This is a genomic window from Comamonas sp. Y33R10-2 (assembly GCF_019355935.1).
In the GTDB taxonomy this organism is placed as follows: Bacteria; Pseudomonadota; Gammaproteobacteria; order Burkholderiales; family Burkholderiaceae_C; genus Comamonas.
This window is the reverse complement of the sequence record NZ_CP079925.1, coordinates 3,157,391-3,616,567: the sequence shown is the minus strand read 5'-3', so window position 1 is coordinate 3,616,567 and position 459,177 is coordinate 3,157,391. Positions and strand designations below refer to the sequence as shown.

Genomic DNA, 459,177 nt, shown 5'->3' with positions numbered 1-459,177 from the left:
AATCCAGATAGAGCGCATCAAAGTCTTCGTCTTCCATGGTTCGGGCTCCTCCAGGGTTGCAGATGCACCCACGATAACAAACACAGGCTATGCAATCAAACGGGCATCCAGCCAGCCACGCAGGCTATTAACAAAAGCCCAGCCAGTGATGCGGCGCAGGTCGTCGATGAGCACCACCTTCTCAACCAAGCGTCCCTCAGACAATGCCAGTGCACGGCCCACACCCGGCAGCAGCCCGCACAGCAAAGGCGGCGTAACCCAATGTCCATCGATTTGCATTGCAATATTGCCGCGCGTGCCCTCGGTGATCTGGCCGCTTTCATTGAACAAAATGGTGTCAAACACCTCTGCACTTTTGGGCTCAAAAAACGCGTAATGCTGACGCACCGTGGTTTTGAAGCGCACCACATCGCTGTGCGCAATCTCGTTAAGTATGGGCTGGCGCGCCAGTTGCAGTTTTACCGGCTCGGCGCTGGGCAACAGTTGCGCCACCGTGAACTGCACAGCGCCGCTGGCAGCCAGCGCCAGCCGCACGCGCCATTCGCCCTCGGCGTACTTTTGCGCCAGATGAGCCATATCGCTTTCTAGCTGCATTTGCATTAACGGATAGCGAAAATGCTGGGCCGTAATTTGCAGCCGCGCCCAGTGCAACGGCCAGTTTTGCCAGCGGCCATCTTTCAGGGCCAATGTTTCGAGAATTTCAAACTGTGTCTTCATTTTCGCCCTTTAGCTTGAACGTGAACCTTCCAACACCTTCAAAAACACTTGCTTGTGCTGCCACTCCATCCATTCATCAGCCGCATTGGCGCTGGCCGTAATACCGCTGCCAATGCCGCAAGTCAGTTGCGAGCCTTGCATCACCACCGTGCGAATAGGCACGTTGAACGTCGCATGAATGCGCCCCGGCGCAGTGCCCGGTCGCACCACGCCTAGCGCGCCGCAGTACACGCCGCGCGGCTGGGGTTCCAGCTCGCGAATTAGCCGCATGGCTTGGCGCTTGGGCGCGCCGGTAATCGAGCCACAGGGAAACAGCGCGCCAAACACATCGACCAGCCGCACACCGGCGCGGGTGCGGGCCACCACATCGGATGTCATTTGCCACACCGCTGGCAGCGCCTGCACCTGAAACAGCTGCGGCACCTTCACGCTATGCGGCTGGGCGATGCGCGAGAGGTCGTTGCGCAGCAAATCCACAATCATCACGTTCTCGGCCCGCTCTTTGACGGACTCGCGCATGGTCTGCGCTGCCAGCGCATCGGCCTCGGGCGTTTGGCCACGGGCGGCTGTGCCCTTCATGGGGCGGGTCAGAATCTGCTCGCCATCCCAGTCAAAAAACAACTCCGGCGATACCGACAGCACCTGCATATCGCCGCTATCGACCAGCGCGGCATAGCCGCCGGGCTGGGCCTGCTGCAAGCGCGCAAACAGGGCCTGCGCCAGCTCTGACGAATCAAGCGATTCAGTCCCGGGAAGCTCTGCAGATACGGGAGCTGTGTAATTAATTTGATAGCACTCACCGGCCGCGATAGCAGCATGAATGCGCGCAATATGCGCATCAAACTTATCGCGACTCAGGGCGGTTTGCCACTGCACAGGCCGGGTCGTCAGGTGAGTTGGTGCGGCTTGCGCCGCCTGCGGCGCGGCATGTACGCCAAACCAAGCCAGTGGCTGGCCGGGCGTTGCACTGTGTACTGCCTTGGCATAGGCGCTATCAAAGGCGCTAGCTGCCTCATACGCCAGCCAGCCTATGCACCACTTTCCTTGCTCGGCGGCTTGCTGCACAGCCTCCAAAACGGCGGGTATGTCCTCAGGACTGTGCGCCTGCAAAACTTTTTCAGGCACGCCAAAGCCATGCTGCAAGCGGGCTGCATCGGCCTGCCAAGGATTGGTGAAGTCTAAAACGGTTTTCACGAGTCAAATCGCCTGCAAGTGCAGTATCAATAAGGACTGAATGCTATCAAAATTAGCAACTCACACACGGTTTTGCGGTTACCCATATCTTATGCAGCACAACCTCGGTAACGAGAATGTAGCTTTGGCAGTTGTTGTGCAGGTGCAGCATGACATAGACTCGCGAACAATTCATACCTGCTCACCAAGACGGCAGGGAAAGCCTCAAAGCATTTCAGGAGACAACACCATGACCGCCACCGGCACGCCTTACGGCACCATTCCCCCCTCTTCGCCCCAGCCCCAGCGCCGCCCCATCAGCTTGCCGCGCCTGGCGCAGATGCGCGCTGCGGGCGAGAAGATCACCATGCTCACCGCCTACGACGCCACCTTTGCCGCCGTGGCCGATGCTGCGGGCGTGGAATGCATTTTGGTGGGCGACTCGCTGGGCATGGTCTGCCAAGGTTTGCATAGCACCGTGGGCGTGACTGTGGCCGATATGGCCTATCACACCGCCAGCGTAACCCGTGGCCTGCACCGTGCGCAGGCCACCGCATGGGTGATTGCCGACATGCCCTTTGGCAGCTACTCCGAAAGCCCCGAGCAAGCCATGCGCAACGCCTGCGAGCTAATGCAGGCCGGCGCCCATATGGTCAAGCTCGAAGGCGGCGGCTGGACGGCACCCACTGTGCGCTTTCTGGTCGATCGCGGCGTGCCCGTCTGCGCCCATCTGGGGCTGACGCCGCAAACCGTACACGCACTGGGCGGCTACCGCGTTCAGGGCAAGGATGAGCAAGCCGCTGCCACTCTGCGCCAGCACGCATTGGAGTTGCAAGACGCCGGTGCCGCCATGCTGGTTCTGGAGATGGTGCCCGCCGCTTTGTCTACCAAGCTCACCGAAGAACTCAAAGACTGCCACACCATCGGCATTGGCGCAGGCAACGGCACGGCCGGCCAAGTGCTGGTGCTGCACGACATGCTAGGCGTGAACTTGGGCAAGATGGCCAAGTTCGTTCACAACTTCATGGCCGACGCTGGTAGTGTCAAAGGCGCTATGGAAGCCTATGTGCAGGCTGTGAAAAACGGCAGCTTCCCCGACAACGCCAAGCACGCTTGGTAAGAGCCTCCGCCTTCCTGTTTTCTTTTCTCCGCTTCCCCGTTTCAGCCATGCAAATCGTTCACACCATCGCCGACCTGCGCGCAGCCCTTGCAGGTCGCGGCCGCCCTGCTTTTGTGCCCACCATGGGCAATCTGCATGAAGGCCATCTGTCTTTAGTTCAGCAAGCCTGCCTGCATGGCGATGTGGTCGTGGCCAGCATCTTTGTGAACCGCCTGCAGTTTCTGCCGCACGAAGATTTTGATAGCTACCCACGCACGTTTGATGCGGACTGCGCCAAGCTGCAGGCCGAAGGTTGTGACATCGTCTTCGCCCCCAAGGAAAAAGACCTCTACCCCGAGCCCCAGACCTTCAAGGTGCAGCCCGACCCCGCACTGGCCGACATTCTGGAAGGCCACTTTCGCCCCGGCTTCTTCACCGGCGTGTGTACCGTGGTCATGAAGCTGTTTCAGGTCGTGTTTGCCACCACCGGCGGCGGCGTGGCCGTATTCGGGCAAAAGGACTATCAGCAGCTCATGGTCATTCGCCGCATGGTGCAGCAGTTCGCGCTGCCGGTTGAAATCATTGGCTGCCCCACCACCCGCGCTGGCAGCGGCTTGGCGCTTAGCTCACGCAACGGCTACTTAAACGACGAGCAGCGCGTGCAAGCCATGGCACTGTCGCAAGCGCTCAAGGCGCTGGCCGATGCAGCACGCCAAGGCGGAGATCTGGCCAAGCTAGAAACCCAAGCCATGGCCGAGCTGCGCGCCAAGGGCTGGGAGCCGGACTACCTCACGGTGCGCCAACGCAGCGATCTGCTTGCACCAGCGGACGCCACCAGCGGCGACTTGGTCGCGCTGGGAGCTGCGCGACTGGGCAGCACGCGGTTGATTGACAATCTGGAGTTTTAGATAGTGCGGCCCTGAGTTATAAGAACGACGATCATTTTTAGGTGTCGCCTAAATCTAGTTATGCCTCAAATTTCTGCTTGGTAAGACGAGCCAAATATGCCCAATAGCAATCCTCGAAACAGTATCAAGAAGAAGACTACACAGCAGAAGCCCCGGCAAGGAGTTGAGACTTCTAAAGTGGCGAAGGTCAGCGAGAAGAAGGTCGTCGTCACGGCCGGTGACAAGAATGCGCAGGTATTGGCTGCAACTGTGGGCGGGGCTGTCATCGGCAATCTGATTGCCCCCGGGATTGGCGGCGCGCTATTCGGTGGCGTCATTGGCGCTTTCCTTGGCAACGGTTCTCGCGACAAGGGCGCCAAGTGAATCCAAATCTCATTGGCCTTTACGTTGGCGCCACTGCTAGCCTGCTGTTTCTGGCGGTGAGCTTTTTTTACTATAAAAAAGTGCCGTCGCTGAACCAAGTCGCCGTTGTCCTGCTCGCGTGGGCAGGCGCGGTTGTTGGTATCCATTTAGGGTATTTCTCATTAACAGCCGAGGATGCTGCATTGGGGAAGCTGGCGGATCAACGGATCTCGATTTTTTTGGGCGCCCTCGCTGTGGTATGGACTGCAGCCGAGTCTTTCTTTGCTTCTTTCAAGGCCATAAAGGCATAACAATTCGTTCCAGCGAATCGCCTGCGGCGCACACTGAACTCAGTCGTTAAGGCACGGATTCAAAACCAAAATGCCTCAATGCCGTAGCTCGCCCTTATCCAGCCTCACTCAACACTGATAAGAGCCCACGGCGCACTGACTAGGCAGTTCTCGCAACTCCAGCCCCTGCCCTTTTAGCTGGCAGAAAAGGCCGCCGGCAAACTCCAACTCAAGCGCAAACACAGCATCGCTTTCAAACGGCATGGGCAGGCTGCGCAGGCGCTGGCCGTCCAGCAGCAATTGCGCTCGTTGCACACAGCCTACGGAGCTCAAAACTTCAGTCAAATCAGGCTCAAGTCCTTTATTTATATCGACTACCTGCTTGCAAATCAATAGCAAAGGCTGCCACTGGCCTTCGCCTGCACCGGTGCGGCCTGCGTCATATAAACGGGCGGCAGAAAAGCGAATATGCAGCGCATCGCCTTGCTGAGTAACCTCAGCGACCTCGGAATCTTCAAACTCAAAAATCATGGGGCCAAGCATAGCTGGAGCGCGAACGCGCTGGCACCTGCGCAACACCTGCTTGGCCAAAGCCCGCGCATACTGACATGTCACTAATGCCAAGACCAAAGGGGAAGCGAGCATGAGCGAAAAGCTGTATCTGGACGATTTGTACGTCGGTCAAAAGTTTGTGAGCCAAGGTTACCCGCTGGATGAGGCGCAGATCATTGCCTATGCCCAGCAGTTCGACCCGCAGGTTTTTCACCTTGACCCTGAAGCGGCCAAGAACACCTTTTTTCAGGGGCTGGCCGCCAGCGGCTGGCATACGGCATCGATCAGCATGCTGCTGGTGACGCAAAGCATTCCGCTGGCCGACGGAATCATTGGCGGCGGCATGGAGGAGCTGGCTTGGCCCCTGCCCACGCGCCCCGGCGATGTGCTGCAGGTGGAGTCTGAGATTGTGGAGATCATCCCCTCCCAATCCAAACCGAACCGCGCCAAGGTGCGGGTGTTGGCCCACACCAGGAACCAGCGCGGTGAGGTGGTGCAGCGGTTTAGGCCCAAGATGGTTTGTTTTAAGCGCCCGACCTGACAAGCGACTTCATAGGCAACCTCTCAAGCGCGCTGACCCTCGCGCAGCAAAAATCATCGGCAATGCTTAACATCGCCCACCGGCGCTGCCTGCTTTGCCAATGCAGCGCATCACTTGCTGCTGCGATATGAACTCCACTTTTTCTTTGAACCGATGGCGCGCCGAATGGGCGCCTAGCGTGCCGCGTGAGCTGCTGGCTGGCGCTGTGGCCACGTTTGCGCTGATCCCTGAAGTCATTGCTTTTTCCTTTGTGGCGGGCGTGGATCCGGCTGTGGGGCTGTACGCGTCTTTCATCATCAGCATCGTGATTGCGGTGTTTGGTGCGCGCCCGGCTATGGTGTCTGCGGCTGCGGGATCGGTGGCTTTGGTGGCTGCGCCGCTGGTGGCATCGCACGGGCTGCAGTACCTGCTGGCGGCGGGTTTGCTAGCCGGGGCCATGCAAATCGCCTTTGGCCTGTGCAAGATGGGTTCCCTGGTGCGCTTTGTCTCCAGCTCCGTGCGCACCGGTTTTGTCAATGCTCTGGCGATTTTGATTTTCTCGGCCCAACTGCCGCATTTGCAAGGCGCCAATATGGCGACTTGGGTCATGCTGGCGCTGGGGCTGGTGTTGATTTACGGCCTGCCTTTGGTGGGGCAGCGGCTAGGCATAAAGGCGCTAAGCGCCATCCCATCGCCCTTAATTTGCGTGCTGGTGCTGACGCTGATGAGCGTCTTCATGGGCCTGCCGCTCAAAACGGTGGCCGATTTGGGCCACCTGCCAGACAGCTTGCCGCTGTTTGGCCTGCCGGAGATTCCCGCCAGCATCGAGACCCTGCGCATCATCGCCCTGCCAGCGCTGGCGATCGCCATGGTGGGCCTGCTGGAATCCGTGCTCACCGCCGCCGTGGTGGATGATTTAACGGACACGCCCAGCAACAAAAGCCGTGAGTGCACTGGTCTTGGTATGGCTAATGTGGCCTCCGGCATGTTTGGCGGCATTGCGGGCTGCGGAATGATTGGTCAGGCCGTGGGTAATGTGAAATACGGCGGCAGGGGCCGCCTGTCCACCTTGTTTGCCGGGGTGTTTTTGCTGATTTTGATGGTGGCGCTCAAGCCTTGGGTCTCGCAAGTGCCGGTGATTGCTCTGGTGGCCATTATGGTGATGGTGTCGGTCTCGACCTTTGACTGGAAGTCGCTGGGCAATTTGGTGCGCCACCCGCATCTGTCTAGCTCGGCCATGCTGGTGACCGTGGTCATCACCATCGCCACCCACAACCTGGCAACGGGCGTGATTGCCGGTGTGCTGCTGTCTGGCGTGTTTTTCACCTTCAAGGTGGCCAATATGCTGAAGGTGCAAGCCAGCACTGATGAAGCTGGCGAGATTTATACATGGATGGTGAGCGGCCAAGTGTTCTTTGCCTCTGCCGACGCGCTGATCGAGGCTTTTGATGTGCGCGCCGCAGCTGGCAAGCAGGTGCGTATTGATGTGAGCGGCGCCCACTTTTGGGACATTACCGCCGTGGGTGCGCTAGAAAAAGTGATAGCGCGCCTGCGCCAGCATGGCTGCAGCGTAGAGCTGACAGGGCTTGATGACAGCAGCCAGCGCTTGATTGAGCGGCTGAAGGTGTAAAAGTCTACGGTCTAAAGCCGATTGGGGACTAGCCAGCCTAGTTAAACGCTCGTTTTTGACAAGCGCTTGGCATTGGCCTGCGCTTTGCGGCGAATGGGGGCCAGGCTTTTGGCTGCAGCCTTATCCATGGCTGCGGGCAGATTACGACCTGCTGCCCAAGGGTTTTGCAGCCACGCTTGGCACATCTGCTGCTGCACTGTGAACATCTCTGCCCCCATAGTCCACCAGGCTTGGCTAAAGGCCGCCTGCTTTTCCTGCACCATGCGGGTGAACTCTTGCTGATCTCGCGCCGATAGCACTGGCCCGCTGAGCGCCATGCGCGTGAGCCGGTGCTGAATGACTTGCGGAGCAGCCATGCTGATACCCAGCAACTCGCTGGCAGTGCGGTAAAGAATGGGGGATTGGGCCATGCAGGACTCCTTGCTTACAAGCATCTGATTGTGCACTGCAACATAAGAAATCCAATCGAAGTGAGTGACAGCAAACCAATCCAATCTCTATCGGCTCATTCAGCCTCCTCTGTAAGCCAAGGTCTGCGCCTCTTGCTCCAGCGCCTGCACCAGCGCCGATGTACCAACATTGCCGGGTCGGTGCAGCGGCAGCAGCATATGCACCTGAAAAGGAATGGAGAACGTCAACGCCCGCACCACCAGTTGCGGGCCCGCACAGGCCCGCGCCGTGAGCGGGTTGACGATGGCCAGCCCCAGCCCATGCTGGACCATGGCGCACACCGCGACCGCGCTGGCGGTCTCTAAACTCAGCTGACGGCGCACGTTAGCCGCTGCAAATACCGCATCAATTTGCGAGCGGTATGGGTCATCTCGCGCCAAGCTGATGAAGGGCTGGTCTTCAAAATCCTGCTCGGTCAAGACGGCCTTGCTCGCCAGCGGGTGGTTCACCGGCAGCACCGCCACCTCATCCATAGCCGGCAAGGGCTGGCTGCGCGTGCCCGGTGGCGCATCTGCCAACTCAGACAGCCCCAAGTCAAAACGCTGGGCGGCCATCCACTCTTGCAACAGTGGCGCTTCTTGCGTAGTCACACTGACAGCCACCTCGCCCTGACTGGCTTGCAGCCGCGCCAATGCGCCCGGTAGCAAGGCGTGGCTGAGCGCAGGCAGGCACAGCACGCTGATGTGGGCGGCATGGGGGCGGCCTAGCTCTACCGCCCGGTCAACCACCCGCTCCAAGCCCTGCCAGCTGCGCTGCACTTCATCCCACAGCAGCAAGGCCCGCGCATTGGCCCGCAGCCTGCCCTGCACCCGCTCAAAAAGGGCGTAGCCCAATAATTGCTCCATGCGCGCCAACTCGCGGCTGACGGTGGGCTGCGAGGTGTAGAGAAGCTGAGCCGCTCCGGTCACACTGCCAGCGGTCATCACGGCGCGAAAGATTTCGATGTGGCGATGGGTGATACGCAGCGCTGCGTCTTGTTCATTCATCTCTAAAGCATATCGAATATGAATGAACCTCATAAAACAAGCTATTCGACTGAATAGATAAAACCACGCATCATGCGTCCAGTTTTTCTATTTTCACAAAGCACGCCATGGCCAACCCCTTCACTCCCGCTCAACTCTGGAACTTGGCTGACGAATTCGGCACGCCGCTGTGGGTGTACGACGCCGCCACCATCCGCGAGCGCATTGCCCAGTTGCAAGCCTTTGACACGGTGCGCTTTGCGCAAAAGGCCTGCTCCAACATCCACATCCTCAAGCTGATGCGCGCGCAAGGCGTGAAGGTCGATTCCGTCTCGCGCGGCGAAATTTTGCGCGCCATTGCAGCGGGCTACCAAGGCGGCTTTGGCGAGCCCAGCGACATCGTTTACACCGCCGATGTGATGGACGAAGCGACTCTGGCCACCGTGTTGGAGCACCAAGTGCCCGTGAACGCAGGCTCCATCGACATGCTGAACCAGCTGGCGGCTGTCTCCAAGGGCCACCATGTGTGGCTGCGCATCAACCCCGGCTTTGGCCACGGCCACAGCAACAAGACCAATACCGGTGGCGAGCACAGCAAGCACGGCATTTGGCATACCGAGCTGGAACTGGCGCTTGAGGCCATCAAGGCAGGCGGCTTGGTGCTGGCAGGCCTGCATATGCACATTGGCTCTGGCGTGGACTACGCCCACCTGCAAGAAGTGTGCGGCGCCATGGTCAAGCTGGTGGAGCGAACCAAGGCGGCAGGCGTGGACCTGCACGCCATCAGTGCCGGTGGCGGCCTGTCCATCCCTTACAAGCAAGGCGATGCCACTATCGACACCGCCCACTACCACGGCCTGTGGGACGCGGCGCGCCAGCAAGCCGAGGTCGTGGTCGGCCACAAGCTGGGGCTCGAACTCGAACCCGGTCGCTTCCTGGTCGCCGAGTCTGGCGTGCTGCTAGGCACCGTGCGCGCCACCAAGAATGCGGGCAGCAACCACTTTGTGCTGGTCGATACCGGCTTTAACGAGCTGATGCGCCCCAGCATGTACGGCAGCTACCACGGCATGGAAGTGCTGCGCCGCGACGGCCAAAGCCTGCCCGCGCAAGACAGCGTGGTGGCAGGCCCGCTGTGCGAATCCGGCGACGTGTTCACCCAAGGCGACGGCGGCGTGGTGCTGCCGCGCTTGCTGGCCGGTGCATCGGTGGGCGATCTACTGGTGATTCACGACACGGGCGCTTATGGCTCGTCCATGTCTAGCAACTACAACACCCGCCCGCTGGCTGCTGAAGTGCTGGTCGATGGCGGCAAAGCCCAACTGATTCGCCGCCGCCAGACGGTGGACGAGCTGCTGGCGCTGGAGTTGGGCTTGTAATAGCTAACACCCCCTGAAGCGCTGCGCGCCTTCCCCCTCTCTCTACGCGCTTCGCGCTATGGGAGGGGGACGACAGCATCGCTGCGAGGCGGCTCTTGCTTGCTGTCTCTGGCTTTGGCCTTGCGTCCAGCTTTCAGACTGTTTGCTGATTTCAATAGCAGCTTGTCCTTGATTTGTATGGACTTCAGGGCAAAAACGCCTAAAGCTGCCTCCTTGTCTCCCTAGCCAGGACTTGTTCATGTCACAGCACTCAGCCCCTGCCGCCCATCGCCACACGCTGACGGGCATTGGCTATACGGTGCTGGCTTGCGCCTTCTTTTCGATTTTGGATACCGGTGCGAAATACGCAGGCGCATGGCTGCCGCTGTTGATGGCGCTGTGGCTGCGCTACGTGCTGCAGTCCGCCCTGACGGTGGGCTTTGGCCTGACCCGGCATGGGCTGGCCGTTTTTCGCACCCAGCGCCCCGGCTTTCAGTTGCTGCGCGCTATGTTGTTTTGCATGAGCAATGTGCTGGCCATGCTCAGCCTGCGTTATCTGCCGCTGGCGGAGTTCACCGCCATCGTGGCGCTAGCGCCCTTGGCTCTGACCCTCGTTGCCGCCATCTGGCTGGGCCAGAAAGTCAGCCCGCTGCGCTGGGTGTTGGTAGCGCTGGGCTTTGCCGGCACCTTGATTATTCTGCGCCCCGGTGGCGATCAGTTCAGCGGCTGGGCCTTGGTGTGGCCGGCGCTGCAACTCGTGGCCAATACGGCCTATCAAATTTTAAGCAGCAAAATGGCGGGCAAAGAAAGCCCGGTCACCACACAGATCTACACCAGCTTGCTGGCGCTGAGCGTGTCATGCATGGCCCTGCCTTGGGTGTGGCAGTTGCCTGATACCACAGCGCTGTGGCTGGCTGCCATTGCCATGGGAGTGGGCAGCACCATTGGGCATTTGATGCTGCTCAAAGCCTATGAAAAAGCTGAGCCCGCGACCATCACGCCTTTTTTGTACAGCCAAATTCCCTGCGCTTTGCTCGCTGGCTGGCTGGTTTATGGCCATGTCCCTGATCAATGGGCGGTGATGGGCATGGCGGTCATTGCACTGTGCGGAGCAGCAAGTGCCTGGCTAAGTATCAGAGAACGGCGCTAAAACGTACCTCAAAAAAATAGCTGCCTGTGCCTTCAATGATTGAGCTTCAGCGATAAAAGTGTCTGAAATCAACGAATCACGCCAAGTAGCAGCTATCTTTTTTATACTTCACTCACCGCGGGCATCACGTGCCATCAAGTGCTTGACGGCCTCCGTCACCGGCAATGTGCCATCGAGCAAGGCGACCACCGTCTCCGTAATCGGCATCTCCACCCCCACTTGGCGCGCTCGCGCAAGCACGGTGCGGGCGCTGTAAACGCCTTCTGCCACATGGCCTAGTGATGCCACGGCCTGCTCCAGCGTCTTGCCCTGCGCCAGCAGCAAACCCACTTTGCGGTTGCGGGACAAATCGCCCGTTGCAGTCAGCACCAAATCACCCAGACCGGACAAGCCCATAAAGGTCTCAGCCTGCGCACCCAGCGCCACGCCCAAGCGCGTCATCTCCGCCAAGCCACGTGTTACCAGCGCTGCGCGGGCGTTCAGGCCCAGCTCCAGCCCGTCGCACAAGCCGGTGGCAATAGCCAGCACATTCTTGACCGCGCCGCCCACTTCCACGCCCACGATGTCGCTATTGGCATAAACGCGCATGGCGTCACCGTGAAAGGCTGCGACCAGCAACTCGCTCACACCCTCGTGCGCACTGGCCGCAACCAATGCTGTGGGCTGCTGGCGCGCCACCTCGGCAGCAAAGCTGGGGCCGCTCAATGCGCCGCTTTTGAGCTGCGGCGCGACCTGCTGGCAAACCTCGTGCGCCATCAAGCCATAGCCTGCGCCAGAGCCAGAGCCATCAGCCGCCACGGCCTCAAAGCCTTTGCACAACCAGACCACCGGTGCGCTGCAGTCTTTGAGCAAACCCAGCCACTGGCGCAGTGCGGCCATGGGTGTGCCCAAAACGATCAAGTCAGCTGCCGCGGCATGCGCCATCACATCACCGCTGACCACCGCCAGAGGCTCCGGAAAGCGGATACCGGGCAAATAGCGGCTGTTTGCCCGCTCGGCCTGCATCAGCTGGGCCTGCGCCGCATCACGCGCCCAGAGGCTGACTGAGCGCTGGTCTGAATGGGTTGCCGCGCTGACGGCCATGGCCGTACCCCAAGCGCCAGCTCCGATGACAAGAATATTCATAGCTTTGGAATTCATAGCAAATAACGCAGGCCAGATATGCGAAAAAGGCCGCAAGGGCCTCTTTTTGGGTGCCTTGATCTGATTGTCCCACAGGGCCCTTCAGATCAAAAAAGCGCTGCTTACTGGGGCAGTTGGCCTTCAGTTTGAGCGGCTGCAGCGGCTTGTTGCTGCTCGTACATGGCTTGAAAGTTGATTTCAGCCAGGTGCACGGGAGGAAAGCCTGCACGAGTCACGATGTCAGCCACGTTACCGCGCAGGTAGGGGTAAATGATCTGCGGGCAAGCAATACCGATGACGCCACCCATTTGGTCTTCGGGCACGTTGCGAATTTCGAAGATACCGGCTTGCTTGGCTTCGACCAAGAACACAGTCTTATCCTGAATCTTGGTTTGCACAGTCGCGGTCACAGCCACTTCGTACACGCCTTCAGCCACGGGAGTGGCTTCCACGCCCAGTTGAATGTCAACGCTAGGCTGCTCTTGCTCCAACAAGATGGCGGGAGAGTTAGGCTGCTCCAAGGACAGATCCTTCAGGTAGACGCGCTGGATCTGGAACACGGGGCTGTTGTCTTGTTCGGCCATGATGAACTTGGTCTTTCAGAAAAATTCTTGCGAGAAAAATGCAAATGCCTGCAGTGAGTGTTAGCACCGGGCTAGTCTCATAGCAGGCATTTCCATGAAATAGCGATTTGCATTATGCAGCGACTGCTCGCAAGCCTATGGTCAGCACAGGCCCAAAGCGAAAAATCATGCCACTTGCTCGCATTTTTACAGGGTAAGTGATTAGCTTTGCAGCAGGGGCAGCAACTCGCCCTTGGCATCCAAAGCCATCAAATCGTCGCAGCCACCCACATGGGTTTCGCCAATAAAGATCTGGGGCACGGAGCGGCGGCCCGTGATTTCCATCATGTGCTTGCGCGCTTCGTTGTCGAAATCAATGCGAATTTCTTCAATGTTCTCAACACCCTTGGCGTGCAGAACTTGCTTGGCACGTACGCAATAAGGGCAGACGGCGGTGGTGTACATCTTCACGGCTTGCATGGGGCAACTTCCTTATATGACTGGCGGCACGCTTTTGCTGCGCCGCATTGAAGAACTCTTAGCTAGGGCTGAATCAGGCTTTTTCAACAGGCAAGCCTGCATCGCGCCAGGCTTTCATGCCGCCGGCCAGGGCTTGAGCCTTTTCATAGCCCAGCTTCTTGGCAATGCCTTCAGCGCGCACTGCGCGAGCGCCCGAAGCACAAACCAGCACCAAGGGCAATTGCTTGTTCTTGACGGTCGCAGCCAGCTTTTCTTCCAACTGGTTCAAAGGCAGATTTTTGGCAGCATTGATTCGGCCAGCCGCAAACTCTTCGGCCTCGCGCACATCAATCACCACGGCTTTTTCACGGTTGATCAGATGCACGGCAGCAGCAGCCGACAAAGAACCGCCAGCAGCACCGCGCAGAGCGGGCAAGAGCAGCATCACACCCGAAGCCACAGCAATCAGGATCAAATACCAGTTATCGATGATGAATTTCACGTCATTCCTTGGGATGGCAAACCCGCTGATTTTAGAGGCAGGCCCGCCGCTTAGCCCGCGCAGTCCTGCACAGACCCGCGCCTGACAAGTCCATACCCCCTATTGACAAGGCCATCCTTGAAAGTGCGCACCCTCATCAATTCCTGAAAAGTCTCACTGGAATAGGCTTTAGCCCTGCTATTGGCCTGAAGTGACTGTCCTTCTATCGCGCTTGGACAAAGTCCTAGCCTCTAGAATGTTGGGTTTTGACTTTGTGTCATTACTGCTTTGCTACCTTGAGAGAATCCATGTACAAGCTCGTTCTGATCCGCCACGGTGAATCCACCTGGAACCTTGAAAACCGCTTCACCGGCTGGACCGATGTGGATCTGACTGCCACCGGCGTCGAACAGGCCAAACAGGCCGGCCAACTGCTCAAGGCAGAAGGCTTTGACTTCGATGTGGCCTACACCAGCATGCTCAAGCGTGCCATTCGCACCCTCTGGCATGTGCAAGATGAAATGGACCGCACTTGGCTGCCCGTGGTGCACGACTGGCGCCTGAACGAACGCCATTACGGCGGTCTGCAAGGCCTGAACAAGGCGGACACGGCCAAGAAGTACGGTGAGGACCAAGTACTGGTCTGGCGCCGCAGCTACGATGTGCCGCCTCCTGCACTGGAAGCTACTGATGAGCGTAGCGAGCGCGGCGACTTGCGCTACGCCAAGCTGCAGCCCGAGCAAATTCCGCTGACAGAGTGCCTGCAAGACACTGTTGCCCGCGTCGTACCTTTCTGGAACGACTCTATTGCCCCCGCCATTTTGGCCGGCAAGCGCATCGTTATCACCGCACATGGCAACTCCATCCGCGCGCTGATTAAGTATCTGGACAATATCGCTGACGACAAAATTGTCGGTGTCAACGTCCCCAACGGCATCCCGTTGGTTTATGAACTGGATGCCGATCTCAAGCCAATCCGCCACTACTACCTGGGCGATGCCGAAGCGGCAGCCAAGGCAGCCGCTGCGGTCGCCTCTCAGGGCAAGGCCTGAGACTACTTGCACCGCTCATGATTCAAGCTGCTGTGGCTGCATGAACATGGACTGACACAGCACAAGGCCTATGGAACTACATAGGCCTTGTGTCGTCCAAGGTGTATATTGCGAACGGATAAAGGGGTGCTATGGGTCAAAAAATCAAAATTGCAGGCTGGATCTCTGTAGGCGTTCTCGCAGGTGCGTTGACGACCGTATCCCTGCAGACGCTAGCTCGCGGCGGTGTAACACCTCTGCCACTTGAAGAAATCCAGCAGCTGTCAGCCGTTTTTGGTCTGATCAAAACCGATTATGTAGAGCCGGTCAGCGACAAAAAGCTGATTACCGATGCCATCTCTGGCATGGTCTCCAGCTTGGACCCCCACTCTCAGTACTTCGACAAGAAGACGTACAAAGAATTCAAGGAAGGCACTTCCGGCAAGTTCGTTGGCGTAGGCATTGAGATCACCATGGAAGATGGCCTGATCAAGATCGTCTCCCCCATCGAAGGCTCGCCGGCCTTCCGCGCTGGTCTCAAAACTGGCGACCTCATCACCAAGATCGATGACACTGCCGTCAAGGGCCTGACGCTCAATGACGCCGTCAAACGCATGCGCGGCGAGCCCAATACCAAGGTGCGTCTGAACATCATGCGCAAGGACGAAAGCCGCAGCTTCCCCGTCACGATCACGCGTGAAGAAATCAAAACTCAGTCCGTAAAGGGCAAGGTTGTCGAGCCCGGCTACGCATGGATTCGCTTGAGCCAGTTCCAAGAACGCACGGTCGATGACTTTGTCCGCAAGGTCGAAGAAGTCTACAAACAAGAGCCCAACCTCAAGGGTCTGGTGCTTGACCTACGCAACGACCCAGGTGGCCTGCTCGATGCAGCGGTGGCTATCTCTGCCGCCTTCTTGCCACCCGATGTGCCTGTGGTCTCAACCAACGGTCAATTGGCTGAAAGCAAAGCTGTCTATAAGGCATCGCCAGAGTTCTACGCTCAACGTGGCTTTGGCGACCCACTGCAGCGATTGCCTGCAGCTCTGAAGAAGCTGCCACTAGTTGTGTTGGTGAATGAAGGTTCTGCCTCCGCCAGCGAAATCGTTGCAGGTGCTTTGCAAGATCACAAGCGCGCTACCGTGATGGGTAGCCAGTCTTTCGGCAAGGGCTCCGTCCAGACGGTTCGCCCCCTGGGCCCAGAAACTGCACTCAAACTGACCACGGCGCGTTACTACACACCTAGCGGCAAGTCTATTCAGGCCAAGGGCATCGTCCCCGACCTGATGGTGGACGAAACCGCCGAGGGCAATCTCTTTGCCGCTCTGGGCATGCGTGAAGCCGATCTGGAAAAGCACCTCTCCAGCGGTCAAGGCGCTGAAGTCAAAAACGACGCACTGGAAAAAGCGCGTGAAGAAGCCCGCAAGCGTTTGGAAGAAGAAGCTAAAAAGCCTGTGTCTGAACGCCGCTTGCCAGAGTTTGGCTCTGACAAAGACTTCCAGCTGCAGCAAGCGCTGAACAAGCTCAAAGGCCAGACCGTTCAAGTCAGCAAAACACTGACAGAGCGCAAAGTGGAAGACAAGTCTGACGATGCAGCCGATGCGGATAAAAAGCCTGCAGTCAAGAAGTCGCCTGAAAAGAGCGAATCTGACAAGAGCAAAAAATAAGCTCGGGTTACCAACCCTACTCACAATCAGCCGGGCTTGCCCGGTTTTTTCTTTGGATCATGGAAACAAGCCGATGAACGACGATCAATTGCTGCGCTACTCCCGCCACATCATGCTCGACGAAATCGGTATTGAAGGCCAAGAGCGCATTTTGGCTGCGCATGTGGTGATCATTGGTGCCGGTGGCCTCGGCTCCCCTGCTGCGCTGTACCTCGGCTCTGCCGGGGTAGGCCGCATGACTATCGTTGACAACGACACCGTAGACGTGACAAATTTACAGCGCCAGATTGCCCACACAACTGATCGCGTTGGTATGCCTAAAGTCGAATCCATTCGCACGGCAATCCACGCCATCAATCCCGAAGTCGACATTCGCTGCATTCAGGAGCGAGCAACTGACGCCTTGCTCAATGAATTGCTGCCTACAGCAACTGTCGTTCTGGACTGCACGGATAACTACAAAACACGTCAAACCATCAATGCAGCCTGCGTGCGCCACCGTATTCCCTTGATTGAAGGCGCAGCCATTCGGGTGGACGGGCAACTCATGGTCATTGACCCACGCAATCCTGACAGCCCTTGTTACGCCTGCGTCTTTCCACCAGAGGCTGAATTTGAAGAAATCCAGTGCTCGACCATGGGGGTTTTTGCCCCCCTTGTTGGCCTAATAGGTACCCAACAAGCAGCAGAAGCTTTAAAACTGATTGTCGGTTTTGGCCAATCTTCTGTCGGACGACTTCAGATGCTTGACGCTCGCACTTTGGAGTGGAGTACGATGAAAATCACAAGGGTTAAAACCTGTGACGTGTGCAGACACTGACACTGTTTTTACTTAAATTAACATTACAATGAAATTGCTTAAATCGTAATTTATTTCACCATACAAGACCTGAGCAGCAGTGATGTGACCTCGGGTTTAGCCCAAAAAAAATCCACCACTGTGAAACTGCGCACCTTTTTCGTTGAGGACAACCCTACGATTCGCGAGAACCTGATTGCGACGTTGGCGGAGCTTGCAGATGTCGAAGCTGTTGGTATCGCCGAGACTGAATCGGACGCATCGCAATGGCTTAACAGCAACCCAGATGCATGGGATCTCGTCATCGTGGATTTGTTCTTGCGCGAAGGCAGTGGTCTTGGCATCGTCAGCGACTTCAAACATCGCACGGCATCACAAAAAATGCTGGTGCTTAGCAACTATGCAACTATGCAACTGCAGATGTCCGAGAGCGATGCCTTGCTCTAAACGCTGATGCAGTGTTTGATAAATCGAATGAAATCGATGCTCTCATCGATTTCTGTATTGATCTCAACACAGCTAAAGCTTAAGCAAACCGAATTCTTAATTCTAAAAAAGAGGCTTGGAAAATCCAAGCCTCTTTTTCATTAATCGATCAAACGATTTTTTAATGCGTAATACGTCAAATCGCTATTAGAAGAGAGACCCATTTTCTCCATTAATCTTGTTCTATAGGTACTTACCGTCTTGACACTCAATGAAAGTGACTTGGCAATATCGCCTGCAGTCTCTCCGCGGGCTAGTTTCAAAAACACCTGAAACTCTCGTTCAGACAGCTGTTCATGCGCAGGAACATCATCCTTGCGGTTGAGTTGCTGCGCCAAAAGGTCTGCCACTGCAGGCGTCAAATAACGTCGACCCAAAGCAACCGTACGAATCGCTTCAGCAATATCTTGAGGGTCACACTCTTTGTTCAGGTATCCACTAGCGCCTTGACGAATCAAGTTGATCGCATAGTGCTCCTCAGGGTAGCCACTGAGGATCAAGATCCCCATATCAGGAGCTTTCGCCCGAAGCATTGCTAATGCATCAATGCCACTTTGCCCTGGCATGGACAAGTCCATCAAAAGCACATCAATTTCTTGCTCTCGCACCAAATCAATGGCCTCTCGTCCATTGCCGGCCTCTCCAACGACCCTCAGGTCTACATGCTCAGACAGAAATTGGCGCAATCCAGAGCGAACAATCGCATGATCATCAACTATGCCTACTTTTATCATGAAAGCCTCTTTTTTATGAAGTTGCGCCTAGCCTCAAGCGCATGAAACATTCAAGACCGCACTATGATGTCAGTCATTGACGATAGGATTATGCAGAATATCAGGTAATTGCCTTGTAGGTGAGAGGATGTAGATGCGCAGGACCCATATCCGCAAAATTGCAGTCAGCCTGACGATAGCGATCATTGCGGCCGTCTTAATGGTCAGTATTAATGAAGCTGGCTATAAAAAGTCTTTGCAAGCCCTAGATACGCTGACTAAAACACAAAGCACGAGATCCAAGCTTAATTTGTTAATGCAACAAATACTGGATGCAGAAACCGGCTTACGTGGCTACCTTCTTACAGGGGAAGAACGCTATCTGCAGCCATACAACTCAGCCAACGTAGGTATTGGTGCCAGCATGGATGAGCTGCGACGCACTTTCCTCATGGACCCCAAGGAGCTGGCGACCTTCACGCCACTGGCTAGGCAAGTGGAGCGTAAAACCAGCGAGATGGAGTTGAGCTTGCGCCTATATCGCCAAGGCAACCATGAGGCTTGGCGTTTTGTGATGTTTACCGATGTTGGTATAGAAAACATGGAGGCGATCCGCACTCACGTCACAACTTTGCGCAGCAACATTGACCAGAACGCCAAAGCCAACCTCGCTGATATCGAAGAAACACTCAGCCTATCGCGTATCGGAATTGCTACGGTCACAGCACTAGGCATTCTTGGCTTCTTCATGTATTTGCGCCAAGCCAATGCCCTGCAGCACTCTCATCAGCGCGAGCAAGAAATTCAACTTGAAGAACGCAATCGACTTGAAGAAGTGGTCAACGAACGTACAGCAACGCTCGCCGAACTTGCCACCCACTTGCAGCAAGTACGCGAAGATGAACGGGCTCACTTAGCGCGAGAGCTGCATGATGAACTGGGCTCTCTTCTAACCGCAGCTAAGCTGGATGTGGCAAGGCTGAAGTCCAAGATTGACCTGTCAGCGCCTGAAGTTTCGGAGCGCGTTGTTCATCTTGTCGAAACACTCAACAGCGGAATTGCACTCAAACGCCGAATTATTGAGGATCTGCGCCCCTCCTCTCTGTCCAATCTAGGCCTAACCACCTCGTTGGAAATCTTGACCCGTGAGTTCGGTGAGCGCAGCAACATTGATGTGGAATGCAGCTTAGAGTCAGTTGATTTGTCAGAGTCCACCCAATTGACGGTTTACCGTATCGTTCAAGAATCACTGACCAATATTGGCAAATATGCAAAAGCCAGCCATGTCATGGTCAGCGTTCACAACTACCCCACCTATGTAGCTGTGCAGATTCAGGATGATGGTCAAGGGTTTGAGCTAGCCAGCATGCGCCCTAACTCTCACGGGCTAACAGGCATGAAACACAGAGTAGAAGCCGTAGGCGGGCGCCTCACTGTGGCTTCACAACCCACTAAGGGAACGACTATTTCTGCGGTCATTCCACTTGCAGCGTCCAATGCATAAAACGAAGCGCACTGCAGAAGCTTGTCCTACGCTCCTCTAAGGCAGCCATACGCTCGTTAAAGGCTCTTGCCTGTCAGAACCCTTTGCACAGCGCCTCTACAGTAAGTACATGGCTTTGGGCAACTGCCTCTAAGCCTGCACTTGCTAGGAGAAAACCATGCTGCACTACGCTATTGTCTTCATCGTTATTGCCTTAATTGCCGCTGTCTTCGGCTTTGGAGGCATCGCAGCCAGCGCTGTGGGTATCGCCAAAATACTGTTCTTCGTTTTCCTCGCGATGGCCGTCATAACCTTCTTGGTTGGACTCATGAAAAAATAAGCTGCGCTGGTCCAATGTGTAGAACTTTGTTTTTATGCATTGCGCAATCCATGACTATTGGCCATCATCTCTCTAAGCTTCACGCTTCAGAAGTAGCAATGTTCATAAGTCATATGAGCGCACGCCTTCGTAATAATGCTTAAATTTTTGGGAGTTTAAAACTATGAACCAAGCTGCAAAAGACGTTAAAGACACGGTGGAAGACCTGAAAAATACGGCCAAAGATATGGCAGGCGATGCAAAAACTGTCGTGAATGATGCAGTGAGCTCCGCAAAGAGCACCGCGCACAAGGTTGCCGATGCGACCGAGGAGATGGCTGATGACATTGCTGATAAAGCCAAAGACACAATGCGCAGCGCTAGGCGCACGGCTTCTGAAGCCATCGATTCCACAGGCCGCCACCTTCGCACTGCGGATGATGAAGTTAACCCGCTGATCGACAAGCTGGCCGACCGTGCGCAGGACTTGGCTGAGCGCAGCATCAACTTCTGGGCTGATAACTCTCACCGCGCCCGACGCCAAATTCATACGGCAACAGACGCAACGACCAAGTATGTGAGCGAGCAGCCCGGCAAGTCTGTGTTGATTGCTGCAGCCACTGGTGCAGCGCTGGCTGCAGCCTTCTTTTTAGGCCGCTCGCGCAAGTAATAAGTTTTCTACGCGTCTTCAGCAACTGCCGTTAGCCAATTTTCTGGCGGCATTTTTAACATCTAAGGAGAAACCTATGAAAAACATGACTCGTGCTTTGGCTTTCAGCCTCGTTGCCGTGACTGCCGTTCTGGGCACTACTGCTTGCTCGGTTGCTCGCGACCAGCAATCTGTTGGATCTTATGTTGATGATGCTGGTATCACGACAGCTGTGAAGGCAAAGATGGCTGAAGATAAGAGCGTGTCAGCAACGTCTATCAGCGTGGAGACACTGAAAGGTGTTGTGCAACTGTCTGGTTTTGCCAAGTCTGATGCTGAAAAAGCACGTGCTGCTGAAATTGCACGCTCGACCAAGAATGTGCGTGAAGTGCGTAACAGCATTGTCGTTAAGCCTTAAGCTCATAAGCTCCTGCAGAAAGTGCGGCCTACGCGTCGGCTTTCTCTCAAACAAAAGCCAGCTTGAAGCTGGCTTTTGTTTTTTTCCCCACATCACGATGTGACACATCGCAGTTAAAGTGAGTTCATGCAAGTTTTTAACTGCGAGGTCTGCGGCCACCTCATCTACTTTGACAGTCTGCAATGTGTTTATTGCGGCGCAAATCAGGCGTTTTTGCCCGATCAGCAAAGGGTAGGTGTTCTCCCGCCCGCTAATGAAAAAGCCCCCCGTTACCGCCCTTGTGCGCACCGGTACAACATCAGTTTGTGCAATTTTGCGATTGAGGTTTCTGATCCGAACACGCTGTGCGTCTCCTGCCGTCAAACGGCATGGCTGCCCGACTCCAGCAATCCGGACAATGAGTTGCGCTGGGCCAAGATTGAAGTCGCCAAACGCCGCCTGTTCTACACCTTAGCCAAGCTAGGCTTGATTGACACGCATGAGCACCGCTTGCCAGAGCCTCGTTTTGCATTACTGGCTGATATTCCAGGCTCAGACCTCATCATGACAGGTCACGCCAACGGCATGATTACCCTGAATGTTGTCGAAGCCGATGATGACGAACGCGCCAGAAGGCGCTTGGCCCTGCGCGAGCCCTTGCGCACCCTCATCGGCCATTTACGCCATGAATCTGGACATTTTTATTGGGATCAATTGATAGCAAACAGCGCTTGGCTGGAGCGTTTCAGAGCGCTATTTGGTGATGAAAGGCAGGACTATGCGCAGGCACTGCAGTACCACTACAACAAAGACCCGCTGGACACCAGCTGGGGCTTCAGCAGTATTAGTGCCTATGCCACGGCTCACCCGTGGGAGGATTGGGCCGAAACTTGGGCACATTACCTGCACATGGTGGACTTGATGGAGACGGCGGCCAGCTACAACACTTGTATTACCGTGCCCGCCATTCCTAGCCCTGGCCAACAAATGATAGGCAACCCGCTAGGCCCTATGCCAGTGAAATTTTCCGTAATGCAGGCGCAGTGGGTGCCGCTTACGTTGCTGCATAACAGCCTCAACCGCAGTTTGGGGCTTGAAGATGCCTACCCATTTTCAATTTCAGCCATGGCGTGGAGCAAGCTACGCTTTGTGCATGACTTGATCACTGACTACAGCCAGAAGTCAGGCGTGCTTGTACCTTAATTTTTGAGCCCTAGACGCTACGGCCAACCTTGGCCATCAGCTTGTCATGCACGCCCTTGGAGACAAACTTGTCCACTTGACCGTCCAAAGTGGCAATTTCGCGCACAAAGGTGGAGCTGATGAACTGGTAGCGGTCGCTGGGGGTGAGGAACACGGTTTCCACCTCAGGCATCAGTGTGCGGTTCATGCCGGCGAGCTGAAATTCATAGTCAAAGTCCGTCACAGCACGCAGGCCACGTACCATGGCTTTGGCACCGCGCGCCAACACAAAGTGCGCCAGCAGGCCGTCAAAGCTTTCTACCTCAACTTGCGGATACTTTGAGCAAGCCTCGCGCACCATGGCAATGCGCTCATCCAGCGTAAATAGCGTCTTTTTGTGATGACCGGCAGCCACTGCCACGATGACCTTGCCGAACAGCTGCGTGGCCCGGCGCACCACATCTTCATGGCCCAGCGTAATCGGGTCGAAGGTGCCGGGGTAAACGGCAATCACGTTCTGGCTCATGGTTTATCTCTCTTTTGCGGCTTTTGGTGGAATTCGAAGCTGCTGCAATGCAGCACAAAAGCATTATGCATCCAGCCTCAAAGCAAGCTGTTTTTTCATAAAAAAGAGCTGCTAGCGCTTTATTAATCAGCGCTAGCAGCTCTTATATCAATAGCAAATTAATGTTTGAATGCTTATTGCTTTTTCAACAAATGGGCGTGCACCGCGCCAGCCTTCAGATATCGGTAACGCTCAAGCCCCATCTCCAGCAAACGCTCTTCAGACCAAGCCTCTGGCGCTTCGAGGTAGATGAAGCCGCCATCATTGAGCGCAGCAGCGGCAGCCGCCACCGAAGGCTCAAACAGATCAGGGCTCTCAAATGGCGGGTCCAACAAGATCAGATCTTGCCCGGCAGCCGTCTTCAGGCAGCTAAGGCCATCGCCACGCTGCACGCGTACCATCTTGGCATCGAGCTTTTGCTGCAGGCGCTGCAACTGTTGCACCAGCGCCGGGTCTTGCTCATTCATGATGACGCTGGTGGCGCCGCGCGATGCGGCTTCAAAGCCCAAAGCGCCGGTGCCGGCAAAGGCATCCAGACATTTCCAGTTTGTCAGGTCTTGGCCCAGCCAATTGAACAAGGTCTCGCGCACGCGATCAGGCGTGGGGCGCAGACCGGGCTTTTGCGCCACAGCCAGGCGCGTGCGGCGCCACTGGCCGCCAACGATGCGAATTTCGCCCGCGCCCGTGCTTTTGCCCGTCGCTGAAGCGCCTTTGGCTGCACCGGGACGACCGGGTTTGGTCGCGGCCAGTTCTTGGGCCTTGCGTTCGGCCTCGGTAATCATCTTGTCTAGTGCCTTGCGGCCTGCGGGGGTGTGTAGTTTGATGGCGCTGCGGCTCATGGCTTAGCTCCGAGGGTAATAGTCACCATGCGATCAGGTTGCACCATGCGCTGCATGGCTTCCTTCACGTCTTTGGTGGTGAGCGCCTGAACGCGATCCGTCCAGTGCTCAAGGTAATCAAGTGGCAAGCCGTTCCAGGCAATGTTGGAGACATTGCCCAACAGCTTGCGGTTGCTGTCTATGCGCAGCGCGAAGCCGCCGACCAGATTATCCTTGGCTGCCTTCAACTCTTTGTCTGTCGGGCCTTCTGTGATGAACTTGCGCAGCACATCTTGCGAGACTTTCAGCGCCTCAGCGGCTTGATCAGGACGCGTTTTCAGGCTGATCGTGAACGCGCCGCGATCGAGACCGGGAGAGTAATCGCTGCTAACGCCATAGGTCAGGCCGCGCTTTTCACGCACTTCTTCCATCAAGCGTGAGGTAAAACCACCGCCACCCAAGATATGGTTACCCACCATCACGGCCAAAAAGTCTGGGCTGCTGCGGGCAATGCCGGGCTGGCCGATGAGCACCTGGGCCTGAGCCGACTCAAACGCAATGTTCTCCACCTTGGCCTCGGTCAAATCCGGCACCTTGGCGACTTCTGGCAAGGGCGCGCAGTCATTGCCGTTTGTGGCCTGCAACGGGCCTAGCAACTGCTTGACCATTGCATCGGCTTGCTCGCGGCTGACTGCCCCCACCACGCTCACTTTGGCGCGGCATGCCTTAATCAGCGTCGAGTGAAAGGCTTGCATGGCCGAGATATCAATCTTGGCCAAACTATCCACCGTGGTTTGATAACCATAGGGAGAGTTGCCAAACACGCCTTTGCGCAAGGCCTTGGAGGCCTGCGTGCCGGGGCGGGTATCAGATTCTTTGATGGATGCGCTCCAGCGCTCGCGGTCACGCTGCCACACGGCATCGGGCCAGCCAGGGGCAGCTATTTGGCGCGCAGCCAAAGATACCGCTTTTTGCTGCAAATCAGGCACCGTCAAGGTACGCAGTCCAAAGGTAAAGCTGTCGCGACCTGCATTCGCGCCAAAGCTCGCCCCCAGATCGGCCCAAGCCTGACCCAGTGCATTCTCATCCAGCGCAGGCGCATCGCCCGCGGCCTTGATGCCCTTGGAGGTCATCATGGCCACGGCGGCAGCAAGTCCGGCTTGACCTTCAGGATTGCGGCGGCTGCCGGCGTCAAAGTCCATTTGCACATCCACCATAGGGATGCCGGGGCTTTGCACCAGCCACACCTGCGCGCCGCTGGGCTGTGTCCAGTGTTCAATAGGCAGCAGCGCCCAAGCCGATTGGGTTAAAAAACCCATTCCAGCGCTTACAACAAAAGCACTAGCAGCTATCTTTTTCATAGTTTTCATGTGTTTCTCCGCTGTGCTTAGTGCAATGAAGTGCCTGCATCAGCCTTGCCCGACATAGGGCGCTGGGGCTTACCGCCAGCCGGTAGAGGCTGGGGATTCAAGGTACCGATGGTGAGCTGATCGTCGCCAAAGTATTTGGCTGCTACGGCTTTGACCTCATCCGAAGTCACATTTTGCAACTGCGCCAGCAGCTTGTCCTCAGCATCCAGAGGCATGCCCTGAATCCAATAGCTGCCCAAGCTTTGCGCCTGACCCATGACGGAGTCACGCCCATACACGTTAGAGGCCATCCACTGAATCTTGACGCGCTTGAGCTCGTCTTCTTGAATGCCTTCGTCAGCCACTTTCTTGATCTGGGCGCGCAAGGCGGCTTCCACATCGGCCACGGTCTTGCCCTTGGCGGGCACGCCAGTCAGCATGAACAGGCTGGGGCCGCGGCCCATGATGCTGGCCGAGCTACCAGCGCTATCAGCCACACGGCCATTGGCCTGACCTTCGCCCTGCACCAAGGCCCGCTCTAAACGGGCACCGTCATAACCATCGAGCACGGCAGACAACACCAGCAGCGCCAGCGCTTCTTTATCCTCGGCCTGCATTTTTTCCACATTCTTCAAGCTGGGAGCGCGGTAAGCCATGGCGATATAGGCTTGCTCTGCGGGCTGCTTGACCTCAATGCGGCGCACGCCGATCTGTGCGGGCTCGGTTTGCGGCTTGCGCTCGGGCACGGCGCGGGTCGGGGTGCTGCCGTAATATTTCTCAGCCCAAGCGCGCACCTGATTGACATTCACATCGCCCACGATGACTACGGCGGCATTGGCCGGCACATACCAGCGCTTGTAAAACGCTCGCGCATCATCAGCCGTCATGGAGTGCAGATCGCTCATCCAGCCCACCACAGGGCGGCGGTTAGGAGACGCCATAAAAGTCGCCGCCATCAACTGCTCCATCAGCATGGCACGGGGCTGGTCATCAGTGCGCATGCGGCGCTCTTCCTTGATGACCTCAATTTCTTTCTTAAACTCTGAATCTGCCCACTGGTTGTTGGCAAAGCGGTCGGACTCCAGCTTCATCACATCTTCAAGGCGGTTTGCAGGGATTTGCTGGTAGTAGCCCGTGTAATCACGCGAAGTAAAAGCGTTTTCCTGACCGCCCAGAGCCGCCACGCGGCGGGAAAAGTCACCCGGCTTGACGGTTTTGGAGCCCTTGAACATCATGTGCTCCAGCGCATGGGCCACACCAGTGGTGCCATCGACCTCATCGACAGAACCCACGCGCACCCAAACCATATGCACCGCAGTGGGGGCGCGTCGGTCTGGCTGCACAATCAGCTGCATGCCATTTTTCAACGTAAATTGCTGCACCAGCGGCGCAGCTTCTGCCGCCGCCGCAGGCACGGGTTTTAACGAAGCGCCCGGTGCAGCCAAGACTGCCCCAGCGCTTAAACAGGCCATTAAGCCCAATGCAGGGAGTGCGAGTACATGTTTCATAGAATGATGTGATTCTAAAAACCAGCCAATGTTCAGTTTTTTCAAGAAAAAGCCCAGCCCGCCCAATGCGGTGGAGCCCACGCCAGCTGCCTCGGCAGCTGCTGCGCCCGCTCCTGTTATCGAGTCCAAGCCCATCCCACAGGATACGCCTGCGGCACCCACCGAGAGCCCAAGCAGCTCATGGTGGCGCAAGCCCTTTGGCGGCGGAGCCGACAAACAATCCGAAGCAGCGCCAGCCACTGCAGATTTTGTAGCAGCCCCCGAGCCTACAGCAAAGCCGCAGGCGGAAAATTCTCGCCAAAGCTGGACTGAGCGCTTAAAGGCCGGCCTGCGCAAGACCGGCTCTAGCATCGCCACCGTCTTTACCGGCACGCAAATCAACGATGCTCTTTATGAAGAGCTTGAAGACGCGCTGCTGATGGCGGATACCGGCGTCAAAGCCACCCAGCACCTGCTGGATGACTTAAAGCGCCGCGTTAAAGAGACTAAGACCACCGAGCCTGCCGCCGTCAAAGCGCTGCTGGCCGATGCCCTGACCGATTTGCTCAAGCCGCTGGAAAAGCAATTGAGTATTGGCGAGCACCAGCCCACCGTGGTGATGGTCGCTGGCGTTAACGGCGCAGGCAAGACCACGTCGATTGGCAAGCTGACCAAGCACTTGGCAGACAGCGACCAGACCGTGCTGCTGGCCGCCGCCGACACCTTCCGCGCAGCAGCGCGTGAGCAGTTAGGCGTTTGGGCCAACCGCAACACCGTAGAAATCATCAGCCAAGAAGGCGGCGACCCCGCTGCTGTGAGCTTTGATGCAGTTTCTGCCGGCAAGGCACGCAAAAAAGATGTGGTGCTGGTTGATACCGCCGGTCGCCTGCCGACCCAGCTGCACTTGATGGAAGAGCTGAAAAAAATCAAGCGCGTCGTCAACAAGGCCGACGGCACGGCCCCGCATGAGGTGCTGCTGGTCATTGACGGCAACACGGGCCAGAACGCTTTGGCCCAAGTGCGCGCCTTTGATGATGCGCTGCAGCTGACCGGCTTGATCGTGACCAAGCTAGACGGCACCGCCAAGGGCGGCGTACTGGCCGCGATTGCGCAGGAGCGCCCTATTCCCGTCTACTTCATCGGTGTGGGTGAGAAGATTGAAGACTTGGAGACATTCAGCGCCCGCGAGTTCTCGCAGGCTCTGCTGTCCTGAAGTATTCATCCTAGGCCACATCAAATTTGATAGCTACTAGTCCATACTGGATATGGACTTAAAGCCAATTTATCTATTAACCCATCAAAAAAGGAGCGCACAAGGCGCTCCTTTTTCATTCAGCCGGCATTCAGTCAATGCATTCAGCCCTTTACCTGCAGCTTGAGCCATTGGCCGTAATCGCTTAAACAAAGCTCGGTACGCATGGTGATTTGCGGCACCTTGTAGCTGTGTTTGTCCCGCATCAGCTGCGTCAGGCGAGGCAAGACCTCGGGCAGGGTCTTGCAGAGCAAGCGCCACTCTGGTGATGACTGCAGAACGCCGTCCCATTCGTAATACGAGGTAATGCGCTCTGTCTGCACACAAGCTGCCGCCTTCGCTGCGACCAATGCACGCGCCATGTCTTCGGCCTCTGCTGCATCACCCATCGTGGTGGAGACCACGCAGAGCGTGACCCATTGGCTAGAGGTGTGGCTGTCGGAGTGACTGCCTAGTAAAGATGCCGTCGGGCTAGTTAAGGTGCTCATTCATTCAGTCTAGTCCGCAACCCAATCCATTTTTTTACCCATGAAAAAAGCCGGCAGCACTCAAGGCCACCGGCTTTCATAGTCCGCAGGCTTTTAGCTGACTTGACGAATCGGCAGCGCCCTCAAGCGCTTGCCCGTGGCCGCAAAAATAGCGTTGGCCAATGCAGGGGCCACAGCCGGCAGCGGCGGCTCACCCACACCGCCAATCGGCACATCAATGCCGCCACCCACCAAATGCGTGCGAATGGTCTGCGGCTGATCGGCATAGCGCAGCACTTCAAAGTCGTGGAAGTTGCTTTGCTGCACGCGCCCCTTGGCAAAGGTAATTTCGCTGCTCATGGCCAGACTCATCCCCATGATGACGCCGCCTTCGAGCTGTGAGCGAATACGCTCGGGGTTGATCTGCGGGCCGCAGTCCAGCGCCGTATCCACAGCAATGACTTTCACATGGCCTTTGTCATCCACCGCTGCTTCAACCACCACGGCCGAGTAGCTCATAAAGCTATAGCAAAAAGCCAGCCCCAGTCCATGACCTTTGGGCAATTTTCTGCCCCAGCGCGCGCCGCGTGTCGCGGCTTCAATCACGTCACGCAAACGCCCAGTGTCATAGGGGTACAGCGTGGGCGATTCGGTGTAGTTCCAGCCATCGCCCAAATCCTTTTCGGGGTTGAGCTTGCGCGGCGGGCCAATCAGCTCCAGCGCATATTGCTTGTGGTCTTTGCCTGCGCGGTGGGCTAGCTCGGCAATAAAGCTTTGCGCCGCAAACGCATGGGGAATGTTGTAGACCGCGCGGAACCAGCCGATACGGGTATGGGCCTGCACCTCGCCAGTCTCAATGCGCACATTCGGAATGTCATAGGGCATATTGATCGCCCCCATCCCCATCTCCATGCTGCTTTGTCCCTTGGCACCTTCTTGAAACAGCGAGGCAATCGTGGGCGCTGCCGATCGATGCAGCCAAGTCTGGGGCAAACCATTCGTGCCCAACGTAGCCTCCAAATGGTCTGCAGCTACAGCGTGATAGAAGTCGTGCTGAATGTCATCATCACGCGTCCAAACCACTTTGACGGGGGTGCCCGGCATGGTTTGGGCAATCAGCGCAGCCTCCACCGCAAAATCTGGTTTGGACTTGCGGCCAAAAGCGCCGCCCAGCAGCAGCACATTGATGGTGACTTGCTCAGCTTTCAAACCCAGCGCGGCGGCAACCAGCCCCCGCGCCGCTTCTGGCGCTTGCACCGAAGTCCAAACTTCGCAACGGCTTTTGTCGGCCGCCAGCAGCACCGTCGCCGTAGGCGGCTCCATAGATGCGTGAGCCAAGTGCGGTACGTAGTAATCAGCCTTCACCAGCGCTTTATCGCCCGCCTTTTTTACCGCTGAGTCCAAATCGCCGTTGCTGCGCAACACCTTGCCCGGGCTGTTGGCCGCTTTCTCCAACTCTTTGCGGTATTCAACCGAGTCATAGCTGGCGTGAGCGCCCTCATCCCACTCGATCGCCAGCGCCTCGCGCCCCTTCATGGCGGCCCAGGTATTGCGCGCCACCACGGCCACACCACCTAAAGGCTGGAATGCAGGAGCACCCTTGTAGGCCGGAATTTCCACCAGCGACTTCACGCCGGGCACGGCCAGTGCCTTGTCTTTTTGATAGCTGCGCAGCTTGGCGCCCAGCACCGCAGGGCGGGCCACCACGGCAAACACCATGCCCGGCAGATGCTTGTCTTGCCCATAGACGGCCTTGCCCTGACCTATGTTGGCCAAATCCACCACCCCCAGCTTGCCCTTGCCGATGTAGCGAAACTGCGCAGGCGTTTTGAGTCGCAGCGCATCGCCCTTGGGCACAGGCTGCTTGGCAGCATCCGCCGCCAGCTCGCCATAGCCAAGGCGCTTGCCTGTGGCGGTGTGAATTACCTCATGCTGTACCGCCTTGACTTGATCCACCGGCACGCCCCAGCGCGCAGCCGCAGCAGCTTCTAGCATTTGGCGCGCAGCCGCACCTACGCGGCGCATGGGCGCAAAGAAGTGGCGCACGCTGCGCGAGCCATCTACGTTTTGGTTGCCGTATTTGGCTTCATTGCCCGGCGCTTGAATCACGCTGACCTTGTCCCAGCGCGCTTCTAGCTCATCGGCCACCACCATGGGCAAGCTGGTGCGCACGCCAGTGCCCATCTCAGCGCGGTGCGCAACAATGGTCACCGTGCCATCAGCCGCAATGCTGACAAAGACCAGCGGGTCATCCACCGTGCCGCCGGGCATGGAGTCTGCGCCGTATTTTTTAGCCTCAGCCTTGGCCTCTTGCGCAAGCACCACGCCCTGTGCAGTTACCGCCAAACTAAAAACTAAACCGGCGCTGCCTTGCAACAAGGCGCGGCGTGAAACTTCAGGCAATGTTGAGATTTCTTGCATTACTTGGCTCCCTGCAGGCGCTGCGCTGCCAGCTTGATCGCTGCACGAATGCGCGGGTACGTGCCGCAGCGGCAAATGTTGCCGCTCATCGCTTCATCAATCTGTTTATCCGTGGGCTTGCCATTGGTCTTGAGCAAGCCTACCGCCGTCATGATCTGGCCGCCTTGGCAGTAGCCGCACTGCGCCACGCCCAGCTCCACCCAAGCCGCCTGCACCACCTTGCCCACGCGGTCAGACTCCATACTTTCGATGGTAGAAATCTTCTTGCCCTCAAGCGCCGAGATGGGGGTGATGCAGGAGCGAATGGGCTGCCCATCCATGTGGACTGTGCAGGCCCCGCACAAAGCCATGCCGCAACCAAACTTGGTGCCGCACATGCCCAGCTCGTCGCGCAAGACCCAGAGCAGTGGCGTCTCCTGCACCGTGTCCACCGACTTGCGCTGTCCGTTGATATCAAGAGTTGTCATCGTGGTCTCCTTGTTAGAGGCAAGCCTGACCGGTATCAAGCCCAAAAACAAGCATACAAACCGCAACTTGCCTTGGCCCCACCATGAGTTGCAGGTGCATCCGCTTGCAGGTAGCGGCAGCTCACCTCAAAAATTGAAAAATCATGCCAAAGCCTATGATAGTCATAGACATATAGCTATATTTAAAATAGCAAACACACCGCTGACGTAACCCTGCACCGCAGCCTTTTAGGCCCACATATTAGGCCCACATACCGGGCTGCTACTCAGCAGCGTAGACCCTGCTCATGGATTGCGGTCGCGGCCACGTTTGCGCGCTACCTTAATCATGTAGAAGCGCCAAAGATGGACGGAATTGGCCTCCAACCGAAGCACTCCAACCAAGCCTTGCTCGCGGGCAGCGCAATGGCCAGCGAACCACGCGCTTTCAGAGCGGATTTGTTACGTTTTGCGTAGATCACAGGCTCAAAGTGCGGCTTGTATAGCGGGTGCGGGCATCACCCCTTTTGCTTTCGGTACAGCGTTTCAAGCTCGCATTGCGCGCAGGAGCGAGCACTCACAAAGGTGATAAGGGCGCAAGGTTTTACAAGATTTATGAGTATTTCAGTAATTACTGAAAACAAATAAATCGTTATCCAACAACAACTTACAAATGATTTAAATGTAACCATTACATATCAGGATGATGATCACCCCAAGTCGGGCTGGCTAGTTCAACTCTTATAAAAGACTGGTCTGCAGGATCTGGGGTTAACACCTAGAATTCGGCCCACTTCAAACCGAATGTGACTGATATGTCTAATACGAACGTTTCCGTGTCCACAGCAATGTGGCCACGAATTTACGGCGTGATCCTGGCCTTGGTTGGCCTGGCTCTGCTGGTAGGTGGTGTTCGCCTGGCTTCGCTAGGTGGCTCCTGGTATTACTTGCTGGCAGGTGCCGCAACGCTGGTAGCCGGCGCTTTGCTGGTGCGCGCCAAAGCACAAGGTGCCTTGCTGTACTTTGTGGTGGTCATTGCCACCGTGCTGTGGTCGCTGGCTGAATCGGGCACCAATTTCTGGGCTCTGGTTCCACGTCTGGCCCCTGTGCTTGTCTTGGGCTTCGTGGCGGCTCTGGCGCTGCGTTCGCTGTGCCCCTCTGCCAAAAAACTGGCGATTCCCGCTGCTGCCGTGCAAGCTGTAGTGCTGGCTGCGGGTGCTGCGTCGATCTTCACGCCTCAGAACACCGTGGAAAACACAGCCAAGCTGGGTACGGAGTCGGTTAACCAAGTGCCTGTGGTGACCGATGCCAACAGCGTGGAAAACCGCTGGACCCAATTTGGTCGCAACGACGGTGGTGACCGCTTTGGTCCTTTCGACCAGATCAAGCCTGACAACGTCAACAAGCTGGAAGTGGCATGGACTTACCGTACGGGTGCCGATATCGGCGGCCCGAACGAAGACCAGAACACGCCTATCCAGATTGGCGACTCCCTGTATCTGTGCACTCCACAGAACAAGGTGATTGCACTGGACGCTGAAACCGGCAAGGAAAAGTGGACGTTTGATTCCAAGGGCAAGCTGAGCCCCCATTGGAACCGCTGCCGCGGCGTGGGCTACTACGAAGTGCCTGCTGAGCAAAAGTCTGCCGATGGCAAGTGCGATGCCCGCATCATCACTACCGACAAGGTCTCGCGCCTGTGGGCACTGGATGCCAAGACGGGTGAAGTCTGCCAAAACTTTGGCAACACCGGCAAGGGCTACACCGACCTGAGCGCTGGCTTGGGCGAGAACCTGCCTGACTTCTGGTACATGAACAACTCGCAGCCTATGGTGGCGGGCGACTTCATCGTGCTGGGCGGCTGGGTGTTTGACGGCATTCAGACGGACGAGCCTTCGGGCGTGATCCGCGGCTACCACGCCAAGACTGGCGAGCTGGCCTGGGCCTGGGATCTGGGTAACCCCGATATCAGCATGATGCCTCCCAAGGGCGAAACCTACTCCAAGGGCACGCCTAACTTCTGGTCGCATGCAGCCTATGACGCCAAGCTGGGTCTGGTCTACATCCCTCTGGGCAACGCCACACCTGACTTCTGGGGTGCACACCGCACGCCTGAAATGAACAAGTACGCCACATCGGTGGTGGCTCTGAACGTGAAGACCGGCAAGGAAGCCTGGCACTTCCAAGCCGTGCACATGGACACATGGGACTACGACAATGGTTCGCCCCCCATGTTTGTGGACATGCCTGACGGCAAGGGTGGCAAGACTCCTTCCGTGATCTTGGCCACTAAGACCCACCAGCTGTTTGTGCTGGACCGTGCCACCGGCAAGCCCGTGGTGCCAGTGGAAGAACGCGCCGTGCCTAACCTGCACGTGCAAGAAGGTGATGCGCCTGCTGCACCGACACAGCCTTGGTCCACCATGCCCCAGCTGGGCCAGATGGACATGAAGGAATCGGACATGTGGGGTGCCACCATGTTCGACCAGATGCTGTGCCGCATCAAGTTCAAGCAATTGAACTACGCAGGTCCTTACACCAAGCTGGAATCGCAAAAGCTGACTCTGGTCTATCCCGGCTACTACGGTGGTTTCAACTGGGGTGGCATGACGTATGACCCACGCACCAACATGCTGGTGACCAACGACATCCACATGCCTCAACTGGTGTGGCTGGAGCCTGGCGAAACTGCCAAGGCCAAGCTGGAAGAGTTCAAGAAGCAAGACGGTCCTAAGGCCGGCTGGAAGAACGCACAGCAAAACGGCGTGCCTTACGCTGCACTGCGTGCATCGTTCATGTCTGTGCTGGGCCTGCCTTGCCAGCAACCTTCGTGGGGCAATATGGTCGGTATCGACCTGAACACCCAGAAGGTGGCATGGCGCACTCCCACCGCTACGGTGGAAGACAGCGAAATGTTTGGTGTCCGCACCGGCCTGCCAGTGCCTCTGGGTCTGCCAGCACTGGGCGCACCAATCTCCACCGCTGGTGGTCTGGTGTTCCACGCTGGTACGCAGGATTACTACATCCGTGCTTACGAAAGCGCTACCGGTAAGGAAGTGTGGAAGCAGCGCATGCCTGTGGGCGCGCAAGCTGCACCTATCACCTACCTGTCGCCTGAATCAGGTCGCCAGTTTGTGGTGATCTCTGCTGGCGGTGCCCGTCAGACCAAGCACAAGGGCGATTACGTGATCGCCTATGCGTTGCCCAAGAAATAAGGCCAACACATTCCAATAAAAGGGTGGCCATTACGCCACCCTTTTTCTTGGTTACTGATGCAGGCCTTCAGCAGATCACAGAAATGAAAAGTGAATGCGGCTGCACTTCACTTCCCATCTGTAGCGCCAATAAATCGCCATATATAAGAAAAATTTCTTATATCAACACCCAATTTTTTGAATGTTCAAACGCATTCAAAACCCAGTCTCCACACATCTCTAAATCATTCACATGAAGAAAATCATTTTTCCATTGGCTATGGCCAGTGCGCTGTCATTCGCTCAAACCGCATATTCACAATCGAATGTGACGGCTTATGGCATGGTCGACTTGGGCGTGGGCCGCGCAGTGAACTCTGACAACTACGGCGTTCTGCAAGGTCTTGCCAGCCGAGTCGGCTTCAAAGGTCAAGAAGACCTGGGTGGCGGCTGGAAAGCCTCTTTTCACCTGCAACACCGCTTCAATGCAGACACAGGCGCATCCTCAAACCCTGCGAAGTACTGGCATGCTGACTCTTGGGTGGGATTAGAAAGCCGTTACGGACAAATTCGCCTGGGCCGCATGTTCACGCCTTCGTACGAGTACGCCATGCTCCCAGCAGACCCATTCATGCATTCATGGGCTAGCAGCAGCATTACAACAATGACGGGTAAGGCCACCAGCCCCTACCGCTTTGATAACGGCATTAACTACAACGTGAAAAGCGGTGGTTTCCGTTTTGGCGTGACCTTCGCACCCAGTGAAGGTGTGACAGGCACTCAAAACGCATACAGCACTGCAGCGAGCTATACCACCGGCAAACTTTACATGGCTGCCGGCCATGAAAATCAAGGCACTCAGCATGATGTATGGAACAGTCTGACTGCACGCTGGGGTGATGATTCACTGAAAGTGTTTAGCTTCTACGGATTTGGCCGCAACAAAGACAATCAAAGCATTCGCTCCTATTCCGTCGGCGCTTCAGGCAAGGTGGCCCATGGCATGCTGATGGCATCCTATTCGCGAATGAATAATCAGGATTTGGACACCACAGTTCAAGACAAATTTTCTGTGGGCTATCACTACATGCTGTCCAAGCGCACGAGAATTTATACCAACCTCGCCCATGACCGTGCTTTCAAAACCAACAAAACTGGATTTGATGTAGGTATTGCGCATTCGTTTTAATTATTAAATGAATACCCTCAAATCCGTTTATAGCCAAGCTAAAAATGGGTTTGAGGGATTAACTTTCATCGGGCGCTCTTACACAAATCCATTTTGAGGTGAGCTACCCAAAACCCGAGCAGCCCGAATACGTCCAGTTCTGCAAATAGATTCAAGATAAAAACCCGGATGTGCAGCATATTGAGTTAACGCTCAAACGCTCAAAACTCTTGCGCTATTCAACGAATCTGGCAAACCAGATCATCTTCAGGTGCAAATACCCAGATTTTTTTGCAACCTGCAGACGCTTGTATCCCCGCAGTAAATTCTGAAAACGCCGGCATGCTTAGATGGGGAGGCGAATACGCCAAAGCAGGTAACTTCTTGCTACTGCCGTCCACACGCGCCGCGCAATGGATATGACCATGAATGTTAAGGCTGTTGTGCGTAGATAGCTCTGGCGTTGTCAATGGCTCGTGACTTAGGTAAACGCCATCAATTTGCAGATTCTTATGCACATACTGAAGTGTCAGATCTACAGGTTGAAGGTTTCGGTCATGGTTGCCCAAAATCAACTCAAAGACAGTGCCGGGGTGGCTCTGAACTAAGTCATTCCAAGTCTGTACCGTGCCTGGCCCCAATATCCGGCCATGCACCAGATCGCCGAGGACCACACAGCGTTGAGGTTGAAAGTATTGCAGCAGGTGTTCTAGCCTTACCAAGTCGCTTTCCTGCACGCGCTGGGGTACGCCAATGCCAAATTGGCGAAATGTATCGGCTTTGCCCAAATGCACGTCGGCGATCAACAGCATTGACTGTGCCGGCCAGTACAGCGCCCGCTGCGAATGGGCAATAAAACGGTGGCCGCAAAGGGAAATGTCCAGCACTAGGTTTCGCCCAATTTCTGGGCGGCTCGACGTATTCGCTCTGCCCAACTTTCATTGCTCAATTGGCCGCGCATTGACTCTGCCCAAAGAGAAAAAGAAAACGGTGTGTGCTTGGGTGGATGGGTGATAACGATGTTCTGGCGCCTCAAGTTTTGCAAACACTGCTGCAATTCGCCAAGGTGAAGATCGCGCTCTATCGCTTCTGATTGGGCCGCTACAAGTAGCAGGTGCTTGGGGTCATATTTGCTAAGCACATCAAACAGCAAACCTGCGGAGACCTGCAACTGCCTTGTATTGAAGCTCATGCCGGGAATACGTGCGTTAAGCAGCCCCGCAATCTGCGCAATTTCGCGAAATCGCCTTCTGGAGATCTCACTAAAATTCACCGCCAAAGCCAAGTCTTCCTCTAGTTTGTCCGTGCTCAATATTGCACTCCAGTCCAGTGTCTGCACATCGATTTTGACGCTTGGCACCAGCATTAACCCCATGTGATTGCATGCCCACGCAAAGGTGTTTTTTTGTTGCACTGAAAGCCGCTGAGCCAGTAACAGCGCTAACCCTTCATGCAGCACACGGCCAGCGAATGGGTAGATAAACCAAGCCTGACCTAAAGATGCAGTGCCAGCCTGGCGTCTACGCGCAGGGCCTGTGGCGATGACTTCAATCAGAAGTTCATGCTCAGAGGGGACATGGCTGCGACCAGCTTGTAATTGCAGCAAGGGCTGCAAATACAGCATCTCCGGCGAGCTTTGCTTAGACACGCTGCTGGTCGATTGGGCCAGTAACGCTTTCATACGCTGCCCCACTTGGGTGGAAAACGGTAAAAAGCCTCCCGTCCAAGACGGTGTCACCGTGCCCGCTTTGGACGATTTGCGAACCCAAGCGGTGAGGTTTTCTACCCGGAATAGCTCTAAGCTGCGTCCCGCAAAGTTAAAGACATCTCCGGGTGACAGTTTGCTGATAAATCCTTCTTCTACGCTGCCCAGCCGAGCACCGCGCAAAAACTGCACTTTGACCATGCTTTGCTCGGCAATCGTACCAATGGCCATGCGCTGCCGGCGCGCGACTTTTTCGTCAGCGGGGTAGTAACGCTTGTCTTCGCCACGCACCAAGCGACGATACTGCGGATAGGCATCTAGGGCTTGGCCGCCATAGACCAAAAAATCCAGCACCTGTTGCCACTGGGAGTCGCTCAGTTGCGCATAAGACGCGGTGGTGCGCACTTCGCCCAGCAATTCGTCACGATCAAAGCCACCCACCAATGCCATGGACATGGTGTGCTGACTCAAGACATCCATGCACAACTGCAAAGGCGTACTTCGTTCAAATTTCTGGGCTTGGGCTAAATCACGCGTGGCGGCAAATTCACACATATCCATCGCCTGAGTGGCCACGGTGGTGATTTGCACCGGTAGGCCGGGGCGGTGTTTGGCGCGTCCTGCCCGTTGCACAGTGCGAGAAACGGAATGCGCGCCGCCAATTTGTATGACCAAGTCGACGGCGGGAAAATCTACACCTAAATCCAAACTACTGGTGGCGATCACGCAACGTAGGCTTTGCTGACGCAGAGCATTTTCCACTTCAAGGCGCATGGATTGATCGAGTGAGCCATGGTGAATCGCAAGCATTTTTTCTTCCAACGGCCACACGGATGATAGTGCTGTGAACCACAGCTCAGCCTGAGCGCGAGTGTTGGTAAAAATGATGCTGCTTGTCTTGGCAAGTACCAGCTTGAGCACTTCGCCGATATTCGATAACCCCAGGTGACCGGCCCACGGTATGCGCACGGATTGCGGCGGGATAAGCGTTCGAAAATCAAACTTTTTGACGCGAGAGTCTTGGACGATGTGCAGGTCCTCGGCGCGACGCTCTCGCACCAGCACATCCATGGCTTGCTCCAGATTGCCAATGGTCGCTGACAGCCCCCATACCTGCATCTGAGGAGCCAAACGCCGCAGACGCGCTAAGTTCAGTTGCAGCAAGACGCCACGTTTACTGGGCAGCAACTCGTGCCATTCATCTACCACCACGCACTGCAGCGTGCGAAAGCTGTCACTGCCCGCTTCGCTAGTGAGCAAAATGGCCAGCGACTCTGGCGTCGTCACCAGCAATTGCACTTGCCCTTTTTTTGCAGCATTACGGTCTTTGGCGCTCGCATCGCCCGTGCGCATTGCGGTGCGCCATTGAGGTAGTAGGGCTTCTAAAGGGTGAAGCAAATTTTTTGTGGTGTCGCTAGCAAGCGCCCTCAGCGGGGTGATCCACAAAATGCGCACGCCCCGTTGCGGACCTGAATCGTTTGATGAATGAAGCGCTAACGCTTCAATGAGGGGGCCGCCGATGGCCGCCAACGTTTTGCCGCTTCCGGTGGGAGCGCTGATCAAACCGCTTTGACCATCCGCATAGGCTTGCCACGCTTGCTGCTGAAATCGCGCAGGAGCAATGCCTTGGGCTTTAAGCCATTCCAGCCAGCGAGACCGAGCTTGTGCCCAAGCTTTTTTCGCGATGGAAGTTTTTGGGTTGGGCTGCTGCATCGAAGGTGCTTAGTCTTTGCACAGTGCCAGCAACGCGCTCAAGTGATCGGCCTGGGCAGCAGTTTTGTCATCACGCATACGCACAATGCGCGGAAAACGCACCGCAACACCGGACTTGTGGCGGCTAGATCGGTTCACAGCTTCAAAGGCGATTTCAAACACTTTCTCGGGCTGTACCGAGCGCACAGGTCCAAAACGCTCTATGGTGTGGCTGCGAATCCATTTGTCCATGGATTTGAGCTCTGCATCGGTCAATCCCGAATATGCTTTGGCGATGGGGACCAAAGCACCTGTGTCGTTCCATACCGCGAAGGTGTAGTCAGAGTGCAAGGTGCTTCTTCGGCCACTTCCGCTTTGCGCATAGATAAGCACAGCGTCTATGGAGTACGGGTCGACCTTCCATTTCCACCATGCTCCACGCCTACGCCCTTCTAAGTAGGGAGCGCAGCGCTGCTTAAGCATCAAGCCTTCAGCATTACGTGAGCCCGATAGTTCTCGCAGTCCATGCAACTCCTCCCATCTTTCAAACTCCACCTCTGGAGAGATTTTTAGCTGCGGAGTGGACATGCTTGAAAGCAGATCTACCAATGCTTGCCTGCGCATTTGCAAGGGTCGATTTCGCCAGTCAATGCCATCTAACTCCAAGAGGTCATAAAACAAGATGTGTACTGGAACTTGTTTTTGCAGCTTAGGGCTGGGGCTTCGTTTTTGAATGCGCTTTTGCAATGCCACAAAAGGTCGTGGTGTGGCGTTTTCTGCATCCCATGCCAGCAACTCACCATCAAGCACCACCCCGACAGGCAGATGAAGCGCTTGCATTTCCAGCTCAGGAAAGCGCCCATCCAAACGTTCTTCCCCACGTGACCATAAATACGCAGGCACTCCTTCACGGCGCACGAGCTGAACTCGGATGCCGTCCCATTTCCACTCAGCTTGCCATTCGGACTCAAGGCCCAAGCTGCTTAAGTCATCTTGAAGGGGCGAAGCCAAATAAAACGGATAGGGTTTGTTCAGCACCAAGGCACTAGTGTCAGGATGCATCAATGCGTCATAAGCGGCAGGTGTAGGCATCCACTCGCCAATCAGGCGATGCGCCATATCTGCAGAACTTATGCCTGCCAAGGGCGCCAAGCTGGTTTGCAACATGCGTTTAGACACCCCCACGCGCAGGGAGCCGGTGAGCAACTTGTTGAGCACAAACCGTGGCCAAGCATCCAGTTGCAGCCATGCCGACTGAATAGCTTGCTTACGAACGGTTTCGGGCTCGTGCACCAAAGGCAGCAAGAAGCCTTCAATCCATTGCAACAAAGTGCTGTCATTGTGCGGAACCTGCCAATTTGCCTGTCCCTGAAATTGCACGCACTCCATCTGCACTTGCTCTCTTTGAGCTTCAACCAGCAGCGCCAAGGTCTCGCCCAAATCACCGACTTGCCGGTAGCAATCATCCACCATCCAATGCGGCAGTTTCACCAGCTCACCAAGCCAAGCGCGCAACTGCGTGGTGTTCGCAATGCGATTGCGGCCAGTATTGGTTTTGCCGCCCGAAATCACAAAAATAGCCCAGCTCGCTTCGGCGCTACTTACCTCAGAAAAATAGCGCTGGAGCGCATGTTCGCGCGCTTTGGTGCCAATGGCTTGATCAAGCGATTGGTATAGCAACGCGAACTGATTCATGGGGCAGGCGCCTCAACGACTACATTTGACTCAGCCAGCTCTTGCCCTTCTTCATCACCATAAACGGTGAGCAGGCGCTCGGCATGGAGCCCCAAGTTGTCCCGCAAATAAGGGATCAATAAATCAGTATTTCCGTGTGTGGCCAGCACACGCCGTGCACCGGTGGCTTGGATGGTGGAAATCAAGGTGCGCCAATCCACATGGTCAGAAATCACAAAGCCTCGGTGGACATTGCGCCGACGTCGATTGCCACGTACCTGCATCCAGCCTGATGCCATAGCATGCTCATAGGCTTTGAGGCGTTTGACCCATGCGGAATTCTGCGCAGATGGCGGCGCTATTACCAAGCGACCTGCCAAGTTGGTGTCCTCTGGCAACTCCAGCAGCGGCTGGCTGGACGCCATGGAAACACCTGCATCACGGTATACCTGCACACCGCGCACCATACTGCCGTGAAGCAGCACGGGTTGAGCTAGCCTGCCTGTGAGATGGGCCAACACGCGCTGGGCTTTACCTAAGCTGTAGGCATACAGCAGTGCTACTTTCCCATCTTGCGCGCACATATCGACCCATTGCACCAAACGATCTATTTCTAGGTATATGTTGGGCCAAGCGTAAATAGGGAAGGCAAAGGTTGCCTCGCAAATAAACACATCACAAGGCACGACCTCGTAAGGCGCACAAGTAGGGTCGGGGTCGCGTTTGAAGTCGCCTGTAAATACCCATACTTCGCCCTGATGCTCCACCCTCACCTGGGCCGATCCCAGAATGTGCCCAGCTGGGTGCAGCGACACTGTCACATCGCCGAACTTCCTTTGCTCACCATATTGCAGGAAATGATAATTTTGGGCGCCCAGTCGCCATTGCAAGATGGGGGCGCATTCTTGTACGCACCAATACTCATCCATGCCGGTATGCGCATGGTCTGCGTGACCATGGGTGACAAAGGTTCTGTGTACAGGCTTCCAAGCGTCAATATAGAAGTTTCCAGCTTGGCAAAACAGGCCACGATCCGTCAGCGTTATGAGATCTGGCATGAATAAATGCGAGAGCATCCATGATGATTGGTCGTGCAATTGTCCAAGCAAGTGAATACGCAGGCGTCAGGCATTACCGCGTTTAGACGTCAAGCCGAGTGGCCTTTCTAGTTAGCGTGGCTCTGCAGCACAGATCTCATTTGAGACGAACTCCTTTTTTGCAACAACGCCTAGCTAGATCCACATTGAGAGATGTATCAAGTGTTCAGAACTAAGTGCCATTAGTTCGAAACTGAGTGCCGATCAACGAAAAACGCAGTCAAAACCAACAAAAGTACAAAACTCAAGAAGAATCGACAACTGCGGTCAATTCTCTGAACCTACAAAAGGCCGGGAACTTTCTCCTTAGCACTCCCTCAAACAGAGTGCTAACATGAGATTCTTGGAAGAAAGGAAACCCGCAATGACAATCGCCTCCGGCTCCATTGCTACAGCCTTGGCACCCTCTAACCCTTGGGCGATGGTACCTCCGCTGGGCAACCTGGATGCCTATATCTCGGCCGCCAACCGTCTGCCCATGCTCACCCTTGAGGAAGAGCAGGCATATGCGCGTAAGCTTAAAGATAACAACGATCTAGATGCCGCTGGGCGTCTGGTGATGTCTCACCTGCGTTTGGTTGTGTCCATTTCACGCCAATACTTGGGCTACGGCCTGCCCCACGGCGACCTGATTCAAGAGGGCAACGTGGGCCTAATGAAGGCTGTCAAACGTTTCGACCCCGATCAGGGTGTGCGTCTGGTCAGCTACGCCATGCACTGGATCAAGGCTGAGATCCACGAATACATCCTAAAAAACTGGCGCATGGTCAAGGTCGCGACGACCAAGGCCCAGCGCAAGCTGTTCTTCAACCTGCGCTCGATGAAAAACGAGCTCAAGTCAGATGCTGCGATGGCTGACGGCGAACCCGTTATGCGGGAGACCCTCACTCCAAAAGAAATTGACGCTGTGGCTGCCAAGCTCAACGTCAAGCGCGAAGAAGTCATGGAGATGGAAACCCGCCTGTCGGGTGGCGACGTTCTTTTAGACCCTTCGCCCAGCGATGATGGAGAGCAGGCTTACGGCCCTATCGCCTACTTGGCTGATGCCAACCATGAGCCTACCGCCATGATCGAGTCACGCCAGCGTGACCATCTGGCAACGGATGGCTTGGCACTGGCGCTTGAAGGTCTGGATGACCGCAGCCGCCGCATCGTGGAGCAGCGCTGGTTGCAAGTCAACGATGACGGCTCTGGCGGCATGACGCTCCACGATCTTGCTGCCGAGTATGGCGTTAGCGCCGAGCGCATTCGCCAGATTGAAGTGGCTGCTATGAAAAAGATGAAAAAAGCGTTGGCTGAGTTTGCGTAATCACCAACTTGCGCCAACGGCTTTGAAAAGGCTGAAATGCTGAAGACAAAACCCGGATAATTTCCGGGTTTTTTCATTTTTGGCGTTGTCCTCACAATCATCAACGCGGACTGTCACTCCAACAAAACAAAAGAGACCTGCCATGCACAAACGCACTTTGAAACATCTGTCTCGCCACAGCTTGATTGCCGCAGGCACTGCTTTGATGACTAGTGCATTCACGCCAGCCGCGATGGCCGCAGACAACTGGCCCGACAAGCCCTTACGCCTGATTGTTGGCTTCCCGGCAGGCTCTTCACCCGACTTAACAGCTCGCGCACTAGCCGAGCCGCTTGAGAAGAAACTGGGGCAAACCATCGTCGTGGAAAACCGCGTGGGCGCTGGCGGCAACATTGCCGGTGAGTATGTGGCCAAGGCCGACGGCTACACCTTCAGCGTAATGATCAACGGCAACATGACCATTGCCAAAATGCTCAACCCCAGTGTGCGCTATGACCCCATCAAAGACTTGCAACCCGTCAGCCTGATTGGCGTAGCTCCGCTAGTGCTGGTAGCTCCTACATCTGCCCCTCAAGGCAAGGCTTTCTTTGAAGCAGCCGCTAAAGCTGGCGACCAATGGAGCTATGGCTCGCCGGGCGTTGGAACCGTGGGCCATTTGGGTATGGAGTTGCTTAAGAGCCGCTCAGCTATTAAAGCCGTGCATGTTCCCTACACCGGCTACCCGCAAGTTTTCAACGCCATTCAGGGCGGCGACTTGAAGCTGTCCATGCTGCCCCCCGCATTGGCCATGGCACAGATTCAAGCGGGCAAACTGCGCGGCATTGGCGTGACTTCTGAGGCACGCAGCCCACTGGCGCCCGGCCTGCCAAGCATGAAAGAGCTGGGCGTAGGCAACTTTGATCTGGAAATCTGGAATGCCGTAGCCGCACCCAAATCCATGGCTAAGGCTCATGTCGAAAAGCTTGCTGCTGCAGTTAGCGACATTGTGCGCACGCCTGAAATGCGCCAAAAACTCTCCATGCAAGGCTGGCAAGCCGTGGGCAGCTCGCCCGAAGGTTTGAAAAACCGCATTCAGCAGGATGTGAAGGCGCTGGGCACCATCATTCGCGATCAAAGCATATCCGCCCAATAATCGACCCCACTGAGGCAAATCGCGCCTCCTCTTCTGTCTTCTGAAGGGGGCCGATAGCCTCGCTGTGGGAGTGCTCTTGCTTGCTGCCTCTTTGTGAATTCATGCCAGCATTAATGGTATTGGCTTACATAGACCGCACATAGATTACGCTCTGAGCCATACCAGCTGTTCTATATCATGCGTTCGACAGGCATGCATTTACACTATCCCATCGGGCACATTTTTTAATAAGCGGCCCCGCAGTTTACGGAGCCCTCATGGACGCTGGTACCTGGTTCACGCAACTCAACGCTTGGCAAGTCATGGTGTTGGGGCTGGTTTTTTTCGGCGGCATTTATCTACTGGGCGGCCTGATCATGGGCACGCTCACTTCCACGCTTGCTCGACTTGGGATTGGCCAAGTGCTGGACACACGCCCTCTCAAGCCCGATCAGTTGCGCCGCGAATGGCGTCAGTCTTTTCATTCAATTTTGGTATTTGGCATAGGCATGATCGTGCCCTGGGGCTTTTTGCAACTAGACTGGGCACACTTGGATCCCAGCTCCAGCGCAGGCCGTATAGCGCTAGAAATCATCATTTTGCTGATCTGGAATGATGTGCACTTCTGGATCAACCACCGCCTGCTCCACACCCGCAGCCTCGTGCGCTTTCACGGTGACCACCATCGCTCTGTGGTGACAACACCCTGGTCCACCTACAGCTTTCACCCCATTGAGGCAATGATGCTGGGCAACATCATTTTGCTGCCCATGCTGGTGCATGACTTCTATTTCTGGTCTCTGGCCTCTGTGCCAGTCTTGAGCCTCATCCTCAACCTGATCGGCCACGCCAACTACGACTTTTTCCCCAAGGTGTCTGACACGCACCCGCTTGCCGCAAGCCGCCGCCATCATCTTCACCACGCACGCCCTGCGGGCAACTATGGATTTGCGCTGCCCTTCATGGATCAGATCATGGGCACCAAGGTCAAGACCGCCTACACCCGCGCACCTGCCGCTGAATGAGCCAACACCCCAGCCAGCGCATGCTGCCCACTTTGCGCCACTGGCGCGACTGGCAGTCCGTGTTCTATATGTTGATACTGCCGCTGATTGTCTGGTGGCAATGGGTGCATGGCTTCAACTTCATCCTCTACGGCATTGAGCTTTTTTTGACGCTAGGCATCGGCGTCATTCACCACAACCACACCCATGTGCGCATGTGGTGGGGCCGGTGGACGAACCGCGCTACTGACTACTGGCTCACCATGCTGCAAGGCCACCCCACTTTTGTGTTCTGGCCAGCCCATGTCGCCAACCATCACCGCTTTCGCCATGGCCCGCCTGATATGGCCCGCACCTACCGGCCCGAATGGGGCGGTGACACCAACCACCTCTGGGGCTACCTCATCCACCCTATTCAAGCCGGGCTGGTGCTGTACCCGCTGTTTATTCGCTGGGTGAACAATCTGCGCCTTCGCTGGCCCGGCGCATTCCGCTACTGCATGGGGCAGTACGCACTGTGGCTGGGTAGCTGGGGATTCTTTCTGTGGCTTGACTGGCAAAAAGCGCTGATCTTCATCATCGTCCCCCAACTGCACGGCCTGCACTGGCTGCTGGCCACCAACTATCTGCAGCACGCCCATGCCGATGGCAGGCCACTTTCCAGAGCGCAGCGCGCTACTCCCGGTATCGAGTTGAACTACGCGCGCAACTTTGAGGGGCTGGTCAACCCCCTGCTTTTTAATATTGGCCTGCACACCGCGCACCATGAATGCCCGCATGCCCACTGGTCTGACCTGACCACGCTGCATGAGCGCATTTACCGCCAGCGAGTTACACCCGCATTGAACGAGGGTGGCCTGCTGCCCTATATGGGTCGCGTGTTTGTATTGGGTCTAGTCTGGCCCGCGGCAAGAACCCAGCCGCAAATGCCAGCAGACGCTGTGGAATAAAACCATGACTTACGCAAATCAGGTTCAGACAAGCGCTTCGCCCCAAAGGCAGCAGTCCTTGGTGCATCCTTGTTTGCGTAAGCCGTAAAAACCTGTCGAGGATTTATGCCTGTTGCCTATTCAAACGTCTATCTTCAATCTGCCGGCATGTTCCTGCCCGGCTCTCCGGTGGATAACGCAGGCATGGATGCCTATGTGGCACCGCTGAACCGCATCTCCGGGCGCATCAAGCAACGCATCCTGGCGGAAAACGGCATCCAGCAGCGCTACTACGCCATTGATGGCGCTGGCCAGACAGTCTTCAGTAACACGCAAATGGCGGCAGGTGCCATTACAGAAACACTGGCGCTGGCTGGCAAAACGCTCGCTGATGTGGGCTATCTCTCCAGCGGCTCGTCGGGCGGCGATGCGCTGATGCCCGGCTTTGCCAGCATGATTCAAGGCGAGATGGCTGCGCCACCCATGGAAACCTTGTCTGTACACGGCGTGTGCGCAGCCAGCGTAGGCGCCATGCAGGCCGCCGCCATGGCGGTGGAAAGCGGCGCGCATTCACTGGCACTGTCTGTGGCCAGCGAGATGCCGTCGCGCCTGTTCAAACGCTCGCGTTTTGCCGCGCAGGATTACAACACCGACTTTGACGCCCACTTTCTGCGCTGGATGCTGTCCGATGGCGCAGGCGCCGTGCTGCTAGGCGGCCCCAAGGCCTTGCCGCAAGCCAACGGCCTGCGCCTCAAACTCAAATGGACTCATCAACGCAGTTTTGCAGGTGACTACCCAGTCTGCATGCAACTGGGCCTGACTCCAGACCGCAGCAAAAGCCACCTGGACTTCCCCGCATGGGGCGATGCAGAAGCCGCTGGCGCGCTGTCTTTGCGCCAAGACATCCGCTTGCTACCCCACCTGTTTGATGTCTGCATTCACGAGTATGCCGACCTTGCCCACAAGGGCTGGGTGCCCGAGCGCGGCATTGACCACTTTTTGTGCCACTACTCGTCAGAGCGCTTCATCCCCGTGGTCGATGACTTGCTGGGAAAAGCCCAGTTGAGCATCCCGCGAGACCGCTGGTGGAGCAATCTGGCATGGCGCGGCAACACCGGCGCAGCGTCGATCTTCATCATGATGTCGGAGTTTTTGCAAAAAGAAGGCAAGCGCCTGAAAGCGGGCGACACCGTGCTTTGCTTCATCCCAGAATCTGGCCGCTTCACTGCAGGCTACATGCTATGGGAAGTAGAGCTGGATACGCCCGTCCAACAAGCACTGCAGGCCAATTTCCCTCACAAAACGGCAAGCACTGAAATCATCGCTAACGATGCTCTGCCCGATGTCTCCACCATCGCGGCTCCTCACGACCCAGCTGCCGCACCGCAGCAACTGGCCCCGCTACTTACCGAGCTGGCCAGCATCTGGCAGGACTACCGCAGCAATGTCTGGCGCACACCGCTGCTGCGCCGCATTCGCACCCGCGAGCTGCAAAGCGCCGACTATGTGCGCTGGATGAGCCACTGGATTCCGCAAGTGCGCGAGGGTAGTTTGTGGATGCGCGAAGGCGCTGCATCGCTGACAGGCGACTATGCAGCGCTGGCCGGCTTGATCGATCTGCACGCCGATGATGAGCAGCATGACTTCAAGATTCTGCACAAGGATTATTTGACTGCTGGCGGCACTGAAACTGACATCACCCGCCTGCGCCGCAACCCCGGCGGTGAAGCGCTCAACGCCTATCTGCACGGCTTGGCCGCAACGCCTAACCCCATCGGCCTGCTGGGTGCCATCTACATCATTGAAGGCACGGGTCAGCGCATTGTGCCCAGCTTGCTGCCGCTGCTGCGCGCCGCCCTGCCCTTGCCGCCCGAGGCATTTCGATTCTTGGAATACCACGGCGCCAATGATGAGCACCACCTGGAGCGCTGGTTGATGGCCGTGCAATTGGCGCTGGACTTGGACACAGAAGGCACAGCCCAGCAAGCCATACTGCAAACGGCGCGCCACACTGCGGCCATGTATTTGATGCAGTTTCAGCATGTGCTGCCTGAATAAAAAATCTAGGGAGAAGACGGCCTGATGAAGAACGAATTCAACGACCATGTCTGGGACGAGCGCGACCCCAGCCCTTGGCTGGCGCTTTATCTAGACCAAAGCACACCGCTGCCAGATGATGTAAAAGCCGCTTGGCTGCGCGACTGCAGCAGCAGCTCGCGCCAGTTCTTTTTGCCTGCGATGCGGCCCATGGCGCGTCTGTCGATGATCCTCATTCAGGCGCTGAAAATCTTTCTGCCCAAGCGCTGGTCGCACTCGATTTTGCTGCACCGCATGCTGGCGTTTGGCATGAAGAAGTTTCTCTCACCAGAAGCCAACTGGCTCATCATGCGGCACTTTCATCTGGGCTCTCAGGTGCTGCAATTTGTGGCGGCTAACTCGCCCACCAAGGTAAGCACCTCGCCCTTAATGCCCATGGAGATTGATGATGTGAAGGAAGAACTCTTCCTCAAACACGACCTAAACCTTTTCAACTTTGTGATCCGCCTCAACAAGGCCCTGCGCGAAAACGGGCAAGAGCTGGTGCCCGTGGCCGAGCCTGATTTTTCGATGATTCACGAGCCCGCCCTCAAGCTCGAAGACATGCCGCGCGGGCGCTTCAACGTCATTGATCTGCAAAGCGCGATTGAGCTGTACACGCCCATCTACCAGCTGCTACTGACCGATAACGACTTTTGGCGTGCCAGCAACTCGCTGCAGCTCGATGAAACCCTCGGCATTTACTGCGCCAAAATTTTGGCCTCGCCTGAGCACCTCGTCTTGCTCAACAACAAGCACCCGATGGTGCCGGAATCCACGCTGTATGCAGCTTACAGACTGGTATTGCATGGTCTGTCCACAGAGATGCTGCATTCGCTGCTAGCGCGCATGGCCAACGGCGAGTTGCCCATTCCTGCACGTGAGCTGGCCAAAATGCACAAAGCCGCCGACACCGTGATGGAGCACAACGAAGCGCAAAGCTGATCCATGGACCCGCAAAGCAAGCGCATCACCCATGTTCGTATTGACGAGCACACCATCTGGCTTACTCTGAGCGATGGGCGTGAGCTGGCCGAACCTATCCAGCGCCATATTCGCGTAGAAAAAGCCACGCCCGCGCAGCGCCTGCAATGGGTACTGACCGACGATGACCACGGACTGAACTGGCCCGCACTGTGGCCACCCGCGCCAGAGGGCATGGTCAGCGTCTGGGCTATGGAGCAAGACCAGCTCTACCGCCAGGCGATGGACGCGCTGCAATCTGTGGGCTGGGACATCCGGCAGATTTCAACCACGCAATATGAGCTGGTCGCGCTGTGGCGCATGGAAGCCGATGTGAACAACGGCGGCTTTGTGCAGTTTCTCGGCAACTGGGGGTTTGAGAACTATCAAATGGCCTTGCAAGCGCTGCAAGCCATAGGGTCGACCGCGACCCGCGCTGGCTTGCAGAACATGTATGCCAGCGTGCAACGCTTGGAAGAAGCGCCCGGGGATATTGCCCTGTCAGACTTGCCGATGTTGCTGACAGAGGACGAACACGAGCGGCTTCAGAAGCTGGAAGAAGCCTTCTGGGACTACCCGGAACGGCTGGACAAACTGGTTGTCCAGCACTATGGACTGCGCGATGAAGTCTGACCCCAAAACAGCCCAAACTTATTCGCTGGCCTTTCGCAAGGCGCTAGTCGATGAGGCTTTGAACCGCACGCCCACCGGCGGCTTTCCTGAACTGGAAAAGCGACACCAGCTCAAGCCCGGCACTTTGTTTGGCTGGGTGGATGAATTAGGACCCACTCCACCGCCAGCGCCTTTCTCCGCCCTGCACTTCTGGATCGGCAACACCACGCTCAATGAAGAAGCGTTTGGCCAGTACTTTGCATACTCAGACGATTACTGGGCGCTGGAAGTCGAAGACATTGAAAGCGCTAGCCACGATGTCACCGGCTGCGGCTTTTGCCAGGACATATGCAGCCCCTACCTGTATGACGAAGACTTGCTGCTGGTCATCTGGCTGCCGCAAGCTGTCTCCATTGCAGAGATCGTGGGCCACAGCACCCTGGCCAGTGAAGAGTCCCTCGCGCAGATCATCCAGGCCTGCGCATCACAGGGCCTGCATCAGGCCAATGCCATGTTCGTCTATGCCGACCCCACCCAGCTCATCACCGCGCCAGACAAGCGCTACAACGGTCTTTCCTATCTCGGTCTTTTTGACGACTGAAGCCCGCCGCGCGGGACTTGCTTGACCCGTTCGCGCAGCAATGGCGGCAACTGCCGGGTTGCCTGATTGAGCCCCAGGATGCAGCTACCACACGCATCACCCACAGTGCAGTGGACGGTGACATCGAAATCGTGATGTTCACCCATCACGGAGCGTTCTCGGCAACGCGCTATGAAGAAGGCATGCTGCTGGATACGAATCAGCGCCTGCATGCTTGGATCAACGTGCGCAATGCGGCAAGCGAGCTGGTTCACCACGAGATCACTTGCAGCCCCGAACGCTTGGCAGCATTTCTGGACGAATGGCACATGCCCCCTGAACCTGCGCCAGCGACTACAACTCTCAAAACCATAGCAGACAATCCAGACAAACTGCTGACAGAAGGCATTTTTGATGCGATTGAGTATCGTGTAGAACTCAATCTGCTGGAAAAGCTGCCCGATGCACCGCAGGTACTGGAACAACTCAAACAGGATCTTGCACGGCTGGATGGCACACGCCTTGCCTCCTTCTGGCCACGCGATGCACGCGGACGGCTGGCACCGCGCACTACGATCATTCTGGCAGCCTATGGCCCTGCTACGCGCAAGCGCCCGGCATTGACGCACAGCAAGCTAAAGCCCGCCGTTTGATGCAGCAGGGCCAAATCAGTTCAGCCTGTAAACTTTATGGGGTTCAACTCAGTGAACACGTGCGCAAACTGGCCGCCGGCCAGTCTTTTATGCGCTTTTTTCCTGTCAACCTTGTATGGACGCAAGAGCTTCACCATGTGCTGCGGCAGCTCGCCCCTTGGCACTTGGCACCAGGCTTGGTCCGCATTCAGCAACACTTGGAAGAAAGCACACGCAAACCACCCCACCGGGTAGTTGGGAGCGCAAGCTATTCTGGTTTTCAGGCCAGCGCCAGCAAATGCGCTGGGGGCTTGGCGTGCACTTCGGTGCATCGGGTGCGCCAGAGCTCGATTTGATTGCTACGGCCTCCAATGAGCACTTTCCTAAACCCGACTGGAAGCAGCATCCCTAGCGCCTTGCGTGCTACACATCTTGCGGATCCCGTCCTGCCTCACGCCGCTTTCAAGCAGTCCTGCATCTGATCCGCCGGCATGGCGCGGGAATGCAACCATCCTTGAAAGAAATTGCACTCCAGCGACTGCAGCAACTCCAGCTGATCTTGGGTCTCCACCCCTTCTGCCACCACTTCCAATTCCAGGCTATGGACCATGCGCAAAATCCCCCCCACCAAGTGCGTGCGATGGCGAGATGGAAAGAGGAACTCACGCCCCAGTTTGACTCTTTGCACGGGCAGGTATTGCAGATAGGCCAACGAAGAATGGCCGGTGCCGAAGTCATCCAGTGCAATCGTCACCCCAAGGCGCGATAGCTGGCCCAGCACCTCCTTGGCGTGTTCACAATCCTGCATGGCCTGGGATTCAGTGACCTCCAGCTCCAGCCAGTGGGCGGGCACAGCATGGCGCAGCAGGCAGGAATGCACCAGCTCCACCAGATTGGACTGGCGCAGCTGATAGGCCGAAAGACTCACCGCCACGCGCAAAGGCGTCCCCTCCGCCAGCCACAGAGCAATCTGCTGGCATGCGGCATCCAGCACATAGTTGCCCAACGCCACAATCTGGCCCGATGCCTCGGCCACCGGAATAAAACGCGCCGGACTGATGTTGCCAAGCATCGGGTCATTCCAGCGCAGCAAGGCCTCGGCCCCCACAATGCCACCGCTTCGCACATCAACCTGGGGCTGATAGTGCAATTGCAGCCCGCCATAGCTCAGGGCAATTCGCAGACGATCGGCCAGCAGCACGCGCTCGGCCATTTCCTTGCCCATGCTTGGCTCATAGAACAAGGCATGACCACGGCCCTGCGCCTTGGCGCAGTACATGGCAATGTCGGCAAAGCGCAGCAGATCATCGCCCGTCTGCGCGTTCTCCGGGTACAGGGCAATGCCGATGCTGGCACCAAAATCCAGGGCCAGGCCTTCCAACTCAAAAGGTGTCGCCAGTGCGGCCAATATTTGCGTGCTCCAAAAGCGGGCACGCTGCGCGCATTCACCCACCAGCAGCACGATGAACTCATCGCCTCCCTGGCGGGCCAGCAGTCCATCGTTGCGCAACTGTTCCTTGAGGCGGTTGGCTACTTCCTTGAGCAACTGGTCTCCAGCATCGTGTCCATAGCCGTCATTGATGGCCTTGAAGTTATCCAGATCCAGTTGCAGCAAAGCCAGACTCTCGCCACTGCTTTGTGCCAGCCGGATTTGCTCGGCCAGTTCCTGCCCAAACTGCCAGCGATTGTTCAGCCCGGTCAGGGTGTCGCGGGTAGCCTGAAACTTCAGGCGCTGCTGCATCTGATTGATCTCGGTCACATCGCGTACAAAGGCCACGGCAATGCCCGCTTGCGCATCCCCAAAATAGCCCAAAGCGATATCCACCGGCACCGAACCACCCTGTTTGCGGGGCATCCACAGCACACCGCCCAAGCCCATGGCCCTGCGCGATGGCCGCGCGAAATAGCTTTGCATATAGCTGCGGTGCTTGACGTGCATATCGGCGGGCAGCAATCTGTCTATCAGATGCCCCTCCAACTCTTGACGCTCAAAGCCGGAAATCGCCTCCATCGCCGCATTGGCCACCACGATGCGCCCCTCGCGGTCCACCAGCAACAACCCATCCGGGGCCGCATCCAGCGCATCGCGCTCACGCCGAGTCAGCAAGGTGTCCATCCTCATCAACGCAGGCGGTTGAGCAGGGCCGGCGGGCATGCCCCTCTCCGTGATGGCCTCGGCCATAGGGTTCTTGCAAGAAGCAGACTGGGATTGCGCCATATGCAGACTCCTACATCCCACTCGCCAGCCCAAGCCTGGTGCCGGAGCTGCGCAAAGGGCGTATTAACTAACTGCAGTTCTACCAGTCAAATTTACAAAATGCAACAAAACCTACTCTATGAATCGTTGATGCTGAAGCGGATTTAAAAGACCCGCAGTTGCGCAAAATGCGCGATGCCCGCCTCAGCAGCAAGCAACGCAGTTCAGCGCAGATTCAATGTCAGAGGAGTAGGGACTTCACATCCTGGGTCAGCACCTGCGGGCCCGCCCCATAGCGCTCATAGACACGCAAACGGCCCTGAGTGTCATAAAGATAGGTACCTGCTGAATGGTCCAGCGTGTACGTGCCTGCGGCCTTGCCGGGTACCTTCTTGAAGTAAATCTTGAAGTCCTTGGCCACGGCAGCGATTTCGTCAGGCGTGCCGGTCAAGCCCACAAAGCTTTCGTCAAAGTTCGCCATATAGGCCTTGAGCACTTCGGGCGTGTCACGCTCAGGGTCGAGCGAGATAAAGATGGCTTGCAGCTTGGCGCCGACAGATCCCAAAGCTTCTTTGACTTCTTTCAGCTCCTGCATCGTGGTCGGGCAAACATCAGGGCATTGGGTGTAGCCAAAGAAGACGGCAACGACCTTGCCAGAGAAGTCTTTAAGACTGCGCTTTTGACCGTTCACATCGGTCAGCGGAATGTCTTTGGCGTATTCAGCACCGGTCACATCCACGCCTTGAAACGCAGGCTTTTTTTCGCCCTTGCAGGCGCTCAAAGTGAATGCAGCCATACCGGCTAATGTGGCAGCGCCCAAAGTGCGCAGTACAGCTCGTTTATCCATTATGGGGCAGTCAAGTCAGGTAGTGATCCACCAGCAAGGCGGCGAACAACATGCTCAGGTGAATCAGGGAAAAACGGAAGGTTTTACGTGCCAGCGCATCAGAGTAGTTGCGCAGCAATGCCCAACCATAACCGCAAAAGCCCAACCCCAAAATCACTGCGGCAAAGAGGTAAAGATAGCCACTCATGCCCACCACAAACGGCAGCAAGCAGCCCGCAAACAACACCACCGTGTAGAGAAACACTTGCAGCCGCGTAAAGGCATTGCCATGCGTGACTGGCAGCATGGGCAGGCCTGCACGGCGATAGTCTTCAACGCGGTACAGCGCCAGTGCCCAAAAGTGCGGGGGGGTCCACAAAAAGATGATGAGAAACAGAAGCCATGCCTCATGCCCGACCTGCCCCGTCATGGCCGCCCAGCCCAGCACAGGGGGCATGGCACCCGATGCGCCGCCAATGACGATATTCTGCGGCGTCAGTGGCTTCAAAATCAAGGTGTAAATGACGGCATAGCCCACAAAGGTTGCAAGCGTCAGCCACAGCGTCAGGGCATTCACCGCTACCAACAAGACGGCAGCGCCTGCTGCGCACAGCAGGGCCGAAAACACCAAGGCCTGAGAGTGCGATAACTCACCACGCGCAGTAGGCCGCCAAGCAGTACGCTTCATGCGCGCATCAATCGCGTGCTCTACCAAACAGTTAAAAGCCGCTGCCGCTGCCGCGACGAGCCAAATGCCTGCGCTAGCTATCAGCATGCGAGTCCAGTCTGCCCAAGTCGGCACGCCGGGGACCGCCAACACCATGCCAATAAAGGCGCAAAAAACAATGAGCTGCACCACCCGCGGCTTGGTCAGCGCGTAGTACTGCGCCCAACGCGATGAGGGCTGCGCAGTCTCTGCTGCGGGTTGAGCAGTGTCCTGCGCATTCATGACTTCAGCCTGCATACCAGCCACCTCAACAACTATGATTTATATAGCTAGCAGTCATTTATCTATATAGACCACAAGCGTATTTAATGCTTATTTATCGGCTATTTCTGCTGCACCACGCCCTGCCCCACGCCCGGCCTCATCCCATGAGGAAGAAGCGCGCAGCAGCCGCTCTAAATCACGCTTGGCCTTGCCAGCCGAGGCTTTGTCTAGATTCGCAGGAAAGCGCATCATCCAGTGTCCTTGTGGGTCCACAACATACAGGTGCTCGTCCAGCGTGTGGCCGGCCTCAGGCTGCAACCAAGCTTGAATAGCGGCAGTCGGCATGCGCAGCGCAGTCGCTTGCTCTGCCGCAGAAAGAATTTTTTCGCTCACAGGCTGCTGATCGTTGATGAGCCAAACCCAATCCAGCCGATCCTTCTCTCGCCCCAGCGTTTCACGCAGTTGGCGCTGCAAATACAGATGATCCTGGCAGCGTTCTTCGCAAGCTCCGCTACTGGTGCTGAGCAGCAACCATTGCCCTTGCAAGCTGCGCAAATTCACGCTGGAGCCATCGAGCTTTTGCACCTGCACATCAGGCAGGCTGGGCTGGCTGGCAATCAGCTCGCCATAGCTGCGCTGCTGCGTGGGCCGCAGCACGTAATAGGTGAAGTAAGAGGCAACGACGGGAGCTGCACACATGAGCAGCACCGCCAGCATTTTCCATCGACCGCTGCGCGCCTGCCCAGCCGGGGCTACCTGATGGAGCTGGCTTTGCGCGGGGTCGGGCAAGCTGTGAACGGCAAAGCTCAGTGGCTCATCACCATCATGGCTGAGGTGCTTCGAACTGCTCCTTGCGCAGGGGGGAGTAAAAGCGTCGGACGAGTTGAAACCAGACATAAAGCAGCACCACCAAAACACTGAGTCCGAACCACTGAAAAGCATAGCCGTAGTGCTTTTGCACACCGGCATTGATTTGCGGCCAGTCGCGCAGCAAGCCTTGACTAGCTGCGTTATCGCTGGTCTCTACCAAGCTCAGCGCCAGCAGCGGCAAGCGGCTTTGCTGCGCCCACTGGGCAATGTCTACATTTTGTCGGATGAGCGACTTTTGCCCATCAGGGTCTGCCCCGGAGTCGGCCACCCCACTGCCGCTTTTCAGGCCCTCAAGCTCCATCAGTTTTGAGGGCGGAGCTTGCAGCCTTCCTTCAATCGTAACGGTGCCAGCAGGCGTCTTCACATCCGGTAAAACCGTTCGATCCATGAAGTTACGCAGCGCCCAGCCGCGCTGCACGATGATGATCGCGCCCTCATGTGGCGCAGCAAGGCGAAACGGCGTGAGCACGTAAAAACCGACTTTGCCCTGCATTTGCCGGTTTTCCAAAAACACCGTTTGCTCAGCAAGCCACTGACCTTGCAGTTGCGCGGGCCTGTGCAACAGCTCTTTGCGCTTTGAATCAGTCAGGATTTGAGTGACTGCCGGAACCTGCAACGCAAGCTCTGCATTGCCCCAAGGTGCTAGTGCCTGCTGGCGCTCCATGGCATCAAAAATCTCTTGCTTTTGCGCTGCACGGCCCAATTGCCAAAAACCCAGTGACGCTGTGATGCCTGTGCAGATCAAGGCAGCAAAAGAGATCAGTAAAAACCGCCAGAGGTCTGGAGTTCGAAAGCTAGACACCAGATAATCCATTCATGAAATTCGTCATCATTCTCGCTTTTCTCGCCATTTTGGCGAGCTTGGGCAGCGCCCTGTTCTTCATGATGCGCAAAGGCGATGGCAGCGCCAATACGGCCGCGGATGATGCCGAACGCAGCCGAAAGATGTTTCGCGCTCTGGCTATTCGCGTGGCGATTTCTATTGTGCTTTTTGTCTGCATTTTGCTCAGCGCCAAGATGGGTTGGATTCAACCTACAGGCTGGCAACCAGGGCAATAATCACCATCAAAAATTAAAGCGCCTTGCGTTTGATTGGCATGGACTTCAGCCAGTTTTTGGCTGAAACTTCCATGAATCAAACGCAATGCGCTTTGCCGCGCTGCGGCTTACATCCAGTACACAAGGATGTAGAGGAAGACCCAAACCACATCCACAAAGTGCCAGTACCAAGCCGCGCCTTCAAAGCCGAAGTGGTGCTTGTCGGTGAAGTCACCCTTCATCAAGCGAATGGTGATGAAGAACAGCATCAACATACCCACCAGCACGTGAAAGCCGTGAAAGCCGGTAAGCATGTAGAAGGTGGAGCCAAACACGCCCGAGTTGAGCTTGAGGTTGTACGCGGTATACAGGTGGTAGTACTCGTAAGCCTGAACGCCCAAGAAGATGCAACCCAAAATCACCGTCATCCACATAAAGCGAATGCAGCGGGCACGGTTGTTGGCTTGTAGCGCGTGGTGAGCAATGGTCAGCGTCACGCCCGATGTCAGCAGCAGCGCAGTGTTGATGGTGGGCAGCCAAAACGGGCCCACCGTCTTGAAGGGCTCAACAATATTGCCAGGCGATGCCGTGGCACCGGCTGCCACGCTAGGCCACACGGCCTGAAAGTTAGGCCACAACAGCTCATGGGATAAGCTGCCCAGCGTAGGCACCGAGTGCGAGCGTGCCCACCACAGGGCGGTAAAGAAGGCGCCGAAGAACATTACCTCAGAGAAGATGAACCAGCTCATACTCCAGCGGTAAGACAGATCAATCTTGCGGCTATAGAGCCCGGCTTCGCTTTCGCGCGCGGCATCGCGGAACCAGAAAAACAGTATCGACAGCCACCAGATCAGCCCAAAGTACAGGGAATACATTCCCCATTCGTGGCCATTGATCCAGGTGCCTGCACCCAAAATCATGAAAAACAGACCGATGGCCGCCATCACCGGATGACTGGATTCGGCTGGCACATAGTAGTAAGGGGTCGCGCCCTTATGGGTTGCACTCATCACTCGGCTCCTGACGCTGTTGATCGTTGTTTTTACCGACGCTCTACTATCACTTGCTCTTTATGACGTGGATCTCACTCATCTCAACCGTCCTCAGCCTAAGCTAAACGACCAAGTTAACGATCCATATCAACGCTAATACCAAAACAAAAATGGCCACCAGCCCCACTGCAATCACGTGCAGCGGGGTGATGCTGGCAAAATCTTTTTCATACTCCTTGCCCTTGCGCACACCCAGCATGGCCCAAGCCACGGCAACGATGCTGCGCCAAAAGCCAGACTTTTTGCCCTCATCCGTCAAAGGTGGCTCCCCGAGGCAGCCACACCCAGATCGGTGGCTGCCGTGCTATCCACTGGCGAAGCAGGTGAAACAGGTGCGGCAGGCACCTTGCCACCCACCTCAAAAAACGTGTACGACAAGGTGATGGTCTTCACATCTTTGGAGATGCGCGGATCAATCACAAAGGCCACCGGCCACTCGCGCTTTTCACCCGGCTCCAGCGTGTATTGCGAAAAGCAAAAACACTCCATCTTGTTAAAGAAAGCGGTGGCCTGACGCGGTGCATAACTGGGAATGGCTTGCGCGGCCATGCGGCGGTTTTGCACGTTCTGAAACTCATACATCACAGTCGCCAACTCACCGGGGTGAACTTGTACCGTGCGCTTGGCGGGCTTGAAGTCCCAAGGGCCACGCGCGTTGGCATCAAACTCTACGGTGATCGTGCGGGTGGTGTCGATTTGGCTATTGCTGGGCAGCTTCACATCGCGCCCGGCCACTCCCGCACCGGGCACCTGCTTTTCAGACAGCGACAAAATATTGATGCCCGTCATCTCGCAGATGTGTTTGTAGATGGGGATGAGCAGGTAGCCAAACGCGAACATGCCCAGCGCGACAATCGCCAGTTTGCCCACCATTTTTGCGTTTTCCTTGGCTACGCTCACTTCACGCTCCTTGCATCCGCTGCACAGGCCTGCCGCATCAGTGCAGCAAGGCCATCTTCACGATAAAACCGATAAAGAACACGGCAGCGGTGGAGGCCAGAATCAGCCCCAGCCTGCGGTTTGCCTTGCGCTGCTCTTGCAGTCTAGTTTGCGTTGTCATATGCGTCTTTTTAGCCAATCACCTTGGTGGCGGTTTCATCGAGCTTAGGCGGTGTCTCAAAGGTGTGGAATGGTGCGGGTGAAGGCACTTCCCACTCCAAACCCTCTGCGGCTTCCCAAGGCTTTTGCGGCGCTTTTTCGCCACGACCGCGCATGGCAGGCCACACCACGAAGACAAAGAAGTACACCTGCATCAATCCAAAGCCCAAACCGCCAATCGACGCGACCATATTGAAGTCGGCAAACTGCATGGGGTAGTCGGCATAGCGACGCGGCATGCCAGCCAGGCCCAGGAAGTGCATGGGGAAGAACGTGATGTTGAAGAAAATCAGTGAGCCCCAAAAGTGAATTTGGCCGCGTCTTTCGGAGTACATCACGCCCGTCCATTTCGGCGACCAGTAGTAGTAGCCGGCGAACATCGAGAAGAGCGATCCGGCCACCAGCACATAGTGGAAATGCGCCACCACGTAGTAGGTGTCTTGCAGCTGAATGTCGATAGGCGCCATGGACAGAATCAGCCCTGTAAAACCGCCCATGGTGAATACGAAGATAAAGCCCACGGCAAACAGCATGGGGGTCTCAAACGTCATGGAGCCGCGCCACATCGTGGCCGTCCAGTTGAACACTTTGACCGCTGTGGGCACGGAGATCAGCATGGTCGCGTACATAAAGAACAGCTGACCTGTGACCGGCATGCCTGTGGTGAACATGTGGTGCGCCCACACGATAAAAGACAAGATGGCAATGGCCGCCACGGCATAGACCATGGAAGTGTAGCCAAAGAGCTTTTTGCGGCTGAAGGCGGGCACGATCTGGCTGACGATACCGAAGGCCGGCAAGATCATGATGTAGACCTCGGGGTGGCCGAAGAACCAGAAGATGTGCTGGTACATCACCGGGTCGCCCCCGCCTGCGGGGTTAAAGAAGCTGGTGCCAAAGTGGCGATCTGTCAGCGTCATGGTGATGGCACCTGCCAGCACGGGCATGACGGCAATCAGCAGATATGCGGTGATCAGCCAAGTCCAGGAGAACAAGGGCATCTTCATCAGCGTCATGCCGGGTGCGCGCATGTTCAAAATGGTCACGATGATGTTGATCGCACCCATGATGGAGCTGGCACCCATGACGTGCATCGCAAAGATGCTGGTGTCCATGGAGGGGCCCATTTGCAGCGTCAGTGGCGCGTACAGCGTCCAGCCTGCCGCGGGTGCGCCGCCGGGCATGAAGAACGAGCCCACCAGCATCAAACCCGCAGGAATCAACAGCCAGAAGCTGAAGTTATTCATACGCGCAAAAGCCATGTCGGATGCGCCAATTTGCAGCGGCAGCATCCAGTTAGCAAAGCCCACAAAGGCCGGCATGATGGCGCCAAACACCATGATCAGGCCATGCATGGTGGTGAGCTGATTGAACAGCTCAGGGTTGACGATCTGTAAGCCCGGCTGGAACAACTCAGCACGAATCAGCATAGCCAGAGCGCCCCCCACCATCAGCATGGTGAAGGAGAACAACAGATACATCGTGCCGATGTCTTTGTGATTGGTCGCAAACAGCCAGCGGCGCCAGCCCGTGGGCATGGCGTGATGATGGTCGTCATGCCCATGGTCATCGTGACCATGGCTCTCATGACTGTGGTCATGGGTGTGGACGGGAGGAACTACGGCACTCATATTCTTTTCTCCAATCTGTCTCTATACCCGGCTCTTACGGGGCGACCGTAATGTCAACACGGCGTGCCTGCTGGTCTGCACCTGCGGCGGCGGTAATGGTCTCGGGCTTGCGCATCTCGATACGGTCAGCGGCAATACCGCTCTCGCTCAATAATTTGGCAACAGCCTTGGCGCGATCCTTAGCCAGCTCCGCATTCTTGTCGGCGTTGCCGGTTGCATCCACAAAACCAGACAGCGCAATCTTGCTGTCCTTGTGCGCAGCACCGTATTCAGCAGCCTTTTTCACAGCAACTACAGCCGCGTCATCCAGCGTGCTCTTGCCGGTTTCGAAAAAGACTTGATAGGGGGTTGCAGCGCTAGCTGCTGCGGGCGCGTTTTCGGCTGGAGCGATTGCAGGCGCCTGGGGAGAAACTGCTGCAGGTGCTGCACCACCACCTTCAGGGAACTTGCCGCCGCGCGCTGCCAAAAACTGTGCAGGCTGCACTAACTGGCCGGTTTGGTTGCTCCAGTGGTTCTTGGTAAAGGTAGCGACTGCAGCCAAATCAGTGTCGCTCAACTGTTTCCAAGCGGGCATAGCGCCGTTAGCTCGTCCCTCCAGCACGGCATGCATCATGTCAGCCATGGGGCCCAGAACGACCGCACTGCCGTCTAGTGGTTTGATCGCACCAGCGCCCTTGCCGCTGGCTTGGTGACAGGCTGCGCAGTTAGCAGCGTAAACCTTTTCGCCACGGGCAATTAAATCCGCCAGCACCCAAACCTTATTCGGATCATCGGCCTTGGCTGCCAGTTTTTTCTGCTCAGCCGCCACCCAAGCGCTGTAGTTTTCGGCAGACAGCACCTTCACATGGATGGGCATGTAGGCATGCTCTTTGCCGCACAGCTCAACACACTGGCCATAGTAGTCACCGACCTTCTCAGCCTTAAACCATGTGTCCCGCACAAAGCCGGGAATCGCATCTTGCTTGATACCGAAGGCAGGCACCATGAAGGAGTGAATCACGTCGTTGGCCGTGGTGATGATGCGCACTTTTTTGTTGACAGGCACCACCAGCGGATTGTCTACCTTGAGCAGATAGTCGCTAGGCGCATTGCTCACATCGCCGCTGTTGGACATTTGGCGGTGCGCCGTATCCAGCGTGGAGATAAAAGCCAGCCCTTCGCCTTCACCGTTGAGGTAGTCATAGCCCCATTTCCACTGATAACCCGTGGCCTTGATGGTGAGGTCTGCATTGGTCGTATCTTTTTGCGCGACCAACACCTTGGTGGCAGGCAGCGCAATTGCTATGACGATGAGAAATGGAGCCACCGTCCACGCAATTTCTACATTGACGGATTCATGAAAGTTCGCAGCCTTGGCACCCTTTGATTTGCGATGCTTCCAGATGGAATAGAACATCACACCAAACACGCCCAAGAAGATCACCGTGCAGATGATGAGCATCATCCAGTGCAACCAGTGCTGCTCTACGGCAATACGCGTAACAGGCGGGTGCAGGTTGAGCTGATTGACGGCAGGGCCTCCCGGCAAATCCTGCGCGGCGTAAGCCATGGAACTACCCCACGCTGCCAAGGCCAAACTCCGGGCAACCAGCTTGGTGGAAATGTTTTTCATCGTTTTCACTTACCTCTAAGCCTTAGTTTGTCCACTTGCTCAGACTGCTTGCACAACGCATTCGCTGCATGCGTCGCAAGGCTGTGCACTCACACAATTCTTACGAACTACACCTCAGCATGCCCCAAAATTTGATAGCACCGTCTGCGCGCATTCACTAATGCATGTGCCGCAAAGCCGTGCCAACCCACCCTCACTTCGCAGCGCTTATCCAGCTCAAAACCACAACGAACAAGGCATGCCGCGGCATATACCGGGCATGGCAAAAACTGGCATGGCAGCCACCACAAAACAAAGCAAAGAAGTGCGCGCATACGCTGCAGCAAAAGCAGAGCACATGAATGCGCAAGCGCAGCGAAATACTGGCTTTTGGTGACGATGAACTACGAGATCTGGCCGCTCAAAAAACCGCTGGCCATTCCCCTTGGCAAAGCGAAACACCCGACACTCCCCCGGCGACTCAAGCCGCACTGTTTTGTTTCTTTCAGGCTGGAGAGGCGCCCGAAAGATGACTGCTATTTAGTAAATAACTTGGGGAAATTGTAGGCAGCATTGAGGCAAAAACACTGACCAGAAAACGACACTTGAACTATCGCAAACCCGTGTTGCGCGGCTGCTTGAGCATAGCTTTCATGTCTTCCAGCGAGACGGCGCTATTGGCCTCCAAGCGCAGCTTGGGCTGAGGTTTATAGGCATGGCCATAGACGATTTCAAAGGTCAGCGACAACTGGCCATCAGCCTGCTTTTCGGGCCAGTGCTCGGCCATTTTTTGCAGCAAGTCCGCCTTCCAGCGCTTGCCGCGCAGACCGGCAAAACGAGCTGGGTGCAGATTGCGCCCCAACTCGCGCAACTCTTGCAGCAAACGCTCTGGCGTAGCAAAGGTCAACGTGATGCGTTCCATATCCATCACCGGCTCGGCAAAACCGGAATGCACCAGCATGTCGCCCCAGTCATGCATATCGGTAAAGGCGTGACCTGCTGGACCCAAGCCCAGTTGGGCATACAGGCGGTGCAATTGCTGCACCGTATCTGGCCCCAGACCCGAGAACATCACATAGCCATCGACTTTGAGCGCTTTGTGCCAGCGCTCAATCAAGGTCTGCGGGTCTGCTGCGGTGTGCAGCACCATATTGGCCCACAGCATGTCTAAGCTCGCTTGCGCAGGCTCAGCCACCTGCGCAGCAGCCCCCTTCCAGCGCGAGAGTTGCCACCAGCGGCTGGTGAGTTTTTCTTGCGCAATGGCCTGACGCTGGGCCACAGGCTCATAAATCGTGCATTCGGCCTGTGGATAGCGCTCGCGCAGCAAGTGGTGCGATGCCATGCCGCCGCGCACCGGCTCCCAGTGGCACCACTGCTCGGGTGGCTTCACAATCCAGTCCAACCGCTGCTGCATGCGGCTAGCCACCTCCTCATGCAACCAAGGCGACTCGGCTGGAGCGGCCGAATGCCAATGGTTTGCAGCTACAAAATCAATAGTGGGAGGCAGAGCGTGGGACATGAGCAGTCAAAGCTGGCAGAAGTAGAGCGAAATGGAGTCTCAACTTCAGCCTGAAAGGGAATCATTGCGGCGCGAGTATATTGATTCCATGCCCGGCCTTCATGCGTCATGGCTTTCACGCCTTCGCCTTCACCTACGTCTTCATCCACAAAATTGGCTGGACGCTTTGCCCAGCCAATGCGCCGTCTGTGGGCGCTGGCCGGGGCCACGCATCTGCAGTGACTGCCGCTTGCGTTGGGCCACACCCATGCACCGCTGCCAGACCTGCGCCATACCACTGCCGGCTTTGATCTGCACCTGTGGAGCTTGTCTTAAGCAGCCGCCCAAGCTCCAGCGCTGCACTTCTGTGCTAAGCTATGCCTACCCTTGGCAAGACCTCATCACCCACTACAAGTTTCAGGCCGATTTAGGACTGGCGCGCAGTTTGGGGCGCTTGCTGGCCAGCCACCCTGAGGTCACAGAGCAGTTGCTGGCCTGCGATGCGCTGCTGCCAGTACCCACCAGCAGCCAGCGCATACAGGAGCGCGGCTTTGACCATAGCTTGCTGCTGGCGCGCGCGCTGGCCAAGCAAACGAGCATCAAACGCCCCGTGCTAACCAACGTAGTGCAGCGCAAACATCTGGAGTTAGCACAGCATGCATCCAAGCGAGAGCAGCGCCTGCGCCAACTGCGCGGCGTATTCAGCATAGAGCCAGCGCAGGTAAAGCAAGTTGCAAACCGCCATATCTTGCTGATTGACGATGTGATGACCACAGGCGCTACGCTGGATGCGCTGGCCAGTTGCCTGCTGGCGGCAGGAGCGGCATCTGTCTGCGCCGCCGTGCTGGCCCGCACGCCGTAATGCACGCTAAAAGCCGCTTTACGAGATATTTCAAAAACTACCGGGGCAGGCAGCACGGGTAAAGCCTCCCCTGCACAATAGCGCCCCATGTTTCATATCGTTCTTGTGGCGCCCGAGATTCCCCCCAATACGGGCAACATCATCCGCTTGGCTGCCAATACGGGCTGCAGCCTGCATTTGATTGAGCCGCTGGGCTTTACCATGGAAGACCGCCACATGCGCCGTGCCGGTCTGGACTATCACGAGTACGCCAATCTGGCCCGCCATGCCAACTGGGAGGCGTTCATCGCGACCTGCCAGCCCCAGCGCGAGCGCATGTTTGCCATGACTACTCATAGCAGCAGCCCCGCTCACGCTATGAATTTCAAAGCTAGCGACTGGTTTGTCTTTGGCTCTGAAAGCAAGGGCTTGCCTGCCGATGTGCGCGCCCAGTTCCCTAACGAGCAGCGCCTGCGCCTGCCCATGCTGGCATCGCAGCGCAGCCTGAACTTGTCTAACGCCGTGGCGGTGACGGTGTTTGAAGCTTGGCGCCAACAAGGCTTTGGCGGCGCAGCACTGGCCGAGCCTATCCCTGCGCCCTGATTAAAGACTGCATCGAAACAAAAGCCCCAAGGCAACTTCCTAGGGGCTTTTTTGTTGATGAGACGGTCTTGATAAAAGCGGTCACGCCGCTGCACCAAAGCTGCGTGCCAGCGACTCGGCGACGCATACTGGCTTGTCGCCACCCTCGCGCTCGACGGTAACCAGCCAAGTCATTTGAATGCCACCGGGCTCAATTCGCTCAGCGGCTTGCAGCGTCATGCGTGCACGCAAGCGACTGTTGACGGGTACAGGAGCCATAAAGCGCACCCGGTTCAAGCCGTAGTTCACCCCCATTTTTGAGCCTTCAATCTCGAACGTTCCCTCAAAAAACTGCGGCAGCAGCGACAGGGTGAGAAAACCATGCGCTATAGGCCCACCAAATGGGCCTTGGACTGCACGCTCTGGGTCGGTGTGAATCCATTGCTGATCGCCCGTAGCATCGGCAAACATTTGAATCTGCGCTTGGCTGATGGTGATCCAGTCGCTAACAGCGACTTCTTGCCCAATACAGGCCAGCACTTCGGAGTAGGAGCGAAAGGTTTTCATACCCTCAATGTAGAAGCCCCCTGCCCTGTGCCATGTCTGGCGCGGGACAAGGGGCTTACCCTGAAGTTAAAGCAAAAACCGCCTCAAGTCCAATTTTCACAATGACTTTCAGCTATTGTTTTAGAAGCAATCGAGCTTCGATCACCCCGCTTCGTTAGAGCGCTGCACAAAAAACAAGCCTGCGCCCACGGCCATCAACAAGCCGCCAAAAATGCGATTTTGGTTACGCATAGCTCGCGCGCTGCGCATCAAGCCGCGCAAGGTACTGGCACCCAATGCGTAGCTATGCATGACGATGCTATCGACGGCCAGCATGGTGACGGCCAAAATAGCTAGTTGCGGCGCCAAGGGGCGGCTGGTGGTCATGAACTGGGGCAGCACCGCCACCATAAAGATGATGCCCTTGGGGTTGGTGGCATTGGTAAAAAAGCCCGTCAGCACGCGCTTTTTGAAGCTGACCTCAGGCATGGCGTCTTGCGCTGCCAATGGCGATCCGCTCGATCGCCACTGGCTGATACCCAGATAAATCAGGTAGCAAGCGCCCACAACCTTGACGGCATTGAATGCCCATTCAGACGCCATCAGCAGCGAGCCCACGCCCGCCCCTGCTATCAACATGATGAGCAGCAAGCCCAGTTGCAGCCCCATGATGGTGGCGCTGGTCTTGCGCACACCGTAAGACAGGCCATGACTCATGGACAGCACCGCCCCCGAACCCGGCGACACGGCAATGATCCAAGCCGCCACAAAAAACGCGAACCACGTGTGCAAATCCATACCCGTCCCAAATACCAAGCTGCAAAGGCGCTATCTTAAAAGCTGCGCTGTGCATTTTCAGACTCACCCTTCATTGATCGAAATAAGCAAAACCACAGCCCTGCCAGCTCGAAGCAGCCGTGATACGCTGCGCGCCATCATGTTCAACCCCAGTCAAGCCGACGTACGGCGATTTTTTTGCGGTGTCCGCGCCAAGATGATCAACGGTGGCCCTATGGAGGCCATAGAGACGCTGGCCAGCCTGTGGATTGCCGAGCATCCTGAATACTTCGACGAACTCTCCGACGTAGATGCAGCCCTTGCGCGCAACTACGACGCCGAGCCCGAGCGCACCAACCCGTTTTTGCACCTGTCCATGCACCTATCCATCAGCGAGCAGTGCAGCGTGGATTCACCGCGTGGAATTCGACAGGCTGTAGAGCTGCTAACGCGCAAGCGTGATTTGCATGACGCCCACCATGCGACCATGGAATGCCTAGGCCAAATGCTTTGGGAAAGCCAGCGCTCAGGCCGCCAGCCCGACGGCGAAGCCTATGTGGCTGGCGTGCAGCGCCTAGCCACTACTGACGGCAGTTTCAAGAGCGCCAACTAAGCCGTCGCTTTCACCAAAAACAAAAGCCCGTTTTCACGGGCTTTTTCTATGCAGAAGAAAAATTTACTTCTGCCCAAAACGGAAGTGCGGCTGCGTCACCACCTGCAGCTCACTATCTAAGCTGCCAATGTATTTGGCCAGCTGCTGCAACTCATCGTTTTTGAATTGCTTGGTAATACCTGCCATCACCCCATTGCTGCGGCCTATATGTGGGTTGTTTTCAACTTTGTACGACTGCAGGGCGCGAAAGACATAGTCCGCATACTGACCCGCCACTTTGGGGTAGCTGGGGTCAATGGGCTTAGCAAAGCCATCACCGTGACAAGAAAAGCATGCGCCTTTTTGCAGCAACGCAGTCACTGCGGCATTGGCTTCTTTAGGTTTGCCTTCTTTGGCTTTACCGTGTCCCGCATAGAAAGCCGCCACATCAGCAATATCTTGATCAGTTAACGGGTCTGCAATGCCGCGCATGCTCGGATGCTTGCGCTCGCCTTTTTTATAAGCGTTCAGGGCCGAGACGATGTATGCCTCGTTTTGCCCACCAATCATGGGAACTTTGTACACCTCAGGAAAGCTCGCCTGATAGCCGGAAATACCGTGGCAGCCGATGCACATGGCGATCTTGCCTTCGCCGGCCTTGGCGTCACCTTTAACAGCCTCTGCATTTGCCATGCCGGTCACTGAGGCGACAACGACGGCCATTACCGTGGTCCAATTTTTTATCATTTTTCGCGCACAATCCTTCAAGAGTTCAGACGGGTGCTCAAAAGCCTTGCTGCAGTGCAAACGATTATGGCAGTGAGAATTTGCCACGCTTATCAATACTTACGCTGATACCGCCCATGAAGTTTCAAGGTTCCGACAAATACGTTGCCACACAAGATCTGATGCTGGCCGTCAACGCCGCTGCAACTTTGCAGCGCCCGCTGCTCATCAAGGGGGAGCCAGGCACTGGCAAGACCATGCTGGCTGAAGAAGTGGCCGAGGCGCTAAAAATGCCGCTGCTGCAGTGGCACATCAAGTCCACTACCAAGGCCCAGCAAGGACTGTATGAATACGATGCCGTCAGCCGCCTGCGCGATAGTCAGCTGGCCGATATCGAAGGCGGCGAGCGCGTCAAAAACATTCACAACTACATCGTCAAAGGCGTGCTGTGGCAAGCCTTCACCGCCGATGAACCTGTGGTGCTGCTGATTGATGAAATCGACAAAGCCGATATCGAGTTCCCCAACGACTTGCTGCGTGAAATCGACCGCATGGAGTTTTATTGCTACGAAACGCGCGAGATGATTCGTGCCAAGCACAGGCCTTTGGTGTTCATCACCTCGAACAACGAAAAAGAGCTGCCAGATGCCTTCTTGCGCCGCTGCTTCTTTCACTACATCAAGTTCCCAGATGCGGACACCATGCGCCAGATCGTGGACGTTCACTTCCCCAAGTTGCAAGGCGAGTTGCTGGCAGCTGCGATGAAGGTTTTCTACGACGTGCGCAATCTGCCCGGACTGAAGAAGAAGCCCTCTACCTCTGAGTTGATCGACTGGCTCAAGCTGTTGGTGGCTGAGGAGATTCCCGCTTCCGCTTTGCAGACCGCAGACGGTAAGGTGAGCGTTCCGCCCATGGTGGGGGCGCTGCTGAAAAATGAACAAGACATGAGCTTGTTCGAGAAGCTGGTCTTTATGAATCAGCGCAATCGCTAAACAGACTGAACCTACAAAAAATCAAGGAGACAGATCATGAGCACACCCCAAAAACTCTTAATAGAAGGCAGCTCTGACGCCATCGGTTTTGTCGGCGGCGCTTTGCTGGGCTGGGGCGTTGGGCATGTGCTCGGCCTTGATTTGTTTGCCACTGGCTACGGGGCGGGCAGCATTGTGGCAATTGTCCTCGTTGGTCTGGGCGGCGGGCTGGGCCTGAAACTGGCCCGACTATGGCGCAACAAACGCGAACCCAAAAGCAAAACTGTTTGAGCGAGCCAATCATGAGCTTTGTTGAACCCGTCACCCTACGCGACCGTGGCGTTCGGCTAGAGCCACTGGCTTTGAGCCATGAGGCAGGCCTGATCGCCGCAGCCACAGACGGCGAGTTGTGGAAGATTCGAGTGACCTCCGTACCCGAGCCGCAAGAGGTGCGCAGCTACATTGAAGCTGCGCTGCAGGGCCGCGAGCAAGGTCACCGTTTTGCTTTTGCTGTGCTTGATGATGCCACCGGCAAAGTACTAGGCACCACCAGTTACCACGACATCGTTCCCGCCATTGGCCGCGTAGAAATTGGCTATACCTGGTACGCCAAAAGCGTGCAGCGAACCCACGTCAACACCTCGGCCAAGCTATTGCTGCTGGCCCATGCCTTTGGCACGCTAGCCTGCCATGTCGTGGGCTGGCGCACGGACAATTTCAACTTCGCCAGCCAGCGCGCTATTGAGCGCCTAGGCGCTAAAAAAGATGGCGTGATTCGCGGCCACGCGCTGCGCCGCGATGGCACGATTCGCGACACCGTGATGTACAGCTTGCGCAGCGGCGAATGGCCAGAAGTGCGCACACAGTTGCTCTATCTTTTAGAGCAACATGTCAAGACAGAATAAGGACTTGAGGCATATTTCATGCTGATCGATTTTTTTTACACCCTGCGCACCGCCAAGCTGCCAGTCTCAGTCAAAGAATTTCTGGCGCTGCTCGAAGCACTGGATGCCGGCATCATCGGACCCAAGAGCGAAGACCGCTGGAGTCTGGATGATTTCTATCACCTTGGCCGCACCATTTTGGTCAAGGACGAAAAGCATTTCGACAAGTACGACCGTGCATTTTCCGCCTATTTCAAGGGCGTGGAAATGCTGGCCGATTTGACTAAAGAAATCCCGCAGGACTGGCTGCAAAAACTGCTGGAGCGTGAACTCAGCCCCGAGGACAAAGCCAAGATTGAGGCAATGGGCTGGGACGAGCTGATGGAGACGCTGAAAAAGCGCCTTGAAGAACAAAAAGAGCGCCACGAAGGCGGCAACAAATGGATTGGCACGGGCGGCACCAGCCCCTTTGGCCATGGCGGCTACAACCCCGCAGGCATACGCATTGGTGGGCCGGGTCGCAACAAGAGCGCCGTCAAAGTATGGGAGCAGCGCGCTTACCGCGACTATGACGATACGCAGGAACTGGGCACACGCAACATCAAAGTAGCGCTGCGCCGCCTGCGCAAATTCGCGCGTCAAGGCAGTGAGTTGGAGCTGGACTTGCCAGACACCATTCGTGCCACTGCGGCCAATGCGGGGTATCTGGATATCAAGATGATTCCCGAGCGGCATAACAATGTGAAAGTGCTGCTGCTCATGGATGTGGGCGGCACCATGGATGAGCATGTACAAAAGGTTGAAGAGCTGTTCTCTGCCGTCAAAGGCGAACTCAAGCACCTTGAGTTTTATTACTTCCACAACTGCGTCTATGACTACATGTGGAAAAACAACCATCGCCGTTTTGCCGAGAAGTTTGCAACGTGGGACATCATCCGCAAATACAACAAGGACTACAAACTCATCTTTGTAGGCGATGCGACCATGAGCCCGTACGAAATCCTGCAACCGGGCGGATCCGTTGAGTACATGAATGAGGAAGCCGGTGCCGAATGGCTGCAGCGCCTGACCAATGCCTTCCCGCACTTTGCATGGATCAACCCCGAGCCACAAGGCGTTTGGCAATACCGCCAAAGCATCAGCATCATTCAGCAACTCATGGGTGACCGTATGTACCCTTTGTCACTCAAGGGCCTCGAAGATGCCATGCGTATGCTGTCAAAATAAGTAATGCTCCAGACATTGCTTAACAAAAAGCCGGCCCTGAAGCCGGCTTTGCTTTTGGGAGCCGCCTTAATACTCAGCGGCTGCAGCCTACTGCCCTCCAAAGACTCAGAAATAGAAGCCATGGGCATAGACACCAGTGGCCCGCCTGCGTTCTCCTTAGAAGTCGATGCCCCTAAAGAAGTTCGCGCCCTGTTAGAGCAGCACCTCGAACTTAAGCGCTTTCGCCATCAGCCCGATCTGCAGCGCCGCGAGCTGACGCGCTTGCTCGGTTCAACCGATGCCAATGTGCGCGAGCTCATTGGTACGCTGGGCTATTTCAGCCCCACCGTCACCGTGGAGCTCAGCGACACCCCAGATGAAGAAACACCGCGCAAAGTACTGGTCAAGGTAGAGCCCGGTCCGCCCACCGTGATTGAAAAGTCTGAAGTGCGCTTTACTGGCATGAACGCCAGTGACGATATGGGCCGCTCACAGCGCCTGCAAATTGAAGAAACTTGGCCGCTGCAAGCAGGCGAGCAGTTCTCGCAATCCGCCTGGAGTAGCGCTAAGAGTGGCGGCCTTAAAGAGCTGCAAAAACGCCGCTACCCGCTGGCGCGCATAGACAGCAGCTTGGCCGACGTGGATGCCGACACCAGCAAGGCGCAAGTCAACGTCACCTACGACCCCGGCCCTGCTTATACTTTTGGGCCGCTGCAAATTGAAGGCTCCCAGCGCTACGACCCTGTGCGCACCGCCCGCATTGCGCGCCTGCCTGAGGGCGAGGAATACAACCAACAAAGCATGATTGATGCGCAGCAGCGACTAGTGAGCAGCGGCTACTACGACTCTGTCTTTCTCAGCCTTGCGGACTCTCCAAAGCCAAGCGCCACACCAGCGCAGAGCGACGAGCAGCGCAAGCAGCAAAGTGCAGATATCACCTCACCCGTGATTGCCAAAGTGCGCGAGGCCAAGCTACAAAAATGGGTGTTTGGTGTGGGCGTCAGCACTGACACCGGGCCGCGCCTGTCTATCGATCACATTTACAACAAGGTGCCCTATCTGGACTGGCGTGCCGTGAGCAAGCTGCAGATCGACAAAAAAAATCCTCTAATCTCAACCCAGCTGATGGGTTTGCCAGGTGAAGACCTGTGGCGCTGGTTTGCCAGCGGCAAGCTCGAGCGCGCACCTGCGGGTGACTTCAACACCAACAGCGCGCAACTGCGCTTTGGCCGCAACAAGGCAGAAGACCGCATTGAACGCAATCTTTACCTGCAGTACGACTACGCCAAAACAATGGGCGATGGCGCACCGCCGGGCGCTTCATCTTTGCTGGCCAACTTTGGCTGGACGGCGCGCTACTTTGACAACAACTTGCTGCCCACATCGGGCTTTGGGCTGGCCACAGAGCTAGGAGCCGGCACTACGCTGACCCCGCAACGCTCGCCTTTTGGCCGCATCACTGGGCGCTGGCTCAGCCTGATACCGATGGGCGAGCGCGATGAGGAAACGCGTCGCCGCAGCCGCCTGCAACTCAAGGCGGGCGTGGGCGCCGTGCTGGCCAAGAGCGACGTGGACTTGCCCACCACCATCATGTTTTTGACCGGCGGCGACAACACGGTGCGCGGCTACGGCTATCAATCCATTGGCGCGCGCACCGATAACAGCCGCGTCATTGCAGGGCGCTATATGGCCATGGGCAGTGTGGAGTGGCAGCGCCCCATCACCATCAAAGGCAACACGCAAGATTTTGAACACACGGTCTTCATTGATGCAGGTACTGTGGGCGATGAAATTAACCGCCTCTACACACGCGTAGGCGTGGGCACCGGCATGCGCTGGAAAAGTCCAGTCGGCCCTATTCAAGCAGATATCGCTTGGGGCGCCCAGACACAACAATTGCGCCTACACCTGCGCCTTGGCTTCACGTTTTAAGCATGGCAGAACAAGACAACTCCCCTCCTACCCAAGCCCCCGCCACGCCGGCTCCTGCCAAGCGACGCCGCTGGCTACGCGCCTTAGGCTGGACATTTGCAGCAGCACTGCTCACCGTGATTTTGGCGATAGGCAGCCTGCTGTGGTGGATTGGCAAAGACGACTCCCTTCACCACACTTTGCAGCGCGTGGCAGGTTGGTTGCCGGCCAACCAGACACTGGTCGCCAAAGAGGTCACGGGTAGCGTCAAAAATGGTGGGCATATCGGCTGGCTGCAATGGCAAAGCCCAACCATGAAGGTCGAAGTGAATGACGCCAAAATCGGCTGGCAGTTCAGGCCACTGATTTTTTCGCGCTCACTGAAGTTGGGCGAAGTGCATATCGCCCAGCTGCGCATTGCCAGCACGCCTGATCCCGAGAAAAAGCCCAGCGAGCCCCTGCAATCGCTGACGCTGCCAGTCAAGATTGAGCTGCCGTTCAAGGTCGACAACATCATCTGGCAAGGACCGCCAGAGACCATCGTTCAGAACCTGAGCGGCAACTATCAATACACCGGCAGCCACCACGAGCTGAAAATTGACACGCTGCAAGTGGCTGATGGCCACTACCAAATGCTGGCGCGCATTCAAGGTGCGGCGCCCATGCAAACCAAAATTGAGTTGCAAGGAAAACTTCAAACGCCTAACCCGCTTGAAGCCAAGCAAGGCAGCGCTGCCCCATCGCTGATCGATGTGCTGGCCAATGCACAGATTGATGGCACGCTGGCGACTGAAGCCGCAAAGCTCAAAATCACCGCTCACGCTGAGGCAGAGGTTAAAAAACAGGAGCAGCCAGCGCTTGAGGCGCAAGCCATGCTGGCCGATATTGAAGCCAGTATTGCGCCGTGGAAGACACAGCCTATTATGTCTGCCAAGGCATTTCTCAAGAATCTAGACATTGCCGCCTTCTTGCCTCAAGGCCCGCGCACTTCGCTATCAGGCGAGCTGACGGCAGGCCCCGGCCCGGTACTGACGGCAGACTCTGCCAGTGCGGCAAATCAGCTGCCACAGCGCAGCGATCACACCCAGCAGACCTGGGTTCTGAGCACTGCAATTACCAACGCCCTGCCCGGCCCTTGGGACAAACAGCGCCTGCCACTTCAGCAATTGCAGGCCAAGCTGAACTTTGACGGTGGTCAGTGGCTCGTTGATGAAGGTCAGATCGGCATTGGCAAAGGTCAAGTCAACCTGACAGGTCGCTACATACCTGTGGGCCAAATGTTCGACGGCAAGCTGCAAGTCACCCAGCTCAACCCCGCAGACATCCTCAGCAACCTAGAAGCCGCACCGCTCAACGGCTCGCTGCAAGCCGAGACATTGACGCTGCCAGTCCCCCTCAACCCCGCTGATCAAGAGGCAACGCAAGCCGCACCAGCCGTTGCTTTCTCCATGGACCTGCATGCCGCAGGCAAGCCGACAGGCAAAGCACTTCGCATTCAGACTCTGGCCGCCAACGGCCAGTGGCAAGCCCCCCTGCTGCAGTTGAAAACACTAGAACTAGATGCGCTACAGGCCAAGGTGAATGCTCAGAGCATTGAGTTCAACACCGAATCTCAGCAAGCAAAAGCGCAGCTCAAAGCATCTATCCCCGGTGCACAACTGAGTTTGGATGGGCAGATGGCGCCCACCAGCGGCAAGGTGCAAAGCCAGCTGCAGCTGTCATCTTTGTCCAGCGTATCGCAGTGGCTGCGCAAACTGCCGGGTATCAAAGACCCGCTGGCGGGTGCAAAACTCGACGGTTCTGCCCAGCTGCAATTGGCGCTGCAAGGCGGCTGGCAAAACCTGCTCAATCGCCTCAATGCCGCCCATGGCAGTCCAATCGTAGCCAGCGGCTTGCAAGTGCAGGCAAAGCTGCAAGGCGACAAAATTCGCTACCAAGCAGCCGGCACTGCCGCCGATCAGGCCCTTGTTATTCCTGCCCTTCAACTGGCTCTTAACGGTAGCCCTGAGAACGCAAAAATTGACCTCATTGCGCAAGCGCAACAAGCAGGCAAAAGCGTGCAGATCAACACCGCTGTGCAAGCCGGCCTAGCAACGGGCAAAGATATGGCCCCGCTGGACTGGCAAGCCAGCCTTCAAACGCTGCAAGCACAGCTCAAACCCGGCAGCGCCAAGCCCGGCCCGTGGGCCGTGCAACTGCAACCCGGCGCGCCAGTGCAAATCACGCAGCGCACCAGTGGCAACACCGTACTCAATACCGTCTACCAGTTCAGCGCTGGCAAGCTGCAAATTACACCGCCCAAGCTGGAGATGCGCCGCACCAGCACCGAAGCATTAAGCCCTGCGCAACTGGCATGGGACGAAAGCTCCATCACTCGCACCGCAAGCGGCGCATGGGGTGTGCGCAGTGCAGGTCGAGCGCTTGGCATTCCCTTAGCCTGGGTAGACGCGTTCAGCATGGGTGACGATGATCCGCCACTTGAAGCCGCTGGCTTGTCTGGCGACCTGAGTTTTAACGGACGCTGGAATCTGGACACATTAGGTAAAAACCTCAAAGCCGACATCACGGTAGAGCGCGCCGCAGGCGATCTGAGGCTGGCAGTGGACGATGGATCTGGCACCACTGTCGTTCAGACCACCGGCCCCACCGCTACTCGTGCGGGCAGCACACGCACCCGCAAGATCAGCGGCGCGGGCATGCGCGCGCGCATCAAAGACGTGAGCCTCAATGTGCAGGCGCAAGGCAGTCAAGTCACTGCCAAGCTACTGTGGGACAGCGAACGCGCAGGCACCATCAATGCCGATTTACGCACCCAACTCAGCTACCAGCAAGGCGGCTGGGCGTTGCCCGGCACGTCAGCTCTTACCGGTCAGTTGCGCGCCAACATGCCGGACATTGGCATCTTGGCCTTGTTTGCACCGCCAGGCTGGCGCATTCAGGGCACGCTGGCGGCGGATGCCACTATCAGCGGCACTGTGCAAGATCCGCAGTGGCAAGGCAATATCAAAGCCGATACCTTGAGCATTCAGTCATTGCTCGATGGGATCGATCTGCGCGACGGCCTGATGCATGCCAAGCTGCAAGGCACGCGCTTTGACATTAGCGATCTGCGCTTCAAAGGCGGCAAGGGCAGCCAATCTCGCATTTTGGGCTACAGCGGCAATCTGACCAGCGCCCCTGAAGATGGCGGCACGTTAGTGGGTACAGGCTACGCCGAGTTCACGCCGGCCGGGAAAAACAGCGAATCGGGTTTGAGCATGAACTTGCAGGCCAAGGCCAGCAAGCTGCAAGTGCTGGTGCGCGCAGACCGACAAGTAAGTGTCTCTGGAGATTTACTAGCCAAGTTGGAGCAAGGCCAGTTCACGCTGCGCGGCGATCTCACGGTTGATCGCGCCTCCATCATCTTGCCCGAGGAGTCTGCGCCCTCGCTCGATAAAGACGTAGTCGTGCGCTCCGCCGCATCGCGCAAAGCCGAAGAGGAAGAACGTTTGCGCAGCGAGCGCGAAGCCCGCAAAGAACAGGCCCGTGCCACACCGCGCAAAGTGCCGGACATACTCGTCAAGCTCAACATGGGGCGCGACTTTGCGCTGCAGGGCTTTGGCATCAGCACCCGTCTGCGCGGTGAGTTGGAGGTTAAAGGCGCTAGCTATGTGGGTGGCCCGCCAAGCGTGACCGGAGAAATTCGCACTGAACAAGGCCGCTACCGTGCATGGGGCCAGTCCCTGAATGTAGAAAATGGACTGATCCGCTTCAACGGCCCCTACAACAACCCATCGCTGGACATTCTGGCCCTGCGCCCCAACATCGCCGTCAAGGCCGGTGTACAGGTGCTGGGCACCGCCAGCGCGCCCCGCGTGCTGCTGTACTCAGACCCTGATTTGCCCGATGCAGAAAAACTCTCTTGGGTCGTCATGGGCCGCGATCCTGCCACTGGTGGTGCCAGCAGCGCCCTGCTGCAACAAGCCGCTATGGCTTTGCTGGCCGGTGGCAATAGTTCCAGCAGCAAGATTGCTGGCAATCTAGGACTTGATGAAGTCGGCTTCAAAGGCGGCGGCGATGGCAGCAATGCATCAGGCGCTGCGCTGACCATGGGCAAGCGCCTGTCAGACAAGCTGTACCTGACCTATGAGCAGAGCCTGTCAGGGGCCATGGGCATCATCTATATCTTCTACGACCTGTCGCGCAGCGTCACCCTGCGAGCCCAGACGGGCATGACCAGCGCGATGGATATCGTCTACACCCTACGCAAAGATTAAGCCAAATTAGCCTATAGCCATTGATCTATAAAGACTTAAAGCTATCATTTTTAATACATCTATCGCCACACATTACGGGCTAGTACCGCTGGAGTGGTGACCTGATCGAGCTGTGCTTTGCCAAGCATCCAGAAGCACTGCAACGCAGGGTAGAATTCAGGCTAGATTGCACTCTGTTTGCAGCCCTAACGGTGCTTACAGGTACTAATAGATGTCCCGGTAGTTCAATGGATAGAACAATTTCCTCCTAAGAAATAAATAGTGGTTCGATTCCACTTCGGGATACCAATAAAAAAGCACCTTTTAAGGTGCTTTTTTATTGCCTGGATTAGAGGTTATTGAGATTTTCTTGAAGGCAATGGGTTGTCACAACGTGATGTTCGATCCATTCTCACCCCCCCCCCCCCCCCCCCCCCCCCCCCCCCCCCCAGAAGGAGAACTTCATGTCTAGGCCACTTCCTGCGGTTTGCGTGAAGCCTTGACCTTGTACATAGCCGCATCAGCTTTTTGCAAAGCGTCGCCCACGTCCGTTTCGTCCGGCATCAGGCAGACCATGCCGACACTCGCGCCGGCGTAGTCAATCTTGCGACCGTCAGCCAACACGACGCTCGCAACCGAGGCGAGCGAGAGACGGTTTTGCAAATCTGTAAGCACGGGGTCGCCATCTTCTTGCAAAAGGGGACCCGCGCCAACCATGACGAACTCATCTCCGCCAAAGCGCGCCAGCATGTCACGGCCGCGCAAGGTTTTGCTCAGTTGCTCCGCCAAAATACGCATCAGCGCATCACCGGCTTCATGGCCAAACTGGTCATTGATCTGCTTAAAGTCATCAAGATCGATAAAACCCACCAGCACCCACTCACGCGTGCGCCGGCAGTGAGAGATGACCCGGTTAAGTTCTTCAGTCACGCAACGTCGATTGGGCAGGCCCGTCAAAGCATCCAGCATGGCCAGCGATGCCAACTCCTCATTGGCACGCTGCAGCGATTTGACCAACTGCTCACGCTCGACAAAGCCAGCAATGATTTTTGAAAATAGCTGCAACACATCTGCAGCCTCGTCACTTATCGACTGAGATTTGCTACTCGTAGCGCACAACGTGCCATAGAGTTTGCCATTGGCAAAGCGCACTGGCGTGCTCGCATAGGTCTTTATGTTCAACGCTCGCGCAGCCTCAGAATCATTCCAGCACTCGGGCACATTCTCGGTAAAGATGCGCCCCTCTTCCAAAGCGCGCTTGCACAAGGTGTCTGACCAAGGAACGTCCAGCCCTTCTGGGATGTTCATTGCTGCGCTGTTGAGGGAGTACAGAACACTTTGCACTCCTCGTGCCTCATCCACGGTGGTGAGGTAAGCCGACTCTAGATCCGTGACGTCGATAATGATCTCAAGCAGCGGCCGCGTGAATTCAGAAAGAGTCTGCGCAACTGTCACGGTTTGGGAAAGACGCTGAACAATCGATGTCATCGTACGACCTCTAATACAGTCAGAATCAAAATAGGTGATGTAGAAATGGATGAACTTGCTTGAGCGGACCCACCACGAGGCATTTCATCTCAAGATGTAATATCTTTCAATTTCATACATTCGCTTGTCGGACTAGGCCGTAGTCCAACAAATTTTGACGCGCAACCCTCCCAATACAGGGGATTCATCCAGCAAAATTTGCGCTCCGCAGCCCTGCGCAATACTTTGAGCAATAGCTAGGCCCAGCCCGCTGCCACCCGCCATACCGCCTGCATCCACTCCCCGCACAAAACGCTGCAACACACGCTGACGCTCGGCAACAGGTATACCAGGCCCCGAGTCTTCAACCACCAGTGCGCGGCCACTGCTATCCTGCAACCAGCCCACATCGACCCTACCGCCTTTAGGTACGTATTTAATGGCGTTATCTAGCAGATTGCGCAGCAGCACAGCCAATGCCTGTGAATCCGCAGATACGCTAAATGCGGCTTGCAGCAACGGGTCTTCGCTCAAGCCCATATCTAAACCTTTGGCTTGCGCTGCGGGCGCGGCATCGGCTAACGCCTGCGCAACCAGCGCTTGCAAATTAGCCAACTCAGCGCCATCTGCAGAAGATGACTGAGCTGCCTCTTGCCTGGCCAGCGCCAGTAATTGCTCCACCAATCGCTTGGCACGCTCAATACCTGCTGCCAGCTGCGCTTGAGCACTCTCTCGCCCAGCTTCATCAGGCGCTTTTTGCAGTGCTTGAAGTTGCAACTGCAAAGCCGCCAAAGGCGAGCGCAACTCATGAGCGGCATCCGCCACAAAGTTCTGCTGCGCCTCAAGCGCCTGCTGCGCACGTTGCAGCAAGTTATTGAATTCTTGCACCAACGGCTGCATTTCATCGGGCAAGCCGTGCATGGCAACAGGGGCCAAATCATGAGGCTTGCGTCCAGCCAGTTCATGGCGCACACGCTGCACGGGTGCTAGCGACTGGCGAATAACCCACCACACAGCCAGCGCCAGCAGGGGCAAAAGCAACACCACCGGCAACAAGCTACGCCAAGCAGCATCACGCGCTAACAGCTGGCGCACACGCATATCCTGCGCAATCTGAATCACTTGTGAGCGCGTTTGCAGTGAAAACACTCTATAAGTCGTATCCCGAGCCGGTACGTCGGCAAAGCCCAGCACCGCCATCTGCGGCAGCGCATCACCCAGCGCGGATTCAAAAATTCTCAAACCCTCATTGGTCCAGACCTGCACAATGAATTCGTTGTTTTCATCTTCAGGCGGCGTGCCTTGCGCACGCCCCTTCGCATCGACCGGCAAGCCAGCGCGCAGGGCAAAAGCGGTTTGCTGCATCTGATAGTCGAACAGCGTATCGGTCTGCTCCAGCGCATTGCGATAGGCCAGCGTGCCCTGCAGCACCGCCACGAGTGCAATGGCAATGCCAATGAAAAGCAACAGCCTGGCGCCCAAAGAGCTGGGCAAGCTCCATTGAGATTTTGAGATGCTTTTACTCATAATTTTTCATGGCTTTGGCACCATATAGCCAAGGCCGCGCACATTCAACACGGCGGCTGCCCCCAGTTTTTTTCGCAGGCCGTGGATGTAAACCTCGACCGCATTGCTGCTGACTTCATCGCCCCAGCCGTAGAGTTTGTCCTCCAGCTGTTGACGCGACAAGGTGCTGCCCGGCCTTGCCAGCAAAGCCTGCAACACCGCCCATTCCCGCCCCGAAAGCGTGACAGCCTGAGCACTCACACTGGACTCGCGGGTATTGGGATTGAGCATGACACCTGCGTGCTCATAGACAGCATCTAAGTAACCCGCAGCGCGGCGCGTCAGCGCTCGAATGCGGGCCAACAGCTCGTCCATGTCATAAGGTTTGATGACGTAATCATCGGCTCCTGCATCTAGGCCGGCAATCCGATCGCGCACAGCATCACGAGCCGTCGCCACCAGTACCGGCGTTGCATCTTTGCGAGCACGCAGTTGACGCAGAACCTGCAAGCCATCCATCTTGGGCAAACCAAGATCGAGCAGCACCAAATCGTATTGGTGATCACGCAAGGCGGTATCCGCCTGAGCGCCATCTTGCACCCAGTCCACCACATAGCCATCACCGCGCAGCAAGCTAAACACGGCTTGACCAATCATGGAGTCATCTTCAACAAGCAGTAAACGCATGGTGCAAGGATAGCGTCGCGACAGAGCCAAATGCAATCAAGCAAAAACAAAGGGCACGCAGTAAAAACTGACGTGCCCTCAAGCCAAGAGACAGCAAGCAAGACAGCAAGTGCCTCAGGGGGAGACTGCAGTTATACAGCAGCCTCAATCGCAGGCATGGCCATGCGCGCCTTGGTCAGCGCCATACCCAGATTAGCCGTGCGACGGCAAACAAACACTGCCACATAGTCGCTCACATTCTTGCTGCGCAAAAAGACGTGAATCAGGTTGTCACTGTTGATGATGATTTCTTGAAAGTAGTGGTGGCCATCATCACTAATGCCGCGCGAGCGCTTGAACATGGATTCGATCAGGGACACGTTGGGACCATTGAACAAATCACCTGTGGCAGCCGCCACCAGATCAATCACTTCACGTGGGTGGGAATCCACGGTACGAATCGACAGCAGCATGCCCGAGGCAGCATCCACATAGCCCGCAGCCAAACATTCAGGAACAGAGGCCACGGCCTGCGCCAAAACAGCATCCAAACTCATTTTTCTCACTTCTTTCATTTCAATTTAACAACGCCAAAGTAAGCTACGCCAAAGCGCTTAGAGCCGCTAACACCGCCCAGCCAACCAAAGGTTTGCGTTTGAGACGAGGCGTTAAGTCGCAGGCAGTACATGCATACGACAAGGCGTAGCAACGACATCTCAAGGGGGTTGTTCGCGGCACTTAGAGCATCAGCCCATCTTCAGCAGCAATGCATTTTCGTATTCATAAAGCAGCGCTTCCTGCGCCTGTGACTGAACGTATTTCCCGTCAATCAAGCGCACTCGGCGCAGCGCCTCTTCGCCGGTTAAGCCTTCGCGCACCAGCCATGCTGCCAGCACGGTTCCGGTACGTCCAAGGCCTGCCAGGCAGTGCACGGCCAACACTTCACCGCGGCGCATAGCCGCTGACATTCGTGCCAGCAGCATCTGTATCTGAGCGACAGTTGGCGGCTCATGGTCATAGACCGGTAAGTGAAAATTCTTAAGCCCATGACGCACCAAAGGCTCTTGCGGAAAGTCTTTTTCCGTCAACGTGATGAGCATGGTGACCCCGCAGCGGCTTAGCGCTTTAAGGTCGGCGTCCATGTCATGCACCACGCCCGGCCATGGCGTGCCAGCCAAGCGACCCGGTACTAGCCAAGCAAAACCATTGGGCCCACGACTGGCTGCAACCGCATTTTGAGCAGCGACCAGCGGCTGCATCTCCATTAGCACGGCGGAGTTGATCGGGCGCGGCTGATAGGCGGCAGCTGATGCTGCAACTGCAACTTTTGCAACAGGTAATTCAGGCTGCGCCGGCTTCGTGAGCACAGGCTCAGCTTCGCGCTCGGACTCTGATTCGAGCACGGCATCAGCCAACGCAACAAGCTCAGTCACTGCGGCAACCGGCTGCTGCGCAAACTCAGCAATGGCAGCCAACGCCGCCGCAGGCAAAGGAGGTGGCGGAAAAACATCGTCAGCCAGTTCTTGCAAAGGCGTTCCCGGCATGGGTACGGCGCAACTGCCGCTGCGCAAAAATTGCAGGCCCGCTGCGCTGCTGGGGCGATGCATAAAGTCGGCCATGCTGCCTGCCTCTTGAATGCAGCCACCAGCGAGCAGCAGCATGTGCTGCGCTGCCGCTTGAGCATGCTGCTGCTGGTGCGTGACAAGCAGCACGCTGCTGTGCAGACCAATCTGTTTGAGCACATCCAGCAGCAAAAAAGCCTCGTAGCCATCCAAGTCCGCCGTGGGCTCATCCACCATCAGTAGCGCAGGCTTGGCCCATGCTTCACGCAAAATGGTCACAGCGCGTTGTTGCACGCGGCTGAGCTGGATGGTTGGCTTATCCAGAACCTGCGCCAGCTCGGCAAACCCATAGCTTTGCAGTTGCTCAGTTACCCAGTTGCGCCACTGCAGCGGGGATCGGTGCTCAGTCCGCCTTGCCATCTCAATCAGCGCATCTAGTGTGTTGGCGCGCATCAGGCGGGCATGCTGCTGCACCAGTCGCGGCAAAACCTGCGCGCCACCCGCAACTGGCGGGATATTCAGTGCTTGCTGGGCATAAGACAGTTGCCCCCAGCAGCGAAATCGGGGGTTGGCCGCATTCAGCCCAGCCAAAGTACGCAGCAACGTGGACTTACCCGTGCCAGCCGGTCCAAGCAATGCGGTCACGCCATGCTTTGGCAGCACAAAGTCCACCTCGGCCAAGATAACGCGCGGGCCATAAGAAGCCCCCAAGCCTTGAGCCTGCAGGCTATGTTGCTGATCCAAAGAAGTCTCCCTCGCAGCACCTTCACCGAGGGCCGTCTTCAAAGGCCTTGCATCAGACGAATGGATGCGAAAGGCCGAAGCCCCGAACGTTACATGCTGGGTGATTCGTTTTTTTCTTAATCGCTGCAATCGGATAGAAGAAGCCTTCAATTCGGCGGCGTTTCAACCAGGTCTTGTCTTAAGTCAAGAAAAGCCATCTGCAAAAGCAGCAGCTCAGGGCTGCTGCTTTCACGCCAAGCCATTCACTTAAGTGACTTAACCCAGTCGCACAGGCACAAAAATCTTGTTGCCGTCTCGCCAGATCAGCACCGCCACAGTCTTGTCGGCTTTGGCTACCGCCGCACGTACTGCATCCACATCGCCAGCAGTCACACCGTTGATGGACAGCAGCACATCACCTTCGGTAATGCCAGCCGCAGCAGCCGGACCACTGGCTTGAGCCACCAGCAAACCGGCATCGACACCGATCTGCTTTTTCTCCTCAGGCTGCAAGGGGCGCAAAGCCAGACCCAGCTTGCCTTGGCCTTCATCAGCAGAAGCTTTGGCCGTCTTAGCGAGCTTCTCACCTGCATCACCCAAGGTGGCGCTCAGTGTCTTGGACTCACCTTTGCGCCAGACCTCCAGCATCACCTTCTGGCCGGGCAACGCCTGCCCAATCAGGGCCGGCAAGTCGCCCGATGCAACGATGGGCTTGTCATCCACCTTGCGCACCACATCGCCGGGCTCCAGCCCTGCCTTGGCAGCTGGGCCATTTTTTTCAACACTGGCAACCAAGGCGCCTTCGGGCTTATCGAGTTTGAAAGAGTCGGCAAAGGCCTGATTGACCTCTTGCACGCTCACACCCAGCTTGGCGTGCTGTGCCTTGCCTGTGGTTTGAATTTGCTGCTGCACGCGGGTTGCCAGCTCAATCGGAATGGCAAACGCCACCCCTTGATAGCCGCCAGAGCGTGTGTAAATTTGGCTATTGATGCCCACCACCTCACCTTGTGCATTGAACAGCGGGCCACCCGAGTTACCGGGATTAATGGCCACATCTGTCTGCAGGAAAGGCACAAAAGAATCATCAGGCAGCGAGCGGCCCTTGGCGCTGACTACACCGGCCGTCACGCTGTTTTCAAAGCCGAAGGGCGAGCCAATGGCCAGCACCCAATCCCCAACGCGCAGCTGGCTGGTTTGGCCCAGTTTGACTACAGGCAGGCCCGAGGCCTCAATCTTGAGCACTGCCACATCCGTCTTCGTATCAGCGCCCAGCACCTTGGCGCTGTATTCGCGCCTGTCGTTGAGTTTGACCGTGACCTCTTTGGCGCCATGCACCACGTGGGCATTGGTCAAAATCACGCCATCGCTAGAGACGATAAAACCTGAGCCTTCGCCGCGCATGGGGGTATCCGGCTGTTGGGCGCGCGGACCCATACCGCGAGAGCCAGGGATGCCGGGCATGCCAAACTGACGGAAGAATTCAAAGAAGGGGTCATCGGGGCTGATGCCCTGGCCCTGATCTTGACCGTGTTGCTGACGCTCACTGGTCTGATCGCCCTCATCTGCACCCATAGAACGAGAGGAACCCACCACGCTGATATTGACCACTGCTGCGCCATTGCGTGCGGTGATATCTGCAAAATTAGGAGCACCAACTGCAGGTAGATTCTGGACTATCGCCTGATTAGACGGTGAAACTTGCGCTTGTACGGGGCTGCGCGTGCCCACCAGACCTGCACCGGTCGCGCCCAGTGCTCCAATGGCACCCGCTGCAACCAAAGCCATGACCAAACGACGAGGAGTGGAGAGAATCTTGTTCATAACAATCCTTTCAAAAAACACCGTATCGGTGCTTGTTGAAGAGAAGTTTGAACGTGCAGACTTAGGCCAAACTTAGGGCGTTGAAATAACGCCCTGCACAAAGCGAAAAATTCAGATCAGCTCAAGCACCAATTCAGGCGGACGGCAGAGTTTGGCGCCTTTAGGCGTCACCACAATCGGGCGATTGAGCAGCGCCGGGTGCGCGGCCACTGCTTGAATGAGCTGCACATCGCTAACAGCTGGGTTATCCAAGCCCAGCTCTTTGAACTGCGCTTCTTTGCTGCGCAGCAAATCACGTACAGGCACGGATAAATGCGCCACCAGTTCAGACAACTCAGGGGCTGTAAGCGGCGTGGCAATGTAGTCCACGATATTGGGCTCAATGCCATGCTCGCGCAGTAGCGCCAGCGCGCCACGTGAATTGCTGCAGCGGTTGTTGTGAAAGATGGTGATGTCAGGGCGATTCACAGGGGCGTCAATGTGTGTAGTCATGGCTGAAGTTTAGGCCAGCCTTAGCAAAGGCATAAGCTGCGTGAGCAGGACTGCATAGCTGCTATACCAATCAGGTCTGAGCCATGATTACAGCGATTGTCATAGACTGAAAAAAATGCCTAAAAACACAATAAGGAGACAACATGACAACTTTCAACGAGCTTGATCAAATGACTCTGAGCCGTCGCCAAATGGGCCAATGGGCTGCAGCCCTTGGTTTGAGCGGACTGTCTGGCGCAGCGCTGGCACAAAATTCGAAATACCCTAGCAAGTCCATACGCATGGTCATTCCGTTCACGCCCGGAGGCTCGGCAGACATTTTGGGCCGTGCCATCGGCCATGAACTGACCACGGCCTGGGGCCAAAGCGTGGTGCCAGAAAATGTGGCCGGTGCAGGCGGCAGCATTGGAGCCGATCGCGTAGCCAAGGCCACTGCAGATGGCTATACCCTGCTGATGGGGCATGTCGGCACACTTGCAATCACCCCCACGCTTTACCCTAAGCTGCCCTACGATCCCATCAAAAGCTTCACCCCGCTGGCTTGGGTAGCGCGTGTGCCCAATGTGCTGGTGGTTCACCCCTCGCTGCTGGTTACGGATCTGGCATCGTTCATCGGCTACGTCAAAGCCAACCCCGGCGCGGTGAATTTCAGCTCGGGCGGTAACGGCAGTGCCGCGCATATGACCATGGCCTACCTGAGCCTGCAAGCTGACCTAAAAATGCAGCATGTACCCTATAAAGGCACAGCCCCTGCCGTCAATGATCTGGTTGCAGGCCAAGTACAGGCTTTGTTTACGGGGATTCCTGCCGTGCTGGCGCAAATTCGTGCCGGGCAGATCAAAGCCATTGCCGTGTCATCTCCTCAGCGTGTTGCTGCGCTGCCCAATGTGCCCACGGTGGCTGAAGCCGGCCTGCCCGGATTTGAAGCGGACCAATGGTATGGCGTTGTTGGCCCAGCCAATATGCCTGCCGATGTGGTGGCTAAGATCAACAGCCAGATCAATGCATCACTAAAAAGCCCAGCCATTCTGGAACGCCTGCAAAGTGAAGGCGCTCAACCCATGCCCAGCACGCCCAAGGTGTTTGCCGATCTGATCAGCAAAGATTTGGCACGCTGGCGCAAGGTGATTATCGACAGCAAGATGACTCTCTAAGGTTGCACATCAGCCAAGTAAAACGCAGCTCTCGGGCTGCGTTTTACTTGGCACAACACTCTTAGTTTTTACGCAGCTGATCAACCTCAGCATGCAAATCCTTGGCCCAGTTGCGGCGGTCACGGCCTTGGGCTTTTTGCAGCTCGCCATAGTGCACCACGGCTTGCAGTTGATCGGCGCTGAGCACCCGCCAGATGGAGCCCAGCAGGCTTTCATCACCCACATAAGTGGCAGCGTAGCTGGTGTTGCCTGTCTTGCCATCGACAAAGCGCAGGCCCACGGGCTGGACTGGTGCATCGCATTGCACCGCCGCTTCAAGCAAGTTGGAGTGAAACGAGAGCAGGCTGCGACCATCGCCTGTGGTGCCCTCGGGAAATACCGCCAAAATCTCACCGCGCTGAAAAGCCTCTTGCATGGCAGAAACCATGCGCAGGGCATCGCGGCGCGAGCTGCGCTGGATGTAGAGCGTGCCCGCTGCCGTGGCCAGCGTGCCAATGATGGGCCAGCCTTTGACATCAGACTTGGAAATAAAACGGCAATGGCGCGCTGCGTGCAGCAGCGGAATATCGAGCCAGGAAATATGGTTGCTGACCATGAGCACCGGCCCCTTGGCAGGCGGCTGGCCTTTGATCTCAAGCTGCACGCCTGCGCGTACCAGCATGGTCGCAGCCCAAGCCTGCACCAGCGCGTGCTGCTGTAAGTGGTGCAGCTGCGGAAAGCGAAAAGCCACAATCCACACGCCCTTGCCCATATGGGCCAGCAGGCGCATGCCGCGCCACACTGCACGCAAGCTGGTTTTGATTTTTTGCAAGCCGTTTGCCATGATTCTCAAAGAGTTTAGCGACTCGCCCCGCACAAGTTGCACCAACTTGAAACCGGCAAGCGCCTAAGACTGGCGCAATGCAAAGTCAGAGACACCAAGGAAGCGCCGACGCGCACCGAAGGTGTCGTCCCCCTCCCGATGCAACGCATCGAGAGAGGGGGAAACGGCAAAGCCGCTCAGGGGGAGCCTATCGTTGATATGCAACAGCGCCGTCAACAATCGTCGTTACCACGCGTGCAGGCAGCTCGTAGCCGGTAAACGGCGTGCTCTTACCTTGGCTGACCAACGCCTTGGACTCGACTGTCCATTCGGCATCAGGGTTCACGATGCACAGGTCAGCAATGCCGCCCTCGACCAACTTGCCCAGCTGCGATTGCTGTTCGCCCAAAGCGCTGCCCAGCACTGCGACAGGAGACGAGGTGATGGCCTGCAGCGCGCGGCCCAAAGGCACGTTGTGATCGCGGCTCCACTTCACGGCGATCGACAGCAGCAACTCCACGCCGGTGGCGCCGGGTTCGGCTTCCGCAAATGGCAGCACCTTGGCGTCTTCATCCACAGGAGTGTGGTCAGACACCAATGCATCAATCGTGCCGTCCGCCAGCGCGGCGCTCAGCGCGTCGCGGTCGCGCTGCTGGCGCAGCGGTGGGGTCAGGCGGGCATTGCTGTCGAAGTAACCAATGTCGTTTTCGGTCAGCAGTAGCGAGTTGATGGACACATCAGCCGTCACGTTCAAGCCTTCAGACTTGGCACGGCGTACCAATTCAACGCCAGCAGCGCTAGCGATGCGGCACAGGTGAATACGGGTTTGCGATCCGCGAATCAACTCAAAGATGGTGTGCAGCGCAATCGTCTCAGCCGCCACAGGCACGCCGGATAAACCCATGCGGGTGGCCAATGCGCCGCTAGCTGCCACGCCCTTGCCCAAGTCTTTGTCTTGCGGGCGCAGCCACACGGAATAGCCAAACGTGTTGGCATAGTTCAGCGCGCGGCTCATGGTGGTGATGCTGGACAGCGGTACATCGGCCTGACCAAAAGCCACGCAACCGGACTCGGTCAGCTCGGCCATTTCGGTCAGCGTCTCGCCCTTGAGACCCACCGTCAGCGCGCCCATGGGGAACAGGCGGGACTTGTGCTGCTTCTCGGCGCGGAACTTGAGCATTTCCACCAGACCTTGCTCGTCGAGCACGGGGTCGGTATCAGGCAGGCAGACCAGGCTGGTCACGCCGCCGGCCACGGCTGCAGCCATTTCGGACTGCAGCATGCCTTCATGCTCATGACCGGGCTCACGCAGGCGCACCGCCAGATCGACCAGACCGGGCAGCACCCACTGGCCAGCAGCGTCGATTTCACGATCGGCCACAAAACTGTCGGGCACGGAGCCGATGGCTGCAATCACGCTGCCGTCGATGGCGATATCGGCCTGCTGGTCGAAACCGCTTGCCGGATCCATCACCCGGCCATTGCGAATCAAAATCTTCATGGTTTGGCACCAAATGGGCTGCTAACGCTTATCTATCAAGCGCTAGCAGCTATAAAAACAGGATCAGGCCTCATTCCCAGCAACGATGGACATCACGGCCATGCGCACGGCGATACCAAAGGTGACTTGCGACAGGATCACGGCCTGCGGGCCGTCCACCACCGCGGAGTCAATCTCCACGCCGCGGTTGATGGGGCCGGGGTGCATGACGATGGCGTCGGGCTTGGCCAGCTCCAGGCGCTTTTCGGTCAGGCCAAAGCTCTTGAAGTATTCCTGGCTTGAAGGCAGCAGCGCGCCGCTCATGCGTTCGTTCTGCAGGCGCAGCATGATGATGACGTCGCAGTCCTTGATGCCTTCTTCCAGGTTATGGAAGACGCGTACGCCCATGCTGGCCATGTCGGATGGCACGAGGGTACGAGGGCCCACCACGCGCACTTCGGCAGCGCCGAGAGTGGTCAGGGCATGAATGTCAGAACGCGCCACACGCGAATGCAGCACGTCGCCCACAATGGCCACGCGAAGGTTGGAGAAATCCTTCTTGTAGTGGCGGATGGTGTACATGTCCAGCAGCCCCTGTGTGGGGTGTGCGTGGCGGCCGTCACCGGCGTTGACCACGTGGACATGGGGTGCCACATGCTTGGCGATGAGATAGGGCGCACCCGATTCACTGTGGCGCACGACAAAGATGTCGGCCGCCATGGCGCTCAGATTGTCGATGGTGTCCAGCAGGGTCTCGCCCTTGCTGGCCGAGCTGCGGGCAATGTCCAGATTGAACACGTCTGCGCTCAAGCGCTTGGCCGCAATTTCAAACGTGGTGCGCGTGCGGGTGCTGTTCTCAAAGAACAGGTTGAACACGCTCTTGCCGCGCAGCAAAGGCACTTTCTTGACTTCACGGTCATTGACGCTGACGAAGTTGCCGGCGGTGTCGAGAATCTGGGTCAGGATGTCCTTGGACAGGCCTTCGGTGGAGAGCAGGTGAATCAGCTCGCCATTTTTGTTGAGTTGGGGGTTGCGCTTGTACAGCACGATCAGGCCTCTTGAATGCGGAAGTGGAAAACACCGGCCTCGTCGCGCGCCAGCGCCAGAGAGCGGTCCGCCGGCAGCGCCACGCGGGCTGCGGCAAAGTCGGCCTGGAAGGGCAATTCGCGCCCGCCACGGTCCACCAGAACGGCCAGACGCACGCAAGCGGGGCGGCCGTAGTCATAGAGTTCGTTGATGACGGCGCGCACCGTGCGGCCGGTGTAGAGCACGTCATCCAGAATCAGCACATCAGCGCCGTTGACGTCAAAATCAATCTGTGTCTGCGCGCTGGAAGCCATGCCGCGCTGAGCAAAGTCATCGCGGTGCAGCGAAGACGACAGCACGCTGGGCTTGCCAGCAAGGTTCAGGTCCTTGTGCAGACGCTCGACCAGCCATGCACCGCCCGAGGTGATGCCCGCCAGACGGGTGTTGGGCCCCATGATGCGCTGCACGCCGCGCAGCAGCTCGCTATACAGGGCTTCGGCATCCAGAATCAGGCTGCCTTGTCCTGGCTGGTTTCCTGCAATGGTTTCACTCATGGGAGACTCCTCAAAAACTGTTCAAGAATGATGCAGGCCGAAGCCGCGTCGGCGTCGCGTGCGGCGCCCGCTAGGGCTTCGGTCGTGCTGTAGCGTTCGTCCACCTCATACACCGGCAGTTTGAAGCGGCTTCTGAGCTGGCGTCCAAATTTCAGGGCACGCGCCGTGTTCTCGTGCGCCGCACCATCGGGGTGATAGGGCACACCAATCACCAGCGCATGGGGCTGCCACTCGCGGACAAGCTTGTCCACGGCAAGCAATCGAGCCTCGGCACCTTCAGCCTTGATGGTGGGCAGCGGGTTGGCTCCGCCCAGCACGCGGTTGCCCGATGCACAGCCCGTGCGCTTGATACCGAAGTCAAAGCCCATAAACTGCTGGAAATGCCCAGGAACCTCGGGCTTTTGCGGCAGCGGCGCTGAGGCAGGCTGATCGCTGGCCGAGGAAAAGGCCGCATCGGCGGCCTTGTTGGAAGAGGAAATATCGTTCATGCGCGGCCCGATTCGGGAGACAACATCCAGCGCTGCAGGCCCAGCAAGCCCAGAGCGCGGTCATAGCGTTCATCAACAGGGGTGCTGAAGATTACGTCGGGGTCGGCTTCCACGGTCAACCAGGCGTTTTCGCCAATTTCAGATTCGAGCTGGCCTTCATCCCAAGACGAATAGCCCAGCGTGACCAGCACACGTGTTGGGCCGGCGCCATCGGACAGGGCTTCGAGCACATCCTTAGAGGTGGTCATCTCCAGACCGCCGGGGATGGTCATGGTCGAGGCATAGGCCGATTCATTCTCGGGTGCGCCTTCAATGATCATGGGCTCGTGCAATACAAAACCGCGATCGGTCTGTACCGGGCCGCCGGTAAAGACCTGCGCCTCTCGCAAGTCCTCGCGCTTGAGTCCCAATTCCACTTTTTGTAGCAGGCTTTGCAGGCTCAGCTTGGAGGGCTTGTTGATAATGAGACCGAGCGCGCCACGCTCGCTATGTTCGCACAGGTAAACCACGCTGCGCGAAAACGACTCATCTTCCAGACCGGGCATGGCGATCAAGAAATGGTGCGTCAAATTGATAGGCGCAGATTCTGCAGACATTCGGCGATTTTAAAGCTATCCATGACTCCTTTTTACCCAGTGGGCTTGATCTGGTTCCGGCGCGACCTGCGCCTGGCCGATAACGCCGCCATTTACCAAGCAGCAAAGCACTGTGAAAAGCTGTACTGTGTCTTTGTTTTTGATGACAGCATCCTCTGCACCCTGCCCCATGCTGACCGCCGCATTGAGTTCATTTGCCAGAGCGTGACCGAGCTAGATGTGGCCATTCGCCAAGCCGCAGGCCGCCCGCAAGCTGGCCTCATCACCCGGCGCGGTTTGCCTCAGGACATCATTCCTGCTCTGGCAAGCCAGCTAGGTGCGGGCGCCGTCTTCTGCAATGACGATGAGGAGCCTGCCGCTATGGCGCGTGATGCCCAGGTGGCTCGCAGTCTCAAGGCCGATGGTCGCCTGCTGCTTCGCAGCAAAGATCACCGCATTTTTGCGCGTGACGAGGTACTGACACAAAGCCTGTCGCCCTACTCCGTCTTCACGCCCTATAAAAATGCGTGGCTTAAAAAGGTTACGCCGTTTTACCTCTCCAGCTACCCCAGTGAGCGCGACCTACCCACCAAGCTGGCTGACCGCCCCGAAGCAGACCGCCAAAGCATGCCCACCGCAGCTGATCTGGGCTTTGCCGCCGATACCCTGCAAGACTTACGCTTGCCCACAGGGGCGAGTGGTGCGCGCCAGTTGCTCGCAGACTTTTTGCCGCGCCTGCCGCAGTACAAGGCCGCGCGAGACTTCCCGGCTCTCAAAGGCCCAAGTTACCTGAGTGTGCATCTGCGCTTTGGCACCGTATCGATTCGCGAACTAGCCCGGCTTGCCCATGAAGCTGCGCATAACGAAGACTGGTCTGGCGCCGCACGCGAAGGCGCAGCCACTTGGCTCAGCGAGCTGATCTGGCGCGACTTTTACTTTCAAATTTTGGCTCACCACCCGCATGTGGTGGAGCGCAGCTTTAAGCCGGCCTATGACGCAATCGAATGGGACACCGGTGCAGAGGCCGACGCTCTGTTTGCCGCTTGGTGCGAGGGCCGCACCGGCTACCCGCTGCTTGATGCAGCCATGCGCCAGCTCAACACCAGTGGCTATATGCACAACCGGCTGCGCATGGTGGTAGCGAGCTTTTTGGTCAAAGACTTGGGCATTGACTGGCGCAAGGGCGAGGCCTATTTCGCTGAAAAGCTCAACGACTTTGATCTGGCCGCCAACAACGGTGGTTGGCAATGGGCGGCGTCCACAGGGTGCGACGCCCAGCCGTGGTTTCGCATCTTCAACCCCATTACCCAAAGCGAAAAGTTTGACGCCGACGGCAAATTCATCGCCCGCTATGTGCCCGAGTTGGCGCAACTGCCCGCCAAACTGCGCCACGCGCCGTGGCTGGCCAAGCCGCTAGACCGGCTTGAAGCAGGCCTCACTTTAGGCAGCCACTACCCTTACCCCATCGTTGACCATGCACAGGCGCGCGAGAAGACGCTGGCGCGCTACGGCATTTTGAAAAGCAACAGCTAAAAAAGAAGCGGCCTGTCACGGCCTTTCAATGATCTGAGGTCGTTTTGAACCGCAGATCAATGAAAGACGCAGACAAGCCGCTTTTATTTTTGTAGCAGCGCTTATTCGGCAGCCGCTCCCAAATCACTCGCAGCAGGGCCGCTTAGCGGATTACGCTCAGGTGCCGGGCCACTGCGCTGCAGGGCGTAATGCTGAATCAAGCCCAGCAGCTCTTCATCCGAGTAAGGCTTGCCCAGATAGTGATCGGCGCCCAAGTCACGGGCCATTTCACGGTGCTTTTGGGCAATGCGCGAAGTGATCATGACCACGGGCAGGCCTTCTAACTTCTGGTCTGCGCGAATATTGCGCAGCAAGTCAAAGCCATCCATGCGCGGCATTTCGATGTCCGACAGCACCAAGGTTGGGCGCTCGTCTTGCAAGCGCTCAATGGCTTGCAGGCCGTCGGCCGCCAAAGTAACGCGGTAACCTTCTCGCTGCAGCAGACGCTGAGTGACACGGCGAACGGTAATAGAGTCATCCACCACCAGCACCAGCGGCACGGTGATCTGAACCGCTTCTGCACCCAGCAAACCAGAGCCTTGGCTCAGCAGCCCACCTTCGGCGGCATCCAGCTCAGCCTTGGCCAGCATGGCGCGCACGTTTTCACCGTACACGTTAGCCAGAGCCACCGGGTTATAGATTTGCACGACCGCACCTGAAGGCAGCACGGACATGCCGGTCAAGCCGGGCAGACGCGAGAGCTGTGGGCCTAAGTTCTTGATCACCACTTCTTGGTTGCCCAGCACTTCATCCACGTGCAAAGCAATGCGCTGCGAAGCGCTTCGCACAATGACCACGGGGCGTGTGCGGCCCACGTGTTCGTCGCTGTGCAGCGAGGTTTGCCACAGCGCCCCCGCCCAGAAGAAAGGCATCACTTCAATGCCATCGTGGAACTCGTGCTTGCGGTAGCTCTCTTCCAAAGCATCCACTGGCACGCGGCGCACGATTTCAATCAGGTTGGCAGGCACGCCCATGAAAGCAGAACCAATGCGCAGCATGACGACCTGCGTCACCGCTGTCGTCAGCGGCAGCACCAGACGGAAGGCGCTACCGCGGTTAGGCTCCGTATGGGTTTCGATACGGCCGCCCAGCGCGTTCACTTCAGAGCGCACCACGTCCATACCAATGCCGCGACCGGAAACGCCTGTCACTTCAGTGGCCGTGCTAAAGCCCGGCTCAAAGATCAGACGACCCGCGTCCTCAAGCGTCATATGCCGCTCATCCGTCCACAGCTTAAGGCTGATGGCCTTATCGCGAATGCGCTCCAAATTCAAGCCTGCGCCATCGTCCTCAACCGACAGCACCACGTCATTGCGCTCATGGCTCAGTACGATTTCAATGGTGCCAACGGCAGGTTTGCCCAGCTCCAAGCGCTTTTCTGGCAGCTCAACACCGTGGGCCACGCAGTTACGCAGCATGTGCTCGAAAGCCGGCATCATGCGTTCGAGCATGCCGCGGTCCATTTCGATAGTGCCGCCCAAAATATTCAGGCGAACTTGCTTGCCCAACTCTTTGGAGGTCTGGCGCACCACGGCGTACAGGCGTTCGGCAAACGAGTCGAACTCCACCATGCGCGTGCGCAGCAAATCACGTTGCAAATCACGCGCTTGACGGCCTTGAGCCACCAAATCATCTTCAGCCGCGGTCAAATCACGCTGCAAATTGCGCTGCACCGTCGCCACGTCATTGACCGACTCGGCCATCATCCGCGTGAGTTCTTGCACGCGGGTAAAGCGGTCAAACTCCAGCGGATCAAAGCCAGCAGCCGTGTCTTTAGACAAAGCCAGGCGAGACTGCATCTGGCTTTCGGCCTGCACTTCAATGTCTCGCAATTGAGAGCGCAAACGCTCCAAATTACCGTTCAAGTCACCGAGTGCCGTGCGCGCCTGCATCAGGCGTGCATCTACACGCGAGCGGGCAATCAGCACTTCGCCGGTCTGAGAAATCAGGCGGTCCAGCAACTGAGCGCGCACACGAACGGTCTGCTGCGACGAAGCACGAGCCACTACTGGAGCGGGCATCTGAATCGCAGCGCGTGGCTCGGCGGCCTCAGCCTCCAAAGCCTCAGCTCTCACGCTTTCAGTTGCGGCAACGCTCAGGTGCAAAGGCGCTTGCGCCAAGCCGCCTTCGATCTGATCCAGAGGCGGCTCAGGCTCTTGCTCGCCAGCCATGCGCAACACGTCAAAGCTGGTTTGAATCGCGTCAAAGCTGGCCAACAATGGCTCAATGGATTCGGCTAAAGGGCGCTCTTGGTCAATGCGCTCAACGGCAGATTCCAGGCGGTGGGCCATCTCACCCATGCGCATGGCGCCTGCCAAACGAGCGCTACCCTTGATAGTGTGCAGAGCGCGCAAAACTTCGTTGCGAGCTTGATCCTGCGTGGGACGGCTATGCCAGCTACGCAGCGCAGCACCCAACTTGGGCAACAGCTCGATGGCTTCTTCTTCAAAAATGGGGAACAGGTCGAGGTCCACCTGATCAAGCACATCGATGTCGTCTTCATCAGCACCCGCATGCACGGCCAGTGCAATCGCTTCATCGATGCGGCGCTGCAAGTCGGCTTCATGCTCCACACTACCGCCCACAGGCATCATGGAATAAGGTGCCTGAACAGTGCCTGGCGCCACATCTAGCAATTGATCTGGAGAAAATTGATCAGCGGAGAATTGATCAGCTAATACCGCCTCAGCAGCAAAGTCATCAGCTGCGGATTCTTCAATCAATGCAGGCGTCAAATCGTCGGGCTGAGGCTGTGCAGCCCGCTCTTGCTCGGCAGCGAAGTCCAGTGGCAAGTCCTTGGGATCAGCAGGCAGCTCGACTACATTAGCCGATGGCCAATCGATATCGGCCAAGTCCACCAACTCATCATCTACCACCGCAGTGGCTGCAGAGACGCTTGCATCAATGGAGGTGCTCAGAATTTCGCGCAAGCCATCTTCAACGGCGGGCACAGTATCCTTGATGAAGCCAGCCGCAAACTGATGCAGCAGGCGGCGTATTTCATCAGAAGCCGTCACACATTGCAGAATCTGCAACTCGCTAGCAAAGCCCTGAGCTTGCAGGTGCATCAGCGTATGCTCAAGCAGGCGTGCCAACTCTGACAAAGCCTTAAAGCCCACTGTGCCTGAGCTTCCAGCCAGTGAATGGGCCAAAGCGATCGCGTCATCTGGAATCGCGCCAGCAGGCTCTTGCGACCAGTTCTGAAGCACTGTCCCCAGACGTTCAGACCATTCATCGGCCTCATTGAGATACACGCTATAAAGCGGCGCGCTAATGCGCAAGCCATCAATATTGCGGTAACCATCTTCATCACCTGAAGTCTCTTGGGCCATCGCCTCGACTGCAGCGATTTCTGGCTCAGGCACTACTGAAGCCTCAGAGGCTACAGTCTCCACGGACGCCACAGATGCAACAGGAGCGCCGTCCAGCAAGGCTTGCAAAGCCTCTATCTCTTGAGGCGTCACTTCAGGCTGAGCCACCTCAGGCAATGCAGCCTGCGGCGCCTCGGCCAACAATTTTTCAAACTCAGCGTCTAAGTCAAGCACTGGCTCTAATGCAGCATCCAATGCAGGATCTAAGGCCGGCTCTGTCGCGGCCTGCGTCACAACCTCTGGTGCTGGGTCTGTCGCTGTTTGTGCCTCAATCGCAGCCTGCTCGCTTTCGTGCATGGCAGCTTCAAAAGCAGAAAAGTCCAAATCGCTCAACTGCTCAGCAGGAGCCCCGTACAACTTCTCAGCCGCCGCTGCATCCATGGCCTCCATCTGCTCGAGCAGATCATCCGGGATGTCAATCACCGTCATGGCAAAGTCTGGCGCTTCCTCTTCAGGATCTTCCAATAGGTCCGCGTTATAAGCCAGATATGACTCGTCCTCTGGGAAGTCGAGTTCAGGCATGACCGGCTCTGGCTCGATCCGTTCGGGAATGTCCTGAACGGTATCCAAAAGATCTGCAGCACGCTGACCGCGACGTGGAACCAAAGCAATTTCGGCACGCTCGCCTGTCAAGCGCATGGCATCTGCCGCGGCTCTGAAAGGTGTGGCGGTCCAGTTGTCTGCCTGACGGTTTTCAATATCCTGCGCCCAAGCCGCAAAGGCCTTGAGCGAATCCTGCGCCAAAAGCTGCATGGGCGCGGGCATAGGCTGCTGCTCTGCCAACCATGCATTGAGCATTTGCTCCATGGACCAGCCAGCTTCACCAAACTCATCCAAGCCCACCATACGGGAGCTACCCTTGAGCGTATGGAAAGCACGTCGCAGCGTGGTTTGCTCGCTCAGGTTTCCTGACTCATAAGCCAGAACCTTCAAGGCATTCAGGCCGTTATCGACAACTTCACGAGCTTCTTCCAAGAAGATAGACAGCAACTCTTCATCGCCATCGAGATCCTCGGCGCTCAGCTCTATGGCCTGAGCAACATTAGCAGGAACGGGAGCCTGCAAGGAAGGAGCATGGGCAGGGACAGGATCGGGTACAGAAGCGGGGCTTGGTGCTGGGCCTGCTGCGGGCTCAGCCACCAACTCCAGATCACCTGAAAAATTCAAACCGGCAGCCAACTCTGCATCTGCAGCCTCTGAAGGCTTCACCACATGCATGTCCTTGAACACCTGGGCCATGGCATCAGCCAATGTATCAGAGCCAACAGAGGTCGCATCCTGCTGCGCAGGTACGGTCTCCATGGAGAACTCAGGCAAGGCACCCGGCTGCGTTACAGACCAAGGCGAGGATTCTTCTTCAAAGTCCGATGCACGCTTAATTACAGCGTCATGCGCTGAGGCCGGCGCAACCTCGGGCAAGCTCAAGAGCGCATCAAAAGCAGCATTTTCAACCGCAGGGGACACTGCACCCGCAAGCGTGGGCGCAGCCATCAATGGCTGATCAGCATGCTCCCAGCTGACAGAAGTAGTAGGCGCAGCATTGGCTGCAACGGTCGCAGCAAAGGCTGTGACTGCTGCAGCGACAACTGGAGGAGCTGCCTTGAACTCAGGCGCCTGAACAATATCCGTAGGAATGTCCACGGTGGGACGGAAGGCCTCAGGTCCACGGCTGCGACTATGGCCCATGGCGATGCGCAGTTCCTGCTTTTCTTCGTCATAAACAAACAGCTTGCGTGCCATATGGCGCTGATAGCTGAGCATGTCGATGAGGAAGCCCATGGCACCCAGAGTGCTACCCAGTTTTTCAAAAACTTGGGGGTAGCTTTCAAAACTCAACTCACCGAGCATCAAGTGCTCAACGGTCTCGCGCATGCGCTGCATGGCCATCGCCGCTTGGTCAAAGCCCAGCACCAGCAACACACCGCGCATTTGCGACATCTGGCCGGGCACAGAGTTCAGCACAGTGGTGTCCGTAGGATTGCGGAAAAACAAGTCAAGCTGTTTTTCAGACTCGCCCAAAGTCACCCGCAACTCGCCCACCACAGACCCCATAGTCTGCTGGTCGCTGGCTTGGCGATAAAGCTCCTCCATCCACACTTCGAGCGGCTCAGGTGCAGCACCATTCAACGCTGCATCAAGGCGGTGCACCAGCACGCTGGACTGAGCAGAATGCACTTCATCATTCTGGCTCGCCGTCATGAAGCTCGCTTGCAGATACAGCACAGCGGTTGCTACTTCCATAGCCAACTCAGCAGGTGGCGGCTCTCCAATGCTTTCCACGGTTTCAGCCACACGAATCAGTGCGCGAGCAAGGCCATGGCTGGCTGGCTGCAATTTGACCAGCGACTCCGAGACATGAGCGAACTGCTCAGTCATCGATTTAATCTTGCTGCGATCACCGCCAGCCAAAGCTGACCAGGTTTCTGCAGCCGCAGCAATGCGCTTGCGGGCCATAACCAGCACCGATGGATCAAAGCGGCCAAAACGGGCCACGTTGTAATCCACCAAGGGCATCAATTCCATGGAATAGGCTTCATGCACAGCCTGCAAGGACTCGCCCGCCTGCTCACGCGGCTTGGCCTGCGCGCAAAAGAACATCAAGTCTTGCAGCAAACGTGCTGGCGGCAGGCTCTCGCCCTTGGCCATGGATGCATATTGCATAAGCACACGCGAAGCCATGCGCTTGACGTAAATGTCCGCCGTAACGAGTCCACGAGCCAATCCTTCAAAAAAGGCGGCTGCAATTTTCCAGAAACTACGTGAAGCGACGTCTTCAGGCAGACCTGCCGCAAAGCTCAGACATATCTCACGCATCTGGGCAGCGGCTTCGCGGTCATCACTTTTGACCATGCGCAGCACCACGCTATCGAGCATGGCGCGGGCCTGTGGCCCATAGGCCAATGGCTCGGGCATAGGCCCTGTCCAGCGCGGCTCACGGGCTCTGCGCTCGGCAGGCCATAAATCGGCAGGGTGAGACTTATCGTTGCCCGCCAGTATCTGAGTCTGACGATACTGAGGAAACAATGCGACGGCAGAGACTTGCTGACCGGCCAACACCGCCTCTAAAAACTCCATCAACGCAAAGTGCGTGCGCTCCAGCGTACTGGCTGCTTCTTGCGTGCAAGTCTCAGGCTGCTGAAGGAAACGGTTAACCGCCGCTTCCATGCTCCGCATGACCTGCGCGGGGGCGGTGACCCCCACCATCTCTAGTGCACCACAAGCCTGATGCAGTTGTTGGCGCGCAATGCGCAGCGCCGATGTATCCAGCTCTTCCAGATCCGACAAACGGGCAGCATCGGCATCGCGCATGAAGCGGCTTACTGCCTTAGTCGCGGATTCCAGCGACTTTCGCACTTCATCAAGCACCCAAGCCAATGGGCCCAGGTCCTGCTCCGCAGGTGCAGACATAGCTGCACGTGTTGGCGAGTCGTCAACCACTGACATGCTCTAGTTCCTTAACCACTGAGGGTCGTGCATTTTTATGAGAGGGGAAGCGAGTCAAATCAGACAATCTTGAATCGAGAAACGGACTGACGTAATTCTTCAGCCATGTGTGAGAGCTCGCGCACCTGCTGGGCAGTTGTACGAGTACCTTCACCGGTCTGCTCGGTCACCGCAAAAATGTGCTGAATGTTTTCCGCCACGCCGTTGGCCATATTGGCTTCACGCGATGTAGCGTTAGAAATTTGCTCAATCAGCTCAGCCAGTCGGCGAGACACGCTATCAATTTCAGTCAGTGCGGTACCTGCAGAGTCAGACAGTCGCGCACCCTCCACCACACCCTGGGTAGAGCGCTCCATAGCGGCCACCGCATCTTGGGTATCGGTCTGAATCGCCTTCACGAGCGCCGCAATCTGACGCGTCGCATCGGCAGAGCGTTCCGCCAAGCGCTGCACTTCTTCCGCAACCACCGAGAAGCCTCGACCGGCTTCACCCGCGGACGCAGCCTGAATAGCAGCATTTAGCGCCAGCACGTTGGTCTGTTCGGTAATGTCAGAAATCAGTTCGGTAATTTCGCCAATCTCTTGCGACGATTCACCCAGACGTTTGATTCGCTTAGACGTATCCTGAATCTGGTCACGAATCGAGTTCATACCGCCGATGGCGTTTTGCACAGCCTTCAGGCCCGAGTCAGCAGCTTGCAGCGATTGACGCGCCACCAAAGCCGATTCCTGCGCCTGTGTAGAGACGTTGTTAATACGGCCAGCCATATCCAAAATGGACTTACCGGTTTCACGAATCTCGTGCAGCTGCTCGTTCGATGCAGCCAGCAGCTCGGTCGATGTCATATCCACTTGTTCAGTGGTTTGCGCCACACGGGTCACCGTGTTCTGCACCGAACCTACCAGCACGCGCAACTCTTCAACGGTGTAGTTCACCGAGTCAGCAATCGCGCCGGTGATGTCTTCAGTCACCGTGGCTTCTTGAGTCAAATCGCCCTCAGCGACAGACTGCAACTCGTTCATCAAACGCAAAATAGCGGCCTGATTGGCGTCGTTGATGCGCTTGGCCTCCTGCTCCTGCGAGCGGGCATCAGCCTGGTGAACTTCCGCGTCTTTCTGGCGTGCTCGGCTGTCCAGCAGCTGAACGCGAGAAATACCGATACCGCTTAACACCGCGGTCAAAATGGCCAGAGCCAGCACGACCAAATGCAGCATGTTAGAGCCGCCAACACCTTGCAAATCAGCCTGCAGTTTCTCCAGCTGCTGGCGCAGTGGCTCGCTATCATTGTTAATGCCGGTCTGTGCTTCACGCGCCGACACCAAGCCTTGCAAGTTACCCAAAATCGCGCTGGCCTGAGTACGTGTTTCGTCGTACTGCTTAATCAGTGTCTCGAGTTGCTCACGCACTTGCGGGTCACGCGAAGCGGCCAAGCGCATCTCGCTGCTACCGTTGAGCAGACCTTCCGAGATTTCCTTGAAGGAATTCAAATCCTTACCCAGCAAAAACACGGCTTCAGGGCTCACACCCTCGAGAGTCTGGAATTCGTTGGCCGATTTACCAATACGCTGGGTCAACATCACCAGCTGACCAGCAGCGGCAATTTCTGCCGGGCCAGAGCCTTGCTGCAGTTTCAGCGAAGAAATCGTTTCTGCAGTTTCCAGCAAGTCAGCAGACTGGCGGTTAATGGCGCGCAGCGCTTCACCCACCTGTGTCAGTGTCTTTTGCTGTCCCAAAATCAAACTAGCGCTTTTTTCTGCACGCTCCATCAACGTGCTGACGTTGCTGACATCGCCTTGCAAGCTGGCGCTAAGCGCATTCACGCCCAATGCAGAGTCACCCGTCGCCAAAGCGCGCACGCTACGAGCCAGCACATCCGAGCTGTTCTTCACGTCATCAAAAGCGGGCGCTGCACCCGTCATTGCCAGAGAAACCGACTTCGCCAGACGCTGCGACTGCATCAGTGCTTGGCCTGTAGCTGCAAGCTGTTGATTGGAGTTGCTGGCATCGCGCAGCATCCAAGCCGCAGTCACCACCAGTACCAGTACCGAGCCACCGAGCAGAGCAAACAAAGTCCGCTGATGCTTGGTCACCGTTGCGGTGCCAAGAATCGGCAAATTAACCAGCTCGTACTCCCGATCTATGTCTTCTACGCCTGTAATGGAAGGCGCACCTTGCACACTGTTGAGCGCACCGTCATACATATCTTGTACAACGGTATCGGCATGGACAGCATCTGCAACGGGGTTGCGTCGGAACAATTGATTTAGTTTTTGTGCAAAAGACATAGTGCTGAATCCAGAAACCTTAAGCACGAATGCTCAAAAATTTAGCGGTTTGAGACAGGTGCTGCAACTTCAACTCCTGCCAACGGCGGCCACTCGCATCAATATGCACTGCACCGAAGAAGCTCGGGGAGTGCTCTGGCGCGGCCTCAGTTTTAGAAAACGCATCTGCGGCGCGCAGGCCCAGCAAATGATCCACCAGCAAGGCGGCATTAACTTCCAGCGCAGGATTGAAGGCTAGCAAGCTGCAATCCATGAGCTCTTGCTCATTTCGCGAACTGCCATGACCCAGTAACTGAGCCAGGTCCACAACTCCCATCAAGGCGCCGCGCAAATTTGCGATGCCCAGAAACCAAGTCTGTGTGTAAGGAACGGGCTGAACGCCGCTCCAAGGGAAAATTTCACCCGCTTGATTGAGCGGCAGCAAATAGTCCCGGCCGCCGGCTTGAACAGCCAGCCAAGCGGCGACACTAATGCCTTCAGTGCGCGCTGCTTGCAGGCGCCCGGCCAGTCGGGATTGGAGGTCTCTAAGGGCTTCGCGGTTGGCCATAAGCAGCGCGACCTTTACAGAGCTGCGATCTTGGCTTGCAGCTCAGCTGCATCCACCGGCTTGGTGATGTAGCCGCGTGCGCCTTGTCGCATACCCCAAACTCGATCTGTTTCTTGATTTTTGCTGGTGCACATGATGATGGGCACATCGGCATACAAAGGATCACGCGAGATAGCGCGAGTCAGCTGAAAGCCATTTTGGCCAGGCATCACCACATCCATGAGGATCAGGTCTGGCTTTTCTTCGGCCAAGCGCTTCATCGCGTCTTCGCCATTCTCAGCAGTACGCACCAGCAGACCCTGCTTTTGCAAAATATCCGTCAAAGCCATCAGCTCTGTCTTTGAGTCGTCAACGATCAGTACTTTTTGAATTGTCATTCCTCAACCCCCACATCTGCCGCCTGTAAGCCGAACTGTTGAACGGTTTGCAGCAATTGATCTTTAGTAAACGGTTTGGTCAGATAGTCTTGACAACCCACCATGCGGCCTCGAGCCTTATCGAAGACACCGTCTTTGGACGAAAGCATCACCACCGGCGTATTGGTAAAGCGCGCATTGCGCTTGATGATGGCGCAGGTCTGATAGCCATCGAGCTTGGGCATCAGAATGTCGCAAAAAATAATTTGGGGCTGATAGTCGTTGACCTTCGACAAGGCATCAAAGCCATCGTCAGCCAATAAAACTTCATAGCCACCTTGCTTGAGGAAAATTTCAGCGCTGCGGCGGATGGTGTTGCTGTCATCCACCACCAAGACGCGCAAGGGCGCGCTAGATGCTGTCATCTGTGAAATTCCTCTTAAATCGGTCGTTGATGGATCGAGTTCGTTACTCACTCAGATTTCCACCATTTCAAAATCTTCTTTTCTTGCCCCGCATTCTGGACAGGTCCAGTTCATGGGTACATCTTCCCAGCGGGTCTCTGGCGCAATACCATGCTCTGGGCTGCCAAGAGACTCCTCATAGAGCCAGCCACAAGTCAAACACATCCAAGTTTTAGGGTCAGTCACAGCTTATAGGGGGTTCACATAGAATGCAACGATTGTATCTAGTCATAACCTCCGCTCCCGCCCTTGTCGTACTGGGTGCAAACTGAGGTTCGCCATGGCATTCAACCCCATCTCCCCCCCAGCCCCCCGCCGCACCAGCCAGGAAGAAGCGACTGAGTCCGCTCCCGTCTGCGTGCTGTCTTTCAACAGCAGCGATCCCAGTGGAGCCAGCGGCCTGTCTGCAGACATCTCCACGATCTCCTCGGTCGGTGGCCACGCCCTCCCCATCACTTGCGGTACCTACGTCAGAGACACAGCCCGCATTCACGAGCACTTCTCGCTCGACGATGAGGCCGTCACCGAGCAGGCCCGAATCGTGTTGGAAGACATCACTGTCACTGCCATCAAAGTCGGTTTTGCAGGCTCCCCCGCCAACTTGGCAGCGATTGCCGCAATATCCTCTGACTATCCGCACATTCCGATCATTAGCTACATGCCGGACCTGTCTTGGTGGGAGGATGACAAGCAAGATCAGTACCTGGACGCCTTCAAAGAGCTTGTTCTACCCCAAACTTCTGTGTTGGTTGGAAACCACAACACCCTGTGGCGCTGGCTGCTACCAGACTGGGAGCAAAGCCGCTCCCCTACGGCTCGCGACATTGCAATGGCCGCTGAAGTGCTCGAAGTACCCTATGTTTTGGTTACGGGTATACCCTTACCAGACCAATTTGTTGACAACGTTCTGACCACCGCACAGACCGTTTTGGGCAATAGCAAATATGAGTTGTTTGACACCACGTTCACCGGTGCTGGCGATACGCTTTCAGCCGCTATTACAGCCCTGCTGGCAACCGGCAACGACTTAGGCGTTGCAACGCTAGAAGCGCTGGAGTATCTGGATCACAGCCTAGACGCTGGCTTTAGACCCGGCATGGGCCACTACCTGCCCGACCGTCTTTTCTGGGCCCAGCCCACTGAGGACGAAGAGTCAGAGGCTGAGCCTGAAGAAGGCGAAGAAGACGACGAAATCGATGACGAACCAGAGATGAAGCCTATCGAAGGCTTTGTCATCCCCTCTCATGACACAAAACACTGACTTGAATCTCGCCTTGTTTGAACGCGCCAAGGGAGTCATCCCCGGCGGCGTCAACTCGCCCGTGCGCGCCTTCGCGGCCGTAGGCGGCACGCCCCGCTTCGTTAAACGCGCTCAAGGTGCTTACTTTTGGGACCAAAACGATCAGCAGTTCACCGACTATATCGGCAGCTGGGGCCCCATGATTTTGGGCCACGGCCACCCCGAAGTGGTCGAGACCGTGCAGTCTGCCGTGCTCGAAGGCTTTAGCTTTGGCGCCCCTACCGAACGTGAAGTGGTACTGGCTGAAAAAATCCGCGCCCTCATGCCCAGCATGGATATGGTTCGCATGGTCAGCTCCGGCACCGAAGCCGGCATGAGCGCCCTGCGCTTGGCCCGTGGCTACACCGGCCGCAACAAGATCATCAAATTCAACGGCTGCTACCACGGCCATGCAGATTCGCTGCTGGTCAAGGCTGGCTCTGGTTTGGCCACCTTTGGCGCCTCGTCTTCGGCTGGCGTTCCTGCCGATGTGGCCAAAGACACCATCGTGCTGGAGTACAACGATGTGGCCCAACTCGAAGAAGCATTCGCCAAAATCGGCCATGAAGTCGCTTGCGTCATCATGGAGCCCATCGCCGGCAATATGAACTTTGTGCGCGCCAGCGTGGAATTCACCCGCCGCATCAGCGAGCTGACCAAAGAGCATGGCGCACTGCTGATTTATGACGAAGTCATGACCGGCTTTCGCGTCGCTTTAGGCAGCGCTCAGAGCCTGTACGCCAAAGATATTCCTGGTTTTGCCCCTGACATTACCGTGATGGGCAAGGTTATTGGTGGCGGCATGCCCATGGCGGCCTTCGGTGCGCGCCGCGAGATCATGGAAAAGCTCTCGCCGCTAGGCCCTGTCTATCAGGCCGGCACGCTGTCGGGAAATCCTATTGCCACGGCTTGCGGCTTGAAGACGCTGGAGCTGATCAGTCGCCCCGGCTTCCACGCCGATCTGCACCTGAAGACCGGCCACCTGATGCAAGGTCTCAAGTCCGAAGCGAATGCTGCGGGCATCCCCTTTAGCATTGACTGGCAAGGCGGGCTGTTTGGCTTTTATTTCCTGCCTGAGCTGCCTACAGACTATGCACAAGTCATGAAGACGGACGGCAAGGTCTTCAATAAGTTCTTCCACGGCATGCTGGAGCGCGGCCATTACTTTGCACCAGCGCTGTATGAAGCCGGCTTTGTCAGCGCGGCGCACACAGACGACGATATTGACTGCACAATTGAAGCTGCGCGCGAAGTGTTCAAGACGCTGTAAACCTGCAAGCGCCATCGTCCAAGGCCTTGAGTGCGAATGCCTCAAGGCCTTTGGTTTTGACTATGCGGCGTTCAAGTGCGCAAAAGTCTGCCCTTCAGCGCCTGTACATCGGCCGGTGACAACGCCAGCCCTTGCGTCACATAGCCGTTTACATCGCCATACTTCGCCTTCATGGCCTGAAGGCCTGCCTCCATGAAAACAGGGCTCACGCCCAGTGTGGGTACCAATGCATCTGCCAGCTTCTGGCCGTACAGCTTGACCAACGCGGCGTGTTGTTTTTCCATGCTGGCCTGTAGATAGGTATTGGACAGTGCGTAATCCTGAATCACTACCGACTCTGGAACCCCAAGCACCAGCAGCAGTACCGCCGCCGCCCAGCCTGTCCGGTCCTTGCCGGCAGAGCAATGAAAGACCTGCGCACCAGCATTGCTGGCCAAGCTCTGCAGCAGCAGACTGAACTGTTTTCGGATGGGTTCGGAGTTCACGTTGTCCTAAATCCCCCGGATCATCAGCGACTCCGCTTCTTGCGACGAGGCCACCCTGAAGTCCTCGATATCGATATTTTTCAGGCCCAGAATATTGTTTTGCACATATTGAGCGCCATGCGGCAACAGGTCAGGCTTGCGCGCAATTTCACCCGGCGTGCGCAAGTCATGGACCCAGGAAACTCCCAGCGCCGCCAAGGCCGCCTGATCTTGCGGCAAGGGCCGCATTTCATTGGATCGATAAATCACGCCCCGCTGCAGCCATAGGCCCTCAACGGTCTGGTACGCCTTGGCATCGCTGGCTCCTGCCAGATCCCGAAAATTGCTGACCGAGGCGAGTTGCGGTGTATCGCTGACCGCCATGCGCTGGGGGTAGGCTTTATCCGCAGCTTCGGCGCCCCATGCCGCCAGCACAGAAGACGACAACAGCCCCAGCACGCTGGCAGGTATGCATTGCAGCAATGTGCGCCGCCCTGAAGACACCTGCGACGTTCTCGTGAATTTCTGCATGCGCTACTCCCTGTGATGCCGGTGGATGGAGCCCGCCCAAAGGCGAGCATCAATCTTGAAATGTGGAGAAATTATTCAGCATCAACAACAGGTGAGCTACGTAGACTACATGGACTAGCCATGCGCTCAGCCGTTCAGTGCAGCAGATATAAAACCGAATGAAAGGCGCAGCGCGAAAGGTAGAGCCTAACGAGGAAGGCGGAATTTTTCCCGAGCCTGCTCCACCGTCACGCGGGTCACGCAATCTGGAGCATGGTCATTGACCATACCCATGGCCTGCATCAGCGCATACATGGTGGTGGGGCCGACAAACTTCCAGCCACGCTTTTTGAGTTCTTTCGACATGGCTTGTGACTCAGCGGTCTGGGCCTGAATATCCGTGCCCGCAGAAGGCTTGGCCGGTGCAAAGCGCCAGAAGAAGGCAGCCAGAGAGCCTTCTTGCTCAACCATCTCAATTGCGCGCTGAGCGTTGTTGATCGCTGCTTCGATCTTGCCCCGGTGGCGCACGATGCCGGCGTCCTGCAGCAAGCGCTGCACATCGGCCTCGCCAAACTGGGCGACTTGGTGAAAGTCAAAACCCGCAAATGCAGCGCGAAAATTCTCGCGCTTTTTCAGTATCGTGTACCAGCTCAGGCCGGACTGAAAGCCTTCCAGACAAAGCTTTTCAAATAGGCGTTGATCGCTATCGACCGGGAAGCCCCACTCATGGTCGTGATAGTGCACATAGTCCGGCGTGGCTAGGCACCAAGTACAGCGGTGCTGGCCATCTTCGGCTGGCACAGGGGGTAATCGGGGGGCGACTTTGTCTTCGATTTTTGTGCTCATGCATAGCACTCTAACCAATGAAAAAGCCCTGCGGCAGATGCACTGCAGGGCTTTTAATTTGATAGCGGCTAGTCCTTGATTTCAATCATTTTCAAGGATAAAACTGATTGAACTCCATCCAAGTCAAAGACTCATAGCTCACTTTTTATTCGCTTGTGCCAAGCGTGAATGGCGCATTCCATAAGCCATATAGACCGCTACGCCCAGTGCCATCCAAGCGATAAAGCGCACCCAAGTCAGCGTTGTGAGGTTCAGCATTAAGTACAGACACAGCAGCGCCGAGAGCACAGGCAGCACAGGAACCCATGGCACGCGGTAGCCGCCTGCTGATTGGGGGCGCTTTTTGCGCAGCACCAACACTCCAATGCTGACCAGCACAAAGGCCGACAAAGTGCCGATGTTGATCATCTCTTCGAGCAACTCCACCTTGGTAAAGCCCGCCAGCAAAGCCACGACCACACCCACCGCCAGTTGCAAGCGCACAGGTGTCTTGCGCGTGGCCGAAGTCACGCCCCAGCTGCGCGGCAGCAGACCGTCGCGGCACAGAGCCAACAGCACGCGAGAGCTACCCATGAGCAGCACCATGACCACCGTCGTCATCCCAATGAGCACGCCTACCGATATAACTTGCGCAGCCCAGCCCGCACCGACAGCGACGAAGGCCGTGGCCAGCGATGGGTTCTCGGCCTTCGCCAACTCGGTGTACGGAACCATGCCTGTCAGCGCTAGCGTGACCAAGATGTAAAGCACCGTCACCAGCGCCAGCCCACCCAAAATGCCGCGTGGCAGTGTGCGCTGCGGGTCTTTCACTTCTTCTGCCGATGTGGCCACCACATCAAAGCCCAAGAACGCAAAGAACACCAGCGATGCGCCGCTGACCACGCCCAGCCAGCCGTACTGGCTAGGCGCTGCGCCAAACATCCAAGCCAGCATGGGCTGGCCCCACATATCAGCCGTCACGCCATGCGCCACCACAGGCGGCTGCGCGGCGGGGATGAAAGGCGTGAAGTTGTCGGTGTTCATATAAGTGAAGCCGACCACAATTACAAACACGGTGATCGCCAGTTTGATGATCGTGAACACATTGTTCACCTTGGCCGACACCTGCGTGCCCGCAATCAACAAGGCGGTAAACGCCGTCACCACAAAGAACGGTCCCCAGTTCAGAGAAATGCTGCCCAGCTCAATGGTTTGCGAAATATCCAACCCTGCCGTGGAAAACACAGCCGACAGATAAATGCCCCAGTACTTGGCCAGCACCGCTGCGGCCGAGATCATCTCTAGCAGCAAGTTCCAGCCAATGATCCATGCCAGCCCCTCGCCTAGCGTGAGATAGGTATAGGTGTAGGCGCTGCCGGTTACGGGCACGGCAGAGGCGAATTCGGCATAGCACATGATGGCCAGTGCGCAAGTCGCGGCTGCCAGCAAAAAGGAAAAGATCACCGCCGGTCCCGCGAAGCTGCCCGCTGCGCGCGCCCCTACCGAGAAGATGCCTGCGCCCACGGCCACGGCCAGACCCAGAATCATCAGATCAAAAACACCCAGCGTGCGCTGGAGCTGGCGGCCCGGCTCGTCCGAATCGGCCAGCGCCTGTTCAATGGTTTTGGTTTTTAGCCACTGCATGCATATCCCTTGGGCTCTGTACTGCGCTTATGGCGCGGCACTTGTGGCCCAGTTTGTTTGGTCAAAAACGCATACTAGGGATTTCACCAATTACCTGCAGATTCCCTGCAGCATCTCCGCCAGTCTTGCATGTTTTATGCGCAATCGTCTGCAGATCAATCTCAAAAAGGATTAGCTAGCCTCTTGCCTCACGAAGACTGCAAGACATTAATAAATGGCGCTTATCTAATGCAAGTAAGCAAGCACTTAAGCAGGATGATTCAGCGGCTGTGGTGATGGTCGAATCACGCCATAAAGCACGGCCACCAACAGCAGCGCCGTAACCACATCCAGAATATGATGCTGATGCACCAGCATGGTGGATGCGCAAATCGCCACGCTCCACAGCGCAATCACCGCACACAGCCCAATGCGACCTTTATGCCATTGCGTCTGGCAGATCGCCAATCCAGTCAGCGCGCTATAGACGATGTGTAGCGAGGGAAGCAAATTGTGCGGTTTGTCCACCAGAAACATCAGCGAGAAAATGCGGCGATATGGCTCTTCCTCGGGGATCACGCGTTCAAACGCCAGATTGGCCGGAAACAGCACAAAAACCACGCCGCAAATCAGCGTGCCTAGGATTTGGCGTTTACCCAATGCGGACAACTCGGGCTGATCTACCAGCCAGTACGGCAGTGTCAAAAACAGGAAGAAAGAGAAATAGACAAAAATGAATTCCGGCACCAGCGGAATCATTGCGTCCCACGGGGTAATGAAGTCAAAGCGACTGGCTCGCAAACTGGCCAGCCAATTGGCGGTGGGATACACCGCATACGATGCAATCAGCACCCAGATGGCCCAGAACACAAAACCTCGCTGTTTGCTGGCGGGGTGGGAGTGGACAGGGAATGGTGGTTTGCGGGGTGCGTTCACGGGCTCGGTCATGCCAGCAATTATCAAACGCAAGCCCCAAACTGGCCGTAGGCCTGAATGCAAAAAAGGCTGGGCGCGCAGTGCTACCAGCCTTTTTCTTGGAATTCTTTGAGCCAAGGACCTGAAATCGGGCCCTTATTTGCTGGCAGGCTCTGCCGCCATGACCCAGCGGGCCATCTGCTGTGCATCCGCCTCGCTGATCTGAGGGTGGCGCGGCATGATCACATTGCCCCATACACCCACGCTACCGCTGCGAATCTTGCCCGCCAGATATTGAAAAGCATCCGTATCGCGCCGCAGATTGTACTTCAGCGAAATATCCACAAACGAAGGACCCACATAGGTGCGATCCCAGCCATGGCAACGCATGCAATCCGAGCCTTCCACCAGCTTACGCGCAGCAGCCAACTCGGGTTTGATGGAGACGATATGGTCCGCAGCCTGCTCCGCCGAGCTGACCCGCATGATGCGCCAGCCAATATTGGCCACGCCCAAAGCACTAGCCAGCATCACCAGTCCAATCAGCCAAGCAATCCAGCGCGGTTTGGGCGGGTAGTTTTCTTCGTCGTCGATGGGATTAGTCATTGCATCACTCTTCAATGTAAATCGGCCCGCAAAGGCGGGCCGATACAACTCAGCCTTTAGCGGTGAAGACAGGTCAGCGAATCAACAGATTCGCGGTTCAGACGAGGCGTCACAGTCGAAGGCAGTAGCAGCGCTACGACGAGACTGTGCAACGAAGTATGAAGAACTGTATTCGCCGCAGCCAAGATTAATGGCGGAAGTGGCGCACGCCGGTGAATACCATGGCCACACCACGCTCGTTCGCCGCATCAATCACTTCCTGATCGCGCATGGAGCCGCCGGGTTGGGCCACGCAAGTTGCGCCTGCATCAACCACCACATCCAGACCATCGCGGAAGGGGAAGAACGCATCCGACGCGACAACAGTGTTCTGCAGCGACAGCTTGGCCGCTTCTGCCTTGATGGAGGCAATGCGTGCCGAGTCCAGACGCGACATTTGGCCAGCACCCACGCCCATTGTCATGCCGTTTTTGCAGAAAACGATAGCGTTGGACTTGACGAACTTGGCCACGTTCCAGGCAAACAGCAGGTCGTTCAACTCTTCAGGCGTAGGCTGCTTGACGGTCACGACCTTCAAATCAGCCAGTGTCAGCTCGTGGTTGTCCGAGGTTTGCAGCAGCAGGCCAGAACCAATGCGCTTGGATTCGACCGCGTTGCGGCCGTTGTCCCAGTCGGTTGCGCCGCCAGCGGGCAGAGCAATCGTCATCAGGCGCACGTTGACCTTGGACTTGAAGATTTCCAGCGCTTCGGCGCTGAACGCAGGAGCCATCAGCACTTCAACGAACTGCTTGGACACCGCTTCAGCAGCGGCCTTATCCACAGGGCGGTTGAAGGCAATGATGCCGCCGAACGCGCTGGTGGGGTCGGTCTGGAAGGCCTTGGCATACGACTCGTGCGCATCTTTGCCAATCGCCACGCCGCAAGGGTTGGCGTGCTTGACGATCACGCAAGCGGGCACGTCAAAGCTCTTGACGCATTCCCAAGCAGCATCAGCGTCAGCGATGTTGTTGTAGCTCAGTTCCTTGCCTTGCAGCTGCACGCCCGTGGCCAGCGAGCCGGGTGCGGGGTACAGGTCGCGGTACCAAGCGGCTTGCTGGTGGCTGTTTTCACCGTAGCGCAGGTCTTGAATCTTAACGAACTGGCTGTTGCTCTGACCGGGGAACAGGTCACGCGTTGGCACGTATTCTTCGCTCAGCTTTTCGTCTTCAAACTTCACCGAAGACAGGTAGTCGCTGATGGCGCCGTCGTACTGGCTGATGCGGTTGAACGCAGCCACAGACATTTCAAAGCGCAGCTTGTTGCTCAGCTTGCCGGCGGTCTTGAGCTCGGCCAGAACGGCGTCGTACTGGTCAGCGGCGGTAATCACGCCCACGTCGGCCCAGTTCTTGGCAGCAGAGCGCACCATGGCCGGGCCACCGATGTCGATGTTCTCGATAGCGTCAGCCAGCGTGCAACCAGCCTTGGCCACGGTAGCTTCAAAGGGGTAGAGGTTGACGACCAGCAGGTCGATAGTCTCGATGCCATGTTCCTTGAGCGCTGCCATGTGGGCAGGTGTGTCGCGGCGCGCCAGCAGGCCACCGTGCACCATGGGATGCAGGGTCTTGACGCGGCCATCGAGCATCTCGGGGAACTGGGTGACTTCAGCGACTTCGGTCACGGGCAGACCCTTGTCGGCCAGCAGCTTGGCAGTGCCACCGGTAGACAGCAGTTGCACACCGAGGGCGTGCAGGGCCTGCGCAAATTCGACGATACCGGTCTTGTCAGAGACGGAGATCAGAGCTTTCATGGGCGTCATTCAAAGTTTGGATAAAAACAAGCTGCAAGCCACCATCTATCAATGACTTGCAGCTATGGATTTGGTAGCTTTATCGATTCAGAGCAGCTGGTGATCAACCAGCTTTTTGCGCAGGGTGTTGCGGTTCAAGCCCAACCATTCAGCAGCACGTGATTGGTTGCTATCGGCTTGAGCCATCACCACTTCGAGCAGTGGCTTTTCCACAAGGCGAATCACCATGTCATAAACATTGGCCGGTGTTTCGCCTTCGAGATCACGAAAGTAGCCCTCAAGGCTAGCGCGCACGACTTGTTCTAAATTCTGATTGCTCATGCAGTCATTTCTGTCGGTTCTTCCAGCTCGCTGCTGTCCTCAGCAGCGGCGGTGGCAGCCGGTATCCGATCCATCTGCTGGCCCAAGGCCTCCAGATAATCGGCAACGGCCTGCCATTGCACCGCACAGTCCTCAATAGTGTTGATATGTTTTCTGAACGCTTCCCCACCCGGCAGAGCACGCAGATACCACGCAATATGCTTGCGGGCGCTGCGCACGCCGGTCCCCTCGCCATACAGGCTGTAGTGATCTTGCAGATGCTCAAGCAGCAGGCTGCGCAACTCACTGACCAAAGGCGGCGCTAGATGCTCGCCTGTGGCCAAAAAATGACCTATCTCGCGAAAAATCCATGGCCGCCCCTGCGCTGCGCGGCCAACCATAATGGCGTCCGCACCGGTATAGGCCAGCACATCGCGGGCTTTTTCGGGGCTGGTGATATCGCCATTGGCCACCACGAGCACATTCACTGCCTGCTTGACGGCAGCAATCGTGTCGTACTCGGCAAAGCCTTTGTAGCCTTGCTCGCGCGTGCGGCCATGAACGGTGAGCATTTGAATGCCCACATCTTCAAACTGACGCGCCAGGGCGATGGCATTTTTGTGCTCATCACACCAGCCGGTGCGCATCTTCAGCGTGACAGGCACGTTAAAGGGGCGAGCCGCTTCGACCACCGCTTGGGCAATTTCCACAGCCAAGGGCTCGTTTTGCATCAAGGCGGAACCAGCCCATTTGTTGCAGACCTTCTTGGCCGGGCAACCCATGTTGATATCAATGATCTGCGCGCCGCGTTCGATGTTGTAGATGGCGGCTTCGGCCATCATTTGCGCCTCAGTACCAGCGATCTGAACCGAAATCGGCCCGGGCTCGCCTTCGTGATTGGCGCGGCGGCTGGTTTTCAGGCTGTTCCAAAGATCTTTGCGGCTAGTCACCATCTCGCTGACGGCATAACCTGCGCCCAAGGCCTTGCACAATTGACGAAACGGTCTGTCCGTCACTCCCGCCATGGGAGCAACAAACAGACGATTTGCCAATGGAATATGACCAATGTGCAGGGCGGGCATGGAAAGGGGGGCGTTGCTTTGCGGCGGATTGCCAAACTCTGGCAGCCACGGCGCAAACTAGGTGCAGGAAAAGAGGGGTGAATTATACCTGCCCAAAATTTCAGCAAAACCAAGCTCTGTGCATCACCCTCTAGAGGGGTGAGCTATCAAAATTTAGTTCACAGCCCTCAGTTTTTGCGCACCGGCACCTCAAAGTACTGATCGGGATAAGGCTCACTGACCAAGGTGTAGTGCCACCATTCCTCGGGCAGATTCTTCCAGCCATGGCGCTGCATCAAGCTGCGCAGCCAGCGGCGGTTGTGCTGCACATCTGGGGATTGCTGGGCATTATCGGTATGCGACTGCTCGTCAAACATATCGAAGGGCGTGCCCATATCCACCTCAATACCATCAGCCAGTGGGCCATGCGCCAGCTTGCTAGCGCGCTGAGAGTTCACCACCACCAGCGTCAAATCCACCGTACTAGCGCGACTGTGACCCGATTTTTCGGCAATATAGCCGCGTTTGAACAACTCGCTCTTGGCCACGCGCGGGTAGTACATGTCTTTGTTGACCTGATCGCCCATATCGCGGCCCCAGCGCACAAAGTCATCTACAGCGGCCTGCGGACGGTAGCAATCGAAGACCTTGAGAGCGAGCCCCTGACTCGCCAACTCTTTTTGCACTGCCGCCAAAGACTCGGCTGCGGGGCGGCTCAACCAGCACACTCCCGCCTCATAACCTGCAATGGGGCGACCCATGAAGTTGTGCTTGGTGACATAGCGCATGTCTTGTTTGATCCCCGGCGCCAGCGTTGCCAACGGCACCAGATCTGCAGCTACTTTGCTGGCTATCGGTTTTGAATTCAATAATGCTCCAGCGCCCATGTTCTGCGCACAACCAGCTATCAAAATCAAAGCAACTGTCAGGCCTGCTGACTTGCTCAGCAATGCCATTTTTCTCGTGATTAACTGGGAACTAGAAGCCATTTTTACTCCCGTTTACTTGACTTTATGGGGTAGCAGCAGTGACGTGCCTGAATATGTATCTGGACCAGAAACCATACCTCAGCTAAGTACGCCTCTGCTCATCGTTCAGAAAAACTCAGGGAATTGAGCAGCCCGCCTAAACTAGCAGCCCTATGCAAGCGTGGATTCATCAATTACTACAGTGGCTCGCCCTGCCTGAGCTAGGCCTGAGCACGGTTTTTATCGTCGCCCTGATTTCAGCTACTTTGCTGCCGCTGGGGTCCGAGCCCGTGGTTGCCGCGCTTGTCTCAGCCAACCCTTCGCTTTTTTGGCCTGCCATTTTGGTGGCCACCGCAGGCAACACCATTGGCGGCGCAATTAGCTGGTGGATGGGGCTTGCAGCCCACCAAGCCTGGAACAAGGCCCGCAAGCTACGCCACAACAGCGACTCGGCTGCGCCCCCCAAAAACACCACATTCAACCAATCACGCTGGCACCGCGTAGCCCGCTATTGGCTGCGCAAATACGGCGCCAAAGCCTGCTTGCTCAGTTGGCTACCCATTGTGGGCGACCCGCTGTGCGCCGTCGCTGGCTGGTTGCGCCTGCCGTTTTGGCCCTGCGTGTTCTATATGGCGATTGGCAAATTCATGCGCTATTTGCTGATGACTGCCGGACTGCATCAACTGTTTTTGCGCTTCTTTTAGAGCGGCTTACACAACCGAGGTTTATGGCAAAAAAGCCGGCGTCAGCAAACGCAGACCCAGTGAGAACCAACTCTGGCTTGCCTGCGCGCTGCCGCCCGCCCCACCAATACGGTTGCCATAAGTAGCATCAATTTGCACGCGATCAGGCACCAGCCAGTAACGCAGGCCAACTTGCACCAGTGGCTTGCCTGAGCCCTGACTGTAGGTTTCCGCAATCAACCAAGTGCGCTCATGCAACTGGGTTTCGCTGCCCAGCCCCCAAGTCAGGCGATTGTTACGCGAGCCTTGCTCTCGCAGCCAGCCCACGTTGCTGTGCAGCACCACTTTGTTGCTGGCCAATGACAGGCTGACCGGCACATAGGCATACATATCGTGACCGCCGCCCGCATCGCGGCGTGGGTCGCGGGCCATGCCCATGGCCAGCCCCCAGCCCCAGCCATTGCTTTCAAGCGGCTTGAACAGTGTTTTGCCCTGCAGCATCTGGGCGCTGCCGCGGGTGCTGCCATCTTCACGTGTCAAAGACCCACCCGTCGTCAACTCCAAATTCCCCGTGAAGTTGCAAGCCGGTTGCGCCCAGAACTCGGTATGACCCTTGGGGTGTTTCACCCAGCTTTCCAGCTGGCAAGACTTGGCGTCAACAATGCGCGCGTCGTCCGTATTCATAGGACGCGCAGCATAGACAGTGGTGGCAAAAAGCGCGATGCAAAGCGTCGAGACGGCAAGCAGCGGTTTCTTGAATGGCATGGACACGCCCCCTGTTATATGTTTTTTGGAACGGATTGTGAGAGCCACGCCTTAGCACTGATCGACAAAGCTTGTGCAATGCAGCCAAGGCGAAGCTCGCAACTCTTGGCCGCAATTTAGCGCATCCATGTGACAGGGCATCCTGAATTTGAATGTTTTGGCTGCCTAGCCATGTAACAACAAGCACAGCGCGCTATGGTTTCAATAGCGAAATCTACCAAGTTCCACCGCAAAACAAGAAAGCAACCTAAGAGCAAGCCCGCTTTATGCGTCCAAACCGATATCCAGAACCTTGGCGCTGTGTGTCAGCCAGCCCACTGCGATCTGATCAACGCCAGTGGCGGCCACCGCAGGCGCAGTCTCTGGCGTGATGCGGCCCGAGGCTTCCGTCACCGCCCTGCCCTTGCACATGGCCACGGCGGTGCGCAGGTCATCCAGACTCATATTGTCCAGCAGCACCACATCCACGCCCAGTTGCAGCGCCACATCCAGCTGCGCCAGCGTATCCACTTCGAGCTCAATCTTGACCATATGCCCCACACCAGCTCGCGCGCGGCCCACAGCGGTGGCTACGTCGCCGGCTAGCGCAATGTGGTTGTCCTTGATGAGCACAGCATCATCCAGCCCAAAACGATGGTTGTTGCCGCCGCCCACGCGCACCGCGTACTTTTGCAAGGAGCGAAGGCCGGGCATGGTCTTGCGGGTGCAAGTCACACGCGTGCCAAAGGGCTTGATGGCTTGCGCAATCGAGTGCGTGGCGCTGGCCACACCACTGAGGTGGCACAGGTAGTTCAGTGCCGTGCGCTCAGCCGAAAGAATGGCGCGGCTTTTGCCGCGAATGCGGGCAATCTCCATGCCCGGCACCAGCACGGTGCCATCGGCGCAGCTGACATCAAACTCCATGCGTGCATCCATCAGCGTAAAAGCCAAACGCGCTAAATCCAGCCCAGCCAGTACGCCATCTTGGCGGGCCATCAGGCGCAGCTCATCTGTGGCATCTGCAGGGACGATGGTGTCTGTCGTCAAATCTCCGGCACGGCCCAAGTCTTCCAGCAAGGCCATGCGCACCAGCGGCTCGAGCATCACATCTGGCAAGGGCGAAACAGGGAGTGCGGCAATTTTCTTAATGCTCATTTTGAGTATTTTTAGTCAAAAGAAAAGTGCGAATGTCTCCAGAGACTCGCACCCGGGGCACTTATGCTAATCCTGAGCATTATTAGAGTCAAGCCAAACTCAGGCAGCTGATCAGCGCATGAATAATGAGTGGATTAACGGCTGCGAGCTAGGTGCAGTCTCTCGTTGCAACGTATCAGCTGCGCGCCAGCGGCAGCTTGTTGGCGGTAATCGCGCGCTCCAGAATCACATTGCGTCTAAAGCGAAAGAGCTTGGCGGGTCGGCCCGCCCCCGCAGCGCTCATCTGACCTGTTTCTTCGACCAGTGACTGCTGCTCAACCAAGCGGCGAAAATTTTGCTTATGCAGGCTACGCCCGGCCAAAGCCTCAACCGTCTGCTGCAACTGCAGCAGTGAGAACTCCTCAGGCATTAGCTCAAACACCACCGGGCGATATTTGATTTTGGAGCGCAAGCGTGCCATGCCTGTGGCCAGAATGCGCCGGTGGTCATTGCTCATAGCCTCGCCCGGCAACACCTTGGCTGCGGCGGCACTAGCTTCTTCACCTATAGCTTCAGGCACCAAACTCGCTTCAAACAGCAGCTCATAGCGCTGCAGCACCAGCTCTTCATTCCACTCATTTTCATACAAGCCAAAAAGCACGCAAGCCCTTTGCCAACGTGCACTTCTAGCTACGCTATCTGCAGCACTCTCACTCCATTCATTCAAGGCAGGAACGATCTGATCGGCAATCAAAGCAGGCATGCCATCGCGCCAGTCTTCCCACGGAAAGTAGCGGTACCAATCCTGCCAGCCGGGCTGGGTAGCCCCTGTCTCGTCCTGCTCCTGTGTCAGCGCTAAATAACTGATGGAGATGACATGCACACCCAGTTGCTGCGCACGCTCGCGGTCGGCAAAAGTGTAGAGCTGCTCCACAAAGCCTAGGCGAGTTTGCTTTTCTACCCATGCCCGCAGGCTCGCTTGAAGGGAGCGGTGATTGCTGGTAAACGGCCCAGCGGGCAGCATCCGCCCCAGCTCTGTGGTCAGGATGCGGGGCTGTCCATCCGTGACAGCAACCAGCACTGCCACGAGGTCGGCCTGCACGGAATGCAGTTCGGAATTGTTCAAACCACTCAAAGCATTGAAGGGCAAGGCCCCATCTGAGTAAAAGCAAATTCTACGGTGCGCAGACACCGAGTCGGCGCCTCAAACCATCAGAGCCAGCAAATCAAGCCCGCAATCATGTCGCGGCAAGCCGCTGTCCTGCCTGTCTTGACGATGCAGCACCTCGTGGCAAGGACACTATGAGATGCTAAAAAGACGTGGGCAAGCTAGTTCTCTCAGTTATCAACGCTTTACAGGATCGCTCTATGGCCTCAGATACCTCTCACACCCTCAATCTCGCTTTGCAAGGGGGAGGCTCGCACGGCGCATTGACGTGGGGGGTGCTAGATGCATTGCTGGAAGACGACAACCTGATCTTTGAAGGCATTAGCGGCACCAGCGCTGGGGCAATGAACGCCGTGGTGTTAGCCCACGGCTTCGCGCAAGCAGCTGCTCAAGAAAAAAAGGTGGACGATGCCCGCAACTTGGGCCGGCAACTGGCCCGTGAGGCCTTGAAGCAGCTGTGGGAAGGCGTGGGCTCCATGGGTAGCGTGGGCAAGATGTTCTGGGCTGCACCGCTGCCCGGTAGCAAGCAGTTCATGGGGGTGCTCAACCAATTTTTGTCGCCCTATCAGACCAACCCGCTCAATATCAACCCCCTGCGCCAACTGCTCACAGGAGTAGTGGATTTTGAAACGCTTGCTAACCCCGAGCACCCCACGGCCGTGCCCAAGCTTTTTATCTGTGCGACGAATGTACGCACCGGTAAGGGAAAGATTTTTACGGACAAAGAAGTGACTGCAGATGCCGTCATGGCATCAGCCTGCTTGCCGCAGATGTTTAAAGCCGTGGAAATTGATGACGAAAGCTATTGGGATGGTGGCTTTTCAGGCAATCCTGCCTTGTACCCACTGCTCTACCAAACGAAAAGCCGCGACATTTTGCTGGTGCAGATCAACCCCAAAGAGTCTGATGTCTCACCAGATACAGCCTCGGAGATCATGGATCGCATGAACGAGATTACTTTCAACGCCTGCTTGCTGGCGGAGCTGCGAGCGATTGAGTTTGTGGTGCGCCTGCTGGAGCAAAAGCGCTTGGACCCTGAGCGCTACAAACATGTGCTCATGCACCGCATTGATGGCGGTGCGGTGCTCAAACCCTTTGGGGCATCGAGCAAGTCGCGTGCTGATACAGCGATGCTGCGCCAGTTGTTTGATTTGGGCCGCGAGCGCGGTCAGCAGTGGCTGCATGACAACCGCGAGCATTTAGGCGTGAAGCAGACGCTGCGATTCAACGAGAATATGTAGCTCCTTTGCTGCCCCCTTGTAGTCCCATTAAGGCGCTGCGCGCCTTACCTTGGGTAAGACTGGCAAGGAGACGACACCTCGCCGCAAGGCGGCTCATGCTCGGCGCCCCTTATTTCAGGGCAGGACTGTGCACAAGCCGCTTACGGTGCGGGTGTTCTATTTATCGAACTCGATCAGATTGACCATGCACGACCACGCTTCTCATTACGACTCCAACTGCATTTTTTGCCGTATTGCCAAGGGCGAGATTCCTTCGCGCAAGGTGTATGAGGACGATGAAGTCTTCGCTTTCCACGATATCAACCCAGCCGCCCCTGTGCATTTCTTGATGATTCCCAAGAAACACATTGCCTCTATGGCGCACCTGAGTGAGGCAGATGCTCCTTTGCTGGGCCGCATGATGGCCTTGGCACCCAAGCTGGCGCTAGAGCAAGGCTGCAACCCTTATCCGGCGGGTGGCTATCGCGTTGTGGTGAATACCGGCGTGGAAGGCGGCCAGGAAGTCCATCACCTGCATTTGCACGTGATGGGCGGTGCGCGCCCCTGGCTCAAAGGCTAAGAAACCAGCCCTGCGGGTAATCCCTTCTGAGTGGGCGATAGATGCACCAGCCTCAGGCTTTTTGGGGCATTGAGGTCAATCTGTCAAAAGCCCCGTCTAAAATGGTTTGCAATTCTTAGGAGATTCTCATGGGCTCTTTTTCTATCTGGCACTGGGCTATCGTGCTGCTCATCGTAGTTTTGGTGTTTGGCACCAAGAAACTCAAGAACATCGGCACCGATCTGGGTGGCGCCGTTAAGGGCTTTAAGGACGGCATCAAGGACGGCGGCACCGCTGCTGACGCCAACACTGCCGCAGGCCAAGTCGCTAATCAGCAAGCCGCTGAAAAAACCACTATTGACGTGGAAGCCAAGCAAAAAAGCTAAGCGCTGCAGGACTGACATTGAATGTTTGATATTGGCCTGTCCAAAATGGCGCTGATCGGTGCCGTGGCTCTCGTAGTCATCGGCCCCGAGAAGCTACCCCGCGTGGCTCGCATGGTAGGAACCATGTTGGGACGGGCGCAGCGTTATGTGACTGACGTGAAGGCCGAAGTCAACCGCTCCATGGAGCTCGATGAACTTCGCAAGATGAAGGAGTCCGTCGAGACTGCGGCGCGCGATGTGGAGTCCGGCGTTCGCAACCAAACCTCAGACTTTGAAAAAGACTGGGGCGATGCGACCAAGGACTTGCATGACGGCTCGAACATGACCTCGGCATCATCGTTTGACTCTTACGATTCAAACGGCAGCTATGGCAGTCATAGCTCTGTGGTGCCAAGCTATAGCCACCCGCGCAAGAACTGGCGTGTGAAGCGCGGTGCAGTGCCCCAGTGGTACAAGTCACGCGCAGGCGTGCGCAGCAAAGTTCAGTCGGGTGCAGCGCGTGTGGCCCGTTTTCGGCCCAAGAAGTTCCATTGAGCATGCCTAGTTGCAGCTTGCTGGCCGCAAGGCCGTTGCCCATTACGGCAGCAAGCTTGCATTGGGTATGTAGCCCCTTGCCCGTGTTTACGGGCGTTGTTGTTTCAAGCGTGCAGAGCTGCTTAGGCTCTGGCGCGGTTGTTTTGCACCATGTCCGAACCCTCTAAAGAAGACGAACTCGCCGGCACGGAGCAGCCCTTTGTGCAGCACTTGATGGAGCTGCGCGATCGCCTGCTCTACAGCCTTTATGGCGTTCTGATTTGTGTTGGCTTGCTGATGTTCTGGCCCGGCCCTGATGGTCTGATTGACTTCATCGCCGTACCAATCAAAGAACACATGCCCCCCGGCGCAAAGCTGATTGCGGTGGGCGTTTTCTCGCCATTCTTTGTGCCGCTTAAGGTGCTGATGATGGTGGCGGTGCTGATGGCGCTGCCTTGGCTGATGTACCAGGTCTGGGCGTTTATCGCCCCGGGTTTGTATAGCCACGAGAAGAAGTTTGCCCTGCCGCTGATTTTGTTTGGCAGCTTGCTCGCTTATGTAGGCATTGGCTTTGTGCAGTTCTTTGTGCTTGGCAATATGTTCAAGTTCATTCAGCACTTCACACCGGCCAGCGTGGCGGCAACGCCTGATATTGCCTCGTATGTCGAAGCGATCTTGTCGCTGTACATCGCTTTTGCTGCGGCTTTTCAGGTACCGATTGTGGTGATGCTGCTGGTGCGTTTGGGCCTGGTCGAGATTGACAAGCTCAAGGCCTTCCGTGGTTACTTTATCGTGCTGTCTTTTGTGATTGCCGCCGTGATTACGCCGCCTGACGTGATCTCTCAGCTGGCACTGGCTATCCCCATGTGCTTGCTTTACGAGGTGGGCATTTTGGGCGCGGGATGGTTTAGCAAGTCATCGCGAGCTCCCACAGATGAGAGCGAAGAAAGCTCCGCTGTCGATAAGCCCGCAAACAGTAAATAACAGTTCTAGTCGCCTTCAAATCGACTGACTCAACAAGCCCTTGAAGCAATTCAAGGGCTTTTGTTTTGATAGCTACCTGTCCTTTACTGATAATGACTTGAAGCATTTTTAGGCAGAACTCGGGCACAAAAAAGCCAGCAAAACATGCTGGCTTTTTATGAAGGCAGCGCCATGCTTAGCGGCGGCGGCCTTGCTGCTGTGTATTCGCTGCAGGGCGTGTGCCGGGGGTGATGCTCAGCATGACTTCACTATCTGCACGGCGCACATCGAATTGGGCGGCTTCGCCGGGCTTTAGAGATGCGACTGCTGTCAGCAATTCAGAGACATTGCGGGTAGCTGTCTCGCCCACTTTCACAATCACGTCACCGGGGCGCATGCCAGCCTGAGCAGCGGGCCCCGCTTGCAGCACGCCGGTGATGATGACGCCAGCATCGGCCTTGACACCAAAGGTCTCCGCCAGCTCGGGCGAGAGTTCATTGGGCTCCACACCAATCCAGCCGCGGGTGACCTTACCGTCTTTGACGATGCCGTCCAGCACCATCTTGGCGGTGGAAACTGGAATGGCAAAGCCAATGCCCATGCTGCCGCCCGAGCGTGAATAGATCGCAGTGTTGATACCCAGCAAGTTGCCATTGGCATCCACCAAAGCGCCGCCGGAGTTGCCGGGATTGATAGCGGCATCGGTTTGAATAAAGTTTTCAAACGTGTTGATGCCCAGTTGGCTGCGGCCCAGTGCGCTGACGATGCCGCTGGTCACCGTCTGGCCCACGCCAAAGGGGTTGCCAATGGCCAGAACGCGGTCGCCCACGGCGACTTGGTCAGAGTTGCCCAGCACGATGACGGGCAGCTTGTCCAATTCAATCTTCAAAATGGCCAAATCGGTTTCAGGATCGGTACCAATCACCTTGGCCTTGGTCTGGCGGCTGTCAGTCAAAGTGACCTCGATATCGTCTGCACCCTCCACCACATGGTTGTTGGTGAGTATGTAGCCATCTTGACTAATGATGACGCCACTACCTAAACCAGATTGCTCCTGCGTGCCTTGCTCGCCAAAGAAGAACTGGAACCACGGATCGTTGGCGCGCGGGTGCCTCACTGCTTTGCTGGTGTTGATGCTGACAACAGCGGGCGATGCCTTACGCGCAGCCGGAGCGAAACTGCCGGGCGCATCTTCTCCAGCTGCAAGCGATGGAGCTTGCAGCAGCGCAACGCCAGCATTGCTGCGAATATTTCCACGCTGAAGCCACGTAGGCTGTAGAGTAGCTACTACAAAATAGATAGCAAACAGTGCGGTGACTACCTGCGAAAACAGCAACCAAGTGCGTTTCATGTAATGGGTCTAAAGAGTGAGGGGAACAAGGCCATATTGTGCGACATGGTCACTCTCCACAGTACAGCGAGGCTGTTCAATCTTGTTAATTTGCTTACCCCAAAGCGCTGCAGCCTGCACAAGATGAGTGCATAGGGTTACTTTTGGATAAAGTTTTATGTCAGCGGTCACGCTACAGGTAAACCCTAGAATGAATCTCGACTGCTCTAACGTCGCCGTTTTCTGAAGTGATTGCGCACAACGCTCTCATGCCAGATGGGTGTGGCTCTGTATTAGGAATCCACCTCAATCGGTTGCTCTCTACACGTTGACCCGTGGATAGAGACTTTATTTATGCAGTCTTGTTGTTCGATCTAGGAAACACCATGACTACGCCTAACCAAGCAAAGCCAGCTACCGCTGCGGCTGTTGCAACGAATCGCCCGTTAACCCGGGAAGACTACAAAACCTTGGGCTTATCCGCTCTGGGTGGAACGCTGGAGTTTTATGACTTCGTCGTATTCGTATTTTTTGCCAACGTCATTGGCGTACTATTTTTCCCATCTGACCTGCCAGAGTGGATGCGTCAGCTGCAAACGCTAGGCATTTTTGCGGCCGGCTATCTGGCGCGTCCTCTGGGCGGCATCATCATCGCCCACTACGGCGACAAGATTGGTCGCAAGAAGATGTTCTCGCTGTCCATCTTCTTGATGGCAGTGCCCACACTGGTCATCGGCCTGCTGCCCACTTATGAAACCATTGGCATCGCCGCGCCGCTGCTGCTGCTGTTGATGCGCGTGCTGCAAGGCGCAGCCATTGGCGGCGAAATGCCCGGCGCTTGGGTTTTTGTGGCCGAGCACTCGCCCGCCAAAAACTACGGCTTGGCCATTGGCACGCTGACTTCCGGCATCACCGGCGGTATTTTCCTAGGCTCCATCTTCGGCGTGTGGCTCAACAGCACATACAGCCAAGCGGAGATCCACGACTGGGCTTGGCGCATGCCGTTCATTCTGGGCGGCGTGTTTGGCCTGCTGTCCGTTTATCTGCGCAAGTTCTTGCACGAAACGCCCATCTTCCAAGAGATGCAAGCGCGCAAGGCTGTTGACCGCGAGATGCCTATCAAAACCATCTTGCGCGATCACCGCGAAGCCTGCGTTGTCGTGGCGCTGATGACTTGGGTGCTGTCCACCGCCATTGTGGTGGTGGTTCTGATGGCCCCCGCTTATCTGCAAAAAGTGTTCCAGATTGCCCCCGCCATGGCGCTCAAAGCCAATGCCGTGGCGACAGTGACGCTGACCCTTGGCTGCGTGTTCTGGGGTTGGTTGTCTGACAAGATCGGCACCAAGCTGACCATGATCTTCGGCTGGGGCGGTATGACGGCATCGGCCTACCTGTTCTACCTGAGCCTGCCCGGCACCGAGGCATCGTTGGTCTATACCTATGCGCTGGTTGGATTCTTTGTGGGCTCCATCTCGCTGCTGCCTGTAGTGGGTGTACGTGCCTTCCCTGCAGAAGTGCGATTTACCGGCCTGTCCTTCTCTTACAACATGGCCTACGCCGTGTTTGGCGGCATGACTCCGATGCTGGTGTCCGTGTGGCAACAGGCGGACATCATGGCCCCAGCCCATTACGTGGCCGCCATGGGCGTGCTGGGTGCTGCCATGGCCTTCTGGCCACTGGCCAGCAAGGGTTGGCAAGCCAAGAAGGCTTAACGCAGCGCGTGAAAACTCGCTAAATTCAAAATCAATTCAAAAGGCAGCTACGGCTGCCTTTTTTGCGTCTTTGGCGTCTTTGGCGTCTTTGACATCTGACAGGGCTATATGCCGTCAGTCACAATTGACGCATGAGCATCGAGCGAAACCAACTGCTATCCGTTTTCAATGGGCTGCTGCAGCCTGAACGCTTTAAAGACTACGGGCCCAATGGCCTGCAGGTTGAAGGCAAGAACGAAATCCGCCGCATCGTCAGCGGCGTGACGGCCAGTCGCGCTTTGATTGAAGCGGCTATTGACGCCAAGGCGGACGCCATCTTTGTACACCACGGCCTGTTCTGGAAGGGCATGGACGGCCGTATCACCGGCTGGCTCAAAGAACGCATCCGTTTGCTAATGGCGCATGACATCAACCTATTGGCCTATCACCTGCCGCTAGACGCCCACCCTGAGTTGGGCAATAACGCTCAATTGGGTCTAAAGCTGGGCCTGAAGCTGGGAGTAAAGGCCGGCGTCCAAGGCCAAGCCACATTTGGCGATCAAAATCTCGGCTGGCTGGCGAATGTGGAGTTTGCCAATGCAGCCGTGCTTGCTGAGCATGTGCAGACGGTGCTGGGCCGTCAAGCCACGCTGGTCAGCGGCGATCTGCAAAAGCCCATTCGCAAACTGGCTTGGTGCACAGGTGGCGCGCAGGGCTTTTTTGAATCCGCCATCGCCGCAGGTGCTGATGCCTACATTACCGGCGAGATTTCAGAGCCACAGATGCATTTGGCTAGAGAAATGGGGGTGAGCTTCATCGCCGCAGGCCACCACGCTACCGAGCGTTATGGTGCCCCGGCTGTGACTGCTCATGTGGCCAATGAGTGTGGGCTAGAGCATCAATTCATCGAAATTGACAACCCGGCCTAAGCGCACAAGTTCGTGGTTGATTGATCATTTTTGATAGCTTCATGTCTATATACCTATTGGACTACAGGCACTTTTTATAGATATGTCTTCTATTACACCCAGCACCGGCAAACCCATTGCCATCACCCAAGGCGACTGCGCTGGCATTGGCCCGGAAATCATTGCCAAAGCCTTCAAGTCAGCTGCGCAAGCCATGCGCGGCTGCTTTGTGGTGGGCGAGCTGCAGACAATGCGCCGGGCGAGCGCACTGGCGGCCAGAGCAGCCAATGGAGAGCCGGGCATGGCCCAGCCGATTGCGGTGATTAATACGCCAGCGGATGCCTGGTCTGTGCCAGAAGGTGCTATTCCTTTGCTGAACCTGCCGGGGCTTGCCGGGCCGCAGCCTTATGGCCAAATTTCAGCCGAAGCAGGCAAAGCTGCCGCGCAGTGTGTGGTCTGGGCAGCGCAAGCGGCGTTGCGGGGTGACATTGCAGCGCTGGTCACGGCGCCTTTACACAAAGAGGCGCTGCATCTGGCAGGCGTGACTTTCCCCGGCCATACCGAGCTTCTACAGGCCGAAGCTGCAGCCCATGCGGGTGTGGCCCTGAAGCAAATGCCTGTTCGCATGATGCTTGCCAATGACGAGCTGCGCACCGTGCTGGTCAGCATCCACATGTCTCTGCGCGATGCCATCAATGCAGTCACCGAGGCGCAGGTTTTGCAAACCCTGCGCATCACGCATCAAGCACTCAGCAAAAGCTTGGGCCGCACGCCACGTATTGCGGTGGCGGGGCTCAACCCTCATGCGGGTGAAGGCGGCGTTTTTGGCCGTGAAGAAATCGAAATCATCGCCCCCGCCATCGCACAGGCCAAAGCCGAAGGCATCGACACCCACGGCCCCTTTGCCCCGGATACCGTCTTCATGCGCGCCCGCAGCACGGCCGCCAAGCCCGGCGAATTCGATGTTGTGTTGGCGATGTACCACGACCAAGGGTTGATCCCAGTCAAATATCTCGGCGTGGAAAAAGGCGTCAACGTCACCCTTGGTTTGCCACTAATTCGCACCAGTCCAGACCACGGCACAGCCTTTGATATTGCCGGGCAAGGACTGGCCGATGCAGCCAGCTTGCTAGAGGCCGTGCACATGGCGCGCAGCCTTTGCCGCACATAGCCCAGATAGAGCACTTAGGCCCAGCAGTTTTCGACTGCTTTCACCTCAAAAAAGCCTGCCGAGGCAACTCAGGCAGGCTTTTTTCATAAGAGCGTGCACTTACTGCTTGCGATTCAAGCTGTCGCGAATTTCGCGCAGCAGTTGAATGTCTTCAGGCGTGGCTGCCGCTTCTTCTGGCGCTGCAGGTTTTTCGCGCTTGAGGCGATTGACCTGCTTGATCATTATGAAAATGATGAAGGCCAAAATAAGGAAGTTAACGGCCACGGTGATGAAGTTGCCATAGGCAAAAACAGGAACTCCAGCTTTCTTGAGCGCATCCAAGGTGCGCGGAATTCCTTCTGGAATATTGCCCAAAACAACGAACAGGTTGGAAAAATCTAGCTTGCCAAAGATCAACCCCACCAGCGGCATGATGAGGTCGGCGACTATGGAATCCACGATCTTTCCGAATGCAGCGCCGATGATTACACCGACGGCCAAATCCATCACGTTTCCCTTGATTGCGAATTCGCGGAATTCTTGCATCATGCCCATAAGCAGGTCCAGTCACTAAGAGTTTGAGATAGCGCAGTATTGCGTGACTTTGGTACTTGTCAACGTCGGACTGGGGCTGGAATAACCATGACCCCGCCGCTAGAATTCCCGGTAGACCCCAAATCAAGCGATGTACTTCGAGGAAATCCATGAGTGACTCTCCAGTCGACTCCAGCAAGCGCACGTGGATCATCACGTCAGCATGTGCTGGTGCCGTGGGCGGTGCAGTAACGGCCGTCCCTTTTGTGAGCTCCTTTCAGCCTTCTGAAAAAGCCAAAGCGGCAGGCGCCGCTGTCGAGGTTGATATATCAAGCCTAAAGGAGGGTGAGAAACTCACCGTTGAGTGGCGTGGCAAGCCGGTTTGGATCATCAAGCGCACACCCGAGCAGCTCAAAGAGTTGCCGGCGCTGAATGCCGAGCTGGCCGACCCCGCCTCAGCTCGCCACCCAGAGGAGTTCACACCGCCTTATGCGATGAACGAAGTGCGCTCCATCAAGCCAGAAATTCTGGTGGTGGTGGGTATTTGCACCCATCTCGGCTGCTCTCCGGTTGATAAGTTTGTGAGCGGCCCACAGCCATCACTGCCTGCGGACTGGAAGGGCGGATTCTTATGCCCCTGCCATGGATCGACTTTCGACATGGCTGGCCGCGTATTCAAGAACAAGCCAGCACCAGACAACCTGCAAGTGCCGCCACATATGTACCTGTCAGACACCAAGCTGCTGATTGGTGAAGACACCAAGGCAGCCTGAGGGAGACAAGAACAATGGCCCACGAATTCAAGCAAATTGACCCGAACTCCACCACCGGAGCGAAGGCTGTGAACTGGATGGAGAATCGTTTTCCGACAGCGTTTGACGCCTACCGCGTCCACATGTCGGAGTACTACGCTCCTAAAAACTTCAACTTTTGGTACATCTTCGGCTCACTGGCTCTGCTAGTGCTGGTGATCCAAATCGTCACCGGTATTTTTCTGGTGATGCACTACAAGCCAGATGCAGACAAGGCATTCGCCTCAGTCGAGTACATCATGCGTGATGTGCCTTGGGGCTGGCTGATTCGCTACATGCACTCCACAGGCGCCTCGGCATTCTTTGTTGTGGTCTACCTGCACATGTTCCGCGGCCTGCTATACGGCTCTTACCGCAAGCCGCGAGAGCTGGTCTGGATCTTTGGCTGCGCCATCTTCTTGGTGCTGATGGCTGAAGCCTTCATGGGCTATCTGCTGCCATGGGGCCAGATGTCGTACTGGGGCGCGCAGGTCATCGTGAACTTGTTTGCCGCCATTCCCTTCGTCGGCCCTGATCTGGCTTTGCTGATTCGCGGCGACTATGTGGTGGGCGATGCCACGCTGAACCGCTTCTTCAGCTTTCACGTGATTGCCGTGCCTTTGGTGCTGCTGGGCTTGGTAGTTGCGCATTTGCTTGCCCTGCACGATGTGGGCTCGAACAACCCCGATGGCATTGAAATCAAGGGCCCCAACGCACCCAAGGATGCCAAGGGCAACCCATTGGATGGCATTCCCTTCCACCCCTACTACACCGTACACGACATCTTTGGCGTGACGATCTTCCTGTTCTTGTTCTCGGCGGTAGTGTTCTTTGCGCCTGAGATGGGTGGCTACTTCTTGGAGTACAACAACTTCATCCCGGCCGATCCGCTCAAGACACCTAACCACATTGCACCCGTGTGGTACTTCACGCCCTTCTATTCGATGTTGCGTGCCATTACCGGCGAGATGATGTACGTTCTGATTGCTTGCGTGGTGTTGGGTGCAGGCTTCGGTATCTTGAAGTCGCGTCTGCCCGGCATTGCCAAGGGCGCTGTTGCGATCGTCGCTCTCGGCGCGATTGCCATGATGCTGTCCATCGACGCCAAGTTCTGGGGCGTGGTCGTCATGGGCGGCGCTGTCATCATCTTGTTTGCTCTGCCTTGGCTCGATTGCAGCCCGGTCAAGTCCATTCGCTACCGCCCAAGCTGGCACAAGCATGTGTACGCGTTATTCGTGTTCATGTTCTTTATCTTGGGCTACCTCGGCATCCAGGCTCCCGGCGTATGGGGTGAGGTTGCAGGTCAAGACATTGCCCAACGCGTCTCACAAATCGGAACACTGTTCTACTTTGGCTTCTTCCTGCTCATGCCTTGGTGGAGCCGCTTGGGTACACCCAAGCCTGTGCCTGATCGCGTGACCTTCACGCCTCACTAAAGCAGGAGAAAACAATAATGAAAAAACTGATTCTGACCTTGGTTACGGCCTTGGGCATCATGGGCGGCGCTCAAGCCTCTGAGGGCGGCATTCACTGGGATAAAGCTCCAGTCAATACCAGCGACATGGCATCCCTGCAAAACGGCGCCAAAATCTTTGTGAACTACTGCCTGAGCTGTCACTCTGCCGCTTTCATGCGCTTTAACCGCCTGAAAGACATCGGCCTGACGGATCAGGAAATCAAAGACAACCTGTTGTTTACAACCACCAAGGTGGGCGAAACGATGAAGGCGGCCATTGACCCGAAGGAAGCCAAGGAGTGGTTTGGTGCCAACCCACCGGACCTGACCGTGATTGCACGCTCGCGTGCAGGCTCGGGCGGCTCAGGTGCGGATTACCTCTATACCTTCTTGCGCACTTTCTATAAAGATGACACCAAGGCCACGGGCTGGAATAATCTTGCTTTTCCAAGCGTAGGCATGCCGCATGCCCTGTGGGAGCTGCAAGGCGAGCGCCGAGCCATCTTTGAAGAGCATGACGACCACGGCACTAAAACCCAAGTCTTTAAGGGTTGGGAGCAGGTGTCTGCGGGCAAGATGAGCGCAGTGCAGTACGATCAGGCCGTTGGCGATCTGGTCAATTACCTGCAATGGATGGGAGAACCAGCCCAGAACACACGTACCCGTATCGGCGTGGGTGTTCTGATTTTCCTGGGTCTTTTCATCTTTGTGGCTTGGCGCCTGAATGCCGCGTTCTGGAAAGACGTGAAGTAAGTTTTGCTGTCGTGCAGATATCATCTGCACCAAACCTGTTAGTGCAGAGTGGGATGCCGTGGGCAACCCACTCTTTTTGATTTTTAGGAGTCTCCACCATGATGGTGCTTTATTCGGGAACGACCTGCCCCTTCTCACACCGCTGCCGCTTTGTGCTGTTTGAAAAGGGCATGGATTTCGAAATCCGCGATGTGGACTTGTTCAGCAAGCCCGAAGAAATCGCCGTGATGAACCCCTACGGTCAAGTACCAATTCTGGTCGAACGCGACCTGATTTTGTACGAGTCGAACATCATCAATGAGTACATTGACGAGCGCTTCCCTCACCCCCAGCTGATGCCCGGCGACCCCGTGGATCGCGCCCGCGTGCGTTTGTTCCTGCTGAACTTTGAAAAAGAGCTGTTCATTCACGTGAACACGCTGGAAGAGCGTCACGTCAAGGGCAATGAAAAGGCAATCGAAAAGGCTCGCGCCCACATTCGTGACCGCTTGACCCAGATGGCCCCTATCTTCTTGAAGAACAAGTTCATCATGGGCGAGAATTTCTCCATGCTGGACGTCGCCATTGCTCCCCTGCTGTGGCGCCTGGACTACTACGGTATCGAGCTGTCCAAGAACGCTGCTCCTTTGCTCAAGTACGCAGAGCGCATTTTCTCGCGCCCCGCCTACATTGAAGCGCTGACTCCTTCTGAGAAGGTCATGCGCAAGTAATTGCACATGAGCGCCAAGCGGGCATGCTGAAGGAAACTCCTTCATCTGCCCGCTTTTTTGTCTTCGCAATCTTTTGGAATTGATTCGTCAGGAAACGATATGACAGCCCCTGAAACGACTTCAACCCGTCCGTATTTGCTGCGGGCCCTGTTTGAGTGGTGTAACGACAATGGACTCACGCCGCACATTGCCGTGCGCGTAGATCGCAGCACCCAAGTGCCGATGGAGTTTGTGCGCGATGGGCAAATCGTGCTCAACATCAGCTATGACGCTACCAGCGGCCTGCTGATTGGCAATGAGTATGTGGAATTCACCGCCCGCTTTGGCGGCAAGCCCAGACAAATCATGGTGCCTATCACTCACGTGATGGCCATCTATGCACGCGAGACGGGTCAAGGCATGGCGTTCCAGCCAGAAGGCGACGAGCTCGATGAAGATGCTGATGCGCAAGACTCCGACGCTTTAGAGCTGGCTGCAGAGCAGATCGATGAGTCTGCTGAGCCGGCAACGGATGATCGTGTGGTGCAACTGGTGCCCGTCAAGGCAGATGCCAATGGATCAGATGGAGACGACACACCCCGCACCCCACCGCCTGCTGGCGGACGCCCCACACTGACACGCGTGAAGTAAAGGTGGAAGACCCCTAGAAATTTCTGAAAAGTGCTCCTGAATTGAAGATTTTTCGGGTTTCTTCTTTTCGGCCTAAATTTCTACGTTAGAATTCATGCATTCGCCGGTTTAGCTCAGTTGGTAGAGCACCCGCCTTGTAAGCGGTAGGTCGTCAGTTCGAATCCGACAATCGGCACCAAATAGATAGCCCCACATGTGAAAGCAGGTGGGGCTTTTCTTTTTCTTACGCCACTTAGTCTTTGAAGGCATGGCCACGCAATGCGAAAGCAAGCGTGGGCAAGACAACGCGAAGCTTGAAAACAAAAAAGCCTGCAAATCCAAGACTTGCAGGCTTAAGCCAAAACCTCACGACGTCGCGTGAGGTGAGCATTCGAACTTTTAGACGTTGAACAAGAAGTTCAGGACGTCGCCGTCTTTAACGATGTATTCCTTGCCTTCGGCGCGCATCTTGCCCGCATCCTTGGCACCTTGCTCGCCCTTGAACTGGATGAAGTCGTCAAACGCGATGGTCTGGGCACGGATGAAGCCGCGCTCGAAGTCGCCATGAATCACGCCAGCGGCTTGAGGGCCCGTAGCACCGATTGGCACAGTCCATGCACGCACTTCCTTCACACCGGCGGTGAAGTAGGTTTGCAGACCCAGCAGCTTAAAGCCAGCGCGAATCACGCGGTTCAGGCCCGGCTCTTCCAAACCCAGCTCTTCCAAGAACATATCGCGATCAGCGTCCTCCATCTCGGACATTTCTGCCTCGATCTTGGCGCAGACGGCGACCACAGGCGCGCCTTGAGCTTCGGCATAGGCCTTGAGCTGGTCCAGCAGAGGATTGTTCTCAAAACCGTCTTCCGACACGTTGCCCACAAACATGGCGGGCTTGGCTGTGATCAGGCAGAACTGCTTGATCAGGGGAGCGTCTTCCTTGGAAACGGGCACGGTACGTGCTGGCTTGCCTTCGTTGAGGGCATCTTGAATCTGAGTGAGGATGGCAACCACCTTGGCGGCATCCTTGTCAGTGCCAGAGCGAGCGGCCTTGTTATAGCGATGAATCGCCTTTTCCACCGTGGCCATATCAGCCAAGCACAGCTCGGTCTGGATGACTTCGATGTCGGCAATGGGGTCTACCTTGTTGGCCACGTGAATCACGTTGGGGTCTTCAAAGCAGCGCACCACGTTGACGATAGCGTCGGTCTCACGGATGTGGGCCAAGAACTGGTTGCCCAAGCCTTCACCCTTGGAGGCGCCTGCCACCAGACCGGCAATGTCTACAAACTCAACGATGGCGGGAACCACACGTTCGGGCTTGACGATTTCGGAGAGCTGATCCAATCGTGGATCGGGTACTTCCACCACGCCGGTGTTGGGCTCAATCGTGCAGAAGGGGTAATTTTCAGCAGCGATGCCAGCCTTGGTCAGCGCGTTGAAAAGGGTGGACTTGCCGACGTTGGGCAGGCCAACGATGCCGCATTTGAGGCTCATGGAATTTCCTTATGTATCAATGCACTAGCTGGCACCACAGCAATGTGGCCGAAGTGCCCGATCCGCATTGAGGCGAATCTGGTTATCTTGGGAGCGTGACGACCAAGCGCTCTGCTCTTACAGAGTTTGGTGCCGGTTTCGTCACGGAAAGCCCTAGATTGTAATGACCCGGCAATCTCTGCTCCTTCGCCGTAGATTGCGCGCGCCTTTAATCAAAGCGCAGATTACCTGCCAGTGATTGACCCAGCTCTATCTGCACGCTGGCACCCTCAACATCCGGCAGGCCCAGCACGATGGTGTTCATGCCAAAAGTGATAGCACCATCCATACGAGAGTCTTGACGATAGCGGCGTATTGATTGACCCACCGCCACCCCCTGCACTGCTGTGTCCGGGTCAATATCCGGAATGGGGCAGCGCGTGCAAGGCTTGCAGGGCTGCAAACTCAGACCCGATAACTTGTGTAGATCGTCCAGCAAATCAAACTGCTCCACCCGGTCTTCATCGTGGGCCTCAATACCTGCAATGACGATATTGGGTCTAAAGCGGCGGGCGTCGATTGGCGTTTCACCAGCCTGTTCCAGCTTGTGGTTGAGTTCATCGACGGCCGACTGACTCAGTACCAGCAGCGGATAACCATCCGCAAAATGCACAGGAGCCTGGCCTTGACTCACCCAGCGCTCGCTGGCTTGGCGCGGTTGGGCCGGGTCAAAGCGCACTAATCGGCAATCCGCCCCCAGCACTTGAGTGAGCCATGCACGAGCCGGTTCAGCCCACTCGCCCAAATCCCAAGCATGCACGGTGTCGCTCCAGACACTGGCCTTGCATTTGCCGCCCTGCGCCAGCAGCGAAATCTGCAGGCTTGACTGGCCTGCAAAGTGCAGCAGCAAAGAATCCGCCGTGATTTCAGGGCGAATCAGCGCCATGCGCGGGAGGCTGCGCTGGGTCAAAAACTCGCCATTTGCGTCCACCACCATCCAGTGCCGATCCCACTGCAGCCCATGGCGCGACAGGCGAGCCTGCTGCACAGCAATGCCGGCGCAGGACTTCACAGGGTAAATCCAGAGCCCGGCAATTTGGCCCTGCACGTCATAGGCGGTATCGGTCATCGCATATCCTTTGCTAAATTTAGAGTCATTTTGACCTCAAGTCCTTTCAATACATAGACATGGCGCTATCAAGAAGATAGTTTCTCGCCGGATACGCCTGTGGGGGCTGGGGTTCCCTCTATGCACGCAGGTCCGCCCCGCGCCTCCTACAATGACAGGCATGGCGCAAACCTTTGATGTATGTATTCGTGGAGCCGGCATTGTGGGCCGGACTTTGGCTCTTTTGCTGGCGCGTGAGCGTCTGCGTGTCGCCCTCGTGGCGCCGCCGCAGCCCAGATCACCACAGCAAGATGTGCGGGCCTATGCGCTCAACGCCAGCTCTAAAGCGGTGCTGCAGTCTTTGCGCTGCTGGCCCGACGATGCAGATGCCACGCCCGTGACCGGCATGCAGGTATTTGGCGATCTGGACGGTCAGGTTCAGTTTGATGCCGCCTCGCAAGAGGTGCAGGCGCTGGCCTGGATTGTCGATGTGCCCGCCTTGGAGCAGCGCTTGGCCGAAGCCGTGCGCTACCAGCCGCAGGTCGAAATCGTCAAAGAACCGGTAGAAGCCGCCCTAACCGCCGTGTGCGAAGGGCGAGCCAGCAGTACACGCGCTGAGTTTGGCGTGGACTTCTCCATCACACCCTACGCCCAGCACGCGATTGCCACGCGCCTGAGCTGCGAGATGCCCCACGGCGGTATCGCACGCCAGTGGTTTACACCCGAAGGCATTCTGGCCCTGCTGCCCATGGGCGGCCCCGAAGGTCATGAGGTCGCCGTGGTCTGGTCGCTTGAGCAAGCACTGGTGCCCGAATGGCTGGACAGCGATGAAGAAAGCTTCACCGCCCGCCTGCAAATCATCAGCCAAAACGCGCTGGGCGAGCTAGATCTGATTTCTGAGCGCGCCACTTGGCCGCTGCAGCAAGCCGTGGCTAACCGCTGGTGCGGCCCATTTGCGCAAAATTTGACGCCAAAGAGCAACCAAAGCTGGGTGCTAGCTGGGGACGCCGCCCACAATGTGCACCCGCTAGCAGGCCAAGGCTTGAACCTAGGCTTGGCCGATGCTCAGACGCTGGCCCGCGTGCTGCAAGAGCGTGACTACTGGCGCAGCCCCGCTGACTTGAAGCTGCTGCGCCAATACGAGCGCGAGCGCAAAGCATCTCTAGCTCCCATGGGGTTGGCGATGGATGGCTTGCAGCAGCTGTTTTCTCGCCCCGAAGTGCCTATGCAAATGCTGCGCAACCTCGGCATGAAAGGCTTTGAGCGCAGCGGCCCCCTCAAGTCCTGGATGGCCAAGCAAGCCATGGGTTTGCTCTGACAAGGTTTGCGCTAAAACAGCCTTAGGGAACCCCTGAGAAGCATCAGACTCCAACCCCACAGCCCTGCCACCCGGCTTTCCCGGGTGCCGCAGAAACCACTTCCCCCAGCCGCCCAGCGGCCAGACAGATCACCCCATGAAACTTGTTGCTAGCCTGCTGACTGCTGCCAGCCTGACCTTTGGCCTGAATGTTCACGCCCAAGATGCCAACCTCAAAAAGACCTTGACTGAGCGCATTCCTCAGCTCGAAAAAATCGACGAGGTGCGCTCCACACCCATGTCCGGGCTGTACGAAGTGCGTGCTGGAACCGATATTTTTTACACCGACGCCAAGGGCAACTACCTCATTCAGGGCGAGTTGATCGACACCAAGGCCCGCCGCAATCTGACTGAAGACCGCATGAACCAGCTCACGGCGGTGGACTTCAAGCAGTTGCCGCTCAAAGACGCCATCACCATCGTGCACGGCAAGGGCGAGCGCAAACTGGCCGTGTTTGAAGACCCCAACTGCGGTTACTGCAAGCGCTTTGAAAAAGACCTGCAAAACGTAGACAACGTCACCATCTACCTCTTTCTCTACCCCATCCTCAGCCCCGACTCGGCAGAGAAGTCGCGCAACATCTGGTGCGCCAAAGATCAAACCAAGGCTTGGCATGATCTGATGCTGAGCAACAAAGCAGCCCCTGCCGTGCAGTGCGACACCGCAGCCATTCAGCGTAACTTGGCCTTTGGCCGCAAGTACAAGATCACCGGCACCCCCACCGTGATTTTCGCCAACAATGTTCGCGTGCCCGGCGCAATTTCTGCCGCCGAGATCGAAAAGCATCTGGCCGCTGCCAAGTAATCCCCTTCATCGCCGGAGCAGCGCGCCTGACCTTGACGGCTCTTGCGCGCTGCGACAGGTTCGTATGCTCCGGCCTGCATCTTTGGAGCTGATATGACGACTGTTTCCCATGCCACCGGCAACCAACCCGGCATTCGCTACACCGTGCAGGCCAACGCGGTCGATGCGCATCTTTTTGATGTTCAGCTTCACATCGCTCAGCCAGCAGTCGAGCAAATCTTGTCGCTGCCGGTGTGGATTCCCGGCAGCTATCTGGTGCGTGAGTTTGCCAAGAACCTGCAAGGGCTGAGCGCCACACAAAACGGCCAAGTCACTGCCGCCAAGCAACTCACAAAAAATCAATGGAAAATCGGCTGCAGTCCAGATACTGCCTGCACGATTAGCTATCAAGTTTGCGCCTATGACACTTCGGTGCGCACCGCTTGGCTAGACCGCCGCCGCGGCTTTTTCAACGGCACCAGCCTGTGCCTGCGCGTGCACGGCCAAGAAGATACGCCCCACGCACTCGAAGTCTTGAGCAGCCCCGCCACACAGAATTGGCAAATCGCCACCGGCTTGACTGCCACCCAAGTCGATGCCAACGGCTTTGGCCTCTACACCGCCGCCCATTACGACGAACTGGTCGACTGCCCCGTAGAAATGGGCCAATTCTGGCGCGGCAGCTTTACCGCTGGCGGCGTGCCGCACGAGTTTGTGGTGGCAGGTGCCGCGCCCAGCTTTGATGGCGAGCGCCTGCTGGCCGACACCCAAAAAATCTGCGAAGCCGAAATCGCCTTCTGGCACGCCGACGGCAGCCAGCCGCCTATGGATCGCTATGTCTTCATGCTCAATGTGGTGGACGACAACTACGGCGGGCTGGAGCACCGCAACAGCACAGCCCTGATCTGCGGCCGGCGCGACCTGCCGCGCAAAGGCGAAGCCAAGGCAGCCGAGGGCTACAACACTCTGCTAGGCCTGATTAGCCACGAATACTTTCACACCTGGAACGTCAAGCGCCTGCGCCCTGCCGAGTTTGCGCGCTACGACTATGAGCAAGAGAACTACACCGAGCTGCTGTGGTTCTTTGAAGGCTTTACCAGCTACTACGACGACCTGTTCCTGCGCCGCGCCGGGCTGATCGACAGCGCCCAGTATCTCAAGCTCATTACCCGCACCATCAACCAAGTTCTGCAGACGCCGGGCCGCCATGTGCAGTCCGTGGCTGAATCCAGCTATGACGCCTGGGTCAAGTACTACCGCCAAGACGAGAACACGGCCAATCACACTGTCAGCTACTACACCAAAGGGTCGCTGGTGGCGCTGTGCCTTGATCTGGCCCTGCGCTCCAATGCCAGTAGCCTAGACGACGTCATGCGCGGCCTGTGGCGCAAGAGCGATGGCGGCCCCATCAGCGAAGCCGATGTACTGGCCGTGGTAACCGACCTGGGCAATGCCGACATCGCCCAGCAGCTACAAAGCTGGGTGCATAGCCGCACTGACTTGCCCCTGCGCGAATTGCTGAGCCAACACGGTATCAACACCAAGGCCGAGCCCGCCCAACTGGCGCAAAAGCTGGGCCTGCGCGTTCAAGAAAACCACAGCGTTCAAATCAAAACCGTGCTGCGCGGCGGCCCTGCTGAGCAGGCGGGCATGATGGCGGGCGACGAATGGCTGGCCATCAAAGCAGACCAGCAGTACTGGCGCATTAACAAGCTCGACGATGTACCCTTGTATGCCGGTGCCGCCAATCAAGTGACGGCTTGGGTCGCTCGCGACAGGATGATTCTTGAGTTGCCACTAGACTTAAGCGGCGCAGCCACTCAAGCCATCAGCAATCTGGGCTTAGAGGTCAGCGATAAAACGGCTGTACAGCGCTGGCTCACTGGCGTGGGCAATGAAGAAGGCGAAAGCAAAGGCGCAGCTGAATAAAAATGCCGCTTAAAGCGCTCAGCTTCGCGCCAGCAAAGTGCAGCTGAGCCCTTATTGTTGGCATAAGAATTCATTTTTAGCAGGAGACAAACTTGGCTTACGAAACTATTGAAGTCCGCGTAGAAGCGGAAAAAGTCGGCATCATCACCCTGAACCGCCCCAAGCAACTCAACGCGCTGAACGATCAGCTCATGCAAGAGCTGGGCGATGCGCTTAAGACTTTCGATGCGGACAAAAGCATTGGCTGCATGATCATCACCGGCAGCGAGCGCGCCTTTGCCGCCGGTGCCGACATTGGTGCCATGGCTAAGTACAGCTTTGCCGATGCCTACGGCGGCGACTACATCACCCGCAACTGGGAAACCATTCGCAGCATCCGCAAGCCCGTGATTGCCGCCGTCAGCGGTTTTGCACTGGGCGGCGGCTGTGAGCTGGCGATGATGTGCGACTTCATCATCGCCGCTGACAACGCCAAGTTCGGCCAGCCTGAAATCAAGCTGGGCGTTATCCCCGGCGCCGGCGGCACGCAGCGCCTGCCCCGCGCTGTGGGAAAGAGCAAAGCCATGGACATGGCGCTCACGGCCCGCATGATGGACGCCACCGAAGCCGAGCGCGCAGGCCTTGTCAGCCGCGTCGTTGCATCTGACAAACTGATGGAAGAAGCGCTGGGCGCGGCCATCATCATCAGCGGCTTCTCGCAGCTGGCCGTGATGGCCGCCAAGGAATCGGTGAACCGCGCCTTTGAAAGCAGCCTGAGCGATGGCGTGATGTTTGAGCGCCGCCTTTTCCACGCACTGTTTGCCACGCAAGACCAGAAGGAAGGCATGGACGCTTTCGTCAACAAGCGTCCGGCTCAATTTACCCACCAATAAATCGCTTGTCGCACACAAAAGTTTCGACTTTGGTTTGGGGTCGATTTTTCTGTATATAATTGCGGTCTTCGGTCGTGTAGCTCAGTTGGTTAGAGCGCAGCATTCATAATGCTGATGTCGCAGGTTCAAGTCCCGCCCCGACCACCAAACAAGAAACCGCAGTGTTTGCAAAAGCACTGCGGTTTTTTCTTTTTCAGATGCGTACCTGCAAAAAAAATCCCAAGTTCGCCGCCGGGCCACTTTTTTGCCTCTAAAATTCGCACTGTCGGTCGTATAGCTCAGTTGGTTAGAGCGCAGCATTCATAATGCTGATGTCGCAGGTTCGAGTCCCGCTACGACCACCAAATTGAAGCCCCAAGCGCGCAAGCTCTTGGGGCTTTTCGCATTTATTGGTGCGGCTGAAAGACCTCGCTCACCAGCGCACGCAGCCACTGATTGGCGGGTTCACGCTCAAAACGCCAGCTCCAGTGCAGGGAAACATCAAACGCGCTTTCGGGTAGATCGGCCTGCAGCACCGCATAGCCGCCCATTTGCTCAAACGTGTCCGCAATCTCGGCCGGCATGATGACGGCCAGATCGCTCTGGCGCACGATTGAGGGCACGGCCATGAAGTGCGCCGCCGAGAGGCGAATCTGGCTCTGCAGCTCCAGCGTGCGCAAAATACGCAAAGTCTCTGAGTGCGAACGCACCGCCACATAGTCCAGCCGCTGCAAATGCTCAGGGCCAAGCCGCTTGTTTTTCAAGCCCTTGAGCAGCGGGTGCGCCTGCCTTAGCAGCACGGCATAGTGATCCGAAAGCAAGACCTGCTGCTTAGTCCCCGTTACACCGGGCAAGAAGCCGATGGCGATGTCCAGTGAGCCACGGTCCAGCGCATCCGCAATCTCTCCCATGGGCATGGGGAGCGTCTCCAGCTTTACGTTCGGCGCTTGCTCTCGCAAGGCTTGCATCAGCGGCGGCAAAAAGCGGGCCTCACCAATATCGCTGAGATGGATGCGAAAGCACTGGCTCGCCTGCAAGGGATCAAAGGTATGCGCTTCGGCCAGCGCCACTTCCAGCGTGGCCAAGGCCGTACGCACTGCCCGTGCCAGCCTCTCGGCACGCGGCGTGGGCCGCACGCCGCCGTGCATGCGCTCAAACAGAGGGTCGCCCAGCAACTGGCGCAGCCGCGTCACCGCCTGACTGGCAGCAGGCTGAGACAGCCCCACCTCCTGGGCCGCACGGCTGACACTGCCATGCCTGAACACCGCATCAAAGACGCGTAGCAAGTTGAGATCTAGACCAGATATATCCATGAAACGAATATTGCTTAGATGATTTATTCAATTGCTGGAAATTATGAGGCCATGCAAGATTCCTTCAGAAGCGCTCCACCCCATGAAGAGCGGCCAGATCAAGGAAACACACTTTGCAAACCACACTCCCGCAAGACACCCACACCGTCCGCCATGCCGTAATCGCCATGCTGCGCGAGCTGGGCATGACGCGCATCTTCGGCAACCCCGGCTCCACAGAGCTGCCGCTGTTTAGGGACTACCCCGAGGATTTTTCCTACGAGCTGGGCCTGCAGGAGGCCGTGGTTGTCGGCATGGCCGATGGTTATGCGCAGGCTACGCGCAACGCCAGCTTTGTGAATTTGCACTCAGCCGCAGGCGTGGGCCATGCCATGGCCAATATCTTCACCGCCTTCAAGAATCGCACGCCCATGGTCATCACGGCCGGCCAGCAAGCGCGCTCCTTGCTGCAGTTCGACCCGTTTTTGCATTCCCGTGATGCCGCAGAGTTGCCCAAGCCCTATGTGAAGTGGAGCTGCGAGCCAGCCCGCGCCGAAGACGTGCCTCAGGCACTGGCCCGCGCCTACTACATCGCCATGCAAGAACCTCGCGGCCCTGTATTTGTCTCCATTCCTGCCGATGACTGGGACAAACCTTGCGAGCCCATCACACTGCGCAGCATTGGCTTTGAAACCCGCCCCAACCCGCAAACGCTGACGGCGGCTGGCAAGGCGCTTGATGCATCGGTGTCGCCAGCCTTTGTGGTGGGCGCTGCCGTAGACCGCGCTGGCGCGTGGGATGCCGTTGTGGCTCTGGCCGAGCGCCACCAAGCCCGCGTGTTTGTAGCGCCCATGAGCGGGCGCTGCAGCTTCCCCGAAGATCACCCCCTGTTTGCCGGTTTTCTGCCTGCCATGCGCGAGCGCATCGTGGACCTGCTGGCCCCACATGACACTATTTTTGCCATTGGCGCTGCCGCTTTCACCTATCACGTGGAAGGCGCTGGCCCGTTCATCCCCGTTGATTCCGAGCTGTTCCAGCTGATTGAAGACCCGGCCATTGCAGCATGGGCACCCGTGGGCACGGCTGCCGTGGGCAATATCAAGCTGGGTGTCGAAGAGTTGCTGAGCCGCCCGCAACTGGCGCAGCGCCCAACACCAGCGCGCAAGCCCACACAACCCGTTCCAGCCGCACCTGCAGCAGGTGAGCGCATGTCGGTCGCTTTTGCCATGCACACGCTGGCCAGCGTGCGTGACCCGCACAGCATCATCGTGGAAGAGGCTCCCAGCTCACGCTCAACGATTCAGACCTATCTGCCCATCTTTCACAGCGAGACCTTTTTCACCATGTGCAGCGGTGGGCTGGGCCACAGCATGCCTGCGGCTGTCGGCATTGCTCTGGCCAAACCCGAAAAAAAAGTGATTGCCGTGATTGGCGACGGCTCGGCCATGTATGCCATTCAGGCCCTGTGGACTGCGGCCCATCTACGCCTGCCCATCACCTTTGTGATTCTCAAAAACCGCCGCTACGCCGCGCTGCAAGACTTCTCCAAAGTCTTTGGCTACCGCGAAGGTGAAAAGGTAGAAGGCACAGAACTACCCGATCTCGACTTTGTGGCTCTGGCCAAAGGCCACGGCTGCGATGGCATTCATGTGGAAGACGCTAGTCAGCTAAGCCGGATCCTCAAGGAAACTATTGCCCACCCTCGACCCATCGTGGTTGAGGTGGAAGTGGCCTGAAGAAGCTCAAAAATTACCGCCCGTTCGAGGCGGATTGATAAAAACCCATCCAAGGAGACAAGACATGCCTTCAAAACACGTCATCAACAGCCTGCGCCGCTTGAGTCTGGCCGCTATTCCAGCTCTGCTTTGCAGTGTATTTGCGGCCACTGCTGTGGCTTCTGAAAAGTGGCCAGACCGCCCTATCCGCCTGATCGTCAACTTCGCCCCCGGTGGCGCGGCCGACGTAATGGGGCGGGCCATCTCCCCCACCATGAGCCAGGTGCTGGGGCAGTCCGTGGTGGTGGACAACAAGCCCGGCGCCAACGGCAATATCGGCATTGGTGAAACCGTGCGTGCAGCCAAAGATGGCTATACGCTGCTGCTGAGCTCAGGCGGCGGCATCAGCATCAATCCGTTGATTTACAGCAAGCTGTCCTTCAACCCCGAGAAGGATTTGATCCCCGTCGCCGCCGTGGCGCGCGTGCATGTCTTTCTGGAAACCAACCCCAGCTTGCCGGTGAGCAATGTGCAGGACTTCATCAAGCATCTGCAGGCCAACCCCGGCAAATTGTCATACGGCTCGCCCGGCCCCGGCAGCTCGCCGCATCTGGCTGGTGAAATGTTCAAACGCGCCGCCAAGGTCGATGCCAGTCACATTCCCTACAAAGGCGCTGGCCCGGCTTTGACTGATGTGCTCAGCGGCCAGCTCCAGTACTGGTTTGATCCGGGCCCCGGCCTCAAGCAAGTCGAGGCCGGCAAGCTCAAGCTGCTGGCCATTGGCAGCCCGCAGCGCTCCCCTCTCTACCCCAAAGTCCCAACGCTGGCCGAAAGTGGCTTGCCGGGCTTTGATGCCGACACTTTATTCGGCATCTACGCTCCCGCAGGCACGCCTGCGCCCGTGGTGGAGGCCGTGCGCGCCAGCGTGCTCAAGGCGCTGGAGCAAAAAAATGTGATCGATGTGCTGCAAGGACTTGGCTCCACGCCTGAACCCAATATGAGCCGCCAGGAGTTTGTCGATCACCACGCCAAGGAGCGCGTCCGCTTCGCACCACTGATCAAGGAAATTGGCCTGAAGGTGGACTGACAGGCCCGCTTTTCCAAAGCTAGCAGCAACTTCAATAAAGATAGCTGCTAGTGCATATAAATAAAGCGCTGGAGTGCCAAAGCACTGCAGCGCTTTTTTATTAAGAGTAGTTACTTAGCTGGCCGTAACCGCCACAACCACTGCAGATTCAGGCACTTCCAGCCACACGTTGTCGTTGGCCACTAGTCCGCTCATGGCGGCTGCAAAGCCTACAATCTGCGCGCCCCAGCTCAGGCGGCAAATGGCTTCATCAGAGGCAATCACTTCTTCAGACACAGTTTGCGCACCGTAGGTTGCGCGCTGCACCACGGCGGGCCAGAGGTTGATACTCTGCGTAGATGCAACTGGGCGCTCGGCGCCCACCCACACCTTAACGGCCGTGGCCTTGCACAACGCAAGCACCTGCACACCGGGAGCCAAACCCAGCAGCTCATAGCTTTCGGGGGTGATGCGGGCAGCAATCGTCCAGTCTGAGCCCGCATCCATTGCCGCGCGCAGCCAGACGCGAATCTGACCGCCCATCGATTCCACCTTGAGCACCGTGCAAGGCCACTGATTGCGCATGCTGGTCATCAAACCCAAGTTCGGCTGCGTGCCGCCGGGCGTGCCCAACTTCATGCGCTGCATCAGCTCGGTGCGCAGTCGCATCATGGCTTCGGCCGCATGCAGCAATTCTTCACCTGCGGGGGTAATTTGTGCTCCACCGCCACCGGCACCGCCCACGCTACGCTCCACCAGCGATACGCCAGCGAGATTGGTCAACGTATCAATGGCCTGCCATGCGGCCTTGTAGCTCACGCCCACATCGCGGGCCGCCTGAGAGATAGAGCCGCTTTGCGCAATGCCGCGCAAGATGGCGATGCGCCGGTCTGCCATGTCGTAGCCCAGCGCTTGCGATACGGAGTCTGAGGACAGAGAGCGGCTTTGCACTCCCTCGTCGTCAAAAGCATCAAATTGTTCTTCTTTAGGATGATCGATTTCTGACATAAGCCGCCATCATGCCCACCTTGCCTTTTCCTAGCTGCTGCGCGTCTTTTCAAAAGGGCTACACTTCGCTATTCCTTAAATGAATAGCGATAACCCCATGACTTCGATCACAGCCCGCTGCCGCAGTTTGCCCTTTCAACTGATTCGCACTGCCGCAGTGATTGGCGCCACTTTGTTCAGCCTGTGGTCTGCGCAAGCTCAAGCCGCTGAAGTCTCAGTGGCCGTCGCCGCGAACTTCACCGCCCCCATGAAAAAAATTGCGCTGGAGTTTGAAAAGGACACAGGCCACAAAGCCGCGTTGTCATTTGGAGCCACCGGCAAGTTCTACGCCCAAATCAACAATGGCGCGCCCTTTGGCGTATTACTGTCTGCCGATGACACAACGCCCGAAAAACTGGCTAAAGAAGGCAAGGCCGTGGCCGACTCGCGCTTTACCTACGCCATTGGTGCACTGGTGCTGTGGAGCGCCAAGGCCGGTTATGTGGATGACAAGGGCCAGGTACTCAAGACTGGCGACTACCAACACATCGCCATGGCCAACCCCAAACTGGCGCCCTACGGCGCAGCTGCTATGGAAGTGTTGAATAAATTGGGCTTGACCGCGCAAGTACAACCTAAAGTGGTCATGGGCGAGAACATTGCCCAAACCTACCAGTTCGCCGCCACCGGCAATGCGCAACTGGGCTTTGTGGCGTTGTCTCAAGTCATGGAAAACGGCAAGATCCGCGAAGGATCGGCTTGGCAGGTGCCCGGCAACATGCATGAACCCATTCGCCAAGATGCCATCGTGCTGAACAGCGCTAAAGACAGTGAAGCGGCAGCCGCTCTGATGAAATATCTGAGCAGCCCCAAGGCGCGTGACATCATTCACTCCTACGGCTATAGCAACTAATCCTTGATCAATAAGGACTGGCGGTCGATTTAATCAGTAATACACCTCTGCCCCTGAAAAGGGGCCGTAAGGGATTTTTTTGATTCCATGCAACTGAATGCCGAAGACTACGCAGCCATCTGGCTCACGCTCAAGCTCGCCAGTGTGACCACGGTGCTGCTCATGCTCATGTGTACACCGCTGGCATGGTGGCTAGCCCACACCCGCTCACGCTGGCGCGGGCCGATTGGGGCGGTTGTGGCGCTACCGCTGGTGCTACCGCCCACCGTCATCGGCTTTTATTTGCTCATCACCATGGGCCCCAACGGCCCCATCGGCAAATTCACGCAGGCCCTTGGCTTGGGCAACCTGCCCTTTACCTTTGCAGGCTTGGTGGTGGGCTCACTGATCTACTCCTTACCGTTTACCGTGCAGCCGCTACAACGCGCTTTTGAGACGCTGGGCACACGCCCCATGGAAGCCGCCGCCAGCTTGGGGGCCAGCCCGATAGATCGCTTTCTAACCGTGGCCGTTCCGCTGGCACGCCCCGGCTTTATTACCGCTGCCGTGCTGACCTTTGCTCACACCGTGGGCGAGTTTGGCGTGGTGCTCATGCTGGGCGGCAACATCCCCGGCGTGACGCGCGTGGTCTCGGTACAGATTTACGACCATGTGGAAGCCATGGAATACGGCCACGCCCACCTGCTGGCTGCGGGCATGGTGGTGTTCTCCTTCATGGTGCTGCTGGCGCTGAACTGGCTGCAACCCAAGGCAGAGCAACGCGCATGAGCACCTACCACTTCATCTCCGCGCAGCTCAAGCTGATACGTTCAGACTTTGCACTCGATGTCGATCTGCAACTGCCCGGCCACGGCGTCACCGCCTTATTTGGCCCATCGGGCTGTGGCAAGACCAGCTGCTTACGCAGTCTGGCGGGACTGGAGCGCGCACAGGGCCGGGTCTCTGTCAACGGCAATATTTGGCAGGACGATGCACGCAAACAATGGCTCCCCACCCATCAACGCGCACTGGGCTATGTGTTTCAGGAAGCGAGCTTGTTTGCGCATCTGTCCGTACAAAAGAACATTGACTACGGCCTCAAGCGCACGCCAGTCGAACGGCGCAAAGTCTCCCGCGATAGAGCGGTTGAACTGCTCGGCATTGCGCATTTGATGGACCGCATGCCATCCACGCTCTCAGGCGGCGAGCGCCAGCGTGTCGCCATTGCCCGCGCACTGGGCACCAGCCCTGAAGTGCTGCTGATGGACGAGCCCCTCGCCGCCCTTGATGCGCAGCGCAAGGCCGAGGTGCTGCCTTATCTGGAGCAGTTGCAGCGCCATTTGCAGATACCCGTGATCTACGTCAGTCACTCGCTCGATGAAGTAGCGCGCCTCGCTCAGCACATGGTGCTGCTGGATGCAGGCCGGGTGGTGGCGCAAGGTGCTGTGACCGATCTCCTGTCCCGCCTTGATTTGCCGCTGGCCCATGGCGATATTGCATCCAGCGTAGTCCACGCCACCGTGCAAAGCCACGATGCAGCCAACCACCTGAGCACGCTGACCTTTGATGGCGGGCTATTACAACTCGTTATGGCTCACCCCAAACCGGCGGGCAGCCAAGTGCAGCTGCGCGTGCAGGCCCGCGATGTGAGCCTGAGTCTTAGCAAGCCTTTAGGCAGCAGCATCCTCAACATCCTTGCCGCGCAGGTGCTGGGCCTGCGGCAAGACGGGCCGGGCCAAGTCATGGTGTCGCTGCAAGCGGGCAATACCCGGCTGCTGGCGCGCATCACCCAATATTCGGCTCATGCCTTGCAGCTGCAACCGGGCATGCCACTGTTTGCGCAAATCAAGGGCATGGCACTTTTAGATTGACCGCCCTGAGCGGCTGCGCACCTCGTTGGGCCCAGGGCCGTTTTGACCGTTCTTGCTCTTTGAAAACGACAGATCACTATCATCAGGCTATGACCGAATCCGCCTGCCCCCTGCCCGCCACCAAGCCTCTAGCAGCTCTGCAAAGCCATGCCGTGACGTTCTTCAACGCGCAGCAAGTAGAGCCGCAAGAACGCGTATTGGCGGCCGAGGTACCAATTGCGCTGGTGTTCAACGGCATATCGCATGCGGTGATGATGGGCTCGCCCGGCGATGTGCAAGACTTTGCGCTGGGCTTTGCACTGACCGAAGGCATCATCGAAAGCGCAGCCGACTGCTACAGCATTGAAGTCAGTCCAGTCAGCGCAGCGGCGGCCGGTCTGCCCGAAGGTATGGACGGCATTGAGGTGCAACTCGACATTGCATCGCGCTGCTTTGCGCGCTTGAAAGACAAGCGCCGCAGCATGACGGGGCGCACGGGTTGCGGCGTTTGCGGGGTGGAGAGTTTTGCCGCGCTTGATCTGTCATTTGACGCCCTGCCCGCGCATGACTGGCTAGAGAACGTCGATGCCGCCACCGTACTCAAAGCCATTGACGCTCTGCCCCCGCACCAAATTTTGAACGCCAAAGCCGGCGCCATTCACGCCGCTGGCTGGGCTACGCTCAGTGGCGAAATCACCGATGTGTTGGAAGACGTGGGCCGCCATAACGCGCTGGACAAGTTGATTGGCCGCCTCGCCCGCACCGGCAGACTTGGGGAGCCCGGTTTTGTGGTGCTATCAAGCCGCGGCAGCCATGAACTGGTGCGCAAATGCGCCAAGGTCGGCATTGCGGCGCTGGCCACTATTTCAGCACCTACCGTCATGGGCGTGCGCATGGCCGATCTAACAGGTTTGCGCTTTTGGGGGCTGTGCCGCCCGCCCAAGGCGGTGTTGTATGCCAACGGCGGCAAAGCTTGAGCAAGCGCGCAACTGCCCGCTAGCCTCTAGAATCACCGCATTGCGCTGCAAAACTTTGTAGCGCCCCTAGATCAGCCCCTGGATATACACCATGAACCGCTGCAAGACTGTCTCCCCCACTCGCCTCGCCTTGCTCAATCGCCGTCTGTTTGCCTCCATCGCTGTGGCTTGCATAGGCAGCGCCAGCTTGCTGGCTCAGGCCCAAGGCCTGCCATCGAATGATGCGCGCAACTTTCCGCCCACCGCGCAGTTTGGCGAGCTGACGATTACCAACTTCCCTGAAGTTGCGATCAACGGCGGCGCCATTCGCACCACGCCGGGCTTTCGCCTTTTCAGCCAAGAGCGCAGCGTCGTCTTTGCCCACAATTACGCGGGCCAAAAGATGCTGGTGGGCTATGTGATTGAGCCTCAGACCCAAGGCCTGCACACAGCGTGGATTTTGACGCCCGCCGAGATCGAAAAATACAAGCCCATTCAGCCACGCACCTTGCTGCAGCGCGTGTTTGGTAGCTGATTCGACGCCCTCTTCGCTATTGAGTTAGCCGCTATTAATTTTGAAGCTGCATGTCCTAGAAGTACATGCAGTTCAGGCCATTTAACTATTCAAACCTAGTAATAGCAGGCACTAGCCGCTATGACTTTGCGCTTGCAGCGAATACAGCTTTTGCAAGCCTTTTCCCTATAAGAGCGCCCCATGAGCAAAAAAGTCTTTATCAAAACCTTCGGCTGCCAGATGAACGAGTACGACTCGGACAAGATGGCCGACGTGCTTGGCGCTGCCCAAGGCTATGAATCCACCAACGACCCCGAGCAGGCCGACCTGATTTTGTTCAACACCTGCTCGGTGCGCGAAAAGGCGCAAGAGAAGGTGTTTAGCGATCTGGGTCGCTACAAGCACCTGAAAGAAAAAGGCGTGCTCATTGGCGTGGGCGGCTGTGTGGCTAGCCAAGAAGGCGAAGAAATCATCAAGCGCGCGCCTTATGTGGACGTGGTTTTTGGCCCCCAGACCCTGCACCGCCTGCCCGAGTTACTTAACGCCCGCGCAGCCAAGGCAAAGCCGCAAGTCGACATTTCTTTCCCCGAGATCGAGAAGTTTGACCACCTGCCGCCCGCCCGCGTAGATGGCGCGTCAGCCTTTGTCTCCATCATGGAAGGCTGCTCCAAGTACTGCAGCTACTGCGTGGTGCCTTACACCCGCGGTGAAGAAGTCAGTCGCCCGTTTGAAGACGTGTTGGTAGAAGTAGCCGGTCTGGCCGAGCAAGGCGTCAAAGAAATCACGCTGCTGGGCCAGAACGTCAACGCCTATCTGGGCAAGATGGGTGACACCAGCGAGATGTGCGACTTTGCGCTGCTACTGGAATATGTCTCTGAAATCCCTGGCATTGAGCGCATTCGCTACACCACCAGCCACCCTAACGAGTTCACACCTCGTCTGATCGAGGCCTATGCCAAGCTGCCAAAGCTGGTCAGCCACCTGCACCTGCCCGTGCAACATGGCTCGGACAAAATCTTGATGGCCATGAAGCGCGGCTACACCGCTATGGAATACAAGAGCACTGTGCGCAAACTGCGTGCCATTCGCCCGGATATGGCCATGAGCAGCGACTTCATCGTCGGCTTCCCCGGCGAGACGGAAGAAGACTTCCAAAAGATGATGAAGCTCATCCACGATGTGCGCTTTGATAACTCGTTCAGCTTCATCTTCAGCCCCCGCCCCGGCACGCCCGCCGCCAATCTGCATGACGACACCCCGCATGAAGTGAAGCTGCGCCGCCTGCAAGAGTTGCAAGCCGTCATTAACAACAACATCAAAGACATCAGCAACGAGCGCGTGGGCACCGTGCAACGCTTGCTGGTGGAAGGCGTGAGCAAGCGCGACGGCAGCGAGCTGATGGGCCGCACCGAGTGCAATCGCGTGGTCAACTTCCCCGGTAATGAACGCCTGATTGGCCAGATGGTGGATGTGAAGATCACCGAAGCCAAGGTTTACACCTTGCGCGCTGAAGTGCTGGTCAAGGACTGAGTGCCTTCCTAGCGCTCTGAGCGCTAACACCCTGCCTGCCCTGCCCTGCTCTGCAGAGGCAGGCTTTTTTCATGGTTTGCCATTCTGGTAACAAGAGGTGAAAGCCCCCAAAGATGAACGCCTGCGCTCTATCAGTCGTTAGGATGGAGAGCTGTTGAGGCGCGCTCAGCCTCGGATTGACATCTGGACACCATGAACCAAACTGCTGCACTGCAAGGCGACGCGCTCTACATTTTTCTGGATCAGGCACACGAGCTGCTCAACGATTACCACGATGAACAGCCCAGCCACATCACCCGCGAAGACCGCATTGCGGCGGCTGTGGAGCTGATGGAGCAGCAGACTTTTGCTCCGACCTCCGCACTGGAGCTGGAGCGGCTGCACGATTTCTGGCTTGCTCTGGGCAAACCTGAAAGCGCCAACCATCTGCTGCAGACCCATCGCCACCAGGTGCAGTTTGCCGAAGACAGCGCCGTAAGACTGGCGCTGAGCGATATCCAAAGTCGCATGGGTTTTGACAAGGCTTCTGCCATTGCCTTGCTGCTGCCTACGGCCCAAGCCATTTCCCAGCTCACAGATCATGAGGATGCCGACAGTTTCTGGTCTATCTGGCGCGACATGGTCCATGAGCTAAAGGCATGGGAAGTGGCCGCCATTGGCGTGGACATGCTGCGCGCACAGCAGCGTCAGAACTCGGACATGGCCGATGACAATGCCTATCTGGATGCCATGGCCTTCGTGCAAAAAGCCGAGCTGGCCCAGAAAAGCGGCAACGCATCGCAGACGACGCAACTGGTGCAAAGTGCTATCAGCACATTGCGGTACGCTCCAGCCGATCAGGAGGTCGATTTCGACCGCTGGATGACGCTGGCCGACGAAGTCCTGAGCGCGGCACCACAAAGTCTGCCATCGTTGCTGATGGCCTGTGAGCAGAGACTGGCCAGCACAGAGGTGAGCCCACCCTCTCAGGCCATCAAGACCCACCGCAAAGTACGCATCGTGCGCCTGCAGGCACAGGCCTGCGCACAAGCAGGGCAGCTCGAAGCGGCGCTGCAACTGGCACCGCAAGGCCACTTCGGGCTGACGGATGACCATGGTGACCCGTTCACCAGTCAGCAGCTGCAATGGCTGGTACAGGCAGGACGTCTGGACGACGCTGCCGACCTGGCCCTGGAAAGCGTGCTGCATGCCCGCCCCGTCTCGGCCGTCACCGCCTACCACCTCGCACGCGAGCGAATTGACACCGATCCTCAGCGCTCCATTACCTGGGCTCTGATTCTGGCCATGGGTGGCATCGACGAGGACATGCGCCAGTTGCTGGCGCAAGAGGATATGGCAGTCCACCCACCAGAGTTCTATATGAACATGGTGCGCGCAGCCCAGCCACAGCACCCGGTTCTGGCCGTCATCGAAGGCATGAAATGGGCTGAGAAGCGCAAGATGGAGCTGGCTTTGCCCTTGCTGGAGCAGTCCGTGGGCCAACACCCGGAGTTTGCCGACTCCGACAAGCTGCCCGCGCTGTGGGCGGCTCGTTTTGCCGCTCTGCCACTGGAAGAGGCACTTGCGCGCCCCTTCCCCGAGTCCCATGGCGGCCACTGGTGCTATGCCGCCGGCGTGGTTCTGGACGATGAAGACGACCTGGCCCCGCTGATGGGTGGCAAGAAAAAAGTTCCCTCCGACGAAGTACGCCTGCCACTGGTAGTGCGCTATTACGAGATGGGCTTGGCCCGCTTCGAGCAATTCTGGGCCACGGGCCAGGGTGCATACAAGGATGCGGACCTGCATGTGTACTCCATGCTGTGCAACAACCTGGCCATCAAATACCGCTTCGCCGAGCGCTATGACGATGCCGCAGTCCTGCACCGCAAAGGACTGGAAAGCAGCCCCTTTGCCGAGCACCAGGATGGACTGATGTGGTGTGCCATCCTCAAGGACGATGACAGCGAGATCGTGGCCGAGGCCGAGCGCCTGTGGCATTTTGTGCAGGACCACGGCTATGGTCGCCATGACCCGACTAGCTATTTCTCTACCGTCTCCATGTCGCTGTACAAACTGGATCGCGACGATGAAATCAGCATCTGGCTGGAGCGTTTGGACCAGTGGTTTGAAGAGCTGGATGAGGAAGATCAGGCCAGCGAGCGCCGCGACTACCTGGCGACGCTGATGTCCATGCTGGACTTCCAGTCCAGCACCCAGCCCGAGTTGGTGCTGCCGCGTTTGCGGGCCCATCAGGCTGAAGTCACCTCCTTGCGTGATTGCTATCCGCTGCGCCGCCTGGCTTGTGCTCTGGAGGCCTATCCGGAACTCCTCGAAGAATCGCTGGAGCTACACAAAAAAGCCCACAGCTTCCTCGACAAGGACGACGACGAAGACGAGCGCCGCATGTCCCGCGAAGGCATTGCCCGTGCGGAACGCAAGATTGGCGAGCGTGATGCTGAAGCCGGCAGCGCGTCCTCCGGTCGCAAAGCCTGGTGGAAATTCTGGTGAACCAGGCAAGCACTCCCACCGCCGCAGCCAGTGCCTACAAGGCACGTGACGTGGTCAACGCTCCAGCCATCAAGGAGCGCATCCAAACCCGCAGCGCCGCGCGTGGTGATGCTTCCGATGTAGCCGCCTGGATGGGCAATCACTTCTACCGCTATGTCATAGGCAATGTGCAGGCCGATGCGCCGGCCGTGTTGCGCATTACCGACGCCAAAGAATTGCAAGACTTGATGGGACGCAAAGAGCCACCCGCCTGGGCTCTGGAGCGGCTTGCCAAAAAAGGGGCGGGTATCAATCTGCCTGACCTTTGGTGGGTGGACCCAGACAGCTCGGCGGTTGCGACCCTGGAGAGTCGGTTGGTCGAATTCCTCTCTACCCGCAAAGGCACTTCACTGGAAGGTAAGTTGCAGCGCATCAACGCCCCCCAGGCGCTTGCACGCTGGACGCTGGAGCACCTTGCGTTTGAGAAAAAGCAAAGCAGCGGTCGCGTGGAGCACCATAAGGACGCCGTGCGTGGTCTGTTGCCCGGGCAGCACGGCATATTTTTCGAATTTGATAGCAAGAACCCCAATATGCGTCAGGAGATGGCTTATGAAAGCCAGATGATGGGGCATTGCGTGGGCCAGTTCGCTGACCGTAAAAATTTTCAAGGCGGCTACGGGGAGCACTACGCAGAAGGGCTGGAATCCGGACGGATGCGGCTGTTCAGTTATCGCACCGGCTCTGCCCAGCCCCGAATTACCGTCAACGCCTATGTGCAAAAAGATGGCAGCCTGAAAATCGAGCAGATCAAGGGCAAACAAAACCGCCCACCAATTGCCCGTTATGCCCCCGATGTGGTGGCACTGCTCAATCACCTGCCACTGAACGACACGGTTTCCGACGATGCCATTGCCATGGGCATTGTGCGCAGACCACCCCATGTTCTGGAGGCCCAACCCCATCTAGCAGCTTGGTGTGCCGTACAAGAGTTGCAGTCGGATTCGGAACAGCTGTGGCTGATGCAACAACACCCCGAGTTGCTGCCTCAACTGAACCTGCGCACCCCTTTGATGCAATGGATGGTGGCTGCACGCAAGGACTCCATCCCCCATGAAATCCTGGAGCGCATGCCCCAATCTGCCGCATTGAAAGAGACTCTGCGACTGGCTAAAATGCGTCCCGCCCGCAGCGGAGGCCGGGCATGAACGGCTGGACCTATGCCCTGATCACCTTCGCCGTGGTGTATTGGGTGTTTCGCGGCGGTTTCAAGCGTTTGAGTGCCGCCAAAGCCAGGGGCGACATGGTCAGCTACCAAGCGGGTAGCCCTGAGCGCAATTGGGCCTTGGCCCTCGCCCACCCTATGGCCTACCACGCCATGCAGGGCGGCTTTGCCTGCGATTTGAATGGTGCCGATGAGACCCTGGCCAAGCAATTGCGTCCCATGGTGTTGCACCACCTGGGACTGCGAACCGATCTGAATGACGATCAAATACGCCAGCAACTGCCGGACGCCATGCGCCAGCGCTGGTTCATGCTGGATTTACAGCGGCTTCAGCGCAGCGACGATCCGCAGGCGGCCATGGCTTTTGCCTGCGCCCGGGTGACGTTCTTTGTGCGCTGCGCAAGACTATTGAACTGGATCGAGGAGGAGCCTCATTGGCAGCTCCTCATGCTCAACGCACAACGCGCCCAGCAATGCTTTGGCAGCTGGCTGGATTTTGGGCAGGCTTATTCCAAGGGCCGTGCGCAGTGGGTGGCGCAAGGGCGCAGCGATCTGCGGGGCATCGCCTTCACCAGCGAAGAAGTCGCCCAATGGGTCACTGAAGACAAACACCCCTGGCATTGCATGAACTGGAATCTGCCGCTGGCAGCAGAGGCCGCTGACAGTGCGCCCCACGCAGTCAGCGCCGCCTGATCCATAAGCGTTCCGCCAGAGAGTCGCCTCCGAGAGCAGACAAGTCAGGCAAAAATACTGCGGGCTTCTGTGAAACGTTTGGAGAAATAGACGTTGTCCATGCGCACTCGCTGCACCGTCCCTCCACTGGAGGGCGCATGCACAAACTGGCCGTTGCCCACAAAGATCCCCATGTGGGAATAGCGCCCGCCCAGCGTGTTGAAGAACACAAAATCTCCCCGCGCCAGCTCGCGCCCATTCACCGGGTTGCTGGCCTGCGCCCATTGCGCCGTGGTGCGGGGCAAGCGGATTTCCGTAATTCCTTTAACGGCCCACTGAATGAGGCCACTGCAGTCAAAGCCGCCCTCTGGGGAGTTGCCCCCATAGGTGTAGCGCGTGTTGACTACCAGCATGGCGCGGGCCAGCAAAGACTCGCGCAAATCGCCATCCAGACTCAATGCCCCGGCCAAACGGGCGGGTGAGCTGCTTTGCGCTGCGGCTTTTGGCTTGTCTTTGGTGGTGGAGCAACCGGCTAGCAGCGCCAGCGCAGAGCCTGCGAGCAGGAATGCTTTACGGCGCTCGAGTAATTGAGGTGACGCGGCCTGCACGAAAGTCGAGTCTTTTAACTTCATAGGAAGGCATGTTCTCAGAAAGCAATCTTTGCATCCACCTTTGCTGAGTGTTTTTACAAAAAAATGAGCTGCCAGTCTTTGCAAATGAATGGTTTCAAGCAGTTTTACCGCTTAAACCAAGATTTGACTAAGACTAACAGCTCACTTTTTAAACTGGCGAAATCGGGAATCCCCGAAGCAAAGAGAGGGAGGGCGCAAAGCGCCTCAGGCGGTGATCCGCATCAGAAGGGCAGCTTTGGCATACCGCCACCGCCCATCATTCCCTTCATGGCTTTCATGCCGCCCATCTTCTTCATCATCTTCATCAGGCCGCCGCCCTTGAACTTTTTCATCATGGTTTGCATCTGCTCAAACTCTTTGAGCAGGCGGTTCACTTCTTGAACCTGCACACCAGCGCCATCAGCAATGCGCTTCTTGCGGGTGGCTTTGATGAGAGCGGGATGCTTGCGCTCTTTAAGCGTCATTGAGCAGATGATGCCTTCCTTGCGCTTGATTTCACGCTCGGCCTTGTCCATATCAACAGAGCCCGCCTTGCCCGCCAATTCGGCTGGCAATTTGTCCATCAGTTGGGACAGGCCGCCCATGGACTTCATCTGCTGCAGCTGCGCCAAGAAGTCGTTCAGATCAAAGCCGTCGCCGCTTTTGAGCTTCTCGGCCATCTTCTGCGCGGCTTCCATGTCCACGCCCTTGGTGACTTGCTCCACCAAGGCTACGATGTCACCCATGCCCAGCACGCGCTGTGCGTGGCGGTCGGCGTCAAAGACTTCCAGACCGTCGAGCTTTTCTGAGACACCGGCAAACTTGATGGGCGCACCCGTAATCTGGCGCACAGACAGCGCCGCACCGCCGCGCGAGTCACCGTCGAGCTTGGTCAGGACGATACCTGTGAGCGGCAGCGCTTCCTTAAAAGCCTTGGCGGTGTTGATCGCATCCTGACCCTGCATGGCATCGACCACGAACAGGGTTTCGACAGGCTTCAAGATGGCGTGCAAATCCTTGATTTCGGCCATCAGCAATTCGTCGATGGCCAAGCGGCCAGCCGTGTCCACCAGCAGCACATCGAAGTAATGCTTTTTGGCGTAGTCCAGCGCAGCAATGGCAATGTCGCGGGGCTTTTGATCGGGCGTGGACGGGAACCATTCGGCTCCGGCCTGTGCAGTCACGGTCTTGAGCTGCTCAATCGCCGCTGGGCGATACACGTCACCCGAGACAGTCAGCACTTTTTTCTTGCGCTTTTCAATCAAGTGCTTAGCCAGCTTGCCCGTGGTGGTGGTCTTACCCGCACCTTGCAGACCGGCCATCAAAATAATGGCGGGTGGCTGGGCGTTGAGGTTGATGTCCGCAACACCCTCACCCATCGTGGCCGACAGTTCTTTATTGACGATAGAGACCAGCACTTGACCGGGCTGCAACGAGCTGATGACTTCTTGCCCCAGCGCTTTTTCTTTGACGCGGGCAATGAAGTCTCGCACCACGGGCAGGGCCACGTCAGCCTCAAGCAAAGCCATGCGCACTTCGCGCAGCATGTCCTGTACGTTGGACTCGGTAATGCGGGCCTGGCCACGCATCTCCTTGACGAGGCGCGAGAGTTTATCGGTCAGTGCGGAGGCCATAGACAAAAAGCATTCGAAAGTTGTGGACAGACAAGAAACAGAGCGCAAGCCAGCGTATGCCAGCCGCCACACCGCTTGCAAACATTGCCGGGCCGTCCATCACCGAGACAAGGCAAAGCTGTGTGAATAGTGCATTTTACCTGCACCCCTTCTATAGAGGAGCTTGGTGCCTGTTTAAGCTGGCGGGAAAGAGGCTCTGACACCTGCACATTCATCAATTCGCAAGGCTCGCAGGGTTCAGGCCTGCTTGTTATTAAGTGCTACAGAGGTAACATCAACCCAATCACTTTGCTTCAGGAGTTGCCGCTTGACCACTGGCACCTTCTATTCCCAAGGCGCGTCATGTCTGATCAGTTGCTGTACCGTCAATTCCTCGATCACTTCGCCGATGCATTCTTTTTGCACGACGACTGCGGCCAGTTGCTCGATGTCAACATGCAAGCCTGCGAAAACCTAGGCTACAGCCGTGATGAGCTACTAGCGCTGAAGGTACGTCACTTCTCAGAAGGTCATAACGACGCCGCACTGCTCGCACTCTGGAAATCCGTAGAGCCTGGCTTCAACACCGTCGTAGAAGACCGCCACGTTCGCAAGAACGGAACGCTTTACCCCGTTGAGGTCAAAATTTCCTGCCAATTAGTGGAAGGGCGAAAACTCTTTTACGCCATGGCCCGAGATATCTCTGAGCGTGTGCAGCGAGAAGCTGAAATCCGCAAGCTCAACACCGAGCTGGAGCAGCGCTGGAAAGACTCTAGCCGGCTGCTGAACTCTGTCATGCGCGGCACCTCAGACATTGTTTTTGTCAAAGACCTCAATGGTCGCTACCTTTTCTCCAACCCGGCGTCCGACAAGATGGCGGGAGTGCCGGAAGGAGCCATGATCGGCAAAACGGACCAAGACATTTGGGGTGGCAACAATAACTTTGCCAGCGATGACGCTCAAGCAATCCAGAGTGATCAGCCCATCATTTCCGAGTCCTACTTGCAAAAAGATGGTCTGAGATGTCTGTTTCAATCCATCAAAAGCCCCTACCGAAACGAAAACGGCGACGTCATTGGCCTGCTGGGAATTGCACGAGACATAACGTCCTTGCGCGCGACTGAAAAAGACATGCGCACCAGCAACCATTTTTTACGCCGGGCCGAGCGGCTGTCGCGCATTGGTAGCTGGAGACTGGATCTGAAAACCGGCGAGTTTTGGGCATCAGAGATGATGTATGAGATGAATGGTGCGGATCCTCGCGGCGCTCAGTTGACCCCTGATGATCTGCGCCGCCTGATGCCCCCCGAAGATCACGCCCGCGTAACGGCTGCCATCAACCTCTGCGCCCAGACGGGACAAGGCTATGCGCTGGACGTGACTCACACCAACCCTGTACGCGGCAGCTTTCCCGCCTCTATTCTTGGGCAAGCTGATCGTGATGATGAAGGCAACATCATCGGCATCAGCGGTGTGGTGCAAGACCTCACTGAGCGCGAAGCGGCCAAACAGCGGCTTGAAGCCGTGGCAGACAACCTGCCCAACGGTGCCATCTTTCGCCTTCAAAGTGACGATGCATCGCCGCGTATGACATACATCAGCGCAGGCATAGAAAAGCTCATCGGCATTAAGGCATCTGTTCTGACTGCCAGCCAGCAGCTGTATCTGGATCGCATTCACCCCAGTGATGTCACGCAATACAAGCTCTTGATGGAAGATGCACAGCAGCAGAAAAAGGTGTTTGACCACAGCTTTCGCATCATCCGCCCCAATGGCGTAATGCGCTGGTTGCGCTGCCGCTGTGCCCCCCAGCAGACGGAAACAGGCATCGTCTGGGACGGTATTTTGTTAGACATCTCGCGCGAGCGCGAAGCCGAGATCGCTTTGCAACAAGCCAAAGAAGCTGCCGAGACGGCAGAGCGCACCAAGTCCGAGTTTCTGGCCACCATGAGCCATGAAATCCGCACCCCGATGAATACGGTCATTGGCATGACGCGTCTGGTGCAGCAAACCCCGCTATCGCCCAAGCAACGTAACTATTTAGATAAGGTAGAGCTGTCTGCCAACGCGCTGCTGTCCATCATCAATGACATCTTGGACTATTCCAAAATCGAAGCGGGCATGCTGGAGCTTGAGAGTGTGGAGTTTGCGCTGGACGATATTTTGGAAACCGTCTCCGCCGTCACCATGCTGCAAGCCGAGGAAAAAGGGCTGGAGGTGGCGTATTCCGTATCACCAGAAGTGCCGCGGCATTTGCGCGGCGACCCTTTGCGCCTGAGCCAGGTTCTCAACAATCTGGTGAGCAATGCCATCAAATTCACCCATCAGGGCGAAGTGGTCGTATCGATTGAAAAAGAGCGCCCCGCTATTGCACGCGCCAGCACGGATGTGGACGAGGTACAAACCCTTTTAATCACGGTGCGCGATACCGGAATTGGCATGAATCAGGCGCAAATTCAGCAGCTGTTTCGCCCTTTCTCACAGGCTGACAGCCAAACCACACGCCGCTACGGTGGCACCGGACTGGGCTTGGCCATTTGCAACCGTTTAGTGCAGTTAATGGGTGGCCGTTTTGATGTTTTCAGCGCTCCGGGGCGCGGCAGCACCTTTCGCTTTGCGGTGCAGATGCTGGCCACCAGCCATCCCACCAAGCGCCCACAAATCTACCCTGTGGGTCAAGCAAATAGAGTGCTGATCGTGGATGACAACGCCAGCGCACGCGACATTCTCGCCAGCATGGTGCGCGGCTTTGGCATGCGCACCGATGCTGTCGACAGCGGCGACAAAGCACTGGCCGCGCTGCACCATGCGGTGGGCAGCGGCTCGCCCTATGACTTGGTGCTGATGGATTGGCGCATGCCCGGCATGGATGGCCTTGAGGTCGCACGGCGCATTCGCGAGGTAGAGCATTTGGCGACCATTCCAGCCGTGCTGATGGTCACCGCCTACGGCCGCGATGAGGTGCAAAGACAGGCCGAGCAACTAGGACTGCAAGGCCTGCTAACCAAGCCCGTCACAGAGTCTGTGCTGTTCAACTCCATTTTGGAAATTTTGCAAGTACACAGCCCAAGCCATCAAGCCGCTGCAGTGCCGAGCACTGCAGACATCTCCCTCAGCAGGCGCTACCCAGAACTCAAAGGCAAGCGCGTACTCGTCGTCGATGACAATGCTTTAAACCGCGAGGTAGCCGCAGATTTTCTGGAGCTAATGGGCATTCAAGTAGAGATGGCTACGGACGGCGTGCAGGCACTGAAAGTGTTAGAAAAGCAATCATTTGATCTGGTTTTGATGGACGTGCACATGCCCAATATGGATGGCATGCAAGCGACACAGGCCATTCGCCAACAGCCTGCTCTGAGAGGCCTGCCAGTGATTGCGCTGACAGCACAGGCCCGCACGGAAGACCGTGATGCGATTGAAAAATCCGGCATGAATGCACATCTGAGCAAACCCATTGACGACAAGCTGCTCTACGAAACGCTGTGTCAATGGATGGCGCCTCATGCATCTGCTACTCATCACGCTGCATCTCCACTACCTGCCTCACAAGCCCAATCACCGCAAACCAGCCCAGCGTTCGATCTCTCGCAAATGCAGCAGCGCTTTCGCGGCAATAGCAATCTGATCAGCCGCGTGCTCAATGGCTTTGTGCGGGACTTTGCCGCAGCCCCAGCCAAGCTACAGGAGTACCTGTCACAAAGTCGCTGGCAAGATTTGGGAATGTTGGCTCACACCCTCAAAGGCTCTCTCGGTTATCTAGGCACTCCCGCCTTGACAGAGCAAGCCACCCTGATTGAGTTTGCCTGCCGCACACCGCAACACATGGTGAACCTGACACCTGAGTCACACCAGCATCTGCAGCAGCACGTGCCTATCTTTGCTGAACAGCTGGCTCAGTTACTCAAGCAGTTGCAGCAAGCCGCTGCAGATCCAAGCGCCTCAGCGACGCAAACGCCTGCGGCCTCTAACAGCGGCCTTGCCGCAGCCAAAGTCATCATTGAAGAGTTGCGTCAACTAATTACTGATGGCAACTACGCCGCCATGGATGGCTTTGAGCGCCTGCAGCGCCAGCTCGATCAACGCAAGCATGGCGTACAGCTGCAGCGCATTCGCAGAAACATCGAAGACCTTGAGGCGGATGCCGCTTTGCAAGACCTTGACCTGCTCAAGCAACAATTACATCAAACTACTGCGTGACTCTGCGCACTTGTCCCTTTATCAGTAAAGCACCGCCTATGTTGGAAGAACAGGAACAAGAACTGCCCACGCTGCTCATCGTGGATGATGAGCGCGTCAACCGCACCATGCTAGCGGAGCTTTTGGGACTGCAATACCGGGTGCTTTTAGCCAAGGATGGCCACAGCGCTCTGACCATTGCCAGCCGTGAGGCCCACCGGCTCATGCTTATTTTGCTCGACGTCAGCATGCCGGGCATGGATGGCTACGAGGTTCTAGCCCAGCTGCGCAGCAATGAGGCCACGGCCGGGATTGCCATTATTTTCATCACCGGGCAAAGCGATGCCGCCGCCGAGGAATACGGCCTGCGCCTTGGTGCGGCCGACTATGTCTCAAAGCCTATCCGCCCAGCCGTGGTGAGTGTGCGCGTACGCAACCAGATACAGATGGCCCAGCAACGACGCGCGCTTGAGCGCCTAGCCCATGTTGATGGACTGACCAGCCTCTCCAATCGCCGCCACTTTGATGACATGCTGCAACGTACCAGCCGCCGCTGTATGCGGACTGGGGAGATGCTGGGGCTGGCGCTGATCGACATTGACCATTTCAAGCAGTACAACGACCACTACGGCCATTTACAAGGAGATGAAGCTCTCAAATCTGTAGCATCAACGCTGGCGCGCCATGCCAGGCGCTCCTTCGATATTGCAGCGCGCTTTGGCGGCGAAGAGTTTGCGCTCATCCTCCCCGGCAATACAGAGCCACAGTCACTGGTAGAGCAGTTTCGCGCAAGTGTGGCCGAGCTGGGTATCGCACATAGCGCATCTGGCACGGCAAAGCATCTGACGGTGAGCTGCGGGGTGCTGACCATTGCACAACCAAGCCCTGAGAGCTTTGAGCAATGGCTGCAAAAAGTCGACGAACTGCTTTATAAGGCAAAGTCTGAAGGTCGCAATCAAGTTCAGTCGGCGCTTTATACGCACAATTGACTCTTTCGCACTCATCCATCAAAAGATGAGTGCCGGCCAGCCGCACTATCATTGAAAGCATGCTCTCCCAAATGCTCACCGTAGCCAGCCCCATGGCTTGGATTTTGGCCATTGCGGCAGCCTTGGCCTACGCCATTCCCGCTCTTGCCACCAAAAGCCTGCAAGAAAAAGGCGCACGTCACAGCCTGCTTCTGGCCTGGGGCTTGCACGCCCTATTTTTAGGCTGGGGCCTTCTAGGCGGTTTTCCGCGCTTCGGGTTCGCGCCTGCACTCTCCATCACCGCATGGCTGGTGCTGACTGTTTATGTGGTCGAGCAGCAGTTGTATCCTCAACTCAGCTCGCGCTGGCCGCTGTCCATCATGGGCAGCATGGCTGTTTTGCTAGCCGCCGTCTTTCCTGGCTCACCTTTGCATGTCGATGCCTCGCCTTGGCTGCCTTTGCACCTGGCTCTTGGTATTGCTTCTTACGGGCTTTTTGCTGCAGCCGTTGTGCACGGTGCACTCATGAGTCATGCCGAAAGGCAAATGCGCCAAGGTGCAGACCATGACGGTGGTCTGCCCCTGCTCACTTTAGAGCGCCTGACCTTTCGCTTTGTAGCCGCAGGCTTTATTTTGTTGACGGCTACTTTGGCAGCCGGCTGGTTTTTTGGTGAGCAGCTTTACGGCAAAAGCTGGGTGTGGAATCACAAAGCAGTTTTCTCACTACTGTCTTGGGTAACTTTTGCAGTCTTGCTATTTGGCCGCAACCGCTTTGGCTGGCGCGGGCACAGCGCAGTGCGCGTTCTCTATATTGGCGCCATCTTTTTATTATTAGCCTATGCAGGTTCGCGCTTTGTCGCAGAAGTTCTGCTGGAGCGCGCTGCATGAAGTACCTACTCGTCTTGCTGGTCATCGTGGTGGCCTTCGGCATTTGGCGCAACAAACGACGCGCCGAAGTGGCTGAGCGCAAAGCGGCAACCCCCACGCCAACCCCAACCCTTCAGCAGCCCCAAAACATGGTGGAGTGCGCCCATTGCGGCCTGCACCTGCCTCAGGCTGACGCCGTGACCAAGACCACCTCTGGTCACGATAGCCTGCACTACTGCAGCGCAGAGCACCGCCGTTTAGGGCCGCAAAACACAGGCGATCACTAAGCGATGGTGAATTCCGCCTCTCCTTGGCTACACACCGCTATTCCGCTGGACACAGCCATCAGCCGCCGCGCCGATGCCAGCCTCAACGCCCCGTTTGTGCGCCTGTGGCAAGCATTTTTAAGCGGCCGCATTTTTCTGGCGCTAGTGCTGATCTTGCTGCAGGCACTCAACCAGCAGCTGCAAAATATTAGCTCTCCACTGGTCTGGATAGTTTGCTTTGCCTATCTGATCTTGACCACCGCGCTGCGCCTGCTCGCGGGCAAGCAACTGCCCGCACCGCGAGCAGCAATGCAATGGCTACCCGTCATTGGTGTCGACATTGCAGTCATTTTTTTGCTGCAAGTATTTCAGGTTGGCTCGCTCAATTACACCGCTTTGCTGGCCATTCCTATCTTGATTTCATCAGCGCTTGGCGGCCTGATGCTAGCGCTTGGCACCACAGCCTGCATTACGCTGCTGACACTGACCCATACCTTCTGGCTCTACCACAGCGGCCTGAGTGACTCCGCCCAAGCCTACTATCAGGCCGCATTTTCCTCCGCCGCTTATTTCTGCGTGGCCTATCTCACACATGAGCTGGCCAAGCGCGTGCGGCGTGAGCGCTCTCAGTCGCTGTTTAATCGCCTGCGCACCCAAACTCAGGAGCAAGTCAACAGCTTGGTGATCAACCATTTCTCAGATGGTGTTCTGGTGGTTGACTCCAGCTTGCAAGTGCTGCAAGCCAACCCAGCCGCCCTGCAATTGCTCAACCTTCCGCCTGAGCACACTCAGCCTTTTTCTTTGCAAGCCTATCGCTGGTGGGAACCCTTGGCCGACTCTGCACAGGCCAGCTTTGCCCACGCCCGCCCTTTGTCAGCCACGATTCATCTGCAAGCCACTGAGCATAGCGGCCCCACGGGTATCAATGTGCGCACGCGCATCACCGAAGTTTCTGCGCCATTTTTGGATGAAAAGCCTCAAACCGAGCCCAGCCATTCGCTGTGCGTCATGTTTTTGCATGACCTGCGCGAGATGGAAGCACAACTGCGCACCGAAAAATTGGCCTCTATGGGCCGTATGTCCGCAGCCGTAGCGCACGAGATCCGCAACCCTCTAGCCGCTATTACACAAGCCAATGCGCTGCTGGCCGAAGATCTGGTGAGCCAGCCCGGGCCCCAGCAGCTTTGCCGTATCGTGGGGCAAAACGCCGACCGACTGGCCCGCATTGCAGAAGAGATTCTCAATTTGGCACGCGTGCAGCAAGGTGCTGATACTTATCACGGCCAATCGCTGCCCTTAGACCTCCTGCTCGCCCAAATCAGCCACGAGTGGCGCGGACAATCCACTCCCCCTCGCCAAATTTTGCTTCAGCTCAACGCAACAGCACGCCATATCGTGTTTGATGAAGAGCATCTGCGCCGCGTGCTGATTAACCTGTTGGACAATGCTCAGCGCCACCGCAGCAATGCTGGCAATGAAGCAGGCCTACAACTGGTCAGCGGCTGTGGCCCGCTCAATACCCAGATGCACGGCCTGCCCGAAGACGATATTTGTTGGTTTATGGTCTGGAGCAATGGCGCACCGCTGGAAGCCAGCGTCGAGCGCCATTTGTTCGAGCCATTTTTCTCCTCGCAAAGCCGCTCTAGCGGACTCGGCCTGTATATCTGCCGAGAGCTATGCCAGCGCTACGATGCAAGCATTAGCTACCTACGCTTCAGCCGCAACACGCCTGAGGGGGATGTGGATGGCAATGCATTTGTCGTAACCCTGCGCAGCGGCCGCTTGAGCCTCGAAAGCCCCTCTCTTTTTGACCCCATCATGGTGTAAGCCTAGTGAACTTTTTGCCTACTGCATCCACCAATGCCACCATTTTGGTGGTCGACGACGAGCCTGACCTGCGCACACTCTATGAGCTGACCCTGCTCAGGGAAGGCTATCGCGTGGAAACGGCCGGATCAGTGCAAGAAGGCTCAGCCCAGCTGCAAAATCAGCACTTTGATGTTGTCATCACCGACATGCGCCTGCCCGACGGCATAGGCATGGAGTTGCTGCAGCAACTGCGCGATCAGTCGCGCACTGAGCGCTGCATCGTCATGACCGCCTACGGCTCGGCAGAAAACGCTGTTGAGGCTTTGCGCGCAGGCGCATTTGACTATCTGACCAAGCCCGTGGATCTGCGTCAGTTTCGCCAAGTCGTTGCCTCTGCCATTCAAGGCATTGGCGCCGTACCTCAGCCCGGCACCGCACACACGACGCCAGCAGCTGTCAACAGCGGCCAAGACACCAACTACAGCGCCCTGCAAGCACTGGTTGGTAACTCTGTTGCCATGCAACAGGTCAAGCAGCGCATCGCCAAAGTGGCCAAAGGCATGGCACCGGTGCTCATTCATGGCGAATCCGGCACCGGCAAAGAGCTGGTCGCCCGGGCCCTGCACGCCTGCAGCCAGCGCGCCAATGGCCCCATGGTGGCCGTGAACTGCGGCGCCATTCCTGAGAACTTATTAGAAGCCGAATTCTTCGGCGCCCGCAAAGGCTCATATACCGGCGCCACGCAAGACAGGGTCGGCTACTTTCAGGCCGCTCAGGGCGGCACCTTGTTTCTTGACGAAATTGGTGACCTGCCTTTGGCCATGCAGGCCAAGCTGCTGCGCGCCATTCAAGAGCGCAAGATTCGCCCACTGGGCAGCACGCAAGAAGAGACCGTCGATGTACGCATCGTCAGCGCCACTCACCGCCACCTAGGCACAGAAGTGCAATCTGGCAACTTTCGCCAAGACTTGTACTACCGCCTCAACGTCATTGAGATTGAGCTACCTGCCCTGCGTGAGCGCCGCGAAGACCTCGGCTTACTGTGCCAAGCTCTGCTGAAAAAGCTGGCCAAAGAGTCTGGGCTTGCCACGCCAGCGCTGGATGAAACCAGCCTCGCCCAAATTGCCCAGCTGTCCCTGCCCGGTAATGTGCGCGAGCTGGAAAACGTGCTGCACCGCGCCATTGCACTAGGCGACGAAGGCCCGCTGCGCATTCCGCCCAGCAGTCTTGCGCCAAATCTCGAAAGCCCCGCCAGCGTGACCGGCATCACCAGCGCTGCCAAGCTGTCAGTGAATGTCGATCAGGCAGACCAGCAAAATATCCCCGCTGACAGCCCCGCCAACATTCCCGAAAACCTGCAAGGCTGGCTGGATGAGCAAGAGCGCAGCATTCTGATTAGGGCGCTGCAAGACAACGGATTCAACCGCACCGCCGCTGCGGCCAAATTGGGGATTAGCCTGCGCCAGATTCGCTATCGCATTGAGCGCCTCAACATTGATCTGCCAGCCGAAGGCGCAAAGTGACAATTCCTGACCCTGCAAAGCACGACACACAGCAGCCATCAAACTGGACATGCGGCTGGTATCAGCGAGCACGCCCGCTTGCATCCCCCAACTTTGGCCCGCGCCCTGATGGAGCGCTAATCGATCTCGTCGTTCTGCACTCCATCAGCCTACCGCCAGGCCAGTACGGCACGGGTGCAGTGCAGCAGCTGTTCAGCAATCAGTTGGACTGGGACGCACATCCTTACTACCAAGGCATTCGCGGGCTGGAAGTGTCATCGCACTTCTTTATTACCCGCGAGGGCGAAATCTGGCAATTCGTCAGTTGCGATGACCGCGCATGGCACGCCGGCGTCAGCCAATGGCGCGGGCGTGATCGCTGCAACGATGACTCTATTGGCATAGAACTCGAAGGCCTTGAAGGCCTGAGCTTTGAAGCCCCGCAGTACCAAGCCTTGCAGCAACTTTGCCAAGGCATTGCGGCGCAATACGCAGTTCGCTACATCGCGGGCCACGAGCATATTGCACCGGGGCGCAAGCAAGACCCCGGCCCCGGTTTTGACTGGGCGCAACTTCAGCAGAAATTGAGCGCAGACAGCCGCACGCTTGCATGGCAGCTGCCCCGCAGCGTCTAAAGCTATCCCGCCCTTACCTTCTCTAAGAGCCGCTAACGCAACGCTTGATACGTCGTTGCTTCGCCTTGTCGTACGCATGTACTGTCTGCGGCTTCGCGCCTCGTCTCAAACGCAAACCTTCGGTTTGCTGAGTTGTGTTAGCCGCTCTAAGGTGCGCATCTTTATCAGGAGCATGCCGTCCCTGCCTGTAGCGTCTTGCAGCCATATATGCACCTGAAACGCATCAATGAATTGGACAAGGCGCTCCTGTTTTTATAGCCAAGACCGTGCCTTTTGAAATCACATGCAAGTTATCGCTGTCAATGGCACATTGACTACATCTGTCGCTTCCATCAAACACGTAAATTTTTTACACATTAACGACACGAAAGCTTCAGCACTGCAACCACGCTACAGCCCTTGTTTCATGCGGTATGAAGGCTTTTTTCAAGCTGTCAAGCGACTGCAAAAATGCCCGCTTCAGTACTTTCATCAAGTCAGCAAGATTGAACAGCGATACACTACCGGTAGTGTCTGAGAGCGCCTTAGACCCCACATCTAGTGTTTACAAGTTGTGTACACCCTGTGCAAACCATGTGTAAACCTTGGCGCCAATTCTTGTTTTTGAGGGCCTGCCCAGACGGCAGACCTTTGCCAGCTATCCACAAATTAATTCCGAGGAACTTATGCAAGAAGCGTTGAACTCACTGCCTTCTGCCGCGCCTGTCAGCGCAGCTGATTCTTCCTCCCCCAATGACAACTACCAGATCATCCGCCGCAGCGGTGATGTGGTGGCGTTCACTCCCCAGAAGATTGCCGTGGCACTGACCAAGGCGTTTCTGGCCGTGCGTGGCGCACAAGGCGCTGCGTCTGCCAGCGTTCGCGATACCGTCAACGAATTGACCGAAGGCGTTGTTCGCGCCCTGCTGCGCTCGCGCCCTAATGGCGGCACCTTCCATATTGAAGACGTGCAAGACCAAGTCGAGCTGGGCCTGATGCGCGCCGGTCACCAAGATGTGGCCCGCGCCTATGTGCTGTACCGCGAGCGCCGCAATCAAGAGCGTGCCGAGCAAAAGAAGGCCGCCGCCATTACTGCAGCGGCCGCTTCCGCCAAGCCCGTGCTACATGTGACCGAAAACGGCCAGCGCATCCCTCTGAATATGGAACGCCTCGAAACCCTGATCCAGGCGTCCTGCCGCAACCTCAATGCCGACATTCAGGCAGCCCCTGTCTTGGCAGAGACGCTACGCAACCTGTACGACGGCGTGCCTCTGGCTGAAGTCCACAAAGCGTCCATCTTGGCCGCCCGTACGCTGATCGAAAAAGACCCCGATTACACCTACGTCACCGCCCGCCTGCTGCTGCACACCATCGTGCGCGAAGTCATGCTGCGTGATGTACAGCCCTCGGACATGCAAGCGGCCTACGCTGAATATTTCCCCGGCTTCATCCAAAAGGGTGTCGATAACGAACTGCTCAACCCTGAGTTGCTGAACTACGACCTACCCCGTCTGGCCAAGGCCCTGAAGGCCGAGCGCGACGAACAGTTCGACTACCTGGGTCTACAAACTCTGTATGACCGCTATTTCTTGCACGTCAAGAAGACCCGCATCGAGCTGCCCCAATCCTTCTTCATGCGCGTAGCCATGGGCTTGGCGCTGCAAGAAGATGACCGCAATGCCCGCGCCATCGAGTTCTACGAGCTGCTGTCTTCGTTCGACTTCATGTCGTCCACCCCCACGTTGTTCAACAGCGGCACATTGCGCTCGCAACTGTCGTCGTGCTACCTGACCACCGTACCGGATGATCTGGACGGCATCTACGAGTCCATCAAAGAAAACGCTCTGCTGTCCAAATTTGCGGGCGGTCTGGGCAATGACTGGACACGTGTGCGTGCTCTGGGTTCGCGCATCAAGGGCACGAACGGCGAGTCGCAAGGCGTTGTGCCTTTCCTCAAGGTCGTCAACGACACCGCTGTGGCCGTGAACCAAGGTGGCAAGCGTAAGGGCGCTGTCTGTACCTATCTGGAAACATGGCACCTGGACATTGAAGAATTCCTGGAGCTGCGCAAGAACACCGGCGATGACCGTCGCCGCACTCATGACATGAACACGGCCAACTGGATTCCAGACCTGTTCATGAAGCGCGTGATTGAAAAGGGCAACTGGACTTTGTTCTCGCCCTGCGACGTGCCAGATCTGCACGACCTGTTTGGTACCGAATTCGAAAAGGCCTATCTGGCCTACGAAGCCAAGGCTGCCGCTGGCGAGCTCAAGCTGCACAAGACACTGGCGGCCAACGACCTGTGGCGCAAGATGCTCTCGATGCTGTTCGAGACTGGCCACCCTTGGATCACCTTCAAGGATCCTTGCAACATCCGCTCGCCCCAGCAACACGTGGGCGTGGTGCACTCGTCCAACCTGTGCACCGAGATCACGCTTAACACTAGCGACACCGAAACCGCGGTCTGTAACCTCGGCTCCGTGAATCTGGTTCAGCACATCAAGGACGGCAAGATCGACCACGAAAAGCTGCGCAAGACGGTCACCACCGCCATGCGCATGCTGGACAACGTGATCGACATCAACTACTACGCCGTGCCCAAGGCCAAGGAATCCAATCTGCGCCACCGCCCTGTGGGCATGGGCCTGATGGGCTTCCAAGATTCGCTGTATGAAATGCGTACGTCCTACGCCAGCGAAGGTGCGGTTGAGTTTGCCGACCAAGCCATGGAAGCGATCTGCTACTACGCCTACTGGGCCTCGACCGAGTTGTCCAAAGAGCGCGGCACTTACTCCACCTTCAAGGGCTCGCTGTGGGATCAGGGCATCCTGCCCCACGACACTCTGAAGCTGCTGGAAAAAGCCCGTGGCGGCTATGTGGAAGTGGACCGCTCTGCCACCATGGATTGGGACGCTCTGCGCGCAAAAATCGCCAAGGATGGCATGCGCAACAGCAATTGCGTGGCCATTGCACCGACAGCCACCATCTCCAACATCGTGGGCGTGGATGCATCGATTGAGCCATCGTTTGGCAACCTATCCGTGAAGTCCAACCTGTCTGGCGAATTCACCGTCATCAACCAGTACTTGGTTCGTGACCTGAAGCGCCTGGGCCTGTGGGACGATGTGATGGTCATGGACTTGAAGCACTTCGACGGCTCGCTGCGCGCCATTGACCGTGTGCCAGAAGAGGTCAAAGACCTCTACGCCACCGCGTTTGAAGTTGCGCCAGAATGGTTGGTGGAAGCTGCCTCGCGTCGCCAAAAGTGGATCGATCAGGCCCAAAGCCTGAACATCTACATGGCTGGCGCATCGGGCAAGAAGCTGCATGACACCTACATGCTCGCTTGGATTCGTGGCCTCAAGACTACGTACTACCTGCGCACCACCAGCGCGACTCAGATTGAAAAATCTACCGTGCAAAGCCGCACGCTGAATGCCGTGTCTTCCGCAGCTCCGGCTGCTGCTGCACCCGCTGCAAAGCCTGCAGTCAGCGCACTGGACGCAGCAGTTGCTGCAGCACGTGCTCAGGCACCTGCTACAGACATCAAGTTCTGCGCGATTGACGATCCGGGCTGCGAAGCCTGTCAGTAATTAACTGGCACCCCCTGAGGCGCTATGCGCCTTCCCCCTCTCTCTTCGGGAGGGGGACGACATCCTCGCTGCGGGGCGGCCCTTGCTTGATGTCTCTCGCTTGGGCCGAGCCAGTTTTCACTGGCATTGAGTAAATAGATAAATCAGAAGGCTGGATGTTGATTGCACTGCACCCAGCTTTTTCCAATAAGGAATTCGAGAATGCTGAGCTTTGACGACGACACCTTCACCCCTTCCGCCACCAGTGCAGAAGCCGGCGCATCCCCCAGCACCCACAAGCGCGTGAATGCTGCTGACAAGCGCATCATCAACGCCAAGACTGACGTGAACCAGCTGGTTCCCTTCAAGTACAAGTGGGCCTGGGAAAAGTATCTGGCTACCTGCGCTAATCACTGGATGCCGCAGGAAGTGAACATGACGCGCGACATCGCTTTGTGGAAGGACCCTAATGGTCTGACCGAAGACGAGCGCCGCATCATCAAGCGCAATCTCGGCTTCTTCGTGACAGCCGACTCGCTGGCCGCCAACAACATTGTGCTGGGCACCTACCGCCACATCACTGCGCCTGAGTGCCGCCAGTTCTTGCTGCGCCAAGCGTTTGAAGAAGCGATTCACACCCACGCCTACCAATACATCGTGGAATCGTTGGGTCTGGATGAAGGCGAAATTTTCAACGCCTATAACGAGGTCAAGTCCATCCGCGATAAGGACGAGTTCCTGATCCCGTTCATCGACGCTATCAGTGACCCCAACTTCCACACCGGCACGTTCGAAACCGACCAGACTTTGCTCAAGTCGCTGATCGTTTTTGCTTGCTTGATGGAAGGCCTGTTCTTCTACGTGGGCTTCACGCAAATTTTGGCGCTGGGTCGTCAAAACAAGATGACCGGCGCTGCCGAGCAGTACCAATACATCCTGCGTGACGAGTCCATGCACTGCAACTTCGGCATCGATTTGATTAACCAACTCAAGCTCGAAAATCCGCAGCTGTGGACCGCCGAGTTCAAGCAAGAAATCAATGAGCTATTCATCAAGGCTGTAGAGCTTGAATATCAGTACGCTGAAGACACCATGCCACGTGGCGTGCTGGGCATGAATGCGTCTATGTTCAAGGGCTATCTGCGCTACATCGCCAACCGCCGCGCCACGCAAATTGGTCTGGAAGAGTTGTTCCCGGGTGAGGAGAATCCCTTCCCTTGGATGAGCGAAATGATCGATTTGAAGAAAGAACGTAACTTCTTTGAGACACGAGTGATCGAGTATCAAACCGGTGGTGCACTTTCTTGGGATTAATTGCTTCTAAGCAGGCACAATGCGAGTCATGACTTGCTTCACTTCATTGCTATAAAAATAGAAGTTTTGACGTGAAGCAAATTTGTGTTCCTAGCGATACGTAACTCCACATCGCTTTGAATCGTCCAGCCACAAAAAAGCTGGACGTCTTATGCAAATCAACGAAGGAGAAAATGATGGCAACTGCGAAGAAGACGGCCGCCAAGGCCACACCCGAGAAAAAAGTAACTGCCAAGAAGGCGGCCGCGCCCAAGGCTGAAGTTGTGAAGAAAGCTGCTGCTTCTAAGAAGGCTGCAACAACTGCCAAGGCTGCTGCTCCTAAGAAGGCTGCAACTACTGCCAAGGCTGCTGCTCCTAAGAAGGCTGCAACTACTGCCAAGGCTGCTGCGCCTAAGAAGGCTGCAACTACTGCCAAGGCTGCTGCGCCTAAGAAGGCTGCAACTACTGCCAAGGCTGCTGCGCCTAAGAAGGCTGCAACTACTGCCAAGGCTGCTGCGCCTAAGAAGGCTGCAACTACTGCCAAGGCTGCTGCGCCTAAGAAGGCTGCAACTACTGCCAAGGCTGCTGCACCTAAGAAGGCTGCAACTACTGCCAAGGCTGCTGCGCCTAAGAAGGCTGCAACTACTGCCAAGGCTGCTGCTCCTAAGAAGGCTGCAACTACTGCCAAGGCTGCTGCGCCTAAGAAGGCCGCAACTACTGCCAAGGCTGCTGCTCCTAAGAAGGCTGCAACTACTGCCAAGGCCGCTGCTCCTGCCAAGAAGGCTGCTGCTCCTGCCAAGAAGGCCGCTGCTCCTGCCAAGAAGGCTGCTGCTCCTGCCAAGAAGGCTGCTGCTCCTGCCAAGAAGGCTGCTGCTCCTGCCAAGAAGGCTGCTGCTCCTGCCAAGAAGGCTGCTGCTCCTGCCAAGAAGGCTGCTCCTGCCAAGACTGCCAAGAAGGCTGCTGCTCCTGCTAAGAAGGCTGCCCCTGCACCCGTGGCAGAAACTGCTGCACCTGTGGCTCAAACTCGCCTTGCACCTCAAGCTGCATGGCCATTCCCCACAGGCAACAAGCCTTAATCAGCTTACTGACCGGCGCGCAATAAAAAAGCCCGATCTCGCTTGCGAGAGTCGGGCTTTTTTACATGCATCAGATCAGCGCACCAAGTACGCTAATCAAGGTATCAAGGCTGAAAGTCCAGCTGATAATTTTGCGGGCCGCGGCTCGCAATTTTCAGCGCACCCATGCGGTTGCCCAGCTCGGCACAGCGCACTAGGTCCCAGCCACGCTCCAAGCCAAACAGGAAGGCACCACGCCATGCATCGCCGCAGCCGGTAGGGTCAACCACAGCCGCTGGTTTCACAGCAGCCACCAGTGTCTTCTCGCCGTTTTGCCAAACTTCGCAGCCTTCAGCGCCCAGCGTCACAATCAGGCCACGCACCTGCTGCGAGATTTGCGCAAAGCTCAGGCCGGTACGCTCGCTGAGCATCTTGCCTTCATAGTCATTCACTGCAACCCAGTCAGCCTGCTCGATGAAAGCCTTGAGCTCATCACCATTGAACATGGGCAAACCTTGGCCCGGATCGAACACAAACGCAATGCCTGCGGCCTTAAACTGCGCAGCGTGATCAATCATGGCTTGGCGGCCATCGGGGGCCACGATGCCGACCTTGATTTCGGCAGCCATATCCGCCGTGATTTGGTTCTCGTGCGCCTGCATCATGGCGCCGGGGTGGAAGGCCGTGATCTGGTTGTTGTCATGGTCCGTCATGATCATGCACTGAGCCGTGTGCGTAGCTTGCAGCTGACCCACGTGGCGAGTTTCAATGCCCAAATCTTTAAAGCGCTGAACATAGTCAGCACCGTCGCTGCCGACCATCGCCATCGGGCGCGCATCGCCACCCAGCAGCTTCAGGCTGTATGCGATATTGCCAGCGCAACCACCAAAGTCGCGACGCAGCGTGGGCACTAGAAACGACACATTCAGAATATGCAGTTGGTCGGGAAGAATCTGGTCCGCAAAACGACCGTCAAAGGTCATGATGTTGTCGAACGCCAGCGATCCACAGATCAAAGCAGCCATGGTGCTTTTTCTTTCAGAAATTGATTAAGGGTAAAAAACCAGTGCACGGTAGCCGGCCACGGGGGCATCAAGCTCCTGCACTTGAACAGGCACGCTAACGCTCCACTCTTCGCGGGCCTGCAACTGCGCTGGCGCACCCAGAGATTGAAGATCTATCACGCGCCTGAGCAGCGGTTTGTCCTGCGAATCCGTCAGTGTCAACTCAGCCATCGGCATGGCTACGGCGACATCAGAACGGTTTTCAAGCGTCAGGCTCCACTGATACTTATGCGCATCGGCCAGTTGCTTAAAGCCAGAGCCATTGATCACCACGTCAGCAATTTGACGCCGCGCCTGCAACTCGCAACCAGCCAAGTTGCATGCGCTGGTAAGAGTCGGCGTTAACGCTGGATATTGCGCCGCCAGCGCATCGCGTTGCTGCCATGCATGCTGACTCACAACACCTGCTGCGGCAGCCAAAGAGCCCACGACCAACGCAATGCGCATGCCAGTGGATTGCCAAAAAGCTTTACGCCGTGCCTCGCGTATAAAGCCAAGCTCATCACTTTCAGGTGCGGCTTTTTCGAGTTCGTCTTGGACCTCGTCACCCTTGTTGTCATCTGCATCGCGATCCGCATCCGCAGCAAGCTGCAATGCAAGTGCAGCGGGTTTGGACTCATCCGCAGGAATGGGCAAAGGAGCATCCGCAGATTGGACTTCTACAGTGGTCTCTGTCTGAGCCTCACGTTCTGCAGCCAAAGGCTCATCCTTATCGAGCAAAGGGCGGGCCTGATCGACAAACGAAGGCTCTGTGACTTGCGGCGCTGCGACAGAGGCAAGTGAAGAGCCGGGCTGAATTTGATCGCTCAAATCAGCCGCATCAGCGGCGCGCGCCGCCTCATCTTCAGCCGCCTCAAGCACTTCATCCAGAGATTTCTCGCCGGGCAAGTTTGAACCAGATTGGGCTAAAGCCTTTTCTTCATCAGCACTTACCGCTTCCAAAACAGGAGCATGCGTTGATTCAAGCTCATCTGAATGCGCAATAGATTCTTGTCGCTCTACAGGGGTCTGCCCCATAGGTTGCAAGGCTCTAGGCACCAGCAATTCATCGGGCACGGACTGCAAATCCTGCGATGCATCAAATACGCCTTGACACCTGCCGCAGCGCACCCAGCCTTGCGAGATGCGCAACTGGTCTGCAACCACTTTGAAGCGGGTTCCACAGGAGGGGCAACGGGTAACTTGGCTCATCGGATGGCAAATGTAGGCAGCAACAACCCGCACCCGTTAAGGTGCGGACCTGTATCAAGCGGCGCGTTGGGCGGTCATCAAGATCCAGCCATCTTGGCTGTCAGCTACTTCAAGCTTAAGGTAAGGCGCGTAGGCTTCTTTAAGCTCATCGGCTTGGCGCTCCAAAATACCGGCCAGCACCAAATTACCTCCGGCCTGAACACGTCCGCACAGCAGCGGAGCCAGTACCTTGAGCGGGGTGGCCAAAATATTGGCCAACACGGTGTTGTACTCGCCGCCCGCAGCTTCAGGCAGACCTGCCTTCACTTCAACGTGGTTGGCGCTGCTGTTGTAGTTGGTGGACTCCACCGCTGCGGGATCAATATCCACTGCATCGATTTGCGTCGCGCCAAACTTGGCAGCACCAATGGCCAAAATGCCGGAGCCACAGCCGTAGTCCAGCGTGCGGCCTAGCGTGTCCTTAGGCTGGCGTGAAATCCAGCGCAGGCACATACGGGTCGTGGGGTGTGTACCCGTACCAAACGCCAGACCAGGGTCCAAACGAATGCTGATCTTGGCTTGCTCTGGCAACTCGTGCCAAGTGGGAACAATCCAGAACTCAGGGGTAATGTCCACAGGCTCAAACTGAGATTGCGTCAGGCGCACCCAGTCTTGATCAGGCACTGGCTTGAGGGCCAAAATTTTGCAGCCCTCAAAAAACTCTTGGGGCACCAGCAAGTCACGTGCTTCTGCAGCAGCTGCTTGGGTGGGGAACAGCGCAATCACGCGGCTACGGTTCCAGCCCTCCTTGGGCGCAGGCATACCGGGCTCGCCAAACAGGGCCTGCTCGGCATCCGTCTGTGCATCGGCATCTTCAACAGACACGCTCAATGCATCCAATGCATCAAGCGCGTCGCTCATGGTCTCGACCCGGTCTTCCGGGCACATTAGGCTCAGCTCGTACATGGCCAATCCTTTCATGGGGGCTATGCAGGGCATAGATACAAGGCGCTGCCTCTATCTAGCTGCATAAACCATATATTCCTGAAAAACGAAAATGCTGGTCTCCGTTGCCAGAGGCCAGCATCAGAAATCAAAGCGGCAATGGCCAGCTCATCGTTTGGTCGGGTTACGACGTGTCAGCCACTCTTCCAAATAGTGGATATTGGTACCACCCTCTAGGAACTTCGCGTCCACCATCAAATCCTGGTGCAGCGCAATGTTCGTGCTGATGCCTTCAACCACGGTCTCTAGCAGAGCAGTGCGCATACGCGCAATGGCCTGGTCGCGGGTGTCGCCGTACGTGATGATTTTGCCAATCATCGAGTCGTAGTGAGGCGGCACAAAGTAGTTGTTGTACACATGCGAGTCCACGCGCACACCCGGGCCGCCAGGTGCATGCCATGTGGTGATGCGTCCAGGCGAAGGTGTGAACTTGTAGGCATCTTCAGCGTTGATGCGGCATTCAATGGCATGGCCCTTGAACTCAACCTGACGCTGGGTGAAGGGCAGCTTTTCGCCGGCCGCCACCATGATTTGGGTGCGAACAATATCCACGCCGGTAATCAGCTCAGAGACAGGGTGCTCAACCTGCACGCGGGTGTTCATTTCAATGAAGTAGAACTCGCCGTTTTCGTACAAGAACTCGAACGTGCCCGCACCGCGGTAACCAATCTTCTTGCAAGCAGTCACGCAGCGCTCACCGATGCGCTCGATCAGCTTGCGAGGAATACCTGGAGCCGGAGCTTCTTCAATCACCTTTTGGTGACGACGCTGCATGGAGCAGTCGCGCTCGCCCAGATAAACGGCGTTCTTGAAGGTGTCGGCAATGACCTGAATTTCCACGTGACGCGGATTTTGCAGGTACTTTTCCATGTAGACCGCAGGATTGCCGAAAGCTGCAGCAGCTTCCGCCTTGGTCATTTGCACGGCGTTCACCAAAGCAGCTTCGGTGTGTACCACGCGCATGCCGCGACCACCACCGCCACCGGAGGCTTTGATGATCACAGGGTATCCCACGGCCTTGGCAATGCGCTTGATCAGTGCAGGATCGTCAGGCAACTCACCGTCCGAGCCGGGCACGCAAGGCACGCCTGCCTTGATCATGGCTTGCTTGGCCGAAACCTTGTCACCCATGATGCGGATGTTCTCGGGTGTCGGGCCAATAAAGGTGAAACCGCTTTTTTCAACGCGCTCGGCGAAGTCAGCGTTCTCAGCCAAGAAGCCGTAGCCGGGGTGAATCGCCTCAGCATCCGTCACTTCGGCAGCCGAAATGAGTGCAGGCATATTCAAATAGCTCAGTCCCGAGGGCGCTGGGCCAATACACACGGCTTCGTCGGCGAGCTTGACGTACTTGGCATCTCGGTCGGCTTCGGAATAAACCATCACCGCTTTGATACCCAGCTCACGGCAAGCGCGCTGGATGCGCAGGGCAATTTCGCCCCGATTGGCAACCAAAATTTTCTTAAACATGAAGTTCCTCGCAGCTTGTTGCCTGCGCCTCAGCACAGACCACTGCCAATGACCCAGTCGCGCAGCCAACGGCTAGCGCACCTTGGCGCTGCAATGCAATCAGCATGCAACGCCTCATGACCTATTACTCGATCACGAACAGGGGTTGACCGTATTCCACAGCCTGGCCGTTTTCACCCAGCACGCGAACAATGGTGCCGCTCTTGTCAGCTTCGATCTCGTTGAGAATTTTCATGGCTTCAACGATGCAGATCGTGTCGCCTTCTTTGACTTGGCTTCCCACATCCACAAAAGCCTTAGCACCTGGGCTGGAGGCACGGTAGAAAGTGCCAACCATGGGCGACTTGACGACGTGACCTTCAGCAGCGGCAGGGGCTGCGGCGACTGGCGCGGCAGCAGCTGCAACTGGGGCTGCCATTACGGGTGCAGCTTGCATAGGAGCGGCAACATACTGCTGCACGATACCTTCGCTCTTAACAATACGGACCTTGCCCTCTGCTTCGGTGATCTCTAGTTCCGACACATTCGATTCGGACACCAGATCAATAAGGGTCTTGAGTTTTCGCAAATCCATGGGAGCTCCAGCGACTTAATTCTAAACAGGGCGCGAATTTACCTCAAATTCGGCCTTCTGCGCGCATTAGCGCATAATTTTCAACAACACCACCGGGGAATTGGAGTCGCCTACACTTTTCTGACGGCAAGAGCAATGTTCATTCGCTCTATTGACTCCAACTTACCAGATCTTCGCTGGAAAGCTCCCCTATTTTACGCTGCTTGACTTGGCCTTGGGCATCGAACAGAACTGTGAACGGCAGGCCTCCCTGTAAATTCCCCAAGCTTCGAGTCAGGCCCAAACCTCCTTGAATCGCAATTCCTACAGGGAATTTCACCGGTTGTCGCTGCAAAAAACGCAGCACCGATTCTGGCTTATCCACCGCCAGACCAACGACTTGAATACCCTGCGCGCCTTGTTTTTGCGCGAATTCACTGAGCATGGGCAGCTCTTTGATGCAAGGCGGGCACCATGTCGCCCAAAAATTAAGCAGCACAGGGCGGCCTTTGAAATCTGCCATGGCAAATGGTTTGCCATCCGGGGTTTCAAAAACCTGACTCCACAACTGTTCTTGAGCGCCTGATTCCACGGGCTGCGGTTGGCTGCGCTTCCATGCAAAGCCAGCGCCCGCAGCAGCGGCCACGCCAGCCACAGCCCCGATCAGCGAAAGGCGGCGGCGCGAGCCCGTTTGGTGTTGTGGTTTGGGGTTAGGTAATTCACTCATCACGACTCTCTTCAAGCAACTTACGCAAAGCCTTGGCATCACCACGCGGGCTGCGCCCACGGCTATCGGGCTTCATGGCACCGCGCATATCGTCATGGTCATACACCATCAGATGCACGCCAACAGTTTCATTAAGCGGTTTGCACAGAGAGTGGATTGATAGCGCTTCCACCGGTTTGCCTTGAAATCCCTTCACCGTACTCGCTTCGTAGGAAACCTGCTTATTGATCAAGGCAATTTCAGCGGACTTGGAGTCGTCGCAAAACAATTGCAGATAAATATCAGATAACCGGGTCGCAGTACCGCGCCAAACCGCCCCGGCCAAGTGCGGGCGAAATTCCTGCAGCCGATCCATCCAAACCAGCGCCAGCTCACGCAGCGCCTGCAGCTCTTGCGGCTGGGTGTCGCCGCAGAACAGCTCTATATATTCACGCACGGCTTCTTCAAGCTGCTCGTTATCAGGCAGTGCCGTACGACTGGGCAAGGCCAACTGGCGCACGGCCCGCTGCTTAGCAGGCCCCCAATCCAGCCCTTCTTCAACCACGATGCGGGCCGCTGTTTGAGCGATTTCAGTCGTCACGTTATCCAAACTCATAGCAAGCTTCCTTTGAGTCCACAGCGATGTGCTACATCGGGGCATTAAAAAGCATTGTGACCCATGAAAGAGAAGCTACTTCGCCCTATTTCGCACATGAAATATTTTTGATAGCAACTAGTCACAGGTAGACCTCAAGATCAAGGCAAAAATACGATTAACTCAATGTAAATAAAGGACTGCCAGCTATTACTTTAGTAAGAAAGATGGCTACAAGCGCCTACCGGGCTCACCGCTTGCGCCCAGACCTGACACGTAAACGTAGAATCCCCCGCCATGCACATTCATATTCTGGGTATTTGCGGCACCTTCATGGGAGGTCTGGCCGCCTTGGCGCGTGAAGCGGGTCACAAAGTGACGGGCTGTGATGCGGGCGTTTACCCGCCCATGAGCGATCAGCTGCGCCAGTTGGGTATTGAGCTGATTGAGGGCTATGGCGCCGATCAAATAGCGCTCCAACCCGATATGTATGTGATCGGCAACGTAGTCAGCCGCAAACACCTGCCCGATGGCTCGCCAAAATTTCCGCTGATGGAAGCGATTTTGGACACCGGCGCGGCCTACACCAGTGGCCCACAGTGGTTGGCTGAACATGTTTTACGCGGACGCCATGTATTAGCGATTGCGGGCACACACGGCAAAACCACCACAACATCCATGCTGACATGGGTGCTGGAATGCGCAGGCCTGCAACCGGGCTTTTTAGTGGGCGGCGTACCGCTGGACTTTGGTATTTCAGCCCGTTTAGGTGCCCCAGAGCGCCCCGCAACCGGTCCCGGCCCTGCGGGGGACGAGCCCGTGTTTGTGATTGAGGCCGATGAATACGACACGGCCTTCTTCGACAAGCGCAGCAAGTTTGTGCACTACCGCCCACGCACTGCTGTGCTGAACAACCTTGAATTCGATCACGCCGATATATTTGATGATCTCGCAGCCATTGAGCGCCAATTTCATCATTTAGTGCGCACCGTGCCAGCAAGCGGACGCGTGGTGACCAATGGCCTTGAAGAAAGCCTGACCCGAGTATTGGGTCAGGGCTGCTGGAGCGAAGTGCGCTCTTTCGGCTCTGCTGTCAGCGACTTCAGCGCAGAAGGCGACGCCAGCGACTTTGCCGTGCTGCGCCATGGCAAAAAGGTGGGCCAATTAACATGGTCCTTGACCGGCGTGCACAACCAGCTCAATGCTCTGGCTGCCATTGCCGCGGCGGACCATTTAGGCGTTAGCGCTGAAGTAGCTTGCGAAGCCCTTTCGCGCTTTCAAAACGTCAAGCGCCGCATGGAGTTGCGCGGCTCCGTGAACGGCATCGAGGTTTATGACGACTTTGCCCACCACCCCACCGCCATTCGCACCACGCTAGACGGCCTGCGCCGCAAGATCGGCCCAAAAGCCCGCATCCTTGCTGCATTCGAGCCACGCAGCAACACCATGAAGCTGGGCACGATGAAGAGCCAGCTGCCTTGGTCGCTGGAAAGTGCCGACTTGGCCTTCTGCCATACCGCCGGCCTAGACTGGGATGCCGCTGAAGCTCTGCAGCCCATGGGCGAACGTGCTCAAGCGACAGACAACATCGACACATTAATTGCCCAAATCACTGCGGCAGCCCTACCCGGCGACACCATTGTCTGCATGAGCAATGGCGGCTTTGGCGGAATACACGCCAAACTGCTTGAAGCGCTGAAGTAAGCCAGAAGCAAAAATGCCCGCTGAGAAATCAACGGGCATTTTTTAAAACTGGAACAACTCCAAGCCAGTGACAGCAAGCAAGGGCCGCCCCGCAGCGTGGCTGTCGTCCCCCTTGGGGGAAGCCGCGCAGCGGCTCAGGCAGTGTTCAATAACTTATCGACATTGCAGGCACATCCACCCGAATCAGGGGCTTGGACAACACGGCCTGCGCGGCCACAGCATAAGTGTTGCGCCAGTCTGTGCTCTCAAACAATTCAGGGCGATTTTGCGCTTCACGCGCAACGACCACCAATTTATCGGCGAGCAAAACCTTGCCTGTAGCGCGCAAAGGCTCGCATTCGAGCGAGGTGAATTGCTGATCCAGCCAACGACGACCTTCGTCCGAACTGACTGTAGGCAAAGACTGAGTATCCACGCGGTATTCAAGATCACCATCTAAGACCACGATTACTTCACTACGCATAAATCGCCTTTCACTTCTGGTGACTGTCGCACCATTCATTGTCATGACCACAGCTTAATAGTGGCCTCTTGGCTGAAAACGCTACAAGCTGACAGCTTGCAAACAGCAGCGATAACCTATGCAGGGCTGAAAATTCGATTCAAGCATCACCGCGGTTACCGAAACATACCGTGAACAGCGCTAAAAAATCAATTAATTTGATAGCAGCACATTCACATTTGATATGAATATAGGGGTGAAAGTGCTTTTTTCAACCCCCATTAAGAAACCGTAACCTCGTTGTTATTAAGAGCCGCTAACGAAACCCTTGATAGGTTGTTGCTTCGCGCCTAGTCTCAAACACAAACCATAGCTTTGCTCGGTGGTGTGAGTCGCTCTAAGTCAGAGTTCTCTAGGCTTGAAATTTCAACGAGAGCACTTACATACTTAAAAATTACTTGCCAGCAGCACAACGCATTCAGGACCACATCATCATGACCGCTGAAAACATCTATCAAGAATTACGCGAGCGCCTGCAGCAACTGGAGTTAGAGCTGCAAACCCAGAAGCTTTGGTCTGCGGTCGCGCCTGACCCCAAGGCGCTGGAGTCCACCACACCTTTCATGTATGACACCCTCAAACTGCATCAATGGCTGCAGTGGGTCTACATTCCGCGTCTGCGCGCCGTGATTGATGCCAAGGGGGCTCTCCCCCATCAAAGCCATGTTTACCCCTTGGCTAGCCACGAGTGGGAACAAAGCACAGACTTCGATAAAAGCAATCTGCTGCGTCTAATCAACCGCATCGATGCCTGCCTTAACGGATCCGATATAACGCCTGACTCAGCACCGGACTCCACACACTAATCCAAAGCGCTAGTCGATCTATGTCAATTAGCAAACAGGCCACAGGGCAATCGCCTTGTGGCCTGTTTTTTTAGGTCTTCAGCTTCAATCAGGCAGCAACTGCCGCTTCTTTATTACCAACAGCAGCAGCTTGGCGGCGCTTGAGCACCGCTTGTGACAGCTCTTGCATGGTGGCGACGGAGTCATCCCAGTTCAAGCAAGCATCGGTAATGCTCTGGCCATAAGTCAGCTTGCTGACTTCATCTTTGCCGGGTGTGAACTTCTGGGCACCGCCGACCAGGTGGCCTTCAATCATTACGCCAAACACGCTGTTGGAACCGCCAGCGATTTGAGCGCCGATGTCACGGGCAACGTCAATTTGACGCTCATGCTGCTTGCTGCTGTTGGCATGGCTGCAATCCACCATCAAAGTAGGCGTCAGGCCAGCAGCTTCCAAATCCCTACAGGCGGCAGCGACATGCTCTGCCTCGTAGTTAGGCGTCTTACCGCCGCGCAAAATCACATGGCAGTCTTGGTTGCCGCCGGTGTGCACGATAGCGACTTGGCCATTCTTGTGTACCGACAAAAAGTGGTGACCGCGGCTGGCGGACTGAATCGCATCCGTTGCAATACGAATATTGCCGTCGGTGCCATTCTTGAAGCCGATAGGCGCCGAGATACCCGAAGCCAACTCGCGGTGTACTTGGCTTTCCGTGGTACGAGCACCAATGGCTCCCCAGCTGATCAAGTCGCCAATGTACTGGGGAGAGATCACATCCAAGAATTCGCTGGCCGCTGGCACGCCCAAACGGTTAATGTCGATCAGCAACTGGCGTGCAATGCGCAGGCCTTCGTCGATGCGGTAGCTTTGATCCAAGTAGGGGTCGTTGATCAGCCCCTTCCAGCCCACTGTGGTGCGAGGCTTCTCAAAGTACACGCGCATCACCACTTCTAGTGTGTCTTTGTACTGCTCACGCACTACGGCCAGACGGCGGGCATATTCCAAAGCGGCGGCAGGGTCGTGAATGGAGCAAGGGCCGACGATCACCAGCAAGCGGTCATCCTGCGCACGCATGATGTTGTGAATGCTGCGGCGGGTGTCGCTGATCAGTGTCTCCACGGGCGTGCCGCAGATTGGGAAGAAGCGAATGAGGTGCTCTGGAGGTGGTAACACTGTGATGTCCTTGATACGTGCGTCGTCTGTCTGTCCTGTCTTGGGGGAGGCAGAGCGATACCAGGAATCAGTGGTTGAAGTGTTCAGAGCAGTCATGGCGATCTTTCGTGAAGTCTTTGATTTTGGAAAACCGGGGGAGCTGGAACGTGGGCATAAAAAAACCGCCGGGCTTGTCAGCTTCGGCGGTTCTTAGGGAGGTGTGTGCAGGGTGCGCTCAATTACCTCTCAGCCGCCGGGGGTGAGAACCAAAAGTAAAAGAAATAAGCGCGTTGCGTTTGCATGTCTTTCAATGTAGCACAGCTCTTTTGCAATGCAGCATCAGGCATCAATGCAAAAGTGCTGTCAGAAAAGCTCTTCTCCTCTGAACAGGGGAATTTTTTAATGCATTTGATATGCAATTTTTTTGCGTTTTTAATATTTTTTTAGAATTTTATTGACTAAAAAATGATCTGAAAAACAATCAATGCAATTTTTCAGCGCATCCGCAATTTTTATCTATTCGCCAATGAATGCGTTAAAAATTCGTCTCAGCCACAACTTCTAACCCTTTTAAAGGGCTAAAAATAACAAAACCCCGGGCTGCTATGCAGCGCGGGGTTTGTGCTTAAGCAGGAAAGCCTGCCGAAAATACAGCGTTAAGCCGTACCGCCGACCGTCAGGCCATCAATACGCAGCGTTGGCTGGCCCACGCCCACAGGCACGCTCTGGCCTTCTTTGCCGCAGGTTCCCACGCCAGAGTCCAGACGCATATCGTTGCCGATCATGCTGATGTGCTTGAGCGATTCAGGGCCGCTGCCGATGATGGTGGCGCCCTTGACGGGATACTGAATCTTGCCGTTTTCCACCCAGTAGGCTTCACTTGCAGAGAACACAAACTTGCCGCTGGTGATGTCCACTTGACCGCCCGCAAAATTGCTGGCGTACAAGCCCTTTTTGATGGAGCCGATGATTTCCTGCGGGTCCTTATCGCCACCCAACATATAAGTGTTGGTCATGCGCGGCATGGGAATGTGGGCGTAGCTTTCGCGACGGCCATTACCGGTGGGCTTGACCCCCATGAGGCGGGCATTCATCGAATCCTGGATGTAGCCCTTCAAGATGCCGTCTTCAATCAGCACATTGCGCTGGCTTACGTGGCCTTCGTCGTCCACATTCAGCGAGCCACGGCGATCAGGGATGGTGCCGTCGTCCAGCACAGTGACGCCCTTGGCTGCCACGCGCTGACCAATGCGGCCACTGAAGGCGCTAGAGCCCTTACGGTTGAAGTCGCCTTCCAAGCCGTGACCCACTGCTTCGTGGAACAGCACGCCGGGCCAGCCCGAGCCCAGCACCACGGTCATCACGCCTGCGGGTGCGGGGCGTGCTTCCAAGTTGACCAGTGCGGAGTGCACTGCTTCATCAACATATTGGGTGATTTGCTCGTCACTGAAATAAGCCAGACCGAAACGTCCGCCACCGCCGGAAGAGCCCACCTCGCGACGACCCTTTTGCTCGGCAATAACGGTGACCGACAAGCGCACCAGCGGGCGCACATCGGCAGCGAGCGTGCCGTCAGCACGAGCGACCATCACCACGTCATATTCACTGGCCAAACCGGCCATCACCTGTACCACACGCGGATCTTTGGCGCGGGCCAGCTTTTCCACCTTGCCCAGCAGCTCAATCTTGGCAGTACTGTCTAGCGTGCTGATAGGGTCCAGCTCGGGGTAAAGAGAGCGGCTTTGCGTAATTTTCTGCTTAGCAGCCTTGACTCGACGCGTCTGGCTTGCGCTAGAGATAGAGCGCACGGTGCGCGCAGCGTCTAGCAAAGAGGCTTCAGAAATATCGTCGGAATAGGCAAACGCCGTCTTCTCGCCGCTGACCGCGCGAACGCCCACGCCCTGGTCGATGGAAAAGGAGCCTGTCTTGACGATGCCTTCTTCCAAACTCCAGCCTTCGGCTCGGGTGTACTGGAAGTAGAGGTCGGCGTCATCCACCTGGTGCGAGCGAATTTCGGCAAGCGCGCGCGCAAGATGGGTTTCGTCTAGGCCGAAAGGCTCAAGCAGCAACTGACGGGCCGTGGCCAAGCGTTCGATGGTGGGTTCGCGGGAAATCATGTAGACATTGTAGAGATAGCTACAAATCCTGACTCGCTGGTGGATGCAGCATAAAAAAGAGCGGAATGTCACCCCACCAGGATGATCAACATTCCGCTCTATTCACTCGCCAGATTTTTGCGCTGCCCGCAATGCATCACAAAAACCTCTTAGGCCTTTGCCGCTCCCGCATGATCGGTCTTCTGACCCCTCCAGATTCATTTGTAAACGCTGTTTACACACTAAGCAAGAGATCAGAGGGAACTACTGACAATTTTCCACGCTCTAAGTGCGCCGCAGCTTCATTGAATTTGAGTCAAATCAGGCTTTGATCATTTATCAATAAAGACTTATAGCTATATTTTTAATAGCAATTTATTTTTAGATTGTTAACCATGAGGAATATGCCCATCGCCACCCGGCAACTGGCGCTGCGCCCGTGAGACTGACATCAACACCCCCAGCGCCAGCCCCAGCGTGACCATGGCTGTACCGCCATAGCTAATAAAAGGCAAAGGCACGCCCACTACTGGAAGAATGCCGCTGACCATACCCATGTTCACAAAAGCATAGGTGAAGAAAATCATGGCCACGGCCCCTGCCATCAAACGGCCAAATAATGAATTGGCGTACATGGCAATCGCCAGACCGCGCCAGACCAGCAGCAAAAAGCCGGCGAGGATGAATAAATTGCCGACCAGCCCAAACTCCTCGGAGTAAGCGGCAAAGATGAAATCGGTGGTGCGCTCGGGGATGAACTCCAAGTGGGTCTGTGTGCCAGCCATAAAGCCCTTGCCCCAAACCCCGCCCGAGCCAATCGCAATCATTCCCTGAATGATGTGAAAACCCTTACCCAGCGGGTCACGCGTGGGGTCCAGCAATGTGCAGACTCGGGTGCGCTGGTAGTCGTGCAGAAAATACCAGCTTCCACCATCAAGGCACAGTTGAGGCTCGAACCACACGATCAGCAAGATACCCACCACAGCCAAGATCACCGGCGGCACGATCAGCTTCCAAGGCAAACCCGCAAAAAAGATGACGGACAGGCCTGCAGCCATGACCAGCAGCGATGTGCCCAAATCCGGCTGCTTCATGATCAGGCCCACAGGCAGCATCAGCAGCACAAAGGCGACGGCAAAGTCTGAGGCGCGCAAATTGCCTTCTCGGCGCTGAAACCACCAAGCTAGCATCAGCGGCGTCGCAATCTTTAATAGCTCTGAAGGCTGAATCACCACCCCCACATTCACCCAGCGCGTTGCGCCTTTCTTGGTGATACCGAAGAGGAGCACGGCCACCAGCAGCGTCACGCCCAGAACATAAAGCGGTACCGCCACCTTCATCAATTGCTGCGGCGGCACCTGCGCCAGCAGGAACAAAAGGCTGGCAGCAATCAACATATTGCGCCCGTGGTCTCTAAAGCGCGTGCCGTGATCGAAGCCCGCTGAGTACATCGCCAGCAGCCCCGCCCCGGCCAGCATGGCTATAAACAGAAGCAGCAAAAAGTCAAAGCCGCGAAACAGCGGAACAATGCGTTGCAGCAAAGAGGGCTTATCAAATTCGGTGGCGGACATGGGCGGCAATTATCGGGGGAGAGGGCCTCCGCGCTCATTACAAGGTTGAGCTTTTCTGACGACTTGAAATAGATCCCCCCTCTTGAGCCCCTCGCAGGCCTTTCCCGCTGATAGGCTTGGCTGCAAACAGTCCACAATCATCAGAACTGAAAAGCCGCTTTATTTAAGAGAGGAGATTGCCGCCATGACAACCACCCACCTGCTGTATCTGCACGGTTTTCGCTCCTCCCCCCAATCCAATAAGGCCCGCATCATGGCGGACTATGTCGGCGCCCAGCACTCCAAGGTGCGCTGGTGGTGCCCACAGTTGCCGCCCTCTCCGCGCGATGCGGCGGCTTTAATTGCGGAAGGCATTGCCAGCTGGCCGCGCCAGAGCATGGCCGTCATGGGCTCATCACTGGGCGGTTATTACGCCAGTTGGGTGGCGCAGTTGGCGCGCTGCAAGAGCGTGCTGATCAACCCGGCCGTCAACCCGGCCCGGGACCTCGAGAAATACATTGGCGAGCAAGCCAGCTGGCATGACCCAGAGGACACGTTCTTCTTTCGCCCTGAATACATCGATGAATTGCGACAGCTTGATACACGAAGCATGACGCCAGCCGCACCAGAGATGGCACTCATCGCACAAGGTGATGAAGTACTGAGCTGGACGGAGATGAGTGAGCGTTACCCCCATGCGCTGCAACTGGTGCAAGAAGGCGGCGACCACGCACTGACGGATTTCCCTGAGTATCTGGGCCGGATTGACGAGTTTTTAATGCTGGCGTGAGCTGCTGCATAAACTCTAGCGCCTACAAGTTCCCCGCTCGTGGGAAAATGCGCGCCTATGCACGCACTGTTTGAAGAAGCCGGTAAATTTTTGGCCGGACGCATCCTCTCTGAAGCCGAATCCTCTGCCCAAGTCGAACTGGACTCGGGTAAGCGGGTTAAGGTCAAGTCCGCCAACATTCTTCTCAAGTTTGAGAAGCCAGCGCCTGCCGAGCTCATCGCTCAAGGCCAAGCGCAGGCAAGCGAGATCGATCTAGATCTGGCTTGGGAGTTTGCGTCGGATGAAGAATTCGGCTTTGCCGACCTAGCGCGCGACTATTTCTCGGAATCAGCCACGCTGGCCCAGCAGGTCGGCGCGCTGTTTTGCCTGTTTGAGGCACCGCACTACTTCCGCCGCGCAGGCAAGGGCCGCTTCAAGAAGGCGCCCGCTGAAATTTTGCAGCAAGCGCTGGCCGCCATTGAAAAAAAGAAACTGATTCAGGCCCAGATTGACGGCTGGGCCGAAGAGTTGGGCCGCGGCGAATGCCCGCAAGCCGTTCGCGATCAGCTCTACAAAATTCTGTTCAGACCCGACAAGAATGCGGCTGAATACAAGGCCGTCGTCGAAGCCACCCGCGCCACCAAGATGGCGCCGCTGGACTTGCTGCACCGCGCAGGCGCCATTGACTCGTCCTACCAGTTCCACTGGAAGCGCTTCCTGTTCGACAACTTCCCCAAGGGCACGGGCTTCCCGGCTCTGGAAGCGCCCCAGCCACCGGCAGACCTGCCTCTGGCCGAGGTCAATGCTTTCTCTATCGACGATTCGGCCACCACCGAAATCGACGATGCCCTGTCCGTCACCGGCTTGGGGACGGGCACGGTCACCGTGGGTATTCACATTGCAGCCCCCGGTCTGGCCATCACGCCCGGCAGCGATCTGGACAAACTGGGCCGCAATCGCCTGTCCACCGTGTACATGCCCGGCTACAAGATCACCATGCTCCCCGATGAGGTGGTGCAGATCTACACGCTGGATGAAGGCCGCGCCAACCCCGCCGTGTCGCTGTACGTGACCATCAACGAGGAAACGCTGGAGACCGTCTCCAGCGAAACCCGCCTTGAGCGCGTGCCCGTGGATGTCAACTTCCGCTACGACAAGCTCGACCACATCGTCACCGAAGAATGGCTGACCGACACCTCGATTGAGGTCGAAAACACGCCTGAGTCCTTGCTGGGTAAGCGCGAAGAGCTCACCTTTTTACAGCGCTGGTCCAAGTTCCTCAAGGCCAACCGCGAAGTGGTTCGCGGCAAGCCTGAGAACTTCAACCGCCCGGACTACAACTTCCGCCTCGTCGGCAACGACGGTGCCGAGCCCAATGGCAGCGAGCAAGTACAAATCACCGTGCGCAAGCGCGGCGCGCCGCTGGACTTGATCGTGGCCGAGGCCGCAATTGTGGCCAACAGCACTTGGGGTTTGATGCTGGCCGAGCACGGCGTGCCCGGCATTTACCGCAGCCAGGCCAGCTTGGCCCCGGGAGTCAAGGTGCGCATGAGCACCAAGGCACTGCCCCACGCCGGTATTGGCGTAAAGGCCTACTCTTGGGCCACCTCGCCCCTGCGCCGCTATACCGACTTGGTCAACCAGTGGCAAATCATTGCCTGCACCCGCCACGGAAAAACTGCCGCGCTGGCTGCTCCTTTCAAGCCCAAGGATGCAGAGCTGTTCGGCATCATCAGCAGCTTTGACGGTGCTTATAGCGCCTACAACGGCTATCAAGGCGGCATGGAGCGCTTCTGGACACTCAAGTATCTGGAGCAAAACGGTATTACCGAGCTGACAGCCAGCGTCTTCAAGGAAGGGCCCAATGGTTCTTTCTTGGTGCGCGCCGACAATCTGCCGCTGGTGCTACCGGTGCTGGGTGCGCAAAACCTGCCGCGTGGTGCGCATATCCGCATCAAGCTCGGCGAGATTGACGAGATCTCGCTGGACATCACGGGCACGCTCATCGAGCGTCTGGATGCCGAAGCCCAGGCTCAGCCCGAAGGCGACGACAGCGGCGAAGATGATGAAGATGATGCCGTAGCCGGTCCCATTGCCATTGCAGTGGATATGAACGACGCAGAAGCCCCGGCTGCTGACAAGCCGCAGCCCTGAGTTCTGCTCAACATCGCACAAACACACCACCGCATTGAAGCAATAACGCACTAACGCCGCCGTGAAACTGCCCCCCTCTTTTAAACGACTGAGTACGCTGCAGCTAACGCTGGGCGTGTCGATTGCGGTGCATGCCGTGTTACTGACCATTCGGTTTGTCGATCCTGAAAGCTTTGAGCGCGTGTTTCAAGACACGCCGCTGGAAGTGATTTTGGTCAACGCCCGCGCCAACGAGACACCGGACAAGGCTGCGGCCATTGCCCAGACCTCGTTGGCAGGTGGCGGCGATGCTGAAAAAGGCCGGGCGACCAGCCCTCTGCCCTACTCAGCCCTGACCGCTGTGGGCGATGATTTTGAGACCAAGCAGCACCAGCTCGACGCCATGCAGGAGCAGCAGCACCAATTGCTGACCCAGCTGCGTCAGCAGGTCGCTGCACTGCCGCCCATTGACCCGCGCCTGAGCACCGAAAACCCGGACAAAGAATCGCAAGAAGAGAAGCAACTGCAACTCATCAAGATGCTCGCCGAGATTGAAAAGCGCATCAACGAAGAGAACGCACGCCCCAAAAAGCGCTACATCAGCCCCTCGACAAAGGAAGCCGTGTACGCCGTCTATTACGACGCGCTACGCCGCAAGGTAGAAGACAAGGGCACAGAGAACTTCCCAGAAAACAAGGGCAAGAAACTGTACGGCGAGCTAGTCATCGTGCTGACCGTGAACCACGATGGCCGCGTACTCTCGACCGAGGTGGTACAAGGCTCAGGCAACCGGATGCTGGATACGCGTGCCGAAGCCATTGCCCGCGCTGCCGGCCCCTATGGCCACTTTGGCCCGGCCATGCGCGCCAAGGCCGATCAAATTGCCGTGGTCTCACGCTTTCGCTTCAATCGCGACTTAACGCTGAAAACCAACGTGAACTGATTCCTAGCAACAGCTCTTGCTGCATCATCTGCGGGCTATCAGCGGTCTGCTAAATAACCCCGACTTTCATGACTGCCATCACAGACTCGTACTGCGTTGCCGGCAACCCTGTTGCCCACAGCCGATCTCCTTGGATTCACGCCCGCTTTGCGCAGTTAACGGGGCAAGCACTCAGCTATGAGCGCACGCTGGTCGCGCTCGACGGCTTTACGGCCTTTGTGCAAAACTTTGCCGCAGCCGGCGGCAAGGGCTGTAACGTCACCGTGCCCTTCAAGCTGCAAGCAGCCGAGCTGGCCATCAGCGCCAGCGAACGCGTACGCCTGGCCGGCGCCGCCAATACGCTGATCTTTAGCGGCAGCGGCATTCATGCAGAAAATACGGATGGCCTAGGCCTTGTGGCTGACATCACCCGCAATGCAGGCGTCACGATCAACGGGCGCGATGTTCTTTTGCTGGGCGCTGGTGGCGCAGCAGCTGGCGCTTTGGGCTCGCTACTAGAGGAAAAGCCACGCCGCATCGTGGTGGTAAACCGCACCTATGCCAAGGCACAGGCACTAGTCGAGCAACACGCAAACATTGCTTTGCTACATAAAGTAGAGCTACAAGTCATTGATAAACAAGCACTAGAAGCCGATTTAACTCAAAATTTCGACATCATCATCAACGCTACCGCCAGCAGCCTCGGCGGTGCCGAAGTACCGGCTCCCGCATCTGTGCTGCGCGCAGGCAGTCTGGCTTACGACATGATGTACGGCCCTGCAGCCAAGCCATTTTTGGACTGGGCCAGCGCACATGGCGCAGTCGCTAGAGATGGCTTGGGTATGTTGGTCGAGCAAGCCGCAGAGTCCTTTGCCTTGTGGCGCGGCGTGCGCCCGCCGTCGGCCCAAGTACTGGCTGAATTGCGCGAGCTGCTGCAAGCCACAACAGCTCATTAATACAGCTCATTCATTCAGCCCGTTCATTGCACCTATTCGCCATGAAAGCCTTTGCTCGCCTGCTCTTGCTGGTACTCTGCGCCAGCGTGCTGCTACAGCTATTTTTTGTAGCGCGCATCGCAGCAATGGCTTGGCTTGACTCAGAATCTACCACCTATCAGCGCTCTGAAGCATGGCAGTTGGCGAACAGCCAAGACGGCCTGCGCTGGCGTCAACAGTGGGTGGATTACGCTCAAATTTCCAGCAACCTCACCCGTGCGGTGATTGCTTCAGAAGACGCCGGCTTTCTAGATCACCACGGCGTTCAGTGGGAGGCCATTCAAAAAGCCTACCAACGTAATGCAAAGGCAGAGGCTAAAGCCGAGTTAGCTGACAACGGCAAGCCTGCCAAGGTCTATGGCGGCTCCACCATCACCCAGCAACTGGCCAAGAACTTGCTGCTATCGGGTGAGCGTAATTTCTTGCGCAAAGCGCAAGAGCTGCTGCTGGCCCAATTGCTAGAACTGATGCTGAGCAAACAACGTATTTTGGAGATTTACCTCAACAACGTGGAATGGGGCCAAGGCGTGTTTGGTGCCGAGGCTGCAGCCCAACACTACTTTCGCAAAAGTGCAGCCCAGTTGAGCGCCAGCGACGCAGCCCGCCTTGCCGCCATGCTGCCTGCACCAAAACGCTTTGAAAAAACGCCACAATCGCGCTACCTGGCGCAACGCGCACGCACTATTGCGCGATATATCCCGATGGTGACCGCACCTTGAGAAGCGCTACATTCAAACCATGCGAATTTTAGGAATCGACCCCGGCCTGCAGACCACGGGCTTTGGCGTCATCGACATGGATGGGCAGCGCCTGTCCTATGTGGCCAGCGGCACTATCCGCACCAACAAAATGGAACTAGGCGACCTGCCGGGCCGTCTCAAAGTGCTATTTGACGGCATCTCTGAAGTTGCTTCGCGCTACAGCCCAGACTGCTCGGCGGTGGAGATCGTCTTCGTCAACGTCAACCCCCAATCCACCTTGCTGCTGGGCCAGGCACGCGGCGCGGCGCTGACGGCACTGGTCAATGCCAACTTGCCGGTGTCTGAATACACTGCCCTGCAAATGAAAAAAGCCGTGACCGGCCATGGCCGCGCCGCCAAAAATCAAATTCAGGAAATGGTCAAACGCCTGCTGCAACTACCCGGCCTGCCCGGCCCCGACGCGGCCGATGCACTGGGGCTGGCTATTACTCATGCACATGCCTATGCAGCCATGAGCTTGATGGCCAAATCCACCGATCTGCAACGCAAGCAGCACGCCATGTTTAAGGGTGGAAGAGTCTATTAACCCACTGTGTTGCTTTGCGGCGTCCTCCACGCGGGACGGCAACCCCGCCGCAGGGCGGCCTTGCTTGCTGCCTCTGAGTGAGGCTCTGCGATTTGGATACCCATACCAAGACGCAAAAAAGCCGTGGCTCACCACGGCTTTTCTTTTGCTCGTGCAGGCTATTAATAGCCGCCCAGCACCATGGTGGCGATCACACCCGTGGCAATGCCGATCAGCAAATAATCACTGCCGTTCTGTACCCATTGATAGCCACGCGGAGGCGCCGAGAGACGGTGGCCGCGCCAGTCGTTAACGACATAGTGGTGCGAGCGATACTGAGGCGGTACGCGATAACCCCGCTGCCAGTTGTGATCTGGGCCTGCACCACGCATACGGCGATCATCGCGGCGGTCAAAACGGTTATCAGCCCCGCGGTTATCACCCCGGCGGTCGTCAAAGCGGCGATCGTCATGGCGATGATTGTCGTGATGGCGGCCACGATCATCGTGACGGCCACCATGACGCATATCACCCGGACCATGACCGGGAGGTGGGCCTGGCTGAGCTTGAACAGCCAGACTACCGAAACCCAGGCAGGCAGCAACGCAAGCAGAAAGAATGCGAGAGGTCAGGCGAAACATAGGTTTCCTTTCTGAAGCAAGGCACTCATCCAATTACGAGGCCATGTGCGCATCTTCACCCAATCGCACTCCATTGCAAGTACGGCAATAAGTTATTTACCGTTTTTTGCCTATGCTTTACAACGCCAATACGGCTGCAACTGCAATTATCACAAGCACTTTTAGCTATGTTTTAAAGAGCGTCGCAATATGACTTTTCAACGCACTAAACGATACGTCCCACAAACATCACGGCAAAAAATGCAAGGCCTGCAATGACCGTCCACTTGAACAGCAAAAAGCTCATGCGCTTGTACCACTGCTTACCGGTGCCAAGGTAAAACGCAAAGCTCACGGCGCTGGCCAAGATCAGCAGTGTGGCCAGCCAGCGAAAAATCAGCATGGGCGCTTTCTTACCAAGCTTGGGTCGGCATGCCAAAGCCCTGAGGGGCCTGACGCTCGCTATCAAAGGTCACGATTTCCCAAGCATCCGGCTGCTCCAAAATGGCCCGCAGCAGCTTGTTATTGAGCCCGTGGCCCGAGCGAAAAGCGCTGTACGCGCCCAAAATCGGCTTGCCAATCAGATACAGGTCGCCAATAGCATCCAAAATTTTATGCTTGGCAAACTCATCGTCATAACGCAGGCCACCACTGTTGAGGACCTTGTAGTCGTCCATGACGATGGCGTTATCCAAGCCACCACCTAACGCTAAGCCGTTGTTGCGCAGCATCTCCACATCTTTGGTAAAGCCAAAGGTACGGGCACGAGCGATATCGCGGGTGTAGTTATCCAGCCCCATATCGAACTCAACGCACTGCCCGGTGGAGTCCACCGCAGGGTGAGAGAAATCGATCTCAAAGCGCAGCTTAAAGCCGTGGTAGGGATCAAAGCGCGCCCACTTCAGGTTGGGGCCTTCACCTTCACGCACCTCAACGGGGGTCTTGATGCGGATAAAACGCTTAGGCGCTTTTTGCAACTCCACCCCAGCGCTTTGCAGCAAGAAGACGAAGGACGAAGACGAGCCATCCAGAATGGGCACTTCTTCAGCCGTGATATCCACATAGATATTGTCGATACCCAGGCCAGCAATCGCCGACATCAGATGCTCAACGGTGTGCACCTTGGCGCCGCCTGTTCCAATGGTGGAAGCCATGCGTGTATCGGTAACAGACTCTGCTGAAATCGGAATTTCCACAGGCTCAGGCAAATCCACCCGACGAAACACGATGCCGGTATCAGGCTGCGCTGGGCGCAGTGTCAACTCGACACGTTGGCCGCTGTGCATGCCCACGCCTACGGCCCGGGAGATAGTCTTGATGGTGCGTTGCTGAAGCATCTGTCTATTTTAAATGCGACAAACCCTAAGATGGTGCATACCAGCTTAGGGTTGTCTTAATCGCTGCGATACAGCGAATTGATGAGCCTTGAGCCCTTAACGAAGCAAAGGCCTTTGCTACTAACCGCTGCCTGCTTTGAACAAGCAGGCGCCAAGTCAGGGAAGCCGAGCAAGGGCCGCCCCGCAGCGATGGCTTCGTCCCCCTCCCGCAAAGCGAGAGAGGAGGAAGGCGCAAAGCGCCTCAGGGGGTGCTAGCCTTAGTCAGCTTGCTTGCGCAGGAACGCAGGGATTTCCACATCATCCATACCGCCAGACGCCAGTGCGCTCACGCGCTCCGAAGCTTGGGTACGGTTGGTGCGCCAGACGCTAGGCACATTGGTGTTGGCCGTGCCGTAGTCCAGACCACCGATAGGAGGCAGACCCACTGCGACGTTGTCCGTACCAGTGCGCAGACCGCCCTGCACCACCTGAATGTTCTGGCGACGCACGTTAGGGCGCGACAGGCCGGTAGCTACCACAGTCACGCGGATTTCGTCACCCAGTGAGTCGTCGTAGGCAGCACCGTAAATCACATGTGCATCAGGCGAAGCGTAGGCATTGATGGTGGACATGGCCAGACGCGACTCGGACAGCTTCAAGCTACCCTTGGCCGCAGTCACCAGCACCAGCACACCCTTGGCGCCAGACAGATCGATACCTTCGAGCAGTGGGCAAGCCACGGCTTGTTCAGCAGCGATACGGGCTCGGTCAGGGCCTGCGGCCTTGGCCGTACCCATCATGGCCTTGCCTGGCTCGCCCATCACGGTGCGCACGTCTTCAAAGTCGACGTTCACATGGCCGTACTCGTTGATGATTTCGGCAATACCGCCCACGGCGTTCTTCAGAACATCGTTGGCATGGGCAAAAGCCTCATCTTGGGAGATATCGTCACCCAGCACGTCGAGCAGCTTTTCGTTGAGCACGACGATCAACGAGTCCACATTCGCTTCCAACTCGGCCAGGCCGGAGTCAGCGTTTTGCATGCGGCGCCCGCCTTCCCAATCGAAAGGCTTGGTCACCACGCCCACCGTCAGAATGCCCATTTCCTTGGCCACTCGTGCGATCACAGGCGATGCACCGGTACCCGTACCACCGCCCATACCGGCTGTAATGAAGAGCATGTGTGCACCTTCAATTGCAGCGCGGATGTCTTCCACAGCCAGCTCCGCAGCCTCGCGACCCTTGTCTGGCTTACTGCCAGCGCCCAAGCCGCTACCACCCAAATGAATCGTGCGATGTGCGCGGCTGCGCAGCAGGGCTTGAGCATCCGTATTGGCCGTGATGAATTGAACGCCTTGCACGTTACGTTCAATCATGTGGTCAACGGCGTTGCCGCCGCCGCCACCGACGCCGATCACTTTGATCTGCGTACCTTGGTTGAATTCTTCTGTTTCAATCATGTCAATCGGCATAGTGGTGCTCCTGTTCTTGAGTGGTGGTCTGTCGCTGCTGTGGAAAAGAAATCATCGAAATCAGAGGTCGTCGAGGCCTTCGCCTTCGCAACCCTAAAAAATCCATTAACGGGGGGCCTGTGATGAACATGCGATAGGTGCTCATATCAGAAGTTCCCCACAATAAAGTCCTTGAACCGGCCAAAAGCAGTCTTCATCGATCCGCTTTGCTGAGCCACTTTGTAGCCACGTATACGTGCCAGGCGCGCTTCATCAAGCAGGCCCATCACGGTGGCGGCGCGGGGCTGGGCGACCATGTCGGCCAGCGCACCCGAATACTTGGGAAGACCGCGGCGTACGGGCTTGAGGAAGATGTCCTCGCCCAGCTCAATCATTCCGGGCATGACGGAGCTGCCGCCCGTGAGCACGATGCCCGAGGACAGCACTTCTTCGTAGCCCGACTCGCGGATGACTTGCTGCACCAGCGAGAAAATTTCTTCAACGCGCGGCTCGATCACGCCGGCCAGCGCCTGCTTGCTAATCATGCGGGGGCTGCGATCACCCAAGCCCGGCACTTCAACCTGCGCATCAGGATCCGCCAGAAGTTGCTTGGCGTAGCCGCTCTCAACCTTAATGTCTTCAGCATCCTTGGTTGGCGTGCGCAGCGCCATGGCGATGTCGCTGGTAATCAAATCACCCGCAATCGGAATCACCGCCGTGTGGCGAATCGCGCCACCAGTGAAAATAGCGACATCCGTCGCGCCTGCGCCGATATCGACCACCGCCACGCCCAGCTCACGCTCGTCATCGGTCAGCACGGCGTGTGCGGATGCCAGTGGGTTAAGCAGCAACTGCTCGACTTCCAGGCCGCAGCGGCGCACGCACTTGATGATGTTCTCAGCCGCGCTTTGCGCGCCCGTGACGATATGAATCTTGGCTTCAAGGCGAATGCCGCTCATGCCGATGGGCTCGCGCACCTCATGGCCGTCAATGACAAACTCTTGCGCCTCCACCAGCAAAAGGCGCTGGTCGGACGAAATATTGATGGCCTTGGCGGTTTCCATCACACGGGCCATGTCGGTCGAGGTGACTTCCTTGTCCTTGATTGCCACCATGCCGCTGGAGTTAAGGCCCCGGATGTGGCTGCCCGTGATGCCTGTGCACACGCGCTGAATCTTGCAATCAGCCATCAACTCAGCCTCTTTCAAAGCCTGCTGAATACTCTGCACCGTGGCATCAATATTGACCACCACGCCGCGCTTTAAGCCATTGCTGGGGGCCACACCAAGGCCTGCCAGTTTCAGCTCGCCATTAGGCAAGACCTCGGCCACCACCGCCATGACTTTGGCGGTGCCGATGTCCAGACCAACGATTACATCCTTGTATTCTCTTGCCATATCAGCGTCCGCCCTCGGTAAGTTCCGTCTTATCTTTATGTGCGCCTTGCATATTTGCTTTCCTGCTGCGGTTCATCGTCTGGGGCTGGCGAGTGCCGGCGCGGAGGATCCAGTAGTTACGCCTTTGAGTCGCAAGGCATATCCGTCTTCGTAGCGCAAATCAGCGGATGCAAGATCCGCAACCGAGCGCTGGTATTGAGAGCTAATTTTGGGCAACGTGCGCACCAAGCGCTGCACGCGTAGCAGTACGTCTTCTGTCGTGCCGCCGCCTAGTTCAAGCTGGGCATCGTTATCTAGCACCGCATCCCAGCTGCCGCGGGCATTGAGCGTCAAACTATCTAGCTCAACATTGAGTGGTTTCAGAGCCGGCGCGAGCGCGTGGTACATCTGCAGAACTCGTGGTGCAGATCCATCAGGCCCCTGCAGGCGAGGCAGACCTTCGCGATCCAACTCGCCCAAGTTGGCTTCAAACACTTCACCCGATTTATTGAGCAGACCGCTGCCGGTCTCAGGGCCCCAGAAGGCCTCTGCCACATGCTCCTTGAGAGAGACGCGCAAGCCGTTGGGGTATTCGCGGCGCACACGCGCCTCCTGAATCCAGGGCGCTTGCTCGAAAGCATGTTGAGCGGCTTTCAAATCCACGGTGAAGAAATTGCCTTTGAGCACGGGCGCCACATTAGCCCGCAGCGTCAGCGCCGTGTTGTGCACCAACTCGCCATCCACCACGATGCGGCCAATATTGAAGGCCGGAGTTCGCATCAGCCACCACCCCACGGTCATCACGAGCGCCGCCAAGCACCCCATGAACATAACCGTAGCGGTGATGTTCATCAGCTTGACGTCGAACGGAACGACAGATGTGGGATGGTTGCGACTCATGCTTGCTCCGCATCTCCATCCAGTGCGCTCATGGCCAAAATGCCAAGGCACAGGTTTTCATAGCTCACACCAGAAGCACGCGCAGCCATGGGGACCAGAGAATGCCCGGTCATGCCCGGCGAGGTATTGATCTCCAGCAAGAAAGGCTTGCGATCACTGCCGCGAATCATGATGTCGGCACGCGCCCAGCCACGGCAGCCCAGCGTGCGGAAGGCTTTTTCCACAATGCGCTGAATCGCGGCTTCTTCATCGGCAGGCAGACCGCTTGGGCAGTGATATTGCGTGGTATCGGTGAAGTACTTGTTCTGGTAGTCGTAGTTGCCCTCGGGCGCCACGATGCGAATCACGGGTAGCGCGCCCGCCTTGGCACCGGTACCCAGCACGGGGCAAGTGGTTTCATCACCGGTGATGAACTCCTCGCACAGCACTTCTGCGTCGTACTGCGCTGCCAGCGCATAGGCCTTAGCGCATTCGTCGGCATTCATCACCTTGGTCAGGCCGATGCTGGAGCCGTCACGTGCAGGCTTGACGATCATGGGTGCGCCCAGCGCTTCAAACGCAGCGCGGGTTTCATCGGCCGAAGCCACCATGCGCCAGTCAGGTGTGGGCAGACCTTCAAAGCGCCAGATGCGCTTGGTCATGACCTTGTCCATAGCGATGCTAGAAGCCATCACACCCGAGCCGGTGTAAGGAATGCCCAGCAGCTCCAGCGCACCCTGCACCGTGCCATCTTCACCAAAACGGCCATGCAGCGCGATAAAGCAGCGGTCAAAGCCTTGCACTTTGAGCTGATCCAAAGCCTGCTCGGCATGATCAAACGAATGGGCATCCACGCCATGCGACTGCAAAGCAGCCAGCACGCCAGCGCCAGACATCAGCGAGACTTCGCGTTCGGACGAGCGCCCACCCATCAGCACGGCGACTTTGCCCAATGCCTTCACATCAATATTTGTGCCAAATGTGCTCATACCGCACTCCCTGCAATGACATTTAGCTCTTGTTTTTGTAGCATCTCAACCAGCTTTGCTGGCACAGCTCCGATAGAGCCGGCGCCCATGCACAGCAATACATCACCGCCTTGCGCGTTGGCCGAAATGGCCGCCGGCATATCGGCGATGTCTTCCACAAACACAGGATCAATCTTGCCCGCCACGCGCAAAGCACGGGCCAAAGAACGGCCATCAGCCGCCACAATCGGCGACTCGCCAGCGGCATATACCTCAGCCAGCAGCACGGAGTCTGCGCTGCCGATGACCTTCACAAAGTCTTCAAAGCAGTCGCGTGTGCGGCTATAGCGGTGGGGCTGAAAGGACAGCACCAAGCGCTGGCCGGGGAAGGCTCCGCGCGCAGCAGCCAGCGTGGCCGCCATCTCAACCGGGTGATGACCGTAGTCATCAATCACGGTGAACACGCCGCCATTGCTGGCTGGCAGATCGCCATAGCGCTGAAAGCGGCGGCCCACTCCCTTGAAGTTCTCCAATGCGCGCTGCAGCGCTTCATCCGATATTTCAAGCTCCATGGCGACCACCACGGCAGACAGGGCGTTGAGCACGTTGTGCTCTCCGGGCAGGCTCAACACCAAATCCAGATCGGGATAGGTTTGATCGCCCAAGCTGCGCTTGACCGTAAAGCACATGCGGCCAGACTCAGCGCGCACGTTGACTGCACGCACCTGCGCGTCTTCGGCAAAGCCGTAAGTCGTCACCGGGCGGGCCAGCTTGGGCAAAATTTCGCGCACCGCGGGGCTATCCAAGCAAAGGATGGCGCGACCGTAGAACGGCATGCGGTGCAGAAAATCGACAAACGCCTGCTTCAGACGGCCAAAGTCGTGGCCGTAGGTTTCCATGTGGTCGGCATCAATATTGGTGACGACGGCCATCACAGGCAGCAGGTTCAGAAAGGAGGCATCGGACTCATCAGCCTCGACCACGATGTAGTCGCCCTGTCCCAGCTTGGCATTGGCACCCGCGCTATTGAGCTTGCCACCGATGACAAACGTGGGATCCAGACCGGCTTCGGCCAGCACGCTGGTCACCAAGCTGGTGGTCGTGGTCTTGCCGTGCGCGCCCGCAATGGCGATGCCTTGCTTAAAGCGCATCAGCTCCGCCAGCATCAGTGCGCGAGGCACGACAGGAATTTTTTTCTCGCGGGCGGTCACGACTTCGGGGTTGTCGCTTTGCACCGCAGTCGAGGTGACCACGGCATCAGCGCCCGAAACATTCTCGGCGGCATGACCCACATAGGTCTTAATGCCGAGGTCCGACAGTCGGCGCAGCGTGGCGCTATCCGACAGGTCGGAGCCCGAAATAACGTAACCCAGGTTATGCAGAACCTCTGCAATACCGCTCATGCCGGATCCGCCAATACCGACAAAGTGAATGTGATGAATGGCGTGTTTCATACGGCCAGTTCCTCACAAGCGGCAACCACCTTTTCGGTGGCATCAATCTTTTGCATTTTCTTCGCGAGTTCAGCGCGCTCCAACAGCGTAGCGCGCTGCATATTTTGTAGCATTTCAGCCAACCCGTGGGCGCTTAAAGTACTTTGTGGCATCAACCAACCAGCTCCGGCATCCACCAAAAAGCGGGCGTTGCTGGTCTGGTGGTCGTCCACCGCTGCCGGGAAGGGCACATAGACCGCTGCGGCGCCCACGGCAGCGATCTCGGTCACGGTGCTAGCACCGGCACGGCAGACGATGACATCGGCTTCAGCAAAGGCTTTCGCCGTGTCATCAATAAAAGGGGTCAGCTCGGCCTGTACACCAGCAGCCTGATAGTTGGCACGCAGTGCATCGATCTGCGCCGCACCGCTTTGGTGTGTGACTTGAGGGCGTTGATCCTCAGCAATTAAGGCTAGCGCTTGAGGAACAATTTCGTTGAGCGCCTTCGCACCCAAGCTACCGCCTACGACCAAAAGCTTAAGCGTGCCAGTGCGGCCCGCAAAGCGCTGGGCCGGTGCAGCTTGTTCCAAAAACGGCTGACGCAGTGGGTTGCCCACCCATTCACCCTTGGCAAACACCCGAGGGAAAGCGGTGAACACGCGCTTAGCGACCTTGGCCACCACCTTGTTGGCCATGCCGGCCACAGAGTTTTGCTCATGCAGCACCACGGGCACACCAGACATGGCGGCCATCAAACCACCGGGCACGGTGAGGTAGCCGCCCAAACCAATGACGACATCGGGCTGCACGCGCTTGATCACAGCACGTGCCTGAGAGAAAGCCTTGAGTAACTTGAGCGGCAGTTGCAGCAGGGTCTTGATGCCCTTGCCACGCACACCACCGAACTCAATGAGCTCCAGCGCAAAGCCTTGCGGCGGCACGATGCGTGACTCCATCGAGCCGGGGGCGCCCAGCCAATGCACCACCCAGCCGCGCGCGCGCAACTCTTGCGCCACAGCCAGACCGGGGAAGATATGACCACCCGTGCCACCCGCCATGACGAGCGCAACACGTTGTTTGTTTTTAGAGGTCGTTTTTGAGACGGGGAGACTCATGCGTGACCTCCCTTCATCAGCAACTTGTTTTCGTAATCGACTCTGAGCACCACAGCTATCGCAATCAAATTCATCAAAATGGCCGAACCACCAAAGCTCATTAACGGAAGAGTCAGACCTTTGGTTGGCAGAGCACCCAAATTCACACCCATGTTGATAAAGGCCTGAAAGCCCATCCAGATCGCCACGCCTTCAGCCACCAGCCCGGAAAACACTCGGTCTAGCGCAATGGCCTGACGACCAATCAACATGATTCGGCGAGTCAGCCAAAAGAAGACGGCCGCAATCACCAGCAAACCAATCAGGCCCAACTCTTCACCAATCACGGCCAACAAAAAGTCGGTATGCGCCTCGGGTAGCCAGTGCAGCTTTTCTACACTGCGGCCTAACCCCACGCCAAAGATCTCGCCCCGGCCAATAGCAATCAACGCGTGAGAGAGCTGGTAGCCCTTGCCCAGCGCGTGCTTTTCATCCCATGGATCCAGATACGCAAAGATGCGTTCGCGGCGCCATTCTGAGGTGGCAATGATCAGCGCAAAGGCCCCCACCACCAGCAGCGCGATGATGAAGAACATGCGCGCATTCACACCGCCCAAGAACAAAATGCCCATGGAGATCACCACGATTACCATGAAAGCGCCCATATCCGGCTCGGCCAGCAGCAGCACGCCCACCACGACCACAGCTAATCCCATGGGCAGCACGGCGCGGAAGAACCGCTCTTTGACTTCCATCTTGCGCACCATGTAGTCGGCGGCATAGATCAGGATGGCGAACTTGGCCAGCTCTGAAGGCTGAAAGTTCATGATGCCCAGCGACAACCAGCGCCGCGCCCCATTGACCACCACGCCCACATGCGGAATCAACACCGCCACGAGCAAGATGATGGAGACGACAAACAGCTTGCGCGCTACCTTCTCCCACACCTTCATGGGAACCTGAAAGGCCAGCAGTGCCCCCACAAACGCCATGCCGATCGACATGGTGTGGCGCACCAAGAAGTGATAGGGCTGAATCTTGCCAAAACGCGGGTTATCCGGCATCGCAATGGATGCCGAATAAACCATGACCAAACTCCAGGACAACAAGGCGATGACAACCCAGATCAATGCCAGATCAAGCCCCAGCACGCTAGCCGGCGTGCGGGTGGGGCGGTCGTACAGCGGCCCACCCACGCGCACAGGCAGTACGTCGATGGGCTTGTCCTCAGCGCTGCGAAACCACGAGCGCATGCGGCCTGAGAGGCTGGTCAGGAAGGTGGCAGTCATGCACCTTCCTCCAGTTGCTGGCCTGTTTCCAAGGCCAGCTCACGCACGGCTTCCACAAACTGGTGGGCTCGGTCCGCGTAGTCTTTGAACATGTCCATGCTTGCACAGGCAGGCGAGAGCAGCACCGCATCGTTGGCGTGGGCCAGACGGGCTGCATGCTCCACAGCGTCCTGCATGGTGCTTGCATCCACTAACGTCACACCGCAGTCGGTAAGTGCTTCACGGATGAGAGGCGCATCTTGGCCGATCAGCACGGCAGCGCGCACATAGCGCGAGACGGGAGCTGCCAGCGGTGCAAAATCCTGCCCCTTACCCAGACCGCCCAGAATCACCACGATGCGGTGATCGGGGCCAAGACCCATGAGAGCGGCCACGGTGGCGCCCACATTCGTGCCCTTGCTGTCGTCAAAGTATTCAACATCGCTCACGCGGCCGATGGGCTGCACGCGGTGCGGTTCGCCGCGATATTCGCGCAGACCAAAGAGCAGCGGAGCCAGATTGCAGCCCGCGCCCGTTGCCAGCGCCAGTGCTGACAAGGCATTGATAGCGTTGTGACGACCGCGAATACGCAGGGCATCCGCAGGCATCAGACGGGCAATATGCAGGTCATCGGCGTGCTTGCCCTTGCTGGTTTCGTCAGCCTCATGGGCGCGCACCAGCCACGTCATACCGTTAACGGTTTCCAGACCAAAGTCGCCGGGGCGGCGTGGCATGTCGCCACCAAAGGTGACATAGGCGCGCTGAAAAGTCTTGCCGCGCTTACCGGGCACAGGCACGGCTGCGGGCAGCATGGCCATGACCACAGGGTCTTCGCGGTTCAGCACCATCAGGCCCTGCTCGCCAAAGACATGAGCCTTGGCATCTGCATAGGCCTGCATGCCGCCATGCCAGTCCAGATGGTCTTGCGTGATGTTGAGTACCGTTGCGGCCGTGGGCGCAAAGCCATTGCCACCCACGTTCAAATCGTCGAGCTGGAAGCTGGACAGCTCCAGCACCCAAGCATCAGGCAGCTCATTCGCATCAATGCGCTGCGACAGCGTATCCATCAATGTCGGACCAATATTGCCAGCGACACCGACTTTAAGACCGGCATGTTCGAGCAACTGGCCCGTCAAAGAGGTGACTGTCGTCTTGCCATTGGTACCTGTAATGCCCAGCACTTTGGGGGCATAGCCGTGAGAGTCACGCAGCCCTCTGAGGGCGAAGGCGAACAAGTCCAGCTCACCGCCCGTGGGCAGGCCAATGCTGCGTGAGGCATTAAAAACCGCAGCAACGTCTGCAGGGCTCAGGCCGGGTGAGCGGTACACAGAACTCAGACTTTGACCATCGACCAGCGCCGCAGAAAATTCGCCTGCGACAAAGCGCACACTGGGCAATTCGGACTGCAAAGCCGGTAAGAAGGGAGGCGCCTCACGTGTATCGGCCACCGTGACATCGGCACCGGCGCGCACGCACCAGCGTGCCATGGCGATGCCCGAGATGCCCAGACCCAGAATCAGCACGCGCTGGCCCTGCAGATGCTGGGCTGCGCCTTGCGGCCACAGTGCAGGCACGGGCGGCAGCTCCACCACTTCAACTTCAGCCACTTCAAGCTGCTCTTGAGCTTGCGTGACTTCACCATCTGCCGCATCGGAGATGCTAGGGTCGGCAAAGATTTGCGCCACAAAAGCGGCTGCATCTTTAGCGGCTGTCAGCGTTGAGATATCAGGGATTGGCTCAGCTTCCAGAGCCGCCACAGGAGCCTCAGAAATAGGAGAGGCCACTAGGCCTGCTTCAATTTCAGTAGCAACTACTGCCTGAACTTCATTACTTTCAACAGCAATGAACTCTGAAGACGTCTGCGCATCAGCACAAGACGCTTGCATTTGCATAGCATCTTCGGCCTGCTGCTGCGGCGACTGAGGGTTGAGCTTGAGGTCTTCGTCTTGCATGGCGACTACCTCAGCTTCAGGGTAGACAGCCCCAGCAGGCACAGCAGCATGGTGATGATCCAAAAGCGGGTCACAACCTGCGTTTCCTTCCAGCCGCTCTTTTCAAAGTGGTGGTGCAGCGGGGCCATCTTCAAGAGGCGTCGGCCTTCGCCATAGCGCTTCTTGGTGTATTTGAAGTAAGTCACCTGCAGCATCACCGAGACGGCTTCAGCCACAAAGATGCCGCCCATGATGGCCAGCACAATTTCCTGGCGCACGATCACGGCGATGGTGCCCAATGCCGCACCCAGCGCCAGTGCACCCACGTCGCCCATGAACACCTGCGCGGGGTGGGCGTTAAACCAGAGAAAGGCCAGACCCGCACCGGCCATGGCACCGCAAAACACCATCAGCTCACCGGTGCCGGGAATGCTGGGGAACAGCAGGTACTTGGCGTAAGTGGCATTCCCTGTCACATAGGCAAAAATCCCCAGCGCCGTGCCGACCATGATGACCGGCATGATGGCCAGACCATCCAAACCGTCAGTCAGATTGACCGCATTGCTGGCGCCCACGATGACCAGATAGGTCATGACGATAAAGCCCAGCACGCCCAGCGGATAGCTGACTTCCTTGAAGAACGGCACCATCAGGCCCGCCTTGGGCGGCAAATCCATGGAGAAGCCGGACTGCACCCAAGAGACAAACAAGCCGAAAACTTCAGCGTTGTTGTTCTCTGAAATGCAGAACACCAAATACAGCGCAGCCAGCAGGCCGATGACGGACTGCCAGAAATACTTCTCGCCCGAGCGCATGCCCTCGGGGTCTTTGTTGACGACCTTGCGCCAGTCGTCGACCCAGCCAATCGCACCAAAGCCTAGCGTGACCAGCAGCACGATCCAGACAAAGCGATTCGACAGGTCAAACCACAGCAAGGTGGAAACAGCGATAGAGAACAAAATCAGCACACCACCCATAGTGGGGGTGCCACTTTTGACCAAGTGGGTCTCCATGCCGTAACCGCGCACGGGCTGACCGATCTTGAGCGAGGTCAACATGCGAATGGCCTTGGGGCCGACGATCAGACCAATCAACAAAGCCGTGACAGCGGCCAACACGGCGCGCAGCGTCAGGTACTGGAAGACACGCAGAAAACCGAAATCGGGCGAAAGGCCTTGTAGCCATTGAGCGAGCATTAGCAGCATGGAGTGTTCTCCTTGCAGGCGCCCTGCTCTTTATCTGCAAAGGCTTGCACAGCCTGCACCACTTGCTCCATCTTCATGAACCGCGAACCTTTAACCAACACCGAGCCCACTTGGGGCAAAACCTCGCACGCGGCCTTTTGCAAGGCCGTCATGCTCTCAAAATGCTGAGCGCCACTGCCAAAAGCAGTAGCAGCAAATGCGCTTTTTGCGCCCAGCGTGTACATATATTTAATACCGGCCTGCTTGGCTAAAGCACCGGCTTCAGAGTGAAACTGCGGGCCGTTATCACCCACCTCACCCATATCACCCAACGCCAGCAGGCGCGGTGCGGGCAGCTCGGCCAGCACGGCAATGGCTGCCGCCACGGAATCAGGATTGGCGTTATAGGTGTCGTCCACCACAGTCACGCTTTGGCCGTTGATCTGTACGGCCAGCGCACGCGAGCGGCCGGTGACCGGCTCAAAACCAGACAGGCCCTGCGCAATCGCCAGCAGCGACACGCCTGCGGCATGGGCGCAAGCGGCCGAGGCCAGTGCATTGAGCACGTTGTGGCGACCGGCAATATGCAGCTGCACGCCAGCACTGCCTTGCGGCGTGTGCAGCACAAAGCTCCATGCACCGTTTTGCCATGTCACATCCGTGGCAAAAACCTGCGCGCCATCGGCGGCTTCACCAAACATCAGGCAAGGGCGCCCAGCAGCCAGTTCCGTCCACAGCGGCGTGTATTCATCACCTGCAGGGAAGATGGCAACGCCGTCCTTGGGCAGAAAACTCAGAACCGAGCCGTTTTCACGCGCCACGGCTTCCACCGTGTGCATGAACTCTTGGTGCTCACGCTGGGCGTTGTTGACCAAGGCCGCCGTGGGCTGGCCAATAGCCGCCAGCTCGGCGATTTCGCCGGGGTGGTTCATGCCCATTTCCAGCACGGCAATGCGGTGCTCGCCCGACATGCGCAGCAAGTTCAGCGGCATGCCAATGGAGTTGTTGAAATTGCCACGCGTGGCCAGCGCCGCATCACCCGCGCCGCCCACATGCGTGCGAAAAATGGAGGCAATCATTTGCGTCACGGTGGTCTTGCCATTGCTGCCCGTCACGGCAATCAGCGGCAACTCAAACTGGGCGCGCCATGCGCGGGCCAATGCGCCCAGCGCCAGCAAGGTATCTGGCACTTCGATGCCGGACAAGCCTGCTTGCGCCAGACCATGACTGGCCAGAGCTGCCACTGCGCCCGAGGCTTGCGCCTGCGGCAAAAAGTCATGCGCATCAAAGCGCTCACCCTTCAGGGCCACGAATAAATCCCCGATTTGCAGCGTGCGCGTATCGGTATGCACGCGTGCCAGCGCAATCTTGCCGTCGCCAATCAGGCGGGCTTGGGGGATATGCGTCTGGATCAGCTCCAGCGCTTTTTGCAAGGTCATCATGACCGTATCTTTCCTTCACGGGCTTCTAACGCTTTTTGCGCTTCAGCCATATCAGAGAACGGCTGGCGAGCGCCATTCGTCTCTTGGTAATCCTCATGGCCCTTGCCTGCAATCAGCACCACGTCTTGCGCATCAGCATGAGCAATAGCGTGGGCAATGGCCGCCCCGCGGTCGGCCTTAACATGCAATGCAGCGCCTGGCTGCATACCGCTCAAAATCTGCTCGATGATGGTTTCGGGGTGCTCGCTGCGCGGGTTATCGCTGGTCACCAGCACGCTGTCGGCATTCGCCTGCGCGGCTTGTCCCATCAAGGGACGCTTGCTGTTGTCACGGTCACCGCCGCAGCCAAACACGCACCACAGCTTGCCTTGGCGCTGCTGCGCCGCTGGCTGCAGTGCCCGCAGAGCTTTTTCAAGCGCGTCTGGCGTGTGTGCGTAATCTACGGCAACCAACGGCTGACCGGGCTTGGCAATTTGCTGCATGCGCCCGGGCACGGGCTCTAGATCCGCGCAGGCGGCCACAGCGTCTTCCAGCGACAGACCTAGGCTGCGCAAGGTAGCCAGCACGCCCAGCAAATTAGAGACGTTGTATTGCCCCACCAAGCGCGTATTCATGCGCAAGCTGTGACCCGCCTCCAGCACCGTGAAGTTCAAGCCTTGAGAGCCCAGACCAATATCCTTGGCCTGCAGGCGCGCCGGACCTTGAATGGAAACACTCCACACATCGAGCGGCTTGGCCTGCAACTTAGCCCACAGCTTGGCGCCATAGGCATCATCAATATTCACAACCGCAGCCTGCAGACCTGGCCATTCAAACAACTGGGCCTTAGCCTGCCAATAAGCATCCATGCTGCCGTGGTAGTCCAGATGGTCTTGCGTGAAGTTGGTAAACAGCGCCACACGGATCTTGCTGCCATCCATGCGGTGCTCTGCAATGCCAATAGACGATGCCTCAATCGCGCAAGCAGCCAAACCTTGATCGGCATAGCTGCGAAAGACGCGCTGCAACAGCACCGGGTCAGGCGTGGTCATACCCGTCGATTCGAGTGCTGGCGGCACGCCCACGCCCAAAGTACCCACTAGCGCACAACCTGCGCGGGCATTCAGCTTCACTTTTGATAGTGCGTGAGCCAGCCACCAAGCCGTGGTAGTTTTGCCATTGGTACCCGTCACGGCCAACACATCCAGCTCGCGGCTGGGGTGGGCAAACCATTCGTCAGCAATCAGGCCAGTTGCGGCTTTTAATCCCTTGAGACCCGCAACCTTGTCGCTACTCAAATCAAAGGCTTCAAGACCCTCAGCTTCTACCAAAACAGCGGCAGCGCCCAGCTCCAGCGCTTTGGCGACATAGGCACGACCATCAGTGGCAGCGCCGGGCCAAGCGATAAAGGCATCGCCCGCTTTGACTTTACGGCTATCCGTTTGCAGATCGCCCTGCACACGGGCGCGCAGCCAGGCCACGGCCTCGGCTGCATTGTTCAATGTTTGAATCAAAGTGCTCATAGCACAGGCTCCTCAGGTGGCGCAGCCACAATCAGAGGTTTCACTTCCTTGTCAGGCTGAACGCCCATAAAACGCAGGGTTTGCTGAACCACATCGGCAAACACGGGACCGGCCACAGTGCCGCCGTAGTAAGAGCCTGCACTGGGCTCATCGACCATCACGGCCACGATGATGCGAGGCTTGTCGATGGGGGCGATGCCAGTAAACCAAGCACGGTACTTGCCTGCGGCATAGCTTTTACCCACTTGCTTACGGGCCGTACCTGACTTGCCGCCAATGGTGTAGCCCTCTGGCTGAGCCTTTTGTCCCGTACCGCCGGGACCAGCCGCCAAACGCAACATATGCAGCACAGCGGCTGCATTTTCTTTGGAGATCACGCGCACGCCCACAGGCAAATCAGCCGTTTTCAAAATTGTGGATGGAATGACGTTGCCATTATTGGAGAACACTGTGTACGAACGCGCCATCTGAAACAGCGAAGCCGACAGGCCATAGCCATAAGACATGGTGGCGTGCTCGATAGGTTTCCAAGTCTTCCAAGCTCGCAGGCGACCGGATACAGCGCCGGGGAACTGAATTTGCGGCTTTTGACCAAATCCCAGTGCGCTGAAGTACTCCCACATTTCCTGCGATGAGAGCTTTTGCGCCACCTTAGTCGCGCCCACGTTACTGGACTTCTGGATCACACCTTCCACCGACAACGCGCCATAGTTATGCGTGTCGGTAATGGTGGAGCCCGTCACCGTATAGCGGCCGGGTGCGGTATCAATAATGGTGGAGGGCTTGACTCGCTTGAGCTCCAGCGCCGCAGCAACGGTAATCGGCTTCATCGTCGAGCCGGGCTCAAACGTGTCGGTAAGCGCGCGATTGCGCAGCTGTTCACCCGTTAAATTCTTGCGGTGGCCTGGGTCGTAGCTGGGGTAGTTGGCCAACGCCAGCAGCTCGCCGGTATGGGCATCCATGACCACCACACTGCCTGCCTTGGCCTTTTGCTCATGCACTTGCTGTTTGAGTTTTTGGTAGGCGTAGTACTGAACCTTGCTGTCGATGGACAGCTGAATGTCCTGACCATCCTGCGGCGGCACTTCCTCGCCCACGCCTTCAACCACGCGCCCCATGCGGTCCTTGATAACGCGACGTGACCCAGCCTTGCCTGCCAGCTCCTTATCAAAAGCCAGCTCCATGCCTTCTTGACCATGGTCTTCCACATTGGTAAAGCCCACGATGTGCGCAGCGGACTCACCTTCTGGATACTGGCGCTTGTATTCTTTGCGGTTGTAGATGCCCTTGATGTTGAGCGCCACAATCTTCTGACCTACATCCCAGTCCAGCTGACGCTTGACCCAGACAAAGCTCTTGTCTTCAACGTCGAGCTTCTCCATCAAAGCGCGCATGGGCATGTCCATGAGCTTGGCCACATCCTTGAGCTTGGCCTGAATCTCGGGATCCTTCAGATCCAGATCTTCAGGAATAGCCCAGATACTGGCAGCTGGCACGCTAGAGGCCAAAATCAAGCCATTGCGATCCAGCAAACGGCCACGGTTAGCGGGTAATTCAAGCGTACGCGCAAAGCGTACCAAGCCTTGACGCTTGAAGAAATCATTCGCAAACACCTGCACATAGGCCGCGCGCGCGCCCAGCCCCACAAAACCCACAGCCAAAGCCGCAACAATAAATTTGCTGCGCCACATAGGGGTTTTGGATGCCAGCAAAGGGCTGGTGGTGTAGAGAACACTGCGCGTCATTGCACTACAGCTCCTTGAGCGGAGCTTTCCTGCACATATTGAGTAATCGCAGGCGACGCCTGCTTCATCTGCAGCTTGTCACGCGCCAGCGTCTCGATGCGCTGGGGCGTGGCCTGCGCACGTTTTTCTACTTGCAGCCGCAACTGGTCCGTCGCTAAACGACGCGACTCAGTCTCGGCACGATCAAGCTCCGTAAAAAGCCGACGCGACTCATACTGGGTGTGCACCAGAAAAATGGCACTCACCATCACCGCCAGCAGCAGCAGCAGGTTTACGCGCAGCAAGGCAGCCCTCCCGCAGCCATGCACATAGCGGCATGGCGATGCATCATGCAGGCACCTCGGTGCGCTCGGCCACACGCATCACCGCAGAGCGTGAACGCGGGTTGCCTGTCACTTCCGTAGCGCTGGGCTTGATGCGATCGAGCGCTTTCAAGCGCATGGGCGTGGGCAGGGCAAACGGAGCACGGCGGTCATAGACCTCTTTGGAGTGCTTGGCGATGAACTGCTTGACGATACGGTCTTCCAACGAGTGAAAGCTAATCACCGCTAAACGCCCACCGGGAGCCAGCACGCGCAGGCTTGCTTCTAGCGCTTGTTCAAGCTCCTGGAGTTCAGCGTTGATGAAAATCCGAAGAGCCTGGAAGGTCCGTGTCGCCGGGTTCTGCCCGGCTTCACGCGTGCGGACCTGACCAGCCACGAGTTGGGAAAGCTCGCCGGTGGTGCGCAATGGGCCCTGGCTTTCGCGCCTAGCAACAATCGCCTTTGCAATAGGGCCAGCAAACCGTTCTTCGCCGTAGTCACGTATCACCTCCGCAATTTGCTGCACTTCAGCTTCTTCCAGCCACTCGGCAACGCTTTGGCCACGGGTAGTGTCCATGCGCATATCGAGAGGGCCATCAAAGCGAAAGCTAAAGCCCCGGTCTGGGTTGTCAATCTGGGGTGAACTGATCCCCAGATCCATCAAAATTCCTTGCACGCTGCCCTCGGGCAGTTCATTGAGGTGACTAAACCCTTGATGCCGAATCGAAAAACGCGCATCGGTGATGCGCGCCGCTTCAGCGATTGCGTCCAGATCTTTATCGAACGCAATCAACTGGCCATCCGGCCCTAATTTTTGCAATATGAGCCGGGAATGACCTCCCCGACCGAACGTTGCATCCACCCATTGGCCCGCAGGCGGCTGGGCAGCGCCCCCCAACAAGGCATCTACGGCCTCGTCAAGCAAGACGGTGATATGTTGCAACGGCTGATTCACAAGCTCTTCCTACAAAACAAAATCTTGGAAAGCCGCCGGCATCGGTTGCTGGCGTGCTTCCGCTTCGCGCATCTCATAGGTGGTCTTATCCCAAACCTCGAAATGCGCCCCCATGCCCAGCATCAAGACCTCCTTGGTCAGACCTGTAGCCTCACGTAACTCGGGCGAGATCAGCAGTCGGCCGGTCGCGTCCATGTCTACATCCATCGCGTTACCCAAAAAAATGCGCTTCCACCACTGAGCAGTAATCGGCAGCTTGGAGACACGCTCGCGAAACTGCAGCCACTCAGGACGAGGAAACAGCAACAGGCAACCATCGGGATGCTTGGTGAAAGTGACTTGGCCTTCAGCCATGGATAAAAGCGCGTCACGATGCCGGGTCGGCACAGACAGCCGCCCCTTTCCATCGATATTTAACGAAGACGCCCCTTGAAACACGGCTAATTACTCCGGTCATTTGGAGCCACTCATTCCTAAAAAATAGGCATGAGGGCAACTTTCACCACTTAATTGCACTTTTTTGCACTGTATCAGCAATTTCAGGGGGCTTCAAACGTGACCGAACAATTATTTGCAATGAAATCAAGCACTTAGAATCAGAAATGAAGGAGATATTAAAAAAATATCCTTCCTTTACAAGCACTTAGCAAAGCCTATGCATGTGGACTCTCATTAGCTGCGGTCAATTGAAACCAAGCAATTCAATGGAAAGAACTGATTTAAGTCAGCGCCCTCTCCTACAAATGCAAACTGCCCGCACAAGCGGGCAGCCAGTATCAAACGCTAAAAATCTTAAAGAATAAAGCGCGAGAGATCTTCGTCTTGACTCAACATCTGTAGACGTTGATCTACATAAGCAGCATCAATAGTCACGGTCTGCCCAGCAAGCTTGACGGCATCAAAGCTGACCTCATCCAGCAAACGCTCCATGACAGTGGACAAGCGGCGCGCACCAATGTTCTCAGTACGTTCGTTTACATCAAACGCAATGGAGGCCAGACGGGTGATGCCATCTGGTTTGAACTCCAGCGTCACGCCCTCGGTTGCCAACAGCGCCTGATACTGCTTGACCAGCGAGGCGTGAGTCTGCATAAGAATTGCTTCGAAGTCCTGAACCGACAGCGATTCCAATTCCACGCGAATGGGGAAGCGCCCCTGCAGCTCGGGAATCAGATCGCTGGGCTTGGACAGATGAAAAGCACCCGAGGCAATGAACAAGATGTGATCGGTCTTGACCACGCCGTATTTGGTGGACACAGCAGTGCCCTCCACCAAGGGCAGCAAGTCACGCTGCACGCCTTGACGCGAGACGTCCGAGCCGCTGCTTTCTTGGCGGGTGGCCACTTTGTCAATTTCGTCGATGAAGACAATGCCGTTTTGCTCCATATTGGCTATGGCGCGGGTCTTGGCATCTTCCTCGTTGACCATCTTGGCAGCTTCTTCGTCGGTCAGCAGCTTTAGCGCCTCTTTAATAGGCAGCTTGCGGGTCTTGCGCTTTTCCTGACCCATATGGCTGAACATGCCGCGCAGTTGCTCAGCCATCTCTTCCATGCCCGGCTGCTGACCCATGATTTGCACTTGGGGCAGTTGCTCGGCAAGGTCGATCTCGATTTCCTTGTCATCGAGCTGGCCTTCGCGCAGCTTTTTGCGGAAAACCTGACGAGCCGTGTTATCGGGAGCCGCCTCAGCCGTGCGCGCTTGGGGAACCAGTACATCGAGAATGCGATCTTCGGCCGCATCTTCGGCGCGGGCGCGCATCTTCTTCATGTCCGACTCGCGGGTCTGCTTGACAGCTACCTCGGCCAGATCACGAATGATGGCATCCACATCCTTGCCCACATAACCCACTTCAGTGAACTTGGTGGCTTCGACCTTGATGAAGGGCGCATCAGCCAACTTAGCTAGGCGGCGCGCAATCTCGGTCTTGCCCACGCCAGTGGGGCCAATCATCAGAATGTTCTTAGGCGTGATTTCTTGACGCAGGCCATCAGGCACCTGCTGACGGCGCCAGCGATTACGCAATGCAATCGACACCGCGCGCTTGGCACCGTTTTGGCCAACGATGTGCTTGTCCAGCTCGGAGACGATCTCCTGGGGAGTCATGGCAGAGGACATTGAATTTTCTCAGTCAAATAGGCCAATAGTGCTTATGAATAAAGGACTAACAGCTATTAAATTAGATGAATAAAAGTTTCAAATACAACGTTTTAGAGACAGCGCTTTTGATCCAACGCTTACAGGGTCTCAATCGTGTGATTCATATTGGTGTAAATGCATAGCTCGCCCGCAATCTCCAGCGACTTGCGCACAATGTCTTCAGCGGACAACTCGGTATTGTTGAGCAGGGCCTTGGCCGCAGAGTGCGCATAAGCACCGCCGGAGCCAATCGACACAATGCCTTGTTCGGGCTCCAGAACATCGCCATTACCGGTAATGATGAGAGAGGTGGTGGCATCCGCCACAGCCAGCATGGCTTCGAGCTTGCGCAGCACGCGGTCGGTGCGCCACTCCTTGGTCAGCTCAATGGCCGCGCGGGTCAGGTTGCCCTGATGCTTTTCTAGCTTAGCCTCAAAGCGCTCAAACAGCGTGAAAGCGTCTGCAGTTGCGCCTGCAAAACCCGCCAGCACCTTGCCGTGGTAGAGCTTGCGCACCTTGCGCGCCGTACCCTTGATGACGATGTGACCCAATGTGACCTGACCATCCCCACCGATAGCGACTTGCACGCCTTCAGGGGTTTGGCGGCGCACGCTAATGATGGTGGTACCGTGAAACTGTTCCATCTTTTACAGATGGGGCAAGCTAGGGCGACCTCAAGAGCTAAAGCAAATTAAATTTGAAGAAAGCGCCGGCTCGCGGCGATGACGTCGCCCCCTGCGCGAAGCACAGAAGGGTAAGGCGCAAAGCGCCTCTGGGGCATCAGTCTTTTCTTGGGATCACCTGTGCATGCTCTTGAATGCCGACGACATTAAAGAACACCGCCAGCAGCTGGTGCAACTGGTTGAACTGCAGCACATGGCCTAACTCCTGCATCTGCGCCGCCCAGTTCAGGACCGAGCCAGCGGCTGCAAAATCCATACGAACCAACAATGCGCAGTCAATGATCAGGGTTTCGCCAAGTTTGGCTTTATCTTGCACTTCATTGAGCCAAGGCAGCGCATCACCATCGATCACACCTTGCAGAGCAAAGCGTGGCTTGCGCTCCTTCCACAGTGCATTCGTCTGAACCGTCTCCGGTCCCCGAAGCAGACTGTCTTTGAAGGCATTTGTCTGGTCTTGACCTTCATTCGCAAAGCCGCAAACGGGGTCAGCCCAAGACGGCGGCGACAGCTCATAGGTCACGCAATAATCTAGCGCTGTGAGCTCAAAGTCATCTTGCAGATGCATCAAACGCTGCATTGCCAAACGCAAATGCCACCAGTCCTGATCAACCGAACGATCACCAGAGGGTGCATGTTTGCTCAGCACCGAAAGCAGTCGCTCATGACCGACAAAAATCAACTGACCCTTTTGAGCCGCCCATTGCTCAGCGGCTTCCAAAAGCGAGTCTTTCACTGCAGGATCAAGCACCTCTAGGGCGCTCCAGTCCATGACCCACGGGCCGGCGCTGCGGCTCTTACTCAGCAGCAACGCTCTGAGACTCGAGTCATTGAGCTGCACTGGAGCAGACCAGCGAAAACCGGCTAAGGGCGCATCTGCCCCAGCTACGCTGAGCTTACCGGCCTGCTGCGGCATGGAGAACCATTGCGGGGCAGAGCGACCAAAACGCGCCACGAAGTCCATGGCGGCATCTTCAAACTGATCCTGCATGCCCGCTGCACGGTACATATCCAGCAAAGCTAGCCAAACCGGCAACTGGGCCGAAGTCGACTGAGCACGCTTGGCAATCAGCGCCTTAAGGCTGGCCTCAGCCCCATCGTTATCGCCGCTGGTAAAAATAATGGCCGCGTCTTCCAGCTCCGCATCATGCTCAAAACGCACAAAGGAAGGCGGAATCATCCCGGCGTCTAGCGGGGATGAGGTCTCCGTGGAGGCAAAGCCTGGGGTGAAATCTGTGTCACCGCGCAAAGGCTTGACAGCTGCTCTTGTAGCGGGCTGTGGCTGCTCACTTGGCAGCGCATCACTGAGCATGGGCAGCGTGTTTTGCACCAAGGGCGGCGTCGCCTTGAAAGTCGAAGGCATGGCGTTGCCGCCTTCTGGCAACTGCAGCGGCATGGTGGCCGCGTCTGCGACCTGTTTGCCCCGCCACCATTGCTGCGCCATCTGCGCTTCGATTTCATCAATTTTTTTGATGGTGTCTGCACGTTCCCCAAGAATCGTGCTGTGTGCAGTCTGCAAAAACGACGATGAGGCTACGGGCATGGGCGTATCAAGCGGCGCTCTGACGGTCGTCAAGCTTTTAGACAGCTGCCCCTGCCGTATCTTGCGCAGCTGATCAAATTCGCGCTTGCGCACAAAGTCATTCTGGCGCTTACGCTCCAGCATCTCTTTGAGCGCTTGCTTGCTGTACTGGCTCTCTTCGCTATCTTGGTTCAGATTCTCCAATTCGGACCAATTGACGGTCGGGTGACGCACAAAACGCGCCACCTTGGACAGTAATCCTCCCGATTTGTTTTCTTCTTTAACCATGATTCTCCACTTTGATGCCTACAGCCCAATTAACACTTGATGTAGATCAGTCACCGTACATTTTTTGCTTAAGTTCACGGCGCTGCTGAGCTTCCAGCGACAGCGTAGCCGTGGGACGTGCAAGCAGTCGTCCTACACCAATAGGCTCGCCCGTTTCGTCACAGTATCCGTAATCGCCTGCATCAATGCGAGTAATCGACTGATCGATTTTCTTAAGCAGCTTACGCTCGCGGTCACGAGTGCGCAACTCCAGAGCATGCTCTTCTTCGATAGTGGCACGGTCAGCAGGGTCAGGCACGACAACGGTGTCTTCACGCAGGTTCTCTGCGGTTTCACCGGCATTTGCATGCATGTCGTTCTTGAGCGTGACCAGCTTGCGACGGAAGTACGCCATCTGGGCATCGTTCATGTAATCGTCATCAGACATGGCCAGCACCTCAGCATCGGTCAATTCCTCCACCGACTTGGTCTTCCAGGCATTGGCCAGCTTTGGATCCTTCTTGATCCCGGCTTGCTTTGTGTTGGTCATAGCTTTCTTATCACTTTGGTTTATCGCTTCCTTGACGCTGCTAGGCGCCAGGGGCGGAACATCTGTTTTAGGCTGCCGCGCAATAGGCGTTGCAGATCGTTTAGGTTTGGGCGAGGCGGAGGTATTTTCCTGCACCCCAGGTTTGAGCAGCGCTTTTTTAACAGCCTTACCCGCCAAAGAGGACCCGGCACTATCCGCGCTCAAAGCAGTAGCTACGGCTTTGGCCGAGGCCTTGGGTTGCTTACCTTTTACAGTATTCACGTCCTGTCTCCTCACAGTACTGTGTCCTTGCTCAGCAAGATCGCACTAACACCCTCTTTAGGGGCGGCATTGTAGCGATGACCGCTGGCTTGCCCCTTTAATCGTTGTACATATCCCACAACTTGAAAAATGACGTCAGTCATAGCCAGCGCAGTTTGCGAGGAATTTCCAATAAAAAACGGCCTGTTACACAGGCCGTCAGTCATTGTCAGCAATGCGAGACCTCAGGATCAGCCTCGCGCTCAAGCAATCACACCAAGCACTGATCCAGCCCTTGACGCAGGATATCTTGAGGCAGGTCGATGCCGATGAACACCATCTTGCTCATGTGCTTTTCGCCCTCTTCCCATTCAGGACCCAAGTCGCTGCCCATTAATTGGTGCACGCCTTGGAAGATAACCTTGCGGCTGGTGCCCTTCATGTCAAGAACACCCTTATAGCGCAGCATTTTCGGGCCGTAGATGTTGACGATGGCGCCCAAGAAATCTTCCAGCTTGGCGGGGTCAAACGGGCGGTCCGCACGATAAACAAAGCTCTTCACATCATCGTCATAGTGATGGTGGTGTGGGTGGTTGCAGTGCTCGCCATGCTCATGGTCATGCGCTTCGTGGCCGCAATGCTCATCGTGCACATGCTTGTGCTCATGGTCGTGACCTTCGTGCTCACACTTGCCATGATCGTGATCACAGGCGCTGTGATCACCATGGTCATGTGCGTGATCGTGCGCGTGCTCATCTTCCTTGAGGAAGTCGGGGTCAATGTCCAACTTGGCATTCAGGTTGAAGCCGCGCAGATCAAACACTTCGCTCAGAGGCACATCGCCAAAATGCACGGCGCGAATGGGCGCGCGCGGGTTCATGTGCTTGAGGCGGTGGGTCAACGCATCTGTCTCGGCAGCGGTTACCAAGTCGGTCTTGGACAGGAACATCTGGTCCGCAAAGCCCACTTGGCGGCGTGCTTCTTGGCGCGTGTCCAGTTGCTGGTTGGCGTGCTTGGCATCAACCAGCGTGATGATGGAGTCAATGAGATAGCTCTCGGCAATTTCATCGTCCATAAAGAAGGTTTGAGCCACGGGGCCGGGGTCGGCCAAACCGGTGGTTTCAATCACGATGCGATCAAACTCCACCAAGCCCTTGCGGCGCTTGGCGGCCAGCAGTTGCAGGGCTTCACGCAGGTCTTCGCGGATGGTGCAGCAGATGCAGCCATTGCTCATTTGCAAAATCTGCTCTTTGGATTCGGTCTTGAGAATGTCGGTGTCGATGTTTTCTTCACCAAACTCGTTCTCGATCACGGCAATCTTCATGCCGTGCGACTCGTGCAGCACGCGCTTGAGCAGCGTGGTTTTGCCAGAGCCCAAAAAGCCCGTGAGGATGGTGACTGGAATGAGAGCCATGCTTTAAAACCTCTTGCTGGGGCAGCCGCTACATGCCGCTGCCCAAAAAACACGCCGGCGCAGTCCAAACGACTCGCCTTGGTGATAACAGCTGGGGAGTTTAGCTGCGCTTTCAAGCGCTCACGGACTGCAAGGGTTGCAAAAAAAACAAATGAAATACGTCTTTAGCCTTTATTGCAATTGCACTAGCAGCTATCAAATTAGGACTCATTAATCCTCAGCCTCATCTCCACTGGAGTTTGGCAGCTTGCGCCGAGGCTTGGGCTTTTCATCCCCGCGATGGCGCTGCGCACGCGGGTGGGCATTTTCGTAAGCCTGAGCCAGATGCTGAAAATCCAGCCGCGTATAGATTTGCGTAGTGGCAATGCTCGAATGCCCGAGCAGCTCCTGCACCGCCCTTAAATCACCACTTGACTGCAGCATATGGCTGGCAAAAGAGTGGCGCAGCACATGCGGGTGTACGCCCGATGCCAAGCCCGCCTGCTGCCCGCGCTGCTTAAGCCTGAGCCAGACTGACTGGGCTGACAGTCGCTCACCGCGGCGGCCAATGAACAACGCCGCTTCACTTTGCGCCTTCATCTGCGCAGCCCCGGCCAAAGCGCTGCTGCGCAACGCCAGCCACTTATGCAGCGCCAGCAGCGCCATGCGGCCCACAGGCACGATACGGCGCTTGCTGCCCTTGCCCTGCACATGGGCGTCGCCCGCGTCCAGATCTATCCAGCCCCGGCCTTGGCTTTGCGTATGCTGATCCGCTCGCGCATCCAGCCCGACCAGCTCGCCCACGCGCAGGCCGCAGCTGTAGAGCAACTCAGTCATGGCGGCATCACGCGCCTCAATCCAAGGGTCGGCTTCGGGATTTTGAAAGCTCGCCAGTTGCACAGCGTCATCTACCGGCAGTGCCTTGGGCAAAGGCTTGGCAGCCTTGGGGCCGCGCACGCCTTCTACCGGGTTGAAGGGCACCAGAGACTGCTGGGCTGCCCAGCGATAAAAGCTGCGCCAGCCCGAAAGAATCAGCGCAATGCCGCGTGCGCTGCGGCCTGCGCTATGCATTTGCGCAGCAAAACGGCGGATATGCATGGGCTGCAAGGCTAAAAGCTCTTGATTAATCAGCAGTGCAAAGTTTTGCAGCTTGATCAAATCCAGCGCGTAAAGCGTATGCATGCGGTCTGCCAAGCGCTTTTGCACGCGCACATGCTCTAAATAGCTGTGGACAACGGCGGGCAGTTGCGCGCACTGCTCCTCAAAAGAGCGCTGTCCATCTTCACGTTCTTGCTCGTGCATCAATGAAGGCAGCGCTATTTGGCGCAGGTTCAGCCGTGCGCCAGTGTCAGCGCAGGCAGGCGCATGCGTGACAAAGAGGCGCTAGCCAGCTCAGAGATGCGCGAAAGGAACTCCAGCCCCATGGTCGCGTCAAAACGCGTGGGGTCGGGCGAACCCAGCACCAACATGCCAAAAACGTTGGAGGTGCTGTCCATCGCACCGTCGTGCAGCGTCAGCATCGCCATAGACTGCACGGTATGGGGTTGATGAAGCCAGTTGGCCGCCTCAAAACCCATATTCGGGCCGCAAAACGGCATGGTCAGCGATGAAGCGAAGGTCTTGGCATCCTCGCTCACACCCATGGTGTAGACCGTGCCGCTGTGCGCTCCCGCCACATTCCACAGGCGCAGCGCCACTTGGGGCACATCAAAAATATGCTGCAAGCTCGCAGTCAATGCATGAGGCAGCTCGCGCAGGTCTTGCACTTTGACGAGAGCATGCGTCCACTGATGAATTTTGTTGGCGATGCTGGCGTTCTCGCTGCCGTGGCGCACCATGTCCATGATGCGGTGCTCCAGCCCCTTGAGCTTTTCACGCAGCATCTCGGCTTGGCGCTCTTGCAGGCTCACAGCACGCGGGCCGTGGCCACTGACCAAGCGTACGTTGGCCAGCATCTGTGCATTGCGCTCAAAAAATTCGGGGTTGTGCTGAAGGTAGTCGGCAATCGACTCTTCGGTAATGGCGATGTCGGTCAAGCTGTTCATAACGTATCGGGTATGTCGATTTGGCCTTCAAAAACAAACTCGGCAGGGCCGGTCATGCGCACGCAGTCTTGCGCGCCACCCGCCCACTCAATGGTCAACAAACCTCCGCGGGTTTGCACATCCACTCGGCTGTCCAGCAGCCCCCAACCAATGCCGGCCACCACCGCTGCGCAGGCGCCGGTGCCGCAAGCCAGTGTCTCGCCTGAGCCTCGCTCATAGACGCGCAGATTCACGGCACTGCGGTTGATGATTTGCATAAAGCCTGCATTCACGCGCTGCGGAAAACGCGCATGGTGCTCAATCAACGGTCCATGCAACTCAACCAGCGCAGTGTTCACATCGTCCACCAGTTGCACGGCGTGGGGGTTGCCCATGGAGACAGGCGCTATCCAATCCGTAGCAGATTGTCCAGACGCATCAAGCACTAGAGGCCATTTTTGTGCAAAACCCAGCATCTCAGGCTGCAAACCCTCGGTGGTGAAGGGGACCTTGGCGGGCTCAAGCTGCGGCGCGCCCATGTCTACGGTTACGCGGCCGTTGCTGTGAATTTCGGGGGCGATGATGCCCGAGAGCGTCTGCACGCGGATCACGCTTTTATCGGTCAAGCCCTTGTCATGCACATAACGGGCAAAGCAGCGCGCGCCATTGCCGCACTGCTCCACCTCACCACCATCGGCATTGTGAATAACGTATTCAAAATCCACGCCCTGCGCCGGGGCGGGGCGCACGGTCAAAATCTGATCGGCACCCACGCCAAACTGGCGATTGGCCAAATAACGGTATTGGGCGGCGTTCAAGCCTAGGCGTTGCTGGGTTTCGTCGAGCACGACAAAGTCGTTGCCCGCACCTTGCATCTTGGTAAAGCGAATCTGCATGATGCTGACCATTATCGCGCCCAGCACGCGGCATGCGCCATAGACAAGGCATAGACAAGCGTCAGCGATACAGCTTTTGCAGCAACTCCATCAGTTGCGCCTGCTCCGTCCCGCTCAAATGAGCAACGGCTTGCGCCTCTTGGCTTTTAAGTTCTGACTGAGCCATATCGACCAATTCGCGCCCTGCAGCGCTTAAATACAGGCCCGTCGCCCGCCCGTCACGCGGGTGCGGACGGCGCTCAAGCAAGCCGCGTTTGCCCAGTGCATCAATCATTCCAACCATATTGGGCGGCAGCACCGCCAGTTGCTGACAAAGCTGGCGCGAAGTGATACCGGCATTGCTAGCGACCAGCGACAGCACGGAAAACTCCACAATTTTCAGATCAAAGCGTTCCATGCTTTGCACAAAAACGCCCACCAGCAACAGCGACGCACGCCGCGCGTTGTAGCCCAGCAGTGATTCGAGAAAGCTGGCGTCTACAGATTCAACGACTAAACGCTGAGTTGCTTCAGGCTCTGTCGTTTCACGCTCATGCACTTCACGACTCTGAGCTTCAAGGCTCGCAGCATCCGCGCTTGCAGGCGATGTCTTTGTTTCTTTAGCCGCAGCTTGGGCAGTCTTGTTGGAGAGCATGGGAGATGGCAAAAGAGTAGGTAAAAAACAAACAGCGTGCGCCGTAAAAAAGCGAGCCTTCAGGGCGGGGGATCCCACAAAAGCTCGTGATTTTGCGGGTTTTTCCTGCACCCTTCAGACTTATTGAATCAATTCATCGACACATACTGTTGGTTGCCATGCACCACAGAAGCCTGCGCCCACTGCGATTTCATCAGGCTTATGCGCCAGTCCATTTCGGGCAAGATGCGCTGCTGCACCTGTTTGAGCGGGCCTTTCCAGCGCGCACTGTCTGTACCCGGCGTGTTTGCAATTCGCGCCCAGGCCCAGCCCAGCAGCAGCACGGCCACGCAGCGCAGGTAGTCATCGGCCACCCGCCATGCCAATGTGTCGTCTTCCTTGCAGGCCTGCGCCAGCGCGGTGGTGAAGTAGCGCAGTTGCGCCAGGCCGCGCAAAACCTCGGCATCCAGCGGGCGGCCAGCATCTAGCGACTTGCGCAGCGACAGCAGCCACTGGCCCATGGCCTGCCCGCCATCGGGCAGCACTTTGCGCACCAGCAGATCAATGGCCTGAATCTCGTTTGTGCCCTCATAAATCATGGCCACGCGAGAATCGCGCACGATTTGTTCAATGCCCCACTCACGGATATAGCCGTGGCCGCCAAAGACCTGCAGGCAGGCGCTGGCGCCTTCAAAGGCCTGCTGCGTCCACGCAGCTTTAAGCACGGGCGTAATCAAGCTGCACCACTGCTGCGCCTGCTCGCGTTCCTTCGCACTTTCAGAATGGCGCGCCACATCGAGGTACACGCCGGTCTGGTAGGCCAGCACACGCCCACCATCCACCCATGCGCGCTGCACATCCAGCGTGCGGGCAATGATCGGGTGCTCAATAATCAAATCCGCTGCGTCGCCCAAACCGCGCGATGCAGGCACCGCACCCGGCGCTCGCATCTGGCGTCGCTCCAGCGCATAGGCGTGGGCTTTTTGCCATGCCGCATCCAGCAGGCCAATGCCTTGCAGCGCCACATGCAGGCGTGCGGCATTCATCATCACAAACATGGCGTTCAGGCCTGCGTCGCTCTGGCCGATCAACCAACCGGTGGCAGCATCAAAACGCATCACGCAGGTAGGGCTGCCGTGCAGGCCCATCTTCTCTTCAATACGCTCGCAAACCACGGCGTTGCGCTCGCCATCTGGCAACACCTTGGGCACCAGAAACAGCGACAAGCCCTTAGGTCCAGACGCTGCACCGGGCAGGCGTGCCAACACCAGATGCACAATGTTTTCGGTCAAATCATGCTCACCGCCCGAGATAAAAATCTTGCCGCCGCTGATGGCGTAACTCTCACCCAGCGCAGTCACCCCTGCTGGCACGGCCTGCGTGCGCACTTGGCCCAGATCGCTACCCGCATGCGCTTCCGTCAAGCACATGGTGGCCAGCCATTCGCCGCTGGCGATTTTTGACAGGTAAGCCGTCTTCAGCGCATCGCTACCGTGATGCTTGAGACATTCATATGCGCCGTGCAGCAGGCCCGGTGCCATGGTCCAGCCATGATTGGCAGCACTCAGCCATTCATACAGAACCCCCTCCAACACCCAAGGCAAGCCCTGCCCTCCATCTTCCTCAGCACAGGCCAGCGCAGGCCAACCGGCCTGCCAGAAGTCCTGATATGCACTGGCAAAACCCGGCGGCGTAGTCACACGGCCCGCGTCAAACTGCACCCCTATTTCATCGCCGCTGCGCGACAGCGGTGCCACCACATCGCCCACCCACTTGCCAGCCTCATCCAGCACCTGCTGCATCAAAGCCTGATCTGTGTCCGCATGGGCAGGCAGGCGCTGCAACTGCTCATCAGCCTTGAGCACATCAAACAAAAGAAACGCGTTATCAGCGCAGCTGGGCAAATAGGACATACAAGGCAAGCTGCCAACGCAGCGAAAAACTGAAGCGAAAACAGACTGTGCAAGAAGCACAGTCCCAAAAACCAGAGGCGCCCAGCAAGAGCCGCCTCGCGGCGAGGGCGCCGTCTCCCTCCGGGGGAAGCGGCGCAGCCGCTCAGGGGGAGGTTAGGAGTCTGCTGTAAAGCCAATCTGCTTGACCAGCGGCCCCCAGCGCTCAAACTCAGCCTGCTGCGAGCGAGCCATTTCCTCAGGCGTAGAGCTGGTCGCAATCAGGCCCACCACGCCCACACTCTCCTTGACCGCATCGCTCTTGAGTGCCGCGGTGATGGCGGCATGGGCACGCTGGCGCACATCGGCAGGCGTTTTGGCGTTCGCATAGAAGCCGAACCACTCTTCAGCAATCAGGTCGTTATAGCCCTGCTCTGCAAACGTGGGCACATTGGGCAGGTAGGGGTTGCGCTGCTGACCACTGGTGGCCAGCACGCGCAACTTGCCTGCCTTGTAATAGCTCAAGAAATCTCCACTGGGGCCCATGACCGCCGCAATCTGGCCGCCCGCCAAATCAGCAACCGCAGGGGCCGTTCCGCGATAAGGCACATGGCTGAGCTTGACACCGGAGCGCAGGCTGAGCAGTGCGCCAATCAGGTGCGGCTGGGTGCCAGCGCCGGGGCTGCCAAAGCTGGCCTTATCGGGGTTGTTTTTGCACCATGCCAAAAAGTCTTTGAGCGTCTTGACCTCAGCAGGCACGGCCGGGCCAACTGCCAGACCGTGGTGCATGATGGCACCAATCGAAATCGGCTCGAAGTCCTTTGCCTGATAGGGCAGCTTGCTATAAATATGGGGGTAGATGGAGAAGGCGGAGACCTGCGAGAGCACGATCACCGAACCATCACCCACAGAGCCGCGCAGGCTTTCCAGCGCAATGCGGCCACCAGCGCCAGGCTTGTTTTCCACCACGCCCATATTCTTGGTGTAACTGGTGCCACCAATCTTCTCCGCCACGCGGCGGGCCACCGAGTCACCGGCGCTGCCCGCCGGGAAGCCGTAAAGAATGCGAACTTGCTCCAACGGGGCACTGCCCTGTGCATAAGCACTGCGGCTGGCGATAGAGCTGAACGCAGCCAGCGCAGCGCCTGCGCTCAGACTTTTGACGAAATTGCGACGATCTTGCATGGTTTGTCTCCTATTTAAGAAATGACGGACTCTCCGGTCCTGTGAAATCAATACCTGTCTCAATCTTTAGCACTGTGCTGGCTCAAGCCAGAGACACCCAGCAAGGGCCGACCCGCAGCAATGGTGTCGTCCCCTTGGGGAAGGCGCAAAGCGCCACAGGGGGTGCCTTTTCTAACGCGGCGCCATGCGCAGCGCACCATCAAGGCGAATCACTTCGCCATTCAGGTGATCGTTGCGCACGATATGCAAAGCCAGCTCAGCAAACTCCGAAGGCTTGCCCAGCCGCGATGGGAATGGGATGGATGCCGCCAGCGACTGCTGCACTGCCTCAGGTAACTCCTGCATCAACGGCGTTGCAAACAAACCGGGGGCCACGGTGCAAACGCGAATGCCGTGCTGGGCCAAGTCACGCGCCATTGGAAGCGTCATGCCGACCAGCCCGCCCTTGGATGCGCTGTATGCCTGCTGGCCTACTTGCCCATCAAAAGCCGCAACCGATGCGGTGTAGACAATCACGCCCCGCGCGCCATCCTCCAGCGCAGCCAGCTTGGCGCAGCGCGCCGCAAACAGGCGCGTCATGTTGTAGCTGCCAATGAGGTTGACGCGAATCACGCGCTCAAAATCATCCAGCGACGCAGGCTCTCCGTCACGACTGATCACACGCTTGGCCGTGCCAATGCCCGCTACGTTCATCAAAATTCGTACATCTGCCCCCCAGTGCGCTTTGATCTGATCGAGCGCCGCCGTCACGCTGGCCGTATCGCAGATATCGCACTCCAGGGCCATGCCACCAATCTCAGCCGCCACAACCTTGGCTTTGTCCAGCTGGCGGTCCAGCACTGCCACTTTGGCCCCGGCCGCCGCCAGAGCGCGGGCCGTGGCTTCACCCAACCCCGAGGCTGCGCCAGTGACGATGGCTATCTGATCTTGAACTTGCATTTCACTATCCTTTTTAAAGCTGCTTTTGCCTGCTGCTATTAGGTTTAAGCCTGATTTGGCTTAAAAATTCAGCTTAAACATTCGGCTTCAAGATCAAGGCCAGCGTCTCGTCATACAAACCCGCCACCACATCGGCGCGATGCTGCAGCACGGCGCGCTGGTTGATGGAGCCTTTGTCTGTCACTTCACCCAAGTCCAGCGATGGCGCACGCGTAGCAGCCACGGCACGCGCAATGCGGCTAGCACTGCCGGTGGCGGTTTGCGCCAGCTGGTTGAGCACGTTCTGCAAATGCTGCTGAACGGGCGCGCTGTGCATGATTTGCTCTTGCGTGGTACCAGCGCCCAAGCCGCTGAGCGCTGCGCAGGCCGGTGTGCCAAAGATGATGACACCCACCTCTTTGCGGTCTAGCCCGGTCACCACAACATCCTGAATGTAGGGCGCCCCCGCATGAATGACCTTGGCGCGCAGCGGGCCGACGTTCACAAAGGTACCGGTCGCCAGCTTGAAGTCTTCGGCAATGCGGCCATCAAAACGCAGGCCTTGGTTGTGGTCCTGCGCATCGCGCCACTGCACGGCGTCGCCAGTGCTAAAGAACCCTTCTTCATCAAACGCTTCGGCCGTTGCCTCTGGCGCACGCCAGTAGCCGGGCGTGATGTTGGGGCCGCGGTAGCGCACTTCCAGCTTGCCATCGACTGGCACGAGCTTTAACTCCAAGCCCGGCACAGGCACGCCCAGATCGCCGGATCGCACATCGGCACGGTTCACAAACAGTGCCGACGGCGATGACTCCGTCATGCCCAGCCCCGTGCCCATCACCACGCGGTGACCCAGCTCTTTTTCTTGCGTGCGGTACAGGCTGTCCCACACCGACTGCGCCAGCGATGCGCCGGCGTAATAAAACATGCTCAGGCGCTTGAGTAGGCTGCGGCGCAGCACGGCGTCATCCTCCATCGCAGCGGCAATATATTCAAAACCGGTGGGCACATTGAAGTAGGCCGTGGGCGATATTTCGCGCAGATTGCGCAGCGTCTCGCCAATGCCAGCCGCTGTGGGCTTGCCTTCGTCGATATAAAGCGTGCCGCCGTGGTAGAGCGTCAGCCCAATGTTCTTGTTGCCGCCAAAGGTGTGGTTCCACGGCAGCCAATCGACCAGCACGGGCGGGCCTTTGACCATATCGGGCATGGTCTGCGCAATTTGCTGCTGGTTGGCGCACCACATACCGTGGGTGTTGATGACCGCCTTGGGCAGTTTGGTCGACCCCGATGTGAACAAAAATTTGGTGATTGTTTCTGGCCCTGTGGCCTGCATGGCGGCGTCGGCTGCGGGTGTGGGCTGTGTCGCCAGTAAGTCGGCAAACAAGGTGTGCTGTGCGGCACCCACAGCAGGCTTGCCATAGACCACTTCGCAGCCCTGCGGCAGCACGGCCCGCACAGCCTTTTCATAGCGCGCGGCATCGCTGGCAAAGATCAGACCGGGGGTGAGCGTATCGACCACATGGCGCAGCTTGGCGTAATCAGTGCTGATCAGCGAGTACGCGGTGGAAGCCGAGCAATACGGCACACCCGCATACAGGCAGCCCATGGCCAGCATGGCGTGATCGAGATCGTTTTCGCTGAGGATGATGACAGGGCGCTCTGCCGACAGCTTGCGATCAATCAACGCCTGCGCAATACTGCGCGCAGCGGCCAGAGTCTGTGCGTAGCTGACGTGTTTCCAGTCGCCTGTGCTGCCATCGGCCAGCCGCTCACGCTGGGCGATAAAGGTGTGATCGGGCGTGGTTTTCGCCCAATGCACCAGCCGATCCGTCATGCGTGCTGCATAAGGGGCGAGTTCCTGATCGGCCCGGACATAACTCGTACCGTCACTCCTCTCATCGACTTGGAGGCTGCACACGCCAAACTCCAGCGCGCGGTACTTGGGGTTTTGGTCTTGTTCTTTGCCTTGTTCTGCCTGGCTGATGACGTGCATGGCTGTATTGGTCTCTTGCATGGTCTTTGTCTCCACCTCTTATTTTGATGCGCTAGGTTTTCTAGTCTTTGCTGACCTTGGCGGCTCGTCCAGCCAGAAACTCCTGCAAGCGAAATTTCGCTTCGGGTGCGCTTTGCGCCACGGCGGCCATCAGTGCTTCAGTCATCAGGCCTTGGTCTGACGGCTGCTCGGCAATGCGGGGCAGCGCATGCACCAGCGCGTAATTGGTCATGGGGGCGTTTTCGGCAATTCGCAACGCCAGCTCTACCGCCTTATCAAGAGCCTGACCTTCTGGCACTAAATATTGCGACAGGCCAATGCGCTCGCCCTCTTCAGCCTTGTAGACGCGGCCGGTGAACATCATGTCGGCCATGCGCGCCGCGCCAATCAGGCGTGGAATGCGCACCGAGCCGCCACCGCCCACAAAAATGCCACGCGAGCCTTCGGGCAGTGCATAAAACGTGCTGCTGTCTGCTACACGGATATGGCAGGCACTGGCCAGTTCCAGCCCACCTCCCACCACCGCGCCATGCAAAGCCGCGACCACAGGCACAGCGCCAAACTGCACCTGACGCAAGGCTTCATGCCACATGCGTGAATGCAACACGCCTTGCGAGGCATCGCGCTCGCCCAGCTCGCTCAGGTCCAGCCCCGCGCAAAAGTGCGGGCCATCACCATCCACCACCGCTGCGCGCACGCTGGCGGGCAGGTTCATAAAAATATCGCGCAGCCCCAGCACCAACCCATCCGACAAGGCATTGCGCTTGACAGAACGCATCAGGCGAATGACCGCCACCTGCTGGGCATCACCACGAAATTCAACTGCAATTTCTTTATGATTCATAACCATTCCTTTGCTTCATTATTGTTATTTTGAATAATCAAATGCAAGCAACTGAACGCGGTTTACTCTCAGTGATTTCCCCGATTTGACGCGCGGCAACGACGCTAATAGTCCAGAGATGACATCCAATGGCACTACGTATTTCGCATAATTCGATTCCATGACCCCACCCAGCCAGCCCCGCCCCAACCAGCTTCTGTACCCCCAGCTCGATCCAGCTCCTGCCCGTGAAGCCGCCACCGTCCTGCTGCTGCGCGATAGCAATGATGGAGCCGATGGCTTTGAAGTACTGATGACAAGGCGCGCCGACCAAGGTATTTTTGCCAACGCCTATGTGTTCCCCGGCGGCGGACTGGAAGCTCAGGATGCCGACCCCAGCAACCACGCGCTGGCCCGCGTGCGCTCCAGCATGGTTGAGGTGGGCGGCGATAAGCGCATCACACAGGCGCTAGCCGGCATTCGCGAAACATTCGAAGAGCTGGGCATTTTGCTGGCTTATGACGAAACGGGTCAGCCCGTCGCACCTGCGCAGGTGCAGCAACTCGACCGCCATACATCGCTGTATGAGCAATGCCGCGAACGTGGGTGGACGCTGGCAGTCGATCAGCTTTGGTACCTAGCAAACTGGACAGCTCCTTTTGACCTACCTAAGCGCTTTAACGTACCGTTTTTTGTAGCCCGTACGCCTGATGGGCAAACTCCGGTGGCCGATGAAACCGAGCAGTTCGAGCCCACCTGGATTCGCCCACAAGATGCAGTGCAGCGCTTTGAAGAAAAAAATCTGTTCATCCTCTTCCCCACCCTGAGCACGTTGAAGCGAATCTCTGCACTGCCTGATACGCATGCGCTCATCAACACGCTGCAAAGCGAAAAACCGCTGTGGCAAGCCAGCCCGCGTGGGGGGCATCTACAGGGTAAGGACACTCGTCACACCGAAACCGACATGGCCTATGGCGAGCTGGAAATGGTGCTGCCCGACGGCCACGGTATTCATCACCTGGACTGGCAAAACGAAAAGGCTGTGCCGCTGCGCAAAAACCTAATGCGCCTGACGGCCCCCAACCCCGGCATGATGAGCGGCCCCGGAACCAACACCTATCTGGTGGGGGATGCCAGCAGCGGCTACATCGTCATCGACCCAGGTCCCAACGAGTCGGTGCACCTACAGCGCATTCATGAGGCCACCGGGGGCGATATTCGCTTTATCGTCTGCACCCACTCCCACCCCGACCACTCGCCGGGCGCCGCGCCGCTGCAGGCGCTGGTGGAGCAATCAAGCCAAGGCAAGCCACCCATAATGGGCATGGCTTCAGCCCCCACGGCGCGGGCCCACAGCCGCTTCAAGCCTGATGTTTCGCTACGTGATGGAGAGCACATTACGCTGACTGGGCAAGGGCCAGACGGTGACATTACGCATACGCTGCAAGCCATCTTCACGCCCGGCCATGCGGCCAATCACCTGTGTTTTTTACTGCAAGAAGATGCCCTGCTGTTCAGCGGCGACCACATCCTCAACGGCAGCACCACCGTTATCAGCCCGCCAGACGGCAACATGATCGATTACCTGGCTTCGCTGGATAAGCTTCATGCGCTGTGCCTTGAACGAGACATTCGCTACATCCTGCCCGCCCACGGTTATGTGCTGGGCTTTGCGCGCCATCAGATCACCAAACTCAAAGCGCATCGACTGGCGCGCGAGGCCAAGGTACACGACGCCATGCGCAGCAAGCCCGACGGCAGCATTCAGGACTGGGTGGCCATTGTCTACGCCGACACGCCGCCCGCGCTGTGGCCCGTAGCCCAGCAGTCGCTGCTGGCCCATGTGGAGCGAATTCAGAAGCTCTGCTTGGGCAGGTAAGCCCGCCGCTGCCCTGCTAGACCTGTGGACAACTAGGACATGGCCGTAGCATTAAGCTATCGCCATGTCTGAATCCCTGCCTGAACAACAAAGCATCCGCCTCGCAAAACGCGTGGCAGAGCAAGAAAAATGCTCGCGTCGCGAGGCCGAACTGCATATCGAAGCGGGCAATGTCCAGGTCGATGGCAAAGTCGTGCAAGTGCCCGAGACACGCGTTAGCCCCGAGCAGGTCGTGACCGTGCGCGCCGGCGCCAAGCCTGAAGCGCTGCCGCCCGTGACCATCTTGATGAACAAGCCTTCGGGCATGACACAAGGCAAGGCCTATGGCCGCGTGCGCAGCGCGCATTCGCTCCTGGGCGAAGCTACCAAGGCCCAGCTGGATACGCCCATGCCCCAGCTGGTGCTGGACCATCACTTCAAAAATCTGGAGTCGTTTCTGACGATTCCCCTGCCTGCCAGCGGCCTGATCATCTACACGCAAGACAAGCGCATCATCCGCAAACTGGCCGAAGAAGGTAAATGGCTGGAGCAGGAAATCATCGTCGGCGTAGAAGGCCAGATCATTGAAGATGGCCTCGAGATCCTCTGCGAAGGCCTGCCCATTCCCGGCGGCAACGGCCACCGCCGCATGCCACCTTGCCATGTCAGCTGGCAAAACGAAGGCCATTTGCGCTTTGCGCTCAAAGGCATTGCGCCCGAAGAGATTGAAAAGATGTGCGAAGCCATTGGCCTGACTCTGACCAGCATGCGCCGCCTGCGCGTGGGCCGCGTGTCTCTGGCTAAGGTGCCAGAAGGACAGTGGCGTTATCTGATGCCTTGGGAACGCTTCTAAGACCCGCCAGCGCAAGCATTGATACGTCGTTGCTTCGCCTTGTCGTACTCATGTACTGCCTGCGGCTTCGCGCCTCGTCTCAACCGTAAACCTTTGGTTTACTGGCTCGCGCTAGCGGCTTTGCAAGTCAGATTACTATCAAAAAAAGAGCTGCCAGTGCTTTAAACATAAGCACTGGCAGCTCTTTTTATTTGGAATAAGTGTGAAGTGCGCCGATAAGCCGGATTCTGTGCACAACGGTTTCCCGCCATGTGACCGCCATTAATCTTGGCTGCCAGTCGCCTGACAGCTCGGTGCTACCTACCCGCACACTCCGGGGGCCCCGTCAACGTGTGCCTACTTGGTATTGCTGCGCGTAGAGATTGCCCGTTTCACCCCAGCCGGTATACCTTGCGGCACTCCTGCCAGACTCGTCTCTGTTGCTCTAATCCTCACCTCACGGTGGACAGCCGTTAGCTGCTACGCCGCCCTATGCAGTCCGGACGTTCCTCCAGTACGATCTTTCGACCCAACGACAAGCGTTGGCCTTTCGGCTAGTACCAGCGGCGGTCTGGCGCACTTCACGATCCGTATTATCTCCCGTTCGCAAAGAGCTTGTACTGAACTGACATCAAAACTCTCTGGTCGCTGCGCAATAAAACGCTCAAGCCTGCTTCTAGCTCAGCAAGTTAACGATGCTGTAACTCATCAAAGACAGCAAACTGACCACGGCCGCCAGCATCAACCAAGGTGCCCAGCGCTGCTCGCGATAAGAAAAACCAACCATTAGCAGCACGCAACAAGCTGCCAGCAGCATCAACGTTGCATTGAAAGACATCGTGTTTTTCCTCTATCAAAAAATGCCCCAATAACCATTGAATTCATTCTTACCCAACACCGTCTGCGGCGTGCAGGCAAGCGGCTCGGCCTTGATCTGCAACAAGCATATTCATATACCTATGCGTTAGAACAACTACGCCACAATGCATGAGTCGGGCACAGCTGTGCCCTCCTCAGAGCACTTTTCCACACCGGAGGCTTCATGAAGTTCGACAACGTCCTGCAAACCATTGGCAACACGCCCGTCATTCACATCAACCGCCTGTTTGGCGCCAACGCCAACGTGTGGATCAAGTCCGAGCGCAGCAACCCCGGCGGCTCCATCAAAGACCGCATTGCACTGGCCATGGTGGAAGACGCGGAAAAATCCGGCGCCTTAAAGCGCGGCGGAACCATCATCGAGCCCACCAGCGGCAACACAGGCGTGGGCTTGGCGCTGGTCGCAGCCGTCAAAGGCTACAAGCTGATTTTGGTCATGCCCGAGAGCATGAGCATCGAGCGCCGCCGCCTGATGCTGGCCTATGGCGCATCGTTTGACCTGACGCCCAAGGAAAAAGGCATGAAGGGCGCCATTGCCCGCGCCCAAGAACTGGCCGCGCAAACGCCTGACTCGTGGATTCCCCAGCAATTCGAGAACCCCGCCAACGTGGCTATCCATGAAACCACCACGGCGCAAGAAATTCTGCGCGACTTCCCCGATGGTCTGGATGCATTTATTACCGGCGTGGGCACGGGTGGTCACCTGACCGGCGTGGCGCGCGTGCTCAAAGCCAAGTGGCCCAACCTCAAGGTCTATGCGGTGGAGCCATCTGCATCACCGGTGATCTCTGGCGGCCAGCCTGCACCCCACCCCATTCAGGGCATTGGCGCAGGCTTCATCCCCAAAAATCTGGACACCAGCTTGCTGGACGGCGTGATTCAGGTCGAGGCCGAGCCCGCCCGCGAATACGCCCGCCGCATGGCTGCTGAAGAAGGCCTGCTGGTCGGCATCTCCTCCGGTGCTACGCTGGCGGCCATTGCACAAAAGCTGCCTGAGCTGCCCGCTGGCGCCAAGGTATTGGGCTTTGCCTATGACACGGGCGAGCGTTATCTGTCGGTTGAAGGCTTCCTGCCCCAGTCCTGATTGCCACATCCCCCATCAAAAACGCCGCAAACTCAGCGGCGTTTTTTTGATTGGAAAATGCTTATAGCGCAATCAATAAAAGCGCCTGCAGCTATCAATCAAGGAGTAGCCAACGCCACCGCAGCCAGCATGCGCACCACCTGCGCCATGCGCGTGTAATCCAGCCGCTCCCAGGTGTCTGTGCGCTGGTGGTAGTGCGGGTTACGCATGAACGAGGTGTCCGTCACCATGATGGCCGGATAGCCCAGCCGCCAGTAGTTCAGGTGATCCGAGAAATCCACCCCATGCACAAAGCGCGGGGAATTGAGTGAATGCACTTCTAGTGGATTCTGCCCACCGCCTGCAGCGCGCATGACAGCCTTAGTGCGACGCATCTCACCAAAATTCTTCAGCTCCCCAATCAGACCGATGAAGTTGCCCTTGTCCGGGTAAATCCAGCCCAGCGGAGCCAGTGGATAAGTCTGGCTTCCCGGCTCATCGCTGTAGTAGCCAATCATCTCGATGGACAGCATCAGCCGCACGGGCTGGTTACGCTGCTGCAGAGAAAGCGCATGGCGGTAGCTGCCCATATCGTCGGTACGAAAGTTGGGTGGCTCCTCCAGGGTATAGAACACCAGCTCTACCGGCTGGCTAGGAGCCTTGTTTACCAGCAGGCGCGCCAACTCCAGCAAACCTGCCACGCCGCTGGCGTTATCGTCCGCACCGGGCGTAGGTACGCCCTCATGCGTGAGCGCACTGTCGTAGTGCGCACCCATTACCAGCAGCGGCTTAGCGCCCTCTACTGGGCCAAAGCGCGCTATTAAGTTTTCATAGCTCTGACCACCAACTTCAAAACGCTGGCGCTCTGCCGTCACTCCTGATTGAGCCAGTTCCGCCACGATGTAATCAGCAGCGCGTTGCAGCGTCTGCGGCTGATCAAACCCTCGCCCTAGAAAATCCTCGCTCAGCACGCGCACATGTTTACGTAGCCGGTCTGGTGATGCTTGAAAATCAGGAATGGCTGTGTGCGCAAAACCCGTCACCGGCTGAGAAATCACGCAGCCGCTGATGCCAAGCGTCAGCGCCAACACAATCACAGCTATAGATGCTGTCCAGCGCCATCTGCGGGATGTAAAACCGTGATGAAGCGAAGAGCGTACAGCAGAAATTTTCATGGCTTTGAGAACGACAGAGTTATGAGCCCATGGTCTGGGCGGGCTTGCCAGCATCATCACACCTGTGCCGCCCACTCCCCTACCATGACGAACAAAAGTGCCATTAGCTGGTACCGGGAGTATTGCCATCGTGTTCCGATTTTTTGAAAAACAAGTCCCCCCTTATCCCGCACAAGAGCCCAAGGTTCCGCCCGTGGGCTTCTTCGCCTTTGTCTGGGCCTGTACACAGGGCATGCGCGGCTGGATTGGGCTGCTGACCCTCACATCCGCCCTGCTGGCCGCGTATGAGGCTGTGCTTTTCGCCATCATGAGCCACGTAGTTGACTGGCTCAGCGCTGCTGCACCCGCCGATTTTTTGGAAGCGCAACGCGGCACTCTCATCGGTATTGCCGCCATCTTGATGGGCAGCGTGGCCCTGCTGGCCCTGCACACCACTGTCATGCATCAGGTGCTGGCCATCAACTTCCCCATGCGGCTGCGCTGGGTGTTTCATAAGCTGATGCTAGGCCAGAGCATGTCGTTCTACGCGGACGAATTTGCGGGCCGCATCACCACCAAGATCATGCAGACCGCACTTTCCGTGCGTGAAGTGCTGTTTATGGTGGTCGATGTGTTTGTGGGCGTGGGCGTCTACATGATCGGCATTTTGATTTTGGCCGCCAGCTTTGAGTGGCGGCTAATGGTGCCCTTTGCACTGTGGTTCGTTGCCTATACCAGCGCCTGCTTTTACTTTGTGCCACGTCTGGGCAAGATCGGTAAAAGCCAGGCCGATGCCCGCTCGATGATGACCGGCCGCGTGACCGATGCCTACACCAATATCGCCACCGTCAAGCTGTTTGCTCACACGCGCCGCGAAGCAGAATACGCCCGCAATGCCATGGACGCCTTCAAGGTTACCGGCTATGCGCAGATGCGCCTGGTCAGCCTGTTCGAGATCACTAACCACCTGATGATTGCCCTGCTGCTGCTGGGCAGCGGCGGCACCGCCCTGTATTTGTGGACGCAAGGCCAAGCCAGCGCCGGTGTGGTGGCTGCCGTCATTGCCATGGCGCTGCGCCTGATGGGATATTCGCACTGGGTGATGTGGCAGATGACGGGCTTGTTTGAGAATGTGGGCACGATTCAAGACGGCATCACCACGCTAACCAAACCGCGCACGATTGTGGATGACGCCAACGCCAAGCCACTGCAAGTCGCCCAAGGCGGCATTGCTTTTGAAAACGTGAGCTTTGGCTACAAGGCCGATGGCAAAAAGGTGATGGACCAGCTCAACCTGAACATTCGCCCCGGCGAGCGCATTGGCCTGATTGGCCGCTCGGGCGCCGGTAAATCCACGCTGGTCAATCTGCTGCTGCGCTTTCATGAAGTGCAAGACGGGCGCATCACCATCGACGGCCAAGACATTCGCCACGTTACGCAAGACAGCCTGCGCAGCGCCATCGGCATGGTCACTCAAGACACCTCGCTCTTGCACCGCTCCATGCGCGACAACATTCTCTACGGCCGCCCCGATGCCACCGAAGCGCAGATGCTGGCCGCCGCCGACAAAGCCGAAGCCTCCGACTTCATCGCTACGCTGACCGATCTGAAAGGCCGCAGCGGCTACGACGCGCAAGTGGGGGAGCGCGGCGTCAAGCTCTCTGGCGGCCAGCGCCAGCGCGTGGCCATTGCCCGCGTGATGCTCAAAGACGCACCGATTTTGCTGCTGGACGAAGCCACCAGTGCGCTGGACAGCGAGGTCGAAGCCGCCATTCAGCAAAGCTTAGATGGCTTGATGCAAGGAAAAACTGTCATTGCCATTGCCCACCGTCTGTCCACCATCGCGGCTATGGATCGTCTCATCGTGATGAATGAAGGCCAGATCGCAGAAGAAGGCACGCACCAGCAGCTGCTGGCCAAGGGCGGTATCTACGCCAAGCTGTGGGCGCACCAAAGCGGCGGTTTTCTGGCTGAAGCTGACAACTCGATTCTTTGATCTCAATCAGCAAAAAATTCAAGAAAAACAGACTGCAGTCCTTTATATATAAGCACTATCAGCTTTCTTTTTGATAGCAAAAAAATAGCTTGATGCAAGTGGATGAGAAAGCCCTAGTCCACTCGCACCAAGCGGCTGCAACTCCGGTTTGCAAAAATGCAGACAACCCAGCAACACAGATCACCATGAGCATCGAACTCCCCAAGCACGCACAGCAGCAGGCCATCACATCCATCGAACGCTATTTCCGCGAGAACATGGACGAGCCCATCGGCAATATGCAGTCCGGCGCGCTGCTCAATTTCTTTCTCGCAGAGATTGGCCCAACCATCTACAACAAGGCCATCGCCGATGTTCAGGAGAACATGCAGGCCCGCCTGCAAGAGCTGGACTATGAAGTGGGCAAGGAAGAGTTTGGCTACTGGACTGCCAAACGCCCAGCGCGCCGATAAACCCCTGCTCGCCGTCTCTCCCCTCCCCGCCCGCGCAGCCTGACATCCCCTGTCAGGCTGTTTTTGTTTGGATGAACGCCGATGAGCGCTTCTTGCCCTAGTCAGGCCTCGTAACATCAGCACATGCGCATCCTCCACACCTCCGACTGGCATCTGGGCCAGCATTTCATGGGCTACAGCCGCCAGGCCGAGCATCAGGCCTTGATCGACTGGCTGCTCACCCAAGTCCAGAGCCAAGCGGTGGATGCAGTGCTCATCGCTGGCGATATTTTCGACACCGGCGCGCCGCCCAGCTATGCACGCGAGCTTTACAACCAGTTGATTGTTCGCCTGCACGAGGCGGGCGTGGCCCTACTGCTGCTGGCTGGCAACCACGACTCGGTCAGCGTGCTCGATGAAAGCCGCGATCTGCTCTCGCACCTAGGCACCCAAGTCATCAGCTCCACCGGAGACGATGACCAGCATGTCGTCACGCTGGCACTGCGCGGTGGACAAAAAACACCTGGCTGTATCGTCTGCGCCCTGCCCTTTATTCGCCCGCGCGATGTGCAGCAAAGCCAAGCCGGGCAAAGCGCGCAAGAAAAACAGCAGGCGCTGCAAACCGCCATTGCTGCCACCTACCAGCGCGTGTATGCGGCGGCATTGCAAAAGCAGGCCGATTGGCTGACCAACACGGGCCAGCATCTGCCCATCATCGCCACTGGCCACCTGACCACCGTGGGCGCCAGCAGCAATGAATCGGTGCGCGAAATTTATGTGGGCGCGCTCGAAGCCTTTCCCACCAACGCTTTCCCGCCCGCCAGCTACATCGCGCTGGGCCATATCCACAAGCCACAGGCTGTGGGCGGGCTGGAGCACATCCGCTACAGCGGCTCGCCCATTGCGCTGGGTTTTGATGAAGCCAAACAAACCAAGCAAGTGCTGCTGGTCGACTTGGATGCCAGTGGCCTGCAGTCCGTCACCGCCTTGCCTGTGCCGGTGTTCCAGCCCATGGCCGCACTCAGAGCCAGCTTGAAGCACTTGTCCGCCTTGCTCCAAGAAGCTGCAGCCAAAGCCATTGGCGATGCGCCTGTCTGGGTGGAAGTGACCGTGCAAGAAGACGACTACCTGGCCGACATTGCCAGCCGGGTGCAAGCCATGGCTGAAGGCATGCCACTGAACATTCTGCGCATCAAACGCCAGCGCGGACTGGCTGCTGCGCAACTGGTGAGTGATGCACATGAATCACTGGATGAACTCAGCCCGCTTGAGGTATTTGAGCGCCGCTTAGCGCAAGAAAGTTTGGAGCCGCCCCTGCAATTAGCCTTGACCGAGCGCTACCAGCAAGTGCTGCAAAGCTTGAACTCAAGCACAGGAGACGCAGCATGAAAATTCTGAAACTGCGCCTTAAAAATCTGAACTCACTCAAAGGCGAGTGGAGTATTGACTTCACCGCTGCTCCGTTTGCCGACAACGGCTTGTTCGCCATCACCGGGCCCACGGGTGCGGGTAAATCTACGCTGCTCGATGCGATTTGTCTGGCGCTATACCACCAGACGCCACGGCTGGAGAGCATTAGCGGGCAAAACGACATCATGACCCGCCACACCGGCGAGTGCGAAGCCGAGGTGGAGTTTGAGGTCAAAGGCGTGGCCTACCGCGCCTTCTGGAGCCAGCGCCGCGCCCGCAACAAGTCCGATGCCGCGCTGCAAGCGCCCAAGGTGGAACTCGCTTTGGTTGCCGATGGCAGCATCCTCACCACCCACGTCAAAGACAAAACCAAGCGCATCGCTGACATCACCGGGCTGGACTTTGCCCGCTTTACCAAATCCATGCTGCTGGCCCAAGGCGGCTTTGCGGCCTTTCTGCAAGCCACCGCCAACGAACGCGCCGAGCTGCTGGAAGAACTGACCGGCACCGACATCTACAGCCAAATCTCACAAGCCGTGTTTGAGCGCGCCCGCGACGCTAGGCAAGCACTAGAAAAGCAGCAAGCCCAAGCCCAAGGCATGCAACTGCTCGATGCTGCCACGCGCAGCGATTTGCAAGCGGAGATGGCGCAACTTCATAGCGCGCAGGCTGAACTGCAAACGCAGCACGCCAAGCTGCACACCGTGCAGCAGTGGCAAACGCAAACCACCCGCACCAGCGCAGAGCTAGATCAAGCACGAAGCGCACAATCCGCGGCGCAGCAGGCAGCTATCAACGCAGCACCTGACTTGCAACGCCTGCAAGCCCATGCGCCCGCCTTGGCAATTCGCCCCTTGCACACCCAGTGGCAGCAAGCGCAGCAGCAGTGGGCGGCAGAAGATCAGCAGCTCCAAAGCCTGCAAGCGCGCCTGCTACAAGCGCAGGTAGCGCAGTGGCACGAGCACCAAAAAGCCCAGCAACTAAGCTGCCAAGCGCTACAACAATCAAAGCAGCAACTGCAAGCCACAAGCGCACGGCAGGCTGATTTGACGACATGGAGCCAGACCCACGCCAGCCATGCCCAACTGGGCGAGAACCTGAGTGGCTGGCACGCGCAACTGCAGCAGCGCCAGCAACTGCAGCAGCAAACCACGCACACAGAAAAGCAACTGATCCAGCTGCAACACGCCGCCGAGCAATTGCAGCAGCAAGCACTGGCGCAAGCCCAGCAAAGCGCACAAGCGGCAAAGCAAGTAGCCCAAACGCTGCAGCAGCAACAAGCGGCAGAGCAGTTTCAGCAGCAACTGCTGGCCGGTGCCAGCTTGCCCCAGTTACGCAGCCGCTGGCAAACCGCGCAGCTGCAGTTGCAGCACCAACAACTGCTGCAAACCCATGCCGCGCTGCGCCAGCCACTCGAGCAAAAACAGCAAGCCAATGCGCAAGCATTCATCGCAAGCGTTGCGAGCATTCAAGAGCACACAAACCAACGCCAAGTCTTGCGCGAGCAGTACAAAGCGCTGGCAGAAACAGTCGCTGACAAGCAAACCATGCTGGCGCAAGAGCAGCGCATTCAAAGCCTGCAAGCCCACCGCGCCGCCCTTCAAGCGGACGAGGCTTGTCCGCTTTGTGGCTCGCTCGATCACCCTGCTATCACCGCCTACGCCGCACTCAATGTCTCAGCCACCGAAGCCGCTTTGCTGCAAGCCCAGCAAGCGCGTGATGCCCTGCAGCAGCAAGGCGAGCAACTCAATACCAAGATAGCCACAGCCCAAGGCCAACAACAACACCTGCAAGAGCAACGCGAGGCCATTGCCGCACAGATCGAACAATGGCAAGCACGCTGGAATGACTTGCGCCAAGCCAGCCCTGAGGTGATGGATAAAGCGGCATGGCTGCAGCCCGAATTACTGAAGACTGCCTGCGACCAAGCCCAGCAAAAGCTCAGCGACTTGGAGCAACTGCAAGCCGCCACTGATGCTGGCGAGCAGGCTGTGCAAACCTCCAAGAACGCTTCCCAAAGCGCCCTGCAAAATCAACAGCAAGCAGACCATGCACAGGCCAGCACTCAGCAAGCGCTGCACAGCAATGCCGATCAGCAGCAGCAAACCCAGCACGCGCGGCAGGCCTTGCAGCAACAAGCCGCAGCACTGCAAACCCACTTGCAAGCAGCTATTGAGTCTGCAGGCTATGACTTGCCTGCAACGCCGGACACGGCGAACTGGCTCACCGCTCGCCAGCACGAGGCGCAGCAATGGCGCAGCCAGCAAGCCCTGCTGCAAGAGCTAACGCACCAGATCGAAGTACAACAGCGCGAATGCGAGCAAGCAGCTCAAGTTGCAGAGCACTGGCTGCAGCGCAATAACGCTTTATCTGCTTTGCCTGTCGATGCTCCCACTTATTTGGCAACTCCAGCTGCGACACTGGCCGACTGCATTGCGCAATTGCACAGCAGCGCGCAAACGCTGGCATCGCTGCAAGGGCAAATAACCCACGCCAAAGCCACGCTGGAGCAGCTGCAGCAATTGGAAAAGATTGCCCACACCACATGGATTCAAGCACTAGAAAGCAGCCCGTTTGCCGATGCAGCGCAGTACGCCGCCGCCCTGCTGCCAGACGCCGAACACATTCGCCTTCAAGCCCTCAGCGAACAATTACAAGTTGCCGCGCAGCGCGCCAGTGCTTTACTGGCCGATGCATCTGAGCGCCTCGCGGCTCTACAGGCGCAAGCCCTGAGCGATGAGCCACCCGAAGCCATTACCGAGCAAATCTCCCAGCTAGAAGCCCAACGCGCCCAACAAGCCGAGCAACTGGGCGCTCACCGTGCCCGGCTGGCCGACGACGACCAGCGCCGCGCCGGCCAGCAAGCGCTGCTGGAGCAGATTGCAGAACAAGAAAAAGACAGCGACCTGTGGCAACGGCTGGATGGTCTGATTGGCTCCGCCAAGGGCGACAAGTTCCGCAAATTTGCGCAAGGGCTGACGCTCGATCATCTGCTGCATCTGGCCAACCAGCATCTGCTGCGACTGCATGGCCGTTACCTGCTGCGCCGCAAAACCACGGGCGAGTTGGAGCTGGACATTGTGGACAGCTGGCAAGGCGATGTGGCGCGAGACACGCGCACGCTGTCGGGCGGCGAGGCGTTTCTTGTTAGTCTGGCTCTGGCGCTGGCGCTGTCAGATCTGGTCAGCAGCAAGACCTCGATCGACTCGCTGTTCCTCGACGAAGGCTTTGGCACGCTCGATGGCGACACGCTAGAGGTGGCGCTTTCTGCGCTGGATGCCCTGAACGCCAGCGGCAAGATGATTGGCGTGATCAGCCATGTGGAAGCGCTCAAAGAGCGCATTCCGGCGCAGATCAGGGTGGAGAAAAGCGCCGGAGTTGGGTATTCTCAGCTCTTTCTTCTTCAATGAATCGTCTTTTTATTTTAAAACAATTCTTTCTTTTCCATTACCTCGAAAAAATTCTTCATTTGCGTTTCTAAATCTTCCAAAGGCTGGTTCCCTAAACGCCAAATCTTTTAACTGGAAAGGGAGTCTACTGGCATATTCATCAAATTTTATTTGATCACAAAATGCTGAATCATCCACAAAATAAAATAGATTTCCTGAGAAAAAACCTTCATCATTTAATATTTTATTTAATTCAACGCCAACTTCAGAACTCTCATTTTCACTGCAAAAATCCTTATGTTCAATTTTTTTTATTTGACCAAAAAAATTAGCGTAATAAAATGTCAACCCTCTTGATAAATTATATTTTTCACCATCATAAAAAAAATAACTTGGAGACAAAAATCCAGCACTAACATCAACTTCTATTTTCTTATCAAAAAAATGATTAGATTTGATAGTCTCAACTACAGCTTCCCCATATTTAATTGAATCAATACTTTCCAACAGAGAAAAATAAAATTTATTATCAGAGCTCACCTTAAAATTCAAATCAACCTCAACACCATTATCTGCATAACCAAAAATACCCCCAGCTTCCTTCGTACTCACAATATAACAAAATCCATTTTTGTAATTTCTTCTTTCACTCAATTTACCAAAAAATTTACACTCATCTATTAAAATTACATTCTCATCGAGAGATTCATAATTTTCCAGAACCTCATTTATAACAAGCCCTCTTTCATTAATAAATAAATTATTTATTTCTCCAGTTTTACCAACACCGACTGAAATCGGAGGAGTCAACTCCCTGCCTGAAAATCTTGCGACCCCCCCAGCATATAAGAACCCATTAAAAGCATTATCACCCTGAAAAGAAAAATGAAAATCCTTCATATTAGAGACTGCAGAATTAAAATAATTAATGTTTTTATATTCAGAAAGCAAGCTACTCGAATTATTTACATTTCTGCCCCACCCCAAACCTGGAACATCAAAACCTAAAAAACCCAAAACAGTAGCCCCTGCGTCGAAGGTGGTCATTTTTTCGGAAAACACTTCTGGATTAATACCAGTTCCCAACACCATGAACGTATTCCTTCTATCATCACCCTCGAGAAGTTTTTTAGCATCATTTGGCATGGCAAGGTGATCAGATGCAACAACAATGATTGCATCTGGATCTTTTGCTCTAAAAAATTCTATTAATTCAGAAACCATGGCATCTGTGCAATGCACAGCATTCAAAACTTTAATACCGCCATCTTTATAAAATTTATCTTTGCATGAAGGAGAAACGATCCCTTCAGGATGATGGGTATCTACATTAAGCATAAAAAGTGAATAAGGTGATTTACTCTTGATCAAATGAAAGTCTTCTTTAATGATTTTAAATAAATCATCATCATAAATACCCCATGAGCTTTTTTCTTTTGACCGATCTGTCAACTCCGCCAATCCATAAACATCATCAAACCCATGATTTTTATAGAAATCACCTTTTCCTGCAAAATCCAGATCTGCCCCCCCAAAAAAATGATTCTGGAATCCGCTACGTTTTAAAACATCACCCATACATTCTGCATTAGGTAGAAATTCATTCAATTTACCCAAACTATTACCAGATCGTCCACTAACTTGCAATGGGATTCCGCATTGAGAAGCGACCATTCCTGCAATAGTCCACCCAGTTCCCCAAGGCATGTAAACATCTTCCGCAGAAAATGCATTTTTCTTTAAATTTTTTAGCTTAGGTAGAAGATCTGGAAAAACATCCTCATTAAAATATTTATTATCAAAACTTTCCAAATATATATAAATCAAATTTTTGTAATTTTCGTTTTTCGAAAATTTATCATCTTTCAAATCATAGAACTCATCTACATTTAATTGAATTTTCTTCATATCAAATGAATAAAAATGATTAACTGTTTTCAATAGTCCTGCATTTAACGGCAAAAAAAACAAAGAACAAAATAAAAAAATTAACTGATTGCGAAATTTTGATAGGTTTTTGTACGCAACAATAAAAATACCCCCTACAGCAACAATAAAAATAATAGAAATTATTATTTCTTTATAAAATCCCGTTACATCAGCGCCTTTAGCTTGAGAAAATAAAAAATAAAAAAAGACTCATCTACTCCTGCTCCGTTAATTCTTTTTACTATATATTCTAAAAATATAAAGAATAAATTCACCAATGCAAAAAACAATCCAGTTAACCTCATCACACCCTCTCTTATAATTATTTGATTATAATCTGTGTTTGCTTGATAGGTACAAGCCATGATCCGCATCGCAGAACTCAAACTCCCTTTGTCGGCGGTGGAATATCACCCCGATAACCACACCGAATTTCAACCCATTGAAAAGCTCACGGCCTTAGCTGCTGAGCGCTTGGGTTTGCCCGCCAAGGCCATTGCCGCATTGCAAGTGCATAAGCGCAGCTTTGATGCACGCAAGACTGAGCTTCTGGCCGTCTACATCGTCGACATCACGCTGGCCGATGAAAGCCAGGAAGCCGCGCTGCTGGCGCGCTTTGCGGACCACTCCCACGTCAACCCCACGCCAGACATGCGGTGGACGCCCATTGGTCAAGCGCCTGCTGATATGGCAGATCGCCCCGTGGTCGTGGGCTTTGGCCCCTGCGGCATGTTTGCAGCGCTGGTGCTGGCTCAGATGGGTTTCAAGCCCATCGTGCTCGAGCGCGGAAAGACGGTGCGCCAGCGCACCAAGGACACATGGCGTCTGTGGCGCAAGCGCGAGCTGACGCCCGAATCCAATGTGCAGTACGGCGAAGGCGGTGCCGGTACGTTCTCTGACGGCAAGCTCTACAGCCAGATCAAGGATCCGCGCCATCTGGGTCGCAAGGTACTGACCGAGTTTGTGACCTATGGTGCGCCGCCCGAGATTCTCTACGCCGCCCACCCCCACATCGGCACCTTCAAGCTGGTCAAGCTGGTGGAAGGTATTCGCCATGAAATCGTGCGACTGGGCGGTGAAATCCGCTTTGAGCAGCGCGTGACCGATGTGCAGATTGAGGAAGTCGATGGCCAGCGTCAGTTAACCGGCCTGCAAGTACTCAATCAAGTCACCGGGGAAAGCTACTACCTGCCCACGCACCACGCGGTGATGGCGCTAGGCCATAGCGCACGCGACACCTTCACAAACTTCTTCGAGCGCGGCGTGGCCATGGAGGCCAAGCCGTTTTCTATCGGCTTCCGTATCGAGCACCCACAAAGCGTGATTGACCGCGCACGCTGGGGCAAAGATGCAGGTCACCCGCTGCTGGGCGCTGCAGATTACAAGCTGGTGCACCACGCCAAGAACGGTCGTGCGGTCTATAGCTTTTGCATGTGCCCCGGCGGCACCGTGGTGGCGGCGACCAGCGAGCCCGGACGCGTGGTCACCAACGGCATGAGCCAGTACTCGCGTGCCGAACGCAATGCCAATGCAGGTATGGTCTGCGCCATCAGCCCCGAAGACTACCCGCAAGACGCAGCAAGCTTTGCTTGGGCGTTTGACGGCAAAACCTTGGGCGCAGAAAAGCTGAAAAAAGGTGAGTTCCACCCTCTTTCTGGCGTGGTGCTGCAGCGCCAATTAGAGTCCAAAGCCTATGAGCTGGGCGGCCAAGACTACAGCGCCCCCGGCCAGTTGGTGGGCGACTTTGTGGCGGGCACGCCATCGTCAGAGTTGGGCGCAGTGGAGCCCTCGTACAAGCCCGGCATTTATCTGGGCGACCTACACCAAGCCCTACCCGCCTACGCGATTGAAGCCATGCGCGAAGCCCTTCCCGCCTTTGGCAAGAAGATTCACGGCTACGACATGAATGACGCCGTGCTGACCGGTGTGGAAACCCGCACCTCATCGCCCGTCAAAATTGGCCGTGGCGCGGATTTTCAAAGCGACAACACACGCGGTCTGTACCCTGCCGGTGAAGGCGCCAGCTACGCGGGCGGCATTTTGTCGGCGGGTGTGGATGGCATCAAGGTGGGTGAGGCCGTGGCCTGCGCCATTTTGGGTCTACCGGTGCCATCTTCTGGCTCGCGTGGCTCCGGTGGGGCCTTGTAAAACTCCACGCCAATGAGTTTGCACACAGCCTACCCGCGCCCCGATAAGTCAGCCCTGCTGCTGGCGGTATCGGCCATGGGCGTTGTGGTGCTGGCCTCTAACATCCTCGTTCAGTTCGCCATCAATGACTGGCTGACTTGGGGGGCCATCACCTACCCGTTTGCCTTTCTGGTCAGCGAGCTGGTGAACCGGCGTTTTGGCCCGGCGCAAGCCAAGCGCGTGGCATGGGTAGGTTTTGCGGTCGCAGTGCTCGCCTCGGCCCTGCTGGCTCCGCCGCGCATTGCGGCGGCCTCAGGGCTGGCGTTTGCCTGCTCGCAGATGCTGGATATTTCAGTGTTCGACAAGCTGCGCCACAGCCACTGGTGGCGCGCGCCGCTGATTGCCACGGTGCTTGCCGCCTGTCTGGATACCGCAGTCTTTTGGAGCATTGGCTTTGCTGGCGAAGACCTGCCGTGGGTGACTTGGGCACTGGGTGATCTAGGTGTCAAGCTGGCTTTGGGCGTGTGCCTGCTGCTGCCATTTCGCCTACTGATGGGGCGCGCAAACGCTGCGCCCCAATCTTGACTTAGCGACGCGGGCCCCAACGACCGCCGCCGCCATGCCAACCACGCGGGCCATGATTCCAGCCACCGGCATTCCAGCCGTAACCGGGGCGAGGCGGCATAGACCAGCGACCGGGGTTCCAGTTGTAGCGGCCACCGCCCCAGCCCCATGAGCCGCCAATCCATACATAGGCAGGCGACGGTGCAATCGGTATCACTTCAGTGCGCAGAGGCGGCGGTGCCATTGGCGCATAGACATCGCCGACCATGACCTCGTTGCCATAGCTCGAATAGCCAGGGTAAGCCGGAGCTACCACACAGCCGCCAAGCAAGGCCGCAGCCCCACCCAGCAACAAGGCGGGCAACAGGCGGCGGGTTGAATTTTGAGACAGAAGAGGCATAAGCACTCCTAAAGATACAAGCCTACATCTACAACGCAAAAGCCCCTGCCATTTGTTGACAGGGGCTTGTGAAGGCTGCGTAAAGAGCTGCTAGGGCCGTTTACATATCAGCTTGCAATTCACCTGCGGTTAGCGCGCATTTTGCAGCGCAGCAATACGCTCTTCAAGTGGGGGGTGGGTCGAGAACAGTTGACCAATACCACCGGCAATGCCCATGGCAGCCACACTCTTGGGCAGCTCGCCGGGGTGCATGCCACCCAGACGGGCCAGCGCATTCATCATGGGCTGGCGGTTACCCATCAGCTGTGCAGCGCCCGAATCGGCACGGAATTCACGCTGACGCGAGAACCAGGCCACGATGATGGCGGCGACAAAGCCAAACAAAATGTCCAGCACCACGGTAGTGATCATGTAGCCAATGCCGGGGCCAGAGCTGTTTTCATCGTTCTTGCGCAAAAAGCTATCCACTGCGTAGCCAATCAGGCGCGACAAGAAGACCACGAAGGTGTTCATCACCCCTTGAATCAGCGTCATGGTGACCATGTCGCCGTTGGCGATGTGGGCCACTTCGTGAGCAATCACGGCTTCGACTTCTTCACGAGTCATGCCTTCGAGCAGACCGGTAGAGACAGCGACCAGCGCCGAGTTCTTGAAAGCACCCGTGGCAAAGGCATTGGGCTCACCTTCATAGATACCCACCTCAGGCATGCCAATACCGGCCTTGTCCGCAAAGCCGCGCACGGTGTTGACGATCCAAGCCTCATCCGCATTGCGGGGCTCGTTAATGATCTGCACGCCCGAGGTCCACTTGGCCATGGGCTTGGAGATCAGCAGCGAAATAATCGCGCCACCAAAGCCCATGATGAAGGCAAAGCCCAGCAGGGAGCTCATATTGAGGCCATTGGGGCCAATGTAGCGGTTGACGCCCAGCAAGCTGGCGACAATGCCCAGCACCGCCACAACGGCGATGTTGGTCAAAAGAAATAAGGCAATACGTTTCATCGAGGATGTACTCCACACAGAGGACAAAATGACCCAAACCCTTGATGCTTCGCCTGTGTGCAGCGAATGCTTATCAAGCCAGCTTTTTGCTGCCCGTACCGATTGTTATGGTGCTTATGCGGTACGCGAGGCTCGGAATACTAAAGAGTCATCATAGAAGGAAAAGTTCTGGTTTTGCAGGCACCAGCCCGGGATTCCTAATACGGGAATGGGTAGATAGGGTTTATTCACCAGATTGCAAGATGCGCTGCGCAACTGCTCGCTCAACCACGCATCCGCGGCCTCCACCGTACACATTGCTGGTGCTTGCACCATCGGCACGCAAATCACATGCGCCGTGATCGCCTTGCGCGGCTGCACCAGCTTTTCCAGCAAGGCGTGGCCAATGGGCAAGAATTGAGCCTGCGCCCACAGCTCGCGCTGGTGCACAAACAAGTCCTGCCAACGTTTTTCTCGCAATGCATCGCACAAGGCCTGTGGCGCCAGCAGCAAGCCGCCGTTTTCATCTAGCACCGTGATCGAGTCACGCAAGCGGCCCCGCTGTGCGCCCACGCCTTGGCTCTCAATCTCGCCCGCCTGCAGTGCATTGAGTTGCTGCTTGAGATTAGGCCAATGCAGCCAGATTAAGCCGTTAAAGAAGTCATGCAAATTGTTGCGAGTGGGAATGCAGCGCTGGTTGCAAATAAAGGCCTCATACGCTTGGCCTACAGGCAACTGCTGCTGATCCACAAACTGCCAGCCCGGCAGCAAACCATGCGCCTGCTTCACATATTGCAAGCCGCTGGCCACTGTCGCACCAGCCTGCACCAGCCCATGCGCCTGTTGGCCCAGCTCTCGCAGCGCAGCAAGCCACGGGGCCTGCCAGTCAATACGCCAATCCGTTGCCTGCTCAGCAGCCAAGTTATCCACAGCGGTCAATGCGCTACCTCATCACCCGTCGCCCGTTTGTCGCGCACCGCTACGCGGGCCGTGCCTTCATCGCGCAACTCAAACACCTGAGTTGCGGCCATGAGCTTGGTCAGCGAGGCATAGCCGTAATTGCGCGCATCAAAAGAGCGTTTGTTACCGATATGGGTGCCTACATCGCTGATGCGTGCCCAGCCGGTTTCATCTTGCATGGCCTTGATGGCGTCGCGCAACATGGCGATCAGTGGCCGGTCCTCACGCAGCAGATGTGATGGCACCCGCAAACTGGCACAAGCTGGTGGCTCAATGTCTGTACCGCCTGTAGGCATAGCATGGCTGGTGGACTGCGCAGGCTTGCGCGCTGCAGCATCGGCTTCTTGCAATGCGTCTTGGGAATCGCGGCGATCGCTGCGGCTGGTGATGCCATCGCCCAGCTCCAGCAAAGCATCAAAGTACAGAAAGCGGGAGCAGGCGTTCACAAAAGCGCGCGGCGTCTGCGCGGCGCCAAAGCCATAGACGGCAGCGCCCTTGGCGCGCAGATGCATGACCAGTGGAGTGAAATCTGCATCGGAGGAGACGATGCCGAAGGCGTCCGGCTTTTCCGTATAGAGCAACTCCATCGCATCTACCGTCATCGCCATGTCGGTAGCGTTCTTGCCTTTGGAGTAATCGAACTGCTGCATGGGCCGCACGGCATTTTCCAGCAGCTTGCTCTGCCAGCCATTCAGGCCCGGTTTAGTCCAGTTGCCATAGGCGCGGCGAATGTTGATGAGGCCGAAGGTGGACAACTCTGTCAGGATTTCATCAATCATCTCTGCGGGCGCATTGTCCGCGTCGATCAACAAGGCAATGCGAGACTGAATAGCATCTGTCATGGGTTCTCCCCTTTGGCACACATTCATACCGTACAAGCAATACGGCCCAGCGCTGCGAAGCAGCGGCCACGGGCCAGCAATGCGCAGCGTTACTTGCCCATCTTATTGACTTGTGCTGCAGCCAACTCACTTTGTTTTTTCACCTGCTCGCACGAGCTTTTCTGCTGCGCGGCCGGCATACCAGCCCAGCGCTGGCTGAACTGGGTCTGGGCTGCTGCGTAAGCTGCGTCATAGGCCTTAGCATCTGCGCCCTGCTCCAGCATCGCCTCACGCTGCTGCTTCTGAGAGGCATCGATCTCACCAGCAGTCAGATGTTTGCAGGCCTTGGCCATCTCGGTCATGGAAGCGGCAAAGCCCACCAGTTTTTTGGTGCTCTCATCCAATGGTGCAGCGCCAGCGGTTGCAGTGAAAAAACAGGTAGCAGCCACTACAGCCCAAGTGTGTCGAACAGTCATCACATCCCTCCCAGAAATGGTTGATTCATCAGATACATGCCGTATTTGCTTACACGACCGCGGCATCTTAGAAGCATGCTTGCCATTCACCTCACGCGCTTACTTCTACTCACATTTACAGATTGCAAACAACAAGGCTTCCCGATATGAAAAAAAAGGAGCAGGCAGCCCTACTCCTTTCTTATTTTCACAGCCTGATCGCCTAGAAATCAAGCTGACTTCAAGGCATCTTGCTACCTTTTTTAATCCAGCATCTTCCAAGGCAACGCATCACCAAAGCGCAGCGGCTTGAGCTGGGCGCCTTCGCCGTACTCAAAGCTCACAGGCGGTGTCCAGCTCTCTTTGATCAAGGTAATGGTGTCGGTATTGCGCGGCAGGCCGTAGAAGTCTGCGCCATTAAACGATGCAAAGCCTTCGAGTTTGTCGAGCGCACCGACGGCATCGAACACTTCGGCATACATCTCAATAGCGGCGTGGGCGCTGTAGCAACCGGCGCAACCTGTAGCAGCTTCCTTCAAGTGCGCAGCGTGCGGTGCGCTGTCCGTACCCAAGAAGAACTTGGTGCTGCCGCTGGTAGCGGCCTGAACCAATGCCAAACGGTGGGTTTCGCGTTTCAAAACTGGCAGGCAGTAAAAATGCGGGCGCACGCCGCCCAAAAAGATGGCGTTGCGGTTAAACAGCAAGTGCTGGGGCGTGATGGTGGCGGCCAGAAATTGGTCAGCCGCTGCCACGTATTCGGCAGCTTCCTTGGTCGTCACATGCTCCATGACGATCTTGAGCTCAGGAAAGTCCGTGCGCAGGGGCATGAGCTGCTGCTCGATAAACATGGCCTCGCGGTCAAACAAGTCAACGCTCTGATCGGTGACTTCACCGTGAACCAGCAACACCAAACCTTCGCGCTGCATGGCTTCGAGCGTGGGGTAAATTTTGCGCAGATCGGTCACGCCGTGGTCGGAATTCGTCGTGGCACCGGCGGGGTACAACTTACAGGCCACCACACCAGCAGCCTTGGCACGCACGATTTCATCGGGGCCCAGGTTATCCGTGAGATACAGCGTCATCAAAGGCTGGAATTGGCTGCCTGCGGGCACGGCCGACAGAATGCGATCGCGGTAAGCAATGGCCAGCTCAGCCGTAGTCACTGGCGGCTTAAGGTTGGGCATGATGATGGCGCGGCCCATCTGGCGGGCGGTGTGCGGCACCACACAGCGCATGGCATCGCCATCACGCACGTGCAAGTGCCAATCATCGGGGCGGGTGATCGTGAGTGTCTGAGTCATGAGCCCTATTCTCCCACCATCGCCGCCCGCAACTTCTGGCTTACGCCAGTGCAGGCTTCTCTATTGGCGACCGCTGGCTTTCAGGGCCAAAATCCTCAAGAATGGAGCAAAGGAGGATGCAGCATGTCTATTCCTCAACGCCAACCAGCAGGGCCCATTCATACCGACTTTCTGAGCGCCAGCGATGCAGGGCGCCTCGTCGCTCACGTTGGCATCACCCAAGTGCTGCGCCTGATGGCAGAGGCCATAGAAGCCGATTTTGGGCGCTGGCAAGACTTTGACAAAAGCGCGCGCACCGCCGCTCATTCAGCGTATGGTGTGATCGAGTTAATGCCTGTAGCGGATGCACAAGACTACGCCTTCAAATACGTCAACGGCCACCCGCTCAACCCCAGCCACGGCCTGCCCACGGTGATGGCGTTTGGCGCACTGGCCGATGTTGCCACCGGCATGCCGCGCTTTGTGAGCGAACTCACGCTGACCACGGCTTTGCGCACTGCCGCCACCTCGGTCATGGCGGCACGCCACCTCGCCCGCGCCAACAGCCGCAGCATGGCGCTGATCGGCAATGGCTCGCAAAGCGAATTCCAAGCACTGGCCTTTATGGAAATGCTGGGGGTGAGAGAACTCCGCCTGTTTGACATTGACCCTGGCACCACTCAAAAACTGCTACGCAACCTCCAGCCTTTTTTGCCGCAGTTTGCTGCCACGGTCCACATTTGCACCAGCGTGCAAGATGCCGTAGCAGGCTCGGGCATTGTGACCACCGTCACTGCAGACAAAACCCGCGCCACCATCATCTCCGGTCATCTGCTGGAGCCCGGAATGCACATTAACGCCGTGGGCGGTGACTGCCCGGGAAAAACCGAATTCGATGCATCCGCCTTGCAGCGTGCACAGGTCTTTGTGGAGTACGAGCCGCAAACACGCATTGAAGGCGAGCTGCAGCAAATGCCAGCCGACTTTGCAGTGACCGAGCTGTGGCGCGTGGTTCAGGGGCTTGAATCAGGGCGCACGACGCCTGAACAAATCACCTTGTTTGACTCCGTGGGTTTTGCACTCGAAGACTATTCAGCCCTGCGCACCATGCATGACCTCGCCCATCGCTTCGGCCTGCTGTCGCAAATTGAGCTAGTGCCATCGCTGGCCGACCCCAAGGATTTATTCGCCATGGTGCGCCAAGAACAAGGCGCGCAAGTCATCAACTTGGCGAAACGTAAATCCGCCTGACCATGAACCACACCCCATCGTTCACCTCTGAAAGCCAAGCTATGCAAGCCACTTTGATTGGAATCCCCACCGATGTGGGTGCATCGCGGCTGGGCGCTGCTATGGGGCCTGATGCTTTGCGCGTTGCCCAACTGGCCCCTGCGCTTGAGCGGCTAGGGGTTGCCGTTAATGACGTAGGTAATCTTGCCGGCCCCGCCAACCCGCGTGGCGAGCGCGATGCGCAGGGAATGCGCAACTTGGCCGAATGCCTGTGCTGGAACCAGATCGCGCATGACGCCATACTCGATGTGCTGCAACAAAACCGCCTACCTATCATGCTGGGCGGCGACCATACGCTGGCCACAGGCTCCATCAGCGCCGTAGCACGGCACTGCCGCGACACGGGCAAGCGCCTGCGCGTTCTATGGCTTGATGCGCATTCGGACTGCAACACACCCGAAAGCTCACCTAGCGGTAATCTACACGGCATGCCAGTGTCGAGCCTGTGCGGGCTGGGGCCTGCGGAGTTGGCATCACTGTCAGGCGTAGTGCCAGCTCTGCCCGCTTCGGCCTTTTGCCAGATTGGACTGCGTAGCGTTGACACCAGTGAGAAACTGATGATTCGCGAACTGGGGCTGGAGGTTTACGACATGCGTGCCATTGATGAGCTGGGCATGCGTGAAGTCATGCGCCGCGCGCTGGATGGGCTGCTAGGCAGCGAAGGCGAAAACACTCACCTGCATCTGAGCTTTGATGTGGACTTTCTTGACCCCGATATTGCGCCCGGCACCGGCACTGCGGTACGCGGGGGCCCCACTTACCGTGAGGCCCAGTTGTGCATGGAAATGATTGCCGACACGGGTCGCCTAGCGTCGCTAGACATTGTGGAGCTGAACCCTGCCCTTGATTTACGCAACCAGACGGCCGAGCTGGTGGTGGATTTGGTGCAGAGTCTATTTGGCCAAAGTGTGTTGATGAGAGACACCCCCTGAGGCGCTTCGCGCCTTCCCCACTAGGGGGGCGACAGCATCGCTGCGGGGCGGCCCTTGCTTACTGTCTCTGGGTTGAATTTCGTCAGTTTTGGGGCATAAAAAAGGCGCTCTTTCGAGCGCCTTTTGCTGCCTGTTCACTGCATTAGTGCTGCAGGATTTTGGCCAAGAATTCTTTGGTACGCGGCTGGCGGTTTTCGGGGTGACCGAAAAATTCATCCTTGCTGCAGTCTTCCAAAATCTTGCCGCCCACATCCATAAAGATCACGCGGCTGGCCACCTTGCGGGCAAAGCCCATTTCGTGGGTCACGCACATCATGGTCATGCCTTCGTTGGCCAAGCCCATCATGACGTCCAGCACTTCGCCGACCATTTCAGGGTCAAGCGCGGAAGTGGGCTCGTCAAACAGCATGACGATAGGGTCCATAGACAGCGCACGGGCAATCGCCACACGCTGCTGCTGGCCACCCGACAGCTGACCAGGGAACTTGTCCTTGTGAGCGGTCAGGCCCACACGGTCCAGCATCTTCAGGCCACGGGTTTTCGCATCGGCTGCGCTGCGGCCCAGCACCTTCATCTGCGCGATGGTCAGGTTCTCTGTCACCGACAGGTGGGGGAACAGCTCAAAGTGCTGGAACACCATGCCCACGCGGCTGCGCAGCTTGGGCAGGTTAGTCTTGGGGTCGTGCACCGCAGTGCCGTCCACAAAGATCTCCCCCTTTTGGAAGGGCTCCAGCGCGTTGATGGTCTTAATCAAAGTGGATTTTCCCGAACCAGAAGGTCCGCAAACCACCACCACCTCACCTTTGTTGATGTTGGTGGAGCAATCGGACAGCACCTGAAAGCTGCCGTACCACTTAGAAACGTTCTTGAGTTCAATCATTTTTTAACTCCGACTCGTGTCAGTTATCCATCACAACGCCCGCAGCAGCGGAGCCATCTATACGGGCGCCCAGCAAGGGCCGTCCCGCAGCAAAGGCTGTCATCCCCTTCAAGGGAAAGGCACGAAGCGACTCAGGGGGTGTCATCGAATAATCGCTATTTTTTTATGCAACTGCTTGACGATCCACGACAGTGCAAAGCAGATCACAAAATAAGTCGCGGCGGCTGCCAGATAGGACTCGATAGGGCGACCGTAGTTCTTACCCGCAATCTCGAAGCCCTTGAGCATGTCGTAGGCGCCAATGGCATAGACCAGCGAGGTATCTTGGAACAAGATGATGGTCTGTGTCAGCAGCACGGGCAGCATGTTGCGGAAGGCTTGAGGCAGCACCACCAGACGCATGTTCTGGCCGTAGGTCATACCCATAGCTTGACCCGCATGGACCTGACCGCGTGGAATGGACTGGATACCGGCGCGCATGATTTCAGAGAAATACGCCGCCTCAAACGCCACAAAGGTAATGATGGCCGAAGTTTCTGCGCCGATAGGCTTGCCAATGATCATTGGCATCAGCAGGAAGAACCACAAAATCACCATCACCAGCGGGATGGAGCGCATGCCGTTGACATAGATTACAGCCGGAACTTCCAGCCACTTCTTGCCCGACAAACGCATCAGCGCCAGCAACGTACCAAAGAGAATGCCGCCCAGTGTGGCAATCACTGTCAGGGTCAAGCTGAACACCAGGCCCTTGGCCACAAAATTGGTGTAAAGATCCCAAGAGAAAAACGACCAGTCGAGGTTGAGATTCATATCAATGGCCTCCACCGCTAGCTGTAATCAGGCCGGGAACGCGTGAGCGCTTCTCAATAAAAGCCATGATGCGGTTAATGACGAAGGCGGAAATCATATACAGAGCCGTGACAGCAAGGTAGACCTCAACGCCACGCGCAGTTTCTTCCTGTGCCTGCATGGCGAACATGGTCAGTTCAGCCACCGACACAGCAAACGCTACGGAAGAATTTTTGAACACATTCATCGCTTCGCTAGTCAGCGGCGGAATGATGATGCGAAACGCCATTGGCAGCAGCACATAGCGATAGGTTTGGAACGTAGTAAAGCCCACTGCCAAACCCGCATAGCGCTGGCCACGCGGCAAAGCTTGAATGCCTGAACGCACTTGCTCTGCAATACGCGCCGACGTAAAAAAGCCAATCGCAAACACCACCAGCACAAAGCCAGGTAATGACTTCAGCGCAGGCACCATGGCCGGAATCACGTGATACCAGATGAACACCTGAACCAGCAAAGGAATATTGCGGAACAGCTCCACCCAGGCGTTGCCTAGGCGCACGATCCACGGGCGATCAGGCAAAGTACGCAAAGTACCAATCACAGCGCCCAAGACCAGTGCAATCACCAGCGACAGCAAAGCCACTGACACTGTCCAGCCCCAGGCGGACATCATCCAATCCAAGTAGGTGATGTCGCCGTTTTTACCAAAACAGCTCTGCCCGACCTCTTGGGTAATGGTGTCCTGACAGAACACCTGCCAATCCCAACTCATACGAGCACCTCTTTCTATTGTTAGTTAATGAGGGCAAACACTCACACCACTCTTCTTAACAAAAAAACCCCTTCAAACCGCGTGGCAGAAGGGGCGGTTCACCAATCAGGTGAGATTATTTAACTTCGTAAGCTTCCATGGGCTTGTCATTGGGGTGCGCCCATGCATCCTTAGTTGCAGCCGACAAAGGCAAGCCAACCTTCACATTGTTCGGTGGGATAGGTTGCATGAACCACTTGTCATACAGCTTGGTCAAAGAGCCATCCTTAATCTGACGCACGATGGATTCGTCCACAGCTTTCTTGAAAGCAGGGTCATCCTTGCGCATCATGCAGGCGATGGGTTCCACCGACAGCACTTCGCCCACAACCTTGTAGTCGGCCGGAGCCTTGGACTTGGAGATGTTGGCAGCCAAGATGGAGCCGTCCATGATGAAGGCGTCGGCACGACCGGTTTCCAGCATCAAGAAGCTGTCCGCATGGTCCTTGCCCATAACTTCCTTGAAAGTCAGGCCATCAGCGCGCTTGTTCTTGCGCAGGGTCTGCACGGAAGTAGTACCAGTCGTTGTGACGATGGTCTTACCGTTCAGATCTTTAATGCTGGTAATGCCGGAGTTTGCACGTGTAGCAATGCGCACTTCTTCCACATATGTGGTGACAGCAAAAGCTGCGTCTTTCTGACGAGCTGTATTGTTAGTAGTGGAGCCGCACTCGATGTCCACGGTGCCGTTTTGCACCAAAGGAACACGGTTTTGCGAGGTCACAGGCTGGTACTTCACTTCCAAAGCTGTCAAACCCAATTGTTTCTGAACGTCCTTCAGAATGCGCTCGCCCATTTCGGTGTGGAAGCCCACGTATTTGCCGTTGCCAAGGGTATAGCCCAGACCGGACGACTCACGCACGCCCAGAGTGACGCTGCCCGAAGACTTGATCTTGGCCAGTGTGTCGTTGGCCTGTGCAAACACGGTACCAGCGGCCAGTGCGGTTACTGCGATGGCTAACAATTGCTTCTTCATATGAATCTCCTATTGGTAAGGATCAAAAATGCTTGTCATTCATTAACGTCCTGCCCTTTTTGGGGGGAGACAAGCAATATTAATGAACGTTTCGCACCCATTGTGCAGTCATGAAGAGGGCTGCAATACAAAAATTTCTAAGACTTTACCCGCATGGAGAATGCATATGCACGCACTCACTATCGGAAAAATCAAGCTTGCAAAGCAACACCACTTTTTGCGCAAGGTGCGAACTCTAATCCTTAAGCCACTTTGATGGCTAATGCCGATGGCAAAAATCCTTATGTTCTACTTGCATATTTAGGGTTAACCGCATGCATGAAGTACGGGTTAACACTTACAAAACTAACAACCTACAGCTTCAGCTTTCCAAAAATGACAAAAGGGCCTAAAGGCCCAGTTGAATAAAACGCGCCAAGCGCTATACAGCTATACCGCTTTAACGTCACCGTTGGCTGTCTCGCTTTGTTCCTTCAAGAAGGCCCAAAGTGCAGCCGCCCCACCCTGAGGCGCATCACCCTGAGGCTTTTCACGGTAGGCACGCACTTCCATGTCCATTTGAAAGCCGTTCATGCCCTCTGGCACAGCTCGCACCAAACGGCCCGCCTCAAGATCGCCTCGCACTGCGCTGTAAGGCAAGAAAGCAACGCCATGGCCTTCAAGCGCCATGGCCTTGAGGCCTTCGGCCATATCGGTTTCATAGACGCGCTCAAGGTGAACGGCCTCAGAAGACTCTTTAAGAATCAGCTCCGTCACACGGCCCAAATATGCACCTGCGGCATAGCCCAAATAAGGCAAAGGCTGGCCTTGTTGGCCCGGCAGCGTAAAAATGGGGTTGCCATCCGCGTCAGGCTTGGAATAGGCAGCCAGCACCTCATGGCCCAAGCTGACCATTTCATAGCGCGCAGGGTCGAGCTGAAATGGCTGGGAAGAGTGGTAGTACGCAATCAGCAGATCACAACCGCCTTCAACCAATCGCATCACCGCATCATGCACATTGAGCGCAAACAAGCGGCTGCGGAACGGCCCAAATTTCTCGTGTACCGCTGAGACCCAATTGGGGAAAAAGGTAAACGCCAATGTATGTGGCACAGCAAAGCCCACCATACCCTTGCCCGCGCTGACATGAGCGCGCAGCATGGAGCGAGTGCTTTGCAGGGACTGCAGTACTTCTAGCGCCTGCTCATACATGGTCTTGCCTGCAGGTGTCAGGCGAGTGGGGTAGGAGCTGCGGTCAACCAGATCCGCTCCCGCCCAAGCCTCCAGCGCCTGAATGCGGCGTGAAAAAGCGGGCTGCGTAACGTGGCGCAACTGGGCCGAGCGGCTGAAACTGCGCGTTTCAGCAAGGCTGACAAAATCTTCAAGCCATTTGGTTTCCATAGTCCCCCATTATCCGCTGCCCTGCACCAAAGTCGTGCGACTGAGTTAATCCTTATGAGCTAGTTAGCGCAGTCAACACAGTCAATGCCCTTCAGCCATCACAAAACTCCTGCCTTTCTTTTCTACTTCAGCGACTCCAACAAACACTAGGGTAATGCCTGCCATCCGATGTAAGTCTGGAGATACAGATCACTTGATAATCTTCCTTGCATCTAACCGATGTGTTGACTTCTCCATACCATCTCGGTGCACAACGCTGTGAAGGCCAAGGACAACATTAAGAGCATTTCATTGAATACGCGCAGATCACGCCATCTCAATGAGTTGCCCTGATCCCTATGTGCTTTCTGACTTCCTGCGTTCATGTCCTCCACTCCTCCCGAGACCGATGCTGCTGCCAGCACTGGCGCTGCCTCCAATGAGCCCCGCTCCCTTTGCATCGAAGACTGGCTGACGGTCATCATCATGGCGGCCCTCGCCCTGATTACCTTCGCCAATGTTCTGGTGCGCTATTTAACCAACTCCTCCTTTGCCTGGACCGAAGAGATCTCCGTCTTTTTAATGATCTTGCTGGCCTTGGTTGCAGGCTCTGCCGCCGTGGCGCGCAATCTGCACATTCGCATCGAATTCTTTGCCGAAGGCGGCTCTGCGGCCCGCCGTAAATCACTGGCCCGCTTTGGCTCGCTCATGATGGCGCTGCTGTTTGCCCTGATCGCCGTGCTTAGCGTGCGCGTGGTCTGGGATGACTTCCGCTATGAAGAAACATCACCCGGCATTGGCTTGCCGCAGTGGTGGTATTCCATCTGGCTGCCCGTCGTCTCTGCGCTAATTACGTTGCGCGCTCTGGGTCTGTTCATTCGCCAAGGCAAGAGCGGCGCTTTCAGCGAAGAGCCCGTTGAAAAAGACCATAGCAAGGAGATCGCATGATTGCTACCTTGCTGTTTGTGGCCTTTCTGGGCCTGATGTTCATTGGCGTTCCCATTGGCGCGGCGCTGGGGCTGGCTGGGGCCGCCGCTATTGCGCTGGCCAATGCGGATACCCAGTGGTTTGGCCTGCTGGCCGTGCCGCAGAACTTCTATGCCGGTCTGGGCAAATATCCGCTGCTGGCCATTCCCATGTTTGTGCTGGTGGGCTCGATTTTTGACCGCTCTGGCGTGGCCTTGCGACTGGTGAACTTTGCCGTCGCCATCGTGGGGCGTGGCCCCGGCATGCTGCCGCTGGTCGCCATTGCCGTGGCCATGTTTCTGGGCGGCATCTCGGGCTCTGGCCCGGCCAATGCAGCGGCTGTCGGCGGCGTGATGATTGCGGCCATGAGTCGCGCCGGCTACCCCAAGAGCTTCTCGGCCAGCGTGGTTGGCGCAGCGGCAGCCACCGACATCCTGATTCCACCCTCGGTTGCCTTCATCATCTACTCCGTGCTGGTACCCGGCGCTTCAGTGCCTGCGCTGTTTGCTGCGGGCATGATCCCCGGCATTCTGGCCGGTGTGGCGCTCATCATTCCCGCCGTATGGATGGCGCGCAAGCACAAGATGGGCGCTCTTGAAGCGTCCATGCCTCGCCCAGAATTCTGGAAAAGTCTGCGCGAAGCGGCCTGGGGTCTGGCTGCACCGGTGCTGATTCTGGGCGGCATGCGCATGGGCTGGTTCACGCCGACAGAGGCTGCCGTGGTGGCAGTGTTCTATGGCCTGTTCGTCGGCATGGTGATTCACCGCACCATCGGCGTGCGCGACCTGTTCCCCATCTTGCGCGAGGCGGGCGAGCTGTCCGCCATCATTTTTCTGGTGGTTTCACTGGCCGGCATCTTTGCCTTCTCGCTGTCCACTCTGGGCGTAATTGACCCGGTGGCGAACGCCATCGTCAACTCCGGCCTCGGCGAGTATGGCGTGCTGGGTCTGCTGATCCTGCTGCTGATCACCGTGGGCATGTTTCTGGACGGCATCTCGATCTTCCTGATCTTTGTGCCGCTGCTGCTGCCCATCATGAATCACTACCAGTGGGACCCTGTCTGGTTCGGCGTGATTTTGACGCTCAAGGTCGCGCTGGGCCAATTCACCCCGCCGCTGGCCGTGAACCTGATGGTCAGTTGCCGCATTGCCGGCGTGCGCATGGAATCCACCGTACGCTGGGTGGGCTGGATGCTGCTGTCCATGTTCATGGTGATGATTCTGGTCATCGCCTTCCCGCAACTGGCGCTTTGGTTACCCGCAAAGCTTGGTTACTAACCCCTTGAGCGGCTTGGCCGCCTCCCTTTAGTCCTTCGATAAAGGGGACGACACCAGAGCGCCGGGGCGGCCCTTTGCGCGGTGTCTGCTGACATGAATCATGCCTATTCAAAACGCAGTGCACTCAGGCAAGCCAGCACTGCAAGATTTTTTAAAAGGAGACAAACCCCATGAAACTTCGCACCTTCCTCGCATCCGCTGTGGCGACTGCTGCCGCTCTAGCTTTCGCATCACCTATGGCCATGGCCCAAACCAAGTACAAGAGCGAATACCGCATGTCGCTGGTGCTGGGCACCGCCTTCCCATGGGGCAAGGGCGGCGAGCTGTGGGCCGACAAGGTGCGCGAGCGCACTCAGGGCCGCATCAACATCAAGCTCTACCCCGGCACATCGCTGGTGCAAGGCGACCAAACGCGTGAATTTTCCGCACTGCGCCAAGGCGTGATTGATATGGCTGTGGGCTCGACCATCAACTGGTCGCCTCAGGTAAAGTCGCTGAACCTGTTTTCCCTGCCCTTCCTCTTCCCCAACTTCAAGGCGGTGGATGCGGTAACGCAGGGTGAAGTCGGCCAAGAAATTTTCAAGACACTGGACAAAGCTGGCGTGGTGCCACTGGCTTGGGGTGAAAACGGCTACCGCGAAATCTCCAACTCCAAGCACGCCATCAAGACGCCTGCCGACTTGAAGGGCATGAAAATTCGCGTCGTCGGCTCGCCTCTGTTCCTAGACACCTTCACCGCGCTGGGCGCCAACCCCACGCAAATGAGCTGGGCTGATGCGCAACCGGCCATGGCCAGCGGCGCCGTCGATGGTCAAGAGAACCCACTGGGCGTTTACATGGCCGCCAAGCTGCAGTCCGTGGGCCAAAAGCACCTGACCATGTGGGGCTACATGAACGACCCACTGATCTTCGTCGTCAACAAAGACGTGTGGGCCAGCTGGACGCCTGCTGATCAAGCCATCGTCAAGCAAGCCGCGTTGGACGCAGCGAAGGAAGAAATCGCCATCGCCCGCAAGGGCCTGATTGAGGCCGACAAGCCTCTGCTCAAAGACCTGGCCGGACTGGGCGTGACCGTCACCACCCCCACAGTCACTGAGCGCGATGCCTTTGTGAAAGCCACACGCCCTGTGTTTGACAAGTGGAAGAGCCAGATCGGTGCACCGCTGGTCGAAAAGGCTGAAAAAGCCATTGCTGCAAGCCAGAAGTAAGCCCCCTGAGCGGCTAGGCGGCCTTCCCCCAAGGCGGACAAAACCTTCGCGGCGGGGCGGCCCTTGCTAAAACGCGTTAGTTCTGATCGCAGAATGAAAAAATCCCCGTTCGGATCACTCCGGTGGGGATTTTTTGATACTTAAATGATAGCTACAAGTCCTGAATATTCAATGGATTCAATAAAAAATTCATTCAAACTCAATGTAAATTCGTGACAAGTAGCTTCTAAATCAATAGCATCATGCAACCGGCGACACCAGTGGTTTACCCTCCAGATGGCAGCGCATATTGGCGATGAATCGGTCCACAGAGTTCTGCACCGCCTCAGGCGACCAGCCGCTCACATGCGGGGTCAGCACAACAGCGTCTAGGTCTATCAACTCCTGCGGCGGCAGCGGCTCGCTCTCGTATACGTCAAGGCCGGCACCAGCCACGCGGCCTGCGCGCACAGCATCGGCAAGCGCCTTGGTATCCACGACTGAGCCGCGTGCAATATTCACCAACACGCCTTTTTCACCCAGCGCATTGAGCACCTCCGCATTGATCAAATGCCGAGTCCCCGCGCCGCCGGGCGTAGCCACCAGCAATACATCAGCCCAAGCAGCCAACGTCAGTACATCGTCAAAGTACGGATAGCTGACGCTCTCTTTAGGCTTGCGATTGTGATAACCAATCGGCATATCAAACGCCGCTGCACGTTTCGCTATTTTTGTGCCAATCGCACCCAGACCCACAATGCCTAAACGCTTGCCAGACACATTGGCCGGCAGCGGTAAGGCCGAGCGCCAAACACCAGCGCGCGTGGCCTTATCCAGCTTCACAATGCCGCGCACGGCGGCAATCAGCAAACCCATAGCGTGGTCAGCCACGCATTCATCATTGGTTCCTGCGCCGTTGCCCACGGCAATGCCATGCGCCTTGGCATAGGTCACATCAATGTTTTCGTAACCCGCGCCCATGGCGCACACCAGCGACAGCTTGGGCATGCGCTGCATCTGCGCCGCAGACAGGCCAGAAGCACCAATCGTGCACACGCATTGCACGCGTGCGCCGTGCGCCGCAATCGCAGCTTCGGCCTGATCAGCCTCGGGCGCGTAGATCACATCAAAAGCGGGAAACGTTTGCTCCATCTGTTGGAGATGGACAGGAACTTGCAGATTGAGAACGAGCAGAACAGGCTTCATGACGGACGAAGATGCAGGCATTCCCTCAGAACGGCAACACCTGTGAACAATAAAACCCACATTGTGAATGCGTGCGCAGCCGCAACATTCGTGAAAAGCACATTCACCATCAAGCCTGCTGCGGGACTACCGACGACAGAGGCTTGATCGACTTAGCTGCGCCAAAGTATAGAACCACGCCTTGAGGTGAAATCTTCACCACCTGTCTTGCCTGCAAAACGACACAGACTTGCTGGGGCGTCATATCCTGAGCCGTAGAAGGATTGAAATGCGTTGCAATCACCTTCATCAAACCTTCGCGGTGCGAAGGCAAGTTGGGCGACATTTTTTTCAGCGACGCCTCTACTTTCTTTGCAATATGACTGACTGCCTGCTTGGGCTTTGCGCCAGTCTGCACGGCAACTTTGAATTGAGATTTCGCAGCTGGTTGAGTCCGCTTTTCTTTGTTCGCTTTAGCCCCGACACCCGCTTCGGTCTTCAATATTGGTTTGACGGCAGGCTGCTCTTTTCTGATCTTTTTGCGAGCGATTTGCGTAGAGGAGACAAGGGAGGCAGAAACAGGTTTTGCCAACTCAGGCACCAATGCCGCACTGGACATAGTGGCCTCAATGCCTTGGTACTTCACATCACCGTTATCCACATCTCGCATGACAGTGCCATAGAGCTGCAGCACTTTGCAGGCTTTTTCCGCAAGATCACTCTTGTTTGCAACGCGCTCCACAATTAGGCTTTGCGCCAAAAGAAGCAGCGCCGTCCAAGTCGCAGGTCGCTGATCCACGGGCAGCCAACTGAGCCTATTCTTCACGCGAAAAGCAATCCGCGCCGATGTAGGCTCCGCTGCAGGTAAAGGCGGCGTCAACTCCGCAGGTCGCGAAGCGACTGTTTTGAGCTTTAGCGGTTTTGTTTTCAGCGGCTCGGCTGGCTTCGATTCGACTGGAACCACCTTTTTGGCAGGCTTGTAATACTCAGCCCGCATCGCATGAAATTCCAGCTTTCGCGCATGTTCCAGCATGGGCTCGTAGCCCTTGTCGTTAGACACCACCACAAAGCGCGCGCCGGGCTGGCGAGCCATCAAATAGCCTGCGTAATAGCTCAACTGAAAGTCCAGCGCATTTTTGCCAGAGCCTGTGCGCTCGACCAATGTCACACTGTTGGAGCCATAGACTTTCTTATGTTGCTCCACATCCATGCGTTGCGCCGGCGGATGAAATAGCCAAACGTCCGTTCCCTCTGGCACCAACTGCTTCAAAGCTGCAGCGTCTGGCTTCACATTCTCCCAATCCACCAACAGATGCACCTTGGGGGCAGGTGGGTCTGCCTGCGGGTGCTTGGCTGGATGCTTGTGCGCATTTTTGATGAGCTTTTTCTCGACCGCTTCTTCAATATCGATACCTGTTTTATCGGCAATTTGCAGCAAGTAGAGCAGCACATCGGCGATTTCATCAGAGACTTTTTCTCGATCTCCCGGAGCTTGGGTCAGGGTGTGAGATTGCGCCGTTGTCAACCACTGGAAAAGCTCCAGCAGCTCCGCGGATTCCACCATCAAGGCCATCGCTAAGTTCTTGGGCGAGTGAAAAGACTCCCAATCTCTGGCTGCAGCAAAGTCGCGCAGCCTTTTTTGCATGGCCTTGATGTTCATACCTATCTCTCCCTTTATTTTTTTGCTCTCAATGCAGTCCGCTCAGGCGTCTGTCACCTCACCTGCATTTTGCAGATTCCACATGCTGGCATAGCGTCCCCCCGCAGCCAATAGTTCCTCATGCGTACCCCGCTCGATGACGCGGCCGCTGTCCATGACCAGAATCTCATGCGCCTCAACCACGGTGGATAAGCGGTGCGCAATGACCAGCGATGTCTTGCCTTGCGCAGCGCTGCGCAGCTCATTTTGAATGGCGCGTTCGTTGGCGCTATCCAAGGCCGATGTGGCTTCATCAAAAATCAGGATGGGCGGATTTTTCAGCAATGTACGGGCAATGGCCACGCGCTGCTTTTCACCGCCAGAGAGCTTGAGGCCACGTTCACCCACACGCGTGGCGTAGCCCTGCGGCGTAGCCTCAATAAAGTCGTGAATTCGCGCGGCTTTAGCGGCTGCTACGACCTGCTCGTGCGAAGCACCCGGCTGGCCATAGGCGATGTTGTATTCCACCGTGTCATTGAACAGCACGGTGTCCTGCGGCACTATGCCTACCGTGCGGCGCACGCTGGTCTGGGTCACATCGCGAATATCTTGGCCCGCAATGCGCACATGGCCGACTTGCACGTCATAAAAACGAAACAGCAAGCGTGCCAGCGTGCTCTTGCCGGAGCCGGAAGGGCCCACCACAGCCACAGTTTTGCCAGCCGGAATGGTGAAGCTCAAATCGTGCAGGATGGGTCGTGCCGGGTCGTACGCAAACTGCACGTTTTCAAAGCGCACTTCAGGCGGTTGATCATTCAGCTGCAGAGGCTGCGCACTGGGTGCATCGGCGACTTCGCGGTCTTTATCCATCAGCGTGAACATGCGGTTCAGATCGGTCAGGCTCTGCTTGATTTCGCGGTAAATCACACCCAGAAAATTGAGCGGAATATAAAGCTGAATCATGAAAGCGTTGATCATGACCAGATCGCCTAACGTCAGGCGACCATCCACCACGCCCTGCGTGGCGCGCCACAGGATGGCGACCAGCGCCGTGCCAATGATGAGTTGCTGACCGGCATTGAGCATGGACAGCGTGGTCTGGCTCTTCAGGCGCACGCGGCGAAGCTTTTCTAGGTTCTCGTCGTAGCGTTCGGACTCGAAAGCTTCGTTGTTGAAGTACTTCACAGTCTCGTAGTTCAGCAGCGAATCAATGGCCTTGGTGTGCGCTGCAGACTCTTGCGCATTGGCTTCTTTGCGAAAGCGCGTGCGCCACTCAGTCACTGTGACGGTGAAGGTGATGTAGAAAACTAGCGCCGCCAGCGTGATGATGGCAAACCAGACATCAAAACGCACCGCCAAAATGCCCAGCACCAGCAGCATTTCAATCAGCGTTGGCAGGATGGAGTAAAGCGAATACGAGATCAGCGATTCGGTGCTGCGCACGCCGCGCTCGATATCGCGTGTCATGCCGCCCGTTTGGCGCTCTAAGTGAAAGCGTAAGCTTAACGCATGAAGATGCTGAAAAGTCGACAGCGCAATCGAGCGCGAAGTTCCCTGCGTGGCCTTGGCAAAGACCAGATCACGCAGCTCGGTAAACATGGTGGTTGAAAAGCGCAGCAGACCATAGGCCAGCAGCAGCCCCACGGGCACGACCAGTACCGCCTGCGCCTGACCGGGCTTCATGTCCAGCGCATCGACCAGATACTTAAGCAAGACAGGCACACCCACATTGGCCAGTTTGGCACCCAGCATGAACAGCAGCGCCGCCAGCACGCGCCACTTGTATTGCAGGATGAAAGGGATGAGGCGGCGCAGCGTGGCCGAGTCGGGGTTGGGCGCCGCTATTGCAGCTTCTTCTGGGGTTGTATGTGACCGTGAACGCATTGTGGGGAGGTATCGCCTTGCAGGCAGTCTGAAGCTCGGTAGAAGGCTTCTATTTCTATGACGGGAATGGGAACGCCTGCGAATTCTGCCTGCCCCATCACTTTTCCGCTAATCAAACCCAAGGTAAACGGCTGAAGCAGCTTCCTGTCATAGTGGCCCGGCCCGCAGGCCATGAAAAACGATGCCTCACGCGGCCAGCCCCAGATGATCTTGGGGCTGAGTTCCGCATACAGCATGACCACGCAGTCACGCTCACCTTTAACAGCCTCGATTGTGCGCAAACCACCGCCCCAGCAAACGCGCTTGCCGTTTGCGCTGGCAGCCAGTGCTTGCGTGGGAATGAGTGCCGAAAATGGCCCCGGCTGCTCCTGCGCCTGGGCGTTTGTCAATCGATCGGGATGACAGAGCTCGGAAGTACCACTCAATCCTTGCGACAGTTGCTGTGCAGGATCATTTTTCTGGTCATATACGACGGGTGAAATGCCGCAGCCCGCCAGCACTAGGCACAACACCCCATACAACGACCACGAAAGCAGATTCATAGTTACCACCTACTCACTTTCCTGAACCGGCGTCATTGGTATTTTTCAGCGCCCTAGTAGAAACCCGAAGTTGAAGCACAATTCCACCTTTACCTCTGTGCCCGCGACATCCATGCCACCTCGTCCCAACCTTCCCCCTCAGCCTTTGCCCGAAGACAAAGAGTTGGTACTCAAAGTCGTCCCCATGCCTGCCGATGTCAATGCCAATGGCGACATCTTCGGCGGCTGGGTAATGGCTCAGGTGGACTTGGCAGGTTCTGTGCTGCCCCAGCGCATCAGTCACACCCGCATGGTGACGGTAGCAGTCAACGAATTCATCTTCAAGCAGCCCGTGCGTGTGGGCGACATTCTGTCGTTTTACGCCGGGGTGCTGAAAGTGGGCCGCACCTCGGTAACCGTGAATGTGGAAGTGTTTGCCGAACGTTTCTCCGACCAAGGGAAGTTCGTCAAGGTGACTGAAGCCCGCCTGACTTATGTCGCCATTGATGCCACCGGCAAGCCGCAAGAACTGCCCGACACCGAACAGACGCGCGCTTGGCGCGAAGCGTTGCTGGCGCAAGAAAAAAACACGCCTGAGCAAAGCTGAGTCTTTTCTTCAGCCCACAAAAAAGCGACTTCACGAGTCGCTTTTTTGTGGGCTGTGCGCTGAAGTTCAGGCTACTTAGGCAACAGAGGCAATGCTGCTGACTTCAACCGACTTGGCTACCGCGCTCAAGCCGCCAGTCGAAATACTCGATTTAGGCTTATTAACGGGTGCTGAAGTACCAGGGCCCGCTTCAATCTGACCCGTTAGCTCACCGCCCTCTTCAATCACAACCTTGCCGTAACGAATATTGCCACTGACCTTGCCAGTGCCGTAAATCACCAGCTTTTCGCGCACAGTCAACGAGCCTTCGAAGCAGCCATGAATCTCGGCTACATCGATTTCTGCCGTGCCATGAAAAGCGCCGCGCTCCGCAATCTTGATGACGCGTGAGTTCATCGTGGCCTCAACCGTGCCTTCCACCACCAGCGTGTCGCAGTCGGTAATTTCTACGCCCTTGAGCTTGATGTTGGGTCCCACGGTGAGCTGGCTGCCCACAGTTTCTTCAGTCGTAGTTCCAGTTGCAGCAGGCGGTGTTACGGGTCGCATATTGCTCGATGCCGGTACACCCAGGCCGGAGTTATTCAACGTACCCACCGAAGGAAGCCCCGTCGCGGAATTGCGGGAAGAAAAAGTATCGTTATCGCGTTTACCGAAAAACGGGTTTTGCACAGCCATGGCAGGAGCCTCCTTGTCAGAAAACGCCGATCCTACGCAGCATCAATGACTATATTTGCCGTCATCTCGCAAGAACAGTAAGCAAAGCTTTCACAAGTTTCAGTTACTTTCATGCATTGCTTCATTTCACACCATGCAATATTTAGCTGCATCTAGGTAAGTGTTAAGTTGCCTATTTTTAAAGCATTTCACGCCTCAGGTCGACGATCAACAAGGATAAGGCGCTCTCTTTTTAGGAGAGCTTTGGAGAAACGAGATAAATCACGGTATCTGCCGATAACGACTCATCAGCAAAGAAGTGCTAATTCACCTAGGTATTGGAAAGATCTGAGCTGAGTGATTTCGAGCACTTGCTGTTGATGCAATAAAAAAATCGCCCAAAAGAGGGCGATTTTTTATCTGGTCATTAAGTGACGCTTTTGATGAAAGCGTCATCCTTCGCTGCGCTCAAGCCAGCTTCGCCGGCCTGGATTTCAGCACTTGCTGAAGGAGAGATGACCGCTTTTGATGAAAGCGTCACTCTCGCTTCGCTCGTGCTGCTTACGCAGCCTCCAACCTCAGCACTTGCTGAAGTCCGGATGACGTTTTTCCATAAACGATGTCAGGGCTTCTTTGGCCGCAGGCTCGCGCAGCATGCGGGCGAAGACTGCGCCTTCTTCCACAATGCGCTCGCTCACAGCCTTGGCTTGGCCGCCCTTCATCAAACGCTTGGTTTCGATCAGCGATGACAGGGGCTTGCGCGCCAGCTTCTTGGCTTGGGCTTGGGCCACGCCGTTGCATTCATTGGGTGGCACCACGCGGTTGACCAGGCCCACTTCCAGTGCGGCTTCAGCCAAGAAGGGCTCGCCCAGCAGCAGTGCTTCGGCTGCGCGGTGGTAGCCCAGCATTTGCGGCAGCAGCAGGCTCGATGCAGCTTCGGGGCAAACGCCCAGGTTGATAAAGGGCAGTGAAAAGGCTGCGTTATCACCTGCATAAACCAAGTCGCAATGCAGCAGCAGCGTGGTACCAATGCCTACGGCTGGGCCGCAAACGGCTGCAACCAATGGCTTAGGAAAAGCCGAGACTTCTTGCAGAAAGCGCCACACCGGAGCATCAGCTCCCATGGCGCCGGGTGTCGATGCTTGCTTGAGAAAATCTGCAATATCGTTGCCCGCGCTGAAGATGGCAATGTCGCCCTGAAACACCACCACGCGCACGCCAGCGTCGGTCTTAGCGGATGCCAGTGCATCTGCCATCTGCGTGTACATGGCTTCAGTGAAGGAGTTTTTCTTCGCTGCGCGGTTAAACGTGATGGTGCAAACACCTTCTTCGGTGTGCACCAGAATGTCTTGGTTATCTTGGGTATTGCTCATGGTCTTACCTTGTTGAATGGTGTGAATGGTGTGAACTTTTAATAGGCCGCCACATTCGGCGCCTTATTCTTTGAAATAGACAATCTGGTGGCTGGTCGCCAATATCTGACCAGATTGGCTCCACAACTGGGCAGTCTGGTCAAAAAAACCATTGCGAAATTCTTGCCCGCGCGCCTGCGCTAACAAAAAATCATCGCCGGCGGCTGCCAAATCCTCGCGTCCAGCATGAAAGTACACGGTCATTGACACCGTACCTGCCGGCACGCGTTTGGCACGACGTAGCCATGCCCGTGGAAAGAAGATGTCAGAGACCGCAGCCAGCGACGCAAAATCCAGCGGACGCGGCGGATTGTCTCTCACCCACAGCCGCGTCAAAGAGTCGCGCTCTGCTGCGTCTTCATCCATGGGCAAAATTCCGTCTGCAAAGCGCATCTCATAACGACTCAGCCATTCAGAGCCCTTGAATAAAGGTGGCACGCGCTCGAGATCTGCTGCAGGCTTCACCGCGGGCATGGGTACATCACTTGCGCTCCAAGTATCGCGGCGCACGGCGGTTACTGCGGTGGCCGTTGTCACCACTTGCATTTGGCCATCTGCATCAGGCTGCTGCACAGTCAAAATCCAGTGCTGGGTTGAGCGGTTGGTACGCACCGGATTGGCATCAATCACCAAAGCACCGGCCCCCACAGCAGCAGAGTAGTTGACAGTGATGGAGAGCGGATCACCCAAACATTGCGGGTGCTGCTGCACGGCCTGAAGCAAACTGGCTGCCGTGATGCCGCCATAAGGCCCGACCATGTTCCAGTAATCCGACGAAGCTTGGCCTTGGTACTGATTGGGCACTCCCGTGACAGTCAGAGTCACGGCACGATCAAAGGGGTGGAGGTCTGTGCTCATAGGTCTCAGTGTTGTCCAAGGCTAGCAACGAAAGCCGTCAAAAAGGTGACTCTTTCGGCTCGTACAAGGGTTTACCGGGACTGCGATCACCCGCGCCCCAGCTCTGCAGCAATGGCAAAAGAGGTCGCCATAATTGCTCAGCCATCTCAGGTCTGAAATACCCCAGATGGCCTATGTGCCCGGATGGAGCCCGTGCTGGGTTCAAATGCTCCAGCGTGCTGGGAGCACTCTGGTACCAGCCCACCAGCGACTGCACACTGGCCAGTGACATCATTTCGTCATCTTCTACATACAAAGCGTGTAGTGGGTAGTGCGCTGCGGCATAAGCATCTGCGACCCATTCACCTTCTACGCCCATGGCATAGCGCGGATGCAGGCACCAACGCCGCCATTGCCAAATCACTCCTGCCGGCAAGTCGCCCACCATGCCTAGTTTGCGACCCGGAAAGGCACCGTACAACCAAGTCGCCAACGGCGCTATACCCCACCAAAAAATACGTATCACTCGCTTGGTAGGTGCAGCGTTATCGCGCCAATAGCCGCTGCCACTGGCAATGGAAAGCAAGCCATTGATGGGCAAAGGTGTTGAAGCCAAACCCGGCAATTGCGAGCCCACGCTGTGCCCAATCCAGATCAAGGCCTGATTTGAGAATTGCTTTTTGAGCTGAGCTGCCACCTGCTCGCAATCCTTGGCCCAGTCCAGCAGATCTGCCTTGGCATCCTTCAGACGACCTTGCAAGGACAGACCGTGACCACGATAGTCAAACGTGGTCACGCCATAGCCCTGCTCTGCCAGCCATCGCGCAAAGGCTTGGTAGTAACTTTGCGGCACGCCCATGGCGGGGGCCACCACCACCTGCGCCATCGCCGCTGCCGTTGTGGGCTGACATTGGCGCAGCAACAGACAAGCAGATCCCACGGAAATGGGCAGATGCATCTCCGTCCACTGCACTTCATGCTCAGACGTGGTTGGCATGCTTGGCGGTTTACACCCGCTCAAAGATACCCGCCGCGCCCTGCCCCATGCCTACGCACATGGTCACCATGCCGTATTTGAGTTGCTTGCGGCGCAGCGCATGCACCACGGTAGCCGCACGAATTGCGCCCGTCGCACCCAGCGGGTGGCCCAGCGCAATCGCACCGCCCATGGGGTTGACCTTAGATGCGTCCAGCCCCAGCGTGTTGATCACGGCCAGAGACTGGGCTGCAAACGCTTCGTTGAGTTCGTACCAGTCAATATCGTCCTGCTTGAGACCGGCATAGCGCAGCGCGGCAGGAATGGCCTCGATAGGCCCAATGCCCATGATGGCGGGTGGCACACCCTTGCTGGCATAGCTCACAAAACGCGCCAGAGGCGTGAGGCCAAAGCGCTTGACCGCATCGCCGCTGGCAAGGATCAGCGCACCGGCACCATCACTGGTCTGCGAGCTATTGCCCGCCGTGACCGAGCCACGTGCCGCAAACACGGTGCGCAGCTTGGCCAGGCCTTCGATGCTGGTGTCAGGGCGTGGGCCTTCGTCCAGACTCACGGTCCGTGTGCTGGCCACGGTCTCGCCAGTGGCAATATTCAGCGAACGGTCGGTGACTTCAATCGGCGTGATTTCGTCGGCAAACTCGCCTGCTTGCTGCGCAGCCATGGCGCGGCGGTGCGATTCCAGCGCGAAGGCATCTTGCGCCTCACGCGAGACCTGCCACTGCTGAGCGACCTTCTCCGCCGTCAGGCCCATACCGTAGGCAATGCCTACGTCGCCATCACGCTCAAAGATGCTGGGCGAGAGGCTAGGCGAGTTGCCCATCATGGGCACCATGCTCATGCTTTCCACGCCGGCCGCAATCATCACATCAGCTTCGCCCACCCGAATGCGGTCAGCCGCCATGGCAACGGCGCTCAAGCCAGAGGCGCAGAAACGGTTGACGGTAATGCCGCCAATGCTGGTGGGCAGGCCCGCTAGCACCGCGCCAATACGCGCCACGTTCAGGCCTTGCTGGGCTTCAGGAATCGCACAGCCGCAGACGATGTCTTCAATCGCCTTGGGGTCCAGGCCAGGCACCTGTGCCAGAGCCGCCTTGAGCGTGGTGGCCAGCAGGTCATCGGGGCGGTAGTTGCGGAAAAAGCCCTTGTGCGAGCGGCCAATCGGCGTGCGCGTAGCCGCAACGATATAGGCGTCTTGTACTTGTTTCATTTTTGAATTTCCTCGCTTCGCCTTAGTTGCGCACAGGTTTGCCGGTGTTGAGCATGCCCAAGATACGTTCATGGGTCTTAGGGTGGGCAATCAGATGGCAGAAAGCCTTGCGCTCGAGCTTCATCAGATAGGCCTCATCGACCAGCGTGCCAGCATCCACATCGCCACCGCAGACCACATTGGCAATCAGACCCGCAATATGCTGATCAAACTCGCTGATAAAGCCGCCGTCGCGCATATTCACCAGCGATCCCTTGATGGTGGCCTGACCGCTGCGCCCCGCCACCGGGAAGCTGCGCTTGAGCGGCGCACGCCAGCCGCTGGCGGCCATGGACTTGGCTTCATTGATCGCCGCAAACAGCACTTCGTCCTTGTGGGCCACCACAATGTCGCTGTCCAGCAAATAGCCCAGCTTGCGCGACTCCAGCGCGCTGGTGCCGACTTTGGCCATGGCCGCAGCCGTAAAGCCTTCGGTGAGGAAGGGCAGCAAATCCTTGCCCGTGCTGGTGGCAGCATTTTCAGCAGCGCGGCGGGCGATATAGGTCAGACCGCCCGCACCGGGCACCAGGCCGACACCGACCTCCACCAAGCCGATATAGCTTTCCATATGGGCCACGCGGCGCGCCGAGTACACGGCCATCTCGCAACCACCGCCCAGCGCCAGTCCGTGGATGGCCGACACTACCGGCACCTGTGCATAACGTAGGCGCAACATCAAGTTCTGCAGCTCTTGCTCGATGCTTTCAATCGCATCCGCACCGCCAATCACAAAGGCGGGCATGGTAGCTTCCAAGTCGGCACCCACGCTGAAAGGCGTATCGCCCGACCAGATGACCATGCCATCAAAGTCGCTCTCGGCCACATCCACGGCCTCCATCAGACCTTCCATGACTTCAGGGCTGATGGCATGCATCTTGTTCTTGATGCTAGCGATCAGAACCTTGCCATCGAGTGTCCAGGTGCGCAGCGCCTTGGTCTCTGCAATCGTGGTGCCAGCGGTCTGCCAGTCGGCAAGATTGGTTTCGCCCAGCAGCTTTTCAGGGAAGAGCTGACGCTCATACACAGGCAGCTCGCGGCGGGGCACAAATTTGCCTTGCGATGCGCTCCACGAGCCGTTGCCGGTGTGTACACCACCGGATTCAGCCACCGGGCCTTCAAACACCCACTTTGGCAGCGGCGCCTTGCAAAGAGCCTTGCCTGCATCAATGTCTTCCTGAATCATCTTGGCGACGTCCAGCCAGCCTGCGTCCTGCCACAGCTCAAACGGGCCTTGCTGCATGCCGTAACCCCAGCGCATGGCTTGGTCCACATCACGGGCGCAGTCCGCAATGTGCTCCAGATGCACGGCGGCGTAATGAAAGCTGTCACGCAAAATGGCCCAGAGGAACTGGCCTTCTTTGCCTTCGGCGTTGCGCAGCAGTTTCAGGCGTTCGGCAGCCGGCTTTTTGAGCATACGACCATAGACCTCATCGGCCTTGCCACCAGCGGGAATGTAGTCCTCGCTATCCAGCTCGAACTGCAGGGTGTCGCGGCCCACGCGCTTGTAAAAGCCCTGCTTGGTCTTGTTGCCCAGAAAGCCCAGGTCAAGCAGCTTTTGCAGCACCTTGGGTGTACCAAAGTTGGCAAAGAATGGGTCGCTCTGCTCGTTCAGGTTCTCCTGCATGGTCTTGATGACATGGGCCATGGTATCCAGACCCACCACATCCGCCGTGCGGAAGGTACCGCTGGAGGCGCGGCCCAATTTTTTGCCAGTCAGATCATCGACCACATCAAAGCTCAGGCCAAAGTTCTCGGCCTGCTTCATGGTGGAAAGCATGCCCGCAATACCTATGCGGTTGGCGATGAAGTTGGGCGTGTCATGTGCACGCACCACGCCCTTGCCCAGCGTGGTGGTGACAAAGGCTTCCAGCTGATCCAGCACTTCAGGCTCGGTGGTGGGGGTGTTGATCAACTCCACCAGTTGCATATAGCGCGGCGGGTTGAAGAAGTGAATGCCACAGAAGCGGGGCTTGATCGCATCAGGCAGTGCTTCGCTCAGCTTGGTGATGGACAGACCCGAAGTGTTGGAAGCCACCAGCGCATGCTTGGCCACAAACGGGGCGATCTTGTGATACAGATCGAGCTTCCAGTCCATGCGCTCGGCAATGGCTTCGATGACCAGATCACAGCCCTTCAAGAGCTTCATGTGCTCTTCGTAGTTGGCGGGCTGGATCAGTTCCACATCGTCGGCCACACCGATGGGCGAAGGCTTGAGCTTTTTGAGATTGGCAATCGCCTTTTCAGCAATACCACTCTTGCTACCTTCTTTAGCAGGCAGGTCAAACAGAATGACAGGCACCTTGACGTTGACCAGATGGGCGGCAATCTGCGCACCCATCACGCCCGCGCCCAGCACGGCGACTTTTTTCACATTGGATCGGGACATGGTTGCATTCATTTCAGTTATTCATATTGGTCACAGAGCTGAAACTGGCGCGCTCCAACTCAGGGACACCGCGCAAGGGCCGCCCCGCCGCGCTGGCGCCGTCCCCCTCAAGGGGGAAGGCGCGCAGCGACTCAGGGGGCATCTTTACTGCACGCGAATCCAGGTCTGCGTGCGCCAGAAGGGGCCGATGGAGCCGCGAACTTCCAGCTTTTTGCCGTCTTCGATGGGCGTCAGCCGCACGGTGTAGGTCTTGCCGTTTTCGGGGTCGAGAATCTTTCCACCTTCCCAGACGTCTTTGCCCTCGGCCTTTTTGACGCCGCTGATCAACGTCATGCCCACCATGGGCTTGTCTTTCAGCTCATCCTTGCATTCGACACACAGCTGATTGGGGTCTGCGCCCTTTCGCAGCAAAGCTTCGACCTTGCCGCTAACCACGCCGCCAGATTCGGTGATCTTTACCTGCGCCTTGGGCGTGTTCTCTTTCTCGTCCATGCTGCGCCAGGTGCCCACCGGCGACATCTGTGCCCATGCGGCAGACATGCTGCTTGCTACCAAAACCAGAGCTGCTAGCGCTTTAACTGTCTTCATATCCAAGTCCTTTCATATCGAACCAAAGAATGAAACCGCACATGCCGCTCACTTTTTATGAGCGGCAGGCGACCAGAGACTCAGGCCAGAGCCGCGTCGGTATCCATCAGCGACTGGCTGCCAGCGCGGGCTGTCTTCATCAGCGTCAGTGTTTCGGGGAACAGCTTGGCAAAGTAAAAACGTGCCGTCTGCAGCTTACCCAGGTAGAAGGGGTCTGCATTTCCATTGCTGATCTCGCGCAACGCCACTTGCGCCATGCGGGCAAACAGGTAGCCAAAGACGAGGTGGCCTGCCACGCGAAGATAGTCCACCGATGCTGCGCCAACGTCGTCGGGGTTTTGCATACCTTTGAAGCCGATTTCGGTCGTGAACTTGGTCATCTGGTCGCCCAGCATGGCGATAGGCGTAATGAACTCGCTCATCTTTTCGTTAACGCCTTCTTCTTCCACCAGCTTGCCAATCAGCTTGCCAAACTTCTTGAGCGTGGCGCCCTGATTGCCCAAAATTTTTCGACCCAGCAAATCGAGTGCCTGCACGCCGTTCGTGCCTTCGTAGATCATGTTGATGCGGTTGTCGCGCACAAACTGCTCCATGCCCCACTCGGTGATAAAGCCGTGGCCGCCGTAGACCTGCTGACTCATGGTGGTGGCAATCCAGCCGTTGTCGGTGATGAAGGCCTTGACGATGGGGGTCAGCAACGCGACCAGTTCGGCGCTGTCTTTGCGCACTTTTTCGTCGGGGTGGTTCAGTTCGGTATCAATCAGCAGAGCGCTGAAGGTGGACAGAGCTCGACCGCCTTCGGCATAGGCTTTGGCCGTCATCAGCATGCGGCGCACATCGGGGTGCACGATGATGGGATCAGCCGGCTTGTCTTTGGCTTTGACGCCCGACAAGCTGCGCATTTGCAGGCGGTCTTTGGCATAGGCCAAGGCATTTTGAAACGCTACTTCGGTCAGGCCCAGCGACTGGTTGCCCACACCCAAACGGGCCGCGTTCATCATCACAAACATGGCTTGCAGGCCCTTGTTGGGCTCGCCGACCATGGTGCCAATGGCACCATCGATATTGATCTGCGCGGTGGCGTTGCCATGAATGCCCATCTTGTGCTCTAGTGCGCCGCAGAAGATGGGGTTGCGTTCGCCCAGCGAGCCATCGGCCTTGACCAAGAACTTGGGCACCACAAACAGACTGATCCCCTTGGAGCCCACAGGCGCATCGGGCAGACGAGCCAGAACCAAATGCACAATGTTCGAGGTGAAATTGTGTTCACCCGCCGAGATGAAAATCTTGTTGCCGGTGATCTTGTACGTACCATCGGCCAGCGGCTCCGCCTTGGAGCGCAGCAGGCCCAGATCGGTGCCGCAATGCGATTCAGTCAAGCACATGGTGCCGGTCCATTCACCGCTGGTGAGTTTGGTCAGATAGGTTTTTTTCTGCTCTGGCGTGCCATAGGCATGCAAGGCCTCGTACGCGCCGTGCGAGAGGCCGGGGTACATGGTCCACGCCTGATTGGCGCTGTTAAGCATTTCATACAGCGCAGAGTTCAGCACCATGGGCAAGCCCTGCCCACCGTATTCAGGATCACAGGACAATGCTGGCCAGCCGCCTTCTACAAACTGCGCATAAGCCTCTTTGAAGCCCTTGGGCGTAGTCACCTCGTGCGTGGCTTTGTCCAGTGTGCAACCCTCAGCATCACCGCTGATATTCAACGGAAAAGTCACATTGGCTGCGAACTTACCCGCTTCTTCCAGCACAGCGTTGATGGTGTCCACATCCACCTCCGCGTGCTTGGGCATCTGCTGATAGGCATCCGCGACCTTGAAGACCTCATGCATGAGGAATTGCATGTCACGCAGTGGTGGGTTGTAGCTGGGCATTTGTCTTCTCCTGTAATGGGGTTGGCGTATGGATGGAGGATGGATCAGCAATGAGGGAAATCAGGCCGCTGCAGGTTCTCTGGCGTATCGCGCCAGAATGTTGTTGAAGCCAGCGTGGGCGCGATCAATCGAGCCTTCGCTGTGCAAGAAGCGGGCTTCATAATGCAAAGCCAAAATCAGTCCGTGGATTTCAAACAGCAACTGGCTGGCATCGGCGTCTGCACGCAAGTCACCGCACTCTTGGCTTTGCTCAATCGTGCGCCGCATAGCAACTAGCCAAGTGCTGACAGATTCAGCCAGTGCATCGCGCACAGGGCCGGTGCGGTCATCAAACTCCACCGCACCGCTGATATAGATGCAGCCGCAATCAATTTCGATGGATGTGCGCTTCATCCAGTTGCCAAACAGCTCACGCAGACGCGGAATGCCGCGCTCAGCGGCGATGGCCGGGTAGAACACTTCTTGCTCAAAACGGTCGTGGTACTCATGCACCACGGAAATCTGCAATTCTTCACGCGAGCCAAAGTGGGCAAATACGCCAGACTTGCTCATGCCTGTGAGTTCAGCAATCGCGCCAATGGACAGGCCTTCCAGGCCAATATGGGTTGCTAAATTAAGAGCAGCTTCCACAATAGTGGCCTTGGTTTGCTGGCCTTTTGCCAGAGAACGACCTGAAGGTTTGGCGACAATCTCTGGGGTATCAGTCTTGGTGCTAACCGCAGCTTGCGCAGCAGGCTGCGCCTTGCGAAACTTGGCTGCTGCCTTCTCATGCACTTCAGCATCACCCGATGCAGAGCTTCCTTCTACGCGGCCAACCACATGCGCCACATCCCTATCTGCGGGATTTTTTGAAGAATTAAGAGCGGAAGACGAAACCATGAAATTCTCAATAAAACGAACGATCGTTCTATTTTGCACAGTTTCATTCTCAACTCAGCATCAACAAGGGTAAACACTAGGAATTTCTTGCCAAGGATTTCCCTAGCTAAGTCGCTCACGGCAACAAAAAACGCCGCCAGTCCTGAGACTGCGGCGTTTTTTATGAGCTTACGAAATCGATTCTTTACACAACAATCATCATGGCAAGGCTAGCGTCCAAGTGCTCAGTAGGCAAGCGACGGAAGCCCGAGCGGGCATAGCGCTGCAAGCGGCCCAGTGCAAAAGCGGTTAGCACGCTGGCTGCCACCGACGCTTCAACCGTTGGGGCTGCTGAGCCCATCGCGCCCGCTGCAGGGCGCAGGCATTGGCGCAGAGTCGATTCAATGCGATCAAAGAATTGGTTGATACGGGTTTGCAGACGCTCGTGTTCAAACACGATGGCATCACCCACCATCACACGCACCATGCCGGGGTTCTTCTCGCCAAATTGCAGCAACAGTGCAATCACACGATTGGCGTTGCGTGCACCTTCGATAGGGTCATGAAATGCATCTTGCGCATCGCGGCCTACGATTTGCTGAACCATGGTGAACACGGACTGCTCGATGAACTCGATCAGGCCTTCAAACATCTGGGCCTTGCTCGCAAAATGGCGATACAGCGCCGCCTCACTCACGCTCAGGTGGGCAGCCAGGGCCGCTGTCGTAATACGATCAGCACCGGGCTTTTCCAGCATAGAGGCCAAGGCCTGCAGAATTTGCTCACGGCGCTCACCCGGCTTGGGGCGCTTGCGCGCGGGAGCCATCGCAGGGGTGACGGATGTCTCCTCAATTAGATTTTCGTTATTGGAAACAGGCGATAGGACTTCAGACTCAGACATAAGCGACTCAGTATTTATTAGCAATTTTCTCACAGCCAGTTGCACTGTTAAGCACACGACTCCCTAATCGGCAGGTTTTCAGGCTAGCAAAACCGTAATTAATACGGCTTTGAGGTCTCCACTCCCGAAAATTCACCCCACCGCTCTCACCACTACCAGTAGGTTAACCGAGAAATCATCTTCTCAAACCTTCAGATAGATCATGACTACCTTCTAAAACTGATTGAACCGGAATTTCAAGCCTTACTAATAAGCCTTTACCAAAATTTCCCTCTGAAAAACTCAAAACTCCTTGATGGAGTTGAGTAATTTCATCCGCAATCGCTAAACCCAAGCCTGTTCCCTCTTCTACAACACCCTGAGCGCGATAAAAGCGCTGGGTAATCTGACTGCGTTCTTCTTCAGGCACGCCAGGGCCATCGTCATCGACTTCTACATAAGCCCATTGAGTCACGCCGGACATATTGAGCAAACTGACATCATCCGTGCCAATGGGTGTGCTACGCAGTCCACATAACAACGTAACGCTGCCGCCTTGGGGCGTGTATTTAATAGCGTTTTCCACCAAATTAGAAACCAGCTCACGCAGTAGCCAGCTATGGCCCCAGACCGCTGCGGAGCTAACCTCCAAACCAAAATCCAACCCCTTCGCTGAAGCTCGGTCGATAAAGGTTTCCAACATACTCTCGCACAGCTCTTTGAGTTCTACCTTTTGCAAAGGTTGCACCTCAGCATTGCGAGCATCCGCTCGGGACAAAGCCAGCAGCTGGCGGGCCAGTTGAGAGGTGCGACGCGTGGCATCGCGCAGTTGTTCAATCTGCTCCACATTCAGCACTATTTGAGCCTGCCGCCCATCGCGCTTGGCAAGGCGCTGTGCCTCTTGCCCACTAAGCGCCCAAGCCTCTACTTGCGCTTGCAAAGCTGCCAACGGCGTGCGCAGCTGGTGGGCTGCATCAGCCACAAAGCGGCGCTGACCTTCAGCTTGCGCATTCACCAAAGAGAACAAGCGGTTCAGTGATCGCACCAGTGGGCGCACTTCAGCGGGCGACGTCTGCTCATCAATAGGACTCAAATCTCGCGGTGAGCGGCGTTCAACCGCCTGCGTTAACTTGTGCAGCGGCTTAAAGGCACGGCTCACCGACCAGTAAATAGCCACCGCAGCCCCGGCAATCAGCAGCAAGTTGGGCAGCAATACATGCATGATTAACTGGCGCACCCATTGCTGGCGCACATCCGAGCTATCAGCCAGCATGACAACCATCTCACCAGCGCCGTACGTTTCAGCCTTGAGCACAGCCACGCGGTAAGTGACACCGTCATGTTCTTGGCTGTGAAATTCCGCCGTGCCGGTGGTTGGCACATCAAAGCGTATCCAGGCATCGCCCGCCACCACCTTGCCTTGCAAGTCACCCACGGCATAGCCCACTTCATCGCCTTGGTTGCGCAAAAAATCTTCTACCGAAGATGTCAGTGACACCAGAGGCGGCGTGCCATCGGCAATGGATGGAGCCAATACCGAATCCGCTAAACCCGGCAGCAATCTCAGCAAGCGCTGGTCATGCTGGGTGGATGCTTCATCGGCTGCGCTGTAACTAAACCAGCCCCCCATAGCGCCCAATAGCATCAGAGGCACCAAAAGCAGAACCAGCAAACGAAAGCGCAGATTAGCGGTCATTAATTCGTATATAGATGCCGAGGCTGGCTACTCTATTTTTATAGCAAGCAGTCCTCATTAATCAATGAGTTCAGAGTAATTTATATCTAAACTTCTTTGAATATAAGAAAATTAGCTATCAATTCAATGAATGCAAAAAGCCATTCAAGTCGCCTCTGGCATCATCTCTAAACGATAACCAAAGCCGCGAATAGAGCGCAAAGCCACGCCATGCGGCTCCAATTTGCTGCGCAGGCGGGAGACATAAACCTCCACCGCATTCGGTGTAATTTCCCTATCCCAGCCTGTCAGTGCCTGCAAAAGTTTCTCTTTACTCGCAGGCTTAGGTGCGTTGAGCAGCAGATATTCAAGCACTGTCCATTCACGCGGGCCCAAATCGATTGGCAGCAGCTTGCCTTCGCTCTCGCCCTCAAGCGGGGCCTGACGTGCACCTGCACGGCGGCCTGCTGTATCCAACTCAATGCCGCCAAAATTCAGCACCGCAGACGTAGCAGCCTGAGAGCGGCGCATCAGCGCTCGCAGCCGGGCCAGTAATTCAGGCAACTCAAACGGCTTGACCATATAGTCGTCAGCCCCCCAGTCCAAGCCCTGAACGCGATCCTGCAGCGCATCGCGCGCTGTGAGGATTAGCACCGGCATTGCCTTGCTTTCCACCTCGCTGCTACGCAATCGACGGGTCAGCTCCAGCCCGTTGATACCTGGCAGGCCGATATCGATCACAGCCACATCAAAGGCTTCCTGAGTCAACACCTCTAGTGCACGCTCAGCACTGCCCACCCAGTCCACGGCATAACCTGCATCGGACAGACCCAGCTTGATACCGCTGGCCACCATCACATCATCTTCTACCAGAAGCAAACGCATAAAGTCCTACCTAGCTCAAAAACAAAAGCCGCCCAAAGGCGGCTTGCGACGGGATCCTGAGCACAGGCCCGCTCGGAAAAGCCCTGTGACGATGTTAACGCTTTATGCGCCAAGCCACCCAACACAGGCAGCCACACGTCAGGGCCAGACAGGCTCATCAATGGCTACGAATCATCGTGCCATAAGCCTGATCCGTCAAAATTTCCAGCAGCATGGCATGGGGCACGCGACCATCGATGATGTGCACGGCGTTCACACCTGCTTTGGCGGCATCCAGCGCACCCGCAATTTTGGGCAACATGCCTCCAGAAATCGTGCCATCCGCAAACAAACCATCAATCTCGCGCGCTGTCAGATCAGTCAGAAGCTTGCCTGCCTTATCCAGAACGCCCGGAGTGTTGGTTAAAAGCACCAGTTTTTCAGCTTGCAACACAGTCGCCAGCTTGCTAGCTACAACGTCGGCGTTGATGTTGTAGCTCTCATTGTCCTCGCCAAAACCAATGGGGCTGATCACAGGAATAAACGCATCATCTTGCAGAGCCTTCACCACACTCGGGTCGATCGCAACAATGTCACCCACATGACCCACATCGTATTCAATGCTTGAATCCTTGTTGTCCACCATCTTGAGCTTCTTGGCGCGAATCAGGCCTCCATCGCGCCCCGTCAAACCCACAGCCTTGCCACCCGCCTGATGGATCAGGCCCACGATGTCTTGCTGCACCTCGCCAGCTAGTACCCACTCCACCACTTCCATGGTCTCTTCATCCGTCACGCGCATGCCCTGGATGAATTCGCCCTTTTTGCCCAGACGCCCCAAAGCTGCCTCAATCTGGGGTCCACCACCATGAACCACCACCGGATTGATACCCACCAGCTTTAGAAGCACCACATCTTCCGCAAAATCTGCCTGCAGCGCAGGGTCGGTCATGGCGTTACCACCATACTTGATTACCATGGTCTTGCCATGAAACTTACGAATGTAGGGCAGCGCCTGAGCCAGAATTTCTGCCTTGTCGCGAGGGGCAATGTGGGTGATGGGATCAACGGTGGTCATAGATCAAAGCTCAGTCCCGTGGGACAATGTTCACAAAAGATGGTGCATTGTGCCGCAAACACCGCTCAGGCACTGAGTGCTCCCCATGATCTTCTAGAGATCAGTAATCAAAACTCAAAACAAGAACTGGTTGCATGTTTTCAACTCAATTTTCGCTTCTTGAATTAATACGGTATGACGCAACAGTCGCCCTACTGGCATCTTTTGCAACCTGCCTTTTCCTGGTTGTCACGCAAAAATGGCATGGCAGCTTATCTATGGATTCAAATAGCGGAGTCCAAAAAGTTCATACAAACCCAACACCGCGTATCGGCGGCATTGGCATTGCAATCGGCGTTTTTGCGGGTTTTGCGGCCTCGAGCCACGGCATTACTGCTGCAGAAAAAAGAGCCATTCTCAGCACAATTCTTCTGGCGGGTATACCCGCTTTCATTTTTGGACTACTTGAGGATTTGACCAAAAAAGTTTCCGTCAAGGTACGACTGCTGGCCACAATGGCTTCAGGCGTTCTAGGGTGGGGAATTACAGGTACATCACTCACCCATGTTGATGTGCCCGGCATTGATTTTTTACTGAGCTTCACCATCATCTCAGTCATCTTTACTGCTATTGCAGTAGGAGGAGTAGCTAACTGAATCAATATTATTGATGGGCTGAATGGCCTTACGGCTGGCACAGCTTTAATTATTCTCGCTGCCTTCGGCTTCGTCGCCCGGCACGTTGGTGATATCCCCCTCGCTTTCACTTGCATGATCATTGCTGGTGCTGTAGCCGGATTTTTTCTCGTCAACTGGCCCAAAGGTAAAATATTTTTGGGTGACGGCGGCGCCTACTTCCTGGGATTTACGCTCGCCTGGATTGCCGTACTTTTACCTGAGCGCAATCATTCCGTATCACCCTGGACCAGTTTACTGATCTGCTCCTACCCCATTATTGAGGTCGGCTTCAGTGTTTTGCGAAGATCAATGCGCGAAGGTTACAGTCCAACAGAACCAGATTTTTTTCACCTGCATTCACTTGCAAACAAGCGCTGGGCAAGAAAACTATTTTCTAATTTTTCAAAACCTATGCAAAATGGACTTACCTCACCATTTCTTTGGATTTATGCAGCAATTCCTTGCTCTCTAGGTGTTTTGACATATCAAAGCAAGCTGTTAACTGCTATATCTTTTATATTAAGCTTCATCTGCTATTTGATGTTTTATCGGAAGCTTGTACTCTTTAGATGGTTACCTAGGAAGTGAAAAATGCATCTTTAAAGCTTGAAGGTAAATTTCACCTTCTTGTGTCATTTCCTCCGGGGCCCAGGGTGCAAAATATTTTGGAGCCACTGGGTCAAACGGCCCTCCCTTCATCTCGAGCAATATAGAGCCACTTTCCAATGAAACGACGGTGTGCCATTGCCCCGGCTGAATCTCAACCCCAACAGCCACTCCCGGCTCATTTAAATGCTTGCCCGCGCCGAACAAGTTAACAGCTTGCACCTCACCTTCGCCACCAAAGACAATGAAAGCTAGCAGCCCCTTGATGGCAATCAAGGTTTCTGCTCCTTGCCAGGGTCCATGACAGTGAGGCCTTAGATAGCTACTGGGTTCAATCGCATTAAAGAACCGCTGGCATGCCTCCTGGTAGTCAGCATGCAGGTTCATGTGTTGTCGTCTTCGAGGATTAGATTGGGCCTCTTCTACCAATGAGTCCATCAAGTCCCTTGAAAAAACTCGTGCTGACATATATTAGCTCTTCAGTTCCAGAACGATTTGATTGACCGCCTGAGAAGGCGAGAACATTTTCCAATATACTGCCCTGCACCTTTTTTGGAAATCGGCATCCATCTCAACAGAATTGATCAAGATATTTGCTTTGTGCTCCATATCCTGGATGTCAGCATCTTCGCAAACCACGCCAACACCTTCGCTCCTGATGAGCTCCGCAAGATCATTTCCAGGATTGATGTTTGCCAGAACGGGAATACCGCTTTGCATATAGGAAAGGAACTTTCCCGGAATGTTGTGGGATTTGTGTCTCTGATCCAAAGAAACAATACCTACAGAGCATTGAGCATAAAGTGCAGGTATCTCATCAGGATGAATTTCATCCTTGAACTCTATGTTATCCAAGGACCTTTTACGCGCCTCCTCAGCGAGTCTTTTGGCCTCGCTACCGCGACCAACAAATAAAAATCCAATATCTCGTCTATCTTTAAGTTTTTCTGCCAGATCTACCAGGATGTCCATGCCCTGAGCAACGCCCATATTTCCCGCATACACAAATATCTTTCGCCCGACCAGTTTCGTTTCATTAATCGATATAGAGCAACTACCTGACTTCGTATCCGCAAGCCAGTTCTGAAGCACCACCAATTTTTTTCTCTTGTTCTTCTTCCAATCCTCAAAATATGAGAGATTCCCAGGAGTTTGAACACCGATGATATCAGCCACAGAATATTGATAGTGGGCCACTGCACTGAAGAAACGATAAATAATTCCTCTTCCCATCAAACCCATATCAACAGCCCACTCAGGGAAAATATCTCTTATTATCAGATAACCTTTACAATCACTGGCTTTCTTCAAATATTTGACAAAAGGGGCATGAAATATGGAAGGGGCATACCAAGCGACGCCATCCCATTTTTCGTGACGCAAAGTGGACTTTCTATAGCCCCTTTTCATAAAAAATGGCATCAAGAATTCTGACAAGGTTCTTCTCGCGTAATTGACGTCCTTGGTTTTTGGGGACTTCAGCCTCAAGACCTGGAAACCTTCCATCTCCTCAAGAAGAAAGTCCTCCTTGATCTCCCATGATGGAAGAATTACCGTCAATTGATGACCTTGAGCAACAAATTCACGCGATAAGTCCCTTAGCTGCACTGCCCCGGAGTTCCGCAAGGGAGGAAAGGTGTCAGCGATCAAGGCTATTTTCATTCTTCACGACCAGTTTCAGTATTTCTTCCACACAACCCGATTCACATAATCCGTGTAGCTGTGAATGATACGGACTACCTTGTCACTCACGTTCGGCATGCTGTAGTCAGACACTTGACGCAAAAGTCGCTCATGACCGCGAGGTTGGTTTTGAAGAATCGCCAGACCCTGAAGCACACGTTGTTCACCTAAACCAACCAGCATCACCGCAGCCTCTTCCATACCTTCGTGACGCTCCTGGGCTTCACGCAGATTCAATGCTGGAAAATTCAGAATTGAGGACTCTTCTGTGATCGTACCACTATCTGAAAGTACTGCTTTCGCTGATTGCTGGAGCTTGATATAGTCACTAAATCCAAGTGGTTTTAGCAATTGCACCTTGGAATGAAACACTGCACCAATCGAATCCACTCGCTTCTGTGTCCGTGGATGTGTCGAGACAATCACTGGCAACCCATACTGCTCCGCGATCAAATTCAACAAGCTCACCAATTTTCGGAAATTAATGTCAGAGTCGATATTTTCTTCACGGTGAGTACTAACTACAAAGAACTGGTCAGCTGTTAAATCCAACCGATCTAGAACATTAGATGAATCAATATGCGTCTTATAGTGAGCAAGGACCTCTGTCATTGGACTCCCTGTCTTAATCACTAGATCTGGCGGCAAACCCTCTTTCAAAAGGCACTCTCTCGCAATATCACTATAGGTAAGGTTTACATCTGCGGTGTGGTCGACTATACGTCGGTTGATCTCTTCCGGTACACGCTGATCAAAACACCGGTTACCGGCTTCCATATGAAATACAGGAATCTTACGGCGCTTAGCAGGCAATACAGACATGCTGCTATTGGTATCTCCTAGTACAAGCAATGCATCAGGCTTCTCTGTTGCCAACACATGATCAACTGCAATGATTACCTTACCAATAGTCTCGGCAGCACCTCCACCAGCAGCATTTAAGAAATGATCGGGCTTACGAATACCTAGGTCCTCGAAGAAAATTTGATTAAGCTCATAGTCATAGTTCTGGCCAGTATGCACAACAACATGATCGCAATATTCATCGAGTCGAGCCATCACACGCGAGAGACGAATAATCTCTGGGCGCGTTCCAACTACAGTCATAACTTTGAGTTTATTCATCATCTCAATCCTCCGCAACTGCGCTCTCACCTCGAGCAATACGCTGCATAAATTCAAGTTTCAACAACAATGCCTTCATACCATCCACATCCAGCCGTGTTGTATTGTGCGAGTTGTAATCTTCATCCAGAGTACTCTGAGTTAACTTTGGCTCGCCCTCATCAAAATACTTTCCATAGTTCAAGTCACGGCCATCTGGTGACACCCTAAAATAGTCTCCCATATCCTCAGCACAAAGCATTTCCTCTCGACTGAGCAACGCCTCATACAATTTTTCACCATGTCGAGTTCCAATTACATTCACAGGATGGTTTGACCGACTCATCAATTGCAAAATTGCTTGCGTCAAAACTTCTACTGTTGCAGCAGGAGCCTTCTGCACAAAAATATCCCCATTATTGCCATTTTCAAAGGCATATAATACTAGGTCCACAGCATCTTCAAGAGTCATCATGAAGCGTGTCATTGATGGGTCGGTCACTGTAATCTCTTTACCAGCCAGCACCTGTCCTACAAATAGAGGAATAACTGAGCCGCGAGATGCCATAACATTCCCATAGCGAGTACCACAAATAACTGTTCCAGAGCCTTCAAGGTTACGACTGGTTGCTACCATCACCTTTTCCATCATAGCCTTACTAATCCCCATTGCATTAATGGGATACACCGCCTTGTCAGTGCTCAGGCAAACTACGCGTTTAACGCCCGCTTGAATGGCTGCTTCTAAAACATTCTCTGTTCCTAGCACATTAGTCCGTACTGCCTGCATTGGATAAAACTCACACGAAGGCACTTGTTTAAGTGCCGCAGCATGAAATACGTAATCCACATTGCGCATGGCTTGACCCACACTACGAGCATCGCGGACATCACCAATATAGAACTTTAATTTAGGATTACTATACCGCTTACGCATATCATCTTGCTTCTTTTCATCACGGCTAAATACGCGAATTTCCTTAATATCCGAGCTCAAGAAACGGCGCAATACAGCATTACCAAACGATCCCGTTCCACCAGTAATCAGCAAAGTTTTATCTTTAAAAATAGACATTTTAATGCACCTTGATTAATGAAAAATACGCATAGCATGTATTAATTCAGGCCAAGTTTTTGGCAGGAAGCCTGTCATACTTCTAAAAATGCCAGAATCCAACGATCTATCTATCACAAAATCAAAATCAGGATTAATTTCAATTTTTCTCCCATATTCTTTTGATATCATTTTTAATAGATCAAATTTACTAATTGGATTTGCAGAGACATGATAAAGACCATGAAGATGAGGATTAGGGATCACGTAATCACGAATCAAACGTGCAATTTCCACAGTAGGTAGCCCTGAGAATATTGCATTTTTGTATCCTTTGACTGCTTGCTCTTGGGCCAAGAACCAACCAACAAGACTTCGCCCACCTTCTAGCTCGTGACCAATAATAGAAGTCCGCAATGTAATTGCATGAGGGTAGTCTACCTCACCTAAAAACTTACTTTGCCCATATAAATCTCTAGCATCAGGAATATCAGACTCCAAGTACATTCCCTTAGAACCCGAAAATACACAGTCTGTACTCATGTGCACGAATCGAGAGCCTGCTACCGCACACAACATAGCGAGACGATGTGGTAATAGCGAGTTTATTGGGATTGCTATCAAAGGATCTTCTGCAGCAGTCAACTGCTTTACAAGACCAATACAATTAATTACCAATTCAGGTTTTATCTCAGAAAAAGCACGCATTAAGCTTTCTATATTCTCAACATCAATACCACTCATTAATTTTGAATGCATAGAGATTGGAAAATTTTTCTTTGAATACTCACTTCTTAATGTTCCAAAAGCTTCGTAATTCTCATCTTCATTAAAGAAGCGAAAAACAGCATTACCCAACATTCCGGACGCGCCCAATACCAATATTTTCATTAAATATCCATTTAATTCGTAAAATTAATTTTTCACATCAATGCATGCGGGGCGTACTAGTTTTTCTTTATTTAGAATCCATTCATATGTTTTAATTGCTGATCGTCCAACTTGATCCCATGCATATTTTTCCTTGACCAAACTGACACCTCGTTGCCCCATTTCATTCAATAGACTTTTGGGTAAGCTCATGGCCGATTTCAGAGCGGCAGCAACACTTTCCACTCCAGGGTTGACCCACCAACCACACTGCCAGCTTTCAAGATCCTGCCATGGAGCGCCAGTAGTTGTTATAACTGGAAGTCCACGGACCAAAGCCTCCGCGACTGCAATTCCAAAATTTTCTGAATAAGTAGGAAGAATAAATATATCAGCTTCCGAGAATAAATTTTCCTTCTTCTCGCCAACAACCAATCCTGCAAAGATGAAATCCTCTTTTAATCCAAGGGAGTCAATCTGCTTATAAAGCTCATTAATATGTCCTCCTTCATCAGCACCAGCAATTACAACACTCCATCCAGGTCGCCTAACTATTGCCCATGCAGAAATAAGATCAGGCAATCCTTTCTTTGGATGAATTCTAGATAAAAATAAAATCCTCTTTTTTAAATTCGTACTTTGTGACGTCGATTTCGGGAAATCCACTCCATTAGGAATTACAGCAACTGGTACATCTATATTCAAACGGCGAATGCTATCTAACTCTTGTTTGGCTGTCGCAAGCATCATGCTTGATTTTTGAAATATTTTCTTTTGATAGAGTGCAAGAGCCAAGCTCTTCTTTCCTCCACGATGTTGCAGCGCCCATGGTTCCAAGCAGCCATGCGGAGATATCACGAGAGGTGTTTTTTTTAAAAAAATAATATAACTTACTAATGCAAAAACAGGGCTCCATGTTCCATGCATGTGAATAACATCAAATTCGTATCTATTTATATATTTAATCAGCGCTAAAGCCTGAGAAAAAATATTATCTTTCCGCCCTCCATCAACACGAATTGCACCGTTATATTCGTTTATTTCTATTTCTTCTTTGTTTCGCTCTATTACGTAAAGAGTAACATTTGATCCAGCCAATGCAAGTGACTGCGCATAACGCAAAGCAGCCACCCCCAGCCCCCCAAAGTCTATCGCTATACTTGGTACAAGATGAAGCTGATTCATGATTTATATCAATAAAAATTAAATTTTCGCTTTAAATAAACAACAATTAATGCGTAATAATACAAAATATTGGAATGAAATTTAAAATTCCTAACCCCATAATCAAATACATAATAAAAATTAGCAATCCCGCCAAACTGCAAAAAATTAAGATATCTAGTTAATAGTAGTATATTGAAATTCTTCTCTACCTCTTGATATCTTACAAATATTTCCTGTATCATCGCCTTTCTTCTAAAAATACTTTGCTCCATTGATTTATTTTTTAATCTTTTAATTCTATTTAATAGGCTTGAATTCATGTAACTTCCACTTACATTTGAATCATGCTGCCTATAAAAGACAAGAGGCTGGCTTATATATTGAGTTTTTGCATCGTTAAACATTGCAACTAGCGCAATCCAATAGTCATGATTTTCTGATGCTTCTGGTATCACCCCAATTTCGTTGAATAACTTTTTATTCATGATCATCGTACAACCATAAATATAATTTTGAGCAATTATTTTCCCCAACGTTGGAGTAGATGAAAAATCGGGAGAAGATATTTTTAATAAAACGCCCTTGCTATCAGTATATAGTAGCGTTCCATATGCCAACAGAAAATCATTCTTATAGTTTACTTCTAGATTTTCCAATGTCGACACAGAAATTTCAATTTTCTCGGATCTCCATCGGTCATCTTGATCACAAAACATAAAATAATCAAATGCATCACGATCAATAAATTGACATAATCTTGCAAAATTTTGGCAAGCCCCCAATCTTCCTTTCCCATCTCTAACAATTTTAATTCTTTTATCGTTTTCAGCATAAGACTCTACAATACTCAATGTTTCATCCGTAGATAAATCATCGCGAACATATAAAATCCAATTCTTGAAAGTCTGCTCCATTAAACTTTCAATCTGCTCAGAAATAAATCGACTTCCATTGTATGTCGCCATTAAAATAGCTACTTTTTTATTTTTTTCATTCATAAATTTCATTCATTGCAGATAACATAGTTCATCATATCCTAGAGATATCAGATCTTTACATTTTTGCTCTGCTGCACTGCGCATACCAGCATCATCCACAAAATCTATTCTTTGTAAAAATAATTCCTGCTTAAATATGTTGAAATTACTGTGGTCATATACAAATGGCCTTAACATTTGTGAGAATATCCATAAATATATTAATAAGATATTAATATTTCTGTATTTCATGGAAAAATTCGGCATTAATTTTGAACGCCATATAGATGAATACATGAAAATCGCCAAAAATGGGAGGCCATACCACCCCAAGCGCGTAAATACTGGCATAAATTTACCTGCAAAAATTGAAAAAATAACAAACAACAAAATACCACCATAAATCCAAAAATATCTATACTCCAGCCTAGCTTGCTTAAGGTTAAGCAGCAGGTATCCTATCAATAAAACATCAGGAAATGCGCCAATACCAAATGAAAATACTGGTTTATAAATATCTGATGTTATATAGAACAATAATTTTTCATACCCTATGGACTCCTTAGGAAGGAAGGCAATTATTATTTCAATGAAATTGACTGGATTGTAAGCAAACAAAAAGACACTGAGTAATAAAATTGAAACTAGAATTTTTAAAAATTTTTTTCCTAAAATATTAATTAATACAATAATTGAAACTATGGCTGAAATGTGAAAAAAAGAGGCAAGAAAAACAAAAACAACATATTTTTTTATGCTGCCTTCAATTAAGAAACTAACTCCTATTATTAATAGCGAAAAAGCCAATGACTGCCTCAATGCCTCTGTATACATTGTCCAAGCCAACACCCCCATAAAAGCCAGAAAAAAAAAGCTTCTGCGTTCGAACTTTCTAGTGAAAAAATATATTGAAAATATATTAATAAGTCCTACTGAAAAAAGGAGAAATTGATAACCTCCCCATCCAGTAGCCATTACAATTAACTCGTAACCTTTCTCAAATTTTACATTGTCATCATTGCAAATTTCATTTATTAAACAATCATAATTTGCAAAGTATCCTACAAAATCATTTGATCCTGGATACATCAAACACAAGTAATAAACCAACAATAAAAAAATAATAAATCCAATTGCTTTATTGTATCTAATGAAACTAAAAAATAATAATGATATATTAATTATCAAATAATGCACTTCAATTACCTCTTAAAAATTTCATTTTTGAAATTGAAAATAGCATTAAAAAATCTGCCCCCATACGAATACTCCAAGCAATCGCGACACCCAGCAAACTGTATTTATCTATAAGAATAAAAAGAATAAAAAAATATGGAATCAATTCAAATGCATGAACATATGCAGTAATATTTGAATACCCTTTACTTTGAATCTTCAAATATGGAGCTTGCGCCAATATATTAAAAAACACACCGCCTAATAATATCTGAAATATGAGTACGCTGCGGCTATCAAATGCGGATCCCAGCCAAATCTTCAAAAACCACTCACCCAAAAATAGGCCGCCGATCAATATAACTACTCCAAAAATAATAAGTAATGATAGAGTTTTTGCATAAATCCCTTCATCTTCTTTCTCTTTTACAAGAGAAGGGAATGCCACCTTTACCAAAGTCGTTGGAATAATTGTAATTCTGGAAATTATTTCAGCAGGGGCTGTATACGCCGAAATATTTTTTGCGCCCGATAAATTCGAAATAATAAATCTATCTGCATACTGCATTAATACACTTATTATATTACTAATTGTTAACCACCCACCAAATCTAAATAGTCGTTTAACAATAGCGCTATCCAAAGAAATTTCAAATCCTATTCGTTTAAAAATTGTGCGTATATTTATAAAAAAACTAATAAATCTTGCCACTAATATCCCAAGGACTGCCCCAAAAATATTATCATAGAAAAAAACAGCAATCAATGGCATGACTGAAATTAATAAACCATTTGAAATTTTCAGTTTATTTAAAGATAAAAAATCTTGTACTCCTTCATAATATCCCAAACAAAGCAAACTTAGAACAGTAAGCGGAACCGATAAAAACAATAAAATTATTGCTGCTTTTAATTCAGATTTTTTTATCTCATCGACGTTTAACCAAACAACAAAATCACCTAAAAAATAAAATCCTAAAAGCACAACGAATAAAGAAATAATTATCACAACAAAAAATGATGTATAAAATATTTTTCTTACATGTGCATCATCTTCTTCATAAATAGCAACTTCTCGTACTAGAGCCTTCGTAGTCCCCATGTCCAAAATACTAGAAGTCCCGGAAATTGCAAGTGCAAGGGTAAAAAGACCAAATGCTTCAACTCCAATTATCCTTGCAACCAAGCCCATCGCAGGAATCGCTATCAAGAATGGAATAACAGTTCCAAATAGATTTATAGATATGTTTTTATAAAAATTTTTCATTTATTAAATTCACTAAAAATCTATTTTCAAAAGCATTCAATTCAGATTTTCCAGCATAGCAACTCTATTCATCGTTTTATTTACTTCATACAGTATCGCCAATCTATTATTTTTGATTTTTTCGTCCTCTGAGTTCACCAAAACCTTTGAGAAAAATTCATCAATAGACGAACGCAACGCGGCCAAAGTTTTTAAGCTGGAAGTATAGTCACCCAAATCAAATTGTTTTTTTGCTATTGGGCTAATGCACGTTAATGCTGCGTGTAGATTTTTCTCGGCTGCTTCAAGCAACAATGATTCATTTACGTGATTTAGCACATCACCTTCAGCCTTCTTCAAGATATTGCTCACACGCTTATTAGCAGCAGCCAGCGCAGGCGCCTCAGGCAATGCAGCAAATGCACGCACGGCTTCTAGGCGCTTTTGCACGTCAGACAGGCGCTGGGGGCGCAAGGCCAGCACGGCTTCGATTTCCTGGGCGCTATAGCCTTGTTCGCGGAACATATTGGCCAGGCGGTCGTAGATGAATTCAACCAGTTGAGACGTAGCCTCCTGAACCTTGTCGCCGAAGGCAGGCAAGGTGCTGACCAGCAAAGTTTCCAGCTCCAGTGGCAGATCTTTTTCGACCAGCATGCGGATCACGCCCAGCGCATGGCGGCGCAGGGCGAAGGGGTCGCGGTCGCCGGTGGGCAGGTTGCCGATACCGAACATGCCAACCAGAGTTTCCAGCTTATCGGCCAAGGCAACGACCACGCCCACATCGTTGCGGGGCAGCTCGTCTCCAGCAAAGCGAGGCTTGTAATGATCTTCAATGGCATCGGCCACTGCGACGTCGAGTCCGTCATTCAGGGCGTAGTAGCGGCCCATGATGCCTTGCAGCTCGGGGAACTCGCCCACCATGTCGGTGACCAAGTCGGTCTTGGCCAGCATGGCGGCTTGGTCGGCCTGACGGCCCAGTTCGGGGTTGCCCAGTTGCTGGGCAATGGTCTTGGCAATGTCTCGCACGCGAGCGATACGTTCGCCTTGGGTCCCCAGCTTGTTGTGATAAACGACCTTGTCCAGTTGCTCAACACGGCTGGCGAGAGTCTTTTTGCGGTCTTGGTCGAAGAAGAACTTGGCGTCAGCCAGACGGGGGCGTACCACGCGCTCGTTGCCGCCGGTGACGGCGCTGGCATCTTGCGGGCTGATATTACTCACCACCAGGAACTGGTGGGTCAACTTGCCATCGGCGCTCAGCAGGGGAAAGTACTTCTGGTTGGCCTTCATGGTCAGAATCAGGCATTCTTGGGGCACGTCCAAGAATTCCTTCTCATATTCACAGGTCAGCACATTGGGGCGTTCGACTAAGGCCGTCACCTCGTCCAGCAGCGCTTCGTCTTCGATAGCGCGTACGCCACCACCGATGCGCTCAGCAGCGGCTTTTAGCTGAACCGCGATATCGGTACGGCGTTCGGTAAAGCTGGCAATCACAGCGCCTTCGCTGCGCAGTTGCTCAGCGTAGCTGTCGGCGTTTTGGATAACAACGGGGTCTACAGTTGCTTCAAAACGGTGGCCGTGGGTGGCAGATCCGGCCGTCAAACCCAAAGCCTTCACACCGATCAGCACTTCAGTACCATGCAGCACGACCAAGCCATGAGCGGGGCGCACAAAGTGCACGCTGCTCCAGCCATCTTGCAGCTGGTAGCGCATGACCTTGGGGATGGGCAGCTTGGCCAGCGCTTCGTCCAGCGACTTTTGCACGCCGTCGGTCAGCATTACGCCCTTAGCGGTGGATTCGTAGAACAGGGCTTCGGCCTTGCCTTCGCCTTGGCGCTTCAGACCAGCCACTGCGGATTCATCGGCGCCCAGAGCAGCCAGCTTCTTGAGCAATGCGGCTGTGGGCTTGCCTTCGGCGTCCAGAGCCACAGCCACAGGCATCAGCTTTTGCGAGATGGCCTTGTCTTCGGCTTGCGCCAGCACTTCAGTGACATGCACGGCCAGGCGGCGAGGCGATGCGTAGGCAGTCAGGCGTGATTCGGTGGAAGCCAGCAGGCCTTGGGCTTTGAGCTGATCGAAGATGACGGAGGCAAAAGCATCTCCCAGCTTTTGCAGCGCTTTGGGAGGCAGCTCTTCGACAAACAGTTCAACCAGTAAATTCGATGCGTTCATGATGATTTTGATAGCTGCTAGCGCTTATTCAATAAGGGCTAGCAGCTGAAATTACTTGTAATGGGACAGTAAAAGCGCGAAAGCCGATTCAAGCGGCCTTCTTGGCGGCTTGTTCAGCGGCTTTAGCCAGTTCGGCCAGCACTTCATCGGCGTGCTGCTTAGGTGCCATGGGGAAGCCCAGGCGCGCACGGCTATCAAGATAGCTCTTACCTACTGCGCGGGCCAGATTGCGAATGCGCCCAATATAGGCAGCGCGCTCAGTCACGCTGATAGCGCCACGTGCGTCCAATAAGTTAAAGGTGTGGCCAGCTTTGAGGACTTGCTCATAGGCGGGCAGCGCCAGTTGAGCTTCAATCAACTTGCCTGCAGTTTCCTCGTGCGCAGTGAAGGCGCTGAACAGGAAGACCACGTTCGAGTGCTCGAAGTTGTAAGTGGACTGCTCCACTTCATTTTGGTGGAACACGTCGCCGTACTTCAGGCCGTCGGTGTAGACAAGGTCGTAAACAGACTCTTTGCCCTGCAGGTACATGGCCAAGCGCTCCAGTCCGTAGGTGATTTCGCCGGTGGCGGGCTTGCAGTCAATGCCGGCCACTTGCTGGAAGTAGGTGAACTGGGTCACTTCCATGCCGTTAAGCCAGACTTCCCAGCCCAAACCCCAAGCGCCCAGCGTGGGGTTTTCCCAGTCGTCTTCCACAAAGCGGATGTCGTTCTTCTTCAGATCGAAGCCCAGCGCTTCAAGCGAGCCGAGGTACAACTCCAGAATATTGTCTGGTGCTGGTTTCAGAACGACTTGGAACTGATAGTAATGTTGCAGGCGGTTGGGATTCTCGCCAAAGCGGCCGTCCTTGGGGCGGCGGCTGGGCTGCACATAGGCCGCCTTCCATGGCTCTGGACCAATGGCGCGCAAGAACGTGCCGGTGTGCGATGTACCGGCGCCGACTTCCATGTCATAGGGCTGGAGCAGTGCACAGCCTTGTTCGGCCCAGTAGGACTGCAGTTTCAGAATGATTTGTTGGAAGGTCAGCATGACTAAAGGTACGTTCGAGCGGCAGAGCTAATCTGTCGCTTATCTATATATAGGTGTGTCTGGGCGGTCTAGCCGCGTAGAGGGTGATTCTAAGTCTGAGCGACCATGGCTGGACACAGGCTGTATCCGCAGCCCCACGAAATGCATTTTCAAGGGGAGCGATATGGCATGAAATTTCAAAATGTGAAAACTCTTACATCGCCGTTTCCGCACGATTCGATTGGAATTGAGTGATTTAAGCCTGTCGTCTATATTTATCAAGGATAAGTCGCTCACATTTTTAACAATTTCCTTGCCATCTCTCGGTATTAGCAGCCCTAGGAGACTTGCCAGCCTCCTAGAATGTTTCAATTCCCGTCATCCACTTCTGGAGCTCGCCATGGATTTCATGAAAATCATCACCAAGCAACTGATTGAAATCATCGAATGGACCGATGATTCGCGCGACACGCTGTCGTACCGCTGGCCTGATGAGGACAAGGAAATCAAGAACGGCGCTCAGCTGATCGTTCGCGAGTCGCAGCAGGTGCAGTTTGTCTCCGAAGGCCAGTTCGTAGACCTGTTCAATCCGGGTCGCCATCAGCTGACCACGCAGAACATTCCCATCTTGTCCACACTGCGTGGCTGGAAGTACGGCTTCAACTCCCCCTTCAAGTGCGATGTTTACTACATCAACACGCGCTTGTTCACAGGCAACAAATGGGGCACGTCCAACCCCATCATGATGCGCGACAAGGACTTTGGCGTGATTCGTCTGCGCGCCTTTGGTACCTATGACTTCCGCATTACCGATCCGGCTAAGTTCCTCAAGGAAGTGGCAGGAACGGACCAGAACTTCCGCATTGACGAGTTTGCCGACACCATGCGCTCGCGCATCGTCAGCATCTTCTCTGAAGCACTGGCCAAGGCCCAGATTCCCGCACTCGACGTAGCCCAGCGCTATAGCGAACTGGGCGATGCGCTGCTGCAGCTCATCAACCCACCTGTCTCAGAGAAATACGGTCTGGAGATCACCAGTTTCTTGCTGGAAAACGTCTCCGTGCCACCTGAGGTAGAGCAAGCCATCGACAAGCGCTCCAGCATGGGCGCCATTGGCAACCTCAACGACTATGTGAAGTACCAGATGGGCCAAGCCATGGCCAACGGCGGCGAAGGCGCGGCGGCGGCCACCATCCCCGCCACCATGGCCATGGGCTTTGGTATGGCTCAAGAAATGATGAAGGGTATGCAGTCTGGCGGCGGCGCTATCGCCGCAGGAGCAGCAGGAGCAGCTGCCGCAGACCCGTTCTCGCCCGCAGCCTCTCAGGCGACACAAACTCCGGCAGCCCCTGCCGCTGCTGGCCTGCAAGTTCTGACCCCCGCCCAAGCCGCTCAAATGCTAGGCGTAGCCGAGGCCGATGTACTGGCCGAAATTCAGGCTGGCAACCTCAAAGCCCGTCAGATTGGCAGCCAGTGGCGTATTGCGCAGTCGGCACTGGACGAGTTCCTGCGAGGGTAATTAGATACTCCCCCTGAGCCGCTTTGCGGCTTCCCCCTCTCTCGATGCGCGGGAGGGGGACGACGCCCTTGCTGCGGGGCGGCCCTTGCTTGGCGTCTCTTTGCCAGGTTGCGCCAGCATTCAGGGCTCGATGCAGTGCCTTTGAGAAATTCCTCTTGTGACCGATAACGCAGACCCAACTTCTTCCAGCTACTCCCCTGCCCCTGACGCAGCGCCTCCCTCCATGGTCGGCAAGCATGTCTGTCCCGAATGCGCAGGCAATCTGGAGTGGAACGCCAAAGCCCAGTCGCTCAAGTGCCCCTATTGCGGAACGGTGGTGCCATGGAGTGAAGAAACGCAGCCAGAGCTGGGGCAGGCCGTCGTAGAGCAAGACTTGGCAGATGCCTTGCACAACCCCGCCAGCGGCCGGGGCTGGGGAACGGATGAGCGCTACGAGGTGCAGTGCCAGAACTGCCGCGCCATTTCGGTTTTTTTAAACAAGACAACAGCCCAGCGCTGCGACTTTTGCGGCTCACCCGCCATCGTCGCCCACGAAGAGCGCAATGACGCCATCACGCCGCAAAGCATTTTGCCGTTCAAGATCAGCGACGGGCAAGTTCGCGACAAGATTCGCCAGTGGTATGGCAGCCGCTGGTTTGCACCCAGCAAACTCAAAAGCGCGGCGCTGACAGATACCCTGCACGGCGTCTACCTGCCCTACTGGACGTTTGACGCCCATGCCGCAGCACAATGGAGCGCCGAAGCCGGTTACTACTACTACACCACCGAGTCGTATCGCGACAGCAACGGCAACGTGCAAACCCGCCAAGTGCAGCATGTGCGCTGGGAATCGGCATCTGGCAGCTTGCAGCATTTCTTTGACGATGAGCTGGTGCCCGGCACGGTAGGCGTGCAACCGAATCTGCTGCGCCAAATTGAGCCCTTCCCCACCACCACTGACCTCAAACCCTACAGCCCCGAATTTGTGCGCGGCTGGACAGTGGAGCGTTACCAAGTGGATTTAAGCAAAGCCGCCAAGCTCAATGAAGAGGACATGGATAGCCAACTGCGCAACCTTTGCTCACAGCAGGTCCCCGGCGATACCCAGCGCAACCTGCAGGTGCAGCGCCAGTACTCGGGCCGCACTTTCAAGCACACGCTAGTACCCGCTTGGCTGGTGGGCTACACCTACGGCCGCAAAACTTACCAAATCGTGGCCAATGGCTATACCGGACAGATTGCCGGTGAGCGGCCTTATAGCTGGGTGAAGATCACATTCGCCGTATTAGCGGTGCTTGTGCTGTTGATGCTAATTGCACCGATGTTTGTACAGCGCTAATTTCATAGCTGCATGCGCTTGATTTCATTGGGTTTCAGATCATTAATTGAATTAACTTCATACTATTCAAGCGCAGGCAACTATTAATTCAATAGCGCATTAGTCAATACTTAATCGAACACTTGCGCCATTTTGAGTGGCGGCTGCTTCTGATCCTTATCAGACAGAGAAAACGCCACATCAAGCTGAGGCCACGCGATGCCAATATCCGCATCGCTCCAGAGCAGGCCGCGATCCGACTCAGGTGCGTAATAAGCTGTGGTCTTGTAGACAAAATCCGCCGTCTCGCTGAGTACTAGGAACCCGTGGGCAAAGCCGGGGGGAATCCACAGCTGATGATGATTTTCAGCAGTCAGCCCTGCCCCTACCCATTTGCCAAAGGTGGGCGAGCTGCGGCGAATGTCCACCGCCACATCAAACACCGCGCCAGCAGTCACGCGTACCAGCTTGCCCTGTGCATGGGGCGGGAGTTGATAGTGCAGGCCGCGCAGCACACCTTTGCTGCTGCGACTGTGGTTGTCTTGGATGAACTCGTAGTTGGTACCCGTTGCCGCGTTAAATTGGTCTTGGCGAAAGCTTTCCAGGAAAAAGCCACGCGCATCACCAAAGACTTTGGGCTCGATCAAGAACACATCGGGAATGGCCAAAGAGGTGAACTTCATGCACTCACCTTTTCTTTGAGAACCTGCAGCAGGTATTGGCCATAGCCGTTCTTGGACATGGCCTGACCCAGCTTTTCCAGCTGCCCTGCATCAATCCACTTCTGGCGATAAGCAATCTCTTCGGGACAAGCCACTTTCAGGCCCTGGCGCTGCTGCAGTGTGGCGATGAATTGCCCCGCCTCCAGCAAACTGTCATGCGTGCCGGTATCCAACCAAGCGAAGCCACGACCCATCAGCTCTACGTTGAGCTTGCCTTGCTGCAGATACATGGCATTCAGATCCGTAATTTCCAGTTCACCTCGCGGCGAGGGCTTGACCTGCTTGGCCATTTCCACCACATGCTCATCGTAAAAATACAGGCCAGTCACTGCGTAGTTGCTCTTGGGCTGCTTAGGCTTTTCTTCCAGCGACAGCACTTTGCCGTTGGCATCAAACTCGGCCACACCATAGCGCTCCGGGTCTTGCACGTGATAGGCAAAGACCGTAGCACCTTCTTGGCGCACATCTGCTTTTTTGAGCAGCAGCTGGAAGTCGTGACCGTAGTAAATGTTGTCACCCAGCACCAGAGCGCTGGGTGCTCCGTTGAGGAATTTCTCACCAATCAAAAAAGCCTGAGCCAGTCCATCAGGGCTAGGCTGCACTTCGTAGTGCAGGTTCAGACCCCACTGACTACCATCGCCCAGCAGTTGCTCAAAACGAGGCGTATCCTGAGGCGTGCTAATGATCAGAATGTCCCGAATACCTGCCAGCATCAGCGTGCTTAGCGGGTAATAAATCATGGGCTTGTCGTAGATGGGCAGCAGCTGCTTGCTAATGGCCAAAGTCGCTGGGTGCAGACGGGTGCCGGAGCCACCCGCCAAAATGATGCCTTTGCGCTGTGTTGTCATGATTCAAACTTGATAGCTTCAAGCCTTTATCAATAAATGGCTTGAAGCGGATTTTTATTAAAAACTACAGAATTTCTCGCAGCATGCGATCCACACCCTGCTGCCAGTCAGGAAGACACAGTTGCATGGCGGTCTGCAGCTTTTGCGTAGACAGGCGTGAGTTCAAGGGGCGTGCGGCAGGTGTCGGGAAGGCCGTGGTGGGTACCGCAGCAATGCTTTGCACCTTCCAGGCCAGATCGGGACGCAGGTTTTTAGCCTGCTCGATCACATGGCTGGCGTAGGCATGCCAGGTGGTTTCTCCGCCTGCGACCAGATGGTAAAGACCGCAGCCATCTTCATGGCTTGCCACATAGCGAACGGCATGGGCTGTGATATCAGCGATCAGGTCAGCACCCGTCGGTGCACCCCATTGGTCGTTGATGACGCTGAGCTGTTCGCGCTCTTGCGCCAAGCGCAGCATGGTCTTGGCGAAGTTGCCGCCGCGAGCGGCATAGACCCAGCTGGTGCGAAAGATCAGGTGCCTGCAGTCGCTGGCTGCAATGCGCTGCTCGCCATCGAGCTTGGTGCGGCCATAGACCGACAGCGGACCCGTCGCATCGCTTTCCTTGCGCGCAGTGCTCCCCGATCCATCAAACACATAGTCAGTGCTGTAGTGCACCAGCAGGGCACCCAGGTTTTTGGCCTCCAGCGCCATGACCTCGGGTGCCTCGGCGTTCAGTCGCAAGGCCAAATCCTGCTCGCTCTCAGCCTTGTCCACCGCGGTATGTGCTGCGGCATTGACGATGACATCCGGGCGCACACTGCGAATGGTCTGCGCCAGTGTCTGCAAATCACTGATATCACCGCTCAAGACATTGACGGATAGCCTGTCCAGTGCAATCACCTCGCCTAAGGGTGCCAGGCTGCGCTGCAGCTCCCAGCCCACCTGGCCGTTCTTGCCCAGCAGCAGCAGCTTCATGCAGCAGCCTCTGCGGTGTACTGCTTTTGCACCCAGTCGCGATAAGTGCCTGATTGCACATGAGCCACCCATTCAGGGTTGGCCAGATACCACTGCACGGTCTTGCGAATGCCGGTCTCAAAGGTCTCGGCAGGCTTCCAGCCCAGCTCACGCTCGAGCTTGCGGGCATCAATGGCATAGCGGCGGTCATGGCCAGGACGGTCGGTCACATAGGTGATCTGCTCGACATAGGCCTTGCCGTCGGCGCGCGGGCGCAGCTCATCGAGCAAACCGCACACAGTCTTGACGATGTCGATATTGGCCATCTCGTTCCAGCCGCCCACGTTATAGGTCTCGCCCAGTTGACCTGCTTCGAGCACGCGGCGAATGGCGCTGCAGTGATCTCGCACATACAGCCAGTCACGCACTTGCATGCCGTCGCCATAAATAGGCAGCGGTTTGCCAGCCAACGCATTAACAATGACCAGCGGAATCAGCTTTTCTGGGAAATGCAGCGGGCCATAGTTGTTGCTGCAATTAGTCGTCAGCACCGGCAAGCCGTAGGTGTGATGCCAGGCACGCACCAGGTGGTCAGACGCCGCCTTGCTGGCCGAGTACGGGCTATTGGGCTCGTAATTGTTGTCCTCGGTAAACGCAGGGTCGGTGGGCGCAAGCGTCCCATACACCTCATCGGTAGAGACATGCAAAAAGCGGAAGTTCGACTTGGCCTCGCCTTCCAGACGATTCCAGTAAGCGCGCACAGATTCCAGCAAACGGAAGGTACCAACCACATTGGTCTGAATGAAATCTTCAGGGCCGTGAATGGAGCGATCCACATGCGACTCAGCGGCAAAGTTCACTACCGCGCGGGGTTGGTGCTCAGCCAGCAAACGGGTCCAAGTTTCGCTGTCGCCAATATCGGCCTGCACAAACACATGGCGGCTATCTCCTTGCAGGCTGGCAAGATTTTCCAGATTGCCTGCATAGGTCAGTTTGTCGATATTGACGACTGATTCATCGGAGTGAGCTAGCCAATCAAGCACAAAATTCGCGCCAATAAAACCTGCACCGCCAGTCACAAAAATCATGGAAACCGCCTTCAATTCAATATCAAAATCAAAATCAAAATCATTCAAGCACTAGAGGAACACCAAAGATACGTCTCAACCCCAGCGTTTCTCAGCCATCACCAGCAGACCTTCAAAAATCAAGTTGTTGATCAATGCAAAAGGCCGGGTCATGCTGGGAGACATCTTCCAGCCTGCGCCGCCAGCCATGATGCACATGGGCTCAGAGTCGCAGTGCTCAGCCAGATGCTGGTACATACGCTCTACAGCGCCTGCAATGGCATAGGTACCGCCGCTGGTCAAAGCATCACTGGTATTCTTTGGAAAGCTTTTGACATCTCCGGTGGGAACATGCAATCCGGCCGTTCCACCTTCCAAAGCTTTTAGCATGATGCCATGGCCGGGAATAATCAGGCCGCCGAGGAAGTGCCCTTGGGCATCCATAGCATCCACCGTGACAGCGGTGCCGACCATGACGGTAATCAATGGTCTTGCATCGCCCAGTTGCAGCATGTGGTGGCGTGCGCCAATCATTGCGACCCAGCGATCAGCACCTAGCCGAGAAGGGTGGTCATAACCATTAGTCACACCCGCCTCTTGCGTCGACGGAACGACCCACTGCGGCTCGAAATCCCAACCCACCATAAGCTCAATTTGATCGTGCACGCGAAGTCTTGCCGTATCTCCAGCAACAACGCAGCCCAGCATACGATCAGGTGCAGGCAAACCAGCCCAGGCGCCCTCCGCCAAACGCTCAATATGTTCCAGAAACTCCGCGCCATGCGCTAACAGCGCAGCTCCAGGGCGGTGATTTTCATACATGGCCCACTTTAAGCGAGTGTTACCAATGTCTATGGCCAAAAATGTCATGCGGCGGATTATCAGTACTTTTCCTCGCGTCAGGCGCTCGACTGCAGCATTCATTAGTTATTGATAGGAAATTGTCAAAAAAACGCAGCGTCTTTGTCCTGCAAGGAATTTTCGCCATTTCCATGTAAAGTGAATCGCTTGTTTCTTCCATCACTTTGAGGAGTCGAAAATCATGGGTCTGTTCAGTTTCATCAAGGAAGCCGGCGAAAAGCTGTTTGGCGGCAGCGATGCACATGCGGCAGCGCCATCGGACGATGTGAATGTCAAAGCGGCTCAGGCCATCGCCAACTACATCGGCACGCAGAATTTGGGTGTCTCTGACCTGCAGGTTCAGTTTGATGGCTCTCAGGGCAAAGTGACCGTGCAAGGTGCGGCCCCCACACAAGCCGCCAAGGAAAAAGTCACTCTTTGCTGCGGCAACGTCGCCAATGTCCAATCTGTGGACAACCTGATGAGCGTCACCAACCCCGAGCCCGAAGCTCAGTACCACGATGTGGTGCGTGGCGACACGCTGTCGGCCATCTCCAAGAAGTACTACGGCGACGCCAACAAATACAACACCATTTTTGAAGCCAACAAGCCCATGCTTAGCAACCCGGACAAAATTTATCCGGGTCAAAAGCTGCGTATCCCTGCGCTTTAAACATTTGCTCTCCAAAAAAGCGCTCATCCGAGCGCTTTTTTTATATGCCCAGCGCTAGACTGCCAGTCATGAAAACGCTACTCACAGGCGGCGCCGGCTATATCGGCAGTCACACAGCCATTGAATTGCTCAGCCACGGCCATGAAGTCGTGATTTTTGACAACTTCAGCAACAGCCATCCAGAAGCCATTCGGCGAGTAGAGAAAATTGCCGGGCGCTCAATCCCCGTCATACACGGCGATGTCCGCGATCAAGGTGCGCTGGAGCAAGCATTAAAAGAGCACGCCATCGATAGCGTGGTGCACTTTGCGGGCAAAAAGGCAGTGGGCGAGTCCTCAACTCAGCCTCTAGATTATTACGACAACAACGTCAACGGAACCTTGGTATTGCTGCGCGCCATGCAAGTCCAAGGGGTCTACAAGCTCGTGTTTAGCTCTTCTGCAACCGTCTATGGCACACCTCAATATTTGCCATACGATGAGATGCACCCCACTTCAGCCATGAACCCCTATGGGCGAACCAAGCTCATGGTGGAAGAAGTGCTCTGTGATCTCGCGAACTCTGCACCTCAATGGTCAATGGCCGTACTGAGATACTTCAATCCCATCGGCGCTCACCCCAGTGGTTTGATTGGTGAAGACCCCGCAGGTATTCCCAACAACCTGCTGCCGTACATCGCCCAAGTCGCCGTGGGCAAACGTGACAAGCTACAAATTTTTGGTGGCGACTACAACACGCCTGATGGAACGGGGGTTCGTGACTATCTCCACGTCGTAGATCTCGCACGTGGGCATGTCAAAGCACTAGAGAGACTCCACACAGGCGTTATGACCGTCAACCTCGGCACAGGTAAAGGTTTTAGCGTCCTGGATGTTCTTCATGCCTTCGAAAAGGCCTGCGGCAAGGCCATTGCATACAACATTGCTGAGCGCCGCCCCGGCGATTTACCCAGCTATTACGCCAACCCTGAGCACGCCCTGAAAACACTGGACTGGCAGGCTGAGCATGATCTAGACGCCATGTGCGCCGACACTTGGCACTGGCAGAGCCAGAACCCGAACGGCTACCGGGAGGCTTGAGCCTGCGGCTGCCCTAGCATCATTGATTCCAAGGCAGGCCGCGTTTGCGCCAACCACTTAGTTGTCCCCGCTGGCCATTGGCATCTACATCGCCCTCAAAGCCTTCGAGGATGTTGTAGGCCTCTATACCCAAGCCAGTCGCACGCTGAGCAGCCGCAACAGAGCGCACGCCGCTGCGGCATAGCAGAACGACTTTTTGGCCTTCGGGGACTGCGGCGCGCAACTGCTCGTCAAAGCTGGGGTTGGCCGCCATGCCCGGCCACTGCTTCCACGCTACCGCTATCGCACCCGGAACCTTGCCTACCCATTCACGCTCGGCATCGGTGCGCACATCGACCAGCACGGCTTCGCCGTTTTGCAACCACTGCCAGGCCAACTGCGCTGACACATCGCCGGCATAGCCGGTTGCGGGATGAATTTGCGTCGCATTGCTCATATTGAATCCTTTTTGTTAACAGCCGCTGCGCCCAGCCTACTCCCAGGCGGGCAGAGGTTTGTTTCTTAGTGCTTTGCGCAACTGCTTCCAGTCGGGCAGAACCTGCGCGACCACGGCCCAGAACTTCGGGCTGTGGTCCATGTGGTGCAGATGCGCAAGCTCATGCACCACCACGTAATCAATGATTTGCGGGCTGTGCTGCATTAACCGCCAGTTCAGCCGGATGACGCCGCCGCTAGTGGCGCTACCCCAGCGCGTGCTGGCACTACTCAAACGCAGCGCACTCCAGCGCACATCCATTTGAACGGCGAAGTACTGCATGCGCGCGGTGAAATGGGTGCGGGCCTCTCGAAAAATCCAGGCCTGAACGGCAGCGCGAATTTGCGCGGCCGATGCCTGAGCACCCAACGGCAAGTGCAGGCTTTGCGCGCCATCTAGTACCTGCTCTCTATAGGTTTGACGGGTACGAAGTGGCGGCGCTGCCTCGCCTGTCAGGCGCAGCGTCATTGGCTGGCCCAGATAGTCCAGCAACCCACCTTCTTGCCAAAGGATTCGTGCCTCGCTTCTGATTTGCTGACGCTGACCCGACTCCTGCAGCTTGCGCACAATCCAGTCAGCCTTGGTCTGCAGTGCCGATTCGATATCGCCCATACCCAGCCACTGTGGCGCTGTAACCTCAAGGCCTTGGACTCCAACGCTAAAGCCTATGCTGCGGCGTGCAGAGCGGCGCAATAGATATGCAACGCTGCGCCCCTGAAGCTGCGCGTTATGACTTGCACCGGGGTGCTTGGGCAAAGTGGCTACAGCGAGCTCCTCCGCATCTTCAAGACCGGAACCTTCAAAATCAATAGCATCAACTGCAGTATCTATATGCAGTTGATCGATATTTTTATCTAACTCATGAGCCAGCGACTCAGCTTTCGCATCGACAGCACGCAAGCGCCCGCGTGGTATCAGGCCACCCTGCCCATCTTCAACCATAGGCGGCACCAGCCATTGCCAAGCTTGCTGCAAGCTATTCCCTGTGGACATGGGTAGTTGAGTGCTTCATTAGCTTTTGTCAGCGTAGGCATCAGGGTCAAGGCGCTGCATTTCGGCCTCAATCCAAGCTTCCACCTCGGCCATCAACTCCTCATGCTTGCGGCCAATGGAAGGGATAGGCTTGCCAATAGACACATCAACCACGCCTGGCTTTTTGATGAATGCTTTGCGCGGCCAGCATTTGGCCGAAGTCACGGCAATAGGTACCACGGGGGCGCCCGTCATGATGGCCAAACGCGTAGCGCCGGTCTTGTATTCACCCTTTTCACCGCGAGCAATGCGCGTGCCTTCCGGGAACATGATGACCCATGTGCCTTGGTCGAGTAATCGCTTGCCTTGCTCCACCACCTTGTGGAAAGCCCGCGATCCATGGGCGCGATCAATGTGAATCATGTCCAGCGCACCAATTGACCAACCGAAGAACGGAACCTTGAGCAGCTCCTTCTTAAAGACATAGGCCAGTGGGCGCGGCATGATGGCCGGCATCAAAAAGGTTTCGTAGGTGGACTGGTGCTTAACCAGCAGCACCACGCCTTGCTTGGGGTCAGTTGGCAGGTTCTCCATGCCCTGCACCCGGCACTGAACGCCCATGATGACCTTGGCGCTGTCCACCGACAGCTTGAGCCACGCACGGGCCACGCGATAGGTTTTGGAGGATGAGCCGCTGATCCACTTGGTCAGCAGCACAGCAATGGTGTAAGGAATGACGGTGACGACCATCCACAGCATGTGGAGGACTGAGCGAATCAAGGACATGAAAGCAATCAAAGGGCTTGAGTACAAGCACCCGTTAATGGGGCTCAAAATTCAGCAAGAAACATAGCAGCTTGCGCTGATCTTTCAAGCAGTTAAGGCTATTTTTACCTAAAAGCGCAAATCAATGGTTGGCAGGCTCTGAATCGACGCCTTTTGCCGCGCCATCACCAAGGGGTAACAACATGTTGACCACCGCCTCCAAATCAGGATAACGCTCGCTACCCTCTGGCAGGTTGGCATCGCTACAAAACGCAGGTCTCGCAGCGGACTCCACAAACACCAGATGTGCACCTACCGCCGTGCCTGCCTGCAAATGCTCCACCCCGCTGCCAATGGCCCATATTTGTTGGCCTTGCACACCATAGCGGTCAGCAATTTGCTCAAACAGGGCTGCGCCCGGCTTGCGGCATAGGCAATCTTCATCGGGGGCGTGGGGGCAAAAAAAGACAGCCTCAACCCGCGCACCTACTGCCGCCAGCTCACGCTGCATTTTGGCGTGCACGGCGTTGAGCTCAATCACATCAAACAGCCCGCGCCCCAACCCCGGCTGGTTGGTCACGACAACCACATGCCAGCCCGCGCGATTGAGGCGCGAGACGGCCTCAAGCGCACTGGGTACAGCGACCCATTCATCAGGACTTGCGATAAAGCCTTTCGCACCCCATTCGTTCAGGGTGCCATCACGGTCAAGAATTGCGATCTTCATGAGGCAGGCTTTAGTCAATGACGTCGGTGATATCGGTAACAAAAAAGCCCGCTTGCCTTGAGGTCAAGCGGGCTTGCGATCAAGGCTCGAGAGCTTACTGACCTTCCCAGCGCTTGAGCACCAAAGAAGCATTGGTGCCGCCAAAGCCAAAGCTGTTGGACAGCACGGTCTTCAGTTCAGCATCACGGGTCTTGGTGACCAAAGGCATATCGCCCAGCAGCGGATCGGGGGTGTCCACGTTCACGGAGCCGGCGATAAAGCCCTTGTTCATCATGATCATGCAATAAATCGCTTCTTGCACACCAGTTGCACCCAGCGAGTGGCCGGTCAGCGATTTGGTGGACGAGAACGCAGGCACCTTGTCGCCAAACAACGCCTTCATCGCACGCACTTCTTGCATATCGCCCACGGGGGTCGATGTGCCATGCGTGTTGATGTAGTCGATTGGCGCGTCAATGGTTTCCATGGCTTGCTGCATGCAGGCAATGGCGCCGTCACCCGAAGGTGCAACCATATCTTCGCCGTCGCTGGTGGCGCCAAAGCCGACCACTTCAGCCAAGATGTTGGCACCACGGGCCAGAGCGTGCTCCAGGCTTTCCAGCACCACAGCGCCGCCACCGCCAGCGATGACGAAACCGTCACGGTTGGCATCGTAGGCACGCGAGGCTTTTTCGGGCGTCTCGTTGTACTTGCTGGACATCGCGCCCATGCCATCAAACAACAGCGACATTCCCCAAGACAGCTCTTCACCGCCGCCGGCAAACATCACATCCTGCATACCCCAAGCAATCTGCTGGGCCGCAGCGCCAATGCAGTGGGCCGAAGTGGAGCAGGCCGAGGTGATGGAGTAGTTGATGCCCTTGACCTTGAAGTTGGTCGCAAGACAGGCGGACACGGTAGAGCTCATGCAGCGCGTGACCTGATACGGTCCCACGCGGCGAATGCCCTTTTCGCGCAGCGTATCTGCCGCTTCAATCTGGTTGGCTGGCGAGCCGCCGCCCGAGCCCATGATCAGGCCAGTACGGGGGTGGCTCACCTGCTCAGGCGTCAGGCCCGCTTGCTTGATGGCGTCTTCCAGGGCGATCTGCGAATAAGCCGCAGCATCACCCATAAAGCGCAATTGCTTGCGGTCAATGCGTGCTTCGATGTCGATTTCAGGGATACCGGCCACCTGCGAGCGCATGCCCAGCTCGGTGAACTTGGGCATGGCCTTGATGCCGGTGCGACCTTCGCGCAGCGAGGTCTCCACCGTTGCCAAGTCATTACCAATGCACGAGACAATGCCCGCGCCGGTGATCACTACCCGCTTCTTGCTCATGCTGGCGTTCCCTTGGCAGCATCTTCACGCAGGAACAGGCCCACGCGCAGATCATTGGCCACGTAGATTTCCTTGCCATCAGCCAACAGGCGTGCATCGCCAATGGCCATGTTCAGCTTACGCTTGATGACGCGTTTGATATCGATTTCGTAGGTCACCAGCTTGACGTCCGGGCCCACTTCGCCGGTGAACTTGACTTCACCAGCGCCAAGAGCGCGACCCTTGCCGGGCAGACGCAGCCAAGTCAGGTAAAAACCAATCAGCTGCCACATGGCATCAAGGCCCAGGCAACCGGGCATGACGGGGTCGCCCTGAAAGTGGCACTTGAAGAACCACAGGTCAGGGTTGACGTCCAGCTCGGCAACAATCTTTCCCAGACCGTGCTCGCCGCCATCTTCAGCAATGTGTGTGATGCGATCGAACATCAACATGGGAGGCAGGGGCAGACGTCCGCTATCAGCGCCAAAGAGCTTGCCTTCGCCGGATGCGATCAATTGTTCGTAGGAAAAAGATTCAGCCATTCTTTCAATTGCTCCACGGCAGCCTGTGCAAGCTACCCGTTACTCTATATTTGGGTGGGTGGGTCTACGCCCACACGGGCGCACATAACCCGGCATTATCAAGCCAGCCGCCATACCCGAGACAAAATACCCGTTATCTGGGTCGAAACTCTGCCACAAATGCGGCAAAGCGTGATGACAAAAGCGCTTATCCCATATGGGGGACTCCCCCATGCAATTCAATCCTGAGCCCTTTGCTTTCTGTACCAAGCAAAACCGCAGATCGCCAAACACAGCAGCGTCAAAGGCAGCAGCCCCAGCGCATGCACCCAACGGGCATAGGGTGTCAAAGCATCGCGCCCCTGCACCTGAGACTTGAGTACAGCCCTATCAAACGGCGCTAGCGCGCTCACAACTTCTGCTTTGTGGTTAATGACTACGGAGGCCCCGGTATTGGTAGCACGCAGCATGGGGCGCTCAAACTCCAGCGTGCGCATGCGGCTAATCGACAAGTGCTGGTCAATGGCTACAGAGTCGCCAAACCAGCCAATATTGCTGAGGTTGACCAAAATCGTCGGTGCAGTCGCGCCATTGCCGAAGTGCGCGGCCAACTCTTCACCAAACAAATCTTCGTAACAAATATTAGGCGACAGACGCTCCCCCGCCCAAATCATGGACGGCTGACCCAAAGCACCGCGGTTAAAGTCGCCCAGCGGAATGTTCATCAGTTCGGTAAACCAGCGAAACATGGGCGGAATGAACTCACCAAACGGCACCAAATGGTGTTTATCGTACTGATATGGCTTGGCTTGTCCCGGTAACCATCCCTCTACCGTATTGGTAAAGCCTTCGTCCCAGTTACCCAGAGGAATGCCCACCAAAGCGGCCCGTTGGGAGTCTTTAGCCACAAAAGGCTGGCGCACAAAGTCCAAATACTCCTCAGGCAGTTGTTGGGGTAGCAGCGGAATGGCCGTCTCAGGCGCCACCACCAGTTGCGCCCGGGCATCGTGCAACTGCTGGGCATACCAGCGCAGTGCCACCACCACGCCAGAGCCCATTTCAAACTTTTCATCTTGCGGGATATTGCCTTGCAGCAGCTCCACGCTCATGCCAGGCTGCTGACTGGGGGCTTCAACCGCTTGATGGCGCAGCCACCACAAGCCACCTAAGGCCAGAGACAGGGCGGCAACACTTGCCAATGCAGGCTTGGCATGCAGCACGGGCTGCTTGGCCTGCCAGCGCCAAACCAGCACGGCCAGCCACGCGGCCATCCATGCCGCCACAAAGCCCGTGCCATACACGCCAATCCAGCGCGGTAGCACGGCAAGCGGGCCTTCCACATGGGCATAACCGCCGGCGCCCCAAGGAAAGCCTGTCCACAACCAACCACGCGCTAATTCAGCCAGCGTCCATAACGCAGCAAAAATAATAGCAACAAGTCCATATGGAATATTGGATAAGCGCTTAAAACACCATGAAACTGCCGCGTAATAGCCACCCAAGAACGCGGCCAGCGCCAGCACCGCAGCCACCGCCAGCGGCGCAGCCAGGCCGCCATAGGTGTGCAGGGAGATAAACAGCCACCAAAAGGTAGCAGCCAGCCATGCCGTGCCAAACAGCCACGCACGGCCTGCAGCCTGCCTTGCTGTGTCAGCGGCCAACAAGGCATAGGCCAGCACAGCAAGCGACAAAATTTGCAGCCACCACAGCGGCCGGCCATAGCCGCCTACCAAGGTCAGCCAGCCATCGCCCTGCCCACGCGCCCAAGGCCAAGCCAGAGAAAAAGCCTGCAAACCGCCGGCAATCAGCATCAAAAGCCCGCTTATCCAGCCTGAGGGCTGGGCTACGGAGTTCTTCACGGTGCAAGCGGTGGTAGTCATAAAAGAATGGACAAGCTCTCAAAAAAACACCCAACCAAATGGCTGGGTGTGTTCGAGCATAAGGGATATCAGTTCTTCACCAGACTGTCTGAAGATGAGTCGCGCACCACCTTAAACCAGCGAACTGCGCCGCCCTTGGTGTGAAGCACGGTGAACTCCAATCCACCTAAATGAAATTGCTCACCGCGCTTGGGCATATGACCTATTTCATGGGCAATCAGGCCGCCAATAGTGTCGAAATGCTCCTCAGCATCACTGAGCTGCAGCGTAATTCCGAACTCTTCGCTCACATGATCGATGCTGGCATCACCCGCCACGCGGTAGCTGTTATCGCCCAAGGCGAAGATATCGCCCTCGTCCTCGGGGATGTCGAACTCGTCTTCGATCTCGCCCACAATTTCTTCAAGCACATCTTCAATCGTCACCAGACCGGCCACGCGGCCAAACTCATCGATGACGATGGCCAAATGGTTGCGGTTAGCACGAAAATCCCGCAGCAACTCGTTCAGGCCCTTGCTCTCAGGCACAAACAAGGCAGGCCGTACCAAAGCCCGAATATTGTGTGTGGGAGAGCGCTGCAGCTTGAGAAAGTCCTTGGCCATCAAAATGCCAATGATGTTCTCTCGCTCCCCCTGATAAACAGGGAAGCGCGAATGCGCCGTGCTGATGACTTGGTGCAGAATTTCTTCAACGGGAGCGTCAATATTGACAAGGTCTATGCGTGGCGCAGCCACCATGATCTCGCCAGCGCTCATATAGGCCATGCGAATCACGCGCTCCAGCATGACGCGGGACTCGGTGCCAATGACTTGGTTGTCTTCGGCCTCGGCCAGGGTTTCGATCAGTTCATCTGCAGATTCCGGAGCCGGATGGATGAACTCAGCCACCTTTTGCAGGAAGCTTCGCTTGTCTTCCCTCTCAGGAAGGCGCGAATAATGGGGGTCAGACACTGTCTTGGAATGCAGGACGTGCGGTAGTAAAACAAGTCTAGAAGAATAACGGATTGTGTTGACAGTCAGCTTTCACCAATACAAAAGCCATGAGCCGATATTTTTACCAGACTCAGTCAATCACTTTTTCATAGCTGCTTGTGCGCATCAAGCGTGGACTGGAGCTGCTTTTAAACCTTAACTCACTGCGCTGCGGTTTACTCGCCAGACTGGTGGCGGCCTTCTTGTACACCCTTGCGCACTTCCTGAACCCCTGCCAGAAAGGCCCAAAAATTGATGGCCTGCTTTTTTAGCAAATAGTCCATCTCGCCCAAGTGCTCAGTCACCAGCTCATTCACATGGGTCTCAAAATTGGCAGGCGGCAGCTCTAGGTAGGCTTCAGACTCCGAGCCATCACGCTTAACCGTCGCACCAGCATTGCGGGCGATTTTGAGCATGGCGGTGTTCTCAGAGAGCGCGTGAATGAACATCATGCTCACATTTTTGCTGCGTGCATTCAGCACCGCACGTGCAAACAGGCGGGCGCCCAAGCCCTTGCCACGCGCAGTTTTGAGCACGGAGACTCCAAACTCAGCGCATTTTTCGTACTCAGGGTGGCCCGCAAACGCCAAGTGCGCCATGGCAATCAGCTCAAGGCGGCGGTTGAAGATGCCAAAGATGTCGTCGCGTTCAAAGTCCAGCTGCGCGACATAGCGAGCGACTTGCTCGTCGTTGGCAGCGTAGCCAAAGCGCAGATAGCGGTCACGCGCATCGAGCTTGAGTAAATGCTTGGCTATGCGATCACGGTGGCGCGGGCTGAGCGAGCGAATGGGCACCAAAGACGGCGAGCGACGCTCATCGCCATGGGTCTTGCCCATGTCGCGCAGCCAGCCGGAGCCGGCCTGCCAAGGCGATTTCAACCAGTCTTTGGGGAGGTTCATGACATGGAATATAGGTAAAAACCCGAATCTTCACAAGACACATATTGCATCGCAGCAATCTTGTAAGGATTTTTCATGATTTCAACACCTTAGCGTTGATTTCGCTTGAGTTCATCGTCCGAACAAAGGACTGATGCAAACAATTTAGAGCGGCACGGCCGTAGTGACTTTCACTCTGTCCATCACAAAGCTGGTCTTGCAATCTTGCACGCTGGGGTGCTTGAGCAAGGTATCCATGATGAAGCGGCTGTAATGCTGCATATCTGCCACGACTACGCGCAGCAAATAGTCCATCTCACCCGTCAAGGAGACGCATTCCACCACCTCGGGCCATGTTTGCACGCTGGCGCGAAACACATCCATGGGGTTGCGTTTGCTGGTTTCGGTGTGCTTTTCAAGGCGAACATTGATGTACGCAGTCAAACCCAAGCCCACGCTCTCGGGCGGCACCAGAGCCACGTAACGGTCGATAATGCCGTTTTCCTCCAGCCGCTTGACCCGGCGCAGCACGGCGCTGGGCGAAAGGCCCACCTGCTCGCCGATGACGTCATAAGTTTCTCGGCCATTGGCCTGTAATCGGCGCAAAATCGCCTTGTCCAGTTTGTCTAAGGAGTGCGTAGGGCTCATAGCAGCAGATTATAAAAACAGCGCAGTTTTTATTCAGGGATAACCCTTGATAATCAATTAAATTGCACAAAATCAATATTTTTCGCAATTTTTATGCTTATCGTGATTTTATTTCACGGTATTTTTGCATAAAGGCTGCTCATGCGCGGGCCTAAAGTAACTCCATTATTCGACACCTATTCTTCGTGTGTTGACCCCTTGACCGGATGGAGACCTCGCCATGAACGCCCCCCTCGCCCAAAACCAGACCAGCAACGCCCAAACTTGGGACAACCCCATGGGCACAGACGGCTTCGAGTTTGTCGAATACGCTGCCCCTGATCCTGTGGCCATGGGCGCGCTGTTCGAGCGCATGGGTTTTACCGCCATTGCCAAGCACCGCCGCAAAAACGTCACGCTGTACCGCCAAGGCGAGATCAACTTCATCATCAACGCCGAGCCCGACAGTTTTGCCCAGCGCTTTGCCCGCTTGCATGGCCCCAGCGTTTGCGCCATTGCCATTCGTGTCGATGACGCCAAGTTCGCTTATGAGCGCGCTACCTCTTTAGGCGCTTGGGGCTACGCCGAGCATGCCGCTCCTGGCGAGTTGAGCATTCCTGCTATCAAGGGCGTTGGCGACTCGCTGATTTACTTCATCGACAAATGGCGCGGTAAAAACGGAGCTAAAGATGGTGACTTGGGCAACATCAGCTTTTTTGATGTGGACTTCGAGCCCCTGCCCGGAGCCAACCTCCACCCCGAAGGTTTAGGCCTGACCTATATCGACCACCTGACGAACAACGTCTACCGGGGCCGCATGAGCGGACTGGCCGATTTTTACGAGCGCATTTTCAACTTCCGCGAGATTCGCTATTTCGACATCGAAGGTCAGTCCACTGGCGTCAAGAGCAAGGCCATGACCAGCCCTTGCGGCAAGATTCGCATCCCCATCAACGAAGAAGGCAACGACAAGGCCGGCCAGATTCAGGAATACCTGGACATGTATCACGGCGAGGGCTTTCAGCACATTGCGCTGGGCTCGACGAATCTGTACGACACCGTGGATGGCTTGCAGATGAATGGCATCAAGCTGCTCAACACCAGCGAGACCTATTACGAGCTGCTGCCCAAACGCATCCCGAACTTGCAAGAACCCGTGCCCGAGCTCATGGCGCGCAATATCTTGGTGGATGGTTCACCGGATGAGTTGCTGCTGCAGATCTTCAGCGAAAACCAGCTGGGCCCCATCTTCTTTGAGTTCATTCAGCGCAAGGGCAATAGCGGCTTTGGCGAGGGCAACTTCAAAGCCTTGTTTGAGACCATGGAGCTAGACCAAATGCGCCGTGGGGTGCTCAAGGCTTAAACGGCTTTTTCAATAAGCTTGCCAAGCTAAGCGGCCACATGCTCCACGCCAGCCACTTTTGGTGCGGCCCTCGACCCCGAGGACTGCAAAAGGCTGGGGCTATGGCCAAAGTCATAACAAGCCGCCGCTTTCATAGAAAAAACACATGGGGCAAGCAACAGAGCCACTACAGAGTGACGAAAGAGAGCCACGCGCATTTTTCTGAATTTATTGACAGCAAGACCCCGCTTACAGTCAGCGCGTTTCTATACTTACGACTCTGTGCTTTTTGGTCTCTCTGGGGTTTATCTGTGAATCGATCGTTTTTGCTTGCAGCCTTGCTTTCCGTCTCGACGTTATGCGCACATGCGCAAAACGCCTCCCAAGCACTGTCTTTTGTAGTGCCCTACCCTGCAGGCGGCCCTCTTGATACCTCTGCCCATCTTCTGGCCAGCAGCGCCCAAAAAAGCTTGGGCGCTATCACGGTGTTGAACAAACCCGGTGAAGGCGGCATGAAAGGGGTTGATCTGATCGCCAAGGCTAAGCCTCAGGACAACATGATTGTCATGGGCGCTGTCGCCACCCATGCGGTACTGCCCCACCTGAACTCCAGCATCAGTTACAACGCAGAAAAAGACTTCAAGCCCATTCTCTTGGTCGCGCGCGTGCCCAACGTGCTGGTCATGTCCAAGGCCCGTGCCGAGGCGCTGAACCTGCAGTCCACCCAAGATTTGCTCGCCTACATCAAAGCCAACCCCGGGGCGCTGAAAATGGGCTCGGCAGGCAAGGGCAGTATTGGCCACATCGCCGGTGAAGTGTTCAAGTCGCTAGTCAACTTGCGTATTGATAACCAGCTCTTTGAAGGCGCAACGGCAACCCAAAAAGCCTTGCTGGATGGGCAAGTCGACATGGTGTTTGACAACCTCGCATCGGCTTTGCCCATGATTGAGTCCGGCAAGCTGCTGGCCTTATCAGTGACCTCTTTGGGTCGCAATATGACCTTGCCCAAGGTCCCGCCTATGAATGAGGCAGTGCCCGGTTTTGACTTGGTCACATGGTTTGGCATCTTCGCGCCGGCCAGCCTGCCCGATCAAGATGCCCAGCGCTATGCGTTGGCTTTTAAAGCAGCACTGAATGACCCGCTGTACCAGAGTCAGTACCGCAAGATGGGCATCGCGCAAGAAGATATGCAGCTGCGGGCATTTTCTGATTTCGTCAGCCGCGAAGGTCGCAAATTTCAGTTTTTGATTAGAGCAACCAAGATTAAGGCCGGATAAGTCGCCTAGCCGTGGGGAGATCTGTGTCTGCTTTTTTGCATAAAGGAGCACATGATGGGACAGACACCTGTTGTTTACGGAGAGTCCACACGCCCTCCCCGCGGCGATTACAGCCGAGCCAAGGGCGACTACATCTGCGCTCAAAATTACGCAGCCTATACCGAGGCCGAGCACGACACCTATCACCGGCTGTATGAGCGCCAGTCTGCCCTGCTAGCGGGTCGCGCTAGCCAGCATTTCATCGACGCCCTGCCCGCACTCGGCGCCAAGGAGCGCATCCCGCGCTTTGAAGAGATCAACGAGCGCCTATTCAAAGCCACGGGCTGGGAGATTGTGGGCGTGCCGGGACTGATCCCGGAGGTTCCTTTTTTCTCTTTGCTAGCCCAGCGCAAATTTCCCGTCACGGACTGGATTCGCCAGCCCGAAGAGTTTGAATACATTGTCGAGCCCGACATTTTTCACGACCTTTTCGGTCATGTGCCTTTGCTGTTCAACCCCGTCATGGCGGACTTCATTCAGGCCTATGGCCAAGGCGGACTCAAAGCTGCCGAGCTAGGCGCCTGCGAAATGCTCTCGCGCCTGTATTGGTACACGGTGGAGTTCGGCCTGATTCGTGAAGATGGCGGAGTACGCGCTTATGGAGCGGGCATTCTCAGCTCAGTCGGCGAGCTGGAATACAGCGTCAACAGCACAGAGCCACATCGCCTGCCCCTGCAGCTAGAGCGCGCCATGCGCACGCTCTACAAAATTGATACCTACCAGCAGACCTATTTCGTCATCGATGATATGCAGCAGCTTCTTGATCTGGCCAACACCGAATTTGCGCCGTTGTATGAGCAGCTCAGCCGGCAACCGACAATCGGCGCCAAGGAATTACTGCCGGGCGAGCAGCCACTCTAAAAACACAGTCTTTTACGCCTCTAGTCTTTATATTTAAAGCACTTGTAGCTATATTTTAAATAGCACCCTGAGCTATAGCGCGAAAACCCTGCTCACCGCATTGCACCTATAGTTGCAGCGTGCTGACTGCCCTCAAGGCATTTCTGAGCAGTCAATCTGCGCCGCCTTGCTACCCCCTGCTCTACCCCAATCAAAGCCATGCAACATCCTTGCATCCGACTGCTGCGCTGGTTCATAGCGCTTCTTGCGCTTCCTGTCTTCATCAGCCTCGCCATTGCTGCAGAGCCGGTCTCCTCCTCTGATCAAACAAGGACGTCGCTTCAACAGCTCGAACAAGCCGCGACATCGCTGGAAGCCATGCGCACAGCGCTGGACGACACGGACTCCGCCGATACGCTGCAAACTCTGGCTGAAAGCGCATTGCAATCCAAACGCGATGCGGACAACGCCGTCACCGCGCTGGAGCCCTTGCTCAAGCAACTCGACGCCCGCATCGCACAGCTCGGAGCCGTGGTTGAAGGGGTGGAGGAAAGCCCTGAAATCAAGCAGCAGCGCAAAGACCTCAATCAACAGCACAGCGATCTGGACTCCGCCATCAAGCGCGGCAAGCTGTTGTCGGTGGAGGCCAAACAAGCGGGCGACAGCGTTGAAAAAATCCGCACCCAGCAGTTCAACGAGGAAATTACGCGCAAGGTCGCGTCTCCTTTATCCCCATCGCTGTGGAAAAAATTTGCCGCTGACATTCCGCAAGACCTGCAACGCATCAATGGCTTGATTCGCCAAGGCAAAACCAGCTTTAACGCCGCGATTGCAGAGCATGGCTGGAAACTGCCACTGCTAGGTGCGCTGGCCGCACTGGTGCTGATGTTTCCGCTACGCATCTGGCTGCGCAGCCTGGGGCGAAAGTTTGCTTCGTCTGACCGCGCGCCGATTGGACGCCTGCGCCGCTCGGGTCTGGCTGTGTGGATGCTGGTGGTCGGCACGGCCCTGCCCGGCCTCGCAGGAATGGTCTTTATCGAAAGCCTTCGCTCCATCGATGCGATTGCACCGCGACTTGATTTAGTGGCAGATGCTTGGATCAAGGGCATGTTTGTGGCGGCATTCTTCCTGTCCGTCAGCGCCAGCCTGCTGGTGCCCAAGCGCCCCTCATGGCGGCTACTGAATATTGACGATGAAGCTGCGCCCAAGCTCACTCGCCTGGCATGGGGTGCAGCCGCACTGACATGGTTATCCATGATGATCAACGCGATTGATATCGCTGCGCGCACCAGCGCAGTCAGCAGCGTCGCCATCGATGGTTTGATCGCCCTGACCTATGCCGCCCTCATCATGTCGGTGCTGGTGGTCATCAATCAGCAAAGGCATCGCCAGCAAATCATCGACCGTGAAAAGGCCGCCCAAAACCCGGCAGAGCACCGCCCCGCCACCACCAGCAACTGGTTGATGTTTGCTTGGCTGGGTGGTCATTTCACGGTGCTGGCAGCGCTGATTGCCGCGCTGATTGGTTATCTGAACTTCTCCGTTTTTGTCGCAACGCAAATGGTCTGGATCACCGTGGTGGTGCTCGCGACTACGCTGCTGATGAAGTTTGCCGATGACTTTTTTGGCTGGATGTTCTCAGCCGAAAGCCGCACCGGCCAAGCCATTGCGCAGGGCACAGGGCTGAAGCACTCTCGTCTCGAGCAAATCGGCGTGCTGCTCTCCGCTTTCAGCCGCGTGTGCCTGTTACTGCTGGGCCTGCTGGCACTCACAGCGCCCTTTGGCAACTCCAACACCTTGCTGGCACTGAGCGACAGCCTGACCAAGGGCCTGCCCATTGGCGACGCCGTGCTGCGCCCCATGACCATACTGCGCGGCATTGTGGTGCTGGTTGTCGGCCTGACTATTTTCCGCACGCTGCAGCACTGGCTGGTCGAGACGTACCTGCCTAAAACCGAGCTCGATATTGGCGCACGCAACTCGATAAGCACTGTCGCACACTACGTCGGCATCATCCTTTCAGGGCTGTGGACGCTGGCGGCGCTGGGCATTGGTTTTGAGAAGGTCGCACTGCTGGCCAGTGCGCTGTCAGTCGGTATTGGTTTTGGTCTGCAAGCCATTACGCAGAACTTTGTCTCTGGCCTGATTTTGCTGGCCGAGCGCCCCGTCAAACTCGGCGACCGCGTACGCATTGGCGATCAAGTAGGCGACATTCGCCGCATCAGCGTGCGCGCGACCGAGATTCAGACCGATGACAAATCGACCATCATCGTTCCCAACTCAGAGCTCATCACCAAACCCCTGCAGAATCTGACTATGGATGGCGCTTTGGGTCGCATCTCCATTGCTTTTTCAGTGCCGCTCAACACTGACATCGTCAAACTGCGCGACGTGCTGCTAGGTCTATACGCAGAGCATGAAGCCGTTCTTGCCACACCCGCCCCGGCCATGTATGTGGACTCTCTGAGCGGCAGCGTGATCAATATCGCTAGTAACGGCCATGTCTCCAGCTCACGCAATGTCTACACCACCCGCAGCGACTTGCTGTTTGGCCTGCTGCAGCGCTGTGCTGAGCAAAAAATTGCGCTGGCATCTGCCACCGATATCCACTTGATACGCGACCCGGGCGAGCCTTCAACGCCCAGCTCTGCTGCGCCCAGCCCAGCGCCCGCTCAAGCGCCGCCGCCTTAATCTAAAACCACCTGCAATGGCCCGCGCAGTTGCAGGTGGTGGGCTAGCAGTACGCCTCAGAAAGCGCCTAGGACAAGCCCTCGTAGACCCTGATAAAGGTGATCAGCAGAATTGACACAGTAAAAGCTCACTTTACTTTGTTCAACCTGCCGCTGCCAAACAGCGTGAGCGGCCTCTTGAAGGTGCCCTCTATGAACGCTGATGCTCCGTGGCTCAAGAATTACCCGCCCAATGTGCCGCACGATGTGCATCCCGAGCAGTACCGATCCTTGGTGCACCTGCTGGAAGAGGCGTTAACCCAGCACGCAGACCGCCCGTTTTCGGTCTGCATGGACCGCTGGATGAGCTATGCGGAGCTAGACCAGCTATCCACACAAATGGGCGCATGGCTGCAAAGTCTGGGCCTAGAGCCCGGTGTACGCGTGGCCATCATGCTGCCCAACATCCCTCAGTTCGCCGTCAGCATGGCTGGCGTGCTGCGAGCCGGCTTTACCTGCGTGAACGTCAACCCGCTTTACACCCCGCGCGAGCTAGAGCACCAGCTCAAAGATTCCGGTGCCACGGCCATCATCATTTTGGAAAACTTTGCCCACACACTGTCTCAAGTGTTGGAGCACACCAGCATTCGCCACATCTGCCTGACCAGCATGGGCGACTTGCTCGGCGGCCTGTACGGCAGCTGGATCACCTTTGCCGTGCGCCATATGGCCAAGATGGTTCCGGCCTTTGATTTACCCCTTGGCTCAGGTTCTGGCACAGGCAGTCATCAGCGCCAAGTTACGCCATTCAAAAAAGCACTCACAAAGGGCGCTGATCGCAAACTGATCCCCAGCACCGCCACGCAAGACTCCATCGCCTTTTTGCAATACACAGGCGGCACCACCGGCCTATCCAAAGGCGCAGTACTCACCCACCGCAACATCGTGGCCGCCACGCTGCAAGGGCACACTTGGTTCACCCCTGCACTCGAAGGGCGCGTCAAGGCCAATGAAACCCATGTCATCGCAGCTCTGCCGCTGTATCACATCTTCGCGCTCACGGTCTGCCTGTTCTCCATGCGGCTGGGCGGCAGCCTGAGCCTGATTCCCAACCCCCGCGACATTCCCAAGTTTGTCAAAGTGCTCAAAAAACGGCCCTTTCATGTGCTCCCCGCCGTGAACACCTTGTTCAACGCTTTGCTCAACAACCCAGAGTTTCGCCAGCTTGATTTCTCACAGCTCTTTATTTCTCAGGCCGGCGGTATGGCTGCCTCGGAAGGCACGGCCAGGCAGTGGCAGCAACTGACTGGCTGCGCCATGATTGAAGGCTGGGGCATGAGCGAGACCTGTGCCATTGGCACCAACAACCCCGTGACCAACAAAGAGTTCACCGGTACCATCGGCCTACCTCTGCCCAGCATCTCGGTTGCTATCAAAGATGATGACGACAACGACGTACCCAACGGACAACCGGGCGAGTTGTGCATCAAAGGCCCCAATGTCATGCATAGCTATTACAACCAGCCTGCAGAAACGGCCAAGGCCTTCACCGCAGACGGCTATATGCGCACCGGCGACATTGCCTTGATGGATGACGAGGGCTACACCCGCATCATTGACCGCAAGAAGGACATGATGGTGGTCAGCGGCTTCAACGTGTACCCCAATGAGCTGGAGAACGTCATCTCCATGTGCCCCGGCGTGCTGGAGTGCGCTGCCGTTGGCGTGAAAGACGAGCAGCAAGGCGAATCCATCAAAATCTACGTGGTGCGCAGCGATCCATCTCTGACCGAAGATCGCGTCATGCGCTACTGCCAAGAGCAGCTGACTGGCTACAAACGCCCTCGCTTTATCGAATTCCGCGATGAGCTACCCAAAACCAACGTCGGCAAAATTTTGCGCCGCGAACTCAGGTCGAGCTAAGTTTTTTCAGAAAATTTACGCGTTTTCCCGAGGAGGCGATTTTTTCGCTGCTAGAATATCGATCTTCGGGTGATTAGCTCAGTGGTAGAGCACTGCCTTCACACGGCAGGGGTCACATGTTCGAAACATGTATTACCCACCAATTAAAGCGCGATTAGCTCAGCGGTAGAGCACTGCCTTCACACGGCAGGGGTCACATGTTCGATCCATGTATCGCGCACCAAAAATCCATTCGTGGATAAAAGGGTCTAAAGATAAATCTTTAGACCCTTTTTGTTTTTCCAGGTCGGACTTGCGGTCCTTCATGAGGCTTCAAAGGAAAAGGCAACGCTTCGCGCTACCTTTATCACCCAACGCTCTAGCGGCAACGAGGTAATGCTTGGCTACTTGCATAGCAAAGCAGGTGCAGCACTCAACTAACTGCCGCGCCCGTCATCAAAGCACGGGCATCTGCCGCAGACTCAAGGCTTAGTACCTGCTGCATTAGGCGCTCTGCGTCTGCCTTTTTCATCCCCCCGGCAAGAGTGCAGTCCATAAATTTCTGCAAGAACTCATCGCGTGACATAGGATTTCTCGGGGCACCGCGGGCAAAGTCAACGGTCTTGCTGTAAACCTTGCCATTGTTTAAACGGACTTCCACACGCGTTCCGCTAGGTCCACCTTCCGGCTTTACCAATGAGGTATCAATTTCAGTTTTAATTTTCTGTGTCACCGCCAGCACGTCACTCCGTCTCAGCGCCTCTGGCGTGAAGTGACGCAAGCCTACCTGCTGATCAAGCAGCGCCACAGCCACTACCCACGGGTTACTGAACTGAGCCTCTACCGTTGATGCCGGCTTTTGCTTTTTTTCCAGAGGTGTTCCCAGCAGCTGAAAGTCATCTGGTCCGTTGTAAATCGTGATCGATGCAACATCTGCGGCGGAAATCTTATGCTCACGAAACAGTCCTAAAGCGGCATCTACCGCGCCGTGGCTACCGCGGCATGAAGGCCAGGGCTTGAACGTCAGCTGTGAGCCTGCAAAAACTTTACCCAGACCATCTAACAGCAGCGCACGCGAATAATGGTTCTGATGGTATTGGTGATAAAAGCCTCGCACTCCTTCCAGCACACGGTGCGCACCGTTCACACCCTTTTGCGCCAGACGTGCGGAATACACACCTGTATATGACGCAAAGCCCGGCCCCATGCGCTTGGTCAGTGCACCATCCACATGAGCTTGAGCGTTTCCTGCGGCTTGATGAAAGGCGATGCCAGCCGCACTCACCATCTGATCACGCGTTAGCCCCATCAACTTGCCTGCGACAAAAGCCGAGGCGAAGTAGCCATACAAAGTGGTGTTGTGCCAGCCAACCTTGAATCCGTTGACACCTGGCTGTGATGAATCGGCAAGTCGACAAGAGATGTCTACCCCCAGCGCTACTGCGGTAATGATTTCCTTGCCACTTACTTGACGACCCAGCATATCGGCTACTGCCAGTGCAGCAGGCACCGTGACAACGCCCGGATGCATGAAAGATTTGTCATACATGTCGTCATAGTCAAGTGCATGCGACATGGTGGCATTGACCTTGACTGCTTCATGAGCAGGAATTCGTTGACGACTACCCCAAAGCAAGGCTTCCGGCTTTCCGCCCATTTCCAGCGCCAACTCTCGCAGCTCCTTAACGCCACCTTCATTGACGCCTGCAATGGCAACACCCAAGGTGTCCAGAATTTGATTTTTAGTGGCCTCGACTACCTGGTCAGGTAAGTCCGCGTATTGAGTGGAAAGACAGTAATCTGCCAGCGCCACAATCGCATCTGGAGCATCAGGCGGGCGCTGCGACATCCGCGCTTGTCCAGTCGCCTCTTTGCTTTGCGCCAAAGCCGAAGTTAGCCCCATGCCAGCCAACCCTGCTAAACCTGCCTTGCCCAAGCTTCTGCGATTGATTTCCATGCTGTCTCCTCTAGTTATGAACGATGTACCGTGACACCTGCATGCCTAGCGCCCGTATTCATACCTGCCCGTTGAGCAAGGCAGCGCCCAAACATGTGCGCTTGTCATGAGGAGTTCGAATCTGCCAAAAATGATGGATATCCGACGAAGCCTTGGCCAGCTTCATCAGAAAAATGAGCAAGGGCCAGCTAACCCTTTTGCCCCAAGCCACTTAGGCTCTATTGAGAATTGCTCGACGATCGCGCTGCAGCGACAAGGGCTTGAATGAAAGGCCCAAGCCCGCAGCAAGGCTTGTGCCTTGCAAAGGCGGGCAGCGCCGCAGACTGCTCCTAGTCTTTGGCGGATGCATCTTCAGATTTGAAGATGTTTTTAAGCAGGCGCAAGTCGCAGAGTTTTCCCACTGGCGTCTTGAACTTCAGCATGGGCATATATGACTTGATATATGCCAGCAGCAGCACCACGTTCATGTACGTGCACCATACGGCCATATAGAAGCTGAAAATCCGCTCAAAGCGCAGGTTCAGAGCGATGGAGTTGTAGAACACCACAAGTGACAAAGGCATGGCAATTACCAGCGCCAGCGGAACAAAGCGGTTAAAGACCAAGCACAGGCCCACCACCAGCTCGGCAACCTTCACATAGTCAAACATTCCCGTTTCGATCATGCTGACCAACATGACGTTCGAGAGATGCAGCGTTCCCAGAGGCTGGGGGTAAACGTTCGCGAAGCCCCACATGGGCAAGAGATGGTTGATGCCATTAACGATCATCCAAGCACCCAGCATTACCCGAAAGAAGGTAATGATCAGAGTGCCGATGAACCAGATATCAATTTTGATATTTTCCGACTGGGAGTCTTCAGCAGTTTTCATAATGAGAATTGAATACGTTGTTGACCGGCGTGAGCTCAGAGCTCACTGAAAGAAAGGCAAGAGAGGGGCGAACGTGAATTCATCGGCTTGGCTTGGGCCAAGTGACTTGATCGCAGGTTTTCCCTTCAGGCACGCTTTCACTTGTCGGACGTGCTCTATCCACAATCCGACCATCTCGCGTGCGGAAGAAATCCACCACTTCCTGACTCTTGCCATCTGAGCCATCAATGCAATGCCAGACCACTACATTCACCCCTTCGGCAACCACGCGCCGAATCGTGTGCTTGAGCGGAGCTCCATCTTTGCGGTCAGCGGCGTTCGGTGCCAAATCCACAGACTTCTCATTCATGTAGAGCTTGACGGCCTGCTCACCCTTGCCATCCTCATAGGCCATCTTCATAAAGCCACTGACGATTTCACGCGGCAGCTTGCCTACACCCGGTCCGTTGTCGTTCGCCCAGCGTGGATTGGAAGCCATGTGATGCCATACAGCAGCCGTCAGCACTAGGCCAACAACCACCGCTATCTGGTTAAAAGTTTTTTTCTTGATGTGCATAGGTGGACCTTATGAGATGTCCTTTTTCGAATGACATGCCATGAGTCCAAATCGACCCAAAGCATCTTGACTCTGTCTGCAATTCCAAGCAGTACGCGCATTCTTGATTCCATTAACTGCCCCAACCACCGCAGGGAATGCATGGCTGCTATGCAAATTCAAAGTCTGAGAAAGTTTTTTTCGTAATAGATATTCCATCTGTAGGAATATCAAAGCCAAAAACAACAGCAAGCACTCACAATCAAAAAACCAACCAAGGGAAAGACCTAGTTCATGCCCGGGGAGTAGTCACACGAGTCACTTCTATTAATGAGCACACTTATCGCGGCCATCACAACCCAATAAGCCAAAGGTCTGCGTTTGAGACAAGGCGAAGCACCTGATCTCACACCAACGCATCAAGGATGTGTGTCAGTAGTTCTTAAGCAATAGCTAACTGCACTTTATGCAAATGGCTTACGCCTATGCGCCCGGCATAATGCCGCTTGAGACTGGCGCGCTCACCCCATTTTTAAAATAACCAATAGACCTGTATGAGCGAAACCACCACTTTGATTTGGGATGATCAACTGCTTTTGGGACACGCGCCCATGGATGAGCTGCATGAAGAGTTTGTCGGCTTGGCTGCCCAGTTGCAAACGGCTCAAGACGCACAACTGCCGCAGCTGCTGGAGGCGATGGAAGTTCACCTTAAGCACCACTTCGCCGAAGAAGATCAGTGGATGAACACCACAAGCTTCCCCCCGCGTGACTGCCACATTGATGAACATGCTGCCGTTTTAAAGTCAGTCGCTGAAGTTCGTGACTTACTCAATCAAGGCAACATCGATGCCTGCCGCCGCCTCATCACAGCCTTGGTCGAATGGTTCCCAGGCCACGCCACACATCTCGACTCTGCCTTGGCTCACTGGATGTCCAAGCAGCGCTTTGGCGGCAAGCCCGTGGTTATCAAACGCAATATCCTTTCCCAAGCCGACGCCTGAGCCTTCGAGTGCCCACCGCTTCGCTCGCCCACCTGCCCCCCGGCATGACCGTGCTGGAGCGCGGCTGGCTGTCGGCCAACAACATTGTGTTTGCGGCGGCTTCCGGTGATACGCAAGGCTCGGCGGTGGTCGATACCGGCTATGTCAGCCACTCGGCGCAGACACTGGACTTAATCGACAGCGCGCTGCAAGGCCAGCCGCTGGCGCGCATTCTCAACACTCACCTGCACAGCGACCACTGCGGCGGCAATGCGCTGCTGCAGCAAACTTATCCAGAGGTGCAGACCTTTATCGCGCCCGGCGAGGCCGAGCACATCCGCGTTTGGGATGAAACCAAGCTCAGTTACGCCCCCACGGGGCAGGGATGTCCACGCTTTGCCATCACCGGCTTGCTGCAGCCCGGCGCCAGTGTGTGTCTGTCAGGTCGCGATTGGCAGATTCATGCAGCGCCCGGTCACGATCCGCATTCGGTGATTCTGTTTGAGCCCGAGAGCCGCACCCTGATCTCTGCCGATGCGCTGTGGGAAAACGGCTTTGGCGTCGTCTTCCCCGAGATTGAAGGCATTGCTGCTTTTGATGAAGTGGCAGCCACGCTGGATGTGATTGAGCAGTTGCAGCCGCTGACCGTTGTGCCCGGCCACGGCAGCGTGTTTACCGATGCGCCTGCAGCGCTGGCCATTGCGCGCAAACGGCTGGCAGCATTTGTGCAGTCACCCGAGCGCCATGCCAACTATGCGGCCAAGGTACTGCTCAAATACAAGCTGCTGGAATGGCAAAGCATCAGCTTGCAAGACCTCAGCCTCTGGACCCATGCCACGTCCTATTTCGGTCTCTTGCACCAGACCTACTTCGGCACGCAGACATGGCAGCAATGGCTGGATAGCTTGATTGAAGGTCTGATTGCCAGCGGCGCTGCCAAGCTGCAGCACGGCGCAGCGGGCGCACCTGTTCTACTCAATCAGTGATGCACAGTGGCGGCTACCATCCGCATCACCACGGGGCGCACCAGCACCACACAGAAAAAGGCCGAAGGCATGGCCACGGCATAAGCTTTGAGCACCGTCCACCAGTAACCCGCGCCCAGCCCGCCATTGACGGCCACGATGATGCAGCACATGAAAAACGCCATGATCAGCGCCATATAGAAGGCAAACGCCAGCGGCGTAAAGCGTTTGTGCAGTTTGCGGCTCGGCTTTGGGGGCGGATGATGCAAACGGCTTTTTTCGCTCATCTCAGTCATTGCTGCTCAACTCCTCATGGTGAGCCGCTTCGCCCTGCTTCCAGTACGAGGCAATGCGCATGCGCTTGGGGTTGGCGCCGGGCTTGGCCAGAAGGCGCTTGCGTAAATCCGCCATCACGCGGTTCTCGCCAGAAGCCCAGATGAATCCATCACCCGCAGGCAACTCCAGCGCATCCGCCGCGTCGGCCAGCGATGTCACCCACTGCAAATCCAGCACGGCGGCACTGGCCCATGCACGTTGATCGGCGGGATTGCTAATTTGCACCCGCACAATGGCGCGGCTGTTGGCAGGCAATTCGGCCAAACGGCGCTCTATCGCGGGCATGGCACTTTCATCGCCCAGCAGCACATGCCAGTCCAGATCAGCAGGCACCACCAAGCTGCCACGCGGCCCGGCCAGCCCTAGCCACTGGCCTATGGGGGCTGTGCGCGCCCATTCCACAGCGGGGCCGGTGCCATGCTCGGCAAACTCCATCTGCAGCGTGTTGTGCGCTGCGTCGTAGTGAAGCGGTGTGTAGTCGCGCATGGTGGGGCGTTCGCCATCGATGTGCGGCTTGCCATCCACCATCTGCGGCAGATTGGGTTTCTCAAGACTCTCCTGCGGCAAGATGAGTTTGGTGTGGTCGTCAAAACCAGCGCTGACAAAGCCCTCCAGCTCAGGCCCGCCCAAGGTCAAACGAATAAAGCCGGGGCTGACCTGCTCTCGCGCCAGCAATTGCACATGGCGGGCGCGAAAGGGGTGGCGAACACGCTGCATGATGGGGGTTACTTCGATGTTGGACATTTTTCTGAAGAAGTTGATAAAGTCCACTAAATATCAACCAATAAGTTGACTAAGTCAACAATTGCCCTTTTCGATCATGAGTTCATCCCTTGCCGCCGATGTGTTTGAAGTGCTGCACGACCTGATGCACCAGTTTCGCGCGCGCCTGCTTGAGTCGCTGGAGCGCATTCAGCCGGGGCTGACGTTCAATGAGTTCCGCATCCTGATGCACGCAGGCCGCCACCCGGGCATTACGCAAAAAGAGTTGGTCGAGCACAGCCACACCGACAAGGCCCAGATGGCGCGCACGCTGGCGCAGCTGCAAGACAAGGGCTGGCTGGACCGATCCGCCAGCCAAGCCGACAAGCGCGTGCGCTGCCTGCAACTCAGCGCGCAAGGGCAGCAGTTGTTCACCCAGCTCAAAAATCGGCGCGAGCAAATTGCCACCGAGCTGCTGCGCGACTTTCCCGCCGATCAGCAAACGCAGCTGCGCGAGCTGCTGAAACTGGCCTTGAGCAGCGCTCAGTCTGTCAATTAAAAACTAGAGCACATCAATAAAAAGAGCTGCCAGTGCTTTTGAATCAATGGTTTCAGAAGGATTTACCTTTGAAACCGTTGATTTATTAGCACTAGCAGCTCCTGATTCAGAAGCGCTTTAAGCGTTCTGGCTTAGAACTTCATGTTCGCAGTTATCCAGAACGTGCGACCGGCTTGCGTCACTCCCGAGACGCCAGAGCCACCTTGGAAGTAGCTGTTCACCCATGTCGGCGTGCCGTTGACGCTAACTTGGTTGTACTTGCGGAAATCTTTGTCGAACAAGTTGAAGATCTGCGCATTGATGCTCAGGTTTTTGTTGACTTGGTAGCTACCGCCAATGTGGAACAGTGCATAGCCTTTGAGGTCGCCTACTGCATCAAAGATTGGCTTTTGATCATCAGCATCAAGCTTTGCGTAAGAACCGCTGAAACGCGGGCTCTTGCTGCGGTATTCGCCACGTGCCCAAAGGCGCCACTGGCTAGCCGGCGTCCAGTCCATTTGCACATTCGCAATATGCTTGGCAGTGTTGGCCAGCTGGCCATTTTTCACACCGCCTTCAATTACTTCACTGTGCGTATAGGTGTAGCCACCACGCACTGCCCATTCTTTGTTCAACTGCGCACGCGTGGTCAGTTCCAAGCCCATAGTCTTGGCCTTGTCGACGTTGATGGAATAGTTAGCCGTCGGACTGTAAGCACAACTGGAAATGTAAACACCGCCTCGCTTACAGGTTCCACCAGAAGCAATCTTGTCCTTGATGTCGTTATGGAACAGCGTTGCACCTGCTGTCCAGCCAGACTTGTTGTCGAACAGGGCCGACAGCTCCACGCTGGTGCTGATTTCGGGCTTGAGGTTGGGGTTGCCGATATTGATCGTGGCACCTTGCCCACTAATCCCGCTCACGCCATCAATCAACTGGTTCAGACGCGGGGCCTTAAAGCCCTGGCTCACGCCGCCCTTGAAGGTCCAGTTGGTTGCGGCATCCCACACCAAATAAGCGCGGGGGCTGAAGTTGCCTCCAAACGCATCATGGTGGTCATAGCGGCCGCCCAGCGTGGCGGTCAGGCCCTGACGCAGACGCCATTCATCTTCCACAAACAGCGACCACATGGTTTGCTTATGGCTGTTAGGCAGCAGACCATCTTTGAGCTTGGCATCCCAGAACTGGCCGCCCACGGTCAAAACATGCTTGTCACCCAAAGGGGCGACCAGCTTGCTGTCCAGCACCATGTTGGTGGTTTTGAGTTCACGATCTGTGCCTGCGCGCACATCGCCAATAGGTACTGCACCGCTGGGAATAGTGCGACCAATGGTCTCGGTTTCGGTGTGCATCAGGCTGCTTGTCAACGTGCCAAAGCCCAGTCGACCGGTGTGACCGATAGAGACTTGATCGCGGTTAAAGCGCATCGCATCACGATAACCAGGCAAGGCCAAGTCACCATTTTTATCAACAGGCCTGAGCGCATCGCGGTTACCCAAACGGCCATCTTCGTTGTTGTACCAAGTACGCGCCTGATCCACATCCAGCCACAGGTCGTGATAGCGGTTAGGCGTCAAAGACAGGCGGGCACCCAGGCTGTGCTGGCGGCTTTCTGCAGGGGCCGGGTTACGGGCACCAGCGGGTTGATTGGCATTGGGGGCCAGCACCCAGTCTGACGCCTCACGGCCGCTGGCACTGCCGCGAATGGCCAAGCCAAGTACGTCTGACTTGATAGGGCCGTTGATATATAGATTGCTCTTGTACTGGTTGCCCCATTCGCTGTCTTGAGGAATGCCCATGCCGACGCTGACTTCGCCGCCCCATTCTTTGGCCACCTTGCGGGTGATGATGTTGATCACACCGCCCATAGCGTCCGAGCCGTACAGCGTGGACATGGGGCCGCGAATCACTTCAATGCGTTCAATCGCCGAAACAGGCGGCATAAAGCTGGTCAGCGCTGCGCCAAAGCCGTTAGGAGTTACATCGCCAGCCACGTTCTGGCGGCGACCATCGATCAAGATCAGCGTGTAGTCGCTAGGCATGCCGCGAATGCTGATATCGAGGCCACCGGTCTTGCCCGTGCCGCCCATGACATCAATGCCTTCCACGCCCTGCAGTGCTTCAGCCAGATCACGGAAATTCTTGCTCTCCAGCTCTTTGCGCGTCACCACCGAAATTGAAGCCGGCGCATCCTTGAGTTCTTGCTCAAAGCCTGTGGCGGAGACCACCACCTCTTCCATGGTGGACTCTTTAGTTTGCGCAAAAGCAGCAGAACTAGCGCAAACAGCGGCTGCGGCCAGCGCCAGCAAACGGGGTTGCCAAGTGGTGTGACGAGCGCGGCTTTGGGCTGCGTTGGACATGATGACTCCTCGGCCTGTGATCAACAGGTCGTTGTTAGATATTGGAAAGATGAGTCGGCCCGATAGGAGGGGCCTGAGCGTCAGCTGGCGGAGCAGCTAATGGGAGACAAAGCCGAGGTTGTATGTAAAGTTATGGGCTCTGACGGTTGCAATTATGTACGATTTGTAAACGCAAACCAATCTCATTCGCTGTTTGAATGTAGTTTTTTGCCTACGTTTTCTCTGCTTTTTTCTATGCACATAGCATTAAAAATACAGGCTTTCGCTACTTGCTTTGGCTACATATTTATTAAAGAAAAAGCGCTCAACTCCTTTCGGATAGAGCGCTTCTTGCTATCTATTAATGAGTGTTTAGACGTTGCTCACGGCAGGTCTTTCATAGGTGCTGGCTCATTGCTAGGGCGTGGCCCCACGGTGCCCAAACGCTCCCTCAGCGACTGAGGCTGGCCGGTAATCAACGCCGCATAGTTGGTGGTGTTGGAGAGCACCTTTTTGACGTAATCGCGCGTCTCCGTAAAGGGCACGTTTTCCGCCCAAATGGCAGCGTCTAACGTGGGGCCGTTGCGCCAATTGCGGGGGCGACCGGGGCCTGCGTTGTAGCCCGCAGCGGCCATCGCCATAGAGCCATCAAAGTCATCCAGCGCCAGCTTGAGGTAAGCCGTGCCGATGGTGATGTTGGTTTCGCGGTCGTTAATCATGCCGGGGGTAAAGCCGGTCATGCCGATTTTTCGAGCCGTCCAAGTGGCGGTGGCAGGCATGACTTGCATGAGACCGGAAGCGCCCACACCCGAGCGCGCATCCATGATGAAGCGGCTTTCTTGGCGAATCAGGCCATAAACATAGGCGGGGTCCAGGCCAATATTGCGTGACTTGCTGAGCACCGTGTCGTGATAGGGCATGGGAAAGCGCTGTTTCCAGTCGGCAAACGACTTGGTGCGCTCGCTGGTGTTAATGCAGCGATCCCACACTTGGCGCTCGCAGGCTAAGTCGGCAGCGGCATATAGCTCGCGGTCATCCATACCGCCAGACTGGTGCAAATTGGTGCTGTAGTTCCACTCACGCACGCCCTCGCTGCGCAAGCCGATGCTGATGGCATACAGGCTGCGGCGCAGGCCGGGGTTGGCGCGGGCGGCGGCTTTTTCTTCAGCCGTAAGCGCTGCGGGCACGGGCGGCACGCTGATGCGCTGGCCAAGGTCTTCCAGCGCCAATTGCTCGTAAAAGCTGCCGCTGCCTGCCGTTTTTTCCAGCAGTTGCTGAGCCTCGGCTTTTTCTTCTGCATTGGGGCGGCTGGCCAAGATGGACTTCGCCTTCCAGTAGACCCAAGCGGGATCAAGTCGCTCAGCACCCATGGCATCGACTGCGCGGCGCACAGCCTTCCAGTCACCGGCGCGCAGGGCGGCGCGCACCTTCCAGCCCAGCAGCTCGTCGCTCAGGTCTTCATTGCGGCGCACTTTGCCAAAGTAGGTGTTGGCGTCTGGCGAGAGTTTGAAGGCGGCTTGCTTGCCTGCTACGGCCCACGCCCAGTTGCGCTCTTCCGCATTCAATTGCGCGCCCCAGCCGCCTTCAAGCCAGCCTGCAGCGCCATCGGGGTCATTGGCTGCCATGCGAATCAGGGCCAGCAGCGCCAGCTCTTTGCGCTCGCGCCCGCGCACCTTGCTGCTGCCGGCCAGATATTTGGCGGGAGAGGCAAAGACTAGCGCCACTTGGTCTGCGACTTCCGGCGCAACGATGGCTACCGCATCACGCGCCGCTTTTTGGCGGTTGTTTTCAGCGGCTACCCGGGCGCGGCGCCAGACGTCCGCTTCGGTGATCAGCTTGCTGGCGTACATCTGTCCTGCTGCCGTGGTGCAGCCGTCGTCGGCATCTTTTTGCGACATCCACAAGTCACGCACCTGCTGGCCCACATTAGCAGCTGCACGGCCTTGCAAGGCATCGGCCAGCAAGGCGTAGCAGGTGACGGATTTATCGTCGCGCATACGAAACTGCGGGTAGACGCGGCCAAACGTGCTCCAGTCGCGCTGCTTGCCTAACAGCAGCAACCAATCGTTGCGCATACGGTCTTCTTGGTAGCTGCCGGCGTAACGGGTGAGAAAGGCCTGGATTTCATCAGGCGCGCTGGTTTCAAGGCGATTCTTGAGTTCCCAGTAAGCGGCCCAAGCTTCAAGGGGGTGACCGCTGGCCTGTGGCAGCAGCTGGGTCAGTGTCGTTTGGCTGCGTGCACGGAATGCTTTTTGCATATCCAGCAACACGGCATCGCCGGAATTTTGTGCCTGCGCAAACGGAGCAGCTACAGTCAACACAGAAGCCGCACAAAGCGGTGTCAAAATCTTCAGCCAGTGCATGGAGGAAATTACCCGATGGACAAAGCAGCGTTACGCCGCAAGTTGATTGAACTGCGCCTCAACCTTCCCAATCGCCTTGAGCGCGCAGATGCGCTTCAGCAGGTGATGCGCTTTTGGCTGATGGAGCGACCCGATACCGTGATTGGCGCTTACTGGCCCATCAAGGCAGAGTTCGATCCGCTGCCCGCCCTGCATCGTTGGAAAGAAGATGGCGAGCTACAGGGTACCCCACAACGACGCAGAATTGGCCTGCCCGTGATCGACAAACAGCGTAAGACGCTGAGTTTTCACGCTTGGTACCCCGGCTGCCCTATGGAGGAAGACGCCTATGGCATCCCCAAACCCAAAGATACTGAGCTGCTAGTGCCCACGCTGCTGTTTGTGCCCTGCGTGGGTTATGCGCCTGGTGGCTACCGTTTGGGCTATGGCGGCGGCTTTTATGACCGCACGCTGGCCGAGCTGACGCCGCGCCCATTTACCGTGGGGCTGGGTTACACCAACGGTTATCTGGATGACTTCCAGCCTGAAACCCATGATTTACCCCTAGACGCCATCTTGAACGACAACGGTGTAGTCTGGCCTGTCTGAACCTTTGGTTTGAATTTTTGAACTGTTTGCCATGAGTCGCCCGAACAAGAATATCCCCCAGCGCCGCTACCGCCCGCGCCCTCCTCTGACCGTGATGCAGCAACCCCTCACACGTGAAGTGGTGGACCGACTGCAGGCCCATATGCGCCGCCACGGCCCCCGCAGCCTGACGCCGCGCCAGCACGATGCTATTTGGGACTTTCTGTATGAACTGCCTGAAAGCAAGGTCTGGCTCAGCCACATGGCGGGCCAGATTCAGGCCGGGCAAAACGCTTTGCGCCCCGCTGCCAGGGCATGAAGGAGGCGGACAGCTTCCCTACTAGACTGTCTGCACAGGAGAAGGCATTGCTGGCGCAATACCAGCAGTTGCCTTCGGGCAAAGGCCGCCTGCTGCACCTGTTGGCAGTAGAGATCGTGCCGCCCGCCATCTTCGTGGGGTTGTGGTGCTGGAGCGGCGAAGTGCTGTTCTTGCTGATGCTGGTGGCGCTGCTGGTGTTCTTTAACCTGCTGCGCGTGATGCGCCAGCGCAAAACGAGGGCGTTGCTGGCGTCCCTCTCCAGCAAGTTGCCAGGTGAAGCCCGCGAACCCAGCGAGGACTGAGCCGCTCTTCACCAAGGAAGCCAGGACTTCAAGGAGAAATGCCTTGAAGTCCTTTTTATTGATGGACTTGTTGCTATGAATTCAATAGTCCAATGCGCTATTCAATCAGCACTGGCCGCTTGCGCAGCGCGCCAGTGCGTCCAGCCCGATGCACGCAGCTCGCAAGCCGGGCAGCTGCCGCAGCCGTAGCCCCAGTCATGCAGCGCATCACGCGTGCCTTGGTAGCAGGTGTGGGTCTCCACGCGAATCAGCTCGATCAAAGCATCGCCGCCCAAGTCATAAGCCATCTGCCAAGTCTGGGCCTTGTCCAGCCACATCAGGGGGGTGTCTATGCGCAGGCGGCGCTCCAGCCCCAAGTTCAGCGCCAGCTGCTGCGCCTTCATGGTGTCGTCGCGGCAGTCGGGGTAGCCTGAGTAATCGGTCTCGCACACGCCGGTGACGATCACCGTCAGCCCACGGCGATAGGCCAGCGCGCCGGCCAGTGTCAAAAACAGCAGATTGCGGCCCGGCACAAAGGTGTTGGGCAAACCATCGGCTTGCATGGCAAAGGCCACATCGTCGGTCAGCGACGAGCCGCCAATCTGCTTGAGCACATCGAGCGACAGCACATGGTCTTCCCCCAGACGCGGCGCCCATGCAGGAAAGCGCTTGGCCAACTGCTCGCGCACTCCAGCGCGCACCTCCATCTCTACGCTGTGGCGCTGGCCGTAGTCAAAGCCCAGCGTCTCCACATGATCAAACATGGCCAGCGCCTGCGCCAAGCAAGTCGTGGAGTCCTGCCCGCCAGAAAACAGCACTAGCGCGCCCTTGTGGTGGCCCGCGCCCGCAGCATTCACCGTGCAATGGCTAGAAATATTGGAAGTATTTGGCATATGTTTGTAATTACATCATCACTGGCACAGTCCTACGCATCACTGCGGCGCTCAGAACTACAGACTGCCCCTTCAAGTCCCTAAGCTCAAAAGCGTAAAAATTTAGGGAAATCTAGGGGCACCGCCATGTTGAAGCTCTATATCGGCAACAAAAATTACTCGGCATGGTCCATGCGTCCATGGGTGCTGATGCGCCAAAGCGGCATTCATTTTGAAGAAGTCAAGCTACGCTTTGACAGCTTCGCGCCGAACTCCGAATTCAAAAAACAAGCCTTGGTACTGTCACCAACGGCCAAGGTGCCGCTGCTAACGGATGAAGACCTCATCATCTGGGACAGCTTGGCCATCTGCGAATATTTGGCCGAGCGCTTTCCTGAAAAGAACCTCTGGCCCAAAAATTCAGGCCAACGTGCCCGGGCGCGCAGCCTCGTCGCTGAGATTCACAGCGGCTTTGGCGCACTGCGCACCATTTGCCCCATGAACATCGAAGCGCGTCTGGATACGATAGGCGCCCAACTGTGGGAGCGCCACCCCGAGCTGCGCGCCGATGTGCGCCGCCTTGAAGCAATGTGGATACCCGCGCTGGAAGTGGCCAACGGCCCCATGTTGTTTGACCAATTCGGCATTGCCGATGCCTTCTTTGCCCCTACCTGCATGCGTATCAACAGCTATGGCCTGCCCACCTCCAAGCTTGTCACCGCCTATGTGCAGCGCATCTGCTTGCTGCCATCTACGCAAGAATGGGTGAAGGGCGCACTGGCCGAGCACGACTTTGTGCCGTTTGAAGAGCCTTACCGCACGCATCGCTAAGGCAAAAACTGTGCAACACCTCGCTCACTGCCACTAACATTGGCGCATGAGCGAATTCAAGGTTTACAAGGTGGGTGGTGCAGTGCGCGATGCATTGCTGGGTCTGAGCGTCAACGACACAGACTGGGTGGTAGTGGGTGCCACGCCCGAGCAAATGACCGCACGCGGTTTTGTACCCGTGGGGCGCGACTTTCCGGTTTTTTTGCACCCCAAAACCCATGAGGAGTATGCGCTGGCCCGCACCGAGCGCAAGCAAGGCATGGGCTACCGCGGCTTTGTGGTGCACACCGCCGCTGATGTGACGCTGGAAGAAGATCTGGCGCGGCGCGATCTCACTATCAACTCCATAGCAGCACCTCTAGATTGGACAAGCGACAGCGGGCCAAAAGACCTTGTAGACCCCTACAACGGCCAGCAAGACCTGAAAGATCGGGTGCTGCGCCATGTGACCGAAGCCTTTCGCGAAGACCCGGTGCGCATTCTTCGCCTGGCCCGCTTTGCGGCCCGCTTTACCGATTTCTCCGTCGCCCCTGAAACCATGGCGCTGATGCGCGAAATGGTGGCCGCTGGCGAGGTTGATGCCTTGGTGCCAGAGCGCGTGTGGCAAGAAATCAGCCGCGGCCTGATGGAAGAGCAGCCGTCCCGCATGTTCAACATTCTGCGCGAATGTGGTGCGCTTGAGCGGCTCCTACCCGAACTCAACAAGCTCTGGGGTGTGCCCCAACGGGCCGAATACCACCCCGAAATAGACACCGGCGTGCACGCCATGATGGTGCTGGATATGTCAGCACAGCTGCAAACGCCGCTGACCGTGCGCTTTGCCTGCCTGTGCCATGACTTTGGCAAAGGCACGACCCCTGCCGATGTGCTGCCCCGCCACATTGGCCACGAGCAGCGCAGCGCCCGCTTGCTGCTGCAAGTGTGCGAGCGTTGGCGCGTGCCCAACGATTGCAAAGAGCTGGCCGAAGTCGTGGCCCGCGAGCATGGCAACATTCATCGCAGCAATGAGCTCAATGCCGCCGCTGTCTTGCGACTGCTTGAGCGCTGCGACGCCATTCGCAAGCCAGAGCGTTTTGAACAAGCCCTGCTGGCCTGCGAATGCGATGCGCGCGGCCGCCTCGGCTTTGAGGAAGCGCCCTACCCGCAGCGCCAACGCCTGAGTGCTGCACTGAACGCCGCGCTGGCGGTTGAAACGGCACCCGTCGCTCAAGCTGCCGCTCAGCGAGGCTTGAAAGGTAAAGCCATTGGCGATGCAGTGAGCCAAGCGCGCGAGCAGGCAGTTGCGCTGCAGTTGCAATCTCAAACTCCATCTCAATTGCAACAACCACAAACGTCTGCAACAGATTTACCCGCCCCCGCCGCACCCACCGCCTGAGCCAGAGCACACCAAGGGAACACCCGCAGAGGGAAAACCGCCTCTCGCCCGCCTTAAATCAGGCAGGAATATGTAGGACTGCAGGCTGCACGGCCACCGCGTAGCACTTCTGCATCTCGACGCATATTCCCCCTGTTTCTTGCTCTGGAGGTTTCCCTCATGGCTTACGTCCTTCCCGGCCAGCCCGGTGCGCTGCATACATACCAAGACCGCTATGAAAATTACATTGGCGGCCAATGGGTGCCGCCCAGCGGGGGTGAGTACTTCGATGTCATCACGCCCATCAGCGGCAAGGTCTACACCAAGGCGGCCCGGGGCACGGCTGCTGACGTTGAAAAAGCCATAGATGCAGCCCACGCCGCCGCCGACGCATGGGGCAAAACCAGCCCCACCGAGCGCAGCGGCATTTTGCTAAAAATTGCCGACCGCATTGAAGCCAATCTTGAGCTGCTGGCCTATGTGGAAACCATAGACAACGGCAAAGCGATCCGCGAGACGCTGAATGCCGATATCCCGCTGACGGCCGACCATTTCCGCTACTTTGCGGGCGCCATTCGCACACAAGAAGGCGGCATCAGCCAGATCGATGGCGACACGGTGGCCTATCACTTTCACGAACCGCTGGGCGTGGTCGGGCAGATCATTCCGTGGAACTTCCCCATCCTGATGGCCGCGTGGAAGCTGGCGCCTGCGCTGGCTGCCGGTAACTGCGTGGTTCTCAAACCGGCGGAGTCCACCCCTATCTCCATCTTGGTACTGGCCAAGCTGATTGGTGATTTGCTGCCACCGGGCGTGCTCAACATCGTCAACGGCTTTGGCCGTGAGGCCGGTATGCCGCTGGCCCAAAGCAAGCGCATTGCAAAAATCGCCTTCACCGGCTCCACCAGTACCGGCCGCGTTATCGCGCAGGCTGCGGCCAACAGTCTGATCCCGGCCACGCTGGAGCTGGGCGGCAAGTCGCCCAATATCTTCTTTGCCGATGTGATGGACAAGGACGACAGCTTCCTCGACAAGGCCATCGAAGGCTTGGTGCTCTTTGCCTTCAACCAAGGCGAGGTCTGCACCTGCCCATCGCGTGCATTGATCCATGAGTCCATCTACGACAAGTTTATGGAACGCGTCTTAAAGCGCGTGGCCGCCATCAAGCAGATCGACCCGCTGGACCCCAACTCCATGATGGGTGCGCAGGCCAGCAAAGAGCAGCTGACAAAAATCCTGTCTTACCTTGACCTAGGCAAGCAAGAAGGCGCCGAAGTGCTGTGCGGCGGCGCGCAGGCCCAGCTAGGCGGCGCACTGGATGGCGGCTACTACGTGCAGCCCACCATCTTTAAGGGCCACAACAAGATGCGCATCTTCCAAGAAGAAATCTTCGGCCCCGTGCTGGCCGTGACCACCTTCAAAACCGAAGAAGAAGCGCTGGAGCTGGCCAACGACACCTTGTACGGCCTGGGCGCCGGTGTCTGGAGCCGCAACGGCAATGTGGCCTACCGCATGGGCCGCGCCATCAAGGCCGGGCGCGTGTGGACCAACTGCTACCACGCCTACCCCGCACATGCGGCGTTTGGTGGATACAAGGAATCGGGCATCGGGCGGGAGAATCACAAGATGATGCTGAACCACTACCAGCAGACCAAGAACTTGCTGGTGTCCTACTCCGAATCCAAACTAGGCTTCTTCTAAAGCGTGGTCGTGGGAACGCCGGATGCTTCGTTGCAAACCCTCGTCGTAGCGCTGCTACTGTCTTCGGGTCTGCGCCTCGCCTGCGGCGCTCCCACACCCACGCAACAACTTTTTAATTTTCACGAAATCTGCCGCTAGTCCTTATCAATAAAGGACTAGCTCATCAAACACCATAGCAAGGAGCACCCATGGTCGATCGCGTCATTGCCACCCCGGCAACGCTGGAGCTGATCGATGTGCTCCGCGCCAAGTACGGGCCAAACTTGTTCTTTCACCAGTCAGGCGGCTGCTGCGACAACAGCGCTGCCAACTGCTATATCGAGGGCGAGCTGACCATCGGCCCCGGCGATGTGAAGCTGGGCGAGATTGGTGGCCTGCCGTTTTACATGAGCGTCTCGCAGTTCGAATACTGGCAGCACACCCAACTCATCATCGACGTGATCGACGGCCACGGAGGCGGCACGCTGTCGCTGGAGGGACCAGAGGGCAAAGCCTTTCTGACCCGATCACGCGTGTTCAGCGATGAGGAAATGGCGGCGTTGCGGCTGCAAGCGCTGGGGTGACTCCTCCCTTCAAATCACCGACTGCACCCATCGCACGATCTCACCCGCTGGCATGGCACCGGAGACTCGTGCCAGCTCCTTGCCTTCTTTGAAGATCACCATGGTGGGAATACTGCGAATGCCAAACGGCGCAGACGGCTGCGGATAAGCCTCGGTATCAAGCTTGGCTAACTGCGCCTGCCCCGCAAGTTGCTGCGCGGCTTGGGTAAAGGCAGGGGCCATCATGCGGCAAGGGCCACACCAAGGTGCCCAAAAATCCACCACCACCGGCAACTGGCTGCGGCCTATGTGTTTGGCAAAGCTGCCGTCATCCAGCGCCACGGGCTCACCCGTTATCAGCGGCTTGTGGCAGCTGCCGCAGTCAGGCTGATTGCTTAACTGCTCTTTGGCGATGCGATTGGTGGTGTGGCAGTGAGGGCAGACGTAATGCAAGGATTCAGACACAGAGCAACCTTTCTGTAACGGTGCATGGCTTGTGCAAGTGGGCACAAGTTGGATTCATGGCGATATGTGCAGACAAAGCCGGCTGATTCAAGTCAGCCCACTCAAAGCTTCACAAAGCGCGCAATCAACGCAGCGATCACCGTCAGCACGACGGTGCTGGCGATGGGCAAAAAAATCTCTTTGCCAAACAGCCGAAAGCGAAAGTCCCCGGGCAGACGCCCCAGCCCAATGCGCTGCAGCCAGCCGTGCAGGCCGTTAATGAGTAACAGGGCCAGAAAAATAACGATCAACCAGCGAATCATGGTGTGAAGTGTAGAAGCCGGGAGCAGCGGCAGGCCGTATCGCCCCCAATCCCCTCACGGTCCTCTGAGTTGGAGTTATGAGGTCGGCTGATTCAGGGCAAGACGCCATTGCCAGCCGTGGTGCACCAAGGCGGCCAGTCCATAGGCCACGGCCAGCGAGTGCAGACTCTGAATAAGCAAGGTGGCCGTAATCAGCAAATCACTAAGGCTGACTGCCATCAGATAGTTCCAAGGCAAAGCCGGTGGCCTTAAATGGGCGATGGAGTCCCCAAAGACTTTGCGCACCCGCCAAACCAACCAGCCACGCCGCAGCAGCCTGACCCAGGCCACCAGCGTGACCAATACGACCAGCAGCAGCCCGAGCCCAAACGTCACCGCCCGGAGATCGAGGTACTCATACCAAAGCAGGGCCAGAAGCAAGGCGTCTATGGCAAACACCCCGCACCAGCGGGCAATGGAAATGTGAATCGGTGTCTGGACCAGAACTACTTTCGGTGGTTAGAGACGGTGGGTTCTGTCGCCCTGCACAAAGCCCTGCGGCAGCCACGGCTCCACGCCTTTGCACAGGCCAATCACCTTGAACAGCTCCCCCATCTCGTGCTCCATCACCAGCTTGGATGCCATGGAGCGCGCCTTGAGGCCGACGGCGTCCATCTTGGGGCCCAGTCCGCAGTTGATGAGAAAGTAGGCCTGATTGGTGTAACCCAGCACCTCAAAGCCCGCATCTTGCGCAGCCACAGCCGTGCCAGTGAAGTTGACGTGGGCCGTGATGTCCTTGAGCCCCACCAGCGCCAGCGGGTCGCTATCGACCTGATGCTGGTAGTGGCAGACCACGGTGCCCATGTGGCGCTGCTCGTGGTAGTACTCACTCTCACCAAAGCCGTAGTCGATGAAAAAAGCAGCACCCCGAGTCAATCGCTCGCCCAAGGTGCGAATAAAGGCTTCGCCTTGCGGGTGAATTTCGGTCAAATAGTCGTGCGGGCCGCCAATATCGAATGGAGGGCGCAACTCCGTGGGGCGGTCTTCCCAAGCAAATCCCTCACCATTCACTACCACGCCGCGCTCGTGCCACTGGCCTTGAGTGCGCTGAAGCAGCTGCACAGGCATGGCGTCCAGCACCTCGTTGCCAATGATCACGCCTTCCATGGCATCCGGCAGCCTGTCCACCCAGCGCACCAAATGCTCGTACTTTGTCAGCGCCAGTTTCTGGCGTGCGCGCAGCGTGCCGGAGAGATCAACGATGGTGTAGCGCTCAGGCAACTCGCCCTGCAAGGCCAGTTCATCGAGAATTTGCAGAGCCAGCGCGCCGGTGCCAGCACCAAACTCCCAAATCTCGTTGGTATTCGTTTTTTGTAGCGCCTGCCGTAATTGGGACGCCACTAACTGGCCAAAAATAGGCGAAATTTCAGGCGCCGTCACAAAGTCGCTTCCCGACTCTGGCATGGCCCCGAATTTCGCCGTCTCATTGGCGTAATAGCCCAAGCCCGGCGCATAGAGCGCAAGCTCCATGAATCGGTCAAAAGGCAGCCAACCGCCCACGGCGGCAATTTCCTTGGCAATGCGAGATTGCAAGGCGCTAGTTAAACTGGTGGATTCTGTCGTCACAACCCGCATTTTCCACGAATGTCCACATCCGCCCGAACACGCACAGTATTGGTGACTGGTTCTGCCCGTCGCCTAGGTCGTGACATGGCCCTGGCCTTGGCCCGCGCGGGCTGGCAAGTGGCTGTGCATTACCGTGATTCTCAAGAGCAAGCTCTGCAAACCGTAGCAGCTTGTGCCGATATTTCGGGCGATAGCGCCGCTTTTGATGCCGATTTCTTTGACGAGGAATCTGTGCGCTCGCTGGTGCCGCGTGTGGTGGAGCGTTTTGGCCGCCTTGATGCGGTGGTCAATAACGCCTCGCTGTTTGAGCATGACGATGCCCAAAGCTTCAGCTATGTGGCGCTAGAAGCGCATATGCGCAGCAACACCGCTGCACCTATCTTGCTGTCGCAAGCGCTGCACGCCCATGTGCTGCAGCGCATTGCAGCCGGAGATGCTGAGGCAAGTGGCGCCGTGGTGAATGTGCTGGACCAAAAGCTCTGGAACCAGAACCCCGACTTTATGAGCTACACGCTGTCCAAAGCGGCTCTGGAAGCGGCCAACACCATGCTAGCTTTGGCGCTTGCGCCGCAGGTCCGCGTGGTAGGCGTGGCGCCCGGCTTGACCCTGACCAGCCATATGCTGAGCCAGGAAAAATTCGAAGCCCTGCATTCCATGAGCCCGCTGGGCCGTTCGTCCTCGCCCGAGGACATTGCCGCTGCCGTGTGCTTTGCACTGGAAAACCGCTCGATGACGGGCACAACCTTGCTGGTCGATGGCGGCCAGCATTTACAGCGCTTTGAGCGCGATTTTTCGATGATGTGAGGCCAGCCGGCCGCACTCCTCCCCCTTTTCCATGACTTCCTCTTCCGGACAACAGATTCTCACGCTCACCGGGCTGCGCTTTGACGCCAGCCTCGGCATTCTTGCGCATGAGAAAAAAACGCCTCAGCCTATTCAGGTTGATGCCGAACTCAACCTCGGCCCCCAGCCTCTAGCACCCAGTGATGACGATATTCTTCACGTGCTGGACTACCGCAAGGTGCGCCAAATCATCATCGACGAGTGCACTGCTGAGCATGTGAACTTGCTCGAAAGCCTGATCGGCAAGCTGGCCCATCGCCTGCTGCAGCTGCCCGGCGTGCGCGGCGTACGTGTGAAAATTGCGAAGCTAGAAATTTTTGACGACTGCGAAGTAGCCATTCGCATCGAAACCGGACAATGGTGAACCCCATGAATGCAGTAAACGACAACCCCTGGATTGCCGAAGAGGCCGAAGCCGCTGACGCAGCCGCCGCGCAAAATGCTGGCGAAGAAGCTGGCAAGCCCGGCAAAATCAAAATCGAGCGCGAGCAGATCAAGCTGGAAAAGCGTCTGTGCCGTGAAGTAGGCAAAGCCATTGTTGACTTCAACATGATTGAAGAAGGCGACAAGATCATGGTCTGCATGTCCGGCGGCAAGGACAGCTACACCATGCTCGACATTCTGCGCAAGCTGCAAAAGCGTGCGCCCGTGAAGTTCGATCTGGTCGCCGTGAACCTGGACCAGAAGCAGCCCGGCTTCCCCGACCACATCCTGCCCGAGTACTTCAAGAGCCTGGGCGTGGACTACCACATCGAAACGCAAGACACGTACAGCGTCGTCAAGCGCGTGGTGCCCGAGGGCAAGACCACCTGCGGTCTGTGCTCGCGCCTGCGCCGCGCCATTTTGTACAAGGTGGCTGACGAGCTGGGCTGCACCAAAGTGGCACTGGGCCACCACCGCGATGACATCGTGCAGACCATGATGCTCAACATGTTCTACGGCGGCCGAATGAAGGGCATGCCGCCCAAGCTGGTGTCTGATAACGGCAAGCATGTGGTGATTCGCCCTCTGGCCTATGTGCCCGAGAAAGACACCGCACGCTGGGCGCAGTACCAAAACTTCCCCATCATCCCTTGCAACCTCTGCGGCAGCCAGGACGGCCTGCAGCGCGTGGTCATCGGCGAGATGCTGCGCGAGTGGGAAAAGAAGTTCCCCGGCCGCATCGAGAGCATGTTCCGCGCCATGGGCAACATCGTGACTACGCACATGATGGACCCCCAGCTGCACGACTTCAAGGGTGCCAAGGCCACTGGCATTGCCGACCCGAACGGTGACATGGCGTTTGACCATGAAGAGCTGCCCACCATGGCCACCCTGCCCGGCGGCTTACAAGTGGTACAACTGTCCTAATTGGATTTTTGAACTAAACCGGGACGCATCAGTCCAATCAAAGGCCCGTGGCAATCAATTGCATGGGCCTTTGTCGTATCAGAGAGGTATCACCATGAACCTGCGCAACACTTCATACCGCTGGATTGGCATCGCTGCCCTAGCGGCAAGCGCCCTGCTGACCGGCTGCACCACCGTGCGTGAAGTCAATAGTTCGGTGCGAAGCTTCTCGTCGCTGAATGCTGTCCCTACTCCCGCCACTTATCGGCTAGAGACCCTGCCGTCTCAGCAGGGGCAAATGAACTTCCCCGCCATCGAGGCGCAGGCCCAGCATGCACTGGCGCACGTCGGCTTGATGCGCGATGACTCGCGCGCCAACTTGGTAGTGCAAATCAGCGCCACGGCCCGCCATGGGCGCGACTACGCCAGTTGGCCTTATTACGACCCCTACTGGGGACCGCGCTGGGGCATGGGTATGGGAATGGGTTTTGGCCGCGGTATGGGTTTTGGCTTTGGCGGCAACATGATGATGAATAGCCCGCCGCTGGAGTACTACCGCGCCGTGAGCATCGTCATGCGCGACATCAAAACTCAGCAAATCGTTTATGAAACCTCGGCCCAGCGCCAAGATGTGTGGACGGACGATGCCGCTATGTTCGGCATTTTGTTTGATGCAGCGTTAACGGGCTTTCCCAAGCCGCCACAAGGCCAGCGTAATGTGCGCACTGTCATTCAACCGCCTGAGCCCAAAACTCCAGCAGCAGTTCCCGGCGCAACAGCCGCACCAGTATCACCGGCTCCACTTACATCACCCACACCGGCAAAGAGCGCTCAATAACTTCGTAGCAAAAGTCTGACTCTGCATTGGCTTGAGGCTCCTGCTGCAGCCTCATTGTGCGCGTTGCAAACTTCCACATTTGCGCCGCCCTGCCGGGCGCAGAGCATGTTACCTTGGCGTCCATCGTGGCTCTCATTCATCCATGAAAGGAAATTCATCATGAAGTCAACAATCGCTAGCGCTTTGATCACCGCCGCACTGGCTGGCGCCACTTTTTCAGCCCAAGCTTCTGGCTGGGGTGATGCATTGAAAGAAGGCGCCTCCAGACTGGGTGCTGGCTCAAACAGCGCAGGCAGCGCGCCTAGCGACAGCGGCTCATCAGGCCTAGGCGCTTTGGGTGGACTGGTTGGCGGCGGTAGCTCTGGTAGTGGTGCTGGCAGTGGTATTGCCGGCGCCGGCTTGGCCGCTTTGGGTCTGGGCGGCCTCAGCGGCTCAGGCACGGTCAGCAATGCAGCAGGCGTGCTGACCTACTGCATGAAGAACAACTACCTGAATGCAGACAAAGCCACGCAGATCAAGGATCAGCTGCTGGGCAAGCTGGGACTGGGGCAAAAAGAAGAACCCAAGGACACTGGCTACCAAAACGGCCTGCTGGGCATGGTCACAGGCTCGGACGGCAAGAGCTTCAGTCTGGACAAGGTCAAGAGCAGCGTGAAGGAAAAGGCCTGCGACTTTGTGCTGAACAATGCCAAGTCACTGCTCTAAAAACTCTCAAATAAATAGCAACTAGTCCTTAATACATAAGGACTAGAGGCAAAAAAGGCTTGCAAATATGCAAGCCTTTTTGTTTTGACAAGAGCGCGTCTCAACAGTCGCGGCAGCTCATAAATCTCGCCGAATCAAAGCGCCCGTGAACAGCACCGGCCCTGTTGGCCCTGTTTCGCTGGGCACGCCGCCTTTAGGCTCTAGGCTGATGGCCAGCGCAGGCACGGCTTTGACATCGCCCTCTTGCGCCGCAAACTGCTCGAGCTTTCCCTGCCCCATCACACCTAAAGAGCGCGGCGCCCCTTCCGGAGGCAATGCCCAGAGTTGCAGCGACCGGTTGCTCGCTTCTTTGAAACCACCTACGCGCTGAAGCTGCAGCTGATTGCGCCTAGGGTCAAACGTGACCAACATGGAGGCCGCCGCCTTGCCATCGGCCAGCACCGCCACATATTGAATTTGCGGCGCAGCCTGCAATGCCGCCTGCGTTGTCTGCAGCTGGGTTTGCAGCGAAGACATTTGTTGTTGCGTGCTGTCTGTGAGCCAAAGTCCTACCGAGATAGCCGCCACCGTCGCCAAGCTGCCAGCCAACGCCAGTCCACGCCACCAAGCAAGTGCGCGGTTTGGCGACTTCGGTGCAGCAAGCTCTCGCTGCTCAAGCAGCTTGGCATGGGTCTTTTGCGCCTGCAGCAAATTGTCGATGCGTGTCCACACGGCTGCATCGGGCTGCACCGGCTGCTGCACTTCAGCAAAGGCTGACCAGCGGCCTTGCCACAGCAGCGCAGCAGCGCGCACCTGTGCATATTCACGCGCCAGTTGTTCAAAGCGCCGCTTGGCCCCGCCGCGCAAATGACCCAGCGCGTAGGCCGCCGCCAGGCGATCAAGTAGTTCAGGGTTTTGAGTCAGGTTCATGGTGTTTGCTCCTGCCCCTCAAACATGGCGCGCCATGCACTTGCGCAGCTGCTCCAAGCTGCGGCGCATCCATGTTTTCACAGTGCCCAGCGGCAGCTTGAGGTAGCTGGCCAACTCGCTTTGGCTCAGGTCTTTGAGGTAAGCCAAACTCACCACCTGCCTTTGCGCCTGCTCTAGTCGCTGCAAGCATTGATGCAGGGCGGCGGCCTGTTCACTGGCCTGCGCCCATTGCTGGGGGTTGTTGCCATCGTTGTCCGGCAGTTGCTCATCCATATCGTCAATCGGTACGTTGACATGCAAACGCTCGGCCCGGCGACGGCGTAAAAAGTCCAGTGCCCGGCTGCGCACCACCATGCCCATCCAAGCCAGAGGCGGACTCAGCGATTCGCGGTAATGGCCGGCGTTGCGCCAAATGCCCAAGAAACTGTCTTGCAGCACATCCTCAGCCCATTCTTTGTTGCCGACGATACGCAGCGCCAACCCATAAAGCCGCGAGGCGCTCTGGTCATACAGCTGTTTGAGAGCCGCCTCATCTTGGGCTGCTACGCGGTCTAGTAATTCCATCAGGTCTTTGTCTGGTGTGTTGGCGCTCATGCCCCATTGTGAACAGGCGAACCTGCTTGCGACGGTGTTGTTGCATTGCTGCCAAGCGATATTTGCTTGCCTCTCATGAACCTGTATACGCAGCAGCCTCGCTAATGGATTCAGATGATGGGTGAAACCCCTTAAAAAATATTGTTAAAAAGTTGAATCCAGTGACTCCGCCGCTGCGTATTCCATAGGTCGGACAGCGCAATTCGTCGACACCACCCCACTACGAATTAGGAGTCATCATGAACATCAATATGTTTGAAGGCCGCACCTCCAACACGGCCTCGCGTCGCGGATTTTTGAGCACTACGGGTATGCTGTCAGCCACGGCAGTCGCCATGCTGGCGAGCAAAGAGTCACTGGCTCAAGGCATGAGCCATGACCCCAGCAAAGATGTTTCCATCCTCAATGTGGCACTGGCGCTAGAGCATGAAGCCATCAACGCCTATCAACTTGGCGCCAGCAGCGGCTTGCTGCAAAAGCCTTTGCTAGATGTGGCCCTGCTGTTCCAAAGCCATCACAAAGCACACCGCGATGCCTTGATTGCCACTATTCAAAAGATGGGCGGCAAACCAGTGGCTGAAGCGGCCATGCAAATCTATGCCGAATCGCTCAAGGCAAGCACTCTTAAAAATCAGAACGATGTTCTGGCACTCGCAGCCAAGCTCGAGCTAGGCGCGACCAATGCCTACCTAGGCGTTATCCCAGCCTTTGAGAGTCGAGACCTTGCAAAAGTGGCCGGGCGACTTGCTGCTGACGAAACCATGCACTACACCGCGCTGACCTCGGCTCTGGGTCGCTCATTGCCCACGAATGCCTTGTCTTTTGGCGCCTGAATCGCGCCGTAAATACAGCATTGACCTCTCTCTCCCACCTATTTGAGGACACTCTCATGAAGCATTCACGCCTTATCACTTTGGCCATGGTTTCAGCTGCTGGCTTGGCTTTGTCTGCCTGCTCTTCCATGGGCTCACAAGCCATGTACTCTCAGGCCGATTTACCGGCAGCCGTGCAAGTACCCGCCGGGCACAAAGTGGCCATGGAAACCGTTGGCATAGGCCAAATCACTTATGAATGTCGCGCTAAAAAGGACATGGCTGCCGAGCATGAATGGGTGTTCGTCGGTCCTGATGCCAAGCTACAAACGCGCGGCGGCAACGTCATTGGCAAATACTGGGGCCCACCCGCTACTTGGGAAAACAATGACGGCTCCAAACTCACCGCTATGCAGTTAGCAGTAGCTCCAGCCGGTGCGGGCAACATCCCCCTGCAACTGGTTAAAGCCAACCCGGCCAGCGGCATGGGCGCCATGCAAGGCGTGAGCTATATCCAGCGAGTAGCCACCAAGGGCGGTGTTGCACCCAGCATGGCCTGTGGGGCTGGCAATCTGGGCAGCAAGCAAATTGTGCAATACCAGGCTGACTACATTTTCTGGAAAGCTATCTGATAACAAGCCCGGCTCATCGCCACGGTCATGCAACCAAAAAGGCTTGCCACTTTCAAGGCAGGCCTTTTTTCATGCGCTTGCTTTAGGCTCGGTTGAGAGTTAATCAAAGACCACAGACGGCACTTTCGCGACTCCGAAAAAATCTCAACAGATGCTCACGCACTCTGGCAGATGCCGATGGGAAAGCGACTCTTTCATGCCAAAAATGCAGCATGTCTTCGCCCAACGCAGATCTCTCCAGCCTGTCCATCAGTTTTCCCATGCGAATGCTGCTGTCTTGGCTGCGCATCAGCCAGCGCAATGCCATGTACCGCAGCGCCGCGCAGTTGCACACCATGCTCGAGCGAAATGTGCAAGCCGCCCCTGCCCCAAAGAGTGATTCTCAGCTGAAAGTGCAGCCACTCACCGCCCCTGTTTACTGGCAATGCTGGCAGCTTTCGCCGCAGCAACCGTCCACTACTACTTTGCCTTGCTGGCTTTACTTGCATGGCGGCGCTTATGTGCGCCCCATCACCCCTTGGCATTGGCGCATGCTGCGCGAGCTTGTATTGGGCAGCGGCTGCACCGTTCTGGTGGCGCAGTACCCGCTGGCGCCTCAATTCACCTGCTGCGCCACCATTACCGACTTGCTGCAGGCCGCGGCGCAATGGCTGGCACCCCATGCTCGCTGGGGCTTGATGGGTGACTCTGCCGGCGCGGGCATGGCTGTGGCCCTCACACTAGCTCAGCGCGATGCTGGGCTGGCTATGGCTGAGAAATTGCTACTCATCACGCCTTGGCTGGATGTAACGCTGCAAGGCGATGCCTGCAACGCTCTCGCTGCGCGAGACCCCATGCTCGCTCTCGATGGTGCCCGGGAAGCCGGACGCCTTTACGCAGGCAAGTTATCCACAAGTCACCCATGGGTCAGCCCCGCTTATGCCGATCTGCACAAACTGCCTCCCATAAGCCTGTGGTGCGCCCAGCATGATGTGTGTACCTCAGCATCATTGACGTTTGCCGAGCGAGCCCGGCAAGCGGGCTGCGACATACATATCCATCACGGCAGGCGCATGCCCCATGCATGGCCCCTGCTGCCCACACCCGAGGCGCATGCAACCCGGCAGCAATTGATCACACAGATGCGCAGTGAAGACACGCTGTTTGCAAGACAATGACAGGCTAAGAACCACTCATGCTGTACGAGCTTTCGCCATGCACGCCACGCGCATCATTGCCATCCGCCACGGAGAGACTAGCTGGAACGTCGACGGACGCATTCAAGGTCATCTAGACATTCCCCTTAACGAAACCGGTCTGTGGCAGGCCGAGCAAGCCGCACACGCTTTGGCTGGCAACAGCATTGCCGCTGTTTACAGCAGCGACTTGCTGCGCGCCCATGTCACGGCCCAAGCCATTGCACGCGTCTGCGGCGCATCGCTGCACACCAACAGCGGCCTGCGCGAGCGCTGCTTTGGAGACTTTCAGGGCCGCACCTTCAAGGATGTGGAAGCCACGCAGCCCGAAGATGCCCAGCTTTGGCGCACACGCAACCCAAGCTATGCGCCACCCGGCGGCGGCGACTCATTAATTGCGCTGCGCGAGCGCATTGCCAGCACCGTTGACGAGATCGCCCAGCAGCATGAAGGCGAGCAGATTGTGCTGGTCGCCCACGGCGGCGTGCTGGATGTTTTGTACCGACTGGCCACACGCCAAGACTTTCAGGCCCCGCGCACTTGGGAGCTCACCAACTGCGCCATCAATCGTTTGCTTTGGACGCCAAACGGCTTGTCTTTGGTAGGCTGGGCCGATACCACACACCTTCAGCAAGGCAGCCAAGATGAAGCACATTCCTGAACATTTACAGACACTGGTTGGCCAAGCCATCAAGCGCATAGACACACCAGCGCTGGTTGTTGACCTTGATGCCATGGAGCGCAACATCGAGCGCATGGCGCGCTTTGCCCAGCACCATGGCGTGCTGTGGCGGCCACACGCCAAGCTGCACAAAAGCGCATACATCGCCCACCTGCTCGAGCAAGCCGGCGCCTGCGGCCACTGCGTGCAAAAGTTAAGCGAAGCAGAAATACTAGCCGAGGGCGGTATCCGCAACCTCTTTATCAGCAACGAGGTCATCGCCCCAAGCAAGCTAGAGCGCGTGGCCCAATTAGCCAAATCGCTGAACGCACAAGGCGGCCGGCTTGCGATTGCCGTGGACTGTGAAGAAGGCATCAGCCGCCTAGCACACGCCCTGCAAAACGCACAGGCGGGCGACGCGGCGGTGGATGTGCTGGTTGAAATCAATGTGGGCCAAAACCGCTGCGGGGTTGAGCCCGGCCCAGATGCTGTGGCTTTGGCACAAGCCATTCACGCCCAGCCCAGCCTGCGCTTTGCAGGCCTGCAGGCCTATCACGGCGGGGCACAGCATTTGCGCACCGCTGCCGAGCGCAAGGCAGCCATTGAAGAAGTACTCAAGCATGTCAACCGCACCCGACACGAGTTTGACCGCGCCGGTATTGCCATTGCGCTCATCACCGGCGCAGGCACCGGCACCATGGTCAATGAAGCCGCCAGTGGCGTGTATGGCGAGATTCAGCCCGGCTCGTTTCTATTCATGGACGCGGACTACGCCGCCAACCAGCGCGATGCCGCCCAGCCCATATTCGAGCATGCGCTCTACGTCAAAACCCAAGTCATGTCGCTGAGCAAAGAGCATGCGGTTTGCGATGCAGGTCACAAGGCTCACGCCATTGATTCAGGCCTGCCCAAGCTTCATGCCTTGCCGCACGAGAACGCGCTGCGCTTTGCCAATGGCGGTGACGAGCATGGCGTGCTGCACCCCGATGCAGAAGGCGGTAACACCAGCGGCTGGTTGCCTGCTTTAGGCGAGACGCTGTGGCTGATCCCTGGGCATTGCGACCCCACCGTCAACCTGCACGATTACATGATTGGCGTGCGCGGCGGCAGGCTCAAAGGCGTGGTTGAACGCATCTTGAGCGTTGATGCGCGCGGCGCGCTGAGCTGACATAGCTCCTGAAAAAACTCAGAAGAATCACCCCTCCTCCCCCTACCCACCTTCTGAGCCTATCTGAGATGCAGCAGCGAATCGTTAACGGTAACTCTTTCTATCCTGCGCCGCCATAATGGTGGCGCGCAACTCATTCACCATGCCGTAGTAATGCACCAGCTGGCTGCTGCCCTGCTGAAAAAACCAAGGCGTATTCAGGCTGATCAAATCGAGACCATCAGCCAGCGTCCAGCCCAGCTCGCGCTGCAGCAAATTGGCAATCACGGTCTGATCACCCCCGCTGGCATACGTGCTGGACTTGTCCTTGACGGCTCGAATACCGTCCAGCATTTCTGCCAAAAGTGCGGTATTTTTCTGGGTTCGCCGAAAACCCAGCATGCCTGCATTAATCAGCCAATCACCAATATCGTGCGCAGCCAAAATATCACGCCCTTGTAGCAAAGGCTCCAGCGGCTGGCTTTGGTCTATCAGCAGCATATCGGCGTCCACCCAAATCACCCATTCATGCTGGGGCAGGTGCTTGTGCAGCAGCCACGGCTTGAGCCAGGTTCCAGAAATACCTTCTTCCACATCTGGCGGTGTTTCACGGTGTACATACAACGTGTAGCCATGGCGCTTGCAATAGCGCTCAATATTGCTTTCTGCAATGGCAGAGAAGCTGCGGATATTGGGTGTGTAGTACATGACCAAAGCAATATCTTTGCTGCCCAGATGCACGCCATGCCCGCCCTGCGGCACATGCGCATAGGCGGAGAACTCAAAAAGCGGCATGGCCTTTTGCTGCCAATCATTAATATGCTCAAACAATGACTGCCTGAACAAGGGGTGAACGCCTGCGTATATCTCCACCTCATACAGGCTCAAGGTCCACACGTTTGAGTGCCCCAGCCAATTGACCGCGTAACGAACTCCGCATTTCACAGTGGCATAGTTGCCAGCGACTTGGGTATAGGCACTCACGTAGTCCTGATCCAAGTGCAAATCCAGCTCCTGCTCCACGCCCCTCATGATCTTGGAGCGGGCAATGCAGTCCAACACAAAATGGCGTACCTCTTCCGTGTTGCGCCAAACCTGAATCGCTGTCTGTCTGTCACTGTTTTCGCCATCGATTCCGAGCAGCAAGCGGTCTCGCCCTTGCAGCATGGGCTCGGCGGGCAGCATGTTTAAAAACACACAGTCATCCGTGGCGCAAATCAACAACGCGTCATCCGCCATTTTGCGCAGCTGATGCAGCAGCATCTCGTACTTGAACACCAGCTTGTGCGCACGACTTTGCAAGCCTTGCATAGACGCTTGCACATGCACATAGCCCATGCGAGAGCAGTAATGCTGGTGATTGGCCAACACCTGCGGCTCGGCGTGCTCAAAAATGCTCAGGCAAACAGTCGTCATATGCAAAGTATGAAAAGAAAACAGTCCATAGACTAACCGGACTTGTTGCTTTGCAACAGTGCGCCTGAACCCGCTCCTTGGCTGCCCATAGGGTTCCTGCGAAGCCTTGGCTCTGGTATCTGCGCCAAGAATCAAGACCTATGCTCTCTCCCAGCCAAATCATTGTTCTGGCCACGCCGGTGTTTTTCGCACTGATTGTTGTGGAATGGCTCATCAGCCTCAAACGCGGGCGCAACGCCTATGCGCTGGCCGATGCCGTCAGCTCTTTAAATTTAGGCGTCCTCAGCCAGACCAGCGCGGTGTTTACCAAGCTGCTGACGCTGGGCATTTACACCTTTGTAGCCAGCCACATCGCACTGGTACAGGCTGATCATTTTTGGCTGAGTCTGCCGGGCTGGATTTTGGCGCTGATCTTCTACGACTTTTGCTACTACTGGCTGCACCGCATGGGCCATGAGGTGAACGTGCTCTGGGCGGCTCATGTCGTGCACCATCAAAGTCAGGCCTACAACCTCTCCACGGCGCTGCGCCAAACCAGCTCCGGTGCGCTGCTGGGCTGGGTTTTTTATCTTCCCATGGCGCTGGCGGGTGTGCCGCCGCTGGTGTTTGCCGTGGTCGGGCTCATCGATTTGCTCTATCAGTTTTGGGTGCATACCGAGCAGGTCAAAAAACTGGGCTGGTTTGATCGCTGGTTTTGCTCGCCCAGCAATCACCGCGTGCACCACGCCGTGAACGAGCAGTATCTGGATAAAAACTACGGCGGCATTCTCATCATCTGGGACCGCATCTTTGGCACGTTTAAAGAAGAAGATGACAAAGAGCCCTGCGTCTACGGAACGCGTGGCCTGCTCAATAGCTGGGACCCCCTGTGGGCCAATGCCACCGTCTATCGACAACTCGCCCATGACAGCTGGTTTGCTCGCAACGGGCTGGACAAAATCAAGGTCTGGTTCAAGCCTCCCGGCTGGCGCCCTTTAGACGTAGCTCAGCGCTTTCCTAAACCTGAGTTCAATCTGGATGAGCACCGCATCCTCTACGCGCCCCCCATGAATACGCCGCTGCGCTGGTTTGTGTCCTTGCAGTTTGCAGCTTTGATTGCAGGCACCACGGTTTTTTTATGGAATGCCGACCAGTCCCCGCTGGCCACCAATTTAATGTGGTTTGGCGTACTGCTCACCGCTCAGTGGGCGCTGTCTGCTGCCATGCAAGGGCGCATCAGCGTGTGGATGGCTCTGATGCTACAAAGCGGCGCACTGGCCATGGCCACCGCAGCACTTGGACTGCAGCAATGGCACTGGTTTTTTAAACCGTTGAGCATGATTTTTGCTCTCGTTTGTATAGCTACAAGTCATCTAAATGCAATGGGTACAGAGAAAAAACTCTCTACAAAGCAGGTATCTCTGCTGCTAGCAGCTATTGTTTTTTCCCTCTCTGGCGATGTCTGCTTGATGCTTGCCAACCTGTTCATCCCCGGCCTCATCAGCTTTTTGCTGGCCCATGTCTGCTACATCGCCCTCTTCAAAACCGATGCCCCATGGTTTGCCAACCGCCGCGCACTATGGCTGATTGTGGCCATTGGCGCCGGCATGTACGCCTATCTATGGATGAATGGTTTGCCAAGCGCCATACGACTGCCTGTGGCGGTATACGTCAGCGTGATTGCACTGATGGCAGCGCAAGCCTGGGGCCGCTACCAGGTGCTGCGTGAGCGCTCGTCACTGCTAGTCGCTTTAGGCGCCAGCGCCTTCATGGTCAGTGACAGTTTTTTGGCCATCAACCGCTTTGTGCAGCCGCTGCCGTGGTCTGCCATTTGGGTGCTTGCTAGCTATTACATAGCGCAGGCGCTGATTGTGCAGGGCAGCCTGCGCGGGCAAGCCCAGTCACGCACCACACCCGATCTTGCTGTGCCGCCTGCAATATTTCCAGCCACCCAAATCACTTAAGCTCGCCCCCATGCAGGCTCTTCAAAACTTTTCGCTGCTCAGCGTATTCGACTCATTACTCAGCCTGAGTTTTGCCTTTATCTTCGGCACCGCCATCGGGGTAGAGCGGCAATTGCGCCAGCGCGCTGCTGGGCTGCGTACCAATACCTTGGTCGCCATTGCCGCAGCCGCTTTTGTTGACTTGGGTTTGCAACTCTCAGGCAATCAGGGTGCCGTCCAAATTACGGCATACGTAGTCTCAGGCGTGGGATTTTTGGGTGCTGGCGCCATCATGAAGGAAGGCGCCAACATCATGGGGCTGAACACGGCCGCCACGCTCTGGGGCTCTGCGGCCGTGGGTGCAATGTGCGGCGCAGACTTCATCGTGCAAGCGGGCTTGGTCACCGCCTTTGTGCTGGCAGCCAATACGCTGCTGCGCTATCTGGTGCTCTACCTCAACACTCGCCCCACGAATACTGACGCCAGCGAATCCAACTACCACCTGTATGTGGTCTGCGAGCGCGCCGGCCAAGCCGAGGTTTTGAGCAAGCTCCAGCATCTGCTGGACAGTTCAGGCTACCCCGCACGCAGTACAGAAAAGCATGCGCTGGGCGCTAACGATACAGAAATTGAGGTGCTGCTGATGACCACCATTGCCCGGTCGGAACAGCTCAACGCCATCACCAAAGAGATGGAGCAACTCAACGGTGTGAAAGGCTCGTTCTGGCATACCAGCCCGCTGGCTGGATAAAGGCAAAGGTGAGGGCTTAGGGCTAAAGCAGGACTACTCAGCGTCCGGCACCGGCAAACCCAAGTGCAAATATGCCGCCTTGGTCGCCATGCGCCCACGCGGCGTGCGCTGCAAAAAGCCTTGCTGAATGAGGTAAGGCTCAATCACATCCTCAATCGTGCCCGACTCCTCGCCAATGCTGGCAGCGATATTGTCTAAGCCAACCGGGCCGCCATCAAAGCGGTGCACCACGGCTTCAAGCAACTTGCGGTCCATGATGTCAAAGCCTTGCGGGTCCACATCCAGCATGGCCAGCGCCTTATCCGCAATCTCGCGGGTGATGCTGCCATCTGCCTTCACATCGGCGTAGTCGCGCACACGGCGCAGCAAACGGTTGGCGATACGGGGCGTTCCGCGTGAACGGCGAGCGATCTCAAAGCAGCCTTCTTCATCAATCGGCGCTTTGAGCAAGCCTGCGCTGCGGCGCACGATGCGGGTCAGCTCTTCTGACGTATAAAACTCCAGTCGCGCCACGATGCCAAAGCGGTCGCGCAATGGGTTGGTGAGCATGCCAGCGCGTGTGGTAGCACCCACCAGCGTAAACGGCTGCAAATCGAGCTTAATGGAGCGCGCCGCCGGGCCTTCACCAATCATGATGTCGATCTGGTAGTCCTCCAGCGCGGGGTAGAGAATTTCTTCAACCACTGGGCTCAAGCGGTGAATTTCATCGATGAACAGCACATCGTTGGGCTCAAGGTTGGTGAGCAATGCGGCCAAATCCTTGGGCTTTTCCAGCACCGGCCCGCTGGTCTGGCGCAGGTTCACACCCAGCTCTGCGGCGATGATGTGGCTGAGCGTGGTTTTGCCCAAACCGGGGGGGCCAAACAGCAGCACATGATCGAGTGCCTCACCACGCTTTTTAGCAGCGCCAATGAAGATTTCTAGCTGCTCACGCGCCTTGACTTGGCCGACGTATTCATCAAGTGCCTTAGGCCGCAGGGCACGCTCCATTGCTTCTTCGCCCACAGGTGAAGCGCCTGCAGAAACCATGCGCGGCGCGCCTTCTGCAAAGGATGCGGCTTCGCTCTGTTCTCGCGAAGCGCGAGGTTTGCGTGCTGGTGCGGGGCTGGCCGCAAATTCGTCCACATGAATCGTCATGGCGGCAATTGTGCCCTAAGCACGCGTCAAGCACTGATTAAAAATACAGGTAAAAACAAAATCCTTCCGTGGCCAATCAAGCCCGCGACAGAGTTATGCGCACAATGCACCATCCCTTCAGGAGTCTGCACATGCGCTTTCAATCACTGACCACCGCCGCCGCCCTGCTCTTGCTCCTTGGCTCAGCACAAGCTGCCCTCAAAGTGGGGGACTCCGCGCCTAACTTCAAAACACCGGCAGCTGTGGCCGGTAAAGCCTTTGACTTTGACATGGCTGCCGCGCTGAAAAAGGGGCCGGTGGTGCTGTACTTCTTCCCCAAAGCATTCACGTTAGGCTGCACCATGGAAGCCCATGCCTTTGCCGAGGCCACACCGAATTTTGCGGCTATGGGCGCCACGGTGGTGGGCATGTCGCATGATGACATCGACACCCTCAAACGCTTTTCCACCGAAGCCTGCCGCGACCAGTTTGCCGTGGCATCTGACCCGCAAGCCGCAACTATCAAAGCCTATGACGCAGGCGCTGGGGCCAACCCGGCGCGGGCTGATCGCATCTCTTACGTCATCGGGCAAGACGGCAAGGTGAAGTTTGTGCATGTGGGCGTTGACCCCACGGCGCATGTGCAGCAAACCGAAGCTGCGGTAAAAAAGCTGCAGCAACGATAAGCGCCGCCCTGGTGAGATGGCTTCGCCCCTTACCCGATTGCGGGGGACGCCGCGCTGGCGCAGGGCCTCACAACTACTTGGTCAAGGCTTTGAGCGCCAGCTTGATGCCCTCGCTCACCCCCACATCTGGCGGCAGCTTTTTCAGCGCAGCAGACGCTTCCTTGTCCGAGTAGCCCAGCGCCATCAGCGCCTGCTGAATGTCGTTTTGGTCATTGTTATTGGCAAACAGTGACTGCGCGCCAGTGTCTGAGCCAATCTTGCCTTTGAGCTCGAGCAGCAAGCGCTCAGCCGTCTTTTTGCCGATGCCCGGCACTTTCACCAATCGCCCTGCTTCTTGCTGCGATACCGCATCCGCGAGATCATCAATGCTCAAGCCGCTGAGTACGGCCAGCGCCATGCGCGGGCCCACGCCGGTGATCTTGATGAGTTCGCGAAACGTCTGGCGCTCGCGGGCTGTGGCAAAACCAAACAGCAGCTGGGCATCTTCGCGCACTACAAAATGGGTCAGCAGTGCCACCTTGGCGCCGTTGGCTGGCAGGTTATAGAAGGTGCTCATGGGCACTTGCACCTCGTAGCCCACGCCGCCGCAGTCCACCAAGACCTCGGGCGGGTTTTTTTCCAGCAGCGTTCCAGTCAATTTGCCTATCATTGAAATCCTTTGCCGCACTGTGCGGCGATTATTTGAGAAATTATCCGCGTGATCCTGCGCCACACTTTCACTCCCCACCACAACACCCGTCTGTCCCACCTGTGCGGACCGGCGGATGCGCACCTGCGCACCATTGAAATTGCGCTGGGCGTCAAGATCGCTCACCGCCACGAGCAGTTCAAGATCGACGGCCCCAAGGCCAAGGCCAATGAAGCGCTAGAGCTGCTGCAGGCCTTGTATGAGCTGGCTGATAGCGTGATCGCAGAAGATACCCTGCAGCTGATGCTCGCTGGCGACGCCGAAATGCTGGAAGCCGACCTGACCGCGCCCCAGTTAACCACGCGCCGCGCCGACCTGCGCGCGCGCACGCCCAATCAGGCGATGTATCTGGAAAACATTGCCAAGCATGACATCACCTTCGGCATTGGCCCCGCAGGGACTGGCAAAACCTATCTGGCCGTGGCCTGCGCGGTCGATGCACTAGAGCGCAGCGCCGTGCAGCGCATTGTGCTGACCCGCCCAGCGGTGGAAGCTGGCGAGCGTCTTGGCTTTCTGCCCGGCGATCTGGCACAAAAGGTAGACCCCTATCTGCGCCCACTGTACGACGCGCTGTATGACCTGATGGGCTACGAAAAAGTGCAAAAGGCTTTTGAGCGCAATGTGCTAGAAATCGCGCCGCTGGCCTTTATGCGCGGCCGAACGCTGAACAATGCCTTTGTGATTTTGGACGAAGCCCAGAACACCACGCCTGAGCAGATGAAGATGTTCCTGACCCGTATTGGCTTTGGTGCCAAGGCCGTGGTGACAGGCGACGTCAGTCAGGTGGACTTGCCCAAGGGCGCGCCCAGCGGCTTGGTCGATGCAGAGCGCGTGCTGCGCCGCGTCAAAGGCATCTCCGTCAATCACTTCACCAGTGTGGACGTGGTTCGCCACCCGCTCGTCGCCCGTATTGTGGACGCCTACGACGCCAACGGCCGCGTGACCCAAGGCACCAGCGCACCCAAAGCCGCCAAGCCCCGCATCAGCCGCCCTCTGCCCTCGGCGGATGAGCTTTAAACAAATATGACTTACGCAAACAAGGATGTGCCAAGGACTGCTGCTATGAGGCGCGTCTCTTGCTTGAACCTGATTTGCGTAAGCCGCTTCAATTTCAATAGCAAAGAGTCCATGAAATACATGGACTACAAGCCAAAATGTCTTTAAATCAACTGCAACTGACTCTGCAATTTGGCCCCTCTGCCGAGGCCACAGCCCACCGTGAGCTGCTGACGCGCGCCAAGGTCACGACCTGGATTCGCCACGCGCTGGCGGTGGATGCTGAGATCACGGTGCGCATTGTCGACTCCGAAGAAGGCCAGAAGCTAAACCGCGAGTTCCGTAAAAAGGACTACGCAACCAATGTGCTGACCTTTGACTACCAGCAGGAACCCACTGTGCAGGCCGACCTGGTGCTCTGCGCCCCCGTGGTGGAGCGCGAAGCCCAAGAGCAGAACAAGACACTGGAAGAGCATTACGCCCACCTGCTGGTGCACGGCACTCTGCATGCGCAGGGCTGGGACCATGAAACCAGCGAAGAAGACGCCGATGAAATGGAAGCCTACGAGAGCGACATCATGAAGGAAATGGGTTACCAAGACCCCTACGCGCAGTAATCCTTCGCGCTATCAAATCCAAAGCAGCCTGCCAAGGTCCTCCCTTGAGCAGGCTGCTTTTTTATTGCCGCTAAGATCGGGAGACAAAAGGGCGCAAAGCCCATACCGACACGCAGGAGACACACACATGGAGAATCTGGGCCACCTCGCCCTGCTGCTGGCTGCGGCATTCACGGCTGGGGCACTCAACGCCGTGGCCGGCGGCGGCAGCTTTCTGACCCTGCCCGCACTGGTCTTTACCGGCGTGCCACCTGTCGTGGCCAATGCCACGGGCACGGTGGCGCTGCTTCCCGGCTATCTGGCGGGTGCCTGGGGCTTTAAAGACGATATGGCGCCGCCACCGGGCTTGTCCATGAAGCAAGTCGTGGTGCTTTCACTCATTGGGGGCTCGGTAGGCGCGGCGCTGCTTTTGTTCACGCCCGATGCAACCTTCCGCAAAGTCGTGCCCTGGCTGCTGCTGGCGGCCACCGCCCTGTTTGCCTTTGGCCCGCAGTTGCGCGCTTGGGCGGCGGGCAAGCAAGCGGCTGACACGGCACCGGCAGTGGCCAAAGCTGCAGCTGGCATGCTGATGGTGGCGATCTACGGCGGCTATTTCAACGGTGGCCTGGGCATCTTGCTGCTGGCCTTGTTTGGCCTGTTGGGCCAAACCCAGTTGAACGCCATGAACGGCATGAAGAATCTGGTTTCCGCCCTACTCACGGCCATTGCCGTGGTCATTTACGCTGTGGGCGGCATTGTGCAGTGGCAGCAGGCCCTGATCATGATGGTGGCGGCCACCCTGGGCGGCTATCTCGGCGCCCGCGTGGCACGCCAAATACCAGCGCCTATGCTGCGCTGGGGGATTGTGGCGACGGGGCTGGTGATGGCGGGGTTGTTCTTTATCAAAGGCTGAGCCTTTGCAAGCTCGCCAAAGTCCCCGCTAAATTACGCAACCGGCCAAGCCTCTACGGCAGATCCAAGGCTATTGAGCCGCTTTGGGAATGTTGCGAAAACTAATAGCCATCCGGTTGTAAGCATTCATAAGGCTAATCGCCACAGTCAAATCAACCAGCTCTTTTTCGGTAAAAACAGCTTGAGCTTGTGCGTAGTCTTTATCGGGAACCCCGGTTTGAGCAACCTTGGTAACCGATTCTGCCCATGCAAGAGCTGCTCGCTCACGCTCGTCAAAAAGCTTGCCTGCTTCACTCCACGCCTGAACCAATGCCAGCTTCTCGACCTTCACACCCTTAGCGAGCAAGTCGCGGGTATGCATGTCCAAGCAAAAGGCGCAGTTGTTGATTTGTGAAACTCGCAGATAGACCAATTCCACCAGCTCAGCAGATAGCCCGCTTTTCATCACATAACCATAGACACCAGCCAACGCAGCAGATGCGCCTGGTGCAACCGTGTTGTAGTCAATTCTTACCGTCATATTTACTCCTAGCAGGAGAAGATAAGCCAAGGCCGCACACCCGACCAGCCGCCCCAATTAGCCCATTTCGCTCCAAAGGGATCATTTGGGGGAAGACTGCTATGAGCCGCCTGCGGACAACTCAATGACCGCGATCAGCGTGCTCCGGGTCATTTTTCACCGCTCAGATAGCGCTGTACCCAAACAAAAAGCCTTCCCAAAACTGAGAAGGCTTTTTGTGAGCACTCAGCGCTTGATACACAAGCACCAGAGGCTGGTTTGATCCAAATTTTTAGAGCAAACGAGCTTTCACCGTCTTGCCCTTGACCTTGCCGCCGTTGAGCTTGGCACAAGCTGCCGAGGCAATCTGGCGGTCCACGGCCACATAGGTGGAGAAGTCGTTCACGCTGATTTTGCCAATCTGGTCGCGGCTGTAGCCGAAGTCGGCGCACATGGCACCCATCACGTCGCCAGCGCGGATTTTTTCTCTGCGGCCACCGATGATCTGGATGGTCATCATGGGCGGCAGCAGCTCGCCACCGGCAGCGGGAGTCAGCTCATCGACGGGGAAGAACTGCGAAGCACGGCCTTGCAGTTGCTCGATCTTGCCCACGCTGCCCATCTCGTCCATGCTGACCAAGTTCAGGGCCAAGCCTTCGGCATCGCCACGGCCGGTGCGACCAATGCGGTGGATGTGAATTTCGGTGTCAGGTGTCACGTCCACGTTGATAACGGCAGACAGGTCGGCAATGTCCAGCCCGCGCGCGGCCACATCGGTGGCGACCAGCACGCTGCAGCTCTTGTTAGCAAACTGCACCAGCACTTCATCGCGTTCGCGCTGCTCGAGCTCGCCAAACAGGGCCAGAGCGCTAAAGCCTTCAGCCTGCAAAGCGGTTACCACGTCGCGGCACTGCTGCTTGGTGTTGCAAAAGGCAATGCTCGATTCAGGGCGGAAGTGAGCCAGCAGCTTGGCAACCGTGCTCACTTTTTCGCGAGCACCGACTTCGTACCAACGCTGCTCGATCTTGCCAGCGCTGTGCTGTGCCGCCACCTTGACGGTTTGCGGATCGCGCATGAAGCGGTTGGCCAAGTTGGCAATGCCTTCGGGGTAGGTGGCAGAGAACAGCAGGGTCTGGCGGTCTTTGGGGCACTGCTCTGCGACGGTGACGATGTCGGCAAAAAAGCCCATGTCCAGCATGCGATCGGCTTCATCCAGCACCAGTGTCTTGAGGTTGCTGATGTCGAGCTTGCCGCGCTCGAGCAAGTCCATCACACGGCCTGGCGTGCCGACGACGATGTGGGCGCCGTTTTCTAGCGACGCAATTTGGTTACGCGAAGGCACGCCACCATAGACAGTGACGACCTTGATGTTGTCCTGCGCACGGGCCAGACGGCGGATTTCTGTTGCCACTTGATCGGCCAGCTCACGCGTGGGGCACAGCACCAGTGACTGCACGGCAAACCAGCGGGGGTTGAGGCGGTCAACAATGGGCAGGCCAAAGGCGGCGGTCTTGCCGCTGCCCGTGCTGGCTTGGGCGATCAAGTCCTTGCCTTGCAGCGTCAGCGGCAGGCTGGCGGCCTGAATGGGCGTCATCTGCGTGTAGCCCAGTTGCTGGATGTTGGCCAGCATTTCTGCGGACAGGGGCAGCGCCGAGAAAGCGGAGGAATCTGTGGCCTTGGCGGCGCTGATGGATGTGTTCATAGGATGCAATTATCCCGGGCCTGCGCCAGAAAAGCCTTGAGCCATCGCTATTCACGGCGCTCTTTGCGGGTTGCCCCTCTGAAGAGGGCCCCCAGACTGCCTCTAGGCTGAAATGCGCGATCTCCACACAGATCGCCATTTTTTGGACCTTTGCACTGAACCACAACAACATCTATGCAACACCGTTTTGCCCGCACGCTCTGCGCCTGTGCCGCTCTGTCTGCCATGCTGACTTCCGGCCACGCCGCCGAACTGGACCCTCAACCCCTACAACCCCAGCTGCAGCAGGTGATCGACAAAATGACACCGCAGTTGCGCAGCGTTTATGAAGACCTGCATGCCCACCCCGAGCTGGGCTTTGAGGAAACCCGCACCGCCGCCAAGTTGGCCGCCGAAATGCGTCAGCTGGGCTTTGAAGTGACAGAAGGCATTGGCAAGACCGGGCTGGTTGCCATTTACCGCAATGGCGCGGGCCCCACCGTGATGGTGCGTACCGAGCTGGACGCCCTGCCGATGGAGGAGAAAACCGGCCTGCCCTATGCCAGCAAGGCCAAAGCCCAGTACAACGGCAAGGAGAGCTTTGTCACTCACAGCTGTGGCCACGATATGCACATGACCAGCTGGCTGGGCACGGCGCAGGCGTTGCTGGCCCTGAAGGCCCAGTGGAAGGGCACGCTGATGTTTGTGGCCCAGCCCTCCGAAGAAACCGTGACCGGCGCCCGCGCCATGCTGGCCGATGGCCTATTCAAGAAGTTTGGCAAGCCCGACTATGCCTTTGCGCTGCATACCGGCCCCATGCCGTACGGCACGGTAGGCTATGTGGCAGGGCCTGCCACCTCCAATTCCGACTCTCTGGACATCACTTTCCACGGCCTGGGCAGCCATGGCTCCATGCCTGAAAAATCGATCGACCCGGTACTGATGGCCTCTCGCTTTGTCGTCGATGTGCAAAGCGTCATCAGCCGCGAAAAAGACCCGGCGGAGTTTGGCGTGGTCACCGTGGGCGCTTTCAATGCGGGCAGCGCCGGCAACATCATTCCCGACCAGGCTCGGCTGCTGGGCACGATTCGCAGCTACAAGAGCGAAGTGCGCAGCAAAATGCATGAAGGCATTGAGCGCACGGCAAAGGCACAAGCCGCCATGGCCGGTGCGCCCGCGCCGGAAGTCAAGCTGCTCAAGGGCTCGGACGCCGTGGTCAACGATCCGACACTGGTAGGCCGCACGGTCAAAATCTTCAAGACGGCATTGGGCGACAAAAACGTGATTCCCGTGCCCCCGGCGTCCGCCAGCGAAGACTTCTCTGACTTCATCAATCAGGGCGTGCCGTCCATGTTCTACATTCTGGGCGTTTATGACCCCAAACGGATTGCCGCAGCCAGCCAGCCCGGTGGCAAGCCGCTGCCCTATAACCACTCCCCCTTCTTCGCACCGGATGTGGACCCAACCATCAAGACCGGTGTTCAGACCATGACGCTGGCCGTCATGAATGTGATGCAATAAAAAGACCGAGCAGCGAGCCTCAGGCGGCGGTCTGGGGCTCCATACGCAAGGGGATAGTCACCGGACCATCATTGAGCAGGTGCACCTGCATATCGGCCGCAAACTCCCCCGTCTGCACAACGGGGTGGGCGGCGCGGGCCTTGTCCACAAAGTAGTTGTACAGGCGCCTGCCTTCATCGGGCGCAGCAGCAGCGGTAAAGCTGGGGCGGTTGCCGCCTCTGGTATCAGCGGCCAGCGTGAACTGGCTGACGATGAGCAGGCCACCACACCCGCCTTTGCCATCCACATCCTGCACGCTTTGGTTCATCTTGCCGGCTGCGTCGCTAAAGATGCGCAGCTTGAGCATTTTGGCCAGCAGCTTGTCGGCCTCAGCCTCGGTATCGCCGCGCTCGGCGCAGACCAGCACTAGCAGGCCTTGTTCTATCTGACCGGTGATGCGGCCATCCACTTCCACACGCGCTTGTTTAACACGCTGAATCACACTCATCATTCTCGAAAACCTTCCTTTGTCGCGCTTGCTGAATCGCCACAGAGCTGCGTACCGGCGCCTTCACTGACGGTGCTCATGCCCGTGGGCAACAACTCAATTCGGGCATACAAGCCCGGGATGGCTTGCAGCAGCGCGGCTTCTATTTCGGTGCGCAATTGTGCCGCGCGCTGCACACTCCATTGACCGGGCACATGCATGTGCAAATCGACAAAGCTGCGCTCCCCCGCTTGTCGGCTAGATATACCGTCAAAAAGCACGCCTTGGTTGCGCTGAGCGTAGCTACCCAGCAGGTTGTCTATTGCCAGGCGCTGCGGCGCATCCAAGGCCTGATCCATCAAGCCTTGCGAAGACTGCCAGACCAGTTGCATGCCCTGCACGCAGATATGAACTGCCACCAGCAAAGCCACTAAGGAATCCAACCACAGCCATCCCGTCCACGCCGCAGCCAACAAGCCCACCACCACACCTACAGAAGTCCAGACATCCGTCAACAAATGCTTGGCATCGCCTGCCAGCGCCGTAGAACGATATTGGCGCGCTGAGCGCAACATCACCCAGGCGAGCAGACCATTGAACGCCGTACTCAACAAAGACAGCAGCAAGCCCCAGCTCAGCTGCTCTAGCGGCTGAGGGCTCGATAGCCGCGACAGCGCCGCCCAAGCAATGGCCAGGCTGGCGCCGATGACCAGCACGCCCTCAAAACCTGCTGAGAAGTACTCTGCCTTGTGATGACCGTAAGGGTGCCCGGTGTCCGCGGGGCGCTTGGCCACCGTCACCATGGTCAAAGCGAACATGGCTCCGGCTAGGTTCACAAAAGACTCCAGCGCATCAGACAGCAAGCCGACCGAGCCCGTCAGCCACCAAGCCAGCGTTTTAAGAACAATCGTCAGCAAGGCAACGGCCACCGAAATTTTCAGCAGGTTGTGCGGCTGCAGCCATTGAGATGAGGCGGGTGCGCTGAAATGGTTCATGTTTTCAAGCTTCTTACAGGTTCAACAATCATGTAACCACATAAAAATTACGTAAGCAATGATGTTGAAAGATGAAAAATCTTTCACTATTAAAGAGATGAACGCACTGAGATCAAGCTGAATCCTATATAAATACTCCCCAAAAAGAGGGATGTGCATGCCTGACCAATTGATAGCTCGGCAGTCGGAAGATGAGGATGGGATTTTGCGATTAGTCGCAGATACCGCGCCTGCCATGCTGGCTTATTTTGATGCAGACACGCACACCTGCCGCTTTGCCAATGCACGCTATGCCCAGCACTTTGGCTACACGCCGCAAAGCATTATTGGTCTGGATGTGCGCGAGATTGTGGGAGCGCTTGCCTGGGCAGAAATTGAGCCATACCTTAGCCCCAACGCACTAGATGACACCCAGACCGTGCGCTACACGCGCCAGATCAAGACCAGCACCGGTGCAACTCAGCATTTAGAGGTCATGCTGCGCCCGCATGAAGAAAGCGGCGTCCTCAAGGGTGTCGTTACGTTGATGACTGATGTGAGTCACCATCATCAGGTGACTCAAAAAATGCGCGACAACGAAGAGCGCATGCGCAAATTTTCCGCCATCACGACCGAGGCCATCGTGCTGCATCGCGACGGCATCATCATGGATGGCAACGACGCTCTGTCTCGCTTGACGGGCTACGCTTTAGGCGAGCTGCGTGGCACTGCCATTCTTGACTATGTGGCCCCAGCAGCACGCCTGCGCGCCCTGCAAAATTTGCGCAGCGAGAGTGAAGATCGTTATGAGTCCATCGCCATTCACAAAAGCGGCCGGCATATTCCCGTCGAGATTGAAGCCAAGACCATGCCCGGTGAGGACGATGGTCACCGAATCGTCTTGCTGCGCGACGCCACGGACCGACTGCAAACCCTGCAGCGCCTTGATTTTCTGGCGCAGCATGATTTGCTGACGCATTTGCCCAACCGGGCACGTTTAAATCATTTACTGACCGAGGCCATTAGCAAGGCTGAGGGCCAGCAGTCCAGACTGGCCGTGCTGTCGCTGGATCTGGATCAGTTCAAGGCCGTGAACGACTCACTCAGCCACCGCGCTGGCGATTTGCTGCTGTGTGAGATGGCCCAGCGCCTGAAGTCAGCCCTGCGCCCGCATGACATCGTGGCCCGCATCGGTGGGGACGACTTTGTCATCGTCCTGCCCGACAACCCCAGCCTGCTGGAGACTGAGGCGCTAGTCGCACAGCTGCGTGCCCCTGTGGAAGCGCCTTATCAGGTCGAAGGCACGCTGCTCAACGTATCGCTGAGCGTGGGCATTGCCATGTATCCCAAGGATGGCGAGTGCCCCGAATCGCTGCTGAGCAATGCCGAAGCCGCCTTGCAAATGGCCAAGGGGCGCGGGCGCAGTTTCTCGCAGTTCTACACCCCGGCGCTAGAAGGGCGTGCCACGCGCATGCTGATGCAAGAGCAGATGCTGCGCGACGCGGTAGAGCGCGGCGAGTTTGAGTTGCACTATCAGCCGCAAACCTTGATGCAGACCGGCGAGCTGGCCGGCTTTGAAGCGCTGGTGCGTTGGAAGCACCCGCACCGTGGCCTTGTGCTGCCGGATGAGTTCATTGGCTTTGCCGAAAACCGGGGACTGATCGCCGCGGTTGACCGCTGGGTACTCAACCAAGCCTGCCGCCAAGCCAAGGCCTGGCAGGAAGAGGGCTACCCGCCCGTGCCCTTAGCCGTCAACCTCTCTGCGCAGGAGTTCCGCCAGCGCGATGTAGTTGAAGAAGTAGCGCAGGTGCTTGAGGACACAAGGCTAGACCCCCGCTATCTACACATCGAGATCACTGAGACCACGTTGATGCTCTCAGGCACGCAGATGCAGCAAACCCTGCATGCACTCAAGGCGCTGGGCGTGGGGCTGGCGATTGACGACTTTGGCACAGGCTACTCGTCGCTGGCTTATCTGCGCAAGCACCCTATAGACCGGCTCAAGATCGACCGATCCTTCATCACCGACCTGCCCCACAACCCTGATGCAGCAGCAATCGTCAACGCCATCGTGCAAATGGGGCAAAGCCTTCATCTAGAAATTTTGGCTGAAGGCGTAGAAAACGCTGAGCAATTGCAAATGCTCAAAAAAATGGGCTGTGCCATGATGCAAGGGTTTCTGGTATCTGCGCCCATGCCTGCTGATCACGCAGCCGCTTGGATGTCAAAGCACTATCAAATGCTACAAAAACAATAGTACCCATGGCAAGTAACACACCGACCATCTCGCATAAAAGCAGCAGCATTTTTCACACCGATGCAACTCAGGCACTCAGCCACGTTCAGCAGTTGTACCGGGAACAAATTGAGCATCTACGCGCCGCTATGCAGCGCTTTGTAGCCGGTGAAACACCCGCTGCCCCGGTTCACGCCTACTACCCGTTTGTGCGCATCAAGACCACCACCGTGGCGCGCGCCGACACCAAACTGACCTACGGCTTTGTCGAAGGCCCAGGCACTTATGAAGCCACGCTGACTCGACCGGACCTGTTTGCCAGTTACTTTGCCGAGCAGTTGCGCCTGCTGATTGAGCACCACCAAGTCGCTATCGAAGTCGGCTTAAGCGACAAGCCCATTCCCATTCACTTCTCGTTTGCGGACAACGATCACATTGAAGGCTCGTTATCCCCCGAGCGCCGCATGCTGATGCGCGATGTGTTTGATCTGCCGGACCTGGAAGCCATGGACGACGGCATTGCCAACGGCACTTGGCGTGCCCAGCCCGGGGAGGCTCTGCCGCTGTCACTCTTTACCGCGCCGCGAGTGGATTACTCGCTGCACCGCCTGCGCCACTACACAGGCACCGCACCCGAGTGGTTTCAGAACTTTGTGTTGTTCACCAACTACCAGTTCTATATCGACGAATTCATCCGCCTTGGCCATGCAGAGATGGCCAAAGAGGACAGCGACTACATCGCCTTTATCGAGCCCGGCAATGTGGTCACCCGCCGCAATGGTCTACCCCCTGAAGCGGTGGACGAGTTAGGTGCCGCCCCACCACGCCTGCCGCAAATGCCCGGTTACCACTTGGTGCGCGCCGACAAAAGCGGTATCACCATGGTCAACATCGGCGTAGGCCCGGCCAATGCCAAGACCATCACCGATCACATCGCCGTGCTGCGCCCCCATGCGTGGATGATGCTGGGCCACTGCGCTGGCCTGCGCAACAGCCAGCAGTTGGGCGACTATGTGCTGGCACATGCCTATGTGCGCGAAGACCATGTGCTGGACGAAGAACTTCCTCTGTGGGTGCCGATTCCGGCCCTTGCAGAAATTCAGGTCGCCTTGCAGCAAGCGGTGGCCGACATTACGCAGATGGAGCGGCCCGAGCTCAAGCGCATCATGCGCACCGGCACCGTGGCCAGCACCGACAACCGCAACTGGGAGTTGCTGCCGGACAACCGCCCCCAACGCCGCTTTAGCCAAAGCCGAGCCGTAGCGCTGGACATGGAATCGGCCACCATTGCTGCCAATGGTTTTCGCTTTCGCGTGCCATACGGCACCTTGCTTTGCGTGAGCGACAAACCACTGCACGGAGAGATCAAGCTGCCCGGCATGGCCAATCATTTTTATCGCGAACGTGTGGATCAACATTTGCGCATTGGCATGCGGGCTGTTGATATTCTGCGCGAAGGTGGCTCCGACCGACTGCATAGCCGCAAACTACGCAGCTTTGACGAAGTGGCCTTCCAGTAAGCGACACCCTTTCCATGCCAGATGTCGATCAGTTTTCAGTAACGCTAATGGCGGCCGTCAACCTCATGACGGTCGCCTTTGCTCTGCCGTGGTTCATGGGAAAAAAAATGAGCCGGCCCGCCCGAAATGCACAGCAATTTCTGCTGCTGCATGGGCTTGCATGGCTACTCATCTTAGTAAATTTTTACTCGACCCTTTTGACATGGAATGCGCTCTTAGCAGTCTGCAGCACTAGTGCGGCGATAAGCGCACTGTGGCAGCTACATAAAGCAATCAAAGGCTGGGTGGGGCCACGCCACAAAGTTTTGACGAGCATATTTACCATGCTTTGCCTGCTGACATGGGCAGGCGTTGCCGCCTTGGCGCTTTATCAGCCCTACCGGCTGGCATGGTTCAGCATCAGTTATAGCTTGACGCTTTTTGCCTTGGTTGCAATGGTTTTCTTTCCTCGCAACACGTCCACCCAATGCTCCAAAGCTTGGCGATACTTGTTCGTTTTTTCCACGCTGTGTATTGCCGCCACACTCATCGCAAGAGGCATCTTCACGCTTGAAGCGCCCTGGATTTACACCTTTGCACAAGAGCCCAGCCCACACCTCTTTCTGACATGGGCAATCCCTTTCTTTAGCTCTCTTACCTTCGTCTCCATCTTGATGGCCTGTCGTGATGAAGAGTTGAGCGGTGAAAAGCCTCAAGAAGATATGCTGACCGGCCTGCCGCTGCGTCAGAACCTCAAAAATTTGGCCCGGTCTATGTTGCACCGCGCTCACCGCGAAAAGCTGCCGCTTGCGTTGATTTTTATCGACATGGATAACTTCTCCCGCGTCAACAAGCGTCATGGCTACAGCACCGGAGATGACGCATTGCAGCTGATATCACGCTCACTGAAAAAGCAAATGCGCGGCGATGAGCTGGTTGCTCGATGGCAGGGCGAATCCTTTTGTCTTATCGTTCACGCAGATTTACCAGGGGCGAACGCCTTGCTCACCCGCATCAAATCAACCATGAAAATGGGCGCGCAATATGAGCTGCAGCTTGATTTGGACTTCAGCGCTGGCTGCGCAATTGCCCCCATCGTATGGAAAGATTTGCACTTGGGCGAGATGAGCCAAAAAGCGGAGATTGCCTTAGAGCAGGCCAAAAAATTAGGCAGTGGCCACACTCAGTTCGTTACCCTGAATGCGCCACAAGAACCTGCTACTCCACCTCAACCTTGAGAAATTAGGGTCTGTTGAGAATTGATCGAAGATCGCGTTGTGGAGGCAAGGGGTTGGATGCAAGGCGCACGCCTGCAGCAAGGCTCTTGCCTTGCAAAGGTGGGCAACGCCGCAGGCAGCCCCTTGCCGCCGCAACCCGAAGGGAAGGAGGCAGGCCGGCCGCCACTCGTCGTTGTTCTCCTTGTGCGGGATAGCACCCGCACTGCGTCGCACGCCTAGATTGACAACCTGCCTGCCTCCTTCGCGACTCCGAGCAAATCTCACCAGACCCTAGCCTTTAAAGCTGGCTCTTAATCAAGTCAGCAGCCTTCTCAGCAATCATGATGGTGGGCGCATTAGTATTGCCGCTCACAATGCGCGGCATGATGGAGGCATCCACCACGCGCAGCCCCTGCACGCCATGCACGCGCAGCTGGGCATCCACCACATCCAGCGGCCCCGGCCCCATGCGACAACTGCCAACCGGGTGATAAATGGTATCGCCGTAATTGCGAATGAATTGCTCAATTTCTGCATCGCTGCGCGCCCGTGCTGAGTGAGCCAACTCCTTGCCACCCAAGCTTGCTAACGCAGGTTGATTCAGAATTTCACGCATGCGGTGCACGCCACGCACCATGCGCTGCATATCATCCGGCTCAGCAAAAAATGCTGGGTCTATGAGAGGCATGGTTCGCGCATCGTTGGAAGCCAGCCGCACCCGGCCACGGCTCTTGGGCTGCAAGATGCAGACATGGCAAGAGTAACCATGGCCCAGTACCGTTTTGCGACCATGATCCAGCAGCTTTCCCACCACAAAATGCAGCTGTAAATCAGGCATCCCTTCTTGCGACTGACTGCGAATAAATCCACCCGCTTCTGCAAAGTTGCTGGTCAGCATGCCTCTGCGCCCGTTGCGCCATTGCTCCACGCCTTTGCAGACGTTTTTGAGACCTGTGAGCGAGATACCAAAGCTGTCCGTCAACTGCGCGCCGCTCACCACCTGCATTACATCAGGGTGGTCGTGCAAATGCTCGCCCACGCCAGGCAAGTTGTGAACAACGTTAATACCCTGCCGCTGCAGATGATCAGCAGGGCCAATGCCCGAGAGCATGAGTAGTTGTGGCGACTGCAGCGCGCCCGCGCATAACAAGACTTCACGACTGCAACTGAGTTGCTGCACCTTGCCGCCCTGCACATATTCCACGCCTACAGCCTTGCGCCCTTCCATCAGCACCCGCAGCACCTGCGCGCTGGTAATGACTTGCAAATTAGGCCGGTTGCGCACCAGCGTCAGATAGGCTTTGGCCGCACTGCAGCGCTCGCCGTTGTGATGGGTGACTTGGTACAGCCCCACCCCCTCTTGGCTGGGCCCATTGAAATCAAGGTTGTGTACATGACCGGCTTGCACACCCGCCTGCACAAAGGCCTGCGCCAAAGGATTGGGATCTCGCAGGTCTGACACATGCAAAGGGCCACTGCCGCCATGCCAGGCATCTGCGCCTTTGCTGTTGCATTCGGCCTTTTGAAAATACGGCAGAACATCGATCCAGCCCCAACCAGTATTACCTTGAGCGCTCCAATATTCATAGTCCGCAGGCTGACCACGCGCATAAATCATGGCGTTGATGGAGCTAGATCCTCCCAACACCTTGCCGCGCGGTTGATAGCCCTTTCGGCCATTCAAGCCGGACTGGGCCACCGTCTCCATCGCCCAGTTCAGCGCTGTTTGTTTGGCCATCAAAGCCAGTCCTGCGGGACAGTGAATCAACACGCTTTTGTCTTCGTCCCCCGCCTCTAGCAGCGTGACGCTGACTGTGGGGTCTTCACTCAAACGCGCCGCCAAGACCGAGCCTGCCGAGCCGCTACCGATCACCACATAGTCACGCATAGAGTCCCCTGCTTTTGGAACTCATTTTGGACAAACCCGCAAAGCGCTGAAATGAGCAATAACACGGTCGTGCAGAAAAATGCCACGCACCCTGTTTGAGACTTATCACACGGTAGATGCCCGACTAGGGTCAAACCCGCTCAGATCCGGGATAACATTTTCCCGTTCAATCAAACTTATCTGAGTGGAGACAAAAAATGATGGCAATTCAAACCGTAGGCATCATCGGTGCAGGCACCATGGGCAATGGCATCGCACAGGCGTGCGCAGTGTCGGGCATCAATGTGGTGATGGTCGACATCTCTGATGCAGCCGTGCAAAAAGGTCTGGCTACCGTGGCCGGCAGCCTGGACCGCCTGATCAAGAAAGAGAAGATCAGCGAAGCGGACAAGACAGCTGCGCTGTCGCGCATCAAAATCTCGACCAGCTACGACGACCTGAAGGCCGCACAACTCGTGATCGAAGCCGCTACCGAGAACTATGACCTGAAGGTCAAGATTCTCAAGCAAGTCGATGCATTGGTAGGGCCCGACGTCATTGTTGCCACCAACACCTCATCCATCTCCATCACCCAGCTGGCCGCGGCCACCCAGCGTGCTGACCGTTTCATCGGCATGCATTTCTTCAACCCCGTCCCCATGATGGCGCTGGTGGAGATTATTCGCGGCCTTCAAACCTCTGACGCCACGCACGACGCCGTCAAGGCCATGGCGCTTGCGCTGGGCAAGTCGCCCATCACCGTAAAGAATGCACCCGGCTTTGTGGTCAACCGCATTCTGGTGCCCATGATTAACGAAGCCTTTCAAGTGCTGAGCGAAGGCACTGCGACCGCAGAAGACATCGACGCTGGCATGAAGCTGGGTTGCAACCAGCCCATCGGCCCGCTGGCTTTGGCCGACATGATTGGCTTGGACGTGTGCCTGGCCGTGATGGAGGTCTACCTCAAGGAGTTTGGCGACAGCAAGTACCGCCCCTGCTTCTTGCTGCGTGAAATGGTGGCTGCCGGCCGTCTGGGCCGCAAGACTGGTCAAGGCGTTTACACCTACTAAGCCAAGTCGCCAACACAAAAACAATAGCTGTCCGTGCTTTACCCATAAGCACTGGCAGCTTTTTTAATGCGAATTTATACCGTCGCAGCGGCAGTTTTTTCGATTGCCTAGCTAGCGCCAAAGTTGCGGCGCTTGTTCGGGATTTTATTCGGCAGATTTTTCCAACAGCGCCGAGCCAGTGGACATTAGGTGCGGGTCTCCCAATGTCCATATGGGTCTTTAGATCACCAAGAATATTGCTAGCGCAAAAATCATTTCTGAGCATATGATTTGTTCCGCCAAGGCATCAGGAACCCATACTAATCTTTGCCTGGCCAACGTTAGGCATCGCTCTAGTGTGTGGATGTTGTATCACCAAAATCGTTTTTTAATGGGTTTAAAAATGAGCGATGAAATTGATACCGACATGATCGAAGAGTCCTTGATCGTTATCGATCAGGCTTACGTAGAGTTCAAGAAAAGTGTTTTTGCACGTGCCACCAAGGAGATGGACTGGCAAGCGCGGCACAAGGCTGACGATGTCATCGTCTGCTTTGATGCAGTCAAATACTCAGGGCACCGACGCACCAAAGACTTGATGCTTGTTGAACTCGATCAGCTTTGCCAGAAGCTAAAACAGATGATTGAGTGGTCTTGTATCAACAGACCTTTTGACACAGCGGCATACGAGCATATTTTTAGGTTGGTTCAACTGTCCCAAGGTGCTGTGTATTCCGCACTAGGAATCTACAAACCAACTCCCCAACTCTTCCCCCGCTTAGGTTTGAAGACTTAATGAGAATCAAGAGAAAAGCACCCTAGGGTGCTTTTCTCTTTAAAGGGTACTTCTGGCCCGATAACCCAGCGCTGCGATTAGCTGGGCATTGCATTAAAGCAGTCCCATTGCGAACCCATTCACGCTCACTCTGCCCTGCAGTTGCACTGGTGCGACTGCGGCTGAAATGCACTTGAGGCATGACTGGTGCATCTTGCTCGCAGCCCATCAAAATGCAGTGGTCATCGACTTGCTGTAGCGTATGACTTCCAACAACCCAAGGAGACTGACATGGCCCAACTCGACAAGGTTCTCTACACGGCCCACGCCCACACCACAGGCGGGCGCGAAGGTGCCTCACGCACGGATGATGGTCGCTTGGATATTCAGCTCAGCTCTCCCGGCGGGGCAGGCAAAGGCACCAACCCAGAGCAGCTGTTTGCAGCAGGTTACTCCGCCTGCTTTATTGGTGCCATGAAGGCCGTGGCCGCCCGCCAAAAGCTAACACTGCCTGCCGATCTGTCGGTTGATGCAGAGGTCGACCTAGGCCCCGTGGGTGAAGTGTTTGGCATTGCCGCACGCCTAAAGGTCAACCTGCCCGGCATGGACAAAGCTGCAGCACAGCAATTGGTGGACGCAGCACACCAAGTCTGCCCCTACTCCAACGCCACACGCGGCAATATTGATGTGACGCTCAGCATTGTTTAATCCAACGACCTAAACCAACGTCTAAACCAGTGACCTAAGTCAGCTTGGGCCACAGAGCGCCGGGTGCTGAAACATAGCGCCCGGCATCTAGCTCAAAAATTCCCTCAAGCGTCAGCGGCCCCGCAATATCAGCGCTTGCATAACGGGCCAGCGCCAGCTGTGTCACCATCATCTGCGGCAAGTCTTGCCCCAACGCCCCCAACTGCTCCACCAGCTCATGTAAAGGCCTCTGCTGCGCATAGTGGCCAATGGTTACATGAGGCACATAACGCCAGTCCGGCGCAGGCTCTTCAGGCACCAGCGCAGCATGCAGGCGCTGCAGAGCGTGTACATCACCCTTCACACTTAGATAGGGCACGGTGGTAAAGCTATGGGCCTGTGCCACTTGCACAGTAAAGGCTTGCTGCTTTAGTTTTTGCAGCAATGCGATATCGGCTTGCAAAGCCTGCTCGTCATACTCCTGTGCCACATGACATGCGCCGCCCTGGCACAGCCCGCGATAAGCCAGCGTGATATGCGGCTGGCGTGCATAGTGCGGCAGCAAGGCGTCGCCCAACCTGGTTCTGGCCTGCTGCATCGTTTGCGCCAACTCGGCGCCATCGAGCATCACTACCCAAACGGCGCACCACGGGCAGCCCTGATGCCACTCAGAAAAATCTCTGTCCTCACAGGGTTGTGAAAATTCTTGGCTCGCTTGCATGTCCGCTAGGGTCTGTTGAGAATTGATCGAAGATCGCGTTGAGGCGGAAAGGGGTTGGATGCAAGGCGCACGCCTGCAGCAAGGTCATGCCTTGCAAAGGTGGGCAACGCCGCAGGCAGCCCCTTGCCGCCTCAACCCGAAGGGAAAGAGGCAGGCCGGCCACCACTCGTCGTTGCGCGCCTTGTGCGGGATAGCACCCGCACTGCGTCGCACGCCTAGATTGGCAACCGGCCTGACTCCTTCGCGACTCCGAGCAAATCTCAACAGATCCTAGTGTGCCAGCTTCAGCCCACATCTATAGTCTTTTTGCCTGCTAGTCCAATATCTATATAGACCTGCCGCTAGCAAATCAAAAGCAACTGCGGTCCACATGTTCAATCCCATCCAATCAGAGCGGGCAGGTTTGGGCATGACAATGCAAGCATGAGCGATACCCAACAAGACCCCTCTCACCCTTATGCAGAACTCACGCCTGATTGCGTGATCGATGCGCTGTGCAGCACGGGGCTTGTGCCGGATGGGCGCTTTACAGCACTCAGCTCGTATGAGAACCGCGTCTACCTCTCGCACCAAGATGATGGCAGCAAGGTGGTGGCCAAGTTCTACCGGCCCGGGCGCTGGAGCCGTGCACAAATTGAGGAAGAGCACGCCTTCTCTCAAGAGCTGGCCGATAAAGAAGTGCCCGTTGTCGCGCCTTTGGTGCTGCAAGGCCAGACTGTGCATGAGCACAGCGGCTTTTTGTTCAGCGTCAGCCCTTGGCGCGGTGGCCGCCGCCCTGAGCTTGATGACTGGGAAGTGCTGGAATGGATTGGCCGCTTTCTGGCGCGCATTCACACCGTGGGTGCGACCCAGCCCTTTACCCACCGCCCGGCGCTCGATCTCAAAACCTTTGGCCATGACTCTATGCACTACCTGCTGGAGCATGACGTTGTAGCGCTCGAAGTACGCACCCGCTGGAAGCAGGCCTGCGAGCAGGCTCTGGCTTTAATAGCGCCCGCCGCTGATGGTTTAAGCGCTGCAGGTCGTTTTGGCTTGCAAGCAGCAAGTCACATTCGCCTGCACGGCGACTGCCACCCCGGCAACATCCTCTGGACCCCGCTGGACGACGAAGGCCACGGTGGCCCGCACTTTGTTGATTTGGATGACGCCCGCAGCGGCCCCGCCGTGCAAGACCTGTGGATGCTGCTTTCTGGCGACCGAGGGCAGCAAACCCAGCAACTTTCTGCCCTGCTGGAAGGCTATGAACAATTTCGCAGCTTTGACCGGCGCGAGCTGGCACTGATCGAGCCGCTGCGTACCCTGCGCCTGCTGCACTACAGCGCTTGGCTGGCCCGCCGCTGGCAAGACCCTATCTTCGCCATCAACTTTCCTTGGTTTGGCTCCATGGATTACTGGCTGGGCCAAGTCGCCATGCTCAATGAGCAAATTGAAGCGATGCAGCAAGATCCCTTGTACGCCTGAACCCTGGCGCACAACTCGATGAACAAAGGCCCAGTCCGCAAGTCTCGGATTGGGCCTTTGTTCATCAAACGCTTAGAGCGGCTAAAACAACTCAGCAAATCGAAGATTTGCGATTGAGACTAGGCGTGAAGCCGCAGGCAGTGCAAGCGTACGACAAGGCAAAGCAACGACGTATCAAGGGTTGTATTAGCGACTCTTAGCAGCGCCCCTGCACGCGGCACTCCGGCACGGCCTGCCCTTGCGCATCACGCCACTGCACTGCGCCATCACCCGGGGCAGGCGCTGCAACAGGCGCCGCCGGTGATACTTCCACTTGCGGGCGGTTCGGGTCATGCAACACCGTCGAAGTACCTACACCAACACCCACGCTCGCTGCGCCCACGCCTGTGGATGCGCCCACACCGGCGCTACCCAGCACCTGCCCGCTTTGGTTAACGCCCACACCTACACCCACCGGGCCCAAACCAGTTCCAACACCTGCGCTAAGGCCGCCGCGGCCTAGGCCCACGCCCACAGAAAAAGGCCCAATCGGAATGCCTACACCGATGCCTGCACCGACAGAGCTGCAAGCTTGCAAACCCAGCGTCAGCACCAGCATCAGTGCGACTGGCGTGGCCAGCGAGCGGCTCAAAGCTGTTTTACCGGCCGTTTTAAAAGCAGTTTTCATAGCAACTCACTGATTTAGGTCTGCATTGTCAATCGCCGAGCTTGAAAAGAGCTTATCAATCAGTAACTCCATCAAAGGCTTCAGTACTAGCTTTTGCGGTGCATCGGGAGCGAGCAGACTGTTGTGCACCAGCGCCAGCCAAAATGGGCTGGCCAGCAGTTGAGCACTTTGAGCGACCGAGCGAGTTTGAAGCTCTCCTTCTTTCACCGCCAATGTCAGCAAGTCCTGTATATAAGCACTCCAAGCATCCAAGGCCAGCTCTTTGTAGAGCCTCGCCAACTCTGGGGCATGGCGGGCTTCGCTCAGCACCAATCGCGCCAGCATACCGCGCTCACTGTTTTCCACTGCATCCATGCTGGGCAACAAGTTGCGGCGCAAAAAGGCGCGCACGGTCTCACCCTTTTTGCGCTTAAGCGCCGTGTTTACCACTGAATGCCTGAGCGCATGCTCCACCACACCACGCAGCAGTTCATCTTTAGATGGGTAGTACAGGTATAGCGTGCCCTTGGCCACCTGCGCGCGGCGCGCAATGCGCTCCATGGTGCTGCGGGCCACGCCAGTCTCGACAAACTCGGCCAGCGCCGCCTCGTCAATTTGCTGGCGGGTCTGCGCCGTTTTGTCCAGACTGGGGCCACGCCTGCGGCGTTTGACTTGTGTGGCTTGCTCCGCACTGCCAATATCCGAGTCTGCACAAGGGGCAGCGGCTTCAGCCTCAACCATGCCTTGGAATCCTTTTCTAAAATTCATAAAGTTGACCAATTAGTCATTTTTATGAATTTTAAGTCAAACAGATTTCCCTAAGAGCGGCTAACACCGCCAAGCAAGCCTAAGGGTTTGCATTTGAGGCTCTAAGCACAAGCAAAAAATGACGGCCCCACAGAACAATCCCCCAATGCAATCCCGTCTGAGCCCTTATGCCTGGGTATGTTTCTCCATGTGCGTCGGCGTCATGGGCACCGCCTTGGCCACCCCGCTCTATCCCCTCTACCAGCAAGCTTGGGGACTGCAGCCCAGCCACATCACGCAGATTTTTGTCACCTACATGCTGGGCGCCCTGCTCAGCTTGCTGTTTCTGGGGCGACTGACTGATCGCTTCGGTTTTTTGAAGGTGCTGCGCTCGGCTCTCATCCTCATGACTCTCGGCGTCATAGGCTCCGCCTTGGCTTGGAACGTCAGCAGCTTAGGTGTGAGCCGCTTTGTTATCGGCCTGGCCTCGGGGATGATCACCACGTCAGCCTCTATTGGCATGACCCAGCTCAACAACAAGGGGGACTTGCAGCGCGCGGCGGCAATGACCAGCCTGACGATTGCCTTCGGTTTTGGACTTGGCCCCATCGTTGGCGGGCTGATGGCCCAGTGGGTTCCATACCCATTGACCACGGCGTATCTACCGCCTATTGTGCTGAGCTTTTTTGGAATTTATGCACTGTTTCAAGTGCGCCTACCAGTCGCCAACGGGCAAGCGGCGCAAGAACAGCAGATGAGCAAACTTTCCCTCAAGGATGTGTTGCCCACCATCTCGATTCCGCGCAAGCCGTTTCTTAAGCACTACGCACTGGCGTGTATGACGGCCTTCTCGATTTTTGGCATGTTCAGCCTGTTTGCCGCCATGGCCCCCAGCTTTATGGAGCATATGGTTCCTTGGCATGGGCCTGCTGTATCTGGTCTGACCATCGGCTTCATTCTCTTTATGTCTGCAGCCATACAACTGATGACACGCCACATTGCAACCAAGAAGCAGGCCATCGTTGGTCACTTTTCAATTGCTTTAACGAACGTGCTGCTCATCATCAACACTTTTGTGGGCTCTGCCCTGCTGTTTATCTTGAGTGTTCTGGCTATGGCTTTGGGCCATGCACTGGTCAACTTGGCGGGCATGGCCATCGTCAATAAAGTATCCAAACCCAACAATCGCAGCGGTTTGTTTTCCACCTATTTGATCGTGGGCTATGTAGGCACCATCGTGCCTATTTTGGGTATGGGTTGGCTGTCTGATCACATTGGTTTGACTGGTGCTTTGATTGGCTTTTGCAGCTGCCTGGGCCTGCTGACCCTGACGCTTGGCATTTTCAGCATACGTGCGCGTGTGCTGCCAATGCCGCGCAGCTAAACCAAATTCAAATTTGATAGCAACACCTCCTTACGATATAAGGACTACAAGGCTATAAATCTATAAAGCATAAAAACCCCGCAGAGCCACCACTCTGCGGGGTTTTTAATGAAAGCGAAAGCCGTTTAAGCCAGCAGTGCGTTCACACGCTTAACGTAAGCAGCGGGGTCTTCAGGCATACCGCCTTCCGCCAGCACGGCCTGGTCAAACAGAATCTGCGCTAGATCGTGGAAGTGCACGGAGCCGTCGAGCTTCTTGACCAGCGGGTGCTCAGGATTGACTTCCAACACGGGCTTGGATTCAGGCGCGGCCTGACCAGCTTGCTTGAGCAAACGAGCCAGTTGCAGGCTCATGCCGTCATCGCTGACCACCAAGCAGGCGGGTGAGTCCACCAAACGGCTGGTCGCGCGCACATCGTCGGCCTTGTCCTTGAGAGCTTCCTTGAGCTTGGCCAGCACGGGCTTGAAGACTTCAGCAGCTTCTTCAGCGGCCTTCTTTTCTTCTTCGTTTTGCAGCTTGCCCAAGTCGACAGCGCCCTTGGCCACGGATTGCAGCGGCGTGCCGTCAAAATCTTGCACAAAGTTCAGTGCCCACTCGTCGACACGGTCGGTCATCAAGAGCACTTCAATGCCCTTTTTCTTGAAGACTTCCAGCTGTGGGCTGTTCTTGGCAGCGGCCAGCGTATCGGCGGTGATGTAGTAGATGGCGTCCTGGCCATCCTTCATACGCGCCTTGTACTGGGCAAACGAGGTGTTCAGGCCTTCGTGCGTGGTCGATGCAAAGCGCAGCAGCTTTGCAATGCGATCCTTGTTGGCGATGTCTTCGCCCAGACCTTCCTTGAGCACCGCACCGAACTCGGAGTAGAACTGGGTGAACTTGCCTTCCTTGGCCTTGTCATCGGCATCCACCACGTCGGTAACTTCACCGTCAGCAGCGGCTTCATGCTTGTCGTGGCGAGCCAGATCTTCCAGCATGGACAGCACGCGCTTGGCCGAGCCTTCGCGGATCAGCTTCACGTCGCGCGACTCTTGCAGCAGCTCGCGGCTGACGTTCAGCGGCAGGTTTGCCGAGTCGATCACGCCCTTCACAAAGCGCAGGTACTGGGGCATCAGCGCTTCTGCGTCATCCATGATGAACACGCGCTTCACATACAGCTTGATGCCGGCGTGCTTGTCGCGCTGGTACAGGTCGTACGGGGCCTTGCCGGGAATGAACAGCAGCTGCGTGTACTCGGTATTACCTTCAACGCGGTTGTGGCTCCAGGTCAGCGGGTCTTCAAAGTCATGGCTGATGGCTTTGTAGAACTCTTTGTACTGTTCCTCGGTCACGTCCTTCTTGGCGCGTGTCCACAGGGCACTGGCCTTGTTGACGGTTTCCCACTCGCCGGTCTTGACCATCTCGCCGGGTTGATCGTTCTCGCCGTCCTTCCACTCTTCCTTTTCCATCAAGATGGGCAGGCTGATGTGGTCGGAGTATTTACTGATAACTTGCTTGAGCTTGTAGCCGTTGAGGAACTCCTCGGCGTCATCACGCAGGTGCAAAGTAATGCTGGTGCCGCGCTCGGCGCGGTTGATCTGCTCAATCTCAAAGTCACCCGTGCCGCCGCTGATCCAGCGCACACCATCGGCCGCAGCAGCATCTGCGCGGCGGGTTTCCACGGTGATCTTGTCGGCCACGATGAAGCCAGAGTAAAAGCCCACGCCGAACTGGCCGATCAGCTGCGAATCCGCCTTCTGGTCGCCAGACAGCTTGTCCATGAACGCCTTGGTACCGCTCTTGGCGATGGTGCCCAAGTTGTCGATGGCTTCTTGCTCGGTCATGCCGATGCCGGTGTCGGTAATCGTCAGCGTCTTGGCAGTCTTGTCAAAGGACACGCGCACTTCCAGATTAGGCTGATCGCCATACAGGCTGGAGTCATTCAGTGCCAAAAAGCGCAGCTTGTCGCAAGCGTCCGAGGCATTGGAGACCAGCTCGCGCAAGAAAATTTCCTGGTTGGAGTACAGCGAATGCGTAACCAGATGGAGCAGCTGGGCCACTTCGGCCTGAAAGGAATGGGTTTGCTTTGTCATGTCTTTGTGAGCGAAAAACTGAAATCAAAAGCCGCCCGGAGATGCACTCAAGGCGATTCATGCTCATAACTCGGGACTGGCCCTGATATTTCAAGGGGAGTTAGCTATAAATTTAGGCAAGAAAAAAGCGCAAGCGCTAATTCAAAAAGAATAGCTGCTTGCGCTTATCTATCAAGGCTATAGCCCTGTTTAACTAAAAACCCTCACGCTCCAAGTCAAAGACACCAAGGAAGGGCCGCCCCGCACCGAGGCTGTCGTTCCCCTCCCGCGAAGCGAGAGAGGGGTAAGGCGCAAAGCGCCTCAGGGGGTAATTAAAAAGTCTCGTGAGGAGCCAGGTAACGCCACTGACCCACAGGCAAGTTGCCCAGAGTCACGCCACCGATGCGGATGCGCTTCAAACCCACCACACGCAAGCCGACCTGTTCGCACATACGGCGAATCTGACGCTTCTTACCTTCAGTCAGCACAAAACGCAGCTGCTCAGGGTTCTGCCAGTCCACCTTGGCGGGCTGCAAAGGCTGGTCGTCCAGCGACAGGCCGTGGCGCAACAGTTCCAGCTTTTCTTCGGGGAAGACGGACTGGATATCCAGATCGCGGTCACCGAAGGTCACGCGCACCAGGTACTCCTTGTCGACTTCGGAGTCCTCGCCAATGATCTGGCGGGCCACGCGGCCGTCCTGAGTCATCACCAACAGACCCACAGAGTCAATGTCCAGACGCCCGCAAGGTGCCAAGCCCTTGAGCTGGCTGAAGTTAAAGCGCGTCTTGCTGCGGTCTTCATTCCAACGGTTCTCGTTGGTGAACAGAACCACAGCCGGTTCGTGACCGTCTTCAGCCTGGCCGCTCACATAGCCCATGGGCTTGTGCAGCAGGATGGTGACTTGCTGCTCTTGACGCTCCTGAGCCTGCTGATCAACCTCAACCTTGTCGCCGGGCACTACGTTCTGGCCCATGATTGCGATTTCGCCGTTGACCTTAACCCAGCCGTTTTCCACCCACTCATCAGCCTCGCGACGCGAGCACATTCCCATATCAGCGATGCGCTTGTTGATGCGAACGGCGCCGGGACGGTCGTCCTGACGGGGTTCCACCACTTCAGGCAGCTTGACGGGAATCACGCGGTCCGAGCCATCAGCGGCTGGACGGTAAGTGCGGATACCGGTTGTGGGGCGGCGGGTCGCTTCAGAAATGAACGAACCGGGGATATGGCGCTTTTCAGGCTCGCCACCACGGTCGTCACGGCGGTCACCACCGCGTTCACCACGGCGCTCGTCATTGCGGCGATCGCCACCACGGTCGCTGCGGTCAAAGGAGCGGCCCTCTGGACGGTCACCAAAACCACGGCTCTGTGGACGATCTCCGAAGTCACGACCACCTTGAGGACGATTGTTTGGGCGGTCGCCACCGCGATCACCACGGTCGTCACGGGGACGGAATTCACGACGTTCACCACCTTCGGAACGCTCTGGGCGGCCAAAGCCGGACGAACGTGGGCGGTCACCAAAGTCACGGCCTTGAGGACGATCGCCACCACGATCACCGCGGTCGTCACGAGGACGGAACTCGCGGCGTTCGCCACCTTCGGAGCGCTCTGGACGACCTTGATCAGGACGGCCAAAGCCGGAAGAACGAGGACGGTCACCAAAGTCACGGCCGCCTTGAGGACGATCGCCACCGCGGTCGTCACGCGGACGGAACTCACGGCGTTCGCCACCTTCAAAACGCTCTTGACGTCCTTGGTCAGGACGGCCAAAACCGGAAGAACGAGGACGGTCACCAAAGTCACGGCCGCCTTGAGGACGATCGCCACCGCGGTCGTCACGCGGACGAAACTCACGGCGTTCGCCACCTTCGGAGCGCTCTGGGCGACCTTGGTCAGGACGGCCAAAACCGGAAGAACGAGGACGGTCACCAAAGTCACGGCCGCCTTGAGGGCGATCGCCACCGCGATCGTCACGCGGACGGAACTCGCGGCGTTCGCCACCTTCAGAGCGCTCTGGACGGCCTTGGTCAGGTCGGCCAAAACCGGAAGAGCGTGGACGGTCACCAAAATCACGACCACCTTGAGGACGATCGCTACCACGGTCATCACGAGGGCGGAACTCACGGCGCTCGCCACCGCGATCACCACCATCACGCGACTCGCCGTAAGGGCGGAAACCTCGGTCACCACCGCCAAAGCTGCGCTCGCCGCCTTGGGCGGGGCGTTCATCGCGGTTAAAGCGGGGACGATCATCACGCGGGGCAAAGCCGCCACGGCGGTCACCGTCATCGCGGGATGGACGGCCTTGACCTTGCTCAGGACGACCATAGCCGGAGGAGCGTGGACGGTCGCCACGGTCATCACGCTGGGGGCGTGCTCCGCGATCGGAGCGGTCGCCGCCGCCGGATCTATAGCTGCGCTCTTCAGCGGGCCTCTCGGCCTTGGCTGGTGCACGCAAAACAGGGCGCGCCGATGAAGAATCGGGCACGGAGGAATCTTTAGGGGTATTGACTGACATTTGGCCGCTATTTTCGCGCAAGGCGGGCATGCAAGGCTAGGGTTATCCACAATTCCAGCGTGGCGCTGGGTTTTAGGGCAAGGGCCCAAAGCAGCTTGCCTCAGAACGTGCTGCTGCTTTTTTGTTGCGCCAACAAATTCTATGGAATCAACACCTTACGAAAAATTCTTAAAGTCAGTGCAAACTTCATAGCAAGCATCAGGCGGCCACCTTGCGTGGCGAGCTGAATTCACCGTAACGCAGCTTATCCAAGTCCAGCACACGCAAGCCGCCGTACTCGATCTGAATCACTCGCTCGCACTGAAGCACGGCCAGCGCCTCATTCACGCGCTGACGTGACAAGCCCACCAAATTAGCCAACTCTTGCTGAGTAATGCGCAAAACTTTTCCCACGCCGGGATAGAGCAAGGGATTGAACAGTGCGGCCAGACTGCGTGCCACGCGCAGATCGGGGTTGCTCATGCGGTCAATCTCACGCGCAGCGATGAACTGGCCCAGTCGCTCATTGAGCTGATTCATCACAAAGCGGTTAAAGCCGATGGAGTGATCGAGCAGCCAGTGAAACATATCGATAGGCAAGCCGCCCACCACGCTTTTTCGCAAGGCTTGCACGTTGTAGCGATAGGGCTCGCGCTTGATCACCGTGCCTTCGCCAAACCAGCCACCGGGCGGCAAGCCCGCCAGCGTCATGCTTACGCCGTTGGCGTTATCTGTGTTCATTTTGAGCAGGCCGTCCACCACGCCAAACCAGTAGGTCGCGGGGTGGCCGGTACTGCAAACATAGTCGCCGGGCTCAGCATCACCCACGACCAGAACGCGCTGCACGTTTTCACGCTCCAGCGGTAGCAAAGTCGGCCACCAAGGGATACCTTCTAGTTCAGCAGCTAAAGGCTTGCGGCGCCTTTGGTGCAATGACAGTTCATGACTCATAGTCAGCAGCATTGCCAAAGCGGGGCCGCTGCAAAAGCGGGATTTCCACGAGGCAGCGAATGCGCTGCTTGCGCAGCCCTAGGGTCTGCTGAGATTTGCTCGGAGTCGCGAAGCAGGCAGGCCGGCTGCCAATCTAGGCGTGCGACGCAGTGCGGGTGCTATCCCGCACAAGGAGTACAACAAAGAGTGGCGGCTGGCCTGCCTTCTTCCCTTCGGGTTGCGACGACAAGGGGCTGTCTGCTGCGTTGCCCACCTTTGCAAGGCATGAGCCTTGCTGCAGGCGTGCGCCTTGCATCCAACCCCTTGTCGCCGCAACGCGATCTCAGATCAATTCTCAACAGACCCTGATCACAGCGGATATTCACTATCAAGACTTTCCCGCAAATTGTCGCCCAACAGACATCAGGACGTCAAAGCCATCCCTAGCATGCCTGCAAGACTTCAGGTTCTGGGCGTTCTCGCTAGCACGCCCCAAAGACGCAAAGGATCAGGCATGACAAGCACGTTCCCGCAACTGCTGCTCAAGCACGCGACAGAGCGCCCCGATGCGCCTGCTCTGCGTGAGAAGGAGTACGGCATCTGGCAAACGTGGAGCTGGAAGCAAGCCGAGCAAACCGTGCGCCATATGGCTTGCGGCCTGCGCGCGCTGGGTCTTGCGAAGGGGCAAAACCTCGCCTTCATCAGCGACAACCGTCCTCATGTTTATTTGGGATTTTTGGCAGTGCAGGCCTGCGGCGCTGTGCCCATTCCTCTGTATCAAGATGCCGTCGCTGCCGAGATGATGTTTGTGATGGAAGACGCAGAAATCGCGTTTGCCTTTGCAGAAAATCAAGAGCAAGTCGACAAGCTGCTGGAAGTGCGCGAGAGCGTTGCCAGCATTCGCCACATCATCTATGACGACCCGCGTGGCCTGCGCAAATACGAGCAGCCCGGCCTCATCAGCACCGAAGAGCTGCTGGCCAAGGGCAAAGAATGGGATACGCAAAACGCCGGCGATTATGAGGCCATGGTTCAGGCCGTACAGCCCGATGATGTCTCGGTCATCCTCTACACCTCAGGCACCACGGGTAAGCCCAAAGGCGTATGCCAGACCCATGCCAGCTTTGGCGAATCAGCGCGCGGCGGGGTGCAGACCGATCAGCTCAAAGCTTCAGACAACGTGATCTGCTACTTGCCCCCGGCTTGGGTGGGCGACCATTTGTTCTCGTTCGCACAATGGCTGGTGGCGGGCTTCACCATCAACTGTCCGGAATCTGCCGCCACCATCTCCATCGACCTGCGCGAGATTGGACCCAGCTACTACTTTGCGCCGCCGCGTATTTTTGAAGGCATGTTGACCTCGGTCTCCATCCGCATGGAAGACGCGTCTCCGCTCAAGCAATGGCTGTACGCGAAGTCCATGGGCGTGGCCCGCCGCGTGGGCTCGGACATTCTGGATGGCAAAAGAGTGGGCGCAATAGAGCGCCTTAAGTACCAACTGGGCGACCTTTTTATCTACGGCCCGCTGCGCAACGCTATGGGCTTGTCGCGCATCCGCGTTGCCTATACAGCAGGCGCAGCCATTGGGCCCGAGCTGTTTCGGTTTTTCCGCTCCATCGGCATCAACCTCAAGCAGCTCTACGGCCAGACCGAGACCTGCGCCTATGTCTGCCTGCAGCGCGATGGGCAGGTTGAACTCTCAAGCGTCGGACAAGCAGCACCCGGCATCGAGCTCAAAATTGCCGACAACGGCGAGGTACTGGTCAAGGGCGTATCCGTTCTCAAGGAGTACTACAAGCGCCCCGACGCAACTGCCGAAGTAATGGACGCCAACGGCTACTTTCACACCGGCGATGCAGGCGTGATCGACGCCAGCGGCCAGTTGCGCATCATCGACCGCGCCAAAGACGTGGGCAAGACCAGTCGCGGCGCCATGTTTGCGCCTAACTACATCGAAAACAAACTCAAGTTCTTCCCCCACATCAAAGAAGCCGTGTGCTTTGGCCATGGCAAAGATCAGGTCTGCGCCTTCATCAACATCGACTACGAAGCCGTGGGCAACTGGGCCGAGCGCCAAGGCCTGCCCTATGGCGGCTATGTCGATCTGGCCAGCAAAGCCAAGGTGCTTGAGTTGATCGCCGACTGCATTGGCCAAGTCAACGCCGATTTGGCCAGCGAGCCCGGCATGGCCGATACCCAAGTGGCCCGCTTTTTGGTGCTGCATAAAGAGCTAGACCCCGACGACGACGAGCTGACTCGCACCCGCAAAGTGCGCCGCAACTTCATTGCAGATAAATATGGCGTGCTGATTGATGCGCTGTACACCGGCAAAAAAGAGCAGTTCATCGAGACCGTGGTGAAGTTTGAAGACGGCCGCACGGGCAGCGTCAGTGCCACGCTGTCCATCGTGGATGCGAGCATCCATCCCACTAGCGCCAAAGCAGCCGCCTGAGAGGAATTGTCATGAATACAAAAACGGCTGGCGACGTGGTTTTAGACATCAAAAACATCAGTCTGCGCTTTGGTGGTGTGAAGGCGCTGACCGATATTTCTTTCAACGTCAAAGAGCATGAAATCCGCGCCATCATCGGCCCCAACGGCGCGGGCAAAAGCTCCATGCTCAACTGCATCAACGGTGTCTACACACCGTCCGAAGGGTCCATCACTTTTCGCGGTCAGACCTTTAGTCACATGAATAGCCGACAGGTGGCTGAGATGGGTGTGGCGCGCACCTTTCAGAACTTGGCGCTGTTCAAAGGCATGAGCGTGATCGACAACATCATGACTGGCCGCAATCTCAAAATTAAGAGCAACATCCTTATGCAGGCATTGCGACTGGGGCCTGCTCAGCGCGAGGAAATGCAGCACCGCGAGTTTGTTGAACATATCATCGACTTTCTTGAAATTCAGGCTTGGCGCAAGACCCCTGTGGGCCAGCTTCCCTATGGCTTGCAAAAGCGCGTTGATCTAGGCCGAGCCCTCGCCATGGAGCCGCAGGTGCTGCTGCTGGACGAGCCCATGGCCGGAATGAACGTGGAAGAAAAGCAGGACATGTGCCGCTTCATCCTCGATGTGAATGAAGAGTTCAGCACCACCATCGTTCTTATCGAGCACGACATGGGTGTGGTGATGGACATCTCGGACCGCGTGGTGGTGCTGGACTACGGCAAAAAGATCGGCGACGGCACACCCGATGAAGTACGCAACAACGAAGACGTGATCCGGGCTTACCTCGGCTCCAGTCACTAAAGGAGCAGAGCATGGGATTTTTCCTTGAAACCTTGTTCGGCGGCCTTATGGTGGGCACGCTGTATGCGCTGATCGCCATTGGCTTTGTGCTGATCTTCAAAGCCTCGGGCGTCTTCAACTTTGCGCAGGGCGCAATGGTGCTTTTCTCAGCGCTGACCATGGCGCGTTTTTCGCAGTGGATTCCCGGCTGGCTGGGTATGGAGCCGGGCTGGCTGGGCAATCTACTGGCCATCATCGTCACGCTGGCGCTCATGGTGGTGGTCGCTTGGCTGATTGAGAGACTGGCTCTGCGCCACCTCGTCAATCAAGAGCCCATCACCTTGCTAATGGCTACGCTGGGCATTGCTTACCTGCTCGATGGTCTGGGCCCCATGATTTTTGGCAGCGAGGTCTACAAGATTGATGTGGGCATGCCCAAAGATCCAATCTTCATCATGGATGGACTGATTCCCGGCGGCGTGATGATCAGTTTGGAAGATTTGTACGCGGCCTGCATTGCCGCTGTGCTGGTAATTTGTCTGAGTATCTTTTTCCAAAAAACCAAGACCGGCCGCGCCCTGCGCGCTGTGGCGGATGACCATCAGGCCGCGCAGTCCATCGGCATTCCTCTGTCGCGCATCTGGGTCATTGTCTGGTCGGTGGCTGGCGGTGTGGCGCTGGTGGTCGGCATCATCTGGGGCAGCAAACTGGGTGTGCAGTACTCGCTGTCACTGGTCGCGCTGAAAGCCTTGCCTGTGGTGATTCTGGGCGGCCTGACCTCACTGCCCGGCGCCATCATCGGTGGCCTGATTATTGGTGTGGGTGAGAAGCTCTCCGAGGTCTATATCGGCCCCATGGTGGGCGGCGGCATTGAGACTTGGTTTGCTTATGGACTGGCTCTGTGCTTTCTTCTTGTACGCCCCCAAGGTTTGTTTGGGGACAAGATCATTGACCGCGTCTGAACGAAAAGGACTGACACATGTTTTATCGTGAAAACGGGCAGTTCAAGACCAGCTACGCGGCAGACCAGCAGATCTTTGGCGTGGCGCAAGACCGCTGGGCGATTGTGCTGGTGCTGGCCTTTGCATTTCTGGCCATTCCTTTCATCGCCAGCGACTACACGTTTCAGGCCATTCTGATCCCCTTTGTAATCATGTCGCTGGCCGCGCTGGGGCTCAATATTCTGGTCGGCTACTGCGGTCAGATCTCTCTAGGCACCGCGGCTTTCATGGCCGTCGGCGCCTATGCAGCCTACAACCTGCAAGCGCGCATTGAAGGCATGCCTTTGCTGGTAGCCCTTATTGGTGGCGGGCTGGTAGCTATGGTTTTTGGTATCTTTTTTGGCCTACCCAGTCTGCGCATTCGCGGCCTGTACTTGGCTGTGGCAACGCTAGCCGCTCAGTTCTTTGTGGACTGGCTCGCTACCCGCGCAGCATGGGTGACGAACAACTCATCGTCCGGCTCGGTGAGCGCCAAACCACTGGCCATTGCGGGCTGGGCCATCGACACGCCCATGGAGAAATATCTGCTTTGCCTGGCCTTGCTTTGCGTGCTGGGACTGGCTGCTAAAAATCTGGTGCGCAGCTCGGTAGGCCGTGAATGGATGGCAATGCGCGACATGGATGTGGCCGCCGCCGTCATCGGCATTCGCCCCACCTACGCCAAGCTCTCTGCCTTTGCCGTCAGCAGCTTCATCGTGGGTGTGGCCGGTGCGCTCTGGGGCTTTGTGCACCTGGGGGCTTGGGAGCCCGCAGCTTTCAGCTTGGATCGTTCGCTGCAGCTGCTGTTCATGATCATTATTGGCGGCTTGGGCTCTATCGTTGGCAGCATCTTTGGCGCAGCCTTTTTCGTGCTGCTACCGCTGCTGCTCAACCAAGTTCCACATTGGCTGGGCCTGCCGCTTTCAACCGCTACAGCCACCTATCTGGAGCACATGATTTTTGGTGCGCTGATCGTGTTCTTCCTGATTGTGGAGCCGCATGGATTAGCCAAACTCTGGGCGACCGCTAGACAAAAACTGCGCGTCTGGCCTTTCCCGCATTAATAACCCCCCTGTGCCGCTTTGCGGCTTCCCCCAAAGGGGGACGGCACCATCGCCGCGAGGCGGCTCTTGCTTGGTGCCTCTGAGCTGGTTCATGCCTGATCAAGATTTTTTTCGTTTCTTCAAGACACCGCAGAGTGCCTGCAACCGGGACAGCGTCCCATACAACCCAAGGAGACCGTCGATGATGTTCAAGAAAGTTGCGATTGCTGCCGCTTGCGTGGCTGCAGGTATGGGGGCCTTGGTGGCCTCGCCCGCCGTGCAGGCTCAGGAACAGTTTGTGCCGTTGCTGGTGTACCGCACGGGGCAGTTTGCACCGCTAGGCATTCCATGGGCTGATGGCAAGCAGGACTACCTGAAGCTGGTCAACGCCAAGGGCGGCATCAACGGCGTGAAGATCAAGTTTGAAGAGTGCGAAACAGCGTATGACACCGCCAAGGGCGTGGAGTGTTACGAGCGCCTGAAAAACAAAGACGGCGGTGCTTCAGGCTTTGATACCCAATCCACCGGCATCACCTTCGCCGTAACAGACAAAGCCCCCGGCGACAAGGTGCCCGTGGTGACGCCCGGCTATGGCCTGTCGCAGTCGGTTGACGGCAAGGTCTTCGAGTGGAATTTCCCACTACTGGGCAACTACTGGACAGCCGCTGACTCCATCATTCAAGACATTTTGAAGAAGGAAAAAGGCAGTCTCAAAGGTAAGAAGATTGCCCTTGTCTATCACGACTCGCCTTATGGCAAAGAGCCTATTCCTCTACTTGAAAAGCGCGCCGCCAAGGATGGTTTTGAGTTGATCAAACTGCCCGTAACGGCCCCCGGCGTGGAGCAGAAATCCACTTGGCTGCAGATTCGTCAAAACCGCCCTGACTATGTGCTGCTGTGGTCTGCAGGCGTGATGACGCCGACTGCTGTGCGTGAGGCGCAGGCCACCGGCTATCCGCGCGAGAAGATGTACGCCGTGTGGTGGGGCGGCTCTGACCATGATGTGAAAGACATTGGCGCTGGTGCCAAGGGTTACAACACCGTGACCATCCACAACACGGCAGAGAGCGACAAGGTGCATGCCGACGTCAAGGCCATGCTTTATGACAAAGGCCAAGGCACGGCCAAAGACGCCAAAGAGCTGGGCCAGTTGGCACACACCCGCGGCATGATGATTGCCATGCTGCAAGTCGAAGCCATTCGCACTGCACAAGACAAATACGGCAAGGGTAAATCCATGACACCCGAGCAAGTTCGTTGGGGCCTGGAGAACCTGAACATGACGCAAGAGCGCTTGAATGAGTTGGGCTTTGGCAAGATCATTCGCCCCTTCAAAACCAGCTGTGAAAACCACTTGGGCGCCGACTGGGCACGTATCGCGACATGGGACGGCAGCAAGTTCAAGGTGACGTCTGATTGGTATCAGGCCGACAAGTCCATGGTGGATCCGCTTTACAAAGAGTTTGCGGAAAAGTACGCCAAAGAAAAGAACGTGAAAGCTCGCAGCTGCAGCTAATCAGCCCACAGGTCCAGTCCATTACGGGCTGGACCTGTTTCAAGAGAAATACGCCTCAAGCGCTTAGCAATCAAGCGCAAGCAGCTATCAATTTAGAGATCATCAGGTGATGCCATGAGTGATACAGCTCCCACAGTCTCCGCCACTACACAGCCTGTGCCGCTGGTGGAGGTCAATGGCATTGAGGTCATTTACAACCACGTGATCTTGGTGCTCAAAGGCGTGTCGCTACAGGTGCCGCATCAAAGCATCGTTGCCCTGTTGGGCGGCAATGGCGCAGGCAAGACGACGACGCTGCGCGCCATCTCCAACCTGCTCAAGGGCGAGCGCGGTGAAGTCACCAAAGGCGGCATCACGCTAGAGGGCGAGCAAATTGCCAATCTCTCGCCAGCTGACTTGGTCAAGCGCGGCGTTGTTCAAGTCATGGAGGGGCGCCACTGTTTTGCCCACCTGAGCATTGAAGAAAACCTGCTCACAGGCAGTTACACCCGAACTGACAAAGGTGAGATTGCTGCCAACCTAGAGAAGGTGTACAACTACTTTCCCCGCCTCAAAACCCGGCGCACCAGCCAAGCTGCCTATACCTCGGGCGGCGAGCAGCAAATGTGCGCTATTGGCCGCGCGCTGATGAGTAACCCGCGCATGGTGCTGCTCGATGAGCCCTCGATGGGCCTTGCCCCGCAGATCGTGGAGGAGGTGTTTCACATCGTCAAAGACCTCAACAGCAAGGAAAAAGTCACCTTCTTGCTGGCTGAGCAGAACACCAATATGGCGCTGAAGTATGCCGACTACGGCTACATCATGGAAAGCGGCCGCATCGTGATGGATGGCCCCGCTTCTGATCTGGCCAGCAACGAAGACGTCAAAGAGTTTTATCTCGGCGTCGGCGGTGGCGAGCGCAAGAGTTTTAAGGACGTCAAAAGCTACAAACGGCGCAAGCGCTGGTTGGCTTGATGGATACCCCCTGAGCGGCTTTGCCGCTTCCCCCAAGGGGGACGATAGCCTCGCTGCGGGGCGACCCTTGCTTGCTGTCTCTGACTTTGGATTGCGCCAGTTTTAAAGATTCGCCCTTCTCCTGAATTTTTCTTTTCACAGGATTTGCCATGAGTGCTTTCTACGACGCGCTGGAAACGCGCAGCCCTGATGAACGCGAAGCAGCATTGATGGCTTCGCTGCCCACCCAAATCGCCCATGCGCAGCAGCGCTCTGGCGCTTTTGCGGAGATTCTCAAGGGTGTGGATGCCAGTAGCATCACCTGCCGCGCGGCTCTGGCTCAGTTGCCTGTGACACGCAAAAGCGAGCTATTAGAGCGTCAGGCCGCACAGCGCCCGGTACAGATTTTTGGAGGTTTTAACGCCATCCATCTGGGCGTTGAAATGCCCCGCTTGTTTGCCAGCCCCGGCCCCATTTATGAACCCGAAAGCCGTCGCCCAGATTACTGGCGCATGGCGCGCTCCATGTACGCCGCAGGCTTTCGCGCGGGCGAGCTGGTGCACAACTGCTTTTCTTACCACTTTGTGCCTGCAGGCTCGATGATGGAAACCGGCGCACATGCCTTGGGCTGCACCGTGTTTGCTGGCGGAACGGCACAAACCGAGCAGCAGGTGCAAGCCATGCTCGACCTGCAACCCGCAGCCTATGTCGGCACACCTAGCTTTCTCAAAATCATTGTTGAAAAAGCGCAAGAGATGGGCGTCAAGCTACCTTTTTTGCGCAAGGCCATGGTTAGCGGGGAGGCCTTCCCTCCATCGCTATGCCAGTGGATGCGCGAGCATGGCATTGACGCTTATCAGAGCTATGGCACAGCCGATCTGGGCCTGATCGCCTATGAAACCTCGGCCCGCGAAGGGCTGGTGCTAGACGAAGGCGTGATCGTAGAAATCGTGCGCCCCGGCACCGGCGACCCGGTGACTGAAGGCGAGGTGGGCGAGCTGGTGGTCACCACACTCAACCCCGACTACCCGCTGATTCGCTTTGGTACAGGTGATCTGTCCGCCTATCTGCCCGGCCCGTGCCCCACAGGCCGCACCAATGCCCGCATCAAGGGCTGGATGGGGCGCGCCGATCAGACCACCAAGGTGCGCGGCATGTTTGTGCATGCCAAGCAGGTGGCTGAAGTGGTCAAGCGCTTCCCACAAATTGGCAAAGCCCGTCTAGTAGTGACCGGCGAGATGGCCAACGATCAAATGCGGCTGCTGATCGAAACCACGGAAACTGCCGGTGGCTTTGCCCAGAAGGTGATTGATGCCCTGCGCGAGGTCACCAAGCTTCGCGGTGAGGTGCAGATGGTCGCACCAGGCACTCTGCCCAATGACGGCAAGGTGGTCGAAGACGCTCGTTCTTACGAGTAACTGGGCAACGACAACCCAATACTCAAGGTTCATTATCAAGTGCATTCAACGCATTAAGTAACCGGAATCGGCACGAGTCACATGCGCGACTACACACGATTTGCGCAAGCGCAAACATGATGTGAACACACGCCAACCAGAGGGATAACACCTAGAAAAAACCTAAGCCCCTACGGTTTAACGCTCCCTAGAATCCGTTCCTACGTTACAGGCTGCCAACTGTCTTGGCCCTTTGAAACGTTTTTACAGGGAGAACACCATGAAAACCATTTTCAAGATCGCCGCCGTTGCTCTGGCCGCTACCGCCGCCATCAGCAGCCATGCCGACACTTATCCTGTCGCAGGCAAGTCGATCACGATCATCGTGCCATTCACGGCTGGAGGCCCTACGGACAAAGTGGCTCGCGACTTGGCTGAGTCCATGCGCAAGCAGCTGGGCAACGCCACCATCGTTATTGACAACACCGACGGCGCAGGCAGCTCCATTGGTACCGCCAAGGCATCGCGTGCCAAAAACGATGGCTACACGCTGCTGCTGACGCACATCGGCATGTCCACCATTCCTACGCTGTACCGCAAGCTGTCCTTTAACGTGCTCACCGACTTTGAGTACGCCGGCATCATCAACGATGTGCCCATGACGCTGATCGGCCGCCCCACGCTGCCCGCCAAGAACTTTGCTGAAGTCAAGGACTGGGTTAGCAAGAACCAAGGCAAGGTCAATCTGGCTAACGCCGGCGTAGGCTCCGCATCGCACCTGTGCGGCCTGATGTTCCAGTCGGCACTGCAGCAAGACATGACGCCCGTACCTTACAAGGGCGCAGCTCCCGCGATCGCCGACCTGATGGGCAATCAGGTGGACCTGTTGTGTGACCAGACCACCAACACCACCTCGCAGATCGCTGCCAAAAAAGTGCAGGCCTATGCTGTAACCACCACCAAGCAGCTGACTACGCCTGCCCTCAAGGATCTGCCCACACTGCAGTCTGTGGGTCTGAAGGACTTCAACGTCACCATCTGGCACGGCCTGTACGCGCCTAAGGGCACACCTGCCGACGTTGTCAAGAAGATCAATGAAGCGATGAAGACTGCGCTGAAGGACCCCGAGTTCATCAAGCGCCAAGAAGCACTGGGCGCTGTGATTGCGTCAGATGACCGCATCACCCCAGCAGGCCACAAGAAGTTTGTGGAAGCTGAAATCGCCAAGTGGGGCAAGGTCATCAAGGCCGCCGGCATTTACGCTGATTGATACTGCGCTTGCGCCAAAAACAAAAGCCTGCGTTTGCAGGCTTTTGTTTTTACTGGGCAGTTGGTGTCTCTACCAAGTCACATCCTTGCCTTCAGCCACACTGCGGCGCAGCATATCGATGAGTGGCACCACTCTCTGAGCCAGACCAACGTTGTCATGGCTCGCTGACTCTGCATCTTCATCCTGTGATTCATCCTCAGGCTGTGCTTTTGGCTGGAGATGCTCTTGTTCAGCTGCCGCTTCCAGAGCCGCAATCGCAGCAGGAATTTGCTCTACGGTAATGATGCCTTGCGCATCATCTGGGGACTTGCCGATGATCTCCAGCAGCTTGCGGGCATTGGCATCCAGCATGATGAGATCTGCGGTCGCGCGAGATTTGAATTTATAGGCCATGGCGCTGCTCCTTTATAGGTCAATAAATTTGGGTCTGTTGAGGTTGGCTCGAAGTCGCGAAGAAGGCGTCTGTGGCGCTACAACGCAATCTTCGATCAATTCTTAACAGACCCTAGTAGCTGGAAGTGTGCCTAACTTCGTAGCTCACACCAAGCTCATCAAGCTTACGCCTTAAGCAGCTTTTGATAAGCCTTCAAAGTAGCGGGGGCCACCGACTGCAGCACCTGCTCGTAAGCCGTTTTGTGACGTGCCAGCAGGCGCATAGATGCCACGGTACGACCACGGCAAAACCAATGACAGGTGTGTTGCATCAGCATGAGCTCAGCCGTCATGGTGAAGGCGCGGCGTTTGCGATCATCGTCATCATCGGTGGCTTCGCTCACGCGGCTCGCCGCAATGGCTTTGGCGTGCAGCTTCATTAACTCGCGCATATCTACAGTAGCCGATGGGATCACCCGGGTCATATACGGCAGAGCCAGCGGCAAGGTACTGGCGCGCGTTTGCTCAGCTGGCAGCGCAGCAAACTCGTCTGCAAAACGTTGAAATTGGCTTGCCAGACTTCCCTCATTGCCCTCCAGCGTAGGCCAAATTTGCGCACGGCGCTGAGCATCAGGCTCGCCTGCGGCACGCAGATAGCCCTCCATTAAATTGGCCATCAGCTTTTCAATCTGAAAGCGCGATAGATGCTGAGCGAGAAGCTGAGTGTGCTGCCTTTGCTCCTGCTTCTTGAGCACAAAGAGCACAGCAGTGACGATGATGACGAGAGTGAAAAAATCCATGAAACAGAGCCAAGCACGCAGACAAGCGCAATGAGAAAAAGAATAAGTGTAGTCAGCCTAACGATGCGCCAAGAATTGGCAGCGTAATTCTCGGGATTACGGCTGCGCTGGGTGGCGATTACCTGTTTATTGACTACTGGCTGCTCGATAAATGGGTGAGACCACCCTAGGGTTAGCCACGTATGCGGCTTCAGCGGCTTTTAAGAAAGTCTAGCCAGACTCCTTAGATACCTATTTATTCGCTGCCGTTGTGTCCCATCTAGACTCCGCCCTTCCCCCTTCGCGCAAACGATTTTTCCAGCCTCGTACCCCTCAGTTCATCGCTCTGGCTCTGGCACTTTGGCTGACATTGACAGCCAATTGGGCCTTGTGGCTGCGCCTGCCTGAGTTAGAGGGCTATCACGGCAGCCTGAGCCTGCTGGTCATACGCGTGTTGCCGCTGGTGCTGGGTGCCAGCCTGCTGATCACTGCCTTATTCGCTTGGCCGCGCTTTACCAAGCCTTTTTGGATTGCACTGTTGCTAGTGGCAGCCAGCGCCCAGTACTTTATGGTCAGCTACGGCACCGTAATGGATAAGGGCATGATTCACAACATCTTGCAAACAGATGCGCGTGAGAGTGCCGACCTATTCAACATCAAGCTCATAGCACAGATGCTGGTGATCGCCATACTGCCGGCCATCTGGCTGTGGAAAACACCTCTTAAGCCTGCCCAAGGCATTCTGCGCAATATGCTGCGTACGGTGCTCGTGCTCGTGCTTGGCGCAGCGCTTATCGCCGCCGCGCTTGCCGTGTCATACAAAGATCTGGCCCCCGTAGTACGCAACAACCTGTGGCTGCGCTACATGTTCAACCCGATCAACCCCGTGCTTTCAGCCGCATCGGTAGCGCTAGACCCAATCATTAACAAGCCCAAGCCCTTTGCCAGCATCACCACGGGCGCAGCGCTGGGCACAAGCTATGCCGCAGCGCCAAAGCCGCCGCTACTGGTGCTGGTGGTGGGCGAGACAGCTCGCGCCAAGAATTTCAGCCTTAACGGCTATGAGCGCGACACCAATCCTGAGCTGAGCAAGCTCGACGTACTGAGCTGGCGCAACGCACGCTCGTGCGGAACTAGCACTCGCGAGTCCGTTCCCTGCATGTTCTCCAATCTGGGGCGCGAAGGCTATTACGCCTCCAAGGTCGAACATGACAACTTGCTAGACGTCATACAGGCCGCTGGGCTGGCCGTGCTGTGGATTGACAACCAGGCAGGCTGCAAGGGCGTGTGCAAGCGCATCCCCATGGCCGATACCGCCGACAGCATCAACACCCCTGCAGGCAAGGCGCTGTGCGGCAAAGATGGCGAATGTCTGGACGGCCTGCTGCTGAGCGGCTTGGACGAGCGCATCGCCAAGCTGGACCCCGTCCGCCGCGCCAAGGGGCTGGTGCTGGTCATGCACCAGATGGGCAGCCATGGCCCCGAATACTTCAAACGCTCCACGCCCGACCTCAAGGCCTTCAAGCCCGAATGCGCCACCAATGCCCTGTCAAGCTGCAGCAAAGAAAGTGTGGTCAACGTCTACGACAACTCCATTCGCTACACCGACCACTTCTTGGCTCAGACCATCAGCTGGCTCAAGGGGCAGCAAGACCAATACGAAACCGGCATGTTCTACATGTCTGATCACGGCGAATCACTGGGCGAGCTGGGCGTGTACCTGCACGGCATGCCCTACGCCATGGCTCCTGTAGATCAAAAGCATGTGCCCATGATTGCTTGGCTTGGAACCTTGGGCGCACGCACCCAGCTTGACCAAAGCTGCCTGAGCAAGACGCTCGATCAGCCGCTTTCGCACGACAACCTGTTCCACACGGTGCTGGGCTTGGTGGATGTAACGTCACCCACTTACCAGCGACCTATGGATGCTTTCTCCAGCTGCCGTACCGCTAGCTAAATCTCAGCCCTTCAGAACAAAAAAGGCCTGCCGGATAAATCTCCGACAGGCCTTTTTTGATCCAGTTAATCTAAAGCAATGTTATTCGTCGTTCACTCTCCTTGAGAGCCGCGATGTGCCCAGCCAGTCGTGTGCTTTTCAACCAGATTGAACAGCTCATACATCACCATGGCCATCGCGCCCACGACGATGAGGCCAGCAAAAGCCAAACCCATTTGCATGGATGAACCGGCAGAGACCAAGAGGTAGCCAATACCCTCATTGGCAGCCGTCATCTCACTCACGGTGGTGCCCACAAACGCCAGTGTGATCGCCACTTTGAGCGAGCCAAAGAAGTAAGGCATTGAGCGCGGCAGACCTACCTTGATCAGCACATCCCAGCGCTTGGCACCCAGCACACGCAACACGTCTTCTAGCTCTGGCTCTAAAGTCGCCAGACCCGTCGCAATATTGACCATCACGGGGAAGAAGCTGATGAGAAAGGCCGTCAAGATCGCCGGGCCTGCACCAATACCAAACCAGACCACCAAGATCGGCACAAACGCTGCTTTTGGCAGTGCATTAAAGGCCGTCATCAGCGGGTAGAAAGCGGCATACGCCAGGCGCGAAGAGCCGATCAAAAAGCCCAGCAGCACGCCTACCACAATGGCCAGACCAAAGCCCGCCATGGTCACCCAGTAAGTGCGCCACGCGTGCATGGCAATCGTGCCGGCAAACTCATACAACTGCTGGCCTATGGCCCAGGGGCTGGGGAAGATAAATTCCGACACCCCAAAGCCCGAGCAAATCACCTGCCACAGCAGAACGATCAGCAGCAGCAAGACCCAAGGCGCCCAACGTTCAGCGGTTTTTCTATGCTTCATGGTGCGCCTTATTGGTTGATAACAGTGCTGCTCGTCGCACCACCTTTGCGCATGGCGCCGATATGGCCGCGCAGTTCATAAACGATGTCTGAAAACTCTGGCGTGTACGTCACTTCCAAATCACGCGGGCGCGGCAGATCGATATCGCGGCGCACCACAAAGCGGCCGGGGCTCTTGCTCATCACATAGACGGTATCGGCCAGAAAAACGCTCTCGCGCAGGTCGTGCGTGACCAAGATCACGTTGAATTTTTGCTCGGCCTGCAGGTCACGCAAAATGCACCACAGCTCTTCGCGGGTGAATGCATCCAGCGCGCCAAAGGGCTCGTCGAGCAGCAGCATTTGCGGCTCATGAATCAAGGCACGGCAAATGCTGGCACGTTGCTGCATACCGCCCGAAAGCTGCCACGGAAATTTGTTTTCATAACCGGCCAAGCCCACTTTGGCCAGCAGTGCAATCGCACGCGCCTCGTACTCTTTGCGCTTTTTCTTGAACTGGGAGCGGTGCGGCTCCACGATCTCTAGCGGCAGCAGCACGTTATCCAGTGTGGTGCGCCAAGGCAGCAAAGAAGATGACTGAAACGCCATGCCCGAAATTTTGAGCGGCCCTGTCACGCGCTCACCGGCAACCGTGATGCGCCCAATGGACGGCATCTTCAACCCCGTGGTGAGCTTCATAAAGGTGGACTTGCCACAACCCGAGGGGCCAACGATGGCGATGAATTCGCCACGTTTCACCGTGAGATTAATAGCCTCCACCGCAAATTGATTGGCCTGCAGCAACTCTTCGTTGTAAGCCAGCCAAACATCTTTGAATTCGACAAACGGCCCTGCCGTTTCAGTATCTGAAGTATTCATACAAAACAGGGCGGTAGTGCTCATCATTCAAGCACATACCGCTATCAATCCATGAGCAATTATTTTTTCGGGAAAACGTCGAGATCGGCCGCAGGCGGCAGAAATCGGCCGTTCCAGACCTGATCAGGATTCACGCGTGTCTTGGTCGCATAGACATCAGACACTTGCGACGCCATCAGCGTCATGCGCGTGGGGCTGATCTGTCCAAAGCCTTCAGAACGGGCATCGGCAGTGTTGACCACACCATCCAGCGCCAGCTGCAGACGGCGGGTTTCCATGGCCGTGTTGACGATGCCGTCACGTTCCTTCACATAGGCGATGGAAGCCGCTGGGTTCGCCATCACGTCCTTAGCGCCTTTGGCAAAGGCTTTAAGGAACGCACGAATGGCTTCAGGGTTCTCGCGCACCATCTTGGCACTGGCAATGATGGCGTTGCCGTAGTGCTTCACACCGTTGTCCGCATAAGGCATGACCACCACATCTGCGGCCTTGACGCCACGCGTCTCCAGATTCAACATCGATGTGAAGCTAAAGCCTGTGATCGCATCAATATCACCACGCACCAGCATGGTCTCGCGCAGCGGCGGGTCCATCGTCGTCCATTGCACATCGCCTACCTTGTTGGCCTTGGCAAACAACGGAAAACCACGGCGACCGCCATCAAAAACCGGGGCACCCAGCTTCTTTCCCGTCAGATCGGCAGGCTTGGAGATACCTCTTTTTTTCAGCGCCAGTACTGCGGAGGGTGTGCTGTTGTAGACCATCATCACAGCCACGGGCTTGTCTTTGACGTCTGGGTTGTTGGCGTAAAACTCCATGAGCGCCGCCAGATCCGCAAAGCCCATGTCATACGCGCCAGAAGCCACGCGCTGAATCGCGCCGCCGGAGCCGCTGCCTGCATCCACCACCACATCCAGACCTGCTGCCTTGAAATAGCCTTTGGCAACAGGCTGCAAAAACAGGGCAGAAGGTCCCTCAAAGCGCCAGTCCAGCTGAAACTTGATGGGCGTGGCGGCAAAGGCTGCCGTGGCACTGGCGTATGCGCCCAGAGCCAGCACGGTCTTCATGAACAGTCGCTTGTTTTGCATGACGGATTCCTCTCTCTCGGTGGCTTATAAAAATTTAATGCGTTCATCAACTAAGCAATTGGCGTGCCTGCTTTTAACGCCACCCTGAAAAACAGCCCCTGCGACTCACAACAGTGCACGCTGCACAACATCGTGCATGCCTTCAAGCGCCGCTACGCACCAAGTTGAAGCAATGCACCAAAAACAGCATCACCCCCTTGAAATCCTTTCTGGCACGTGGTTTGCTGCACTCAAATTAAGAGTAGAAGCGTTCAGCACGGTGCACTGTTCCCGGCAAAAGGGAGGCAGCAGCTTCGCGGGTCATTGCTCTTGAAGTGGGCGCGACTTTGGCCGCGCCTGTTCATCAGACTTCAGCGGCCCGCTGACGCACTAAGCCGATCCATGCGCGAGCGTCTGAAGTCATCGCAAGAGAAAAATGGATGCAAACCATGAATGCCAGCCAACCCGTTTACACACTGGGCGAACTCGACAAGGAAGCCCGCATGGGCGCACAGGGCGCGGAGACCCATGCCCGTGAAGTGCGCGTAATCGATATCAGCAACTTTGAAGCACGCAAACCAGAAATTGCCGAGCAGCTGTGGAGCGCTGCGGTAGACATCGGCTTCTTTCAAGTTTCAGGTCACGGCATTGCGCAAACTGATATTGATGCGGCCTTCGAGCGGGCGCGGCAGTTCTTTGCCCTGCCCGCAGCAGTCAAAGCGCAATGGCCACTGACACGCAATGCCGGCTGGGAGCACAAAGCGCAAATTCGCCCCTCCACCAAGACGCCAGACCAAAAAGAGTCTTATCAAGTAACGCGCCCGCGCATGCAAGGGCTGTGGCCCTCGCAAGAGGAGCTTGCAGGCTTTCAGCAGGCCACGCTGGAGTTTGAGCAGCAATGCTGGCAAGTGGGTATGCAACTGCTTTCTTGCTTTGCGTACAAGCTGGGCTTTGATGAAGACTTCTTTACCCGCGCACACAACCCGGCAGTGCTCAGCTACCAGAGCACGCTGCGCATGCTGCATTACTTTGCGGTGGACCCTGCACTCAAAGACGAAGCAGGCCTGTGGCGTGCTGGCGCGCATACGGACTTTGATTGCCTGACCCTGCTGTTCCAGCGCGACGGACAAGGCGGCCTGCAGGTGCTGCCCGGCAAAGAGGCAGAGGCCCAGCAATGGACGCCGGTCAAGCCGGTCGATGGCGTCATCACCTGCAATATCGGCGACATGCTCATGCGCTGGAGCGATGACCAGTTGCCCAGCAATTTCCACCGCGTACGCAACCCGCTGCCGCATGAATATCAAGGTTCGCGCTACAGCTTGGCATTCTTTTGCCAGGCCAATGAAGATGCAGTGATCGAAGGCCCGGCCAAAAAATATCCGCCCATCACAGGGGCGGAATATTTGCGTCAACGCATCTCAGCGAACTTCTCGAACAGGTACTGACACCCCCTTCCCCCCTCTCTCGCTACGCCGGTGGGGGACGATGTAGGCCGTGCCAGTTTTAAAGACTTGATTACTTCAAGGAAGTGATCAGATCGATGTATAGCTGCTTGGCTTCATCGGCCGATGTGCCTTCTAGCTTGGCCCAAGCATCCCACTTGGCGCGGGCCACCATGTCAGTGAAGCTGGGCTTCTTGCCTTCGTTGTCACCCTCTGTCGCCTGCTTGTACAGAGCATAAATCTTGAGCAGCGTGGCGTTATCGGGGCGCTCGCTGATCGAGGTGGAATTCTTGACTGCGTCTTCAAACGTGGCGTTCAGATCGGACATGTGAGGCCTCCTGGGGATTTAAAAATCCAGATCAGTGTAGCGAAGATTTGGTCAAATTAGAACGATCGTTCTTTTTTAGATGCAAACCCTGATCATAAAAAAAGGCTGGCATCAAGCCAGCCTTTGCACCATCAGCATGCATTAGCTTCGCGTCGGCTCTGCCAGCCAGCGCTGGGCCAGTTTGACCCAGAAAGTAGCGCCCAGCGGAATCAACTCGTCGTTAAAGTCATAGCTGGGATTGTGCAATGTGCAGGGGCCGCCGCCGTGGCCCAGTGCGCGGTGGTCGCCATCGCCGTTGGCGATAAAGCAATAGGCACCGGGCTTTTCCAGCAGCATGAAGGCAAAGTCTTCGGCGCCCATGGAAGGCTCTTGAGCCACCACACCTGAATCACCCAAAATCTCGCGCATCACGTTCTGCGCAAATTCGGCTTCGGGTGCGGTGTTGATGGTGGGCGGGTAGTTGCGCACAAACTCAAATATGCATTGCGTGCCGTGGGCCGCACACAGTGATTCGCTGATCTGCTTCATGCGCTGCTCGATCAAATCCAGCACTTCCAGCGAGAAAGTGCGCACCGTGCCTTGCAGCTCTACGCTGTCGGGCACCACGTTGGTGGCCTCGCCTGCATGAATCATGGTCACAGAGATCACGCCCGCTTCAATCGGCTTCACATTGCGGCTAACGATGGTCTGAAACGCCATGATGAGCTGGGCCGCCACAGGCACCGGGTCCACCACCATATGGGGCATGGCCGCGTGGCCACCCTTGCCGCGCACCACGATCTTGAACTCATTGCTCGAGGCCATCGCTGGGCCCGCACCCACAGCCATGGTTCCGGCCTTCATGCCGGGCCAGTTGTGCATGCCGTATACGACCTGCATGGGGAACAAGGTGAACAGACCGTCATTGACCATCTCACGCGCACCGCCGCCGCCTTCTTCTGCGGGCTGGAAGATGGCGTAAACCGTGCCCTCAAAACTGTCACGGTGGGCAGCTAGGTATTGCGCAGCAGCCAGCAGCATGGCGGTGTGGCCGTCGTGGCCGCAGGCGTGCATTTTTCCGGCGTGGCGACTGGCATGTTCAAAGGTGTTGAACTCCTGCATGGGCAAGGCGTCCATATCGGCGCGCAGGCCAATGGCGCGACCACTCTTGCCGCCATCGCGGCCGTGGATGATGCCTACGACACCGGTCTTGCCCAGCCCACGATGGGTGGGAATGCCCCATTGCTCCAGCTTGTCTGCGACTAGATCAGAGGTGCGAATTTCTTCAAAACACAGCTCTGGATGGGCGTGAATATCGCGACGCAGCGCGGCAATGTAAGGGGCGCTTTTTTGAAGTTCGGGCAGCAGGGCCATGCGCTCTCTCCTTGGGGTCATCATTAGCAAAACGCAATGATGACCCAAAGTCAAAGCGGCTGAAGCCTCGCTACATCAAAGCCTCACACTCAAGCCTCACACGCGCACCTTGCCATCGCCGGTGAGCATGGACAACTCCACAAAACCGGGCTTTCCGGCTTGAGGGCGAAAGGCAATGGGGAAGCCCGCCACACGCTGGCCATTCATGGCGTCGAGCGCTGCAACCAGTCCATCGCGCTGCAAACGATTGGCAGCCGCTGCAGACTTCAATGCGTCGCCTACAACGCGTGCGGCCAGATAGCCTTCAAGACTTGAGTAGTTCGGCGGCCACGCTTCACCACTTTTTTGCAGCGCTGCGAGAAACTCACGGCTGAGCGGATTTGAGGTTTTAAAGGGCGAGGGAACGACTTGGCTGACCACCACGCCTTCAGCTTCTTTGCCCAACTCTTGTGACAGCGCCGATGTGCCCACAAACGAGACGTTATAGAACTGCCCGCCGTAGCCCGCTTGGCGCGCCGCACGCACAAAGGCTGCGCTGGCGCCATAAGTGCCGACTTGCACAATCACATCCGAGCCCAGTGTGAGCAGTGACTTGACGGCCTTGGTCACGTCCGTAGAGTTGCGCTCTACCGTGGCAGCGCCCACGGGCCTGAGACCGTGGCTTTGAAGCGCCACCGTCACGCCATCCATACCCGACTGGCCATAAGCATCGTTTTGGTAGAAAACCGCAATCTTCTTGAGCCCCAGCGCCACCAACTGCTTGACCATCATCGCGGTTTCATCGGCATAGGATGCGCGCAGATTAAAGACGATCTGCGCCAACTTGGGGTCGCGCAAGCCAGCACCACCAGTGAGTGGAGCAATCAGCGGCACCTTGGCTTTTTGCAGCAGGGGCAAGGCCGCCATGCTGGTGGGGGTGCCCAGATAACCAAACAATGCCGTCACATCATCGGACAGAAATTTTTGTGTGTTTGCCACACAGCGATCTGGTTCATAGCCGTCATCTAGCGTGCGCAATTCCACTTGACGGCGGCCCACGCCACCTTGGGCATTGAGCTGATTGAAGTACAGCTTTGCGCCTTGAGAAAACTGAATTCCCAGCTGTGCAGAAGGCCCAGTCAGCGCGCAAGATTGGCCCAGCACGATGGGACCTGTCGCTTCTTGCGCATAGCTATTGAGGCCTAAAACTCCAGCTGTAACACCCGCAGTGGTGGTCACAAATTGACGACGATTCAAACCCATTCGTTTGTCTTCCATTGTTCTCATCTCTTAACTGACTGCTGATGGCTAGGAGCTAAATGCACCCGCTTCGTTATGTCGCATTTCACGTTTTTGACATTAATGCCAGTCGCATAATAGGCTGACAAAGCGGCTTTTCCCGCAAATTGCCTCGGTTTTCTCACTCAATATGCCTCATATCGCTCAAGTTCGCGGCACCTGCCCGCATGACTGCCCCGACACCTGCGCCCTCATCACCACCGTTGTTGACGGCACAGCCATCAAGGTTCAGGGCAATGCAGAGCATGCACACACCGGCGGAGTGCTCTGCGCCAAAGTCAGCAAATACACAGAGCGCACCTATCACGCAGGCCGTGTTCTGCAGCCGCTCAAACGAAGCGGCCCCAAGGGCAGTGGCCAGTTCACTGCCGTGAGCTGGGATGAGGCTCTGAGTGATATTGCCCAACGCCTGCACCGCATTGCGCAGCACAACCCCGAGGCCATTCTTCCCTACAGCTACGCCGGCACCATGGGCATGGTGCAAAGCGAAAGCATGGACCGGCGCTTTTTTCACCAGCTCGGCTCAAGCCTGCTGGACCGCACCATCTGCGCCAGCGCTGGCAGCGAGGCGCTCACTTACACCTACGGTGGCAAGCTGGGTATGCGAGTGGAGTTTTTTGCCGAAAGCCGACTTATTTTGATCTGGGGCAGCAACAGCATTTCCAGCAATCTGCACTTCTGGCGTTATGCGCAAGAGGCCAAGCGCAACGGTGCAAAGCTAATTTGCATAGACCCGCGCAAGAGCGAAACCGCTGACAAATGCCACGAGCACTTGCAACTTCTGCCCGGCACCGATGCCGCGCTGGCACTGGCGCTAATGCATGAGTTGATCGTCAACGACTGGCTCGATCACGACTATCTGGCCCAGTACACACAAGGATGGGACGCTCTCAAAGAAAGAGCAATGCAGTGGCCGCCAAAGCGGGCAGCTGAGGTTTGCGGCCTGACCGTGGAGCAAATCCAATCACTGGCCCGTGACTACGGCACCAGCCAGCCAGCCGCCATTCGCCTGAACTATGGCATGCAGCGCGTGCGCGGCGGTGGCAATGCCGTGCGCGCCATTGCCTGCTTGCCCGCCTTGATTGGCGCTTGGCGCAACCGCGCCGGCGGCTTGTTGTTATCAAGCTCCAGCGCCTCACCCTTCAAACGCGCTGCGCTGCAAATGCCTGAGCTATTGGGAGATCGCCGCCCGCGCTCTCTCAATATGAGTCAAATTGGCGATGTACTGCTGCGCAAGGGCGATGCAAGCTTCGGCCCGCAGGTACAAGCCGTGGTTGTCTACAACAGCAACCCTGTGGCCGTGGCCCCAGAATCAGCCAAAGTGGCCGCAGGCTTTGCACGCGAAGACCTGTTTACCGTGGTGCTTGAGCACTTCATGACCGACACGGCCGACCACGCCGACTATGTGCTGCCCGCCACGACCCAGCTAGAGCATTGGGATATTCATGGCAGCTACGGCCATACCGATGTGCTGCTCAACCGAGCCGCGATTGCGCCAGAAGGACAGGCGCGGAGCAATGCGCAAATCTTTCGCGATTTGGCGGCGCACATGGCTGCACTTGACCCAGCCTTTGCCGCGCCTCATTTCTCAGAATCAGATGAGACGCTATGCCGCACAGCCGTTAGACATACCGCTATTAATTTTGAAGAACTGATGGAACGCGGTTTTGCGCATATTCCGCTGCCAGAAGCACCTTTTGCACAAGGCGGCTTTGCCACACCCTCAGGCAAATGTGAGTTTGACAACCCGGCGCTGGCCGCACTCGGCATCAGCACCTTGCCTGACTATGTGCCCAATTACGAGCCGCCAACGACCGAGTACCCGCTGGCCATGATCTCGCCGCCCGCGCGCAACTTTCTCAACAGCAGCTTTGCCAATGTGCCTAGCCTGAGCCGCATGGAAGGCAAGCCCATGCTGGAGATGCATCCCGAAGACGCCGCCGCACGCGGCATTGCCGATGGCGATGTGCTGCGCGTCTTTAATGCCCGCGGCGAGCATATCTGCCACGCCAGCATCAATGGCCGCGCACGTCTGGGCTTGGTGGTGGGGCTGGGTATCTGGTGGCGCAAACAGGGGCTCAACGGCACCAATGTAAATGAGTTAACGCACCAAAACCTCACCGACATTGGCCGTGCGCCCTGCTTTTACGACTGTGCGGTACAGGTTCAGCGAATAGGGCCTGCCTGACGCACCCCGTATCGTGGTTGACCATGAACAGGGCACTAGCCCGAGCAACCATAATGCGAGCAAGTACTCAATGAACATGTGACAGGGGACTGTCCGCCCTGAAGTTCAGGACCCAAGACCTCTGCGTCACCGCAAGACATACTGTGAAGAAATCCTCCATCTGGCGCCGCAGCCTCGCGCCCTCCCGGTTTGACCTGCTGCGCCTGATCCTCGCTCTGACCATTGCCAGCGCGCTGATTCCGTTTATCAACACCTTCTACGCCGGCTATCTGGTGCAGCGCCAGCAGTTGATAGACACCACGCTCGAAGGCCACCACGCCTACTCCACCAAGCTGGCCAAGAGCACGGATGACTTTCTGCGCTCAGCCCTGCAGCAATTAGGGTACAGCGCTCAGCTCATGGCCTCTCACATGCAGAGCCCCGAGTATCTGGCTAACGAAGCCCAACGCCTGCGCCTGCAGACCAAGAGCTTTAACTCCGTGACCATCATCGACCCCACGGGTTATGTGCTGGCAACCTCACCCGAAACCTTGCAAATCAAGGGCAAGACGCTGCAAAGCGCTGGTGTGGTGGAGACCCTGACCCAACGCGGCCCGGTGGTCAGTCAACCCTATCTGTCCGTCACGGGTAACTACATCGTCTTTATCTCGCAGCCTATTTTTAGCGCTGACGGGCAATACCTCGGGGCTGTGGGCGGAAGCGTCTACCTCAAGGAAGACAATATTCTCGACACCCTGCTGGGCTCGCACTTCTACCAAGACGGCACTTACGTCTATGTGGTGGACAAGAACAAGCACATCATCTACCACCCCGACAGTCATCGCGTAGGCGACACGATCATGAATAACGACGTCATCAACGCCGTGATCAAAGGGGAGTCTGGCACAGCCACCGTGTTCAACAGCAAGGGCGTGGAAATGCTGGCGGGCTACGCCATCATTCCCGTCGCCGGCTGGGGCATCGTGGCCCAGCGTCCCAAAGCCACCACGCTGGCGCCGCTCAACAAGCTGATGGGCGCCGTGCTCTACAAAACACTGCCTATTGCGATCATCATGCTGCTCTTTATCTGGTGGAGCGCACACCGCATTGCCAGCCCGCTGCGCCAGCTAGCCAATGGTGCCCACGATATGGACAAGCCTGATACTGCGGAAAAAATTCAGGCCGTCAAATCTTGGTACTTCGAGTCTTATGAGCTGAAAAAAGCCATGCTCAAGGGCTTGAACCTGCTGCAACGCAACATCACCAAACTGCGCGAAGACGTCAACACCGACCCGCTGACCAAGCTAGGCAACCGCCGCCACTTGGAGGCCGCTGTGGCCGCCTTTGAGGCCCAGGCGCTCAGCTTTTCTGTGATTGCCATCGATATCGACCACTTTAAACACATCAACGATAGCTTTGGCCATGAAACCGGCGACGAAGTGCTCAGGCAACTGGCACACACCATGCGCGGCGTCTCCCGCGCCGGCGACGTTGCCTGCCGCGTGGGCGGCGAAGAATTTTTGCTGCTGCTGCCCGGCGCGCAGCTCGAAGCTGCAGCCAACGCCGCCGAGCGCCTGCGCCAGCTGGTGGAGGTCATGGAGATCCCACAGGTCGGCAGCATCACCATCTCGCTGGGCGTGGCGCAGTGGCCGCAGAGCCATGACGACATCAAGACCGTCCTCCAGCAAGCCGATGCTCTGCTCTACAGCGCCAAACGCGCTGGCCGCAACCGGGTAGCCGTCAACGGGGTTGAGTCATTGCCAGAGAGCTGATTAAAGAGCGTCCAAGACCGCCCCAACCTCATACCCATGCAAACAGGAGACATCGCGCTTCATCGCGTCTCCTTATCCTTGGGTCCCATGCCTTGCTGCTGCACGCGGCGCGCTTGCTCAACACGCTCTCGCTCTTTGCGGCGGCATGCATTGCAGCGCATGGCACTGGCAAAGACGGAGCCCTTGGCCACCTCGTACCACCACTTTTGCTGAGTCGCACGCCAGACTTCTTCACTGGCGCAGTCTTTGCAGGTAAACGACTGATCCGCATAGCAACCGCGTGCGACAAAGTCCGGCACACCATAGCTATTGAAGGGCGCCAGCAACTCGGGGTTGCAAGGCGCAGTGCCCAACGCTGTGGGCTTGGGCACTGCCGCCGCCCTTGCCGCACTCTGGCTGGCCCGTGCCGTGCGCTGGGCCTGAATTTCCGCCTTGCGTTGCTTGCCACTTTTCATAGCGCGCTACCTTACTCCATCACAAGATAAACGCCCAACCGCCCACTGGGGCGTCCACACCTTCTCCAACCAGACCTTGCCTTTGGCCATGTCTACAACTCATGCACGAGCAGCGACAAGCGATGCAGCGAGACATAGCGGGTGCCGCGCCGTGTGCATTCACGCAGCAGGCCTTCCTGGGTAAATCCCGTGTGGGTCAATAGCTTGATGGAGGCTTGGTTATCGGGCTCCACATAGGCCACCACACTGTGCAGCGCCAGTCGCTCAAAGGCCCTGGGCAACCACTGCCGCAGCGCGCAGCGCATCACGCCCTGCCCCCAATGGCTGGGCAGCAGCCAGTAACCCAGCTCGGCACTGTCACCATCCTCGTCGCGGTCATAGACGCCAATGGCCCCAATCAACTTCCCCTCCATGCAGATGGCTTGCCACCAGGCATCCCCTTCCGATGTCTGCACGGTGTACCAGTCCAATTGCTCGCTGGCAATGGTCTGGGCATCGGTATGGGGAGTCTCCAGCCCATAGAACTGCGTGACCTGAGCGTCCCCCATGGCGATGGCAATGGACGGAAGGTCAGAAGCTTGAAAATCGCGAAACTGCAAGGAGGTGGGCATGCACCATTATCAGCAAGCGCCCACCGAAGCCTTGGGGAGTGATTTGCGGCGGCCTTTGCACAGATCTTTAATGGCCTCAAAGCACAACGCTAGCACTCATCAATACATAGCAGCCAGCCCATGCATCACATGGACTTTCGACTGTTTTTCATGAAAAAGGCCCGATCATCTCGGGCCTTTTTTGGTATGCGGATTGCGCTTAATCCAGCTTCACACCAGCAACCTTAATCACCTCGCCCCAGCGCTTGGCTTCAGCCCGGGCCAGTTGGTGGAATTGTTCAGGCGTGCCAGGCAGGGCTTCCATGCCGAAATCGGTCATGCGCTTGAGCACATCAGGGTCTTGGAAGGCTTTTTGCAGATCACCATTGATGCGCTGCACCACTGCTGGCGGCATGTTCTTAGGGCCCAAAATGCCTTGGAAGGCATAGACCTCGGAGTCTTTCAAACCCAATTCGGCCAGCGTGGGCACATTGGGCAAGTTAGGCACGCGCTTGGCCGTGCCAATGGCCAAGGCTCGCACCTTGCCAGACTGAATCAAAGGCAGACCCGAAGCCAAGTCCAAGAACATGCAAGGCACTTGCCCGCCCATCACATCGGCAGCAGCGGGCGCTGCACCTTTGTAAGGGATGTGGGTCAGATGGGTGCCTGTGCGGCTTTTGAACAGCTCCATGGCCAAATGGTGGGGTGAGCCATTGCCGGGCGTGGCGTAGTTGAGCTTGCCGGGGTTGGCCTTGGCGTAAGCCAAAAACTCTTTGAAATCCTTGGCTTCAAAAGCCGGGTTCACCACCAGCGCCATTGGGAAGCGGCTGATACCGCCGATATAGGTAAAGTCCTTATCGGGGTTGAAGGGCAGCTTGCTGAACAGGTGCTCATTGAAAGCCAAAATCGCGTTGTCTGCCGACATGATGGTGTAACCATCAGGCTTGGCCGAAGCCACCATCTGCCCGCCAATATTGGTCGAGGCACCGGGGCGGTTATCAATCACGATGCTCTGCTGCAGCGTCTTGCGCATGGCTTCGGCCAAGGTGCGGGCCAGCACATCGGTGCCGCCACCCGGTGGGTAAGGCACAACCCAGCGCACAGGATTGGCGGGCCATTCCTGCGCCATGGCAAAGGGGCTGGCTGCTGCAGCCGAAGTGGCAGCCACAGCGGCTAAAAATTGTCGACGGTCCATCATTTGTCTCCTCAGGTTTATGTTTTGGGTGATGAAGTCTTGGTATCTCTTCGCAAAGCTGCTTGCTCTATTTTTTCATAGCAGCCTGTGCTTATCTTTATTTGGCTTCCATGCTTTTGATGAGCTTTCTGTGATCTGAAGACGGCATGAAATCTACGCGTTCCACTCGATATCCCTTTTTGCGCAGCAACTCGGGCAAACCCACAGGCCCCACCATATGCAATGCGCCTACTGCAGCAAATACGGTCTTTCCTTGGTCCAGCAGCGCCGCAATACCGTCGGCCATGCCGGGGTTGCGGTCATCAATCAAGCGCTTGAGCTGGGCTCGCTCGCGCTCTGTATTGGCGCAATCGCACCAGTCGGCATAGTTCTCCAGCTTGCGCGCATTGCCGCTGGCCCACACCTGCGCCAGCAGTTGCATCATCTCGGGCGCCATGCCGCCCTCTAACTGCTTGAGTCCATCGCTCACGGTTTCGGCAATCTCTACCGGGTCATCGGACACCAGTTCTTTGAGCTGAGCCTGTACGGACTCCAGCCCTGTAATCGGTTTGCCCAGCGCATGAGCCATACCCGCCAGCGTGATGTCTACGCCGTACTCTGCATTCAGCCCTTGCCGGCTGCCAGTTTTGGCGAGCAAGCCCAGCACCTGCGCCTCAGGCCTCATTGCTGCCAAGTCTTCAGCGCAGGCCAGCTTGAGCTGCTTGGCTAGTCGCTGCTTCAAGTCTGTCGCCAGAGGCGGTGCACTCGCCTGAGCCTTCAAGCCTTGGAGTAACTCTTGACCTACGCTGGGATCTAGCAAGTTCAACTCTAGCGCCAGCTGATCTGCCCCCTGCACAGCGCGCAAAATGCTGCGCCCCGGAACCATCCATTCGCGCTTACCCACATGAATGGTGCCGTAGAGCCAACTGGCACGCGCGCCGTTCGCTTTGCTATCCGTCACCCGCCAAAGCATGCCTCGGTCTTGCGCTTGTGCGGCCAGCACTTTTAGCTCCGCCTCTGTGGGCATTTGCGGCTTGACCGGGCAGGTGATGGCGGCCGCTTTGCCCCCCAACTTCACGCCATGCGCAGGCGATGCAGCCAGAGCAAACCCAGACGTACATGCTGCGGCCAGCGATAGGACAAGAGTCAGCGCCTGAGCCAGCAAGGGGCGCCTCAGCGCAAAGCAAGCAGGTTGATGGTTCAACAAAGTCTCAGACCTTGGAGGCATCAGCCACAACAGTTTCGGCCGCGTCACCATTGCCACCGGGCGGCGCAATGTTCTGATCAATCGCACCAAAAATGCTTTGACCGTCTTTGCCCTTCATCTCGATGCGAATGGTGTCGCCAAACTGCATGAACTCGGTCTTGGGCGCGCCGTCTTGAATGGTTTCTATGCAGCGCTTTTCAGCAATGCAGCTATAGCCCTTGGGCCACTCCATGCGCTTGTCTTTGCCCTTACCAGTTTCCACACCGCGATTGCTCACCGTGCCGCTGCCCACAATGGAGCCTGCGCGCACATTGCGGGTCTTGGCGATATGGGCAATCAACTGGCCGAAGTGGAAGGTCATGTCCTCACCGGCATCGCACATGCCCACCTTGCGGCCATTCCAGCTCGATTGCAATGCGAGGTGCAAGCGACCGCCCTTCCAAGCGTCGCCCAACTCGTCCAGCGTCACCGCCACGGGGCTAAAAGCGGTGGCGGGCTTGCTCTGAAAGAAGCCAAAACCCTTGGCCAGTTCATTGGGGATCAGATTGCGCAGGCTCACGTCGTTGACGAGCATGACGAGGCGAATATCGTCCAGTGCATCCTTGGCGTCGGTACCCATGGGCACATCGCCGGTGATGACGGCAATCTCGGCCTCGAAATCAATGCCCATGGCCGTGCTGGGCACGATCACATCGTCGCAAGGGCCAATGAAGTCATCGCTGCCGCCTTGATACATCAGCGGGTCGGTGTAGAAGTTTGCCGGCACCTCGGCATTGCGCGCCTTGCGCACCAACTCTACGTGGTTGATATAGGCCGAGCCATCGGCCCACTGGTAAGCGCGTGGCAGTGGCGCCATGCAGCGCTGCGGGTCGAACGGGAAGGCATGGCGAGCCTTGCCCTGATTGAGTTCATGCGCCAGATCTTGCAGCTGGGGCGCCATATAACTCCAGTCATCGAGCACCTGCTGCATGCGGTTAGCAATGCCGGTGGCATAACAGGCCTGACTCAGGTCGCGCGACACCACAACCAACTGCCCATCACGCGAGCCATCCTTATACGTTGCCAACTTCATGCTCTATCCCTCTGCTTTGCTTATGTTGCTGGCACAATGCCTGTCAACGCCAGTCAAAATTATGATTGGTTAAATTGATTTAACTAAACAAAATACGATTCTATTGCAATGGATAAGGAACGCGCAGGAATTCAGTCGGTCGAAGTGGGTTTCACCCTCATCGAAGCCCTGGCACAAGCCAGCGGCCCGCTGATGCTCAAAGATGTCGCCGCCGCCGCAGGGATGAGTGCGGCCAAAGCTCACCGCTATTTGGTCAGCTTTCAGCGCATAGGCATGGTGAGTCAGGACGCACGCAACTCGCGCTATGACTTGGGGCCTGCTGCGCTAAAGGTGGGCCTGACTGCGCTGACCCGGATCGATCCGGTGCGCCTGGCCCGCGAGCGTATTCCCGAGCTGATCGACAACCTGCGCCATACGCTGGCGATTGCCGTCTGGGGCAATCACGGCCCCACCATCGTGCACTGGGAGGAATCGACCCAGTCGATCACCGCCAACCTGCGTTTGGGAGATGTGATGCCCATGCTGGCCTCGGCCACGGGCCGCTGCTTTGGCGCATGGCTGCCGCGTGAAGTCACATCGCCGCTGCTGGAGCCCGAGATCGAACGCGCTCGCAAAGCCAAGCGTTTGGATTTACCACTGAGCCGAGACGCCGTTACCGCCATGCTGACCGAAGTGCGCGAACGCGGCGCGGCGCGTGTGGTTGACTCCATGCTTCCCGGCATCGCCGCCATTTGCGCGCCCGTCTTTGATGCCTCTGGTCACATCGTGCTGGGGCTGATGACCTTGGGTTCACTGGCCACATTCGATTACGAATATGGTGGTGCGATAGATGCGCCGCTACAAGCCGCCGCCCTTCAGCTCTCCAGCGATCTAGGCTGGCGCGCCACAGCCAGCGCCGAGTAGACCCACCTGCTTTAAGTAACTCCTTCCCCCATGGGCCAAGCCACTCAGCCTCATCAGCCCCGCACCATCCTGATCCCCGTTGCCGGCGTGGTGCTCGTGGCCCATGCACTGGCGCTGTGGGGTCTGCCCAAGCTGAACCCGCCCAAGCCTGCAGATGCGCAAGTCGTGATGGAGACTCGCGTGCTGGAGGCACCGCTGCCGCCACCCGCCCCCACGCCACAGCCTGCACCACTGGAGCCTCAACCGACTCAGACTCCAGTACCAAAACCCAAACCACGGCCTGCGCCTAAACCCCCAACTCCTGCACCAGCGCCCACTGCAGCACCTGCCGAGCCTCAATTAGAGTCAAATCAACCTCTAGCCGAAGAGATACAAGGACAGGCAGCTCCTGAAACAGAAGCATTAAAAGAAACGCCTGCTGAGCCACCTGCTCCCACTCCACCGCCAGAGCCCATCTCCGAGCTACCCGAGGCCAATAGTGCAGGCACAGCTTTGCCGCTTCAAGTCACCCCCGCTGGCAGCGCACCACTGCCGCCGGGCACGGTGCTGCCGGTTGCTCTGCCCAACTCGGCCACGTTGGAGTTCAATGCATCCGGTCAAGTCAAAGGCTTTCAGTACTCCGCCGGAGCGCAGTTGCAGTGGCAGCATGACGGTCAGTACTACAGCGCCCGTCAGTCCATTAGCATGTTCTTGCTGGGCGAGCGCTCTCAGACCAGCGAGGGTTTGATAACACCCCAAGGCCTGCAGCCGCTGAACTTCAGCGACAAAGGGCGAAAAACCCAGTCCGCTGCCTTTGATGTGGCGAATGGCAAAGCCCATTTCAGCGGCGGCACGGCCGATGCAAGCATTGCCAGCGGCGTGCAAGACCGGCTCAGCGTGTTTTTGCAGCTCTCCGCCCTCATGGCTGCGCAGCCCGATAAATACCCACCCGGCACGCTGATCGAAATGACTGCCAGCAGCGCCCGCTCAGCCGCCCGCTGGCAATTTCGCGTGGGCCCAGCTGAAGCGCTGGACTTGCCATTTGGCAGCGTCATGGCTTTGCGGCTTGACAAGCTGCCCGGCAAAAGCAGCGGCGACCAACGCGGCTCCGTCTGGCTAGCACCCGCCATGCAATACTTGCCGGTACGCATCAAACTGACCCAAGCTCAAGATGACTTTGTCGATTTGCAGCTAAAAAAATACACGTCAGCACCGCAGTAAGCGCCGCCAAGCCTGTTGCCTGCAAGGCAAAGAGCCGCGCACTGGCTCTCTAGACAAGGCCCCACCTACTACCGCAAGCGAAAGCCGGGCCTGCACAACGGTGCCTAATCCATGGAATACTGTGATCAGGTGCCAAGAGCAGGCATTTCCACCTTGAAATGCGGCATCCTGTCGCCATGTTTATGGCTGGCATGCTCATAACGGAAATATAGGGGGAACACCATGCAAATGCTTTATGACTCGGAATCCTTTGCGGTGCTCCATTTGCGTCCTGATATGGAAGCAAACGTTCCGGCGGGAACCACGCCCGCCAAGGCCGAGCGTGAACACCAGTTGCCACGCCACGGTTTTGAAATCGTGGACAAACGCTCAGGCAAAGAGGTTTATCTAGACGGTTCTTGGGCCGAAATGTTCCAAAAAACTATTCTTGCTTGGCAGCAAGACGCGCCCACCGAAGAAGAGGTGGAAGAAACGCTAGACAAGTACACCGGCCTGGCCCAGCAACCGGTCATAATCCACTAAGCGATCAGCTTAAAAACAAAAGCCACTCATTCAACTGAGTGGCTTTTTTCTTGGTTCGTGCAGATACGATAAGCACTTACAGCTATGCTTTTTGCATCTTCCGCATCAGCCAGAGCAGCAGACTACTCAGCGCCATGCAGGCTGTAAAACCCAGCACCAGCCCTGCCCCACCTAGTGTCAGCCAGTAGCCCCAGTCCACACCCGTCTCTGGGCAATGAATCTCGCATTGCGCGTTGTGCTGCCAAGACACCCACATGAGTGCGCCGCCCAGCAGCAGCCCAAGCAAGGCGCTAAAAACAAGCAACAAGCGCAGATCTTTTTTCATGCGCTCATCGGCACAACTGCATCTCGCAGGGAACGCCATCCTTGTCACCGTCCATCTTGGTTCCGGGGCAGTTACGCAAAAAATAAGTGGCTTCTTCGCAAGAGCTCATCTGCGAGCAATGCGTACGGCCATCACATTTAAATTTTGAGATACTTGCACCCATATCTACCGCACGCGGCCTTGGCTCGGACAAGAGCAATGCCGGAGCACTCTCTACGCTGTGCGCCAGCTTTCGTTTCCCATCAAAGTGCGTATATGCCTGCCATGTACCAAAAGCTACAACCGCCCAAAATATCAACCTGAACACGATGCCCCTCCTGTTTTTATCTATCTAGGAACGAAGATCGTACCAATATTCAGCACTTTCACCATCTGCCCATTGTTGAAAAAAGAGGTGCCTTGCGCTGAACAAACTCCCGCCAAGGCACGACAATAGCTGGGAGGTTGGGGCTAATACCCCGTTGCCTCGCATCAAATTACGGTGGGCAAAGCCGGTGCGATTTTCTGAGGTACGAAGCCATGCCCCGTCTTTCAAAACAGGACTGGTCAATATGTGGACTTTTTCGCAGGCGCTTCCTCGCCCTATCTTCAAACCTCTCATTCTTGCCTCCGCCTTGCTGCTGGGCGGCTGCGCCCATCAAAGCACAGAGCTGACTAGCAATGCCCAGTGGCAGCAGACGCTGGCCAATTGGTCAGGCGCCCCCGCCATCTTGCTGGGTGAGCAGCATGACCAGACATCACACCACCAGTGGGAAGCGGCTACTGTGCGCCATCTGGCAGCGCAGGGGCAGCTTGCCGCCTTGGTCATTGAGATGGCACCTGCAGGCGGTGATACCCGCGCCCTGCAGCCCGGTGCCAGCGATGAAGAGGTGAAAAACGCACTGCTGTGGGCACAGGGCGGCGGCCCCGGCGGCTGGCCTTGGAAGGACTATGGCCCTATGGTGATGGCCGCTGTGCAAGCTGGCGTGCCTGTGCTGGGCGGCAATTTACCCCGCGCCCAGATGAAGCAGGTCATGGGCGATGCCCGTTATGACAGTCACCTGCCTACCGCCGGCTGGCAGTTGCAGCTCGATGCCATCAGGGATGGGCATTGCGGCCTGCTGCCCGAGTCGCAATTCACCCCCATGGCACGCATTCAGCTGGCGCGCGATGAAGCCATGGCCAAAGCGATCACCGCAGCACAAAAAGCGGCCAAGCCCGGCCAGACCGTGCTGCTGATTGCAGGGCGAGGTCATGTGCGCAGCGATATTGGCGTACCCACCTGGTTGGCCCCGGAATTCACGCCAAAAGTAGCTATAGCCCAATCAGATAAAGCACTAGAAGCTATCAATATGAAAGCAGACAAGCTTCTGACTCTGGCGGGATCCGCCTCTAAAGATCACTGCGCAGAGCTTGGCGCACAGTGGAAGAACAGGGCTGCGCCCAAGCCCTGATTACACGAATTAAAGCGGCAACGGTGAAGCATCAACGGCTAACCACCAGCGACTGACGCTCAAATCATCACATGCTCGGTGGCAACTTCAATGTCCACCAGCGGCAAGCCATCACGTGCTTTTTCCAACAGGCGCGTGAAGTCATCTACAGGCACCGGGCGGCTGCATAAGTAGCCTTGGAAGTAGTCGCAGCCTTTTTGCTGCAAAAACTCCAGCTGCTCGCGTGTTTCCACACCTTCGGCCAGCACTTTCAAGCCCATGGCATGACCCAGTGCAATGACCGAGCTGCTGATGCTCATATCGTCAGCACTATGGGGAATGTCGCGGATAAAGCCTTGGTCGATTTTGAGAATATCGAGCGGAAAACGCTTGAGGTGAGCCAGTGAGGAGTAACCCGTGCCAAAGTCATCAATGGCCAGACGCAAGCCCAGACCACGCAGGCGAGTGAGTACATCCAGCGTGTCTTCGGGCTTTTCTGCCAGCGCGCTTTCGGTGATTTCTAGCTCCAGAAATTCCGCAGGAAAGCACGACTCCGCCAGCACCTGATTGGTAGCCCCCACCAAATCGGTGAGCAAAAATTGCTGCAGCGAGACATTCACGGCAATCGTGAGATCGGGTAGACCCGCTTTTCGCCACGCTTGGCCTTGGCGACAAGCCTCGCGCAGCACCCACAGGCCTAGCGGGCCGATGATGCCCGAGCTTTCTGCCACAGGAATAAAGCGCGCCGGGGAGATCAAGCCTTCTTCTGGGTCCTGCCAGCGCACCAGCGCCTCAGCGCCGATCAGGCGACCCGTGTGCAAATCAATTTGCGGCTGGTAGTACAGACGCATATGACCCAAATCCAGCGCACGACGCAAACGCGCTTCTAGCTTCAGGCGTTCTCGCGCGGCCTGTGTCATATCCTCATGAAAAAAGCACCATGCGTTAGAGCCGCGGCTCTTGGCCCCATACACCGCGGCATGGGCGGCTTGCAGCAAGTCGTCAGCAGTCTGCGCATGCTCGGGGTACAAGCTGATACCCGCGCTTACGCTGACCACCACAGACAAACCATCGGGTGTGACCCAAGGTTTGCCCGCCGCAGCCATCAGGCGCTCTGCCATATCGACCGCAGCTTGACGCCCCGTCAGCAAAGGGGCCACCACGCACAATTCATCTCCAGACAGTCGGCCAATCATGTCACCGCTGCGCAAGGCGGCTTGCATCTGAAGCGCGACATGCCTGAGCACCTCATCGCCTATAGAGTGACCATAGCTGTCGTTCACATCCTTGAAGCGATCAATATTGAAGAAAATGACCGCCATACCTGCGCCTGTGCGCTGAGCGTCCGCCAGCGCTTCCCTCAGCATGAAGGTGAACTGCGCACGATTGGGCAGGCCAGTCAACACGTCACGATGCTCGAGAAAGTCCAGTTGCTGCTCACGCTCTTTCTCCGCCGTAATATCGGTAAACATACAAACGTAGTGCGTCACCTGATCATTGGCATCCTTGACTGCGCTCAGCGACATGCGCTCGGGAAAAACTTCCCCATTCTTGCGACGGTTCCAGATCTCGCCCTGCCAGTGCCCGTGAGCATGCATTTTGGCCCACAGGGCTTCATAAAAAGCCTTGTCGTGATGGCCGGACTTAAACATGCGCGGGGTTTGGCCCAGCATCTCTTCTTCGGTAAACCCCAGCAGCCGTGTAAAAGCGCGATTGACCGAGAGAATGCGGCTGCGCGAATCGGTGACCACCACGCCCTCAATGGTGTTGTCCACCACGGTGGAGGCAAGCCGGCGGCGCTCATCTTCTTCACGACTGGCAGTCTGGTCAGACAGCAGGCCTGAGATACGCAACAGTTGGCCATCCACATCTTTATGGGCCAGACCCCGGGCACGAAACCAGCGGTACATGCCGTCAAAGCACAGCAGCCGTGCCGATACGACCAGCTGGCTGCCCTGAGCTAAGGCCTGATCGAGCTGCTGACGAACAACAGCCGCATCTTCAGGGTGAAGGCGCTTGCGATAGTCAAAGTCATCGGCCAAGTTTTGGCCCTGATACTTAAGCAAGGCGCTCATGCCCGAAGAAAAATTCAGGCACTGCTCCTGCGCATCCCACTCCCACACGCCGTTGCCACTACCTTCCAGCGCCATGCGCAGCATCGTTTCACTACGCACCATAGCCTTGCGTGCGTTGACCATTTCACTCAAGTCTTGCAGCACGCAGACCAAGGCAATGGGGCCATCGACACCAGAATCAGCCACGCGGCTGGTGGTACACAGCACGGGCGTTACCTTGCCTGTATTGACATTGACGCAGCTGCGCAGCACTTGAAAGTAATGCGTGCGGCCGTCGAGCAAGCGCTCCAGCTGCAAGGCAATCTCGTCTTTATCGTCAGCAGGCACTAACGCACGAAAATCCTTGCCATACAGCGATTGCGTCGTGCAGCCAAGCCAGCCTGCCAGTTTGGGGTTAGCCCAGATGATTTCAGCGTTGCTGACATGCACGCGGGCCATGCCTGCTGGTGCATAGCGCACGATCAAGTCCAGCTCCTGCGCTGTTTCACGGCTACGCTGGTCTGCCTTTTGCTTGTTGCGCATAAAGCAAAAAGCGACCAGCGCCGTTACCAGCAACCAAACAAGAAACAAGCCCATCTGCCAAGGCAAGGACTGGCGATTGAGTGATACCCCAAAATAGTCAAGTACGCTTGCCTGCGCGGCCAACCACATCATTCCCGCACACACATAGAGAGTGACGACCACCCAAGGTGTGAGGCGAGAATACCCCCCATCGCTTTTCATGAATTTCCTTTGTCCGCAGAGTACTCGCCTTGCTGCGACAATTGCCGAGCTATGACCCAAGCCTATATTTTGACTTTATCTTGCCCAGACCGTCTGGGTCTGGTGCACGCCGTTTCGGGATTTTTGCTCGAGCAAGGCGGCAATATTGAAGAAGCAGCGCAGTACAACGACACCGTAACTGGCCTGTTCTTCATGCGCGTGCAGTTTGCCTGCGACAGCAAAGAGCCAGCCGCCCTTAAAGCATCTGTCGCCGAATTAGCTGATCAATATCAAATGCAGTGGAGTTTGCACTCCAAGGCAGAGCGTATGAAGACCGTGATCATGGTCAGCAAAGAAGGCCACTGCTTGAACGACCTGCTGTTCCGCTGGAAGTCGGGCCTGCTGCCTATCGAGATCAAGGCCATCGTCAGCAACCACCGCGAGTTCTATCAGCTCGCCGCCAGCTACAACATCCCCTTCCATCACATCCCCGTGACTGCTGCAACCAAGGCCCAGGCCGAAGAGCGTCAGTTCGAGATCATTCAGGAAGAAGGCGCAGAGCTGGTCGTGCTGGCCCGCTACATGCAAGTGCTGTCCAACGACCTGTGCAAAAAGCTGGCTGGCCGCGCGATCAATATCCACCACAGCTTCTTGCCCAGCTTCAAGGGTGCCAAGCCCTACTACCAAGCGCACGATCGCGGCGTTAAGCTCATCGGCGCTACGGCCCACTATGTGACAGCCGATCTGGACGAAGGCCCGATCATTGAGCAAGACGTGGCCCGCGCCGACCACACTGACACCGTGGAAGACCTCACGGCCCGTGGCCGCGACACCGAGAGCCAAGTACTGGCCCGCGCTGTGAAATGGCACAGCGAGCGCCGCGTGATCTTGAACGGACACAAGACCGTCGTCTTCCGCTAACCCCCCAACGTTGGGACTTTGCATGACTCACAGCCCCAGCGCCTTAAACAGCATCACCGCCCGGCGGATTCCGCCGATTCAATGCTTGCTGACTTTTGAGGCTCTGGCGCGGCTGCGCTCAGTTACGCAAACGGCAGAGGAGTTGTGCGTTACGCCCAGCGCCGTCAGCCACCGTGTCAAGCAGCTCGAGCAATTGCTGGGCGCGCGCCTGTTTGGCCGGGCAGATTTTTCGCTGACCACAGATGGCACAGCCTATCTGGCCCATGTGCGCGAGGGTCTTGGCGCACTACAGCGCTTTCCCGGTGCAGCAGCGTCGCCAGGGCGCAGACGCCTGAAATTGGCCGTAACGCCTACCTTTGCGCGCTCAATCCTGATCCCCCGCCTGCGCCAGTTCACCGAAGCCTACCCGGAGATCGACATTGCGCTGCAAGTGTCGATTCCGCTGCTGGACGTGATTGGCGAAGACGCAGACCTGATGGTGCGCTTTGGCGCCGGCCACTATGCCGATGTGGAGCACTTCGAGCTGGCCTGCGACACCGTCACGCCACTGGCATCGCCCAGCTTTGTGCGTGAGCATGGCCCATTCGAGCGCCCCGAAGACTTGGAAGGTATGCCCCTCTTGCGTAGCCCGCTGGAGCCTTGGCGCACCTGGTTTACCGCCACGGGGCTTGACATGACAGAGCCCAACGAAGGCTCGCAATTCAACGACATTGGCCTGATGTGCGACGCCGCCGCAGCCAGCATGGGCATTGCCCTCGTGCGCCACAAGCTGGGCGCGCCTTGGCTTGAAAATGGCACGCTGGTGCGACTCTTCGACATCGATGCCCCCAGCCCGCACGCCCACTACCTGTGCTGGAAGACCGGCATCATGGACCGTTGGGAATGCGCAGCCTTTGCCGAGTGGCTGCGCAAAGCCATGGGGTAATGCAAAAATCCGGCGCCAGCGCTGCGGATAACCTAGGGTCTGTTGAGAATTGATCGAAGATCGCGTTGCGGCGGCAAGGGGTTGGATGCAAGGCGCACGCCTGCAGCAAGGCTCATGCCTTGCAAAGGTGGGCAACGCCGCAGGCAGCCCCTTACCGCCGCAACCCGAAGGGAAGGAGGCAGGCCGGCCGCCACTCGTCGTTGCACTCCTTGTGCGGGATAGCACCCGCACTGCGTCGCACGCCTAGATTGGCAACCGGCCTGCCTCCTTCGCGACTCCGAGCAAATCTCAACAGACCCTAAATGGAGCGATCTCATGAACGCGCAGCCTCGGATTTACCCCGGCATTGATCAAAATCAGGCCCTTAACAGCGAATCTTCCTCCCTGCTCATCCGCGCTCTGGCCGGTACGGGAAAGACCACCACGCTGGCCATCAAGGCTGCGGATCTGATCCACACCAAGGGCGCGCGCAGCGTGCTGATGCTGGCCTACTCAGACGCCGGCATCAAAGCCATTGCAGCGCGGCTCACCCGCTTCACCACCTTGCAGCCAGAAGACCTTCAGCTCCTAACTTTGGAGCAACTGTGCGCGCAAATAATCAGCGAGCAAGGCGACCCCGTGCCCCTGCTTGCTTCGGGTCTGGAAAAAAATCTACTCATTGAGCAAGCCTATAAAGCGCTGACGCAAAGAATAAAACGACATGCGCAAAGCGAGCCTCCCGAGCTGAGCGACTACTTCGCCCGCCCGCTCGATATAAGCGCCTTTTTAGCCTTTGAAGCGCAGGCCAAGCAGCGCATGCTGGAGCGCAGCATCGATGACAGCGGCCTTGCCGCTTTGGACTATTGCCGCGAAAACGCTTTGGACTACGGCCTGTACCGACTGCTGCAAAGCTATGAGAGACTGCGCTTAGGCCCTACCCAAGAGCCGCTGTTCTATGCGCCCGGCGACTGCACCTATGCGCTGGCCTGCCAAATCGCGGCGCTGGACTTTGATGCCATCTTTCCCCTGCTGCATCAGCGCTTTGACGCCGTTCTGTTCGACGAACTGCAAGACCTAGACGAAGCCGCATTACTGGTGCTGCGCCATCTGGCACGCGGCAACGGCCGCTTCATCGGCGTGGGCGACTTTAATCAAAACATTCTGCCGGGAGCTTCCTGCATCTTTGGCGACAGCGCCCAGCGCATTCTGCAAGAGCTACCTGCCGATACCGCTCAGGTCACACTGAACACCACCTACCGCTTTGGCCCAGTCATCTGCCAAGAGCTTAACCAACGCTTTGGCGTGAAGTTTGACGCCCACTACCCCAACGCCACGGCGGGGTTTGAGCACCGCTTTGGCGATGATGACAGCTGCGCTAGGCAGTTACTGGATATTCATGCCGCAGTGGCCGGCCTGCCTCATCAACCCCAAGATCGCCCTGCAGCGCTACACATCATCTTGCGCTCCAGCGAAGACTCGGTGCTGCTGGAGTGGCTGTTCTCTCACGAAGGCGTGCACTATGCCTGCAAAGGCATGCAGCGCTTTTACCAACGCCGCGAGATTGCCTTGGTACTGGCCATGCTGTGGGCCATGAAAGGCTGCAGCGGCGACGCACTGCTTACGCAAGGCATCTTAAATAGCGCCGCAGAAGGGCTGATGCGCTACGTGCGCCACGCCAGCCCTCCTGACCAAGACCTGCTGGCCAACGGCCTATTCGATATGCAAGCGCTAGGCGATACCCCGCCAGAATCCGACACCCGCCGCATTGCCTCTGAACTCATAGGCCAGCAGCAAGCTATGCGCCGTTTCTTCGCTAGCATCCTCACGCCAGGCTCTGCCGCGACCAAACTGCTGGCACTGCCTGCCGATCAATGTGCCGATGCGGGGCAACTGTGCCAGCACCCTTTGCTGCGGCAATTCTTCGCCCAAGCGCCTATCAGCCAAGAGGAGTTGCGCCAGTGCCTACGCAGCTTGCAAGCGCTGTCGCGCATCTGCACCGGGCTTTCTGTCGATGAATTTTTGGGCCGCCTCAGCCTCATGGTTCAGTCCAGCATTGTCCAACACCAGCGCCAAGAAAAACCCAGCTTGCAACTGCTTACCGTGGAGCGCAGCAAAGGCCATGAATTCGAATACGTGGCCGTGCCCTTCGTCGATGCCAGACATTTTTCATCCAACGCCAGCGACTCGCAGCGCAACATGCTTTACGTCGCGATGACCCGCGCCAAAAAGCGACTGTGGGTCTTGGAAAGAAGATAGGCCCGCTCGCTCCAAGCGCAGTTATCTAAAATTCAGGCAAAACAGGCTCAGGTGCTTATATTAAAAAGACCAATAGCTATTATTTAATGAGCAAACTCGCGCTTTATCGCAAGCATTTCAAGCAAGCTTGCAATAAAGCTCACACCGCTGCTCGCGCCCATGCCCTACATTGGCAAGCATGACGCCTGCCAGCACCTTCACGGATCTTTTCGCCACCTCCAGCGATGCTGCCAACGCCGCGCACCGCCAGCCGGAACTGTCTGAGCGCGCCAAACGGCAGGCCGAAGTGCTGGCTGCCCTGCGCCCGCATGTGCCCGCTCACGCCCTGCTCTACCAGAGTGAAGACACCACGCCCTATGAGTGCGATGGCCTGACCGCCTACCGCCAGCGCCCGCTGCTGGTCTGCCTGCCCGAGACCTATGCACAGGTGCAGGCCGTGCTCAAAGCCTGCCACGCCGTGGGCGCGCCGGTCATTGCACGTGGTGCCGGCACGGGCCTTTCGGGCGGCGCCATGCCCCACCCCATGGGCGTGACGCTGTCGCTGGCCAAGTTCAACAAAATTCTGAACGTTGATGCCTACAGCCGCACGGCGCTGGTGCAATGCGGCGTGCGCAACCTCGCCATCAGCGAAGCGGCTGCGCCCTACGGCCTGTATTACGCCCCCGACCCCAGCAGCCAGATCGCCTGCACGATTGGCGGCAACGTGGCTGAAAACTCTGGCGGCGTGCACTGCCTGAAATACGGGCTGACGGTGCACAACGTGCTCAAAATCAAAGGTTTCACCATTGAAGGCGAGCCCGTCGAATTTGGCTCAGACGCGCTGGATACACCCGGCATGGACTTGCTGGCCATCATGATTGGCAGCGAAGGCATGCTGGCCGTGGTTACCGAAGTCACCGTCAAACTCATCCCCAAGCCGCAGCTGGCGCGCTGCATCATGGCCAGCTTTGATGATGTGCGCAAAGCCGGTGCAGCCGTGGCCGCGGTGATTGCGGCAGGCATCATCCCGGCAGGTCTTGAGATGATGGACAAGCCCATGACCGCCGCCGTAGAAGACTTTGTGCGCGCAGGCTACGACCTGACGGCCGAGGCGATTTTGCTCTGCGAGAGCGACGGCACACCCGAAGAAGTGGAAGAAGAAATCGAGCGCATGAGCGAGGTGCTGCGCAGCGCCGGTGCCACAGCCATCACCGTGAGCGAGAGCGAAGAAGAGCGCCTGCGGTTCTGGAGTGGGCGCAAGAACGCATTTCCCGCCAGCGGCCGCATCAGCCCCGACTACATGTGCATGGATTCGACCATTCCGCGCAAACGGCTGGCCGACATTTTGCTGGCCATTCAGGAGATGGAAAAAAAGTACGGCCTGCGCTGCGCCAACGTCTTTCACGCAGGCGACGGCAATCTGCACCCCTTGATTTTGTTCGATGCCAACAACCCCGACGAGCTGCACCGCTGCGAGCTGTTTGGCGCCGATATTCTGGAAACCAGCGTGGCCATGGGCGGTACGGTGACCGGCGAACATGGCGTGGGCGTGGAAAAGCTCAACAGCATGTGCACCCAGTTCACCACCGCAGAAAATGCCCAGATGTTCGCCCTCAAGGCCGCGTTTGACCCGCAGGCCCTGCTCAACCCCGGCAAAGTCATTCCCACCCTCAACCGCTGTGCTGAATACGGAAAAATGCTGGTGCGCGGCGGGCAGATTAGCCACCCCGATCTGCCGCGCTTTTAAACGCTCAACGCAACTGCGCCAGCCGCATGGCCAGTTCTGCATCCTTCAAGGCCAGTGCATTCAGCTGCGCAATAACAAAGCGGGCCTCGTCCACTCTGCGCAGGCCAAACAAGGCCTGATAGCAGTCCATCACGGACAAGGCCACATCACCCATTGACAGCCACTGCGGCGCGCAGGTCAGCAAGGCTTGCTGCGCCTGCTCATGACCGGCTCCGCTTTGCATGCCCATTTGCGCAATCGCCCACAGCGCAGACTGCGCTTCCACCTCATCCAGATCGGCGTGGTCTTGCACCACCAATTGCAGGGCGGCGCATTTGTCGGCCTCACCCACAGCAGGGTCGCCCAGCAGACGCCCGATTTCTGCAATTGCCGGTACGCGAGACGGCAGGCCGTGGTGATTCACGCTCATGCAGACACCAGCGCAGCGCCGCGCTGCAAGAACTTGGTGTATTCCTCATCGGGCACAAACAGGCCACCCGTGGTCCAGACGATATGCGTGGCGTTGCTCATGTACGGCAGCAGGTTCTGGCGCTGCAAATAATCTTGACCGGCTGCACTTTGCAGCAACTCACGCGGGCCGCTAAAGCCTGCTGCGGCTGAGGGCTCGATTTTCAGCGCTTCACTGTCATGTAGCAGGTTCAGGTGGCGAAACAGGGTTTCATCCTCCACCGTGAACACGCCGCCCAAGAAGCCGCGCACCACATCAGCGGCCAGCTCGGACGCGCGGGGCACGGCCAGACCGTCGGCTTCAGTTTGATTATTCAAGCCCAGTTCGTACACCGAAGGATGCGCCTCCAACCCCGGCAAGGCTTGCGCACCGGCCAGCATCTCGACGATGAAGCAAGGCGACTGCACAGGCTCGGCAAAAAAGCAATGCACATGTGGGCCAAAAGCCTGCTGCAAGCCCAGCGCCACACCGCCCGGTGCACCGCCCACACCGCAGGGGATGTAGACGAATAAAGGATGATTTTCGCCCGCAGTCCGCTTGGCATCTTGAATTTGCGCTACCAAATATGGAGCAGCTGCGGCATAGCCCAGCAACAGCGACAAGGAATGCTCGTCGTCGACAAAGTGGCAATGCGCATCTTGCTCAGCCAGTGCACGGCCCGCCGCTACGGCTTGGGCGTAGTCACCGGCATGCTCCACCACCTGCACGCCACGGGCGCGCAGGCGCTGCTTTTTCCATTCCTTGGCATCGGCCGACATATGAACTGTGGCTTTGAAGCCCAGCGCCGAAGCCATCACGCCAATCGACAGCCCTAAATTGCCGGTAGAGCCAACGGCCACCTCGTGCTGAGCGAACAGGGCGCGAGCCGCAGCTGAGGCTAGCTGCAGATAGTCACCATCGGCCAGCAAGCCGTGCTGCAGGGCAATGTTTTCAGCGTGCTCCAGCACCTCATGCACACCGCCGCGCGCCTTGACGGAGCCAGCCACCGGCAGGCTGTGATCGGCCTTGACCCACAGCTGACCCGCCTCTTGCGGTAACTGCAGTGCCTGCTGCATCTGCGGCACTTGCAACAAGGGCGACTCGATACGGCCATTGGATGCTGTCAGTTCCGGAAACAACTTCATCAATAGCGGCGCAAAGCGCTCAAAGCGCTGCACGGCCTGCTGCACTTGCTGTGCGCTGATGTCGTGGGTGGATTGCTCCTTCGCACTCCGCCCGGCCCACAGCGTGGGCTTGGCGCTCTGCAAGGACTCAATGATGTGGGTTTGCAAAGCCGAGGGGGCGGAGGAGGGATGCATAACGGGCTCTCTTAAAACCCGTATGTTAAGAGCGATATAACGCCTCTCGACAAACTGAGCCACGCTGCGGGAATTGATTGCCGGGGACAATACCGGCCATGTCCCAAGATCAAGACGCATCCAACTATCAGGCCCACCTGCAGGCCGGCAACGCACTGGTGCAGCAAGCCCAGAAGGTTGCCACGCAAGACTTCGAGCAGGCCCGCGGCCTGTGGCAAGCCGCTGGCAAAGAGTTTTATTCGGCACACAAGGCCGATGTAGCCGAGCCAGAAGCCGCTTTTCGCCTCGCTCAGGCATGGATGGCCGAGGCCCACGCGCTGCAAAAAGAAGGCTCGAACAACGCCCAAGTCATGTGGGCCAACGCCGCTGCGCAGTGCGAACTGGCTTTTGACCTGGAACCCGAAAACGGCCGCCTGGCCATGACCGCCGCCAGCTGCCACCTGTTTGCGGGCCAAAACGATGCCGCCAAGGCTTGGCAGCAAATCGGCATGCAATTACTGCCACCAGAGCCTGTGCAAGAGCAAAACTAAAGCGACTAAGAGCCGCAACACCACTTTTGATACATCGTTGCTTCGCCTTGGCGTACGCATAGGCTGCCTGCGGCTTCGCGACTGCGCGCAAATTTCCACAGAACATCGTCCTCTAAACAAAATGGCTTCAGTGTTTCAACCCACTGAAGCCATTTATTTATATGGACTATATGCTATTTAATTAAGAGCATTTCAGCGCAACTCAACGCGCACTCTGAGACAAAGCAGTGCGAATTTGCTGCGCATTGGCGCGCATGGACAGTGGGCCGCTGCTGCCCATCAGGTACCAAATCTGTGGATCGACAAACACCACTTGCTGCTTCTTGCCAGCCTGCGTTTGCTTGATGGTGTCATTGTCAAACAGCTCTTTGGAAGGCAGGACAGGATTGCCATCCTTGTCCTTGGTCGTGCCAGTGCCTGCGTTGCGGTCGATCACAAACAGCCACTCAGGGTTGAGCTTGGCAATGTCATCCATCTTCAAAGAAATGCCGCGTGTTTTAGCCGGGTCTGCTGGCAGCGCAGGCTTGACGCCCAGCACGTCATACAACAGGCCAAAACGTGAGCCGGGTGTTTGCGCGCTCATGTTCTTGTTAACCGCCAGCACCAGCAAGCCTTGCTCAGCCTTGGCAGCTACGGCGCGGGTCGCATCTACATCACTGCGCACCTGCTGCATCAACTTCTCGCCTTGTGCCTGCTTGCCCCACAGGCTGGCCAGCGTGCTCACATTGCGCTGCATATCACCCAACAAGTTGTTGCCAGAGGTGGATAAATCCAGCGTCGGCGCAATCTTGCTCAGCGTCTCGTACTTGCTGGCAGAGCGGCCGGCCACCACGATCAAGTCGGGGCGCAGCTCGCTCAGCGCCTCGTAGTCAGGCTCAAACAAAGAGCCCACCACTTTGTACTTAGCATTTGCATAGCCCGCCATATAGGCGGGGAAGTTGGCTTTGGGCACTCCGGCCACAGGCAAGCTCAGTGCCTGCATCGTGTCCAGCGAGGCCAAGTCATAGACTACTACGCGCTTAGGCGCCAGCGGCACCGTGGTTTCGCCCTTAGCGTGTTGCACGGTAATCGTTGTGGGGGCTGCAGCCTGAGCTGCAGACATTCCAGATGCCGCCAACAGTGCAAGGGCCAACCCCAGAGTCCTGCGACGTGAGTTAGAAAAATTCATGTATATCTCCTCAAAAAATCAGCGCGATGCTTAAAAGTCCACGGTCAAGCCAAGGCTCATGCGACGACCATCCAGCACAACGCCATAGTCGCTGTTGGTGACTTGACGGTTCGTCACGTTGTGCAGAGCCGCTCTCACGCGTGCTTTGCCTGTCAGGCGATAGACCACGCCAATATTCAACAGCGCATAAGCAGGGGTGCCGTCAGCCATGGTGGTGCGGCTGAGGTAGTCCGATGTTTTGCCGCGGTAGTTGGCTTGCGTCCAAACATTGAGCTTGGCGTTGACCTTCCAGTCCAGCACCGCATTGAGCATGTGCTTTGGCTGCTTGTTCAATGGCTGACCGGCAAAGTCACCGCTGAGCTGCTTAGAGTGTGTGTAGGTGTAGCTTGAGCTGAACTTCAGTGCCGGGGAGAAGCGGTAATCACCCGTCACCTCAAGGCCCTGCATACGCGCCTTGTCAACGTTCTTGTTGGTGCTCAAAAAGTAATATCGATTGGCGCCATAGCTGCAGCCCCAGTTGGCATAGTCGTTATTGTTTCTCGCATTCGGGCTGGTGCAATAACGGTCTTCAGCGATCTTGTCGTCAAAGTTGGTGTGGAACACCATCAAACTGGCATTGAGCTTTTTATCGACGCTTTGGAACATGCCGCCAACTTCAAAGCTGGTGCTGGTTTCCGGCTTCAGGTCAGGGTTGCCAATGCTGAGTGCACGATTGTTAGGTGCAAAACTTTGCCAGCCACCACCGCCTGTGGTTGAGCCAATACCCGCCGTAGACTGCGCCAGCGAAGGCTGCTTGTAGCCTGTGGAGACGCCGCCTTTCAAAGTCCATTGCGGCGTGTGACGATAAATACCGTAGACGCGGGGAGAGAGGTGGCCGCCAAAAAACTCATCACGGTCATAACGCAGACCCGTGGTAACGGACAGCTTCTGTGTCACGCTCCAGTCCACTTCAGAGAACAACGCACCAATCCAGCGGTCTGCACTGCTCACGCCCACGCCGGGCAATGCCGTCAGCAGGCCATTGGTTTCGTTGATAACTTTTTCAGTCTTGTACTGGCCGCCAAAGGTAATCAGGTGCTTGCCCCAGGCGTAAGTGCCTTGGCTGTTGAGGACATTGACGGTTTCTTTCTTCGTCAACTCCTGCACTTTCTCAGATACGTCACGCTGGAAATAAGTACTGGTCATGAGGTTGCCGTAGCGCCCTTCATGCGACAGCGTCATCACTTCCTTGTCATAGCGATATTCCGTTGGCTTACCCGTAGCGGTGGGGGCAATGCTTAAGCCCGGCGTCTGCGTCGTGTCTTGGCGCGCTGTGGTGTAACCCAGCCTGACGGTATTGTTCTTGTCAGGAGTCAGGGTCAGCTCCACATTGCCGTTTTGGCGCTTGCTTTCAGGTCGGCTAGCGGCGCCGTCAGAGCCACCGATGTAGGTGCTTTCATCAAAGCTTGTGTAGCCGCCGCCCGCCTTCAAACCCAGCAGACCAGGAATGATCGGACCCGCGACAAAGCCATCAACTTGGCGGCCATCATTGCTAATGTCGTTAAACGACTTCGTAAATTCGGTACCCAATTGACCATGCCACTTGTCAGCCGTTTTACGCGTGATGATGTTGATCACGCCGCCCATGGCGTCCGAGCCATACAGCGATGACATAGGGCCACGAATCACTTCAATGCGTTCAATCATGGCGATAGAAGGCAAGCCAATTTGCTTGCCGCCATCCGCACCATTCGTATTAACCGAGCGACCCGTAGAGACCGGACGCCCATCCACCAAATACAAGGTGTAAGACGCTGACATACCGCGGATGCTGATGTCTTGGTTGTTGCCACCATTGGTCACATTCACACCGGGAATATTGCGCACAGCATCTGCAATATCGGTATAGGACTGCTTTTCCAACTCTTCACGCGTGATCACCGAAATCGACGCAGGCGCATCCACAATGCTTTGCTCATGACCTGAAGCCGTGACCACCACAGTCTCCATTTCCGTATCTGCGGCAAGCGCAGCGCCTTGGCTCAGCAAACCCGCACCCAACATGGCTGCCGCCAGCGAATTACGCGGGCGACGCATCGCTGCAGTCGCACAAGTGAACAAAGAACAGGCCACGGCAGGGGCGGCCACTAGCGTAGAACGGTGGTACATGAGTTAGCTCTGAGGTTGAAATACACAGGGCCATGCACAGCGCACCAGATCTGATGAAGCATCAGATCAGCGGCAAAGCATCACAGGGCCCGAAAGGTACTCGCAGGTCTTTGAAGAAACTGCAATCACGCCATAAAGATGGCTGATACCTGGCTAAGCCATGCCCACAAGACATGGCGGCAACGACAAGCAGGGCAGCTCAAAACTGCACCCTGCCTTGCTGCGGCTGGGGAAGAATACGCGAGGCGTCTTCTATTTGCGAATAATTCTCATTATTCTAAATAACAATTAATTCGCTCTTACTAATAAAACGGATTTTTTGTTACGCATAGGCGCAAAAGCAACAAAAACATCATGCCAAACAAGCTTTAACTGCTTTCCCCAATTAGACATGCCGCTATCAATTTAACGATCTCACTTCAAGGCTTGCCACAAACTCCCTGCGTGCGAGATAAGGAATAACAACAGCCCAATCGCGCCGCCCACCAGCGTGCCGTTGATGCGGATGTACTGCAGATCCTTGCCAATATGCGCCTCGATCAGCTCTGAGAGTTGCTCCGCATCCCAGCGCTTAACGGTGTCGGCAATATGCTGGCCGATGAATTTAGACACATCGGGTGCCAGTGTCGTCGCCCAGCGTTTGAGGCGCTCGTTCATCGAGTCTCGCAATTCCTCGTCATGCGCCAGAGCTTGCCCCAGCCAGCGCCCCATCACCGCAGCACGCCGCGCAAGGGCTGAGTTTTCATCCGCCAGATCACGCTCCAGCCGGGCACGCCAGCCTGTCCACAGCTCGCGCAGATAGGCGGCTAGCTTCTCGTCGTGCAGCAGATAGTTGCGCAGCTTTTCCACGCGTTCGGCATAGGCCGGATCGTTTTGCAGCCCCTCAATGAGCCGCTGCACCGAGCCATCAAACGCCTCGCGCAGGCGGTGGTCGGGGTTGTGCGCCACGTCCTGCAGCAGACTGTCCAAAGCACTGGCGATCATGCTTGCGCCCTTGTCGCTGAGCCAGTCCGTGGGCATCATTTTTTCTTTGATCGGGTGCTCGCGCTTGAGCCAGACGACGATAGTCTGCGCAATCAGCACATGGGTCTGCTCTTTTTGCAGCACACGACTGATGCGGCCCAGCACATCGTCGAGCACCTCCTGATGACGACCACCCGCAGTCAGCCCCGACAGCAGCGATGCCGCCGTGCGCGACAGATCGACATGCGCCATCACGGCCTTGAGTGACTGGGTCAAAAATTTCTCGACTTGCTTGTCTTGCACCATCTCCAGCGCCGCCAGCGCCAGCCGCGCAACCTGCTTGCCCAGCAACTGGTTGTTGGCGGGGGCCGTCAGCCAGTCAGCCAGCACCTGCGCGGGGTTGTTGCGCTCGATGAGTGCGACCAGCGACGGGGCATCGAGAAATTTGTCGCGCACAAACACGGCCAAATTCTCGCCAATGCGGTCTTTGTTGCGCGGGATGATGGCCGTGTGCCGCCCCACCAGCGGCAGCGGTATGCGCTTGAACAAGGCCGAGACTGCAAACCAATCCGCCAGCGCGCCCACCATGGCGGCCTCGCACATTCCGCGCAGGCAAACCAGCCACAGCGGCACAGCCTGCCCGGCGATGCCCCAGCGCGAGCTGGCTGCAGCGGTGATGATGAAACCTGCCGTCACCAGCAGCAGCAAAATCAGCGGCAGCCGCTTGGCGTGCTGCAATGACAGGCGTTGTTCTTGGGTCAGCATGAACGCCAGCATAGGCGAGTCAGGCGGCTGCGACTATGCGGTGCGGCCCGAGTAAGAGTCATCCTATGACCTGCAGCATTGCAAAGGCCGAAGACAGGCTTTTGCAAATACGCCGAAAATAGCGACCTTGTTTTCCCTGACTTTCCAAAAACCATGACCGACGCAACCCGCCCCGAACTGCCAGACCACTTGTCCATCGACCCCCGCAGCCCCCACCATGTGGCCGCCGTGTTCGAGCATGACATCGGCATCCGCTTCAACGGCACTGACCGTTTCGACGTCGAGGAATACTGTGTCAGCGAAGGCTGGGTCAAGATCCCTCACGCCAAGGCCATCGACCGCAAGGGCAAGCCTTTGCTGATCAAGATCAAGGGTACGGTCGAAGCGTATTACCGTTAAGTCGCCAGAAGCGCTGCGCGCCTTCCCGCCTCTCTCTTCGGGAGGGGAACGACCCCCTCGCTGCAGGGCGGCCCTTGCTCAATGTCTCTCACTGGGTGATCGCCCAATTTAAAGAGCAATTAGCCAAGTCTCCGCATCAATAAAAAGAGCTGTTTGCGCTGGATTTACATAGGTTTCAGATGCTTTAAGTATCAAAACCCAGTAATACCAAGCGCAAGCAGCTCTTTTTTAATGAGCAATCCGTCGATCAGGCCAGTGCCTCCGCGGGGCCAAAGAACTCGTAATGCACCTGTGCATCGGGCACACCCAGAGTGCTCAGCGATTGCTTGACGCTGCGCATAAAGCCGCGTGGGCCCAGGAAGTAGACATCGGCATCACGCGACTCGGGCAGCCACTCGGCCAGTTGCTCGGTGCTCAGCAGGCCTTGCGCATCGACCTCATCGCCAGCGGTTGCCTTGTCATAGCAGTAACGGCGTGTCAGCTGCTCATTGGCTGCGACCAGCGCATCAATTTTCTCACGGAAGGCGTGCACACCGCGATCGCGTGCGCAGTGGATGAAGGTGATCTCGCGGCCCGTGGGCAGCGCGGCCTGTAGCATGGGCAGAGTGGGCGTGATGCCCACGCCGCCGCTGATCAGCACCAGTGGCTTGGCATTGCTTTGCAGCGTGAAGTGGCCTGCGGGCGGGAACAGCTCCAGCGTATCGCCCACGTGAATGCTGTCATGCAGATAGCTGGAGACCTTGCCGCCTGCCTCGCGCTTGACGCTGATGCGGTAGCTCTTGCCATTGCTGGCCGCCGACAGCGAGTAGTTGCGGCGCTGCTCCACGCCATCCACCACCATGCGCAGGCCAATGTACTGGCCGGGCTGGTGGGTGATGACGGCACCACCATCCACGGGCTCCAGATAGAACGAGGTGATCTCGGCAGACTCGGCCTGTTTTTGCACGACCTTGAAGTTTCGACCACCGCGCCAGCCGCCTTCGGCCGCTGCAGTCTGCTCGTACACCGCACGCTCTGCACCAATCAGAATATCGGCCAGCTGTTGATAGGCGGCTGCCCAGGCGGAGATCACCTCATCGGTGGCGATCTCGGCGCCCAGCACCTCGCGAATGGCGCGCAGCAAGCAGGCGCCCACAACCGGGTAATGCTCGGCCTGCACCTGCAGCGCCACATGCTTGTTGATGATTTGCGCGGGCAGGCTGCCCAGATTTTCCAGACGGTCAATGTTCTTGGCGTACATCAGCACACTGTGGGCCAGCGCACGTGGCTGGGCACCGCTTTGCTGGTGCGCCTGGTTGAACAGCGGGCGCACTTCTGGGTGCTCGGCCAGCATGATTTTGTAGAAATGGGTGGTCAGCGCCTCGCCGCCGGTTTCCAGCAGTGGTACGGTGGCTTTGACAATCTCGCGTTGACGTTCGGTAAGCATGCAAATCTCCTGATGACGGCCTTGCCATCTGCAAGGTTTGATCTGATTTATGCAAGCTACATGCCAGCTTCAAGACCACTGTAAAATAATGGCTTGTGAAAATATGAGTCAATATGACATCTAACAAAAGCAGTCTTATTGACCCTCATTGATGTCGTTATGACAACATCCCACATACTCAATGCCGTCAGCCCGTTGATTGCCGATCTGGCGCAGGACCTGAGCGAACGCGAGCGCCTGCGCCGCCTGCTGGCCGCATTGCGCAATCTGCTGCCTGCCGATGCCGTGGCCCTGCTGAAACTAGAAGGCGAATGGCTGCACCCCATGGCGATTGATGGCTTGATGCCCGATACGCTGGGGCGCCGCTTTAGGCTGGCCGAGCACCCGCGCTTTGCCCAATTGCTGGCCGCCGGTCAGGCCATGCGCTTTGAGCCTGACAGCCCCCTGCCCGACCCCTACGACGGTCTGATCGCCCACAAAGGCCAGACCATTACCGAGTTGCATGTGCACGACTGCATGGGCTGCGTGCTGCAGCTAGGCGGCATGCCCTGGGGTCTGCTGACGCTGGATGCGCTTGAGCCCGGGCGCTTTGCCGACCCGGCGGCGCTGGCCATGCTGCAGGCATTCAGCAATCTGGCAGCAGCCACCGTGGCCACGGCAGAGCGCGTGCACCAGCTGTCTCAAATCGCACGTGGCGCCAGCCATACCGCCAGCACCCCAACAGCGCCTGAACGCGGCTTGCAGGGCTCAAGCCCCGCCATGCGCCAGCTGCAAAAAGACATAGCTCTCGTCGCGGCCAGTGACCTCAGCGTGCTCATCACCGGAGAAACCGGCACCGGCAAAGAGCTGGTGGCGCAGGCCGTACACGCACAGTCAGGCCGCGCGGGCAAGCCCATGGTCAGCATCAACTGCGCAGCCCTGCCAGACAACTTGGTGGAAAGCGAGCTATTCGGCCATGTGCGCGGCGCCTTTACCGGCGCCCTGACCGAGCGCAGCGGCAAGTTCGAGCAGGCGCATCAGGGCACGCTTTTTCTGGATGAAGTGGGCGAGCTTTCGCTGCCTGTGCAGGCCAAGCTGCTGCGCGTGCTGCAAAGCGGGCAGCTGCAACGCCTGGGTTCGGACCGGGAGCACCATGTGGATGTGCGCGTGATTGCGGCCACCAACCGCGATCTGGCAGCGGAAGTCAGCGCCGGGCGCATGCGCGCGGACTTCTATCACCGGCTCAATGTCTATCCGCTCAATGTGCCGCCGCTGCGCCAGCGTGACAGCGATGTGCTGCAGCTGGCCGGCTATTTTCTCGAAGAGAATCGCTCGCGACTCAAACTGGGCGGCCTGCGTCTAGATGCCGCTGCGCAAGCGGCTTTGCTGACCCACCGCTGGACTGGCAATGTGCGCGAGCTGGAGCACTTGATTAGCCGCGCCGTGCTCAAGGCATTAAGCCGCAACGACGGCAGCGCGGGCCGAGCCAACGGCAGGCTGCGCATTGTGACTTTGGGCGTCGCCGACCTCTGGGACAAGCCACAAGCCACTGCGGCAGCGCCTCAACCACAAGCCACGACGGCTCTGCCGCTACCCGTGCCCCAAGCCGGCCTGCGAGATGCAGTCACCGCCTATGAGCGCGAACTGGTTAATGCCAGTCTGACGCGCCACCACGGCAGCTGGGCTGCGGCGGCGCGTGAGCTGCAACTGGATCGCGCCAATTTGCAGCGGCTGGCCAAGCGGCTTGAAATCAATAGCCCCTGAAAAATCAGCGCCCCTGAATGCCCAGCAGTTCCAGATCAAAGTTCAGCGTGGCATTGGGCGGCACAGCGCGGCCAGCGCCTCGGGCGCCGTAGGCAATGCTTGGCGGGCAGGTGAACTTGGCCTTGCCGCCCACCTTCATTTTTTGCACACCTTCAGTCCAGCAAGCAATTACGCCGTTGAGCGGAAACTCGATGGGCTGCTTGCGTGCGTACGAGCTATCGAACTCTTTGCCGGTATCTGGAAAGTAGCCACGGTAATGCACCTTGACGGTGTCCGTTGCCTTGGGGCTGGGGCCTGCGCCCTCGACCTGGCTTTCATAGATCAGGCCGCTAGCGGTGGTAACTGGAGCAGCCTGAGCAGCTTCGCCCGAGATCATGGCAAACACGACGCAAAGGGCGGATGCGATTTTTTTCATAGGTATGCGCTTAAAAATAAAGCTTAGACTTTAGTACGAAGTGCGGTAGTGAAAATGTCATCCACCAGCTTAGATGGATGAGCCGCGGCAAGATCAGCGCTGCGCCATTTTTCCAGTCCGAATGAAGTTAATGCAAAAGTTCTTGAGCAGGTAACTGCGGGTGTTTGTCGCACCCCACAGTGCGGCTTTGCGCGCCGGGCTGTGCAGCGAGGCGGCAGGGCCGATACGATTGATCCTTCCTCGAAAGAACCGTCATGGCCGCGGCGGCCATGAAGGGCTTTCATCCTTGCAACCAATTGTGGTGAAGATGAGCAAGCCTTTCATTGCGCTGTGTCCGGAGATCACGCGGACCCATGCGCTAAACCTTATGGACTGGCTGGAAGACGAAAGCGTCGTCCAGTTCCTCAGCGATTCCCGTGATGTCTCGCGCAGCATCTCCCAAGTGCTGCAGCGGGTTCAACTCCCCATTCTCACGCACCTGTTCAACCGCGGTGGCCGCTTCTTCATGGCCTACGACGGCGATGACCGACCCGTGGGCTTTGTGCGGCTGATCAAGACCGGCGCGGACTGCGAGATCGTGCTGGTCATCGGCGAGCGTGACAACTGGGGGCGCAAGCTGGGCAGCAGTGCCTTGCGCGAAGGCCTGAAGCTGGCCTTCTTCGATATGCGCGCCGAGCGGCTGATCGCCAAAATTCACACACAGAACACGCGCTCGCTCAAGGCCTTCATGCGCTCGGGCTTCCTGCTCGACAGCGAGTCGAGTACCACCCAGTCGCTATCGCTAAGCGCAGGCAACTACCTGCGCTTGCTGCGCGAAGGGGTTGGCGTAGACACGTCAGCGCTGTACGTCACGGAGATCGACAAGGCCCGGCTGCTGAGCCTGATCGGGGTCGAACGTGGCCCCACGGTCGTGGACCTGGAGCATGAAGTCGAGCGCGCAATCCTCGTCGAGCCGCAGCGCGTGGCACCGGACGTGGTCACGATGAACTCACGGGCACTACTCAGGCTAGACGACCAAGCGCTCGAGGTAGCTTTGGTCTACCCCGAAGACGCCGATGGCCAGGCGGGCAATGTCTCCGTCTGCTCGGACCTTGGCACCGCAATCCTTGGCTACAAGGAAGGCGATGCCATCGATTGGCGCGTGTCCAACCGCTGCCGTCGGATTTCCATCGACAAGGTGCTCTACCAGCCGGAGGCGGCGGGGGATTTTCACCTTTAGAGCCGCTAACACCACCCTTGATACGTCGTTGCTTTGCCTTGTCGTACTAATGTACTGCCAGCGGCTTCGCGCCTCGTCTCAAACGTAAACCTTCGGTTTACTGGGTTGTGTTAGCCGCTCTTAGGCAAGCGCTGCATAAAGCGGCGGGAAAATTCGGCAAGAGCGCCTATCTCAGATCAGGTTAAATATGATTTTTTATCAAAAACATGAGCTTAAAGCGCTTACCACATAGCCGCTGAGCGCTTATTGGCTTGCGGCTGCGTAGCTGCGTTTGCCAAAGATTCCACTGCCAACGCGCACCATGGTGCTGCCCGCTGTTACTGCAGCCTCTAGGTCGCCCGTCATACCCATGGACAAAGTGTCAAAGCGCTCCAAGCCCGGCATGGCACTGGCTTTAATAGCATCAAATATGGCCGCAGCCCTTTTGTGTAGATCACATTGCGCTTCAAAATCAGGAGTGTCATCCGGAATGCTCATAACGCCGCGCAGCACCAGACGGGGCAGCTTCACAATCGCTTCAGCCAGCGCCAGCACATCCGCAGGCATTACGCCCGATTTGGTAGAGCCGCCATCCACATTGACCTGAATACATATATTGAGCGGCGCCATACCCTCGGGCCGCTGGGCAGACAAGCGCTCGGCAATCTTGAGCCGGTCCACGGTCTGCGCCCAGTCAAAGTTCTCGGCCACTAACCGCGACTTGTTGCTTTGGATGGGGCCAATGCAGTGCCATTCCAAGGCTTCTGCGCCAGCCAACTGCATGGCGCGCACCGCTGCAATTTTTTCTACCGCCTCCTGTATATAGTTCTCGCCAAAGCTGCGTTGGCCGGCGAGCACCGCCTCGCGCACCGCATCAGCGCCAAAGGTTTTGGAAACGGCCAGCAGTTGTACCGATGTCACGCAACGGTTTGCCTGAGCACAAGCTGCAGCCATGCGGGCATGAATCTGCCCCAGATTGAGTTCAATCGTCGTCATAATTGGCGCCAGAGTATCAAACTAGAGAGGGATCTCCGTGGATATCACGCAATTGCTGGCATTTAGTGTCAAAAACAAGGCTTCCGACTTGCATTTGTCGGCAGGCTTGCCGCCCATGATTCGCGTCCACGGGGATGTGCGCCGCATCAACATCGACGCGCTAGACCACAAGACGGTGCATGCCATGGTCTACGACATCATGAGTGATGCGCAGCGCAAGCAGTACGAAGAGTTTCTGGAAGTGGACTTTTCGTTTGAAATTGAAGGTTTGGCCCGTTTTCGTGTCAACGCCTTCAACCAAAACCGCGGCGCGGCAGCCGTGTTTCGAACCATTCCCAGCAAAATTCTGACGCTAGAGCAGCTCAACGCGCCCAAGATTTTTGGCGACTTGGCTTTGAAGCCACGCGGCTTGGTGTTGGTAACCGGCCCTACCGGCTCGGGCAAGTCCACCACGCTAGCGGCCATGGTCAACTTTCTGAATGAAACCGAATACGGCCACATTCTGACCGTGGAAGACCCCATCGAATTCGTACACGAATCCAAGAAGTGCCTGATCAACCAGCGTGAAGTGGGGCCGATGACGCTGTCGTTTGCCGCTGCGCTGAAATCTGCGTTGCGTGAAGATCCGGACGCCATTTTGGTCGGTGAAATGCGCGACTTGGAAACCATTCGCCTAGCCATGACGGCGGCCGAAACCGGCCACCTGGTGTTTGGCACGCTGCACACCTCGTCAGCGGCAAAAACCATCGACCGTATCATCGACGTATTCCCGGCCGAAGAAAAAGAAATGGTTCGCGCCATGCTGTCCGAATCGCTGCAGGCAGTGATTTCGCAGACGCTGTGCAAGACCAAGGATGGCCAAGGCCGAGTCGCTGCGCACGAGATCATGCTGGCTACGCCCGCCATCCGTAACTTGATTCGCGAAGCCAAGGTGGCGCAGATGTACTCCACCATCCAGACCAGCCAGAGCGTAGGCATGCAAACGCTGGATCAGAACCTGACCGACTTGGTGCGCCGCAACCTGATTAGCCCAGCCGAAGCACGCGGCAAGGCCAAGATTCCGGAAAACTTTCCTGGATAAGGCTTCCCCCTGAGCGGCTTTGCCGCTTCCCCCTGTGGGGGCAACACCTTCGCAGCGGGGCGGCCCTTGCTCGGTGTTTCTCGTTTGGGCCGCGCCAGTTTTTTGACAGTGGTTATGAACCACTGCATTAGGAGTGATCATGGAACGCGATCAGGCCAGTAAATTTATCAACGATCTGCTCAAGCTCATGGTCAGCCGCAAAGGCAGTGACTTGTTCATCACCTCAGAGTTTCCTCCTGCCATCAAGATTGATGGCAAGGTAACCAAGGTATCGCCACAGCCCCTGACTCAGCTGCACACCTTGGCTCTGGCTCGTTCAATTATGAACGACAAGCAAGTTGCGGACTTTGAGCTGACCAAAGAGTGCAACTTCGCCATTTCGCCCGCTGGTGTGGGGCGTTTTCGTGTCAACGCCTTTGTGCAGCAGGGCAAGGTGGGCATGGTGCTGCGTACCATTCCCTCCACCTTGCCCACGATTGATGGCTTAGGCGTGCCTCAGGTGCTCAAGGAAGTGGCGATGACCAAGCGCGGCCTGTGCATCATGGTTGGCGCCACGGGCTCGGGTAAATCCACCACGCTGGCCGCCTTGGTGGACTGGCGCAATGAAAACTCCTTTGGTCACATCATCACCATTGAAGACCCGGTGGAATTTGTGCACCCACACAAGAACTGCATCGTTACCCAGCGCGAAGTGGGCCTGGATACCGAGGGCTGGGAATCTGCGCTGAAGAACACGCTGCGCCAAGCACCCGATGTGATTTTGATGGGCGAAATTCGCGACCGCGAGACCATGGAGCATGCCGTGGCCTTTGCCGAAACAGGTCACCTGTGTCTGGCCACACTGCACGCCAATAGCGCTAACCAAGCGCTAGACCGTATCGTCAACTTCTTCCCTGAAGAACGCCGCCCACAGTTGCTGATGGACTTGTCGCTGAACCTGCGGGCCCTGGTGTCACAGCGCCTCCTGCCCAAGCAAGACAGCAAGGGCCGTGTAGCCGCGATTGAGGTGATGCTCAACACCCCGTTGATCTCTGACCTGATCTTCAAGGGTGAAGTAGCCGAAATCAAAGAGATCATGAAAAAGAGCCGTAACGTAGGTATGCAGACCTTTGACCAAGCTCTGTTTGACCTGTTTGAGGCCAATCTCGTCACCTATGAAGATGCCTTGCGCAACGCTGACTCGGTCAACGACCTGCGCCTGCAAATCAAGCTCAACAGCCAGCGGGCGCGCACACTGGATTTGGCAGCCGGTACCGAGCATTTGACGATTGTGTAACCCACTAAGGCGCTTGTGCTCCTTCCCACAAAGGGACAACAGATAGCCTTTGCGGCGGCTTTGATCTTTTGTGGCTATTTTGAATTCGGGTCTGCGCACAATGCTGTGGACCACTGGTTTTCTTACCGCCAAGTATTCAAGGACTCCTCATGACTGCTTCCATCACCTCCCGCAGCTACAACCCCTCAACAGCCACCAAAGTGGCATTTTTGGGCTTGGGCGTCATGGGCTACCCCATGGCAGGGCATTTGGCCATGGCCGGCCATCAAGTCACGGTCTACAACCGCACGGCAAGCAAGGCGCAGGCATGGGTGGAAGAATTTCCCAGCGGCCATCAAGCTCCTACTCCCCGTGAAGCTGTCAAAGGCGCGCGCATGGTGTTTTGCTGCGTGGGCAATGACGATGACTTGCGCTCCATCGTGCTCGGCGATGATGGCGCTTTTGCTGGAATGGAAAGCGGCGCGATTTTTGTCGATCACACCACCGCCTCAGCCCAAGTGGCCCGCGAGCTGTATGCCGAAGCGCAAAAGCGCGGTCTGCACTTTATCGATGCACCGGTCTCTGGCGGGCAAGCAGGCGCCGTCAACGGGCAACTCACCGTCATGTGCGGTGGTGATCAGCCGGTATTTGATCAGGTCGCTCCCGTGGCCGATGTTTTCTCGCGCGCCTTCACCTATATGGGTCAATCGGGCAACGGCCAACTGACCAAGATGGTCAACCAGATTTGCATTGCAGGCTTGGTGCAAGGTCTGTCTGAGGCTGTCGCCTTTGGCCTGCGCGCTGATCTGGATATGGGCAAGGTGCTGGATGTCATCGGCAAGGGTGCAGCCCAAAGCTGGCAACTGGACAACCGCGGCAAAACAATGGCTGTAGGTAAATTCGACTTTGGCTTTGCCGTGGACTGGATGCGCAAGGACTTGGGCTTGGTGCTTGAAGAAGCGCAGCGCAACGGCGCACGCCTTCCGGTCACTGCGCTCATCGATCAGTTTTATGCCGATGTACAGGCCATGGGCGGCAATCGCTGGGACACATCAAGTCTGATTCAACGCCTGCGCTAAGCCGCTTTTTGGCCACGTGGCCATGAAAAAAGCCGGACTTGCATCCGGCTTTTTTATTGAGGGCGAAGCCGCATCAATTCATGCTGGACCTGTCCTCAGTCACAGGCGCTGGCTCGGGCTTCATGGCCGCCAGTTCTTCTTCAGAGATGACTTCAAACAGTCGCACCACCTTGGTGACATCATTGACACCACGTGCAATCTCGGCAGCGCGCTTGGATTCACGCGGGGTAACAATGCCCATGAGGTAGACCACTCGGTTCTCGGTCACTACCTTGATGGCCGACGACGTGATGTCTTTCGCATTCAACAAACTCGCCTTAACTTGGCCAGTAAGCATGGTGTCTTTAGAGCGCTGACCCAACGTAGCTGTAAATGGCGCGACTTCGATCTCGTTATACACCTGACGCACGGTCGCTTGCTCACGCACCAGCTTTTCGATCGCCGCCTTATCCGTGGCGTTGCCAGCTTGGCCCGTCAGCAGCACCATGCGGTTATAGCTAGTGACGCTTGCGCGGGCCTTCTCGCCCATCACTTCACCGATGCGGTTGCCTGCGCGCAGCTCAATGCCTTGATCTTCCACTTGCGATCCCGTCGTGCGACGGTCAACAGCCGACATGCCGGCCACGGCGGCACCGCCGCCCACCAAGGCCACACAGCCACTCAAAGCACCGCCCAAAGCGGCTACGGTCAAGGCGGCGCAAGCGACGCGGGTCCACTGCAACTTCATAAAGGCATCTCCTGATCACCAAGCAATTGAGAGTCCACACCGTCAGCCAGACAGTGCAAGATCAAAGTATGGGCTTCACGCACGCGGGCAGCGCGGTCATGGGGCACGCAGATCAGTACATCGGTCTCGCGCACCACGGCGGCCAGATTACCGCCTGTGCGGCCTGTCAGCACCACGGCCATCATGTCGCGCTCATGGGCGGCCTCCAGCGCATCCTGCACCGCAATGTCATTGCCCGACACGGACATGACCAGTAGCAAGTCGCCGGGCTGCCCCAACGCACGTACCTGTCGCGCCAAATATTGGCTGGCATTGCCGCCTGAGCCTGTCATACCGACTGAGCCTAGCAGGCCACCATCAGACGTCAAAGCCAGCGCAGCCAGCTCGGGGCGGTCGCGTTCAAACCCTGTGACACACAGGGAAGCAAATAATTGGGCATCGCTGGCCGAAACGCCTGCGCCGCAAGCCAATACCTTGCCGCCCCCGGTCACGCAGGCCAACATGGCTTGCACGGCAAAGGCGATAGGTTGGCTCAGCGCTTGGGCGGCCTGATACTTCAGGTCGGCACTGTCGATGAAATGCTGTTGGATTCGTTGCTCTAGCATGGAGGCCCGATGATACCTGCCAGCTGTTATCTCTTTGCTAGCAATGCGTTATTTACACGCCTATGTTGTGCATAATTTGTGACTAACTACATCGCATCAAAGGCCGCTTTCAGCCATTCAATCGCTGCGGGGCTATGCGAGCTGTCTACCAACACCACATCAAAGCGGCATGGCGGCGGCACAACCATGCGCATCAGGTAATGCCCGGCGGCCAGCGCAATGCGCCGCTGCTTAGTCTGGCCTATGCTGCCAGCGGCACCGCCAAAGCGGTCGGTATTGCGGCTTCTGACCTCAACAAACACCAAAGACCCGTCACGGTCACGCACGATCAAATCTATTTCACCGCCACCACGGCCCGGCGTCCGATAATTGCGCTCAACGAGCTTTAAGCCCTGAGCCTGCAAATAGGCCAGCGCCGCATCTTCGGCCAACTGGCCTCGCGCGGTGGTGCTATCCACAGGCTTGACGGCAGGCCTTTGCGGCCGCTTTCCAAGGAAATCCATTGACTACCTCTTTCGCATCGGCACTGACTGCCGCACATGAAGCGGCTGCTTCCCAGCATTATCCGCAGGCAGCCCTGTATGTGGTGGCGACGCCTATTGGCAATCTGGCCGACATTAGCCTGCGCTCTTTGCATGTGCTGCAAATGGTGGACTGCATTGCCTGCGAAGACACCCGCCACACGCAAGGCATGCTGCGCAGCTATGGCATAGACCGCCACGGCAGCCAGTTGCTGGCCGTACACCAGCACAATGAAGCAGAAGCCGCGCAGCAAGTCATAAGCCGCCTGCAGCAAGGCCAGCGCGTTGCCTATGTGAGCGATGCTGGCACACCAGGCGTTAGCGACCCCGGCGCACGTCTGTGCGCAGCGCTACAAATCGTGGGCCTGCGCAGCATTCCCCTGCCCGGTGCCAGCAGCGTGACCTCGGCCATCAGCGTGGCCGGAGCGGTGACTCCCACACATGGCGAAAGCGGCTTTGTGTTTGCCGGATTTTTGCCCACCAAGAATGCCGAGCGCTTAACAGCCGTACGCAAGCTCATCGACGAGCCGCGCTGCACGGTGCTGCTGGAAGCACCGCACCGCATTATCGAGATGGCGCAAGCGCTGGCCTTGTTGGGTGACCGCTCCGTGACACTGGCGCGCGAAATTACCAAGCAGTTTGAAGATATCGCCACCATGCCCGCGAGCGAGCTGGCCAGCTGGCTGCAGGCATCGCCTAACCGTGTGAGGGGTGAGTTCGCTATCGTGCTGCACCCTATGGCTCAGTTGCAAGGCGAGGGACTGGATTCTGAAGCGGAGCGCGTCCTGAAGCTTTTGCTGGCAGAGCTGCCCACCAAAGCCGCCGTCAAACTCGCAGCCGAGATTACAGGAGCGAGTCGCAACACTCTGTATGACCGTGCGCTTGACCTAAAGCGCGAGGCCGAAGAAGAATAAGCATCAAAAAAGCGCCTAGTCCCTTATGAATAAGGACTAGGCGCTCACTTTTTTGATATTAAGCGTAAGCCAAACCAGTCGCCACGCCGCCGAATAAGTCACCCTCCACTTGCGGCACATCCGGGAAAGCATCTCGCAGTGCATCGCGCAGAGTACGCAAGGCAGACGAGCCGCCGGTTAGGTAGATGGCATCAGGTCTCGTCACCCCGGCTTGCTTTACACAGTCCTGCGCGCACTCAACCACTTGCTGCAAAAGTGCTTGCAACTGCGCTTCTAGTATTTGGGGCGAAATTTCTGCAGGCAAGCCATCTTCCAGCCAGTCCAGTGCAATGCCTGCGGCAGCATGACTTTGTGACGCAGCAATCTTGGCCTGCTCCACCGCATCAGCCAAGCGATGACCCTCGCGCCAATCGAGCACCTTCATCAAGCGCTGGTGCAGTTGCTGATCGCTGTAATCAGGCTTGAGGTTACGCGCCGACGCGAGAGACTTGGCCGTGTACAGCCACTGAATCAGGTGCCAGGTTGAGAGATCAAAAAACACGCCGCTAGGCACTTCACGCCCGTTAGGGCCAATGTGCTTGTAACCCAGTAGCGGCATGACCTGGGCCACGTTCAGGCGGTGGTCAAAGTCGGTGCCGCCAATGTGCACGCCGGTCGTGGCCAGAATGTCTTGATTGCGGTCCTCGTGCTTGGCCTGCTCTGGGCCTAAGCGCACCACGGTAAAGTCCGAGGTACCGCCGCCAATATCGACAACCAGCACCAGTTGCTCTGCGCTCAAGCGTTGCTCATAGTCCAGCGCCGCAGCAATTGGCTCAAGCTGAAAACTCACTTCACCCAAGCCCGCAGTGCGCGCTGCAGCGGCCAATGCATCTTGCGCTTGGCGGTCACGTTCAGGATGGCCATCCACAAAGTGGACAGGGCGACCCAGCACCACACGCTCGGGCAATGCTCCATTGAGCGATCCACGCGCCTGATCCGCAACACGCTTAAGGAAGATAGCAATCACGTCCTGATAGCTCATCAACTGGCCATGCACCGCTGTCTTTTCCAGCAGCAAACTGCTGCCTAGCAGGCTTTTGAGCGAGCGCATCAAGCGGCCTTCTTCGCCCGCCAGATATTGCTGCATAGCATCACGCCCGTAATGCGTGCTGAACTCTTCAGTATTGAAGAACAACGCTGTGGGCATGCCCGTCGCAGCAGCTTCAAGAGGCAGCAGACGGGCCGTCTCCCCCATTACACGGTAAGCCGCAGCCGAGTTCGAGGTTCCAAAGTCGATGCCCAGCGTACCGGGAACAGTCAATGCATTTGCCATGAGAGTACAAAACTTGAAGCAGCAACTGCCTATCAATTCTTGACTTTGAATCACTTTGACCTTCAAAGCCATCAATATCAAGCGCCAGTTGCTCACATTTTTACCAGCACCCTGCACGGGAAGGCTGATATTGAAAAATGAAAGTCAAAAACAAAAACGCCCGCTGATGTCAGCGGGCGTTTTTAATTTGGTTGCGCGAGAAGGATTTGAACCTTCGACCTTTGGGTTATGAGCCCAACGAGCTACCAGACTGCTCCATCGCGCGGTATTTCCAAATTATAGCAGACTTTTCAGTCTGCTATTTGCTTATTCAGCAGCGGCGACGGCTTCTTCAGCGCGCTCAACCAGCTCAACATAGGCCATAGGAGCGTTGTCGCCCACGCGGAAGCCCATCTTCAGGATACGTGTGTAGCCACCGGGACGCGTTGCGTTGCGGGGACCCAGCACGTTGAACAGCTTGGTCACGCTGTCGCGGTCGCGCAGACGGTCAAAAGCCAGACGGCGGTTAGCCACGGTGTCAACCTTAGCCAAAGTGATCATAGGCTCGATCACACGGCGCAGTTCCTTGGCCTTAGGCACTGTGGTCTTGATCGCTTCGTGTTCGATCAGCGAGTTCATCATGTTCTGCAGCATCGCCTTGCGGTGCGAAGAAGTACGATTCAGTTTGCGGAGTCCGTTGCCGTGACGCATGGTGCTTTTCCTTGTTTTCTTGGTTTTTAACCGAGAAGTTTTCTAAATTAAATCAGGCAGCCGTGTCAGGTACTGCCCGATGCACTTGGGCTTTTGCCAGAAGTGATTCCAGCAAAGCCCATGATTATAGCAATTAACGCTTTTCCAGGCCAGCTGGTGGCCAGTTTTCAAGCTTCATGCCCAAAGTCAGACCACGGGAAGCCAAAACTTCCTTGATCTCGTTGAGCGACTTACGACCCAGGTTAGGAGTCTTCAGCAGCTCGTTTTCGGTACGCTGAATCAGGTCGCCGATATAGTAGATGTTCTCTGCCTTCAGGCAGTTAGCAGAACGAACGGTCAGCTCGAGCTCATCCACGGGACGCAGCAGGATTGGATCGAAAGTAGCAGTAACGCCACGACCACCAGCAGGAGCGTCAAACACGCTGGCGATATCGCCACCGTCCAGCTGCGCAAACACAGCCAGTTGTTCCACCAAGATCTTGGCGGATGCGCGCACTGCATCTTCAGCGGTAATAGCACCGTTGGTTTCGATTTCCAGAACCAGCTTATCCAAATCGGTACGCTGTTCCACACGTGCAGATTCGACTGCGTAGCTCACGCGCTTAACGGGCGAGAACGAAGCGTCGAGCACGATACGGCCGATCGACTTGGTCGATTCGTCACCATAACGGCGCACGTTGCCGGGGACATAGCCACGGCCCTTTTCAACCTTGATCTGCATGTCCAGCTTACCGCCTTGCGACAGGTGAGCGATCACATGATCAGGGTTGACGATTTCTACGTCGTGAGGTGTTTGGATGTCACGGGCAGTAACAACACCTTCACCATCCTTGCGCAGGCTCAAGGTGACTTCGTCACGGTTGTGCAGCTTGAAAACTACACCCTTGAGATTCAGCAGGATGTTGGTCACATCTTCTTGAACGCCGTCGATAGAGGAGTACTCATGCAGCACTCCAGCAATCGTCACTTCAGTCGCTGCGTAACCCACCATGGAGGAGAGCAAAACACGGCGCAGGGCGTTGCCCAGCGTATGACCGTAGCCACGCTCAAACGGCTCCAGAACCACCTTGGCACGGTTGTGGCCAAGTTGTTCGACATTAATTGTCTTGGGCTTCAGCAAATTCGTTTGCATGCAGACTTCCTCTCAATACCCTCGGCTCGTTACACCGGTAAGGCTGGTGAAGCACCCACGGTGCGATGCCTCGCGCCGTGGGAACGTTTAACAGAAATGTCGCTGCTAAGAATTAACGCGAGTACAACTCAACGATCAGAGATTCGTTGATGTCAGCTGCGAATTCGTCGCGGTCAGGAGACTTCTTGAAAGTACCTTCTGCCTTGTCAGCAGACACTTCAACCCATGCGGGGAAGCCCACTTGAGCAGCCAGTTGCAGAGCTTCGACAACGCGAGCTTGCTTCTTGGACTGTTCACGCAGAGCAACCACGTCGCCTTCCTTCACGGAGAAAGAAGGAATGTTCACGGACTGGCCGTTCACGGTGATAGCCTTGTGCGAAACCAACTGACGTGCTTCAGCGCGAGTGGAGCCGAAGCCCATGCGATACACGACGTTGTCCAGACGCGATTCCAGCAACGACAGCAGGTTAGCGCCGGTGTTGCCACGCTTGCGATCAGCTGCTTCGAAGTAGCGGCGGAATTGCTTCTCCAGCACGCCGTACATGCGCTTGACCTTCTGCTTTTCACGCAGTTGCAGACCGTAGTCCGAAGTGCGTTGACCGGAAGTGCGGCCATGCTGACCAGGCTTAGTGTCGAACTTTGCCTTGTCTGCGATGGAGCGACGTGCGCTCTTCAGGAACAGATCGGTGCCTTCGCGGCGGGAGAGTTTTGCCTTAGGGCCAATATAGCGTGCCACTTGATTTCCTTTGTGTCATCTGCCGTGCGCAAACACGGGAGCCGCCCGCGATGCTAAAGCACCTGGGCGGCGGTGGGCTTGATAATAATTAGATACGACGACGCTTTTGAGGGCGGCAGCCGTTATGGGGAACCGGTGTCACGTCCGAGATGGAAGTGATACGGATACCCAGAGCACCCAGGGCGCGAACCGAGGATTCACGGCCTGGACCGGGACCCTTGATTTCGACTTCCAGGTTTTTGATGCCCTGTTCAATCGCTGCACGACCAGCCACTTCCGAAGCGACCTGAGCTGCAAAAGGAGTCGACTTGCGCGAACCCTTGAAGCCCTGACCACCCGACGAAGCCCACGACAGAGCGTTGCCTTGACGGTCGGTGATAGTGATGATCGTGTTGTTGAACGATGCATGCACGTGTGCAATACCGTCAGAAATGTTCTTGCGAACTTTCTTACGTACACGAGCAGCAGCGTTGTTTTGTGCCTTAGCCATAGTGATCTCTCAATCCCTTATTTCTTCAGTGCCGCTGCGCCTTTGCGAGGACCCTTGCGAGTACGGGCATTCGTGCGTGTACGTTGGCCGCGCATAGGCAGACCACGACGATGACGGAAACCGCGGTAGCAACCGATGTCCATCAAACGCTTGATGTTCATGGTTGTTTCGCGACGCAGGTCGCCTTCCAGAGTCATGGGGTTCAGCAGGTCGCGGATTTTTTCCAAATCAGCGTCCGTCAGATCCTTGATCTTCTTGGAATATTCGATGCCGCAAGCTTCGCAAATTTTACGAGCTGTAGTACGACCGATGCCAAAAATGGCAGTCAGGCCGATTTCAGCATGCTTGTGCGGCGGGATGTTAATGCCAGCAATACGTGCCATATTAGTCCTCTATGCTTTCAATCAACCTTGGCGCTGCTTATGGCGCTGGTCAGTGCAGATCACGCGTACCACACCTTTGCGGCGGATGATCTTGCAGTTGCGGCAGATTTTCTTGACCGAAGCCGAAACTCTCATTTTATTCTCCTAAAACTATCCATCCACTATCGGTCTATCGACCGGGGAACAATGCCCACGATAGCACGATGGGTGTCTACTAACTTTTGGCAAGCTGCCCCATGAGGGGCAGCCCTATCATCAAATACCAGCTTTAAAGTTCGCTTTTTTAAGAAGCGACTCGTATTGCTGCGACATCACGTAGTTCTGCACTTGCGCCATGAAGTCCATCGTTACGACCACAATGATCAGCAGCGATGTACCACCAAAGTAGAACGGAACGTTGTACTTCAGGATCATGAATTCGGGCAACAAGCACACGAAAGTAATGTAGATCGCACCAGCCAGGGTCAGGCGAACCAGAATCTTGTCAATGTAGCGCGCTGTTTGCTCACCAGGACGAATCCCGGGGATGAAAGCGCCACTCTTCTTCAGATTGTCGGCAGTTTCCCGGCTGTTGAAGACCAGGGCCGTATAGAAGAAGCAGAAGAAAATGATCGCGGCAGCATAAAGGATGACATAGATTGGCTGACCGGGGGTCAACGTGCTCGAAATATCCTTCAGCCAGCGCATGGATTCTCCTGCACTGAACCAATTCACCACCGTAGCAGGCAGCAAGATGATGGACGAAGCGAAGATGGGAGGAATCACACCTGCCATGTTTAGCTTCAGTGGTAAGTGCGAAGACTGACCACCGTACACCTTGTTGCCGACTTGTCGGCGTGCGTAATTCACCAAAATCTTACGTTGGCCTCGCTCGACATACACGACGAAATACGTCACGGCTGCCACAACGAGAACAATGAAGATTGCTGCCAGAATGCTCATGGCACCGGTTCGCACCAGTTCCAGCAGACCACCAATGGAGCTCGGTAGACCTGCGGCGATACCGCCGAAGATCAGTATCGAAATACCGTTGCCCAGACCACGTTCTGTGATCTGTTCACCGAGCCACATCAGAAACAAGGTACCAGCCGTGAGGCTGACCACCGCAGTCATGCGGAAGCCAAAACCAGGGTTCAGAACCAAGCCTGCCGAGCTTTCCAGAGCAACAGCAATTCCCAAAGACTGAAAAAGTGCCAGGCCCAATGTGCCGTAGCGGGTGTACTGGGTAATCTTGCGACGACCCGCTTCACCTTCTTTTTTCATCTGCTCAAATGTAGGGACCACGTAGGTCATGAGCTGCATGATGATCGATGCCGAGATGTACGGCATGATCCCCAGTGCAAACACTGTGAAACGCGAAAGCGCTCCACCCGAGAACATATTGAACAGATTGAGAATGCCGCCCTGCTGGCCAGAGAACAGCTGCTGCAGCTGCGCTGGATCGATGCCCGGAACAGGGATATGAGCCCCGATACGGTATACGACCAGCGCAAGCAACAGAAAAACTAGACGACGACGTAGGTCACCGAATTTTCCAGTCTTTGCAATTTGAGCTGCGCTAGTAGCCACGGATGTCTTCTTTCAGAACTTTAATCAGGCGATGCTGCCACCGGCAGCTTCGATGGCGGCTTTAGCGCCGGCGGTAGCGCCGATGCCGTTGAGCTTGACAGCCTTAGTCAGTTCGCCACGCTTGATGATCTTGACGACCTTAGCGATAGAACCAACCAGACCAGCTTGCTTCAAAGCAGCCAGATCGACTTCAGCCAAATTGAGCTTATCCAGCTCAGTCAGGCTCACTTCTGCATTGAACTTCAGCAGATGCGACTTGAAGCCACGCTTGGGCAGGCGACGCTGCAAAGGCATTTGACCGCCTTCGAAGCCTACCTTGTGGTAGCCACCCGAACGCGATTTCTGACCCTTGTGACCACGACCGGCAGTCTTACCCAGACCAGAGCCGATACCGCGACCAACGCGACGCTTCGCGTGCTTGGAGCCCTCTGCAGGCTTGATGCTATTGAGTTCCATCATCAATCCTTTCAGAGAACTTTCACCAAGTAGGCGATTTTGTTAATCATGCCGCGCACTTCAGGGGTGTCCTGCAGTTCGCTGACGCTGTTCAGCTTACGCAGACCCAGGCCACGCACAGTCGCGCGATGCGACTCTTTGGTGCCAATGGGGCTACGAACCAGCTGAACCTTGACAGTTTGTTGTGTTGTCATGTGCTGGTCTCCGATCAGGCGGTGAAGATGTCTTCAACCGACTTGCCGCGCTTTGCTGCCACGTTCGCAGGGGTCGTGGAGTTCTTCAAAGCGTCGAAAGTTGCGCGAACCATGTTGTAGGGGTTCGACGAACCATGGCTCTTAGCCACGATATCGGTGATACCCACCACTTCAAAAACAGCGCGCATTGGGCCGCCAGCAATAATGCCGGTACCCTTTGGAGCTGGGTGCAATTCAACCTTGGCTGCGCCGTGATGGCCCTTCACCGAGTGGTGAATGGTGCCGCTCTTCAGTGCAACCTTCATCAGGTTGCGACGGCATTCTTCCATCGCTTTTTGCACGGCAGCAGGCACTTCTTTCGACTTGCCCTTACCCATGCCAACGCGGCCGTCACCATCGCCAACCACGGTCAGTGCAGCGAAGCCGAGAATACGACCACCCTTCACAACCTTGGTGACGCGGTTAACCGCGATCATTTTTTCGCGCAGACCGTCGTCATTGCCCTGGTCTTGCACTTTGGGGGAAAATTTTGCCATTTTCAATCCGCTCCGCTTAGAACTGCAGGCCCGCTTCGCGAGCGGCCTCTGCCAAAGCCTTCACGCGGCCGTGGTATGCAAAACCGGCGCGGTCGAAAGCGACTTTCTCAACGCCAGCAGCCTTTGCCTTTTCAGCAATACGCTTGCCGATCAGTGTGGCTGCAGCCACGTTGCCACCCTTGCCAGCGGCGCCGATCAGGGCGCGCACTTCGACTTCTGCAGTGGAGGCCGAAGCCAACACCTTGGTGCCGTCTTCCGAAACCACGGAAGCGTAGATGTGGAGGTTCGTGCGATTCACGCTCAAACGCGCAACGCCTTGCTGTGCAATGCGGATACGTGTTTGACGCGAGCGACGCAGACGCTGCTCTTTCTTGGTCAACATAATGCAGCTCCTTACTTCTTCTTGGTCTCTTTGATCGTGACCTTCTCATTCGCATAGCGAATGCCCTTACCCTTATAGGGCTCGGGAGGACGAACGGCACGGATCTCAGCAGCCAATTGACCGACCACTTGACGGTCAGCACCCTTAATCACGATTTCAGTCGGAGTGGGGGTAGCAATAGTGATGCCAGCAGGCATCTCGAAGTTGACGGGGTGTGAGAAGCCCACTGCCAGGTTCAGCTTGGAACCTGATGCAGCAGCCTTGTAGCCCACGCCAATCAGCGTCAGCTTCTTCTCGAAGCCTTCAGTCACGCCCTTAACCATGTTGTTGACCAACTGGCGGAAAGTACCGGCCAGAGCGTCAGCTTCACGGGAAGTATTGGCGGGAGCGAAGGACAGCTTGCCGTCGTTGTTGCCGATGTTCACCAAGGCGTTCAGAGTCAGGGACAGATCGCCGCCCTTACCCTTAACCTTGATGGAGTCAGCGTTGATAGACACATCCACGCCAGCGGGGATGGTCACAATAGCTTTTGCTACGCGAGACATTTCAGTATTTCTCCTTAATGTCCGTTAAGCCACATAGCACAGCACTTCGCCGCCGATACCGGCTGCACGTGCTTTGCGATCAGTCATCACGCCCTGAGGTGTGGTAACGATGGCTACGCCCAGGCCGTTTTGGACCTGAGGAATTGCGTGACGACCCTTGTAAACGCGCAGGCCGGGACGGCTCACACGTTCAATACGTTCGATCACTGGCTGACCGGCGTAGTACTTCAGGGTAATTTCGAGTTCGGACTTGCCACCGTCGGCCTTCACTTGGAAGCCGTCGATATAGCCTTCTTCCTTCAACACCTGCGCAATAGCAACCTTCACTTTGGATGAAGGAGCCGACACAGTAGTCTTAGAGACCATTTGTGCGTTGCGAATGCGTGTCAGCAAGTCAGCGATGGGATCACTCATGCTCATGTTTAATCTCTCCTGCTTGCTTACCAGCTGGCCTTGGTGACACCGGGGATGTCGCCAGCAAAGGCCAATTCACGCACCTTGGCGCGACCCAGACCGAATTGACGGAATGTGCCACGA

At 56.6% G+C, this 459,177-nt stretch carries 424 protein-coding genes, 7 tRNA genes, 1 other RNA gene and 2 pseudogenes (2 of these 434 only partly in view); 186 read left to right on the top strand and 248 right to left on the bottom strand.

Going from position 1 to position 459,177, the window contains the following annotated elements:
- The 3 genes in view from KUF54_RS16335 to pabB are tightly spaced (at most 50 nt apart) and all read right to left on the bottom strand, a layout consistent with a single transcriptional unit that may run on beyond the window.
- Positions 1-37: the start of a DUF4274 domain-containing protein gene (locus tag KUF54_RS16335; RefSeq protein WP_219343806.1), read on the bottom strand. Its footprint begins 536 nt before the window's first position; only the first 37 of its 573 coding nucleotides appear in the window; it begins with the start codon at positions 35-37; the stop codon falls past the left edge of the window.
- A gap of 50 nt (positions 38-87) precedes the next feature.
- The gene (locus KUF54_RS16330) at positions 88-717 is read right to left on the bottom strand and encodes an aminotransferase class IV (RefSeq protein WP_219343805.1); all 630 of its coding nucleotides are present in this window, start codon (positions 715-717) and stop codon (positions 88-90) included.
- A 9-nt stretch (positions 718-726) separates the two neighbouring features.
- Positions 727-1,911, bottom strand: a complete 1,185-nt coding sequence (pabB, locus tag KUF54_RS16325; RefSeq protein WP_219343804.1) for an aminodeoxychorismate synthase component I — start codon at positions 1,909-1,911, stop codon at positions 727-729.
- A gap of 229 nt (positions 1,912-2,140) precedes the next feature.
- On the opposite strand from pabB, the gene panB reads away from it, so the two are divergent.
- The 4 genes from panB (at position 2,141) to KUF54_RS16305 (ending at position 4,550) form a co-directional block, all read left to right on the top strand.
- A complete protein-coding gene (panB, locus tag KUF54_RS16320; RefSeq protein WP_219343803.1) occupies positions 2,141-3,010 on the top strand; it encodes a 3-methyl-2-oxobutanoate hydroxymethyltransferase in 870 nt (289 codons plus the stop codon).
- Between the two features lie 47 nt (positions 3,011-3,057).
- Entirely contained in the window at positions 3,058-3,897 is an 840-nt protein-coding gene (panC, locus tag KUF54_RS16315) for a pantoate--beta-alanine ligase (RefSeq protein ID WP_219343802.1), read from the top strand.
- A 96-nt stretch (positions 3,898-3,993) separates the two neighbouring features.
- Positions 3,994-4,260 carry a hypothetical protein gene (locus KUF54_RS16310; RefSeq protein WP_219343801.1) on the top strand — a complete coding sequence of 89 codons (267 nt, stop codon included), beginning with the start codon at positions 3,994-3,996 and terminating at the stop codon, positions 4,258-4,260.
- Positions 4,257-4,550: a hypothetical protein gene (locus KUF54_RS16305; RefSeq protein ID WP_219343800.1), complete on the top strand. Its 294-nt coding sequence runs from the start codon at positions 4,257-4,259 to the stop codon at positions 4,548-4,550. The genes KUF54_RS16310 and KUF54_RS16305 overlap by 4 nt, the downstream gene beginning before the upstream one ends.
- Before the next feature lie 108 nt (positions 4,551-4,658).
- On the opposite strand, the gene KUF54_RS16300 is transcribed toward KUF54_RS16305, so the two are convergent.
- A complete protein-coding gene (locus tag KUF54_RS16300; protein WP_219343799.1) occupies positions 4,659-5,060 on the bottom strand; it encodes a hypothetical protein in 402 nt (133 codons plus the stop codon).
- 112 nt (positions 5,061-5,172) lie between these two features.
- Here KUF54_RS16300 and KUF54_RS16295 point away from each other — a divergent pair, with 112 nt between their 5' ends.
- Positions 5,173-5,622: a MaoC family dehydratase gene (locus KUF54_RS16295; RefSeq protein WP_219343798.1), complete on the top strand. Its 450-nt coding sequence runs from the start codon at positions 5,173-5,175 to the stop codon at positions 5,620-5,622.
- A 127-nt stretch (positions 5,623-5,749) separates the two neighbouring features.
- Positions 5,750-7,231 (top strand): SulP family inorganic anion transporter, encoded by a 1,482-nt coding sequence (locus KUF54_RS16290; protein ID WP_219343797.1) that lies wholly within the window; start codon positions 5,750-5,752, stop codon positions 7,229-7,231.
- A 41-nt stretch (positions 7,232-7,272) separates the two neighbouring features.
- Here the strand turns inward: KUF54_RS16290 and KUF54_RS16285 are convergent, their stop codons facing one another.
- Together KUF54_RS16285 and KUF54_RS16280 are read right to left on the bottom strand one after the other, a co-directional pair.
- Positions 7,273-7,641, bottom strand: a complete 369-nt coding sequence (locus KUF54_RS16285; RefSeq protein WP_219343796.1) for a polyhydroxyalkanoate granule-associated phasin — start codon at positions 7,639-7,641, stop codon at positions 7,273-7,275.
- Between the two features lie 99 nt (positions 7,642-7,740).
- Positions 7,741-8,667 carry a LysR family transcriptional regulator gene (locus KUF54_RS16280; RefSeq protein ID WP_219343795.1) on the bottom strand — a complete coding sequence of 309 codons (927 nt, stop codon included), beginning with the start codon at positions 8,665-8,667 and terminating at the stop codon, positions 7,741-7,743.
- Positions 8,668-8,774: 107 nt separating this feature from the next.
- Between KUF54_RS16280 and lysA the strand changes: the two genes are divergently transcribed.
- Both lysA and KUF54_RS16270 read left to right on the top strand, forming a co-directional pair.
- On the top strand, positions 8,775-10,022 hold the full coding sequence (gene lysA / locus KUF54_RS16275; RefSeq protein ID WP_219343794.1) for a diaminopimelate decarboxylase: 1,248 nt from the start codon (positions 8,775-8,777) through the stop codon (positions 10,020-10,022).
- 238 nt (positions 10,023-10,260) lie between these two features.
- Complete coding sequence (locus KUF54_RS16270) at positions 10,261-11,151, top strand: DMT family transporter (RefSeq protein ID WP_219343793.1); 891 nt, start codon at positions 10,261-10,263, stop codon at positions 11,149-11,151.
- 108 nt (positions 11,152-11,259) lie between these two features.
- Here the strand turns inward: KUF54_RS16270 and KUF54_RS16265 are convergent, their stop codons facing one another.
- The 4 genes from KUF54_RS16265 to KUF54_RS16250 form a co-directional block, all read right to left on the bottom strand.
- Positions 11,260-12,276: an NAD(P)H-dependent glycerol-3-phosphate dehydrogenase gene (locus tag KUF54_RS16265; protein WP_219346441.1), complete on the bottom strand. Its 1,017-nt coding sequence runs from the start codon at positions 12,274-12,276 to the stop codon at positions 11,260-11,262.
- Positions 12,277-12,395: 119 nt separating this feature from the next.
- Entirely contained in the window at positions 12,396-12,857 is a 462-nt protein-coding gene (gene secB, locus KUF54_RS16260; RefSeq protein WP_219343792.1) for a protein-export chaperone SecB, read from the bottom strand.
- Between the two features lie 201 nt (positions 12,858-13,058).
- Positions 13,059-13,316 carry a glutaredoxin 3 gene (grxC, locus tag KUF54_RS16255; protein ID WP_219343791.1) on the bottom strand — a complete coding sequence of 86 codons (258 nt, stop codon included), beginning with the start codon at positions 13,314-13,316 and terminating at the stop codon, positions 13,059-13,061.
- 73 nt (positions 13,317-13,389) lie between these two features.
- Positions 13,390-13,797: a rhodanese-like domain-containing protein gene (locus KUF54_RS16250; protein WP_219343790.1), complete on the bottom strand. Its 408-nt coding sequence runs from the start codon at positions 13,795-13,797 to the stop codon at positions 13,390-13,392.
- Between the two features lie 287 nt (positions 13,798-14,084).
- On the opposite strand from KUF54_RS16250, the gene gpmA reads away from it, so the two are divergent.
- The 4 genes and pseudogenes from gpmA (at position 14,085) to KUF54_RS16230 (ending at position 17,800) form a co-directional block, all read left to right on the top strand.
- Positions 14,085-14,828 carry a 2,3-diphosphoglycerate-dependent phosphoglycerate mutase gene (gene gpmA / locus KUF54_RS16245; protein ID WP_219343789.1) on the top strand — a complete coding sequence of 248 codons (744 nt, stop codon included), beginning with the start codon at positions 14,085-14,087 and terminating at the stop codon, positions 14,826-14,828.
- Between the two features lie 131 nt (positions 14,829-14,959).
- The gene (locus KUF54_RS16240; RefSeq protein WP_219343788.1) at positions 14,960-16,471 is read left to right on the top strand and encodes a S41 family peptidase; all 1,512 of its coding nucleotides are present in this window, start codon (positions 14,960-14,962) and stop codon (positions 16,469-16,471) included.
- A 73-nt stretch (positions 16,472-16,544) separates the two neighbouring features.
- A complete protein-coding gene (locus KUF54_RS16235) occupies positions 16,545-17,291 on the top strand; it encodes a HesA/MoeB/ThiF family protein (protein ID WP_219343787.1) in 747 nt (248 codons plus the stop codon).
- Positions 17,292-17,411: 120 nt separating this feature from the next.
- Positions 17,412-17,800, top strand: a pseudogene (locus KUF54_RS16230) (response regulator).
- Between the two features lie 57 nt (positions 17,801-17,857).
- Here the strand turns inward: KUF54_RS16230 and KUF54_RS16225 are convergent.
- Entirely contained in the window at positions 17,858-18,490 is a 633-nt protein-coding gene (locus tag KUF54_RS16225) for a response regulator transcription factor (protein ID WP_099735844.1), read from the bottom strand.
- Positions 18,491-18,623: 133 nt separating this feature from the next.
- On the opposite strand from KUF54_RS16225, the gene KUF54_RS16220 reads away from it, so the two are divergent.
- The 5 genes from KUF54_RS16220 (at position 18,624) to KUF54_RS16200 (ending at position 22,520) form a co-directional block, all read left to right on the top strand.
- Complete coding sequence (locus tag KUF54_RS16220; RefSeq protein ID WP_219343786.1) at positions 18,624-19,973, top strand: CHASE3 domain-containing protein; 1,350 nt, start codon at positions 18,624-18,626, stop codon at positions 19,971-19,973.
- Positions 19,974-20,130: 157 nt separating this feature from the next.
- Positions 20,131-20,292: a DUF1328 domain-containing protein gene (locus KUF54_RS16215; protein WP_219343785.1), complete on the top strand. Its 162-nt coding sequence runs from the start codon at positions 20,131-20,133 to the stop codon at positions 20,290-20,292.
- 163 nt (positions 20,293-20,455) lie between these two features.
- Positions 20,456-20,941 carry a hypothetical protein gene (locus KUF54_RS16210; protein ID WP_219343784.1) on the top strand — a complete coding sequence of 162 codons (486 nt, stop codon included), beginning with the start codon at positions 20,456-20,458 and terminating at the stop codon, positions 20,939-20,941.
- A 76-nt stretch (positions 20,942-21,017) separates the two neighbouring features.
- Positions 21,018-21,338, top strand: a complete 321-nt coding sequence (locus tag KUF54_RS16205; protein WP_219343783.1) for a BON domain-containing protein — start codon at positions 21,018-21,020, stop codon at positions 21,336-21,338.
- A 126-nt stretch (positions 21,339-21,464) separates the two neighbouring features.
- Positions 21,465-22,520 (top strand): putative zinc-binding metallopeptidase, encoded by a 1,056-nt coding sequence (locus KUF54_RS16200; RefSeq protein WP_219343782.1) that lies wholly within the window; start codon positions 21,465-21,467, stop codon positions 22,518-22,520.
- 10 nt (positions 22,521-22,530) lie between these two features.
- On the opposite strand, the gene coaD is transcribed toward KUF54_RS16200, so the two are convergent.
- The 4 genes from coaD to KUF54_RS16180 form a co-directional block, all read right to left on the bottom strand.
- Positions 22,531-23,025, bottom strand: coding sequence for a pantetheine-phosphate adenylyltransferase (gene coaD / locus KUF54_RS16195; RefSeq protein ID WP_219343781.1), 495 nt, complete (start codon positions 23,023-23,025; stop codon positions 22,531-22,533).
- A gap of 173 nt (positions 23,026-23,198) precedes the next feature.
- The gene (gene rsmD, locus KUF54_RS16190) at positions 23,199-23,903 is read right to left on the bottom strand and encodes a 16S rRNA (guanine(966)-N(2))-methyltransferase RsmD (protein ID WP_219343780.1); all 705 of its coding nucleotides are present in this window, start codon (positions 23,901-23,903) and stop codon (positions 23,199-23,201) included.
- Entirely contained in the window at positions 23,900-25,252 is a 1,353-nt protein-coding gene (locus KUF54_RS16185; RefSeq protein WP_219343779.1) for a pitrilysin family protein, read from the bottom strand. The genes rsmD and KUF54_RS16185 overlap by 4 nt, the downstream gene beginning before the upstream one ends.
- 17 nt (positions 25,253-25,269) lie before the next feature.
- Positions 25,270-26,703, bottom strand: a complete 1,434-nt coding sequence (locus KUF54_RS16180) for a pitrilysin family protein (RefSeq protein WP_255576461.1) — start codon at positions 26,701-26,703, stop codon at positions 25,270-25,272.
- 64 nt (positions 26,704-26,767) lie between these two features.
- Here KUF54_RS16180 and ftsY point away from each other — a divergent pair, with 64 nt between their 5' ends.
- Positions 26,768-27,931, top strand: a complete 1,164-nt coding sequence (ftsY, locus tag KUF54_RS16175) for a signal recognition particle-docking protein FtsY (protein WP_219343777.1) — start codon at positions 26,768-26,770, stop codon at positions 27,929-27,931.
- 143 nt (positions 27,932-28,074) lie between these two features.
- On the opposite strand, the gene cutA is transcribed toward ftsY, so the two are convergent.
- From cutA to KUF54_RS16160, 3 genes are all read right to left on the bottom strand, one after another.
- A complete protein-coding gene (gene cutA / locus KUF54_RS16170) occupies positions 28,075-28,458 on the bottom strand; it encodes a divalent-cation tolerance protein CutA (protein WP_219343776.1) in 384 nt (127 codons plus the stop codon).
- Positions 28,459-28,551: 93 nt separating this feature from the next.
- Entirely contained in the window at positions 28,552-30,858 is a 2,307-nt protein-coding gene (locus KUF54_RS16165; protein ID WP_219343775.1) for a xanthine dehydrogenase family protein molybdopterin-binding subunit, read from the bottom strand.
- Positions 30,858-31,325, bottom strand: coding sequence for a (2Fe-2S)-binding protein (locus KUF54_RS16160; protein ID WP_219343774.1), 468 nt, complete (start codon positions 31,323-31,325; stop codon positions 30,858-30,860). Before KUF54_RS16160 ends, KUF54_RS16165 begins: the two co-directional genes overlap by 1 nt.
- A 1-nt stretch (position 31,326) precedes the next feature.
- On the opposite strand from KUF54_RS16160, the gene KUF54_RS16155 reads away from it, so the two are divergent.
- From KUF54_RS16155 to KUF54_RS16145, 3 genes are all read left to right on the top strand, one after another.
- Complete coding sequence (locus KUF54_RS16155; protein WP_219343773.1) at positions 31,327-31,536, top strand: hypothetical protein; 210 nt, start codon at positions 31,327-31,329, stop codon at positions 31,534-31,536.
- Between the two features lie 583 nt (positions 31,537-32,119).
- A complete protein-coding gene (locus KUF54_RS16150; RefSeq protein ID WP_255576170.1) occupies positions 32,120-34,519 on the top strand; it encodes a membrane-bound PQQ-dependent dehydrogenase, glucose/quinate/shikimate family in 2,400 nt (799 codons plus the stop codon).
- Positions 34,520-34,751: 232 nt separating this feature from the next.
- On the top strand, positions 34,752-35,687 hold the full coding sequence (locus KUF54_RS16145; protein ID WP_219343772.1) for a porin: 936 nt from the start codon (positions 34,752-34,754) through the stop codon (positions 35,685-35,687).
- Between the two features lie 218 nt (positions 35,688-35,905).
- Here the strand turns inward: KUF54_RS16145 and pdeM are convergent, their stop codons facing one another.
- From pdeM to KUF54_RS16125, 4 genes are read right to left on the bottom strand one after another with little or no spacing between them, the layout of a single operon-like run.
- Positions 35,906-36,553 carry a ligase-associated DNA damage response endonuclease PdeM gene (pdeM, locus tag KUF54_RS16140; protein WP_219343771.1) on the bottom strand — a complete coding sequence of 216 codons (648 nt, stop codon included), beginning with the start codon at positions 36,551-36,553 and terminating at the stop codon, positions 35,906-35,908.
- The gene (locus KUF54_RS16135; protein ID WP_219343770.1) at positions 36,553-39,084 is read right to left on the bottom strand and encodes a ligase-associated DNA damage response DEXH box helicase; all 2,532 of its coding nucleotides are present in this window, start codon (positions 39,082-39,084) and stop codon (positions 36,553-36,555) included. Before KUF54_RS16135 ends, pdeM begins: the two co-directional genes overlap by 1 nt.
- Positions 39,085-39,093: 9 nt before the next feature.
- Positions 39,094-40,758, bottom strand: coding sequence for an ATP-dependent DNA ligase (locus KUF54_RS16130; protein ID WP_219343769.1), 1,665 nt, complete (start codon positions 40,756-40,758; stop codon positions 39,094-39,096).
- Positions 40,755-41,795: a ligase-associated DNA damage response exonuclease gene (locus KUF54_RS16125; RefSeq protein WP_219343768.1), complete on the bottom strand. Its 1,041-nt coding sequence runs from the start codon at positions 41,793-41,795 to the stop codon at positions 40,755-40,757. Before KUF54_RS16125 ends, KUF54_RS16130 begins: the two co-directional genes overlap by 4 nt.
- Positions 41,796-42,198: 403 nt before the next feature.
- Here KUF54_RS16125 and rpoH point away from each other — a divergent pair, with 403 nt between their 5' ends.
- The 9 genes from rpoH to KUF54_RS17485 all read left to right on the top strand — a co-directional run bounded on the left by rpoH (position 42,199) and on the right by KUF54_RS17485 (position 51,071).
- Positions 42,199-43,143 carry an RNA polymerase sigma factor RpoH gene (rpoH, locus tag KUF54_RS16120; protein ID WP_219343767.1) on the top strand — a complete coding sequence of 315 codons (945 nt, stop codon included), beginning with the start codon at positions 42,199-42,201 and terminating at the stop codon, positions 43,141-43,143.
- 142 nt (positions 43,144-43,285) lie between these two features.
- Positions 43,286-44,275 carry a tripartite tricarboxylate transporter substrate binding protein gene (locus KUF54_RS16115; RefSeq protein WP_219343766.1) on the top strand — a complete coding sequence of 330 codons (990 nt, stop codon included), beginning with the start codon at positions 43,286-43,288 and terminating at the stop codon, positions 44,273-44,275.
- Positions 44,276-44,532: 257 nt separating this feature from the next.
- On the top strand, positions 44,533-45,279 hold the full coding sequence (locus KUF54_RS16110) for a sterol desaturase family protein (protein ID WP_219343765.1): 747 nt from the start codon (positions 44,533-44,535) through the stop codon (positions 45,277-45,279).
- The gene (locus KUF54_RS16105) at positions 45,276-46,208 is read left to right on the top strand and encodes a fatty acid desaturase (RefSeq protein ID WP_219343764.1); all 933 of its coding nucleotides are present in this window, start codon (positions 45,276-45,278) and stop codon (positions 46,206-46,208) included. Before KUF54_RS16110 ends, KUF54_RS16105 begins: the two co-directional genes overlap by 4 nt.
- A gap of 105 nt (positions 46,209-46,313) precedes the next feature.
- The gene (locus KUF54_RS16100) at positions 46,314-48,245 is read left to right on the top strand and encodes a beta-ketoacyl-ACP synthase III (protein WP_219343763.1); all 1,932 of its coding nucleotides are present in this window, start codon (positions 46,314-46,316) and stop codon (positions 48,243-48,245) included.
- A gap of 24 nt (positions 48,246-48,269) precedes the next feature.
- The gene (locus KUF54_RS16095; protein WP_219343762.1) at positions 48,270-49,208 is read left to right on the top strand and encodes a hypothetical protein; all 939 of its coding nucleotides are present in this window, start codon (positions 48,270-48,272) and stop codon (positions 49,206-49,208) included.
- Positions 49,209-49,211: 3 nt separating this feature from the next.
- Positions 49,212-49,859 carry a DUF4375 domain-containing protein gene (locus tag KUF54_RS16090; RefSeq protein ID WP_219343761.1) on the top strand — a complete coding sequence of 216 codons (648 nt, stop codon included), beginning with the start codon at positions 49,212-49,214 and terminating at the stop codon, positions 49,857-49,859.
- Positions 49,849-50,439, top strand: a complete 591-nt coding sequence (locus tag KUF54_RS16085; RefSeq protein WP_219343760.1) for an immunity 22 family protein — start codon at positions 49,849-49,851, stop codon at positions 50,437-50,439. Before KUF54_RS16090 ends, KUF54_RS16085 begins: the two co-directional genes overlap by 11 nt.
- Before the next feature lie 17 nt (positions 50,440-50,456).
- Positions 50,457-51,071, top strand: coding sequence for a hypothetical protein (locus KUF54_RS17485; RefSeq protein WP_255576169.1), 615 nt, complete (start codon positions 50,457-50,459; stop codon positions 51,069-51,071).
- A gap of 430 nt (positions 51,072-51,501) precedes the next feature.
- On the opposite strand, the gene KUF54_RS16075 is transcribed toward KUF54_RS17485, so the two are convergent.
- From KUF54_RS16075 to KUF54_RS16055, 5 genes are all read right to left on the bottom strand, one after another.
- Positions 51,502-53,268 (bottom strand): bifunctional diguanylate cyclase/phosphodiesterase, encoded by a 1,767-nt coding sequence (locus KUF54_RS16075; RefSeq protein WP_219343759.1) that lies wholly within the window; start codon positions 53,266-53,268, stop codon positions 51,502-51,504.
- A gap of 220 nt (positions 53,269-53,488) precedes the next feature.
- The gene (locus KUF54_RS16070; RefSeq protein ID WP_219343758.1) at positions 53,489-54,094 is read right to left on the bottom strand and encodes an SCO family protein; all 606 of its coding nucleotides are present in this window, start codon (positions 54,092-54,094) and stop codon (positions 53,489-53,491) included.
- A 10-nt stretch (positions 54,095-54,104) separates the two neighbouring features.
- Positions 54,105-55,022 carry a heme o synthase gene (gene cyoE / locus KUF54_RS16065; protein WP_219346439.1) on the bottom strand — a complete coding sequence of 306 codons (918 nt, stop codon included), beginning with the start codon at positions 55,020-55,022 and terminating at the stop codon, positions 54,105-54,107.
- A 90-nt stretch (positions 55,023-55,112) separates the two neighbouring features.
- Positions 55,113-55,901 (bottom strand): hypothetical protein, encoded by a 789-nt coding sequence (locus KUF54_RS16060; RefSeq protein ID WP_219343757.1) that lies wholly within the window; start codon positions 55,899-55,901, stop codon positions 55,113-55,115.
- The gene (locus tag KUF54_RS16055) at positions 55,828-56,676 is read right to left on the bottom strand and encodes an SURF1 family protein (RefSeq protein WP_255576168.1); all 849 of its coding nucleotides are present in this window, start codon (positions 56,674-56,676) and stop codon (positions 55,828-55,830) included. Before KUF54_RS16055 ends, KUF54_RS16060 begins: the two co-directional genes overlap by 74 nt.
- 14 nt (positions 56,677-56,690) lie before the next feature.
- Here KUF54_RS16055 and KUF54_RS16050 point away from each other — a divergent pair, with 14 nt between their 5' ends.
- On the top strand, positions 56,691-56,933 hold the full coding sequence (locus tag KUF54_RS16050; RefSeq protein ID WP_219343755.1) for a twin transmembrane helix small protein: 243 nt from the start codon (positions 56,691-56,693) through the stop codon (positions 56,931-56,933).
- A gap of 107 nt (positions 56,934-57,040) precedes the next feature.
- Here the strand turns inward: KUF54_RS16050 and KUF54_RS16045 are convergent, their stop codons facing one another.
- The 7 genes from KUF54_RS16045 to KUF54_RS16015 all read right to left on the bottom strand — a co-directional run bounded on the left by KUF54_RS16045 (position 57,041) and on the right by KUF54_RS16015 (position 63,803).
- Positions 57,041-57,922 carry a cytochrome c oxidase subunit 3 gene (locus tag KUF54_RS16045; protein WP_219343754.1) on the bottom strand — a complete coding sequence of 294 codons (882 nt, stop codon included), beginning with the start codon at positions 57,920-57,922 and terminating at the stop codon, positions 57,041-57,043.
- A 103-nt stretch (positions 57,923-58,025) separates the two neighbouring features.
- Positions 58,026-58,223 carry a DUF2970 domain-containing protein gene (locus tag KUF54_RS16040; protein WP_219343753.1) on the bottom strand — a complete coding sequence of 66 codons (198 nt, stop codon included), beginning with the start codon at positions 58,221-58,223 and terminating at the stop codon, positions 58,026-58,028.
- A complete protein-coding gene (locus KUF54_RS16035; RefSeq protein ID WP_219343752.1) occupies positions 58,220-58,864 on the bottom strand; it encodes a cytochrome c oxidase assembly protein in 645 nt (214 codons plus the stop codon). Before KUF54_RS16035 ends, KUF54_RS16040 begins: the two co-directional genes overlap by 4 nt.
- Positions 58,865-58,901: 37 nt before the next feature.
- Positions 58,902-59,024, bottom strand: coding sequence for a cytochrome oxidase small assembly protein (locus KUF54_RS16030; protein WP_219343751.1), 123 nt, complete (start codon positions 59,022-59,024; stop codon positions 58,902-58,904).
- Between the two features lie 10 nt (positions 59,025-59,034).
- Positions 59,035-60,693 carry a cytochrome c oxidase subunit I gene (gene ctaD, locus KUF54_RS16025; RefSeq protein ID WP_219343750.1) on the bottom strand — a complete coding sequence of 553 codons (1,659 nt, stop codon included), beginning with the start codon at positions 60,691-60,693 and terminating at the stop codon, positions 59,035-59,037.
- Between the two features lie 34 nt (positions 60,694-60,727).
- On the bottom strand, positions 60,728-62,305 hold the full coding sequence (coxB, locus tag KUF54_RS16020) for a cytochrome c oxidase subunit II (RefSeq protein ID WP_219343749.1): 1,578 nt from the start codon (positions 62,303-62,305) through the stop codon (positions 60,728-60,730).
- 589 nt (positions 62,306-62,894) lie between these two features.
- Positions 62,895-63,803: a trans-aconitate 2-methyltransferase gene (locus tag KUF54_RS16015; protein ID WP_219343748.1), complete on the bottom strand. Its 909-nt coding sequence runs from the start codon at positions 63,801-63,803 to the stop codon at positions 62,895-62,897.
- A gap of 247 nt (positions 63,804-64,050) precedes the next feature.
- On the opposite strand from KUF54_RS16015, the gene KUF54_RS16010 reads away from it, so the two are divergent.
- Positions 64,051-64,644, top strand: a complete 594-nt coding sequence (locus KUF54_RS16010) for a ComF family protein (protein ID WP_255576167.1) — start codon at positions 64,051-64,053, stop codon at positions 64,642-64,644.
- An 87-nt stretch (positions 64,645-64,731) separates the two neighbouring features.
- Entirely contained in the window at positions 64,732-65,226 is a 495-nt protein-coding gene (gene trmL, locus KUF54_RS16005) for a tRNA (uridine(34)/cytosine(34)/5-carboxymethylaminomethyluridine(34)-2'-O)-methyltransferase TrmL (RefSeq protein ID WP_219343746.1), read from the top strand.
- Positions 65,227-65,307: 81 nt separating this feature from the next.
- Here trmL and KUF54_RS16000 read toward each other — a convergent pair whose 3' ends face one another.
- Together KUF54_RS16000 and KUF54_RS15995 are read right to left on the bottom strand one after the other, a co-directional pair.
- Positions 65,308-65,772 carry a MaoC family dehydratase gene (locus KUF54_RS16000; protein WP_219343745.1) on the bottom strand — a complete coding sequence of 155 codons (465 nt, stop codon included), beginning with the start codon at positions 65,770-65,772 and terminating at the stop codon, positions 65,308-65,310.
- Positions 65,773-65,913: 141 nt separating this feature from the next.
- Positions 65,914-66,549 carry a LysE family transporter gene (locus KUF54_RS15995; RefSeq protein WP_219343744.1) on the bottom strand — a complete coding sequence of 212 codons (636 nt, stop codon included), beginning with the start codon at positions 66,547-66,549 and terminating at the stop codon, positions 65,914-65,916.
- Positions 66,550-66,688: 139 nt separating this feature from the next.
- Between KUF54_RS15995 and KUF54_RS15990 the strand changes: the two genes are divergently transcribed.
- Entirely contained in the window at positions 66,689-67,141 is a 453-nt protein-coding gene (locus tag KUF54_RS15990; protein ID WP_219346438.1) for a DUF1841 family protein, read from the top strand.
- A 63-nt stretch (positions 67,142-67,204) separates the two neighbouring features.
- Here the strand turns inward: KUF54_RS15990 and KUF54_RS15985 are convergent, their stop codons facing one another.
- The gene (locus tag KUF54_RS15985) at positions 67,205-67,867 is read right to left on the bottom strand and encodes a cytochrome c (protein WP_219343743.1); all 663 of its coding nucleotides are present in this window, start codon (positions 67,865-67,867) and stop codon (positions 67,205-67,207) included.
- 116 nt (positions 67,868-67,983) lie between these two features.
- Between KUF54_RS15985 and KUF54_RS15980 the strand changes: the two genes are divergently transcribed.
- The 7 genes from KUF54_RS15980 (at position 67,984) to KUF54_RS15950 (ending at position 77,362) form a co-directional block, all read left to right on the top strand.
- The gene (locus KUF54_RS15980; protein ID WP_219343742.1) at positions 67,984-68,838 is read left to right on the top strand and encodes a MoxR family ATPase; all 855 of its coding nucleotides are present in this window, start codon (positions 67,984-67,986) and stop codon (positions 68,836-68,838) included.
- Between the two features lie 36 nt (positions 68,839-68,874).
- On the top strand, positions 68,875-69,108 hold the full coding sequence (locus tag KUF54_RS15975) for a hypothetical protein (RefSeq protein WP_219343741.1): 234 nt from the start codon (positions 68,875-68,877) through the stop codon (positions 69,106-69,108).
- An 11-nt stretch (positions 69,109-69,119) separates the two neighbouring features.
- Positions 69,120-69,722, top strand: a complete 603-nt coding sequence (locus KUF54_RS15970; RefSeq protein WP_219343740.1) for a GNAT family N-acetyltransferase — start codon at positions 69,120-69,122, stop codon at positions 69,720-69,722.
- 18 nt (positions 69,723-69,740) lie between these two features.
- Positions 69,741-70,928 (top strand): VWA domain-containing protein, encoded by a 1,188-nt coding sequence (locus KUF54_RS15965; protein WP_219343739.1) that lies wholly within the window; start codon positions 69,741-69,743, stop codon positions 70,926-70,928.
- Positions 70,929-71,048: 120 nt separating this feature from the next.
- On the top strand, positions 71,049-72,839 hold the full coding sequence (locus KUF54_RS15960) for an autotransporter assembly complex family protein (RefSeq protein ID WP_255576165.1): 1,791 nt from the start codon (positions 71,049-71,051) through the stop codon (positions 72,837-72,839).
- Between the two features lie 2 nt (positions 72,840-72,841).
- Positions 72,842-77,074 carry a translocation/assembly module TamB domain-containing protein gene (locus tag KUF54_RS15955; RefSeq protein WP_219343737.1) on the top strand — a complete coding sequence of 1,411 codons (4,233 nt, stop codon included), beginning with the start codon at positions 72,842-72,844 and terminating at the stop codon, positions 77,072-77,074.
- A gap of 213 nt (positions 77,075-77,287) precedes the next feature.
- Positions 77,288-77,362: transfer RNA gene (locus KUF54_RS15950), tRNA-Arg, on the top strand.
- 159 nt (positions 77,363-77,521) lie between these two features.
- On the opposite strand, the gene KUF54_RS15945 is transcribed toward KUF54_RS15950, so the two are convergent.
- The 7 genes from KUF54_RS15945 to arsC form a co-directional block, all read right to left on the bottom strand.
- Complete coding sequence (locus KUF54_RS15945) at positions 77,522-78,541, bottom strand: sensor domain-containing diguanylate cyclase (protein WP_219343736.1); 1,020 nt, start codon at positions 78,539-78,541, stop codon at positions 77,522-77,524.
- Between the two features lie 132 nt (positions 78,542-78,673).
- Positions 78,674-80,047 carry an ATP-binding protein gene (locus tag KUF54_RS15940; RefSeq protein WP_219343735.1) on the bottom strand — a complete coding sequence of 458 codons (1,374 nt, stop codon included), beginning with the start codon at positions 80,045-80,047 and terminating at the stop codon, positions 78,674-78,676.
- 6 nt (positions 80,048-80,053) lie between these two features.
- On the bottom strand, positions 80,054-80,713 hold the full coding sequence (locus tag KUF54_RS15935; protein WP_219343734.1) for a response regulator transcription factor: 660 nt from the start codon (positions 80,711-80,713) through the stop codon (positions 80,054-80,056).
- Between the two features lie 131 nt (positions 80,714-80,844).
- Positions 80,845-81,249, bottom strand: a complete 405-nt coding sequence (locus KUF54_RS15930; protein ID WP_219343733.1) for a hypothetical protein — start codon at positions 81,247-81,249, stop codon at positions 80,845-80,847.
- Positions 81,250-81,438: 189 nt separating this feature from the next.
- The gene (locus KUF54_RS15925; RefSeq protein WP_219343732.1) at positions 81,439-82,998 is read right to left on the bottom strand and encodes an ATP-binding cassette domain-containing protein; all 1,560 of its coding nucleotides are present in this window, start codon (positions 82,996-82,998) and stop codon (positions 81,439-81,441) included.
- A gap of 255 nt (positions 82,999-83,253) precedes the next feature.
- Positions 83,254-84,798 carry a Do family serine endopeptidase gene (locus KUF54_RS15920; RefSeq protein ID WP_219343731.1) on the bottom strand — a complete coding sequence of 515 codons (1,545 nt, stop codon included), beginning with the start codon at positions 84,796-84,798 and terminating at the stop codon, positions 83,254-83,256.
- Positions 84,799-84,909: 111 nt separating this feature from the next.
- Positions 84,910-85,290 (bottom strand): arsenate reductase (glutaredoxin), encoded by a 381-nt coding sequence (gene arsC / locus KUF54_RS15915; protein WP_219343730.1) that lies wholly within the window; start codon positions 85,288-85,290, stop codon positions 84,910-84,912.
- 143 nt (positions 85,291-85,433) lie between these two features.
- On the opposite strand from arsC, the gene KUF54_RS15910 reads away from it, so the two are divergent.
- The gene (locus tag KUF54_RS15910) at positions 85,434-86,444 is read left to right on the top strand and encodes a tripartite tricarboxylate transporter substrate binding protein (RefSeq protein ID WP_219343729.1); all 1,011 of its coding nucleotides are present in this window, start codon (positions 85,434-85,436) and stop codon (positions 86,442-86,444) included.
- A gap of 61 nt (positions 86,445-86,505) precedes the next feature.
- Here the strand turns inward: KUF54_RS15910 and KUF54_RS15905 are convergent, their stop codons facing one another.
- The 6 genes from KUF54_RS15905 to KUF54_RS15880 form a co-directional block, all read right to left on the bottom strand.
- Entirely contained in the window at positions 86,506-87,267 is a 762-nt protein-coding gene (locus KUF54_RS15905; RefSeq protein WP_219343728.1) for a 1-acyl-sn-glycerol-3-phosphate acyltransferase, read from the bottom strand.
- Between the two features lie 187 nt (positions 87,268-87,454).
- Positions 87,455-88,747, bottom strand: a complete 1,293-nt coding sequence (locus KUF54_RS15900; protein ID WP_219343727.1) for a dihydroorotase — start codon at positions 88,745-88,747, stop codon at positions 87,455-87,457.
- 63 nt (positions 88,748-88,810) lie between these two features.
- Positions 88,811-89,890 (bottom strand): aspartate carbamoyltransferase catalytic subunit, encoded by a 1,080-nt coding sequence (locus tag KUF54_RS15895; protein ID WP_370627614.1) that lies wholly within the window; start codon positions 89,888-89,890, stop codon positions 88,811-88,813.
- Positions 89,776-90,306 carry a bifunctional pyr operon transcriptional regulator/uracil phosphoribosyltransferase PyrR gene (gene pyrR / locus KUF54_RS15890; RefSeq protein WP_219343726.1) on the bottom strand — a complete coding sequence of 177 codons (531 nt, stop codon included), beginning with the start codon at positions 90,304-90,306 and terminating at the stop codon, positions 89,776-89,778. Before pyrR ends, KUF54_RS15895 begins: the two co-directional genes overlap by 115 nt.
- Positions 90,303-90,794, bottom strand: coding sequence for a Holliday junction resolvase RuvX (gene ruvX / locus KUF54_RS15885; protein ID WP_219343725.1), 492 nt, complete (start codon positions 90,792-90,794; stop codon positions 90,303-90,305). Before ruvX ends, pyrR begins: the two co-directional genes overlap by 4 nt.
- A complete protein-coding gene (locus KUF54_RS15880) occupies positions 90,791-91,390 on the bottom strand; it encodes a YqgE/AlgH family protein (RefSeq protein WP_219343724.1) in 600 nt (199 codons plus the stop codon). Before KUF54_RS15880 ends, ruvX begins: the two co-directional genes overlap by 4 nt.
- 21 nt (positions 91,391-91,411) lie before the next feature.
- Here KUF54_RS15880 and KUF54_RS15875 point away from each other — a divergent pair, with 21 nt between their 5' ends.
- Positions 91,412-92,902, top strand: a complete 1,491-nt coding sequence (locus KUF54_RS15875; protein WP_219343723.1) for a deoxyribodipyrimidine photo-lyase — start codon at positions 91,412-91,414, stop codon at positions 92,900-92,902.
- A 101-nt stretch (positions 92,903-93,003) separates the two neighbouring features.
- Here KUF54_RS15875 and KUF54_RS15870 read toward each other — a convergent pair whose 3' ends face one another.
- The 6 genes from KUF54_RS15870 to KUF54_RS15845 are packed head-to-tail and all read right to left on the bottom strand — an operon-like array spanning position 93,004 to position 103,573.
- A complete protein-coding gene (locus tag KUF54_RS15870) occupies positions 93,004-99,756 on the bottom strand; it encodes an Hpt domain-containing protein (RefSeq protein ID WP_219343722.1) in 6,753 nt (2,250 codons plus the stop codon).
- Positions 99,757-99,815: 59 nt separating this feature from the next.
- Entirely contained in the window at positions 99,816-102,041 is a 2,226-nt protein-coding gene (locus tag KUF54_RS15865; RefSeq protein ID WP_219343721.1) for a methyl-accepting chemotaxis protein, read from the bottom strand.
- 19 nt (positions 102,042-102,060) lie between these two features.
- Positions 102,061-102,588, bottom strand: coding sequence for a chemotaxis protein CheW (locus KUF54_RS15860; RefSeq protein ID WP_219343720.1), 528 nt, complete (start codon positions 102,586-102,588; stop codon positions 102,061-102,063).
- A gap of 14 nt (positions 102,589-102,602) precedes the next feature.
- Complete coding sequence (locus tag KUF54_RS15855; protein WP_219343719.1) at positions 102,603-102,965, bottom strand: PleD family two-component system response regulator; 363 nt, start codon at positions 102,963-102,965, stop codon at positions 102,603-102,605.
- A complete protein-coding gene (locus tag KUF54_RS15850; RefSeq protein WP_219343718.1) occupies positions 102,962-103,369 on the bottom strand; it encodes a PleD family two-component system response regulator in 408 nt (135 codons plus the stop codon). Before KUF54_RS15850 ends, KUF54_RS15855 begins: the two co-directional genes overlap by 4 nt.
- Positions 103,370-103,420: 51 nt before the next feature.
- Positions 103,421-103,573, bottom strand: a complete 153-nt coding sequence (locus KUF54_RS15845; RefSeq protein WP_255576459.1) for a rubredoxin — start codon at positions 103,571-103,573, stop codon at positions 103,421-103,423.
- A 115-nt stretch (positions 103,574-103,688) separates the two neighbouring features.
- Here KUF54_RS15845 and KUF54_RS15840 point away from each other — a divergent pair, with 115 nt between their 5' ends.
- Both KUF54_RS15840 and hemL read left to right on the top strand, forming a co-directional pair.
- Entirely contained in the window at positions 103,689-104,669 is a 981-nt protein-coding gene (locus tag KUF54_RS15840) for a bifunctional hydroxymethylpyrimidine kinase/phosphomethylpyrimidine kinase (RefSeq protein ID WP_219343716.1), read from the top strand.
- Complete coding sequence (gene hemL / locus KUF54_RS15835; RefSeq protein WP_219343715.1) at positions 104,653-105,957, top strand: glutamate-1-semialdehyde 2,1-aminomutase; 1,305 nt, start codon at positions 104,653-104,655, stop codon at positions 105,955-105,957. Before KUF54_RS15840 ends, hemL begins: the two co-directional genes overlap by 17 nt.
- Before the next feature lie 71 nt (positions 105,958-106,028).
- Here the strand turns inward: hemL and KUF54_RS17480 are convergent.
- From KUF54_RS17480 to KUF54_RS15785, 9 genes and pseudogenes are all read right to left on the bottom strand, one after another.
- Positions 106,029-106,805, bottom strand: a pseudogene (locus KUF54_RS17480) (tyrosine-protein phosphatase).
- 333 nt (positions 106,806-107,138) lie between these two features.
- Complete coding sequence (locus KUF54_RS15820) at positions 107,139-107,777, bottom strand: DNA-3-methyladenine glycosylase I (RefSeq protein WP_219343712.1); 639 nt, start codon at positions 107,775-107,777, stop codon at positions 107,139-107,141.
- Positions 107,778-107,915: 138 nt separating this feature from the next.
- On the bottom strand, positions 107,916-109,400 hold the full coding sequence (locus tag KUF54_RS15815) for an APC family permease (RefSeq protein WP_219343711.1): 1,485 nt from the start codon (positions 109,398-109,400) through the stop codon (positions 107,916-107,918).
- Between the two features lie 246 nt (positions 109,401-109,646).
- Positions 109,647-110,327, bottom strand: coding sequence for a hypothetical protein (locus tag KUF54_RS15810; RefSeq protein ID WP_255576163.1), 681 nt, complete (start codon positions 110,325-110,327; stop codon positions 109,647-109,649).
- 123 nt (positions 110,328-110,450) lie between these two features.
- The gene (locus KUF54_RS15805; protein ID WP_219343710.1) at positions 110,451-110,900 is read right to left on the bottom strand and encodes a c-type cytochrome; all 450 of its coding nucleotides are present in this window, start codon (positions 110,898-110,900) and stop codon (positions 110,451-110,453) included.
- Positions 110,901-111,087: 187 nt separating this feature from the next.
- Positions 111,088-112,686 (bottom strand): bifunctional phosphoribosylaminoimidazolecarboxamide formyltransferase/IMP cyclohydrolase, encoded by a 1,599-nt coding sequence (gene purH, locus KUF54_RS15800; RefSeq protein WP_219343709.1) that lies wholly within the window; start codon positions 112,684-112,686, stop codon positions 111,088-111,090.
- Positions 112,687-112,773: 87 nt separating this feature from the next.
- A complete protein-coding gene (locus tag KUF54_RS15795) occupies positions 112,774-113,007 on the bottom strand; it encodes a Fis family transcriptional regulator (RefSeq protein WP_219343708.1) in 234 nt (77 codons plus the stop codon).
- Entirely contained in the window at positions 113,004-114,068 is a 1,065-nt protein-coding gene (dusB, locus tag KUF54_RS15790) for a tRNA dihydrouridine synthase DusB (RefSeq protein ID WP_219343707.1), read from the bottom strand. Before dusB ends, KUF54_RS15795 begins: the two co-directional genes overlap by 4 nt.
- Positions 114,069-114,235: 167 nt before the next feature.
- Positions 114,236-115,036 (bottom strand): M15 family metallopeptidase, encoded by an 801-nt coding sequence (locus KUF54_RS15785; protein WP_255576162.1) that lies wholly within the window; start codon positions 115,034-115,036, stop codon positions 114,236-114,238.
- Between the two features lie 152 nt (positions 115,037-115,188).
- Here KUF54_RS15785 and KUF54_RS15780 point away from each other — a divergent pair, with 152 nt between their 5' ends.
- Positions 115,189-115,719, top strand: a complete 531-nt coding sequence (locus KUF54_RS15780) for a YqaA family protein (protein ID WP_219343706.1) — start codon at positions 115,189-115,191, stop codon at positions 115,717-115,719.
- A gap of 21 nt (positions 115,720-115,740) precedes the next feature.
- Here the strand turns inward: KUF54_RS15780 and KUF54_RS15775 are convergent, their stop codons facing one another.
- The 3 genes from KUF54_RS15775 to KUF54_RS15765 form a co-directional block, all read right to left on the bottom strand.
- Positions 115,741-116,382: a hypothetical protein gene (locus KUF54_RS15775; protein ID WP_255576161.1), complete on the bottom strand. Its 642-nt coding sequence runs from the start codon at positions 116,380-116,382 to the stop codon at positions 115,741-115,743.
- A 345-nt stretch (positions 116,383-116,727) separates the two neighbouring features.
- Positions 116,728-117,597 (bottom strand): carboxylating nicotinate-nucleotide diphosphorylase, encoded by an 870-nt coding sequence (gene nadC, locus KUF54_RS15770; RefSeq protein ID WP_219343704.1) that lies wholly within the window; start codon positions 117,595-117,597, stop codon positions 116,728-116,730.
- A 175-nt stretch (positions 117,598-117,772) separates the two neighbouring features.
- The gene (locus KUF54_RS15765) at positions 117,773-118,702 is read right to left on the bottom strand and encodes a hypothetical protein (RefSeq protein ID WP_219343703.1); all 930 of its coding nucleotides are present in this window, start codon (positions 118,700-118,702) and stop codon (positions 117,773-117,775) included.
- Positions 118,703-118,944: 242 nt separating this feature from the next.
- Between KUF54_RS15765 and KUF54_RS15760 the strand changes: the two genes are divergently transcribed.
- From KUF54_RS15760 to tatC, 5 genes are all read left to right on the top strand, one after another.
- Positions 118,945-119,985, top strand: coding sequence for a patatin-like phospholipase family protein (locus KUF54_RS15760; protein WP_219343702.1), 1,041 nt, complete (start codon positions 118,945-118,947; stop codon positions 119,983-119,985).
- Between the two features lie 184 nt (positions 119,986-120,169).
- On the top strand, positions 120,170-120,544 hold the full coding sequence (locus KUF54_RS15755; protein ID WP_219343701.1) for a histidine triad nucleotide-binding protein: 375 nt from the start codon (positions 120,170-120,172) through the stop codon (positions 120,542-120,544).
- Between the two features lie 128 nt (positions 120,545-120,672).
- On the top strand, positions 120,673-120,909 hold the full coding sequence (tatA, locus tag KUF54_RS15750; RefSeq protein WP_219343700.1) for a Sec-independent protein translocase subunit TatA: 237 nt from the start codon (positions 120,673-120,675) through the stop codon (positions 120,907-120,909).
- 21 nt (positions 120,910-120,930) lie between these two features.
- The gene (gene tatB, locus KUF54_RS15745; protein WP_219343699.1) at positions 120,931-121,443 is read left to right on the top strand and encodes a Sec-independent protein translocase protein TatB; all 513 of its coding nucleotides are present in this window, start codon (positions 120,931-120,933) and stop codon (positions 121,441-121,443) included.
- Positions 121,444-121,593: 150 nt separating this feature from the next.
- Positions 121,594-122,406 carry a twin-arginine translocase subunit TatC gene (gene tatC / locus KUF54_RS15740; RefSeq protein ID WP_219343698.1) on the top strand — a complete coding sequence of 271 codons (813 nt, stop codon included), beginning with the start codon at positions 121,594-121,596 and terminating at the stop codon, positions 122,404-122,406.
- Between the two features lie 175 nt (positions 122,407-122,581).
- Here tatC and KUF54_RS15735 read toward each other — a convergent pair whose 3' ends face one another.
- Positions 122,582-123,736: a trypsin-like peptidase domain-containing protein gene (locus KUF54_RS15735; RefSeq protein ID WP_219343697.1), complete on the bottom strand. Its 1,155-nt coding sequence runs from the start codon at positions 123,734-123,736 to the stop codon at positions 122,582-122,584.
- A 365-nt stretch (positions 123,737-124,101) separates the two neighbouring features.
- Here KUF54_RS15735 and KUF54_RS15730 point away from each other — a divergent pair, with 365 nt between their 5' ends.
- From KUF54_RS15730 to pdxA, 3 genes are all read left to right on the top strand, one after another.
- Positions 124,102-125,427 carry an MFS transporter gene (locus tag KUF54_RS15730; protein WP_219343696.1) on the top strand — a complete coding sequence of 442 codons (1,326 nt, stop codon included), beginning with the start codon at positions 124,102-124,104 and terminating at the stop codon, positions 125,425-125,427.
- A gap of 131 nt (positions 125,428-125,558) precedes the next feature.
- Positions 125,559-126,335, top strand: coding sequence for a Nif3-like dinuclear metal center hexameric protein (locus tag KUF54_RS15725; protein ID WP_219343695.1), 777 nt, complete (start codon positions 125,559-125,561; stop codon positions 126,333-126,335).
- 82 nt (positions 126,336-126,417) lie between these two features.
- Positions 126,418-127,485 (top strand): 4-hydroxythreonine-4-phosphate dehydrogenase PdxA, encoded by a 1,068-nt coding sequence (gene pdxA / locus KUF54_RS15720; protein WP_219343694.1) that lies wholly within the window; start codon positions 126,418-126,420, stop codon positions 127,483-127,485.
- Between the two features lie 99 nt (positions 127,486-127,584).
- Here the strand turns inward: pdxA and mscL are convergent, their stop codons facing one another.
- Positions 127,585-128,019, bottom strand: a complete 435-nt coding sequence (gene mscL, locus KUF54_RS15715) for a large conductance mechanosensitive channel protein MscL (RefSeq protein WP_219343693.1) — start codon at positions 128,017-128,019, stop codon at positions 127,585-127,587.
- 149 nt (positions 128,020-128,168) lie between these two features.
- Between mscL and petA the strand changes: the two genes are divergently transcribed.
- The 6 genes from petA (at position 128,169) to KUF54_RS15685 (ending at position 132,516) form a co-directional block, all read left to right on the top strand.
- On the top strand, positions 128,169-128,771 hold the full coding sequence (gene petA / locus KUF54_RS15710) for a ubiquinol-cytochrome c reductase iron-sulfur subunit (RefSeq protein WP_219343692.1): 603 nt from the start codon (positions 128,169-128,171) through the stop codon (positions 128,769-128,771).
- A 14-nt stretch (positions 128,772-128,785) separates the two neighbouring features.
- On the top strand, positions 128,786-130,225 hold the full coding sequence (locus KUF54_RS15705; RefSeq protein ID WP_219343691.1) for a cytochrome bc complex cytochrome b subunit: 1,440 nt from the start codon (positions 128,786-128,788) through the stop codon (positions 130,223-130,225).
- Positions 130,226-130,242: 17 nt separating this feature from the next.
- Positions 130,243-130,998: a cytochrome c1 gene (locus tag KUF54_RS15700; protein WP_219343690.1), complete on the top strand. Its 756-nt coding sequence runs from the start codon at positions 130,243-130,245 to the stop codon at positions 130,996-130,998.
- A 98-nt stretch (positions 130,999-131,096) separates the two neighbouring features.
- Positions 131,097-131,708 carry a glutathione S-transferase N-terminal domain-containing protein gene (locus KUF54_RS15695; protein ID WP_219343689.1) on the top strand — a complete coding sequence of 204 codons (612 nt, stop codon included), beginning with the start codon at positions 131,097-131,099 and terminating at the stop codon, positions 131,706-131,708.
- Positions 131,709-131,807: 99 nt separating this feature from the next.
- On the top strand, positions 131,808-132,338 hold the full coding sequence (locus KUF54_RS15690) for a ClpXP protease specificity-enhancing factor (protein WP_219343688.1): 531 nt from the start codon (positions 131,808-131,810) through the stop codon (positions 132,336-132,338).
- A gap of 102 nt (positions 132,339-132,440) precedes the next feature.
- A tRNA-Thr gene (locus KUF54_RS15685) sits at positions 132,441-132,516 on the top strand.
- A gap of 200 nt (positions 132,517-132,716) precedes the next feature.
- Here the strand turns inward: KUF54_RS15685 and ychF are convergent.
- Complete coding sequence (ychF, locus tag KUF54_RS15680) at positions 132,717-133,811, bottom strand: redox-regulated ATPase YchF (protein ID WP_219343687.1); 1,095 nt, start codon at positions 133,809-133,811, stop codon at positions 132,717-132,719.
- Between the two features lie 208 nt (positions 133,812-134,019).
- A complete protein-coding gene (locus tag KUF54_RS15675; protein WP_219343686.1) occupies positions 134,020-134,919 on the bottom strand; it encodes an MOSC domain-containing protein in 900 nt (299 codons plus the stop codon).
- Positions 134,920-135,079: 160 nt separating this feature from the next.
- Between KUF54_RS15675 and KUF54_RS15670 the strand changes: the two genes are divergently transcribed.
- The 6 genes from KUF54_RS15670 (at position 135,080) to KUF54_RS15645 (ending at position 140,184) form a co-directional block, all read left to right on the top strand.
- Complete coding sequence (locus tag KUF54_RS15670) at positions 135,080-136,216, top strand: FAD-dependent monooxygenase (RefSeq protein ID WP_219343685.1); 1,137 nt, start codon at positions 135,080-135,082, stop codon at positions 136,214-136,216.
- 136 nt (positions 136,217-136,352) lie between these two features.
- On the top strand, positions 136,353-137,060 hold the full coding sequence (locus KUF54_RS15665) for a DsbC family protein (protein ID WP_219343684.1): 708 nt from the start codon (positions 136,353-136,355) through the stop codon (positions 137,058-137,060).
- A gap of 93 nt (positions 137,061-137,153) precedes the next feature.
- On the top strand, positions 137,154-138,968 hold the full coding sequence (locus tag KUF54_RS15660) for a M61 family metallopeptidase (RefSeq protein ID WP_219343683.1): 1,815 nt from the start codon (positions 137,154-137,156) through the stop codon (positions 138,966-138,968).
- Between the two features lie 92 nt (positions 138,969-139,060).
- Positions 139,061-139,840, top strand: a complete 780-nt coding sequence (locus KUF54_RS15655) for an enoyl-CoA hydratase (RefSeq protein ID WP_219343682.1) — start codon at positions 139,061-139,063, stop codon at positions 139,838-139,840.
- Positions 139,841-139,910: 70 nt separating this feature from the next.
- A tRNA-Met gene (locus KUF54_RS15650) sits at positions 139,911-139,987 on the top strand.
- Between the two features lie 120 nt (positions 139,988-140,107).
- Positions 140,108-140,184 (top strand) — tRNA-Met (locus KUF54_RS15645).
- Positions 140,185-140,226: 42 nt separating this feature from the next.
- Here KUF54_RS15645 and KUF54_RS15640 read toward each other — a convergent pair.
- The gene (locus tag KUF54_RS15640; protein ID WP_219343681.1) at positions 140,227-141,132 is read right to left on the bottom strand and encodes a LysR family transcriptional regulator; all 906 of its coding nucleotides are present in this window, start codon (positions 141,130-141,132) and stop codon (positions 140,227-140,229) included.
- Between the two features lie 167 nt (positions 141,133-141,299).
- On the opposite strand from KUF54_RS15640, the gene mdlC reads away from it, so the two are divergent.
- Entirely contained in the window at positions 141,300-142,847 is a 1,548-nt protein-coding gene (gene mdlC, locus KUF54_RS15635; RefSeq protein ID WP_370627613.1) for a benzoylformate decarboxylase, read from the top strand.
- A gap of 64 nt (positions 142,848-142,911) precedes the next feature.
- Positions 142,912-143,913, top strand: a complete 1,002-nt coding sequence (locus KUF54_RS15630; protein WP_219343679.1) for a tripartite tricarboxylate transporter substrate binding protein — start codon at positions 142,912-142,914, stop codon at positions 143,911-143,913.
- Positions 143,914-144,027: 114 nt separating this feature from the next.
- Here KUF54_RS15630 and KUF54_RS15625 read toward each other — a convergent pair whose 3' ends face one another.
- Positions 144,028-144,900: a TOBE domain-containing protein gene (locus tag KUF54_RS15625; protein ID WP_219343678.1), complete on the bottom strand. Its 873-nt coding sequence runs from the start codon at positions 144,898-144,900 to the stop codon at positions 144,028-144,030.
- Positions 144,901-144,997: 97 nt separating this feature from the next.
- Between KUF54_RS15625 and modA the strand changes: the two genes are divergently transcribed.
- The 9 genes from modA to KUF54_RS15580 all read left to right on the top strand — a co-directional run bounded on the left by modA (position 144,998) and on the right by KUF54_RS15580 (position 155,002).
- Positions 144,998-145,792: a molybdate ABC transporter substrate-binding protein gene (gene modA / locus KUF54_RS15620; protein WP_219343677.1), complete on the top strand. Its 795-nt coding sequence runs from the start codon at positions 144,998-145,000 to the stop codon at positions 145,790-145,792.
- Positions 145,793-145,879: 87 nt separating this feature from the next.
- Complete coding sequence (gene modB, locus KUF54_RS15615; protein WP_219343676.1) at positions 145,880-146,560, top strand: molybdate ABC transporter permease subunit; 681 nt, start codon at positions 145,880-145,882, stop codon at positions 146,558-146,560.
- Positions 146,557-147,642 carry a molybdenum ABC transporter ATP-binding protein gene (gene modC, locus KUF54_RS15610; RefSeq protein ID WP_219343675.1) on the top strand — a complete coding sequence of 362 codons (1,086 nt, stop codon included), beginning with the start codon at positions 146,557-146,559 and terminating at the stop codon, positions 147,640-147,642. The genes modB and modC overlap by 4 nt, the downstream gene beginning before the upstream one ends.
- An 89-nt stretch (positions 147,643-147,731) precedes the next feature.
- The gene (gene fdhD / locus KUF54_RS15605) at positions 147,732-148,598 is read left to right on the top strand and encodes a formate dehydrogenase accessory sulfurtransferase FdhD (protein WP_219343674.1); all 867 of its coding nucleotides are present in this window, start codon (positions 147,732-147,734) and stop codon (positions 148,596-148,598) included.
- 91 nt (positions 148,599-148,689) lie between these two features.
- Positions 148,690-149,112 (top strand): hypothetical protein, encoded by a 423-nt coding sequence (locus KUF54_RS15600; protein ID WP_219343673.1) that lies wholly within the window; start codon positions 148,690-148,692, stop codon positions 149,110-149,112.
- Positions 149,113-149,292: 180 nt separating this feature from the next.
- Positions 149,293-150,621, top strand: coding sequence for a tRNA (N6-isopentenyl adenosine(37)-C2)-methylthiotransferase MiaB (gene miaB, locus KUF54_RS15595; RefSeq protein ID WP_219343672.1), 1,329 nt, complete (start codon positions 149,293-149,295; stop codon positions 150,619-150,621).
- Between the two features lie 192 nt (positions 150,622-150,813).
- Positions 150,814-153,108 (top strand): hypothetical protein, encoded by a 2,295-nt coding sequence (locus KUF54_RS15590; RefSeq protein ID WP_219343671.1) that lies wholly within the window; start codon positions 150,814-150,816, stop codon positions 153,106-153,108.
- On the top strand, positions 153,090-154,292 hold the full coding sequence (locus KUF54_RS15585) for a hypothetical protein (protein WP_219346435.1): 1,203 nt from the start codon (positions 153,090-153,092) through the stop codon (positions 154,290-154,292). The genes KUF54_RS15590 and KUF54_RS15585 overlap by 19 nt, the downstream gene beginning before the upstream one ends.
- Positions 154,289-155,002: a DUF1266 domain-containing protein gene (locus KUF54_RS15580; protein WP_219343670.1), complete on the top strand. Its 714-nt coding sequence runs from the start codon at positions 154,289-154,291 to the stop codon at positions 155,000-155,002. Before KUF54_RS15585 ends, KUF54_RS15580 begins: the two co-directional genes overlap by 4 nt.
- A 44-nt stretch (positions 155,003-155,046) precedes the next feature.
- Here KUF54_RS15580 and KUF54_RS15575 read toward each other — a convergent pair whose 3' ends face one another.
- Positions 155,047-155,613 carry a C40 family peptidase gene (locus tag KUF54_RS15575; protein WP_219343669.1) on the bottom strand — a complete coding sequence of 189 codons (567 nt, stop codon included), beginning with the start codon at positions 155,611-155,613 and terminating at the stop codon, positions 155,047-155,049.
- A 221-nt stretch (positions 155,614-155,834) separates the two neighbouring features.
- Complete coding sequence (gene ffh, locus KUF54_RS15570) at positions 155,835-157,226, bottom strand: signal recognition particle protein (RefSeq protein ID WP_219343668.1); 1,392 nt, start codon at positions 157,224-157,226, stop codon at positions 155,835-155,837.
- A gap of 342 nt (positions 157,227-157,568) precedes the next feature.
- On the opposite strand from ffh, the gene KUF54_RS15565 reads away from it, so the two are divergent.
- The 10 genes from KUF54_RS15565 to KUF54_RS15520 all read left to right on the top strand — a co-directional run bounded on the left by KUF54_RS15565 (position 157,569) and on the right by KUF54_RS15520 (position 173,350).
- Positions 157,569-161,402 (top strand): response regulator, encoded by a 3,834-nt coding sequence (locus KUF54_RS15565; protein ID WP_219343667.1) that lies wholly within the window; start codon positions 157,569-157,571, stop codon positions 161,400-161,402.
- Positions 161,403-161,440: 38 nt separating this feature from the next.
- Positions 161,441-162,370: a diguanylate cyclase domain-containing protein gene (locus tag KUF54_RS15560; RefSeq protein WP_219343666.1), complete on the top strand. Its 930-nt coding sequence runs from the start codon at positions 161,441-161,443 to the stop codon at positions 162,368-162,370.
- Positions 162,371-162,429: 59 nt separating this feature from the next.
- Positions 162,430-163,236, top strand: a complete 807-nt coding sequence (locus tag KUF54_RS15555) for an inner membrane protein YpjD (protein WP_219343665.1) — start codon at positions 162,430-162,432, stop codon at positions 163,234-163,236.
- Positions 163,233-163,502: a PP0621 family protein gene (locus tag KUF54_RS15550; protein ID WP_219343664.1), complete on the top strand. Its 270-nt coding sequence runs from the start codon at positions 163,233-163,235 to the stop codon at positions 163,500-163,502. The genes KUF54_RS15555 and KUF54_RS15550 overlap by 4 nt, the downstream gene beginning before the upstream one ends.
- Before the next feature lie 3 nt (positions 163,503-163,505).
- Positions 163,506-165,308 (top strand): PAS domain-containing sensor histidine kinase, encoded by a 1,803-nt coding sequence (locus KUF54_RS15545; protein WP_219343663.1) that lies wholly within the window; start codon positions 163,506-163,508, stop codon positions 165,306-165,308.
- A gap of 47 nt (positions 165,309-165,355) precedes the next feature.
- Positions 165,356-166,813, top strand: a complete 1,458-nt coding sequence (locus KUF54_RS15540; protein ID WP_219346434.1) for a sigma-54 dependent transcriptional regulator — start codon at positions 165,356-165,358, stop codon at positions 166,811-166,813.
- Positions 166,810-167,427, top strand: coding sequence for a 1,6-anhydro-N-acetylmuramyl-L-alanine amidase AmpD (gene ampD / locus KUF54_RS15535; RefSeq protein ID WP_370627561.1), 618 nt, complete (start codon positions 166,810-166,812; stop codon positions 167,425-167,427). Before KUF54_RS15540 ends, ampD begins: the two co-directional genes overlap by 4 nt.
- A gap of 665 nt (positions 167,428-168,092) precedes the next feature.
- Entirely contained in the window at positions 168,093-171,002 is a 2,910-nt protein-coding gene (locus tag KUF54_RS15530; RefSeq protein WP_219343662.1) for a ribonucleoside-diphosphate reductase subunit alpha, read from the top strand.
- 201 nt (positions 171,003-171,203) lie between these two features.
- Positions 171,204-172,295: a ribonucleotide-diphosphate reductase subunit beta gene (locus tag KUF54_RS15525; RefSeq protein WP_219343661.1), complete on the top strand. Its 1,092-nt coding sequence runs from the start codon at positions 171,204-171,206 to the stop codon at positions 172,293-172,295.
- Positions 172,296-172,471: 176 nt separating this feature from the next.
- The gene (locus tag KUF54_RS15520; RefSeq protein ID WP_219343660.1) at positions 172,472-173,350 is read left to right on the top strand and encodes a hypothetical protein; all 879 of its coding nucleotides are present in this window, start codon (positions 172,472-172,474) and stop codon (positions 173,348-173,350) included.
- 104 nt (positions 173,351-173,454) lie between these two features.
- Here the strand turns inward: KUF54_RS15520 and KUF54_RS15515 are convergent, their stop codons facing one another.
- The 7 genes from KUF54_RS15515 to KUF54_RS15485 form a co-directional block, all read right to left on the bottom strand.
- The gene (locus KUF54_RS15515) at positions 173,455-174,354 is read right to left on the bottom strand and encodes a carbohydrate kinase family protein (RefSeq protein WP_219343659.1); all 900 of its coding nucleotides are present in this window, start codon (positions 174,352-174,354) and stop codon (positions 173,455-173,457) included.
- A 24-nt stretch (positions 174,355-174,378) separates the two neighbouring features.
- Positions 174,379-175,584, bottom strand: a complete 1,206-nt coding sequence (locus KUF54_RS15510; protein WP_219343658.1) for a zinc-ribbon and DUF3426 domain-containing protein — start codon at positions 175,582-175,584, stop codon at positions 174,379-174,381.
- Positions 175,585-175,638: 54 nt separating this feature from the next.
- Positions 175,639-176,529: a 50S ribosomal protein L11 methyltransferase gene (gene prmA, locus KUF54_RS15505; RefSeq protein ID WP_219343657.1), complete on the bottom strand. Its 891-nt coding sequence runs from the start codon at positions 176,527-176,529 to the stop codon at positions 175,639-175,641.
- Between the two features lie 147 nt (positions 176,530-176,676).
- Positions 176,677-178,035 (bottom strand): acetyl-CoA carboxylase biotin carboxylase subunit, encoded by a 1,359-nt coding sequence (gene accC / locus KUF54_RS15500; protein ID WP_219343656.1) that lies wholly within the window; start codon positions 178,033-178,035, stop codon positions 176,677-176,679.
- 124 nt (positions 178,036-178,159) lie between these two features.
- Positions 178,160-178,609: an acetyl-CoA carboxylase biotin carboxyl carrier protein gene (accB, locus tag KUF54_RS15495; protein ID WP_219343655.1), complete on the bottom strand. Its 450-nt coding sequence runs from the start codon at positions 178,607-178,609 to the stop codon at positions 178,160-178,162.
- Positions 178,610-178,757: 148 nt separating this feature from the next.
- Positions 178,758-179,315, bottom strand: coding sequence for a TlpA disulfide reductase family protein (locus tag KUF54_RS15490; protein WP_219343654.1), 558 nt, complete (start codon positions 179,313-179,315; stop codon positions 178,758-178,760).
- Positions 179,308-179,910, bottom strand: coding sequence for a hypothetical protein (locus tag KUF54_RS15485; protein WP_219343653.1), 603 nt, complete (start codon positions 179,908-179,910; stop codon positions 179,308-179,310). Before KUF54_RS15485 ends, KUF54_RS15490 begins: the two co-directional genes overlap by 8 nt.
- 276 nt (positions 179,911-180,186) lie before the next feature.
- On the opposite strand from KUF54_RS15485, the gene mpl reads away from it, so the two are divergent.
- A complete protein-coding gene (gene mpl, locus KUF54_RS15480) occupies positions 180,187-181,593 on the top strand; it encodes a UDP-N-acetylmuramate:L-alanyl-gamma-D-glutamyl-meso-diaminopimelate ligase (RefSeq protein ID WP_219343652.1) in 1,407 nt (468 codons plus the stop codon).
- Positions 181,594-181,738: 145 nt separating this feature from the next.
- On the opposite strand, the gene KUF54_RS15475 is transcribed toward mpl, so the two are convergent.
- Positions 181,739-182,056 carry a hypothetical protein gene (locus tag KUF54_RS15475; RefSeq protein WP_219343651.1) on the bottom strand — a complete coding sequence of 106 codons (318 nt, stop codon included), beginning with the start codon at positions 182,054-182,056 and terminating at the stop codon, positions 181,739-181,741.
- A gap of 473 nt (positions 182,057-182,529) precedes the next feature.
- Between KUF54_RS15475 and KUF54_RS15470 the strand changes: the two genes are divergently transcribed.
- The gene (locus KUF54_RS15470; protein WP_219343650.1) at positions 182,530-182,901 is read left to right on the top strand and encodes a YqcC family protein; all 372 of its coding nucleotides are present in this window, start codon (positions 182,530-182,532) and stop codon (positions 182,899-182,901) included.
- 88 nt (positions 182,902-182,989) lie between these two features.
- Here KUF54_RS15470 and KUF54_RS15465 read toward each other — a convergent pair whose 3' ends face one another.
- From KUF54_RS15465 to rodA, 3 genes are all read right to left on the bottom strand, one after another.
- Complete coding sequence (locus KUF54_RS15465) at positions 182,990-184,150, bottom strand: 3-deoxy-7-phosphoheptulonate synthase (protein ID WP_255576158.1); 1,161 nt, start codon at positions 184,148-184,150, stop codon at positions 182,990-182,992.
- Positions 184,151-184,689: 539 nt separating this feature from the next.
- A complete protein-coding gene (tldD, locus tag KUF54_RS15460) occupies positions 184,690-186,150 on the bottom strand; it encodes a metalloprotease TldD (protein ID WP_219343649.1) in 1,461 nt (486 codons plus the stop codon).
- 368 nt (positions 186,151-186,518) lie between these two features.
- Positions 186,519-187,700 (bottom strand): rod shape-determining protein RodA, encoded by a 1,182-nt coding sequence (gene rodA, locus KUF54_RS15455; protein ID WP_219343648.1) that lies wholly within the window; start codon positions 187,698-187,700, stop codon positions 186,519-186,521.
- 184 nt (positions 187,701-187,884) lie between these two features.
- On the opposite strand from rodA, the gene KUF54_RS15450 reads away from it, so the two are divergent.
- From KUF54_RS15450 to ruvC, 6 genes are all read left to right on the top strand, one after another.
- Positions 187,885-188,469: a YqiA/YcfP family alpha/beta fold hydrolase gene (locus KUF54_RS15450; RefSeq protein ID WP_219343647.1), complete on the top strand. Its 585-nt coding sequence runs from the start codon at positions 187,885-187,887 to the stop codon at positions 188,467-188,469.
- Between the two features lie 57 nt (positions 188,470-188,526).
- Positions 188,527-190,602 (top strand): ribonuclease catalytic domain-containing protein, encoded by a 2,076-nt coding sequence (locus KUF54_RS15445; RefSeq protein WP_219343646.1) that lies wholly within the window; start codon positions 188,527-188,529, stop codon positions 190,600-190,602.
- A 61-nt stretch (positions 190,603-190,663) separates the two neighbouring features.
- Positions 190,664-191,524, top strand: a complete 861-nt coding sequence (locus tag KUF54_RS15440; protein ID WP_219343645.1) for an energy transducer TonB — start codon at positions 190,664-190,666, stop codon at positions 191,522-191,524.
- 68 nt (positions 191,525-191,592) lie between these two features.
- Positions 191,593-192,459: a shikimate dehydrogenase gene (gene aroE, locus KUF54_RS15435; RefSeq protein WP_219343644.1), complete on the top strand. Its 867-nt coding sequence runs from the start codon at positions 191,593-191,595 to the stop codon at positions 192,457-192,459.
- 41 nt (positions 192,460-192,500) lie between these two features.
- Positions 192,501-193,217 (top strand): monofunctional biosynthetic peptidoglycan transglycosylase, encoded by a 717-nt coding sequence (gene mtgA, locus KUF54_RS15430; RefSeq protein WP_219343643.1) that lies wholly within the window; start codon positions 192,501-192,503, stop codon positions 193,215-193,217.
- Between the two features lie 19 nt (positions 193,218-193,236).
- Entirely contained in the window at positions 193,237-193,785 is a 549-nt protein-coding gene (gene ruvC, locus KUF54_RS15425) for a crossover junction endodeoxyribonuclease RuvC (RefSeq protein ID WP_219343642.1), read from the top strand.
- A gap of 161 nt (positions 193,786-193,946) precedes the next feature.
- On the opposite strand, the gene KUF54_RS15420 is transcribed toward ruvC, so the two are convergent.
- The 32 genes from KUF54_RS15420 to KUF54_RS15265 all read right to left on the bottom strand — a co-directional run bounded on the left by KUF54_RS15420 (position 193,947) and on the right by KUF54_RS15265 (position 230,377).
- Positions 193,947-194,405 carry an RcnB family protein gene (locus tag KUF54_RS15420; RefSeq protein WP_219343641.1) on the bottom strand — a complete coding sequence of 153 codons (459 nt, stop codon included), beginning with the start codon at positions 194,403-194,405 and terminating at the stop codon, positions 193,947-193,949.
- A 205-nt stretch (positions 194,406-194,610) separates the two neighbouring features.
- Positions 194,611-194,787 (bottom strand): hypothetical protein, encoded by a 177-nt coding sequence (locus KUF54_RS15415; protein WP_219343640.1) that lies wholly within the window; start codon positions 194,785-194,787, stop codon positions 194,611-194,613.
- A 10-nt stretch (positions 194,788-194,797) separates the two neighbouring features.
- Entirely contained in the window at positions 194,798-195,721 is a 924-nt protein-coding gene (lpxC, locus tag KUF54_RS15410; RefSeq protein WP_219343639.1) for a UDP-3-O-acyl-N-acetylglucosamine deacetylase, read from the bottom strand.
- 257 nt (positions 195,722-195,978) lie between these two features.
- A complete protein-coding gene (gene ftsZ / locus KUF54_RS15405) occupies positions 195,979-197,172 on the bottom strand; it encodes a cell division protein FtsZ (protein WP_219343638.1) in 1,194 nt (397 codons plus the stop codon).
- A 146-nt stretch (positions 197,173-197,318) separates the two neighbouring features.
- A complete protein-coding gene (gene ftsA, locus KUF54_RS15400) occupies positions 197,319-198,548 on the bottom strand; it encodes a cell division protein FtsA (protein WP_219343637.1) in 1,230 nt (409 codons plus the stop codon).
- 72 nt (positions 198,549-198,620) lie between these two features.
- The gene (locus KUF54_RS15395) at positions 198,621-199,427 is read right to left on the bottom strand and encodes a cell division protein FtsQ/DivIB (RefSeq protein ID WP_219343636.1); all 807 of its coding nucleotides are present in this window, start codon (positions 199,425-199,427) and stop codon (positions 198,621-198,623) included.
- Positions 199,424-200,395: a D-alanine--D-alanine ligase gene (locus tag KUF54_RS15390; RefSeq protein WP_219343635.1), complete on the bottom strand. Its 972-nt coding sequence runs from the start codon at positions 200,393-200,395 to the stop codon at positions 199,424-199,426. Before KUF54_RS15390 ends, KUF54_RS15395 begins: the two co-directional genes overlap by 4 nt.
- A complete protein-coding gene (gene murC / locus KUF54_RS15385) occupies positions 200,392-201,828 on the bottom strand; it encodes a UDP-N-acetylmuramate--L-alanine ligase (protein WP_219343634.1) in 1,437 nt (478 codons plus the stop codon). The genes KUF54_RS15390 and murC overlap by 4 nt, the downstream gene beginning before the upstream one ends.
- Positions 201,825-202,922: an undecaprenyldiphospho-muramoylpentapeptide beta-N-acetylglucosaminyltransferase gene (gene murG / locus KUF54_RS15380; RefSeq protein WP_219343633.1), complete on the bottom strand. Its 1,098-nt coding sequence runs from the start codon at positions 202,920-202,922 to the stop codon at positions 201,825-201,827. The genes murC and murG overlap by 4 nt, the downstream gene beginning before the upstream one ends.
- On the bottom strand, positions 202,919-204,190 hold the full coding sequence (gene ftsW / locus KUF54_RS15375) for a putative lipid II flippase FtsW (RefSeq protein ID WP_219343632.1): 1,272 nt from the start codon (positions 204,188-204,190) through the stop codon (positions 202,919-202,921). Before ftsW ends, murG begins: the two co-directional genes overlap by 4 nt.
- Positions 204,187-206,121, bottom strand: a complete 1,935-nt coding sequence (gene murD / locus KUF54_RS15370; RefSeq protein ID WP_219343631.1) for a UDP-N-acetylmuramoyl-L-alanine--D-glutamate ligase — start codon at positions 206,119-206,121, stop codon at positions 204,187-204,189. The genes ftsW and murD overlap by 4 nt, the downstream gene beginning before the upstream one ends.
- A 5-nt stretch (positions 206,122-206,126) precedes the next feature.
- Entirely contained in the window at positions 206,127-207,305 is a 1,179-nt protein-coding gene (mraY, locus tag KUF54_RS15365; RefSeq protein WP_219343630.1) for a phospho-N-acetylmuramoyl-pentapeptide-transferase, read from the bottom strand.
- Positions 207,296-208,726 (bottom strand): UDP-N-acetylmuramoyl-tripeptide--D-alanyl-D-alanine ligase, encoded by a 1,431-nt coding sequence (gene murF, locus KUF54_RS15360; protein ID WP_219343629.1) that lies wholly within the window; start codon positions 208,724-208,726, stop codon positions 207,296-207,298. Before murF ends, mraY begins: the two co-directional genes overlap by 10 nt.
- On the bottom strand, positions 208,723-210,228 hold the full coding sequence (locus KUF54_RS15355; RefSeq protein WP_219343628.1) for a UDP-N-acetylmuramoyl-L-alanyl-D-glutamate--2,6-diaminopimelate ligase: 1,506 nt from the start codon (positions 210,226-210,228) through the stop codon (positions 208,723-208,725). Before KUF54_RS15355 ends, murF begins: the two co-directional genes overlap by 4 nt.
- Positions 210,225-211,973, bottom strand: coding sequence for a penicillin-binding protein 2 (locus KUF54_RS15350; RefSeq protein ID WP_219343627.1), 1,749 nt, complete (start codon positions 211,971-211,973; stop codon positions 210,225-210,227). Before KUF54_RS15350 ends, KUF54_RS15355 begins: the two co-directional genes overlap by 4 nt.
- The gene (ftsL, locus tag KUF54_RS15345) at positions 211,970-212,257 is read right to left on the bottom strand and encodes a cell division protein FtsL (RefSeq protein WP_219343626.1); all 288 of its coding nucleotides are present in this window, start codon (positions 212,255-212,257) and stop codon (positions 211,970-211,972) included. Before ftsL ends, KUF54_RS15350 begins: the two co-directional genes overlap by 4 nt.
- A 43-nt stretch (positions 212,258-212,300) precedes the next feature.
- Positions 212,301-213,230, bottom strand: coding sequence for a 16S rRNA (cytosine(1402)-N(4))-methyltransferase RsmH (rsmH, locus tag KUF54_RS15340; protein ID WP_219343625.1), 930 nt, complete (start codon positions 213,228-213,230; stop codon positions 212,301-212,303).
- A 9-nt stretch (positions 213,231-213,239) separates the two neighbouring features.
- Positions 213,240-213,668 (bottom strand): division/cell wall cluster transcriptional repressor MraZ, encoded by a 429-nt coding sequence (gene mraZ / locus KUF54_RS15335; protein WP_219343624.1) that lies wholly within the window; start codon positions 213,666-213,668, stop codon positions 213,240-213,242.
- A gap of 354 nt (positions 213,669-214,022) precedes the next feature.
- On the bottom strand, positions 214,023-215,345 hold the full coding sequence (hslU, locus tag KUF54_RS15330) for an ATP-dependent protease ATPase subunit HslU (RefSeq protein ID WP_219343623.1): 1,323 nt from the start codon (positions 215,343-215,345) through the stop codon (positions 214,023-214,025).
- Positions 215,346-215,464: 119 nt separating this feature from the next.
- Positions 215,465-216,010: an ATP-dependent protease subunit HslV gene (hslV, locus tag KUF54_RS15325; protein WP_219343622.1), complete on the bottom strand. Its 546-nt coding sequence runs from the start codon at positions 216,008-216,010 to the stop codon at positions 215,465-215,467.
- Between the two features lie 136 nt (positions 216,011-216,146).
- The gene (locus tag KUF54_RS15320; RefSeq protein ID WP_219343621.1) at positions 216,147-217,856 is read right to left on the bottom strand and encodes an STAS domain-containing protein; all 1,710 of its coding nucleotides are present in this window, start codon (positions 217,854-217,856) and stop codon (positions 216,147-216,149) included.
- A gap of 46 nt (positions 217,857-217,902) precedes the next feature.
- Positions 217,903-218,535, bottom strand: coding sequence for an RNA polymerase-binding protein DksA (dksA, locus tag KUF54_RS17475; RefSeq protein WP_370627612.1), 633 nt, complete (start codon positions 218,533-218,535; stop codon positions 217,903-217,905).
- A gap of 361 nt (positions 218,536-218,896) precedes the next feature.
- Positions 218,897-220,039 carry a GTP-binding protein gene (locus tag KUF54_RS15310; RefSeq protein ID WP_219343619.1) on the bottom strand — a complete coding sequence of 381 codons (1,143 nt, stop codon included), beginning with the start codon at positions 220,037-220,039 and terminating at the stop codon, positions 218,897-218,899.
- Between the two features lie 210 nt (positions 220,040-220,249).
- The gene (locus KUF54_RS15305; RefSeq protein WP_219343618.1) at positions 220,250-221,320 is read right to left on the bottom strand and encodes a tyrosine recombinase XerC; all 1,071 of its coding nucleotides are present in this window, start codon (positions 221,318-221,320) and stop codon (positions 220,250-220,252) included.
- A 29-nt stretch (positions 221,321-221,349) separates the two neighbouring features.
- Complete coding sequence (locus tag KUF54_RS15300; protein WP_219343617.1) at positions 221,350-222,063, bottom strand: DUF484 family protein; 714 nt, start codon at positions 222,061-222,063, stop codon at positions 221,350-221,352.
- Positions 222,060-222,938: a diaminopimelate epimerase gene (dapF, locus tag KUF54_RS15295; RefSeq protein ID WP_219346431.1), complete on the bottom strand. Its 879-nt coding sequence runs from the start codon at positions 222,936-222,938 to the stop codon at positions 222,060-222,062. Before dapF ends, KUF54_RS15300 begins: the two co-directional genes overlap by 4 nt.
- 61 nt (positions 222,939-222,999) lie before the next feature.
- The gene (locus KUF54_RS15290; protein WP_219343616.1) at positions 223,000-223,572 is read right to left on the bottom strand and encodes a MarR family winged helix-turn-helix transcriptional regulator; all 573 of its coding nucleotides are present in this window, start codon (positions 223,570-223,572) and stop codon (positions 223,000-223,002) included.
- Between the two features lie 128 nt (positions 223,573-223,700).
- Positions 223,701-225,464, bottom strand: coding sequence for an acyl-CoA dehydrogenase family protein (locus KUF54_RS15285; RefSeq protein WP_219343615.1), 1,764 nt, complete (start codon positions 225,462-225,464; stop codon positions 223,701-223,703).
- 153 nt (positions 225,465-225,617) lie between these two features.
- Complete coding sequence (locus KUF54_RS15280; protein WP_219343614.1) at positions 225,618-226,625, bottom strand: Bug family tripartite tricarboxylate transporter substrate binding protein; 1,008 nt, start codon at positions 226,623-226,625, stop codon at positions 225,618-225,620.
- A 171-nt stretch (positions 226,626-226,796) separates the two neighbouring features.
- Positions 226,797-227,564, bottom strand: coding sequence for an SDR family NAD(P)-dependent oxidoreductase (locus KUF54_RS15275; RefSeq protein WP_219343613.1), 768 nt, complete (start codon positions 227,562-227,564; stop codon positions 226,797-226,799).
- A 73-nt stretch (positions 227,565-227,637) separates the two neighbouring features.
- The gene (locus tag KUF54_RS15270; RefSeq protein ID WP_219343612.1) at positions 227,638-229,554 is read right to left on the bottom strand and encodes a feruloyl-CoA synthase; all 1,917 of its coding nucleotides are present in this window, start codon (positions 229,552-229,554) and stop codon (positions 227,638-227,640) included.
- A gap of 40 nt (positions 229,555-229,594) precedes the next feature.
- On the bottom strand, positions 229,595-230,377 hold the full coding sequence (locus tag KUF54_RS15265; protein ID WP_219343611.1) for a crotonase/enoyl-CoA hydratase family protein: 783 nt from the start codon (positions 230,375-230,377) through the stop codon (positions 229,595-229,597).
- 160 nt (positions 230,378-230,537) lie between these two features.
- Here KUF54_RS15265 and KUF54_RS15260 point away from each other — a divergent pair, with 160 nt between their 5' ends.
- The gene (locus KUF54_RS15260; RefSeq protein WP_219343610.1) at positions 230,538-232,235 is read left to right on the top strand and encodes an MBL fold metallo-hydrolase; all 1,698 of its coding nucleotides are present in this window, start codon (positions 230,538-230,540) and stop codon (positions 232,233-232,235) included.
- 64 nt (positions 232,236-232,299) lie between these two features.
- Positions 232,300-233,067 carry a pseudouridine synthase gene (locus tag KUF54_RS15255; protein ID WP_219343609.1) on the top strand — a complete coding sequence of 256 codons (768 nt, stop codon included), beginning with the start codon at positions 232,300-232,302 and terminating at the stop codon, positions 233,065-233,067.
- Between the two features lie 200 nt (positions 233,068-233,267).
- Here KUF54_RS15255 and rnpB read toward each other — a convergent pair.
- Positions 233,268-233,629: RNase P RNA component class A (gene rnpB / locus KUF54_RS15250), an RNA gene on the bottom strand.
- 93 nt (positions 233,630-233,722) lie between these two features.
- Positions 233,723-233,884 carry a hypothetical protein gene (locus KUF54_RS15245; protein WP_219343608.1) on the bottom strand — a complete coding sequence of 54 codons (162 nt, stop codon included), beginning with the start codon at positions 233,882-233,884 and terminating at the stop codon, positions 233,723-233,725.
- Between the two features lie 204 nt (positions 233,885-234,088).
- On the opposite strand from KUF54_RS15245, the gene cysK reads away from it, so the two are divergent.
- Positions 234,089-235,009, top strand: a complete 921-nt coding sequence (gene cysK, locus KUF54_RS15240; protein ID WP_219343607.1) for a cysteine synthase A — start codon at positions 234,089-234,091, stop codon at positions 235,007-235,009.
- 98 nt (positions 235,010-235,107) lie between these two features.
- Here cysK and KUF54_RS15235 read toward each other — a convergent pair whose 3' ends face one another.
- Complete coding sequence (locus KUF54_RS15235) at positions 235,108-236,163, bottom strand: M28 family peptidase (protein ID WP_219343606.1); 1,056 nt, start codon at positions 236,161-236,163, stop codon at positions 235,108-235,110.
- Between the two features lie 130 nt (positions 236,164-236,293).
- Here KUF54_RS15235 and KUF54_RS15230 point away from each other — a divergent pair, with 130 nt between their 5' ends.
- From KUF54_RS15230 to KUF54_RS15215, 4 genes are all read left to right on the top strand, one after another.
- Entirely contained in the window at positions 236,294-238,138 is a 1,845-nt protein-coding gene (locus KUF54_RS15230; RefSeq protein ID WP_219346430.1) for an ABC transporter ATP-binding protein, read from the top strand.
- 185 nt (positions 238,139-238,323) lie between these two features.
- Complete coding sequence (locus tag KUF54_RS15225; protein WP_219343605.1) at positions 238,324-238,590, top strand: DUF2164 domain-containing protein; 267 nt, start codon at positions 238,324-238,326, stop codon at positions 238,588-238,590.
- A gap of 123 nt (positions 238,591-238,713) precedes the next feature.
- Positions 238,714-239,958 (top strand): exonuclease subunit SbcD, encoded by a 1,245-nt coding sequence (gene sbcD / locus KUF54_RS15220; protein ID WP_219343604.1) that lies wholly within the window; start codon positions 238,714-238,716, stop codon positions 239,956-239,958.
- The gene (locus KUF54_RS15215; RefSeq protein ID WP_219343603.1) at positions 239,955-243,389 is read left to right on the top strand and encodes an SbcC/MukB-like Walker B domain-containing protein; all 3,435 of its coding nucleotides are present in this window, start codon (positions 239,955-239,957) and stop codon (positions 243,387-243,389) included. The genes sbcD and KUF54_RS15215 overlap by 4 nt, the downstream gene beginning before the upstream one ends.
- Positions 243,390-243,398: 9 nt before the next feature.
- Here KUF54_RS15215 and KUF54_RS15210 read toward each other — a convergent pair whose 3' ends face one another.
- Positions 243,399-245,276 carry a sulfatase-like hydrolase/transferase gene (locus KUF54_RS15210; protein WP_219343602.1) on the bottom strand — a complete coding sequence of 626 codons (1,878 nt, stop codon included), beginning with the start codon at positions 245,274-245,276 and terminating at the stop codon, positions 243,399-243,401.
- Positions 245,277-245,660: 384 nt separating this feature from the next.
- On the opposite strand from KUF54_RS15210, the gene KUF54_RS15205 reads away from it, so the two are divergent.
- The gene (locus KUF54_RS15205) at positions 245,661-247,445 is read left to right on the top strand and encodes an NAD(P)/FAD-dependent oxidoreductase (RefSeq protein WP_219343601.1); all 1,785 of its coding nucleotides are present in this window, start codon (positions 245,661-245,663) and stop codon (positions 247,443-247,445) included.
- A 12-nt stretch (positions 247,446-247,457) separates the two neighbouring features.
- A complete protein-coding gene (locus KUF54_RS15200) occupies positions 247,458-248,009 on the top strand; it encodes a VUT family protein (RefSeq protein WP_219343600.1) in 552 nt (183 codons plus the stop codon).
- 1 nt (position 248,010) lies between these two features.
- Here the strand turns inward: KUF54_RS15200 and KUF54_RS15195 are convergent, their stop codons facing one another.
- The 6 genes from KUF54_RS15195 to pyrC form a co-directional block, all read right to left on the bottom strand.
- Positions 248,011-248,388, bottom strand: coding sequence for a YXWGXW repeat-containing protein (locus tag KUF54_RS15195; protein WP_219343599.1), 378 nt, complete (start codon positions 248,386-248,388; stop codon positions 248,011-248,013).
- A gap of 129 nt (positions 248,389-248,517) precedes the next feature.
- Positions 248,518-249,390 (bottom strand): protease HtpX, encoded by an 873-nt coding sequence (gene htpX, locus KUF54_RS15190; RefSeq protein ID WP_219343598.1) that lies wholly within the window; start codon positions 249,388-249,390, stop codon positions 248,518-248,520.
- A gap of 114 nt (positions 249,391-249,504) precedes the next feature.
- The gene (locus KUF54_RS15185) at positions 249,505-250,299 is read right to left on the bottom strand and encodes a DUF3025 domain-containing protein (protein ID WP_219346429.1); all 795 of its coding nucleotides are present in this window, start codon (positions 250,297-250,299) and stop codon (positions 249,505-249,507) included.
- A 5-nt stretch (positions 250,300-250,304) separates the two neighbouring features.
- Positions 250,305-251,171: an NYN domain-containing protein gene (locus KUF54_RS15180; RefSeq protein ID WP_219343597.1), complete on the bottom strand. Its 867-nt coding sequence runs from the start codon at positions 251,169-251,171 to the stop codon at positions 250,305-250,307.
- Positions 251,172-251,260: 89 nt separating this feature from the next.
- Entirely contained in the window at positions 251,261-251,626 is a 366-nt protein-coding gene (locus tag KUF54_RS15175) for a hypothetical protein (RefSeq protein ID WP_219343596.1), read from the bottom strand.
- A gap of 242 nt (positions 251,627-251,868) precedes the next feature.
- A complete protein-coding gene (pyrC, locus tag KUF54_RS15170) occupies positions 251,869-252,906 on the bottom strand; it encodes a dihydroorotase (RefSeq protein WP_219343595.1) in 1,038 nt (345 codons plus the stop codon).
- A gap of 123 nt (positions 252,907-253,029) precedes the next feature.
- On the opposite strand from pyrC, the gene KUF54_RS15165 reads away from it, so the two are divergent.
- Positions 253,030-254,136: an ornithine cyclodeaminase gene (locus KUF54_RS15165; RefSeq protein ID WP_219343594.1), complete on the top strand. Its 1,107-nt coding sequence runs from the start codon at positions 253,030-253,032 to the stop codon at positions 254,134-254,136.
- 2 nt (positions 254,137-254,138) lie between these two features.
- Positions 254,139-255,107 (top strand): arginase, encoded by a 969-nt coding sequence (gene rocF, locus KUF54_RS15160; protein ID WP_255576154.1) that lies wholly within the window; start codon positions 254,139-254,141, stop codon positions 255,105-255,107.
- A 142-nt stretch (positions 255,108-255,249) separates the two neighbouring features.
- Here the strand turns inward: rocF and KUF54_RS15155 are convergent, their stop codons facing one another.
- The 5 genes from KUF54_RS15155 to KUF54_RS15135 all read right to left on the bottom strand — a co-directional run bounded on the left by KUF54_RS15155 (position 255,250) and on the right by KUF54_RS15135 (position 259,949).
- A complete protein-coding gene (locus KUF54_RS15155; RefSeq protein ID WP_219343593.1) occupies positions 255,250-255,987 on the bottom strand; it encodes an amino acid ABC transporter ATP-binding protein in 738 nt (245 codons plus the stop codon).
- A gap of 141 nt (positions 255,988-256,128) precedes the next feature.
- Entirely contained in the window at positions 256,129-256,800 is a 672-nt protein-coding gene (locus KUF54_RS15150; RefSeq protein WP_219343592.1) for an amino acid ABC transporter permease, read from the bottom strand.
- Between the two features lies 1 nt (position 256,801).
- Positions 256,802-257,554: an amino acid ABC transporter permease gene (locus tag KUF54_RS15145; protein ID WP_219343591.1), complete on the bottom strand. Its 753-nt coding sequence runs from the start codon at positions 257,552-257,554 to the stop codon at positions 256,802-256,804.
- A gap of 115 nt (positions 257,555-257,669) precedes the next feature.
- Positions 257,670-258,569 (bottom strand): transporter substrate-binding domain-containing protein, encoded by a 900-nt coding sequence (locus KUF54_RS15140; RefSeq protein WP_219343590.1) that lies wholly within the window; start codon positions 258,567-258,569, stop codon positions 257,670-257,672.
- A gap of 429 nt (positions 258,570-258,998) precedes the next feature.
- A complete protein-coding gene (locus KUF54_RS15135) occupies positions 258,999-259,949 on the bottom strand; it encodes a LysR substrate-binding domain-containing protein (protein WP_219343589.1) in 951 nt (316 codons plus the stop codon).
- Positions 259,950-260,312: 363 nt separating this feature from the next.
- Between KUF54_RS15135 and KUF54_RS15130 the strand changes: the two genes are divergently transcribed.
- The 3 genes from KUF54_RS15130 (at position 260,313) to KUF54_RS15120 (ending at position 263,379) form a co-directional block, all read left to right on the top strand.
- Positions 260,313-260,876 (top strand): TRAP transporter small permease, encoded by a 564-nt coding sequence (locus KUF54_RS15130; RefSeq protein WP_219343588.1) that lies wholly within the window; start codon positions 260,313-260,315, stop codon positions 260,874-260,876.
- Entirely contained in the window at positions 260,873-262,171 is a 1,299-nt protein-coding gene (locus KUF54_RS15125) for a TRAP transporter large permease (RefSeq protein WP_219343587.1), read from the top strand. The genes KUF54_RS15130 and KUF54_RS15125 overlap by 4 nt, the downstream gene beginning before the upstream one ends.
- A gap of 170 nt (positions 262,172-262,341) precedes the next feature.
- Positions 262,342-263,379 carry a DctP family TRAP transporter solute-binding subunit gene (locus KUF54_RS15120; protein WP_219343586.1) on the top strand — a complete coding sequence of 346 codons (1,038 nt, stop codon included), beginning with the start codon at positions 262,342-262,344 and terminating at the stop codon, positions 263,377-263,379.
- 240 nt (positions 263,380-263,619) lie between these two features.
- Here the strand turns inward: KUF54_RS15120 and KUF54_RS15115 are convergent, their stop codons facing one another.
- From KUF54_RS15115 to KUF54_RS17465, 4 genes are all read right to left on the bottom strand, one after another.
- The gene (locus tag KUF54_RS15115) at positions 263,620-264,564 is read right to left on the bottom strand and encodes a 2-hydroxyacid dehydrogenase (RefSeq protein ID WP_219343585.1); all 945 of its coding nucleotides are present in this window, start codon (positions 264,562-264,564) and stop codon (positions 263,620-263,622) included.
- 109 nt (positions 264,565-264,673) lie between these two features.
- Positions 264,674-266,203 (bottom strand): nucleotide pyrophosphohydrolase, encoded by a 1,530-nt coding sequence (locus KUF54_RS15110; RefSeq protein ID WP_219343584.1) that lies wholly within the window; start codon positions 266,201-266,203, stop codon positions 264,674-264,676.
- Between the two features lie 42 nt (positions 266,204-266,245).
- Positions 266,246-268,066 carry an ABC transporter ATP-binding protein/permease gene (locus KUF54_RS15105; RefSeq protein WP_219343583.1) on the bottom strand — a complete coding sequence of 607 codons (1,821 nt, stop codon included), beginning with the start codon at positions 268,064-268,066 and terminating at the stop codon, positions 266,246-266,248.
- Entirely contained in the window at positions 268,024-268,608 is a 585-nt protein-coding gene (locus KUF54_RS17465) for a hypothetical protein (RefSeq protein WP_255576153.1), read from the bottom strand. Before KUF54_RS17465 ends, KUF54_RS15105 begins: the two co-directional genes overlap by 43 nt.
- Positions 268,609-268,720: 112 nt before the next feature.
- Between KUF54_RS17465 and KUF54_RS15095 the strand changes: the two genes are divergently transcribed.
- Positions 268,721-269,194, top strand: a complete 474-nt coding sequence (locus KUF54_RS15095; protein ID WP_219343582.1) for an acyl-CoA thioesterase — start codon at positions 268,721-268,723, stop codon at positions 269,192-269,194.
- 75 nt (positions 269,195-269,269) lie between these two features.
- Here the strand turns inward: KUF54_RS15095 and KUF54_RS15090 are convergent, their stop codons facing one another.
- The 13 genes from KUF54_RS15090 to argB form a co-directional block, all read right to left on the bottom strand.
- A complete protein-coding gene (locus tag KUF54_RS15090) occupies positions 269,270-269,869 on the bottom strand; it encodes a polymer-forming cytoskeletal protein (protein ID WP_219343581.1) in 600 nt (199 codons plus the stop codon).
- A gap of 557 nt (positions 269,870-270,426) precedes the next feature.
- A complete protein-coding gene (locus KUF54_RS15085) occupies positions 270,427-271,221 on the bottom strand; it encodes an enoyl-CoA hydratase (RefSeq protein ID WP_219343580.1) in 795 nt (264 codons plus the stop codon).
- 63 nt (positions 271,222-271,284) lie between these two features.
- Positions 271,285-272,118: an acyl-CoA thioesterase II gene (locus tag KUF54_RS15080; RefSeq protein ID WP_219343579.1), complete on the bottom strand. Its 834-nt coding sequence runs from the start codon at positions 272,116-272,118 to the stop codon at positions 271,285-271,287.
- 37 nt (positions 272,119-272,155) lie between these two features.
- Positions 272,156-273,094, bottom strand: a complete 939-nt coding sequence (locus KUF54_RS15075; protein ID WP_219343578.1) for a serine aminopeptidase domain-containing protein — start codon at positions 273,092-273,094, stop codon at positions 272,156-272,158.
- A 10-nt stretch (positions 273,095-273,104) separates the two neighbouring features.
- Complete coding sequence (locus KUF54_RS15070; RefSeq protein ID WP_219343577.1) at positions 273,105-274,301, bottom strand: acetyl-CoA C-acyltransferase; 1,197 nt, start codon at positions 274,299-274,301, stop codon at positions 273,105-273,107.
- Positions 274,302-274,323: 22 nt separating this feature from the next.
- Positions 274,324-276,726: a 3-hydroxyacyl-CoA dehydrogenase/enoyl-CoA hydratase family protein gene (locus KUF54_RS15065; RefSeq protein ID WP_219343576.1), complete on the bottom strand. Its 2,403-nt coding sequence runs from the start codon at positions 276,724-276,726 to the stop codon at positions 274,324-274,326.
- A gap of 144 nt (positions 276,727-276,870) precedes the next feature.
- Entirely contained in the window at positions 276,871-277,314 is a 444-nt protein-coding gene (locus tag KUF54_RS15060) for a DUF2147 domain-containing protein (RefSeq protein ID WP_219343575.1), read from the bottom strand.
- Positions 277,315-277,394: 80 nt separating this feature from the next.
- Positions 277,395-279,191, bottom strand: a complete 1,797-nt coding sequence (locus tag KUF54_RS15055; protein WP_219343574.1) for an acyl-CoA dehydrogenase C-terminal domain-containing protein — start codon at positions 279,189-279,191, stop codon at positions 277,395-277,397.
- A 60-nt stretch (positions 279,192-279,251) separates the two neighbouring features.
- On the bottom strand, positions 279,252-280,070 hold the full coding sequence (locus KUF54_RS15050) for a TetR/AcrR family transcriptional regulator (protein ID WP_255576151.1): 819 nt from the start codon (positions 280,068-280,070) through the stop codon (positions 279,252-279,254).
- Between the two features lie 184 nt (positions 280,071-280,254).
- A complete protein-coding gene (gene slmA, locus KUF54_RS15045; protein ID WP_219343573.1) occupies positions 280,255-280,950 on the bottom strand; it encodes a nucleoid occlusion factor SlmA in 696 nt (231 codons plus the stop codon).
- Between the two features lie 175 nt (positions 280,951-281,125).
- Positions 281,126-282,625 (bottom strand): sensor histidine kinase, encoded by a 1,500-nt coding sequence (locus KUF54_RS15040; RefSeq protein ID WP_219343572.1) that lies wholly within the window; start codon positions 282,623-282,625, stop codon positions 281,126-281,128.
- A 144-nt stretch (positions 282,626-282,769) separates the two neighbouring features.
- Positions 282,770-283,489 carry a response regulator transcription factor gene (locus tag KUF54_RS15035; protein ID WP_219343571.1) on the bottom strand — a complete coding sequence of 240 codons (720 nt, stop codon included), beginning with the start codon at positions 283,487-283,489 and terminating at the stop codon, positions 282,770-282,772.
- Between the two features lie 157 nt (positions 283,490-283,646).
- Positions 283,647-284,546, bottom strand: coding sequence for an acetylglutamate kinase (argB, locus tag KUF54_RS15030; RefSeq protein ID WP_219343570.1), 900 nt, complete (start codon positions 284,544-284,546; stop codon positions 283,647-283,649).
- 134 nt (positions 284,547-284,680) lie between these two features.
- Between argB and KUF54_RS17460 the strand changes: the two genes are divergently transcribed.
- Positions 284,681-285,181, top strand: a complete 501-nt coding sequence (locus KUF54_RS17460) for a glycosyltransferase (protein WP_255576149.1) — start codon at positions 284,681-284,683, stop codon at positions 285,179-285,181.
- Positions 285,182-285,790: a glycosyltransferase family 4 protein gene (locus KUF54_RS17455; protein ID WP_370627611.1), complete on the top strand. Its 609-nt coding sequence runs from the start codon at positions 285,182-285,184 to the stop codon at positions 285,788-285,790. It abuts the gene before it with no gap.
- On the opposite strand, the gene KUF54_RS15020 is transcribed toward KUF54_RS17455, so the two are convergent.
- The 11 genes from KUF54_RS15020 to glyQ all read right to left on the bottom strand — a co-directional run bounded on the left by KUF54_RS15020 (position 285,776) and on the right by glyQ (position 298,281).
- Positions 285,776-286,276 carry a WbuC family cupin fold metalloprotein gene (locus tag KUF54_RS15020; RefSeq protein ID WP_255576148.1) on the bottom strand — a complete coding sequence of 167 codons (501 nt, stop codon included), beginning with the start codon at positions 286,274-286,276 and terminating at the stop codon, positions 285,776-285,778. The two genes, KUF54_RS17455 and KUF54_RS15020, sit on opposite strands and share 15 nt — an antisense overlap.
- A gap of 3 nt (positions 286,277-286,279) precedes the next feature.
- Positions 286,280-287,470, bottom strand: a complete 1,191-nt coding sequence (locus KUF54_RS15015) for a glycosyltransferase family 4 protein (RefSeq protein ID WP_219343568.1) — start codon at positions 287,468-287,470, stop codon at positions 286,280-286,282.
- Positions 287,471-287,485: 15 nt separating this feature from the next.
- Complete coding sequence (wecB, locus tag KUF54_RS15010; RefSeq protein WP_219346425.1) at positions 287,486-288,616, bottom strand: non-hydrolyzing UDP-N-acetylglucosamine 2-epimerase; 1,131 nt, start codon at positions 288,614-288,616, stop codon at positions 287,486-287,488.
- Positions 288,617-288,620: 4 nt separating this feature from the next.
- Positions 288,621-289,664 carry a polysaccharide biosynthesis protein gene (locus KUF54_RS15005; protein WP_219346424.1) on the bottom strand — a complete coding sequence of 348 codons (1,044 nt, stop codon included), beginning with the start codon at positions 289,662-289,664 and terminating at the stop codon, positions 288,621-288,623.
- A gap of 21 nt (positions 289,665-289,685) precedes the next feature.
- Entirely contained in the window at positions 289,686-290,540 is an 855-nt protein-coding gene (locus KUF54_RS15000; RefSeq protein WP_219343567.1) for an SDR family oxidoreductase, read from the bottom strand.
- 24 nt (positions 290,541-290,564) lie between these two features.
- On the bottom strand, positions 290,565-291,704 hold the full coding sequence (locus KUF54_RS14995; RefSeq protein WP_219343566.1) for a glycosyltransferase: 1,140 nt from the start codon (positions 291,702-291,704) through the stop codon (positions 290,565-290,567).
- Between the two features lie 8 nt (positions 291,705-291,712).
- Positions 291,713-292,684: a glycosyltransferase gene (locus KUF54_RS14990; protein ID WP_219343565.1), complete on the bottom strand. Its 972-nt coding sequence runs from the start codon at positions 292,682-292,684 to the stop codon at positions 291,713-291,715.
- Positions 292,685-292,693: 9 nt separating this feature from the next.
- The gene (locus KUF54_RS14985) at positions 292,694-293,860 is read right to left on the bottom strand and encodes an EpsG family protein (protein WP_219343564.1); all 1,167 of its coding nucleotides are present in this window, start codon (positions 293,858-293,860) and stop codon (positions 292,694-292,696) included.
- 1 nt (position 293,861) lies between these two features.
- Positions 293,862-295,106 (bottom strand): flippase, encoded by a 1,245-nt coding sequence (locus KUF54_RS14980; protein ID WP_219343563.1) that lies wholly within the window; start codon positions 295,104-295,106, stop codon positions 293,862-293,864.
- 36 nt (positions 295,107-295,142) lie between these two features.
- A complete protein-coding gene (gene glyS / locus KUF54_RS14975) occupies positions 295,143-297,254 on the bottom strand; it encodes a glycine--tRNA ligase subunit beta (protein WP_219343562.1) in 2,112 nt (703 codons plus the stop codon).
- Between the two features lie 88 nt (positions 297,255-297,342).
- A complete protein-coding gene (glyQ, locus tag KUF54_RS14970; RefSeq protein WP_219343561.1) occupies positions 297,343-298,281 on the bottom strand; it encodes a glycine--tRNA ligase subunit alpha in 939 nt (312 codons plus the stop codon).
- 379 nt (positions 298,282-298,660) lie between these two features.
- On the opposite strand from glyQ, the gene KUF54_RS14965 reads away from it, so the two are divergent.
- Both KUF54_RS14965 and KUF54_RS14960 read left to right on the top strand, forming a co-directional pair.
- Entirely contained in the window at positions 298,661-299,779 is a 1,119-nt protein-coding gene (locus tag KUF54_RS14965; RefSeq protein WP_219343560.1) for an SPFH and helix-turn-helix domain-containing protein, read from the top strand.
- Positions 299,780-299,936: 157 nt separating this feature from the next.
- Positions 299,937-301,097, top strand: coding sequence for a zinc ribbon domain-containing protein (locus tag KUF54_RS14960; protein ID WP_255576147.1), 1,161 nt, complete (start codon positions 299,937-299,939; stop codon positions 301,095-301,097).
- Between the two features lie 110 nt (positions 301,098-301,207).
- Here the strand turns inward: KUF54_RS14960 and rfbC are convergent, their stop codons facing one another.
- The 5 genes from rfbC to KUF54_RS14935 all read right to left on the bottom strand — a co-directional run bounded on the left by rfbC (position 301,208) and on the right by KUF54_RS14935 (position 305,520).
- On the bottom strand, positions 301,208-301,759 hold the full coding sequence (rfbC, locus tag KUF54_RS14955) for a dTDP-4-dehydrorhamnose 3,5-epimerase (RefSeq protein WP_219343559.1): 552 nt from the start codon (positions 301,757-301,759) through the stop codon (positions 301,208-301,210).
- Positions 301,756-302,646, bottom strand: coding sequence for a glucose-1-phosphate thymidylyltransferase RfbA (rfbA, locus tag KUF54_RS14950; RefSeq protein WP_219343558.1), 891 nt, complete (start codon positions 302,644-302,646; stop codon positions 301,756-301,758). The genes rfbC and rfbA overlap by 4 nt, the downstream gene beginning before the upstream one ends.
- A 64-nt stretch (positions 302,647-302,710) precedes the next feature.
- Positions 302,711-303,604, bottom strand: a complete 894-nt coding sequence (gene rfbD, locus KUF54_RS14945) for a dTDP-4-dehydrorhamnose reductase (protein WP_219343557.1) — start codon at positions 303,602-303,604, stop codon at positions 302,711-302,713.
- A complete protein-coding gene (gene rfbB, locus KUF54_RS14940) occupies positions 303,601-304,671 on the bottom strand; it encodes a dTDP-glucose 4,6-dehydratase (RefSeq protein ID WP_219343556.1) in 1,071 nt (356 codons plus the stop codon). The genes rfbD and rfbB overlap by 4 nt, the downstream gene beginning before the upstream one ends.
- Positions 304,672-304,746: 75 nt before the next feature.
- A complete protein-coding gene (locus KUF54_RS14935) occupies positions 304,747-305,520 on the bottom strand; it encodes a type III pantothenate kinase (protein ID WP_219343555.1) in 774 nt (257 codons plus the stop codon).
- 172 nt (positions 305,521-305,692) lie between these two features.
- On the opposite strand from KUF54_RS14935, the gene lysM reads away from it, so the two are divergent.
- Both lysM and galE read left to right on the top strand, forming a co-directional pair.
- Positions 305,693-306,163 carry a peptidoglycan-binding protein LysM gene (lysM, locus tag KUF54_RS14930; RefSeq protein WP_219343554.1) on the top strand — a complete coding sequence of 157 codons (471 nt, stop codon included), beginning with the start codon at positions 305,693-305,695 and terminating at the stop codon, positions 306,161-306,163.
- Between the two features lie 68 nt (positions 306,164-306,231).
- Complete coding sequence (gene galE, locus KUF54_RS14925) at positions 306,232-307,242, top strand: UDP-glucose 4-epimerase GalE (protein ID WP_219343553.1); 1,011 nt, start codon at positions 306,232-306,234, stop codon at positions 307,240-307,242.
- 19 nt (positions 307,243-307,261) lie between these two features.
- Here the strand turns inward: galE and KUF54_RS14920 are convergent, their stop codons facing one another.
- The 10 genes from KUF54_RS14920 to KUF54_RS14875 all read right to left on the bottom strand — a co-directional run bounded on the left by KUF54_RS14920 (position 307,262) and on the right by KUF54_RS14875 (position 316,376).
- Positions 307,262-307,678: a rhodanese-like domain-containing protein gene (locus tag KUF54_RS14920; protein WP_219343552.1), complete on the bottom strand. Its 417-nt coding sequence runs from the start codon at positions 307,676-307,678 to the stop codon at positions 307,262-307,264.
- Between the two features lie 36 nt (positions 307,679-307,714).
- Positions 307,715-308,710, bottom strand: a complete 996-nt coding sequence (locus KUF54_RS14915; protein ID WP_219343551.1) for a M48 family metallopeptidase — start codon at positions 308,708-308,710, stop codon at positions 307,715-307,717.
- 18 nt (positions 308,711-308,728) lie between these two features.
- Positions 308,729-309,475 carry a 1-acyl-sn-glycerol-3-phosphate acyltransferase gene (locus KUF54_RS14910; RefSeq protein WP_219343550.1) on the bottom strand — a complete coding sequence of 249 codons (747 nt, stop codon included), beginning with the start codon at positions 309,473-309,475 and terminating at the stop codon, positions 308,729-308,731.
- A gap of 121 nt (positions 309,476-309,596) precedes the next feature.
- Positions 309,597-310,181 carry an HAD-IIIA family hydrolase gene (locus KUF54_RS14905; protein WP_219343549.1) on the bottom strand — a complete coding sequence of 195 codons (585 nt, stop codon included), beginning with the start codon at positions 310,179-310,181 and terminating at the stop codon, positions 309,597-309,599.
- A gap of 94 nt (positions 310,182-310,275) precedes the next feature.
- Positions 310,276-311,499: a beta-ketoacyl-ACP synthase I gene (fabB, locus tag KUF54_RS14900; protein ID WP_219343548.1), complete on the bottom strand. Its 1,224-nt coding sequence runs from the start codon at positions 311,497-311,499 to the stop codon at positions 310,276-310,278.
- Positions 311,496-312,020 carry a bifunctional 3-hydroxydecanoyl-ACP dehydratase/trans-2-decenoyl-ACP isomerase gene (gene fabA / locus KUF54_RS14895; protein WP_219343547.1) on the bottom strand — a complete coding sequence of 175 codons (525 nt, stop codon included), beginning with the start codon at positions 312,018-312,020 and terminating at the stop codon, positions 311,496-311,498. Before fabA ends, fabB begins: the two co-directional genes overlap by 4 nt.
- A gap of 218 nt (positions 312,021-312,238) precedes the next feature.
- Complete coding sequence (gene lnt, locus KUF54_RS14890; RefSeq protein ID WP_219343546.1) at positions 312,239-313,879, bottom strand: apolipoprotein N-acyltransferase; 1,641 nt, start codon at positions 313,877-313,879, stop codon at positions 312,239-312,241.
- A gap of 68 nt (positions 313,880-313,947) precedes the next feature.
- Positions 313,948-314,829 (bottom strand): HlyC/CorC family transporter, encoded by an 882-nt coding sequence (locus tag KUF54_RS14885; RefSeq protein WP_219343545.1) that lies wholly within the window; start codon positions 314,827-314,829, stop codon positions 313,948-313,950.
- Positions 314,830-315,026: 197 nt separating this feature from the next.
- Positions 315,027-315,749 carry a GNAT family N-acetyltransferase gene (locus KUF54_RS14880; RefSeq protein WP_219343544.1) on the bottom strand — a complete coding sequence of 241 codons (723 nt, stop codon included), beginning with the start codon at positions 315,747-315,749 and terminating at the stop codon, positions 315,027-315,029.
- A gap of 144 nt (positions 315,750-315,893) precedes the next feature.
- A complete protein-coding gene (locus KUF54_RS14875; RefSeq protein ID WP_219343543.1) occupies positions 315,894-316,376 on the bottom strand; it encodes an Lrp/AsnC family transcriptional regulator in 483 nt (160 codons plus the stop codon).
- Positions 316,377-316,596: 220 nt separating this feature from the next.
- On the opposite strand from KUF54_RS14875, the gene hppD reads away from it, so the two are divergent.
- The 7 genes from hppD (at position 316,597) to KUF54_RS14840 (ending at position 324,668) form a co-directional block, all read left to right on the top strand.
- Positions 316,597-317,718, top strand: coding sequence for a 4-hydroxyphenylpyruvate dioxygenase (hppD, locus tag KUF54_RS14870; protein ID WP_219343542.1), 1,122 nt, complete (start codon positions 316,597-316,599; stop codon positions 317,716-317,718).
- Positions 317,719-318,008: 290 nt separating this feature from the next.
- Positions 318,009-318,974 carry a tripartite tricarboxylate transporter substrate binding protein gene (locus tag KUF54_RS14865; RefSeq protein WP_255576145.1) on the top strand — a complete coding sequence of 322 codons (966 nt, stop codon included), beginning with the start codon at positions 318,009-318,011 and terminating at the stop codon, positions 318,972-318,974.
- Between the two features lie 54 nt (positions 318,975-319,028).
- On the top strand, positions 319,029-319,874 hold the full coding sequence (gene phhA, locus KUF54_RS14860; protein ID WP_219343540.1) for a phenylalanine 4-monooxygenase: 846 nt from the start codon (positions 319,029-319,031) through the stop codon (positions 319,872-319,874).
- A 198-nt stretch (positions 319,875-320,072) separates the two neighbouring features.
- Entirely contained in the window at positions 320,073-322,544 is a 2,472-nt protein-coding gene (locus tag KUF54_RS14855; RefSeq protein WP_219343539.1) for a DUF3772 domain-containing protein, read from the top strand.
- Between the two features lie 191 nt (positions 322,545-322,735).
- On the top strand, positions 322,736-324,445 hold the full coding sequence (locus tag KUF54_RS14850) for an AMP-binding protein (protein ID WP_219343538.1): 1,710 nt from the start codon (positions 322,736-322,738) through the stop codon (positions 324,443-324,445).
- Between the two features lie 67 nt (positions 324,446-324,512).
- A tRNA-Val gene (locus tag KUF54_RS14845) sits at positions 324,513-324,587 on the top strand.
- A 6-nt stretch (positions 324,588-324,593) separates the two neighbouring features.
- Positions 324,594-324,668: transfer RNA gene (locus KUF54_RS14840), tRNA-Val, on the top strand.
- A 189-nt stretch (positions 324,669-324,857) separates the two neighbouring features.
- Here the strand turns inward: KUF54_RS14840 and KUF54_RS14835 are convergent.
- The 3 genes from KUF54_RS14835 to KUF54_RS14825 form a co-directional block, all read right to left on the bottom strand.
- Positions 324,858-326,381: an MmgE/PrpD family protein gene (locus tag KUF54_RS14835; RefSeq protein WP_255576144.1), complete on the bottom strand. Its 1,524-nt coding sequence runs from the start codon at positions 326,379-326,381 to the stop codon at positions 324,858-324,860.
- A 329-nt stretch (positions 326,382-326,710) separates the two neighbouring features.
- Positions 326,711-327,253 carry a DoxX family protein gene (locus KUF54_RS14830; protein ID WP_219343537.1) on the bottom strand — a complete coding sequence of 181 codons (543 nt, stop codon included), beginning with the start codon at positions 327,251-327,253 and terminating at the stop codon, positions 326,711-326,713.
- Positions 327,254-327,332: 79 nt separating this feature from the next.
- Complete coding sequence (locus tag KUF54_RS14825; protein WP_219343536.1) at positions 327,333-327,809, bottom strand: hypothetical protein; 477 nt, start codon at positions 327,807-327,809, stop codon at positions 327,333-327,335.
- Between the two features lie 533 nt (positions 327,810-328,342).
- Here KUF54_RS14825 and KUF54_RS14820 point away from each other — a divergent pair.
- Together KUF54_RS14820 and KUF54_RS14815 are read left to right on the top strand one after the other, a co-directional pair.
- Entirely contained in the window at positions 328,343-328,792 is a 450-nt protein-coding gene (locus tag KUF54_RS14820; RefSeq protein WP_219343535.1) for a bacteriohemerythrin, read from the top strand.
- A 44-nt stretch (positions 328,793-328,836) separates the two neighbouring features.
- A complete protein-coding gene (locus KUF54_RS14815; RefSeq protein WP_219346421.1) occupies positions 328,837-329,757 on the top strand; it encodes an MBL fold metallo-hydrolase in 921 nt (306 codons plus the stop codon).
- Here the strand turns inward: KUF54_RS14815 and KUF54_RS14810 are convergent.
- The gene (locus KUF54_RS14810) at positions 329,751-330,023 is read right to left on the bottom strand and encodes a DUF2798 domain-containing protein (protein ID WP_219343534.1); all 273 of its coding nucleotides are present in this window, start codon (positions 330,021-330,023) and stop codon (positions 329,751-329,753) included. The two genes, KUF54_RS14815 and KUF54_RS14810, sit on opposite strands and share 7 nt — an antisense overlap.
- Position 330,024: 1 nt before the next feature.
- Positions 330,025-330,816: a siderophore-interacting protein gene (locus tag KUF54_RS14805; RefSeq protein ID WP_219343533.1), complete on the bottom strand. Its 792-nt coding sequence runs from the start codon at positions 330,814-330,816 to the stop codon at positions 330,025-330,027.
- Between the two features lie 76 nt (positions 330,817-330,892).
- Here KUF54_RS14805 and KUF54_RS14800 point away from each other — a divergent pair, with 76 nt between their 5' ends.
- Complete coding sequence (locus KUF54_RS14800) at positions 330,893-331,333, top strand: MarR family winged helix-turn-helix transcriptional regulator (RefSeq protein ID WP_219343532.1); 441 nt, start codon at positions 330,893-330,895, stop codon at positions 331,331-331,333.
- Positions 331,334-331,464: 131 nt separating this feature from the next.
- Here the strand turns inward: KUF54_RS14800 and KUF54_RS14795 are convergent, their stop codons facing one another.
- Both KUF54_RS14795 and KUF54_RS14790 read right to left on the bottom strand, forming a co-directional pair.
- Positions 331,465-333,672 carry a TonB-dependent receptor domain-containing protein gene (locus KUF54_RS14795; protein ID WP_219343531.1) on the bottom strand — a complete coding sequence of 736 codons (2,208 nt, stop codon included), beginning with the start codon at positions 333,670-333,672 and terminating at the stop codon, positions 331,465-331,467.
- Between the two features lie 362 nt (positions 333,673-334,034).
- Positions 334,035-336,014: a lytic transglycosylase domain-containing protein gene (locus KUF54_RS14790; protein ID WP_219343530.1), complete on the bottom strand. Its 1,980-nt coding sequence runs from the start codon at positions 336,012-336,014 to the stop codon at positions 334,035-334,037.
- A 15-nt stretch (positions 336,015-336,029) separates the two neighbouring features.
- Between KUF54_RS14790 and KUF54_RS14785 the strand changes: the two genes are divergently transcribed.
- Genes KUF54_RS14785 through KUF54_RS14775 form a run of 3 tightly spaced genes read left to right on the top strand, consistent with a single transcriptional unit; the run spans position 336,030 to position 337,202 of the window.
- Positions 336,030-336,602 carry a 5-formyltetrahydrofolate cyclo-ligase gene (locus KUF54_RS14785; protein ID WP_219343529.1) on the top strand — a complete coding sequence of 191 codons (573 nt, stop codon included), beginning with the start codon at positions 336,030-336,032 and terminating at the stop codon, positions 336,600-336,602.
- Positions 336,603-336,633: 31 nt separating this feature from the next.
- Positions 336,634-336,900: a hypothetical protein gene (locus KUF54_RS14780; RefSeq protein ID WP_219343528.1), complete on the top strand. Its 267-nt coding sequence runs from the start codon at positions 336,634-336,636 to the stop codon at positions 336,898-336,900.
- Positions 336,897-337,202, top strand: a complete 306-nt coding sequence (locus KUF54_RS14775) for a hypothetical protein (RefSeq protein WP_219343527.1) — start codon at positions 336,897-336,899, stop codon at positions 337,200-337,202. Before KUF54_RS14780 ends, KUF54_RS14775 begins: the two co-directional genes overlap by 4 nt.
- Positions 337,203-337,303: 101 nt before the next feature.
- Here KUF54_RS14775 and queC read toward each other — a convergent pair whose 3' ends face one another.
- Entirely contained in the window at positions 337,304-338,074 is a 771-nt protein-coding gene (queC, locus tag KUF54_RS14770) for a 7-cyano-7-deazaguanine synthase QueC (RefSeq protein ID WP_255576143.1), read from the bottom strand.
- Between the two features lie 126 nt (positions 338,075-338,200).
- Between queC and KUF54_RS14765 the strand changes: the two genes are divergently transcribed.
- From KUF54_RS14765 to KUF54_RS14750, 4 genes are all read left to right on the top strand, one after another.
- Positions 338,201-338,884, top strand: a complete 684-nt coding sequence (locus KUF54_RS14765; protein ID WP_219343526.1) for a glutathione S-transferase family protein — start codon at positions 338,201-338,203, stop codon at positions 338,882-338,884.
- Positions 338,885-338,930: 46 nt separating this feature from the next.
- Positions 338,931-340,259, top strand: a complete 1,329-nt coding sequence (locus KUF54_RS14760; RefSeq protein WP_255576142.1) for a multifunctional CCA addition/repair protein — start codon at positions 338,931-338,933, stop codon at positions 340,257-340,259.
- Positions 340,260-340,418: 159 nt separating this feature from the next.
- Positions 340,419-341,939: an aldehyde dehydrogenase family protein gene (locus KUF54_RS14755; RefSeq protein WP_219343525.1), complete on the top strand. Its 1,521-nt coding sequence runs from the start codon at positions 340,419-340,421 to the stop codon at positions 341,937-341,939.
- 188 nt (positions 341,940-342,127) lie between these two features.
- Positions 342,128-342,502, top strand: a complete 375-nt coding sequence (locus tag KUF54_RS14750) for a DUF779 domain-containing protein (RefSeq protein ID WP_219343524.1) — start codon at positions 342,128-342,130, stop codon at positions 342,500-342,502.
- Between the two features lie 9 nt (positions 342,503-342,511).
- Here the strand turns inward: KUF54_RS14750 and trxC are convergent, their stop codons facing one another.
- The 4 genes from trxC to KUF54_RS14730 all read right to left on the bottom strand — a co-directional run bounded on the left by trxC (position 342,512) and on the right by KUF54_RS14730 (position 344,862).
- Positions 342,512-342,946, bottom strand: a complete 435-nt coding sequence (gene trxC / locus KUF54_RS14745) for a thioredoxin TrxC (RefSeq protein ID WP_219343523.1) — start codon at positions 342,944-342,946, stop codon at positions 342,512-342,514.
- Positions 342,947-343,047: 101 nt separating this feature from the next.
- Entirely contained in the window at positions 343,048-343,248 is a 201-nt protein-coding gene (locus tag KUF54_RS14740) for a DUF2905 domain-containing protein (RefSeq protein WP_219343522.1), read from the bottom strand.
- Positions 343,249-343,323: 75 nt separating this feature from the next.
- Positions 343,324-343,686, bottom strand: a complete 363-nt coding sequence (locus KUF54_RS14735; RefSeq protein WP_219343521.1) for a hypothetical protein — start codon at positions 343,684-343,686, stop codon at positions 343,324-343,326.
- A 60-nt stretch (positions 343,687-343,746) separates the two neighbouring features.
- A complete protein-coding gene (locus tag KUF54_RS14730; RefSeq protein WP_219343520.1) occupies positions 343,747-344,862 on the bottom strand; it encodes a class I SAM-dependent methyltransferase in 1,116 nt (371 codons plus the stop codon).
- A 9-nt stretch (positions 344,863-344,871) separates the two neighbouring features.
- Between KUF54_RS14730 and KUF54_RS14725 the strand changes: the two genes are divergently transcribed.
- The 5 genes from KUF54_RS14725 (at position 344,872) to KUF54_RS14705 (ending at position 348,568) form a co-directional block, all read left to right on the top strand.
- Positions 344,872-345,657 (top strand): SDR family oxidoreductase, encoded by a 786-nt coding sequence (locus KUF54_RS14725; RefSeq protein WP_219343519.1) that lies wholly within the window; start codon positions 344,872-344,874, stop codon positions 345,655-345,657.
- Positions 345,658-345,688: 31 nt separating this feature from the next.
- Entirely contained in the window at positions 345,689-346,060 is a 372-nt protein-coding gene (locus tag KUF54_RS14720) for a dihydroneopterin aldolase (protein ID WP_219343518.1), read from the top strand.
- Positions 346,061-346,065: 5 nt separating this feature from the next.
- Positions 346,066-347,046, top strand: a complete 981-nt coding sequence (ttcA, locus tag KUF54_RS14715; protein WP_370627558.1) for a tRNA 2-thiocytidine(32) synthetase TtcA — start codon at positions 346,066-346,068, stop codon at positions 347,044-347,046.
- Between the two features lie 94 nt (positions 347,047-347,140).
- Complete coding sequence (locus KUF54_RS14710; RefSeq protein WP_219343516.1) at positions 347,141-347,863, top strand: DUF4136 domain-containing protein; 723 nt, start codon at positions 347,141-347,143, stop codon at positions 347,861-347,863.
- Positions 347,864-348,022: 159 nt separating this feature from the next.
- Positions 348,023-348,568, top strand: coding sequence for a DUF2501 domain-containing protein (locus KUF54_RS14705; RefSeq protein WP_219343515.1), 546 nt, complete (start codon positions 348,023-348,025; stop codon positions 348,566-348,568).
- A 117-nt stretch (positions 348,569-348,685) separates the two neighbouring features.
- Here KUF54_RS14705 and KUF54_RS14700 read toward each other — a convergent pair whose 3' ends face one another.
- Together KUF54_RS14700 and KUF54_RS14695 are read right to left on the bottom strand one after the other, a co-directional pair.
- Entirely contained in the window at positions 348,686-349,477 is a 792-nt protein-coding gene (locus tag KUF54_RS14700) for an anti-sigma factor domain-containing protein (RefSeq protein ID WP_219343514.1), read from the bottom strand.
- An 18-nt stretch (positions 349,478-349,495) separates the two neighbouring features.
- Entirely contained in the window at positions 349,496-350,071 is a 576-nt protein-coding gene (locus KUF54_RS14695; protein ID WP_219343513.1) for an RNA polymerase sigma factor, read from the bottom strand.
- Between the two features lie 239 nt (positions 350,072-350,310).
- On the opposite strand from KUF54_RS14695, the gene KUF54_RS14690 reads away from it, so the two are divergent.
- From KUF54_RS14690 to KUF54_RS14670, 5 genes are all read left to right on the top strand, one after another.
- Positions 350,311-350,904, top strand: coding sequence for a ferritin-like domain-containing protein (locus tag KUF54_RS14690; RefSeq protein WP_219343512.1), 594 nt, complete (start codon positions 350,311-350,313; stop codon positions 350,902-350,904).
- A 56-nt stretch (positions 350,905-350,960) separates the two neighbouring features.
- The gene (locus tag KUF54_RS14685; protein ID WP_219343511.1) at positions 350,961-351,515 is read left to right on the top strand and encodes a DUF3455 domain-containing protein; all 555 of its coding nucleotides are present in this window, start codon (positions 350,961-350,963) and stop codon (positions 351,513-351,515) included.
- Between the two features lie 212 nt (positions 351,516-351,727).
- Positions 351,728-352,672, top strand: coding sequence for an alpha/beta hydrolase fold domain-containing protein (locus KUF54_RS14680; RefSeq protein WP_219343510.1), 945 nt, complete (start codon positions 351,728-351,730; stop codon positions 352,670-352,672).
- Positions 352,673-352,709: 37 nt separating this feature from the next.
- A complete protein-coding gene (locus tag KUF54_RS14675; RefSeq protein ID WP_219343509.1) occupies positions 352,710-353,351 on the top strand; it encodes a histidine phosphatase family protein in 642 nt (213 codons plus the stop codon).
- Complete coding sequence (locus tag KUF54_RS14670) at positions 353,335-354,519, top strand: DSD1 family PLP-dependent enzyme (RefSeq protein ID WP_219343508.1); 1,185 nt, start codon at positions 353,335-353,337, stop codon at positions 354,517-354,519. Before KUF54_RS14675 ends, KUF54_RS14670 begins: the two co-directional genes overlap by 17 nt.
- An 84-nt stretch (positions 354,520-354,603) precedes the next feature.
- Here the strand turns inward: KUF54_RS14670 and KUF54_RS14665 are convergent, their stop codons facing one another.
- Complete coding sequence (locus KUF54_RS14665) at positions 354,604-355,914, bottom strand: hypothetical protein (protein WP_219343507.1); 1,311 nt, start codon at positions 355,912-355,914, stop codon at positions 354,604-354,606.
- A gap of 140 nt (positions 355,915-356,054) precedes the next feature.
- Between KUF54_RS14665 and KUF54_RS14660 the strand changes: the two genes are divergently transcribed.
- Both KUF54_RS14660 and KUF54_RS14655 read left to right on the top strand, forming a co-directional pair.
- A complete protein-coding gene (locus tag KUF54_RS14660) occupies positions 356,055-357,857 on the top strand; it encodes a lysoplasmalogenase family protein (RefSeq protein ID WP_219343506.1) in 1,803 nt (600 codons plus the stop codon).
- Between the two features lie 10 nt (positions 357,858-357,867).
- Positions 357,868-358,587, top strand: coding sequence for an MgtC/SapB family protein (locus tag KUF54_RS14655; protein ID WP_219343505.1), 720 nt, complete (start codon positions 357,868-357,870; stop codon positions 358,585-358,587).
- A 33-nt stretch (positions 358,588-358,620) separates the two neighbouring features.
- Here the strand turns inward: KUF54_RS14655 and ruvB are convergent, their stop codons facing one another.
- The gene (ruvB, locus tag KUF54_RS14650) at positions 358,621-359,724 is read right to left on the bottom strand and encodes a Holliday junction branch migration DNA helicase RuvB (RefSeq protein ID WP_219343504.1); all 1,104 of its coding nucleotides are present in this window, start codon (positions 359,722-359,724) and stop codon (positions 358,621-358,623) included.
- A gap of 131 nt (positions 359,725-359,855) precedes the next feature.
- On the opposite strand from ruvB, the gene KUF54_RS14645 reads away from it, so the two are divergent.
- Positions 359,856-360,389 (top strand): peroxiredoxin, encoded by a 534-nt coding sequence (locus KUF54_RS14645; RefSeq protein ID WP_219343503.1) that lies wholly within the window; start codon positions 359,856-359,858, stop codon positions 360,387-360,389.
- Between the two features lie 73 nt (positions 360,390-360,462).
- On the opposite strand, the gene ruvA is transcribed toward KUF54_RS14645, so the two are convergent.
- Positions 360,463-361,038 carry a Holliday junction branch migration protein RuvA gene (ruvA, locus tag KUF54_RS14640; protein ID WP_219343502.1) on the bottom strand — a complete coding sequence of 192 codons (576 nt, stop codon included), beginning with the start codon at positions 361,036-361,038 and terminating at the stop codon, positions 360,463-360,465.
- A 48-nt stretch (positions 361,039-361,086) separates the two neighbouring features.
- Here ruvA and KUF54_RS14635 point away from each other — a divergent pair, with 48 nt between their 5' ends.
- The 3 genes from KUF54_RS14635 to KUF54_RS14625 all read left to right on the top strand — a co-directional run bounded on the left by KUF54_RS14635 (position 361,087) and on the right by KUF54_RS14625 (position 363,582).
- On the top strand, positions 361,087-362,094 hold the full coding sequence (locus tag KUF54_RS14635) for a PhoH family protein (RefSeq protein WP_219343501.1): 1,008 nt from the start codon (positions 361,087-361,089) through the stop codon (positions 362,092-362,094).
- A gap of 137 nt (positions 362,095-362,231) precedes the next feature.
- Positions 362,232-362,690, top strand: coding sequence for an rRNA maturation RNase YbeY (ybeY, locus tag KUF54_RS14630; RefSeq protein ID WP_219343500.1), 459 nt, complete (start codon positions 362,232-362,234; stop codon positions 362,688-362,690).
- A 127-nt stretch (positions 362,691-362,817) separates the two neighbouring features.
- Positions 362,818-363,582 carry a sulfite exporter TauE/SafE family protein gene (locus KUF54_RS14625; protein WP_219343499.1) on the top strand — a complete coding sequence of 255 codons (765 nt, stop codon included), beginning with the start codon at positions 362,818-362,820 and terminating at the stop codon, positions 363,580-363,582.
- 69 nt (positions 363,583-363,651) lie between these two features.
- Here the strand turns inward: KUF54_RS14625 and KUF54_RS14620 are convergent, their stop codons facing one another.
- On the bottom strand, positions 363,652-364,101 hold the full coding sequence (locus KUF54_RS14620; RefSeq protein ID WP_219346419.1) for a carboxymuconolactone decarboxylase family protein: 450 nt from the start codon (positions 364,099-364,101) through the stop codon (positions 363,652-363,654).
- 271 nt (positions 364,102-364,372) lie between these two features.
- A complete protein-coding gene (gene dbpA / locus KUF54_RS14615) occupies positions 364,373-365,782 on the bottom strand; it encodes an ATP-dependent RNA helicase DbpA (RefSeq protein WP_219343498.1) in 1,410 nt (469 codons plus the stop codon).
- A 174-nt stretch (positions 365,783-365,956) separates the two neighbouring features.
- Between dbpA and KUF54_RS14610 the strand changes: the two genes are divergently transcribed.
- Positions 365,957-367,282: an amidohydrolase gene (locus KUF54_RS14610; protein WP_219343497.1), complete on the top strand. Its 1,326-nt coding sequence runs from the start codon at positions 365,957-365,959 to the stop codon at positions 367,280-367,282.
- Positions 367,283-367,301: 19 nt separating this feature from the next.
- On the opposite strand, the gene dtd is transcribed toward KUF54_RS14610, so the two are convergent.
- Together dtd and KUF54_RS14600 are read right to left on the bottom strand one after the other, a co-directional pair.
- Positions 367,302-367,772, bottom strand: a complete 471-nt coding sequence (gene dtd / locus KUF54_RS14605) for a D-aminoacyl-tRNA deacylase (RefSeq protein WP_219343496.1) — start codon at positions 367,770-367,772, stop codon at positions 367,302-367,304.
- Positions 367,769-368,743 carry a cation diffusion facilitator family transporter gene (locus tag KUF54_RS14600; RefSeq protein WP_219343495.1) on the bottom strand — a complete coding sequence of 325 codons (975 nt, stop codon included), beginning with the start codon at positions 368,741-368,743 and terminating at the stop codon, positions 367,769-367,771. The genes dtd and KUF54_RS14600 overlap by 4 nt, the downstream gene beginning before the upstream one ends.
- 157 nt (positions 368,744-368,900) lie before the next feature.
- On the opposite strand from KUF54_RS14600, the gene KUF54_RS14595 reads away from it, so the two are divergent.
- Genes KUF54_RS14595 through KUF54_RS14585 form a run of 3 tightly spaced genes read left to right on the top strand, consistent with a single transcriptional unit; the run spans position 368,901 to position 373,695 of the window.
- Positions 368,901-370,979: a bifunctional diguanylate cyclase/phosphodiesterase gene (locus tag KUF54_RS14595; protein WP_219343494.1), complete on the top strand. Its 2,079-nt coding sequence runs from the start codon at positions 368,901-368,903 to the stop codon at positions 370,977-370,979.
- Positions 370,980-370,984: 5 nt separating this feature from the next.
- Complete coding sequence (locus tag KUF54_RS14590; protein ID WP_219343493.1) at positions 370,985-372,478, top strand: AMP nucleosidase; 1,494 nt, start codon at positions 370,985-370,987, stop codon at positions 372,476-372,478.
- Positions 372,479-372,492: 14 nt separating this feature from the next.
- Complete coding sequence (locus tag KUF54_RS14585) at positions 372,493-373,695, top strand: GGDEF domain-containing protein (RefSeq protein WP_219343492.1); 1,203 nt, start codon at positions 372,493-372,495, stop codon at positions 373,693-373,695.
- 277 nt (positions 373,696-373,972) lie between these two features.
- On the opposite strand, the gene KUF54_RS14580 is transcribed toward KUF54_RS14585, so the two are convergent.
- Entirely contained in the window at positions 373,973-375,562 is a 1,590-nt protein-coding gene (locus KUF54_RS14580) for a GMC family oxidoreductase (protein WP_219343491.1), read from the bottom strand.
- A 200-nt stretch (positions 375,563-375,762) separates the two neighbouring features.
- Here KUF54_RS14580 and KUF54_RS14575 point away from each other — a divergent pair, with 200 nt between their 5' ends.
- From KUF54_RS14575 to KUF54_RS14565, 3 genes are all read left to right on the top strand, one after another.
- Entirely contained in the window at positions 375,763-376,611 is an 849-nt protein-coding gene (locus tag KUF54_RS14575) for a 3-hydroxybutyryl-CoA dehydrogenase (protein WP_219346418.1), read from the top strand.
- A gap of 382 nt (positions 376,612-376,993) precedes the next feature.
- The gene (locus KUF54_RS14570) at positions 376,994-377,386 is read left to right on the top strand and encodes a hypothetical protein (RefSeq protein ID WP_219343490.1); all 393 of its coding nucleotides are present in this window, start codon (positions 376,994-376,996) and stop codon (positions 377,384-377,386) included.
- A gap of 270 nt (positions 377,387-377,656) precedes the next feature.
- Positions 377,657-378,073 carry an organic hydroperoxide resistance protein gene (locus tag KUF54_RS14565; RefSeq protein ID WP_219343489.1) on the top strand — a complete coding sequence of 139 codons (417 nt, stop codon included), beginning with the start codon at positions 377,657-377,659 and terminating at the stop codon, positions 378,071-378,073.
- Between the two features lie 34 nt (positions 378,074-378,107).
- On the opposite strand, the gene KUF54_RS14560 is transcribed toward KUF54_RS14565, so the two are convergent.
- Entirely contained in the window at positions 378,108-378,773 is a 666-nt protein-coding gene (locus KUF54_RS14560) for a 2'-5' RNA ligase family protein (protein ID WP_219343488.1), read from the bottom strand.
- A 423-nt stretch (positions 378,774-379,196) separates the two neighbouring features.
- Between KUF54_RS14560 and KUF54_RS14555 the strand changes: the two genes are divergently transcribed.
- Complete coding sequence (locus tag KUF54_RS14555) at positions 379,197-380,234, top strand: serine/threonine protein kinase (protein ID WP_219343487.1); 1,038 nt, start codon at positions 379,197-379,199, stop codon at positions 380,232-380,234.
- A 196-nt stretch (positions 380,235-380,430) separates the two neighbouring features.
- On the opposite strand, the gene KUF54_RS14550 is transcribed toward KUF54_RS14555, so the two are convergent.
- A complete protein-coding gene (locus KUF54_RS14550; protein WP_255576456.1) occupies positions 380,431-380,832 on the bottom strand; it encodes a hypothetical protein in 402 nt (133 codons plus the stop codon).
- A 75-nt stretch (positions 380,833-380,907) separates the two neighbouring features.
- Positions 380,908-381,621: a TetR/AcrR family transcriptional regulator gene (locus KUF54_RS14545; RefSeq protein WP_219343485.1), complete on the bottom strand. Its 714-nt coding sequence runs from the start codon at positions 381,619-381,621 to the stop codon at positions 380,908-380,910.
- Between the two features lie 172 nt (positions 381,622-381,793).
- On the opposite strand from KUF54_RS14545, the gene KUF54_RS14540 reads away from it, so the two are divergent.
- Positions 381,794-383,011: an MFS transporter gene (locus tag KUF54_RS14540; protein ID WP_219343484.1), complete on the top strand. Its 1,218-nt coding sequence runs from the start codon at positions 381,794-381,796 to the stop codon at positions 383,009-383,011.
- Positions 383,012-383,136: 125 nt separating this feature from the next.
- On the opposite strand, the gene htpG is transcribed toward KUF54_RS14540, so the two are convergent.
- The 3 genes from htpG to KUF54_RS14525 all read right to left on the bottom strand — a co-directional run bounded on the left by htpG (position 383,137) and on the right by KUF54_RS14525 (position 388,511).
- Positions 383,137-385,080, bottom strand: a complete 1,944-nt coding sequence (htpG, locus tag KUF54_RS14535) for a molecular chaperone HtpG (RefSeq protein WP_219343483.1) — start codon at positions 385,078-385,080, stop codon at positions 383,137-383,139.
- A 311-nt stretch (positions 385,081-385,391) separates the two neighbouring features.
- On the bottom strand, positions 385,392-387,581 hold the full coding sequence (locus KUF54_RS17450; protein WP_255576140.1) for a pseudouridine synthase: 2,190 nt from the start codon (positions 387,579-387,581) through the stop codon (positions 385,392-385,394).
- A gap of 198 nt (positions 387,582-387,779) precedes the next feature.
- Entirely contained in the window at positions 387,780-388,511 is a 732-nt protein-coding gene (locus KUF54_RS14525; RefSeq protein WP_219343482.1) for a Crp/Fnr family transcriptional regulator, read from the bottom strand.
- 493 nt (positions 388,512-389,004) lie between these two features.
- Between KUF54_RS14525 and KUF54_RS14520 the strand changes: the two genes are divergently transcribed.
- From KUF54_RS14520 to KUF54_RS14485, 8 genes are all read left to right on the top strand, one after another.
- Entirely contained in the window at positions 389,005-390,942 is a 1,938-nt protein-coding gene (locus tag KUF54_RS14520; RefSeq protein WP_219343481.1) for a long-chain fatty acid--CoA ligase, read from the top strand.
- A gap of 11 nt (positions 390,943-390,953) precedes the next feature.
- Positions 390,954-391,739, top strand: a complete 786-nt coding sequence (locus tag KUF54_RS14515; protein WP_219343480.1) for an ABC transporter ATP-binding protein — start codon at positions 390,954-390,956, stop codon at positions 391,737-391,739.
- 11 nt (positions 391,740-391,750) lie between these two features.
- Positions 391,751-392,680: a branched-chain amino acid ABC transporter permease gene (locus KUF54_RS14510; protein WP_219343479.1), complete on the top strand. Its 930-nt coding sequence runs from the start codon at positions 391,751-391,753 to the stop codon at positions 392,678-392,680.
- A 17-nt stretch (positions 392,681-392,697) separates the two neighbouring features.
- Positions 392,698-393,762, top strand: coding sequence for a branched-chain amino acid ABC transporter permease (locus KUF54_RS14505; RefSeq protein WP_219343478.1), 1,065 nt, complete (start codon positions 392,698-392,700; stop codon positions 393,760-393,762).
- A 181-nt stretch (positions 393,763-393,943) separates the two neighbouring features.
- Positions 393,944-395,257 (top strand): ABC transporter substrate-binding protein, encoded by a 1,314-nt coding sequence (locus KUF54_RS14500; protein ID WP_219343477.1) that lies wholly within the window; start codon positions 393,944-393,946, stop codon positions 395,255-395,257.
- 114 nt (positions 395,258-395,371) lie between these two features.
- Positions 395,372-396,211, top strand: a complete 840-nt coding sequence (locus KUF54_RS14495) for an ABC transporter ATP-binding protein (protein ID WP_219343476.1) — start codon at positions 395,372-395,374, stop codon at positions 396,209-396,211.
- A 149-nt stretch (positions 396,212-396,360) separates the two neighbouring features.
- Positions 396,361-397,608 (top strand): phenylacetate--CoA ligase family protein, encoded by a 1,248-nt coding sequence (locus tag KUF54_RS14490; protein WP_219343475.1) that lies wholly within the window; start codon positions 396,361-396,363, stop codon positions 397,606-397,608.
- A 259-nt stretch (positions 397,609-397,867) separates the two neighbouring features.
- On the top strand, positions 397,868-398,857 hold the full coding sequence (locus tag KUF54_RS14485) for a tripartite tricarboxylate transporter substrate-binding protein (protein ID WP_219343474.1): 990 nt from the start codon (positions 397,868-397,870) through the stop codon (positions 398,855-398,857).
- Between the two features lie 69 nt (positions 398,858-398,926).
- Here KUF54_RS14485 and KUF54_RS14480 read toward each other — a convergent pair whose 3' ends face one another.
- Both KUF54_RS14480 and KUF54_RS14475 read right to left on the bottom strand, forming a co-directional pair.
- A complete protein-coding gene (locus KUF54_RS14480; RefSeq protein ID WP_219343473.1) occupies positions 398,927-399,250 on the bottom strand; it encodes a DUF1840 domain-containing protein in 324 nt (107 codons plus the stop codon).
- 164 nt (positions 399,251-399,414) lie between these two features.
- Positions 399,415-400,029: a hypothetical protein gene (locus KUF54_RS14475; RefSeq protein ID WP_219343472.1), complete on the bottom strand. Its 615-nt coding sequence runs from the start codon at positions 400,027-400,029 to the stop codon at positions 399,415-399,417.
- A gap of 250 nt (positions 400,030-400,279) precedes the next feature.
- On the opposite strand from KUF54_RS14475, the gene KUF54_RS14470 reads away from it, so the two are divergent.
- Complete coding sequence (locus KUF54_RS14470; RefSeq protein ID WP_219343471.1) at positions 400,280-401,965, top strand: phosphoethanolamine transferase; 1,686 nt, start codon at positions 400,280-400,282, stop codon at positions 401,963-401,965.
- Between the two features lie 92 nt (positions 401,966-402,057).
- On the opposite strand, the gene KUF54_RS14465 is transcribed toward KUF54_RS14470, so the two are convergent.
- Genes KUF54_RS14465 through KUF54_RS14455 form a run of 3 tightly spaced genes read right to left on the bottom strand, consistent with a single transcriptional unit; the run spans position 402,058 to position 404,773 of the window.
- Positions 402,058-402,828 (bottom strand): ABC transporter permease, encoded by a 771-nt coding sequence (locus KUF54_RS14465; RefSeq protein ID WP_219343470.1) that lies wholly within the window; start codon positions 402,826-402,828, stop codon positions 402,058-402,060.
- 8 nt (positions 402,829-402,836) lie between these two features.
- Entirely contained in the window at positions 402,837-403,685 is an 849-nt protein-coding gene (locus KUF54_RS14460) for an ABC transporter ATP-binding protein (protein WP_219343469.1), read from the bottom strand.
- A 59-nt stretch (positions 403,686-403,744) separates the two neighbouring features.
- Positions 403,745-404,773, bottom strand: a complete 1,029-nt coding sequence (locus tag KUF54_RS14455) for an ABC transporter substrate-binding protein (RefSeq protein WP_219343468.1) — start codon at positions 404,771-404,773, stop codon at positions 403,745-403,747.
- 428 nt (positions 404,774-405,201) lie between these two features.
- On the opposite strand from KUF54_RS14455, the gene KUF54_RS14450 reads away from it, so the two are divergent.
- Positions 405,202-406,197 (top strand): isopenicillin N synthase family dioxygenase, encoded by a 996-nt coding sequence (locus KUF54_RS14450; RefSeq protein WP_370627549.1) that lies wholly within the window; start codon positions 405,202-405,204, stop codon positions 406,195-406,197.
- A gap of 70 nt (positions 406,198-406,267) precedes the next feature.
- On the opposite strand, the gene KUF54_RS14445 is transcribed toward KUF54_RS14450, so the two are convergent.
- From KUF54_RS14445 to KUF54_RS14435, 3 genes are all read right to left on the bottom strand, one after another.
- Positions 406,268-406,522, bottom strand: a complete 255-nt coding sequence (locus tag KUF54_RS14445) for an acyl-CoA-binding protein (RefSeq protein WP_219343466.1) — start codon at positions 406,520-406,522, stop codon at positions 406,268-406,270.
- A 141-nt stretch (positions 406,523-406,663) separates the two neighbouring features.
- Complete coding sequence (locus tag KUF54_RS14440) at positions 406,664-407,875, bottom strand: M20 aminoacylase family protein (RefSeq protein WP_219343465.1); 1,212 nt, start codon at positions 407,873-407,875, stop codon at positions 406,664-406,666.
- 96 nt (positions 407,876-407,971) lie between these two features.
- On the bottom strand, positions 407,972-409,132 hold the full coding sequence (locus tag KUF54_RS14435) for an ABC transporter substrate-binding protein (protein WP_219343464.1): 1,161 nt from the start codon (positions 409,130-409,132) through the stop codon (positions 407,972-407,974).
- Positions 409,133-409,283: 151 nt separating this feature from the next.
- Between KUF54_RS14435 and KUF54_RS14430 the strand changes: the two genes are divergently transcribed.
- Positions 409,284-411,341: a molybdopterin-dependent oxidoreductase gene (locus KUF54_RS14430; RefSeq protein WP_219343463.1), complete on the top strand. Its 2,058-nt coding sequence runs from the start codon at positions 409,284-409,286 to the stop codon at positions 411,339-411,341.
- Positions 411,342-411,484: 143 nt separating this feature from the next.
- Complete coding sequence (locus KUF54_RS14425) at positions 411,485-413,092, top strand: sensor domain-containing diguanylate cyclase (protein WP_255576135.1); 1,608 nt, start codon at positions 411,485-411,487, stop codon at positions 413,090-413,092.
- 59 nt (positions 413,093-413,151) lie between these two features.
- On the opposite strand, the gene KUF54_RS14420 is transcribed toward KUF54_RS14425, so the two are convergent.
- The 5 genes from KUF54_RS14420 to KUF54_RS14400 all read right to left on the bottom strand — a co-directional run bounded on the left by KUF54_RS14420 (position 413,152) and on the right by KUF54_RS14400 (position 417,590).
- Positions 413,152-413,547: a zinc-ribbon domain containing protein gene (locus KUF54_RS14420; protein ID WP_219343462.1), complete on the bottom strand. Its 396-nt coding sequence runs from the start codon at positions 413,545-413,547 to the stop codon at positions 413,152-413,154.
- Positions 413,548-413,639: 92 nt separating this feature from the next.
- On the bottom strand, positions 413,640-414,158 hold the full coding sequence (locus KUF54_RS14415) for a GNAT family N-acetyltransferase (RefSeq protein WP_219343461.1): 519 nt from the start codon (positions 414,156-414,158) through the stop codon (positions 413,640-413,642).
- Between the two features lie 199 nt (positions 414,159-414,357).
- Positions 414,358-415,332, bottom strand: coding sequence for a tripartite tricarboxylate transporter substrate binding protein (locus KUF54_RS14410; RefSeq protein WP_219343460.1), 975 nt, complete (start codon positions 415,330-415,332; stop codon positions 414,358-414,360).
- Between the two features lie 97 nt (positions 415,333-415,429).
- Positions 415,430-416,515 (bottom strand): TraB/GumN family protein, encoded by a 1,086-nt coding sequence (locus KUF54_RS14405; protein WP_255576134.1) that lies wholly within the window; start codon positions 416,513-416,515, stop codon positions 415,430-415,432.
- A gap of 7 nt (positions 416,516-416,522) precedes the next feature.
- Positions 416,523-417,590 carry a fumarylacetoacetate hydrolase family protein gene (locus tag KUF54_RS14400; protein ID WP_219343458.1) on the bottom strand — a complete coding sequence of 356 codons (1,068 nt, stop codon included), beginning with the start codon at positions 417,588-417,590 and terminating at the stop codon, positions 416,523-416,525.
- A 108-nt stretch (positions 417,591-417,698) separates the two neighbouring features.
- Here KUF54_RS14400 and KUF54_RS14395 point away from each other — a divergent pair, with 108 nt between their 5' ends.
- The 3 genes from KUF54_RS14395 to KUF54_RS14385 all read left to right on the top strand — a co-directional run bounded on the left by KUF54_RS14395 (position 417,699) and on the right by KUF54_RS14385 (position 420,215).
- Positions 417,699-418,493: an IclR family transcriptional regulator gene (locus KUF54_RS14395; RefSeq protein WP_219343457.1), complete on the top strand. Its 795-nt coding sequence runs from the start codon at positions 417,699-417,701 to the stop codon at positions 418,491-418,493.
- Positions 418,494-418,523: 30 nt separating this feature from the next.
- The gene (locus KUF54_RS14390; RefSeq protein ID WP_219343456.1) at positions 418,524-419,693 is read left to right on the top strand and encodes a DUF3108 domain-containing protein; all 1,170 of its coding nucleotides are present in this window, start codon (positions 418,524-418,526) and stop codon (positions 419,691-419,693) included.
- Positions 419,694-419,915: 222 nt separating this feature from the next.
- Entirely contained in the window at positions 419,916-420,215 is a 300-nt protein-coding gene (locus KUF54_RS14385) for a DUF3567 domain-containing protein (protein WP_219343455.1), read from the top strand.
- A gap of 82 nt (positions 420,216-420,297) precedes the next feature.
- Here KUF54_RS14385 and KUF54_RS14380 read toward each other — a convergent pair whose 3' ends face one another.
- Positions 420,298-420,540 carry a hypothetical protein gene (locus tag KUF54_RS14380; RefSeq protein ID WP_219343454.1) on the bottom strand — a complete coding sequence of 81 codons (243 nt, stop codon included), beginning with the start codon at positions 420,538-420,540 and terminating at the stop codon, positions 420,298-420,300.
- Positions 420,541-420,544: 4 nt separating this feature from the next.
- A complete protein-coding gene (locus KUF54_RS14375; protein WP_219343453.1) occupies positions 420,545-420,703 on the bottom strand; it encodes an excalibur calcium-binding domain-containing protein in 159 nt (52 codons plus the stop codon).
- A 388-nt stretch (positions 420,704-421,091) separates the two neighbouring features.
- Between KUF54_RS14375 and KUF54_RS14370 the strand changes: the two genes are divergently transcribed.
- Complete coding sequence (locus tag KUF54_RS14370; protein WP_219343452.1) at positions 421,092-421,973, top strand: ChaN family lipoprotein; 882 nt, start codon at positions 421,092-421,094, stop codon at positions 421,971-421,973.
- Between the two features lie 59 nt (positions 421,974-422,032).
- On the opposite strand, the gene KUF54_RS14365 is transcribed toward KUF54_RS14370, so the two are convergent.
- Positions 422,033-424,750 carry a GGDEF and EAL domain-containing protein gene (locus KUF54_RS14365; protein ID WP_219343451.1) on the bottom strand — a complete coding sequence of 906 codons (2,718 nt, stop codon included), beginning with the start codon at positions 424,748-424,750 and terminating at the stop codon, positions 422,033-422,035.
- Positions 424,751-424,801: 51 nt separating this feature from the next.
- Between KUF54_RS14365 and purU the strand changes: the two genes are divergently transcribed.
- The 4 genes from purU to KUF54_RS14345 all read left to right on the top strand — a co-directional run bounded on the left by purU (position 424,802) and on the right by KUF54_RS14345 (position 430,536).
- On the top strand, positions 424,802-425,650 hold the full coding sequence (gene purU, locus KUF54_RS14360; protein ID WP_219343450.1) for a formyltetrahydrofolate deformylase: 849 nt from the start codon (positions 424,802-424,804) through the stop codon (positions 425,648-425,650).
- 22 nt (positions 425,651-425,672) lie between these two features.
- The gene (locus KUF54_RS14355) at positions 425,673-426,575 is read left to right on the top strand and encodes a LysR substrate-binding domain-containing protein (protein ID WP_219343449.1); all 903 of its coding nucleotides are present in this window, start codon (positions 425,673-425,675) and stop codon (positions 426,573-426,575) included.
- Between the two features lie 315 nt (positions 426,576-426,890).
- Positions 426,891-428,810 carry a UvrD-helicase domain-containing protein gene (locus KUF54_RS14350; RefSeq protein ID WP_219343448.1) on the top strand — a complete coding sequence of 640 codons (1,920 nt, stop codon included), beginning with the start codon at positions 426,891-426,893 and terminating at the stop codon, positions 428,808-428,810.
- A 178-nt stretch (positions 428,811-428,988) separates the two neighbouring features.
- The gene (locus tag KUF54_RS14345; RefSeq protein WP_219343447.1) at positions 428,989-430,536 is read left to right on the top strand and encodes an FAD-linked oxidase C-terminal domain-containing protein; all 1,548 of its coding nucleotides are present in this window, start codon (positions 428,989-428,991) and stop codon (positions 430,534-430,536) included.
- A 4-nt stretch (positions 430,537-430,540) separates the two neighbouring features.
- Here KUF54_RS14345 and KUF54_RS14340 read toward each other — a convergent pair whose 3' ends face one another.
- Both KUF54_RS14340 and KUF54_RS14335 read right to left on the bottom strand, forming a co-directional pair.
- Positions 430,541-430,945 (bottom strand): hypothetical protein, encoded by a 405-nt coding sequence (locus tag KUF54_RS14340; RefSeq protein WP_219343446.1) that lies wholly within the window; start codon positions 430,943-430,945, stop codon positions 430,541-430,543.
- Entirely contained in the window at positions 430,942-432,282 is a 1,341-nt protein-coding gene (locus KUF54_RS14335; RefSeq protein WP_219343445.1) for a D-serine ammonia-lyase, read from the bottom strand. Before KUF54_RS14335 ends, KUF54_RS14340 begins: the two co-directional genes overlap by 4 nt.
- Before the next feature lie 98 nt (positions 432,283-432,380).
- Between KUF54_RS14335 and KUF54_RS14330 the strand changes: the two genes are divergently transcribed.
- The gene (locus KUF54_RS14330) at positions 432,381-432,812 is read left to right on the top strand and encodes a hypothetical protein (RefSeq protein ID WP_219343444.1); all 432 of its coding nucleotides are present in this window, start codon (positions 432,381-432,383) and stop codon (positions 432,810-432,812) included.
- Positions 432,813-433,014: 202 nt separating this feature from the next.
- On the opposite strand, the gene KUF54_RS14325 is transcribed toward KUF54_RS14330, so the two are convergent.
- From KUF54_RS14325 to KUF54_RS14315, 3 genes are all read right to left on the bottom strand, one after another.
- Positions 433,015-433,980 (bottom strand): siderophore ABC transporter substrate-binding protein, encoded by a 966-nt coding sequence (locus tag KUF54_RS14325; protein WP_219343443.1) that lies wholly within the window; start codon positions 433,978-433,980, stop codon positions 433,015-433,017.
- Between the two features lie 30 nt (positions 433,981-434,010).
- On the bottom strand, positions 434,011-436,128 hold the full coding sequence (locus KUF54_RS14320; protein ID WP_219343442.1) for a TonB-dependent receptor domain-containing protein: 2,118 nt from the start codon (positions 436,126-436,128) through the stop codon (positions 434,011-434,013).
- 414 nt (positions 436,129-436,542) lie between these two features.
- Positions 436,543-437,856 (bottom strand): DUF445 domain-containing protein, encoded by a 1,314-nt coding sequence (locus KUF54_RS14315; RefSeq protein ID WP_219343441.1) that lies wholly within the window; start codon positions 437,854-437,856, stop codon positions 436,543-436,545.
- 153 nt (positions 437,857-438,009) lie between these two features.
- Between KUF54_RS14315 and KUF54_RS14310 the strand changes: the two genes are divergently transcribed.
- On the top strand, positions 438,010-438,255 hold the full coding sequence (locus KUF54_RS14310; RefSeq protein ID WP_219343440.1) for a DUF3297 family protein: 246 nt from the start codon (positions 438,010-438,012) through the stop codon (positions 438,253-438,255).
- Between the two features lie 247 nt (positions 438,256-438,502).
- Here the strand turns inward: KUF54_RS14310 and hmpA are convergent, their stop codons facing one another.
- Positions 438,503-439,681: an NO-inducible flavohemoprotein gene (gene hmpA, locus KUF54_RS14305; protein WP_219343439.1), complete on the bottom strand. Its 1,179-nt coding sequence runs from the start codon at positions 439,679-439,681 to the stop codon at positions 438,503-438,505.
- A 159-nt stretch (positions 439,682-439,840) separates the two neighbouring features.
- On the opposite strand from hmpA, the gene norR reads away from it, so the two are divergent.
- On the top strand, positions 439,841-441,424 hold the full coding sequence (norR, locus tag KUF54_RS14300; protein ID WP_219343438.1) for a nitric oxide reductase transcriptional regulator NorR: 1,584 nt from the start codon (positions 439,841-439,843) through the stop codon (positions 441,422-441,424).
- Between the two features lie 4 nt (positions 441,425-441,428).
- Here norR and KUF54_RS14295 read toward each other — a convergent pair whose 3' ends face one another.
- Positions 441,429-441,839: an FKBP-type peptidyl-prolyl cis-trans isomerase gene (locus KUF54_RS14295; protein ID WP_219343437.1), complete on the bottom strand. Its 411-nt coding sequence runs from the start codon at positions 441,837-441,839 to the stop codon at positions 441,429-441,431.
- A 307-nt stretch (positions 441,840-442,146) separates the two neighbouring features.
- Between KUF54_RS14295 and KUF54_RS14290 the strand changes: the two genes are divergently transcribed.
- Positions 442,147-443,058 (top strand): bifunctional GNAT family N-acetyltransferase/nucleoside diphosphate kinase regulator, encoded by a 912-nt coding sequence (locus KUF54_RS14290; protein WP_219343436.1) that lies wholly within the window; start codon positions 442,147-442,149, stop codon positions 443,056-443,058.
- Between the two features lie 243 nt (positions 443,059-443,301).
- Here the strand turns inward: KUF54_RS14290 and KUF54_RS14285 are convergent, their stop codons facing one another.
- Positions 443,302-444,033 carry a YggS family pyridoxal phosphate-dependent enzyme gene (locus tag KUF54_RS14285; RefSeq protein WP_219343435.1) on the bottom strand — a complete coding sequence of 244 codons (732 nt, stop codon included), beginning with the start codon at positions 444,031-444,033 and terminating at the stop codon, positions 443,302-443,304.
- A 37-nt stretch (positions 444,034-444,070) separates the two neighbouring features.
- Between KUF54_RS14285 and KUF54_RS14280 the strand changes: the two genes are divergently transcribed.
- From KUF54_RS14280 to KUF54_RS14270, 3 genes are all read left to right on the top strand, one after another.
- Positions 444,071-445,114 carry a type IV pilus twitching motility protein PilT gene (locus tag KUF54_RS14280; RefSeq protein WP_219343434.1) on the top strand — a complete coding sequence of 348 codons (1,044 nt, stop codon included), beginning with the start codon at positions 444,071-444,073 and terminating at the stop codon, positions 445,112-445,114.
- Positions 445,115-445,253: 139 nt separating this feature from the next.
- The gene (locus KUF54_RS14275; RefSeq protein WP_219343433.1) at positions 445,254-446,390 is read left to right on the top strand and encodes a PilT/PilU family type 4a pilus ATPase; all 1,137 of its coding nucleotides are present in this window, start codon (positions 445,254-445,256) and stop codon (positions 446,388-446,390) included.
- 149 nt (positions 446,391-446,539) lie between these two features.
- Complete coding sequence (locus tag KUF54_RS14270) at positions 446,540-447,448, top strand: NAD(P)-dependent oxidoreductase (protein WP_219343432.1); 909 nt, start codon at positions 446,540-446,542, stop codon at positions 447,446-447,448.
- A 73-nt stretch (positions 447,449-447,521) separates the two neighbouring features.
- On the opposite strand, the gene KUF54_RS14265 is transcribed toward KUF54_RS14270, so the two are convergent.
- From KUF54_RS14265 to KUF54_RS14255, 3 genes are all read right to left on the bottom strand, one after another.
- Positions 447,522-448,175, bottom strand: coding sequence for a BON domain-containing protein (locus KUF54_RS14265; protein WP_219343431.1), 654 nt, complete (start codon positions 448,173-448,175; stop codon positions 447,522-447,524).
- Positions 448,172-448,780 carry an SIS domain-containing protein gene (locus KUF54_RS14260; RefSeq protein WP_219343430.1) on the bottom strand — a complete coding sequence of 203 codons (609 nt, stop codon included), beginning with the start codon at positions 448,778-448,780 and terminating at the stop codon, positions 448,172-448,174. The genes KUF54_RS14265 and KUF54_RS14260 overlap by 4 nt, the downstream gene beginning before the upstream one ends.
- 86 nt (positions 448,781-448,866) lie before the next feature.
- The gene (locus KUF54_RS14255) at positions 448,867-449,283 is read right to left on the bottom strand and encodes a YraN family protein (RefSeq protein WP_219343429.1); all 417 of its coding nucleotides are present in this window, start codon (positions 449,281-449,283) and stop codon (positions 448,867-448,869) included.
- On the opposite strand from KUF54_RS14255, the gene rsmI reads away from it, so the two are divergent.
- A complete protein-coding gene (gene rsmI / locus KUF54_RS14250; protein ID WP_219343428.1) occupies positions 449,283-450,215 on the top strand; it encodes a 16S rRNA (cytidine(1402)-2'-O)-methyltransferase in 933 nt (310 codons plus the stop codon). The genes KUF54_RS14255 and rsmI overlap by 1 nt on opposite strands.
- Positions 450,216-450,273: 58 nt before the next feature.
- Here the strand turns inward: rsmI and KUF54_RS14245 are convergent, their stop codons facing one another.
- The 16 genes from KUF54_RS14245 to rpsN form a co-directional block, all read right to left on the bottom strand.
- Positions 450,274-451,527 (bottom strand): Hsp70 family protein, encoded by a 1,254-nt coding sequence (locus KUF54_RS14245; RefSeq protein ID WP_219343427.1) that lies wholly within the window; start codon positions 451,525-451,527, stop codon positions 450,274-450,276.
- A 188-nt stretch (positions 451,528-451,715) separates the two neighbouring features.
- Positions 451,716-451,792: transfer RNA gene (locus KUF54_RS14240), tRNA-Met, on the bottom strand.
- Positions 451,793-451,833: 41 nt separating this feature from the next.
- Complete coding sequence (rplQ, locus tag KUF54_RS14235; protein ID WP_219343426.1) at positions 451,834-452,217, bottom strand: 50S ribosomal protein L17; 384 nt, start codon at positions 452,215-452,217, stop codon at positions 451,834-451,836.
- A 133-nt stretch (positions 452,218-452,350) separates the two neighbouring features.
- Complete coding sequence (gene rpoA / locus KUF54_RS14230) at positions 452,351-453,349, bottom strand: DNA-directed RNA polymerase subunit alpha (protein WP_219343425.1); 999 nt, start codon at positions 453,347-453,349, stop codon at positions 452,351-452,353.
- Positions 453,350-453,461: 112 nt separating this feature from the next.
- Positions 453,462-454,085: a 30S ribosomal protein S4 gene (gene rpsD / locus KUF54_RS14225; protein WP_219343424.1), complete on the bottom strand. Its 624-nt coding sequence runs from the start codon at positions 454,083-454,085 to the stop codon at positions 453,462-453,464.
- An 88-nt stretch (positions 454,086-454,173) separates the two neighbouring features.
- Complete coding sequence (gene rpsK, locus KUF54_RS14220; RefSeq protein WP_158393886.1) at positions 454,174-454,575, bottom strand: 30S ribosomal protein S11; 402 nt, start codon at positions 454,573-454,575, stop codon at positions 454,174-454,176.
- Positions 454,576-454,592: 17 nt separating this feature from the next.
- The gene (gene rpsM, locus KUF54_RS14215; RefSeq protein WP_099735463.1) at positions 454,593-454,958 is read right to left on the bottom strand and encodes a 30S ribosomal protein S13; all 366 of its coding nucleotides are present in this window, start codon (positions 454,956-454,958) and stop codon (positions 454,593-454,595) included.
- 21 nt (positions 454,959-454,979) lie between these two features.
- A complete protein-coding gene (rpmJ, locus tag KUF54_RS14210; RefSeq protein ID WP_003050535.1) occupies positions 454,980-455,093 on the bottom strand; it encodes a 50S ribosomal protein L36 in 114 nt (37 codons plus the stop codon).
- A 120-nt stretch (positions 455,094-455,213) separates the two neighbouring features.
- A complete protein-coding gene (gene secY, locus KUF54_RS14205) occupies positions 455,214-456,527 on the bottom strand; it encodes a preprotein translocase subunit SecY (RefSeq protein WP_099735462.1) in 1,314 nt (437 codons plus the stop codon).
- Positions 456,528-456,551: 24 nt separating this feature from the next.
- A complete protein-coding gene (gene rplO, locus KUF54_RS14200; protein WP_219343423.1) occupies positions 456,552-456,983 on the bottom strand; it encodes a 50S ribosomal protein L15 in 432 nt (143 codons plus the stop codon).
- A gap of 11 nt (positions 456,984-456,994) precedes the next feature.
- Positions 456,995-457,177: a 50S ribosomal protein L30 gene (gene rpmD / locus KUF54_RS14195; RefSeq protein WP_099735461.1), complete on the bottom strand. Its 183-nt coding sequence runs from the start codon at positions 457,175-457,177 to the stop codon at positions 456,995-456,997.
- A gap of 14 nt (positions 457,178-457,191) precedes the next feature.
- The gene (gene rpsE, locus KUF54_RS14190; RefSeq protein WP_099735460.1) at positions 457,192-457,713 is read right to left on the bottom strand and encodes a 30S ribosomal protein S5; all 522 of its coding nucleotides are present in this window, start codon (positions 457,711-457,713) and stop codon (positions 457,192-457,194) included.
- A 16-nt stretch (positions 457,714-457,729) separates the two neighbouring features.
- Positions 457,730-458,095, bottom strand: coding sequence for a 50S ribosomal protein L18 (gene rplR / locus KUF54_RS14185; RefSeq protein WP_219343422.1), 366 nt, complete (start codon positions 458,093-458,095; stop codon positions 457,730-457,732).
- An 11-nt stretch (positions 458,096-458,106) separates the two neighbouring features.
- The gene (rplF, locus tag KUF54_RS14180) at positions 458,107-458,640 is read right to left on the bottom strand and encodes a 50S ribosomal protein L6 (protein ID WP_219343421.1); all 534 of its coding nucleotides are present in this window, start codon (positions 458,638-458,640) and stop codon (positions 458,107-458,109) included.
- 24 nt (positions 458,641-458,664) lie between these two features.
- On the bottom strand, positions 458,665-459,060 hold the full coding sequence (gene rpsH, locus KUF54_RS14175) for a 30S ribosomal protein S8 (RefSeq protein ID WP_219343420.1): 396 nt from the start codon (positions 459,058-459,060) through the stop codon (positions 458,665-458,667).
- 20 nt (positions 459,061-459,080) lie between these two features.
- A protein-coding gene (gene rpsN / locus KUF54_RS14170) for a 30S ribosomal protein S14 (protein WP_219343419.1) crosses the window boundary here: on the bottom strand, positions 459,081-459,177 show its end. Its footprint extends 209 nt past the window's final position; only the last 97 of its 306 coding nucleotides appear in the window; its start codon lies off the right edge, out of view; its stop codon occupies positions 459,081-459,083.

What these genes read in the sequence shown, in the direction of transcription:
- KUF54_RS14920 (WP_219343552.1), bottom strand. Translation starts at nt 307,678, where the DNA reads ATGAGCAATGCGACGCAAATTCATCCCGCAACCGGCTATGCCGGCGAT.
- KUF54_RS15510 (WP_219343658.1), bottom strand. Translation starts at nt 175,584, where the DNA reads ATGAGCCAAGTTACCCGTTGCCCCTCCTGTGGAACCCGCTTCAAAGTG.
- KUF54_RS15900 (WP_219343727.1), bottom strand. Translation starts at nt 88,747, where the DNA reads ATGAAGATTTTGATTCGCAATGGCCGGGTGATGGATCCGGCAAGCGGT.
- KUF54_RS14540 (WP_219343484.1), top strand. Translation starts at nt 381,794, where the DNA reads ATGCAATCCCGTCTGAGCCCTTATGCCTGGGTATGTTTCTCCATGTGC.
- KUF54_RS16300 (WP_219343799.1), bottom strand. Translation starts at nt 5,060, where the DNA reads ATGATTTTTGAGTTTGAAGATTCCGAGGTCGCTGAGGTTACTCAGCAA.
- KUF54_RS15780 (WP_219343706.1), top strand. Translation starts at nt 115,189, where the DNA reads ATGCAAGCGTGGATTCATCAATTACTACAGTGGCTCGCCCTGCCTGAG.
- KUF54_RS16180 (WP_255576461.1), bottom strand. Translation starts at nt 26,703, where the DNA reads ATGGCCTGTTTAAGCGCTGGGGCAGTCTTGGCTGCACCGGGCGCTTCG.
- KUF54_RS15080 (WP_219343579.1), bottom strand. Translation starts at nt 272,118, where the DNA reads ATGAGCACAGACCTCCACCCCTTTGATCGTGCCGTGACTCTGACTGTC.
- rpoA (WP_219343425.1), bottom strand. Translation starts at nt 453,349, where the DNA reads ATGCAAACGAATTTGCTGAAGCCCAAGACAATTAATGTCGAACAACTT.
- KUF54_RS15850 (WP_219343718.1), bottom strand. Translation starts at nt 103,369, where the DNA reads ATGACAGCATCTAGCGCGCCCTTGCGCGTCTTGGTGGTGGATGACAGC.
- KUF54_RS14935 (WP_219343555.1), bottom strand. Translation starts at nt 305,520, where the DNA reads ATGACATTTTTGGCCATAGACATTGGTAACACTCGCTTAAAGTGGGCC.
- KUF54_RS14450 (WP_370627549.1), top strand. Translation starts at nt 405,202, where the DNA reads ATGAATGCCAGCCAACCCGTTTACACACTGGGCGAACTCGACAAGGAA.
- KUF54_RS15200 (WP_219343600.1), top strand. Translation starts at nt 247,458, where the DNA reads ATGAGTTTGCACACAGCCTACCCGCGCCCCGATAAGTCAGCCCTGCTG.
- KUF54_RS15420 (WP_219343641.1), bottom strand. Translation starts at nt 194,405, where the DNA reads ATGTTTCGCCTGACCTCTCGCATTCTTTCTGCTTGCGTTGCTGCCTGC.
- dtd (WP_219343496.1), bottom strand. Translation starts at nt 367,772, where the DNA reads ATGATGAGTGTGATTCAGCGTGTTAAACAAGCGCGTGTGGAAGTGGAT.
- KUF54_RS15905 (WP_219343728.1), bottom strand. Translation starts at nt 87,267, where the DNA reads ATGGCAAACGGCTTGCAAAAAATCAAAACCAGCTTGCGTGCAGTGTGG.
- KUF54_RS16185 (WP_219343779.1), bottom strand. Translation starts at nt 25,252, where the DNA reads ATGAAAACTATGAAAAAGATAGCTGCTAGTGCTTTTGTTGTAAGCGCT.
- KUF54_RS15880 (WP_219343724.1), bottom strand. Translation starts at nt 91,390, where the DNA reads ATGTCTGCAGAATCTGCGCCTATCAATTTGACGCACCATTTCTTGATC.
- hppD (WP_219343542.1), top strand. Translation starts at nt 316,597, where the DNA reads ATGAACGCCCCCCTCGCCCAAAACCAGACCAGCAACGCCCAAACTTGG.
- rpoH (WP_219343767.1), top strand. Translation starts at nt 42,199, where the DNA reads ATGACAATCGCCTCCGGCTCCATTGCTACAGCCTTGGCACCCTCTAAC.
- mscL (WP_219343693.1), bottom strand. Translation starts at nt 128,019, where the DNA reads ATGGGCATGATGCAAGAATTCCGCGAATTCGCAATCAAGGGAAACGTG.
- KUF54_RS15670 (WP_219343685.1), top strand. Translation starts at nt 135,080, where the DNA reads ATGGCGCAAACCTTTGATGTATGTATTCGTGGAGCCGGCATTGTGGGC.
- KUF54_RS15060 (WP_219343575.1), bottom strand. Translation starts at nt 277,314, where the DNA reads ATGAAGACAGTTAAAGCGCTAGCAGCTCTGGTTTTGGTAGCAAGCAGC.
- KUF54_RS14290 (WP_219343436.1), top strand. Translation starts at nt 442,147, where the DNA reads ATGAGCAAGCCTTTCATTGCGCTGTGTCCGGAGATCACGCGGACCCAT.
- KUF54_RS15995 (WP_219343744.1), bottom strand. Translation starts at nt 66,549, where the DNA reads ATGGATTTGCACACGTGGTTCGCGTTTTTTGTGGCGGCTTGGATCATT.
- KUF54_RS15935 (WP_219343734.1), bottom strand. Translation starts at nt 80,713, where the DNA reads ATGCGTTTACTGCTTGTTGAAGATGACTCCATGATTGGTCAAGCCGTG.
- KUF54_RS15660 (WP_219343683.1), top strand. Translation starts at nt 137,154, where the DNA reads ATGACGACTGTTTCCCATGCCACCGGCAACCAACCCGGCATTCGCTAC.
- secB (WP_219343792.1), bottom strand. Translation starts at nt 12,857, where the DNA reads ATGGCCGAACAAGACAACAGCCCCGTGTTCCAGATCCAGCGCGTCTAC.
- KUF54_RS15630 (WP_219343679.1), top strand. Translation starts at nt 142,912, where the DNA reads ATGCCTTCAAAACACGTCATCAACAGCCTGCGCCGCTTGAGTCTGGCC.
- KUF54_RS15930 (WP_219343733.1), bottom strand. Translation starts at nt 81,249, where the DNA reads ATGAGTTTGGATGCTGTTTTGGCGCAGGCCGTGGCCTCTGTTCCTGAA.
- KUF54_RS15320 (WP_219343621.1), bottom strand. Translation starts at nt 217,856, where the DNA reads ATGGTTAAAGAAGAAAACAAATCGGGAGGATTACTGTCCAAGGTGGCG.
- KUF54_RS15110 (WP_219343584.1), bottom strand. Translation starts at nt 266,203, where the DNA reads ATGAACATCAAGGCCATGCAAAAAAGGCTGCGCGACTTTGCTGCAGCC.
- KUF54_RS14390 (WP_219343456.1), top strand. Translation starts at nt 418,524, where the DNA reads ATGGGCCAAGCCACTCAGCCTCATCAGCCCCGCACCATCCTGATCCCC.
- KUF54_RS16115 (WP_219343766.1), top strand. Translation starts at nt 43,286, where the DNA reads ATGCACAAACGCACTTTGAAACATCTGTCTCGCCACAGCTTGATTGCC.
- KUF54_RS14430 (WP_219343463.1), top strand. Translation starts at nt 409,284, where the DNA reads ATGCCTCATATCGCTCAAGTTCGCGGCACCTGCCCGCATGACTGCCCC.
- dbpA (WP_219343498.1), bottom strand. Translation starts at nt 365,782, where the DNA reads ATGAACACATCCATCAGCGCCGCCAAGGCCACAGATTCCTCCGCTTTC.
- KUF54_RS15805 (WP_219343710.1), bottom strand. Translation starts at nt 110,900, where the DNA reads ATGACTAATCCCATCGACGACGAAGAAAACTACCCGCCCAAACCGCGC.
- KUF54_RS14590 (WP_219343493.1), top strand. Translation starts at nt 370,985, where the DNA reads ATGGCAAGTAACACACCGACCATCTCGCATAAAAGCAGCAGCATTTTT.
- panC (WP_219343802.1), top strand. Translation starts at nt 3,058, where the DNA reads ATGCAAATCGTTCACACCATCGCCGACCTGCGCGCAGCCCTTGCAGGT.
- KUF54_RS15840 (WP_219343716.1), top strand. Translation starts at nt 103,689, where the DNA reads ATGGCATTCAACCCCATCTCCCCCCCAGCCCCCCGCCGCACCAGCCAG.
- KUF54_RS15310 (WP_219343619.1), bottom strand. Translation starts at nt 220,039, where the DNA reads ATGGCTCTCATTCCAGTCACCATCCTCACGGGCTTTTTGGGCTCTGGC.
- modC (WP_219343675.1), top strand. Translation starts at nt 146,557, where the DNA reads ATGAGCACCTACCACTTCATCTCCGCGCAGCTCAAGCTGATACGTTCA.
- nadC (WP_219343704.1), bottom strand. Translation starts at nt 117,597, where the DNA reads ATGAGCATTAAGAAAATTGCCGCACTCCCTGTTTCGCCCTTGCCAGAT.
- KUF54_RS15855 (WP_219343719.1), bottom strand. Translation starts at nt 102,965, where the DNA reads ATGACAATTCAAAAAGTACTGATCGTTGACGACTCAAAGACAGAGCTG.
- pyrR (WP_219343726.1), bottom strand. Translation starts at nt 90,306, where the DNA reads ATGAGTGAAACCATTGCAGGAAACCAGCCAGGACAAGGCAGCCTGATT.
- hslU (WP_219343623.1), bottom strand. Translation starts at nt 215,345, where the DNA reads ATGTCCTCTGCCATGACTCCCCAGGAGATCGTCTCCGAGCTGGACAAG.
- KUF54_RS15280 (WP_219343614.1), bottom strand. Translation starts at nt 226,625, where the DNA reads ATGCAAGATCGTCGCAATTTCGTCAAAAGTCTGAGCGCAGGCGCTGCG.
- KUF54_RS15530 (WP_219343662.1), top strand. Translation starts at nt 168,093, where the DNA reads ATGCAAGAAGCGTTGAACTCACTGCCTTCTGCCGCGCCTGTCAGCGCA.
- KUF54_RS15070 (WP_219343577.1), bottom strand. Translation starts at nt 274,301, where the DNA reads ATGAAACAAGTACAAGACGCCTATATCGTTGCGGCTACGCGCACGCCG.
- KUF54_RS16000 (WP_219343745.1), bottom strand. Translation starts at nt 65,772, where the DNA reads ATGAAAACCTTTCGCTCCTACTCCGAAGTGCTGGCCTGTATTGGGCAA.
- KUF54_RS15705 (WP_219343691.1), top strand. Translation starts at nt 128,786, where the DNA reads ATGGCCCACGAATTCAAGCAAATTGACCCGAACTCCACCACCGGAGCG.
- rpsE (WP_099735460.1), bottom strand. Translation starts at nt 457,713, where the DNA reads ATGGCAAAATTTTCCCCCAAAGTGCAAGACCAGGGCAATGACGACGGT.
- petA (WP_219343692.1), top strand. Translation starts at nt 128,169, where the DNA reads ATGAGTGACTCTCCAGTCGACTCCAGCAAGCGCACGTGGATCATCACG.
- KUF54_RS14655 (WP_219343505.1), top strand. Translation starts at nt 357,868, where the DNA reads ATGCAGGCTCTTCAAAACTTTTCGCTGCTCAGCGTATTCGACTCATTA.
- KUF54_RS14995 (WP_219343566.1), bottom strand. Translation starts at nt 291,704, where the DNA reads ATGAATCAGCTTCATCTTGTACCAAGTATAGCGATAGACTTTGGGGGG.
- rpsK (WP_158393886.1), bottom strand. Translation starts at nt 454,575, where the DNA reads ATGGCTAAGGCACAAAACAACGCTGCTGCTCGTGTACGTAAGAAAGTT.
- KUF54_RS16125 (WP_219343768.1), bottom strand. Translation starts at nt 41,795, where the DNA reads ATGCCAGATCTCATAACGCTGACGGATCGTGGCCTGTTTTGCCAAGCT.
- cysK (WP_219343607.1), top strand. Translation starts at nt 234,089, where the DNA reads ATGAAGTTCGACAACGTCCTGCAAACCATTGGCAACACGCCCGTCATT.
- KUF54_RS15265 (WP_219343611.1), bottom strand. Translation starts at nt 230,377, where the DNA reads ATGAATCATAAAGAAATTGCAGTTGAATTTCGTGGTGATGCCCAGCAG.
- KUF54_RS15050 (WP_255576151.1), bottom strand. Translation starts at nt 280,070, where the DNA reads ATGGTTTCGTCTTCCGCTCTTAATTCTTCAAAAAATCCCGCAGATAGG.
- murG (WP_219343633.1), bottom strand. Translation starts at nt 202,922, where the DNA reads ATGAGTCTCCCCGTCTCAAAAACGACCTCTAAAAACAAACAACGTGTT.
- murC (WP_219343634.1), bottom strand. Translation starts at nt 201,828, where the DNA reads ATGAAACACGCCATTCATCACATTCACTTTGTCGGTATTGGCGGATCC.
- ttcA (WP_370627558.1), top strand. Translation starts at nt 346,066, where the DNA reads ATGAATGCAGTAAACGACAACCCCTGGATTGCCGAAGAGGCCGAAGCC.
- KUF54_RS15960 (WP_255576165.1), top strand. Translation starts at nt 71,049, where the DNA reads ATGGGCATAGACACCAGTGGCCCGCCTGCGTTCTCCTTAGAAGTCGAT.
- KUF54_RS16215 (WP_219343785.1), top strand. Translation starts at nt 20,131, where the DNA reads ATGCTGCACTACGCTATTGTCTTCATCGTTATTGCCTTAATTGCCGCT.
- rpsH (WP_219343420.1), bottom strand. Translation starts at nt 459,060, where the DNA reads ATGAGCATGAGTGATCCCATCGCTGACTTGCTGACACGCATTCGCAAC.
- coaD (WP_219343781.1), bottom strand. Translation starts at nt 23,025, where the DNA reads ATGAGCCAGAACGTGATTGCCGTTTACCCCGGCACCTTCGACCCGATT.
- murF (WP_219343629.1), bottom strand. Translation starts at nt 208,726, where the DNA reads ATGATGACCTTGCAAAAAGCGCTGGAGCTGATCCAGACGCATATCCCC.
- glyQ (WP_219343561.1), bottom strand. Translation starts at nt 298,281, where the DNA reads ATGCTGACCTTCCAACAAATCATTCTGAAACTGCAGTCCTACTGGGCC.
- KUF54_RS15865 (WP_219343721.1), bottom strand. Translation starts at nt 102,041, where the DNA reads ATGTCTTTTGCACAAAAACTAAATCAATTGTTCCGACGCAACCCCGTT.
- KUF54_RS14825 (WP_219343536.1), bottom strand. Translation starts at nt 327,809, where the DNA reads ATGCACATCAAGAAAAAAACTTTTAACCAGATAGCGGTGGTTGTTGGC.
- KUF54_RS14875 (WP_219343543.1), bottom strand. Translation starts at nt 316,376, where the DNA reads ATGAGCCCTACGCACTCCTTAGACAAACTGGACAAGGCGATTTTGCGC.
- KUF54_RS14335 (WP_219343445.1), bottom strand. Translation starts at nt 432,282, where the DNA reads ATGCATCCCTCCTCCGCCCCCTCGGCTTTGCAAACCCACATCATTGAG.
- argB (WP_219343570.1), bottom strand. Translation starts at nt 284,546, where the DNA reads ATGACCACCGTTGATCCCATCACCCACATTGCCCCTCGCGACAAGGCA.
- KUF54_RS15970 (WP_219343740.1), top strand. Translation starts at nt 69,120, where the DNA reads ATGAGCTTTGTTGAACCCGTCACCCTACGCGACCGTGGCGTTCGGCTA.
- KUF54_RS14585 (WP_219343492.1), top strand. Translation starts at nt 372,493, where the DNA reads ATGCCAGATGTCGATCAGTTTTCAGTAACGCTAATGGCGGCCGTCAAC.
- KUF54_RS15105 (WP_219343583.1), bottom strand. Translation starts at nt 268,066, where the DNA reads ATGCGTTCACGGTCACATACAACCCCAGAAGAAGCTGCAATAGCGGCG.
- KUF54_RS14445 (WP_219343466.1), bottom strand. Translation starts at nt 406,522, where the DNA reads ATGTCCGATCTGAACGCCACGTTTGAAGACGCAGTCAAGAATTCCACC.
- KUF54_RS15035 (WP_219343571.1), bottom strand. Translation starts at nt 283,489, where the DNA reads ATGCGTTTGCTTCTGGTAGAAGATGATGTGATGGTGGCCAGCGGTATC.
- modB (WP_219343676.1), top strand. Translation starts at nt 145,880, where the DNA reads ATGCAACTGAATGCCGAAGACTACGCAGCCATCTGGCTCACGCTCAAG.
- KUF54_RS15860 (WP_219343720.1), bottom strand. Translation starts at nt 102,588, where the DNA reads ATGGCCAACCGCGAAGCCCTTAGAGACCTCCAATCCCGACTGGCCGGG.
- coxB (WP_219343749.1), bottom strand. Translation starts at nt 62,305, where the DNA reads ATGAAAAACATTTCCACCAAGCTGGTTGCCCGGAGTTTGGCCTTGGCA.
- KUF54_RS16200 (WP_219343782.1), top strand. Translation starts at nt 21,465, where the DNA reads ATGCAAGTTTTTAACTGCGAGGTCTGCGGCCACCTCATCTACTTTGAC.
- KUF54_RS16110 (WP_219343765.1), top strand. Translation starts at nt 44,533, where the DNA reads ATGGACGCTGGTACCTGGTTCACGCAACTCAACGCTTGGCAAGTCATG.
- hslV (WP_219343622.1), bottom strand. Translation starts at nt 216,010, where the DNA reads ATGGAACAGTTTCACGGTACCACCATCATTAGCGTGCGCCGCCAAACC.
- tatC (WP_219343698.1), top strand. Translation starts at nt 121,594, where the DNA reads ATGTCCGAACCCTCTAAAGAAGACGAACTCGCCGGCACGGAGCAGCCC.
- KUF54_RS15235 (WP_219343606.1), bottom strand. Translation starts at nt 236,163, where the DNA reads ATGAAAATTTCTGCTGTACGCTCTTCGCTTCATCACGGTTTTACATCC.
- ruvB (WP_219343504.1), bottom strand. Translation starts at nt 359,724, where the DNA reads ATGACGATTCATGTGGACGAATTTGCGGCCAGCCCCGCACCAGCACGC.
- KUF54_RS14570 (WP_219343490.1), top strand. Translation starts at nt 376,994, where the DNA reads ATGAGCGATGAAATTGATACCGACATGATCGAAGAGTCCTTGATCGTT.
- KUF54_RS17460 (WP_255576149.1), top strand. Translation starts at nt 284,681, where the DNA reads ATGTTTTCAACTCAATTTTCGCTTCTTGAATTAATACGGTATGACGCA.
- KUF54_RS14270 (WP_219343432.1), top strand. Translation starts at nt 446,540, where the DNA reads ATGACTGCTTCCATCACCTCCCGCAGCTACAACCCCTCAACAGCCACC.
- KUF54_RS15305 (WP_219343618.1), bottom strand. Translation starts at nt 221,320, where the DNA reads ATGCACGAGCAAGAACGTGAAGATGGACAGCGCTCTTTTGAGGAGCAG.
- KUF54_RS16160 (WP_219343774.1), bottom strand. Translation starts at nt 31,325, where the DNA reads ATGACAACTCTTGATATCAACGGACAGCGCAAGTCGGTGGACACGGTG.
- KUF54_RS14490 (WP_219343475.1), top strand. Translation starts at nt 396,361, where the DNA reads ATGAGTGCTTTCTACGACGCGCTGGAAACGCGCAGCCCTGATGAACGC.
- KUF54_RS15350 (WP_219343627.1), bottom strand. Translation starts at nt 211,973, where the DNA reads ATGACGCGCAGTGTTCTCTACACCACCAGCCCTTTGCTGGCATCCAAA.
- KUF54_RS14990 (WP_219343565.1), bottom strand. Translation starts at nt 292,684, where the DNA reads ATGAATGAAAAAAATAAAAAAGTAGCTATTTTAATGGCGACATACAAT.
- ftsA (WP_219343637.1), bottom strand. Translation starts at nt 198,548, where the DNA reads ATGGCAAGAGAATACAAGGATGTAATCGTTGGTCTGGACATCGGCACC.
- KUF54_RS16240 (WP_219343788.1), top strand. Translation starts at nt 14,960, where the DNA reads ATGGGTCAAAAAATCAAAATTGCAGGCTGGATCTCTGTAGGCGTTCTC.
- KUF54_RS14695 (WP_219343513.1), bottom strand. Translation starts at nt 350,071, where the DNA reads ATGAGCGCCAACACACCAGACAAAGACCTGATGGAATTACTAGACCGC.
- KUF54_RS15820 (WP_219343712.1), bottom strand. Translation starts at nt 107,777, where the DNA reads ATGAGCACAAAAATCGAAGACAAAGTCGCCCCCCGATTACCCCCTGTG.
- KUF54_RS14515 (WP_219343480.1), top strand. Translation starts at nt 390,954, where the DNA reads ATGAATACAAAAACGGCTGGCGACGTGGTTTTAGACATCAAAAACATC.
- KUF54_RS16015 (WP_219343748.1), bottom strand. Translation starts at nt 63,803, where the DNA reads ATGTCCCACGCTCTGCCTCCCACTATTGATTTTGTAGCTGCAAACCAT.
- KUF54_RS14555 (WP_219343487.1), top strand. Translation starts at nt 379,197, where the DNA reads ATGAGCGATACCCAACAAGACCCCTCTCACCCTTATGCAGAACTCACG.
- KUF54_RS15145 (WP_219343591.1), bottom strand. Translation starts at nt 257,554, where the DNA reads ATGAGTTGGGATTGGCAGGTGTTCTGTCAGGACACCATTACCCAAGAG.
- KUF54_RS16050 (WP_219343755.1), top strand. Translation starts at nt 56,691, where the DNA reads ATGAAATTCGTCATCATTCTCGCTTTTCTCGCCATTTTGGCGAGCTTG.
- KUF54_RS14665 (WP_219343507.1), bottom strand. Translation starts at nt 355,914, where the DNA reads ATGACGACTGTTTGCCTGAGCATTTTTGAGCACGCCGAGCCGCAGGTG.
- sbcD (WP_219343604.1), top strand. Translation starts at nt 238,714, where the DNA reads ATGCGCATCCTCCACACCTCCGACTGGCATCTGGGCCAGCATTTCATG.
- KUF54_RS15450 (WP_219343647.1), top strand. Translation starts at nt 187,885, where the DNA reads ATGACAACCACCCACCTGCTGTATCTGCACGGTTTTCGCTCCTCCCCC.
- pyrC (WP_219343595.1), bottom strand. Translation starts at nt 252,906, where the DNA reads ATGACTCAGACACTCACGATCACCCGCCCCGATGATTGGCACTTGCAC.
- KUF54_RS14460 (WP_219343469.1), bottom strand. Translation starts at nt 403,685, where the DNA reads ATGAATACTTCAGATACTGAAACGGCAGGGCCGTTTGTCGAATTCAAA.
- KUF54_RS14440 (WP_219343465.1), bottom strand. Translation starts at nt 407,875, where the DNA reads ATGGCCCTGCTGCCCGAACTTCAAAAAAGCGCCCCTTACATTGCCGCG.
- KUF54_RS15490 (WP_219343654.1), bottom strand. Translation starts at nt 179,315, where the DNA reads ATGAGTGAATTACCTAACCCCAAACCACAACACCAAACGGGCTCGCGC.
- KUF54_RS14790 (WP_219343530.1), bottom strand. Translation starts at nt 336,014, where the DNA reads ATGCACTGGCTGAAGATTTTGACACCGCTTTGTGCGGCTTCTGTGTTG.
- KUF54_RS16225 (WP_099735844.1), bottom strand. Translation starts at nt 18,490, where the DNA reads ATGATAAAAGTAGGCATAGTTGATGATCATGCGATTGTTCGCTCTGGA.
- KUF54_RS16150 (WP_255576170.1), top strand. Translation starts at nt 32,120, where the DNA reads ATGTCTAATACGAACGTTTCCGTGTCCACAGCAATGTGGCCACGAATT.
- KUF54_RS17450 (WP_255576140.1), bottom strand. Translation starts at nt 387,581, where the DNA reads ATGTCAGTCAATACCCCTAAAGATTCCTCCGTGCCCGATTCTTCATCG.
- KUF54_RS15255 (WP_219343609.1), top strand. Translation starts at nt 232,300, where the DNA reads ATGTCTGAATCCCTGCCTGAACAACAAAGCATCCGCCTCGCAAAACGC.
- KUF54_RS15975 (WP_219343741.1), top strand. Translation starts at nt 68,875, where the DNA reads ATGAGCACACCCCAAAAACTCTTAATAGAAGGCAGCTCTGACGCCATC.
- rfbC (WP_219343559.1), bottom strand. Translation starts at nt 301,759, where the DNA reads ATGAAGTTCACCTCTTTGGCCATTCCCGATGTGTTCTTGATCGAGCCC.
- KUF54_RS15600 (WP_219343673.1), top strand. Translation starts at nt 148,690, where the DNA reads ATGAACCGCTGCAAGACTGTCTCCCCCACTCGCCTCGCCTTGCTCAAT.
- accB (WP_219343655.1), bottom strand. Translation starts at nt 178,609, where the DNA reads ATGGATTTGCGAAAACTCAAGACCCTTATTGATCTGGTGTCCGAATCG.
- KUF54_RS15515 (WP_219343659.1), bottom strand. Translation starts at nt 174,354, where the DNA reads ATGGCTGCTTTGATCTGTGGATCGCTGGCGTTCGACAACATCATGACC.
- KUF54_RS15990 (WP_219346438.1), top strand. Translation starts at nt 66,689, where the DNA reads ATGTTCAACCCCAGTCAAGCCGACGTACGGCGATTTTTTTGCGGTGTC.
- KUF54_RS15870 (WP_219343722.1), bottom strand. Translation starts at nt 99,756, where the DNA reads ATGTCAGTGGTTGACGACTCGCCAACACGTGCAGCTATGTCTGCACCT.
- KUF54_RS14375 (WP_219343453.1), bottom strand. Translation starts at nt 420,703, where the DNA reads ATGGGTGCAAGTATCTCAAAATTTAAATGTGATGGCCGTACGCATTGC.
- rpsM (WP_099735463.1), bottom strand. Translation starts at nt 454,958, where the DNA reads ATGGCACGTATTGCTGGCATTAACATCCCGCCGCACAAGCATGCTGAA.
- KUF54_RS16130 (WP_219343769.1), bottom strand. Translation starts at nt 40,758, where the DNA reads ATGAATCAGTTCGCGTTGCTATACCAATCGCTTGATCAAGCCATTGGC.
- KUF54_RS14610 (WP_219343497.1), top strand. Translation starts at nt 365,957, where the DNA reads ATGCAACACCGTTTTGCCCGCACGCTCTGCGCCTGTGCCGCTCTGTCT.
- KUF54_RS15195 (WP_219343599.1), bottom strand. Translation starts at nt 248,388, where the DNA reads ATGCCTCTTCTGTCTCAAAATTCAACCCGCCGCCTGTTGCCCGCCTTG.
- KUF54_RS14680 (WP_219343510.1), top strand. Translation starts at nt 351,728, where the DNA reads ATGTCTTCGCCCAACGCAGATCTCTCCAGCCTGTCCATCAGTTTTCCC.
- KUF54_RS15560 (WP_219343666.1), top strand. Translation starts at nt 161,441, where the DNA reads ATGTTGGAAGAACAGGAACAAGAACTGCCCACGCTGCTCATCGTGGAT.
- lpxC (WP_219343639.1), bottom strand. Translation starts at nt 195,721, where the DNA reads ATGCTTCAGCAACGCACCATCAAGACTATCTCCCGGGCCGTAGGCGTG.
- ctaD (WP_219343750.1), bottom strand. Translation starts at nt 60,693, where the DNA reads ATGAGTGCCGTAGTTCCTCCCGTCCACACCCATGACCACAGTCATGAG.
- KUF54_RS16295 (WP_219343798.1), top strand. Translation starts at nt 5,173, where the DNA reads ATGAGCGAAAAGCTGTATCTGGACGATTTGTACGTCGGTCAAAAGTTT.
- KUF54_RS16105 (WP_219343764.1), top strand. Translation starts at nt 45,276, where the DNA reads ATGAGCCAACACCCCAGCCAGCGCATGCTGCCCACTTTGCGCCACTGG.
- KUF54_RS14380 (WP_219343454.1), bottom strand. Translation starts at nt 420,540, where the DNA reads ATGAAAAAAGATCTGCGCTTGTTGCTTGTTTTTAGCGCCTTGCTTGGG.
- KUF54_RS15095 (WP_219343582.1), top strand. Translation starts at nt 268,721, where the DNA reads ATGCCACCTCGTCCCAACCTTCCCCCTCAGCCTTTGCCCGAAGACAAA.
- KUF54_RS15115 (WP_219343585.1), bottom strand. Translation starts at nt 264,564, where the DNA reads ATGAAGCCTGTTCTGCTCGTTCTCAATCTGCAAGTTCCTGTCCATCTC.
- KUF54_RS14685 (WP_219343511.1), top strand. Translation starts at nt 350,961, where the DNA reads ATGAAGCATTCACGCCTTATCACTTTGGCCATGGTTTCAGCTGCTGGC.
- queC (WP_255576143.1), bottom strand. Translation starts at nt 338,074, where the DNA reads ATGCCAAATACTTCCAATATTTCTAGCCATTGCACGGTGAATGCTGCG.
- ychF (WP_219343687.1), bottom strand. Translation starts at nt 133,811, where the DNA reads ATGAGCCTCAAATGCGGCATCGTTGGCCTGCCCAACGTCGGCAAGTCC.
- KUF54_RS14810 (WP_219343534.1), bottom strand. Translation starts at nt 330,023, where the DNA reads ATGAGCGAAAAAAGCCGTTTGCATCATCCGCCCCCAAAGCCGAGCCGC.
- KUF54_RS16285 (WP_219343796.1), bottom strand. Translation starts at nt 7,641, where the DNA reads ATGGCCCAATCCCCCATTCTTTACCGCACTGCCAGCGAGTTGCTGGGT.
- KUF54_RS16085 (WP_219343760.1), top strand. Translation starts at nt 49,849, where the DNA reads ATGAAGTCTGACCCCAAAACAGCCCAAACTTATTCGCTGGCCTTTCGC.
- KUF54_RS14700 (WP_219343514.1), bottom strand. Translation starts at nt 349,477, where the DNA reads ATGAACCTGACTCAAAACCCTGAACTACTTGATCGCCTGGCGGCGGCC.
- mtgA (WP_219343643.1), top strand. Translation starts at nt 192,501, where the DNA reads ATGAAAGCCTTTGCTCGCCTGCTCTTGCTGGTACTCTGCGCCAGCGTG.
- KUF54_RS14645 (WP_219343503.1), top strand. Translation starts at nt 359,856, where the DNA reads ATGCGCTTTCAATCACTGACCACCGCCGCCGCCCTGCTCTTGCTCCTT.
- KUF54_RS15845 (WP_255576459.1), bottom strand. Translation starts at nt 103,573, where the DNA reads ATGTGTTTGACTTGTGGCTGGCTCTATGAGGAGTCTCTTGGCAGCCCA.
- KUF54_RS15210 (WP_219343602.1), bottom strand. Translation starts at nt 245,276, where the DNA reads ATGAAGAAAATTCAATTAAATGTAGATGAGTTCTATGATTTGAAAGAT.
- KUF54_RS17465 (WP_255576153.1), bottom strand. Translation starts at nt 268,608, where the DNA reads ATGAATCTGCTTTCGTGGTCGTTGTATGGGGTGTTGTGCCTAGTGCTG.
- KUF54_RS14355 (WP_219343449.1), top strand. Translation starts at nt 425,673, where the DNA reads ATGACTCACAGCCCCAGCGCCTTAAACAGCATCACCGCCCGGCGGATT.
- KUF54_RS15225 (WP_219343605.1), top strand. Translation starts at nt 238,324, where the DNA reads ATGAGCATCGAACTCCCCAAGCACGCACAGCAGCAGGCCATCACATCC.
- KUF54_RS15965 (WP_219343739.1), top strand. Translation starts at nt 69,741, where the DNA reads ATGCTGATCGATTTTTTTTACACCCTGCGCACCGCCAAGCTGCCAGTC.
- miaB (WP_219343672.1), top strand. Translation starts at nt 149,293, where the DNA reads ATGAGCAAAAAAGTCTTTATCAAAACCTTCGGCTGCCAGATGAACGAG.
- dusB (WP_219343707.1), bottom strand. Translation starts at nt 114,068, where the DNA reads ATGCCCGCCCTGCACATTGGTCATATTCCATTGGCAAATCGTCTGTTT.
- KUF54_RS15020 (WP_255576148.1), bottom strand. Translation starts at nt 286,276, where the DNA reads ATGTCAGCACGAGTTTTTTCAAGGGACTTGATGGACTCATTGGTAGAA.
- cyoE (WP_219346439.1), bottom strand. Translation starts at nt 55,022, where the DNA reads ATGAATGCGCAGGACACTGCTCAACCCGCAGCAGAGACTGCGCAGCCC.
- ffh (WP_219343668.1), bottom strand. Translation starts at nt 157,226, where the DNA reads ATGGCCTCCGCACTGACCGATAAACTCTCGCGCCTCGTCAAGGAGATG.
- KUF54_RS14800 (WP_219343532.1), top strand. Translation starts at nt 330,893, where the DNA reads ATGAGTTCATCCCTTGCCGCCGATGTGTTTGAAGTGCTGCACGACCTG.
- KUF54_RS14690 (WP_219343512.1), top strand. Translation starts at nt 350,311, where the DNA reads ATGAACATCAATATGTTTGAAGGCCGCACCTCCAACACGGCCTCGCGT.
- KUF54_RS16060 (WP_219343757.1), bottom strand. Translation starts at nt 55,901, where the DNA reads ATGTCTGGTTTCAACTCGTCCGACGCTTTTACTCCCCCCTGCGCAAGG.
- accC (WP_219343656.1), bottom strand. Translation starts at nt 178,035, where the DNA reads ATGTTTAAGAAAATTTTGGTTGCCAATCGGGGCGAAATTGCCCTGCGC.
- KUF54_RS14980 (WP_219343563.1), bottom strand. Translation starts at nt 295,106, where the DNA reads ATGAAAAATTTTTATAAAAACATATCTATAAATCTATTTGGAACTGTT.
- KUF54_RS15395 (WP_219343636.1), bottom strand. Translation starts at nt 199,427, where the DNA reads ATGAGTCGCAACCATCCCACATCTGTCGTTCCGTTCGACGTCAAGCTG.
- KUF54_RS15470 (WP_219343650.1), top strand. Translation starts at nt 182,530, where the DNA reads ATGACCGCTGAAAACATCTATCAAGAATTACGCGAGCGCCTGCAGCAA.
- KUF54_RS15085 (WP_219343580.1), bottom strand. Translation starts at nt 271,221, where the DNA reads ATGAGCAATACCCAAGATAACCAAGACATTCTGGTGCACACCGAAGAA.
- purU (WP_219343450.1), top strand. Translation starts at nt 424,802, where the DNA reads ATGACCCAAGCCTATATTTTGACTTTATCTTGCCCAGACCGTCTGGGT.
- KUF54_RS14670 (WP_219343508.1), top strand. Translation starts at nt 353,335, where the DNA reads ATGAAGCACATTCCTGAACATTTACAGACACTGGTTGGCCAAGCCATC.
- KUF54_RS15205 (WP_219343601.1), top strand. Translation starts at nt 245,661, where the DNA reads ATGATCCGCATCGCAGAACTCAAACTCCCTTTGTCGGCGGTGGAATAT.
- KUF54_RS15580 (WP_219343670.1), top strand. Translation starts at nt 154,289, where the DNA reads ATGAACGGCTGGACCTATGCCCTGATCACCTTCGCCGTGGTGTATTGG.
- KUF54_RS14340 (WP_219343446.1), bottom strand. Translation starts at nt 430,945, where the DNA reads ATGAGCGTGAATCACCACGGCCTGCCGTCTCGCGTACCGGCAATTGCA.
- KUF54_RS14675 (WP_219343509.1), top strand. Translation starts at nt 352,710, where the DNA reads ATGCACGCCACGCGCATCATTGCCATCCGCCACGGAGAGACTAGCTGG.
- KUF54_RS14315 (WP_219343441.1), bottom strand. Translation starts at nt 437,856, where the DNA reads ATGCTGACCCAAGAACAACGCCTGTCATTGCAGCACGCCAAGCGGCTG.
- KUF54_RS15785 (WP_255576162.1), bottom strand. Translation starts at nt 115,036, where the DNA reads ATGGCTTCTAGTTCCCAGTTAATCACGAGAAAAATGGCATTGCTGAGC.
- KUF54_RS14880 (WP_219343544.1), bottom strand. Translation starts at nt 315,749, where the DNA reads ATGAACCTCCCCAAAGACTGGTTGAAATCGCCTTGGCAGGCCGGCTCC.
- KUF54_RS14285 (WP_219343435.1), bottom strand. Translation starts at nt 444,033, where the DNA reads ATGACGACGATTGAACTCAATCTGGGGCAGATTCATGCCCGCATGGCT.
- fabB (WP_219343548.1), bottom strand. Translation starts at nt 311,499, where the DNA reads ATGAGCAAGAAGCGGGTAGTGATCACCGGCGCGGGCATTGTCTCGTGC.
- KUF54_RS16135 (WP_219343770.1), bottom strand. Translation starts at nt 39,084, where the DNA reads ATGCAGCAGCCCAACCCAAAAACTTCCATCGCGAAAAAAGCTTGGGCA.
- KUF54_RS15725 (WP_219343695.1), top strand. Translation starts at nt 125,559, where the DNA reads ATGAGCATCGAGCGAAACCAACTGCTATCCGTTTTCAATGGGCTGCTG.
- KUF54_RS16100 (WP_219343763.1), top strand. Translation starts at nt 46,314, where the DNA reads ATGCCTGTTGCCTATTCAAACGTCTATCTTCAATCTGCCGGCATGTTC.
- KUF54_RS15300 (WP_219343617.1), bottom strand. Translation starts at nt 222,063, where the DNA reads ATGAACAGCTTGACCGACATCGCCATTACCGAAGAGTCGATTGCCGAC.
- KUF54_RS15565 (WP_219343667.1), top strand. Translation starts at nt 157,569, where the DNA reads ATGTCTGATCAGTTGCTGTACCGTCAATTCCTCGATCACTTCGCCGAT.
- KUF54_RS15625 (WP_219343678.1), bottom strand. Translation starts at nt 144,900, where the DNA reads ATGTCAGAAATCGATCATCCTAAAGAAGAACAATTTGATGCTTTTGAC.
- galE (WP_219343553.1), top strand. Translation starts at nt 306,232, where the DNA reads ATGAAAACGCTACTCACAGGCGGCGCCGGCTATATCGGCAGTCACACA.
- KUF54_RS16290 (WP_219343797.1), top strand. Translation starts at nt 5,750, where the DNA reads ATGAACTCCACTTTTTCTTTGAACCGATGGCGCGCCGAATGGGCGCCT.
- KUF54_RS15875 (WP_219343723.1), top strand. Translation starts at nt 91,412, where the DNA reads ATGACTCCTTTTTACCCAGTGGGCTTGATCTGGTTCCGGCGCGACCTG.
- KUF54_RS14600 (WP_219343495.1), bottom strand. Translation starts at nt 368,743, where the DNA reads ATGAACCATTTCAGCGCACCCGCCTCATCTCAATGGCTGCAGCCGCAC.
- dapF (WP_219346431.1), bottom strand. Translation starts at nt 222,938, where the DNA reads ATGCAGATTCGCTTTACCAAGATGCAAGGTGCGGGCAACGACTTTGTC.
- grxC (WP_219343791.1), bottom strand. Translation starts at nt 13,316, where the DNA reads ATGCAAGCCGTGAAGATGTACACCACCGCCGTCTGCCCTTATTGCGTA.
- KUF54_RS14545 (WP_219343485.1), bottom strand. Translation starts at nt 381,621, where the DNA reads ATGGTTGAGGCTGAAGCCGCTGCCCCTTGTGCAGACTCGGATATTGGC.
- KUF54_RS15675 (WP_219343686.1), bottom strand. Translation starts at nt 134,919, where the DNA reads ATGACCGATACCGCCTATGACGTGCAGGGCCAAATTGCCGGGCTCTGG.
- KUF54_RS15445 (WP_219343646.1), top strand. Translation starts at nt 188,527, where the DNA reads ATGCACGCACTGTTTGAAGAAGCCGGTAAATTTTTGGCCGGACGCATC.
- KUF54_RS15015 (WP_219343568.1), bottom strand. Translation starts at nt 287,470, where the DNA reads ATGAAAATAGCCTTGATCGCTGACACCTTTCCTCCCTTGCGGAACTCC.
- KUF54_RS14485 (WP_219343474.1), top strand. Translation starts at nt 397,868, where the DNA reads ATGAAAACCATTTTCAAGATCGCCGCCGTTGCTCTGGCCGCTACCGCC.
- KUF54_RS14400 (WP_219343458.1), bottom strand. Translation starts at nt 417,590, where the DNA reads ATGAAGTTGGCAACGTATAAGGATGGCTCGCGTGATGGGCAGTTGGTT.
- KUF54_RS14495 (WP_219343476.1), top strand. Translation starts at nt 395,372, where the DNA reads ATGAGTGATACAGCTCCCACAGTCTCCGCCACTACACAGCCTGTGCCG.
- KUF54_RS14480 (WP_219343473.1), bottom strand. Translation starts at nt 399,250, where the DNA reads ATGGCCTATAAATTCAAATCTCGCGCGACCGCAGATCTCATCATGCTG.
- KUF54_RS14835 (WP_255576144.1), bottom strand. Translation starts at nt 326,381, where the DNA reads ATGGAAATCAATCGCAGAAGCTTGGGCAAGGCAGGTTTAGCAGGGTTG.
- KUF54_RS16310 (WP_219343801.1), top strand. Translation starts at nt 3,994, where the DNA reads ATGCCCAATAGCAATCCTCGAAACAGTATCAAGAAGAAGACTACACAG.
- KUF54_RS15665 (WP_219343684.1), top strand. Translation starts at nt 136,353, where the DNA reads ATGAAACTTGTTGCTAGCCTGCTGACTGCTGCCAGCCTGACCTTTGGC.
- KUF54_RS15270 (WP_219343612.1), bottom strand. Translation starts at nt 229,554, where the DNA reads ATGCAAGAGACCAATACAGCCATGCACGTCATCAGCCAGGCAGAACAA.
- KUF54_RS14775 (WP_219343527.1), top strand. Translation starts at nt 336,897, where the DNA reads ATGAAGGAGGCGGACAGCTTCCCTACTAGACTGTCTGCACAGGAGAAG.
- KUF54_RS15040 (WP_219343572.1), bottom strand. Translation starts at nt 282,625, where the DNA reads ATGACCGCTAATCTGCGCTTTCGTTTGCTGGTTCTGCTTTTGGTGCCT.
- KUF54_RS14455 (WP_219343468.1), bottom strand. Translation starts at nt 404,773, where the DNA reads ATGCAAAACAAGCGACTGTTCATGAAGACCGTGCTGGCTCTGGGCGCA.
- KUF54_RS15465 (WP_255576158.1), bottom strand. Translation starts at nt 184,150, where the DNA reads ATGACTGCTCTGAACACTTCAACCACTGATTCCTGGTATCGCTCTGCC.
- KUF54_RS14855 (WP_219343539.1), top strand. Translation starts at nt 320,073, where the DNA reads ATGCAACATCCTTGCATCCGACTGCTGCGCTGGTTCATAGCGCTTCTT.
- KUF54_RS15125 (WP_219343587.1), top strand. Translation starts at nt 260,873, where the DNA reads ATGATTGCTACCTTGCTGTTTGTGGCCTTTCTGGGCCTGATGTTCATT.
- rplO (WP_219343423.1), bottom strand. Translation starts at nt 456,983, where the DNA reads ATGGAACTCAATAGCATCAAGCCTGCAGAGGGCTCCAAGCACGCGAAG.
- KUF54_RS14760 (WP_255576142.1), top strand. Translation starts at nt 338,931, where the DNA reads ATGAGCGAATTCAAGGTTTACAAGGTGGGTGGTGCAGTGCGCGATGCA.
- ruvX (WP_219343725.1), bottom strand. Translation starts at nt 90,794, where the DNA reads ATGAACGATATTTCCTCTTCCAACAAGGCCGCCGATGCGGCCTTTTCC.
- KUF54_RS14820 (WP_219343535.1), top strand. Translation starts at nt 328,343, where the DNA reads ATGAGCGAAACCACCACTTTGATTTGGGATGATCAACTGCTTTTGGGA.
- phhA (WP_219343540.1), top strand. Translation starts at nt 319,029, where the DNA reads ATGGGACAGACACCTGTTGTTTACGGAGAGTCCACACGCCCTCCCCGC.
- KUF54_RS15520 (WP_219343660.1), top strand. Translation starts at nt 172,472, where the DNA reads ATGGCAACTGCGAAGAAGACGGCCGCCAAGGCCACACCCGAGAAAAAA.
- KUF54_RS14465 (WP_219343470.1), bottom strand. Translation starts at nt 402,828, where the DNA reads ATGAAGCATAGAAAAACCGCTGAACGTTGGGCGCCTTGGGTCTTGCTG.
- KUF54_RS14780 (WP_219343528.1), top strand. Translation starts at nt 336,634, where the DNA reads ATGAGTCGCCCGAACAAGAATATCCCCCAGCGCCGCTACCGCCCGCGC.
- KUF54_RS14500 (WP_219343477.1), top strand. Translation starts at nt 393,944, where the DNA reads ATGATGTTCAAGAAAGTTGCGATTGCTGCCGCTTGCGTGGCTGCAGGT.
- KUF54_RS15155 (WP_219343593.1), bottom strand. Translation starts at nt 255,987, where the DNA reads ATGATTGAACTCAAGAACGTTTCTAAGTGGTACGGCAGCTTTCAGGTG.
- KUF54_RS16205 (WP_219343783.1), top strand. Translation starts at nt 21,018, where the DNA reads ATGAAAAACATGACTCGTGCTTTGGCTTTCAGCCTCGTTGCCGTGACT.
- KUF54_RS14785 (WP_219343529.1), top strand. Translation starts at nt 336,030, where the DNA reads ATGGACAAAGCAGCGTTACGCCGCAAGTTGATTGAACTGCGCCTCAAC.
- ftsW (WP_219343632.1), bottom strand. Translation starts at nt 204,190, where the DNA reads ATGACTGCCACCTTCCTGACCAGCCTCTCAGGCCGCATGCGCTCGTGG.
- KUF54_RS15945 (WP_219343736.1), bottom strand. Translation starts at nt 78,541, where the DNA reads ATGACATCGATTGTTCAGCGTCTTTCCCAAACCGTGACAGTTGCGCAG.
- mraY (WP_219343630.1), bottom strand. Translation starts at nt 207,305, where the DNA reads ATGCTGCTAATGCTCGCTCAATGGCTACAAGGCCTTTCGCCCGATTTC.
- KUF54_RS16280 (WP_219343795.1), bottom strand. Translation starts at nt 8,667, where the DNA reads ATGAATGAACAAGACGCAGCGCTGCGTATCACCCATCGCCACATCGAA.
- KUF54_RS16330 (WP_219343805.1), bottom strand. Translation starts at nt 717, where the DNA reads ATGAAGACACAGTTTGAAATTCTCGAAACATTGGCCCTGAAAGATGGC.
- KUF54_RS15275 (WP_219343613.1), bottom strand. Translation starts at nt 227,564, where the DNA reads ATGCAAGTTCAAGATCAGATAGCCATCGTCACTGGCGCAGCCTCGGGG.
- ruvA (WP_219343502.1), bottom strand. Translation starts at nt 361,038, where the DNA reads ATGATAGGCAAATTGACTGGAACGCTGCTGGAAAAAAACCCGCCCGAG.
- slmA (WP_219343573.1), bottom strand. Translation starts at nt 280,950, where the DNA reads ATGTCTGAGTCTGAAGTCCTATCGCCTGTTTCCAATAACGAAAATCTA.
- KUF54_RS14730 (WP_219343520.1), bottom strand. Translation starts at nt 344,862, where the DNA reads ATGCGGGTTGTGACGACAGAATCCACCAGTTTAACTAGCGCCTTGCAA.
- KUF54_RS14520 (WP_219343481.1), top strand. Translation starts at nt 389,005, where the DNA reads ATGACAAGCACGTTCCCGCAACTGCTGCTCAAGCACGCGACAGAGCGC.
- aroE (WP_219343644.1), top strand. Translation starts at nt 191,593, where the DNA reads ATGACTGCCATCACAGACTCGTACTGCGTTGCCGGCAACCCTGTTGCC.
- KUF54_RS14365 (WP_219343451.1), bottom strand. Translation starts at nt 424,750, where the DNA reads ATGAAAAGCGATGGGGGGTATTCTCGCCTCACACCTTGGGTGGTCGTC.
- KUF54_RS15215 (WP_219343603.1), top strand. Translation starts at nt 239,955, where the DNA reads ATGAAAATTCTGAAACTGCGCCTTAAAAATCTGAACTCACTCAAAGGC.
- lnt (WP_219343546.1), bottom strand. Translation starts at nt 313,879, where the DNA reads ATGACTACCACCGCTTGCACCGTGAAGAACTCCGTAGCCCAGCCCTCA.
- KUF54_RS15690 (WP_219343688.1), top strand. Translation starts at nt 131,808, where the DNA reads ATGACAGCCCCTGAAACGACTTCAACCCGTCCGTATTTGCTGCGGGCC.
- KUF54_RS14595 (WP_219343494.1), top strand. Translation starts at nt 368,901, where the DNA reads ATGCCTGACCAATTGATAGCTCGGCAGTCGGAAGATGAGGATGGGATT.
- KUF54_RS15910 (WP_219343729.1), top strand. Translation starts at nt 85,434, where the DNA reads ATGACAACTTTCAACGAGCTTGATCAAATGACTCTGAGCCGTCGCCAA.
- KUF54_RS15135 (WP_219343589.1), bottom strand. Translation starts at nt 259,949, where the DNA reads ATGGAAACCAAATGGCTTGAAGATTTTGTCAGCCTTGCTGAAACGCGC.
- rsmD (WP_219343780.1), bottom strand. Translation starts at nt 23,903, where the DNA reads ATGAGCCGCAGCGCCATCAAACTACACACCCCCGCAGGCCGCAAGGCA.
- KUF54_RS15065 (WP_219343576.1), bottom strand. Translation starts at nt 276,726, where the DNA reads ATGTCCCGATCCAATGTGAAAAAAGTCGCCGTGCTGGGCGCGGGCGTG.
- KUF54_RS15260 (WP_219343610.1), top strand. Translation starts at nt 230,538, where the DNA reads ATGACCCCACCCAGCCAGCCCCGCCCCAACCAGCTTCTGTACCCCCAG.
- fdhD (WP_219343674.1), top strand. Translation starts at nt 147,732, where the DNA reads ATGACCGAATCCGCCTGCCCCCTGCCCGCCACCAAGCCTCTAGCAGCT.
- KUF54_RS14915 (WP_219343551.1), bottom strand. Translation starts at nt 308,710, where the DNA reads ATGTCCACAGGGAATAGCTTGCAGCAAGCTTGGCAATGGCTGGTGCCG.
- cutA (WP_219343776.1), bottom strand. Translation starts at nt 28,458, where the DNA reads ATGAGCACCTTAACTAGCCCGACGGCATCTTTACTAGGCAGTCACTCC.
- ybeY (WP_219343500.1), top strand. Translation starts at nt 362,232, where the DNA reads ATGTCTTTAAATCAACTGCAACTGACTCTGCAATTTGGCCCCTCTGCC.
- KUF54_RS14710 (WP_219343516.1), top strand. Translation starts at nt 347,141, where the DNA reads ATGAACCTGCGCAACACTTCATACCGCTGGATTGGCATCGCTGCCCTA.
- KUF54_RS14275 (WP_219343433.1), top strand. Translation starts at nt 445,254, where the DNA reads ATGGAACGCGATCAGGCCAGTAAATTTATCAACGATCTGCTCAAGCTC.
- KUF54_RS14705 (WP_219343515.1), top strand. Translation starts at nt 348,023, where the DNA reads ATGAAGTCAACAATCGCTAGCGCTTTGATCACCGCCGCACTGGCTGGC.
- wecB (WP_219346425.1), bottom strand. Translation starts at nt 288,616, where the DNA reads ATGAATAAACTCAAAGTTATGACTGTAGTTGGAACGCGCCCAGAGATT.
- KUF54_RS15795 (WP_219343708.1), bottom strand. Translation starts at nt 113,007, where the DNA reads ATGAGCAATCAGAATTTAGAACAAGTCGTGCGCGCTAGCCTTGAGGGC.
- rplQ (WP_219343426.1), bottom strand. Translation starts at nt 452,217, where the DNA reads ATGCGTCACGGCAACGGACTCCGCAAACTGAATCGTACTTCTTCGCAC.
- KUF54_RS16210 (WP_219343784.1), top strand. Translation starts at nt 20,456, where the DNA reads ATGAACCAAGCTGCAAAAGACGTTAAAGACACGGTGGAAGACCTGAAA.
- KUF54_RS15290 (WP_219343616.1), bottom strand. Translation starts at nt 223,572, where the DNA reads ATGCTCTCCAACAAGACTGCCCAAGCTGCGGCTAAAGAAACAAAGACA.
- gpmA (WP_219343789.1), top strand. Translation starts at nt 14,085, where the DNA reads ATGTACAAGCTCGTTCTGATCCGCCACGGTGAATCCACCTGGAACCTT.
- rpmD (WP_099735461.1), bottom strand. Translation starts at nt 457,177, where the DNA reads ATGACAACACAACAAACTGTCAAGGTTCAGCTGGTTCGTAGCCCCATT.
- KUF54_RS16090 (WP_219343761.1), top strand. Translation starts at nt 49,212, where the DNA reads ATGGACCCGCAAAGCAAGCGCATCACCCATGTTCGTATTGACGAGCAC.
- KUF54_RS14245 (WP_219343427.1), bottom strand. Translation starts at nt 451,527, where the DNA reads ATGGCAAATGCATTGACTGTTCCCGGTACGCTGGGCATCGACTTTGGA.
- KUF54_RS14725 (WP_219343519.1), top strand. Translation starts at nt 344,872, where the DNA reads ATGTCCACATCCGCCCGAACACGCACAGTATTGGTGACTGGTTCTGCC.
- ruvC (WP_219343642.1), top strand. Translation starts at nt 193,237, where the DNA reads ATGCGAATTTTAGGAATCGACCCCGGCCTGCAGACCACGGGCTTTGGC.
- KUF54_RS14850 (WP_219343538.1), top strand. Translation starts at nt 322,736, where the DNA reads ATGAACGCTGATGCTCCGTGGCTCAAGAATTACCCGCCCAATGTGCCG.
- KUF54_RS15090 (WP_219343581.1), bottom strand. Translation starts at nt 269,869, where the DNA reads ATGGCTGTGCAAAACCCGTTTTTCGGTAAACGCGATAACGATACTTTT.
- KUF54_RS16235 (WP_219343787.1), top strand. Translation starts at nt 16,545, where the DNA reads ATGAACGACGATCAATTGCTGCGCTACTCCCGCCACATCATGCTCGAC.
- KUF54_RS14560 (WP_219343488.1), bottom strand. Translation starts at nt 378,773, where the DNA reads ATGCAAGCGAGCCAAGAATTTTCACAACCCTGTGAGGACAGAGATTTT.
- KUF54_RS15390 (WP_219343635.1), bottom strand. Translation starts at nt 200,395, where the DNA reads ATGAGCACATTTGGCACAAATATTGATGTGAAGGCATTGGGCAAAGTC.
- KUF54_RS15150 (WP_219343592.1), bottom strand. Translation starts at nt 256,800, where the DNA reads ATGAATCTCAACCTCGACTGGTCGTTTTTCTCTTGGGATCTTTACACC.
- KUF54_RS15755 (WP_219343701.1), top strand. Translation starts at nt 120,170, where the DNA reads ATGCACGACCACGCTTCTCATTACGACTCCAACTGCATTTTTTGCCGT.
- KUF54_RS15140 (WP_219343590.1), bottom strand. Translation starts at nt 258,569, where the DNA reads ATGAAGAAGCAATTGTTAGCCATCGCAGTAACCGCACTGGCCGCTGGT.
- KUF54_RS15815 (WP_219343711.1), bottom strand. Translation starts at nt 109,400, where the DNA reads ATGCAGTGGCTAAAAACCAAAACCATTGAACAGGCGCTGGCCGATTCG.
- KUF54_RS14905 (WP_219343549.1), bottom strand. Translation starts at nt 310,181, where the DNA reads ATGAAGATCGCAATTCTTGACCGTGATGGCACCCTGAACGAATGGGGT.
- mpl (WP_219343652.1), top strand. Translation starts at nt 180,187, where the DNA reads ATGCACATTCATATTCTGGGTATTTGCGGCACCTTCATGGGAGGTCTG.
- modA (WP_219343677.1), top strand. Translation starts at nt 144,998, where the DNA reads ATGACTTCGATCACAGCCCGCTGCCGCAGTTTGCCCTTTCAACTGATT.
- trmL (WP_219343746.1), top strand. Translation starts at nt 64,732, where the DNA reads ATGTTTCATATCGTTCTTGTGGCGCCCGAGATTCCCCCCAATACGGGC.
- KUF54_RS16045 (WP_219343754.1), bottom strand. Translation starts at nt 57,922, where the DNA reads ATGAGTGCAACCCATAAGGGCGCGACCCCTTACTACTATGTGCCAGCC.
- KUF54_RS14580 (WP_219343491.1), bottom strand. Translation starts at nt 375,562, where the DNA reads ATGCGTGACTATGTGGTGATCGGTAGCGGCTCGGCAGGCTCGGTCTTG.
- KUF54_RS14625 (WP_219343499.1), top strand. Translation starts at nt 362,818, where the DNA reads ATGGAGAATCTGGGCCACCTCGCCCTGCTGCTGGCTGCGGCATTCACG.
- mdlC (WP_370627613.1), top strand. Translation starts at nt 141,300, where the DNA reads ATGCTGCGCGAGCTGGGCATGACGCGCATCTTCGGCAACCCCGGCTCC.
- KUF54_RS16270 (WP_219343793.1), top strand. Translation starts at nt 10,261, where the DNA reads ATGTCACAGCACTCAGCCCCTGCCGCCCATCGCCACACGCTGACGGGC.
- KUF54_RS15245 (WP_219343608.1), bottom strand. Translation starts at nt 233,884, where the DNA reads ATGTCTTTCAATGCAACGTTGATGCTGCTGGCAGCTTGTTGCGTGCTG.
- KUF54_RS14310 (WP_219343440.1), top strand. Translation starts at nt 438,010, where the DNA reads ATGACCGACGCAACCCGCCCCGAACTGCCAGACCACTTGTCCATCGAC.
- KUF54_RS16220 (WP_219343786.1), top strand. Translation starts at nt 18,624, where the DNA reads ATGCGCAGGACCCATATCCGCAAAATTGCAGTCAGCCTGACGATAGCG.
- KUF54_RS16095 (WP_219343762.1), top strand. Translation starts at nt 48,270, where the DNA reads ATGAAGAACGAATTCAACGACCATGTCTGGGACGAGCGCGACCCCAGC.
- KUF54_RS14750 (WP_219343524.1), top strand. Translation starts at nt 342,128, where the DNA reads ATGGTCGATCGCGTCATTGCCACCCCGGCAACGCTGGAGCTGATCGAT.
- KUF54_RS15550 (WP_219343664.1), top strand. Translation starts at nt 163,233, where the DNA reads ATGAAGTACCTACTCGTCTTGCTGGTCATCGTGGTGGCCTTCGGCATT.
- KUF54_RS14350 (WP_219343448.1), top strand. Translation starts at nt 426,891, where the DNA reads ATGAACGCGCAGCCTCGGATTTACCCCGGCATTGATCAAAATCAGGCC.
- rplR (WP_219343422.1), bottom strand. Translation starts at nt 458,095, where the DNA reads ATGTTGACCAAGAAAGAGCAGCGTCTGCGTCGCTCGCGTCAAACACGT.
- KUF54_RS15700 (WP_219343690.1), top strand. Translation starts at nt 130,243, where the DNA reads ATGAAAAAACTGATTCTGACCTTGGTTACGGCCTTGGGCATCATGGGC.
- KUF54_RS14260 (WP_219343430.1), bottom strand. Translation starts at nt 448,780, where the DNA reads ATGCTAGAGCAACGAATCCAACAGCATTTCATCGACAGTGCCGACCTG.
- KUF54_RS15735 (WP_219343697.1), bottom strand. Translation starts at nt 123,736, where the DNA reads ATGAAACGCACTTGGTTGCTGTTTTCGCAGGTAGTCACCGCACTGTTT.
- tatA (WP_219343700.1), top strand. Translation starts at nt 120,673, where the DNA reads ATGGGCTCTTTTTCTATCTGGCACTGGGCTATCGTGCTGCTCATCGTA.
- KUF54_RS15120 (WP_219343586.1), top strand. Translation starts at nt 262,342, where the DNA reads ATGAAACTTCGCACCTTCCTCGCATCCGCTGTGGCGACTGCTGCCGCT.
- rpmJ (WP_003050535.1), bottom strand. Translation starts at nt 455,093, where the DNA reads ATGAGAGTTTCGGCTTCGGTCAAGAAAATCTGCCGCAACTGCAAGATC.
- KUF54_RS14550 (WP_255576456.1), bottom strand. Translation starts at nt 380,832, where the DNA reads ATGCTGGTGCTGACGCTGGGTTTGCAAGCTTGCAGCTCTGTCGGTGCA.
- KUF54_RS14620 (WP_219346419.1), bottom strand. Translation starts at nt 364,101, where the DNA reads ATGACGGTAAGAATTGACTACAACACGGTTGCACCAGGCGCATCTGCT.
- KUF54_RS15980 (WP_219343742.1), top strand. Translation starts at nt 67,984, where the DNA reads ATGAAGTTTCAAGGTTCCGACAAATACGTTGCCACACAAGATCTGATG.
- KUF54_RS14295 (WP_219343437.1), bottom strand. Translation starts at nt 441,839, where the DNA reads ATGAAAAAAATCGCATCCGCCCTTTGCGTCGTGTTTGCCATGATCTCG.
- KUF54_RS14795 (WP_219343531.1), bottom strand. Translation starts at nt 333,672, where the DNA reads ATGTCCAACGCAGCCCAAAGCCGCGCTCGTCACACCACTTGGCAACCC.
- purH (WP_219343709.1), bottom strand. Translation starts at nt 112,686, where the DNA reads ATGAAAGCTCTGATCTCCGTCTCTGACAAGACCGGTATCGTCGAATTT.
- KUF54_RS15730 (WP_219343696.1), top strand. Translation starts at nt 124,102, where the DNA reads ATGACTACGCCTAACCAAGCAAAGCCAGCTACCGCTGCGGCTGTTGCA.
- KUF54_RS14435 (WP_219343464.1), bottom strand. Translation starts at nt 409,132, where the DNA reads ATGGAAGACAAACGAATGGGTTTGAATCGTCGTCAATTTGTGACCACC.
- KUF54_RS15545 (WP_219343663.1), top strand. Translation starts at nt 163,506, where the DNA reads ATGGTGAATTCCGCCTCTCCTTGGCTACACACCGCTATTCCGCTGGAC.
- pdxA (WP_219343694.1), top strand. Translation starts at nt 126,418, where the DNA reads ATGTCTTCTATTACACCCAGCACCGGCAAACCCATTGCCATCACCCAA.
- KUF54_RS15525 (WP_219343661.1), top strand. Translation starts at nt 171,204, where the DNA reads ATGCTGAGCTTTGACGACGACACCTTCACCCCTTCCGCCACCAGTGCA.
- KUF54_RS14325 (WP_219343443.1), bottom strand. Translation starts at nt 433,980, where the DNA reads ATGAATTTTTCTAACTCACGTCGCAGGACTCTGGGGTTGGCCCTTGCA.
- htpX (WP_219343598.1), bottom strand. Translation starts at nt 249,390, where the DNA reads ATGAAACGTATTGCCTTATTTCTTTTGACCAACATCGCCGTTGTGGCG.
- KUF54_RS16165 (WP_219343775.1), bottom strand. Translation starts at nt 30,858, where the DNA reads ATGCAAGAAATCTCAACATTGCCTGAAGTTTCACGCCGCGCCTTGTTG.
- KUF54_RS14505 (WP_219343478.1), top strand. Translation starts at nt 392,698, where the DNA reads ATGTTTTATCGTGAAAACGGGCAGTTCAAGACCAGCTACGCGGCAGAC.
- hemL (WP_219343715.1), top strand. Translation starts at nt 104,653, where the DNA reads ATGACACAAAACACTGACTTGAATCTCGCCTTGTTTGAACGCGCCAAG.
- tatB (WP_219343699.1), top strand. Translation starts at nt 120,931, where the DNA reads ATGTTTGATATTGGCCTGTCCAAAATGGCGCTGATCGGTGCCGTGGCT.
- KUF54_RS15475 (WP_219343651.1), bottom strand. Translation starts at nt 182,056, where the DNA reads ATGCGTAGTGAAGTAATCGTGGTCTTAGATGGTGATCTTGAATACCGC.
- panB (WP_219343803.1), top strand. Translation starts at nt 2,141, where the DNA reads ATGACCGCCACCGGCACGCCTTACGGCACCATTCCCCCCTCTTCGCCC.
- KUF54_RS15760 (WP_219343702.1), top strand. Translation starts at nt 118,945, where the DNA reads ATGGCCTCAGATACCTCTCACACCCTCAATCTCGCTTTGCAAGGGGGA.
- KUF54_RS14765 (WP_219343526.1), top strand. Translation starts at nt 338,201, where the DNA reads ATGTTGAAGCTCTATATCGGCAACAAAAATTACTCGGCATGGTCCATG.
- KUF54_RS15575 (WP_219343669.1), bottom strand. Translation starts at nt 155,613, where the DNA reads ATGAAGTTAAAAGACTCGACTTTCGTGCAGGCCGCGTCACCTCAATTA.
- KUF54_RS15000 (WP_219343567.1), bottom strand. Translation starts at nt 290,540, where the DNA reads ATGAAAATATTGGTATTGGGCGCGTCCGGAATGTTGGGTAATGCTGTT.
- glyS (WP_219343562.1), bottom strand. Translation starts at nt 297,254, where the DNA reads ATGAACGCATCGAATTTACTGGTTGAACTGTTTGTCGAAGAGCTGCCT.
- KUF54_RS15485 (WP_219343653.1), bottom strand. Translation starts at nt 179,910, where the DNA reads ATGAGTTTGGATAACGTGACGACTGAAATCGCTCAAACAGCGGCCCGC.
- KUF54_RS14345 (WP_219343447.1), top strand. Translation starts at nt 428,989, where the DNA reads ATGACGCCTGCCAGCACCTTCACGGATCTTTTCGCCACCTCCAGCGAT.
- KUF54_RS14815 (WP_219346421.1), top strand. Translation starts at nt 328,837, where the DNA reads ATGACCGTGCTGGAGCGCGGCTGGCTGTCGGCCAACAACATTGTGTTT.
- KUF54_RS14320 (WP_219343442.1), bottom strand. Translation starts at nt 436,128, where the DNA reads ATGTACCACCGTTCTACGCTAGTGGCCGCCCCTGCCGTGGCCTGTTCT.
- KUF54_RS15555 (WP_219343665.1), top strand. Translation starts at nt 162,430, where the DNA reads ATGCTCTCCCAAATGCTCACCGTAGCCAGCCCCATGGCTTGGATTTTG.
- arsC (WP_219343730.1), bottom strand. Translation starts at nt 85,290, where the DNA reads ATGACTACACACATTGACGCCCCTGTGAATCGCCCTGACATCACCATC.
- KUF54_RS14370 (WP_219343452.1), top strand. Translation starts at nt 421,092, where the DNA reads ATGTGGACTTTTTCGCAGGCGCTTCCTCGCCCTATCTTCAAACCTCTC.
- KUF54_RS15175 (WP_219343596.1), bottom strand. Translation starts at nt 251,626, where the DNA reads ATGACTGTTCGACACACTTGGGCTGTAGTGGCTGCTACCTGTTTTTTC.
- KUF54_RS14830 (WP_219343537.1), bottom strand. Translation starts at nt 327,253, where the DNA reads ATGAAAACTGCTGAAGACTCCCAGTCGGAAAATATCAAAATTGATATC.
- KUF54_RS14330 (WP_219343444.1), top strand. Translation starts at nt 432,381, where the DNA reads ATGTCCCAAGATCAAGACGCATCCAACTATCAGGCCCACCTGCAGGCC.
- KUF54_RS14525 (WP_219343482.1), bottom strand. Translation starts at nt 388,511, where the DNA reads ATGAGTCATGAACTGTCATTGCACCAAAGGCGCCGCAAGCCTTTAGCT.
- KUF54_RS15940 (WP_219343735.1), bottom strand. Translation starts at nt 80,047, where the DNA reads ATGAGTAAAAGCATCTCAAAATCTCAATGGAGCTTGCCCAGCTCTTTG.
- KUF54_RS15415 (WP_219343640.1), bottom strand. Translation starts at nt 194,787, where the DNA reads ATGCTGATTTTTCGCTGGCTGGCCACACTGCTGATCTTGGCCAGCGCC.
- KUF54_RS15955 (WP_219343737.1), top strand. Translation starts at nt 72,842, where the DNA reads ATGGCAGAACAAGACAACTCCCCTCCTACCCAAGCCCCCGCCACGCCG.
- KUF54_RS14755 (WP_219343525.1), top strand. Translation starts at nt 340,419, where the DNA reads ATGGCTTACGTCCTTCCCGGCCAGCCCGGTGCGCTGCATACATACCAA.
- KUF54_RS14565 (WP_219343489.1), top strand. Translation starts at nt 377,657, where the DNA reads ATGGCCCAACTCGACAAGGTTCTCTACACGGCCCACGCCCACACCACA.
- norR (WP_219343438.1), top strand. Translation starts at nt 439,841, where the DNA reads ATGACAACATCCCACATACTCAATGCCGTCAGCCCGTTGATTGCCGAT.
- KUF54_RS16010 (WP_255576167.1), top strand. Translation starts at nt 64,051, where the DNA reads ATGCACCGCTGCCAGACCTGCGCCATACCACTGCCGGCTTTGATCTGC.
- lysM (WP_219343554.1), top strand. Translation starts at nt 305,693, where the DNA reads ATGGGTCTGTTCAGTTTCATCAAGGAAGCCGGCGAAAAGCTGTTTGGC.
- KUF54_RS14805 (WP_219343533.1), bottom strand. Translation starts at nt 330,816, where the DNA reads ATGTCCAACATCGAAGTAACCCCCATCATGCAGCGTGTTCGCCACCCC.
- KUF54_RS14420 (WP_219343462.1), bottom strand. Translation starts at nt 413,547, where the DNA reads ATGAAAAGTGGCAAGCAACGCAAGGCGGAAATTCAGGCCCAGCGCACG.
- KUF54_RS14575 (WP_219346418.1), top strand. Translation starts at nt 375,763, where the DNA reads ATGGCAATTCAAACCGTAGGCATCATCGGTGCAGGCACCATGGGCAAT.
- KUF54_RS15810 (WP_255576163.1), bottom strand. Translation starts at nt 110,327, where the DNA reads ATGACCGAGCCCGTGAACGCACCCCGCAAACCACCATTCCCTGTCCAC.
- lysA (WP_219343794.1), top strand. Translation starts at nt 8,775, where the DNA reads ATGGCCAACCCCTTCACTCCCGCTCAACTCTGGAACTTGGCTGACGAA.
- KUF54_RS14510 (WP_219343479.1), top strand. Translation starts at nt 391,751, where the DNA reads ATGGGATTTTTCCTTGAAACCTTGTTCGGCGGCCTTATGGTGGGCACG.
- ftsY (WP_219343777.1), top strand. Translation starts at nt 26,768, where the DNA reads ATGTTCAGTTTTTTCAAGAAAAAGCCCAGCCCGCCCAATGCGGTGGAG.
- KUF54_RS15775 (WP_255576161.1), bottom strand. Translation starts at nt 116,382, where the DNA reads ATGAATACGGACGACGCGCGCATTGTTGACGCCAAGTCTTGCCAGCTG.
- KUF54_RS16030 (WP_219343751.1), bottom strand. Translation starts at nt 59,024, where the DNA reads ATGACAACGCAAACTAGACTGCAAGAGCAGCGCAAGGCAAACCGCAGG.
- fabA (WP_219343547.1), bottom strand. Translation starts at nt 312,020, where the DNA reads ATGGCTGAATCTTTTTCCTACGAACAATTGATCGCATCCGGCGAAGGC.
- KUF54_RS14965 (WP_219343560.1), top strand. Translation starts at nt 298,661, where the DNA reads ATGGATTTCATGAAAATCATCACCAAGCAACTGATTGAAATCATCGAA.
- KUF54_RS15985 (WP_219343743.1), bottom strand. Translation starts at nt 67,867, where the DNA reads ATGATAAAAAATTGGACCACGGTAATGGCCGTCGTTGTCGCCTCAGTG.
- KUF54_RS15055 (WP_219343574.1), bottom strand. Translation starts at nt 279,191, where the DNA reads ATGCCCAGCTACAACCCACCACTGCGTGACATGCAATTCCTCATGCAT.
- KUF54_RS14265 (WP_219343431.1), bottom strand. Translation starts at nt 448,175, where the DNA reads ATGAAGTTGCAGTGGACCCGCGTCGCTTGCGCCGCCTTGACCGTAGCC.
- KUF54_RS14415 (WP_219343461.1), bottom strand. Translation starts at nt 414,158, where the DNA reads ATGCCCACCTCCTTGCAGTTTCGCGATTTTCAAGCTTCTGACCTTCCG.
- KUF54_RS16145 (WP_219343772.1), top strand. Translation starts at nt 34,752, where the DNA reads ATGAAGAAAATCATTTTTCCATTGGCTATGGCCAGTGCGCTGTCATTC.
- KUF54_RS15920 (WP_219343731.1), bottom strand. Translation starts at nt 84,798, where the DNA reads ATGAACAAGATTCTCTCCACTCCTCGTCGTTTGGTCATGGCTTTGGTT.
- KUF54_RS14255 (WP_219343429.1), bottom strand. Translation starts at nt 449,283, where the DNA reads ATGGATTTCCTTGGAAAGCGGCCGCAAAGGCCTGCCGTCAAGCCTGTG.
- KUF54_RS15165 (WP_219343594.1), top strand. Translation starts at nt 253,030, where the DNA reads ATGTCTATTCCTCAACGCCAACCAGCAGGGCCCATTCATACCGACTTT.
- htpG (WP_219343483.1), bottom strand. Translation starts at nt 385,080, where the DNA reads ATGACAAAGCAAACCCATTCCTTTCAGGCCGAAGTGGCCCAGCTGCTC.
- rfbB (WP_219343556.1), bottom strand. Translation starts at nt 304,671, where the DNA reads ATGATTTTTGTGACTGGCGGTGCAGGTTTTATTGGCGCGAATTTTGTG.
- prmA (WP_219343657.1), bottom strand. Translation starts at nt 176,529, where the DNA reads ATGTACGAGCTGAGCCTAATGTGCCCGGAAGACCGGGTCGAGACCATG.
- KUF54_RS15130 (WP_219343588.1), top strand. Translation starts at nt 260,313, where the DNA reads ATGTCCTCCACTCCTCCCGAGACCGATGCTGCTGCCAGCACTGGCGCT.
- KUF54_RS14475 (WP_219343472.1), bottom strand. Translation starts at nt 400,029, where the DNA reads ATGGATTTTTTCACTCTCGTCATCATCGTCACTGCTGTGCTCTTTGTG.
- KUF54_RS15695 (WP_219343689.1), top strand. Translation starts at nt 131,097, where the DNA reads ATGATGGTGCTTTATTCGGGAACGACCTGCCCCTTCTCACACCGCTGC.
- rodA (WP_219343648.1), bottom strand. Translation starts at nt 187,700, where the DNA reads ATGTCCGCCACCGAATTTGATAAGCCCTCTTTGCTGCAACGCATTGTT.
- KUF54_RS14740 (WP_219343522.1), bottom strand. Translation starts at nt 343,248, where the DNA reads ATGATTCGCTGGTTGATCGTTATTTTTCTGGCCCTGTTACTCATTAAC.
- hmpA (WP_219343439.1), bottom strand. Translation starts at nt 439,681, where the DNA reads ATGCTTACCGAACGTCAACGCGAGATTGTCAAAGCCACCGTACCACTG.
- KUF54_RS16070 (WP_219343758.1), bottom strand. Translation starts at nt 54,094, where the DNA reads ATGGATAAACGAGCTGTACTGCGCACTTTGGGCGCTGCCACATTAGCC.
- rfbD (WP_219343557.1), bottom strand. Translation starts at nt 303,604, where the DNA reads ATGAAGCTGCTGCTGCTGGGCAAGAACGGCCAGGTGGGCTGGGAGCTG.
- KUF54_RS16265 (WP_219346441.1), bottom strand. Translation starts at nt 12,276, where the DNA reads ATGAATATTCTTGTCATCGGAGCTGGCGCTTGGGGTACGGCCATGGCC.
- KUF54_RS14660 (WP_219343506.1), top strand. Translation starts at nt 356,055, where the DNA reads ATGCTCTCTCCCAGCCAAATCATTGTTCTGGCCACGCCGGTGTTTTTC.
- rfbA (WP_219343558.1), bottom strand. Translation starts at nt 302,646, where the DNA reads ATGACAACACAGCGCAAAGGCATCATTTTGGCGGGTGGCTCCGGCACC.
- tldD (WP_219343649.1), bottom strand. Translation starts at nt 186,150, where the DNA reads ATGATTTCCCGCGAACCCACCATCGAACGCTTGGCCACGGCCCGTCAG.
- KUF54_RS16075 (WP_219343759.1), bottom strand. Translation starts at nt 53,268, where the DNA reads ATGGCGCAATCCCAGTCTGCTTCTTGCAAGAACCCTATGGCCGAGGCC.
- KUF54_RS14410 (WP_219343460.1), bottom strand. Translation starts at nt 415,332, where the DNA reads ATGGACCGTCGACAATTTTTAGCCGCTGTGGCTGCCACTTCGGCTGCA.
- KUF54_RS14910 (WP_219343550.1), bottom strand. Translation starts at nt 309,475, where the DNA reads ATGTCCTTGATTCGCTCAGTCCTCCACATGCTGTGGATGGTCGTCACC.
- KUF54_RS15355 (WP_219343628.1), bottom strand. Translation starts at nt 210,228, where the DNA reads ATGAGCACTTTGATTCAAACATTGAACAATGCAGCCGAGGCCGTGGCC.
- KUF54_RS15590 (WP_219343671.1), top strand. Translation starts at nt 150,814, where the DNA reads ATGAACCAAACTGCTGCACTGCAAGGCGACGCGCTCTACATTTTTCTG.
- KUF54_RS14720 (WP_219343518.1), top strand. Translation starts at nt 345,689, where the DNA reads ATGACTTCCTCTTCCGGACAACAGATTCTCACGCTCACCGGGCTGCGC.
- KUF54_RS14395 (WP_219343457.1), top strand. Translation starts at nt 417,699, where the DNA reads ATGGATAAGGAACGCGCAGGAATTCAGTCGGTCGAAGTGGGTTTCACC.
- KUF54_RS15075 (WP_219343578.1), bottom strand. Translation starts at nt 273,094, where the DNA reads ATGCCAACCACGTCTGAGCATGAAGTGCAGTGGACGGAGATGCATCTG.
- ftsZ (WP_219343638.1), bottom strand. Translation starts at nt 197,172, where the DNA reads ATGCCGATTGACATGATTGAAACAGAAGAATTCAACCAAGGTACGCAG.
- KUF54_RS15285 (WP_219343615.1), bottom strand. Translation starts at nt 225,464, where the DNA reads ATGTCCTATTTGCCCAGCTGCGCTGATAACGCGTTTCTTTTGTTTGAT.
- KUF54_RS15180 (WP_219343597.1), bottom strand. Translation starts at nt 251,171, where the DNA reads ATGACAGATGCTATTCAGTCTCGCATTGCCTTGTTGATCGACGCGGAC.
- rplF (WP_219343421.1), bottom strand. Translation starts at nt 458,640, where the DNA reads ATGTCTCGCGTAGCAAAAGCTATTGTGACCATCCCCGCTGGCGTGGAT.
- rocF (WP_255576154.1), top strand. Translation starts at nt 254,139, where the DNA reads ATGAACCACACCCCATCGTTCACCTCTGAAAGCCAAGCTATGCAAGCC.
- KUF54_RS14385 (WP_219343455.1), top strand. Translation starts at nt 419,916, where the DNA reads ATGCAAATGCTTTATGACTCGGAATCCTTTGCGGTGCTCCATTTGCGT.
- KUF54_RS15640 (WP_219343681.1), bottom strand. Translation starts at nt 141,132, where the DNA reads ATGGATATATCTGGTCTAGATCTCAACTTGCTACGCGTCTTTGATGCG.
- murD (WP_219343631.1), bottom strand. Translation starts at nt 206,121, where the DNA reads ATGCAAGACGAAGACCTCAAGCTCAACCCTCAGTCGCCGCAGCAGCAG.